The sequence below is a fragment of the Terriglobus sp. RCC_193 genome (assembly GCF_041355105.1).
Classification (GTDB): domain Bacteria; phylum Acidobacteriota; class Terriglobia; order Terriglobales; family Acidobacteriaceae; genus Terriglobus.
Genome location: NZ_JBFUPK010000001.1, coordinates 173015 through 634387, shown reverse-complemented (window position 1 = coordinate 634387; position 461373 = coordinate 173015). Strand labels below are relative to the sequence as shown.

368 protein-coding genes, 3 tRNA genes, 1 other RNA gene, 1 pseudogene and 2 riboswitches (2 of these 375 only partly in view) are annotated in these 461373 nt (G+C 56.9%); of the genes and pseudogenes, 181 read left to right on the top strand and 192 right to left on the bottom strand.

From position 1 onward, the window contains the following. Positions 1-291, bottom strand: partial view of a squalene--hopene cyclase gene (gene shc, locus AB6729_RS02610; protein ID WP_371079995.1) — the 5' end (the start) only. It extends 1743 nt beyond the left edge of the window; 291 of the gene's 2034 nt are visible here — the first part of the coding sequence; its start codon is at positions 289-291; its stop codon lies off the left edge, out of view. An 81-nt stretch (positions 292-372) separates the two neighbouring features. Beyond that, complete coding sequence (locus tag AB6729_RS02605; RefSeq protein WP_371079994.1) at positions 373-1383, bottom strand: 4-hydroxy-3-methylbut-2-enyl diphosphate reductase; 1011 nt, start codon at positions 1381-1383, stop codon at positions 373-375. Positions 1384-1512: 129 nt separating this feature from the next. On the opposite strand from AB6729_RS02605, the gene AB6729_RS02600 reads away from it, so the two are divergent. Beyond that, positions 1513-1728, top strand: a complete 216-nt coding sequence (locus tag AB6729_RS02600; protein WP_371079993.1) for a hypothetical protein — start codon at positions 1513-1515, stop codon at positions 1726-1728. Positions 1729-1754: 26 nt separating this feature from the next. Here AB6729_RS02600 and recN read toward each other — a convergent pair whose 3' ends face one another. Further along, on the bottom strand, positions 1755-3527 hold the full coding sequence (gene recN / locus AB6729_RS02595) for a DNA repair protein RecN (RefSeq protein WP_371079992.1): 1773 nt from the start codon (positions 3525-3527) through the stop codon (positions 1755-1757). 253 nt (positions 3528-3780) lie between these two features. Between recN and AB6729_RS02590 the strand changes: the two genes are divergently transcribed. From AB6729_RS02590 to AB6729_RS02565, 6 genes are all read left to right on the top strand, one after another. After that, positions 3781-4563, top strand: a complete 783-nt coding sequence (locus AB6729_RS02590; RefSeq protein ID WP_371079991.1) for a MotA/TolQ/ExbB proton channel family protein — start codon at positions 3781-3783, stop codon at positions 4561-4563. Positions 4564-4584: 21 nt separating this feature from the next. Then, positions 4585-4992 (top strand): ExbD/TolR family protein, encoded by a 408-nt coding sequence (locus AB6729_RS02585; protein ID WP_371079990.1) that lies wholly within the window; start codon positions 4585-4587, stop codon positions 4990-4992. 30 nt (positions 4993-5022) lie between these two features. Continuing rightward, positions 5023-5802, top strand: a complete 780-nt coding sequence (locus AB6729_RS02580; protein WP_371079989.1) for a TonB family protein — start codon at positions 5023-5025, stop codon at positions 5800-5802. Between the two features lie 105 nt (positions 5803-5907). Beyond that, on the top strand, positions 5908-7245 hold the full coding sequence (locus AB6729_RS02575) for a translocation protein TolB (protein ID WP_371079988.1): 1338 nt from the start codon (positions 5908-5910) through the stop codon (positions 7243-7245). A gap of 37 nt (positions 7246-7282) precedes the next feature. After that, positions 7283-8038, top strand: coding sequence for an OmpA family protein (locus AB6729_RS02570; protein WP_371079987.1), 756 nt, complete (start codon positions 7283-7285; stop codon positions 8036-8038). A gap of 93 nt (positions 8039-8131) precedes the next feature. Next, the gene (locus AB6729_RS02565) at positions 8132-9088 is read left to right on the top strand and encodes a tetratricopeptide repeat protein (RefSeq protein ID WP_371079986.1); all 957 of its coding nucleotides are present in this window, start codon (positions 8132-8134) and stop codon (positions 9086-9088) included. A 20-nt stretch (positions 9089-9108) separates the two neighbouring features. Here the strand turns inward: AB6729_RS02565 and AB6729_RS02560 are convergent, their stop codons facing one another. Then, on the bottom strand, positions 9109-10176 hold the full coding sequence (locus AB6729_RS02560) for a dihydrodipicolinate synthase family protein (protein ID WP_371079985.1): 1068 nt from the start codon (positions 10174-10176) through the stop codon (positions 9109-9111). Between the two features lie 89 nt (positions 10177-10265). On the opposite strand from AB6729_RS02560, the gene AB6729_RS02555 reads away from it, so the two are divergent. Further along, positions 10266-10751 carry a hypothetical protein gene (locus AB6729_RS02555; protein ID WP_371079984.1) on the top strand — a complete coding sequence of 162 codons (486 nt, stop codon included), beginning with the start codon at positions 10266-10268 and terminating at the stop codon, positions 10749-10751. Positions 10752-10819: 68 nt separating this feature from the next. Here AB6729_RS02555 and carB read toward each other — a convergent pair whose 3' ends face one another. The 3 genes from carB to carA form a co-directional block, all read right to left on the bottom strand. Then, complete coding sequence (carB, locus tag AB6729_RS02550) at positions 10820-14098, bottom strand: carbamoyl-phosphate synthase large subunit (RefSeq protein WP_371079983.1); 3279 nt, start codon at positions 14096-14098, stop codon at positions 10820-10822. A gap of 9 nt (positions 14099-14107) precedes the next feature. Continuing rightward, positions 14108-14608: a transposase gene (locus AB6729_RS02545; RefSeq protein WP_371079982.1), complete on the bottom strand. Its 501-nt coding sequence runs from the start codon at positions 14606-14608 to the stop codon at positions 14108-14110. 179 nt (positions 14609-14787) lie between these two features. After that, positions 14788-15942 carry a glutamine-hydrolyzing carbamoyl-phosphate synthase small subunit gene (gene carA, locus AB6729_RS02540; RefSeq protein WP_371079981.1) on the bottom strand — a complete coding sequence of 385 codons (1155 nt, stop codon included), beginning with the start codon at positions 15940-15942 and terminating at the stop codon, positions 14788-14790. Positions 15943-16101: 159 nt separating this feature from the next. Between carA and AB6729_RS02535 the strand changes: the two genes are divergently transcribed. Both AB6729_RS02535 and AB6729_RS02530 read left to right on the top strand, forming a co-directional pair. After that, a complete protein-coding gene (locus tag AB6729_RS02535) occupies positions 16102-17745 on the top strand; it encodes an ATP-binding protein (RefSeq protein ID WP_371079980.1) in 1644 nt (547 codons plus the stop codon). A gap of 39 nt (positions 17746-17784) precedes the next feature. Then, complete coding sequence (locus AB6729_RS02530) at positions 17785-18579, top strand: TIGR00282 family metallophosphoesterase (protein WP_371079979.1); 795 nt, start codon at positions 17785-17787, stop codon at positions 18577-18579. Here AB6729_RS02530 and AB6729_RS02525 read toward each other — a convergent pair whose 3' ends face one another. Both AB6729_RS02525 and AB6729_RS02520 read right to left on the bottom strand, forming a co-directional pair. Continuing rightward, complete coding sequence (locus AB6729_RS02525; protein WP_371079978.1) at positions 18580-18912, bottom strand: hypothetical protein; 333 nt, start codon at positions 18910-18912, stop codon at positions 18580-18582. Positions 18913-18983: 71 nt separating this feature from the next. Then, entirely contained in the window at positions 18984-20276 is a 1293-nt protein-coding gene (locus tag AB6729_RS02520) for a hypothetical protein (RefSeq protein WP_371079977.1), read from the bottom strand. Between the two features lie 403 nt (positions 20277-20679). Here AB6729_RS02520 and smc point away from each other — a divergent pair, with 403 nt between their 5' ends. Next, the gene (gene smc, locus AB6729_RS02515; protein WP_371079976.1) at positions 20680-24537 is read left to right on the top strand and encodes a chromosome segregation protein SMC; all 3858 of its coding nucleotides are present in this window, start codon (positions 20680-20682) and stop codon (positions 24535-24537) included. Between the two features lie 83 nt (positions 24538-24620). On the opposite strand, the gene AB6729_RS02510 is transcribed toward smc, so the two are convergent. Further along, entirely contained in the window at positions 24621-25760 is a 1140-nt protein-coding gene (locus AB6729_RS02510) for an FAD-dependent oxidoreductase (protein ID WP_371079975.1), read from the bottom strand. A gap of 56 nt (positions 25761-25816) precedes the next feature. Here AB6729_RS02510 and AB6729_RS02505 point away from each other — a divergent pair, with 56 nt between their 5' ends. The 5 genes from AB6729_RS02505 (at position 25817) to AB6729_RS02485 (ending at position 30066) form a co-directional block, all read left to right on the top strand. Further along, positions 25817-26257 carry a MarR family winged helix-turn-helix transcriptional regulator gene (locus AB6729_RS02505; RefSeq protein ID WP_371079974.1) on the top strand — a complete coding sequence of 147 codons (441 nt, stop codon included), beginning with the start codon at positions 25817-25819 and terminating at the stop codon, positions 26255-26257. 85 nt (positions 26258-26342) lie between these two features. Further along, a complete protein-coding gene (locus AB6729_RS02500) occupies positions 26343-27236 on the top strand; it encodes a phosphoribosylaminoimidazolesuccinocarboxamide synthase (protein ID WP_371081183.1) in 894 nt (297 codons plus the stop codon). Between the two features lie 5 nt (positions 27237-27241). Then, positions 27242-27859 carry a CvpA family protein gene (locus tag AB6729_RS02495; RefSeq protein WP_371079973.1) on the top strand — a complete coding sequence of 206 codons (618 nt, stop codon included), beginning with the start codon at positions 27242-27244 and terminating at the stop codon, positions 27857-27859. Continuing rightward, positions 27856-28146, top strand: coding sequence for a helix-turn-helix domain-containing protein (locus tag AB6729_RS02490; protein WP_371079972.1), 291 nt, complete (start codon positions 27856-27858; stop codon positions 28144-28146). The genes AB6729_RS02495 and AB6729_RS02490 overlap by 4 nt, the downstream gene beginning before the upstream one ends. A 96-nt stretch (positions 28147-28242) precedes the next feature. Further along, the gene (locus AB6729_RS02485) at positions 28243-30066 is read left to right on the top strand and encodes a type II secretion system protein GspD (RefSeq protein ID WP_371079971.1); all 1824 of its coding nucleotides are present in this window, start codon (positions 28243-28245) and stop codon (positions 30064-30066) included. 7 nt (positions 30067-30073) lie between these two features. On the opposite strand, the gene phoU is transcribed toward AB6729_RS02485, so the two are convergent. The 4 genes from phoU to AB6729_RS02465 form a co-directional block, all read right to left on the bottom strand. After that, positions 30074-30736, bottom strand: a complete 663-nt coding sequence (gene phoU / locus AB6729_RS02480) for a phosphate signaling complex protein PhoU (protein ID WP_371079970.1) — start codon at positions 30734-30736, stop codon at positions 30074-30076. Between the two features lie 2 nt (positions 30737-30738). Further along, entirely contained in the window at positions 30739-31497 is a 759-nt protein-coding gene (gene pstB / locus AB6729_RS02475) for a phosphate ABC transporter ATP-binding protein PstB (protein ID WP_371079969.1), read from the bottom strand. A gap of 123 nt (positions 31498-31620) precedes the next feature. Further along, complete coding sequence (locus AB6729_RS02470) at positions 31621-32979, bottom strand: sensor histidine kinase (RefSeq protein WP_371079968.1); 1359 nt, start codon at positions 32977-32979, stop codon at positions 31621-31623. Positions 32980-32996: 17 nt separating this feature from the next. Next, entirely contained in the window at positions 32997-33728 is a 732-nt protein-coding gene (locus AB6729_RS02465; RefSeq protein WP_371079967.1) for a winged helix-turn-helix domain-containing protein, read from the bottom strand. Between the two features lie 179 nt (positions 33729-33907). On the opposite strand from AB6729_RS02465, the gene AB6729_RS02460 reads away from it, so the two are divergent. Together AB6729_RS02460 and AB6729_RS02455 are read left to right on the top strand one after the other, a co-directional pair. Then, a complete protein-coding gene (locus tag AB6729_RS02460) occupies positions 33908-35773 on the top strand; it encodes an amino acid transporter (protein WP_371079966.1) in 1866 nt (621 codons plus the stop codon). 83 nt (positions 35774-35856) lie between these two features. Continuing rightward, on the top strand, positions 35857-37182 hold the full coding sequence (locus tag AB6729_RS02455; RefSeq protein WP_371079965.1) for an MFS transporter: 1326 nt from the start codon (positions 35857-35859) through the stop codon (positions 37180-37182). On the opposite strand, the gene AB6729_RS02450 is transcribed toward AB6729_RS02455, so the two are convergent. The 3 genes from AB6729_RS02450 to AB6729_RS02440 all read right to left on the bottom strand — a co-directional run bounded on the left by AB6729_RS02450 (position 37183) and on the right by AB6729_RS02440 (position 39744). Then, entirely contained in the window at positions 37183-37836 is a 654-nt protein-coding gene (locus AB6729_RS02450) for a bifunctional 4-hydroxy-2-oxoglutarate aldolase/2-dehydro-3-deoxy-phosphogluconate aldolase (RefSeq protein WP_371079964.1), read from the bottom strand. 21 nt (positions 37837-37857) lie between these two features. Next, a complete protein-coding gene (locus AB6729_RS02445) occupies positions 37858-38943 on the bottom strand; it encodes a PfkB family carbohydrate kinase (RefSeq protein WP_371079963.1) in 1086 nt (361 codons plus the stop codon). Between the two features lie 93 nt (positions 38944-39036). Next, complete coding sequence (locus AB6729_RS02440; protein WP_371081182.1) at positions 39037-39744, bottom strand: FadR/GntR family transcriptional regulator; 708 nt, start codon at positions 39742-39744, stop codon at positions 39037-39039. A gap of 203 nt (positions 39745-39947) precedes the next feature. Between AB6729_RS02440 and AB6729_RS02435 the strand changes: the two genes are divergently transcribed. Both AB6729_RS02435 and trxC read left to right on the top strand, forming a co-directional pair. Further along, positions 39948-43361, top strand: a complete 3414-nt coding sequence (locus AB6729_RS02435) for a carboxypeptidase regulatory-like domain-containing protein (protein ID WP_371079962.1) — start codon at positions 39948-39950, stop codon at positions 43359-43361. A gap of 105 nt (positions 43362-43466) precedes the next feature. Next, positions 43467-43901 carry a thioredoxin TrxC gene (gene trxC, locus AB6729_RS02430; protein WP_371081181.1) on the top strand — a complete coding sequence of 145 codons (435 nt, stop codon included), beginning with the start codon at positions 43467-43469 and terminating at the stop codon, positions 43899-43901. Here trxC and AB6729_RS02425 read toward each other — a convergent pair. The 3 genes from AB6729_RS02425 to AB6729_RS02415 are packed head-to-tail and all read right to left on the bottom strand — an operon-like array spanning position 43898 to position 47715. After that, the gene (locus AB6729_RS02425) at positions 43898-44608 is read right to left on the bottom strand and encodes an L-ribulose-5-phosphate 4-epimerase (RefSeq protein ID WP_371079961.1); all 711 of its coding nucleotides are present in this window, start codon (positions 44606-44608) and stop codon (positions 43898-43900) included. The genes trxC and AB6729_RS02425 overlap by 4 nt on opposite strands. Positions 44609-44620: 12 nt before the next feature. Then, a complete protein-coding gene (araA, locus tag AB6729_RS02420; RefSeq protein WP_371079960.1) occupies positions 44621-46099 on the bottom strand; it encodes an L-arabinose isomerase in 1479 nt (492 codons plus the stop codon). 32 nt (positions 46100-46131) lie between these two features. Beyond that, positions 46132-47715, bottom strand: a complete 1584-nt coding sequence (locus AB6729_RS02415) for a ribulokinase (protein WP_371079959.1) — start codon at positions 47713-47715, stop codon at positions 46132-46134. A 176-nt stretch (positions 47716-47891) separates the two neighbouring features. On the opposite strand from AB6729_RS02415, the gene AB6729_RS02410 reads away from it, so the two are divergent. Together AB6729_RS02410 and AB6729_RS02405 are read left to right on the top strand one after the other, a co-directional pair. Further along, positions 47892-48677, top strand: coding sequence for an ABC transporter ATP-binding protein (locus AB6729_RS02410; protein ID WP_371079958.1), 786 nt, complete (start codon positions 47892-47894; stop codon positions 48675-48677). Positions 48678-48681: 4 nt separating this feature from the next. Then, positions 48682-49428, top strand: coding sequence for an ABC transporter permease (locus AB6729_RS02405; RefSeq protein WP_371079957.1), 747 nt, complete (start codon positions 48682-48684; stop codon positions 49426-49428). A gap of 30 nt (positions 49429-49458) precedes the next feature. Here the strand turns inward: AB6729_RS02405 and AB6729_RS02400 are convergent, their stop codons facing one another. Beyond that, positions 49459-50331, bottom strand: a complete 873-nt coding sequence (locus AB6729_RS02400) for an NYN domain-containing protein (protein WP_371079956.1) — start codon at positions 50329-50331, stop codon at positions 49459-49461. 156 nt (positions 50332-50487) lie between these two features. Next, entirely contained in the window at positions 50488-50814 is a 327-nt protein-coding gene (locus AB6729_RS02395) for a rhodanese-like domain-containing protein (RefSeq protein ID WP_371079955.1), read from the bottom strand. Positions 50815-50887: 73 nt separating this feature from the next. Here AB6729_RS02395 and AB6729_RS02390 point away from each other — a divergent pair, with 73 nt between their 5' ends. From AB6729_RS02390 to AB6729_RS02380, 3 genes are read left to right on the top strand one after another with little or no spacing between them, the layout of a single operon-like run. Beyond that, the gene (locus tag AB6729_RS02390; protein WP_371079954.1) at positions 50888-52327 is read left to right on the top strand and encodes a sigma-54-dependent transcriptional regulator; all 1440 of its coding nucleotides are present in this window, start codon (positions 50888-50890) and stop codon (positions 52325-52327) included. Beyond that, positions 52324-54207 (top strand): ATP-binding protein, encoded by a 1884-nt coding sequence (locus AB6729_RS02385; protein WP_371079953.1) that lies wholly within the window; start codon positions 52324-52326, stop codon positions 54205-54207. The genes AB6729_RS02390 and AB6729_RS02385 overlap by 4 nt, the downstream gene beginning before the upstream one ends. Continuing rightward, positions 54204-54746: a hypothetical protein gene (locus tag AB6729_RS02380; protein ID WP_371079952.1), complete on the top strand. Its 543-nt coding sequence runs from the start codon at positions 54204-54206 to the stop codon at positions 54744-54746. The genes AB6729_RS02385 and AB6729_RS02380 overlap by 4 nt, the downstream gene beginning before the upstream one ends. On the opposite strand, the gene recR is transcribed toward AB6729_RS02380, so the two are convergent. Genes recR through AB6729_RS02345 form a run of 7 tightly spaced genes read right to left on the bottom strand, consistent with a single transcriptional unit; the run spans position 54743 to position 62799 of the window. Further along, positions 54743-55348, bottom strand: a complete 606-nt coding sequence (recR, locus tag AB6729_RS02375) for a recombination mediator RecR (protein ID WP_371079951.1) — start codon at positions 55346-55348, stop codon at positions 54743-54745. The genes AB6729_RS02380 and recR overlap by 4 nt on opposite strands. A gap of 53 nt (positions 55349-55401) precedes the next feature. Next, on the bottom strand, positions 55402-56460 hold the full coding sequence (gene cheB, locus AB6729_RS02370) for a chemotaxis-specific protein-glutamate methyltransferase CheB (protein ID WP_371079950.1): 1059 nt from the start codon (positions 56458-56460) through the stop codon (positions 55402-55404). Further along, positions 56460-58730, bottom strand: coding sequence for a response regulator (locus AB6729_RS02365; protein WP_371079949.1), 2271 nt, complete (start codon positions 58728-58730; stop codon positions 56460-56462). Before AB6729_RS02365 ends, cheB begins: the two co-directional genes overlap by 1 nt. Before the next feature lie 7 nt (positions 58731-58737). After that, positions 58738-59313: a chemotaxis protein CheW gene (locus AB6729_RS02360; protein ID WP_371079948.1), complete on the bottom strand. Its 576-nt coding sequence runs from the start codon at positions 59311-59313 to the stop codon at positions 58738-58740. Then, positions 59310-60452, bottom strand: coding sequence for a protein-glutamate O-methyltransferase CheR (locus AB6729_RS02355; protein WP_371079947.1), 1143 nt, complete (start codon positions 60450-60452; stop codon positions 59310-59312). Before AB6729_RS02355 ends, AB6729_RS02360 begins: the two co-directional genes overlap by 4 nt. Further along, positions 60413-60817: a chemotaxis protein CheW gene (locus AB6729_RS02350; RefSeq protein WP_371079946.1), complete on the bottom strand. Its 405-nt coding sequence runs from the start codon at positions 60815-60817 to the stop codon at positions 60413-60415. Before AB6729_RS02350 ends, AB6729_RS02355 begins: the two co-directional genes overlap by 40 nt. After that, on the bottom strand, positions 60814-62799 hold the full coding sequence (locus tag AB6729_RS02345; RefSeq protein WP_371079945.1) for a Cache 3/Cache 2 fusion domain-containing protein: 1986 nt from the start codon (positions 62797-62799) through the stop codon (positions 60814-60816). The genes AB6729_RS02350 and AB6729_RS02345 overlap by 4 nt, the downstream gene beginning before the upstream one ends. 150 nt (positions 62800-62949) lie before the next feature. Here AB6729_RS02345 and AB6729_RS02340 point away from each other — a divergent pair, with 150 nt between their 5' ends. Then, positions 62950-64140, top strand: coding sequence for a PP2C family protein-serine/threonine phosphatase (locus tag AB6729_RS02340; protein WP_371079944.1), 1191 nt, complete (start codon positions 62950-62952; stop codon positions 64138-64140). A gap of 30 nt (positions 64141-64170) precedes the next feature. On the opposite strand, the gene AB6729_RS02335 is transcribed toward AB6729_RS02340, so the two are convergent. The 15 genes from AB6729_RS02335 to AB6729_RS02265 all read right to left on the bottom strand — a co-directional run bounded on the left by AB6729_RS02335 (position 64171) and on the right by AB6729_RS02265 (position 82690). After that, entirely contained in the window at positions 64171-65139 is a 969-nt protein-coding gene (locus AB6729_RS02335; RefSeq protein WP_371079943.1) for a hypothetical protein, read from the bottom strand. A 97-nt stretch (positions 65140-65236) separates the two neighbouring features. Beyond that, positions 65237-65872: an SPOR domain-containing protein gene (locus AB6729_RS02330; protein ID WP_371079942.1), complete on the bottom strand. Its 636-nt coding sequence runs from the start codon at positions 65870-65872 to the stop codon at positions 65237-65239. 13 nt (positions 65873-65885) lie between these two features. Then, positions 65886-66272: a DUF4280 domain-containing protein gene (locus tag AB6729_RS02325; protein ID WP_371079941.1), complete on the bottom strand. Its 387-nt coding sequence runs from the start codon at positions 66270-66272 to the stop codon at positions 65886-65888. Between the two features lie 78 nt (positions 66273-66350). Next, complete coding sequence (locus AB6729_RS02320; RefSeq protein WP_371079940.1) at positions 66351-68267, bottom strand: type VI secretion system Vgr family protein; 1917 nt, start codon at positions 68265-68267, stop codon at positions 66351-66353. A 37-nt stretch (positions 68268-68304) separates the two neighbouring features. Beyond that, a complete protein-coding gene (gene tssG / locus AB6729_RS02315; protein ID WP_371079939.1) occupies positions 68305-69513 on the bottom strand; it encodes a type VI secretion system baseplate subunit TssG in 1209 nt (402 codons plus the stop codon). Further along, positions 69510-71300: a type VI secretion system baseplate subunit TssF gene (tssF, locus tag AB6729_RS02310; RefSeq protein ID WP_371079938.1), complete on the bottom strand. Its 1791-nt coding sequence runs from the start codon at positions 71298-71300 to the stop codon at positions 69510-69512. Before tssF ends, tssG begins: the two co-directional genes overlap by 4 nt. A 20-nt stretch (positions 71301-71320) precedes the next feature. Then, positions 71321-71785, bottom strand: coding sequence for a type VI secretion system baseplate subunit TssE (tssE, locus tag AB6729_RS02305; RefSeq protein ID WP_371079937.1), 465 nt, complete (start codon positions 71783-71785; stop codon positions 71321-71323). Between the two features lie 75 nt (positions 71786-71860). Further along, complete coding sequence (locus AB6729_RS02300; RefSeq protein ID WP_371079936.1) at positions 71861-72352, bottom strand: type VI secretion system tube protein Hcp; 492 nt, start codon at positions 72350-72352, stop codon at positions 71861-71863. A 93-nt stretch (positions 72353-72445) separates the two neighbouring features. Continuing rightward, the gene (tssC, locus tag AB6729_RS02295; protein ID WP_371079935.1) at positions 72446-73918 is read right to left on the bottom strand and encodes a type VI secretion system contractile sheath large subunit; all 1473 of its coding nucleotides are present in this window, start codon (positions 73916-73918) and stop codon (positions 72446-72448) included. Further along, positions 73918-74415 (bottom strand): type VI secretion system contractile sheath small subunit, encoded by a 498-nt coding sequence (gene tssB, locus AB6729_RS02290; protein ID WP_371079934.1) that lies wholly within the window; start codon positions 74413-74415, stop codon positions 73918-73920. The genes tssC and tssB overlap by 1 nt, the downstream gene beginning before the upstream one ends. A gap of 53 nt (positions 74416-74468) precedes the next feature. Beyond that, positions 74469-75683, bottom strand: coding sequence for a type VI secretion system protein TssA (gene tssA, locus AB6729_RS02285; RefSeq protein ID WP_371079933.1), 1215 nt, complete (start codon positions 75681-75683; stop codon positions 74469-74471). Next, a complete protein-coding gene (locus AB6729_RS02280; protein ID WP_371079932.1) occupies positions 75680-79813 on the bottom strand; it encodes a type VI secretion protein IcmF/TssM N-terminal domain-containing protein in 4134 nt (1377 codons plus the stop codon). Before AB6729_RS02280 ends, tssA begins: the two co-directional genes overlap by 4 nt. Beyond that, positions 79810-80757 (bottom strand): DotU family type IV/VI secretion system protein, encoded by a 948-nt coding sequence (locus AB6729_RS02275; protein WP_371079931.1) that lies wholly within the window; start codon positions 80755-80757, stop codon positions 79810-79812. Before AB6729_RS02275 ends, AB6729_RS02280 begins: the two co-directional genes overlap by 4 nt. Positions 80758-80815: 58 nt before the next feature. Continuing rightward, positions 80816-82147, bottom strand: a complete 1332-nt coding sequence (tssK, locus tag AB6729_RS02270) for a type VI secretion system baseplate subunit TssK (protein WP_371079930.1) — start codon at positions 82145-82147, stop codon at positions 80816-80818. A 30-nt stretch (positions 82148-82177) separates the two neighbouring features. Further along, complete coding sequence (locus AB6729_RS02265; protein ID WP_371079929.1) at positions 82178-82690, bottom strand: hypothetical protein; 513 nt, start codon at positions 82688-82690, stop codon at positions 82178-82180. A 169-nt stretch (positions 82691-82859) separates the two neighbouring features. Here AB6729_RS02265 and AB6729_RS02260 point away from each other — a divergent pair, with 169 nt between their 5' ends. Continuing rightward, on the top strand, positions 82860-83654 hold the full coding sequence (locus AB6729_RS02260; RefSeq protein WP_371079928.1) for a hypothetical protein: 795 nt from the start codon (positions 82860-82862) through the stop codon (positions 83652-83654). A gap of 6 nt (positions 83655-83660) precedes the next feature. On the opposite strand, the gene AB6729_RS02255 is transcribed toward AB6729_RS02260, so the two are convergent. The 5 genes from AB6729_RS02255 to AB6729_RS02235 are packed head-to-tail and all read right to left on the bottom strand — an operon-like array spanning position 83661 to position 86441. After that, on the bottom strand, positions 83661-84191 hold the full coding sequence (locus tag AB6729_RS02255; RefSeq protein ID WP_371079927.1) for a Mov34/MPN/PAD-1 family protein: 531 nt from the start codon (positions 84189-84191) through the stop codon (positions 83661-83663). Between the two features lie 15 nt (positions 84192-84206). Next, positions 84207-84695 carry a ubiquitin-conjugating enzyme E2 gene (locus AB6729_RS02250; RefSeq protein WP_371079926.1) on the bottom strand — a complete coding sequence of 163 codons (489 nt, stop codon included), beginning with the start codon at positions 84693-84695 and terminating at the stop codon, positions 84207-84209. Then, positions 84692-84973 carry a hypothetical protein gene (locus AB6729_RS02245; protein WP_371079925.1) on the bottom strand — a complete coding sequence of 94 codons (282 nt, stop codon included), beginning with the start codon at positions 84971-84973 and terminating at the stop codon, positions 84692-84694. Before AB6729_RS02245 ends, AB6729_RS02250 begins: the two co-directional genes overlap by 4 nt. After that, positions 84970-86124: a ThiF family adenylyltransferase gene (locus tag AB6729_RS02240; protein WP_371079924.1), complete on the bottom strand. Its 1155-nt coding sequence runs from the start codon at positions 86122-86124 to the stop codon at positions 84970-84972. Before AB6729_RS02240 ends, AB6729_RS02245 begins: the two co-directional genes overlap by 4 nt. Then, complete coding sequence (locus AB6729_RS02235) at positions 86121-86441, bottom strand: J domain-containing protein (protein ID WP_371081180.1); 321 nt, start codon at positions 86439-86441, stop codon at positions 86121-86123. The genes AB6729_RS02240 and AB6729_RS02235 overlap by 4 nt, the downstream gene beginning before the upstream one ends. Positions 86442-86541: 100 nt before the next feature. Between AB6729_RS02235 and AB6729_RS02230 the strand changes: the two genes are divergently transcribed. Then, positions 86542-86877 carry an STAS domain-containing protein gene (locus AB6729_RS02230; protein WP_371079923.1) on the top strand — a complete coding sequence of 112 codons (336 nt, stop codon included), beginning with the start codon at positions 86542-86544 and terminating at the stop codon, positions 86875-86877. A 183-nt stretch (positions 86878-87060) separates the two neighbouring features. On the opposite strand, the gene AB6729_RS02225 is transcribed toward AB6729_RS02230, so the two are convergent. From AB6729_RS02225 to AB6729_RS02210, 4 genes are all read right to left on the bottom strand, one after another. Then, on the bottom strand, positions 87061-88179 hold the full coding sequence (locus tag AB6729_RS02225; protein WP_371079922.1) for an exo-alpha-sialidase: 1119 nt from the start codon (positions 88177-88179) through the stop codon (positions 87061-87063). 169 nt (positions 88180-88348) lie between these two features. After that, positions 88349-89791 carry an efflux transporter outer membrane subunit gene (locus AB6729_RS02220; protein WP_371079921.1) on the bottom strand — a complete coding sequence of 481 codons (1443 nt, stop codon included), beginning with the start codon at positions 89789-89791 and terminating at the stop codon, positions 88349-88351. After that, positions 89775-91025 carry an efflux RND transporter periplasmic adaptor subunit gene (locus AB6729_RS02215; protein ID WP_371079920.1) on the bottom strand — a complete coding sequence of 417 codons (1251 nt, stop codon included), beginning with the start codon at positions 91023-91025 and terminating at the stop codon, positions 89775-89777. Before AB6729_RS02215 ends, AB6729_RS02220 begins: the two co-directional genes overlap by 17 nt. Further along, positions 91022-94189: an efflux RND transporter permease subunit gene (locus AB6729_RS02210; protein ID WP_371079919.1), complete on the bottom strand. Its 3168-nt coding sequence runs from the start codon at positions 94187-94189 to the stop codon at positions 91022-91024. The genes AB6729_RS02215 and AB6729_RS02210 overlap by 4 nt, the downstream gene beginning before the upstream one ends. A gap of 48 nt (positions 94190-94237) precedes the next feature. On the opposite strand from AB6729_RS02210, the gene AB6729_RS02205 reads away from it, so the two are divergent. The 3 genes from AB6729_RS02205 to lpxD all read left to right on the top strand — a co-directional run bounded on the left by AB6729_RS02205 (position 94238) and on the right by lpxD (position 96576). After that, complete coding sequence (locus AB6729_RS02205; protein ID WP_371079918.1) at positions 94238-94594, top strand: ArsR/SmtB family transcription factor; 357 nt, start codon at positions 94238-94240, stop codon at positions 94592-94594. 87 nt (positions 94595-94681) lie between these two features. Beyond that, positions 94682-95653: a lysophospholipid acyltransferase family protein gene (locus tag AB6729_RS02200; RefSeq protein WP_371079917.1), complete on the top strand. Its 972-nt coding sequence runs from the start codon at positions 94682-94684 to the stop codon at positions 95651-95653. Further along, positions 95653-96576, top strand: coding sequence for a UDP-3-O-(3-hydroxymyristoyl)glucosamine N-acyltransferase (lpxD, locus tag AB6729_RS02195; RefSeq protein ID WP_371079916.1), 924 nt, complete (start codon positions 95653-95655; stop codon positions 96574-96576). Before AB6729_RS02200 ends, lpxD begins: the two co-directional genes overlap by 1 nt. Before the next feature lie 76 nt (positions 96577-96652). Here lpxD and AB6729_RS02190 read toward each other — a convergent pair whose 3' ends face one another. Beyond that, on the bottom strand, positions 96653-98161 hold the full coding sequence (locus AB6729_RS02190; protein WP_371079915.1) for a hypothetical protein: 1509 nt from the start codon (positions 98159-98161) through the stop codon (positions 96653-96655). Between the two features lie 145 nt (positions 98162-98306). Here AB6729_RS02190 and AB6729_RS02185 point away from each other — a divergent pair, with 145 nt between their 5' ends. The 4 genes from AB6729_RS02185 to AB6729_RS02170 all read left to right on the top strand — a co-directional run bounded on the left by AB6729_RS02185 (position 98307) and on the right by AB6729_RS02170 (position 103419). Next, entirely contained in the window at positions 98307-100184 is a 1878-nt protein-coding gene (locus tag AB6729_RS02185) for a bifunctional homocysteine S-methyltransferase/methylenetetrahydrofolate reductase (protein ID WP_371079914.1), read from the top strand. Between the two features lie 15 nt (positions 100185-100199). Next, on the top strand, positions 100200-100424 hold the full coding sequence (xseB, locus tag AB6729_RS02180) for an exodeoxyribonuclease VII small subunit (protein WP_371079913.1): 225 nt from the start codon (positions 100200-100202) through the stop codon (positions 100422-100424). 188 nt (positions 100425-100612) lie between these two features. Beyond that, positions 100613-101248, top strand: a complete 636-nt coding sequence (locus AB6729_RS02175) for a hypothetical protein (RefSeq protein WP_371079912.1) — start codon at positions 100613-100615, stop codon at positions 101246-101248. A gap of 233 nt (positions 101249-101481) precedes the next feature. Continuing rightward, on the top strand, positions 101482-103419 hold the full coding sequence (locus AB6729_RS02170; protein WP_371079911.1) for a capsule assembly Wzi family protein: 1938 nt from the start codon (positions 101482-101484) through the stop codon (positions 103417-103419). Positions 103420-103481: 62 nt separating this feature from the next. Here the strand turns inward: AB6729_RS02170 and AB6729_RS02165 are convergent, their stop codons facing one another. Both AB6729_RS02165 and AB6729_RS02160 read right to left on the bottom strand, forming a co-directional pair. Then, positions 103482-104432 (bottom strand): UDP-glucuronic acid decarboxylase family protein, encoded by a 951-nt coding sequence (locus tag AB6729_RS02165; protein ID WP_371079910.1) that lies wholly within the window; start codon positions 104430-104432, stop codon positions 103482-103484. Between the two features lie 19 nt (positions 104433-104451). After that, positions 104452-105855, bottom strand: a complete 1404-nt coding sequence (locus AB6729_RS02160) for a UDP-glucose/GDP-mannose dehydrogenase family protein (protein ID WP_371079909.1) — start codon at positions 105853-105855, stop codon at positions 104452-104454. Between the two features lie 121 nt (positions 105856-105976). Between AB6729_RS02160 and AB6729_RS02155 the strand changes: the two genes are divergently transcribed. The 6 genes from AB6729_RS02155 to AB6729_RS02130 all read left to right on the top strand — a co-directional run bounded on the left by AB6729_RS02155 (position 105977) and on the right by AB6729_RS02130 (position 113076). Next, positions 105977-108235: a GumC family protein gene (locus tag AB6729_RS02155; RefSeq protein ID WP_371081179.1), complete on the top strand. Its 2259-nt coding sequence runs from the start codon at positions 105977-105979 to the stop codon at positions 108233-108235. Continuing rightward, positions 108232-109203 carry a polysaccharide biosynthesis/export family protein gene (locus AB6729_RS02150; RefSeq protein WP_371079908.1) on the top strand — a complete coding sequence of 324 codons (972 nt, stop codon included), beginning with the start codon at positions 108232-108234 and terminating at the stop codon, positions 109201-109203. Before AB6729_RS02155 ends, AB6729_RS02150 begins: the two co-directional genes overlap by 4 nt. A 65-nt stretch (positions 109204-109268) precedes the next feature. Beyond that, positions 109269-110495, top strand: a complete 1227-nt coding sequence (locus tag AB6729_RS02145; protein ID WP_371079907.1) for a glycosyltransferase family 4 protein — start codon at positions 109269-109271, stop codon at positions 110493-110495. Beyond that, positions 110495-111655 (top strand): glycosyltransferase, encoded by a 1161-nt coding sequence (locus AB6729_RS02140; RefSeq protein ID WP_371079906.1) that lies wholly within the window; start codon positions 110495-110497, stop codon positions 111653-111655. The genes AB6729_RS02145 and AB6729_RS02140 overlap by 1 nt, the downstream gene beginning before the upstream one ends. Next, on the top strand, positions 111656-112261 hold the full coding sequence (locus tag AB6729_RS02135) for a putative colanic acid biosynthesis acetyltransferase (RefSeq protein ID WP_371079905.1): 606 nt from the start codon (positions 111656-111658) through the stop codon (positions 112259-112261). Beyond that, the gene (locus AB6729_RS02130) at positions 112258-113076 is read left to right on the top strand and encodes a glycosyltransferase family 2 protein (protein ID WP_371079904.1); all 819 of its coding nucleotides are present in this window, start codon (positions 112258-112260) and stop codon (positions 113074-113076) included. Before AB6729_RS02135 ends, AB6729_RS02130 begins: the two co-directional genes overlap by 4 nt. A gap of 81 nt (positions 113077-113157) precedes the next feature. On the opposite strand, the gene AB6729_RS02125 is transcribed toward AB6729_RS02130, so the two are convergent. Then, positions 113158-113526, bottom strand: a complete 369-nt coding sequence (locus tag AB6729_RS02125; protein WP_334241463.1) for a response regulator — start codon at positions 113524-113526, stop codon at positions 113158-113160. Positions 113527-113704: 178 nt separating this feature from the next. Between AB6729_RS02125 and AB6729_RS02120 the strand changes: the two genes are divergently transcribed. Both AB6729_RS02120 and AB6729_RS02115 read left to right on the top strand, forming a co-directional pair. Beyond that, positions 113705-115039 (top strand): nitrate/sulfonate/bicarbonate ABC transporter ATP-binding protein, encoded by a 1335-nt coding sequence (locus tag AB6729_RS02120; RefSeq protein ID WP_371079903.1) that lies wholly within the window; start codon positions 113705-113707, stop codon positions 115037-115039. Continuing rightward, on the top strand, positions 115036-116823 hold the full coding sequence (locus tag AB6729_RS02115) for an ABC transporter permease (RefSeq protein ID WP_371079902.1): 1788 nt from the start codon (positions 115036-115038) through the stop codon (positions 116821-116823). Before AB6729_RS02120 ends, AB6729_RS02115 begins: the two co-directional genes overlap by 4 nt. Here AB6729_RS02115 and AB6729_RS02110 read toward each other — a convergent pair. Beyond that, positions 116820-117401, bottom strand: coding sequence for an AI-2E family transporter (locus AB6729_RS02110; RefSeq protein WP_371079901.1), 582 nt, complete (start codon positions 117399-117401; stop codon positions 116820-116822). The genes AB6729_RS02115 and AB6729_RS02110 overlap by 4 nt on opposite strands. A 23-nt stretch (positions 117402-117424) precedes the next feature. Between AB6729_RS02110 and purQ the strand changes: the two genes are divergently transcribed. From purQ to AB6729_RS02075, 7 genes are all read left to right on the top strand, one after another. Then, the gene (purQ, locus tag AB6729_RS02105) at positions 117425-118120 is read left to right on the top strand and encodes a phosphoribosylformylglycinamidine synthase subunit PurQ (protein ID WP_371079900.1); all 696 of its coding nucleotides are present in this window, start codon (positions 117425-117427) and stop codon (positions 118118-118120) included. A 7-nt stretch (positions 118121-118127) separates the two neighbouring features. Beyond that, on the top strand, positions 118128-118943 hold the full coding sequence (locus tag AB6729_RS02100; protein ID WP_371079899.1) for a tyrosine-protein phosphatase: 816 nt from the start codon (positions 118128-118130) through the stop codon (positions 118941-118943). Between the two features lie 125 nt (positions 118944-119068). Then, positions 119069-119299 (top strand): FeoA family protein, encoded by a 231-nt coding sequence (locus AB6729_RS02095; protein WP_334241451.1) that lies wholly within the window; start codon positions 119069-119071, stop codon positions 119297-119299. Further along, entirely contained in the window at positions 119296-121161 is a 1866-nt protein-coding gene (locus AB6729_RS02090) for a ferrous iron transporter B (RefSeq protein WP_371079898.1), read from the top strand. The genes AB6729_RS02095 and AB6729_RS02090 overlap by 4 nt, the downstream gene beginning before the upstream one ends. Before the next feature lie 68 nt (positions 121162-121229). Further along, a tRNA-Val gene (locus tag AB6729_RS02085) sits at positions 121230-121306 on the top strand. A gap of 17 nt (positions 121307-121323) precedes the next feature. Then, positions 121324-121393, top strand: a riboswitch (Fluoride riboswitch). Further along, a complete protein-coding gene (locus AB6729_RS02080) occupies positions 121377-122798 on the top strand; it encodes a voltage-gated chloride channel family protein (protein WP_371079897.1) in 1422 nt (473 codons plus the stop codon). (Overlaps the previous riboswitch by 17 nt.) 91 nt (positions 122799-122889) lie before the next feature. Then, a tRNA-Asp gene (locus AB6729_RS02075) sits at positions 122890-122966 on the top strand. Positions 122967-123036: 70 nt separating this feature from the next. Here the strand turns inward: AB6729_RS02075 and AB6729_RS02070 are convergent. Both AB6729_RS02070 and AB6729_RS02065 read right to left on the bottom strand, forming a co-directional pair. Then, positions 123037-123564: a tyrosine-type recombinase/integrase gene (locus AB6729_RS02070; protein WP_371081178.1), complete on the bottom strand. Its 528-nt coding sequence runs from the start codon at positions 123562-123564 to the stop codon at positions 123037-123039. A gap of 15 nt (positions 123565-123579) precedes the next feature. Next, complete coding sequence (locus tag AB6729_RS02065) at positions 123580-124707, bottom strand: hypothetical protein (protein WP_371079896.1); 1128 nt, start codon at positions 124705-124707, stop codon at positions 123580-123582. Positions 124708-125199: 492 nt separating this feature from the next. Here AB6729_RS02065 and AB6729_RS02060 point away from each other — a divergent pair, with 492 nt between their 5' ends. The 4 genes from AB6729_RS02060 to AB6729_RS02045 all read left to right on the top strand — a co-directional run bounded on the left by AB6729_RS02060 (position 125200) and on the right by AB6729_RS02045 (position 133353). Further along, positions 125200-127527, top strand: a complete 2328-nt coding sequence (locus AB6729_RS02060; RefSeq protein ID WP_371079895.1) for a TIM-barrel domain-containing protein — start codon at positions 125200-125202, stop codon at positions 127525-127527. A 114-nt stretch (positions 127528-127641) separates the two neighbouring features. Further along, positions 127642-131376 carry a carboxypeptidase regulatory-like domain-containing protein gene (locus AB6729_RS02055; protein ID WP_371079894.1) on the top strand — a complete coding sequence of 1245 codons (3735 nt, stop codon included), beginning with the start codon at positions 127642-127644 and terminating at the stop codon, positions 131374-131376. A 69-nt stretch (positions 131377-131445) separates the two neighbouring features. Continuing rightward, positions 131446-132213: a hypothetical protein gene (locus tag AB6729_RS02050; protein ID WP_371079893.1), complete on the top strand. Its 768-nt coding sequence runs from the start codon at positions 131446-131448 to the stop codon at positions 132211-132213. Between the two features lie 3 nt (positions 132214-132216). Beyond that, positions 132217-133353 carry a TonB-dependent receptor domain-containing protein gene (locus tag AB6729_RS02045; RefSeq protein WP_371079892.1) on the top strand — a complete coding sequence of 379 codons (1137 nt, stop codon included), beginning with the start codon at positions 132217-132219 and terminating at the stop codon, positions 133351-133353. Here the strand turns inward: AB6729_RS02045 and AB6729_RS02040 are convergent. From AB6729_RS02040 to AB6729_RS02015, 6 genes are all read right to left on the bottom strand, one after another. Beyond that, positions 133257-133466: a PIN domain-containing protein gene (locus AB6729_RS02040; RefSeq protein ID WP_371081177.1), complete on the bottom strand. Its 210-nt coding sequence runs from the start codon at positions 133464-133466 to the stop codon at positions 133257-133259. The two genes, AB6729_RS02045 and AB6729_RS02040, sit on opposite strands and share 97 nt — an antisense overlap. Then, on the bottom strand, positions 133372-133596 hold the full coding sequence (locus AB6729_RS02035; RefSeq protein ID WP_371079891.1) for a PIN domain-containing protein: 225 nt from the start codon (positions 133594-133596) through the stop codon (positions 133372-133374). Before AB6729_RS02035 ends, AB6729_RS02040 begins: the two co-directional genes overlap by 95 nt. Continuing rightward, complete coding sequence (locus tag AB6729_RS02030; protein WP_371081210.1) at positions 133526-133834, bottom strand: hypothetical protein; 309 nt, start codon at positions 133832-133834, stop codon at positions 133526-133528. Before AB6729_RS02030 ends, AB6729_RS02035 begins: the two co-directional genes overlap by 71 nt. A gap of 210 nt (positions 133835-134044) precedes the next feature. Beyond that, entirely contained in the window at positions 134045-134335 is a 291-nt protein-coding gene (locus AB6729_RS02025) for a tyrosine-type recombinase/integrase (RefSeq protein ID WP_371079890.1), read from the bottom strand. Positions 134336-134566: 231 nt separating this feature from the next. Continuing rightward, entirely contained in the window at positions 134567-135307 is a 741-nt protein-coding gene (locus AB6729_RS02020) for an NADPH-dependent F420 reductase (RefSeq protein WP_371079889.1), read from the bottom strand. A 34-nt stretch (positions 135308-135341) separates the two neighbouring features. Further along, positions 135342-135746: a MarR family winged helix-turn-helix transcriptional regulator gene (locus tag AB6729_RS02015; RefSeq protein ID WP_371079888.1), complete on the bottom strand. Its 405-nt coding sequence runs from the start codon at positions 135744-135746 to the stop codon at positions 135342-135344. A gap of 1093 nt (positions 135747-136839) precedes the next feature. On the opposite strand from AB6729_RS02015, the gene AB6729_RS02010 reads away from it, so the two are divergent. The 6 genes from AB6729_RS02010 (at position 136840) to AB6729_RS01985 (ending at position 142712) form a co-directional block, all read left to right on the top strand. Then, positions 136840-138795: a prenyltransferase/squalene oxidase repeat-containing protein gene (locus tag AB6729_RS02010; RefSeq protein ID WP_371079887.1), complete on the top strand. Its 1956-nt coding sequence runs from the start codon at positions 136840-136842 to the stop codon at positions 138793-138795. Between the two features lie 196 nt (positions 138796-138991). Further along, positions 138992-139474, top strand: a complete 483-nt coding sequence (locus AB6729_RS02005; protein WP_371079886.1) for a lasso peptide biosynthesis B2 protein — start codon at positions 138992-138994, stop codon at positions 139472-139474. Positions 139475-139490: 16 nt separating this feature from the next. After that, a complete protein-coding gene (locus AB6729_RS02000; RefSeq protein WP_371079885.1) occupies positions 139491-139763 on the top strand; it encodes a PqqD family protein in 273 nt (90 codons plus the stop codon). Positions 139764-139767: 4 nt separating this feature from the next. Next, positions 139768-141534 carry an asparagine synthetase B gene (locus AB6729_RS01995; protein WP_371079884.1) on the top strand — a complete coding sequence of 589 codons (1767 nt, stop codon included), beginning with the start codon at positions 139768-139770 and terminating at the stop codon, positions 141532-141534. 57 nt (positions 141535-141591) lie between these two features. After that, positions 141592-141720: a hypothetical protein gene (locus tag AB6729_RS01990; protein WP_371079883.1), complete on the top strand. Its 129-nt coding sequence runs from the start codon at positions 141592-141594 to the stop codon at positions 141718-141720. A gap of 86 nt (positions 141721-141806) precedes the next feature. Beyond that, the gene (locus tag AB6729_RS01985) at positions 141807-142712 is read left to right on the top strand and encodes a hypothetical protein (RefSeq protein WP_371079882.1); all 906 of its coding nucleotides are present in this window, start codon (positions 141807-141809) and stop codon (positions 142710-142712) included. A gap of 278 nt (positions 142713-142990) precedes the next feature. On the opposite strand, the gene AB6729_RS01980 is transcribed toward AB6729_RS01985, so the two are convergent. After that, positions 142991-145099, bottom strand: a complete 2109-nt coding sequence (locus AB6729_RS01980) for a winged helix-turn-helix domain-containing protein (RefSeq protein WP_371079881.1) — start codon at positions 145097-145099, stop codon at positions 142991-142993. 625 nt (positions 145100-145724) lie between these two features. Here AB6729_RS01980 and AB6729_RS01975 point away from each other — a divergent pair. Then, positions 145725-147197 (top strand): sigma 54-interacting transcriptional regulator, encoded by a 1473-nt coding sequence (locus AB6729_RS01975; protein ID WP_371079880.1) that lies wholly within the window; start codon positions 145725-145727, stop codon positions 147195-147197. Positions 147198-147283: 86 nt separating this feature from the next. Here the strand turns inward: AB6729_RS01975 and AB6729_RS01970 are convergent, their stop codons facing one another. The 5 genes from AB6729_RS01970 to AB6729_RS01950 are packed head-to-tail and all read right to left on the bottom strand — an operon-like array spanning position 147284 to position 152452. Next, the gene (locus tag AB6729_RS01970; RefSeq protein ID WP_371079879.1) at positions 147284-148285 is read right to left on the bottom strand and encodes an NAD-dependent epimerase/dehydratase family protein; all 1002 of its coding nucleotides are present in this window, start codon (positions 148283-148285) and stop codon (positions 147284-147286) included. After that, entirely contained in the window at positions 148282-149388 is a 1107-nt protein-coding gene (gene wecB / locus AB6729_RS01965; RefSeq protein WP_371079878.1) for a non-hydrolyzing UDP-N-acetylglucosamine 2-epimerase, read from the bottom strand. Before wecB ends, AB6729_RS01970 begins: the two co-directional genes overlap by 4 nt. Next, positions 149385-150185, bottom strand: a complete 801-nt coding sequence (locus AB6729_RS01960) for a DapH/DapD/GlmU-related protein (protein WP_371079877.1) — start codon at positions 150183-150185, stop codon at positions 149385-149387. The genes wecB and AB6729_RS01960 overlap by 4 nt, the downstream gene beginning before the upstream one ends. A 29-nt stretch (positions 150186-150214) precedes the next feature. Then, the gene (locus AB6729_RS01955) at positions 150215-151051 is read right to left on the bottom strand and encodes a glycosyltransferase (protein ID WP_371079876.1); all 837 of its coding nucleotides are present in this window, start codon (positions 151049-151051) and stop codon (positions 150215-150217) included. A gap of 33 nt (positions 151052-151084) precedes the next feature. Beyond that, positions 151085-152452 (bottom strand): nucleotide sugar dehydrogenase, encoded by a 1368-nt coding sequence (locus AB6729_RS01950; RefSeq protein ID WP_371079875.1) that lies wholly within the window; start codon positions 152450-152452, stop codon positions 151085-151087. A gap of 268 nt (positions 152453-152720) precedes the next feature. On the opposite strand from AB6729_RS01950, the gene AB6729_RS01945 reads away from it, so the two are divergent. The 20 genes from AB6729_RS01945 (at position 152721) to AB6729_RS01850 (ending at position 177765) form a co-directional block, all read left to right on the top strand. Next, positions 152721-153836 carry a Gfo/Idh/MocA family protein gene (locus tag AB6729_RS01945; protein WP_371079874.1) on the top strand — a complete coding sequence of 372 codons (1116 nt, stop codon included), beginning with the start codon at positions 152721-152723 and terminating at the stop codon, positions 153834-153836. A 13-nt stretch (positions 153837-153849) separates the two neighbouring features. Then, positions 153850-154230 carry a hypothetical protein gene (locus tag AB6729_RS01940; RefSeq protein WP_371079873.1) on the top strand — a complete coding sequence of 127 codons (381 nt, stop codon included), beginning with the start codon at positions 153850-153852 and terminating at the stop codon, positions 154228-154230. Further along, positions 154230-154586, top strand: a complete 357-nt coding sequence (locus AB6729_RS01935) for an EamA family transporter (protein ID WP_371079872.1) — start codon at positions 154230-154232, stop codon at positions 154584-154586. Before AB6729_RS01940 ends, AB6729_RS01935 begins: the two co-directional genes overlap by 1 nt. Before the next feature lies 1 nt (position 154587). Beyond that, positions 154588-156021 carry an NAD(P)/FAD-dependent oxidoreductase gene (locus tag AB6729_RS01930; protein WP_371079871.1) on the top strand — a complete coding sequence of 478 codons (1434 nt, stop codon included), beginning with the start codon at positions 154588-154590 and terminating at the stop codon, positions 156019-156021. Then, complete coding sequence (locus AB6729_RS01925) at positions 156009-156209, top strand: hypothetical protein (RefSeq protein WP_371079870.1); 201 nt, start codon at positions 156009-156011, stop codon at positions 156207-156209. Before AB6729_RS01930 ends, AB6729_RS01925 begins: the two co-directional genes overlap by 13 nt. Next, complete coding sequence (locus AB6729_RS01920; RefSeq protein WP_371079869.1) at positions 156206-156979, top strand: polysaccharide deacetylase family protein; 774 nt, start codon at positions 156206-156208, stop codon at positions 156977-156979. The genes AB6729_RS01925 and AB6729_RS01920 overlap by 4 nt, the downstream gene beginning before the upstream one ends. A 59-nt stretch (positions 156980-157038) precedes the next feature. Beyond that, positions 157039-158127 carry a glycosyltransferase family 4 protein gene (locus AB6729_RS01915; protein WP_371079868.1) on the top strand — a complete coding sequence of 363 codons (1089 nt, stop codon included), beginning with the start codon at positions 157039-157041 and terminating at the stop codon, positions 158125-158127. Continuing rightward, positions 158124-159404: a glycosyltransferase family 4 protein gene (locus AB6729_RS01910; protein WP_371079867.1), complete on the top strand. Its 1281-nt coding sequence runs from the start codon at positions 158124-158126 to the stop codon at positions 159402-159404. The genes AB6729_RS01915 and AB6729_RS01910 overlap by 4 nt, the downstream gene beginning before the upstream one ends. A gap of 140 nt (positions 159405-159544) precedes the next feature. After that, positions 159545-160180, top strand: coding sequence for a polysaccharide biosynthesis/export family protein (locus AB6729_RS01905; RefSeq protein ID WP_371079866.1), 636 nt, complete (start codon positions 159545-159547; stop codon positions 160178-160180). After that, positions 160177-161469 (top strand): hypothetical protein, encoded by a 1293-nt coding sequence (locus AB6729_RS01900; protein ID WP_371079865.1) that lies wholly within the window; start codon positions 160177-160179, stop codon positions 161467-161469. The genes AB6729_RS01905 and AB6729_RS01900 overlap by 4 nt, the downstream gene beginning before the upstream one ends. Then, positions 161459-162931 carry a GumC family protein gene (locus tag AB6729_RS01895; RefSeq protein ID WP_371079864.1) on the top strand — a complete coding sequence of 491 codons (1473 nt, stop codon included), beginning with the start codon at positions 161459-161461 and terminating at the stop codon, positions 162929-162931. Before AB6729_RS01900 ends, AB6729_RS01895 begins: the two co-directional genes overlap by 11 nt. Further along, on the top strand, positions 162931-163731 hold the full coding sequence (locus tag AB6729_RS01890) for a CpsD/CapB family tyrosine-protein kinase (protein ID WP_371079863.1): 801 nt from the start codon (positions 162931-162933) through the stop codon (positions 163729-163731). The genes AB6729_RS01895 and AB6729_RS01890 overlap by 1 nt, the downstream gene beginning before the upstream one ends. A 113-nt stretch (positions 163732-163844) precedes the next feature. Next, positions 163845-167975 carry a BACON domain-containing protein gene (locus AB6729_RS01885; RefSeq protein WP_371079862.1) on the top strand — a complete coding sequence of 1377 codons (4131 nt, stop codon included), beginning with the start codon at positions 163845-163847 and terminating at the stop codon, positions 167973-167975. Between the two features lie 13 nt (positions 167976-167988). Then, positions 167989-169902: a DUF2079 domain-containing protein gene (locus AB6729_RS01880; RefSeq protein ID WP_371079861.1), complete on the top strand. Its 1914-nt coding sequence runs from the start codon at positions 167989-167991 to the stop codon at positions 169900-169902. After that, the gene (locus tag AB6729_RS01875; protein ID WP_371079860.1) at positions 169899-171422 is read left to right on the top strand and encodes a lipopolysaccharide biosynthesis protein; all 1524 of its coding nucleotides are present in this window, start codon (positions 169899-169901) and stop codon (positions 171420-171422) included. The genes AB6729_RS01880 and AB6729_RS01875 overlap by 4 nt, the downstream gene beginning before the upstream one ends. Positions 171423-171793: 371 nt before the next feature. Beyond that, positions 171794-172828 (top strand): O-antigen ligase family protein, encoded by a 1035-nt coding sequence (locus AB6729_RS01870; RefSeq protein ID WP_371079859.1) that lies wholly within the window; start codon positions 171794-171796, stop codon positions 172826-172828. Continuing rightward, positions 172825-173967, top strand: a complete 1143-nt coding sequence (locus AB6729_RS01865) for a glycosyltransferase (RefSeq protein ID WP_371079858.1) — start codon at positions 172825-172827, stop codon at positions 173965-173967. The genes AB6729_RS01870 and AB6729_RS01865 overlap by 4 nt, the downstream gene beginning before the upstream one ends. Next, complete coding sequence (locus AB6729_RS01860) at positions 173948-175135, top strand: glycosyltransferase family 2 protein (RefSeq protein WP_371079857.1); 1188 nt, start codon at positions 173948-173950, stop codon at positions 175133-175135. Before AB6729_RS01865 ends, AB6729_RS01860 begins: the two co-directional genes overlap by 20 nt. After that, complete coding sequence (locus tag AB6729_RS01855; RefSeq protein ID WP_371079856.1) at positions 175113-176210, top strand: polysaccharide deacetylase family protein; 1098 nt, start codon at positions 175113-175115, stop codon at positions 176208-176210. The genes AB6729_RS01860 and AB6729_RS01855 overlap by 23 nt, the downstream gene beginning before the upstream one ends. A gap of 37 nt (positions 176211-176247) precedes the next feature. Continuing rightward, complete coding sequence (locus AB6729_RS01850; RefSeq protein WP_371079855.1) at positions 176248-177765, top strand: right-handed parallel beta-helix repeat-containing protein; 1518 nt, start codon at positions 176248-176250, stop codon at positions 177763-177765. On the opposite strand, the gene AB6729_RS01845 is transcribed toward AB6729_RS01850, so the two are convergent. Both AB6729_RS01845 and AB6729_RS01840 read right to left on the bottom strand, forming a co-directional pair. Next, the gene (locus tag AB6729_RS01845) at positions 177762-179021 is read right to left on the bottom strand and encodes a glycosyltransferase family 4 protein (protein ID WP_371079854.1); all 1260 of its coding nucleotides are present in this window, start codon (positions 179019-179021) and stop codon (positions 177762-177764) included. The genes AB6729_RS01850 and AB6729_RS01845 overlap by 4 nt on opposite strands. Then, entirely contained in the window at positions 179014-179424 is a 411-nt protein-coding gene (locus AB6729_RS01840) for a serine O-acetyltransferase (RefSeq protein ID WP_371079853.1), read from the bottom strand. The genes AB6729_RS01845 and AB6729_RS01840 overlap by 8 nt, the downstream gene beginning before the upstream one ends. A 501-nt stretch (positions 179425-179925) precedes the next feature. Between AB6729_RS01840 and AB6729_RS01835 the strand changes: the two genes are divergently transcribed. Then, positions 179926-183381 carry a beta strand repeat-containing protein gene (locus AB6729_RS01835; RefSeq protein WP_371079852.1) on the top strand — a complete coding sequence of 1152 codons (3456 nt, stop codon included), beginning with the start codon at positions 179926-179928 and terminating at the stop codon, positions 183379-183381. 48 nt (positions 183382-183429) lie between these two features. On the opposite strand, the gene AB6729_RS01830 is transcribed toward AB6729_RS01835, so the two are convergent. Both AB6729_RS01830 and AB6729_RS01825 read right to left on the bottom strand, forming a co-directional pair. After that, on the bottom strand, positions 183430-184770 hold the full coding sequence (locus tag AB6729_RS01830) for a sugar transferase (protein ID WP_371079851.1): 1341 nt from the start codon (positions 184768-184770) through the stop codon (positions 183430-183432). A 9-nt stretch (positions 184771-184779) separates the two neighbouring features. Further along, a complete protein-coding gene (locus tag AB6729_RS01825; protein ID WP_371079850.1) occupies positions 184780-185928 on the bottom strand; it encodes a DegT/DnrJ/EryC1/StrS family aminotransferase in 1149 nt (382 codons plus the stop codon). Between the two features lie 359 nt (positions 185929-186287). Between AB6729_RS01825 and AB6729_RS01820 the strand changes: the two genes are divergently transcribed. Beyond that, a complete protein-coding gene (locus AB6729_RS01820) occupies positions 186288-187271 on the top strand; it encodes an NAD-dependent epimerase/dehydratase family protein (RefSeq protein WP_371079849.1) in 984 nt (327 codons plus the stop codon). 39 nt (positions 187272-187310) lie between these two features. Next, positions 187311-189194 carry a glutamine--fructose-6-phosphate transaminase (isomerizing) gene (gene glmS / locus AB6729_RS01815; protein ID WP_371081176.1) on the top strand — a complete coding sequence of 628 codons (1884 nt, stop codon included), beginning with the start codon at positions 187311-187313 and terminating at the stop codon, positions 189192-189194. A gap of 75 nt (positions 189195-189269) precedes the next feature. On the opposite strand, the gene AB6729_RS01810 is transcribed toward glmS, so the two are convergent. Beyond that, positions 189270-192815 carry a carboxypeptidase regulatory-like domain-containing protein gene (locus AB6729_RS01810; protein ID WP_371079848.1) on the bottom strand — a complete coding sequence of 1182 codons (3546 nt, stop codon included), beginning with the start codon at positions 192813-192815 and terminating at the stop codon, positions 189270-189272. Between the two features lie 220 nt (positions 192816-193035). Next, positions 193036-195342: a transglycosylase SLT domain-containing protein gene (locus AB6729_RS01805; RefSeq protein WP_371081175.1), complete on the bottom strand. Its 2307-nt coding sequence runs from the start codon at positions 195340-195342 to the stop codon at positions 193036-193038. Between the two features lie 334 nt (positions 195343-195676). On the opposite strand from AB6729_RS01805, the gene AB6729_RS01800 reads away from it, so the two are divergent. The 9 genes from AB6729_RS01800 (at position 195677) to AB6729_RS01760 (ending at position 206387) form a co-directional block, all read left to right on the top strand. Then, positions 195677-196522, top strand: a complete 846-nt coding sequence (locus AB6729_RS01800) for a hypothetical protein (RefSeq protein WP_371079847.1) — start codon at positions 195677-195679, stop codon at positions 196520-196522. A gap of 447 nt (positions 196523-196969) precedes the next feature. After that, a complete protein-coding gene (locus tag AB6729_RS01795) occupies positions 196970-199435 on the top strand; it encodes a ribonucleoside-diphosphate reductase subunit alpha (RefSeq protein ID WP_371079846.1) in 2466 nt (821 codons plus the stop codon). A 207-nt stretch (positions 199436-199642) separates the two neighbouring features. Then, entirely contained in the window at positions 199643-200692 is a 1050-nt protein-coding gene (locus tag AB6729_RS01790; protein WP_371079845.1) for a ribonucleotide-diphosphate reductase subunit beta, read from the top strand. An 81-nt stretch (positions 200693-200773) separates the two neighbouring features. After that, the gene (locus AB6729_RS01785) at positions 200774-201412 is read left to right on the top strand and encodes a helix-turn-helix domain-containing protein (protein WP_371079844.1); all 639 of its coding nucleotides are present in this window, start codon (positions 200774-200776) and stop codon (positions 201410-201412) included. A gap of 25 nt (positions 201413-201437) precedes the next feature. Then, positions 201438-203336: an aminodeoxychorismate synthase component I gene (gene pabB / locus AB6729_RS01780; RefSeq protein ID WP_371079843.1), complete on the top strand. Its 1899-nt coding sequence runs from the start codon at positions 201438-201440 to the stop codon at positions 203334-203336. A 163-nt stretch (positions 203337-203499) separates the two neighbouring features. After that, a complete protein-coding gene (locus AB6729_RS01775) occupies positions 203500-204282 on the top strand; it encodes a ZIP family metal transporter (protein ID WP_371079842.1) in 783 nt (260 codons plus the stop codon). A gap of 623 nt (positions 204283-204905) precedes the next feature. Next, positions 204906-205127 (top strand): 50S ribosomal protein L28, encoded by a 222-nt coding sequence (rpmB, locus tag AB6729_RS01770; RefSeq protein ID WP_047488357.1) that lies wholly within the window; start codon positions 204906-204908, stop codon positions 205125-205127. A gap of 9 nt (positions 205128-205136) precedes the next feature. Next, positions 205137-205289 carry a 50S ribosomal protein L33 gene (gene rpmG, locus AB6729_RS01765; protein WP_083345029.1) on the top strand — a complete coding sequence of 51 codons (153 nt, stop codon included), beginning with the start codon at positions 205137-205139 and terminating at the stop codon, positions 205287-205289. A 246-nt stretch (positions 205290-205535) separates the two neighbouring features. Continuing rightward, positions 205536-206387, top strand: coding sequence for a hypothetical protein (locus AB6729_RS01760; protein ID WP_371079841.1), 852 nt, complete (start codon positions 205536-205538; stop codon positions 206385-206387). A gap of 155 nt (positions 206388-206542) precedes the next feature. Here AB6729_RS01760 and AB6729_RS01755 read toward each other — a convergent pair whose 3' ends face one another. The 3 genes from AB6729_RS01755 to AB6729_RS01745 all read right to left on the bottom strand — a co-directional run bounded on the left by AB6729_RS01755 (position 206543) and on the right by AB6729_RS01745 (position 209922). Further along, positions 206543-207805 carry a pyridoxal phosphate-dependent aminotransferase gene (locus AB6729_RS01755; protein WP_371079840.1) on the bottom strand — a complete coding sequence of 421 codons (1263 nt, stop codon included), beginning with the start codon at positions 207803-207805 and terminating at the stop codon, positions 206543-206545. A 498-nt stretch (positions 207806-208303) separates the two neighbouring features. Continuing rightward, positions 208304-208834 (bottom strand): hypothetical protein, encoded by a 531-nt coding sequence (locus tag AB6729_RS01750; protein WP_371079839.1) that lies wholly within the window; start codon positions 208832-208834, stop codon positions 208304-208306. A 146-nt stretch (positions 208835-208980) separates the two neighbouring features. Beyond that, complete coding sequence (locus tag AB6729_RS01745) at positions 208981-209922, bottom strand: transporter (protein WP_371079838.1); 942 nt, start codon at positions 209920-209922, stop codon at positions 208981-208983. Positions 209923-210106: 184 nt separating this feature from the next. On the opposite strand from AB6729_RS01745, the gene AB6729_RS01740 reads away from it, so the two are divergent. Beyond that, positions 210107-211549 (top strand): alpha-L-fucosidase, encoded by a 1443-nt coding sequence (locus AB6729_RS01740; protein ID WP_371079837.1) that lies wholly within the window; start codon positions 210107-210109, stop codon positions 211547-211549. Between the two features lie 52 nt (positions 211550-211601). Here the strand turns inward: AB6729_RS01740 and AB6729_RS01735 are convergent, their stop codons facing one another. Together AB6729_RS01735 and AB6729_RS01730 are read right to left on the bottom strand one after the other, a co-directional pair. Further along, a complete protein-coding gene (locus AB6729_RS01735) occupies positions 211602-213356 on the bottom strand; it encodes a VWA domain-containing protein (protein ID WP_371079836.1) in 1755 nt (584 codons plus the stop codon). Between the two features lie 48 nt (positions 213357-213404). Continuing rightward, positions 213405-214115, bottom strand: coding sequence for an esterase family protein (locus tag AB6729_RS01730; RefSeq protein WP_371079835.1), 711 nt, complete (start codon positions 214113-214115; stop codon positions 213405-213407). A gap of 447 nt (positions 214116-214562) precedes the next feature. Here AB6729_RS01730 and rpsP point away from each other — a divergent pair, with 447 nt between their 5' ends. From rpsP to rplS, 5 genes are all read left to right on the top strand, one after another. Beyond that, entirely contained in the window at positions 214563-214811 is a 249-nt protein-coding gene (rpsP, locus tag AB6729_RS01725) for a 30S ribosomal protein S16 (protein WP_371079834.1), read from the top strand. A 215-nt stretch (positions 214812-215026) separates the two neighbouring features. Then, on the top strand, positions 215027-215269 hold the full coding sequence (locus AB6729_RS01720) for a KH domain-containing protein (RefSeq protein ID WP_371079833.1): 243 nt from the start codon (positions 215027-215029) through the stop codon (positions 215267-215269). Between the two features lie 14 nt (positions 215270-215283). Continuing rightward, positions 215284-215844: a ribosome maturation factor RimM gene (gene rimM / locus AB6729_RS01715; RefSeq protein WP_371079832.1), complete on the top strand. Its 561-nt coding sequence runs from the start codon at positions 215284-215286 to the stop codon at positions 215842-215844. Between the two features lie 35 nt (positions 215845-215879). Continuing rightward, positions 215880-216689, top strand: coding sequence for a tRNA (guanosine(37)-N1)-methyltransferase TrmD (gene trmD, locus AB6729_RS01710; RefSeq protein ID WP_371079831.1), 810 nt, complete (start codon positions 215880-215882; stop codon positions 216687-216689). Between the two features lie 102 nt (positions 216690-216791). Further along, a complete protein-coding gene (gene rplS / locus AB6729_RS01705; protein ID WP_083345037.1) occupies positions 216792-217151 on the top strand; it encodes a 50S ribosomal protein L19 in 360 nt (119 codons plus the stop codon). A 130-nt stretch (positions 217152-217281) separates the two neighbouring features. Here the strand turns inward: rplS and pruA are convergent, their stop codons facing one another. Continuing rightward, positions 217282-218919 (bottom strand): L-glutamate gamma-semialdehyde dehydrogenase, encoded by a 1638-nt coding sequence (gene pruA / locus AB6729_RS01700; protein WP_371079830.1) that lies wholly within the window; start codon positions 218917-218919, stop codon positions 217282-217284. A gap of 32 nt (positions 218920-218951) precedes the next feature. After that, positions 218952-222542, bottom strand: coding sequence for a glycosyltransferase (locus AB6729_RS01695; protein WP_371079829.1), 3591 nt, complete (start codon positions 222540-222542; stop codon positions 218952-218954). Positions 222543-222625: 83 nt separating this feature from the next. On the opposite strand from AB6729_RS01695, the gene AB6729_RS01690 reads away from it, so the two are divergent. Next, positions 222626-224053: an ArnT family glycosyltransferase gene (locus AB6729_RS01690; RefSeq protein ID WP_371079828.1), complete on the top strand. Its 1428-nt coding sequence runs from the start codon at positions 222626-222628 to the stop codon at positions 224051-224053. Here the strand turns inward: AB6729_RS01690 and AB6729_RS01685 are convergent. The 3 genes from AB6729_RS01685 to msrA form a co-directional block, all read right to left on the bottom strand. Further along, on the bottom strand, positions 224032-224799 hold the full coding sequence (locus tag AB6729_RS01685) for an enoyl-ACP reductase (RefSeq protein ID WP_371079827.1): 768 nt from the start codon (positions 224797-224799) through the stop codon (positions 224032-224034). The two genes, AB6729_RS01690 and AB6729_RS01685, sit on opposite strands and share 22 nt — an antisense overlap. A 117-nt stretch (positions 224800-224916) precedes the next feature. Continuing rightward, positions 224917-225294, bottom strand: a complete 378-nt coding sequence (locus AB6729_RS01680) for an EVE domain-containing protein (RefSeq protein ID WP_371079826.1) — start codon at positions 225292-225294, stop codon at positions 224917-224919. Between the two features lie 60 nt (positions 225295-225354). After that, on the bottom strand, positions 225355-225831 hold the full coding sequence (gene msrA, locus AB6729_RS01675) for a peptide-methionine (S)-S-oxide reductase MsrA (RefSeq protein ID WP_371079825.1): 477 nt from the start codon (positions 225829-225831) through the stop codon (positions 225355-225357). 185 nt (positions 225832-226016) lie between these two features. Here msrA and AB6729_RS01670 point away from each other — a divergent pair, with 185 nt between their 5' ends. Beyond that, positions 226017-226802, top strand: coding sequence for an NIPSNAP family protein (locus AB6729_RS01670; protein ID WP_371079824.1), 786 nt, complete (start codon positions 226017-226019; stop codon positions 226800-226802). A 73-nt stretch (positions 226803-226875) separates the two neighbouring features. Next, positions 226876-227907, top strand: coding sequence for a hypothetical protein (locus AB6729_RS01665; RefSeq protein ID WP_371079823.1), 1032 nt, complete (start codon positions 226876-226878; stop codon positions 227905-227907). Here the strand turns inward: AB6729_RS01665 and AB6729_RS01660 are convergent. From AB6729_RS01660 to AB6729_RS01645, 4 genes are all read right to left on the bottom strand, one after another. Continuing rightward, positions 227837-229000, bottom strand: coding sequence for a diguanylate cyclase (locus tag AB6729_RS01660; protein ID WP_371079822.1), 1164 nt, complete (start codon positions 228998-229000; stop codon positions 227837-227839). The genes AB6729_RS01665 and AB6729_RS01660 overlap by 71 nt on opposite strands. 134 nt (positions 229001-229134) lie before the next feature. After that, positions 229135-230187 carry a GTP 3',8-cyclase MoaA gene (moaA, locus tag AB6729_RS01655; RefSeq protein ID WP_371081174.1) on the bottom strand — a complete coding sequence of 351 codons (1053 nt, stop codon included), beginning with the start codon at positions 230185-230187 and terminating at the stop codon, positions 229135-229137. A 114-nt stretch (positions 230188-230301) separates the two neighbouring features. After that, positions 230302-230589, bottom strand: a complete 288-nt coding sequence (locus AB6729_RS01650) for a hypothetical protein (RefSeq protein WP_371079821.1) — start codon at positions 230587-230589, stop codon at positions 230302-230304. An 80-nt stretch (positions 230590-230669) separates the two neighbouring features. Further along, positions 230670-230945 (bottom strand): hypothetical protein, encoded by a 276-nt coding sequence (locus tag AB6729_RS01645; protein WP_371079820.1) that lies wholly within the window; start codon positions 230943-230945, stop codon positions 230670-230672. Between the two features lie 92 nt (positions 230946-231037). On the opposite strand from AB6729_RS01645, the gene AB6729_RS01640 reads away from it, so the two are divergent. The 5 genes from AB6729_RS01640 (at position 231038) to AB6729_RS01620 (ending at position 234263) form a co-directional block, all read left to right on the top strand. Continuing rightward, positions 231038-231220, top strand: a complete 183-nt coding sequence (locus tag AB6729_RS01640; RefSeq protein WP_371079819.1) for a hypothetical protein — start codon at positions 231038-231040, stop codon at positions 231218-231220. After that, complete coding sequence (locus AB6729_RS01635; protein ID WP_371079818.1) at positions 231217-231948, top strand: SIMPL domain-containing protein; 732 nt, start codon at positions 231217-231219, stop codon at positions 231946-231948. The genes AB6729_RS01640 and AB6729_RS01635 overlap by 4 nt, the downstream gene beginning before the upstream one ends. A 138-nt stretch (positions 231949-232086) precedes the next feature. Next, complete coding sequence (locus tag AB6729_RS01630; RefSeq protein WP_371079817.1) at positions 232087-232665, top strand: hypothetical protein; 579 nt, start codon at positions 232087-232089, stop codon at positions 232663-232665. A 96-nt stretch (positions 232666-232761) separates the two neighbouring features. Continuing rightward, on the top strand, positions 232762-233547 hold the full coding sequence (locus AB6729_RS01625; RefSeq protein WP_371079816.1) for a ribonuclease HII: 786 nt from the start codon (positions 232762-232764) through the stop codon (positions 233545-233547). Continuing rightward, the gene (locus AB6729_RS01620) at positions 233532-234263 is read left to right on the top strand and encodes a PIG-L deacetylase family protein (RefSeq protein ID WP_371079815.1); all 732 of its coding nucleotides are present in this window, start codon (positions 233532-233534) and stop codon (positions 234261-234263) included. The genes AB6729_RS01625 and AB6729_RS01620 overlap by 16 nt, the downstream gene beginning before the upstream one ends. A gap of 173 nt (positions 234264-234436) precedes the next feature. On the opposite strand, the gene AB6729_RS01615 is transcribed toward AB6729_RS01620, so the two are convergent. Together AB6729_RS01615 and msrP are read right to left on the bottom strand one after the other, a co-directional pair. After that, complete coding sequence (locus AB6729_RS01615) at positions 234437-235132, bottom strand: sulfite oxidase heme-binding subunit YedZ (RefSeq protein WP_371079814.1); 696 nt, start codon at positions 235130-235132, stop codon at positions 234437-234439. Between the two features lie 8 nt (positions 235133-235140). After that, on the bottom strand, positions 235141-236103 hold the full coding sequence (gene msrP / locus AB6729_RS01610; protein ID WP_371079813.1) for a protein-methionine-sulfoxide reductase catalytic subunit MsrP: 963 nt from the start codon (positions 236101-236103) through the stop codon (positions 235141-235143). Between the two features lie 148 nt (positions 236104-236251). On the opposite strand from msrP, the gene AB6729_RS01605 reads away from it, so the two are divergent. The 3 genes from AB6729_RS01605 to ligD all read left to right on the top strand — a co-directional run bounded on the left by AB6729_RS01605 (position 236252) and on the right by ligD (position 241041). After that, positions 236252-237040: a 2-keto-4-pentenoate hydratase gene (locus AB6729_RS01605; protein WP_371079812.1), complete on the top strand. Its 789-nt coding sequence runs from the start codon at positions 236252-236254 to the stop codon at positions 237038-237040. 114 nt (positions 237041-237154) lie between these two features. After that, positions 237155-238153 carry a Ku protein gene (locus tag AB6729_RS01600; protein ID WP_371079811.1) on the top strand — a complete coding sequence of 333 codons (999 nt, stop codon included), beginning with the start codon at positions 237155-237157 and terminating at the stop codon, positions 238151-238153. Positions 238154-238245: 92 nt separating this feature from the next. Continuing rightward, a complete protein-coding gene (gene ligD / locus AB6729_RS01595; RefSeq protein WP_371079810.1) occupies positions 238246-241041 on the top strand; it encodes a DNA ligase D in 2796 nt (931 codons plus the stop codon). Positions 241042-241053: 12 nt separating this feature from the next. On the opposite strand, the gene AB6729_RS01590 is transcribed toward ligD, so the two are convergent. Continuing rightward, positions 241054-242151, bottom strand: coding sequence for an aldose epimerase family protein (locus AB6729_RS01590; protein WP_371079809.1), 1098 nt, complete (start codon positions 242149-242151; stop codon positions 241054-241056). Between the two features lie 145 nt (positions 242152-242296). On the opposite strand from AB6729_RS01590, the gene ssrA reads away from it, so the two are divergent. Further along, positions 242297-242651: a transfer-messenger RNA gene (gene ssrA / locus AB6729_RS01585) on the top strand. A gap of 105 nt (positions 242652-242756) precedes the next feature. Next, positions 242757-243965: a glycoside hydrolase family 172 protein gene (locus AB6729_RS01580; RefSeq protein WP_371079808.1), complete on the top strand. Its 1209-nt coding sequence runs from the start codon at positions 242757-242759 to the stop codon at positions 243963-243965. Between the two features lie 75 nt (positions 243966-244040). On the opposite strand, the gene AB6729_RS01575 is transcribed toward AB6729_RS01580, so the two are convergent. From AB6729_RS01575 to AB6729_RS01550, 6 genes are all read right to left on the bottom strand, one after another. Beyond that, the gene (locus AB6729_RS01575) at positions 244041-244547 is read right to left on the bottom strand and encodes a methylated-DNA--[protein]-cysteine S-methyltransferase (RefSeq protein ID WP_371079807.1); all 507 of its coding nucleotides are present in this window, start codon (positions 244545-244547) and stop codon (positions 244041-244043) included. A 41-nt stretch (positions 244548-244588) separates the two neighbouring features. Continuing rightward, positions 244589-246850, bottom strand: coding sequence for a heavy metal translocating P-type ATPase (locus AB6729_RS01570; protein WP_371079806.1), 2262 nt, complete (start codon positions 246848-246850; stop codon positions 244589-244591). Between the two features lie 11 nt (positions 246851-246861). Further along, positions 246862-248340, bottom strand: coding sequence for a TolC family protein (locus tag AB6729_RS01565; RefSeq protein ID WP_371079805.1), 1479 nt, complete (start codon positions 248338-248340; stop codon positions 246862-246864). Further along, a complete protein-coding gene (locus AB6729_RS01560; protein ID WP_371079804.1) occupies positions 248337-249869 on the bottom strand; it encodes a multicopper oxidase family protein in 1533 nt (510 codons plus the stop codon). The genes AB6729_RS01565 and AB6729_RS01560 overlap by 4 nt, the downstream gene beginning before the upstream one ends. A 114-nt stretch (positions 249870-249983) precedes the next feature. Continuing rightward, complete coding sequence (locus AB6729_RS01555; protein WP_371079803.1) at positions 249984-250421, bottom strand: hypothetical protein; 438 nt, start codon at positions 250419-250421, stop codon at positions 249984-249986. Positions 250422-250487: 66 nt separating this feature from the next. Beyond that, positions 250488-252020 (bottom strand): fumarate hydratase, encoded by a 1533-nt coding sequence (locus AB6729_RS01550; RefSeq protein WP_371079802.1) that lies wholly within the window; start codon positions 252018-252020, stop codon positions 250488-250490. Between the two features lie 188 nt (positions 252021-252208). Between AB6729_RS01550 and asnB the strand changes: the two genes are divergently transcribed. Together asnB and AB6729_RS01540 are read left to right on the top strand one after the other, a co-directional pair. Beyond that, on the top strand, positions 252209-254005 hold the full coding sequence (gene asnB, locus AB6729_RS01545; RefSeq protein ID WP_371079801.1) for an asparagine synthase (glutamine-hydrolyzing): 1797 nt from the start codon (positions 252209-252211) through the stop codon (positions 254003-254005). 27 nt (positions 254006-254032) lie between these two features. Beyond that, on the top strand, positions 254033-255376 hold the full coding sequence (locus AB6729_RS01540) for an amidase (RefSeq protein ID WP_371079800.1): 1344 nt from the start codon (positions 254033-254035) through the stop codon (positions 255374-255376). 46 nt (positions 255377-255422) lie between these two features. On the opposite strand, the gene AB6729_RS01535 is transcribed toward AB6729_RS01540, so the two are convergent. Then, positions 255423-255848, bottom strand: a complete 426-nt coding sequence (locus tag AB6729_RS01535) for a carboxypeptidase-like regulatory domain-containing protein (protein WP_371079799.1) — start codon at positions 255846-255848, stop codon at positions 255423-255425. A gap of 85 nt (positions 255849-255933) precedes the next feature. Here AB6729_RS01535 and AB6729_RS01530 point away from each other — a divergent pair, with 85 nt between their 5' ends. Beyond that, positions 255934-257334 carry an aspartate ammonia-lyase gene (locus AB6729_RS01530; protein WP_371079798.1) on the top strand — a complete coding sequence of 467 codons (1401 nt, stop codon included), beginning with the start codon at positions 255934-255936 and terminating at the stop codon, positions 257332-257334. A gap of 55 nt (positions 257335-257389) precedes the next feature. Here AB6729_RS01530 and AB6729_RS01525 read toward each other — a convergent pair whose 3' ends face one another. Further along, entirely contained in the window at positions 257390-258097 is a 708-nt protein-coding gene (locus AB6729_RS01525) for a hypothetical protein (protein WP_371079797.1), read from the bottom strand. 212 nt (positions 258098-258309) lie between these two features. On the opposite strand from AB6729_RS01525, the gene AB6729_RS01520 reads away from it, so the two are divergent. Further along, positions 258310-258834 carry a cytochrome c gene (locus AB6729_RS01520; RefSeq protein WP_371081173.1) on the top strand — a complete coding sequence of 175 codons (525 nt, stop codon included), beginning with the start codon at positions 258310-258312 and terminating at the stop codon, positions 258832-258834. Between the two features lie 50 nt (positions 258835-258884). On the opposite strand, the gene AB6729_RS01515 is transcribed toward AB6729_RS01520, so the two are convergent. Beyond that, positions 258885-260024 carry a DUF481 domain-containing protein gene (locus AB6729_RS01515; RefSeq protein WP_371079796.1) on the bottom strand — a complete coding sequence of 380 codons (1140 nt, stop codon included), beginning with the start codon at positions 260022-260024 and terminating at the stop codon, positions 258885-258887. 215 nt (positions 260025-260239) lie between these two features. Here AB6729_RS01515 and AB6729_RS01510 point away from each other — a divergent pair, with 215 nt between their 5' ends. Next, entirely contained in the window at positions 260240-260863 is a 624-nt protein-coding gene (locus AB6729_RS01510; RefSeq protein WP_371079795.1) for a trimeric intracellular cation channel family protein, read from the top strand. Positions 260864-261075: 212 nt separating this feature from the next. Next, positions 261076-261816, top strand: a complete 741-nt coding sequence (locus AB6729_RS01505) for a GvpL/GvpF family gas vesicle protein (protein ID WP_371079794.1) — start codon at positions 261076-261078, stop codon at positions 261814-261816. A 60-nt stretch (positions 261817-261876) separates the two neighbouring features. Here the strand turns inward: AB6729_RS01505 and pgsA are convergent, their stop codons facing one another. Together pgsA and AB6729_RS01495 are read right to left on the bottom strand one after the other, a co-directional pair. After that, positions 261877-262563 carry a CDP-diacylglycerol--glycerol-3-phosphate 3-phosphatidyltransferase gene (gene pgsA, locus AB6729_RS01500; protein ID WP_371079793.1) on the bottom strand — a complete coding sequence of 229 codons (687 nt, stop codon included), beginning with the start codon at positions 262561-262563 and terminating at the stop codon, positions 261877-261879. A 171-nt stretch (positions 262564-262734) separates the two neighbouring features. Beyond that, complete coding sequence (locus AB6729_RS01495) at positions 262735-264030, bottom strand: Glu/Leu/Phe/Val dehydrogenase (RefSeq protein ID WP_371079792.1); 1296 nt, start codon at positions 264028-264030, stop codon at positions 262735-262737. A 233-nt stretch (positions 264031-264263) separates the two neighbouring features. Here AB6729_RS01495 and AB6729_RS01490 point away from each other — a divergent pair, with 233 nt between their 5' ends. The 3 genes from AB6729_RS01490 (at position 264264) to AB6729_RS01480 (ending at position 266939) form a co-directional block, all read left to right on the top strand. Continuing rightward, entirely contained in the window at positions 264264-264602 is a 339-nt protein-coding gene (locus tag AB6729_RS01490; RefSeq protein ID WP_371079791.1) for an L-rhamnose mutarotase, read from the top strand. Beyond that, entirely contained in the window at positions 264599-265783 is a 1185-nt protein-coding gene (locus AB6729_RS01485; RefSeq protein ID WP_371079790.1) for a TIM barrel protein, read from the top strand. Before AB6729_RS01490 ends, AB6729_RS01485 begins: the two co-directional genes overlap by 4 nt. Positions 265784-266060: 277 nt before the next feature. Continuing rightward, positions 266061-266939 carry a c-type cytochrome domain-containing protein gene (locus AB6729_RS01480; RefSeq protein ID WP_371079789.1) on the top strand — a complete coding sequence of 293 codons (879 nt, stop codon included), beginning with the start codon at positions 266061-266063 and terminating at the stop codon, positions 266937-266939. 60 nt (positions 266940-266999) lie between these two features. On the opposite strand, the gene AB6729_RS01475 is transcribed toward AB6729_RS01480, so the two are convergent. Next, entirely contained in the window at positions 267000-267215 is a 216-nt protein-coding gene (locus AB6729_RS01475; protein ID WP_371079788.1) for a hypothetical protein, read from the bottom strand. Between the two features lie 114 nt (positions 267216-267329). Here AB6729_RS01475 and AB6729_RS01470 point away from each other — a divergent pair, with 114 nt between their 5' ends. The 4 genes from AB6729_RS01470 (at position 267330) to AB6729_RS01455 (ending at position 271084) form a co-directional block, all read left to right on the top strand. Next, on the top strand, positions 267330-268466 hold the full coding sequence (locus AB6729_RS01470) for a dipeptidase (RefSeq protein ID WP_371079787.1): 1137 nt from the start codon (positions 267330-267332) through the stop codon (positions 268464-268466). A 34-nt stretch (positions 268467-268500) separates the two neighbouring features. Beyond that, positions 268501-269259 (top strand): peptidylprolyl isomerase, encoded by a 759-nt coding sequence (locus AB6729_RS01465; RefSeq protein WP_371079786.1) that lies wholly within the window; start codon positions 268501-268503, stop codon positions 269257-269259. Positions 269260-269297: 38 nt separating this feature from the next. After that, positions 269298-269819 (top strand): peptidylprolyl isomerase, encoded by a 522-nt coding sequence (locus AB6729_RS01460; protein WP_371079785.1) that lies wholly within the window; start codon positions 269298-269300, stop codon positions 269817-269819. 104 nt (positions 269820-269923) lie between these two features. Continuing rightward, complete coding sequence (locus tag AB6729_RS01455) at positions 269924-271084, top strand: acyltransferase family protein (protein WP_371079784.1); 1161 nt, start codon at positions 269924-269926, stop codon at positions 271082-271084. A gap of 64 nt (positions 271085-271148) precedes the next feature. Here the strand turns inward: AB6729_RS01455 and AB6729_RS01450 are convergent, their stop codons facing one another. The 7 genes and pseudogenes from AB6729_RS01450 to AB6729_RS01420 all read right to left on the bottom strand — a co-directional run bounded on the left by AB6729_RS01450 (position 271149) and on the right by AB6729_RS01420 (position 278675). After that, positions 271149-271880: an SDR family oxidoreductase gene (locus AB6729_RS01450; RefSeq protein ID WP_371079783.1), complete on the bottom strand. Its 732-nt coding sequence runs from the start codon at positions 271878-271880 to the stop codon at positions 271149-271151. A 183-nt stretch (positions 271881-272063) separates the two neighbouring features. Continuing rightward, a pseudogene (locus AB6729_RS01445) lies at positions 272064-272657 on the bottom strand (class I SAM-dependent methyltransferase); the annotation flags it as partial. Between the two features lie 239 nt (positions 272658-272896). After that, on the bottom strand, positions 272897-274390 hold the full coding sequence (mqo, locus tag AB6729_RS01440; protein WP_371079782.1) for a malate dehydrogenase (quinone): 1494 nt from the start codon (positions 274388-274390) through the stop codon (positions 272897-272899). Positions 274391-274479: 89 nt separating this feature from the next. Then, positions 274480-275643 (bottom strand): threonine synthase, encoded by a 1164-nt coding sequence (locus AB6729_RS01435; RefSeq protein WP_371079781.1) that lies wholly within the window; start codon positions 275641-275643, stop codon positions 274480-274482. Positions 275644-275663: 20 nt separating this feature from the next. Continuing rightward, positions 275664-276215, bottom strand: coding sequence for a DNA-3-methyladenine glycosylase I (locus tag AB6729_RS01430; RefSeq protein ID WP_371079780.1), 552 nt, complete (start codon positions 276213-276215; stop codon positions 275664-275666). Next, positions 276212-277486, bottom strand: coding sequence for an MFS transporter (locus AB6729_RS01425; protein WP_371079779.1), 1275 nt, complete (start codon positions 277484-277486; stop codon positions 276212-276214). Before AB6729_RS01425 ends, AB6729_RS01430 begins: the two co-directional genes overlap by 4 nt. A gap of 34 nt (positions 277487-277520) precedes the next feature. Continuing rightward, positions 277521-278675 carry a cystathionine beta-lyase gene (locus AB6729_RS01420; RefSeq protein WP_371079778.1) on the bottom strand — a complete coding sequence of 385 codons (1155 nt, stop codon included), beginning with the start codon at positions 278673-278675 and terminating at the stop codon, positions 277521-277523. Between the two features lie 99 nt (positions 278676-278774). Here AB6729_RS01420 and AB6729_RS01415 point away from each other — a divergent pair, with 99 nt between their 5' ends. Then, positions 278775-279428, top strand: coding sequence for a flavin reductase family protein (locus AB6729_RS01415; RefSeq protein ID WP_371079777.1), 654 nt, complete (start codon positions 278775-278777; stop codon positions 279426-279428). A 14-nt stretch (positions 279429-279442) separates the two neighbouring features. After that, positions 279443-280543, top strand: coding sequence for a bifunctional DNA-binding transcriptional regulator/O6-methylguanine-DNA methyltransferase Ada (gene ada / locus AB6729_RS01410; RefSeq protein ID WP_371079776.1), 1101 nt, complete (start codon positions 279443-279445; stop codon positions 280541-280543). A gap of 13 nt (positions 280544-280556) precedes the next feature. Here the strand turns inward: ada and mqnE are convergent, their stop codons facing one another. The 7 genes from mqnE to AB6729_RS01375 form a co-directional block, all read right to left on the bottom strand. Next, positions 280557-281705 carry an aminofutalosine synthase MqnE gene (gene mqnE / locus AB6729_RS01405; RefSeq protein WP_371081172.1) on the bottom strand — a complete coding sequence of 383 codons (1149 nt, stop codon included), beginning with the start codon at positions 281703-281705 and terminating at the stop codon, positions 280557-280559. A gap of 79 nt (positions 281706-281784) precedes the next feature. Then, entirely contained in the window at positions 281785-282492 is a 708-nt protein-coding gene (locus AB6729_RS01400; protein ID WP_371079775.1) for a helix-turn-helix transcriptional regulator, read from the bottom strand. A gap of 21 nt (positions 282493-282513) precedes the next feature. Continuing rightward, positions 282514-282888 carry a VOC family protein gene (locus AB6729_RS01395; protein WP_371079774.1) on the bottom strand — a complete coding sequence of 125 codons (375 nt, stop codon included), beginning with the start codon at positions 282886-282888 and terminating at the stop codon, positions 282514-282516. 179 nt (positions 282889-283067) lie between these two features. After that, complete coding sequence (locus AB6729_RS01390) at positions 283068-285125, bottom strand: hypothetical protein (RefSeq protein ID WP_371079773.1); 2058 nt, start codon at positions 285123-285125, stop codon at positions 283068-283070. A 306-nt stretch (positions 285126-285431) separates the two neighbouring features. Then, positions 285432-287069: an OmpA family protein gene (locus tag AB6729_RS01385; protein WP_371079772.1), complete on the bottom strand. Its 1638-nt coding sequence runs from the start codon at positions 287067-287069 to the stop codon at positions 285432-285434. Positions 287070-287306: 237 nt separating this feature from the next. Then, a complete protein-coding gene (locus AB6729_RS01380) occupies positions 287307-287831 on the bottom strand; it encodes an NADH-quinone oxidoreductase subunit B (protein ID WP_371081171.1) in 525 nt (174 codons plus the stop codon). Positions 287832-288042: 211 nt separating this feature from the next. After that, positions 288043-288708, bottom strand: a complete 666-nt coding sequence (locus AB6729_RS01375; RefSeq protein WP_371079771.1) for a hypothetical protein — start codon at positions 288706-288708, stop codon at positions 288043-288045. A 238-nt stretch (positions 288709-288946) separates the two neighbouring features. Between AB6729_RS01375 and AB6729_RS01370 the strand changes: the two genes are divergently transcribed. The 4 genes from AB6729_RS01370 (at position 288947) to AB6729_RS01355 (ending at position 295046) form a co-directional block, all read left to right on the top strand. Beyond that, a complete protein-coding gene (locus tag AB6729_RS01370; protein ID WP_371081170.1) occupies positions 288947-290341 on the top strand; it encodes an ammonium transporter in 1395 nt (464 codons plus the stop codon). Positions 290342-290454: 113 nt separating this feature from the next. Next, entirely contained in the window at positions 290455-290793 is a 339-nt protein-coding gene (locus AB6729_RS01365; RefSeq protein ID WP_371079770.1) for a P-II family nitrogen regulator, read from the top strand. 173 nt (positions 290794-290966) lie between these two features. Beyond that, positions 290967-293540: a DUF294 nucleotidyltransferase-like domain-containing protein gene (locus AB6729_RS01360; protein ID WP_371079769.1), complete on the top strand. Its 2574-nt coding sequence runs from the start codon at positions 290967-290969 to the stop codon at positions 293538-293540. Positions 293541-293690: 150 nt separating this feature from the next. Further along, positions 293691-295046: a Gfo/Idh/MocA family protein gene (locus tag AB6729_RS01355; RefSeq protein WP_371079768.1), complete on the top strand. Its 1356-nt coding sequence runs from the start codon at positions 293691-293693 to the stop codon at positions 295044-295046. Positions 295047-295185: 139 nt separating this feature from the next. Here AB6729_RS01355 and AB6729_RS01350 read toward each other — a convergent pair whose 3' ends face one another. Beyond that, complete coding sequence (locus AB6729_RS01350) at positions 295186-295449, bottom strand: hypothetical protein (RefSeq protein WP_371079767.1); 264 nt, start codon at positions 295447-295449, stop codon at positions 295186-295188. Between the two features lie 35 nt (positions 295450-295484). Between AB6729_RS01350 and AB6729_RS01345 the strand changes: the two genes are divergently transcribed. The 3 genes from AB6729_RS01345 to AB6729_RS01335 all read left to right on the top strand — a co-directional run bounded on the left by AB6729_RS01345 (position 295485) and on the right by AB6729_RS01335 (position 300256). Further along, complete coding sequence (locus AB6729_RS01345; RefSeq protein ID WP_371079766.1) at positions 295485-296186, top strand: ABC transporter ATP-binding protein; 702 nt, start codon at positions 295485-295487, stop codon at positions 296184-296186. Between the two features lie 338 nt (positions 296187-296524). Then, positions 296525-299011, top strand: a complete 2487-nt coding sequence (locus tag AB6729_RS01340) for an ATP-dependent Clp protease ATP-binding subunit (RefSeq protein ID WP_371079765.1) — start codon at positions 296525-296527, stop codon at positions 299009-299011. Positions 299012-299347: 336 nt separating this feature from the next. Continuing rightward, a complete protein-coding gene (locus AB6729_RS01335; protein ID WP_371079764.1) occupies positions 299348-300256 on the top strand; it encodes a TIGR03435 family protein in 909 nt (302 codons plus the stop codon). A 151-nt stretch (positions 300257-300407) separates the two neighbouring features. Here AB6729_RS01335 and AB6729_RS01330 read toward each other — a convergent pair whose 3' ends face one another. The 5 genes from AB6729_RS01330 to AB6729_RS01310 form a co-directional block, all read right to left on the bottom strand. Continuing rightward, entirely contained in the window at positions 300408-301988 is a 1581-nt protein-coding gene (locus AB6729_RS01330) for a UbiD family decarboxylase (protein ID WP_371079763.1), read from the bottom strand. Positions 301989-302115: 127 nt separating this feature from the next. Beyond that, positions 302116-302514 carry a hypothetical protein gene (locus AB6729_RS01325; RefSeq protein ID WP_371079762.1) on the bottom strand — a complete coding sequence of 133 codons (399 nt, stop codon included), beginning with the start codon at positions 302512-302514 and terminating at the stop codon, positions 302116-302118. A gap of 319 nt (positions 302515-302833) precedes the next feature. Then, positions 302834-303298 (bottom strand): flagellar export chaperone FliS, encoded by a 465-nt coding sequence (gene fliS, locus AB6729_RS01320; RefSeq protein ID WP_371079761.1) that lies wholly within the window; start codon positions 303296-303298, stop codon positions 302834-302836. Positions 303299-303312: 14 nt separating this feature from the next. Then, positions 303313-304674, bottom strand: coding sequence for a flagellar filament capping protein FliD (gene fliD, locus AB6729_RS01315; RefSeq protein ID WP_371079760.1), 1362 nt, complete (start codon positions 304672-304674; stop codon positions 303313-303315). A 125-nt stretch (positions 304675-304799) separates the two neighbouring features. Then, positions 304800-305999, bottom strand: a complete 1200-nt coding sequence (locus AB6729_RS01310; protein ID WP_371079759.1) for a flagellin — start codon at positions 305997-305999, stop codon at positions 304800-304802. A gap of 215 nt (positions 306000-306214) precedes the next feature. Here AB6729_RS01310 and AB6729_RS01305 point away from each other — a divergent pair, with 215 nt between their 5' ends. Genes AB6729_RS01305 through AB6729_RS01295 form a run of 3 tightly spaced genes read left to right on the top strand, consistent with a single transcriptional unit; the run spans position 306215 to position 308127 of the window. Beyond that, positions 306215-306466, top strand: coding sequence for a flagellar FlbD family protein (locus AB6729_RS01305; protein WP_371079758.1), 252 nt, complete (start codon positions 306215-306217; stop codon positions 306464-306466). 24 nt (positions 306467-306490) lie between these two features. Beyond that, the gene (locus AB6729_RS01300) at positions 306491-307252 is read left to right on the top strand and encodes a flagellar motor protein (RefSeq protein ID WP_371079757.1); all 762 of its coding nucleotides are present in this window, start codon (positions 306491-306493) and stop codon (positions 307250-307252) included. A gap of 2 nt (positions 307253-307254) precedes the next feature. Continuing rightward, entirely contained in the window at positions 307255-308127 is an 873-nt protein-coding gene (locus AB6729_RS01295) for a flagellar motor protein MotB (RefSeq protein WP_371079756.1), read from the top strand. A gap of 30 nt (positions 308128-308157) precedes the next feature. Here the strand turns inward: AB6729_RS01295 and AB6729_RS01290 are convergent, their stop codons facing one another. Beyond that, the gene (locus AB6729_RS01290; RefSeq protein ID WP_371079755.1) at positions 308158-308799 is read right to left on the bottom strand and encodes a DedA family protein; all 642 of its coding nucleotides are present in this window, start codon (positions 308797-308799) and stop codon (positions 308158-308160) included. A 72-nt stretch (positions 308800-308871) separates the two neighbouring features. Here AB6729_RS01290 and AB6729_RS01285 point away from each other — a divergent pair, with 72 nt between their 5' ends. After that, positions 308872-309687: a chlorite dismutase family protein gene (locus AB6729_RS01285; RefSeq protein ID WP_371079754.1), complete on the top strand. Its 816-nt coding sequence runs from the start codon at positions 308872-308874 to the stop codon at positions 309685-309687. Positions 309688-309809: 122 nt separating this feature from the next. On the opposite strand, the gene AB6729_RS01280 is transcribed toward AB6729_RS01285, so the two are convergent. After that, positions 309810-311207 (bottom strand): hypothetical protein, encoded by a 1398-nt coding sequence (locus AB6729_RS01280; protein WP_371079753.1) that lies wholly within the window; start codon positions 311205-311207, stop codon positions 309810-309812. Between the two features lie 21 nt (positions 311208-311228). Next, entirely contained in the window at positions 311229-312701 is a 1473-nt protein-coding gene (locus AB6729_RS01275) for a YncE family protein (RefSeq protein ID WP_371079752.1), read from the bottom strand. Positions 312702-312840: 139 nt separating this feature from the next. Between AB6729_RS01275 and nth the strand changes: the two genes are divergently transcribed. After that, entirely contained in the window at positions 312841-313608 is a 768-nt protein-coding gene (nth, locus tag AB6729_RS01270; RefSeq protein WP_371079751.1) for an endonuclease III, read from the top strand. A 51-nt stretch (positions 313609-313659) separates the two neighbouring features. Here nth and AB6729_RS01265 read toward each other — a convergent pair whose 3' ends face one another. The 3 genes from AB6729_RS01265 to AB6729_RS01255 all read right to left on the bottom strand — a co-directional run bounded on the left by AB6729_RS01265 (position 313660) and on the right by AB6729_RS01255 (position 317062). Then, positions 313660-315279 (bottom strand): amino acid permease, encoded by a 1620-nt coding sequence (locus AB6729_RS01265; protein ID WP_371079750.1) that lies wholly within the window; start codon positions 315277-315279, stop codon positions 313660-313662. 30 nt (positions 315280-315309) lie between these two features. After that, positions 315310-316848, bottom strand: coding sequence for an APC family permease (locus tag AB6729_RS01260; RefSeq protein ID WP_371079749.1), 1539 nt, complete (start codon positions 316846-316848; stop codon positions 315310-315312). A gap of 122 nt (positions 316849-316970) precedes the next feature. Continuing rightward, positions 316971-317062, bottom strand: a tRNA-Ser gene (locus tag AB6729_RS01255). A gap of 163 nt (positions 317063-317225) precedes the next feature. Between AB6729_RS01255 and AB6729_RS01250 the strand changes: the two genes are divergently transcribed. From AB6729_RS01250 to AB6729_RS01235, 4 genes are all read left to right on the top strand, one after another. Beyond that, positions 317226-317855 carry an RNA polymerase sigma factor gene (locus AB6729_RS01250; RefSeq protein WP_371079748.1) on the top strand — a complete coding sequence of 210 codons (630 nt, stop codon included), beginning with the start codon at positions 317226-317228 and terminating at the stop codon, positions 317853-317855. A 52-nt stretch (positions 317856-317907) separates the two neighbouring features. Beyond that, entirely contained in the window at positions 317908-318168 is a 261-nt protein-coding gene (locus AB6729_RS01245) for an anti-sigma factor (protein ID WP_371079747.1), read from the top strand. Between the two features lie 79 nt (positions 318169-318247). Continuing rightward, positions 318248-319087 carry a hypothetical protein gene (locus AB6729_RS01240; RefSeq protein ID WP_371079746.1) on the top strand — a complete coding sequence of 280 codons (840 nt, stop codon included), beginning with the start codon at positions 318248-318250 and terminating at the stop codon, positions 319085-319087. Positions 319088-319732: 645 nt separating this feature from the next. Continuing rightward, positions 319733-320389: a hypothetical protein gene (locus AB6729_RS01235; protein WP_371079745.1), complete on the top strand. Its 657-nt coding sequence runs from the start codon at positions 319733-319735 to the stop codon at positions 320387-320389. A gap of 87 nt (positions 320390-320476) precedes the next feature. On the opposite strand, the gene secA is transcribed toward AB6729_RS01235, so the two are convergent. The 4 genes from secA to AB6729_RS01215 all read right to left on the bottom strand — a co-directional run bounded on the left by secA (position 320477) and on the right by AB6729_RS01215 (position 325733). After that, positions 320477-323359, bottom strand: a complete 2883-nt coding sequence (gene secA / locus AB6729_RS01230) for a preprotein translocase subunit SecA (protein WP_371079744.1) — start codon at positions 323357-323359, stop codon at positions 320477-320479. A gap of 93 nt (positions 323360-323452) precedes the next feature. Further along, positions 323453-323749 (bottom strand): hypothetical protein, encoded by a 297-nt coding sequence (locus AB6729_RS01225; RefSeq protein ID WP_371079743.1) that lies wholly within the window; start codon positions 323747-323749, stop codon positions 323453-323455. Between the two features lie 56 nt (positions 323750-323805). Then, positions 323806-324795, bottom strand: coding sequence for a tyrosine-type recombinase/integrase (locus AB6729_RS01220; protein ID WP_371079742.1), 990 nt, complete (start codon positions 324793-324795; stop codon positions 323806-323808). Further along, complete coding sequence (locus AB6729_RS01215) at positions 324792-325733, bottom strand: tyrosine recombinase (RefSeq protein WP_371079741.1); 942 nt, start codon at positions 325731-325733, stop codon at positions 324792-324794. Before AB6729_RS01215 ends, AB6729_RS01220 begins: the two co-directional genes overlap by 4 nt. A gap of 78 nt (positions 325734-325811) precedes the next feature. On the opposite strand from AB6729_RS01215, the gene AB6729_RS01210 reads away from it, so the two are divergent. Next, positions 325812-326300, top strand: coding sequence for a metallophosphoesterase family protein (locus tag AB6729_RS01210; RefSeq protein ID WP_371079740.1), 489 nt, complete (start codon positions 325812-325814; stop codon positions 326298-326300). A gap of 5 nt (positions 326301-326305) precedes the next feature. Here the strand turns inward: AB6729_RS01210 and AB6729_RS01205 are convergent, their stop codons facing one another. The 3 genes from AB6729_RS01205 to AB6729_RS01195 are packed head-to-tail and all read right to left on the bottom strand — an operon-like array spanning position 326306 to position 329350. Next, positions 326306-326956 (bottom strand): hypothetical protein, encoded by a 651-nt coding sequence (locus AB6729_RS01205; protein ID WP_371079739.1) that lies wholly within the window; start codon positions 326954-326956, stop codon positions 326306-326308. 25 nt (positions 326957-326981) lie between these two features. Further along, a complete protein-coding gene (locus tag AB6729_RS01200) occupies positions 326982-327932 on the bottom strand; it encodes an ABC transporter permease (RefSeq protein ID WP_371079738.1) in 951 nt (316 codons plus the stop codon). Then, a complete protein-coding gene (locus AB6729_RS01195) occupies positions 327929-329350 on the bottom strand; it encodes a hemolysin family protein (protein WP_371079737.1) in 1422 nt (473 codons plus the stop codon). The genes AB6729_RS01200 and AB6729_RS01195 overlap by 4 nt, the downstream gene beginning before the upstream one ends. Positions 329351-329435: 85 nt before the next feature. On the opposite strand from AB6729_RS01195, the gene AB6729_RS01190 reads away from it, so the two are divergent. Beyond that, on the top strand, positions 329436-329798 hold the full coding sequence (locus tag AB6729_RS01190; protein WP_371079736.1) for a hypothetical protein: 363 nt from the start codon (positions 329436-329438) through the stop codon (positions 329796-329798). A gap of 97 nt (positions 329799-329895) precedes the next feature. Then, positions 329896-332469, top strand: a complete 2574-nt coding sequence (locus AB6729_RS01185; RefSeq protein ID WP_371079735.1) for a carboxypeptidase regulatory-like domain-containing protein — start codon at positions 329896-329898, stop codon at positions 332467-332469. A gap of 72 nt (positions 332470-332541) precedes the next feature. On the opposite strand, the gene AB6729_RS01180 is transcribed toward AB6729_RS01185, so the two are convergent. After that, the gene (locus AB6729_RS01180; protein WP_371079734.1) at positions 332542-333519 is read right to left on the bottom strand and encodes a glycosyltransferase family 2 protein; all 978 of its coding nucleotides are present in this window, start codon (positions 333517-333519) and stop codon (positions 332542-332544) included. A 98-nt stretch (positions 333520-333617) separates the two neighbouring features. Between AB6729_RS01180 and AB6729_RS01175 the strand changes: the two genes are divergently transcribed. Then, positions 333618-334190 (top strand): hypothetical protein, encoded by a 573-nt coding sequence (locus AB6729_RS01175; RefSeq protein ID WP_371079733.1) that lies wholly within the window; start codon positions 333618-333620, stop codon positions 334188-334190. Between the two features lie 71 nt (positions 334191-334261). Here the strand turns inward: AB6729_RS01175 and AB6729_RS01170 are convergent, their stop codons facing one another. The 6 genes from AB6729_RS01170 to AB6729_RS01145 all read right to left on the bottom strand — a co-directional run bounded on the left by AB6729_RS01170 (position 334262) and on the right by AB6729_RS01145 (position 339984). Continuing rightward, the gene (locus AB6729_RS01170) at positions 334262-335023 is read right to left on the bottom strand and encodes a sulfite exporter TauE/SafE family protein (protein ID WP_371079732.1); all 762 of its coding nucleotides are present in this window, start codon (positions 335021-335023) and stop codon (positions 334262-334264) included. A 105-nt stretch (positions 335024-335128) separates the two neighbouring features. Further along, complete coding sequence (locus AB6729_RS01165) at positions 335129-335962, bottom strand: phosphoadenylyl-sulfate reductase (RefSeq protein ID WP_371079731.1); 834 nt, start codon at positions 335960-335962, stop codon at positions 335129-335131. Next, positions 335962-337551 (bottom strand): sulfate adenylyltransferase subunit CysN, encoded by a 1590-nt coding sequence (gene cysN, locus AB6729_RS01160; protein ID WP_371079730.1) that lies wholly within the window; start codon positions 337549-337551, stop codon positions 335962-335964. Before cysN ends, AB6729_RS01165 begins: the two co-directional genes overlap by 1 nt. Next, positions 337552-338499, bottom strand: a complete 948-nt coding sequence (gene cysD, locus AB6729_RS01155; protein ID WP_371079729.1) for a sulfate adenylyltransferase subunit CysD — start codon at positions 338497-338499, stop codon at positions 337552-337554. It lies immediately after the preceding gene. 259 nt (positions 338500-338758) lie between these two features. Next, on the bottom strand, positions 338759-339127 hold the full coding sequence (locus AB6729_RS01150; RefSeq protein WP_371079728.1) for a YtxH domain-containing protein: 369 nt from the start codon (positions 339125-339127) through the stop codon (positions 338759-338761). 125 nt (positions 339128-339252) lie between these two features. Continuing rightward, on the bottom strand, positions 339253-339984 hold the full coding sequence (locus tag AB6729_RS01145; RefSeq protein ID WP_371079727.1) for a uracil-DNA glycosylase: 732 nt from the start codon (positions 339982-339984) through the stop codon (positions 339253-339255). Between the two features lie 91 nt (positions 339985-340075). Between AB6729_RS01145 and AB6729_RS01140 the strand changes: the two genes are divergently transcribed. The 3 genes from AB6729_RS01140 to clpP all read left to right on the top strand — a co-directional run bounded on the left by AB6729_RS01140 (position 340076) and on the right by clpP (position 343438). After that, the gene (locus AB6729_RS01140; RefSeq protein WP_371079726.1) at positions 340076-341170 is read left to right on the top strand and encodes a hypothetical protein; all 1095 of its coding nucleotides are present in this window, start codon (positions 340076-340078) and stop codon (positions 341168-341170) included. Next, on the top strand, positions 341113-342678 hold the full coding sequence (tig, locus tag AB6729_RS01135; protein WP_371079725.1) for a trigger factor: 1566 nt from the start codon (positions 341113-341115) through the stop codon (positions 342676-342678). The genes AB6729_RS01140 and tig overlap by 58 nt, the downstream gene beginning before the upstream one ends. Positions 342679-342841: 163 nt before the next feature. Beyond that, on the top strand, positions 342842-343438 hold the full coding sequence (gene clpP, locus AB6729_RS01130) for an ATP-dependent Clp endopeptidase proteolytic subunit ClpP (RefSeq protein ID WP_371079724.1): 597 nt from the start codon (positions 342842-342844) through the stop codon (positions 343436-343438). Between the two features lie 45 nt (positions 343439-343483). On the opposite strand, the gene AB6729_RS01125 is transcribed toward clpP, so the two are convergent. After that, positions 343484-344104, bottom strand: a complete 621-nt coding sequence (locus tag AB6729_RS01125; protein WP_371079723.1) for an FMN-binding negative transcriptional regulator — start codon at positions 344102-344104, stop codon at positions 343484-343486. A 27-nt stretch (positions 344105-344131) separates the two neighbouring features. After that, positions 344132-344575, bottom strand: coding sequence for a nuclear transport factor 2 family protein (locus AB6729_RS01120; protein WP_371079722.1), 444 nt, complete (start codon positions 344573-344575; stop codon positions 344132-344134). 269 nt (positions 344576-344844) lie between these two features. On the opposite strand from AB6729_RS01120, the gene clpX reads away from it, so the two are divergent. Next, positions 344845-346125, top strand: coding sequence for an ATP-dependent Clp protease ATP-binding subunit ClpX (gene clpX, locus AB6729_RS01115; protein WP_371079721.1), 1281 nt, complete (start codon positions 344845-344847; stop codon positions 346123-346125). 158 nt (positions 346126-346283) lie between these two features. Further along, a complete protein-coding gene (gene lon / locus AB6729_RS01110; RefSeq protein ID WP_371079720.1) occupies positions 346284-348710 on the top strand; it encodes an endopeptidase La in 2427 nt (808 codons plus the stop codon). Positions 348711-348775: 65 nt separating this feature from the next. On the opposite strand, the gene AB6729_RS01105 is transcribed toward lon, so the two are convergent. Then, positions 348776-348919: a hypothetical protein gene (locus AB6729_RS01105; RefSeq protein WP_371079719.1), complete on the bottom strand. Its 144-nt coding sequence runs from the start codon at positions 348917-348919 to the stop codon at positions 348776-348778. 188 nt (positions 348920-349107) lie between these two features. Here AB6729_RS01105 and AB6729_RS01100 point away from each other — a divergent pair, with 188 nt between their 5' ends. After that, positions 349108-349257, top strand: coding sequence for a DUF3309 family protein (locus tag AB6729_RS01100; protein ID WP_371079718.1), 150 nt, complete (start codon positions 349108-349110; stop codon positions 349255-349257). Positions 349258-349330: 73 nt separating this feature from the next. On the opposite strand, the gene AB6729_RS01095 is transcribed toward AB6729_RS01100, so the two are convergent. Next, positions 349331-349612, bottom strand: a complete 282-nt coding sequence (locus AB6729_RS01095; protein WP_371079717.1) for a MoaD/ThiS family protein — start codon at positions 349610-349612, stop codon at positions 349331-349333. A 1-nt stretch (position 349613) separates the two neighbouring features. After that, positions 349614-350906, bottom strand: coding sequence for a threonine synthase (gene thrC, locus AB6729_RS01090; protein WP_371081169.1), 1293 nt, complete (start codon positions 350904-350906; stop codon positions 349614-349616). A 154-nt stretch (positions 350907-351060) separates the two neighbouring features. Continuing rightward, positions 351061-351163: riboswitch (SAM riboswitch) on the bottom strand. A 154-nt stretch (positions 351164-351317) separates the two neighbouring features. Here thrC and AB6729_RS01085 point away from each other — a divergent pair. Further along, the gene (locus AB6729_RS01085) at positions 351318-352751 is read left to right on the top strand and encodes a diguanylate cyclase domain-containing protein (RefSeq protein ID WP_371079716.1); all 1434 of its coding nucleotides are present in this window, start codon (positions 351318-351320) and stop codon (positions 352749-352751) included. On the opposite strand, the gene AB6729_RS01080 is transcribed toward AB6729_RS01085, so the two are convergent. Then, positions 352748-353134: a hypothetical protein gene (locus AB6729_RS01080; protein WP_371079715.1), complete on the bottom strand. Its 387-nt coding sequence runs from the start codon at positions 353132-353134 to the stop codon at positions 352748-352750. The genes AB6729_RS01085 and AB6729_RS01080 overlap by 4 nt on opposite strands. A 124-nt stretch (positions 353135-353258) precedes the next feature. On the opposite strand from AB6729_RS01080, the gene AB6729_RS01075 reads away from it, so the two are divergent. Together AB6729_RS01075 and metH are read left to right on the top strand one after the other, a co-directional pair. After that, complete coding sequence (locus AB6729_RS01075) at positions 353259-354365, top strand: homocysteine S-methyltransferase family protein (RefSeq protein ID WP_371079714.1); 1107 nt, start codon at positions 353259-353261, stop codon at positions 354363-354365. Beyond that, positions 354362-357070 (top strand): methionine synthase, encoded by a 2709-nt coding sequence (gene metH, locus AB6729_RS01070; RefSeq protein ID WP_371079713.1) that lies wholly within the window; start codon positions 354362-354364, stop codon positions 357068-357070. The genes AB6729_RS01075 and metH overlap by 4 nt, the downstream gene beginning before the upstream one ends. A gap of 777 nt (positions 357071-357847) precedes the next feature. Here the strand turns inward: metH and AB6729_RS01065 are convergent. After that, entirely contained in the window at positions 357848-359908 is a 2061-nt protein-coding gene (locus AB6729_RS01065) for a M3 family metallopeptidase (RefSeq protein ID WP_371079712.1), read from the bottom strand. Between the two features lie 455 nt (positions 359909-360363). Beyond that, on the bottom strand, positions 360364-360909 hold the full coding sequence (gene nuoI / locus AB6729_RS01060; RefSeq protein ID WP_371081168.1) for an NADH-quinone oxidoreductase subunit NuoI: 546 nt from the start codon (positions 360907-360909) through the stop codon (positions 360364-360366). Here nuoI and AB6729_RS01055 point away from each other — a divergent pair. Both AB6729_RS01055 and AB6729_RS01050 read left to right on the top strand, forming a co-directional pair. Then, positions 360908-361528, top strand: a complete 621-nt coding sequence (locus tag AB6729_RS01055) for a hypothetical protein (RefSeq protein ID WP_371079711.1) — start codon at positions 360908-360910, stop codon at positions 361526-361528. The genes nuoI and AB6729_RS01055 overlap by 2 nt on opposite strands. Continuing rightward, on the top strand, positions 361525-362046 hold the full coding sequence (locus AB6729_RS01050) for a hypothetical protein (RefSeq protein ID WP_371079710.1): 522 nt from the start codon (positions 361525-361527) through the stop codon (positions 362044-362046). Before AB6729_RS01055 ends, AB6729_RS01050 begins: the two co-directional genes overlap by 4 nt. 2 nt (positions 362047-362048) lie before the next feature. On the opposite strand, the gene AB6729_RS01045 is transcribed toward AB6729_RS01050, so the two are convergent. The 8 genes from AB6729_RS01045 to AB6729_RS01010 all read right to left on the bottom strand — a co-directional run bounded on the left by AB6729_RS01045 (position 362049) and on the right by AB6729_RS01010 (position 377497). Further along, positions 362049-364787, bottom strand: coding sequence for a hypothetical protein (locus tag AB6729_RS01045; RefSeq protein WP_371079709.1), 2739 nt, complete (start codon positions 364785-364787; stop codon positions 362049-362051). Between the two features lie 76 nt (positions 364788-364863). Continuing rightward, positions 364864-366444: an ATP-binding protein gene (locus AB6729_RS01040; protein WP_371079708.1), complete on the bottom strand. Its 1581-nt coding sequence runs from the start codon at positions 366442-366444 to the stop codon at positions 364864-364866. Beyond that, positions 366426-366851: a response regulator gene (locus AB6729_RS01035; protein ID WP_371079707.1), complete on the bottom strand. Its 426-nt coding sequence runs from the start codon at positions 366849-366851 to the stop codon at positions 366426-366428. The genes AB6729_RS01040 and AB6729_RS01035 overlap by 19 nt, the downstream gene beginning before the upstream one ends. A gap of 5 nt (positions 366852-366856) precedes the next feature. Continuing rightward, complete coding sequence (locus tag AB6729_RS01030; RefSeq protein ID WP_371079706.1) at positions 366857-368290, bottom strand: CHASE3 domain-containing protein; 1434 nt, start codon at positions 368288-368290, stop codon at positions 366857-366859. A 172-nt stretch (positions 368291-368462) separates the two neighbouring features. After that, complete coding sequence (locus AB6729_RS01025; RefSeq protein WP_371079705.1) at positions 368463-372032, bottom strand: TonB-dependent receptor; 3570 nt, start codon at positions 372030-372032, stop codon at positions 368463-368465. 164 nt (positions 372033-372196) lie between these two features. Further along, on the bottom strand, positions 372197-373837 hold the full coding sequence (locus tag AB6729_RS01020) for an FAD-dependent oxidoreductase (RefSeq protein WP_371079704.1): 1641 nt from the start codon (positions 373835-373837) through the stop codon (positions 372197-372199). 84 nt (positions 373838-373921) lie between these two features. Continuing rightward, positions 373922-375238: a helix-turn-helix domain-containing protein gene (locus tag AB6729_RS01015; protein WP_371079703.1), complete on the bottom strand. Its 1317-nt coding sequence runs from the start codon at positions 375236-375238 to the stop codon at positions 373922-373924. A gap of 81 nt (positions 375239-375319) precedes the next feature. Next, positions 375320-377497, bottom strand: coding sequence for a DPP IV N-terminal domain-containing protein (locus tag AB6729_RS01010; protein WP_371079702.1), 2178 nt, complete (start codon positions 377495-377497; stop codon positions 375320-375322). A gap of 208 nt (positions 377498-377705) precedes the next feature. On the opposite strand from AB6729_RS01010, the gene AB6729_RS01005 reads away from it, so the two are divergent. Beyond that, positions 377706-381233, top strand: a complete 3528-nt coding sequence (locus AB6729_RS01005; protein ID WP_371079701.1) for a carboxypeptidase regulatory-like domain-containing protein — start codon at positions 377706-377708, stop codon at positions 381231-381233. Positions 381234-381325: 92 nt separating this feature from the next. Further along, a complete protein-coding gene (locus tag AB6729_RS01000) occupies positions 381326-382738 on the top strand; it encodes a glycoside hydrolase family 30 beta sandwich domain-containing protein (protein WP_371079700.1) in 1413 nt (470 codons plus the stop codon). Positions 382739-382922: 184 nt separating this feature from the next. Here AB6729_RS01000 and AB6729_RS00995 read toward each other — a convergent pair whose 3' ends face one another. From AB6729_RS00995 to AB6729_RS00980, 4 genes are all read right to left on the bottom strand, one after another. Further along, positions 382923-385016: a mechanosensitive ion channel protein MscS gene (locus AB6729_RS00995; RefSeq protein WP_371079699.1), complete on the bottom strand. Its 2094-nt coding sequence runs from the start codon at positions 385014-385016 to the stop codon at positions 382923-382925. Positions 385017-385278: 262 nt separating this feature from the next. Then, complete coding sequence (locus AB6729_RS00990; protein WP_371079698.1) at positions 385279-387390, bottom strand: phosphocholine-specific phospholipase C; 2112 nt, start codon at positions 387388-387390, stop codon at positions 385279-385281. A gap of 101 nt (positions 387391-387491) precedes the next feature. After that, positions 387492-390986, bottom strand: coding sequence for a TonB-dependent receptor (locus tag AB6729_RS00985; protein ID WP_371079697.1), 3495 nt, complete (start codon positions 390984-390986; stop codon positions 387492-387494). Positions 390987-391155: 169 nt separating this feature from the next. Then, positions 391156-392160 carry a helix-turn-helix domain-containing protein gene (locus tag AB6729_RS00980; protein ID WP_371079696.1) on the bottom strand — a complete coding sequence of 335 codons (1005 nt, stop codon included), beginning with the start codon at positions 392158-392160 and terminating at the stop codon, positions 391156-391158. A gap of 153 nt (positions 392161-392313) precedes the next feature. On the opposite strand from AB6729_RS00980, the gene eat reads away from it, so the two are divergent. Genes eat through eutC form a run of 3 tightly spaced genes read left to right on the top strand, consistent with a single transcriptional unit; the run spans position 392314 to position 395832 of the window. Further along, positions 392314-393675, top strand: a complete 1362-nt coding sequence (gene eat / locus AB6729_RS00975) for an ethanolamine permease (RefSeq protein ID WP_371079695.1) — start codon at positions 392314-392316, stop codon at positions 393673-393675. Between the two features lie 3 nt (positions 393676-393678). After that, positions 393679-395061, top strand: a complete 1383-nt coding sequence (locus tag AB6729_RS00970) for an ethanolamine ammonia-lyase subunit EutB (protein ID WP_371079694.1) — start codon at positions 393679-393681, stop codon at positions 395059-395061. Between the two features lie 6 nt (positions 395062-395067). Continuing rightward, positions 395068-395832 carry an ethanolamine ammonia-lyase subunit EutC gene (gene eutC, locus AB6729_RS00965; protein WP_371079693.1) on the top strand — a complete coding sequence of 255 codons (765 nt, stop codon included), beginning with the start codon at positions 395068-395070 and terminating at the stop codon, positions 395830-395832. A 45-nt stretch (positions 395833-395877) separates the two neighbouring features. Here the strand turns inward: eutC and AB6729_RS00960 are convergent, their stop codons facing one another. The 3 genes from AB6729_RS00960 to AB6729_RS00950 form a co-directional block, all read right to left on the bottom strand. After that, positions 395878-399891 carry a fibronectin type III domain-containing protein gene (locus tag AB6729_RS00960; protein ID WP_371079692.1) on the bottom strand — a complete coding sequence of 1338 codons (4014 nt, stop codon included), beginning with the start codon at positions 399889-399891 and terminating at the stop codon, positions 395878-395880. Positions 399892-400521: 630 nt separating this feature from the next. After that, entirely contained in the window at positions 400522-401898 is a 1377-nt protein-coding gene (locus AB6729_RS00955; RefSeq protein ID WP_371079691.1) for a cytochrome P450, read from the bottom strand. 97 nt (positions 401899-401995) lie between these two features. Beyond that, positions 401996-403123, bottom strand: coding sequence for a fatty acid desaturase (locus AB6729_RS00950; protein WP_371079690.1), 1128 nt, complete (start codon positions 403121-403123; stop codon positions 401996-401998). Positions 403124-403507: 384 nt separating this feature from the next. Here AB6729_RS00950 and AB6729_RS00945 point away from each other — a divergent pair, with 384 nt between their 5' ends. Continuing rightward, positions 403508-406819 (top strand): thioester reductase domain-containing protein, encoded by a 3312-nt coding sequence (locus AB6729_RS00945; RefSeq protein ID WP_371079689.1) that lies wholly within the window; start codon positions 403508-403510, stop codon positions 406817-406819. Here AB6729_RS00945 and AB6729_RS00940 read toward each other — a convergent pair. Continuing rightward, complete coding sequence (locus tag AB6729_RS00940; protein WP_371079688.1) at positions 406806-407627, bottom strand: hypothetical protein; 822 nt, start codon at positions 407625-407627, stop codon at positions 406806-406808. The genes AB6729_RS00945 and AB6729_RS00940 overlap by 14 nt on opposite strands. Positions 407628-407775: 148 nt before the next feature. Here AB6729_RS00940 and AB6729_RS00935 point away from each other — a divergent pair, with 148 nt between their 5' ends. From AB6729_RS00935 to AB6729_RS00925, 3 genes are read left to right on the top strand one after another with little or no spacing between them, the layout of a single operon-like run. Further along, complete coding sequence (locus AB6729_RS00935) at positions 407776-409974, top strand: MMPL family transporter (protein ID WP_371079687.1); 2199 nt, start codon at positions 407776-407778, stop codon at positions 409972-409974. Between the two features lie 46 nt (positions 409975-410020). Continuing rightward, positions 410021-410887: a penicillin-binding transpeptidase domain-containing protein gene (locus AB6729_RS00930; protein WP_371079686.1), complete on the top strand. Its 867-nt coding sequence runs from the start codon at positions 410021-410023 to the stop codon at positions 410885-410887. After that, on the top strand, positions 410884-412581 hold the full coding sequence (locus tag AB6729_RS00925; RefSeq protein WP_371079685.1) for a SpoIID/LytB domain-containing protein: 1698 nt from the start codon (positions 410884-410886) through the stop codon (positions 412579-412581). Before AB6729_RS00930 ends, AB6729_RS00925 begins: the two co-directional genes overlap by 4 nt. On the opposite strand, the gene AB6729_RS00920 is transcribed toward AB6729_RS00925, so the two are convergent. The 9 genes from AB6729_RS00920 to AB6729_RS00880 all read right to left on the bottom strand — a co-directional run bounded on the left by AB6729_RS00920 (position 412521) and on the right by AB6729_RS00880 (position 425557). Beyond that, complete coding sequence (locus AB6729_RS00920) at positions 412521-413294, bottom strand: hypothetical protein (RefSeq protein WP_371079684.1); 774 nt, start codon at positions 413292-413294, stop codon at positions 412521-412523. The genes AB6729_RS00925 and AB6729_RS00920 overlap by 61 nt on opposite strands. Further along, the gene (locus AB6729_RS00915; RefSeq protein WP_371079683.1) at positions 413291-417982 is read right to left on the bottom strand and encodes an alpha-2-macroglobulin; all 4692 of its coding nucleotides are present in this window, start codon (positions 417980-417982) and stop codon (positions 413291-413293) included. The genes AB6729_RS00920 and AB6729_RS00915 overlap by 4 nt, the downstream gene beginning before the upstream one ends. Then, positions 417979-418905, bottom strand: coding sequence for a DUF1175 family protein (locus tag AB6729_RS00910; protein WP_371079682.1), 927 nt, complete (start codon positions 418903-418905; stop codon positions 417979-417981). Before AB6729_RS00910 ends, AB6729_RS00915 begins: the two co-directional genes overlap by 4 nt. Before the next feature lie 276 nt (positions 418906-419181). Further along, a complete protein-coding gene (locus AB6729_RS00905) occupies positions 419182-420507 on the bottom strand; it encodes a BatD family protein (protein WP_371079681.1) in 1326 nt (441 codons plus the stop codon). Further along, positions 420504-422135, bottom strand: a complete 1632-nt coding sequence (locus tag AB6729_RS00900) for a VWA domain-containing protein (RefSeq protein ID WP_371079680.1) — start codon at positions 422133-422135, stop codon at positions 420504-420506. Before AB6729_RS00900 ends, AB6729_RS00905 begins: the two co-directional genes overlap by 4 nt. Further along, on the bottom strand, positions 422132-423061 hold the full coding sequence (locus tag AB6729_RS00895; protein WP_371079679.1) for a VWA domain-containing protein: 930 nt from the start codon (positions 423059-423061) through the stop codon (positions 422132-422134). The genes AB6729_RS00900 and AB6729_RS00895 overlap by 4 nt, the downstream gene beginning before the upstream one ends. Before the next feature lie 106 nt (positions 423062-423167). After that, positions 423168-423638 carry a DUF4381 domain-containing protein gene (locus AB6729_RS00890; RefSeq protein WP_371079678.1) on the bottom strand — a complete coding sequence of 157 codons (471 nt, stop codon included), beginning with the start codon at positions 423636-423638 and terminating at the stop codon, positions 423168-423170. Continuing rightward, complete coding sequence (locus AB6729_RS00885) at positions 423635-424564, bottom strand: DUF58 domain-containing protein (protein ID WP_371079677.1); 930 nt, start codon at positions 424562-424564, stop codon at positions 423635-423637. The genes AB6729_RS00890 and AB6729_RS00885 overlap by 4 nt, the downstream gene beginning before the upstream one ends. A 9-nt stretch (positions 424565-424573) precedes the next feature. Then, positions 424574-425557, bottom strand: a complete 984-nt coding sequence (locus AB6729_RS00880; protein ID WP_371079676.1) for an AAA family ATPase — start codon at positions 425555-425557, stop codon at positions 424574-424576. Between the two features lie 291 nt (positions 425558-425848). Between AB6729_RS00880 and AB6729_RS00875 the strand changes: the two genes are divergently transcribed. The 3 genes from AB6729_RS00875 (at position 425849) to AB6729_RS00865 (ending at position 431461) form a co-directional block, all read left to right on the top strand. Continuing rightward, the gene (locus AB6729_RS00875) at positions 425849-427411 is read left to right on the top strand and encodes an arylsulfatase (protein ID WP_371079675.1); all 1563 of its coding nucleotides are present in this window, start codon (positions 425849-425851) and stop codon (positions 427409-427411) included. An 87-nt stretch (positions 427412-427498) separates the two neighbouring features. After that, the gene (locus AB6729_RS00870; RefSeq protein ID WP_371079674.1) at positions 427499-430030 is read left to right on the top strand and encodes a fused MFS/spermidine synthase; all 2532 of its coding nucleotides are present in this window, start codon (positions 427499-427501) and stop codon (positions 430028-430030) included. 135 nt (positions 430031-430165) lie between these two features. Continuing rightward, positions 430166-431461 (top strand): formylglycine-generating enzyme family protein, encoded by a 1296-nt coding sequence (locus AB6729_RS00865; protein ID WP_371079673.1) that lies wholly within the window; start codon positions 430166-430168, stop codon positions 431459-431461. A gap of 118 nt (positions 431462-431579) precedes the next feature. Here the strand turns inward: AB6729_RS00865 and AB6729_RS00860 are convergent, their stop codons facing one another. From AB6729_RS00860 to AB6729_RS00850, 3 genes are all read right to left on the bottom strand, one after another. Further along, on the bottom strand, positions 431580-433613 hold the full coding sequence (locus AB6729_RS00860) for a radical SAM protein (RefSeq protein ID WP_371079672.1): 2034 nt from the start codon (positions 433611-433613) through the stop codon (positions 431580-431582). Positions 433614-434076: 463 nt separating this feature from the next. Further along, positions 434077-436938, bottom strand: a complete 2862-nt coding sequence (locus AB6729_RS00855; RefSeq protein ID WP_371079671.1) for a protein kinase — start codon at positions 436936-436938, stop codon at positions 434077-434079. Further along, a complete protein-coding gene (locus tag AB6729_RS00850; protein WP_371079670.1) occupies positions 436928-437530 on the bottom strand; it encodes a sigma-70 family RNA polymerase sigma factor in 603 nt (200 codons plus the stop codon). Before AB6729_RS00850 ends, AB6729_RS00855 begins: the two co-directional genes overlap by 11 nt. A gap of 537 nt (positions 437531-438067) precedes the next feature. On the opposite strand from AB6729_RS00850, the gene AB6729_RS00845 reads away from it, so the two are divergent. Both AB6729_RS00845 and AB6729_RS00840 read left to right on the top strand, forming a co-directional pair. Continuing rightward, the gene (locus AB6729_RS00845; protein WP_371079669.1) at positions 438068-439546 is read left to right on the top strand and encodes a sigma-54 interaction domain-containing protein; all 1479 of its coding nucleotides are present in this window, start codon (positions 438068-438070) and stop codon (positions 439544-439546) included. A 330-nt stretch (positions 439547-439876) separates the two neighbouring features. After that, entirely contained in the window at positions 439877-441715 is a 1839-nt protein-coding gene (locus AB6729_RS00840) for a phosphoenolpyruvate carboxykinase (GTP) (protein WP_371079668.1), read from the top strand. 352 nt (positions 441716-442067) lie between these two features. Here the strand turns inward: AB6729_RS00840 and AB6729_RS00835 are convergent, their stop codons facing one another. Then, positions 442068-443339: an SLC13 family permease gene (locus tag AB6729_RS00835; RefSeq protein ID WP_371079667.1), complete on the bottom strand. Its 1272-nt coding sequence runs from the start codon at positions 443337-443339 to the stop codon at positions 442068-442070. A 75-nt stretch (positions 443340-443414) separates the two neighbouring features. On the opposite strand from AB6729_RS00835, the gene AB6729_RS00830 reads away from it, so the two are divergent. Together AB6729_RS00830 and AB6729_RS00825 are read left to right on the top strand one after the other, a co-directional pair. Further along, a complete protein-coding gene (locus AB6729_RS00830) occupies positions 443415-443828 on the top strand; it encodes a cupin domain-containing protein (RefSeq protein ID WP_371079666.1) in 414 nt (137 codons plus the stop codon). Between the two features lie 4 nt (positions 443829-443832). Then, the gene (locus tag AB6729_RS00825) at positions 443833-444906 is read left to right on the top strand and encodes a cytochrome-c peroxidase (protein ID WP_371079665.1); all 1074 of its coding nucleotides are present in this window, start codon (positions 443833-443835) and stop codon (positions 444904-444906) included. 293 nt (positions 444907-445199) lie between these two features. Here the strand turns inward: AB6729_RS00825 and AB6729_RS00820 are convergent, their stop codons facing one another. Further along, positions 445200-445376, bottom strand: coding sequence for a hypothetical protein (locus AB6729_RS00820; protein ID WP_371079664.1), 177 nt, complete (start codon positions 445374-445376; stop codon positions 445200-445202). Positions 445377-445429: 53 nt separating this feature from the next. Here AB6729_RS00820 and AB6729_RS00815 point away from each other — a divergent pair, with 53 nt between their 5' ends. From AB6729_RS00815 to AB6729_RS00805, 3 genes are all read left to right on the top strand, one after another. After that, positions 445430-446206, top strand: a complete 777-nt coding sequence (locus tag AB6729_RS00815; RefSeq protein ID WP_371079663.1) for a carboxypeptidase regulatory-like domain-containing protein — start codon at positions 445430-445432, stop codon at positions 446204-446206. Positions 446207-446290: 84 nt separating this feature from the next. Continuing rightward, positions 446291-447253: a sugar phosphate isomerase/epimerase family protein gene (locus AB6729_RS00810; protein WP_371079662.1), complete on the top strand. Its 963-nt coding sequence runs from the start codon at positions 446291-446293 to the stop codon at positions 447251-447253. A 322-nt stretch (positions 447254-447575) separates the two neighbouring features. Then, positions 447576-447992 (top strand): secondary thiamine-phosphate synthase enzyme YjbQ, encoded by a 417-nt coding sequence (locus tag AB6729_RS00805; protein WP_371079661.1) that lies wholly within the window; start codon positions 447576-447578, stop codon positions 447990-447992. Positions 447993-448077: 85 nt separating this feature from the next. Here AB6729_RS00805 and AB6729_RS00800 read toward each other — a convergent pair whose 3' ends face one another. From AB6729_RS00800 to pstS, 7 genes are all read right to left on the bottom strand, one after another. After that, complete coding sequence (locus AB6729_RS00800) at positions 448078-449934, bottom strand: M20/M25/M40 family metallo-hydrolase (protein WP_371079660.1); 1857 nt, start codon at positions 449932-449934, stop codon at positions 448078-448080. A gap of 92 nt (positions 449935-450026) precedes the next feature. Beyond that, the gene (locus tag AB6729_RS00795) at positions 450027-450998 is read right to left on the bottom strand and encodes a cytochrome c (protein ID WP_371079659.1); all 972 of its coding nucleotides are present in this window, start codon (positions 450996-450998) and stop codon (positions 450027-450029) included. A 113-nt stretch (positions 450999-451111) separates the two neighbouring features. Then, entirely contained in the window at positions 451112-452020 is a 909-nt protein-coding gene (gene pstB / locus AB6729_RS00790; RefSeq protein WP_371079658.1) for a phosphate ABC transporter ATP-binding protein PstB, read from the bottom strand. After that, on the bottom strand, positions 451912-452769 hold the full coding sequence (gene pstA / locus AB6729_RS00785; protein WP_371079657.1) for a phosphate ABC transporter permease PstA: 858 nt from the start codon (positions 452767-452769) through the stop codon (positions 451912-451914). The genes pstB (AB6729_RS00790) and pstA overlap by 109 nt, the downstream gene beginning before the upstream one ends. Continuing rightward, a complete protein-coding gene (locus tag AB6729_RS00780) occupies positions 452769-453209 on the bottom strand; it encodes a hypothetical protein (RefSeq protein ID WP_371079656.1) in 441 nt (146 codons plus the stop codon). The genes pstA and AB6729_RS00780 overlap by 1 nt, the downstream gene beginning before the upstream one ends. Beyond that, positions 453209-454195, bottom strand: a complete 987-nt coding sequence (gene pstC / locus AB6729_RS00775) for a phosphate ABC transporter permease subunit PstC (RefSeq protein ID WP_371079655.1) — start codon at positions 454193-454195, stop codon at positions 453209-453211. Before pstC ends, AB6729_RS00780 begins: the two co-directional genes overlap by 1 nt. Before the next feature lie 10 nt (positions 454196-454205). Further along, positions 454206-455441: a phosphate ABC transporter substrate-binding protein PstS gene (gene pstS / locus AB6729_RS00770; protein ID WP_371079654.1), complete on the bottom strand. Its 1236-nt coding sequence runs from the start codon at positions 455439-455441 to the stop codon at positions 454206-454208. Positions 455442-455991: 550 nt separating this feature from the next. Between pstS and AB6729_RS00765 the strand changes: the two genes are divergently transcribed. From AB6729_RS00765 to AB6729_RS00750, 4 genes are all read left to right on the top strand, one after another. Beyond that, positions 455992-456285 carry a DUF503 domain-containing protein gene (locus AB6729_RS00765; protein ID WP_371079653.1) on the top strand — a complete coding sequence of 98 codons (294 nt, stop codon included), beginning with the start codon at positions 455992-455994 and terminating at the stop codon, positions 456283-456285. Positions 456286-456334: 49 nt separating this feature from the next. Continuing rightward, on the top strand, positions 456335-456682 hold the full coding sequence (locus tag AB6729_RS00760; protein ID WP_371079652.1) for a hypothetical protein: 348 nt from the start codon (positions 456335-456337) through the stop codon (positions 456680-456682). A 793-nt stretch (positions 456683-457475) separates the two neighbouring features. Beyond that, on the top strand, positions 457476-458726 hold the full coding sequence (locus AB6729_RS00755; RefSeq protein ID WP_371079651.1) for a spinster family MFS transporter: 1251 nt from the start codon (positions 457476-457478) through the stop codon (positions 458724-458726). Positions 458727-458888: 162 nt separating this feature from the next. Further along, a protein-coding gene (locus AB6729_RS00750) for a carboxypeptidase regulatory-like domain-containing protein (protein ID WP_371079650.1) crosses the window boundary here: on the top strand, positions 458889-461373 show its 5' portion. 305 nt of this gene lie beyond the right edge of the window; 2485 of the gene's 2790 nt are visible here — the first part of the coding sequence; its start codon is at positions 458889-458891; its stop codon lies beyond the right edge, outside the window.

Genomic DNA, 461373 nt, shown 5'->3' with positions numbered 1-461373 from the left:
ATCTTCATTCTGATGGCGAAGGATTTCATTCACGGCACGCTGCATTTTGCCGGGATCACCGGTTCCAAGCAGCGTATGCATGAAGATGTAATCGGCCTCCAGCATGACATCAGCTTCGAGTTCGCCACACCAGTGGCCATCCGGCTGCTGCTGCGAAAGTAGCCAGTCCGCAGCCTTGCGGACAGCAGTGCGCACATGGTCCAGGCCAAGATCAATGCGCCCAAAACGTGGCTGTGCCGCGCCGGCTTCGGTGGCCGCCGACGTTCCCGGTCTGTAATTCTGATCCTGCATTCTGATTAGACGTATTCCCCGTGCCGAGCGATGCTGCTAACTGCAACTGCGAAGAGCACTACGTGATACCTTCGACTGCGATTACGCAGCCGGTGATGGCGCCGGAGTAATGGCGCGAACAATTTCCGGCGGCAGGCCGAAACGAACGTTCTCCGGCATGACCTCAACCTCATCGACCGAGCCATAACCAATGCTCTGCAGATAAGCGACCACTTCCTGTACGAGAACTTCAGGCGCGGATGCACCTGCAGTAATAGCGACCTTCTCAACGCCTTCCAGCCACTGGGGCTGAATGTCCTGGGCCTTGTCGATCAGGTAGCTCTTGGTACCGAGGTTTTCAGAGACTTCCACCAGGCGGTTGGAGTTGGAGCTGTTCTTTGAACCGACGACCAGCACCAGGTCAGCACCGTGGGCCACATTCTTCACCGCCGTCTGGCGATTTTCCGTGGCGTAGCAGATGTCCTGCGCGTGCGGCCCAATGATATTCGGGAACTTCTTTTTCAGCGCCTCAATCATGTACTTCGCTTCGTCAAGCGAAAGCGTTGTCTGCGTGAGGTACGCAACCTTGTTCGGGTCGGGAACCACGAGAGCGTCCACTTCTTCGACAGTAGAGACGACCTGGGTTACATCCGGCGCTTCGCCCTGCGTGCCTTCCACCTCTTCGTGATCGCGGTGGCCAACGAGGACGAGAGAATAACCCTGCTTGGCAAACTTGATGGCTTCGACGTGAACCTTTGTCACGAGCGGGCAGGTGGCATCAATGACCTTCAGGCCACGCTCCTTGGCGCTCTCACGCACCGCTGGCGATACGCCGTGTGCGGAGTAGATGACACGCTTGCCCTCAGGCACTTCGTCCAACTCATTAACGAAGATGGCACCCTTCTGACGCAGATCATCCACGACGTAGCTGTTGTGAACGATTTCCTTGCGCACATAGATGGGCGCGCCAAAGGTATCGAGCGCAATCTTCACGATGTCCACTGCGCGCACCACACCGGCACAGAAGCCACGGGGCTTCAGCAGGAGGACGCGCTTCTGCTGAGCGCTTTCGTTTTCGGTGGATACAGGCGGGTCGAGGGTCAGAGTGCTCACCCGTAAAGTATACCGCGAAGTAACCCCGGACGCTGTGATTTGAACCTGTTCTGGTGCAATCTGACGAAACTACGACAAAGCACCGTTGGCGCGATATGGCGCGATCGGTGCTTTGTCCAGCGAAAGCTTATGCCCGGAGATATCTATAGTTTCCCGCTGCAGCCGGCGTGGGGGCAGTGGCAACCGATGGTCGTAGGCGCGGTTGCGGCCGCGTCTTCGCAGTATCGCGAGCAGTATTTGCCTTCTGTCACGGTGCAGCTACAGGGGGTATGGGCGCACTTCTTCGGTTCATGGGACATCGGGGGAATCTCCTCTTGCGGTGAAGTCCGTAATGATTACGAGTAGTCTCCCCGATGCCCGGGTTGCCGCGATTAGCGGCTGGCTTTCAGCATTTGTTCCGCGTGCTTCAGGCTGGTTTCCGTGACCGTGGCTCCGGAGATCATGCGTGCGATTTCGCCGGTGCGTTCCTCGTCCTTCATCTGGCGGATCTGGGTGCGGGTGCGGCCTTCTTTTTCCGACTTCTCGACGAGGAAGTGTTGGTCGGCAAAGGCGGCGATCTGCGGCAGGTGAGTAACGCAGAGGACCTGCTGGTGCTTTGAAAGCGCCTTCAGTTTTGCGCCGACCGCTTCCGCAGCGCGGCCGCCGATACCAATGTCGATTTCGTCGAAGACGAGCGTGCGCGGCAAAGGGATGCGGCGTTTGGTGCGGTCTGCCCCGCCCTCTTCCACGGAGACCTTCAGTGCGAGCATGACACGGCTCATTTCGCCACCAGAGGCGATTTCTTCGAGCGGCTTCAGGGGTTCGCCCGTGTTAGTGGCGATGAGGCATTCCACATGATCCCAGCCGACCGCCGTCCAGAAGCTCTGCTCCTTCTGCGGCGCGACTTCGACCCGGAAGCGAACCTGCATGGCGAGGTCGTTGATCTGTTGCTCGGCGAGTTTTTCCAGCTTGCGTGCGGCGGCGGTGCGTGTCTCAGTAAGGTCCTGCGCGACGCAGGTGTAAATGTGTTCGCATTCCGCGAGTGTCTTCTTCGCTTCCGCGATGAGAGCTTCGCGATTCTCTACTTCGTTCAGCTTTGCCGAGACGTCTTCGCCGTATGCGACGACTTCGCCAAGCGTCTTGCCGTACTTGCGTTTCAGGCGGTCCAGCGCGGCGAGGCGATCTTCAATCTCAGCGAGGCGCTCCGGCGAGGCGTTGATGTTTTCCGCGTAATGACGGGCTGTTTCGCTGATATCGGCAATGGTGGCGCGTGCATTGGCGATCTGGGTTGCGGCTTCGGTAAACGAAGGATCGTAACGCGCAAGTTCTTCCAGATGTTTTTGCGCAGCGGCAAGTGTGGATTCCGCGCTGGCTTCGTTTTCGTAGAGAACTTCCTGCGCGTTCATGGCCGCGGTGTAGAGCTTTTCCGCATTGGACAGGACACGCTTCTCGGCTTCGAGTTGATCGTCTTCTTCGGCGGATGCGATGTTGGCGTCGGCGATTTCGCTGCGCTGAAAGCTCCACAGATCGACCATGCGCAGACGCTCCTGCTCATCGGCTGAAAGGCGGTCGAGTTCTTCACGTGCGCCGCGCCAGAGCGAGTAGGCAGTGCGGATATTCTCACCTGCCTGCGCAACATCGAGCCCCTTGTGCGATTTGAGGCGTTCGCGCAGATCGATGACAAGCTCTTTGCCCAGTCCTGGGTTTGTATTCACACCGGCAAAACGATCGAGCAGACCGCGCTGTTGCGACTGATCGAATGCTCCCATGGTTTCCGCCTGCGAGTGCACCAGTGCGAGTTCCGGGGCGAGCTGGCGGAGAACGGCGACGGTGGCGGGCTGATTGTTGAGGAAGACGCGCCCTTTGCCAGATGCGTTCACTTCACGGCGAAGAAGAATTTCCGTACTTTCGACGTCGATGCCGTTGGCTTCGAGGATGGCCTCGGCTCCAGCCGTGGCTTCGAAGACGCAGGAGACGACGGCCTTGTCCGCACCGTGGCGCACCACATCGCTGGCAGCGCGACCGCCCATGAGCAGGGCGAGCGCATCGACGAGGATGGATTTACCCGCGCCGGTTTCGCCGGTGAGCAGGTTCAGGCCGCTGCCAAAGGTGGCGACGGCGTGGTCGATGACAGCATAATTTTCCGCTCGCAGCTCAAGGAGCATCTTCGCCCTCTCTTCGCGCCGAGAATAGCACGGATGGGCTGGTGGCCGGATTACATTTCTTTGCGGCAGGCATTGGCAAAAGAAGTTCCCGAGTCTGCCTGATATCAAAGCAAAACACAAAGATCGTGCGGTACATGCAACGAACATCGTGATTTATTGCGATCTTTTCGATCGGTTTCCGGCAGAGATGCACCTGAAAAGATTCTCCCTCACCTTCCACCCACAGCAAGAGTCGATACACTGCGAGCAAGCTATGAGTCTTCTTCTGACACTTCTCCTGCAGGACGGCACACCGGTCAACGCGGCAACTGCACCACCCGATGCCGCCAATTCTTCCGCATTGATGGAAATGCTGCACAACAGCGGCCCGGTGGCGCTGACGGTGCTGGCGCTGCTGCTGGTGCTGTCGATTGTTTCGTGGACCATCATGCTGACCAAATGGGGTTCGTTCCGGCGGGCGCGCGCCAAAAGCCAGCAGTTTCTGCGTGCCTTTCGCAAATCGTCACGTTTGAGCGAGATCGCGACCGTTGCGGAGACGTACAAGCCTTCTCCGCTGGTGAATGTGTTTTCAGAGATTGTGGAGGAGTATCAGCGGCAGACCGGTGGCCGCGGATTCCCTCGCAATCCTGTTGCCGTGGAACGCGCCGCGCAGATTGCGACCAGCGAGGCGATGACCGATCTGGAATCGCAGTTGACGTGGCTGGCAACGATTGCGGCTGTGGCTCCGTTTATCGGATTGCTGGGCACCGTGATGGGCATTGTGGATGCATTTCATGGACTGGGAACGCAGGGTGCTGCGACATTGCGCGCCGTTGCGCCGGGTATCAGCGAAGCCCTGATCACGACGGCTGCGGGTCTGGTTGTGGCGATTCCGGCGGTGGTTGGCTACAACCAGCTGACGGCCAGTGTGAAAGATTTTGCGGCGCGGATGGATGACTTTGGCCGCGAGCTTTTGAATGCGCTGGAGAATGCCGCTGCTGCCACGCCGCAGACGGGGCAGGACGATCCTCGCCGCCGCATCTCACAGACCAACTAAAGCTTTCGGAGAGAGAACGCGATGGCATTTTCCAGTGGCGGACGCACACGCTCTTCGCTGGCAGAGATCAACATCACACCACTGGTGGACGTGGTGCTGGTGCTGCTGCTGATCTTCATGCTGACGGCACCAGTGCTGCAAAGCGGTATTGAAGTGGCAGTCCCACAGACGCGCACGGTGAATCAGCTTACAGACGAACGCACCGTGGTGACGATTGACCATGAACAACGCGTGTATCTGCAGGACAAGCCCGTGAACCTTGCGGAATTGCCAAGCCTGCTGCGCAGCAAGGGCGATCCGTCAAAGAAAGTGATCTATCTGCGCGCGGACCAGAAGGTGCCGTTTGGTGCGTTTGCTTCGGTGATGGATGCGGTGAAGCAGGCGGGGATTACGAACATCAGCATTGTGACCCGGCCGATTGAGAAATAAGCGATGCCCGTAACGATGGAGCCAACCCGGATGCAGGAGCGCACGAAGCAGAACTTCGTGGTGTCGCTGGTGCTGCATGGCGTGGTGATTGGCGGTGTGCTGGCTGCGGGGTATGTTTTTCGCAATCACGGAGAGAAGTGGGGCGATAAATCTGACATTACAGGTGCGGTGCAGGCGACGATGGTGAATTCCCTGCCGCTGCCTCCGCGCGTGCAGCCGAAGGAAGACAATGTGCTGGCGAGCGAGAATCCGAGTGAAGCTCCTCCGCCACCCACGCCGGCAGCAGAGCCTCCACCGAAGCCGACGGACATTCCAATTCCGGTGAAGCAACCGGACAAGAAGACACCTCCGCCCAAGGTTGCGGAGAAACCTGCGCCTGTGCCGCCGCAGAAGCCGCAGCCCACAAAGCAGCAGCCGGATAAAGCGACTTCCGGTGAGACTGCCGGGCTGAAGATGGCCATGACCTCGGTGGAAAATCGTGCGGGCACATCGGCAACAAACGTGTCGGACTCCGCGTTTGGCGAGCGTTATGCGTATTACGTGCGACAACTGACGCAGAAGGTGGCGCAGCAGTGGTACACGCAGACGCTGGACAGCGGCGCTGTGGGGCATCGCGTGTGGATTAGTTTTCGCGTGAACCGCGATGGCTCACCATCGAACATTCAGATTGCAAAACCGAGCGGTGATACCACCCTTGATGCCAGTGCTCTGCGCGCGCTGCAACGCATTGACACCTTTGGGCCTCTGCCGGATGGCTACTCCGGCTCGTACATCAACGTGCAGTATTACTTTGATCCGAAGGACAACTAACCGGTACGCAGTATGAGTTGCATGGAGTTGCGGATGAAAATGCCGTACCCATCAAGGAACATTCTCCACACCGTTTTCATGCTGCAACGTCTACCATGGACAACGATGGTGAATCGCACACGTTTGAATCTCGCAAAGATGGCTGCTGCTGCGGTAGTGGTGTTATTCAGCTCCGCGGCGCTGCATGCGCAGGATAATGTCTTCACTGGAACGAACACGGGTGCAGACCGCATCCGCATTGCCGCAGCAAACTTTCGCGCAGGTTCCGCCGATGCTGGCAGCCTGAAACAAACCTTTGATACTGTGCTGTTCAACGACCTGCAGAATGCAGGCGTGTTCGATCTTGTGTCGAAGAGTCTGCAGCCGCAATCCACGCCGGGCACGCCGCAGGAAATGCGCCTGGATGAGTGGACCGCAGCACCGGTAAGCGCGGCGTATGTTGCTTTCGGTTCACTGAGTCTGTCCGGTAATCGCGTGGTGGTGAATGCGTATGTGGATGACACGCACAATGCGCAGTATCCGCAGGTGCTGGGCAAGCAGTACACCGAGCCCGGCGATGACAACGGTGCGCGCACCATTGCACACAAGCTGGCCGATGAGATCATTCTGCGGCTTGGCGGCGGTATTGCCGGCATTGCAGAGAGCAAGATTTATTTTGTGCGCGCCGCTGGCGGCAACAAAGAGATCTGGGCGATGGATTACGACGGTGCGAATGCGCATGCCGTGACGCATCTGGGAACCATCTCGATTTCGCCGCGTGTTTCGCCGGACAATTCGCGCATTGCGTTTTCTTCGCTGGGTAAGGACGGATTTCAGATCCGGATGTATTCGCTGCTGCTGAATCGTCCGATCAACTTCCCTTCCGGTGGTGGAACGAACCTTTCTCCGGCATGGTCGTCGAATGGACAGCTTGCGTATTCGTCTTCACGCACCGGCGATCCTGAAATTTACAGCACCGATGCCAACGGAAACGGTGCCAGGCGCATCACGAACTCACGTGGTCCCGATGTTTCGCCGACGTGGAATCCGAAGACGGGATCGCAGATTGCGTTTATCAGCGGTCGCAGCGGATTGCCGCAGGTGTATATCATGGACGCGGACGGCGCTGGGCTGCAGCGCATGACCGATGGCGGGTATGCCACGTCTGTTTCGTGGTCTCCCAATGGACAGTTCCTGGCCTTCGCATGGGATCGCAAGTACGGTCCGGGCGCGCCAGGAGGACAAGACATTTACGTGATGGAGATTGCCAGCAAGCGCTGGATCCAGCTCACGAATGGCATAGGCCGCTGCGACTTCCCCTCGTGGTCGCCGGATGGCCGCCACATCGTTTTTGCCGTGGGCTCCGGCGCACGCGCAGAAGTTTGGACCATGCTGGCCGACGGTACTGCGAAGCACAAACTTGCAGGCACCGGAAGTGACATGCCCAATTGGAGTTTTCGCTGAAGTTCTTTTTTCTGCCGATCAACGAATTTGAGGAGAGATGATGAGATTGCAAACAACCCGCACCAAATCAATCGTGACGACTGCAATGGCCGCCATGCTGCTGCTGGCAGGTTGCCATAAGAAACAGAGTGCGCCGCCGCCGTATACCGCACCGCCAGCCGCTCCCGCAGCCGCGCCCACCGCGACGCTGACCGCAGAGCCTGCGACGATCGACCTGGGCCAGTCTGTGGTTCTGACGTGGCACACATCGAACGCGACGTCGGTTTCGATTGACGGTGTAGGACCGGTAAATCTGAACGGAACAACCAATGTGACGCCGTCGAACTCGACGAACTTCCACCTGGTGGCAACGGGGGATGGTGGCACGGCGGAAGCGAATTTCCGCGTGACCGTGCGTGTACCCGCGCCGCCCGCCGACACAGGTACGTCGTCGAATCTGCCGGATGATGCAACGTTCCATGCTGCTGTGCCGGATATCTTCTTCGACTACGACAGCTACGACCTGAATCCCACAGGCCACACCTCGGCTCAGCAGGCTTCCACGTACCTGAATCAGCATCCGAATATCAAGCTGCTGATCGGCGGCTACTGCGATGAGCGTGGTTCGGCTGAGTACAACCTGGCGCTGGGTGAGAACCGTGCGAACGCCGCAAAGACCGCGCTGGTAAACGCCGGCGTGTCCGCAAGCCGCATCCGCGTGATCTCCTACGGCAAGGAAAAGCAGTTCTGCACGGAACAGAATGAATCGTGCTGGCAGCAGAATCGCCGTGCGCAGTTCAACATCGACCGGTAAACAACTGCAATTTCCCTTAATCTGGTAACGCACGAACGCATGGCGGGTTCCTACTCATCCGCCATGCGTTCTCTTACGTGGAGGAACCGCCCCATGCACCGCACACTTCGCATTGTGCCCGCTACGCTTGCACTTGCCGCTGTCCTGTTCACTGCCCCGACTCCCGCCTTTGCTGCCAACAAGGAGATGGTGGAGTTGCAGACGCAGGTCCGCGCGCTGCAGGACGCCATTGCCCGCCTGCAACAGTCCAACGACGAACGCATGGGCGTGATGAAAGACCTGATTCAGCAGACAACCGACGCCGTGAACAAGATGGCGCAGAACATGGACGGCGTGCAGCGGCAGATGCGCGCACAAAGCGAGGGCACCGGCAAGAACGTGGAACAGCTCTCCGGGCAGATGCAGTCGCTGAACGACTCGCTGGATGAGTTGAAGGCCCGGCTTGGCCGCATTGAGAAAAACATTGGCGATGTGCAGAGCCAGCAACAGAGCATCAGCTCGAAGATGGATTCGGGTGGAGTCGCCGGCGGTGGAGCGCCGATGACGACCGATACACCTTCCAGCGGCAATGCACCTGCGCCGATCGTACGGAATGGCAAGCCCTCTGCGGCTATTCCCGCAGCACCTGCGCTGCCCACAGCCCCCTCTGCGCCGCCGGTGGAAGATCTGTATCGCACGGCCTTCAGCGATTACAACGGTGCGAAGTACACGCTGGCTTCTGCGGAGTTTAACGATGTGATCAAGTACTATCCCGACTCAAATCTGGCGGGCAATGCGTACTTCTACCTGGGCGAGATTGATTACAAGGCAGGACGCTTCTCCGCAGCCGCGAAGAACTACGACAAGGTGGCGGAGCAGTATCCGGGCAACCCGAAGACGGCCGTTTCGCAGCTTCGCAAGGGCGAATCGCTGCTGGCGCTGAAGCAGACGGATGCGGGTGTGCGCGAGCTGCGTTCGCTGATCCAGCGCTATCCCAACACGCAGGAGGCCACTGCCGCGCGCAGCAAGCTGAATGCGCTGGGAGTGACGGTGGTTCCGCGGAACCGGTAAGCTCCGCGGAAGTCGCAGATTCAGGAATTCATGCCGCGCAGGAGAGACGCAATCTCTTCTGCGCGGTTTGCCGTTACGGACAGAAGCGGCAGTCGCGGACGGCCACCGAAGTAGCCGGAGAGTTCGCTTGCTGCCTTGATGGAAGGCGTGTCCCACGACAGAATTCCCTGTTCTGCGCGTGCCAGTCTTCCCTGCTTTTCTGCGAGGAGTTTCGGATCGCCATCTTTCCATGCGGCCCACACTTCAAATGCGGCCTGAGGAACGGATGCAGCCAGCGGCATGGCGAGTGAGCCAACGCCTGCACGCAGGGCCTCTGCCGCGTCGGCAGTGCTGCCCCATATGATCTGGAAGCCCACTTCTTTCGTGCGGGTCTTCAAAGCGGGTACTGGCGGTGCAGTGGCCACAGCGGTGCCGCCGCTGAGTGAGGACGCGCTGACGAAGGTGCCTGCAACCACCGTGGCAAGCTGCTCCACGGCCAGCATCCGGCCCGTTGCGGCGGTGAAGGTGATGGTGGTGGTGGCCGTGTGCTTTACGGCAACCGTTGCTTCGCGCACCTGCACGACGCGGCTTACGTGGGTCGATTGCTCAAGGATGCCGATGACGTTGGGATGCGTTGCGAGCCGTGCGATCAATGCCAGGGGCAGCGGTGCGCTGTCCGCATCGGAATACAGCACCACCGGCAGCGGAGAGCCGTCTGCGATGGCTTCGAAGTAGGTAAGGCATGCTGCGGTGGGTTCCGTGGCGTTCCAGAGCAGATGACGATATTCCAGCGGGGCGCCAAGCAGGACGGCATCGAATCGCGCGTCTGCGGCGGCCTGGGCCAGCAGCAGCGATTCGCGCACGCCTGGCAGGCCGATGCCTGCGGTCAGCACCTTTTCTTTGGCTGCTTCCGCGGCCACTGTCTTCAGAACTTCGACACGTTCCTCGGAGGACAGCGAAGCCATTTCGCTATTTGCGCCAAGCGCGATCAGGCCACTGGTGGGCGTGAGCGAGTAGCGCCGCACATTGTGCTCCAGTTTGCGGAGGTTGAGCCGGCCATCGGGATAAAACGGGGTTGCGAGCGGAACGTGAACGCCTTCAAACAGCATGTCTTCATGGTATCGCCAACGATGCCTGCGGAAGGAAATTCCAATCGGCTCTTTGCAATAGCCGCAGGAAAAGCTAACGTAGAGAGGCAATGGAATCAGTTGAGATTCGGGGAAACAAATCTACTGGCGACCTGGCGCGCGAGGCGGGCTGGTTTGTGTTGCATACACTGCTGGCGGTTCTGGTCCTGGTGGTCATTATTGCCGTGTTCTGGGTGATGCACGTCGATCAGGACTCGTCGTTGCCCAAGATCGTCTGCACCGCACTGGCGCTGATCATTCCGATGGGTGCAGGCTTTGTCGTGGGCCGCATGGTGCCAGGAACGGTCGCGTCACACGTTTGGATCTCCGGGCTGCTGTTTTTCCTGGTGGTGTGCGTGTACACACTGGACCTGCCCACCGGAAATGGCCTGTGCAACGGCTGTGGCGCCGTGGACAAGCTGTGGCGCACGTTCTTCAGCATTGAGTTGAACAGCGGTCTGCTGGGCGGCGATGGCATCCTGATCGGAACGTGGATTCCGCTGTCGATGATCGGGTATTCCATCGGCGCGAAGATTGCACGCAATCTCTCTGAATAACAGTTTTCGTTATGAACAAAGGGCCTCCGCTGCATTGCGGAGGCCCTTTGTGTTTGTTTCGGTAGTCCTTAGACTGTGCGCGAGGCGTGCAGTTCCTGCAGCGTGTACACGCTGGTCTGGCCCCGCTGCAGCGCCGCGATGCCCTCTGCTGCTGCACTTGCCGCGGCAAGCGTGGTGATGGAAGGAATGCGGGCGGTTACGGCCGCACGGCGGATTGCCTTCTCGTCAAAGATGCTGTCCTGGCCGCGTGGCGTGTTGATGATGAGCTGGATGCGATCGCCCTTGATGAAGTCGACGACGTTGGGACGCCCTTCCTTCACCTTGTGGACGCGTTCCACCGTCAGACCTGCATCGCTGAGGATGTCTGCCGTGCCGTGCGTGGCGACGAGGTGGAAGCCCATCTCCACGAACTGCTTGGCGAGCGGAACAACGTTGGCCTTGTCGTGGTCGTTGACGCTAAGGAAGGCCGTTCCCCTGGTGGGCAGGTTCTGGCCTGCCGCGATCTGCGCCTTGGCAAAGGCTTCGCCGAAGGTTTCGGCTACACCCATGACTTCGCCGGTGGAGCGCATTTCGGGTCCGAGGACCGGATCGACACCCTGGAACTTACCCCAGGGGAAGACCGGCGACTTCACGAAGTAGTGGTTGCCGGTGCCGAGGTCCTTGCCGGATGCGAGCTGCTCTGGCAGCAGCTCTGCCAGCGTGCGGCCCGTCATGAGGCGCGATGCGATCTTTGCCAGCGGCAGGCCTGTTGCCTTCGAAACGTACGGCACGGTACGCGATGCGCGCGGATTCACTTCGATGACGTAGACCTTGCCATGCTGGATGGCGAACTGGATGTTCACGAGACCGATGACGTTCAGCGAGAGTGCAAGCTGGCGCGTGTACTTACGAATCTGATCGAGCACGTCGGCGCTGAGATCGACCGAAGGCAGGACGCAGGACGAATCGCCGGAGTGGATGCCGGCTTCTTCGATGTGCTGCATGATGCCGGCGATGATGACGTCCTTGCCGTCGCAGAGCGCGTCCACGTCCACCTCTGTAGCGTCTTCGAGGAAGTGGTCGATGAGGACCGGACGCTCCTGCGAGTATTCGATGGCTGTGTTCATGTAGCGCACGATGGATTCATCGTCATACGCGATGACCATGGCGCGGCCACCGAGCACGAAGCTGGGGCGCACAAGCACCGGATAACCAACCTTGTTCGCACCCGCAAGAGCTTCTTCGATGCTGGTGGCGATGACGCCTGCGGGTTGCGGAATCTTCAGGTCTTCGATGAGCTTCTGGAATCGCTTGCGGTCTTCTGCAAGTTCGATCGATTCCGGCGAGGTACCGATGATGGGCACACCTGCAGCCTTCAAGGGCAGCGACAGGTTCAACGGTGTCTGGCCGCCGAACTGCACGATCATGCCGATCTCCGCACCACCTGAAGCTTCGTGGTTGTACACCGCGAGCACGTCTTCGAAGGTTAACGGTTCGAAGTAGAGGCGGTCGCTGGTGTCGTAATCCGTGGAGACGGTTTCCGGATTGCAGTTGACCATGATGGTCTCGTACCCGTCTTCACGCAGCGCGAACGATGCGTGACAGCAGCAGTAATCGAACTCGATGCCCTGACCGATGCGGTTGGGGCCGCTGCCGAGGATGATGATCTTCTTCTTCGAAGTTGGGATCGCTTCGTCTTCCTCGTCGTAGCAGGAGTAGAAGTACGGCGTGAAGCTTTCGAACTCTGCGGCGCAGGTGTCGACGAGCTTGTAGACCGGCTGAATGCCGTGCTTCTCGCGTGCTGCGGCAACCTGCTGCGATGCGTCCTTGCCATCGAGGCTGAGTGCCGTTGCGATGAGGTCATCGCTGATGCCCATGCGCTTGGCGTCGCGAAGCTGGTTGGCGTCGAGGCTGTCCAGAGTCTTGCCCTGCAGGCCGCGGATCTCATCCGTGATCTGCTTCACCTGATACAGGAACCACGGGTCCATCGTGGTGAGGCGCGCGACTTCACGCACGGTCATGCCGCGCTCAAACGCGTACAGGATGTAGCGCAGACGCTCAGGGTGTGGGGTGACGAGGCGCTGCGTGAGGCGGCGCGGTTCGATGTCGGATGCGGATGCCTTCTTGCCCGTCTCCAGCGATCGGATCGCCTTCATCAAGGCTTCCTTGAAGGTGCGACCGATGGCCATGACTTCGCCGACAGACTTCATCTGCGGTCCAAGCGTCTCTTCCGTGCCGGGGAACTTCTCGTACTGCCACTTGGGAATCTTCACCACGACGTAGTCGATGGTGGGTTCAAAGCAGGCGGGCGTGGCCTTGGTGATGTCGTTCTGCAGCTCGTCCAGCGTGTAACCGACGGCGAGGCGCGCGGCGATCTTCGCAATCGGGAAGCCGGTGGCCTTGGATGCGAGCGCCGACGAACGCGACACGCGCGGGTTCATCTCAATGACCGTCATGCGGCCGTTCGCGGGGTTCACCGCGAACTGCACGTTGCTGCCGCCGGTTTCTACGCCGATCTCACGAATGACGGCGATGGCGGCATCGCGCATGTGCTGGTATTCACGATCTGTCAGCGTTTGCGCGGGTGCGACGGTAATGCTGTCGCCCGTGTGCACGCCCATCGGATCGAAGTTCTCGATGGAGCAGATGATGATGACGTTGTCGGCGAGGTCACGAACGACTTCCAGTTCGTATTCCTTCCAGCCGAGCACGCTCTCTTCCAGCAGGCATTCGGTGACGGGCGAAAGGTCAAGGCCGCGGGAGAGGATTTCCGTCAGTTCTTCGCGGTTGTAGGCAATGCCGCCACCCGATCCGCCCAGCGTGAACGACGGGCGGATGACGCAGGGAAAGCCGATCTTCTGGGCGAAGTCGAGGCCGTCGCGCAGGTTGTTCACCAGCGAGCTCTGCGGCATGTCGAGGCCGATCTTGTTCATCGCGTCCTTGAACAGGAGACGGTCTTCAGCCTTCTTGATGGCGTCGAGCTTTGCGCCGATCAGTTCCACGTTGTACTTGTCGAGCGTGCCATCGTCAGCAAGATCCACGGCGAGGTTCAGCGCCGTCTGTCCACCCACGGTGGGCAGAACAGCGAACACGCCAGGCTTGCCGCTTTCCTTCAGCAGATCGCTTTCGACGCGGAGGATCTCTTCCAGGTACTTCGGTGTCAGCGGCTCCACGTAGGTGCGATCAGCCACTTCGGGGTCGGTCATGATCGACGCCGGGTTGCTGTTGATCAGCACCACTTCGTAGCCCTCTGCCTTGAGGGCCTTGCAGGCCTGCGTGCCGGAGTAATCGAACTCGGCAGACTGGCCGATGACGATCGGCCCGGAGCCGATCACCAGAATCTTTGCGATGTCATTTCTGCGTGGCATCTATCTTCCTTACAAACTGTTTTGCGCCGGATATACCGGCGACAATGAGCTTTGAAGGGGCCCGGCTTCAGCCGGGCCATCCTCCGAATCATTCATAAGCGGCTTTAGCCGCTGAGGCATCGGCGACAAAGCGAACGCGGAAGAATCGCGTGATCGCCCTCGCTGCGTTCTCAACGCTTCCCGCAGTGAATTCAAGTTCTGGCGGATATAGCGAAGATGCGTTTCGTAATCCTGATCATCACGGATGCGATGATCCGTAAAGCCGCGCTGCCAGATATCGGCCTTCCACTGGAACTGCCGCTTTGCCTGAAAGGAAAAGCCGCCTTTGATCAGTTGCAGCGTGCGCTCTAATGGGCCTGCCGGAGTAAGCAGGAGATGAACATGGTCTTCCATGATCACGTAATCATGGAGTAAAAACTCATCGCTATAACGCTGGAGCGTGTTGAGCAGAAGGAAGAACCATCGTTCATTTCGGAAAAGAGGAATGCGCTCTGCCGTTTGAAACGACACGAAGTAAGTCTGCTGGTTGTTGCGTGCAGGCTCTCTCTTCGGCTTCACTCCTACTCCCCTCCGGGGCTAAAGCCCCTTGATAGTTTTGCTCGATAGATGGCCCGGCTAAAGCCGGGCCCCTTCAAAGCATTCTCTCCGTGCGAGCTATGAAGCCATCTCATCCACTCGAAGAGTATTTTCTATTTCCTATTCCAGTCTTCCATCAACTTCCGGAAGTCCTTGAACAGGTAGTGCGAATCGTGTGGCCCGGGGCTGGCTTCGGGGTGGTACTGCACGCTGAACATGGGGTGTTCCTTGTGCTTCAGGCCCGCCACGGTCTGGTCGTTCAGGTTTACGTGTGTGATAGCCACTTTGCCGCCGTCCAGCGATTCCGGATCGACAGCGAAGTTGTGGTTCTGCGACGTGATCTCCACCTTGCCCGTTTCCAGGTTCTTGATGGGATGGTTCGCGCCGTGGTGACCGAACTTCAGCTTGTAGGTCTTGCCGCCGAGCGCGATGCCGAAAATCTGGTGACCAAGGCAGATGCCAAACATCGGCGTCTTCCCTGCCAGCTCCTGCACGTTCTTCTGCGCGTACTCCAGAGGCTCCGGATCACCGGGGCCGTTGGAGAAGAAGACTCCATCCGGATTCAGCGCGAGCACATCGCTTGCGGGCGTGGTGGCGGGAACCACCGTGATACGGCAGTTTTCGCGAGCCAGCATACGCAGGATGTTCTGCTTGATGCCGAAGTCATACGCGACCACATGCATCTGCTTCGACGCAGGATCAATCGACGCCGGCAGAAACTTATCACCGGTTTCGTTGCGCTCCGTCTCGGCGGACCATTCGTAGGTCTGCTTCGTGGTGACTTTGCTGGCAAGGTCTGTGCCGTCCATCCTGGGGATGGAACGCGCCTTTATTACCAGAGCGTCCGTGTCGATGACCGCATCCTTCGCAAAGGTGGCGATCACGCCACGCATCACGCCGTTGGCACGGAGATGACGAACGATGGCGCGTGTATCCACATCGGCAATGACGGGCACGCTGTTCTTTTCCAGGTACTCGTCTGTGACCTGCGTGGAGCGCCAGTTGGATGACACCGGCGAGAACTCACGTACGACGAGACCTTCAATGTACGGTTTGGTGCTTTCATCGTCGCTCGGCGTGGTGCCGTAGTTTCCGATTTGTGGATTGGTGAGAACGACAATCTGCCCGGCGTAGGAGGGATCGGTAAAGATCTCCTGGTAACCGGTCAATGCAGTATTGAAAACGACTTCCCCGATGCGTTCGGCTGGGGCGCCGAAGCCTTTTCCGCGGAAGATGCGCCCGTCTTCGAGCGCTAAAATGGCTTGCATTGCCTCTCCAAAGGAGTGGATTCAATCGATTCTAACAGTCTTTGGCGTCAGAACCCAACCCGCCCCGTTCTTTTGCCGTAGAAGGGCTGCCGCACATCTGGCAAGGGCAGTCCTGCATCTCAATAAATTCAACCTGGTTGAAAAGAAACTCTCTGAACAATGCCTATTCGCCCGATTTCGTCGTCGCTGACCGACGACTCGCAACATAGCCATCTGCTGGACCGCGTGCGCCTGCTGGCGGAGATTGACGAGGCCGCACGCCGACTACTCTCGCCAGAGGAGATCGTGCTGCGCGCCGCCACTCTGCTGGGCGAGTTCCTGAGGGTGAATCGCTGTGCCTTTGCCGATGTGGAGGAAGACGAAGACACCTTTAACCTGACCGGCAACTATCTGAACGATGTGGAGTCGATGGTGGGTCGCTATGCCTTCCACGATTTTTCGCTGGAATGCCTGCGATGCATGCGCGCGGGCGACCCCTACGTGGTCTACGACTCGGAAGAAGAATGGAGCACGCAAGCCGTGCTCGAGAACTTCCGCATCCCGGAAATTCGTTCGGTGATCTGCGTTTCCGTCAAGCGCAGCGGCGTGCTGACAGCGGCTATGGCCGTGCACTGCAAGCAGCCACGCGTCTGGACCGCGGATGAAATTGCGCTGCTACAGACGGTTGCCAATCGTGTGTGGGAGTCGATCATCCGCATCCGCGCGGACAAGCAGGCGGTTGAAGCCCGTGAGGTGCTGAACATGGCCCTGGAGGCCGGGCACGCAGGTGTTTTCGACTGGAGCATCCAGGACGATCGCATTACGTGGTCGCCTCAACTGGAGGCTCTGTATGGTGTGCCTACAGGAACATTTGAAGGCCGTCTGATTCACTGGTCCCAGCGCATTGTGCCGGAAGATGCCGAACGGGTAACAAGTGAGATCAACGCCGCCATGCAAGAGCGGCAGAGGGATTTTGGCTATGATTTTCGCGCCTGCCTGCCCGATGGCACACAACGATGGCTGCATGGACAGGCCCGCTTTATCTATGCCTACGACGGCACACCACTCCGCATGATCGGCATAAACGTCGACATTCATGAAAGGCGGCAGGCGGAACTGGCATTGCTGGAAAACGAGAAGCTGGCCGCGGTAGGCAGACTCGCAGCCTCCATCGCACACGAGATCAACAATCCGCTGGAGTCCATTACCAACCTGCTTTACCTGGCGCAACGCAGCGATACGATCACAGAGATTCAGCAATATCTTCAGATTGCCGAACAGGAGCTCTCACGTGTCTCCGTGATCAGCGCGCAGACACTGCGTTTTTACAAGCAGTCCAGTGCGCCGCGGCAGGTGACAGTTCCGGAGCTGTTTGATAGCGTGATCTCCGTTTTGCAGGGCCGGCTATTCAAGCATGGCGTGCAACTGCAGGAACGATGGCGTGCTGCTCAGCCGATACGCTGTCTGGACGGAGAGATCCGGCAAGTGCTGGCCAATCTGATCACCAACGCTATTGATGCTCTGCCGGCCAACGGAGGACGGCTCTACCTGCGCTCCCATGAGGGGCAGGATGGGAAAGAGCGTAAAGGCATCTACATTGTGGTGGCCGATACGGGATCCGGGATGGCTCCGCTGGTCCAGAAGCGCCTCTTTGATGCCTTCTTCACCACGAAGGGCGAAGAAGGCAACGGGCTGGGCCTGTGGGTGAGCAAGGAGATTGTCGATCGGCATGAAGCCGTGCTGCGGCTGCGGAGCAGCCAGAAACCCGGTTCGAGTGGCACCGTCTTCCGCCTGTTCCTTCCCTTCACATCGTCCGTGGCGTAGGACTTTTCCTTCTGCCTTTACGATGCAACACTATTCAGTGTGAATATTCTTTTCGTGGGCGATGTCTTTGGCTCGTCCGGCCGCCATATCGTCGCCGAGCACATCGGCCATGTGCTTGAATCCAACGCTGTCGACCTTTGCATCATCAATGGCGAAAATGCCGCTGGCGGATTTGGCCTGACACCCGCCATTGCCGATGATCTCTTCGACCTGGGCGCGGATGTCATCACTACCGGCAACCACTTCTGGGACAAGAAAGAGATTCTGGAGTATCTGAAGGTCCCGGTGGATTCGCATGACCGTGCGCGCCGCATCCTGCGTCCCGCAAATTTCGCACCGAAGACGCCGGGGTTTGGCGTGTACGAAGGCACGTTGCCGAACGGACAGGCGTATGCCGTGGTGAATCTGCAGGGACGCGTCTTCATGTCGCAGAACGATGATCCGTTCCGCAAGGCCGACGAGCTACTGAACAGCATCCGCAGTCGCGTTATCTTTGTCGATTTTCATGCCGAAGCCACCAGCGAAAAAATTGCGCTGGGATGGTATCTGGACGGTCGCGTTACCGCCGTGATCGGCACGCACACGCACGTTCCAACGGCTGACGAACGCATTCTTCCGGGTGGCACGGCCTACCAGACGGACGCTGGCATGAGCGGGCCGTATGACTCCGTGATTGGCGTGGAGCGCGAGGCTGTGATCAACCGCTTTCTGACAGGCCAGCCTGCGAAATTTGAGGCAGCCAAAGGGAACCCCAAGATGGCCGCGACCCTGGTCGAATGCGACGGTATCACAGGCCGTGCCTATGGCATCCGTCGCATCCTGCTGGGTGAATGATCAGCGGGCCTCTTCCATCGCAAACCGTCCTAGCGGAATGGCATGGGATACCTGCGGCTTGTTCTCGAGAGGCGTGGAGGGGTATGGGTCAGACGTTGTGGTCGGGTAACCATACACATTGCCCGTGCGCAGGTTGACCACGACCTTACCCAGCACCTGGCCTCCTCCTTTGGGTACACGAAGCATGTAGACGCTCGGCTCCACGTATAGGGGATCCCATGAGTTGGCGTCCGCATGAACGGTCGCCGGTGCGATGTAAGGCCGCGCAGCAAGCACCATGAGTGACGCCGCAATCAGGCCGAGCAGCACGTTCGTTGTGCGATTGGCTGTCATAAAATCCCTTCTGTTCCAAACAGCGAGAGGCAGCCCGCGGGCTGCCTCTGCTGATTCTGCTGTAATACGTTCTAGCGGCGACGCGGAGCGGGCTTGTGCGCCGGAGCCGGCTTGGGAGCGGCCTTTGTCTCGATCTCTCCACCCGTCATGGTGATCATGAGGGGCTTCTGCGTGTACGAGTCAAAAGTGGCAATCACGTTGACATCCGAACCGGCAGCGGGAGCTGTCTTCGGCGCTTCCTTCAGCGTGATGGTGAAGTCGGCAACCAGCGGGTTGGCCTGCTTCGCATCATCGGAAACGGCAAGCTGCAGGCTGGTGTCGGTGATGCTGACAACCTTACCCGGAACCTTGGTTTCCTTGCCCTTGAAGCCGTCAAACACCTTCTGTGCCTGATCCGGCGTACCGTTCTGGATGATGTATTCCACATCGGCCAGAGCCAGCTTGGTGACATCCGGTGTGCTGTCCAGAACCTGCTTCACAGTGTCTGCAGGGGTGGGAGCCGGCTTAACGCTGCTGGCAAACTCCGGCGTCGGGAAGACGCTGGCCGCAGCCGCAGTCTTCACCGCGTCATAGCCATCCTCAGCACCGTGGAATTTCTTGTAGCAGTAGGTGGCCAGCGGCTGGAACTGTGCCTTGAACTGGTCCGGTGCGAATGTCGCCGTGCGCGTTGCGAAGAACGTGCAGTTCAGGTAGTCCGGCGGGGTGCTGGTGTAATAGGCCTGTGCCAGGAAGTAGGTGTCCTGAAGGATGGGACCAGGCTGCTGGGTCACAGCCGGATCAACCGACTTGAGCTCCGCAGTGTAGGCAGAAATGGCGCCTGCCGAGTCCTTCTTGGTCAGCGCATCGATGCCGATAGCTGAATAGAAGTACGGCGTTACCTGCTTGGTGATGGCGGTCCAATCGGCATCGGAAACAGCAGCGGGCTTGGTCACCTTCAGCCCCTTGCTGGCAGCATCGGCAGCCTTGTCATAGGCAGCCTGCTTGGCAGCAACATCCGTTGCAGCATCGCCCTGCGCCTTCAAAAGGCTGGTTTTCAGCGCCAGAGCGCGAATGTTGTTAGGGTCAACAGCCAGCAGACGATCCGCAGCATCCAGCGCCTTCGGCGCATTGTTTGCAGCGGCATAACCAGCCAGCAACTGTTCCAGCACGGTCCCCTTCACCGTGGACGCAGGATACTTCGTCAGGAACGCCTCAGCAGCCGCGGCCTTGGTGGCACCGTCGGTAGCCGTGATCACCTTCTGGTAATCCGCGTATTCGTCCTGCGAGAGTTGAGGTCCCTGTGCTGCCTGGGCAAATATCGGTGTCACAGCTACTGCGGAAACGCAGGAAACTGCCAGCATCGAGGCAAGAAACGCCTTCTTCATCGAACTCTCCCTGTTCTCTTTTCGATCTGTATTCATTCAGAGCACTACCGTGCTTCTGTGGGTCGCACAAGCTTGAATAGATGCAAGCAATGTATCAGGTGTGGGTATGTATTCTGAAGAACCCTCTTTTAACAAGCCTTGCTCCTCGCCTATTTTGACGCAGCAAAACGCCGATTATCGAACTGCCATTGGAGCCTTTCTTCTGTTTTCAATGATTTCGCAAGGGAATTTCGTTCACAAGCCGAAGTGCGCCAGATGTACACGGCCACCCCTGCCCATTGGGTTTAGGGACGCCTTATCCACAAGATAGACCCTGTACCTGGCTTGATTCTGCCTCCGCGGACGCATAGCCTCAAGTCAAACAGGAATGCCGTCCAAAGAGGCGGATGTTGGAGGTTCCCTTTTGCTCAAGCTCAAGCGCGTTCAGATCCTCGGTTTCAAGTCGTTCTGCGACCGCACGGACGTTCAGCTCAGCGGGAATGGCATTGCCGCCATCGTGGGTCCCAATGGCTGCGGCAAATCGAATATCTCCGACGCCATCACCTGGGTGCTGGGCGAACAGAGCGCCAAGAGCCTCCGCGGTATCAAGATGGAAGACGTCATCTTTGCCGGAACGCGTGACCGCAAGCCGACCGGCATGGCCGAAGTATCGCTCACACTGGTTGACCCCGATGTGTACGACGCCAGCGACAGCAGCGATGCCATCAACATTGCATCTGCGAGCAATCGTCCTGCAGAACTGAGCGACTGGGACGAGCAAAGCGAACGCGACGTCCGCTCCGCCGACACCGCCGCAGCCATTGCCGAAGCGCAGCCCGGACCGATTCCCCTGGGTGAAGAATCGGAAGAAATTGAAGTGGATGCTCCGCAGAGCGTCACCACCGACGAAAACGGCGAACCCGTTGCTCCTGTCGTTCTGAAGATTCGCCGCCGCAAATTCAATCGCGCACCGGTGCGTGCCGGTGAAGTCACGATCACGCGGCGACTGTTCCGTTCGGGTGAATCGGAGTATCTGCTGAATGGCAAAATCTGCCGTCTGCGCGACATCCAGGACATCTTCTTCGGCACAGGTTTGTCTGGCGAAAACTACGCCATCATTGGGCAGGAGCGCATTGGACAGTTGCTGTCTTCTAAGCCGCTCGATCGCCGCTCCATCCTGGAAGAGGCCGCAGGCATTACGCGTTTCAAGACGAAGAAGCGTCTTGCGGAACTGCGCCTGGAAGCCAGCAAACAGAACCTGGCACGCGTGGATGACATCTTCGACGAAGTGACGCGACAGATGGCTTCGCTGAAGCGCCAGGCGGCCAAGGCCGAACGCTATGGCCAGATTCGCGATGAACTGCGTGGCAAATTGCGCATTGTGCTGCGCAGTCGGCTCTCGCAGCACGACGAGGATCGCAATGCCTCAGAAACAACCGTTGCCAGGCTGACCGAGACGATTGATGCGCAGGCTGCTTCGCTGGAAGCGCTGGATGCAGAGCATACTGCAAGCGTCGCGCGTGGCTATGAGTTGGACGAAGAGATTCGTGTGGCACAGAGCCGCACCAACGAGACACGCATTGAGCTGGAACGCGCTACGTCGCGCATTGCCAGCAATCATGATCGCATTCACGACCTTGCCGCACGCATTGCCAGCGGCACCGACGAACTGGCGCAGTTGAAGCACCAGATGGAAGCGCTGGCTGCTGATCGCGAAGGCTTACAGAAGTTTCTGGAAACGGCGACCGCCGATACCGAAGAGGCTCGCCACACGGCGCAGGATCGCCAGCAGGAAGCCGACGAAGCGCAGGCGCAGGTGAACTCCGTGGATCGCGAAGCACAGCAGGGCCGCCACCATTCCATGCAGTTGATGCAGCGCATCAGCAATGTGCACAGGGAAGAGGCGCAGGCTGCGGAATCGCTTGCAGGGCTGGAGCGCGAAGCGCAGCGGCTGGTCTCAGAGAGTGAACAGGCCAAGGCGGAACTGGATGCGCTGGGCAAGCAGCGTGGACAGGTGAGCATGAGCTTTGAGTCCGTGACCGATCGCCTGAAGCGACTGGAAGCGGAGATTGCGGAGTTCCGCATTGAACTGAGCAACAAGCGTAACGAAGAGATGGAGACGCGCCGCAAGGGTGATCATCTGCGCGCGGAAGCAGCTACGCTCACCGGCCGCCGCAATTCGCTGGATGCGTTGATTCGCGATCACAGCTACAGCAACGACACGGTCAAAAAACTTTTCAAGACAAACGGCGTTAGCACCTCCGTTGCCCCTGTGGGCACGCTTGCCGAATTCCTTGAAGTGGAAGATGAGTACAGCAATGTCGTCGACGAGTTCCTGAAAGAAGAGTTGAACTACATCGTCGTGAAGGACTGGAACTCAGCCAGCGCCGGCATTGGCCTGCTGAAGACTTCCGTCGATGGGCGTGCGACCTTCCTCGTCCATGAAGAGAATGCGTCTGCATATACCGCAGGCATGGCGAGCCGCGTGAGCAGCGACCTGCGTGGCGCGCGTCCGCTGAAGGATTGCATCAAGGTGCTGAATGGCTTTGGTAGGTCACTGGAAGTGATTCTGCCGAAGCTGCGCGAAGGCTACATCGCTCCGGATTCAGAAACGGCGCGCGAGCTTGCGGTGCAGAACCCTGAGGCATTCTTCCTTTCGCCCACAGGCGAGACATTCCACAATGTCACCGTTACGGGCGGCAAAGCGCGCGCAGAAGGTCCGCTGGCGCTGAAGCGTGAACTGCGCGAGATTCAGACGAAGCTGGAATCGGTTCAGGCAGAACTGTCGCAGAGCGAGGTAGGCGTTGCTTCCCTCACCCGCGACATTCAGGAGTTGCAGCAGACCATTGAAGTGAAGAGCAACGAGCGCCGCGATGCCGAGCGTGAAGCCGCTAACAGTGGCGCGGCTCTGCGCCAGATGGAATCGGAAGCGGCGCGTATTGAGCGTCGTCTTGCAGATTGGTCGCTGCACACGGAACGCAACCGCGATGCGCGCGCACAGCGGCAGGAACTGATCGAGCGCAAACAGGCTGAGTCCGCGCAGTTGACTGCCGAGCGTGAAGCCATTGAAGTACGCATCAACGAAGCGATGCTGCGCACGGATGATCTGCGTCGTGCGCGTGAAGAAGCACAGTCTGCCGCTGCCGCCGCCGCTGCTGCACTTGCGGGACTGGAAGAACGTCGCCGCAACGCGTCCTCAAACTTTGAACAGAATGAGCGTATGCGTAACACGACGCAGCAACGCATTCATCATCTGGAAGGCCAGAATGCTGGCGCCGCGGCAGAACAGGCTCGTCGCGAAGAAGAGACCATTGCGCTGCAGGCACAGCAGGAAGAACTGACGGCACAGCGCGAGCAATTGAATGCAGAGGCGAATCGCCTGACTGCGGAGGCATCTTCGCTGCGTGCGCAGATTGCGGAGAAGAACAATACCCTTCGCACGCTGCGTACGGAGATCGAAGGTCTGCGTGAACAGCGTGCTACGTTGCAGGCAAAAATTGCACGCCTGAGCAGCGAGATTGAACATCTGGAAGCGCAGTCGCTGAACGATCTGAACGTTCCTGCGGAAGAACTTCGCGCTGACACGACGATTGAGGCCATTACTTCCGAAGCGCTGGACGCTGCGGAAGAAGACACTCGTTCGCTGAAAGGCAAGCTGGAAGCGATGGGCCCCGTGAACATGATGGCGCTGGAAGAGTTTGCAGAAGCGGAGCAGCGACATGGCTTTCTGGAGACACAGCGCAAAGACCTGCTGGATGCCATCGATAACACCCAGAACTCCATCAAGGAAATCGACGAGATCAGCAAGACGAAGTTCGATGAGGCCTTTGCGATCATCAACAAGAACTTCTCGGATATGTTTCTAAAGCTCTTCGGCGGCGGCCAGGCGACGATGAAGCTGACGGACGAATCAAACTCGGCGGAGAGCGGTATTGATTTGATCGCGTCGCCTCCGGGCAAGAAGATGCAGAACGTGCTGCTGCTCTCCGGTGGAGAGAAGGCGCTCACTGCCCTGTCGCTGCTGGTTGGTATCTTCCAGTTCCAGCCCAGTCCCTTCTGCGTGCTGGACGAAGTGGACGCGCCGCTGGATGAAACCAACGTGGGCCGCTTTGCACGCCTGATCCACGAGATGAGCAAGGAAACGCAGTTCGTGGTGATCACCCATCACAAGCGCACCATGAGCGAAGCCGACGTGATCTACGGCGTGACCATGCAGGAGCCCGGTGTGAGCAAGATTGTCAGCGTGAACCTGAACAAGGCAGAACGGCGAGCGGTGGCGTAAGCCTCTCTTGGTCTGTAGAAACTCCGAATCATTGAATGGGCCAGCTTCCGCTGGGCCCATTCAAACTCTGCAACCACTCGTTGCTATGCCTTAGCAGGAAACGCTCTTGCATTTGGGATCAGTTGTTGCATCATGTGGAAGCTATGCGTAAATCCATCCGGTGAAAACGCCTTCAGGATGGCCGCATTTGCCGCCGCGGCCGGACCTTCACAGCGTGTTGCCATAGCCTCTTCGAACACCGGAAGCTGATCCCTCCAATCCTTTTGCAGCAGGATTTCGGCAAGTTCACCGGCATCCTGCAGCGCGAAGTTCGCACCGTCGCCGCCGAAAGGACTCATCACATGGGCGGCGTCTCCTATTAACGTGATGCCCGGCTCATGTTTCCAACGATGCCCCGGCGACAGCCAGTAGATTCCGCGCGCGCCCACCACATCGTCGCTCTCTGCAATCAGGCTGGTTAAGTTACCGCCCCATCCGGAAAACTTCCTCATCAATTCAGCGCGAATTTCGGTCTCCGTCTTACCCGCATAAACATCGACAGGCCCGTGAAACGCCGCGTAGAAGCCGATGAGCGCGTTTGCGTCGCGATGCATCATCAGGCCCATGCTGTCTCCGAGAGAAAACGTCAGGCCATGCCCGACAAGTTTTGCGATAGCAGGATGGCGCCGGTCCACATCGTGAATCCCCAGTTCCACAAAGACGATGCCGCTATATTCCGGCTGGGACGCGGAGACGGCTGGCCGCACCTTCGACCATGTGCCATCGGCGCCCACCACCAGGTCATAGCGCTCTCGATTGCCATCCGCAAAAACGATGTCGCAGGTCCCATCCTTTTGCGCCTCTACGCCGGTCACATGCTGATTCCAACGCACCATCCCCTGCGGTAACGAATCAAGCAGCATCTGGCGCAGATGGCCGCGGTCCACCTCGGGCCTTCCGCCTTCGGAACTTTCATCCAGCAGACGCAACGTTCCATCGCTGTCGTAGAGCCGCATCTCCTGATCCTGGTGACGCGCAATACGTTGAAATTCCGCGGTCAATCCGGCCTTTGCCAGAGCGATCTGTCCACTGTCTGCATGAATATCCAGCGATCCACCCTGCGGCCGATAGACAAAGGATGATTCGCGTTCCAGTACCGTAACTTCCCTGCCGCCCTGATGGAGGATGCGTGCCAGCGTCAGCCCTCCGGGACCTCCTCCGACAATCGCGATGCGCGTGTTCATTATGCATAGCCTCCTATCCATTATTCATAGGATACTATGTATTCAGAAACCGATTCATGAATATCAAATTTTCTCCGGGCCCAGGTCAACTCATCCAGCGCATGGCGCGTATGACCAATCGTTGGCTGGAACCGCGCCTGCAGGCAATGGGTGTGGCGGTGGCGCAGGTGCCTGTGTTTGGAGCCCTTCAGCTTCGAGGCCCAATGTCTCAACGTGAACTGGCAGAACTGTTGCATGTGGAGCAGCCAACTATGGCGCAGCTTCTGAACCGCATGCAACGCGATGGTCTGATCGCTCGTAAACCCGACCCGAAAGATGGTCGCAGCAGCCTCATCTCATTGACTCTACGTGCGCTCAAACGCTCTGAAGCGGCGCGCGACATTCTGGCGGAAGGTCGTCAAATCTCGCTGCAGGGGTTTACGAAAGCTGAAGTGGAGACGTTGCAGGTGCTTCTGCAGCGCATGGTGGACAACATGGAAGAGGAGCTGGGCAAGTAACAATTCTGGTTCATTCGCTCACTCCTTCCACACACGGGGCTTTCCCTCGTTGCGCCAAAGTGATGAACTGTTCTGTATGAGTGAAATGCCACTGGGCGACCGGAAACCGATTTTGAGCGGTAAGGTGCGAGACCTGTATGAGGCCGGGCCGGACCGGCTGCTCTTTGTTGCCAGCGACCGCATCTCTGCGTTTGACCATGTGCTGGGCAGCACCATTCCGGACAAGGGCAAGGTACTTACGCAGATTTCGCTTTTCTGGTTCGATTACCTGCGCAACCTGGTGCCAAACCACCTGCTGACGGCGGACGTGCGTGACTATCCCGCCGATCTACAGCCGTACAGCAACTATCTCCGCGGCCGCAGCATGATCGTCCACAAGGCAAAGATGGTGCAGGTGGAGTGCGTGGCGCGCGGTTTTCTTTCCGGCTCCGGATGGAAGGATTATCAGCGTACCGGCGAAGTGTGCGGAATTCCGCTGCCTGCGGGGCTGCGCGAGAGTGATCGTCTGCCTACGCCGATCTTTACTCCTGCAGCGAAGAATCATACCGGACACGATGAAAACATCGGGTTTGATCAGGTAGTGGCGTCCGTTGGCGGCGAACTTGCCGAGACTCTGCGTACGCTGACGCTTTCCATTTACAGCACCGCTGCGAAATATGCCGAGAGCAAAGGTCTGATCCTGGCCGATACCAAGTTTGAGTTTGGATTTGTTCCGGCAAAAGACGGCAGCGATCTGCTGGTGCTGGCTGACGAAGTGCTGACACCGGATTCGTCGCGCTACTGGCTGGCCAGTGGTTATGCGCCGGGCGGAGCGCAGCCCTCGTTCGACAAGCAGTATGTACGCGATTACCTGGAAGAGATTCACTGGGACAAGCAGCCACCTGCGCCGTCGTTGCCGCAGGAAGTGGTTACCGAGACGCGGTTGAAGTATCTGCAGGCGTTTATGCAGCTTACGGGCAAAGCAAAGCTGCCGGAATAACAGCGATGAATGAAGCACTCCATGGCGCGGCGGCTGGACTGGGGCATATGAACCCGCTGGACTGGGGCATTGCGCTGGTGTTGGCCGTGTCGACCGTAATGGCGTTTCTGCGCGGACTGATCCGGTCAGTGGTTTCGCTGGGGGGAATTCTGGCAGGGGTGCTGCTGGCGTTCTGGTACTGCCATCGGTTGGCCGGGTGGCTGCATCGCTGGATTACGGAGTCGTCGCTCGCGGAAGTTGCTTCCTTTGTGTTGATTCTGGTTGGGGTTATTGTTCTGGCAGCGCTTCTGGGAAGACTGCTGCGCGGGGCCTGTTCGGCGGTCGGACTAGGATTTCTGGATCGGCTGGGGGGTGCGTGTTTCGGGTTTGCCAGGGGGATTCTTCTGCTGGCGGCCCTGCTGTTGCCGGTGGCTCCGTTTCTGGGGAGCGTACCCGCTGCACAAACATCGCTTCTTCTTCCCTATTTGCTTCCGGCCGCACATGGGATATCCTTCGTTGTGCCGCGTGACTTTGGCAGACGACTCTCCGCAACCGATTGGCTGACCCATGCCAGAACGGCTGCAGGCGAGTGGTCGCCCGCCATAGTCCGCACCATGCCATCTGAGCGAGGTAAGTACGAGTGAAGCGCGAACTGGACGCACTGGTGGCACAAATGCACGCCGATGGCATTTCCTATGAAGACGCTGTCCGCGAATTCAAGCGGCGTTACCTGCTACAGGTACTGATCAACCATCGCGGCAACCAGTGCAAGAGCGCTGAAGAACTGGGCATGCACCGCAATACGTTGAGCCGCACGCTGGCAGAGCTGAACATGGACACCGCGCAGATTCGCAACGGCCTGAAGCGCCCGGCACGCAGTGAGCGCGCAACGGGAACGCCGCGGCTGCAGACGATCGCCCGCGTCCGTTGAGGTACGTCTAACCAAGCAGTGGTCACTGCATCCAAGCTGATTCATCGGGGTCTCCTGGCGAGCGTTTGCACCGCTACGTTTTTTTCTGCCTGCACAGTGGTTGCGCAGCAGGCGCCGAACCTGCCTCCTGATTCGCAGGAACCTGCGGCAAGAAAACCGAAGGAACCAACTCAGAAAGACCGTGACGCCGCAGAGAAAACCTATCTTGCCGGGGCGAAGGAATTGCAGAATGGGCGCTTCCCGCAGGCCGAGAAACTCTTTGCGCAGGCTATAGAGCGCAATCCCCAGCGCAGCGAATACGTGCAGGCACTGTTGCTGGCACGGGAACATCACGTGACCGATCTGCTGCACGAAGCCGCGAAAGAACGTTCGACGAACCCCGCTGCCGCAGATGCGCTGGTGGCACAGGCGCGGTCGCTGGATGCGGCTAATCCCGCTGTTGTGCAACATGCTTCCCCGGTCGATCTTCATCCCATTCGAACGGAACGGCTGGCCACCAGCATCGTGCTGCTGCACAATGCTTCGCGGCACAGCTATCACCAGCGCGGAAACATCAGTGTTCTGGCGGAAGCTGTTGCACGCGATTATGGCCTGCACGTGGTGTTCGATCCGGATATGCCGACGAAGGACTACCGCATGGATGTGGACGACGCCAACTTCACCGAAGCCATGCAGGTGCTGGGGCTGGTCAGCGACACGATGTACGTCCCGCTGGACGAGCACACGATGCTATTGGCGGAGGAGACGCCGCAAAATCGTCTGCGTTATGAACGCATGGTGGAAGAAGCCTACTTCTTTCCGGGCTACGCCGCCGACCAGCTCAAGGACTTTGTCAGCATTGCGCAGACCATTCTGAGGATGGAAAAAGTCAGTGTGGATGCGGCCCAGAACGCCATCGTGGTGCGCGGGCCCGCAGACCTTACCGACGCTGCCGAGCGCATCTTCTCAGACCTGATGGCGGGCCAGAGCGACGTTGTATTTGATGTGAAGGTCTATGCCGTGGACCATGCGCGCACGCGGAATCTCGGCGTGGTGCTGCCCAGTTCGTTCACCGCCTATAACCTGGCGACGGAGGCACAGAACATCATCTCCGCGAACAGTTCCCTGGTGGAACAACTCATTGCGAACGGCATTATTCCATCCGGCACGAGCAACGTGGCGATTGCGGCGTATCTCGTCTTTGTAGCCGGTGTGAGCGGGTCGACTGCGCTGACGAACACGTTCTTCGTCTTTGGCGGAGGATCGACAACGACCGGTGTCACCACCGCCAACGCTCCCTCCATCAATCTGGCTCTGAGCACCAGCGATGCACGTACGCTGGAAGATGTACAGTTGCGTGCCGGGAATATGCAGAACGCCGTCTTCAAGGCAGGGACGCGTTATCCCATTCAGACATCGCTCTACAGCGACATTGCCAGCAGCACTTCGGGAGCCACATCGGTGAACGGTGTCAGTCTCTCCAGCCTGTTGTCGCAGTATCTGGGTTCCAGTTCGCTCAGCAATAGTTCTGTTATCCCGCAGGTGCAGTATGAGGACCTGGGCATTACCCTGACCGTGAACCCAAAGATTCAGTGGACGGGCGACATCACCACGCATCTTGAGGTGAAGATCAGCGCCCTGGCAGGATCGTCGCTGAACGGCATTCCGATCCTGGCTAGCCGGCTGTTCTCATCCGACCTGACTGTGCACGATGGCGATACGGTGATGATGGTGAGTCAGACCACCAGCACGGAGACGGCTGCGGTTACTGGCATGCCGGGTTTAAGCGAGATTCCTGGATTTCAAAGCACCACAAACAAGAACGGCAGCAAGTCTACCGGCGAGCTGGTGTTGCTGGTGACACCGCACATCGCACGACGCGCCCACACCTCTGCAAAGGGGCCTTACATTCCATTGCAGTCCCGCCCCGAGACGGACTGATTCCCTCTTATGCTGCGGGAACCGCGTGGCGAATATCGCGTCCCTTGACCCAGAAGATGACGTCTTCCGCGATGTTGGTGGCGTGGTCGCCTACGCGCTCCAGATTGCGTGTGATCAGCATGGCGTGCAGCGCCTGCGAGGTGTACTGCGGCTGGTTGCGGATGACATTGGAGAGCGCATGGAAGGCTGCTGAGTTCAGCGTGTCCACTTCATCGTCCAATGCGAGTACGTTTTCGGCAAGCTGCGCGTCACCGTCGATGAATGCTTCCAGCGCCTTGCGAATCATGGCCGCGGCAAGTGTTCCCATGCGCGGAATGTCTACCGGCAGATCCACCGGCTGCAGATCGTTCGTCTCTCCGGCGCGGATAGCGATGTTTACGGCGAGGTCGCCGACGCGTTCCAGGTCTCCGTTGATACGGATGACGGAGAGGATAAAGCGCAGATCCACGGCCATGGGCTGCTCCATGGCGAGCAGGTCAAGTGCGGTGGAATCGATCTCGCGTTCGAGTCGATTGATGGCGGGTTCGCTGCGGCGCACAAGCTCCACCAGTTCGGGGTCGCGTGTGCGGTAGGCTTCAATGGAACGCTGGATGGCCTGCTCCGCAAAGCCTGCCATGACCAGCAGTTTTTCCTTCAGTTCGTCCAGCGATTGATGAAAGCGTTTGCGCATCTTCAGCCGAACCTCCCTGTAATGTAATCCTCGGTTCGCTTGTCGCGTGGGTTGGTGAAGATGCGGTCGGTCTTGTCAAACTCGACCAGTTCCCCCGAAAGAAAGAAGCCGGTATCCTCTGCCACGCGGGCCGCCTGCTGCATACTGTGTGTGACGATGACGATGGTGTAATCGTCCTTCAGCTCAAAGATCAAATCTTCAATTTTGCCTGTGGAGACGGGATCGAGCGCACTGGCAGGTTCGTCCATCAGCAGGACTTCGGGGTCTACCGCGAGAGCGCGTGCAATGCAGAGGCGCTGCTGCTGACCACCGGAAAGACTGGCACCGCTCTTGGTGCGGAGATGGTCTTTAACCTCGTCCCACAACGCAGCCTGCCGCAGCGAGCGCTCCACCACTTCATCCAGTTCCGCGCGTTTGGCGACACCGCCCAGCCGCAGACCGGCTGCCACATTCTCATAGATGGACATGGTGGGAAACGGGTTGGGCCTCTGAAAGACCATACCGACGCGGCGGCGCACTTCGACCGGCGAAGCATCGTCGTAAATATCCTCGTCGCCAATGCGGATGGTGCCTTCCACGCGGGCGTGCGGGGCCGTCTCATGAAGACGATTCAGGCAACGCACAAACGTGCTTTTGCCGCAGCCGGAGGGGCCGATCAACGCCGTTGCGGAGTTTGCCGCAATCTCCAGCGTGATGCCCTTCAGCGTGTGGGTCTTGCCGTACCACGCGTTCAAATTGTCAACGGCAATCGCAACACCCACGCTTCTACCCCGGCCACGGAAATGCACACGAATCCGTGCATCAAGAGTACCCGAGAAGCATGAACATAGTGTCAATGCACGCGAGGGAGCGCTTAGAAAGTTAACGGCTGTTCCATGTTGCTTTTACGAAGCCAGCGGCAGCGTAAACAGGAAGGTGCTTCCCTTGCCCAGTTCACTCTCCACCCAGATGCGTCCGCCATGTTGTTCGATCAACTGCTTGGCGATAGAAAGGCCCAGGCCGGTGCCGCCCTTCTCGCGGGAACGCGCCTTTTCGACACGGTAGAAACGCTCAAAGAGGCGTGGCAGATGTTCCGACGGAATGCCGGGACCAAAGTCCTGCACGGAGAACTGCACCGCATCCTCCACGGCACGCGCGCCAACGACTACGTGCGGCACCTGCTCCATACCGGAGGAGTACTTCAGCGCGTTCTCCAGGAGATTGCCCAGCACCTGCAGGACGGCGTGTTCATCCGCCATGACCTGCTGCTCCGTGCTTTCGCCGATCTCGAGCTTCGCGCCTTCGGCATACGGCGCGCCAGAGACCGTGCGCAGAGCATCGCGGACAAGAAGTTCCGCAGCAATGGGCAGAGGGTCCAGAATCACGTCGCCGCGTTCCACTTTTGCCAGCATGAGCAGGTCTTCTGTCAGGCGGTGCATGCGCGAAGCATTCTTCAGCACGGTCTCAAGGAACTCATGCGCAGCAGGCGAAAGCGCTTCCGTATCCAGCACCGTTTCCACATAGCCGACGATAGACGTGAGCGGTGTGCGCAGCTCGTGTGACACGTTCGCCACGAAATCGCGCTGTTGCCGCTCCAGGGCCTCGAAGCGGGTTGTATCGCGCAACACCACAACAGCGCCCCCTCCGGACAGTGGCGATGCGGTTACGTGAAAGACGCTGCCATGCAGCAGCAGTTCGCTGCGGCATTCCTGCGTCGTTCCGTTATCGAGGGTGCCCTGCACGCAGGCAAGCACCGCAGGATCGCGGAAGGTGTGCACCAGGGCGCGTCCGTGACGCACGGAAACACCGGGGCCCTCGCGTTGCATCAGTCGTTGTAAGACAGCGTTGCTCCACTGCACGCGGCCTGCAGCATCCAGCCCCAGCACGGCGTCCTGCATGCCTTCCAGCAGCACTTCTAACTGATGACGGCTTTCCAGCAGGTGTTCGCGATCGCGCTCCACAGCTTCCGCGGAACTTCTCACAGCGGAAAATACTGGCTGGAGGATACGGACGGACTCTCCAGAGCCAGACGGGATCTGCCGCGCTGGCACAGCACCGATTTGCCTGATAGCCTTTGCGGCGGCTTCAGCACGGCGCAGCATTGCGCTTCGCACCGCCATGCCGCAGAGCAGGCAGATGGCAACGAAGAGAGACACTGCGAGCCATTGCCAGCCGGGATGCCGCGCCACCAATAACAGGAGCGCAACACCCGCCAGAACAGCCAGCAACAGTGCTACCAGCGGATTGTGGAGCGGACGGGTCACGTACGGAGTCTACGTTCTTATTCCGTAACAGTGGCTACGGTCAGCGTCTGGGCAATGCGATCCGGACGCTCAAACCGATAGCCCGCGCCGCGCATGGTCTTCAGATAACGCGGATCTTCCGCGTCGTCCTCAATCTTTTCGCGGATGCGGCGCACGTACACGTCCACGGAACGCGGCGTGACGAAGCGGGCGTCGCCCCATACGGCATCCAGCAACTGGTCGCGGCTGAAGACGCGTCCGGGATGGCGCGCGAGGTAATCCAGCAGGCGGAATTCCGTCGCCGTGGTGGTGACGACTTCTCCGCGTACACGAAGCTGCATGGCGCCGCTGTCAATCTCAATGTCGCCCATGCGAATGGTTTCTGCGGGCTCGTGACGCTCAAACCGGCGCAGCACAGCCTTTACGCGAGCCAGAAGCTCGCGCGTGCTGAAGGGCTTGGTGATGTAATCATCGGCGCCCAGTTCCAAACCGTGGACACGATCGCTCTCAGAAGCCAGCGCGGTGAGGAAAATCACCGGGATGGAGCTCAGCGAAGGATTCATACGGAGACGCCGGCACAGGTCCAGGCCATCGCCGCCGGGCACCATGATGTCCAGCAGGAACAATCCCGGAGCCTTCCGTTCCGCCGCCGGAAGCACTTCACCGGCATTCGCAAAGGCCTGAACGTTAAAACCGTTCGACTCCAATTGGTAACGGACTAACCGGCTGATATCCGCATCGTCTTCCAGCAAGAAGATAGTCTGGCTCACGCGTTTTGCAATCTCCCTGTACCCCGGCAACAGGCGGTACCCGCAATCAGCGTAGCGCAAACTATCGCAGTCAATTGCAAATGGACGGTAAATCGTTGATAGAAAGTGCGTCGGAATCCGCCGTGGGGTAGTGTTACTTCAAACCAACCTTATACTTGGCTGGATACTTCGAACAATTCATGAGCTTTCCTGACTGGCTGCTAGCCGACCTGAACGTACCGAGCGCGCACCAACCGGAGGCACAAAATGCCTGGTGGCGGGTGATGTGCCTGACCGGCGTGGATTATTTCTCCACCCTGGGATACCAGCCGGGCATTGCTTTTCTGGCTGCCGGTGTCCTGTCGCCGCTGGCTACGCTGGTGCTGGTGGTGGTCACGCTCTTCGCAGCGTTGCCCATCTACCGGCGTGTCTGCCAGGCCAGCCCTTACGGCCAGGGCTCCATTGCGATGCTGCAATCGCTGTTTCCCGCATGGTTCGGCAAAATCTTCGTGCTGATCCTGCTGGGATTTGCCACGACCGACTTCATCATCACCATGACGCTGTCGGCGGCGGACGGCGCGGCCCACCTGATCCATAATCCGCTGATGCCCGCATGGGTGGATCACCAGGTGGTGGTTACACTGCTGATTCTGGCGATCCTCAGCGGCATCTTTCTGAAGGGGTTCAAGGAGGCCATCGGGGTTGCGGTGTGGCTGGTGAGCGGCTACCTGTTCCTGAACGCAGTGGTTGTTGTGGCTGGCGTACGCGAGATTATCCATCATCCGGAGACGCTGCATGGCTGGCGCATGGCCATCGCCGACCGGCACCAGAGTCCGTGGATGATGTTCGGCGTCGCGCTGCTGCTGTTTCCACGGCTGGCGCTTGGCCTGTCTGGATTTGAAACCGGCGTCGCCGTGATGCCGCTGATCAAGGCAAAGGATCAGACGGAACGGATTCGGAATGCACGCCATCTGCTGGTGACGGCCGCCGCGATTATGAGCGTGTTCCTGATCGCCACCAGCGTCATCACCACGGTGCTGATTCCTCCGGCGGCATTCCAGCCCGGCGGTGATGCGAACGGACGCGCCATGGCGTGGCTGGCGCACCACTATGCCGGAAATGTCATTGGTACGACCTACGACATCATCACCATCCTGATTCTTGGCTTTGCCGGAGCTTCCGCGATGGCTGGGCTGCTGAACTTGATTCCGCGCTATCTGCCGAAGTTCGGCATGGCCCCGGAGTGGGCGCGTGCATCGCGTCCGCTGGTGCTGGTGTTCATGGGCATTGCGACGCTGGTCACCGTGCTGTTCCATGCCGATGTGGACGCGCAGGGCGGAGCTTATGCGACCGGCGTACTGGTGCTCATCACCTCTGCTTCCGTGGCTGTGATGCTGAATGTACAGGTAAAACGGCTGCGCTATGTGTTCATGGCAACCACAGCCATCTTCACCTACACGACCATCGCCAACATCATTGAACGACCGGAAGGCCTGAAGATTTCCTCCATCTTCATCGCGTCCATCCTGTTTTCCTCATTTGTCTCGCGCGCGTTTCGCTCCACGGAACTTCGCATCTCCGAGGTGCAGTTGGATGCCGAAGCAGAAGCCGTTCTGGCAGAAGACGAAGACCAGCTCATTCGCCTGATCGCACGCGGCCCGGAGGCAGGAGACGCCGTGCAGTCGCTGGATGTAGATGACTGGAAGATCCGGCACTTTCATAATCTTTCCAACACGGAATGCATGTTCTTTTTTGAAGTGATCCGCGGCGATGCGTCCGATTTCTCCCAGACCCTTCAGGTAACCGGACGCCGCGTCGGACGGCATCGCATTCTGAGCGCACGTAGCCCCGTGGTCGCCAATGCAATTGCGGCGCTGCTGATCTACATGGAACAACGCACCGGCAAGGTTCCCCATGTCTACTTCCGCTGGACGGAAGTCAGCCCCGCAGTTAACATCATGCGTTTCCTGTTCCTGGGTGAAGGCGATACCGCACCGCTGACGCATGAGGTGTTGCGCCGCGCCATCTCGCAGCAGGAGCGGCGACCTGTGGTTCACGTAAGCTGACTCCGCTTTCTTGACGGTGTGAAGAGCAGGACGATACTCTCGTCGAGACCTGCCACCGCACCCCTGAGGAGAGCCGTAGCCAGATGCCTTTTGACGATGCTCCGCATGGTGCTGCGCGGTCGCTGCGTGCCGACATTGCCAACCGGCCCGACATGCGGCGGCGATGGTTCGTTATCATCCCCGCTGTTTTTATTACCTATAGCCTTGCTTATGTTGACCGCGCCAACTACGGCTTTGGCGCCGCCGCAGGGCTTGCCGATGAACTGCACATCACTTCGTCGCAATCGGCGCTGCTGGGATCGTTGTTCTTCTTCGGCTACTTTCTCTTTCAGATTCCCGGCGCAGCCTATGCGCGCAAACGCAGCGCACGCCTGCTGATTGCTCTGGCGCTTTGCACATGGGGCATTCTTGCTGCGTTAACCGGCGTTATTCGCAGCTATCCGCTGCTGGCGATTGATCGACTGTTACTCGGCGCGGCAGAGAGCTTTATTCTGCCGGGCATGTTGATCTTGCTGACGAAGTGGTTCACGCGCTCAGAACGTTCGCGCGCGAACACCATTCTGCTGCTGGGCAATCCAGTTACGGTGCTTTGGATGTCGGCCATTACGGGTTACATCATCCGCGCCTTCGGATGGCAGATGACGTTCATCATCGAAGGCCTGCCGTCCGTGCTGTGGGGGTTCGCCTGGTACGCCATCGTGCGCGACAGGCCGCAGGATGCGCACTGGACCACCAGCGAAAGCCGATTGGAACTGAACATGGTACTGGCAGCAGAGCAGTCGTCGCTGCCTGCTGTTCCGAACATGGCCGCGGCACTGCGCAATCCCAACGTGATTCTGCTGTCGCTGCAGTATTTGTTGTGGTCCATCGGCGTGTATGGATTTGTACTGTGGTTGCCGCTGATGGTGCATAAGGGCGCAGCCACGGGCATGGGGGTTACCGGCCTGCTCAGCGCTATTCCCTATGCCGCGAGCATCGTGCTGATGCTGATCAACAGCTATTTCTGCGACCGCGCATCCACTCGGTCGCGCTTTGTGTGGCCGTATCTTCTGCTGGCAGGATGCGCTTTTTTCGGCTCGTATCTGGCAGCCGACACCAGCTTCTGGATCGCCTTCGGATTCCTTATCGTGGCTGGCGGATGCATGTATGCGCCTTACGGCCCGTTCTTCGCCATCATCCCGGAGATGCTGCCCGCGAATGTTGCAGGAGAAGTGATGGCTCTGATCAACAGCATGGGGGCGCTGGGTTCTTTCCTGGGCAGTTATCTTGTGGGTTATCTACAGGGAGCGACGGGCAGTTCCAAGGCTGGCTATCTGCTGATGTCCGTGTCGCTGCTACTCTCCGGCGTGCTGATTCTGCTGCTGCGGCCGGTGAAGACCGCAGCGGTTGCAGAACTCTCCGTCGAATAACTAGGCCTTTGCAGCGCGAAATTCACGCACGATGCCTGCATATTTTGCGGCTACGGCTGTGACCTCATGCAGGCGCTGCTCAAAACACGCCTTCTCATCGACGAGGTCCGCGCCCACTCCTAATGCGTAAGCTCCTGCTGCAAGGAAGTCTTTCGCGGTGGTCACCGTAACTCCGCCCGTCGGGATGAGTTCAATCTGCGGCAACGGCGCCTTCAGCGATTGCAGATACTTCGCGCCGCCCATCGCGCTGGCCGGAAATATCTTGATGATGTCCGCACCCGCCTGCCACGCGGTAACAACTTCCGTCGGCGTAAGTGCGCCGGGCAATACCGCGATGGAATAACGATGGCACAAGGCAATCGTCTCCAGATTGATGGCGGGACTGACCACAAACTGCGCCCCCTCGGCAATGCACATGCGCGCCGTTTCAGGGTCCAGCACGGTTCCCGCACCCACCAGCAGGTCTGGGCGTTCCTTTGTCAGACGACGGATAACCTCGATGGCACCCGGCACCGTCATGGTCACTTCCATTGCGGAAACGCCACCTTCCGCAATCGCTTCGGCGAGCTGCATGGCCGTATCCACGGAGCCAGCCCGGAGTACGGGCAGAACACCTACTTCACGAATCGCCTGTAGAACTTCAGTCTTCTTCATATTCTTCTCCCCACACAGGCACTAGCGCTGCACGCCGCTGCCCTTGCCATTCATGGCATGCATCACTTCCGTCAGCGTGGACATGGAACTGTCCCCCGGGGTTGTCATGGTCAGAGCGCCGTGGGCTACGCCACAGTCCAATGACCATTTCAAATCTTTGCCTTCCATCAGGCCATAGAGCAGCCCCGAGGCAAACGAATCGCCTGCGCCCACGCGATCCAGAATCTCAAGATCGAGGAAGCGAATGCTCTCCTCCACCTCGCCATCCATCCACGCAAATGCGCCCCAGTCATTGCGATTCGCGGTGCGCACCTTGCGCATGGTGGTGGCGATTACGTGAATGTTGGGGAACTCGCTCTGAATGCGCTCCGCCATCACGGCATAACTTGCGCGGTCATGCCACGGTGGTCCGCTGGATGACTCACAGATTTCGGCGGACAGATCTCCATCATGTCCGAACAAAACATCGACCATCGGCGCCAACTCGCGATTCAAGCGGCTGGCAGCAAGGCGTCCGCCGCGGTCACGCCACAGCGATGGCCGATAGTTGCAATCGAACGACACCACTACGCCATGGCGCTTTGCCGACTCCATTGCTTCTCGCGCGACTGCTGCCGCAGAATCCGACAGCGCGCAGAAGATGCCGCCCGTGTGAAACCAGCGGACGCCCTCCTGTCCGAAGATCGCGTCCCAGTTCACATCGCCTGGCTTGATCTGCGCAATGGCCGTGTGAGCACGATCCATCATGCCCATTGCCGGGCGATTGCCGAAACCACGTTCCAGAAAATAAATCCCGTTGCGCGCTTCGCTACCGATGCCGTCAAATTCTGTCCAGAGGACATGGCTCAGGTCCACGCCGCCCTGCAGCATCAGGTCTTCCACCAGCCTGCCGACCGGGTTGTCGACCAGCGCGGTGACAACCGAGCTGCGCTGACCGAAACAGCGTCGGAGACCGCGGGCTACGTTGTATTCCCCGCCCCCCTCCCACACGCGGAAATTACGCGTGCGGCTGATGCGATCCTCGACCGGATCGAAGCGTAGCATCACCTCGCCGAGACTCAGCAGGTCCCATCGACAGGCAGAAGACGAACGTAAATCGAGTGCCATGAATTCAGTCTCACCTAGTTTCCGCACTCTGAAACAGCGGATTCACCCTTCACAGGAAACGTCAGTACCTATCGTACAGGTTGGAGAAATGGTTTAAACCACCTGTGCTCGCCGCAGGGCCCGTCGAGCATCGGCAAAGTGGCGTTTCATCCACATACCTGCCTTCACCGGTTCGCGATCCTCAATAGCATCCGCAATGCGCACATGGGCCTGCACCACCTCCAGCATCTCTGTCTTTTTGCGCCGCTGGAGAATGCCGCTGCGCATGGATTGCCGCATGCAGCCGTGCATGGCGCAGCCGATCACATCGATCAGCAGATTGCCGGTGGCACGATTGATGATGCTGTGAAAACTGACGTCGTGTTCCACAAAATCCGATGCGTTATCCAGCGATTGCTTCATGCCGGTGATGGCCGCACGTAACTGCTGAATATCGGCACGCGAGCGCCGGAGGGCCGCTAATTCAGCCGATCGCACTTCGACAGCGGTGCGGACATCCATCACCTGCTCGGTCGAAATCTGCTGCGTGGATACGGCATGGAGCAGGAGCTGCGTCAGAAAGCCACTGTCCAATGTGCCGACTTTGGGCGAGCGACCGTTTCCCTTTTCAATGATTCCTGCCACTTCCAGGGAGTGAAACGCCTCGCGTACCACCCCGCGGCTGACTTTCAGCTCCGTACTGGTCCGCAGTTCGGATGGAAGCGAATCCCCCGTGGAAAGGCCGTTTTCCCGGATGTATTCAAACACAAAATCTGTTACGCGCGATGCGAGCGTCTTGATTGGAATGCGTTCCGCTGCCATGGTTTGCAAGTATGCCACTCCAGACGACGTAAGACCAAGAAGATATATCATTCTCGCGTGAATTATTCGGAAGCGCTTCCAGCGACCTATTGTATAGGTCGGCCTAACCTGTCGTCTAAAACACTCCAAAAACACGTTGACCATAGAATCCGGAACGGTCTATAGTTCCCCTCGCTTTAACTAACCAAGGTGGATCGTTCCCTATGCCTTTCAAGCTCAGCACTTCCTGCGTTCTGCGTTCCTTAGCCCTGGCAACGCCGATTCTCCTGATGCCGGTCGCCGGTTATGCCCAGACCTTGTACGGAGGTCTAACGGGCGTAGTGACGGATGCCACGGGCTCCGTAGTTCCCGGAGCGACTGTCTCCGTTGAAAATCCCGCAACTGGACTGAAGCGTTCGGCAACCGCCGATGGCAGTGGCAACTACCAGTTCACGGACCTTCCACCGGGCACATACAACATCACATTCACCGCCGCCAACTTTGGCTCATCCAGTTCTAAGGGTGTTCCTATCAGTGCAAACCAGACACGTCGCGCTGATGTGACGCTGAGTGTCGGCAATGTCACGGAGTCGGTTGAAGTGAATACCGCGCCGCCCGCTCTGCAGACTGAGCGCGCCGACGTGAATTACGAGATCTCACCAAAGCAAGTACAAGAACTGCCAACCACCTCAACAGCAGGCCGCAATTTCCAGGGCTTGTACCGCCTTGTACCAGGCGTACCACCGCCGACGGAAAACAACTCTCAGGCCGGCAATCCTGGACGTACGCAGGCCGTAACTGCCAACGGCATTGTGAACACGGTGAACTCCACCAAGATTGATGGCGCAGCCGTGGGGTATCCGTGGCTGCAGTCCATCGTGGCGTACATTCCTCCGACGGACTCCATTGAATCAGCGAACATCGTAACCAGTAGCTTTAACGCTGAACAGGGCGCTGCTGGCGGCATTGCTGCCAATCTGATCGTGAAGAGCGGCACCAACAGCTTTCACGGTGGCGCGTGGGAATACAACTCCATCCGTGACTTCAACGCGCGGCAGTACTTTACGCGTCCTACTGCCGCACAGCCGAACAAACCGAAGAATATCTACAACGAGTACGGTGCAAACATCGGCGGTCCGATCATCAAGGACAAGCTGTTCTTCTTCTTCAACTACAACAAGGTGTCACTGCGCCAGTTCAAGACCGGCAATGCAATGACCGTGCCAACTGCGGCAGTTCGTGGCGGCGACTTCTCAGGCACGGGCATTACGATCTATGACCCACAGACAGGCAACGCAAACGGGTCGGGGCGCACTGCATTCGCGGGTAACGCAATCCCTGCCGCGCGCCTCAGCGCAGCCGCGCAGAAGATTCTGGCGCTACTGCCGACACCAAACACTGCAGGCACTTCCGGCAATTACCAGGGTGGAGCGGTACTGGCGTACGACCGCAGCTCCTACGACGCAAAGGTCAGCTATAACCCGACGGACAGAACGACCTTCTTCGGGCGTTACTCGGTGGGACGTTCGAACATCGTTGACCCGCCTGCTCTTGGAGCGGCGATTGGTAACACGTGGGACGGTGGCCAGCCGGGATCTGCTCCAGGCACCATTCAGAACGTAGGGCTCGGTGCCACGCATACCTTCACGCCCAACTTCCTCATCGATGCCAACGCAGGTTTCGTCCGCATCAACCTTGCAGCGCGAGCCCCGGACTACGGTAAGAACGTTGGTCTGGACACGCTCGGCATTCCTGGAACAAACGGCCCCACGCCCTTCCAATCCGGTACTCCGGGCTTTATCGTGGCCAACAATTCCAGCTTTGGCAATTACATCCAATCCAATCCATTTCAGTTCCGCGACATGCAGTACGTTGCCAATCTGAATGGCACCTATATCCACGGCCAGCATAACTTCCGCTTTGGAGGTGAATATGTGCACTCCGCCATCAACCACCTTCAGGCCAACAATGCCGGTCCACGCGGTCAGTTCACCTTCTCCGGTGGCGTGACGGGCAACAATACAGGCGCCGCGGCAGATGGTCCGAACTACTATCGCGCCATCGCTGATCTTCTCCTCGGCATGCCACAGGCGATCGGTAAGACGGTTCAGCTCTTCCAACCGAATGGCCCTCGCTTCTCAGTCTTCAGCTTCTACGCGCAGGACACGTGGAAGCCGTCGCCGAACCTGACCATCAACTATGGTATGCGTTACGAATACTACCCGTTTGCGAATCGTGACCATACGGGCGTGTTCCGCTTTGATCCAGCGACCAGCAATGTGCTGATTGGCGGGCGAGGTTCCATTCCAACAGATACTGGCGAAAATGTTGGGTGGGGCATGATCGTGCCGCGTTTTGGCATTAACTATCGCGTCAACGACAAGACCGTCATCCGCTCGGGGGGAGGTATCACGGTGGATCCGGAAAACTTCCGCTTCTTCCGCGATTCCTATCCTGCACTCATCACGCTGAACAATACCGGCAATATCAATGGCGTGAATAACAACTATCTTCCGGCGGGAGCTCTCACCGCTCCCAATGCCGCAGCTCCCAACATGAATACGATTCCGAACGGAACGCTGACCGCTGGAGTACCTACAGTTGCCATTCCTGACATTTCTACTGGCGTGGTGCCCTTGCCAGCGAACTACACCACTCAGACGGCTCCTCAGAAGTGGCGTCGTGGCTACATTGAGGCCTGGAACCTCTTTCTTGATCGTGACCTGTTCAAGGGGATCGTTCTGAATGTGGGATACGTGGGCACACATCATGTCCGTCAGGTGCTGGGTATCGATATCAATGCAGGCGGCGTCGGTGGTGCTCGTCCACTCTTCTCCAACGCAGCCTCAAGTACGGGTGTCGCTCGCTACACCGGCACCATTCTGAATGTGGTGCCGACAGCGGACGAAGAGTATTCAGGTCTGCAGCTTCAGGTCAGCAACCGCTCCTCGCGTGACCTGCAATATGGTTACTCCTACACCTTCTCCAAGTACATGAACAACTGGGATGCGGATTCGACTCTGGGTACCCCGACCTTCAGCACACCGGCGTACTACAAGAAGAACTTTGCGTTGTCCGGCTTCGATCGCAAGCACATGAATGTGTTGTGGACCGCGTACAAAATGCCCTTTGGGCATGGACGCAAGTATCTTAACCACGGTGTGCTGGGCGGCATTGTTGGAGGATGGGATCTGAACACGATCATGACCTACTACAGCGGCAAGCCATTCCAGATCACGGATACTCTACAGGCTGGTAACGGCGACACTGCCGTGCCAAATCAGATCAGCGCTCCCAAGCTTACAGGGACGCGGTTGACCGCGAATTCCAACGGCAATCCCTACTACTTCGTGAACAACGGAAACTATGTGCACTCCGCCACCGGTACCAACGGCAACGTGGGCCGCAACACACTCCGCGGACCGGGGTACTTCAATCTGGACGTGGGCCTAACACGCAACATTCCGATCTATAAAGAAATTGCTGTCGTGCTGAAGGCGGAATCGTTCGACGTGACCAACACTCCGCAGTGGAACAACCCTGTCGCCGATTACAACAACACTGGTTTCGGCCAGATTCAGGGCGTGCTCGCCACCAGCAACCGTACGCTTCGTTTCAGTGGTCGCATTTCGTTCTAACTTTCTCCAACCATGAAAAGGCCCTGCTTTGGCAGGGTCTTTCCATTGCCCTTTGAAACGAATTGCTATCGTTGAACATCGAAGAGAAGGACACGGAGGAAGATGATGCCGGTGATTCGAACCTGTGAGATGTGTGGCACGAAGAACCGCATTCCCGCGGAGCATCTTGCGGATACGGGTCGCTGCGGTTCGTGCAAACAGCCGTTACCTGCTGCGAATGAACCGATTGCTGCCGATGTAGCGCTCTTCGATGAAGTTCTGCAAAAGGCGCGTGTGCCGGTGCTGGTGGATTTCTGGGCAGCGTGGTGCGGGCCGTGCCGTATGGCAGCACCTTATGTTGCGGAAACTGCGAAACAGATGGCGGGACGTGGCTTGGTGTTGAAGGTGGACACCGAAGCGAACCCACAGCTTTCCGCCCGGTACAACGTGCGCGGCATCCCGAACTTCGCTGTGTTTCGCAACGGTGCTCTCGTCCGCCAGCAGGCTGGACTTGTCGATGCGTCACAGATGGTGCGATGGCTGCAGGAAGCCGCAGCCTAGCACTGTCCGTAGGTTGCTGACGCGCCGTGCTTGCGGAAGTAATGGCGATCCAGCAGCGCCTTTGAAACTCCTTCGCAGTTCGCCCTCAGTGTTAGCGTCTGGTAGGCCATCTTTGCGACTGCCTCCAGAACTACGGCGTTATGCGCGGCATCGTGTGCATTCCTGCCCCATACGAACGGTGCATGACCTGCGACTAGACATGCGGGAACGGCAAGCGGATCGATTGGTTGTCCGGCTTCGCCGTTGCGGAAGCGCTCTGCAATCGCCAGACCTGTCTCGTGGACATAACGGCCTTGAATCGCTTCATCGCTGAGCGGTGCTGTTACTGGTACCGGGCCATAGAAATAATCTGCATGCGTGGTGCCAAGCGCAGGAATCGGCAGGCCTGCCTGAGCAAAACTGGTCGCATAGTCAGAGTGCGTATGGACCACCGCACCGATCGATGGGAATTCGCGATACAGCAACGTGTGCGTATCCAGGTCAGAAGAAGGACGCAGATTCCCTTCCACGATTTCACCTTCCAGATCGGTAACGACCATGTGCTCCGGCTTTAGCTTGTCGTAGTCCACGCCGGATGGCTTGATGACGACAAGCCCCTGCTCGCGGTCGACACCCGATGCATTCCCGAAGGTGTACAGCACCAGCCCGCGACGCACCAGTTCCAGGTTTGCTTCCAGCACTTCTTCGCGTAGTTCCTTTAACAGCATCGCCTGCTCCCGTTACTGCAGCTTGTAGGCTGCGTCGTTCCACCGAAGTTCATTGCGGAAGGTGTGCAGCTTCGTCTCATCGTCGATGCGCACCAGTTCGATACCTGCGATCTCCGCGAAGTCTGCCATGTGCTCCATTGTCAACACCTGCGAATATCCAGTGTGGTGCGCACCGCCTGCATAAATCCATGCAGCAGCAGCGATCTTGAGACTCGGCTTCGGATGCCAGAGCACACGCGCTACCGGCAGTTTTGGCAACTCGTGCGCGGGCTTTACTGCGTCCACTTCATTCACGATCATGCGGAAGCGGTTGCCCATGTCCACAATGCTGGCGACAATCGCAGGGCCTGCGGGTGAATTGAAGACGAGGCGCACCGGGTCTTCCTTACCGCCGATGCCCAGCGGATGCACCTCAAGTGAAGGCTTGTTCTCCGCAATCGACGGGCATATTTCCAACATGTGCGAGCCGAGAATGGAGGGTTTGCCTGCGAAGTCGTAGGTGTAGTCCTCCATGAACGACGTGCCGCCGGGAAGCCCCTGCGCCATCACCTTCATGATGCGGACAAGGGCCGCGGTCTTCCAGTCGCCTTCGCCGCCAAAGCCGAAGCCGGAAGCCATCAGACGCTGCGTGGCAATGCCGGGCAACTGGCGCATGCCATGAAGGTCTTCAAAGGTGTCGGTAAATGCACCGAAGCCACCTTCGGTAAGAAACGCTCGCAGGCCAAGCTCGATGCGAGCCGCTACTGTCAACGAGTCGGCACGATCATGCTGCGGCGTAATTGTGTAGGTATCGCGATACTCCTGCACCAGCGTGGCGACATCGGCATCGCTGAAAGCATTCATGCGGTCGGTAAGATCGCCAATACCGAAGCCGGAGACGGTATAGCCGAAGACGCTTTGCGCTTCCACCTTGTCGCCTTCCGTGACGGCGACGTTGCGCATGTTGTCACCGAAGCGAGCCACCTTCAGATGCTGCGATTCATGCCAGCCCAGCGAAGCGCGCGTCCATGTGGCAATTTCGTTGACAGTCTCCGCATCGCTCCAGTGGCCAACGACCACCTTGCGTGCCAGGCGCAGGCGCGCCGTCATGAATCCGAATTCGCGGTCGCCATGCGCCGCCTGATTCAGGTTCATAAAATCCATGTCGATGGATGCATACGGCAGCTCGCGATTGAACTGTGTATGCAGGTGCAGGAAGGGCTTGCGCAGTGCCTTCAGTCCGGCAATCCACATCTTCGCCGGTGAAAAGGTGTGCATCCACAGCACCAGGCCAATGCAGTTATCCGCAGCATTCGCTTCCTGACACAGCTTGAGAATGCTGTCCGCGGAGACCATCACAGGCTTTGCCACCACGCGCACAGGAATTGCATCTTCCCTGTCCAGTGAAGATGCAATCGTGCCTGCGTTCTCTGCCACCTGTGCCAGCGGACCCGGGCCGTACAGATGTTGACTGCCTGTAACGAACCACACTTCCAACGGATTCTTGCTCATTGACGATCTCTCCATGAGCAGGATAACGGCTTTTAGTGTGCGCCACGGCTCCTGGCTGCAATCTCACGAAGATCATGCAGCACTTCCGTGAAAGATTGCGGCGCGGCGCGGCGATCTCCGAAGCTCTCATAGACGCGCCGGTACAGCGGATATAGCTGCTCATAGATCACCACGGCGTCCGGGTCCGGTTCATAGACCTTGTGCTGCGGACACATGCGTGCCTGGGCATCTTCGATCGTCGCAAACGAACCAGCCGCAACCTGTGCGAAGATGCCCGCCCCAACACTCGTGGTGGAGGAAGCAGGCACCAGCACCGGCTTATTGAATACGTTGGCGTAGATCTGGTTCAGCGTGGGATTATGCTGCGGAATGCCGCCGCCGTTGATGACGCGTTCCACCGGCACACCATATTCCGCCATGCGCTCAAGGATGATGCGTGTGTGGAACGCCGTACCTTCAATCGCTGCGAACAACTCGTCCTGCGCCGTGCTGACCAGGTTCCAGCCAAGCGTGATGCCACCCAGATCGCTGCGCACCAGCACAGTGCGGTCGCCGTTGTCCCAGGAGAGACGAAGCAGGCCTGTCTGCCCTGCGCGGAAGGTGTCCAGCCCTTGCGACAGCGTCTTTACATCTGTGCCGGAACGCCGTGCGATGGCGTCGAAGATATCGCCAACGGCGGACAACCCCGCCTCAACACCGGTGTACTGCGGATGTACGCTGCCCGGGACAACGCCGCACACACCGGGAATCAAAGATGTCCTGGGTTGCATGGCGATGATGCAGGTGGATGTGCCAACAACGTTGACGACATCACCCTCACGGCATCCAGCGCCGATGGCGTCCCAATGCGCGTCGAAAGCGCCCACAGGAATGGGGATACCCGCACGCAGGCCAAGCTTTTCTGCCCATGCCGTGTCGAGGTGGCCCGCAAGATGATCTGAGGTCAGTACCTCGCCCTGCAGCTTTTCGCGAACACCGGTAAGGAGTGGGTCAACAGCGATCAGGAACTCTTCCGGCGGAAATCCATCCCACTTCGGATTCCATAACCACTTGTGCCCCAGCGCGCAGACACTGCGTTTCGCGTCGCGTGGCGACGTGATGCCTGACAGCGTTGCCGCCACCATGTCGCAGTGTTCAAATGCCGATGCGAAGTATGCGCGCTTTTCCGGGTTGTGGCGCAGCCAGTGCAGTAGCTTGGCCCATCCCCACTCGTGCGAGTACACGCCACCGCACCACTCGATAGCCTCAAGATTGCGCTCGTGCGCCAGCGCGGTGATCTCCTGCGCTTCGTTCAGCGCACGGTGATCGCACCACAGATAGTAGTCGTCCAGCGGCTGCATGGCGGCGTCGACAGGCACCACGCTTGATCCTGTGGTATCCAACGCGAACGCCTGCACATCGGCACCGTTCACGCCTGTTTGCGCCAGGACTTCGCGCGTAGCCAGTACAAGCGCGTCCATCTGAGCCGTGTGCGACTGCGTAGCGAAATCCGGATCGTCACGCTTGCGGTTCAACGGATACGATGCAGAGGCTGTTCCCAGGCGTCCGCGGTCACTGTCCAGCAGCGTCACACGGACGCTGAGTGTTCCAAAATCTGCTCCAGCTACGATGGCCATTTTCGAAGGTTTTCCAGAATAAAGGCGTTGGTGTCCGTTACAGTCTGCCGGATTGCCAGACGAATTGTCACACCTGACGGCCGCAGGGAACATTTTCCTGTCATAACGCGTTTCGCAAGAGGCAAGCAGAGCGATACTGGTCAGGCTTGTCTTCACCCCGACGGAGAGTCGCACCTATGATCCGTGTACGCAATCTTGTCCGCACCTTCGGCGATTTCACTGCTGTAAAGGACATCACATTTGACGTGGAGCAGGGCGAGATTTTCGCCTTCCTGGGGCCGAACGGCGCAGGAAAATCCACCACTATCAAGATGCTTACCACGCTGCTGCGCCCCACCAGCGGCACCATTGAATTGGACGGCAAAGACCCCAACCGCAACCAGATTGCGGCACGGCAGAGTTTTGGCATCGTCTTCCAGGACCCCAGCCTGGACCAGGAACAGACTGCGTGGGAAAACATGGAACTGCACGGCGTGCTGTATCACGTGCCGCGCAAGGTCCGTGCAGAACGCATTGAAACGCTGCTGAAAACCTTCGAGCTATGGGACCGCAAAGATGCCATGGTGAAGACCTTCTCCGGCGGTATGAAACGCCGACTGGAAATTGCGCGCGGATTCCTGCATACGCCGAAGATTCTCTTTCTGGACGAGCCCACGTTGGGCCTTGATCCGCAGAGCCGCAACCAGCTCTGGACGCATGTGAAGGCCCTGAATGAGAGCGAAAAGACCACCGTCTTCCTCACCACGCATTACATGGATGAAGCGGATCGTGTGGCGCATCGCATTGCCATCATGGACCACGGCGCCATCGTGGCACAGGGAACCTCGGCGGAGTTGAAGGCGCAGACGGACACGGACTCTCTGGAAGCGGCATTTCTCGCGCTGACGGGTTCGTCGCTGCGTGACGAAGGTGCGGATGCAAAGGCTGGCCTGCGGCAGATGGCCCAGATGTGGAGGCGATAGGACGATGGGTGCAATTTACATTCTGTGGCTTCGGGAACTGAAGCGTTATGTCCGTTCGCGTGTGCAGGTGGTGGTATCGCTGGCGCAGCCCTGCCTTTATCTGTTTGCCTTTGGAGCCGGTTTCAGCCCGGTCTTTCGTCAGGCCGGTCTGGGCAGCTATCTGCAATTCATTGCGCCGGGCATCATTGGCATGACCATTCTGTTTTCGTCCGTGTTCAACGGCATTGCCATGCTGTGGGATCGCCAGTTTGGGTTCCTGAAAGAGACGCTGGTAGCGCCAGTATCGCGCCTGCAGATTATGACGGGCCGCACGCTGGGCGGCGCCACGGTCGCCGTGATTCAGGGCACGCTGGTGCTGCTCATCTGCCTGCTCTTTGGCTTCCGGCCGCAACACTGGACGTCGCTTCCCTATGCGTTTGTCTTTGTGTTTCTGGTGGCCATGTTGTTCTCCGCGCTGGGAACGGCCATTGGCTCCGTCATTAAGGACATGCAGGGGTTCCAACTGGTGATGAACTTCCTGGTTATGCCCATTTACTTCCTCAGCGGCGCGCTATATCCGCTGGCAAACCTGGGCAAGGTGATGAAAGTCATCACGCACCTTGACCCGTTGACCTATGGCGTGGACGGGCTGCGTGGAGCGCTGATCGGCCACTGGCAGTTCTCACCCGCGCTGGACGCAGGCATACTGACTGCTATCACCTGCGGCTTCCTGGTGCTGGGCGCCTACCTGTTCTCGAAGATCGAGGTGTAGCTTTCGGCCAGAGTCACCAGATGTTTTAAATTAGGTCTGACGTAGCCATGCCAATACCAGTTTGCGCATCGTTGCTCGCTCTGGGTTCGTAAGGTCGCGCCCTAGAAGGGCTCTTGCAGTCCCAAGAATTTTCCTATCGTACTCTGGCGGTATGACCTTTCCAGTTTGCAAAGCTTTGAGTTTCGCAATTTCCTCTGGAGTCACTGCTGAAAAAACAGATTTGATAGCCTGCGTAGCGGCGTCTTTGAGAGACAAATCAGCCTTTGCGGGCGTTGCTTGCATGGTCGCTGAAACAAAACCGGGAGTCGAAACAAGTTGAGTCGATACTTCTGCAGTGGCTGCTATAGAGAGCACAGTTCCCTGGAGTTGCTCCATTCGCAGAAATTTGATGACCTCAGTCTTGGGAATTTCGTGCCTTGTATCCGCTTCCTGACGCAACTGAGGATTCAGAGATGAATTGCTCGGTTCAAGGGTAATCAAATGCACTCTAACGCCGAAGCTCTGAGCTATCTGAACGGCAACACGCAGGTCTCCGTCACCGCTTACCAAGTAAGCATCCCCAATTGCCTGATTCCGGGCAAGCTCAATGAGGTCAGTAACGATTAGGGAGTCAACTCCCTTCTGCTGTCCGGCTCCGTTGATATACCCCAGACGCATCTTTACGTCTGGCATTTCGGCGAGAGTCGTTTGTTCGATTGTCATGTTTCCGCGTGTGCCGTCGTACCAATAGATACGCAGAAGTTCCGCTACAGGCTTTGTCGTGATGCTTTTGAGTTGATTAATGATTTCTGCTTCGTTCAAGCGAAGTTGGCTACGAGTCAGTTTGCCTGCCGAAAAGCTCAGAGCGCCTTGACCGAAAATGTAGCCAGCATCAACGAAGACCGCATACCGAGAAGTGAACATATTTGCTCCATAAACGTACTGAGGCCCCCGCAGGGGCCTCTAAATAAAACCGTCGCAGCGACACATATAGAGCCGCGACAGTTGATTAACTTTATCAGTAATACCCCTCAGGTGCAAGTCATGACTGCGCACGTCCCTACCTTCGAATAAGCCTGTTCAGTAACGCGGGACATTTCCGTCGATCTCGCGGGACCACTGCTCGATGCCACCGGCCATGGACTGAACGTTGTCGTAGCCCTCGCGGCGGAGCCATGCCGTGACCGACAACGACCGTGCGCCGTGGTGGCAGACCACGACAATATGCGCATCGGGGTCCAGTTCATTATTGGCCCGCGCGGGTATCTCATTCATAGGAATGTCTTTACTTCCGGCGATATTCGCGGTTTCAATCTCCCACGGCTCACGCACGTCTAATAGGACAAAGGATGTTTGGGATGCGCGCATTTGCGCAACCTCTGCGACACTGATTTCAAAGGGCAGCACAGAATTAGCATACGCAAACTTCTTATCAGGAATCGCATCCTACCCTTAACACCAGCTGGAAAGGTTTTATTGAGTGGCACAGACCAAGGTACTGGTCGTAGAAGATGAGCCGAACGCGCGCGCGGGCCTGGCAGAATTGATTGCTTCCTGGGGTTATCGCACGGAGACCGCCGTAGATGGCGTGATGGGGCTGGACATGGTGGTGCGCTGGTCGCCCGATGTGGTGGTCACGGACCTGATGATGCCGCGCATGGACGGTCTGCAACTGCTGGACCGGATCAGCGAACTGCCACAACAGAAGGTTGCCGTGGTGATGCTTACCGCGCAGGGCTCCATTGAGTCCGCCGTGGATGCGATGCGCATGGGCGCGTATGACTACCTGCAGAAGCCGGTAGATCCGCAACGCCTGAAGACCATCCTGCAAAACGCACAACAACAGGCAGAAACAAACGAAGAAATCAGCTCGGAAGAGATTTCGTCCGAAGCAAGCGGTCGTCTTGGGCCGCTGGTGGGATCGTCGCCCCATATGCGGGAGATCTTTCACCTGATTGAACGCATTGCGCCGAACAATGTCAGCGTTCTGATTACAGGCGAAAGCGGCACGGGCAAGGAACTGGCGGCGCGCGCTCTGCACATGTTCAGTGGCCGACGTAATAAGCCTTTTGTTGCCGTGAACTGCGCCGCCATCCCGGAAACACTGATTGAAAGCGAAATCTTCGGGCACGAAAAGGGCGCTTTTACTGGCGCGCAGGAACGTCGTGCGGGATGCTTTGAGCTGGCTGAAGAAGGCACCCTGCTGCTGGATGAAATTGGCGAAATGCCCGCTGCCACGCAGTCAAAGCTGCTGCGCGTGCTGGAAGACCGCAGGCTACGCCGCCTGGGTTCACGCGACGAGATTCCCGTAAACGTGCGTGTGATTGCTGCCACGAACAAAGACCCTCATCAGGCCGTTTCCAGCGGCGAACTGCGGGGCGATCTCTTTTATCGACTGAATGTTTTCAATATCCAGATGCCTTCCCTGCGCGAACACAAGGAAGACATTCCGGCCATGGCAGAGGCCATGGTGCAGGAGATGAATGATCGTCATAGCATGCAGGTACCGGGAATCTCGCGCGCTGTGATGGATCGCTTCATGGCCTATAGCTGGCCGGGGAACGCGCGTGAACTGCGCAACACGATTGAGCGCGCGGTGATTCTTGCGAATGGCAAGTCGATTGACGTATCGCATCTGCCGCCGGGCTTTGGTGACGAACAGCACACACCACCTGCACACGGCGCTCATCTCACGCTGCCGGCCACAACGTTTTCCGGGCCTGCTAACAGCAATGACACCGTGCATCTTTCTGTTGGCATGACAGTGGATGAAGCGGAAAAGCAACTTATCCTGAAGACGCTGGAAGCCACGCGGAACAACAAGACGCGCGCTGCGGAAATTCTGGGGATCAGTTCCAAGACACTGCAGAACAAGCTGAAGGAATACGCCCTGGAAGACAAGGACGCCCTCGAGTCATGAGGCTTCGTTACAAGTTGATAGCGGCTACGCTGCTGTTTACCTTCACCTTAACGGTTGTACTTTCGCTTGTATTCCTGTCGGAGATCCTGCGCGAACGTATCGCGCAAACGGAGTCGTCGAACAGCGTGCTGGTACACCAGATGCTGTCGGCCACGCGCACGGCGCTGCAGAATGGCCTGCGCGACCATCCCCCTACAGAGACTGGCGAACAGGCGTTGCAGACAGCCATTGAATATGCGTTGCAAAATGATGACGCGTTAGCTGAAACGCTGAATGGATTCGTCCGCTACTCTCCCAGCATTCAGGATGCGTATCTTGCCGACGCGAATGGACGCGTTCTGGTCAGCAGCGATCCCGCTCTGCTCAACGCGCAGCAGCCGCACCGTCGCGACTTCTCCCTGGTCACAACGGCATCCTTGCTGGAGAAGCGGGCGCTGCTCTTTGGCGATCCGGAGACGCTGGATATGAGCCTGCCGATGGAACGAAACGGGCAGCCATTCCTGACAGCGCATCTCGGAGTTCGATCCACGCTTCTGCGGAATGCGTATGCCCCCTGGCTGCGCGATGCTGCCATGATCTGCGTCTTTGCGCTGGCCGGTGCGCTGCTGGTGGCGGCTGCCCTCTCTGCGGCAGCGATGCGGCCGCTGGAAGATATCAGCCGTGAACTCGACGTCCTTTCCGGTACATCGGGCGTAGAGACAGAAGAAACACAAAACAGCGATGCCGTGCAGCGTGTCAGCTCCTCCATCAGCCGCCTGGATGAACGTATCCGCACCAGCGAACAGACACGCACGGAGATGGCCAGCAATCTGAACAGCATGTTGCAGACGCTGAAAGACGGCGTGATGCTGATCGACGCGGACCTTCGCGTCATTATGGCCAGCGAAGCCATGCACCATTTTTTGCCACCCGGCAAAGACGCCGAGCTGGGTGCCCCGTTAACGGATATCTTCCCACGCAACACCGCAATTGGCGCTCTGTTAGCGGACCTGGTGACAGAACGCCGCAGTGTCCGCTCGCAACCTGTCGTCCTGGCCGATGGTCGCACGGTGGAACTCTCGTTCGATTATTTTCCCGGCAACGCTCCCGGCGCATTGCTGACGCTGCACGATGTGGCGGCACAGGAAGAACTGGAACGCGAAATCGAAGTGGCCCGGCGTATGGCCAGCATTGGACGCCTTACCGCTGGCGTTGGCCACGAGGTAAAAAATCCCATCAACGCCATGGTGGTCCATCTGGAACTGCTTCGCAGTAAGCTGGCTTCCGGTGCGCCACCCGATGGCGCACAGCGCCACGTCGATGTGCTGTCTAGCGAGATGGGCCGCCTGGATCGCGTGGTGCAGACGCTGGCCGACTTCTCCCGCCCCATGGAACCAAGGTTTCAGGAGCAGGATCTACTGCCTATTGTGCAGGCCGTGGTGCAGCTTGTGGCAGGGGAAGCAGAAAAGGCAAACATCGCGATTTCTATTGCCGAGGGTACTCCGGGGTCGTCATTGCGCGTGGTGGCCGATGCCGAATTGCTTCGGCAGGCATTGCTGAATATCGTATTAAATTCCATGCAGGCGATGCCCGAAGGCGGTGCCATTCACATCCAGCTATCGCGAGAACGCGGTAGTGCCGTCATCTCCATCCGTGACACGGGAACAGGCATTTCGCCGGACAAGCTGGACCGCATCTTCGATCTTTACTTCACCACAAAGCCAACCGGCAGCGGCATTGGCCTGGCTTTGACGTATCGCATTGTGCAGCTTCATCGTGGCGTTATCGCCGTCGCTTCTGATGCGGATGCTGCGTCAACGACACATGGCACAATCTTCACCCTGCGACTTCCGCTGGCAGGACGCAATGCGGCTGCTTCGATTCCGGCGGTGACGGCATGAACCGTTCCCTGCGCCTCTGTGCTTCGCTGATCCTGGCTCTTCCGCTGGCAGGCTGCCATAAGCGTGTGGTCGTAGCGGCTGCACCTCCACTGCCTCCGCCAACGCCCGTGGTCAGTGTGCCGCCGCCGACGCATCCCACGGAACCTCTGCCAGAGATTCCAGTCATTGCATCACCGGCAGTTCCCATTCCAACGGAGCCGCCGGTCAGGCCTCCTGTTCGGCGGCGGCCATCAACGGCAAACCAGCCGGTTGAAACAGCATCCGCAGCACCGTCGGGGATTGCCGATCTTGGGCAGTTGACCACAGGTGGCGAATCCAACAACGAACAACTTCGCCATCAGACGGAGGACTTGCTCCGTACGCAGAACCGCAGATTGGTTTCGCTATCCTCCGCTGCCATCGCCATGCACGCGCAGCAAGTGGAGCAGGCACGGCTCTACCTGAAGCAGGCAGCCGACGCATGGAAGAAACAGGATATGGAAGGCGCACGCACACTTGGCACCAAGGCCAAGGTCATCCTGGATGAGATTCAGGGTTAGAGTTCGCGGCGGCCTTCCATAGCGCGGCTAATCGTCACTTCATCCGCATACTCAATATCGCTGCCGGCAGGGATGCCGGTGGCGATGCGCGTGATGCGTAATGGATGGTCTGCTGCGGCGCGATGCAGTTCCCCCGCTAACCAGTGGGATGTGGCTTCACCCTCAACCGTGGGCGATAGTGCAAGGATGATCTCCTCAATGCCGCCGAGCCTGCTGAAAAGGTTGGCCGTGCGAAGCTGCGAAGGGCCAATACCATTGAGCGGTGACAGCGTTCCATGCAGCACGTGATAGACGCCGTTGTAACTGCGCGTTTTTTCAATGGCTGCGATGTTCGTGGGTTCTTCCACCACGCACACCGTTGCATGAGTCCGCGTGGGGCTGGAGCAGTACACGCAGGGATCGACGTCGGTGACGTTGTTGCAGATGGAACATAAGCGCAGCTTTGCGCGAAGCTCCTGGATGGCCTGCGCCAGTGCGGATGCTTCTTCACCGGGTGCGCGCAGGATGTGAAACGCCAGCCGCTGGGCCGATTTGGCCCCGATTCCGGGAAGTCTGCGCAACTCTTCAATGAGTCGTGCCATGGGTTGGGCAAATCGTTCCATTTGGTACCTGCGAGCTTCATCCTATCAGCGGATGAAGCAGGACACGATGCAGGTCACAGCGTCGCTTTCGGCTTCTTTGCAATCCCCTGAACAAAACGCAGAATACCGTCTGCAATGGCGCTGAGACTGCTGTGTTCCTCCACCGCCCCCATATCGAGAGCGGCTCGAGGCATGCCAAAGACCACGCTGCTGGCCTGATCCTGAGCGAATGTGGGTGCGCCATTGCGACGAAGCGCCAGGAGCCCCTCGGCACCGTCACGACCCATGCCGGTCAGCAGAACACCAACACAATCCGTATGCCGCAGCGCAGCCAGGCTGTTCAGGAAAACATCCGCCGAGGGACGGTAAGGTGAATCTTCCGGCTCGGTGGTGTAGTGCAGATGCGGATAGCCATCGACTCCGCGCGAGATGATAAGGTGGTCGCGCGTCTCCGCAAGATAGACATGCCCCTCACGGACAGGCTCGTTCTCCTTTGCCAGATGGATAGGCAACGCGCACTCCTGCGATAACCATCGCTGCAGACCTGGAACAAACTGACAATCCAGATGCTGCACAATGACGATCGCTGCAGGGAATCCCGCTGGCAGCCTGCGCAGAATCGTAGCGAGTGCCTGCGGCCCCCCCGTTGACGCACCGATACCAATGACGGGTACTTTGCCGTGGCGATGAGAGATCGGCGGTGCATGTACAGGGGCAGTTGGCTTTGCCGGTGGGCCGTTTTTCTTCTGTCCTACCAGACGGCTTACGCTGATCAGTTTGCGACGGAACTCCGCCACGCTGGCAGCATCCTTCAGGTCTGGCGTGGTCACGGCATCCAGAGCTCCATTACCCATAGCGCGGAAGACCAGTTCGCGATTCCCTGTCACCGTTGCCGTGACCACGAGAATGGCGCAGGGTTTGATGGACATGATCTTCGCCGTTGTGTCCGCGCCGTCCATGCCCGGCATTACCAGGTCCATCAACACAATGTCGGCGGGATCGGCGCGATGAAGCATCTCTGCGTGTTCGCCGTCATAGGCCACCCATGCGACGGAAAAGCCCTCAGTCTCCGCGACCGTGCGCCGCAGCATCTCAGCCACTATGCGCAGGTCGTTTACGATGCCAACACGCATCAGTGGGCGTCCTCCGCAGACTCCTCTGCCGTGGCAGGCATGCGCGCAGGGCCGATCAGGTCTTCCACCAGTTGCAGGAAGGTGGTCTCTTCAAATTCGCCCTTGGTGACGTAGGCATCTGCGCCTGCCTGTAGACCACGCTGACGGTCCTGCTCGCGGCCCTTATAGGACAGCAGAATCGCAGGCATGGAACCGATGCGGGCATTGGCACGCAGGTTCTCAATCAGTTCAATACCATTCATCTCCGGCATGTCCACGTCGCTGACCAGCAGATCAAAGTCCTCTACCTGCAGGATGCCCCATGCCTCCACTCCGTTGGATGCTAATGTCACACGGTAATCAGCACGGATAAGGGTGCGGCGCAACATCTGCCGTACCGTGGGCGAGTCATCCACCACAAGCACGCGGGCCTGCTCATCCGCGGAGGCACCAGCAATGCGGCGTCTCTGCACGTTCTGGGCGCTACGCAGCAGGTTATCCGGTTCGACGATCAGAAGAGGTGCGCCCTCTTCCGTAATGGTGACAGCGGCGATTGCGGGCATCTTGCCGAAGCGTTCATCCAGTTGCCGCACCGCGACCGTGTCATCGCCCAGGATGCGGTCCACCTGCAACGCCAGCGGGATCTCCTGCCCTGTGTAGTCAATCAGCAACAGTACGGTGGCATCACCGGGCTCAATGGTGCCGCCTCCGCCCAGCGCATCCACAATGGGCAGTACCGGGATGGCCGATTCATTTTCCGCCTCAAACACGGGCACACCGTCTTCGCCGGCGCGAACCATTCCTGAAACCACGCGCGAAAGGCGCACCAGCGGGATGGCGTAAATCTCGCCTTCTCCCTCCACAATCAGTACGCGCATCAGAGATCGTGTGACGGGCAGCGTCAGGTGGAAGGCAGTTCCCTTACCCAACGTGCTTTCAATGCGAACCGCGCCGCCAGCTTCGTGCACCATGCTCTGCACCACGTCAAGACCGAAGCCGCGGCCGGAAATCTCCGTCACCGTGTCGCGCGTGCTGAAGCCGGGGAGGAAGAGGAACTCCAGGATTTCATTGTCCGCCAGTCGCGAACCGACATTGGCCTGCACCAGTCCGCGCTTTACAGCACGATCCAGCACCTGCGGAATGCTGACGCCTTTGCCATCGTCGCGCAGCGTAATGACAAGTCGTCCGTTCTCGTGCCGGGCATACAGCGTAATGGTTCCCTGCACGGGTTTGCCTGCATCCATGCGCTCTTTGGGGCCTTCCAGTCCGTGATCCAGAGCGTTACGCAGAATATGTTCCAGAGGCGCACGAAGACGATCCAGGATGTCGCGGTCCACCTCCGTGCGCTCACCGGTGATGACGAAATTGACCTGCTTGCCGAGTTCCTGCGAAAGATCGCGCAAGAGACGGCGCAGACCAAACACGATGTCCTGAAAGGGGCGCAGACGCGCCTGCAGAATCTCGCGGTGAAGATGGCCGGTAGCGTGTTCCGCTTCGGTTGCACCGCGTTCCAGCTCGGTCAGGTGAAGCTGCAAGTCACTGGTGCGGGACGTGATTTCTGCGAGTAATTCTCTCGCATCCGGCGTGGCTGTTCCGCGAAGAGATTCGCTCAGGTCATGTAGCATCCGACGCAGGCTATCGCTGTCTGTCTGCAAACGTTCGTGGGTGCGCACCACCGCCTGCGCCTTCACCAATGCATCCGATGCAGAGCCCAGAATGCGGTCAAACCGTTGCGCTGTGATGCGCAGGTTCTGCACGCCTCCCACTGCCCCCTGCGTTGCCTCAGGGTTCTGTTGCGCTGCAGACTCGGTGTCAACCTCATCGGCTGGAGTCATGATCCCGTCTTCTACTTCCGGAATAGAAGCCCATTGCCTAGCAACAGGGGATGCTTCCGTGACGTCTGCTGCGGCAAGCTGTGTGGCAAGCTCTTCGACTCGCGATGCGCGCGACTCCAACCATCCCGCAGATTCTGGCTCAGACAATGCAGCGAAAGCTCGCAGAAGATCGTTGGCGGCGAGCAGCGTATCCACATCCTCTGCACGCAGTGCGCGCCCCTCCTGTGCCGCGACCACACGGTCTTCCATGGCGTGTGTCAGCTTTACGATGTCCGTCAGGCCTACGACGCGTGCTGCACCTTTCAACGAGTGCGCGCCGCGCATCAGTGAACGCAGCATTTCGGCATTCGACTCGCCTTCCTTCATGTTCAGCAGAAGGCCCTGCATCGATTCGGAATGCTCTTCCGCCTCCATGCGGAACATGTCGAAAAAGGAAAGGTCTTCGAAGTTATCCATGATGTAATCAGGCGATGGCCCGCTTCATCCTTTCCATGAGGGTTTCCACTCGAAGCACCTGAGCCGTAAGGCCATGCATGTCATCAAAGGCGCCATGCGTCCATTCCCCGGAAAGGATATCGCCTTCCAGACGAACCGCACCCGTGCTGACGCCGACGACCGCGTCTACGGGGACAGCCCAGTGCTGGTGCTGGTCGTCCTGCAGGATAAGCGTACGAGCCTGGGTACCGGATACGGCAGCATCAGCCACACCCATCAGGCGTGCCAGCGAACAGCACGGAATTACTTCGCCTCGATGTGCGACCAACCCCAGCACCGGCCCGGAACGTCGATGGGGCAATGGATACGGAGCCAGTGAACGCGATACTGCGGCGAGCATGCGCGAGGGTAGAGCCAGCGTTAATCCCGCCAGACGGAAGACCAGCATGTTCGCCGTGAATCCGGGTTCTTCATCCGGCGCGTGGGCCAGCACTGCGGCCATCTCGTCGGCATAGCCTGCGGGCTGCTGATGGGCAAACAGGACGCGGCGATCCGCGTAGCGGTCTTCCGTGGACGGCGTCGTGTTGGGAGTTGTGTCGCTCATGCCATCTCCGGAACATGGACGCGACGCCTGCGCAGACGCGCTGCGAGTGCACGATTCAATCGGTTCGATGCTCGGGAACGCCACAGACGACTCAGCAATTCCAACGCAGGCAGATGATCCGACTGCAGATACAGTACCTGCCTGCAGAGTTTCTCTGAGGTCACGACATCGCGGTCAAACACCGCAGCCGCTCGCTCATAGAGAACCTCGATGTCATCCTCCTGCGTCTCGGGCCGAATCCGCGACACCGTCACATCCGCTGACGAAGTTTTTCCGACGGTCGCTGAAGACTTCTGCGGTTGCTTCGGAAGCTCTACCGCCGCAAACGTAAATGTATTCGCTGCTCCCTGCATACGGAAGAGAGGCGTGAGGTCGCTGCTCCAATCCGCCGCGCCCAGCACGAGCCTTCCGCCGGGTTTCAAGGCACGTGACAGACTCACCGCCAGCCGCAGACGCGATACCGGATCGAGATAGATCAGCAGATTTCGACAGAAGATCAGGTCATAGCCACCGCTCTGTAACGCATCGTCATCCAGCAGATTCACGCGCTCAAACCGGACAGGCACGCGCACCTCCGGCACCACCGTCCACGCATTTCCGGTAGAGGTCAGAAAGCTCTCCTCCCGTGGGCTGGGGATATTGCGGAGCGAAAGCCCGCTGTAGATGGCGTCCTGCGCACGCAACAACGCATGTGCGGAGACATCCACGGCATGGATGCGAAAACGTTCCGATGGAACGCCTTCTGCAAGTAGCAAGGCGGCGATACTGTACGGCTCTTCCCCGGTGGAACAGGGCGCGCTGAGAATGGAGATGGGACCGGCGTTTTCTGCAAGCCACGCCTTCACCCACGCGACGCTTTCCGTAAAGACAGCGCGATCGCGAAAGAAGCACGTCTCGTGGATGTAAATCTCTTCCGCCAGCGACTCCTGCTCTCTCGGACTTGTGCGGTAGTGTTCGGCGTACGCTTCCGCGCTGCGCAGACCGGCTGCGTCCATGCGACGGCGAATCGCACGGCGAAGATGCGCTGCCTCCAAGGCGGAAGCATTCATGCCAAGCGTGGAAAGCAGATGCGCTGCGATGAGTGCCGAAACATCATGCGTCATGGCAGCCTCGCAATCGCGCTTGTGAGCACTTCGCATGGGTCCAGCCGTTCCATACCGGATGCGGCGATATCTTCTTCTGTGCCAATGGCAAATGCCTCGGATACCAATGCGCCTACTTGCAATCCAGAGCACTCCAGCAGCAGGATGCGCGAACCAAGCGTGCGCGATGTTTCCTCACCCAGAACCTGCTTTGCCATATCGAAGACAGGGATGCGGCTGCCGCGATAGTTCAACCAGCCGATCAGCCCATCCTCTTCTGCGGGTGACAGCGTCGCCCAGGGAACGACGCTGTTCAGCCGTGTCAGTTCCACGTAACAACGGATGTCACCAACAGCAAAGAGAAGGTATTGCTTTCGCCGTCCGGCGGATGTGGCCGATGCGACTTCTTCGGCAATACTCATCCCAGCAGAGTCTCCGGCGGCGCGGTTTCATCGGCGCCTTCAAAGATGCGCTGCTTCAGGATGTTCACAGCGCGGTGCAGTTCCAGGGACACCTGGTTCAGCTCAGCCACGGCATCTGTGGTCTGGCTGGCGGTTTCCGTAAGCTGCCACATGGCTTCGCTGATCTGCTGTGCGCCTTCGCTCTGGTTCTGCATACCAAGATGCACCATCTCGTAGCGCGGCGTCATAGCTTCCACACGCGCAATGATCTCCGAGAACTGCGCACGGACAAGCTCAGAGACTTCCGTGCTCTTTTCCACGGCATCGGTGAGCGCGCGCACTTCTTCGCCACCTGCGCCCACGGCATCCTGCATCTCGCGGATGGTCTGCTCAATTTCCTGCGACGCGCGTGCGCTCTGGTCGGCCAGGCGACGAATCTCGCGTGCCACCACACCGAATCCGGCACCGGCTTCCCCTGCTTTTTCCGCTTCAATGGCAGCGTTCAGTGACAGCAGATTTGTCTGGTCAGCCACCTTGGTGACAGCAGCCGTAACTGCGTTGATCTTGCCGGCCTTTTCGCGAATAGCGGTAAGGCTGGACGAGATGGTTTGCCCGGCACGCTCCAGAAGTTCGATGGATGCTCCAAAGCCTGCCAGTACCGTACCGCCCTCACGGGCAATCTCGCTGGCGCGCGCGGCTTCCTGCGATAGCTCTTCCATGGCGCGCAGCAGTTCCTGCGAGGTGGAAGAGATTTCTTTCACAGCCGTTGCCACTTCCGTGGACGACACATTGAAACTTGTCGCCGCATTCAACTGCTGGCTGGCGCTGGAGGCAATCTGCGTTCCGCTGGAGGTGAGCTGAATGGTGATGCCAAGCAGCGGGTCCACCACGCGACGGCTCATGAGCCACGACAACGCGCCGACCGTACCCAACGTAAGCAGTCCCGCAATCAGCATGGTCCACTGCAGGCGGCTGAATTCCTGCTTCACGGCAACGCTGGCCTGTCGAAGCTCTTTCGCATCTGCAATGGCTACCAGAATCCAGTCATACTTCTGGATGTAAGAGAAGCGAACAATCGCAGCATCATTCCCATCTTTGGATGGAACGTCCAGCGCCTCTTCCTGCGCATCCCTCATGTTCAGCGACTTACTCATCACCACGGGCAGCCATTGCGATTCTGTCTCTTCCGCAATGTCGAACGGCTTCACCAACATCTGGCCGCGTTGCGGACCATGCGCGTAAATAATGGCAACCGAACCATGAACACCAATGGAGTTTGCGGCAAGCTCCTGCTGCAGACTCTTCACACCGTTAACAGACTGGCCCAGATACAGTGATCCAATGATTTCGCCCTTGGTGTCGCGCAACGGCTCGTAACGGCCGATGTGCCACTCGCCCGCCTCAAGCGTGCGTCCTACATAGGCATTGCCACTGGCAACGATCTCGGCAGGGTTCACAGCGGCATCCTGTGTTGTCTTTCCAAGGAAAGTATTCAGACGAACTGCAGGGGAACTCGCTGCGACACGCACCAGATCGCCCGTTTTGCCCACGCGCTGAAAGACAACCGCCAGTCCACCCGTCTGCTGCGCTACTTCCTGCACAATGTCCGAACGTCCGCGGTTCAGCAGATCAGAACCAAAACGAATGGGCTGCAGGCTGGTCTGTCCACCCACATGTTTTTCGTCGCCGATGAGTTCACGCGTAGCGGGTGGTCCCTGCAGGGAAATGCCGCCTGTTGCCGCCAGAATAAGTTGCGCGATGTTCATGTTCAGGCGCAATTCACGGTCGATGTAATTGGCCGTCACCTCTGCCGATGCGTAGCCGTGGTGCAGCGACTTCTGCGTGCGCACGACCATGAAGTCGGTCACGTTGGTCCGAACGATCGTGCTTGCGCGCCTTGAGCTGTTCCAGATGATGAAGGCGAGCACGATCGTGACGGCAATCGCCGGCATGAGGGAAAGGAGCAGTATCTTCTTGCGGAGAGAACGTTTGCTGAACTTCATGGTAGTCGCACCCAGCATAATCGCAAGAAGCCTGTTCGCCTACGAAGTTCTGCGCAATGACAGGAAAAGATCGAGACAACATGATTTGAGTGTGCAATCCGACAAGCCGGATGCTTTACAGTGGAGTTGCTGCTGAGCGGCGCCTTTCCCATGACATCTGAGACTGCACTTGCCCATGAACGTTCCCAGAACATCCGCGTCCTGCTGGTAGATGACCAGCGGCTGGTGGGTGAAGCCGTACGACGCATGCTGATGGAACTACCGGGATCCGAGTTCCGCTTCTGCGCCACGCCCGCCACGGCCATTGAAACCGCAGCACAGTTCAAGCCCACAGTTATCCTGCAGGACCTCATCATGCCGGACATTGACGGATTGGAGATGGTGCGGCGGTTCCGCGCCAATCCTGGGACTGCCACGGTGCCGCTGATTGTGTTATCCAGCAAGGAAGAGGCAAAGACCAAGGCCGACGCCTTTGCCGCGGGAGCGAACGACTATCTGGTGAAGCTGCCCGACAAACTGGAGCTGCTGGCACGCGTTGCCTATCACTCCGATGCGTACAGCCTTCGCCAGGAACGCGACGAAGCCTTCGCTGCGATTCGCGGGCAGCAGGAACGCACGGCGGAAGAGCTGGCCGAAGCCAAGAACTATGTTCGTTCCCTGCTTCCCTCGCCTATCGAGCCCACTGAGTTTCTTGCCTCAGACTGGCGCTTTGTTCCCTCCACAACATTAGGCGGCGATGCCTTTGGCTATCACTGGCTGGACGATCACCGCATCGCGATCTATCTGCTGGATGTTTGCGGACATGGCGTTGGAGCGGCGTTGCTGTCTGTTAGCGCAATGAATGTGATTCGAAGCCGCACACTGCCGGACACAGACTTCCAGGCTCCGGAACAGGTGTTGCACGCGCTGAATCAGGCATTCCCGATGACGCGCCATGGCGAACGTTACTTCTCGATCTGGTATGGCGTATACGACACGCAGGCGCGTGCGTTGACCTATGCCTCTGGAGGGCATCCCCCCGCATTGCTGGTTCCGGTGGAAGGCCCGTCCAGGCAACTATCCTCCACCGGCATGATTGTCGGCGTGTTTGCAGGTGCTCCGTATGCGGCGGAGACGGTCCCCGTGGAACCGGGTTCCACACTGTACGTCTTCAGTGATGGCTGTTACGAAGTCTTAATGCCGGACGGCGAACAGATGGAGTGCCCGCCCTTCCTGAAGATGCTGGAAGAGTCGGCGCTCTCCATGCAATCGCTGGACAGCGTGGTGCGTGAGGTGCAGGAGATTCAACGTAAGCCTGAATTTGACGACGACTTCAGCCTGGTAGAGTTCCGCTTCTTCTAAGACATCTCCATGCATATTCCCCGTGAGGCGTTACGTACGGGGAATATGCATGGAGTTCGGTTGAACGCCGGTGGGCCACTGTCTTGCCTTGAGGAACTTGCTGGCATCGCAACTTTCAAACCGGTTTGGCGATTGCGGAAATATCTGGACTCCACCCTGGTAGTTCTCACGCAGGACCGTCACCTTATCCAGGTTTACGCTATAGACACGCAGGCGTTCCAGCAGATTCAACATCTGCTCTACCGAAGGCTTGTAGTGGCCGCTCTTGGTCGAGACCCAGACGATCTGCCCCTCTACGATGCGTATGGTTCCTGCAGATAACACTGCCTTGCCTGCCAGGAACGAGGAATGCAGCAGATCCATGGGGGCATTGGCGCCATGCACATAGATGTGCCCCTGCTGATCCATGGCATAAAGCGAGCCACCATCCTCAAGATCATCACCTTCCGTATCCGTGTCGTAGAGTTCAAGATTGCCTTTCCCACCGTCGACATGCGACCAGCGATAGGCCAGACCACCACGAAATGCCAGTTTCCTGCGGGCTCTCTCAGCATCATCAAACCATTGCAGAATGCCACCAGTCAGCAGGGCCTGATCACGCGACTGATCGTGTGCATCCACGGAACGTCCGAAGTTTTCAATGGCAAAATCACCCAGCGTCCACGTGGGATCCAGGATAGGGCGGACCGTTGATTCAATGTATGTCTTCAAGTCATAAATCGCCTGACGCATCAGGGACGTTGGCGTGCCTCCAAGCTTCTCCGGACGCATTCCGTACTTCTGCACAAAGCCACAGGCCGCCAGCATATGAAACTTCATCTGCAGCAGCTTTCCTGCATCGGCCTGTGGCCCCCGCTTTGACTCCGTGTCGTAATCGTCAATCAAGCGACCAATCCGTTCCATTGCAGGAAAGGGGCTTTTCTTATGAAAGCCAAAGAGCTGGTTGAATCCGATATCGCGCTTCCACTGATCCTTTGTCGGCATGCTAAAGTACGGCACTGTATCTCCCGCAGGTTTGTAGTTGGGGAATGATGTGTCATCCGGGTGCGCAGAAACAAACGTCTATTTCCGACTCACGGAAGCACTCTTCTACGACCTACAAACGTGCAGCAGGCCGAACGACGATTGGCATTTTCAATAAATTGGCCTGATCCACCGCGGCCTGACGTGCATCCGCAACCGTTGGATAAGCCCCGGAACGTACCACCGAATAGGACTCACCGTAGGCATTCCGCATTGTCATGATCGTCGCGACGATCTTTGCATCCTTCAACTGCTTCATCAGGTCGCGCGCATTCGCCGGATCACGGAAGGCTCCGTACTGCAACGCATATCCCGTTGCTGCTAACTGATACACATCACCACCAGCAGAGCCAGACGATGATGCCGCGTTGATGGCAACCGTTCCGCTGTCCGCCGCAGGCGACGTAAGCTGCACCACATCCTGCGTGGATTCGGCAGGAGCCGCGCTGACGGCAGTCGTTGGCGCAGCAAGTGTCATCGTCGCCCCGGGAACCCTGACCACAGGCGCCGTAAGCGCTGGTGATGCAGACACTTTTACCGCAGGCTGCGTTGACTGAACGACAGGAGCTGCAGCCGTAGTGGAAGCCGAAGGCGTGACCGAGATGCGCCCCATAAGAAATCCTGCTGTCACCAGCAGCACCGACATCAGCGTGGCCAGCAAGCCCAGTAGCCACATCTGCGATTTCTGGAAGGAAAAGTCGTAGCTCATGCCGGGACTCTCTTCATGGAACCATCGTGGTGAACTGACCCGGTGAAACCACCTGGATCACGCCACCCCAGTTACACATCAGCTTGGAAGTATTGTTCAGCGCGGGCATATTACCAATCAGCACGGTCGGCGATCCCGGAGCCCACGGCGCAGCGGTTGCCGGGATGCATGGCATCGGCGTCAACGCACCCAGTGCAGCCGCCGTGGCAGCGGCCACCATCGGGTTCGCCATGGAGTTGCACATGCCAAACGGCATGATGTTCGCCAGCGGCTTGTTGTCCATGATGTTTGCCACCGGTGTACTGCTGAGAACTTTGTTCGCGGGCAGCACGACCAGTGACGACGGCGCAACGCCGAAGCTGCACTGCAACAACGCTCCCATACAAACCAGTTGGCTCATCGCAACTTCCATTTTGCTTCAGCGACGCCGGAATTGCACGCCTTTCCATGCGAATGCGGATTGCTGAAGGGGATGCCCTTAGTTGATCTGGACGATAGCGCCCTTTACCGCAGTCTGCGCTCCGCTCTTCAATTCAGCAGAGGCGCCACCTTCCAGGGCCAACTGCGTTCCACCTTTTACGCTTGTCGTTGTGCCGCCGGAGACAGCCATCGTGGTGCCCCCTTTTGCGGTAAAGCCTGTGCCGGACTCAATGGTGACGGAGCCTGTTGCTTTAATCGTCAGATTGCCTGTGACGTTCAACGTGTAATTACCAGTAACGTCCTGCTTGAAGTTGGCGCTGTTCGTGTGCGCTTCGTCACCAGTTACAGCAACAGTGCTCTTGCCGCTGAGGGTTTGTTTGAAATCGCCGGTGACACTCTGCGTGTAATCGGAACTGTTAGTGTGTGTCTCTTTATCCGTAACGGTCAGGTCGCGCGTCTTCTTTACGGTGTGGGTCTCTTTGCCTTCCGCAACGGTGATGCTGAAATCGCCTTTGACCACGTTAAAGTTGAGGTCCTTCTGCGCCTGCAGAAAGACTTCTTCCGACCCGGCCTTATCTTCAAAGCGAAGCTCGTTGAAGCCCTGACCGCCCTTGGAGCTGTTCGTCTTGATGGAGCTCTTCGTTTGATCATCCGGCAGCGTATACGGCGTCGTTTGTTCGGCGTTATAGACAGCGCCTACGATCAACGGCTGTTCCGGATCGCCATTCATAAAACTAACCACCACCTCTTGCCCGATGCGCGGCGTAAACAGGCTACCCCACGTCTTCCCTGCCCACACCTGTGCCACACGCACGAAGCAGGAAGAGGTTTCATCTTTTGCAGCGGAGCTGTCCCACGGAAACTTCACCGTGATGCGGCCATATTTGTCCGTCCATATCTCTTCGCCAGCTTTACCTGTCACAACAGCTGTCTGTGTTCCGGCAATGCGATTCTTCTGTGTCACACGTGGCGGACGAAACTCTGCTGTAGCGGGGATCGCTTCGAACCGATTGCTGTACAGACCATCCGTAATCTCAATGGACATGCGGCGTATGAGCCACGACGCGTTCGCATCGGAGCGCGGATGACTGGCTAGCGTAAAGGTCACACCCGAGTGCAGATTGCTGCTGCGGCTATGACCATGAAACACCTTTGCTTCCGTTTCCAGAGCCGTGAGTCGCAGACCGGAGATCGTATCGCCGTCGCTCTTCGTGCCGTAACCGCCGGGATATTCGGCAATCTGGTAAGGCTTCTCGCCGCCGCTGGTGGAGGTCAGTGAGGTACTTGGTGTTTCAAAGTTGTACTCAAAGGTCTTGTAGCTTGCCGGAACAAGTCGTTGCTCGATGGAGCCATCCACCCCGATCATGTCGGAGCGGCCACCGGCAAACTGCAACGTGCTGGTGCCGGGAGCAGCCGCATGAGCAGAAGCATCGTCCACCAGCACCAGCGTGTCTGCAGACGCTGTGTGTTCAAAGAAGTAATAAATCCCGGCCTGCTCCATTAACCGACAGACGAAGTCCATGGTGGTTTCGCCGTACTGCACCACGTAATCCAATGCGGTGTACGTCTTCGTCAGCGAGTTCTTATACGCCGTAAATCCACGGTCGCTAAAGACTGCTTCGATGATCTGCACGACCGTCTTGCTCTGAAAAATCTGATACGCGGAGTGCATGCTCAGCAGCCAGAATGCAGGCCGGATGCGCGCACGATACATGGTGTTCGGGCGCAGGTCTGTTCCCTCCTGCGCAAACTCCACCACCGTGCCATGCAGATATTGTTTCGACGAACCATCTGGCTGCGTCATAGTAATGGCGATGTTGCCGCCAAGCACTGTGCTGAAATCTGCTGTGGATACGGTCGACAGAAGATGCGCTTCGTAATCGAATGGCTGCGATAAGCCCTCGTGCCCACGCAGCGCTGCAAGCGACATCTGCGAATCGGTAATGGGCGTGGTTACGGTGATCAGTGTGGCCATGATTGAGTCGTCTGTAGTCTTCCAGGCAATGGGTGGTTTAAGCAGCGCTGCGAACACGCAGACGCAGCGGTCCGCCATCGGTAGAGGGTTGAAGCCAGCTTGTCCAGGCCAGCCGTGCCGATCCCAACTGTGCCGTAGATGCCTCTCCCGCGGTCACAAGCAGTTCCAGATCAGCGGTGATGTTATCGCGGAGATAGAAACGCACCATGTCCATCAACTGGCGATAGTGCTGTCCGCCCGGTAGAAATCCATGGAACGTTGCGCGATCCAGCGGGCCAATACGCAACCGTATCCCAGCATCTCCAATCCATACACGCGTGCCGATGGTTGCTGTCTTTCCCAGAATGCAGGTATTACGTCCAAGCCTGCAGCGGTCTTCCTCTTCTATCCGAAACCATCGGCCAACTGCCTCGCCCAGCCGCACGGGCACTTTGAAGTGGTCCGCAAGAATGCGTGTGAGAGCCGCGGCAGAACGCGGCCGATGCCACAATAATCCCGCATAGCGCAGCCATACGCGGTCCGGCACCTGCATGCGACGACGCAATCCAACAGGGCCCAGTCCTGCGAGCGCATACACCATCTGAGCAAGTTCATTTGCCGCAGGATGCACGCTGGAGATCCACGGCGCCGTGTGCACGGTGGACGTGTAATAAAGCTCCAGCAAACGATGGTGAAAGATGTCGAGGAAGTCCGTCATTGCCATGTCGCGAACCTTTTGACGAGAGAGCAGCATCTCTGCAAAAGGCTCGGGCAAAGGCGCATTGTTCCCTGCCAGCGCCATCAGGTTAGCGATAATTTCAATCTGCCCCACCACATCCGTAGACAACCGCACGGCATGAACAGACGCGGGAGGGAAATCAAACCCTACGCGCGACCGCAGCCGCAATGAAACACGGCTGCGTGGGCGATCCATGCGCGGTACGGAGAGAGAGGCGTATGCGTCTTCCTGCAACAACTCTTCTTCCGGCGCATGTTCCACCTGCGGCAGACGTGGCGGAACAACCGGCGCAGTGGCACCGACCGATTCCGCTACGGCTCCCTGCGCAGAACACCTTCCCACATCCAGTAGAAGTCGGACCGCCTGCACAAACTCAAAGCGAAAGCCTTCCAGCAGAAGGCCCGCCTCCACGGACATGTCCGCGCCCCACGAATAGTTCGCGGAACGTGAGCGCGAACGAAGCGCCCGCAGCAGTTCCTTTGCCTGCAGTTCTCGTTCGTCCTGCCATGTTTCGTTCGTGGTGGTCATAGCACCGGCTGCTCGCTGCGCAGAGCATCAAACCGATGCGTCACACTCTTCTGCGTGGTCTCAAGCATGAGTTCTGTAAACGTGTTCACACTGCCGTACAACGCGAAGAAATGCCGCAGCACAGACGCGAACAGAAACAGACTGACGCCGGAGTAATACGACTCGTCGACATGGAGACGCACCTGCGTTCCCTGCGACCAGCCCTGCCAACCTGTTCCCGTACGACGGACAATCGGCTTCGTCTCCATGCGTCGAATACCTTCTATCTGTCGTGTCACATCGGGAAGATCCATCAGGCTGTAGAACTTCAGCATCTTCTTCAACACATCCAGCGACGAAGCGGAATCATCCAGTGATAGATGATTCAGCACAAGGTTGCTGACCAGCGCCCATCGACTGCTGCCGCCAAGCGGAGGATAGGCCGTTGCCGTGGGCTTCATAAGGCAACGGATGTTCTCAAGCGGCGCAGGCTCTTCCAACTGAAGCAGCGAGCCTTCTGAAAGCTCCTGCGCAAGAGCACGATTCGTACACAGCAGATGCGCATACACCGTGGTGGACGGAGGTTGGCGCGGATCGAACTGCAGATCGACGAAGGACAGATACATGTCGGTGCCATCCATCGTGGCATCCGATGTCTGCTGCCTGCGTGCGTACCAGAAGACCGTATTCTGCGCGTTGCCGGAGAAGTCGTAGTAAGGCTGAACGGTAGCGGAACTTTCCTGCGGATTGACGGATGCGATGACAGTCGCAATCGAATGAATCTCTGTCGTCTGTTCGCGGCGCAGGTCAGGAATCAGGCGATATTCCGAGCGGCGATAGTCCACGCGGATGGGCTCGCTGGTGCGCGAAAACAGATTGACCACCGGCGTACATCCCAGACGAAAATTCGTGGGTGAAATCGTCACACGATCTCGCGGTAGCGCGCTGAGCAAGAAGAGAATCTCAAGCCCCGACGTCGATGGATTCCGATCAAGTCCGTTCACATCCAGGAAGAGAAACTTCTCCGGCAGCAGAAAATATTCCTGCAACAATCGGTACGCAGGATGCGCCTGCGGTGGCGCGGGGATCGCCTCTTCGCCTTCATGAAAGCCCACGGCGCGCACTGCATCTCTGTCGAGGAGTACCACCTTCTTTGTCTCCGCGTCGTATAGCCCCACCTGCACGCAGTGCCCTAGCAGCAACTCGTACAGCGTTCCGGTAAGTTGCGTGGCGCCATTCAGGTAGAAGCGCAGCGTGCGTAGTTCCATCTCGCCCATCGCCATGCCCTGCGGTTCCAGCCGCAACCGCAGAACGGTCTGCACATCCGAACGGTTGTCCAGGAAGTCGAGCGACGCCTTCGGTACGAAGCCTGCTTCCGCCATACGCAGCGGCCACACCGTGGTGTCATAGCAGGTTTGAAAACGGCAGGCATGACCGTCTGCGGTATCTGCAAACAGGCGCGTCCCGCGAGGCATTTTGAATCCGGCGGTCATCTTGCCGCGCTTAGGATCGGCAGTGCATTGTGCGATCGTCAGCGGTGGTACCGGCTGCATCAGGTTGGGATACAGCACATCCAGCAGAGCCGACGTGATCTCCGGGAAGCGATCGTCCATGCGTTTCTGAAGACGGGCCGTCAGGTAAGCAAACGATTCAATCAACCGCTCGACGTGGGGATCAGCTGAACCGGAAGCTCCCAGTTCCAAACCAGCGGCAACCTTCGGATGACGCGCAGCAAAAGCGCTCCCGGAACGTCGTAACGCGTCCAGTTCCGCACGGTAATACGCGATGAGGTCGTCCTGCGTTTCCATCCCAATTCCTGCTTACATACTTATTCGACCGGCGGCAAAATCTCCGCCTCGCCTGCCTGTGGATCGACTGCCAGTGGAAACAGGATGCGTTCGCTGCGTCCGTTCACATCCATCATGCCTGTGATCGTGCCCTCTGCGCGGTCAGGACGAATCTCCGAAGGCACGAGCATGACATGCGGCGACCGCAGGCGTGGCTCAAAGATGGTGATGGCATTCACAATCAGATCGGCGTAACGCTTCATGTCCTGGAGCGATCGCATCGGCGAGAAATCCGGTGTACCGTAGTCCAACACGGTCGCCTCTGCAGGATCGAGCAACTCCGATCCGGCACGTCGCGTATTCAACAAACGTCGAAGATCGCGCAGAATCGTCTCGCGTGGAGTAAGCGCAGCGAGAGGCGCCAGCCCATCCAGTTCAATCAAACGATCGAAGAGTGAAACGGTACTGGTGCGAGTCGCTGTGCCCTGTCGCGAACGCATCGCCATACAAATCTCCCGTGGACGGCAAAGGCACCGGGCTCCGCAGTGGAGCGGCCGGTGCCCATGTCTTCCGTCCTGTTATCAGCCTGCGGCCGAAGCAAGCGTCGTACGGTCGAAGCTGGCGGTCTTGCTGCCGGACTGAGCCGTAGCGGTCGTCTGCTGTTTGTATGCCAGTTCAATCTTCGAGAATGTCAGCGTCAGCGCTTCAGAAGGAACCTGTCCGCCCGTGCTCACCTGATAGCTCTCAATCAGCGCGTTGGTCAGCGTGATGGTATAGAAGACATCGAACTTGCCGGCTTCTTCCTGCAACGTGAAGATCTTCACCGTGGCAAGGTTCGTACCAGCCACAACGGCCTGGAAGATGCCGGTGCTGGCCAGGTCCATTGCCTTGGTGATGCTGATGGAGCTCACTTCGGGCTTGCCGAAGGTACGCTTCTGGTTCGTGCCGTCTGTATACGAGGCCAGGCTGGCGCCATAGGCCCACGACTGAATGTTGATCTTGTCTTTATAGGCTGCATCCGTCAGGGTGCATTCGCCCTTGATCGTGGTTCCGAGATCAAGTACCAGATTCATGGTGTTCTCCGGGGATTCGCTGGGACTGCAGTGCCGCAGTCCAAAAGAAACTTACAGGGCGACGGCTTATCCGCCGCCCTGCAGAAACAAAGGCTAGCTGGCCGATTCCGGCAGTTCAGCTACCAGACGGATGGAGATGGTGAGTTCATCCAACTGGAAGTGAGGACGCAGGAACGCTACAGCGCGGAAGGCACCCGGACGTCCCGGAACCTCCACAACATCCACACGGCCCTCACGCAGCGGATACTTCGCCTTGGTGGCCTGCGGTGCAACGTCGTCCAGCAGCACGTAGCCGCTGAGCCAGCGATTCAGGTAGTCCGCAACACTTTCGCGGCTCTGGAAGCTGCCGATCTTGTCGCGCATCATCGCCTTGAAGTAATGCGCGAAGCGAGAAGCCGCCAGGATATACGGCAGCATGGCCGAGGTACGAGCGTTTGCGTTTGCCGCATCCGTGTCATACACCTTCGGCTTGTTGGCCGTCTGGCCGCCGAAGAACGCTGCCTGGTCCGAGTTCTTGCGATGGCAGAGCGCAATGAAGCCGAGGGTGTTCAACTCGCCTTCGCGACGATCTGTAATCGAGATTTCAGTGGGGCACTTCAGCGCGATATCGCCTTCATCCGTCAGGAAGGTATGAGCCGGCAGGCCTTCCACCAATCCGCCGCCTTCGACACCGCGGATGGCTGCGCACCAGCTATGTTTTGCAAACGCCGCAGTAATGCGCGTTGCGAGGGCATAAGCGGAATTCGTCCAGAGATACTTGGCGTGGTCAGAACCATCCACGTCCTCAGCAAAGTCGAACTCTTCCACCGGGATGGTCGCCGGGCCATACGGCAGGCGTCCCAGGGTGCGAGGCAGAGTCAGTGCAACATAACGCGAATCTTCCGATTCACGGAAAGAGCGCCACTTGATCAGTTCGGACGATTCAAAAATCTTGGACAGGTCACGCGGTCCGGAAAGGTCCGTCCAGTTGTCCATGTCCAACAGTTTGGGGCTTGCCGCCGTGATGAACGGCGCATGTGCCGAAGCCGCGATGTTTGAGAGGCCGGTCAGCAATTGGATGTCCTGCGGGTTGCGACCAAACTCATAGTCACCCACAAGAGTGGAGAACGGCGAACCACCCAGCGTGCCGTATTCCTCTTCGTAGATCTTCTTGAAAAGCGCGCTCTGGTCGAACTCCGATGCCTTCTCGATGTCCGTGAGCAGTTCCTTCTTGGTGGCGTTCAGCAGTTTGAGCTTCAGCGACGTGCTGGTTTCGGTGTTCTGCACCAGGTAGCTGAGGCCGCGCCATGCTGATTCCAACGCCTGATACGCCGGATCGTGGAGGATCTCGTTCACCTGATCGGAGATCATCTTGTCGATCTGGGCTATGCGCTGCTTGATGCCGGAGATGGTGGAATGCTTGCCAACAGGCATGCCCTCATCCAGAACCTGCGTTGCATACTCACTGATGAGTTGAATGGCATACGGACGCTGAGATTCGTCGCGAACGATGCGTCCTTCATTCAGAACGCGATCAACGACGGTACCTTCCACCACTGCGGTTGCGGTCTTGGTTTCCTTCGCCATTACTTGGCCTCCTCAGCAGTAGCTTCGCTGCTCGCCTTCAACTGCTTCAGATCTTCCGGACGCGAAACCACGTCCAGCAGAACATCATCCAGAGCCTCATTACCGTCCAGCTTGGCCAGCAGATCGTTCAGGCGCTGACGCACTGCCATCAGCTTTGCCAGATCCGGCAGGTTCTTTACCAGCGCCGACGGCGTAAAGTCGTCCAGGCTCTTGAAGGTCAGTTCCACGGGAACCGAGCCACCATCGGGAGAGAGCTTGTTCTCCACCGAAGACTTGAATGTGGGTGCGATCGCATTCATGACCGCGCCAAAGTTATCGCGATCCAGTTCAATGAACTTCCGTTCCTTGAGTGTGTCCTCCGGGGTATTGGCGCCAGACAGGTCAGCCAGAATACCCACAACGAACGGCAGTTCCTTCTTCTCAATAGCCCCGCCTGTTTCCACGTCGTACGTGATCTGCACCCGTGGAGGGCGAACCCGGTCCAATACATGCTGCATGCTTTCTGGCATTCTTCACCTCAAAGAGAAACAACGTTGATCTGCGGACTTGTTTAATAGCGAAACGGATCGTTATTACTGAATCCGCTTCCATCTTGTGCGCCGCCGTGAAGCGTGTCGGCGGTAAGCTGTTCTGGATTCTGTAACAGCTCTGGAAGAAGTTCCTGCAAACTAAGCGAGCCCCATCGCAGGGCGCGCCGAAGAAGATAGGGCACGGGGCTGTGTGGTTCTGTCCGGGCAAGATAATCCGCTGCCTGGCGAATCATTTCGTAGGCCTGCGTGCGATTCACTGGCCCTTGCCGAACTCCGTTACCGGTGGCCGGGGCAGTCAGAGCTTCCTCCTGGGAAACGTTCCATGTACTGGGTGGATTTGCCAACCCATCATACTTAAATCCTCCCTTGATAGCCGGATTTTCCAAAACATTTTGTGCTAAATCGGGAATGTCAACATTGACAGTCTCTTCCACCACTGCTTCTGGAACCATCACTCGAAGCCGGGGAACAAGGTGTTGCAGGATTCTTTCCAACTCGCGCTTGATGGCGTTCAAGCCTGGATTCTCCTTCCCGTAAACCTCATCCAGCAACGCATCCAGTGTGACGATCTCCGCAAGCGCACGCTTCACCTTCATGGCCAGAGTGGCGTAGAAGGCCTGTGAGGTGGAAGCGTCCGCCTCCTCAAAAGCGCGGAACGGATCTTCTTCAGGCGGCGTGCCCGGGTTCTCCCGCCGGTGCGCCTGATCTTCAAATTTTTTCTGGTCCAGATCGGCAAGCGAGTAACGCAACTGACCCGATGCAGACGGATCACTCACCGGGATGAAGCGCACTTCAAGCGCCATCTTCTGGTTGAGGATGCGTACCAGATTCACGCGGTACTCCACCGTATCCGGTGTAAGCGTTTCGCCAGGCTGCTCCACGGGAAACATGGTCAGCGGGTAATGCCGATGGAGCTCACGCAGCAATTCAGCACCCGCCACCACGCCATCCAAGCCGGAGAGATGCACCCATGCTTCCGCAAGCCAGACGGCTAATTGAAGGTCCTTGGACTGCGTTGTGAGCGCGTCAATGCACAACTGCTTTACCTGCGCCCAATCGGCACGCTTCTCCTCTCTTTGCCACTCTCCGACAGGTAGGCCCATGTCTGCTGAGCGCGCCTGCAGAATGGCATCCCATGTTGCGGAATAACGAAGCGACTCTCCCACCGGCGCGTCCTCGCGGATGGGCTGGAGAAGGCTCTCCACCTCTGTCAACATGCGCCCGGAAGCGCTCATCGTGCATCACCTCGTCCGGCAGCAGCGTGTTGCGGAGCTGCGTTCGGCAGCGGCAGCGCGGGCATGGCAATGGCATCCGGCTTTCCCGAAGCCAGAAGATCCAGCCGCAGGAACACCTTCGCCTCTCCAATCGTCGCAGTCTGAATGCCAGCCAGCGTCTGTACTCCTCGTTCGGGAACTCGAATCATCAATAAGTTCGGATCGCCTGAATATGCAGGATCGCGTACCGGGATGGCAAGCGTATGTGCAAGCCGTAACAATGCCCACGCATCGCGGAAGCGATAAGTTACGCCTTGCGCATTCGCGTTCATACCTGGGCCTGAGGCATCTTTGGGTACGAACGCCGCATTTTTTGCCCATCGCAATGTCAAAGTGACGGGCTGTCCCAGCGACCATGAACCTTTACGTTCGGGGTCGCCAGAACGAAAGCTGTCATTACCGATTTGTAGCGTCCACTCCGCCACCTGGTTGCCACCAGCCTCTCGAGAACGCTCAGCGCGAAAGTGCGGGATGAAGTCGATTGTGCTCGACGGCTTGCTGTTGATGGCGATAAAGAATGGCTTTGCCTGCGCCAGTTCCTCCGTGAAGATGCGCTGCACACCTGAAGAGATACTGCCACGGCGAAGCGATTGATAGACATCCAGCAATGCGTAGAACTGCGCAATGGACGAAGGATCAGCCTCAACAGCCGTGGAAGAGTTGAGGTCGGCAAAGGGATAACGACCGGCCAGTTCACCTTCGAAACGTGCGACGACTGCATCCCATGCGGAGGCTTCGCCGCTGCCACGTAATGCCTCGCAACGCGCGCGCACTTCACTGCTGAGAGTCACCGCGGTCTGTTGAAAATAGTCGCTGTTGTTGCCGTGGAACGGCGTAGACGAACATGCCGCATCGATACGCAACTTAGGTAAATCCGATGCGATGAAATCTTCCAGCGTGTGCACGGAGTTGCCAGGACGCTTCGCGTCGTACTGACGAAGCTCCGTAGCGATCTGCTGCCAACGACGCGGCAGGCGGCTGTTGTCTCCGTTGGCCAGCAGAAATTGCACGGCAGGATCGGCGGTGTTGCTATAGGCCCGCACATGCTCGCGCTCCGTTGTGAGAAACGCAGGCAGTTCCTCACCAGAAGAGCCAAGCAACGTGGCGGCAGGATCGGCTTTGCCATTCCAGCGTTCCAGTGCGGCAGGAGAAATGCCGTACAGATTCTGCGCGTTGAAGGAACGATCCAACGCACTCAGCAGCGATAACGCCTGCTCATCCGCAACGATGCGAAGACGCGTATATGGCCCATTGAGGCCATTCGCACGCATGGTGGCCAGCACGTCGTTCAGCGTTGGCGCAGCTGCTGCGAAACGCTGCAGAGCAGGTTGGATCTCCGCAAGCGAGGGAGACGCAGGCAGCGCGGGGCCGCTGATCTGCGCATGAGCCACGGCCGATTCCATCGCCACGCCAACACGTTCGCGTGCAATGGCACCCAGGCTTGACTGTAACGATGGGGGCACCTGTTGCAAACTCTCGGTCATGTAACGCCGAAGCGCATCCGGCAGCTTCATGGCTTCCTGCAACGCGGCCTTATTCCAGTCCGTCGAATTGTTTCCCTGCGTCAGTGATGCTGTCACAGGGTCCGACGGTGTCACAAAGCTCAGGTTCAATAGATTCTCAAGGCCAAGTTGCACCTCCTGCGCCTTGGGCGTCAGTTGCAGACGTCCTCCGCTGCTGGTCAGCAATGCGCCAGCCTGTGGTGCCTGAAGGCTATCCAATGCTTCCGTCATGCGACGGAAGGCCTCCTCAGCATCCTGCTGCATGGTGGGGCGCAGCGATGAAGGAAGATACGGTGTCTGCCCGATCGGCTCCAACGTCACGCGATAGAGCGCCGTGGGCATGCGGAATTCGTCGCTACCCACCCATGCAAGGTCTGGACGGCGGAGTACATTGTTCAGATCAGAAAAAGCTCTCTGCGCTGTGCGGATGTCTTCATACGATGGCTGTCCTTTGCCACTGATCTTTCGCAGCGCAATGACCAGCGATTCACCTGCAAAGCGTATTGGGTTGTTCTCAATCGCATCTGAGAGCAGCAGCGCATTCATATCGCGAAACCGCTGTGCGGCGTTGCGTTCATCCACGGATGTATAACGGAATGGTCTCCACGGAGCGCTTGCGATGGCCTGCTCAAACGCCGGGCTTGTCGCATCGGAAGGAAGCGTTACCTCCGGCCTGTTGTTGAGATACGCATCCAGTTCCACAACCTCTTGCAAGCCAGCACCAGAACCAGGTGTGCTGAGGCGCGTATACAGGTTGACGTGTTGCTGAAGATTCAGAAGGCTATCGACGAAGTGTTGCTGAATGCGATAGCTGGGCAGGTCTTCGAGCGCAACGGAACCGCGCCCACTGCCGCTGGGATCGTTGGGCCTTACCACTACATCGGGGCTTCCCTGCTGCAACACATCCGCGCTGGTAATCTGTGCGGCCTTACGTTCCAGTTGGCGCTCAAAGCGTTCCAGCACCAGCACGCGGAATGCCGGTGCAATGGCCTTCTGCACACTCGCATCGAGCGGACTGCCCCATGACGACGGATAGAAGATGGAGTGCACACGGCTGTCCGAAGCCTGCAGTGTGACGCGGATCAGGTCGTCCGTGGGTGTCTGAATGACAGCATCATCCGCCAGCAAAGGCGCATCCACGGCACGCATACGCATATCGTTGGCAACGTTGGTCAGCAAAGGCGCCAGTCGGTCACGCGTTGCGGCCATGCTGCGATAGCCAAAGATCATGCCGATGATGAATACAACGGCGAGCCCGGCACTGGTCCATTGAAGTATGCGGCGCGTCTGATCGCGCGATTGAAACGAGTTGGCCAGCGGTACAGCGAGGGTGCGCTCTGGAAAGATCCGACGCAGAATCAGATCGCGCACGTAGACGATGCGTGCCGTCTCACTGGGCCAACGCTCCACCATTTCCGGGACACCGGTGGTGGCAAGTGCACCCCAATCAAAGCCACGGGAACTGTCGTGGCCACCTTTCATAAAGCCGGTGTCGATAAACGTTGCCCGCGGCAAATTGCTCCGCATGGGCACCGCGACATGCGGCACAGCGGCAAAGGCTACTCGCTGCCGTTGTGTCTGCCACAGATCATCCGGCAGCATGCCTGTGAGATAGATCCCGCGAAAGAACGGCTCCGGGACATTGCCCGAGGAACGCAATGCACGCGACAGGAATACCTTCAGGCGCGGCTGCAATCCAAGCAGATGGATGGGCAGCAAGGACATTGCATCATGAGAACGCGTCCACTCCTCCACCGCAAAGATCTGCTGAATCCGATAGTCCAACGCAATGCGCATTTCGGACAGCGCTACGTCCGTCCATTCGCCGCGGAACTGCAGATCGGCAGAGTAAGGATTGGACCATCCGAACATCTCGTCGCGCTGCTCTGCAGTAAGCGCATGCGCCAGTTCGCGGAAGCCATCAATGCTATCCGCATGCGTGATGACGATATAGACCGGTAAACGCAAGCCTGCGTCCGATTGAATCTGCCGCAGACGTTGCTGCAGATAGGTGGCTCGCTCCACCAGTGTGGAAGGCTCCAATGCTGCGGGGCCAATCAGGTCTTTCGCGGAGATCGCTACTACCACGCCATCAATGGGCCGTTCCGGACGATGACGCCGTAACATCATCATCAATCGCCGCCATGTTGCAGTTGCGTTGGTGCCATTGCCGAACGACCAGTCCCCTGCAACATCCAGCAGAACGCCTTCCGGCAGGAAGTTCCATGTAATGCCCGCGCCCTGTTCCACCTGCACCTGGTCTGTGATCTCGGACGCCAGTGATGAATCCGCGAGGAGCGCCGACTTACCCGATGCGCTGCTGCCAATCAGCAGATACCACGGCAAAACATACTTGAAATCCGCATCGCCAGTACGTTCCTGCAACAGGTTCATGGCCCCGCGAAAGCTGGTAGCCATCTCGGTTGTGGCCACCAGCGAAGTATTCGCAGAAGCCTCAGTGGAGGCGGGTGTGATGGATGTCTCTTTCGCCGACCGCGAACGGCTCAACAAAAAGATGGCAGCAACAATGACCACCAGCAGCAACACCGTGGCGATGACAAGAACAATGTAGAGCGTAGAGCCGGTCATGGCAGCGTCGCTCCTGAATCCACGCCAGCAGCATGTTGAATGCGTTGCAGCTGTTCATGCAGCGGCGACGTCAACGACGCCCATATGGCCCACGAGATCAGTAACCACGCCACCACCACACCCGCGACTGCAAACCACCAGCGATGCGGATTAGGTAGTCGACGAAACTCTTCCGCAGGGGGCACAACGTCATACGCCTGCGCAAACAAGACACCATCATCCGCGGAATCGGGCGCTCGATGATACAGCCGCAGGAACAACTGTCTGCGATAGCGCGAAAGCACTCTTTGCGGATCATTATTGCGATACTTGCCGCGAAAATTCATCGACAGCGCCAGGAAGAAAACCATGGCCAACTCAGCCGATCCGGCGTCGCCCTGCTTTAACAAAGCATCCAATCGCGTGAAGAATATCTCGCCTGAAGCATGTGAACGAAAGAGTTCTTCCTCTAAGAGCCGCCAGCCTGCCTTACCGGGCCAGTTCGCTGTCAGCAGGACTTCATCCGCCAACGCAGCCATCACATACTGCGCTTCGCGAAGCACCGTGATGCCATAGGACCCGCCCAACGCCATGCTCTGATACGTCTGCTGTTCCAGCAGATTCAACAGGCGGTTGCGCCCTTCTTCGCGTTGCGCTGCAATCAGATCTTCCGCAGCAGGCCACAACGGGTTGGCTGAAGGCATAACCGGCGGTGGCTCTGGCGTATCTATGACCGCCCCGGCGCTACGCGCAGCCGCAACCGCTGCGGCAGTGGCGGCGGCAGCGGCGGCATAGGCCGCTGCTACTGGCGATGGCGCCTCTACTGTATTTAACTCCGCTGCAATGGACGGTCCAGGAGACGCCACCGGACGCTCCAATTGGTCACGCAAATGCAATAGCTCCGCACAAAACTGGCGGAACTGCATCAGCAGCAGCGAATTCTCCAGATCCAACGCTTCAGCCACGCGATCCTGCCAAACTGCACTCCTCTCATCGCCGCGAACACCGTCGCGACGACGGCGTTTATCCCTGCATGATGTACAACATCATCTCCGCAGGCTCGCCCGAGGTCTGCTCCGGGTTGCGGCTGCTGACCTCCAGCATCTCGCCGCCCTGAATAAATTCATCGTCATTGCCAATGCGGAACAGCAGTGTATCCGGCCCGGTGAACAGCCCCGGTTCGCGTTCCACGCGCGCACGCCGTGCCCCCAGGATGCGCCGTTGGCGCATGCTGTCCTGCAGGATGGAGCTGCCAATCAACGACTGCTCAGCCCACGTAACCATCTCCTGTGCGGGCTTACCTTCATTGCGCATGCTGATCAGCAGCGGCTTGCCCTTCCATGCAGGTTCAAACATTAGGTAAAACGTGCCATCGCCATGCTGGAACGGAATGCCTAGGAAATCCGTGGAGCTATTCTCTGCCAGCACACGATTGATGTACGCCTTCACTTCCGCAAAATTCGCCACCACGTCTGCATGATCGTAACGCGCAAAGTTCGGTGGAATGGGATCCGACGAGATACCGGCGATATGACCGGCAAGCGCACAAAGTGTCGTATACACCGTGAACGGATGCGCCTCTCCCGCCTCCAGTACAGCCTCGCTATACGGCAACATGGCCACAAGCTGCTGCACGGCCGTCCTGCGTGCCACATCCATGTCCTGCCGTTCCTGCGCGGACAGCGAACGATATTGTTGCTGCAGAACGATGGCCACCTCACGCACACGACGCAGCAGCGTAATGCATTCGCCGATTAACGAAGCGTCTTTCTCCAGAAGACGAGTTGGTGGAACATAGTTATCCAAAACCACAAATGCGCCAGTGCGGTATTGCAGGCGCGCCAACGGAATGCTGACAAAACGTGACGGAGGAGGAGTGCGCGAGGCAATCAATTGCAGCCGAACTTGTAGACGCGGGATGGGCACATTGTTTTCATCGGTCGCTTCCGGCAGTTCATCGCGTCCGGGTTGCGCCGGCTGATAGCGCCACACACGCTCTTCTCCCTCGCGATGCGCCGGTATCGCCGCATAGATCATGAACGGCCCGACTTTTAATTCTGCGTCGATCGCGTTCAGATCAAGCGCGAGCGTGCCACCGAGACGAGCATCGTGCCAAACGGTAAGACCATCCGGAAAGATAGCCTCAAACTCCGTCAGATAAAACGAGCCATTCATCAACTCCGCTTCGCCGATGCCAAGGCGAAAGACACCCCAGTTAAACGGAGCAGAGGTGACGGAGGCGTGCTCCAGCAGACGCTCCAGACGGATCGTCAGATCATCAAAGTGCTGCGGTGTAAGCAGCATGCCGTCGTGCCACTCAATGGGTCCCGGCACCGCTACCAGCGAAACACTCACGCCTGTCCTCCTTGAAACACTTCTGAATCCTTACGGCTGCGACGCTGCCGCGGGTGGAACTCCCGGAACTTCAATTGCAAAATCCTCTGACTTCAACTGCAGTACAACACGCCCCACAGCGGGCAATGCCGCACGATGTTCTCCTTTGGTACTGTAACGGGCAAACAGCACCACCGCATCACTGCCGGTTGTACCAGGCACATGGATCACCGGAATCGCCTCACCCGGAACCCATTCCCACGAGTGAACCGTTATCTGTTTTCCCTTCATGCGCTGCAAGTCGGTCCTTTGCGCAAACCATTGTTGCGCACTGAGACCTGTCACCTGCGCCACAACCTTCTTACTCTCTACGGCCACTACATCGACAGCTATGGGAGAAGCATCATTCGCATCAGGGTCTATCGTCACCTGCAGAACGAGATCCTTCTGCGCCAACCCCACAGCACGGACTGGCTTCATGGCGACGGAACATCCCATCAGCGCCAGCAGAAACACGCCAGCCAGGAGAGACGCGACAACGCTCCGATACGACTGGTCTGCCATGCGCGGGAATGCCCTTTTGCCCTCTGACGATACGTTTCGGCTACGGGGGTGTCAATCAGGCCGCAATGCCTAACTGGATACCCTGCGGAACGTTGCGCGTTGCATTGTCCTCATCCGATGAAACAATCACCGGCAGAAGCGGTAGACGTACGCAGAAGGAGGCCCGGTCATGTTCACCATTCAGCAACTACTCTGGCTGGACCTCGGCCTGCTTGTCGTCTTATGCGTGTGCGTTGTCATGTTGATGCGCCGCGCATTGCAGCAGGGTCGCGCCAAACGCGCCTTAGAGAACAGCCTTGCCAGTGCGCAGGCCCCCATTACCGCGACACCTTACGTTACTTCGCGCAGCGTTCCATCTCCTGCTGCCAGCGCGTCCATGACGCACGCAGATGTCGCCGCTGTGTTTGCTCCAGCATATGCAGTGCCGGAAACAAGAAGGCCGCTGTGGTCGGACACGATACAGGTCGTCGAAGCCGATTCCTGGATAGACGACGTTCTCACGCCTGAGCAGCCCGCTATCTCCGAACCGTTCCTCTTCTCGCTGGAAGCTCCTGCAGAGGAGCCTGTCGTCGCCGAAGAAGAAGCCGCATCGCCGGAACTACCGCGCGAGCAAGTGGGTATCCTCTTCCTGGAAGACGATCAGGACATCGCCTCGCTGCGACTAGCGAAAGTTAGAGAGTTTGCACCGCGTGCAAAGACGGATGCTGTTGCAGAGGATAAAGAACACGTTGCTGCAGTCGAATTTATTGACGGCGTCTATGCTGATCCCATCGATGGGGTTCCCTTCACTGCCGGTGAAGAAGTGATCCCATGCGTTTGCGGCATGGCCTATCGCATGGATACCGCTGACTGGTTGCGCAGCGAAGCTAACGGTGAGTGCGTGCAGTGCCATCGCCTGCTTGCCGCCGAGAGTATCTTCATCCCCGAAGAGTCGCAGCAGACTTCCATGGCGCAGACCGCCTGATCCCCTTCAGCCTGCGATCTGTTCCGCTGTCCACATCGTCACAGGAACGCTCTCACGACCGAGGAACGCACCCGCCTCACCCGAATGTGGATCGATCACCACACCCACCTGCCATGGTTCACGGAAGTAAGCCCGCTGCGAGGCACTATCCGTATACGAGAAGAAGACGCCGAAGCCGGGATGGCTGTGATACCAGCCCACCATAGGCAGATCATCGTGCATGGTACTCCACGCCTGTTGCCATGAAGCCAATGTCATGTGCACCGAAGTGCGTGTTTCACTCGCCTTTTCCGTAGGCTCTGCTCGGAGCACAAGGGTCAGTGTTCTACCGCCTTCTGCCAATGCGCGGCCACGCAATATCCCCATGATTTCGTTTGAAGAAGAAGCAGCATGAGCCTGCATCTGCTGCATGGCATCTGCATGGACCACTACCGCAGAATCTGCTCCAGACTTCCAGCGTTGCAGGTCGTCAGATAGCAGCACCGCCTCCGCGGCGATCGTTTCCGGTTGCAGTGATTCCAATTCCTGCCAATCCATGTGAGTCCTCGCGCCCTACAGCACAAGCTCTGGAACAGGAAGACCGAAGAGCGCATCCAGCGGCAGCTCCCGGGTATGCTCACGCGCCCACGGAACAGCATCTTCATTCGCAACGCTGCGCCAGTTCATTCCTGTCGGATCAAACACAAGAATGGCACCAATACGTGACAGGATGCTATCCAGCTTCTCCGCCGGATTCCATAGACCAAGACATACCGTACCGTTCGGCCATACATGCGGATGCAACAGAGGCGAGCGCAAGGATGCGACTGGCGGAACCGCGGGATACTGTGCCGGCAGATAGACACGCACACGATGCTGCGATCCAAATACCGCCTCGCCATTCTCCATGCCGACAACACTGCGGCAACGGAAAACAAAGTGATAACTCTCCGGCGGGGTTCCTGTGTGCGTTTCCAGCGTTACTCGTCCACCCGACGCAACAAGAAAAGCCTGCACAGCTTCGTAATCACTTCGCAAACGGCGTTCACGCACAGAGCTCACCGCAAACCACCTTCCAGCAGCGGAAACAATTGAAGCTCTGCTCCATCCTGCACGCCAGCCAGCCCCAGTTCTTCCGACTCCAGCAACAAACAGTTCGTCTGCACATCGCGAAAGGCGAATGTAGTGACCGGCAACTGCCAGCGTTCAGCACATTGCGTCAGCAGTTCGCCAACCGTAGTGCTCGCGGGCAGACGAACTGCGGCACGGCGGCTGCGGTCATACATGGAGAGCGTGAGCGAGAGCATCTTTTCTCCTGTCTCGTTGCGGTCCAGACTCATACCAGTTCCACCCGTATCCTTTCGCTTTCGCCGGTCATGGTGGTTCGTGAAAGATCAAGCACGGACAATTGCGGTACTCCGAGTTCCATCAGCGTATGTCCCGCCAGCGCGTCTTCGCGCGCAATCGAGGATTGCATCTCTGGTGATCGCACCCTGCCGCAGCGGGGGCAGTGCATCTGCTTTCTGGTTATCTGATGCAGTGGCAACAAACATTCCTCTACGCAGCAATCAAGGCACTCCATGCACGTAACTACATCCCACGGCAACGAAAGCGCATCGGCTGCAAATGCATCCAGCAGTTGTGCAACGGTGACTTCCACGGGTGACCCTGCGAAACAATGCGTCACTGCGATCCGCTGATGCGTTTCGCACTGCGAAGAAACCGAAGCAGAAACCACAAACATGCCATAGGGTGCGGTCTGCAGACAGACTTTTTGTCCGGGCTGCAATGGCGCATGCGTCTTACCCGTTTCACGCAATAGCCACCGCACAGCTTCCTGCGCCTGCAATGCTCCGATGGAAGAAGCCATCATTGCAGTTGCCGCCATCGGCATGGAATCCATCTCCTCCTCACCCGTTCCCATGCGAAGGCAGGACTGCCTCTGTGCCACGCGTTCCCACATCCGCGCCGTCATGCCGCATTCAAAGCAGGCACCATCGTATGGATGAAACAAACTCACCTGGCCACCGGCAGCATCCATACCGCCATCCAGATACACCACACCGGCATCACGACACAATCTACCAAGGGCGAGGCGAGCCTCAATGTTGTCCATGCAGCCGAGCACCATGTCATAACCACGCAGCAAACCGGCCCCTACATCCACGCAGACATCCAGCGGCAACGCTCGTGTTTCGATCTCCGGTGAAATTTCCCGGAGCCGTTTTGGCACCACACGCGCCTTCATGCAATGCAAATCCTCGTCACGAAACAAAATGCAGCGCGACAGATTGCTGCTCTCCACCACATCAAAATCCATAACATCGACAAGACCGATACCACTGAGCGCGAGATTTTTGAGTACCTCATTACCAAGCGCGCCAGCCCCCACCACAAGCATCCGCGCCCCGGCCAGCACATCCTGTCGCCAGCCGGACAGCGTCTGCCTGCTGTATCGGTCCGCATGCGTCAGATGTGTTGTCGGATTCATACGCGTGAAGCCTTCTGCATTCCTTCGCCATACTTCCGCAGAAGGAGCTGGTATGCCACGTTGATGCGCTTCATCCGTTCTTCCGCTTCAGCACGAACCGACGGATGCGCTCTATCTGGATGATGCTTCAGAACCATGGCGCGATAGGCCGCTTGGATCGCGTTTCGATCCGCAGATGCTTCTATCCCAAGTTCCGCGCAACTTGCCGCAAATATGTCTGGCTGAGGGCGTTTTGCGGAAGAAAGCTCCGTCCATGCCCATGGGAGCGCATTCACAGCACCCTGCGGTTCGACCGGATCGAGTTCCCGCCAGTCCATGCGCATACATCACCCCATCTTCCATTGTGTAAAGACAGGAAAGCGCTGCGCAATAACCAGTTGGGTTCCCTGGCCTCACATCCGTTACCATAGTTGCGACATGTCTTCTTTTCCCATCGCGCAGCAGCAGAGCGCTCAGCCGGATACCGTGATTCTGCGTCCGGATGGGCCCCTCAACGTCAATGTTCTTCCCGAGTTCCACTCTGCAACGAAAGCTGTCACGGCAAAGCGCGTGATCGTGGACCTGAGCGGCATTCCGCATATGGATTCCGCCGGACTTGGCGCGTTCCTGACGCTACACGCAGCGCTGCAAAAGGAAAGCCGTACCCTGGCGCTCACATTGCCGACCAAGCGTGTCCAGATGCTGATTGCTCTTACGAAAGCAGATACCGTGCTGAAGCTATACCCCAGCGTCGAAGCTGCGGAACACGCATAGCCATCCTCATTTAACGGCTTGATGTCTCTGGCAATGGCCCGACATTGATCAGATCGATCGGCTGCAAGTCCAGCTTCCGGGCCGAGGATCCGGGCAGCAGCGTGAAGTCATACGCACCATGCAACCCTGCTGCCAACGCAGAACGAAACATACCGGCTGACGACGAAGCAACATGGTGACTCCCTATCGTGCAGGAACCTGTGCAAGTTCCAGGCGCACGTGTTTGATCGTGGTGCGATGCCAGGTATAGGTCATCTCCAGGGCCTTGTCGTTACCCTGAATGATCGCAGGATACGAATATTCCCCTTCGCTCTTTTCCAGTGTGGCAAAGATACGGAAATGCTCACCATCCGTGCTCACGGCGAGATTCAATGGGGACCGTCCGCGTGTTGTGTCGTTGAAGATCATCACCACACGTCCGTCTTTCAAAGCAACAACATCAAGACCGGAGTTGTTGTTGGGCAGATCCAGGTAATGAGGGGTGGACCACGACACACCTTCATCCATCGAATCGGACACGACGATACGCGACGCAAGCGTCTTCGAACGCGCGTAGAAACGCAGATGTTTGCCGCCCAGAGAAATTACTGACGGCTGAATGATGCCGGAGTAGGGGCGAGGCCCCTTGTCCTTGGCGCGCACTTCCGATGAGTCCAATGGTGGGTCAGGCCATGGTTTCGCGGCCGCATCTTCTTCCCGGCTTATGGTGAAAGGACCGATTCGCTTCCATGTGCTGCCGCCATCAGCACTCCGCTCAATGAATACCCGCCATCCATCCTTGCCTTCATTCGAAGAGCCACTGACGATCACACCGCTGGACAACACCAGTGGCTTCGCACGGATGGGACCAAGAATACCGTCCGGCAGACGCTCCTTTGCCGACCACGTCTTGCCTTCATCCGAGCTCACCATGCGCATCCCTGCCCACGTTTCCGGGCTGGGACCATATTTGTAGTAGAGCCAGAGCTTGCCATCGCGCGTATGAAACAGCACCGGGTTCCACGTCGGGATTCCCTGATCACCATTCTTTTCGCGTGCCACTTCAACCGGTGCGGACCATACGCCTTTGTGTTTGCGCGCGGTATAAATGGCGACGTCCGGTGCGCGCTCCGCCTGGCCGCCAAACCAGGCGGCCAGCAGATCGCCATTTTTCAAAGCCACAATCGTCGACGCGTGGCATTGCGGAGTCACCGTTGCGGGTGCATAGATGAACTCGCCCACAGGCGCCACGCCAGGATCATTGGCATGGGAAGGGATCCACTGCGCCCCCGCAGTTCCTGCCCAAACTACACATGCTGCCACCAGCATTCGCATCCCGCATCGGTACATGAAAATCCACTCCCCTACATTTCGCAACAATTCGCTACGAGTCTTCGCAGTGGCATCCAGCATACCCGTCGAAGTCTCCGCGATGAGACACGGACGCAGTGGAGCGTTCGGAATGTTGTACTGACAGCTTCCCCTGAAAAGCCTATTTCCACCCTCCACCTAAAGCCGCATAAAGATTCACAAGTGAACCAGCTTCTTGCGCCTCTGCTTGTGCCAGCTTCAATTGGGCGTCGTACAGATCCGTATCCGTCGTGAGTACTTCAAGGTAGCTTGTATTTCCTCCCGAATAACGAAGACGTGCAAGACGAACAGCATCGGCTGCGGAGATGACCACTTGATGCTGCTCTTCCCGGAGGTTCTGCGTTTCTCGATACGTCACGAGAGAATTGGATACGTCCCTGAATGCATTAAGAATAGATTTCTGATAACTCGCCAGCATCTCCTGCTGCTGTGCCTGGGAATACTTATAGTTGCTTGTGATGCGTCCGCCGGCAAAGATTGGTTGCGTGAGTGAACCGGCGGCATACCAGTAAGCATTTTTGCCGTCGAAGATACTCTGTAGCTGATTACTTGCAGAACCGCCCATGCTCGTAAGCGAGATTTGCGGGAAGAACTGCGCCTTTGCGATACCGATACGGGCATTGGCCGCCATCAGCTCTGCTTCGGCTTTGCGAACATCGGGTCGACGCTCCAGTAGTTCCGACGGCAGTCCCGCAGGCACAGATGCGGGATGTGGCTGCTCCGTTACACTCAACCCCCTCTGTACCCCCTGAGGATTGTGACCGAGCAGTACACTGATGGCATTCTCCTGGATTACTATCTGCCGCCTGATTTCCGGCAAATTCGCTTGTGCGGTATGAAGAAGCTCCTCTGCCTGTCGTGTGTCCGCACGCGAACCCGCTCCGTATCGTTCCAGCGACTGTGTGAGATGAAGCGAGTCTTCTCTCGCTTTGATCGTATTTTGTGTAATCTCCAACTGCGAATCGAGGCTGCGCAGTTGGAAGTACGCCGTAGCGATCTCCTCAATCAGGGACGCACGCGTTGCGCGTTGAGCCCATTCCGTTTGCAGAAGCTCCGCTCGCGCAGCCTCCGTCTGTCGGCGATAAAGCCCCCAGAAGTCTAGGTTCCATGCAGCGGAGGCGCTGAATCCGCCTCCACGAATGAAATCGTTGGATGTACCATCTGCATTCTTATTCGCAAGTCCAGCTGGTAATTGAAGTGCGCTGAAGCTTCCGCCAGCGCCGACACTGGGCAGTTGCTGCGACCGAATGATGCCCACTTGAGCTTGCGCCTCAAGAATTCGTTGCGCCGCAATTCTCAGGTCAAGATTGTTCTTCAGCGCTTCATCAACGAGGCTTTGCAACACCGGATCAGTAAAGATCGTGCGCCAGTCCTGCTCTGCAATAGACGTTTCGCTAACAATCGCAGGCGCCATCGCTCCACGGTATGCCTGAGGCGTAACCACGGCAGGGCGCGCATAGTTCGGCCCCACCTTGCAACCGGCAACGAGGAGTACAAGAAAGGCTGCAACCGCAGCTCGTCCCGCACGATGAAGCAAATGATTTGGATTAGCGGACTTCCACATGTTGCCCCTCACTAAGTACATCGCTCGGACTTGAAACGAGCGATTCACTGCCGTTCAATCCAGCTAATACTTCAACCTCTTTACCCATATCTTTTCCGATTGTGACTGGGACGAAATGGAGATTATGCTGCGAGGTGACCGTGACAACATGCATACCGGCACCGTCCACCACAAGTGAGCTGGTAGGAATGACAAGCGATGCATGCTGCTGCGATAGCGTGAAGTGAACCTGCGCATACATACCCGGCAGCAACGACGCATCGCCGTTCGCCACCTGCACCTCCGTTCGCATCGTTCTTGCGGCGTCGTTCAGTGCGGATGCATTGCGTGTAACGGTTCCGCTGTAATTGCGACCGAGACGTTCACTTACCTGGATAACAGCACTCTGTCCGTCACGGATGTTGACCGCTTCCGACTGCGGCACGTCGACATAGACTCGCAATGTGTCACTTTGCGCGATGCTGAAAAGTGGCTTCCCACCAGCAGGAGCCGTTGCACTTACCAGGTCGCCACGTTCAATGTTGCGCTGTGTAATCACACCGTCAAACGGAGCGACAATATGTTCGAAGCCCTGCATCTGTTGCAGCCTTGCAACGTTTGCCTGGTTTGCAACTACGGCTGCCTCAGCGGCTGCAATGTTCGCATTTGCGGCCGCTACATCAGCCACACGGGCGTTGTGCGTCTGCACCGCTGAATCGACAATCTGTTGCGAGATGGCATGTTGCTCTCCAAGAGGAAGATCGCGTTCTTTCGTAATGCGCGCAAGTTCGGCATTCGCTTTCGCCTGCTCCAGTGCAGCCCGCGACTGCAGCAATGCAGCCTGTGATTGAGCAAGGGTTGCCTTCGCCTGGCTCAGTTGCTGATCGATCTCTGGTGAGGAAATGACAGCAAGAACCTGGCCTGCTCGCACCTTTGTTCCGATGTCTACATTGCGGCGTTCCACGTAGCCATCCACGCGGGCAAAGAGATTGGCCGTATAGAGAGGCTCGACGTTGCCTGGCAGGATGAGTTGTGAAGTAGGCTCGCCCTTCTGCGCATGGATGACCGTGACGACCGGGTGCATTACCGGAGCATCATTGGTGGCCGCCAGTGCTTCACGATAACTCGCGATCCTGGGTACGGCGCCAACAGCGACCAGGGCAATTGCAATAACGGTCCCTAGTCCTACTGCCTTTATGCGGCTTCCCTTTTGTGTCTGAACGCGGTCGCGGGTCTGGTTTTCCTGTGTAATCATGCGGCCTCCTGAGTGGTGTTTCTTCCGTGAATCAACGTGAACATCAAAGGAACAAAGAAGAGAGTTGCGAAGGTTGCCATGCTGAGTCCGCCGATAACAGCGCGGGCCAACGGTGCATTCTGTTCGCCGCCCTCACCCATTCCAAGGGCCATCGGCAACATGCCGATGATCATGGCGCAGGCCGTCATAATGATTGGCCTTAGACGCGTGAAACCTGCCGTTACAGCAGCCTGTAAAGGCGACTCACCGTTGGCTCGTAGTTCGTTTGCAAACGTGACAAGCAGGATTGAGTTAGCCGTAGCGACACCAATCGACATAATGGCGCCCATCAGTGATGGAACATTAAAGGTTGTCTGAGTAAGGAACAGCGCCCACACGATGCCGCAGAAGGCACCTGGCAGAGCGCAGATAATGATGAACGGATCGAGCCAGCTCTGGTAGTTAACAACCATCAACAGATACACCAGCAGCGCTGCAAACGTGAGGCCGACACCAAGACGCGTGAATGCCTCATTCATGCTCTCCACCTGGCCACGAACAACAATCTTTGTTCCCGGCGGCAGATTCGCACTCTCCTGCTTCACAATGCGATTCACCTTCGCAGCCACAGAACCAAGGTCGCTGTTCTGGGTATTCGCGTAGATGTCATAGACCGGTGCGCCATTGTGGTGATTGATCACGACAGGCATAACAGCGGGGCGAAGCGTTGCCATGTTACCCAACACCTCCGTCCGATTGGCCATCGTGCGCATAGGGATCGGTGTATTCTGCAGGGCGTTAATGGAGTCAATGCTGTATTGCGGTGTCTGTGCGGCGACCGTGTAGGTGATTCCCATCTTCGGATCGAGCCAGAAATTTGGCTGTACTGCGGCGCTCGAACTTAGCGAAACATATAGGCTGTTCGCCACATCCTGCTGCGTCAATCCAAACTGTGCTGCACGAACACGGTCGATATCAAGATGCAGATCCGGCGCATCGACCACCTGATGCATATGCACATCAACAGCACCAGGCACGGTTGCCAATTGCTCACGCAGACGCTTGGCAATGCCGTAATTCGCAGGATCGTATCCCTGTATCTGGATGTCAATCGGCGCAGGCAAACCAAAGTTCAGGATCTGCGTCACCATGTCCGCAGGCTGGAAGAAGAACGTCTCATCAGGGAACTTCTTTGGAAGCTCTGCACGAAGCTGCTTGATGTATCCCTGCGTGGAATGGTGCTTTTCATTCAATGCGATGAGAACTTCACCATCTGCACTGCTGATCGTGGAGCCATCGCCAAATGCGTAGTTAAACGTCTCCGGCGTAAGTCCGATGTTATCCATCACCAGCTCTGTTTCATCGGCCGGAATCGTTTTGCGAATTTCATCCTCAACTTGACTGAAGATGACCTTCGTCTTCTCGATTCGCGTTCCGGGGTGCGTGCGAATGTGCAACTTAATCTGCCCCGCATCCACACTGGGGAAGAAGTCGCGTCCGATGAACGGCAGTAAAACGAAGGCTGAAAGCATCACAGCAACCGATGCAAAAAGTGCCTTCCGACGATGAGCAAGGAATGCTTCCAGCGCCGCGGTGTAACGATGCTGCAGCCGCTCATACCACTGGTTGAAGCGTTCGTTGATGCGGCGGAAGAACGACGGAGCACCAGCATTGTCCGCAGGCTGCGTAGAGTGCCCCTCGAAATTGTGCTCCGCCCCAAGGAGAAAGTTCACCAGGACCGGCACCAGCGTGCGAGAGAGCACATAGGAAGCCAACATGGCGAAGACGACTGCAAGCGCCATCGGAGTAAATAGGAACTTTGCAGGCCCCGTCAGGAAGACGACAGAGACAAACACGATGCAGATCGTAAGCGTCGAAACCAGTGTAGGTGTTGCAATCTCCGATGCGCCGATAAGAACTGCGTCGCGAAGAGATTGTCCGTGCATGTGACGATGAATGTTTTCGATGGTTACGGTCGCGTCATCCACGAGGATGCCAATCGCGAGCGCAAGACCGCCAAGGGTCATCGTATTCATCGTTTCCCCAAGCGCGCTGAGGACAATGATGGAACTCAGAATCGATAATGGAATTGAGATAGCAATGATTAAGGTGCTACGCCAGCTCCCAAGAAAGAGCAGGATCATCAGCGCCGTAAGAGAAGCAGCGATCAGACCTTCGCGCAGGACTCCAACAATGGATGCCTTCACAAAGATGGATTGGTCGAAGAGTTCAGTAATCTTCAATCCCTTGGGCGCTGCAGCACGCGATGCAGGCAGCACATCATCCTTGATCTGCTTCACGATATCCAGTGTGGATACCGATCCCGTTTTCATAATGGTGAGAAGCGCCGCAGGCTTTCCATTAGCTCTTGCAACGTTCTGCTGCACGGACCAGCCATCTCGTACATGAGCAACGTCTCGCATGTACACCATCGCGCCGTTCACCTGCTTAATGGGAACATCGTTCAGAGACAATGCATCAACGGGACTGGAGTTGGTACTAACGGTGTACTCGGTGTTTTCGACCTTCGCCGTACCCGAAGGAAGCGTAACGTTCTGCGCGTTAATGGCATTGGTCACATCAATCGGAGTAAGACCTTTTGCCAGAAGCGCATTTTGATCGAGATCGACCATGATCTGGCGTGCAACACCGCCATAGGGTGTAGGCAGAAGCGTTCCCGGAACCTTCGTCAATTGCTGACGGACACGGAACAGACCATAGTCATAAATCTCTGACTCTGAAAGAGTGTCACTTGAGAGCGATAACTGAATGATAGGTACCGTGGATGCGCTGAAGCGAAGAATCCAAGGTGGATTTACACCCTGTGGCATACGGAAGCGGATGGAATTTACTGCAGCACCCACTTGTGACATGGCAGCATCAATACGTACCTGGGGCTGGAACGAAATCTTGATGACAGACGCGCCATTGGTGGTTTGCGAATCAATCGACTTCACATCATTGACCACCGCCATTACGAACTCGCTGAAGGTCGTAATGCGCTGCTCCATCTCCTTGGCCGGCAAGCCAGAGTAGGACCAGATGACCGTTACCTGCGGAATATCAATGTTGGGGAAGATGTCCGTCGGTGTCGTCGCAATCGAAGAGAACCCAAGAACAAGGATGAGAATCGAAGCTACAATAAACGTGTAAGGCTTATTGAGCGCAAGACGGACTATCCACATAACGACGTCTCCATAAACGCGACGTTTTTAGATTTTGACTACTTTGATGTGCGTCAAATTAGTTGGATTCAGGAATTCATCGTTTCTGAACATTTCGCACAGTTGGCACGTCTTATAGGTGTGAGAGCGATGAAAGAAAAAGAAGCAACATTGATCGCGAAGGCACTCGGAGAGCCGAGCCGATTTTCCATTTACAAGCAAATTGCGGAAGGCGATGAGATCTACTGTGGCGAAGTCTGCAACAAGCACGCACTCTCGCCCGGAACGGTCTCACATCACCTCAAAGTCCTTACCGATCTCGGCCTTATTACATCGCGTAAGGAAGGGCTGAACGTTTACTACCGCTCCGCCCCGGAAAAGTTTTCAGCCTATCTCTGTTACCTGCAAAATCTCAACCGACATTAAGCCATACTGCGCCAATGTTTTCGACGTCGAAATAGCAGTACACTGTTCGGGTTGAATGCTTCTGGAACAGAGCGGGTTCGGGCGACGATGCGGCAACGCATGGAATACGCTGCGCTGCGCCTGGTCGTAGGATTGCTGCGCATGCTTCCCAGGAACACAGCGCGTGCTGTTGGTGCATGGCTTGGCACACTTGCAGGCCGACTCGCAGGCAGGCTTTCCTCCGCTGGTGAACAGAATCTTCAGATCGCCTTCCCCGGCATCACCGCCGCGGAACGCCGTGCCATCCTGCAAAAAACCTACCGCAACCTTGGTTGGCTGCTGGCTGAGTTCTGTCAGATGTCGAAGTATTCACCGGAGTTCGTGCAGCGAGAAGTCATGCGTTACGAAGGCCTTGAACATTACCAATCGGCCAAGGCAAAAGGAAAGGGTGTACTCATACTCACTGGCCATCTGGGCGCATGGGAGCTATCAAGCTTCGTCCATTCCCTGCTTGGCGAACAAATGGGTATGGTCATTCGCCGGTTAGACAATCCGCTGGTGGACGACTTCGTAAACAGCATCCGTTGTCTGCACGGTAATCGTGTCTTGCACAAGGACGACTTCGCGCGCGGCATCATCAAGGCGATGCATCGGGGCGAAGCAGTCGGTATTTTAATGGACACAAACATGACGCCGCCGCAAGGTGTGTTCGTTCCCTTCTTCGGCATTCCCGCATGCACTGGCAGCGGGCTGGCCCGCATTGCACGCAAGACAGACGCAGCGGTGGTGCCGGGATTTCTTCTTTGGTCAGATGAAGAGTCACGTTATGTCCTGCACTTCGGTGAAGGATTGCAACTGCAGAAGACGGACGATGCCGAAGCCGATGCACTGGCAAACACCGCATTGTTTGCCCGTGTTACGGAAGAGTACATCCGTCGCTATCCGGATCAGTGGCTGTGGCTGCATCGCCGCTGGAAGACACGTCCCGAAGGTGAGCCACCAATTTACAAGCGGCGCACTTCCTCGACTGAATCTGCACTGCCGGTATCGCGAACAGCAAAACAAGGTGAATTAGTTTGATGGCAACCATTGCAGAGATTGCAGAATGGACCGGCGGACAAGCTGTTTCTTCCCTCTCTGAGGGCAAGATCACGCGCGTCAGCGCTCTCGAAGATGCGGACATGGATGCAGCCGTCTTTGCCTCATCCGCAGATGTTCTGGAAGCGGCTCTGCAATCCCGCGCAGGCGTCATCCTTGCTTCTACGAAGATCGCCGCAGAAAAAAACGACAACCGAGTCGTGCTGGTGAAAGACCCACGACTTGCCTTCTCTATTGTTGGAGATCGTCTGCGCCCGGCAGCAGCCGCGGTAATTCATCCGACTGCAGTGATCGATCCGACTGCACAGATTGGCGAAAATACCAGCGTTGATCCCGGTGCAGTGATTGGCGCAGGCGTTCGCATCGGCAATGGATGCCTTATCGGTGCACGGGTTGTCATTGAGCCCGGCGTGGTTATCGGCAATCGCGTACGGATTCAGGCGGGAGCGATACTTGGCGCACTCGGTTTTGGCTATGCACGCAGGTCAGATGGCAGCTACCTGATGTTTCCGCAGCAGGGCGCACTGGTGATTGAAGACGATGTGGAGATTGGCGCAAACACCACCATAGACCGCGGTGCGCTGGAAGAAACCCGCATTGGCGCGGGGACAAAGATCGACAACCTGGTGCATATCGGCCACAACTGCCGCATTGGCCGCAACGTGATCATTGCAGCGCAGACTGGCATCAGCGGATCATCCGTAGTGGAAGATGGAGCAATCCTTGGTGGACAGGTCGGCATGGGAGAACACGCTACGGTCGGTCCCGGCGTGATTCTTGGCGGCGGCGCAGGCGTACTCAGCGGTAAGAAATTATTTGGGGCCGGACAGGTTTTCTGGGGACGTCCGGCGCGTCCTTTGAAGCAGTATCTGCGCGATCTGGCACGCCTGAGCCGGGGCCGTTAGTAATGGTCCAGCATCATAAAAACAAACAACGGCCCGCTCGTCATAGCGGGCCGTTGTTTGTTTTTATGATGCTGGATTAGTTTGCAACGTTCGTAGACGCGTCCATGTAGGCCACGTCGGTCGCTGTTCCCTGCACGGTGATGTTGGTGTTGTCGATCTCCGAACCATCAGCAGTGTTGAAAGCATGCACCTGACCACCATACGCGGTGTAAACCTTGTTCAGATTCTCCACCCAGCACAGCCCGGTTAGGCTGCCGTAGTAGTACTTGTCCAGGTTTTCATTCGGATACGGCACAGTCGTAGCGCCACCAGGCGTGACATTCGGAACAATGGCTGCAGCCCTGTTCGTAATGTCATAGCGTGTCAGGCAGTTGTAGTTCTGATTGTGCGCCTGACGTTCACCGCTGGCGCAATTGGAAGAACCGATCCAGAGCGTGTTGTTATCAGCGAAGAGCATCTTCGTGTGCGTTCCATCGGAGATGGAGTACGTCGCGGAGATGGTCTTCGTGGATAGCGGAATCACGGACAGGTTGCCACCGAAGAGGCCATCTGTCTGCAGCGACTGCCCTGCCACATACAGCGTGTTGCCATCCGAGATTGCGGCCGTAGCGCCGCCCGGAACCGCCGTGAAGCTGGTCACCGGCGAGACATAGGTGCTGCTGGGCGGATAGTAGTCGATGCGGAGCGTGTTCAGGTTGGCAAAGGACACACCGGCCACATCGTCACCCGTTGCTGACGTCCCGCCGCATTCGCGACCGCAGTTCAGGAAGTACACCTGCGATCCATCCGGCGAGAAGTATGCGTCGTACGGACGGTGAAAGCTGGGCTCGGAGACGGTTCCGTTGGTCTGTGTTGCACCCACCGGGACGATGCAGTACACCGGATTATTAACCGGCATACAGGTCAGCGAATTTGCAGGTGCCGGCTGGTTCCCGGACTGGTCGCTGTTCAGCTGCAGAACACGGTAGACCATATTCGAATTGCGCAGCATCAGCAGGATTACGCTGTGGGACGGATTTGCCACCACTTTGTACACGCTGGGAATCGGAAACGAGTAGGTCGCCATGACCGAGCTCGTTGTGGCCGACGACGTTGACGGAGCATTCATAACGAAGAGGCCACTGCTCTCTACCGCTGTCAGAACCGAATACACATCCTGCGACACAAAATACGAGGACAGAGCGCCCGTGGTGGCCGCCGTGGTGCCGGCTGCGGCTTCTGTCGAATAGTTAATCGTATTGATAGCACCATCCGAGCTGTACACGTAGCCGCGCATCTGCTCCGGATAGTTGATGATGCTCTTCGCATTACTGCTGTAAGCGCTAATCATCGTGGTGCTATTCGCTACATAGACGTTGGAACGGATATCGCGCTTGGCATCCAACACTTCCAGACCACCGCCAAGAAGCGATGCCTGCGAGATGGCGACCATCACGCGCTGAGTCAGCTTCGACGGCGGAACAGGACGACCGGCGAACTGATTCTCTGTGGTCTTATAGGGGCGATATCCACAACCCGTCAGGAGAACAACGACGGTGGCACACAGGAGGGCGGCTGCCGACCGCGCAACGGAAACACTCTTCAACGGAAAACCTCAATGTTGCTGCGGGAATCTCCCTGTCCGCAACCTGCCCAAGTATACCAAAGCAAACAGGCTGATTTGCAGAACGGGTACAGGTTGGACGAACCCAACTGTGAACCGTTGAACGAAGTAGGATAGGGAGACATCTATGTCTGAAGTTTCTCCGCCCACCACCGACCGTATTTTCGGCTCCCACCCCATCCTTTGCGATGGCGCCATGGGGACGATGCTGTATGCGCGTGGCATCTTTATCAATCGCTGCTTCGACGAATTAAACCTCAGCGAGCCGAAGCTGGTCCGCGATATTCATGAGGAATATCTGCTTGCAGGCGCGGAACTTCTGGAGACCAACACCTTTGGTGCGAATGCCATTCGCTTGAAGCGTTTCGGCCTGGAAGATAAAGTGGCAGAGATCAATGCCGCCGGGGTGAAACTCGCCCTCGAAGCCGCAAATGCTATCCGCGAAAAGCACGCACACCATGCCTATATTGCTGGCGCACTCGGCCCACTTGGCCTGCCAGAACCGGAACGCGATGCATCCATCATGACCGCCGCCTATCGCGAACAGGTTCAGGCACTTGTCGATGCGGGCGTGGACCTGCTCGTGGTGGAGACGATGACCTCTATGGCGGAAGCAAAAGCCGCCATCGACGCTATTCATCAGGTGAGCACCGATCTGCCAATCATCGCCATGGTCACCGTGACCGATGCGGGGAATGTCTCGGACGGCACGTCACCGGAAGAGGCGGCGCAACGACTGGCTGAGTGGGGCGCAAATGCCATCGGATGCAATTGCAGCGACGGCCCGCAGCTTGTGCTGGACACCATCGAACGCATGCGTCGGGTGACTTCGCTGCCCCTCGCCGCCATGCCTAATGCAGGTGTTCCCAGTTGCGTGGACGGCCGCAGCATCTATCTCTCCTCGCCGGAGTATCTCGCCAGCTTTGCCCGCAAGGCCATGCGTCTGGGTGCAACGATTATTGGTGGCTGCTGTGGCACCACGCCGCAGCACATTCGCGCCATGCGTTCCAGCGTGAAGGCGATCCAGTCGCAGGCGCAAGGTATAGCGCAGGTAGGAGATAAACCCACCGCCGCGCTGATCGCCCCCGCACCGTTGGCAGAGCGTTCACAGCTTGGCCGTCGCATCGCCACCGGCGAATTCATCACCATGGTGGAAATCGTCCCGCCCAAAGGCTTTGATTCCACGCGGGAACTCGAAGGCGCACGTATGCTGAAGCGGCTCGGCGTGCACGCCATCAACGTGCCGGATTCGCCGCGTGCCAGCACACGCATGAGCGCCAGCAGCCTGTGCCTTCAGATCGAGCAGAAGGTCGGCATTGAAACCATCATTCACTTCACCTGCCGCGACCGCAATCTCCTCGGCATCCAGAGCGATCTCCTGGGCGCGGCATCGCTCGGCATGAAGAACATCCTCTGCCTGACAGGCGATCCGCCGAAGATGGGCAATTATCCCGATGCAACCGGCGTCTTTGATGTTGATGCGGTCGGCCTGACTCGCGTTCTGCGCGACATGAATCATGGCCTGGACATTGGTGGCCAGAGCATCGGCGCCAGCACCGGGTTTGTACTGGCCTGCGCGGCGAATCCCGGCGTGCCCGATCTGGACCTCGAAGTCCGTCGCTTTGCAGCCAAGGTGGAAGCAGGAGCTGAGTTCGCCATCACGCAGCCGGTCTTCGATCTGAAATTACTGGAGACATTCCTGAAACGCATCGAAGGCTTCCGCATCCCTGTCGTCGCGGGCATCTGGCCGCTGACCAGCGTAAAGAATGCGGAGTTCATGAAGAACGACCTGAAAGTGCGTATGCCGGAGCAGATTCTGCATCGCATGGCCGCTCATGCCGGAACACCGGAGCAGTCGCGTGCAGAAGGCGTCCGCATTGCGCAGGAAATGCTGGCCGAGGCACAGCCCATGGTGCAGGGCGTTCAGGTAAGTGCTCCCTTCGCCCGCTATACCGCAGCAGCAGAAGTGCTGGAAGCTCTGCTGGTACCGATCACAGCGGAGTAGGATCAGGAAACGGACATGGCAACCTTTGAAGAGCAGCTGAAATCGCTGGAAAGCGTCGTGGAACGACTGGAAAAGGGCGACCTGTCCCTGGAAGAATCTCTCGCGCTCTTTGAACAGGGCGTCGCTCTGTCAGAATCCTGCAAGAAGGAACTGGATGCGGCGGAAGGCCGTGTCCAGGTCCTACTGCAACGTGGTCGCAAGATGGAAGCGGAAGATCTCGCGCTGAGCGAAGACGAGTAAATCGACTGCCTTGAAATCGCGCCTCCCAACAATCCATTTCGAAGAAGCGAACTTCGTGCGGAATCGCTATGGAGCGAAGCCCTGCGGAATGCGATACTCGAACTTCACACTGCCACTGGAACTGGGAGAACGCCTGCTTGGGTAAGCCACCGATCAGCGATACCGCGATGCGGAAGATATATGAAACCATGAAGGCGCTTCGCAGCGCAAAGCGGGAAACCTCCACCTGGACCGATGTGACACGCAACGTCAAAGCATCCGCAGTGGCAGAACCGGAGTCCCTGCTGGCCGGTATCCTTTCGCAGCTGCACCGTCGCGATACCGTAGTGACCGCTGGCAAACTTCCCCTGCTGAAGACCGCCGTGGAAAGCTACTTTCCTGTTTCGATTGCGTCACTCCATACCGTCGCCTGCAACGGCTCAACAGAGGAATGCGCCTCGGTCGCCGCAGGCATGGCACTGCAGTCCATGCATTCTGTGCGTGAACCAAAGCCTGTGACCATCGCCTTGTTACACGATTTCCCATCTTTGGTGGGGACATTAAAATTGATGGAATCCAATGACCTCCCTCTGCTGGTCGTTGTAAAAAGCGAGATCGAACCAAGGGCCCTTACAGAAAAGCGTATGAAGTCCACCCGGATTCCGATCCTTCCCGTCGACGCCGCCGATGCGGTGGCAGTATGCCGCGTGATGCAGGAATCCCTTCTGCGGGCACGCAATGGATGGGGCGGATCGGTGATTCATGCCATTGCCATGCCGGGCGCGACGGACTCCATCCTTGGAATGGAAGAACGCCTGCAAGCGCGTGGATTGCTCCAGGCTTAACCAAGGCAGAACATGCGGACACACATCACTCCACGCTGAATCCTTAATCAGGGTCAACGTGTCCTGTGGCCTGCAAGGCAGACGGATGCGGAAAAGCGCGCCATGCGTTTTTTTGGAACATCTTACTGCCGTTTCCAGCCATCATACGAGCAAGGCTCATTCCCCGTGAGGTCCGCTTGGAAGTATGTACTCGTGCAATTTTGAGATCGCAGCTGCTTGCCGTGCATCGGAGCATGGCAACCGCTGCTGTTCTTGGGGCCACCTTGTTGCCCTTCCACTCATTCGCCCAGCAACAATCCCCTCCCCCGGACGCACCGGCGGTACAAACCCCGAAGCCATCGCCAGTCGATCCATTGTCTGTGCCGAGCTATCCCCCCGCCAATCCGGTCCAGACATCTGCACCTCCACCCGCAGCTCCCCTGCCTCGCCCCTATACGGAGGCCGATAAGCCCGTCGTAGAAGCTGAACCCACCAAAGAACACCCAAATGTGGCCCGCAATGCCTTCAGTCCGGCCCCGATCCCTGCTCAATTCGACGATTATTGGCTTGGATCCCCATACATCGACATGGATAGCTGGGTTTACCCCGCGCTCCTGCGCCTGTATTCACGCGGCTATATTGATTCCGCGTTCCTCAGTCTGCGTCCATGGACCCGCCGCAGCGTCCTGCACATGTTGGAGAAAAGCGAAGGCGCCATCCGCGATGAAGGAGATACCGAATCCGAAGAGATTCTGGACAAAATTCTCTATGAACTGCGCGACGAACCATCGGCAAACGGCCTGACGAAACGTGGGCTCATAACCGGCGTTTCCTCTGCTTACGTCAGTATGCGGGGCGTGGGCGGCACCGTTCTGCGCGATAGCTGGCACCTGGGCCAGACCTTCATCAACGACTATGGCCGCCCCTACTCCAGCGGCTTCAACACCTATGACGGCGGCTCAGTTATCACCGAACTGGGGCCGTTTTCCCTGCGCGTTCGTGGCGAATACCAGCACGCGCCCGGATACGAAGGTTACAGCTATGCGCTGGCCAGTGCCCTCTCCAATCTGGATGGCATTTCCTACAACAATCCTTCGCAGGATTACTTCGGTGGAACCAATCGTCCCCAGGACACCATTCCCGAAGGGCCTGTGCCCGCGGTCAACCGCTTCCATCTGATCGAAGCGACGTTTGCAGCCCATGTCTTCAATCATGAAGTCTCCATCGGCAAGAGCGATGCCTGGCTTGGACCTGCTCTGGGTGGTGCCATGCAATGGTCCAACAACGCGGACAACATTTACGCCTTCCGTATCAATCGCGTGGAACCACTCCACATTCCTCTGGTCAGCAGGCTATTGGGAGATACGCGCTATGACTTTTTTGTGGGTAGCCTGAAGGGACACACTTACCCCAACTCCCCGTGGGCTCATTCGGAAAAAATTGATTTCGCACCAACGAAAAATTTTCAATTCGGCTTTCAACGAACGATCATCTGGGGCGGCAAGAAACACGGTCCCATCACGCTGCATACCTTCCTGAAGGGTTTCTTTGATTTCAACGACACAACGGTCCAGGAAAAGTATTCGCGCGACGATCCGGGCGCACGCTTTTCTTCCGTCACCTTCAGTTATCGCCTGCCGTTCGTGCGAAAGTTGGCGACACTGTACGTCGACTCCACAACCCATGATGATGTGTTTCCTATCAGTGCTCCGCGGCGCGCCGGGTGGCTCTCGGGCCTTTACCTCACGCGTCTTCCCTACGCACCCAAGCTCGATTTGCGCGTAGAGGGTGTGTACACCGACTTCGTCACCAGCAGGTCCACCGGAGGCCAGGGAAACTACTATGAAACCATTCAGCGGCAGGGCATGACGAACAGCGGAGTGATCTTCGGCCACTGGATCGGCCGCGAAGCCAAAGGCGGCCAGGCATGGCTTACCTATCACCTGAGCGGGAATGAATGGGTCTCACTACAGTACCTCCACAAGAAAAACGGCAATGACTTTCCTGCGGGTGGCACCACGCAGAACAGCTTCCGCGTCGATCTGGTAAAGCGTCTTACACGCGATGTGGAACTGAATGCCTGGTTTCAGGAAGAGCGATGGAAAGCTCCCATCTGGAAAGCAGGGCAACAGGGTTCCACCACAGCAGCCTTCACAGTAACGTGGTACCCCAGCCTGAAGACACCGCAGTAAATTCCGATGAAAAGCAGAAAGGGCATGGCAGTCTGCCATGCCCTCCCTTTCACTGCATCTCTCTACACGGTCGCCGCTACCCGCTCCTTGAAATAATCCATGGAAAGCTGCAGCCCATCGCGTAGATTCACCTTCGGCTCCCAACCCAGCAGCGTCCGCGCCTTCGTAATGTCGGGCTTGCGCTGCTTCGGATCGTCCTGCGGCATAGGCCGGTAGACGATCTGGCTACTGGAGCCGGTCACTTCCAGCACAGTCTTCGCGCAATCCAGAATGGTCCACTCCTCAGGGTTGCCAATGTTCGTCGGCAGCGGCTCTCCGCTTTTTGCCAACGCCACAATGCCGCGAATCAGGTCAGACTGGAAGCAGAACGAACGCGTCTGTAACCCGTCGCCATAGATCGTCAGGTCCTGCCCCTGGAGCGCCTGCATCATCAGGTTGCTGATCACTCGGCCATCATTCGGCTGCAGACGCGGACCATACGTATTGAAGATGCGTACCATGCTGGTCCGCACCTTATGGTAGTTGTGATAGGCCATGACGGTGGCCTCAGAGAATCGCTTCGCTTCGTCGTATACGGAGCGCGGACCGACCGGATTCACATGCCCCCAATAGGTCTCTTTCTGCGGATGCTGTTCCGGATCGCCGTAACATTCCGAAGTAGATGCGTGCAGAAATCCGGCACCGTACTTCTTCGCCACTTCCAAGGCATTCACCGTGCCATCCGAGCCAACCCGAAGCGTCTCCGGCCCCAGCTTCATGTAGTCCACGGGGCTGGCAGGAGATGCAAAGTTGAACACAAAATCCACTTCGCCAAAATCGAACGGCTTACAGATATCGTGCTGCTTAAACGAGAACTTCGAATTCGACTTCAGATGGGCCAGGTTCTCCATCGCGCCTGTGCAGAGATTATCGACGCCAATAACTTCGGCGCCTTCCGCCAATACGACATCTGTTAGATGAGACCCAAGAAAACCCGCCGCGCCTGTAATCAGAACGCGCTTCCACTCCCCCATGTCTTGCAATCCTTCCCGCTTACGCCTTCACCATTTCGCGGACTGGATGCGTCGCTGGGCGCCCTACGCTGTAATAGCTGATGCCTGCATCCGCGACCGTGGCCGGATCGTACATATTGCGACCATCAATCATGATGGAATAACGCAGCGCAGTACGCAACTTCTCCAGGTCAAGGCGGCCAAACTCTCGCCAATCCGTAAGAATCAGCAGTGCATCAGCATCTTCCGCCGCCGCATACGTACCGTCGGCATAGTGCATCTTGTCTGATTCAGGAAGCACAGCGCGCGTACGCTCCATCGCAGCCGGATCATACGCAGTGATCGAGCATCCTTCCGCCAGCAGCATCTTCACCATCTCAATAGCGGGGCTGTCTCGGATGTCATCCGTATCGCCCTTGAACGCCAGACCCAGCACGGCAAGTTTCTTGCCGCGAAGCGTCCAAAGTGCCGCGCGCACCTTTGCGAGGAAACGCTTCTTCTGGTTTGCGTTGATACGCTCGACTTCCGTCAGCAGCGAGAAGTCCACGCCCATCTGCTCTGCAACAGAACGGAACGCGGCCACGTCCTTCGGGAAGCAGGAGCCGCCATAACCGATACCAGGATGCAGGAAGCGCGGCCCGATACGCGTGTCCAGCCCCATGCCCTGCGACACCTGCTGCACGTTCGCATCGGTAGCTTCACACAGGCTGGAAACAGCATTGATAAACGAAATTTTCAGTGCCAAAAAGGCGTTCGACGCGTGCTTGATGATCTCCGCACTCTTCGTCGAGGTGAGTAGCAGCGGCGGCGGTGCATCCGCGGTGAAATCGCCAGGAATAATGGCTTCCCGCGTGTAGTACTCACCAGAGGTCAGCGGTGCATAGATTTCCTGCAGCAGCCGCGCAGCCCTCTCCGAGTCCGCTCCCACCACAATGCGGTCGGGGTGCAAAAAGTCTGACACCGCGGTCCCTTCCCGCAGAAATTCAGGGTTGGAGCAAACATCGAACAGGCTGCGATCCACACCGTTGCGCTCAATCGCGCGGCGAATCCATTCATTGGTATAGACCGGTACGGTGCTCTTTTCCACGATCACCTTATACGTCTTCAAATGGCGCGCAATTTCGCAAGCCACTGCTTCCACATAGGAAAGATCGGCATCCCCCGTCTCTGACTGGGGTGTTCCCACAGCAATAAAAATCGCGGCAGCCTTCTCCGTAGCTGCGCCCAGGTCCGTGGTGAACTCCACACGATTGTTGCGATAGCGATTCAGTAACTCTGGAAGATACTCCTCATGAATGAGGCTATCGCCGCCTTGCAGAGCCTTTACCTTCGCGGGATCGTTATCCACGCAAATCACATGATGCCCCATTTCAGCGAAACAAACGGCGGCAACAAGGCCAACGTAACCGGAACCAACCACTGCAATATCTACAGTCTTTCCCATGAAGAAAGCATACCGCACGGCATTGTCCACAGGCACCGAACAGGACAGAGGAATCATTGGTCCTAAGACCTTGGCCACGTGAACACTCCAGTTGCCACAAAGGAGGTTATGATCTTTGGAGATGCCGCCCCTGACGAATCAGCCATCCGAGAGCGGAATACCGGAACCAAACGCCGGTTTCAACTCTACCTCCGCTGAAAGCGCACTTTCTGAAGCTTTGAATGTGCTGCGCAAACGCAAATGGGTTCTCATTATTGCGGCTGTACTGGGCATTACGTATGCCCTCTACCAGGCCGCAACGCAACCCATCATCTACACCGCCAGTGGCAGGATCCAGGTGCGCAGTTCCAGCGCGCAATCGGCTCTGGGCCTGGGTATGGCAAACGGCATGGGAACGCTACAGACGGAAGATCTGGAAACAGAAGTTCTGATTCTCAGCAGCGAATCCCTGATGCTGACGGTCGCACAGGAGATGAACCTGGCGAACAATCCGGACTTCATGGACCCTGGCCCATACCGCAACATCAATGATCCCGCGATACGCGCCGTTGTGGTGGGAAAGATGAGCGGTGCCTTCCAGGTGGCGACTATCCCACGCACACAGATGATCCGCATCACTGTGACCGCCAGAAAAGCACAGCTCGCTGCCGATCTGGTCAACCATCTCATCAATGCGTATCAGCAGCGTTCTTTTGAAAGCCGCTTCGCTTCGACACAGCGTGTCTCCCAGTGGCTGCAGGGACAGCTGGACGACCTGAAACAGCAGGTAGAAGCATCGCAGGAACAGTTGATGGATCTCCAGAAACGTATTGGTGTTCTGGGACTTGGCGCGGATGCGAGCAAACCCGTCACCACACAAGTATCGGCCGCAATCGAGGCTCTTAGCAGTGCGGCCATCGCTGCCAAGGTGCAACGTATCCTTGCAGAATCCCGTTACCGGGTCCTCTCGACTTCCGACCCCGACCTGATGGAAAGCAACCTGCAGGCAGCTGGCGGCGGGGGAACGCAATCCGGATTACCCCGATTAAGGGATGACGCCGCACAAACCAAAGCGCAGATTGCCCAATCCGGCGTCACACTGGGGCCTAAAAATCCACAGATTCTCGCTCTGCAGGCGCACTTGCGTGAAGTAGACCGCGAAATCAAGGCGGAAGAGACACGTCTGGTCACCGAGGCGAAACAGGCGCTCGTCGCGGCGCAGGCGAATGAAGCGCAAACAGAAGCGGCGCTGGAAGACCAGAAAAATCAGTCGTACCATCTTCGCGATGACCTCGTGGAATACACGCTGCGTCAGCGTGACTACGAGACCAACCGCACGCTCTATGAGGAACTCCTTGCCAAACTGCGGAGCGCAAGCGTGCAGGCTGGCCTGGATGCCCTGGAGATTGACGTTGTCGATCCGGCCTTTAAACCGGTCGGTCCCACCATCACGCCACGCTCCAGCATCCTGGGCAGAGACCTCATCATGAGCCTGATCCTTGGGGTGATGCTCGCCTTCGCACTGGAGAGCCTCGACACCGGTATCCGGAGCGTTGCAGAGGTGGAACAGATTACGCAGCTTCCATCGCTCAGCATTATTCCCCGCGTGCGCCGGCTGCCCTCCGATGGCTCTGGTTCCATGAGCGTGGCCCAGACCAATATCGGGGTACTGGCCACATCCAAATCCCAGTTCTCTGAGGCATTCCGCTCACTTCGAACGGCGCTGCTACTGGCAACAACGGGCCACCCACCCAAATTCATCCTTATCTCCAGTTCAACGCCCACTGAAGGCAAAACTACGGTTGCAACCAATCTGGCCGCAATTCTGGCCCAGCGGGAAACCCGCGTTTTGTTGATCGACGCAGACCTTCGACGCCCCAACGTACATCATCGTTTTGGTTTGAACGGACGCATTGGTCTCTCCACGGTGCTGTCCGGCGGTGCGACGCTGGAAGAGGCGGTGAAAAACGTTCCCGAGGTTCCGAATCTGGATGTGCTGTGCAGCGGCCCAGTACCTCCCTTCCCCACGGAAATGCTTTCTTCCGAAAGCATGCATGAACTTTTAGTAAGGTGCGCGGAGTTGTATACCCATATCGTGATCGATTCCCCCCCGATTCTTTCCGTAACCGACGGTGTCATCCTGGCACGTCATGCAGATGCCATTGTCCTGGTCGTGCGCCACGGCAAGAGCAGCCGCAACGCCGTACGACGCTCGCGTGACCTTCTGATTCGGTCCGGTGCAGCCGTTACAGGCGTTGTATTGAATTCCGTAGACATCAATGCACCGGAATACCACGGCTACTACGGGTATTCGGGATACAGCTACTCCAACATCGATTCGGAATCGTGGGAATCACAGGGACGCAATGCCGAACGCAACGATAAGGGAGGCCAAGCATGAAGCGACTTTTTGACTTCATTATCCTTGCATCTCTTTTGTTAGGCGGAACAGCATGGTGCCATGCGCAATATACCGGCATCGCACCCACATCTTCGCCCGGGCTGAACGTCCATCATCCCCTGACCACGGATCAGGCCATCCTGTTTCCCTCGCAACAGAACCTGACCGTGTTGCCCAACGATGTCGTAACAATCTCCATCTTTAATGTCACCCCTACGTTTACAGATACGGAACGGGTATCGTTGGATGGCACCATTCATCTCCCCCTGGCGGGAGTCATACACGTGGGTGGCCTCACCATCACCTCTGCGGAACAGAAGATCGCACGCGTTCTGGAAGATAAGGAACTCTTTCGCGATGCGCAGGTGAATCTTGTGATTACGGATATGCCCGACCATGTCGTTACGCTGGTGGGCGCACTCGACAAGACATTCCCGATCGTGGGTCAGCGTCGTCTGTTGGATGTTCTTTCCGCTGCAGGCGGCCTGCCTGAGACTGCAAGCACCATCATCAAAATAGATCGGCCCGGATTGACCGACCCCATCTATGTGGACCTTGGCAACGATCCCTCAACCAGCGTTGCTGCCAACGTTCCTATCTTTGCAGGCGACATCATCACCACGGGGAACGTCGGCGCGTTTTATATCGTGGGCGCTGTCGCAATTCCCGGAGCACATGTTCTTTCTGGAGCCCGGCCCGTTACAGCATTGATGGCTGTCGCCACCGCAGGAGGCGCTACAGAAGTTGCCAAGCGGAATGATGCAAGTCTTGTTCGCACGATAGGCAATACCCGATCTGTGATTCCTCTTCCTTTGAAAGACATACAGGAAGGGAAAATCCCAGATCCGGTTTTGCAGGCGGATGACATCATTCTGGTTCCAACAAGCGCTCTCAGAAGCATCTTCCGCTATAGCAATGCAGCGGCTCTCGTCAGCCTGGCTGTTTCCATGGCTGCCATTCTGCGATAACCCGCTAGAGTCACAAAGCTTGATTGTTTCTGGAAACAACGCCTTATAGGAGATCATTGGCTTCCATGAATGACCGGATCCGTCTGGCCTATGTAGTCAGTCATCCTATCCAATACCAGGCTGAGCTGTTGCGTCGCATCGCAGCAGAACCAGGGATCGATCTGCATGTTTTTTACTGCTCCGACTTTTCTCTACGCAGCTACAACGATGCAGGCTTCGGCGTACCTGTGGCATGGGATGTGTCGCTCACTGACGGCTATCGGTTCACCGTACTTCCCCGCTGGCGCGATACACACACACCCTCACCCACCCGCCCCATTGCAAGAGGATTCTTCCGCGCTTTTCTTCAAGGCGTCGACGGCAAGCCGTTCGACGCGTTGTGGGTACACGGATACTCCACCGTGAACGCGTTGCACGCGCTGTTAGCCGCAAAGGCGCTCGGCATCCCTGTTTTATTACGCACAGACTCATGGCTGGGAGAGAGGCCGCGAACAGCGAACAAGCTGCGCCTGAAACGGCTGTTCTTCGATGCACTCCGCCATTTCGTGAACGGCATTCTTGCAGTCGGACAACGAAATGCCACCTATTGGAAACACTATTTAGGGGAACAGTTTCCTGTGTTTCTGATGCCCTACGCTGTCGACAATGCCTACTTCTCTCAGAGGACAATTCAGGCGGCTCCGCTTCGATCAGAGATGCAGAAAGAATTGGGTCTCGATCCTGGAAGACCGGTCATTCTTTATGCCTCGAAACTCATCCGTCGCAAGAATGCGGATCAGTTACTGGAAGCCTTTCTACAACTGAGAGACCGTACGACTCAGCGACCGTATCTGCTCATTGTTGGCGATGGTGAACTGCGCGAAATGCTGGAGCAGCGAACAGCCGCATCGGGTGCAACCGAGGATGTTCGGTTCACAGGCTTCCGCAACCAGAGTGAACTACCTCGCTTCTTTGATCTCAGCAGCGTCTTTGTTCTTCCCGCGCGCCACGAAGCCTATGGTTTGATTGTCAATGAAGCCATGGCCGCAGGATTGGCTGTCGTGGTCAGCGACGATGTCGGTTGCGCGGATGATCTGGTTTTCAACGGCGAAAATGGTTACGTATATCCCGTTGGCAATGTGGACGCACTTCGCGATGCACTCGAAAAAAGTCTGCGCTCCGGCGAAGCAGCGCGTATGGGTCAACGCAGTCGAGAAATCATCTCCGGCTGGAGTTACACCGAAGACCTCATCGCGCTGAAACAGGCATTGCGCAGTGTTACAGGAAAAGCTATCGGGAGCGGGCTCAATTAATGCGTATTCTGCACGTTATCGCCACGCTGGATCCCGCCGCCGGCGGCCCTATCGAAGGTGTGCGCACACTTTTCGGATACAAGAACGAAGGCTATGAAGGCGAAGCAGTCACGTTCGACGCACCAGGCGCACCTTATCTGCAGGGACTCCCCTTTCCGGTTTATCCTCTTGGACCACGCACTTCCACCTATGGCTACACGGCAAAGCTGTTGCCCTGGCTGCGCGAGAACCGGCATCGTTATGACGGTGTGATCGTCAATGGTTTGTGGCAATACACGGGTCTGGCCACCATGCGAGCCATGCGCGGCCACAAGCCGTACATGGTGTTCTCGCACGGCATGCTGGACCCGTACTTCAAACGCCGCTATCCGCTGAAGCATTTGAAGAAAGCCGTTTACTGGTATCCCGCGGAGTATTGGGTTCTGCGAAACGCCTATCGCGTACTGTTCACCACCACGAGCGAAGAAAAGCTTGCGGAAGAAAGCTTCGCCTTCTGGAAATGGAAGTCCCAGGTGGTGCCCTATGGCATCCGCGCTCCGCAGAGCGATCCTGCAGAGGACATCGCTGCATTCCTCCGTGTTGTTCCAGCCGTGGAAGGCAAACGCTTTCTCATCTACCTGAGCCGTATCCATCCCAAAAAAGGGTGCGACCTGCTCCTGCAAGCATTTGTCTCCATCGCGACCACCGATCCGGAACTCCATCTCGTCATGGCAGGCCCAGACGAAACTGGTTGGATACCCGAGCTACAAAAGATCGTGGACGAAGCTGGTCTTACCGACCGCGTTCACTGGCCCGGCATTCTGCGTGGTTCAGAAAAGTGGGGTTCCTTCCGCGCTGCTGAGGCGTTCATACTCCCCTCGCATCAGGAGAATTTCGGTATCGCAGTCGCAGAAGCTCTGGGAGCGAGGAAGCCTGTTCTGTTGAGCGATAAGGTCAACATCGGGGACATGATCCGCGACGAAGGTTGTGCTCTCATTGAGCCAGACACCGCCGAGGGGACTCGCCGGTTAATGGAACGCTGGATTGCATTGTCTACGGAAGAAAAACAACGCATGAGCGATGCAGCAGCGGAATGCTTCCGCACACGCTTCAATATGCTGGAGACCGCCCAAGCCATCATGGCCCTCTTCCAACAAGCGAAGAACGAAGGAGCAAACTGAATGGCGCGTGAAGCGGCCTACGTGGCTACCGACCATATCGACGAAAGCGAACACGCTGACCCGTATCTGCGTCCCGCATTCACGCGGCGCAATCGTGTCATGCGTGTGCTTTGGGGTGTGGTCTGGCTGCTTCTGTATCGACCGTCGCCGCGCCCCATGCACGGCTGGCGCTCCCTGCTACTGCGTATGTTCGGAGCCACGATGGGCTCAGATTGTCACTTCTACCCGAAATCAAAAATCTGGGCTCCGTGGAATCTCTTTTGTGCGGACCAGGTCACCGCTGCCGATGGCGTGGAGATTTACAACCCCGCTCCCATGCACTTTGGTTCACACGCCATCGTGTCGCAGGACGCCTATCTCTGCGGCGCGACACACGATTACAACCTGGCCGCATTCCCTCTGCTGGCCTACGAAATGCGTTTCGGTGCCTACTCGTGGGTATGCGCGCGAGCGATCGTGGGTCCTGGCGCCAACCTGGGCGAAGGCGCTGTCCTGGGACTCGGCTCCGTCGCCACCCGTAGTCTTGATCCATGGACCGTCCATGCAGGTTCCCCGGCACGCCTGGTCAAAGAACGCACACGCACACAGGGAGTCACACCCGCATGATCTCCGTTATGGTTCTCACTCTGAATGAAGAGCGCGATCTTCCAGGATGCCTTGAATCCATAGCATGGTCCGATGATGTCTGGGTACTCGACTCTTTCTCCACCGACCGAACCACAGCCATCGCAGAGGCGTCCGGTGCAAAGGTAGTGCAGCGCAAGTTCGATAACTGGGCCTCTCATCAGAACTGGGCCATGGAAAACATCCCATTCAAACATCCGTGGGTGTTTTACATCGACGCGGATGAACGGATGACCGAGGGGCTTCGCACCGCCATCCATCACGCAATAACAGCACAGAACGGACACGTTGCCTTTGAAGTAGAACGACGCGATTTCCTGAACGGAACATGGTTGAAACACGTCCAGCTTTCCGCCTGGTACACCCGTCTCTTTCAGCCTTCCCGAATGCGTTACGAGCGGCTGGTCAATCCCGTCTCCGTAGTCGATGGAACGACAGGACGCATCGCAGGCTATCTGGACCATTTCCCTTTCAGCAAAGGCATTACCTTCTGGATCCAGCGGCATAACGACTACAGCACACGCGAAGCGCAACAACTGCTACTGAATCAGGCAGGCGCTCCGCCCTTTCGCCTGCGCGACGCGTTCTTCGCTTCGGACTTTCAAACGCGAAGAAAGCAGCAGAAACAGTTGTTCTACCGGCTACCCGGACGCCCCGTTCTGAAATTTCTATTGATCTATTTCGCCAAGCGAGGCTTTCTCGATGGCAGCGCAGGCCTGACCTACGCTCTGCTTCAATCGATTTATGAATATTTCATCGTGCTAAAAACACGGGAGCTGAAACAGAATCGGCAGTAAAACATTTCGCAAAAGCAGAAGGTCTCCTGAGGAAGGAGACCTTTCTGCATGTCTGACGTAAAACGTCGTTTCAGAGGGCAATTAGCTGCGGAGCTTGGCCAGCAGGTCCGTCGGGTGCACTGGCTTGGCCAGAATCTCAAACTCATGCCCCTGTGCACGCGCCTTCTCCAGCAGGTCAGCCGTGGCGGCCTGTCCGCTGAACAACAGTATCTTGCAGGTGGGCAGTTTTTCCCGGATTTTGATGGCAGCTTCAATACCCGTCATGCCGGTCATGATCACATCTGAAATCAGCATGTTGGGTTGAAACTGATCAATGATTTCCACGGCAGATTCGCCGGAGTACACGGCCTTGGCCTCAAAGCCTGCCTGATTGAGGATGATTGCGAGAGTGTTGGCAATCACCTGTTCGTCGTCGGCAACCAGTACCTTCGGTTTGCTGGGGGTTGTCATATTAATCACAGTTCTACTTGACCCGGTGGCATAAGGCAAGTTTCTGGAAGTTGTTGTTTCACCGGAGGATGATACCCTCAGAGGACGCCCTGCGGCCAACTTCGCCCGGCCGTGCTGCCACCAAAAAACTTTCAGGGTCCGGTCACTGATCCGGCTCCACTGCCAATGGAGACGCCCAATGCCACAGGCCATCATTCGCGCCGAACGCGTTGAAAAATATTATGCCCAGCCGAGCGAGAACCGTATTCAGGTCATCTCGCCGACTGACCTGTCCATTGTGCCGGGTGAAATCGTCGCGCTTCTGGGGCCCTCCGGCTCCGGCAAGTCGACATTGCTGCGCATGCTCACGGGACTTTCCGTGCCATCGGGTGGCCAGGTGTACTGGCATGAAAAACCGATCGGCCAGACAGAGATCAACGTCTCCATCGTCTTCCAGAGCTTTGCTCTTTTCCCGTGGCTCACAGTGTTGGAGAACGTTGAAGCGCCGCTGCAGGCGCGCGGCATGGAACCCGCAAAGCGCCGCAAACGCGCCATGAAGATGCTGGACACAGTAGGCCTCGACGGCTTCCAGCACGCGTATCCCAAAGAACTCTCCGGTGGCATGCGCCAGCGTGTGGGCTTCGCACGTGCGCTGGTTGTCGAACCAGAAGTGCTCTTTATGGATGAGCCCTTCTCCGCACTCGACGTGCTCACCGCTGAGAACCTGCGTTCGGAGCTGCTGGAGCTATGGCAGAAGAAGACCATGCCCACGCAGGCCATCTTCATCGTGACGCACAACATTGAAGAAGCCGTGCTTCTTGCGGATCGCATCATCGTTCTGGGCCGCAATCCCGGCCACGTACGCACAGATTTCCGCGTCGCACTGCAGCATCCGCGCGACCGCAAGGCCGCAGCGTTTACGCAACTAGTGGATTACATCTATAAGGTGCTGACGCAGCCTGAAGCACAGCCACCAGAGCTACCACGCACCGCTGGCGGCAAGCGTGTTCGCGATCAGCGCTTGATGAGCTACCAGATGTTGCCGCATGCGCGTCCCGGCGGCATCGCGGGTCTTCTTGAATTGATGGTGGATCACGGTGGCAAGGCCGACATCTATCGCCTGGCCGATGATCTTGCTTTCGAAGTGGATGACTTATTGCCCATCGTTGACGCCGCCTCATTGTTAGGTTTCCTAACTGTTACAGAAGGCGATGCCACGCTTACCCCGAACGGCACCGAATACGCAAACGCAGAAATCCTGCGGCAAAAGGAGATCTTCCGCGAGGCCGCGCTTGAGCACGTGCTGCTGTTGCGCCAGATTATGCGCGCATTGGAAGCCAAGAGCGACGGATCAGTACCGGAAGAATTCTTCCACGACATGCTGGACGAACAATTCAGCGAAGAAGAAACTCTGCGTCAACTTGAAACGGCCATCAACTGGGGCCGTTATGCCGAACTGTTTGACTTTGACGCGCAGCGCCACCGCTTCATCCTGGCACACGCTGCTGAGCCTGCCGTGGAGACGCACGAATGAGGATGCTGCCTGGCAGCTTCAGTAATTTGCGGTCGCGGGGTGAGATGGCCATCCCGCGCACACTCGCGCGTTCACAGGCAGTACGTAGAAGCTGGCCCTTCCTTCTTGACCTGATCGTCGCCAGCATTGGTCTTGCGGCGTTCTATGGAGTGGTGCAGATTGCGCGGCTGTGGCTGGGCCACGCACAGCCTCAGGTCACATTGTCACTGTCACCACGAGCCTTGCCGCTGTATGCGCTCTATTCCGTCGTGCGCATGTTCCTCGCGTACCTGCTGAGCCTGGCGTTCGCCATCGGTTATGGCTACGTTGCTGCGTACAGCCGCAGGATGGAAGCGCTGATGATCGCGGTGCTGGACATCCTGCAATCCATCCCCGTATTGAGCTTCCTTCCCGGCGTCATGCTGGCCATGGTGGCACTGTTTCCTTCGCGTCAACTTGGCCTGGAACTGGGCGCTATCATTCTCATCTTCACCGGCCAGGTGTGGAACATGGCGTTCTCGTTTTACTCGTCGTTGAAGAGTCTCCCACGCGAGTTAACGGAAGCCAGCGCCATTTATGGCTACTCCCGCTGGCAGCGTCTCTTCCAGCTTGAGCTCCCCTTCGCTGCCATCGGTCTTATCTGGAACAGCATGGTCTCCGTTGCGGGCGGATGGTTCTTTCTGATGGCCTGCGAAATGTTTGTGCTGGGCCCGCGCGACTTCCGCCTGCCCGGCCTTGGCAGCTATCTGCAAACAGCTGCCAGTGAAGGCAACACCACGGCCATCCTATGGGGCCTGTCGACGATGATTCTCATCATCGTCGCAACGGACCAACTCTTGTGGCGACCGATCATTGCATGGAGCGATCGGTTCAAATTTGAGCAAGTAGAGAGCGCCCGTCATGTACGTTCGCCGCTGCTGGCCATTCTGCAACAATCCCGTTTTGTGAAGCGGATGCGGCACGTCACGCTTTCCCCCATGCTGGATAAGCTGTACCGCCATGAAGCGAAGCGCGGACCAACGCATGTCACGCTGGACGATGACGATCAGCGCTCGCCTTCTGCACTCGCCCAAGTCGTTCTGGCAATTGTGATTTTCGCGGCAGTGGCTTATGCCGCAATACAGGCACTGCATCTGCTACATTCCATCGACCGCAAGGAATTTGGAATCGTGCTCGGCGGGGCAGGTATGACGCTCTTGCGCGTGATCGCTTCCCTGTTTCTTGCGACATTGTGGACCGTACCCGTTGGTGTGGCCATCGGATCGCATCCACGTCTCGCCCGTATCGCACAACCATTGGCACAGATCGCAGCCAGTGTTCCTGCCACTGCATTGTTTCCTGTGATTCTGCTGCTTCTGCTGCGCAGTGGTGGCGGCATGAACACAGCGGCCATCCTGCTGATGCTGCTTGGCACCCAGTGGTATGTGCTGTTCAACGTGATCGCAGGCGCAATGGCCATCCCGACGGATCTCAAAGAAGTTTCGCGACTCTTCCGCTTCGGCACTGTGCAGCGCTGGAAGACCATCATTCTTCCTGGCATCTTTCCTTACCTGTTGACCGGCCTCATCACCGCCAGTGGCGGCGCATGGAATGCCAGCATCATCGCGGAATACTTCCGTTTGAAGGGTAAGACGATGACAGCCTTCGGCCTGGGAGAACAGATCAGCGCCGCAACCGATGCCGGCAACTTCGCAGTGCTGTTGCTGGCCACCATCGTGATGGCACTGATGGTGGTAACGATCAATCGCCTGGTATGGCGTCCACTCTTCCGAATAGCAGAATCGAAGTATCGCCTCGGCGCTTAATGGCTCCGGTTTGCATTCCGAAACGCATAGATCACTGCGAGCACTGGCGGGGCCAGCAACGCGCCCCACGGCGGCAATAGAATGCCACCAACGATCGGCCCCAGCATCGCTGCCCACCACGGCACCAGCGTGCTGCGCTTCAGTAACAGCGGTTGTATCAACACGCCATCGACAATCGCAATAAACGCATACAGCCCCAGCGTCCACCACAGCTTGTCCAGGTCTGTATCCACGGACGCGAAGAATGCAGCAATTGCAGGTCCGCATACGGCAAGTGCCGTTCCAATGCCCGGCACAAATTGACAGACCGCGGCCACCAGCGCCCACAACGGTGCCCACGGCACATGGATGAAGTACAAACCCACGAACCACATCAGGCCCACACACAGCGCATCGAGCGTGGTGGCACGCCACCATCCCATCAGCGCAGTGCCTGCTGTACGCAGATGGTCTGACGGTTGCGAAACGGAAGACTCATAAGGATTTGTTTGCCGATTGGGATACTGCTCGTCCGCCACGTTGTATTCCTCATCCATTGAGATGCATTGCGCATCAAGCCAGAAGGCAACGAAAGGCACAACCTTTGCGTTACCCTAGAAGCATGAAGATTGGCGTGCTTGTCTTCCCCGGATCCAACTGCGACCACGACACCTACAACGTGATCGATGCCGTCGCGCAACAGCCTGTGACCTTTCTCTGGCATGCCAGCGAGGATCTGCAGGGATGCGACGCCATCCTCGTCCCCGGTGGCTTCGCCTATGGCGACTATCTGCGCACGGGTGCGCTCGCACGCTTCGCCCCCATCATGGGTTCGGTGAAGAAGTTTGCCGCGCAGGGCGGCCCCGTCATGGGCATCTGCAACGGCTTCCAGATTCTCTGCGAGAGTGGCCTGCTGCCCGGCGCACTGATGCGTAATGCAGGTCTGCGCTACATCTGCAAGCAGGTCAACCTGCGCACCGAAACCAACGACTCGCCCTTCACGCACCTGCTGCAGCGCGGCGAAGTCCTCCAGATGCCCATTGGGCACATGGAAGGCAACTACTTCTGTGACGCCGACACGCTGGCCACGTTGAAGAAGCAGGACCGCATCGCTTTCCGTTACAGCACAACCGCCGGTGAGATCACTGCCGATGCCAACCCGAACGGTTCGCTGGAAAACATCGCCGGCGTACTCAGCGAAGGCCGCAATGTGCTGGGCATGATGCCGCATCCCGACCGCTCCAGCGAAACTCTTCTGGGCACCGCCGACGGCCTCAAACTCTTCCAGGGACTCATCGCGAGCCTGCAAACCGCCTGATTTGCCGATGATTGATATTCACCACCATCTATTGCCCGGTGTGGACGACGGCTCGAAGAGCCTTGAGCAATCCATTGCCATGGTTACCATGGCGGTGGAAGATGGCATCACTCACATCGTCGCCACGCCACATGCGGACGACACGTGGAAGTACAACCGCGAGCGCAACGCAGAACTGCTTCAACAGTTGCGTGAAGCATTACCTGCAGAAGTCGCCACAAAGATCACACTGGGCCTCGGCTGCGACTTCCATATGAACTGGGAAAACACGGAAGACGCTCACGTTCACAAGCGCCGTTACACCATCAATGAAACGGAATACCTGCTTGTTGAACTGCCCGATGTCGGCATTCCAAACCGGATCGATGAGCTGCTCTACCAGCTCCGCGTAGATGGCCTGACTCCGATCCTGACTCATCCAGAACGCAACACCACACTGCAACGCACGCGCGATCGCCTGCGCGAATGGATGAAGAGCGGCCTGCTTCTGCAGGTAACCGCAGGCTCCATCACGGGCCACTTCGGCAGCACTGCGGAAACCTTTGCATGGGAGCTGCTGGAGAAACGCTGGGTACACTTCCTGGCCACCGACGCGCATAACCTGGACCGCCGTCCACCGCACATGAGTTCTGCGTATCGACTTGTGGCAGAACGGCTTGGCACGGAAACCGCGCAGCGGCTTTGCATCACCAATCCCCTTGCGGTGTTTGAAGGCAAGCCCTGGCCGTCACAACCCGCACCAGTTGGCGTCTTTGAGCAGCAGTTTGGCGACGACGATGACGACGAGAAGCCCTCCTTCTGGCGGCGCATCTTCGGCCGCTGAAAGAAACAGAGTCCTTTCGGGAAACAACCTCATCACAATCAAGGACTAAATCTGTCGTAGATTGCGTTACGATAGTAGAAGCGTGCATTACGCCCGCTGAAGTTTCTGGAAGAAGGGCCCGCGCAGTGCACCTGGCAGAGTTGAAGCATGGAGAGAAGGCCACGGTGCTGGGTGTGGCACAGGGCGAGGCCTATTGCCACCTGTGCGCCCTGGGGCTGAATGCCGGAGCGGAAGTAGAAGTCGTGCGGACCCTTTCGCGCCGCACTGTCCTCATTGTTCGCGTGGATGGCTTTGATATTGCGCTCCGTGGCGAAACGGCTTCTACGGTAAAAATCCGCATGGAGAGTGCCCTGTGAGCACCGTAACGGTCATCGCAGTGGAGAAATCCACATCGGCCAAACCCGCGGGGGCCTATCACACCATTGGTCTCATCGGTCCGCCGAACGTCGGTAAGACCACACTGTTCAATCGGCTGACAGGACTGCGCCAGAAGGTCAGCAACTACAGCGGCGTCACCGTGGAGCATCGCTCCGGCAGATTGAAGTCCGGACAGACAGTCATTGACCTTCCCGGCGTGTGGTCGCTCACACCTGAAAGCGAAGATCAGAAGATCGCAGTCAATGTTCTGCATGGCGCGCAGCCCGGGGTCCCCAAGCTGGATGCGGTGCTGCTCGTCGTCGATGGTACAGCACTGCACCGCTACCTGGGCCTTATCCATGAAGTGCTGGCATGCGGTCTCCCCACCATGGTGCTGATCAATATGGCGGACGAACTGGTGGCACGCGACGGCTACATTGATCCGCTGGCCGTGGCACGCGAATTAGGTTCGCCTACAGCCCTGATCAGTGCGTCCCGCGGCACCGGCATGGAAGCCATCTCGCATTTTCTGAACGGGGAGCACGCCGCCGCACAGATTCTGCCTGTGCTGCAGGCCGGTGGTAACGCCGCTCCCGGATGCGCTACAGACTGCAACACGCTCACACGTTCCGGCGCATATCGCCGCCCGCATCATTCCAGGTTCACGCGCACTTTTGATCGCTGGGCGCTGCATCCGGTCGCTGGGCCGCTGATGTGCATCTTCTTCATCGCTGCCGCATTTCAGATCATGTTTCGCCTCGCCTATCCAGCAGGCCAATGGCTCAGCACATGGCTTGGGAACATTGGCATCGCGGCAGGTGCGCATATCCCGGACGCGATCCTGCGCGCCATCATCGTCGATGGTATCTGGAACGGCATCGCCTCCATCCTCGGTTTTCTGCCCACAATTCTCTGCATGTTCCTTGTGATCACGCTGCTTGAGGACTCTGGTTACATGGCACGCGCAGCCGTCATTGCAGACCGCACCATGGGCCACGTGGGCCTGAACGGACGCTCGTTCCTGCCGCTGCTCAGCGCCTATGCCTGCGCCGTTCCCGCCATCATGGCAACGCGCGCTATCCCATCCAAGCGCGACCGCCTTGCCACCATTCTCATCGCGCCGTTCATGACATGCAGCGCTCGCCTGCCGGTGTACGCGTTGCTTATCGCAGCATTCATTCCGCAGCGCAAAGTTCTGGGCAATCTGCTCGGCCTGCAGGCCGTCACGCTGATGCTGCTCTATGCGGTCGGTCTTCTCGCAGCACTGTTCACTGCGAAGCTGCTGCATTCCAGCGCACTCAAGGGCCAGGCATCGATGTTCGCCATCGAGCTGCCAAACTATCGTATGCCGCGCCTGCGCACCGTGGCACTGGCCATCTACGACCGCAGCATGGTCTTCCTGAAGCAGGTGGGTACGGTCATCCTTGTGCTGAACCTCGCCATCTGGTTCCTCTCGCATATGCCGTTCCACAATGGCCAACCCAGCGATGTGGGCGCAAGCTATCTCGCCCGGCTCGGCGATGTCATTCAACCTCTGCTGCATCCGCTTGGTCTGAATCGCAACGTTGGTATTTCACTGCTTGGCGCATTCGTAGCACGTGAAAGTGTCGTCAGCACGCTGGCCACACTCTACGGACAGGTCAACGTGGGCGATGCTCTGCGTGGCGAGATCGGCCTTTCCGGAGCTATCGCGCTGCTGGTCTTCTTCGCGCTTGCGATGCAATGCACAGCAACGCTCGCCGTCGTACGCCGCGAAACAAATAGCTGGAAGTGGCCACTGCTGCAATTCGCCTACATGACCGTGCTGGCTTATGGTGCATCGTTTACCACCTACCGCATTGCACTCGCCATGCACCTGTAGAAGATTAAGATTCTTCCACCGCCAACACCGTACATCCTCCACTAAGTTTGTTATCCTGTATCAGGAACGGGCGGATAGCTCAGCTGGTTAGAGCGCCTGCCTTACAAGCAGGATGTCGGGGGTTCGAATCCCTCTCTGCCCACCAACCGTTCTCGCAGCACACAACCAGGAGGCGATGGGGTTCGCCTTGATGCCCAGCGGCAACGCTGGAGCTGATGACTCCTACGACAGTAGGAGGCCCATTGCCCAAAATCGATTTCCGTCAAATCTTTAACGACCCTTTCAGCATGGTGCGTCACCTGCTGCGCTGGATTCCCCTTGCCTGCTGCGTCGGCATTGCTGCAGGAACAGCGTCCGCTATTCTGCTCGCCTCGCTCACTTATGCGACCAACCTTCGCGAAAACCATATCTGGCTGATCCTTCTGCTGGCTCCCGTCGGATGGTTGATGGGCCTGATGTATCGCCACTTCGGCAAAACCGTTGAAGGCGGCAACAACCTCATTCTGGAACAGATTCACGATCCCAAAGACGTCATCCCCTTCCGCATGACGCCACTCATCCTGATCGGTACGTTTCTTACCCATGTCTTCGGCGGTTCAGCAGGCCGCGAAGGCACCGCTGTGCAGACCGGTGCATCGCTTGCCGATCAGCTCACACGCCCACTCCGTCTGTCACCTCAGAATCGCCGCATCCTGCTGATGACCGGCGTCAGCGCAGGCTTCGGCTCCGTCTTCGGGACCCCCCTCGCAGGCGGCGTCTTCGGGATGGAAGTGCTCGCCATTGGAGCCATGGGCTACGACGCCATCGCCCCCTGCTTCCTCGCCGCGTTCGTGGGCGATCTGGTCACACGTGCATGGGACCCCATCCTCCCCGGCATTCGCCACACGGTGTATACCGTCTCAGAAGTTCCCAGCCTCAACGTACGCACCATCCTCTATGCGTCAATCGCGGGTGTTCTCTTTGGCCTTGTCGCCCTGCTCTTCGCGCGCATCACCCATGCCATCGCCAACATCATGCGCCGCTTCATCCATCGCTCCGAACTGCGCCCAGTCATTGGTGGACTTCTGATCACGGCGACGGTCTTCAGCATCGGCTACGCGCACACTGGCAGATATCTGGGACTCGGTGTTCCCACAATCGTCGCGGCGTTCCACACGCATCTGCCGTTCTACGATTTCGCAGCCAAACTCGTTTTAACCGCTGTCACGTTGGGAACAGGCTTCAAAGGTGGCGAAGTTACTCCGCTGTTCTTCATCGGCGCCACCATGGGCAACGCCCTCTCCTCGGTGATCCCTCTGCCACCTTCCCTGCTTGCCGGCATGGGCTTTGTCGCGGTCTTCGCAGGCGCTGCGAACACGCCGCTGGCTTCCACGCTGATGGCCATGGAGCTCTTCGGAGCCGAAGCAGGTGCCTACGCCGCCATCGCCTGCATTTTGAGCTATCTCTTCTCGGGACATGACGGCATTTACCACGCACAGCGCATCCGCAGCAGCAAGCACACAGAACAGCTCCCCCTGACACTGGAAGCCAAGCTGCAATCGGAAAACAACGCTGGCAGATCGCACTTGTCTCACGAATGGAAAAGAAATGCACAGGAAAAGGTTCAGGCAAAGCATGTCAACGAAGATCAAACCTGATACACTCAATCTTGTTGTTGGGCAGCTCGGTCTGGACCTGAAAAGGAACAAACCTCGAGCACCCAGAAACAACAAAGTGTGAACGCACTTTGGGGACGTAGCTCAGTTGGTTAGAGCGCTGCCCTGTCACGGCAGAGGTCGCGGGTTCGAGCCCCGTCGTCCCCGCCATACAAAACAAAGAACTTAGTTCTGTATGGCTCCTCAAGTGACAAAAAAATCCGGGTCCAATAAGGGTCCATTAAGCTCCAACCTGAGCTTTCTGCGGGTCGATCTCACCCGCTTTCTGACCCACGCCGGGAATCATCATCCTTACAACCTTGCTTTGTGCGGCGCGCTTGTTGGAACCCACTGCCTGCGTGTAGACGTCCAGTGTGATCCTGCTGTTAGCGTGCCGTAAAAGCTCCTGTACCGTCTTCACATCTTCCCCGTTCGCCTTCAGCAGCGTGCTGAAGGTGTGGCGGAAGGTGTGCCAGCCGATGTTCTTGTAGATGCCGTTCGCCCTGGCGACCGGCTTGATATACCGCTTCATGAGATTGTCCGGCCAATAGGGTTGTTCCCCCTTCATGGTCGGGCTGGCGAAGACCCAATCCTCTTGCATCGGATAGGGACTCTTCTTCCGCCACTGGAGCAGGTCCTCCGCCATGTAGCCGTCGAGTGGGACCGGCTTTGCGGAGGCTTCCGTCTTACAATCCCCGATCTTCTGATGCCAGATGGATCGGGTCACACGCAGCTCAAGAGTTTCGAAGTCCACGTCCGCCCATCGAATGCGTAGTATGCCGATTTACCAGGAGTCAGCCGCTACAATCTCCGTAGAGGCTGGCCTGTAATCCAGGACACGGATGCGCAGAACAAGCTGGAGATTGTGGTGCATCCAATCTGGCCCAGCAGTCTTGTTCAGCGAGAGAATTGTGTCAGGGTCGCACACGAACTGCATGGCCGCAAGCGTGCCGTACTGACCAAGTCCTGCCACCTCCAGCACTGGCGCTGCTTCTTTATGGGAGACCAGTCGTGTGACGATGGCATAATCCTGTGTGTCACGCGCGTCGAGCGGCGCAGACAGTATCCATACTCGGCCCCCACTGCGGTGGTCTTCAATGCGCGTCCGGCTGGTAAGCGTGAACCGCAGATTACGGGCCAACTCCATGGACATGGGATTGTTGAAGCCGCCAATTAAAATAGTGGGGTTCGATTGCACCTCCGCAAAGGAGATGTTGTTCGCAAAGCGTTCCTGTATTGGCTGGTGAAGGCTCGTCAGGACAGTGACTGCCTCCGCAACAGCGGCCACATCGCCCTCGGCCACGAAGCTGGAGGGGGCTGACTGAATCCCGGTGGAGGCAAGCGTTTGCTGCGGTGAAAAGTCGGGGAAGAACTCCATACCCGCCCCCTCCAGGTGGTGGGCCTTGCCATACGCGTCCGCAACCGGCTCCGAAACTCTATACACAGCGTTGCTACCTACTGAAATCAGAACCGGTGATCGCTTCGCCACAAATGGACCCCACATGGCAATGAGCGCCCTCTGATCGCGTTGCACGGTTCGTGCATACCACCCATAGACGCCAAACAGGAGAAGCAGCGAGGCCACCGCAACCCACTTCCACAGGGGATGGCTGCCTCGTTCAGAATGTTCAGAATGCGGATGCGTGACCGGCGGTGGAGCAGGCGGTGGAGTAGATTGGCCCGGTCCAGCCAGTTCAGGAACAACCGCGACGGCCAGCGATTCATTCACAGCAGGAGAGCCCGGAAGAGCTCGGGCAGTTTCCGGGCGCGAGGTTTCAACTTCGTCCGCTATGGTGAACACCGCGCGGTACGAACCTGGAGGAATGTCTATTCTGACCGTTGGTGCAGACGTGCGGGACTGATAGTACGTCGCCAGGCGTTTGCGAACATCCGCGGCCCGGATGCGCACCACCGGATCTTCGCCTGGGTCATACGCGGGCGGGCGTCCGAAGACCTCATCCCCACAACCCGCTCCCGCAGCATCCCCTCAACTCCTGACAGCGTATGCGTGACGATGTAACGCAGCAGGCTCTGGCACTGCTGCGACGCCCGAAACGAGGGGCTCGCCAAAATATCCGCGAGAGCCGCCTCCAATTCGTAGATGCGCAGGGATGAATTTCCCCGTTCCATTGTGGTTTCGCTACTCATCAAAACTTTCAAATCCACCCGAAGATGTATGTTACTCCCAAATTACAAGACAAGTTTTCCCTTTTGAATCAGCAACTTAGCGGGATTACTCCGGACAGAACCGTATCGTACCTTGTCCATCGTTTGTTGCCCACGGTGTAGTGCACAACTGCGCGACACATGTAAGGAGTTTCGAACGTTGTCTTTTCAAAAGAAGTCTTTCTCTGCCACCCTTGGACGCCGCTTGCGCGTGAAAGTCAAGGCTCCCGCAGTTGTTATGGCAACAGTCTGCCTCCTGTGGGGAGCCGTGGAAGCCTCATGCCAGGTGGTTCTAACCCGCGGAGACGCGACCGTACTGGTTGAGCCATATGCCCCTAATATTGTCCGCGTAAGCCTCAGCCTGCGCCACGACGATGCCGTCGCTGCACCGGGGTACGGCATCCTTGCGAAGCCTTCCATGGAGGCATGGACGCCCTCGAACGGAACCTGGGGAGACCGTCTGAGTTCCAGCGCACTAAGCGTCACTGTGGATGCAGCCCAGGTCCATACAAATAAGCCCGTAAGTGACATTGCAAAGTACTTCAACGGGTCCACGCCCTGGGTGGGCCTCAACTTCAATCTGCCCGGTGGCGCCTCCCTGCTCTCTCTGCAGGGCTGGCAGATGGCCGTCCCGAACTACAAAGACGGCACAGCCTGGCTGAACCATGACCGCCGCCCCTCCGACTCTCCGTTTTACGTGGTGGGTGCCAACTTCAGCGCCAATGAGAAGGAACACGACTACGGCATGGGGCAAAACCAGGAGGGCTACCTGGATCGCCGTGGCCATGTGCTGCAATGCGAGCACAACTACAACGCTCCTTCCGGCCAAAGCGTATGCGTTCCGTTCCTGGTCACCAATCAGGGGTACGCTCTGCTCTGGGACAATCCGTCCCGTACGACAGCCAGTTTTGGCTTCAATGGCCAGAACATCTTCACCAGCCAGGTAGGCCAAAGGGTCAGCTTCTTCATCATCGCTGGCGACTACGCCGCACAGTACCGCGGGTACCGCCTGCTGACCGGCGATACGCCGTTGCCGCCCAAGTCCGCCTTCGGCTATCTGCAGTCGAAGCAGCGCTACAGCTCCCAGGCAGACCTGTTGGAAGCAGCACGCGGCTATCGCGCACGTCATCTTCCCATTGATGACATGGTGGTGGACTGGTTCACCTACACCGTCATGGGCCAGATGGACATGGATTCTGCCAAGTGGCCCGATCCCACGGCCATGAACGACGAGCTGCACCGGCTGAAGATGCACTCCATGATCAGTGTGTGGCCGCGCTTTGTGCCGGAAAGCCGCTTCTATCCCATGCTGAAAGAAAAGGGCTGGCTGGAACACCTGGCCGACGGCACTCCCACGGATGGCCTGCCATACGACCGTGCCGGTTCCGATATCGACACCACCAATCCGGAAGCGGCAGCGTGGTATTGGAAGACGGTTCGTGAAAACTACGTCAGCAAGGGTTTCGACGCCTTCTGGGCCGACGAAACTGAGCCGGACGTTCCACCGAATGGCAGCTATCTCCACGTAGGTCCGGGAACGCAGTTCTTTAACGTCTACCCGTACTTCCACACTGCTGCCTTCTATAACGGCATGCGTAAGGACATGCACCAGAGGGCCTTCATCCTGGCGCGTGACAGCTACCTGGGCGCGCAGCACCATGGCGCGGCATTCTGGTCCTCAGACATCTCATCCACCTGGGACGTGCTTCGCCGCCAGGTGCCCACGGGCATCAACTTCGTCGCCTCCGGCATGCCCTACTGGTCCACGGACATCGGCGGATGGCAGGGTCTCCCATCGGTGCACAAGCCCCTTCACCCACCATTGCTGGATCCTTCCGACGCGCGCGACAACGTGGGCGGCTACGACGACTACCCGGAGCTATACACACGCTGGTTCCAGTACGGCACCTTCCAGCCAAATATGCGCTCACACGGCAGCCGTCCGCACAACGAGGTGTGGAGCTACGGCAAACAGGCTCAGCCCATTCTGGAGAAGTATCTCCGGCTGCGCTATGAGTTAATGCCCTACCTGTATTCCCTTGGTTGGCAGGCCAATCAGACTGGTGAGCCGTTCATGCGCGGCCTCTTCCTGGACTTCGGCTCCGACCCGAACGTGGCGGATCTGGGCGATGAGTACATGTTTGGCCCCTCGTTGCTGGTGGCCCCCGTAACAGAACAAGGTGCCACAACACGCTCTGTCTACTTGCCGGCTGGTACCGACTGGTACAACTTCTGGACGAACGAACGCCTTCACGGTGGCCAGCGCCTCACAGTAAACGCTCCCATCGATACCATCCCGGTGTTTGTCCGCGCCGGTTCCGTCCTTCCGCTTGGTTCCGTTGTTGAAAGCACTGAAGACCGGCAGACGATTGCCAGGGTCAAGGTCTATCCAGGCGCTGACGGAGACTTCACTCTCTACAACGACGACGGCACCACGTACGCCTACGAGCAAGGCAAATACCAGGTGACACACCTTCACTGGAATGATGCCAGCCGCAAGCTGACACAGACCGGGCCACATGCCTGGAGCGATGAGGCACATGTGGTGGAGATCGTTCATCCATAAACGGCACACACAACGCTTCTTTTTGGCGATCCTCTATCAGATCGCTCTACCTCAACCGTGACGGCGACAACGAGCGCGCCCCGGTCATTCAAAACACTTTTCAGGAGAGCCACAATGCGTAGTTCCATCATCATTCCATTCATTGAACGTAGACCGCTTCGCGGCATTGCGCTGGTCGCGGTGCTGTCCAGCGCAGCCGCGCTGGCGCAGGTTCCCACAGCCACCCTCAGCGGCACAGTCCATGACACTTCCGGCGCTTTGCTGCCGAACGCAAACGTCATCCTCACCAACTCAGCTTCAGGCGACACCCGTAAGGTCACCAGCAACTCGGCCGGTGTCTTTACCTTCCCTGCGCTGCAGAGCGGAACGTATGACGTGAATGTAACGGCCAGCGGCTTTGCCGGATTCACCCAAAGGGCTCTGCATCTTGATCCCGGCGATCAGCGCGCACTGAACGACATTCAGCTTGGTCTGGCAAGCAGCAGCGAACAAGTTGTGGTGACGGCTGATGCTGCGCGCATCGATACGACCAGTGGAGAAACCTCTGCCCTGATCACCGCACAGGACATCGAGCATCTGGCCGTGCAGGGGCGCGATGTAACCGAACTCTTTAAGATCCTGCCGGGTTTCGCGAACGCCAATCAGGGTATAAGCAACACCGCGTACGATCCGTCGCAGGTCGCTGTGAATGGGGCCATTGGCAGCTACGCAGCAAACGGCACGCCTCTCTCCGGTGTCAGCCTGAAGTGGGACGGTGCCAACATTACTGATCCGGGCAATTACGGCGCTGGCATTCAGAACGTGAACTACGACATGGTGAGCGAAGTGAAGGTGCAGGTTGCCAACTTCACTGCGGACCAGGCGCAGGGACCGATCGTGGTGAGTGCGGTAACGCAGGCTGGAGGCAATAACTTCCACGGCAGCCTCTACACATATGCCCGCACGTCTCAGCTGAACTCTGCAGACTGGCTCGCCAAGGAGCTTGGATATGTGAAACCACCAGACAGGTACGTCTATCCAGGCTTTACTATCGGCGGTCCGGTTCTAATTCCCGGGACAAAATTCAACCACAACCGCCGCATCACCTTCTTTGCCGGCGCTGAAGATTACGCGCAGCGCAATAGTTATGCCTACGGCGCCGCGTCATCGGCGATCGTACACGCGCTGGTGCCGACGCAGGCCATGCGCAATGGCGATTTCAGCGCCTCACAACTGGCCACCTACCTGGGATCCAGCATCTCCAGCAGCACTTACACAAACATCAACCAGGTTCCCACCGTTAATAAGTATGGTCAGGCAGTAACCAACGGCAACATTGCCTCATCGATTGACGCCGGCGGCGCGGCACTTCTCAACGCGTTACCACTGCCAAACGCTGCCAGCAACGGCAGCTACAACTACATTGCGCAGAATCTGATCAACAACAACATGTGGCAGGCTCTTGGCCGCGTGGATGTTGCCTTCTCGGATCGCTTCAAATTCTTCACACGCTACTCCATTGAGCGCGGTGCCAGCGGCGTGCCACAGGTCCCGTACTATTCGCCATCGTCAACCATCGGTGCGGTCAATACTCCGGGAGGCTTGCTCAGCACCATTAACTCGCAGAGCCTCGCGGCCAACCTTGCCATGGTGCTCAACTCCACCACGACGAATGAAGTCTTTGCCTCGTTCTCATACCTTAACCAGTCATTCCAGGCAAAAGACAACTCCCTGCTGCAAAAAAGCAAGTATGGTTACCCGTACGCTGGCGCGTATGTGAACGGCAGCACTGCGCTTCCACAGCTTCAGGATTACGGCGTGGATGGCCTGCCACTCGCGATGGTTCAGGACTTTTCCTATGGCCCCATCTATGCCAAGAAGTTCCTTCCGGATGTGGGCGATAACTTCACCAAGGTAGTGCGTTCGCATACGTTGAAGGCCGGTGTCTATGTGGAGCAGGTGGTCAACAACGAACGCACTCCGTTCGCAACGACCAACGGCGCACTTGCTTCCTACTACATAGGATCGACCATCACCGATGTGGACGGCAGCACATACACCAGCAGCGGTAACTATGTGGCGAATGCCCTGCAGGGGGTCTTCGGCAGTTATACGCAGCAGAATATTCTGCCCAGCAACGATCTCTATTTCTGGAACATCGACTTTTATGGCACCGACTCGTGGAAGGTGAACAACCGTCTCACCATCAACTACGGCCTGCGCTTGGAGCACCTGTCACCATGGAACGATCGTCATGGCCGTGGCGTGCCAATCTTCGACCCCAGCACACTGAACCAGGCGTCTTCGTCAACGCGTCCGTTGCCCGGTCTGCGCTGGCACCAGTATGACCCCACAGTTCCAACCACCGGCATCGATCCGCGCGCCTTCTTCTATGAACCGCGCGTAGGTCTTTCCTTTGATGTCTTCGGCACGGGCAAGACGGTCCTTCGTGGTGGATACGGGCAGTATCGTTTCCACGACTCGTTCAATGACGTCACCGATGCGGTAAGTCAGACCATCGGCCAGCAGACGACGTACGTCTCAGGTAGCGGTGGTGTCACCCTGGCGGGCGTATCCACACGTAACCTGTCCGTCAGCACATCAGGAACTGCGGTTTCTACCGCTGACACGAACATCCGCGGCTTCCTCCGCGGTGACAACGAAGCTGCCATGACACAAACCTACAGCGTCGCAATCGATCAGATTCTGCCTTACAAGACCCAGATCGAAGTTTCCTACATTGGCAACTCCAGCAACCATCTGTTGAATAACGGCAGCAATCAGACGGGTAATCTGGACAACATGAATGCGCTGTCCTACGGTGCGCTGTTTGCCCCGAATAGTTCGACCGGCGTGCGTCCCACGCCTACGACAGTGGCAAACTTTTCACAGAACACCATTGACTCGCATCGGCCATACGGCACCAATCCGTACAGCCCCTCAGCCGGCACCTATGGCTCCAGTCCGTATGCTTCCGTGAATAACTACACAAATATCTACGTACCGCAGCACGTTGCATTCTCAAACTACAACGCCTTCCAGGTTGCCCTGGCGCGACAGACAGGGCCGCTACGCTATGGTGTGAATTACACCTTCAGCAAAGCACTGGGTATTCTTGGTGCCGTGGGTGGCGGTAACCCAGTTGATCCAACCAACATGCTCCGTAACTACGGTGTGATGCCAACGGACCGCACACACATCTTCAATGCCAACTACTCCTATACCGTTGGCAGCCCTGTAAAGAATAAGTTCGCCGGAGCATTCGCAAATGGCTGGGAAGTATCCGGCATTACGCAAATTCAAAGCGGCCAGAACATTCAGGTCGCCCTGAACACGCCGAACTTCACGCCGGTCATTCAACTCAGCGATGCGAACTACGGCGGCACTACAACACAGAGTGCCAGCGTGGGCAGCCTTGCCATGTTGGGGACACCGGACATCACGGTGCAGCCCACCTTCAACTGCAGCCCACGCTCAGGCCTGGCGGCGCATCAATACGTCAACGGCAGTTGCTTCCGCCTGGGAGCACAGACAGCCAACGGCCCCACAGTGCAGGGACCAGCGTTCTACCCATACCTGCATGGTCCGCTGTATTTCCAGTCAGACCTGAATGCGTCCAAGGGAATCCACGTTACGGAACATCAGGTGCTCACCTTCCGTCTATCCGCCTTCAACTTCCTCAACCACCCCCTGTACTCGTTTAACTCAGCACGCGCAAGCGAGTATGGCAACCTTACCTTTACAGGCGCGAACCCCGGCTCGGCGTTGCCGCAGATCACCTCGCCCACCAGTGCCGGCAACTCCTTCGGTACGCTGACCCTGAAGCAGGGCCGACGTACGCTTGAGGTTTCGCTGAAGTACTCGTTCTAACAACAACACAACTCGCACCACTGCCTGCAAGGAGCCACACACTGGCTCCTTGCAGGCATTTCGGTATCAATGATGTTGCTGGACGCGGCAAACACCTCCGGGAACGGTGTAATCCATCTCTATCAGCCGGGCGGTACGGCCACCGCTACCGTCGGCGGAACCGCCATCCCGGGCGCCGACCCGCGTTACCTGTCCTGCAACGGCCAGGAAAACGTCCTGTGCGCCGGCCAGATCAATGCGGTCGCAAAGCGTATTTTGAACATGTTCCCATTGCCCAATTCGGCTAACTCGTCGCAGGTGTTCAATAACTACACCATTCCGGCAACGGCGATCACAAACAACACGACACAGTACGATGCTCGGCTTGATTACAACTTCTCGCCGAAAGACCAGATGTTTGGGCGTTACAGCTATTCGAACAATCCCACGAACTACGTTCCTCCGTTCGGTTCGCTGGATGGTGGCGGGTTTGGTTCTTCAGGCCAGAACTCGAACTACTCCAAGAGCGGCGTGTTCTCAGAGACTCATTTCTTCAACCCCACATTGTCGAATGAGTTCCGAGTCGGCTACAACTGGCTGTATGCGTCGTACCTGGGTCCGGAGGCGTCAAACAGCGGGTTCGCTTCCAGCCTCGGGTTGGGTGGTCTTCCCACGGGCAAGAACCTTGGTGGTCTGCCGAACATCAACTTCGGTGGCTATATCAACTCCATCGGAACCGCAGGGTATGTTCCGTCAGACGAGCGTCAGAACGTTCTACAGATCATCGACAACGTGAATAAGGTTCTGGGCAGGCACACGCTGAAAGCTGGCATCAACTTCCAGCATGTGCGGTTCTAAGGCTTGCAGCCCCCCAGCGGTCTGGGAACACAGAATTTCTCCGGTACCTACACGTCGAACCCTGCGGACTTCGTGAATGTCTCCGGTTCGGGCGTAGCCGACTTCCTGATGGATCAGATGAACAGCTCCTCACTGAGCACGGTGGCGCCGTTCACCGATCTGCGTTGGTACTATGCAGGGTTTCTGCAGGACGACTGGAAGCTCACTCCTCGCTTCACGCTTAACCTTGGCATTCGTTGGGAATACTCACAACCTATCCGCGAACGCAACAATCAGCATGCCAACTTCTATGGCACATACGCTGGCATGAACCAGGGTACCGGCACCCTGCTGATCCCTTCATCGCAATCGGGTTATCCGTTCTCAGCGGAGCTTACCAGTGCGTTGGCTGCGGACAACATTAACGTGCAGTACACCATCAACAATTACCTGGTGAACCCGAAGAGGTATAACTTCGCTCCGCGTGTAGGCTTCTCCTACCTGGTGGATCCGAAGACAGTGCTCCGCGGCGGCTTCGGTATGTTCTACGGCGGCCTTGAGAACATCGGCCTTGGTCTGAACCTTGCATACAACGCACCGTTCTTCGTGAATGCGAGCTTTATCCCGACACCGAACCAGTGCTACAACCTGAATGGAACGGTGAACTGCCCAACAAACGGACAGACCCTTGAAACGGGCTTCGGCACGGCTGCTACCAGTAACGCAGCACTGGCAGCAGCATCCGGTGTCAGCACCATTTATGCCCAGGATCAAAACGCCAAAAGTTCTTACAACATGGCGTACAACCTGAGCCTGCAGCACTCGCTGTCCAGCACCATGTCATTCACCATCGGCTACCAGGGCAACCAGAGCCGTCACCTCCGCTCAAGCTATAACGCGAACACCTATGCGGGGTATGTTCCCGCCGGCGCAAATGGCCAGCTCTACCAGCCGTTTTATGATTTCTCGATCGTGAACGTCACCAGCGGCGGCATTGCCCGCTACGATTCGCTGCAGGCGAAGATCGAGAAGCGGTACGCTGGTGGGCTGTACTTTCTGGGCAGCTACACCTTCGCACACTGCCTGGATGTAACAATCGGCCAATCCTCTTCGTCACGGGAGATCATTCGTTCACGCGCAGAGGCTTCATGTTCTTCGTAAAGACTCCTATCCACCACTTCAACGAAACGCGACAGATGATCGAGCACGAGAATTCCGGGGCCAGGGTCGATTCGACGTTTCTCTGAAGATGGAAGGAATGTACTTGCGTGCATCCGCAAAACAGATGTCCGGTGCGTAGAACGATACGGAGTCTTCGCAGGTTTCAAGAAAGCTACGCACGCGAACCTCGAAGACGGCACGGAGGATGTTCGCATCGAGCACAACCCGCTTCTGCTCTGTCATCGCTTCTGCTTACTCCGCCATTCTTTGAAACCAGCGACTGCTTCGTCCTCGAGATCCCCTCGGCATCCAGGATCTCCTGCCAGCGGGTCGCGGCCTCGCGCAGTGCTTCCTTATCCGTCTCGCTCCGCTTACGACGGGCAGGGATGAAGTAGCCCACCGTATCGCCGTGACGGGTGATCACCACAGGTGATTCCGATTCCAGGAGATAGGTGGCAAGCTTGTCTCGGAACTCTCTCATGCCAACCTTCACGGCTTCCGTAGCATGGCTCCTTGCGTACCAGTGCGTACGCAAGTGTGCCACGTCAGAGATATTGGACCCGCGACCTCTGCCTTCCCGCAACAGAAGTCTCGGTTGAAATCCGACGTAAAAGTGGCCGAAATTCTCCGAGAACCGAGGGACAGGGCAAAGGTTTAGAGGGGCAAAGGTCATGGGGCCGATAAGGGTCCATTACGCTCCAACCAGGGCTTTCTGCGGGTCCATCTCACCCGCCTTCTGACCCACGCTGGGAACCATCATCTGAACAACCTTGCTCTGTGCTGCCCGCTTGTGCGAGTTCACGGCCTGCGTGTGAACATCGAGCGTGATCTTGCTGTTGGCGTGCCGCAAAAGCTCGTGGACGGTCTTCACGTCTTCCCCGTTGGCCTTCAGCAGTGTGCCGAAGGAATGACGGAAGGTATGCCAACCGATGTTCTTGTTGATGCCGTTCGCCCTGGCGACCGGCTTGATGTACCGCTTCATGAGATTGTCCGGCCAATGGGTTGTTCCCCCTTCATGGTCGGGCTGGCAAAGACCCAATCCTCTTGCGTTGGATAAGGACTCTTGTTTCGCCACTGAACTCGGCTAGCTTACGCGAGGACTTTTCCGATGTGGCCGGGGCCAAGAATACCGATTTTCATGTTTGCTCTTTTCCGTTCAGAGTTCGATCCGGATGAAGGCAGCGCGCCACACTCCATTCGGCCCCCTGCAACCTCACCGTCGGGCCGTGACCTCGCGGTTGCGCGCTATGATCTGCTCATGGCTGAGTGGGGCCTTCGCCTCCATGAAGCCCTTTATCAGCGCGTCGCGATCACGGGGCGCGCGTGCCTTGTCCGCCGCCGATAACGCATCCTGAAGATCAGGCAGCGTCAGTTCCGTGCAATAGGCGGGTGTGCCCGGCTGCTGGCGCCAGGAATTCGCGAGATCGCCGGCATCCAATGCGTCGAAACCGGTGATTTCCACCAGTCGCATCGCAGTGTTTTTTGCCCTTGCGTTATCACCGGCGACAGGGATGGCGATGCGGCCTTTCGTGCCCTGCGGCATTCCTTTTTCGGAAAGGGTGGCGGACAGCATCGCATTCCACGCCTTGATGACTGGTCGGCCAATCCGTTCACTCACCCATATGCTTTCGGGTTTGCCGTTATCGATCTCTGTGATTGCACCGTCACGGAAGGGATAGTAATTCGAGGTATCAATCACAACAACGTCCGTAGGAACACCACTCAGGACGCTTGCCAGATCGGGATTCTTCGCGAAAGGGACCGATAAAATCACAATTTCAACGTCCTTTACCGCTTGTTCCTTGCTAACGGCAGTAGCACCGAGTTCTTGGGCGAGGTCGCGAATGGTCTCCGGCCCTCTCGAATTTGCAATTTTTACTTCGTCGCCATGCGCTACCAGTTTTCGAGCAAGTGTCGCGCCGATATTGCCGGAACCAATAATGCCGATCTTCATGAGAATCTCCTTCTTAAGGGTGTTGAGTATCTGCTCAATCAGTAGCTGGGCGTGCAAACGCGTCAAGCGTATCGCGGAGCTGAGCCAACTCCCGATTGGTAAAGTTGCAGGCGGTCTTGATCTTTTCAGTGATGCCCCAGATGTCATCGCGCATGGCTGCGGCTGCTTCGGTGAGGTTAATGAGGACACGGCGTTCATCGCCCGGATCGCGTCTCCGTGTCACCATGCCTGATACTTCAAGCCGCTTGAGCAGGGGCGTGATCGTTCCGGTGTCCATACCTAGCGTTGCCCCCAACTCTCCTACGGCACAGGGTGCGCTGCTGAATAGTTCGAGCACCACCAGATACTGTGGAAACGTCAGGCCAAGCGGCTCAAGAAATGGCTTATGCAAGCGCGCCATGCGGTTGGCCGCGCCATAAAGGGCAAAAGAGAGTTGCATACTCACTCTGCGGTCTCTCTTGGATGTACTCTTCGACATGCATTCCCATAGCGCGCTATTAACTAGCGCGCTAGATAATATTACACTACGACCGTTGATATCAGGAGGAACAGGATGAGTCCCGTTTTCTGCTCCTCCAAGCAGCATTTGAAACTGTCTCCTGTTCGCGATTCCCTTCTCTGCCGCCAACGGCCCTCGCGCAAGTGTCTATGGTGATACGGCTGTTGGCATGACGGAAGAAGTTCTTGAGCGATCTTCGCATCCACACCAGGCGACCGCAGATTCGCGGCAAGCAAATGGCCAAAAGCTATGCCATCCAATGATGGCCCCGACGATGCCGGCGGCGTTATGCATTCTCGTATGGCTGCTTCGCAGATCGTCTGAATCTGACTGAAGTCCATGCGCAAGGTACTTGGCTCTCAGCACGAGGCTGGTGTTCTCGAATCGGCCCAAGCGTCACGTGGCGGGAACTATGCGGGCGACGGCTGCGATCCCACGAGTCCTTCTGGCCCGTTTTCGTTATAGCGAGTTCATCCAGCGATAGAAATGCAACGATGCGATTCTGACGGTGCAAACGACGGCACAAAAAGATGTAATTACACCTACTTTCAGATGTCCGCGGTGCTCCTGAAATCAATAACGTACACTTCTCTTTGTTCTGTCGCGGTAGAGGCGCGTCGTTCTCGCCACTGACCTAAGAAATACGTCGATTTAGCGGCATAAACGGCGGTAATCCAAACGACTCGGCAAGGAATGAGACGCTGTGGCTTCTCACTGCTACTCCTCTCCATCAACAATTTTCTATCTGCTTCTCGCTGGCCAATTCTGTTTCATCGCGGCAAAATGTACAACGCAGGCGCTTCGCTTGGCTAACCGAAATCGGATATCGCCAATGAAGCTCACATCGTTTCAACGAATGTCATCGGGTGGTATGGCTGTACCGCACAACGCGAACCATTGGCATGTTCCATTGTCTCTGGCGGATTATTGCCCATTCCTGTTACCCGACACGGAATCAGCACTCATCTCGCCTCATTCGCTGCGTACGATCTCTTCCCTGTCCGAAACACTCCCTCCAGTCCCGAGGATTGCCTTGGAGTTTCGCCTGCGGGACGGAGAAACGCAGGTCGACCTGCAGCAGCAATTTCGACGTAACGATGGCGTCTATCCGCAATTGGCGCACTATCTCTCATCGCCAGCGCTCTCAGGAGTAGATGGCCTCGAACACTTTGCCAACGAACTCTCAGACGTCAGCAGTGTTCTATCGCGCCATGTTGACGAAATTTTTCTTGAATTCGATCTGCCCTTCGGTCGCGAGCCATCCTTTCCCTCAATATTTCTTTCCTTACCGGATGATCCGGCTACCGCACGTGAAGTTGCAGCGCGAGCTATCAATCTTCTCTCAGGACAGGCCTCGTCCAATTTGCAAACTGCAGTAGATCACTGCATAGGAACATGTAAGAACGGGGAGTTCGTCTCCGGTCTGGGACTCATGCTTGGACGCACTGGCGATTTCGTGCGGATCAACGTGAAACGACTTCTTCCATCCACCGTGGAATGCTATCTTGCCGGCATCGGCTATTCCGGTAATTGCCGTGCAGCGGCCGAACAATTTACCGCATCACTGACCAACGCTGATCGGGTGACCCTGGCTTTGGACCTGAAGCCTCAGAGCGATACAGTTCAAGTTCTTCCGCGCATTGGCATGGAATGTTTCTTCGATGAACAGCCAGATGCCGACCCTCTATGGGAACAGACACTCAGCGAACTCTGCGAGGACAATCTGTGTAGCACTGCAAAGCTGCATGCGTTGATGGCGCTGCCTGGAGAGACTTTGCCAATCAGCACAGAAACACCGTGGCCATTGGATCTGATTGCACAATCGACTGCGCAGCCCGAAGACCACTTCTCCGCTTTCGTGCGCAAGCTCTATCATCTGAAGCTCAGCGGCGAACCAGGGGGACAATGGGAAGCAAAGGCTTACCTTGGCGCCTCGCATGAATGGATCGCACCGGCAGCAACGCGTTCATGGAAGGCACCCAGCGGCCCCCCTCGCAAAACAACGCTTCGCGACGAACAAACCCCGCATGGCATTTCAGATGCGATCGAAGCTGGCACACATCGGCTGCTTCGGTGTCAGCCGCAAAGCGGTTTGTGGCGCGACTTTAAAACGCCGTCACTCAGTGATGAGTGGGTGAGCGCATTCATTGCCTTCCATCTTCTGGATACAGACTTCCCTTCTGTGCGCGATGCTGCAGAAGAATGCGCTGCAGCTCTGCTGCGAACGCAGCGAAGCGATGGCGGGTGGGGATATTGGATTCATCAGGCACCAGATGCAGATAGCACGGCATGGGTGCTGCACTTATTGAAACGTCTCCATCTCGAGCATAGCGAAGCGTTCAAGAATGGAATGAATTTTCTTCGACGTCATACCTCTGAGAATGGCGGCGTCCGCACATATGCAGATCATGTGCAACTCTCCACGCGAATGGGCATGGCAGTGGACGAATCGTTTGGCGGTTGGGAGCAAACCCACATATGCGTCACGGCAGCCGCAGCCCCACTCCTTCCCGACACTTCACTCGTATTTCTTCGCCGTCTGCAGCGTAATGGCCACTGGTCAGGCTATTGGTGGCATGGCGATGCCTATCCAACCGCTATGGCTGTATCTGCCCTGGCAGGTAGAAGTGAATATGCCGATATCGTAAGTGCAGCACAACGATGGGCTGCCGCTTCCATACTTGAGATCGGCAACAGTAAAGAGAGGAATGCGTTTGATCTCGCGTTCTGCCTCAAGGCACTTTGTGCCGCCGACCTCCACCACCATTCACAGCAAATACATTTCGCAATAGAGCTTTTGCTCCACCTTCAGATAGAAGATGGATGGCTGCCCGCAGCGCGTATGCGGATTCCATTGCCATCAACCATTGTCTGTAATGGGAACGAGAGGGTTCACCTGGACTATCGCGGCAACTTTACGACTGCGGCCGTGGTATCCGCACTGGCGATAGCGCAACGTGCATTGCAACAACAGGGGAACAGCCTGTGAGCCTGGCCAGCGCTTTGCAATTCATTCGAACATGCCGAACCGATGAATCGCTTCGCACTGCTTCGTTACCCTGTAACGATCTGGCTGATGCAGAATCAGCTACCGCAAGTGACTACAACTTTACACGACAGGAACTGGCAGAAGCATTTCGTCTTGATTGGACTGCACGGTGGCTCCATTATCATCAGGATCAACGATGACACGCTCTATCCCAGACGTCGACTGCAGTACAGAGGACCGGGTTGAGGCGGATCCACCTCTGCGTTGCAACAAATGGACATTACTTCTTCCAGTGTTCTTAATTCTGGCTTTTCGCTGTCTGCTCTTGCTCTTCCCGCTTGGCACGCTTGCCCGGTTTCTCGGATTACGCTTTAAAGCAACAAGCGGAATCGATGATCGCCACCGTCCCTTCGTAAACGCGGTGCGAGACCGCATGTCATTCATCAACATCCACTACCCAATGCTGGGCGACTGTGTACCTCAATGCCTTGCGGCAGGAATGATGTTGCGGTTGCGTAGTGTGGATACAACATTGCACTTTGGGGTAATCAAGTCACCTTTTCCTGGCGATCCGCTACAAGCCCACGCATGGCTCTCTGCCGGAAGCATCGTTGTCACTGGCGGAGGCTCCAGCGCTGTCTATCAGGAATTGGGGTTGTCTAAGCCATCGAATACCTAACGAGTCGAAATAAACTATGAAAATTCTTGAGCCAGTAGATGACACGCTCTCAACACAGGTGGGAGAAGAGATCATTCTCCTTTCCATGAGAGAAGCCAATCCGAAATACTTCGGCCTGCACGGCAGCGCAATACGCATGTGGCAGTTAATCGAGACCAAAACACACTCCGAAGAGATGATCTGTGCCGTACTCCAGGAAGAGTTTGAAGCACCGGAAGAACAGGTTCGTCAGGATGTTGCGAACACGCTGAATGGACTTGAAAGCCGCAACCTGATCCGGCGGCGTTGAAACGATGTCAGCTTTTGCAAGCCTCATCAGAAATAACGCCAAGCCGGATGAAGAGACGCTCCGGTCGTTGTCTCTTGCGATGGCCTCTTTTGGCAAAAGCGTGTTGCATTCCAACACGGCAAACCATTTCCAGGTACTGCGCACAGCGGCATCTGTAGAACGAGAGCCAGAGTTCGTCGCCGACGAAAACGGTGTATCCGCCGTGGGGAATATCCGCTGGACCGCGCGAGAAGAATTGGTTCGCACACTCAATGCTTCTTCCGCCATGACGGATGCTGCACTGCTTCTGCTCGCCTATCGGCGTTGGGGCACAGACTTGTTGCTCCATGTACAAGGTGAATTTGCGTTTGTACTTTGGGATTCCGAACAGCACATAGCACTTGCTGCAACAGATCACTTTGGTATCCGTCCACTTTTCTACTCAGCTGCAACACAGGGGCTTCTCCTCAGCGATTCAGTTCCGGTGCTAAGAGACAGCAAGCTATGCGATATTGCGATGGACGAGAACTCCATTGCTGATTTCTTATCCATTGGCTTCATCATCGATGAGAGAGCGACATACTATCGCGGCATCCAACGGCTGGCGCCTGCAACGCGATTGATCTACAAAGATGGTCATATTCAGGTCGCTGCTTATTGGCAACCCCCTGCACAGGAAGAGTTGCTCCTGCTTCCACGGATCGAAGACTACGCGGAACAACTTCGCCATCTTCTTCTGCAGGTTGTCGCCGAACGTATCCCACTTGCTGGAGCAATCGGTGTGATGCTGAGTGGAGGTATGGATTCCACCTCCATTGCCGCATGCATCTGCCATGTCCTGGGGCGAGAGAGTGCCGCAGACCGCGTTACCGCATACACCCATGTCTCGCGAATCGTTCGGGAACGGGAGGGCCATTACGCTGCGTCGGTCACGAAGCATCTTGGTATTCGCCATCAGGTGTTCGTATCGGAAGATGCCATTGAAGAAAGCCTCCAACGGCACATGGCCGTCCGACCTCCACAACCATCACTCGAGCCCCCCTCTCTTGCGACATCGTTACCAGGACTTGAGATGGCTACTCAGGGAGGAACACTTTTCTCCGGCCAGGGCGGCGACGCGCAGTTTCGCCCGACACGTTGTGATCTGCAACGCATTGCAGCCACGGGTTTGCTGCGCACGCCTCTGCAATGCATTCGCTATTGGAAAACACTCGGCACAATTCCTGCGTTTGGTTGGCGGCCTTACCTGGCGCAGAAACTCGGAAAGCGCGGAGTTCATCTGCTACCGGTTTGGATTCATCCTTCATTCGCTCAGCGCACCGGCTTGCAAGACCGGCTTGACAAGTACCTCGCAACCCGAACAGCAGACGTGAACGAACTGCGTGGACCGTTCTGGACGAACCTGCTCGGCCTTGGCGTTTCCAGTCTTACAGGAGCTTCGTTCGACGTTTCCTATCCGTATTTCGACATTCGCCTGATGCGTTTTTCGTCATGCCTTCCAGACGACCTGCTATGGCACAAGAGGATTCTTAGAGAGGCGATGCGGACACTTTTACCCGATGATGTTCTACAACGGCCGAAGACTCCACTTGGATCAACTAAGGTGCTTCTTCAGATTGACCCACATCATCAGCAGCGACGGAGTGCGCTGCTTGACGAAACAGGATCCTCCATCACGCACATCGTGAATCTGGATGTTGTTCGACGATCAATTGCATCACCAGAAGCCGAAACGAGTCTGGGATTGGGCCGAATCGAGCTTTTACTGCGTTGGATCGCCAGATCAGCTTGACTTCCTTTTCATGACACGCCAGACTAACTGCACTGTAACTACAAGAGGTTCCCTGAATTGAATATCCGTAAAAAACCATACATCCCCGCAGCAATCTCCGATTATGGTGATGCGCAACAGATCACCAAGACAGTCAACTCCTCAACCAACACGATTGATACCAGCGGAAGTTCTTATACCTCTTAATCGGGATTTCCGATCTTAATACTTCCAGGTTGCTGCTCTAGTGAGCGGCAATCGCTTTTTCTAAGGAAATCAGAGCGCTTTAGCGATTGAATCAAGCCATTCCAAATCTCTACGGTCTAAAGATTTGTATATCGCCTTCTCCTTTTGAGGAAGGTGATCTTATCTGGAAGCACGAGACCGTCGAGGACATCGCTCATGATGATCGGCCCTCGCATTTCACCACCCAACGCGATGGCTGCCTTTGGGCCCATCACATCTACGGATTTCCTGACAAAGTCATTTGCGAGTTCAGTATTTCGCCTGACGGGCAACGTGTTTTCTCGCGCTCGCGGTCCACACTCCCACAACAAGACCTGTTAACGCTCTTCGCTGAGCCGGTCATGCGATCGGTATTCCGCGCACGTGATATCACTTCATTCCATGGCGCAGCACTCGAGCGCAATGGTCGGGCGGTTCTTCTGCTTGGAGCAAAAGAAGCAGGCAAATCCACTGCTGCTGCCATGCTGATGCAATCAGGATGGACGTTGCTCTCTGACGATCTGGTGCGGGTGAAACAAAACGGCGATCATTGGATGGTGCCAACCGGCTTTTGCCATTTGAAAATTTCGCTGCATACAGCCCAGACTTTAGGATTTGATCCTCATCAACTTCATCGACGCTGGACCATACCCGGTGCACCCGAAGATTCGCGGATCAACAAGTTCGTACTGGAGTGCAACGCGCCTGCATTACCGGAAACCCCATTGCATGCCATCTTTGTGATCGGTGAGCGCGGTCCACGCGATTCAGGCATACAGCTCAAACCGATGAGCGGTGTTGACCGACTGCGCGCGTTATTCGGCAATCTCACGATCGATCCCTGCATCGTGACACCCCCATCACCAGAGCAGCTACGAATTGTGAACCGCCTGCTGAGCGATATCGAGGTGCAGGCCGTCTCTTTCCCGAATGGAATTATCAGCGGTCTGACCCTGCCACGCTCTTTCCAGTGAATACAACCAATATCCGCCGTCCCATTCGGAAGATGCTCATGCCTTTGGGCGCTCTACATTCTTCGATGTAGAACGCATCCGTCTTACATCCCGATTCGTCACCACGGTGAAATGACGAGCTTAACTTCGAATCGATAGCCACAATTTTCTTCTTCGTGGAGACAACACGGACGGGAAGCATCGGCTCATGAGCAGACCACTTCGTGTAGCGGCTCGAGACGGATGCTATCTGACTTCTCTCGTTTCATGGGGACATGCTTCACTGCAGTTCGTTCCTATCATGAGAGGTCGATCAAAATATCATAGAGTTCGTTTTCTCCAACGGAATAGCCGAACAGCAATTCTCCAGACGGTGTTACATCGAGAACACTCGATGCATAGTCTTCATCGTAGCGTTCAGGCATCTTCCGTATCTCCACTGCCTTACCACTAGCAACCAGGTATTTCATCAAAACATAGCAGCCATTTTGTGCCTCAATGAAATAGAGAATGTTCTTCTTCCGATCCCACGCCTGCGCACCGATCGCACCAGATAAAGAAATGTCATGCCAGGTCTGAGTAGTTACATCAAACAACTTAAGCTTGGATTGATCATTCGTTACAGCGGACAGATAATGCGCGTCCGGTGACCATTTTACCGACGACAATCTCGCAGACCCTGGTAGCACTTCGATGCCATGATCACCAAGTTCCATAATGAAAATTGCACGTTCGAGGTGGTTTGCTCCTGCCCCAGACTCAAAAGCTATCTTCTCGCCTATCGGTGCATACGCAATCTGTCGAACGTCACGTATTCCGGCGACCACTTCTCGTGAACCACCATCTACTGCATTCACGCGCACAATTGTGTTTCCGCCATTTCGCTCTCGCACATAGATCAAACTATGATCATCCGGCGACCACTGTGGAGACTTTGCAAATTCGCCCGGTGTCGAAAGCTGAACACGTTCACTTCCATCAAGCCGGCTCTTCCAGAGCGTACCTTCAGGATGCAACGTATAAGCAACCCATTCTCCGTCGTGCGACACGCTCATCGACGACACTGAGACACCCCGAAGGAATGGTTCGAAGTCGCGGCTTAGCATCGTCAAGTAAAGACGGCTCTGTTCACCCATCGCATAAAGATGGTGCAAATCAGGGCTGAGCGTCGGTGATCTCCAGAAATCGACAGGCCCCGAGGCGATCTCCCAAGGATCACCCATAATTTTCCAGCGAAATAGCTTCTCCCGGCGAGCCCAGATAGAAGACGAACTCGAACTATCTACGACATAGACAAAATATTTTCCATTAGCACTCCACGAGCCACAACAAGCATGATGCTCGTGGATATCCCCTTTCAGAACCGGAGTCACGTTCCTGTCTGCAAGATTGACCTCATACAGACTTTCTTGATCATCGGCTTCATGCACAGAGAATCGGACTGATTTCCCATCAGGGGACCAGGATGGCCAGAAGGGAGTACCTGCGGTGGCGGCCAGTACCGACGCATTCTGCCCAACACTATCTGCAAGCATGACATGCTGCTGGGAAACATACACAATTTTCGTACCATCTGGTGACCACGTAGCCGATCGGCCAAATAATTCTGTTACGGATTGCGATGGATCTCCCTGCAACGTCGCTGCGCTGATAGGCGCATCGCGGTCATCTCTGGAAACCAACACTTCGGGGCGTTCGAAGTGGATCCCCGAGACATATGTGATTGCCGTACCCAACGCAGTAGCTGTTGTGGTTCCGCCATCAACAGGGACGGAGGCTAGATAGGATTTCTTGCCACGGAGTTCCGTAAAGAGCAGTGTTCCCTGGTGAAGGATCAAAGGAGCTCTGCTTATCTTGGTAAAGCCATCCCGAGTAAGCTTTGTCACTGCGCTCAGATCTTCTCTCTGTTTGTAAACACTCCCAACAATGGGTACAACAACGAAGACAAAGAGAGCGATTAGACCAATCAAGAGCGACGATTTCACGATCACTACCTGATGCCCCATTTGGTTCGGAACCTTAACTCCAAGATCCTGTCTTAATCGTTCAAGAGCATCACTGCATTCGGAATCCGGAGGGAATCGCAGATTACCCTGGTTTAGGGCCCCTACGGACATGCGATAACCCTTCTTGGGGATCGTCTCGATATATTCCCGCCCATTCGGCAACTTACCAAGAGCTTTTCGCAACATGAAAATCGTTTGGGTGAGGTTATGCTCCTCAACGATAACCCCCTTCCAGACGGTATCGAGAAATGCTTCTCGGCATACCACCTTTCCCTGGGCCTTTAACAGCAATGCGAGTGCCTCTCGCTGCCGTTGCGGCATATCAATTATCTCAATCCCGCGCATGACAACCATTTGGGTAGTCTCAAACGTGTATTCACCGAAATGCACTATCTGCTTCATATCAGGGACCTTGGGAAAAACCGTTGTTATTTGATCCACATCAATCGTGCATTTGAGGACTTCATCCCGCTGAATAATTAGCTTAATGAAGTTCCCGCACTATGAAGTTGATTCAGTACAACGGTAAGAATTTTTGCTGCGAGGGCTCTGCCCTTCTTTTAACTCTTAGGAGTTTTCCTATGTCTGCCACTAAAGTGCTTCATCCGCTTTCCGAGCGCAATCTACATATCAGTCCGCGACTCTCTGGTCGGTCTTTGATCTTATTCCTCTATCTACCGTCAATCTTCGTTACGTTACTAGGGGTTGCAGCACTGTCAATGTATTGGGCAGTGTTTTCTCTTAGGACACCAGGAACTCTCTCGGTAGCTATATCGGTCATTGTCCAGCTTGCATGGCTCATATCCCTCATTGAGGTATGGCTTCAGAACACCTATTCCGTTTTCCGCAGGAAACCTTCCGTGTTGGATGATCTTGACCTACGAAGTCGCGTTCACTCGTAGGAAGCTAATGCTTTCCACGGTCATTATCAGGGGAATTATCGAAACGATCTAACGATACTCCTAAATCTTTGCTTCCGGTACTAATTTCATCTCTCTGCGACATACAGGCCTCAAGGATCTCAACCATGCTCCGGACTCGAACGGTTGCTCTTATCAGCCCCTCTACTACCTTTCTGCACGCTGCTGTAACTGCTTTGACCTTTGAAGGCCATGAGGTCGTCGCCTTCGACGGACTTAAAGAGGCGATCCCCGCAATGCACAATAAGTCATTTGATGCCGTTGTCATCGATGTATCTGCCCGGCCACCGCGAGATCATCAATCTTTAGCTGAGCTTGTAAAGCTTGTTGGCAAGGATAGGGTCTGGATTGCTCTCCCCCTAGGCGTAAGCCCATGGACATCAGACGCAGAACATCTTGGCATCCTACATACACTTGGCGTTCCACTTCGCTCTGCCGAACTCGACGAGGTGATGACTTATCTTCAAGACATTCCAGTTTCATTAAGTTCCTACGATGTGACCGATCCTGTGCAGACACGGGCTGTACATATTGAGGACCTTCCGAACAACCGCTATTTCCTGGCCGCGAGCCCGGTAATGATGCGGATTTATGAGAACATCCGCCTGCTGGCTCAGGTCGATGCGCCAGTTCTCATCCTGGGTGAGAGTGGCGTGGGCAAAGACGTTATCGCCAATCTTCTTCACAAACATTCGCGCCGCGCAGCATACCCATTCTGCTCCGTAAACTGCGCCGCTCTGCCTCCAGATCTGCTTGAGAGCGAACTCTTTGGCTACGAGGCAGGCGCCTTCACCGGGGCTGTAAAGGCAAAGCCAGGCCGCTTCGAGCAGGCAGACAAAGGAACTCTTCTGCTGGACGAAATCGGTGAAATGAGTGCGCCAATGCAAGCGAAACTGTTACATGTTCTGCAGGACGGCCGCTATTCGCGCTTGGGTGCCAGGAGTGTATCTACCGCTGATGTCCGCGTTATTGCCGCAACCAATGTGAATATCGACACTGCCATTGAAGAAAAATTGTTTCGTGAAGATCTGTATTACCGCATCAGCACCTTTACTATCCGTGTGCCTCCGCTGCGGGAACGCAGGGAAGAAATACCATACTTGATCGAAGAGATGGTGAAACGGCAGGCAATGGCGTTTCACCAGGACCCGGTTTATATTTCACCGCGAATGATGTCTCTATTGCAGGAGTATGAATGGCCCGGTAACTTGCGTGAGCTGGGCAATGCGGTCATTCGCATGCAGGTACTAAAGGGACAGGAGTCCTCCATCTCCGACATTGAGGCCAAGGTCCTGGGTAAGGTTGCCAAGGTGCAGTCATGCGGCAGGGATGCACCTGAACCGGAAGCAAGTGTGAATGAGATGCGCTCGATCGTTAGGAATTTCAAAGATCAGACGGAAAGCCGATTGATCCAACAGGCGTTGGAAGAAGCACGATGGAATCGTCGGCAGGCAGCCTTAGCTCTACGTATCAGCTATCGCACCTTGCTCTATAAAATTGAGCATTACAGGTTAAAGGAAACCCGTGTTCCATTGCGTTTCCAGGCGGTACAGAGCAGCGGAACTTCCCTTCCGGCATAAAGTAACCATGAATCTCATCCAAGGTAACTACCTTAGTTCACGAATGGATATAGACATGAGAAATGGGAGGTTATCCTCCCATTTCTTTATGCGGTTATCAGAGCTTCCCGTTCCAGTCTAAGTTGTTCCTTCTGCCATTGGATCGTACGAACAAGCCCTTCCTCCAGCGGTACCGAGGCACGGAATCCCAGCAGACGTTCTGCTTTACGAATATCAGGAACACGTCTCAAAACATCCTCATACTTACGGCCGGCAATGGCATCGTATGGGACCATGTCGATCCGAGGCTCCCCTGGCTTGCCACACAACCGATAGATCTCACGTGCCAGATCGAGAATCGTAATCTCACGGTTGTTGCCGATGTTAACGATCTCTCGATTTGCGGTTGTTGCTTCCGCAGCTGCCACAATGCCACGTGCGGTGTCTTCTACAAAGGTGAAGGAGCGAGTCTGCTGCCCATCACCATGAATGGGAATGACTTCATCATTCAAGATCGCATTGATGAAGACAGATTGGGGTCCTCCCCACCAGGTCAGGTTCTGACGGGGACCATACGAACCGAAGATACGGAGGACGGTAGCATAGATGCCAGCTTCTTCTGCCATTGCAAGAACCAGATGTTCATCAAACATCTTGGATGCTGCATAGGCCCAGCGGGCCACGGTAGCTGGCCCCAGCACGCAATTTCCGTCTTCTGCGAACGGGATATCCGAACTCTTACCGTACACGTCGGACGTGGAAGTAATGGTGAAACGAGCACCGTTCTCGATCGCAACCTGTAACGCGTTTTGTGTCCCGATGGAGTTGACGAGCAAGGTCTTCTTTGGATTTTCGTACCGCGGAATTTTGTAGGCCGCAAGATGAATCACGCTATCGACGCTACCGGCCGCCTCTCTCAAGGCGGCAAGATCACAAACATCAACAGCGCGAAACTCGAAGAAAGGATTCAGCACCGCCATTTCGAGATTGCGCATATGACCATGCGATAAGTCGTCTACCGCGATCACGTCGTAGCCTTTCTCAAGCATCCTATCCGTCACATGGGATCCCAGAAACCCTGCAGCTCCTGTAATAAGTACTCTTTTCATGCCGCCCTCACCATTTCTACGATTTGATCAACACTACGCTTGCAGGCCAGTCCACCTCCGAAGAGCTCGAGGTTGCGTGGCTCGGCAGATGGACCGCTATGTACCAGCGCATTTGCTGCCTGGACAATAGGTTCGCTCTCACTTCCTACTAGCATGTTCCAGCCACCATGCAGGGTTTCGCGCCACTCTGTCTCTTCACGAAGCGTAAGACACGGAACACCAGTGAAATACGCCTCCTTCTGTAGACCGCCGGAGTCAGTCATGACGAAACGTGCATTCCGCTGCAGTGCAAGCATCTCGAGATAGCCCACGGGTTCGATGACATGAACATGGCTTCCCAGAAAGACAGAGTTATCGTTTTGGGCCAAGCGATTGCGAAGACGCGGATGCATTGGAAAAACAATGGGAATATCAATTTTCCGAAGTGCACTCAGAATCGAAGCAAGCTTCGCGGCATCATCGGTCATTTCCGCTCGGTGCAACGTGAGCAACGCGTATTCCCCTATTTTCACAGGGAGGTCTCGTAATGTTGCGGCTTCACGGCGATGATTGCCAAATTGCTCAACGGCATCCAACATAATGTCTCCCACAAACACAGCTCGGTCGCCGAGACCCTCCTGCCGCAGTTGCTTCACCGCGGCCTGTGTAGGGCAAAGAAGCAGATCCGATACCTGGTCCGTGACGATACGGTTGATCTCTTCCTGCATGAGACGGTTAAAACTGCGTAGGCCAGCCTCCACATGGATGAGCGGAATATGCAACTTCGCTGCTGCGAGAGCCGAGGCAATTGTCGAATTTGTATCTCCATAAGCAATCACTGCATCCGGCTTCCAGTTGATCATCTCCGCTTCAATACCAGCGAGCATGATTGCTGTCTGCAGCCCCGGTGTGTGCGCAGGGGTGTTCCTCAGTACTTGAGGCTTCGGCATACCGAGTTCATGGAAGAAGATGTCCGACATGCCAGGATCGCGATGCTGCCCCGTGTGCAACAAGCGATGGTCAATCGGAGCAGAGGTGAGTTGATTGAATTCCTCAATCGCTTTCGACATAATGGCCATCTTGACGAACTGCGGCCTCGTGCCCCCAACAGAGAGAAGTTTCATTTGTTGTCGCCTGCTTTCTTTTCCTCGGTGGCCTGAAGTTTCTGAGCAGGGGGGACCGGGCGAACCGGACGTGCAGGTGTGCCCATAACCACCATGCCGGCAGGAACATCGCGCGTCACAACCGATCCAGCCGCTACGAGTGCATCCTCTCCGATGGTGATGCCGGGCAACACGGTCGCATTCGCAGCAACGCGAGCACCACGCCGCATCGTTACTCCACCGAAGTACTTGAAACGCTCCTGGGTACGTCCAACGAAATTGTCATTTGTAAATGTGACCTCGGGAGCGATGAAGCAGAGATCGCCAATCGTGGATTTGGCAGTGATGTACGCACCGGTCTCGATCTTGCAGCACCGGCCTATCGTTACTTCGTTTTCCACGGCAACACCACGACCAATGATGGTAAGTTCTCCGATCGTAGTGTCTTCTCGCACGCTGGCAAAATCAGCAATCAGGACACCGTCATGCACAACGGATCCGGTATAAATGACGGCATTGCTTCCGATCAGACATCCGTTTCCTATAAAAGTGGGCGTCAGTTCGCGAGTGGTAGTCATCGCACTTGCCCGCGATTTCATCGGTCGCTTTCCGATGATCACACCATCATCAATGCGAACATCCTTCCCAATGTTGATGTGGCTGTGCAATACGACATGGTTTCCAATGACGGTCCCCTCACCAATACTGACGTCTTGACCAACAACTACGTGCTTGCCGAAGCTTACGTCGGGATATTGACGGTTTCTGTCTTGTTCTTCCAGAAGAGTGTTTTCAGAAACAACAAACTCTGCTTTCATAGTTCTTTATCACCCCGGGATGCCGCCAGTTAGCGGCTATTTCCTGCGACTTTCATGAAATGTCCTGTCTCGTTTTCCGTGGAGACTTTTGTGTCCTGTTCTGTCGAACAAAACAAAGGGTAGCCACGCTCCTTTGAAATGATGCAACCGATCGCAAGACGGAGGTGTTGCCCCACGGTACGGAGAATCCGCATCTTGCTCGTACCAGCCACGCGGCGATGCAATACAACTGGAAATTCTTCGATGTGATAGCCCATGTAAGACGCACTCATGAGAATTTCAACGGTCGATACGAATCCTGAGCTTTGAAATTGTGCTTCACGAACAAAGGAGCCGCGATATGCACGAAACATACTGGTGTAGGTGTAGAGCTTGACAGGCGAGACCACGCGATAAAGCTGTGAGCACCAGCGACTGAGCCCAAGCCGCCATGCCGGCACCCCATCCACGCCACCCAGCGGATGATACGGCGAAGCCACAACCACGTCGGCCTTTCCTTCGATGATGCGGTGAATCATGGGAACGAGATTGTCTGCGCGATAGCTGCAATCCGCATCGATCGTGCAGACAATCTCGGCACTTCCCACAATTTGAAAAGCAGTACGGAATGCTTCCCCAAGACCTCGGTTCGTCCCGTGCGAGACGATCTGATATGCCGCATCGCCAGGAACCGCCCTGGGAATCAGCTCCACGGTTCGGTCGGTACTGCCATCGTCTACAAAAAGATAGAAGACGATAAAGCGATCCTGGAGTCCGCGCTGCAGTTCTGCCAGACGTATCCTGAGAACCTGCAGACTATCCTGTTCGTTACAAACAGGAATTACTATCGCAACCCTCGAAAGGGATTGTGTGCGTGCGCGCCCCATGTTGTATCTCCCTTTCTTGCTTATCGGCGACGACTAGCAGTGCACAATCTTGGTGGACTCAATGCCGCGCGTTGCATTGCGGCTATCGACAACAAGTTGTGCATTTTTGACGATGGAGGCGTAGTCATAATCCGAGTGATCAGTGGCGATGACGACACAGTCGAACTCGCCGATGCGGTCCAGCGGTGTGCAGGTCATCCCCAGGTCGTAGTGGCGGCCTCGACCAACTTTGGCGAAGTAGGGATCGTTGTATTCCACGATGGCCTTTTCGTCCTGCAGCATCTCGATAATCTCGAGCGAAGGAGACTCGCGAAGATCGTCGATATCCTTCTTGTAGGCCATGCCAAGCACTAGAATCCGGGATCCATTGATCGATTTGCGGTGTGAGTTGAGAGCATTGGCGATGGACTGAACAACGTAGCGCGGCATGCCTTCATTGATCTCACCGGCAAGCTCGATGAAGCGGGTATGGAAGTTCCACTCACGTGCCTTCCAGCTCAGATAAAACGGATCAATCGGAATGCAGTGACCGCCAAGGCCCGGCCCCGGATAGAACGCCTGGAAGCCAAATGGTTTGGTCGCCGCAGCATCAATGACCTCCCAGATATCAATTCCCATCCGGTGTGACAGCATCTTCAATTCATTGACCAGCGCAATATTGACGCAGCGATAAATGTTCTCGAGTAACTTCGTCATTTCCGCTGCCTGCGTCGAAGACACAGATACCGTCTTACTGAAGATATTGCCGTAAAGCATAGATGCCAGGCGTCCTGCATGTGCCCCATGACCACCGATGACCTTGGGGATATCGCGACGGGCGACCGTATTGTTACCTGGGTCCTCACGCTCCGGCGAGAAAGCGACAAAGAAAACATCGCCGTCCGGGTCCATGCCTTCTTCGTAAGCGCACAGTCCTTCCGGGCTGCCCGCATTCAGGATCGGAATGAGCACTTCTTCTGTGGTTCCGGGATATGTCGTGCTTTCAAGTACAACGAGCTGTCCACGACGGAGCCAGGGAGCGATTGATTCCGCAGTGCGTTCGATAAAGGAGAGATCTGGATCGCGATGTTCAGTCAGGGGCGTTGGCACGCAAACAATAACTGCATCCTGCTCTGAGATTTTCGAGAAATCCGTGGTCGCACGAAATCCCTGCGAACGAGCCATCTCGATTTCTGTGGGCGGAATACGAAAGATGTAACTCTTCCCTTCCTCAAGTTGGCTAACTTTAGCCGTATCGATATCAAATCCCTGGATAGCGACACCCGCTTCCGAGAACAAGAGTGAGAGAGGCAGACCGACATATCCAAGGCCGATGACGCCAACCTTTGCAGTCTTCGCTTGGAGCTTATCGAGTTGACGCTCCACCTGATGGGCACGTGATGCGAGAGTAACGCTGTTCATGCCGGGGCATGTTGCACGGTTCGTACCAAACCCAAAACGACCGGGATGACTTCATCATTCATGCGCTATATCTGGGGTTTCGTATCTTCCGTGCAGTTAAGGGATCCGAAAGTAACGTGACGGTGTGCATAGAGTATGCAGAACTTTGCGTCTCTGCTTCTATTCAGCTTTGAGGTTTCGGAAACCTGCGCCTGAAACCTGCATTTGCATTGGCATAACAATTGCACAACCTAATACAAACGATTCCTAGATGGGAGATGGAACGGACATGGATACACGCTTGAAGTTAGGTGTGGTGGGTCTTGGGGCCTGGGGTTGCAACGTCGCACGTTGCTTATATGAGTTGCCTGATTGCGATTTGGTAGTTTGCAGCGATCTGAGTGAGAACCGCCGCGCTCTGGCAGAGCGCAACTGGGGTGTGCAAACAGTTGCATCTCTTGACGAAATGCTCGCGCAATTCCCGGAAATTACTGCGGTTGCAATTGCTGCTCCGGCAGTCATGCATTATCCATTAGCCAAAATGGCTCTACTCGCGGATAAGGACGTCTTCGTCGAAAAACCATTCACGCTGAACGTTACAGACGCGGAAGAGTTAATGGCGCTGGCAGAAGAGCGCAGGAAAGTCTTGATGGTCGGGCACCTTCTGGAATATCACCCCGCCGTAAATAAGATCCGCGACATTGTGCAGGCCGGTGAACTTGGAGATGTCTATTACATCTACACGCAGCGCGTGAATCTGGGACGCATCCGGGGAGATGAAAACGCAATGTGGAGTTTTGCCCCGCATGACATCTCCCAGATCCTCTACATCCTTGGAGAAGAGCCGGTGGATGTCAGTGCCCGAGGTCAGTCGTACATTCAGGACGGAATTGAAGATGTTGTTTTTCTAAGCCTCTTCTTCAAGAACCGCCGAATGGCACACATCCACATTTCATGGCTGGACCCGCACAAGATGCGGAGCACAACCGTCGTCGGCAGCAAGAAAATGCTGGTGTTTGATGATGCCGCAACAACGGAAAAGCTGCGCATCTATGACAGCGGAGCGCAACAGCCTGCGACTTACTCTTATGGCGAAGCAATCCAGGTGCGATTTGGAGATATTCAGATCCCGCACCTTACGACCACCGAGCCTCTGAAACTGGAGTTCCAGCACTTCATTCAATGCGTGAATCAGCGTCTGACACCGCGCAGCGACGCGAAGGACGGTCTTCGAGTGGTGCGCATCCTGGAGGCAGCGCAGAAATCACTGGAGCTCGACGGGTTGCCAATTTCGCTGAAGTCCGGCATGGCACGCAAGCGCATGCCAAAGCTCACTCCCATGGACCGCCAATGGACACCTCAGATCCCGCTTACGGAACAGTTACCCGTGGCGGCGGTCTCCTGAGAGCGAAATTCAAATGAGCGGATACAAGACAGAGTTGTTAGTGATCGGTTCTGTGCTGATGGCTGCAGTTGGTCAAACTCTGATCAAACTGGGACTGACAGCACATGTGGCTTTCTCCAGAACGGTACTGGAATGGCCCCTACCGCTCACTACAGGAGTTCTCATTGGACTTTGCGTCTATGGATTAGGGACCGTGATGTGGTTTGCCGCAGTTGCGCAGCGCAACATCAGTTATCTCTATCCACTTGCAGGGATTAACTATGTGCTGATGGGATTCATCGGACATTTCCTGCTGCACGAAGGGATGGGGCCACTGCGCTGGTGCGGAATTTTTGTGATGACAAGTGGAATCGTATTGTTGTCGAAAACGAACACAAAGGAAAGCGAATGCTAATGTCGACTTCTTCTCTTTCCTTTGCCTGGACTTCCCTCGCGGTAAGCATTGCAATGGGGTCGTTCGCGCAAGTCACGTTGAAACATACAACCAATCGTCTGTCTGTGGTCGAACAACGATATCTGGCGGTGCCGTGGTTACTTCTGTGGGGTATCCAGTTCACAGGCGCCATGATCTTTTGGATTATTGCGCTACGACGACTCGATATCTCCATTGCGTACCCACTGATGAGTCTGGGATATGTCGCAGTAACAGGGTTGGCAGCGGTTCTTCTTCATGAACGCGTTACGAAGTGGCGATGGATCGCAGTGGGCCTTATAACGTGCGGAGCCGCCATGGTGGCAGGGAGTGTGTAGCATGCAGAATGCTGAAGTCCGACAGTCACATATTGCAGTGATCGGAGGCGGATTTACAGGCATGGTTTGTGCCTTTCGTCTGTTACGCGCTGGCTATCGCGTCACCATCCTGGAACGCGAAATCGAGCTCGGCGGATTGAGCGCAACGCAGTCTTTTGGCTCATTTCATTGGGATCGCTTTTATCACTGCATCCTGACCTCTGATAAGCCACTGCTGCGCCTCATCCAGGATCTTGGCCTCGACAGCGAACTTCGATGGAATAAGACAGAAGTGGGTCTGTTTTCTCACGGCGAGCTTCATCGGATGACTGGCCCGACTGACCTCCTGCGTTATCGCCATCTTTCCCTGCTGTCAAAAGCCCGGCTCGCACTCATGACCTTATATGTCACGCGTCTCAAGAACGGGCGCAAGCTGGAAGGCATTCCGCTATGCCAATGGACGAGGCGCATTTTCGGGGAAGAGGTCTACTCCCAGGTATGGGAACCACTATTGCGGTGCAAGCTGGGTGAACTGCGCAAGTATGCGTCTGCCGCATTCCTCTGGGGAACCATCGTGAGACTTGCTTCCACGCGCGAGAAAGGCCCCGGAACACAGGAACGGCTTGGCTATCTGCATGGAGGCTACGGAACGCTTTTCAAGCGGTTACAACAGACAGTCAATTCCCTGCACGGTGAAACGAGCCTTGGAGTCGATATTCGAAGCATTGGCCCAGGCAGAAACGATGTCCCGGGCGAAGGCGTGCTGATTCGTGCGCGACATAGGGATATCTATGTCGACGGCATAGTACTTACAACCCCCAATCGCGTTATCGCCTCGCTGCTCCAGGTGGAAGATCACCTGTACAAAGAGCGACTGGGACAGGTGATGTATCTGGGCATCGTGTGCACGGTGCTGGTCCTGAAACGGAAGCTCTCGTCGTTTTATGTGACGAATGTTACGGAGAAGATCGGATTCACAGGTGTCATTGAAATGACTAACCTGATCGATCCAGAACAGGAAACAAACGGAAGACACCTCGTCTATCTTCCGCGATACACCTCACCCTCTGATCCGCTCTTTGGGGCGAGCGATGATGCTATATGGGCGCACATTCAGCCAGATCTCAAGCGAATCTTTCCCGACCTGCAGGAAGAGGATATTGAAAGCCGATTCGTCTTTCGGCAGAAAGATGTTCAGCCCGTACCAACGATCGACTATTCGACACTCGCCCCGCCAGCCCGCACACCAGTCGCCGGAGTCTATGTAGCGAACACCGCGCAGATCATCAACAACACGCTCAACAACAATGCGATGACCTCCATTGCCGAAGCAACATGCGACGCGCTCATGCAGGACATTCCGGCCGTTCGACAGCTTGAACATACTGCAGATGTGGTTCAAATACCTTCGGTGTTTACGAAGACGCAGGGGGTGCGTGCCGCATGTACAGCATGACATTGCTCTTTGAAAATTTGTTTCACCTGCTGGATGGCATACTCAACCGCAGCCCGGCACTGTGCCTCTTTCTTCTTTCTGGAGGATTGATTCTGGGCTCCATGATCCTGGATCGTCTGAACCGCGTGCGTGTTGCTATCCCTAAACCGTCTATATCAAACCAGAGTGTAGGAGACGGCACAGCATGAACACGACCGTCCACATGGAAGACGCTCCCATACGTGCGTTTGCGTATCACGAAATTCACAGCCTAAATGTGAATGACGTGTATTGCATCACGCCAGAGCTTTTCTTACAGCATCTGTGGACCATGCGTCATTCGGTCAACGATAGCCCCGAATCTCTCGTGATCACATTCGATGACGGGCACTACTCTAACTTTCGATTTGCAGCTCCACTTCTGGAATTCACGGCCCTTCACGGTCACTTTTTTCTACCGAGCACATGGATTGGTCAGCGCCGCGGCTTCATGAGTTGGCAAGATATTCGCGAACTCGCAGCCAGGGGGCACACAATCGGATCACATAGCGCGACGCACGCATTTCTCACATCCTGCAGTGCATCTGCCATGTACGAAGAGTTGGCTGGATCGCGCCACACGCTCGAAGATCGATTGGGTATATCGGTGACATCCATTTCCATGCCTGGTGGCAGATGGAATGAGGAGGTCTTGAGGGCATGTGCACTGGCTGGATACGAAACGGTATATACCTCGGAACCTGGATTTTATCGGCCTGCAATCAACATGGACGAGTTACGGACGCCAGCCGTCATTGGCAGATTTGCCATACAGCGCCGAACGAGTCTGCGCGTCATCAACGGCTATTCCAGTGGTGACTGGATGACGGTGCGGAGGATTCACTCTATGTATCAGGCACGAAACAGCGTAAAGCGTCTGCTGGGCGATCAGGCGTATCAGAGGTTGTGGTTCCATCTGTTCCGGGCCACACCGAATTAGGAGGCAGTATGCGAGTACTACAGCTGGTCTCCAGTTCGGGATTCTATGGCGCAGAGCGAATGGTTAATCTCTTGACAGGCTCATTGAATCAGGCCGGCGAACAGGTCTACCTCGGCTTGTTCAATGCAGACGGAGCGTCATGCGCACAGGTTGTTCGCGAGGCCGATCAAAGCAAAATACCGGTTTGGAGTTTACGTTGCCGCGGGCGCTGGGACTGGCGCGCGGTTCATGATCTGGCAAACTTCCTGAAGATCAATCACATTGATGTTCTGCACACACACGGCTACAAAGCCAACATCTACGGTTTTCTTGGCGCAAGGCTTGCAGGCTGTGCCATTGTTGCGACATGTCACAACTGGACGAAGCGTACCGCCGCTCTGCAGAAATATGCTGCTCTGGATCAGATTTTTTTGCGATGGTTCGACACCGTGATCGCCGTTTCTCAAGGCGTCGTTGCTGAACTTCGGCACCATGGCGTGCACCGTATCCGCGTAATTGCGAATGGTATCGATGTCGCAAAGTACCAAGGCTCAAGCAATCACACCAAACACGGTCAGCCGCTTGTCATCGGAGGCCTCTCGCGTCTATCCAAAGAAAAAGGTGTTGACGTTTTACTTTGGGCATTACCAAGAGTCCTCGACCAATATCCGAACTTGCACTGCTGCATCGCGGGAGAGGGACCAGAGCGAGAAAGACTCGAAGTATTGGCCGTGAAACTAGGCGTAACCGCCTCGTTCCACATGCCAGGGTTTTGTGACGACACGGCAGATTTTTTGAAGCTATGCACCATCGTTGTCCAGCCGTCGCGCATCGAGGCAATGCCTTTGGCCATTCTGGAAGCGATGGCTGCAGGCAAGGCGATTGTCGCTTCCTCGGTGGGTGAGATTCCTCGCTTACTCGAAGACGGCCATGCTGGAATGCTTGTGCCGCCTGACAGTCCGGAGAAGCTTGCAGATGCAATCCTCGCTCTGCTGCAAGATGAGGCTCTGCGGCAAAGCCTGGAGCGCAGAGCGGCACAAAAAGCGATATCACAATTCGATGTCGCGATGATGACTGCCGAATACCAAAAGGTTTACCGCACTGTCGCGTCCAGTCATCACCCCCAACGACATCTGACGCGCGCCAACCGCATGGATATGCAGGCATGATTGCACCAGCGCTTACGTCATCACCATCTGGATCCGATGTGGCACAACTGGATCGCAACTGGAGTATTTGGCTCTCCGATGCATTTTGCTTTACCCCTTGGTATAGTGCCGCTCTTGTGAAAGCACTACTTAACAACGGGGCATCCGTTCGTTTCATCTCTTCCGAAATTGCAGGCGAACCGGCATACTTCAAAAGCCAGGGGATTGCATCATGTCCTGGCCCGTTTACATTTCATCATGCAAACAAACTGCCCTCTCCCGCCAGAAAAGCAGCACGACTCCTTGCAGCCATGGCAAACTCTGCGACGCTGCGATGGCAATTAAAGCACTCCTCTGTGGCGCGTCCGGATGTTCTGCACTTGCAGCAGTTGCCTGCACTCAATCATGGGGTTCATGATGACTTTCGTACCATCGCATGCGCACAGCATTGTGGCGTACCGGTGGTGCACACCGTGCATAATCTTCTGCCACATGACAGTGGCAATACACTGCGAGCCACCTATCAACGGCTCTATACGACCGTGGATCGGCTTATCTGCCACTCGCCTGATGTAGCGGAACAATTAATAAAACAATTCGGAGTCAACGCTCGCAATATCTCCGTCATTCCGCACGGGCCACTGTTTGAAGCCCCTCCGGAAACAGAGAACGAGCAATGTTTAGCACGAGCCAGCCTGAGCATCCAACGCGACCGGCCGGTCGTTCTCTGGCAAGGTGTCATGGCTCCGTACAAGGGGTTGGACCTGCTGCTGCAGGCATGGGAACGATGCATGCATGATTGGCCTGACACTGCGACCAAACCCCTATTACTCATCGCCGGGACCGGTTCGACAACTGAAGTAACTCTAGTGAACGGGGCTGCGAAACATCTGTCTGACAGCGTTCGCACGGAGATTCGTTACATCACGACTACGGAATTACCGCTCCTTTTCCAGGCTTCCGATGTTCTGGTCTATCCCTATCGTGCGATCACGACCAGTGGCGCACTCCTGACCGGGCTAAGTTACAGAAAACCCATCATCGCCTCGGATCTGGCGCCATTTCGACAATTTCTTCGCCACAAGGAAAACGCTCTCCTCGTTCCTCCTGGAGACGTAAACGCTCTCGTCGAAGTACTCCACACACTTTTGTTGGGCCTATCCGGAGATCCCAAGACACAGACGATGTATCGCACCTTAGCCTCCGGTTCTGCAAGTAACCGCGAGCTGTACACGAGCTGGGACGTAATCGCAAAACAGACGCTTTCCGTCTATCGGGAACTAGTGCCAAACAAGTGAAAGGAAGTGTGCAGACACTTGCATACCTTTCACTTGTTCGCCTTCTCCTTACTCCATGAAAGCCCCAAAATGGCCACTTTTGAAGCAAAACACTTTGGCTTTCCGGTTGCTTCTTTACTGGCATGGGAAGGACAAGGGCTATGGACTCGAAGCGGAAAATAAGGTGGAGCGCACTACATATACCGCCGCTCCTGCTCTGCACAGTATGGTGCAATGGCCAACAGGCCACTACGAATGTAACAAAGTCTGCAGTATCGACAACGGCATTAGCAGATGCACATTCGGCTGTTACACCCACGCAATACACCATCGGTAGCGGTGATGTGTTGAATGTGCAGGTCTGGAAAGAAAAGGATCTCAGTCAGGTCGTCGTTGTGCGTCCCGATGGCAAGATATCCCTTCCACTCCTGGGTGACCTTCAGGTAATCGGCAAAGAACCATCACAGGTGGAAGAGATCGTACAGACGCGTCTGCAGTCCATGGTCGTTGAGCCACGCGTGACAGTCACTGTCTCTGAGATCCACAGCCGAATGGTTTACATCACGGGCGAAGTGGCTAGGCCAGGAGCATATCCCCTCAATACTCCCATCACCGTGCTCCAGCTCATCGCACAAGCCGGCGGCCTGACAGAATTTGCATCGCGCAAGAAGATTCAGGTAATTCGCTCTAACAGTAAGCGCGACGAGCACCTGTTGAGCTACAAGGCGATGACGCAATCCAAAGATGGCGGCAACAATCTTACGTTGAGTCCTGGCGACACCGTGGTGATCCCATGATTATTTCAAAGCCCATGCTTATTACGATCAGTGCGTTGCTCTGCGCTCCGATCCCTTTGCTGGCACAGGATCGCAATCTGGTTGCTGCAACGAACAGCACACAGCAGCAGGTGGAATCACAAGAGCTGAAGCCGTCCTGGATCAGTTCGAATGTCTCTATGGGCGAACGCTCGGATCTGAATCTTGGCGTCTCCGCCAGCTATGGTCATGATTCAGCTGTAAACAATATTCCTGACGTTTCGTCGCAATTCAGCAACATTCAGGGCACCCTTGGCATGGCCCGCAGAAGTCGCACGAGTTACTTATCCTTGCGCCATGACGCCACATTCCAGTTGTTCCCCGGCAGCGGACTTGATATGCAGCAATATCAATGGACAACGTTGAACCTCACGCATTCACCTTCCCGGAACACCACCTGGGGAGTGAACGCTGCAAATGCCTATGGCGCAGACTCCGCACGGGCAAGCAGCTCTTTAAGCCTGGCCGCTGTCAACACGACGTCGATCGACAACAACAGTGTTCTTGCTGGTGTAATCACGGGCAACACATTGCGTCAGTATGTTTCGGGTGTGGTCGACCATCAGGTCTCTGAAAGCCAGGCTTTCTCTCTCGGCGCCAATGTAAGTTTTCAGAACTTCCTTGGCGCTGCGCCATCGACTCGTCAGTATAACGTCACAGGCTCCGTTCGAAAGTATTTGAGTCAAGCCTTTCTGATTGGCGTGCGTGCAGATGGCGTGCAGCAATATTACGGTTCCGGCAGTTGCACCACCTCATCGTTGCTGGGATTCGCTACGATGCAACTTTCAAGCGCTGTCCGCCTCGACGGCGGGATAGGTCCAGCATTTGGTTCCTCACAGTGCACTGGAAACTATCAATATCAGGCATTGCTTTCAGCGCAGAGCGTGCGCGGCCGGCGTGCGTACGTTGGAACCAGCCGCAAGCGTGGCAATGGTGACGTCGCTGGCTCTCTATGGGAAACTTCAGGATTCGGTGGAATGCAAGTAGGCAATCCTCGGCAATTCGTCGCAGCTGTGAATGGCGGATACACCAGTTACCACGGTGGAGTTACGTCGGCTCAAAGCACAGATCTGAGTGGCTACTTCGTGTCTGTCGAACTTCACCGCCCCATTTCAAACAATGCGGAATGGACATTCACGGCACGTCGCTTTCAACGATCGGTGACAGGTCCCGCTCCTGCAAGCACGACGCCCGTTGCGGACCTGGCGCGCACGGTCTTTTTCGTAGCCTTCACCTGGCAAAAACAAAATGGAGGGCGCTATGGCCGATGAACACAGGTCTCCGCTCAGTGGTATCCACACGTTGCTGAGTGCGATTCGGTATCGCTATCGACTCATCCTCTTCGTCGCCGTGGCTGTGCTTGCGGCGGGAGTAACCTACGTGATGCAAATGCCGGATGTCTACCAATCTGAAACACAGATTCTGGTGAATCCGCAGCGTATTTCAGACAAGTACGTGAACAGCATCGCAACCATGGATGCCAGTGAACGCCTGAACACTCTGAGCCAGCAGATACTCAGTTCATCCCGGTTGGAAACCATCATGGACGAACTTCATCTCTTCTCCAATCTGCGAGACAAGGTGAGCCATGACGAATTAATCAAGCGGATGCGCAAGAACATCGGCATCGAACTGAAGCACAACTCGGAAGGACTGAGCGCTTTCACACTCAGCTATACCGGCGATTCCGCACAGGAAGTAGCAAATGTAGCCAATCGTCTTGCAGAGTCCTTCATATCGTGGAACCTGCAGGATCGTGAGCAGGAAGCAAAAGGCACCACCACATTCCTTGCGAATGAGTTAACAACGACAAAGTCACAGTTGGATGACCTGGAAGAACAACTCCGTAGCTACAAGATGAAGCACCTCGGAGAGCTACCGGATCAGTTGGACGCCAACATGCAGACACTGTCGCGTCTGCAAGTGGAACTGCAGGCAAATACAGAAGCGCAAAGCCGTCTGGACCATGAGGCGCTCCTCACCTCATCGCTGCCAGATACAGGATCACCGCGCACGCCATCTATCTCTACATCTGTGCGGCAAAAACTAATGACGGAGAAATATGCAGCGCAGACAGAGTTAGTCGAACTGCGCAAGCACTACACGGATAGTTTTCCGGATGTAGGAAGGAAGGAAGCTGAGATCCGTTCTCTGGATGGACAAATCGCGTCCTTGCCATCTGACCCTACCCCTTTGGCGACAGCTGATTCGACAAATACCGCAAATCCACGACTGCAACTAATACACCGCGACCATGATCGTCTCCAGGACGAACAGCGAAAGATTCAGGGCTCTATCAACCGATATCAATCCAGAATTGACTCTGCGCCTGTACGCGAACAAGAAGTCTCACAACTGCTTCGCGATTACGGTACGGCCCGCGATCACTATCGCGCCCTGCTGGAAAAGACCTACTCAGCACAGATGGCTGCACAACTCCAGCAAGAGCAACAGAGCGGTAATTTCACCATGCTGGACAAGGCACGTGTCCCCGAAGCCCCAGTTGGCCCCAAGCGCATTCCCCTATTCCTGGCCGCGTTTTTATTCTCGCTCGTCTCCGGGATCGGAGTCGCGTTACTTGCTGAAACCCTTGACAACACTGTGAAGTCCGAAACTGAACTGCGGGATTGTCTGCCTGATATTCCGTTGCTGGGAACAACGCCTGGAATGCAAAACGTTCCTGTGATCCGCAGGGGCCTTCCACAATCACGCTTTCTGCTGGGAGGTCAATAATGATTTCGCTTTCCCTGAAACACGAATCCGTAACACACACGCGCCGTGAATTGAAGTTAATCGACGATTCAGAGATCGCTTCTATCTCACATGATTTTCTCCACGTTGATGACGAAGAATATCTGGATAGCATCCCCCTTCTGGAGGCTGGCGGGGCCGACAGAACGCAGCAATACTCTGTCTTTCATGTCGATCCATACGGGGCAGCCTCGGAACAGTTTCGTCTGATGCAGCGGCGACTCAGCAATCTGCGCCCGGCGGGTGGCACTGTATTGCTGACCAGCCCAGGCATTGGCGACGGCAAGACCATGAACGCGAACAATCTTGCGTGGGCACTTGCCGAAGCCGGACACAGCACCTTGTTGCTGGAACTAGACCTGCGTAGACCTGGATTGCATCGCTACATGCCGGAGAACCCTCCGCACGATCTAAACGATGTCTTATTAGGTGAAATATCAGGGCTTTCCGCGGTGCGGCGTTTGCATGAACTTCCATTGTTTTACCTGGGAGTAAATAAGCCTGCTACGCGCCCCATTCGTCTGCTGCGGTCAAAGAAACTTACCGAGTTGATTCAGTGGGCAAGCCAAACCTTTTCCTGGGTCATCATCGATGGCCCTCCGGTGCTCGCGGTATCGGACGTGGAAGAAATCTTACCCAGGGTAGACCTCGCGCTAATGGTTGTCCGCGAACGCGGAACACCACGGGCGATGTTGGAACGCGCCGCAGAGCGTTTGGGCGAACGGCTCAACTTTGTGATCTACAACGACACATTGCTGTCAGATTCATACGGACAAAAGTAGTAACTTCCTAATTTCTGTCTTGCAAGGAAATCGATATGTTCCTATACCAGAGTCTCCGCTATCTTCGCTTCCTACTTCTCTGCAGTCTGCTGTTAACAGGCGCTTTATTTCTGATGCCATTTGCGCAGGCTCAGAGCCAGGACCTTACCGTTGTTGTGCTTGTGAATTCCGCGAACACAACCGGATACAACACCAGCAGCACAACTCCCGGCACATACCAGATGGGACCGGAAAGATATCTCGTGCACCTGCAGGTTCCTTATAAGGTTATCGATATCAGCCAGACGGCAGCGATGGATTTATCCGCATCACAGCTCATCATCGCCGCGCATAACGGACTGAATCCGAGTATGGCATGGCAGAATGCGATCGTCGCAGCCGTCGGTAATGGAACGGGTTTCGTAAATCTTGATAGCGATACTGCTATCGGAACACAGACACATATTCAGACCATGTTTCACGCAACGGGCGCCACACTCGGCTTCGATCAAACAAGCATCGTTATTCCCGCAGCGGTACAGGTGGGCGGCTCTGCACCTCATTACATTGCTACCCTGCAACGGCATTGGCTGAATGATCCTGCTGGCGACATCACTTACAACTATCACGGCAATGGAACCACCACGATCGCATCCAATGCGACAATTTTGACGGGGGCTACAGGTACCGTTGTCGCAGAGCTTGGAACCGATCCTCTGATTCTCGCGACGACATACGGCAGAGGAAGAATCGTCGACTTCACGACATACGACTATCTGCACGCAGATCGATTTGGATTTGTGCAGGGCGTCGATGACTTGTTCTGGCGAAGCGTGGTTTGGGCGGCACGTAAGCCATTCGTGCTGCGTGGATATCCGCGAATTGCCGCAATCCAGATGGATGACAACGAACCCGGTGTCATGTCACGCATCCCCGACATGTGGAATACCAGCCTGACTGGCACGGTGGCTTCGGACGGCACAGGCGGTCCATGGATGCCGCAGCTCAATATGCAACTCAGTTCTCTTGCAACCGCGGGTGGCGAACGCGCGCAGATGATCAGCGCGATCAACTCGAACTACCTGCATACCTCCCCTCACGGCCTGGCATATGGCTCTGGTGGCGACCTGTACTGGAATCTGACTGTGCCAAACACGGATGCCCAATGGCAAGCCAACATAGCGTCTGCTCTGACATGGAAACTTGGCCAGGGTGGCACGGATACCTTTCCCACATTCGGCCGCTCCATGGTTGCGCATTACTGGGATATCTCCGATAACTCGGGTTACGAGATGTGGAACAGCCTTGGACTTCGTTACATCACGTCTCCCCAGGCCCCAGGAACGTATTACTTCAATTATCCAAAGACACCAGCGCAACGTATCCCGCTTGGACCATTCCGTATCTATGAACAGCCTCCGGTATATCCGACTGATTACGAGGAGACATTCCCCTTCTTCTTCGCGGATGACCTGGTAGTCCACAGCGTTGCTGGTAAGCCTGCACAGACCTTCTTCTCCTTTGGTTCGCAGGTCGGACAGGCCGGTGGCCGTTTCACACGGCCTGACGCGCTATGGCCAAGCACAGCGAATGGCTACACTGTGGCCCAGAGCCTGAATCAATGGGAATACTATATGTGGCACTTCTGGTCAGGCATGGAGCCCGTTCAGATCTATACCCATGACGGAAGCAATCTTGACCAGTCAACTACGGCAGACCGGCAGAGCTTCATTACGCAGCTCTCCCAGTGGTTCAGCGCCAACAAAGGGACCCACCAGTTCATGGACGGCATGGGCGACTATTTGCGCGCACGCAATCATTCTCTGCTGGCAAGTGGTTCTGTTACCCCCTCCACCATCAGCCTCACCTTTACCGGATCGGCCACCGATGCAGATGGACATCTCATCCCGACAAAGAGTTACATCTTCTACGGAGATGACGAAGGCCGGCTTCTTTCCGTTCCCGGTTTTAGCAATGGCGGCACTTATACTTTCGCAAATCAGGCACCACCAACAATGCAGGTATCGCCTGAATCGTTAAGCTTTTCGGCAAGCGCTGGAAGCTCTCCTGCTTCGAAGACAATCACGGTGGCAAACCTCGGTTCAGGAACCTATACCTGGACGGCAACCAGCAGCACATCGTGGCTTAGTGCCACACCAGCCAGCGGATCGTCCGGCGCAACGGTCACAGTAAATGTCAACAGCACCAGTCTGGCGGCAGGCACCTACACAGGAACACTCACAGTAAGTTCCTCGACAGCCGCTTATAGCCCCTATGTTGTTAACGTATCGCTGACCGTGATCCCCAACACATCCTCCTTAATCGCAAGCCCCACCTCACTGTCCTTTAGCCAGCAGGTCGGTACCACCACGTCATCAGCATCCCAGTCGGTCTCCATCACAAACCCAAGTACCACCAATGTGAACTGGACCGCCAGCACGAGTGCATCATGGTTGCACATGTCACCTGCCAGCGGAGGAACACCAGGAACAATGAACCTCTCTGTCAGCGCTGGTTCGCTCGCGGTGGGAACTTACAGCGCTACAGTAACTGTCTCGTCCACAGCGCCATCACTTACCCTCCTGATCCCGGTTACATTTGCGGTCACCGCTGCTCCAATCACCATCTCTACCTCGAACCTGAATTCTTGGACGATATCCCCACTCGGCGGTCTCTCCGGATGGTCCAGCACGGGATCTACATTGCGCTACAACGGAGCCGGTATCGCTCCCATCTATGCGGGCAATGCAGGCTGGACAGACTATGACCTGGCAATCAATATGACCATGCCGGTCTCAAACTACCCGGGTGGTTTCCGTGCTCGAGTAAACCCAGTCGACGGTTCTGGTTATGCGCTATGGTTTTATCCCGCCGACCATACAGTGAATCTATACAAGGTAGTCAACTGGAATATCTCGAACGGCTACACATTGATCGGTACTTATAACCAGTTAGTATTTGATGCGAACCCACATACGTATCTCTTATCGATGCACGGCAGCGCGCTGACGGTATCGCGGGATGGAGCACAACTGTTCACCGCAACAGACTCCACATATACATCCGGCGTGGTAGCCCTGGACCCATCCAATCAGGTGGTGCTTTACAACTCTGTCGTGGTCTCTAATGCCGCTACTTCATCAACCGTTGCAACGGCATCTCCGACATCGTTAACCTTCAACGCAACGCCGGGCGCATCTGCACCGGCACAAACCGTCAGCCTTACGTCCTCGCCCAACAGCGTGTCATGGGTCGCGTCAACCAACGCGGCCTGGCTGACTGCGGCGCCGGCACAGGGAACCTCTACACCGGCCACAGTCACGGTCACCGCCAGCGCTGCAAGTCTGAATGCGGGCACCTATACGGGAACACTGACACTGACACCATCGAGTGGCAGCGCGGTACAAATTCCCGTCACGTTTACGGTGACGTCTCAACCCACCGCCACCATCAACGCCGTCCCCTCTTCTCTCTATCTGTTTAGTCCGGCTGGAACGTCGCCCACTGCCGCAACCCTGTCCGTCCAAAACACAGGCACGGGGGCAATGGCATGGACTGCGTCCAGCAGTGTCTCCTGGCTCACTCCTTCACCCGCATCTGCCTCTGCTCCTGGAACGCTATCTCTGACACCGTCCACATCAGCACTCGCAGCAGGTACGACAGTGGGAAATATTACCTTGAGCTCGACCAATGCCACTGCCGCTCTTACTGTTCCTATAACACTCAGCATCGGCAATCTTCTGTTCCAGGATCACTTCGCGTCCGGCTCAACGCAATGGACGCCATCACCGCTGGGCTACGCTTCAAACTGGAGCGTAGCCAATGGATCCTTCAACTACAACGGTAGTGGCCATACTCAGCAATACGCCGGCAGCCAAAGCTGGACAGACTACACCTTGTCGGTGGACGTCAAACTCAGCAATCTTTCTAACTATCCGGGTGGCATTCGTGGACGTGTCAATCTAACGACTGGTGCAGCCTACGCAGTCTGGCTCTATCCAGCGGACAACACGATCAAGCTCCTGCGCTCCACGGGATGGGCGATCGACTCCTCAGGCCTGGCCCTCCTGGGGCAGGCACCCACCATGCTGCTCGATACAAACAAACACACAGTACGCATGCAGTTCGCTGGCAATCAGATTCGGGTCTACTACGACAATACTCTGATCATTTCGACAACGGACAGCACCTTAACTTCGGGTGCCATCACACTCGATGTCTCTTCACAACCCATCTCCTTCAGCAATGTAGTTGTTCAACAGTAAGGTCTCTACAACAATGTCGACCTCAACTCTCGCGACAGACTACATCCGCAACGGAGCGAATAACTTCCGCGAGCGACCGGCAATCATCACGCCGGTCGCTCTCGGCGCCGCCTCGCTCTGCATCTGGATTTGGCTTGCTTTTCTTCGCTCTCATGGCACCACCGGTGCGTTGCTGGCAGGCCTTATCTTTGCCGGAACATTCGCACTGCTTGCGTTCAGCCCTACTCTCGCCCTGGTCGTTCGCAAAACAACATCCCCAACGCTACAGAGGGAACTCGCTCGTTGCGCAGCAGCATTTGTTTTTCTTCTCTTCTTCATTCCGGAATACATGGGCAGGGTTCGTCCGCCCGCCATACGTTCCGTTCTATTGCTCACAATTTTCCTGGGCCTCTGGGCCACACTCTTCCATGACACCCTTCAGGAAAGCGAATCACTGGAGAACGAAGCAGGTCACAAAAGACACTGGCCAGTCCTGGAAGCGATCATCCTTCTGGCCGGACTTACTTACTTCGCGATTCAGAAGTACCTGGTGTTCGGATATGTCGGGCAGGATCTCGCCTATTTCGCACAGATCATGCACACCACACTGCACGGGCACTTATTCTGGGGTTCGCTGCTGCAGGACTTACTCTATTCGCACACGGTTACGACAGATTTCGCTGGGCACAACTCGCCTATCATGTTCCTGTTTCTTCCGTTTTATGCAGTCTTCCCAAGTCCCATAACTCTTCTGCTCCTTCGCAATATCGCGATGATCGCGTGTGCATATCCCGTATTCCGCATTGCGATGTTGTACACCTCCGGTCGAGCGGCGCGCCTCTGGGCAGTGGCTTTTCTGCTTGTGCCAGTAATCCTGTATCAATCGGTCTTTGACTTCTACCCCCTGAGCTTCGCAGCACTTCCCGTGCTGTTCACAATTCTTTACTACCTCGAAGGGAAATTTCGCCCCTTCGCAGTCAGTCTTTTCTTCACACTGATGGTGAGGGAAGATCTGGCACTCTTCGCGGTGTGTCTCGCAGTGGTCGCGTTACTTCAGCGTAAGTCACTGCGTTGGACCGTAACGCCGCTGATTGCAGGCTTCGTATGGGGTATTTTCTCTTATAAAGTGGTGCTGCCTCATGCATTGAATGGTGCGTCGTTCGTTACCGATGCCTGCTTTAGCCATCTGGGAGCGTCACCTGCGGAAATGCTCACTCACGTTTGCAGCAGCCCGCAAACAACACTTTTCACGCGAAACAATATGGTCTATCTCAAACAGCTTCTGACGCCCACCGGGCTTCTCCTGCCATTCGGTAGCTCTCTCGTTATCGCGTCATTCCCTTTCCTGGCCATCAACCTTCTGGCCGGCGCAGGCAAGTGCATCACCACCGTTATCTATGCACAGTACTCAGTAGTTCCGGCAACGGTCCTGTTCATCGCTGCACTTCTCTTCTCCACCAATAGCAAGAGCAAGCTGGCGCGCATAACGCGGCTTCGTCTCGGTGGTTCTCGCGTTGCCCCTCTGATCACCCTTGCGCTAACCGTGGCGACGCTAGCCTTCGTCACCGGACAGGAGCAGTTCGACGATATCTCCAAACAACCGTGGGATGCAGAAGCGCACAAGATTGCCGCAATGATTCCTTCGGAGGCCTCTCTCGCCGCCCCGCGCTACATGCTTCCTGCCGTTGCCAATCGCGACTGCCTCTATCAGACACATCGCCTTTATCAATATCACCATCCGGTCTATGAGTACCTGGTACTCGACAAGAACTGGAAGCACATCAATGCAGCCGCCGAGTACGAAACAGCCTATCGCGCACTGGTTGCATCAGCTCCCGCCGACCCACGCTTCCAGGTGGTATACGAATCACCAGACTTTCTCGTATTGCGCGACCCGGCAGTGCACGGCCTCGGTTGTTTCCCCATAGACCAACGGGGGCAACAATGACCAGCAAACCGAACTTCATCCGTGATATCGGGAACTATCTCATCGGCCGCGGGTCGCTCATCCTTCTTGGGTTCGTTACGTTCCCACTTCTTACGCGCGTCCTTCCTGTTGCTCAATACGGCATTTTGTCGTTAACCTTCCGGCTCGTATTGTTACTTGTCGTCCTTTCAAAATGTGGCCTGCAATACTCCGCGGCACGCTTCTATGACACAACAAAGTCAGACATCGCAGGGCAGCGAAGATTCTATTCGACACTGCTCATCGGGCCAGCCATTACATCGTTGCTTTTTTCAGCAATCTACCTGGCCGTGCTGTTTAGTAGTTCGGCGCTGCGTAAAGACCCACAATTGTTTCATTGCCTGCTACTTGCACCCATTGCAGTCATACTTCGGACAATCCAGTCCATGCTTCTCAGCTTCCTGCGAAATGAAGGCAGAAGCCGCCTTCATACCATCGTTGAAGTAATGACCAAGGTCACAATCATGGCTGGCCTCATTGCACTCGCCATTGCCGGTCAACACAGGGCATTCCTTGTGGTCATTGCAACGATGGCAGCCGAGGCTCTTGTAATTGCGATCCAATTGGGCGATGTTCTGCGTCGTAGCCTGATCCATCCATCCGCTATCGACTGGGATCTCATCCGGACCAGTCTTATGTTCGGCATGCCTCTCATCGCCTACGAACTTTCCAGTCTTGTATTGGACTCTGCGGACCGCATCATCGTGCAGCGCTACATGGGCGACCATTCTCTGGGACTGTACTCAGCGGCCTACAGCATCTCTGGTTATCTACAGGACGTCCTCATGACACCGCTCAACCTGGCACTCTTCCCTATCTACATGCGCCTCTGGAATGAAGAAGGTAAAGAAGCCGCGTCGCGCTTCCTTTCACTTGCACTTTCATGGTTTGCGGTGATCGCGTTGTTCATTGTCGGATTGTCAACGCTCTGCGCAGGTGACGCTCTTGTATTCCTTGCATCCAACCGGTTCGCTGGTGCAGAAGGATTACTCAAAGTGCTGGTGCCAGCACTGATGGTCTATGCACTACACATCTTCTTCAATGTCGGCCTCGTCCTACAGAAGCGCACCAGTCTGCTCGCCACAATCGTGGTCGTAGCAGCAGTGATCAACATCGCCGCCAACTTCCTCTGGATTCCTCGCTATGGATTGATGGGTGCTGCGGCCGCGACCTTCCTCAGTTACGCAGTCATGGTTGTAACCCTGATGATCGTGAACCGGACAATCCTTCCCTTGCACATAAATCCGGCTCTAGCTATCAGTGCATTCGTGACGCTGCTATGCGCCTACCCATTGCCCACCTTCATTCACTCACGATGGCTTATCGCGCAGTTGCTGGGCCGAGCAGCCGCATATAGTGGCATCTTCGTTGGATGCCTCTTCGCTATGTCGACAGATTTCCGAAAAGTCATAAAACCAGCCCTCGCTCGGCTATCCATCGGCACGATTTTGCAGGTGCGAGTTCCTTCGACCGCTGCAACGGGAGATGGAGGTGCAGAATGATTCTGGAAGCTGCCACACCCAATGCACTATCAAGCATACGTGCAATCGCCATGTATTCCGCAGTTATCGCAGGAGCTCTCGCTACGATCCTGTGGCGATCTGAGATTGGTGTGTATCTTCTCTCGGTCCTGTTGCCCCTGCAGACAACGCGTTATCACCTGCATGCATTCCCCCTTGGCGCGAATATCGTAGATATTCTAATTCTCTGCGCATTGCTTGGCAGCGTTCTCCGCCCACAAGCACCTTTGCTGCGTCGAACGTCAGTCCTCGCATTCCTTGGACTGTTGTGCGGCTTTTACTATCTGTCGCTCTGGCGCGGGGCTTTCTTTCTGGGTGGATCCTTCCCCCTGTGGTTCAGTGATGTGCGCCTGGTGGATTACAAGAACTTCATTGTGATGCCGCTGCTCGTCGTCGCCGTCACCAGAACCATTCGTACACGGCAGCAAATCGCCATCATTATTGCACTCTGCTGCGTAACAGCCCTCGCTGTCGATTTCAGTTATCTAAGAGGCGCAGCAGGACGCGACTTTTCACACTATGCCGAGGAAACAAGGGATGCCGGTCCTCTCGGATATGCAGGAGAAAATGGCCTGGCCTCATACCTCGTAGAAGCGACAGCCTTTCTATTGCCGCTGCTTGCGCTCAAGGGTAAGACATTGATACGTGCCGGCATTCTGCTTGTGGTGGCCGCAAACACCGCATGCATCTTATTTTCATACTCGCGCGAGGCCTATCTCGCTTTGGCACTCGTCCTCTGTTTTCTTGCCGTCGTGAAGATTCGCTGGCTCTTCATTCCCATTCTTCTGCTCGTTGTTTCCTGGCAGGCCATACTTCCGGTGGCAGTGCAAGAGCGCATCGCCATGACCTATACAAAACCTGACCCGGGACAGGCAGCGGCATTGGATGCATCTGCGCAGGAACGCGTGATGTTGTGGACGGACGCCATAACAATGTTCCGAAACAATCCATTGATTGGAACCGGTTTCCTGACGTATGCGGAAATGGGTCGTGTCGGGTCCTACAAAGACACGCATAACTTCTATCTCAAAATGTTGGTAGAAACCGGACTTTCTGGACTTCTTCTTTTCCTCGCGCAACTGCTCCTGTTCACCCGAACGGGATTGCAACTATTCAGCCGAGCCAGAGATCCTTTTCTCTCACTGGTGGGACTTGGCTTTGCCTGCTTGATGCTCACCGCAACCATCGTCAATTTCTTTGGTGATCGGTGGATGTTTATTCAGGTCGATTCCAACCTTTGGATCCTTCTTGGATGCACTCTTTGTGGCATCTCCATTGCTGGCACCAAAACTTCAGCAGTAACTAAGAAAGCGAAGCAGAAGACTATAAAACGTCATCCCTGGCACACACCGAATCCGCCACTCGTCCACGGAGATGCCGTCGTATGAAACATGGGCCCACAGAATCGCGATCCGTGATGTTCATCATTGATCAGCTAACAGAGCTGGGCGGCGCAGAGCGCATGATGTTCGCACTCGCACGATCGCTTCCGGAGCGTGGATACAGGGTTACAGTCGTGACCCTGCGGGATAATCCCAGTCCCGAAGCTTACAAACTTGTCGATGAGATTACCGTGTTGCCGACACGTTCATGCCTCTCAAAACAAGGTCTGCAAACCTTGAACCATCTCCGTGAAATGATCCGCGAACGCAACGTATGCCTCGTCCAGACATACTTTGAAAGTGCAGACCTCTTTGGCGCCATTGCAAGCCGTCTTGCGGGTGTGACAACTATCTGCTCCAGCCGCCGCGATATGGGGATCCTGCGAACGGCAAAGCATAACCTGCTCTATCGGTTGCTGGCTCCGTTATACAGTCATGTCTTTGCGGTATCGGAGAAAGTGGCACGATGGCATCGTGAGAAGGATCGCATCACAGCGAAGAAAATCTCCATCGTGCACAACGGTGTCGCGCTGGAACGTTATGAACTCTCGCCGCACGCTTCAGAACTGCGACTCCTACACAACATTCCCAACGACGCATTCCTCATCACGACGATTGCAAATATCAATCCCTGGAAGGGTGTCGATGTCTTCATCAAGGCTGCGGCTATCGTCCATCAACAACACTCCAAAGCAATGTTTGCAATTGCAGGCGACTGGACGGACCGCGAGCACTTGCAAGAACTGCGCAACATGGTTCGCGAATCGAACCTTGAACATTGCGTTCGTTTTCTAGGTCACGTGGAAGACATCCCCGGCTTACTTCATGACTCCGACATCTTCGCCCTACTCTCGCGTACGGAGGGATTTCCCAACGTAGTGATTGAAGCGATGGCGGCAAGGCTTCCAGTCGTTGCAACCGATGTAGGTGGCACATCTGAAGCGGTGACGGATGGCATGACAGGTTACCTGGTTCCCAACGAAGACTACCAGGCCGCCGCAGATCACATCGTCGCACTCATAAATGACAGAACGCGCCGGACATATATGGGCAACGCCGCTCGCGAACTTGTAGAGACACATTTCTCAATTCAGGCAATGGTTTCGCAGCACGTGGAGGTATACGATGCTCTTCTCGCTACCTAGTGCGTCGGATGTATCACCGTGGTCCATCCTCTTCTGGACATGTGCAACTGCCATTGGCTACACCTACGTTGGGTATCCGACACTGCTGTGCCTGATCACTCGTTTTAGAAAACATTGCGCAACCACACCATCCACTTCGCCTACACTCACACTGCTTATCTGTGCCCACGATGAAGCAGCCAATATCGGAAGAAAGCTCCTTCAGTGCCTCGAATTGAACTATCCAAAGGAGAAGCTGCAGATCCTTGTCGCTTCGGATGGATCGACTGACGCGACAGAAGACGTTGTCCGCTTCTTTTCCCCGGAAGGCGTTGAGCTTATTGTCGTGCCACAGCAGGCGGGCAAGACGAATGCACAGAACGTTGCCATACGAAGCGCGAAAGGAGAAATCGTTGTCTTCTCCGATGCCACAACGGAATACCATCCCGATGCGTTGCAATATCTGGCAGGCGCTTTTGTCGATCCGAATGTAGGAGCCGTTTCAGGAAGATATACCTACTACGACCTCAGCAGTTCATCGGTAGGAGTGGCCTCGCGCGCCTACGCTGGTTATGACAACCAAATCCGAGAGATGCAGTCAGCTGCAGGAAGCCTCACCGGCTGTTGCGGATGCATCTATGCGGTACGAAGAAGTCTATACACGCCTCTTGATCCCAGTATTATCAGCGATCTTGTGGAGCCAATGCATGTACTACTGCAAGGCGCAAAGGTGAAGTTTGAACCGCGAGCGCTAGCCCGGGAAGATGTCGGACACAATGCCGCCAAAGAATTTTCCATGCGCGTCCGTGTCATTGCACGTGCTTTAACAGGCCTCGCCAGTGTGCGCCAGCTGCTTGCACCATGGAAGCATCCGTGGATTGCGCTGCAACTCTTCTCTCACAAGCTGCTGCGATATGCTGTCCCGCTCTTCCTGATCGGGATGCTCGCATCATCATGGATGTTACGAGCATCCACTGTATATGGCGTTCTTTTGGCACTCCAATTTGCCTTCTATGCCATCGCGGCTCTGGTGGCAATCGTACCTTCGCTTCAAAAGGGAAAGTTCCTTTCGCTACCGATGTACTTCTGCGTGATGAATGGCGCTGCTCTGTGGGGAACTGTGAAATTCCTGCGCGGACAACGTTACGCTGTCTGGAAACCACAACGTGAAACATCACATGCAGGTTGATATGAGCATGAGTTTACGTCAAACACTCCGACACGCCTATCTCAAAGCTCTCAGTACATCCGGTGCACTGAAAATGGCGAAACAGAAAATAGGTACGTCGGGTGCCACACTTGTACTGACTTTGCATCGTGTTATTCCCGACGACGCAATTGAGTCCTGTCGCTCACCACGCGGCATGGTTCTTCGCGAAAGTGCCTTTCGCAGTCTACTTGACTATCTCAGCGAACATGCGACCTGTGTTAAACCTGAAGATAACTATCATCAGGAAGAATCAAATATGCGTCCGCGTGTGTTGATTACCTTCGACGATGGCTGGCTCGATAATTTCACAATCGCGGCTCCGCTTCTCGCACAATTTGGTATATCCGCGTGCTTCTTTGCGGTAACTGGATATGCAGGCCACTCTCAACCCTTCTGGCCGGAACGCGCTCTGGGACTGACCCGGGTGCTGCACGATTCAACGAGTCCGATCTCCATTCAGGATGTGTTTGCTCACCTCGTGGACAAAGAGGGAATACCTTTACCGCCTGGTGCTCTGCAAGAAGAAGTACTCCTGAATTGGTTGAAGCAATTCAGACCAGAAACGATTTGCGCAGCCATCCAGAATGCCGAGAGACATCTCGCAAGCTCTATGACCATTCTCCAGCCAGACATATTGGAGAGGCTCATGACCTGGGAAGAAATGCGCGCGCTGACACGAGCAGGTCATTCCGTCGGATCGCACACTTCCACGCACGCTCTCCTCACACATTTGACATCCGATGAAGTCTCTTCAGAACTAACAATGTCTTCCACGAAGCTGCAACGTAACATGATGCCAGAACATGCGGAGCAATACTGGATTGCGTATCCAAACGGCTTCACAGACAAACGCGTTCGAGAACTAACCGCCAGGTGCGGATATCACTATGGATTCACAACAATGCCTGGCCTTTGGCACAAAGAAAGCGAGCCATTGGCCATCCCGCGCGTCAACGTATGGGATGGATCTGTTCTGTCGCCAGAAGGAAACTTTGATGAAAGCTACCTGGAATATGCGTTATTTTTCCGACCGTTGCTGGCAGATACCTTGTAGAGCGCTGCTCCTCCTGCCACTTTTTTTTGCACCGAGATTGGCTGCCGCAGAGCAATCACCTCCGCATATCTTCTATAGCGACCTGACCAGCGCGCCCTCCTCAGGTGGCGAGTCAGATCAGGGTGCATTCATCACACTTTATGGCAGGGGCTTCGGCGAAACGCGTGGAGCCGCCTACATCACCATCGGCGGCGACCGCGCATTCACTTATCCCATTTGGTCTGAGCGCAAAGTAACCTTTCAGTTACCACGCACGGCCCAGTCTGGGGCGGTGATAGTCCACGTGGATAGAGGCGTTTCATCCAATGAAATCCATCTTGTTGTCAGACCAGGGCACATTCGTTTCTATCCGGAAAAGAAAGGTGAAACACTCCAGTCTGCAGTCGACAAACTACATGCAGGAGATATTCTTTATCTCCGCGATGGCGTAGACGTCAACGCGTTGGATCGTTACGAATCCGCGTGGAACATCATGAGCAGCGGCCACAAAGACAATCCTATTGCGGTAGTCGCGTATCCGGGTGCCAGCGTCACGATTGGTAAGGTCGATGGTCCACGCATCGCAGCCAGGACCCCAAACGTACAAAGAACATCCGATCACTGGGTCATTGCAGGACTTCATTTCATCGGAAATCAAGAGGCTCTGGATGTTACCGACTCCAATGATTGGCGAATTATCGGTAATGACTTCACCTGTCCGCATGGATTCGGCCCAACAGGCTGTATCGAAATGTCTCAGGTCTCCGACATCGCATTTCTTGGCAACACCATCCATGACGTCGGACTGCCAAGAACAACGAAGGTGTATCACGGCCTGTATTTCAGCACCGACAGCAATCACATTGATGTCGGATGGAACACGATTGCAAACGTGCGCGGATGCCGTGGTCTACAGTTTCATTCCACACCGACTGACCCCGGGACCGGCCGCAACCAATATGATCTGCACATCCATGACAACGTAATTCACGATACCGCTTGCGACGGGATCAATCTCGCAACGATCAATCCCTCTGCCGGCCCTGTTGAGGTCTTCAATAACCTTCTCTACAACGTCGGCACGGGGCCGGATCCACAAGATGGCAGCGCCAATTACGCCTGCATCCACATACAAGGCGGCTCCAATGCTGGCCCTGCAAGTAGTGGCGTAGTGGATGTCTACAACAACACGATGTTTCGCTGTGGAGGCAGGCGAAACACGGATTCCGGAGCCATCTCTTTTTCCGGCGGCTCAACAAAACAGAGTGTAAGACTTCGGAACAACATCATCGTTCTCGACGGAGGCATTCCGCTTTTCTCTCCAAACAGCAGGCCCATCCCAATGCAGGCAGAAGCGAATCTGATCTGGTGGTTGCAAGCCGGTAAGGATGGCCGGTCACATCTTCCAGAAGGTTTCCAAATCATGAATCCCTTACTGCGAAATCCCGCTAATGGAGATTTTCGACCTGCTGACCTCAGCCCCGCGCTGCATCGCGGCGTCCCTACTGCATTGAACTGGACACTGGATGGACGCATGAGAGCTTCCAGAGCGCCCTATGCTGTTGGAGCTTTTTAAGATACAACTCGTGGCTTCTTGTTTTGTTGCATAAGTTGCAACAGTATCTTCTCAAAGCCAACCCTTCCCTTTTCAATATCGAAGTGCGATGCCCATGCAAGTCCATGCAGACGAAATCGGCAGCGCATTTCATCATCCGACAGAAGCAATGCAATAGCATCTGCAATCTCTGAAACAGATTCGCTGTCCACTAGCAATCCGTTTCGCCCGTGATCAATCGCATCGCCGGTGCCTCCAGCCACACCGCCAATAACGGGTAAACCACAGGCTGCAGCTTCGAGAAAAACCACGCCAAAACCTTCCGTATCTCCATTCAGATTGCGGTTGGGTTGTAAGAAAACATCTGCTGCCTCATAACATCCCGGTAAGTCTTCATCGGAAATGAAACCCAGGAACTCCACCACACTTTCAAGTTCGAGCTCGCTGGTAAGGCGACGAAGCGCTGCAAGTTCTGTTCCCTTACCCGCAATGACATACCGCCAATCACGTTGCAGACGACCATATTTTTTTAAATGAGAAAGTGCTCGGAGGGCTTGATCAATTCCCTTCCTGGGTTCAAGCCGAGCGACCGTAAGCAACACCTTCTTATCACACCATCCATAACGACTGCGGAGTTCTTCTCGCCTACCAGATACATAGAACCGACCATGATCGATGAAGTTCGGTAGCACAGTCACGCGATCGGACATCCGCGTGATCAGATCCGCCGTATAACGACTGACTGCGATATTCATATCTGCATCTCGAAGACTACGCCTCTGGTACGCACGCATCATCGGTTGCAAAAATGCGGGTACTACCTGCATCGTGAGTTCTTCGCCATGAACGTAGTTCACCAACAAGGAATGCGATGGATTTGCTGGCATTAGCCAACCAGCAGAGTAAGTACCTCCACACACGATGACCGACGGCGTATATTTCTTGCATAGTGCCCTCCACTGCCTTCTTCCGCGAGTAAAAAAACGTAGCAGCGAAGGCAGTAATAGACACGCTTTTGCAAGAGACGAATGTGCATTCTGAGGCAGATGAAACTCGAATGCGTCCAGTCGTTCCATCGAAAACCCGAAAGACTCATCCGCCATATCATCCCAGTCGCGCGCGATCTCTGGATTCACGTTCCAGTTATCGGCAACCACTACAATTCGAAAGCCCTTGAACTGACGCAGCAACCCCAGGTAAATCTGAACGACGCCACCGCAATATCCTGGGGCAAAGTACGGCGCGACAAACAGCAGAAGCGGACGTTCGTTAGGCATCGATCAGACACTCTTCCTCTACCTGCACATCGAACACCGTGGAACGCCGCTTCACAATACAGGCCGGAACTCCCATGACCGTGGTGCCCGCAGGAACGTCGCGGGTCACCAGCGAATTGGCAGCGATGCGCGCACCGTCCCCGATCACGATGGGACCAATGAGCACGGCTCCCGTTCCCACATAAACGTTATTTCCCAGCCGAGGTACCCCCTGTGAACCTACGCCGCGAGTACCCAGGGTCACATGGTGCGCCAGATCGCAATGACTGCCAATTACCACATCAGGATGAAGGGTGATGCCGCCGCAATGTGCAATCAGCAATCCCGGTCCAATGTGTGCTCTTACATTCAGGCGCATCTGGAGAAACGCCTCGAAAAACGTCGTACCGAAAATGTGAATCACTTTAGCCGGTATCCAGAAAATCTGTGTCCCGCGAGGCCTATAGATCCAGCGCCCCAGACGATACCAAAAGAGGCACCAAACCGCGGGATTGAGTGCCATACGGCGACCAGATTCACCGGACGCCGCATACCTCGCACAATCGGCTTGAAAATCTGAGATCAATTTTTCACCCATTCAGTTCCAGTGCACGTACCTCTCCAACTTAAAACTCCATGTGGCATGGAAAAAACTGCTGCAGGAGAGGAAATAAGTTCCTTATTTCTAAAGCGTTGTATGCAAAATCAATGACTTACGCCTTTCAGTGCGAAAGGCTCCGAAATTGCAATTACTTGCACACGATATTCAGACTGAACCGATATCCTCCGGTTTCGCCCCCCCTGCGAAGCCTAAGTCTTTCTTGTTTTCCAAAAATGGAGTCAGCAAATGCACCTTCGCAGTACCCCACACCATTTCCTACAAACACTTTTTGCCCGGCCGGCAATAAAAGCTGTACTTCTGGCCATGACTTTTTGTTCACTTGGGCTGGTGAATGGTTGCGGATCGGGCTATCACGTAATCGCTGCCACTTCGGGCACCGCGGTTACCATGAACGCCGGACAGACGGTTCAGGTTCCACAGGCTGTTCCAGCTTCGGCCAAATGGGTTCTGACCGGGACAGGATGTAGCAGCACCAGTTGCGGAACAGTCGTCCCCAGCAATGATTCCGTACTATATACAGCTCCTCCCACGGTTGCATCACAGATACATGTCATAGCTGCAACGGAAGATACCATCGGCAAGTTTGAGGTCACCGTCAATCCCGAACTTACACTGACAGCGACGCTCAACGATGCGTCCGTCGACACTCCATACACGGCAACCGTATCAACAAATGGCGGCTCGAACCCCGCACGTTTATCGCTTGCTTCCGGCTCCCTGCCCACTGGTTTGCAATTCAATGCCTCCAGCGGTATGGTCTCTGGAACACCAAAGGTTGATGGTGACTACCCCGTAACATTCCAGGCAACCGATGCCAGCGCGGCCGCGACAGCCACGGCGCTCCATCGCACGTTGCGCGTGCGGCATCGTGCAAGCAACTCTTCGGTCACGATCACGACTTCATCCTTGCCCGCGGGCACCGTAAACACCGCATATAGTGCGCAGGTACAAGCTGGCGGAGGGACGACTCCATATACGTGGAGCATTACTTCGGGATCCTTGCCGACTGGACTCGCGCTTAGCCGGAATGGAGTACTTAGTGGCACCCCAACCAGTCCTGGCACCGCCAGCTTTGCAGTGCAGGTGGCAGACAGCAACGGTGCAAGCACTTCTGCATCGCTAATGCTCAGCATCCTTACCAACAACACCTCACCGACACCGACGACGCTTTCGATCACCGCGCCAGCTGCAGGTACTGTGGGTACGGCATACACAGGAATCATTGGTGTGTCAGGCGGCGCGGCTCCATATGTTTGCTCTGTTACCAGCGGAAGCCTCCCCGCAGGACTTTCGTTGAGTGGATGCAGCCTCACAGGAACACCTACTACCGCAGGCAGCTATTCCCTCACTGTTAAGGCAACGGATTCCAGTTCTTCTGCAAACTCGTCCACAGCAAACATCACCATCATCATCGGAACAACTGCGACCCCGGCAAAGCTCGCCATCGGCGCTCCGTCAGCAGCCACTGTCGGCACAATTTACAGCAGCGCAATCGCGGTCAGCGGAGGCACCGGACCCTACACCTGCTCGATCACCAGCGGAACACTGCCTGCTGGCATCGCTCGCAACAACTGCGCTCTAACGGGGACGCCCACTGCATCTGGTACCTTCGCACTTGGTATCAAGGCAACGGATTCCAGTAACCCTGTGAACAGCGGATCGGCAACGGTTTCACTCGCGGTGAACGCCACGGCATCCCAACTCAGCCTCACAGCACCACCGGTCGCAACTGTCGGTAAGACATACAGCGGAAACATTGGAGTAAGTGGTGGTACTGCCCCTTACACATGCTCCCTCGCCAGCGGAACATTGCCTGCCGGATTGAAGTTGAACAACTGCACACTTACCGGCACGCCAACAACCGCAGGATCATCCGCCCTTTCCATCAAGGCGACTGATTCCGGTTCAACAATCGCTTCCACGACAGCAAACGTTGTCGTCACAGTCAATACTGCGGCAACCACGTTAACCCTATCCTCTCCTGCAGCAGCAACGGTTGGAATCGCGTACACCGGTACGATCGGTGTAAGTGGCGGCACCGCACCTTACACCTGCGCGCTCGCCAGCGGAACGTTGCCTGCCGGACTAACTCTGAACAACTGCACACTTACCGGCACGCCAACAACCGCAGGGTCATCCACTCTTTCCATCAAGGCGACTGATTCCAGTTCCCCCGCGAATGTCACTACCGCAAACGTTACCGTGGTTGTGAATTCGGCCTCCTCAACCACCCCAGCGGGAGCTCCACACATTAACTACACCGATCTGAATGTGGGCAGCGGCACAGGTGGTGATAACGGAAACGGCGTCTACGTCCGGATCTTTGGCAGCCATTTCGGTTCCAGCCAGGGCTCCAGCTCCGTCACCCTCGGCGCTCCTCTCGTCACCAGTTGCACACTGTGCTCGTGGAGCGACACGCAGATCATTGCGCAACTCGGCTCATCTGCAACCACCGGACAAATCGTCGCTACCGTCAACGGTCTGCAATCGAACGGAGTACCGTTCACAGTAACGCCGACGACAATTGTCTTCGTCTCTCCCAACGGCTCAGACTCCAACAGTGGCTCGTTTACATCGCCATTCAAAACATGGCGTGCCGCGTTCAACTCCGTAACCTCCAACGACTCCAAATCGCCTTCGCAAAATACGGTGATCTACCTCGAGCCCGGAACAGACGTCACCTTCGACGATGGTCGCGGATACAAGGCAGCCATTTCCACGGACATCGGCGGAACATCCACCACCAACCAGCTTTCCATCGTGGGTTACCCCGGCGGCACAGTGAATGTTGGCAGCTCGTCTATTACCAATGGTGTGCATGGATGGGGTAAGTTCATCACCATCGCAAACCTCAATATCGTTGGCCAAAGTTCGGCGATCGATGCAGAGGCTGGCAACACTCGCATTATCAACAACAGCTTTTCCTGCCCCGCTCCACCATCGGGCTTGGGCGGTACAGCGTGTGTTCTAGGCGAAACAACAGATCCCACCGAGACATGGGTATTCCAGGGCAACAATGTTCATGACACGGGCGGCAACGTTGACAAGACCTACCACGCCGTCTATTTCTCCAGCAACGTAAACCACGCAGATGTGGGTTGGAACAACGTGGGTCAGAACTTCAAGGGTTACTGCCGCGGTATCATGTTCCACGCAACACTGGGTAGCAACCAATTTGACCTTCACATCCATGACAACATCGTCACCAACTCATACTGCGATGGCATTGGTTTGGCCTCAGTCGATCCTTCCAAGGGAACCGTCGAAATCTACAACAACGTCGTAGCGCATGCCGCGCTCGCAACAAATCCATATGGTGTTGCCAATGAAGCAGGCATCGCCATCAATTCCGATCCCGCGGGTTCCAGCAGTGGCAACGTGGAGGTCTATAACAACACCGTCGTCGATGCAGGAGCGTATCTCATCGGCAATCAAAATGGATGCTTCGGCGTTGTCACCAGCGGCGCAGGCATCCACCTGACCAATAACATCTGCTATCAACCGTTACCGACACAGCCATACATTGAGAAAGGATCGACCAATGTCAGCGGCAGCAATAATCTGTGGTTCGGTGCGGGCGCTGCCCCCACATGGGATTCCGCTCCCCTCACCTCAGATCCGCTGTTCCTCTCGACGAGCATCTTCTCATTGCAATCGCAATCCCCCGCAAGTGGCAACGGCACAACGTCGATCATGTCTCCGTTCGACATCCTTGGAGTGCCGCGCGGCTCGCGACCGTCCCTGGGTGCGTATCAATAACAACCTTCAATTCACTGCCGGGGGCGACCAATTGGTCGCCCCATTTTTTTAGATTGCTCCTCGACCTACCAGAACAACCTTCACGGTCTCAAGCGCAATAGCGAAGTCCAGCCAGATAGAAAGATGCTTTACATAGAAGAGGTCATACTCCACCTTGCGACGCGATTCTTCAATATTCGAGCCATAGTGATAGCGCACCTGCGCCCATCCCGTAAGTCCCGGCAATACCGAATGACGATGCTGATAAAACGGAATATGTTCTTCCAGAATGGAGCAAAGATGCGGCTGCTCTGGCCTGGGACCGATCAGGCTCATCTCACCCTTCAGAACATTCAGGAGCTGAGGTAACTCGTCGATACGATACTTTCGCAGATAACGTCCCAGTGTAGTAATACGGTTCGTTTCCTCACCGGCCCAACCGGTACGCTCTCCTGTTTTGACCGGCGCCATACTGCGAAATTTCAAGATGCTGAACGGGCGGCCAAAGAGTCCGATTCGCTGTTGCCGAAAGAAAATTGGCCCATCATTTCTTAAACGAATCAGCAGCGCCGTAACAGCCATAACAGGCGAGACCAGTAACAGCAACATGCCGGCCAGCGCCACATCCAGAAACCGTTTCGTAAGTCGCTTCGTCGGACGATTTACATAGTGCTCGCTGAAGATACAGTCCTGTGCACGCAACTGGTCTACACGCACACGTCCCGTTGCTCGTTCGAAAAATGTTTGCGCATCTTCAACGAAATGGCCCGCCATCTTCAAATCGAGGAGTAGCGATAAGTTGTCGTCAGATTGCGCCTGCGCATTCGCCACAATCACCCGGTCGAAATGCTCAGCATCGTTCTTTGTCATATCCAATACAGAACGCAGGTGAGATGGAAGCGTAATTTGAGCCACTTCCATATTCCACTCCGGACTGGTAGTGATTACACCTCGTAGCTCAACGGCTTCGTCCCCCGCACCGACAATGAGTACTTGCTCACGTTTCCGCGGAAGCGCCAACCGCCTGGACAACAGCGTCACAGCCGCAACAATACCCGCAAACATGATCGTGCGCGAAAGCACCGGCGTTGCAACAGGAATCAACGAGGACACAATCGCAAGCAACAGGAAGAGAACGCCGAAGGCGCGCATCACCTGCACCAGCGTCTCACGCCCCATGCGAACCACGTTCAGGTTATAGAGCTCGTGATAGTACAGAATCATCTGGCACAAAAGGCCGACTGTCATCAGCCGCAGCAACCCAAGCGCAAGGCTGCCGGACGAGCGGTTCGGCTCCACCGCCACCAGAGGTAGAACAAAGAGCAACGGCGCAGCGATCACCAGCACGACAAAATCAAAACTGAGAAGGAGGGCGGCCCTCGGCGGCAGGGCCTTTCCACTTATCTTCATGATCGACTCCTAAACAAGTTCCGCAACCACCGGAGCAGCCTCCGGCTTCAAACTGGAAACCGCCTGCTTCAAAGCATTCACAACACGCTCAATCTCGTCATCACGAAGCTCTGGATAGATCGGCAGCGAAAGAACTTCGCGCGCGGCACGTTCCGCCTCAGGCAACGAGCCTTCTTCATAGCCAAGCGACGCGTACATCGGCTGCCTGTGCAGTGGAATCGGATAGTGAACGGCCGATTCAATCCCCTGCTCCTTCAGCAATTGCTGCACCGCATCGCGCTGCGGAACGCGGATCGTGTACTGGTGAAAGACATGCGTCCTGCCCTCGGCAGCCTGCGGTAGAACAATCTCATCCACGTCCGCAAGACCTTCGCTATAACGTACTGCACGCTCCGCTCGCTGACGATTCCACGTATCCAGATGCGGCAGCTTCACACGTAGTAGCGCGGCCTGCAGTTCATCCAGACGGCTGTTCCACCCAAGAAATTCACTACGATATTTTTTAGCACTGCCGTGCGCGCGAGCCATGCGAAGATACTGGGCCTTCTCAGCATCACGCGTAACAATCATGCCTCCATCGCCATAAGCTCCAAGGTTCTTGCTCGGGAAGAACGAGAGACAACCATAATCACCAAACGAGCAGACCGGATCACCTTCATAGCGCGCTCCCAAAGCCTGGGCCGTGTCGCCCAGCAGAGCCAGGCCATACTTGAGAGCGAATGCATTGATTGCAGTAATGTCCGCCGCCTGACCATACAGATGGACCGCAATCACCGCCTTCGTCGCCGGTGTAACAATCGTCTCCAGTTGTTCCGGATCCATCGTGTACGTAACTGGATCAATGTCGGCAAACACTGGTGTGGCCCCCAGGAGACTTACCGTGTCTGAAGTCGCAACAAAGGTAAATGCCGGAACAATCACCTCATCGCCGGGGCCAACACCTGCAGCCTTAAGTGAAAGCAGAAGCGCATCCGTCCCGGAAGCAACACCAACGGCATAGTCCGTTTTGCAGTACTCGGCAACTTCCTTTTCCAGCGCCGCAACCTCTGGACCAAGAATGAAGTGCTGATGCTGCAGCACACTCTCCATCGCCTTTCCGATTTCATCGCGCAGCGAAGCGTACTGCCTCTGCAGATTCAGCATCCGTACCGGTTCCATTCCTATCCCCCATTTCACAGGTGTAGATCACCTTGCTCTATGCTGTTGCACGTCAGAAGCCAGATCGCAGATATCACCTGCGGAAGTGTTTTCCCCCGAAATTCAAGGGCATCCGACACTTGCCGCACGCTGCCGTGAGTGGTTACACAATGCAAGGAATTGCATACTTTTCGCGTACCTCGGCACCATCAGCGAATCACTGCGAAGCACTCAGCGATCCGCAGCATAGGCCTTTTCCTGCAATTCACGCGGCCTTTATACGCGGACGCACCCTACGTCCTCTCGTTCCTTCAATGGCATGGCAAATGCACTTGCGTAAGTGCGAACCAGTCAACACACGCAATAAGGAGTGCATGAGGATGGCACGTTATCTAATTACGGGAGTCGCCGGCTTTATCGGTTCCTCTCTTGCCCACCACGTGTTGCAACAAGGTCACGAAGTCATTGGCATCGACAACCTGGTGGGAGGAGATGTCCATAACCTGGATGACATCATTCGAGACATCGACTTCCGCGTGATAGACATCAACGAGACCCTCCGATTGCGCGAATGCTGCCGTGGTGTCGACTATGTTCTTCATCAAGCGGCGCTGGCTTCCGTGCCGCGCTCCATCCGCGAGCCTCAGGTCACTCACGTCGCGAATGTCGATGGCACACTCAGTGTTCTCATCGCCGCGCGCGATGCCGGCGTGAAACGCGTCGTCTATGCTGCATCCTCTTCCGCATACGGCGACAAGTCTTCGCAGCCAAAGAACGAGGATATGATCCCATCGCCTCTCTCTCCCTATGCCGCACAGAAACTGGCGGGCGAGTATTACGTGAAGAGCTTCTGGCACGTCTACGGACTGGAAGGCGTCTGCCTTCGTTACTTCAATGTCTTCGGACCACGCCAGGGTTCTGACTCACCTTACTCGGGTGTCATCGCAAAGTTCGCCTCAGAAATCCTGAGGGGAAACACTCCGCTGATCTTCGGCGACGGATATCAGAGCCGCGACTTTACTTATATTGACAACGTCGTCTCGGCCAACATGCTGGCATGCACGGCCCCGGCAAATGATGTAGCGGGACGTGTCTTCAACGTCGGCACAGGTCAAAGTCATTCTCTGAATCAGACCTACGAACTCATGGCACAATACCTCTCCTTCAAGAAGACACCGCTCTACACCGCGCCGCGCCTGGGCGACGTGTTGCACTCAGAGGCGGATCTCACCCTGTCGCGAAAGACACTTGGTTACGAGCCGTTGCACAGCTTCAAAGACGGTCTGGCAAAAACAGTGGGATGGTTCCTGGAGCAGGAAGCTTCGGCCATCACAAAGTCCACGCAGTATCGTATGGTGGGCTAACTCCTCAGCATGTTTTCTTGAATGAAAGGCATCCCGGCTATGTGCGGAATCGTGGGCTACATCGGTACGAAACCAGTTGTTCCAGTCATCCTGAATGGGCTGAAACGGCTGGAATATCGCGGTTACGACTCGGCTGGCATCGCGCTGGGTGGAGGGGAGAACGGACTCTCCATCCGGCGCGCTTCGGGTAAGCTTCGCAACCTTGAAGCTCTATTGGCAGACAATCCTCTGCATGGCGACTACGGCATCGGTCACACACGTTGGGCAACGCATGGCAAGCCATCTGAAACAAACGCCCACCCCCATCGTGACTGCAGTGGTTCTCTGGTCGTAGTTCATAACGGAATCATCGAGAATTATCGTGCACTGAAAGTCGAATTATCTGCACAGGGTCACATCTTCCTTACAGAAACTGACACCGAGATCATCGCTCATCTCATCGAAGAGGAATACACGAACGCGCGCTGCAATGAAGATGTAGATATCCCGTTGGAAGAGGCCGTGCGCCGCGCAGTCCTCAAACTCACAGGCGCATTCGCCATCGGTGTGATCTCGCATGAAGACCCTGGCAAACTGGTCGCCGCCAGAAGCGGGCCGCCCGCCATCGTCGGCTTTGGCGATAACGAATACTTCCTGGCCTCTGATGTTCCCGGCATCCTTCACTACACACGCGAGATCGTCTTCCTTCAGGACGGCGACCTTGCTGTTCTAACAAAGTCTGGCGTCCGTTTCAGCAACTTCGAAGGAAAGACCATCGCCCGATCACCGCAACATATCTCGTGGGATCCGGCACAGGCAGAAAAGAACGGCTACGCACACTTCATGCTCAAGGAGATCTACGAGCAGCCGCGAGCCGTACGAGACACGCTGGCTGGCAGACTCTGCACAGCATCCGGTCTTATCGAATTACCCGAAATCAACTTAAGCCCTGAAACATTCCAGTCCGCACAGCGAATCCTCATCGCATCCTGCGGCACCAGCTGGCATGCAGGTCTCGCTGCAAAGTTTCTTTTGGAACGCATGGCTCGCATCCCTGTGGAAGTGGATTACGCCAGCGAATTCCGTTATCGCGATCCGCTCGTAAACGGCAGTGACATTGGCTTGCTTATCAGTCAGTCAGGAGAAACTGCGGACACACTCGCCGCACAGGCAGAGATGATCACAAAGGGCGCGCAAACAGTGGCTATTTGCAACGTGGTCGGCGCCGCACTGACGCGCAAAGCCGTCGGCACCATCACCACCAATGCTGGGCCGGAAATCGGTGTGGCCAGCACCAAGGCGTTCACCGCGCAACTCGCGGCACTTCTTGCATTCAGCTTGTACGCAGCGCAAAGTCGCGGAACCATGACCGCAGACGAGATTCAAACTCTCTCGCAGGATCTGCAGAAGCTGCCTGCACTTATGGAAAGCACACTGCGTTCCTGCCAGCCCGTCTGCGAAAGCCTTGCAGACATATTTGCGGAGGCAAGCGACTTCCTCTTCCTGGGCCGCGGCATTCATTATCCCATCGCCCTGGAAGGTGCGCTAAAGCTGAAGGAAATCAGCTATGTGCACGCAGAAGGTTATCCGGCAGGCGAGATGAAGCATGGCCCCAACGCGCTGGTTGATGAAACACTCCCCATCGTCTGCGTTGCCACTAAGGACATCCACGATCCCAGCAGCGTGTTGAAGTACGACAAGACACTCAGCAACATTCAGGAAGTAACAGCCCGCGGGGGACGCGTGATCGCGATCGCCGTGGAAGGTGACAGCGAAATCGCGAAATTGGTGGAACACACCATCTATGTTCCTCAAGCTCGCGAAGTCCTGTTACCACTGCTTGAAGTTATCCCGCTGCAACTGCTTGCTTATCACATTGCGGTAAAACGGGGATGCGACGTAGATCAACCGAGAAACCTCGCAAAGAGCGTTACGGTTGAATAGTTTTTACCGCGCGTGGGGAGAGCAGAGCACAAAGCGCTGCACTCCCCACATTTTTTTCAAGTAGAAGCACGCGGTTTAGAACAGTATTCGACCACCCACCTGGATAATGCGGTTATCACCACCGCTGCCGATAACTTTGCCAAAGTTCGCATTATTCATGGCAGCGGTTGGAGTGCCAAGGTTGGTCAGGTTAAACACGTTGCGGAACTCACCACGAAGCTGGAAGCGCAGCTCGTGATAGATGGCAAAGTCGCGGAACAGCGATGCATCCACGTTCCGATACCCCGGTGCATCCAGCGTGTAAGGACGCGTGTTACCCAGCAGGTTCAACGGTCCAACGCCCGGGCAGCCACTGGTACCGGTGATGCAATACGCACTCGTATCAAACCACTGGTTCATCGCAGCAACACGCGATCCATTGTTCGGCAATACGCGCTGCATCTTGCCCGGTATCACGCTGGGACGGTTATTTCCATTGCCGGAGTTATAGTTGTCCGTGCCCGTGGTCACAGTAAATGGCTGACCGCTATTCGCTGTCCAGATCGCCGTAATCTTCCATCCATTAAGGGCATTGCGGACGAAGAAGTTATAGCTGCTGAAATAATCCGGCTCCCACACGAACGACGCAGTCATCATGTGGCGACGATCCTGGTCGGAACGCTGACGATATTCCAACTGCGGATAGTTCGCATCCAGGAAGACGCCATTTGTACTACCTGTGCTGTCCAGGAAGTTGGATTGCAGTGTCTTGCTCCATGAGTAGTAACCACGAGCACTGATGTGCTTCACAATGCGTTGCTCAACGGACACCTGCAAACCGTTGTAATTGGAGTTCTGGTTCGAACGGATGATCCACACATTGCTGTAGATCGGGTTCGCAGCAGATATGTCGGCGCTGTACTTTGGATCGTTTAGTGGACGGCGATTATTCACCGTATTTGAGGTATTCGCGTAGCCGCAGGGACGGGTGGTGTCCGGCGTCGTGGTGTTAGGGAGGAAGCAGCTCGGACCTGCGAGCCCCGTGTTCGGATTGATGTTGAACATCGGCCCATTGATATCGTTATACAAAGGCGACTTGCGGTTATATGAACCCACAAAATTGATGGACACAGCGGTATTGCGTAGCAGCTGGTGCTGTACACCAAAGTTCACCTGCATGGCATATGGCCAGCGGAAGTTTGGATCAAATGCGACGACCTGGTTCAACGGTAAGAAGGTCGCTGTCTTAGTCGCATAGTTAAACACCAGGCCCGGATAGGGGTTAGTGCCCGTCGGGAATTCCGATGCATCGTTCTGATACGGATGCGTCAGTGAGTTCACCTTCGCATAGGTGCTGCGCACAGCATACGGAGCATAGTTTGACGGATACTCCCACATGTTGCCGGAGATGCCACCAAAGAACAGACCTGCCGCTCCATGAAACACCGTCTTACCGTTACCCATCGGATCGTACGCAAATCCAACGCGCGGCGACACATGGTTCATCGGCGAGAATACACCGCCCTTCGGCACTCCCGGATCGCCCGGGAACAACATGCCAATCGGAGCAAGGTTCACTCCTGGCTTACCAAGGACGCTCGCATTGAACGCATGTGATTGCACACCCGGTGTGAAGTTCGTCTGCATCCGTTGCGGGTCAGTCGGCGCCTGCTGGAAGTCATACCGAACGCCAAGGTTCAGCGTTAGGTTCGGCAGAATCTTCCAGTCATCCTGCGCAAACAAGCCATAGCTATACCAGCTTGCATTCGCATACAGCGGAGTGTCCTGGCCCATGCTGGCAGGAATACCAGCCATGAAGTCGGACGTGGCATTACCCGTACGCTGGCCAATAGCTGTGCTGAACGTAAAGGTGCCATAGTTGTTCAGCAACGTCTGCTGAAAATCTTTCTCCAGGCCAACTTCACCACCCAGATAAAGCGAGTGCTTTCCACGCGTGGTGCTGAACACATCACGGATGCCATATACATTCGCACCAGCCTTGGGTCCTGTAATGGACTGGCCCAGCGTAAACGCCTCTACACCACCCACTGAGATGTTCGGGCGGGACGGTGTTCCCACCACGCCAAGATCAGAACCAAAGTCCGCAAGTGTCGATGCGGGAACTGCGTTACGTCCGCCATATTGACGGGTATACGTCACCCAGAACTGGTTCACGGAACGATTGCTCACCGTCCATGTATCGCTGATGCTGGCATTCTGCTGCTTATTCGCGTAATTCGAATAGGACCATATCTGCGCAAAGGTGCTCGGGACCACACGCACGCGATAGTTCAGCAGGAAGTACGACAGCGTCAAGCGATGCGCCTGCGTAAGCTGATGATCCGTCTTGCCCAGGTATTCTTCGTTCTGTTCTGGCAAAGGAGAACGCGTGCGGTACGTGTAACGTGTATCGCCAAACTGTGCGGGTAGCTGCGCTGGAAGATTCGCCTTCAAAAACTTAAGTACGTTAACGGAGGTCTGATCCACGGCGGGTAGCCGGTTTCCTGCATACGGTGTGGACGTTGTAGTTGAAACGGGTACGCCAGTCGTCGGCGAGTAGATCGTGGGACGGCAAACCAAAAAGTGAACCGCGGTATTCGCGGCTGCTGTCGGGTTTGCAGTGCAGCTCGCCTGTTCAGCAGCAGTCGGCAGATTTTCTGTGAAGTCGCCGGTCATCTGGGCGTTACTGGGCAAAGCACCGCTGTAAGTTCCGCTTTGAATAAAGCGGAATCCACCAAAACTCGCAAAGAAGAAATCCTTATCCCGCCGGATCGGGCCACCAATCGTTGCTCCAAAACGATGCTGGTTATAAGCATTCTTCACATTGGAGTTATGCGCGTTCGCATTGAAGTTACGAGAACGATAAAACTCAAACACAGAACCGTGGAACTTATTCGTACCGCTCTTGGTCACAATGCTGACCACGGCAGACGAGTAGCGTCCAAGTTGCGCGCTGTAGTTATTCGTCACCACATTGAATTGATTGATCGCATCCGGGTTCGGCACCTGGTTACCCGTGTTGCGCAGGCCCGTCATATTCAATGTGCCGTCCAGGTAGTACGACGTTTGGCCAACAATGCTGTCCGGCGCGCCGTTCACGATGACGTGCAGTTCCTGAAAGCCCAGGCTGTTCACCGTCTGCACGTTCTGCACGCCCGGCACCAGTTGCAGCAGCCGTGTCACATCGCGATTGATTAGTGGCAGGTTATCAATCTCGCGATTCTCCACCGTATTGCCCAGAGTAGAGTTCGCCAGATTTACCAGCGGCGTATCTGCTGTCACTTCCACCGTCTCTGCGCCACCACCAGCCGTGACCGTTAACTTGAGTTCGGCGGACTCCAGCACGCTCAGCGTCAGACCGCTCTGCTCCAGCGTCTTAAATCCCGGAGCATTGACGACGATCTTGTACGAACCCACCGGAAGAAATTCCTGACGATAGCTGCCATCAGCCTTGGTCTGGAAGGTGCGGGTGAAATTCGTCTGCGTATTCGTCAGCGTGATCGAGGCATTGGGTACAACGGCACCATCTGCATCCACCACCGTACCGGAAAGCGTCGCGGTGCTGAGCTGGGCAGAAGCAGACAGCGTGCACGCCACCGACAGAACACATGCAGTAATAGGGATACGTGACCAATTCGTCATAAGGGTTCTTCTCCTGGGAAGCGCTTCCCATCATGGAAAGGATTCCGAATTCGGAACCGTTTACAGGCATGATGGTTGGACCACGGAATATAAACAGATTTTCGGAAAGCTTTGCAACAGGTCGAGTGCAGAAATCTGTCACTTTTTCGCCATTTGTGGCAAAAAAGGTTGCTGAAACGTTTCAGCAACCCTCAGACCTGTCCTACACCTTTCGGAAACGCTACCGATAAAGCTGGCGGTACATCTCACGATTGCGCAGAATACTCTGCACATACTCACGCGTCTCGGTGTACGGAATCGATTCCACAAACTCGGGCAGGTCCTTGTAATTTCCCTCACCCACCCAGTTCCGTACCGGCACATCGCCAGCGTTATACGCAGCCAGCGCATACTCCGGCGTATTGTTCCACCGGCCCAGCACCTCGCGCAGATTCATCGTGCCCAGCTTCAGATTGATCGACGGATTCAGCAGCATCGGCGCAGTGAACTTCTTCATGCCTGCACGCTTCGCCTCCTGCTTGCCAACGCCCGGCAACAACTGCATCAGCCCCATCGCATTCGCGCGCGAGATCGCGCCCGGATTGAACTCGCTCTCCTGCCGGATCAGCGAAGCCACTAAATAAGGATCAAGCCCTTGTGCCTCAGCGTTCGTCGTCAGGTCGCCCCAGTAGGGACGCGGAAACAGCAGCGTCCAATACGCACTCGGCACTTCGCTCACCGGCAGTGTGTACAAACCGGAACCGCTACGCTTCACCGCCTGCAACGCACGCACGTTCTCGCCATAGCTGGAGTAAATCTCAGCTTCCGCCAGCGCGCCCCACTGCGACGCCGTACCGCTCGCCTGAATCTCCGGCCCGATATATTCGTTCAGCGCCGCATTCGCCAGCAACCTGGCCTTGATCAGATGCGGATCGTTCTCCGGCAGCGCGGCCACCAGCGTCGGAGCGGGCGGCGTCTTCACATAACCCAGCGCGTCCGCAGGAGCCGCCTGCGTCTGCGTTCCCATCTGCTGCAATTGCTGCCGCGCCAGGTTCGCATAATAGTAGTTGCGATACGTGTTCGAGAGCACACTGAAGTAGTTCGCGGCTTGCCCCGAATTCTTCTCCACGTCCCGATACAGCCGGCCGCGCCAATAAAGCGCCGTAGGCACCTCCGGCCCCAGCGGGAAGCGCATAATCTGTTCTTCCATCAGCCGGGCGGCCTCGGAATAATTCCGCAGACGATAGTTCAACCACGCCGACCGCCAATGCACACTCGGCGCATAGGTGCTGTTCGGGAACATCTCAAACAACTTCCCATAATGCGCAATCGCCTGTGTCGAGTCGCGTTTGATCAGATACATATTGCCGCCGGAATACAGCGCCTCTTCCAGCCAGCGGCTCTTCGGAAAGCGCTGCTCCATCTGCTGCAGGATGGATGTGTGGCCTGCGGTATCGCCTTCGTTACGTGAAATTTCCGCCAGAATATAGAGCTTCAGCGCGGCACTGTCATCGCCCGTGTCCGGCAACTTCTCCGCATCACGCCGCGAAAGATGCTTCAACTTCAGATCGCAAACAGCACCATAAATATCCAGCGCATCGCGGTCCGCCTGCGACAGCGATGCATCATTCTTAATAGCGTCATACTCCGCGCCCGCCTCACCATAGCGCTTCGCATTGAACAGCGCATCGGCATGCAGCTTGCGTTCCCCTGCGGTAGGCCCTGCATTCAACGATTGCAATGCCACGCGCGACTGCTGCGCCTCAGGAGAAAACGGCAACCGCACAAATATCTGCCGATAGATCGACACCGCAGCGGCCACATCGCCCGCCATCTGGTGGGCCTTCGCCTCGGTAATCAGATAGTCCGCACTCTGCGACTTCGACTGACCCATCAGGATGGCCAGCGTCCGCAGCGCGCTATTCGCATCGTTATTTAAGAGATAGGCATTCGCCAGTGTCACCGGCGTACTCGGCACAAAGATGCTCGCCGGATACTTCTGTGCAAAGTTGGTCAGCAGAGTAATCGCCGTAGACGCATCATGATTGTTCAGCGCTGCCTGCGCCGCCAGGTAATCAGCATAATCACGCAGCGCACTTCCCTGCGTCGACGCCTGCTTATAGGCGCTCACGGCATCGCCATAGCGGCGATCCACGGCATACGCATGACCCATCGCCAGGTAAGCTGCGGCAGCACCCTCACCCGGATGCGCGGACGCATAGCTCTGCACCCCCGCAAACGCTGCGCTGGAACGCCCCGCCGCCAGTTGCTGCGCCATCGGTCGCAGCGTCGAGCTTTCAACAAAGGCTGTATGAAGCGTCTTCGACTGCACTGTCGGTTCGGAAACCATGCGTGTCGTCTTCGCGTGCGTGCCCTTCTTCAGCGCGTGGGTCGCGGCAGCTTTACTGCTCTTTCCATGTGTCGTCGTGGACTTGCTCTTGGCAGTCTTCGCAGTAGAACTGCTCTTCGCCGTGCTATGCGTCGAGGAGGCAGTGGTATGCGTCGCCTTTTTCTTCTGTGCTACGGCGCCAACCGTACCAGCAAGCACCAAAGGCAAAGACAAAACCGCAACAGCGGCCAAAGCAGAACCGGATCGGAAGAAAACCCTCACGTTACCACTCTAGGATGCAGAAGCCTCTTCGAGCCTCTGCTCACACAATTTGGACGAACCAAGCAAGGTAACGACCCCGCAAGCCACCCCTCTTGTGGTCTCCGTCAGCGTTCATCGCCTTACGTCTACGGCGCTTCCATCCCCATATCCCGATTCGCCATTTTGCGTCACACAATATCAGGAACATGCCCAGTTACAGGGCCTTTGATACAGTGAGGGAGTTTTTGACCACTCAACAACATCCAAAATTGCTGGCAGGAGTACCACCCCCATGTACCAGTCGTACGTCAATAAAGTCACTTGCGGAAAAATTCTCTCAGTTCTGACACTCGCGCTTACCCTGGCGCCTGCTTCCTTTGGACAAGACACACTTGTCTCAGCCCTGAAGCAGAAATACCGCATCTCCGAGATCAACTCACAGGGAGTCGTTGCGAATCCTGGAACTGTATTGACGATTGAGGCCGATGGCATCAACGCCGAACCCTACCCCACCATGATCACGTTTGAGAATCCGGTGGTGGATGGACAGGTGAAACAGCGGTCAAAGGGCCTCGGCTTCCTCAAGAGTTCGAATCTTCAGATCCTGCAGCCCGGGCAGAAGGTGTACATCACCAAGATCAACGACAGCGCTGACTCCAAAGAAGATACGCTGAAGGTCACCATTCTGACGACCGATGCGGTTCTGGCCACCTTCGGCAGTGGATATGGCCAATACCGCACTTCCAAGCGTTACTCGACCACACTGGCATTCAAGCTTGCTCCTGGAACTCTTGCTCATATGGCCCCGGAAGATGCCTCGAAATTGATCGAAGCCGTCCTGTCCCTGAATCCCGCCGATCAGGTTCGAGCACATGATTCCGGTACCGTTGCCCGCTCGTGCGAACCGCATTGTGCTGTTTCCACAACCACCGGCACAGTCGTTGGCAACGCAGTTGTGGCGCCCACCGCCGCACCCGCCAGCGCCGCTCCCACCATTGGACTCGGACAAACCCCGGATCAGGTCACCGGGATCCTGGGCGCACCCAGCCAGATCATCGACCTTGGCGCAAAGAAGATTTACAAGTACCCCGATATGAAGGTCATTTTCACCGGCGGCAAAGTCAGCGACGTACAGTAATAGTCCGGCTTCCTCGCAAATGCTGCAGGGCACTCTCGTAAGGGAGTGCCCTGAATGATTTCTGTGAGAATCCCGCCAGAATCCATCCCCGGAATCGCCAAAAAAAGCAATCCCAATTTCCCACCACCATTTCCACCCTCAACAAGCGTAAAGTGGAATTTCGGCGACTGTCCGGGCAACCTTTTCAAAACCACAAGTGCCCATGACAGCTCCCCACATCTGCCCCACATCTTGTGCTTGCGCCGACCACCGGGGCGAGCTACAGTGTTCCTACTTCAGATGTGTCGCCACCCGCGTGAGCCCAACGAGCCGCGCGCCTGGCGAAAAGAAAGCGTAAAATGGAAGGGGAGGCGGAAGCCCCTTTCGCCCACGGAATACAGAGTCGCGGCCCCCAAAAAACGCGACCCAGAACGGCGCCCCTGCGGGCGCAAAAGCAAGGAGCCCCCATTGGCGACGACGGCACAAACCAGCCTCTCTGACATCACACCCGGATTCCCCGTCCGTGACGAAACCCCGGTCATGCACGTGAAGAAGCGCAACGGCTCACTCGAAGCCGTGGACGTCAACAAGATCGTCCGCGCCGTGCAGCGTTCGTCGCAGAGCCTGCCGCACGTCGATGCCATGCGTATCGCCTCCAAGACCATCGGCGGCCTCTACGACGGTGCCACCACCCGCGAGCTGGACGCCATCTCCATTGACACCGCGGCGTCACTCATCGCGGAAGAGCCGCAGTATTCCAAGCTGGCCGCGCGCCTGCTCCTGGCCACCATCCTCAAGGAAGTCGCCGGGCAGAACCTGCACTCTTTCTCGCAGTCCATTGAGTACGGATTCCAGCAGGGCGTCGTCGGTCCCGCCGTCGCGGAGTTCGTCACCGTCCACGCGCGCAAGCTCAACCACGCCATCGACGAGAACTTCTCCGACCGCTTCGAATACTTCGGCCTGCGCACCGTGTATGACCGCTACCTGCTCCGCGATCCCCTCTCGCGCAAGGTCATTGAGACGCCGCAACACTTCTTCCTGCGCGTCGCCTGCGGTCTCGCCGGCACACCGCACGAAGCCATCGAGTTCTATCAGCTCATCGCCGCGCACGACTACATGCCGTCGTCGCCCACGCTGTTCAACAGCGGCACCAAGCATCCGCAGATGTCCTCCTGCTACCTGCACGACTCACCGCAGGACTCGCTGGAATCCATCTACGACTCCTATAAGGATGTTGCCCTGCTGAGCAAGTTCTCCGGCGGCATCGGCCTCGCCTTCCACCGCGTCCGCAGCGAAGGCTCGCTCATCCGCGCCACCAACGGCCTCAGCAACGGCATCATCCCGTGGCTGCGCACGCTGGACAGTTCCGTCGCCGCCGTCAATCAGGGCGGCAAGCGCAAGGGCGCATGCTGCGTTTACCTGGAGCCGTGGCATGCCGACATCGAGAGCTTCCTCGAACTCCGCGAAAACACCGGCGATCTCTCCCGTCGTACCTACAACCTGAACACCGCCAACTGGATCCCCGACCTCTTCATGAAGCGCGTGGACGAGGACGGCATGTGGTCCCTCTTCGATCCCAAGCTGGTGCCCAACTTCCCCGACCTCTACGGTGAAGAGTTTGAGCAGGCATACCTGCAGGCGGAAGAAGGCAAGATCTACCATCGCCAGGTAAAGGCGCGTGAACTCTACGCACGCATGATGCGTTCGCTCGCCGAAACCGGCAACGGCTGGATGACCTTCAAGGACGCCTGCAACATCAAGAACAACCAGACTGGCGCTCCCGGCAACGTGATCCATCTCTCGAACCTCTGCACAGAGATCACGGAAGTCACCAGCAAGGACGAAACTGCGGTCTGCAATCTGGGTTCCATCAACCTGGGCCGCCACGTAAAGATGGACGAAAACGGCAAGGTCGTCTTCGACTTCGAAAAGCTGGCCAACACCGTGCGCATCGCCGTGCCCATGCTGGACCGTGTTATTGACATCAACTTCTACCCCGTTCAGCAGGCGCTCAAGGCCAACAACCGCTGGCGCCCCGTAGGCCTCGGTGTCATGGGACTGCAGGACGTCTTCTTCCAGATGCGTCTTCCCTTCGACTCGCCCGAAGCACAGGCGCTGTCCACCCGCATTCAGGAAGAGATTTACTACTACGCCATGCTGGCCACCACGGAGCTCGCCGAAAAGAACGGCCCCCACGCCAGCTTCAACGAAACCCGCCTCGCATCCGGCCAGTTCCAGTTCGATCTCTGGAACGTCAAGCCCACGGACGAAGCTCGTTGGGAGGCTCTGCGTAAGCGCATCCTGAAGTCCGGCGTGCGCAACTCGCTGCTCATCGCCATCGCACCCACTGCCACCATCGCTTCCATCGTCGGCTGCTACGAGTGCATCGAGCCCCAGATCAGCAACCTCTTCAAGCGCGAAACTCTCTCCGGCGAGTTCCTGCAGGTGAACCGCTACCTCATCAACGAGCTCAAAGCACTCGGCATGTGGAATGAAGAGATGCGCATGAAGCTCAAGATGAGCGAGGGTTCCGTCCAGAACATTGAAGAACTCACGGACGAGCTCAAGGCCATCTATCGCACCGTCTGGGAAGTCCCCATGCGTTCGCTCATCGACATGGCTGCAGCACGTAACGCCTACATCGACCAGGCGCAGTCGCTGAACCTCTTCAGCGAGTCGCCCAACATCGGCCGCCTCTCCTCCATGTACATGCACGCCTGGAAGAAGGGCCTCAAGACCACCTACTATCTGCGCTCGCGCCCGGCAACAAAGATTGCTAAGGCCACCGTGCAGAAGGGCTCCGTCATGGCGTCCACGCCGTCGCAGCAGTTGCAGAACGTCCCGGTGCCCACACCGGAACAGCAACCGCTCGACGCCTCCGCCGCCATCGCCTGCTCTCTCGAAAACCCGGAGAGCTGCGAAGCCTGCCAGTAATCCAAAGGCGCTCCGTTCATAGCGGAGCGCCCTTCCCTTGAAGTCGTCATCCTGAGCGGAGCGCAGCGAAGCCGAAGGACCTGCATTCCTCTCCTGCTTCAAAGTATTCGAACGGAAGCTATCAACTCTGCGCTCGCTCGTCGTTGCAGCGCCACAGATCTTTGCGGACAAACCGCGAACCAAGTCAGTCAATAGGAGAGCCATCTCATGTCCACCACGGAAGCCATCACGCACGGATCATCCGTCGCCGTCCCCGAAACCATTCTTGATCCGGGCCTTTGCCTCACCCTGCGCCCCATGAAATACCCGCAGTTCTACGACATGTTCCGCGACGGCATCAAGAACACATGGACCGTGGAAGAGGTCGATTTCTCCACCGACCTCGTCGACCTGCGCGCCAAGATCACGCCCGCTGAGATCCACACCATCAAGCGTCTCGTCGCCTTCTTCGCCACCGGCGACTCGATCGTCTCGAACAACCTCGTGCTCAATCTCTACAAGCACATCAACTCGCCGGAAGCGCGCCTGTATCTCTCGCGCCAGCTTTACGAAGAGGCCGTGCACGTGCAGTTCTATCTCACGCTGCTCGACAACTACGTACCGGACCATGAGGAGCGCGCCGAAGCCTTCGCCGCCGTTGAGAACATCCCCTCCATCCACAAAAAAGCCGACTTCTGCATGAAGTGGATGGACAGCATCCAGCAGCTGGATCACCTGGAAACCAAGGCCGACCGCCGCAACTTCCTGCTGAACCTCATCTGCTTCGCCGCCTGCATCGAAGGCCTGTTCTTCTTCGCGGCCTTCGCATACGTCTACTTCTTCCGCAGCAAGGGCCTGCTCCACGGCCTCGCCTCCGGCACCAACTGGGTCTTCCGCGACGAGAGCTGCCACATCGAATTTGCCTTCGAAGTCGTCCGCGTCGTGCGCGAGCAGGAACCGGACCTCTGGGACGCCGAGCTCGAAGAGCAGATTCGCCAGATGATGGCAGAAGCCATCGACGCAGAAGCGCAGTTCGCCGACGACCTGCTCTCCGGCGGTGTCGCTGGCCTCTCCACCCGCGACATGCGCGCCTACCTCGGCTACGTGGCTGACTCCCGCCTCGTCCGCCTCGGCATCGAGCCGCACTTCAAAACAAAAAATCCCTTCTCGTTCATGGAGCTGCAGGACGTGCAGGAACTCACTAACTTCTTCGAACGCCGCGTCTCCGCATACCAGACCGCCGTCGGTGGCGAAGTTGCCTTCGAAGACGATTTTTAATTCCATCCTTCCCATTCGCAAACGCCAGAAGCTGCCATATCACAGGCAGCTTCTGGCGTTCACATAACATCGAACCTCCATATGCAAGTCGATGAAGATAAACAATCCGATACCAATTTCGATGTAGTCGATGCCGGACAGGCAGAAGCAGTCATTGAACAGAAAACCATCGGCGAACGCATCCGCCGCCTCCGCACAAAGCGTTCCCTGGGTCTCGTCGAACTCGGCAAAAAAACCGACCTTTCCGCATCCTTTCTCTCCCAGCTTGAAACCGGCCGCGTGGTCCCCACCGTGCGCAACCTCGCTCGCATCGCCATCGCCTTCCAGAAAGACCTCTCCTACTTCTTCCGCGACGACGCACCCGTCACCTTCCGCATCCTGCGTCGCCAGGAACGCGTGCGCCTCCAGCGCAGTGCCAACGCCAGCGCAAACTTCGTCACCGACAGCCTCTCCGCGCTTATCTCCGACTCCAGCATGAACCCCTGCATCGCAGACTTCCGCGCCTCCGACGAAGAGGTCACCTTCCAGCCCCGCCTCTTCGAAGGCATCGAGTTCACACTCGTCATGGAAGGCCGCCTCACGCTCGTCTCAGAAAACGAAACGCGCACCCTGGAAACCGGCGATGTCGCATGGCTCGACGCCATCCGCAAGCGCCGTTACACCTGCGAAGCGGGCCACACCGCACGCGCCATGTTCATCACACGCCATCGCCGCAACTAACCCGCATCTGCGAGACACTGAAGACGTGTCTGCATCCTCACACATCCCCGCAGAGTGGTCGCCGCTTCCTCCTGCATGGAGCACCCGCGCGTTCACGCATCCCGGCAGCATCCTGCTGGAATCGTCATTACCCTCCGCCACCGAGCACACCTCCCTGCTCTTTGAAGACCCCATCGAAATCCTCACGGCCAACACACCTGACGATCTCCCCACACTCTTCGCAGCCATCGAAGCCGCATCGCAACGCGGCCACTGGGTCGCCGGATGGATGGCCTACGAAGCGGGCGCACACTTCCTCCAGCTCCCCGCACGTTCAACGTCAACCCCCATCGCCATCTTCGGCATCTATCACCAGCCCCAAACCTTCGATCACACCGCGCAACACGAATCTTGCCCAGCACCTCAAACAACGCCGCTTCATCTGGCGCCGATGCCCACCATCACCCCGGCGCAATACACCGCAGCCATCCACCGCATCCAGCAATGGATCGCCGCAGGCGACACCTACCAGGTCAACTTCACCACACCACTCACTTCGCCCTACTCCCACACACCGCAACAGGTGTATGAAGCCCTGCACGCACAACAGCCATGCAGCTTCGGAGCCATCCTCAACCTGCATCCCAACAGCACCATCCTCTCCTTCTCACCGGAACTTTTTTTCCAAACCGATGCCGCAGGCAACATCGCCACCCGCCCCATGAAAGGCACCTCGCCGCGCAGCGCCAACGCAGCAGAAGACCACGCGCTCGCCGAAGCCCTCCGTCACGACGAAAAGAACCGCGCCGAACACGTCATGATCGTCGATCTCCTGCGCAACGACATGAACCGCATCTGCCGCATCGGAAGCGTCCATGCGGCCAGCCTCTTCGACATCGAAAGCCTCTCCACCGTGCACCAGATGACCTCCACCATCCGCGGCCAGTTGCCAGCGGAAACACCGTGGTACGAAGTCTTCCGCGCACTCTTTCCCGGAGGCTCCATCACCGGCGCGCCCAAGCGCCACACCGTCGAACTCATTCAACAACTCGAGTCCTCTCCCCGCGGCGTCTACACCGGTGCCATCGGCTACTTCGCACCGGACCGCAGCGCCTGCTTCAACATCGCCATCCGCACCGCCATCCTCGAAGACAACCAGCTCACACTCGGCGCAGGCGGAGGCATCGTCGCCGACTCCACAGCCGCATCGGAATACCGAGAGATGCAGCTCAAAGCCGCCTTCGTCCAACGTGCATCACAGCCCTTCCAACTCATCGAAACCATGCGAGTGGTCAACGGCCACGCTCCGCTCCTGCCCCATCATCTCCATCGCCTCAACGCATCCGCACAGGCACTCGGCTTCGCCTTCAACAAGGAAGACGCAGAAGCCACCATCACCGCCGCCATCACAACCCACCACAGCGCGCAACCGCAGCGCCTGCGCCTCCTGCTGCATCGCGATGGTACAATTGAGAAAGACTTCTCATTAGCTACTGCATGGCCACAACATCTCAGCCTCCTGCTCAGCCAGCACCCCACGCACGCACGCAGTCCGCATCTGCGTCACAAAACCACGTTCCGGCCTGAGTATCATGCGGCATATCTCGCGGCCACCTCCGTAGGCTTTCACGACATACTCTTCTGCAACACCGCAGACGAAGTCACAGAAACCTGCATCGCAACCATCCTCGTCCACATGGCAGGGCGTTGGTATACACCGCCGCAGCGCAGCGGTATCCTGCCCGGTGTCTACCGCGAACAACTTCTTGCGAGGGGCATCGTCGAAGAAAAACCTCTGCGGCTGGCAGACCTTCGCGAAGCCTCACACCTAGCGCTCTGCAATGCTCTCCGCGGAGTCGCATCGGTCACATCTCTGCAACTACACAACGGCGACAAGCTCCACTGGACGCCTGCAAATCAACTCCCCGCGCTGGCTGCGTGGTAGAACCGAAAGGGCAACACATTCGTTCGTAACGATATGGCATTGTTTTGCCACGAATCGTAAGGGCACGGCTTCAGCCGTGCCGCAAACAGCAACGGTGGCCAGCGGCTTTAACCCCTGAGGTAAATCTGGTTAGCCCCGGCCCAAAGCACGAAAGGAAACACGTTTGGAAGCAGCCATCGCAGTCGCAGCCATTCAGGTTCTCGCCATCGCGGCAGCCCTGTGGCTCAGCGCACGCCATCGTCTGCTTGACCGCGGCCTGCCTTATCTCGTCTCGCTTGCCGTCGGCGTCCTCCTCGCCACCGCACTCCTCCATATCCTTCCCGATTCCGTGGATGCCCTGGGCAATACGCCCACCCTGTGGCTCGTCTTCGTCGCCACGCTCTTCTTCATGTTCTGCTTCGAGCGCATCTTCGCCACCATCACCGGCCATCCTGTAGAAACACCCGCCGCAGGCGAATCGGACTGCGGCCCGCATCATCACCACGGCGCGCGCCCACTCGCACTCATCTTTGGTGGCACATTGCACAGTTTTGTCGACGGCGTCGCCGTCGCCGCCGCCTTCCACACCGGCCGTCGCATCGGTTGGCTCACCGCCGTCGCCATCACGTTGCATGAAGTCCCGCATCGCATGGGCGACTACGCCCTGCTCACCCACCTCAAAGTGGGCCGCGCACGCGCCATCCGCCTCATCACGCTCGTGGGCCTCGCGGCACTCCTCGGCGTCGCGCTCGTCCTCATCGCAGGCCACCTATCCGTCGGAGGAGCTGTCTCCGCAACAGATTGGTTACTCCCCATCAGCGCCGCCAGCTTCGTCTACATCGCCCTGGTCAACCTCATGCCGGAACTTGCCAGCAAAGCCAGCCTGGGCGGCGTCCTCCTGCAGCTCCTAAGCATGCTCGCCGGAGCCACCCTCGTAGCCCTCATCCTCCGCCTCCCCGGCGCCTGACCCAAATCCACTCGCAAAATCGAAACCAACCGGGTGCCCCAGGTTCGCGAAGCTAACCTGGGCAGAGCGGCAAAAGCCGCTCTCCATCGCTCCAAAGGAGCGATCCAACGCGCAAAGCGCGTCTTCTTTGAAGGGGCACGGCTTCAGCCGTGCCATAAAAACCCAAACCAAGAAAACCGCGCGGCCAAAAAGACAAACAGGAGTATGAAGCAAATCCCGCGCGCCCTCAGAAGATCATGGCTGGCACCAAGCCAAAGCCATCAAGAACCCTGTCAAGCCCCTAACCCACCCAACTCCAACAAACCAAAACAAATAGAGCTGGCAGGTTATTTCCCCAAACCACTAAAATAGAACCAGAGAGAAAAGGGCCGCGCAAGAGCGCGGCCCTAACCCTTTTAGAAAGAAGATTTTGCCCCTAACCCCAACAGACAGACGATTTTACAGTCACTAAAACCCTAACCCCAATCAAAAGAGGATTTTAGAAAACAGGGGAAGGGGAGGGTGTACCACCGTACCCGGCAAATCCCACAGATTTCATCGCAAAATTCTGTGCATTTCAGGGCAAAATCTGACATAATCGTAGGGTTGGTCTGAAACATCGGACCCGGCATCAGGAGATCGTCATGGCAAAGGTATGCCCCATCACCGGCAAGCGCCCGATGAGTGGAAATAAAGTGTCGCACGCGAACAACAAGACGCGGCGTCGCTGGGAGCCGAACCTACAGTGGAAGCGCATCTGGGTTCCCTCCGAGAAGAAGTTCGTGCGTATGCGCGTGTCCGCCCGCGGTCTGCGCATCATCAACAAGATCGGCGCTGACGCCGCTCTGCTCCAGGCGAAGGGATAACACACAGACATGCGTACCCTCATCAAGCTCGTCTCCTCCGCTGGCACCGGTCACTTCTACACCACCAGCAAGAACCCCAAGACCACCAGCGCAAAGCTGGAGTTCAAGAAGTACGATCCGGTCGTGCGTAAGCATGTTCCCTACCGCGAAGCCAAGATCTAACTCTACTTCGCTACTCATACCAGGAAACTGATGCCGCGAAACCTATGGTTCGCGGCATTCGTGTTTCTGCCCGTAAGAGCCAACTTCCGTTGTACCTATCTGCAATGCCGGGAGAACGAACAGGCTGTCTCCACGCACCGGAAATACTGCACCACGGAGGCGACACAAGCTGCCAGATTGCATCTCACGGTAATGACACCGCGCTATCCCCCAGCACGAAGCGGTTGCTTCAGGAGGTCCTTCCAGATGCGAGCATCTGTCCGTTCCCTTGCACTCTGCGCCACACTTTCCATCGGCCTGCTTGCAGGCTGCCATAAGAACGATGCCAGTGCCACTGGCGCAACCACCGTCCGCATGCCCGACGGCACCACACAGGTTATTGCCGCTGGCCAGCCTTTGCCCATCGGTTCCACCGTCATCGCCGTAGGTAACGGCAGCGCTCCCATCTCCCCCGCAACCGGAACACCAGTGAACCCGACAACCGGAACACCAGCCCCTGCGGCAAATACACCTGCGCCGGCTCCCGCGCCGGTGCCTGCCATTCCCGCAGCCCCGGTAGCTGCCACACCTGTCGCTCCTGCCCCCCCGCCGGAGCCAGCACCGCTCGTAGTCCCTGCCGGCATCACCGTGACCATCCGCACCAACGAGTCCCTTTCGGCGGAACATAGCGGCGGCGTAGGAACGCCGTTCACCGGCTCCCTCAACAACGCTATCGTCGTCAAGGGTGTGACAGCTTTCCCGCGCGGCACTGAGGTCAAGGGCGAGATCACCAGCGCCAAGGGCCGTGGCCGCATCAAGGGCGAGGGAAACCTCGGCATTGCTCTGACAGCCATTGGAAGCCACAGCGTACAGAGCAGCGAATACGTTGCAGTAGCTAAGGGTCGCGGCAAGCGCTCCGCCGGCTTCATCGGTGGCGGTGCAGGTGCAGGTGCTCTCATCGGCGGTCTCGCAGGTGGTGGTAAAGGCGCCCTCATCGGCGGTCTGGCTGGTGCAGGTGCTGGTACAGCCGCCGGAGCCTATACAGGCAGCCGCGACGTCACCATTCCCGCAGAAAGCACCGTCAGCTTTACCCTCCGCTCCTCCATCAAGGTGCGCTGACACACCCACTTGACACGGCGGCAACGCCCACAACCCTCCCCCCAATCACAAGGGCCACCTACCGGGTGGCCCTTGTTCCTGCCTGAAACGCGCAAAAGAAGAGGCCTCGGCGCTGCAATCGCCGAGGCCTCTTTCATCACCTGCTGGTAGCAGGGTTACGCACGATCAAGCTCGTGCGGAATGTCGTACTCATGCAGCATGGCGTGTGCAACAGTGGGCTCATTCATCACCTTGTGGAACGCCACCTGGAACTTCTTCATCTCGTCCGGCGTGCCGACAGTGACGCGAACATAAGTTGGCATTACGGGCCATACGCGACCGATCGCCACCTTCTCCGTCATCATCATCTTCTGCACTTCCATACCCGGACGCTTCACGTCCACCATAAACATATTGGCCTGTGCTCCCGGAACGTACTTGTAACCGTTCTTGTCCAGGAAGGCCAACGTGTCCTGCAGTGTGTCCATGTTGATCTTCCGGCGCAGCGGCACCAGGTTCGGATCGGTCAGGCTGGCGGCAGCGGCAGCAGCCGAAGTCAACGAGATGGAACCGATCTGGCGGTTGTTCACCGAGACGTTCTCGAACCGTGCCAGCAGGTCGGGACGACCGAAGGCAAAGCCGGCGCGGACACCCGCCATGCCGTAGATCTTGGAGAACGTGCGCAGCACGATGATGTCCTGATCCTGAGCGACCAGATCCAGAACTGAATCCTGATTGGAGAAGTGGTGGTAAGCCTCATCCACGATCACGACGGAACCCGCAGGCTTGTTCTTTAGCAGCCAGGCGATGTCTTCCTTCGGAGTGATGGTGCCGGTGGGATTGTTGGGGTTCACGATGTAGTAGGCGCCAGGCTTGGGGTCGGCTGCCAACATAGCTTTTACGTCATATTTGTAGGTCGTCTTGTCGAGCGGGATCATATGACATTTGGCTTTACAAGTCGCCGCAGCGCGGAAGCCCTGCTCATAGGAAGGATCGCCCACAACGAGCGGCTTATCAGGTCCAATGTTCGAATAGAGAGCGAGATCCAGCGGACCACCCGAACCCGGGTAGATGCGGACATAGCCCGGCTTGAGCTGGAACTGATCGCTGATGGCCTTCGTCATTGCAGACGAGTATTCGCGGTCATAACGGCCACCCTTTTTGGCAGCAGAGCTGATCGCTTCCAGCGCGACGGGAGCCGGTCCAAGCGGATTTTCGTTCGAGGAAATAATGACGGTGTCAGCTGCCATAGGCATGCGCATGCCGCCACGCTGACGGCCGTTCATGCCATCTACCGGAGCCTGTGCTGCTGCCTGCTGGCCCATGGCCTTTGCAAACGACGGCATCGCTGCAGCTGCAGCCGATGCGATACCCGCGTTACGTACGAACGAACGACGGGAAAAGTACTGCTGGGCGGAAGCGAAGTTCTTCAAATCCATTACGACTCTCCTCAGAGTGAACTGCGGTGTACGAATCGGAGGTACACGCTGGCGAGGCCAACGCGGCTCTGCGTCTGCAAAGAAAACCTGTGTTTGAAGCGGACTCCGACACACAGGACGGCTTATTTGTATGTCGATGTGTAATCACAATAGCGTGAATCAGGCGATTCGTGGAGAGTGTTTTCTAAAAAATTTTCTGGGAAGTTCACTTTCCTTACAAAATGGCGCAATGTTCCGCAGCGAAGTACGCCTCCCGGTATACGTTTCATCCCTGTTTCTCCGGGCCGGGGATAAACGCATGTGATTGATTTCACTGCGAAAAATCAATGCGGATAAACTCGCAAGAGACTCCACGATCCCATCTACGACTCCAGCTCGAACGTCGCTTCCGAAAGAAATTAGTTTGGTATCCAAACCATTTCGGATGGAACAGATCCGTCATTGCTTCGACGTAGCCGATTCATCTGGTCTCCTGCACGCAGCCCAGAAGCCGTCCGCTCAGGGCACATTCACAGGCGGATTCTGATTCAGCTTTTCGTACCACCGCTCTGGCCGGACAAACAAAATCAGCTCTCCGGGGGTTACGTGCACGGCAACATTGCCACAGGTATTTTCTGCAGCTGTCCCCTTTTTCGCGATGTCCGCCAGGTTGTAGCCAAGCGGCGGCCCATAACGCGCCGAGTGACGACAATCCACTGCACCATCGGTACGCACAAGAATGCGCACAGGCTGCCCAACCGGAGCAGGCATCAGAGCAACGCCATGCCCGTTCGTTGCCAGGATGTAGCCGTTGCCGGATGGTTCGTCGTACCACAGCTTCACATGTCCCCCCGCGACGGGACTGCCATTGCGGCCATCCAGCAGATGGATGCGGAAGGAATGCGAATCAGATGCGGCGCTGTCCGGAGTGGAAATAGCAGAAGAGGATTGCGGCACCGGAGGCACGGCAATACCGCCGGAAGCTCCCGTCTGCTGCTGTGCATGAGCCAGCGTAACCATTCCCAACGCAACCAAAACCAACAACTTCACTTCCCACTCCCGTCCACAAAGTGGATGCATGTACGACTCTATCGCGTTGCGAGAACGGCGACTTTATCTGATGTAAAGCCAAAACCGCCTCCTGCGTGGCCAACAAGCGCAGGAGGCGAATCCGAATAAAGAATCGTTGTGATGGACTACTTGGAAGGCTTCGGGGGAGTCAGCTTGAGATACGTGATACTGAAAACAACAACCTGTCCCGATGTGCGCAACTGCACACCATACTGCTGCTCAAAGCGGACATCATAAGCCAGATGATGTTTGATATCGGTGTACTTCCATTCACCGCCAGCGCCGAAACCGCGATCAAGATATCCCTTCGTCAGGGGGCTCACTGCCGATCCTGTGTCGGTCGATAACTTATGTGAAGCAAAGCCTACCAATCCTGCGTTCATCTGATATTTGAAGAAGCGGCGACCCAGGCTATATTCGCCCGTGAAGATCGGTCCGGGCTTTAGATCTTCGCCCAGTTTCGAATGATTGAATTCCCATACGGTCAGCGCGGACGCGTTCCAGAGCTTCTTCTTGTCCAGACTGAGCGACATGCCCCCCGAAACCTGGTGCTCCCAAAAGCCTAATCCGGTATTCAGTGGAGAGCTTGGATCGAAGTCGCCTGTGGGGGCATAAAAGGCATAGTTCAGCGTGTAGTTCGCGGCTCCCTTCGCCCATCCAAGATTTACTGGCTCAAACATAATGTCGGAGATACCGGCCGACTGCGCTGATTTGTTGAATAAGTTTGAATTGAACCTCGTGTTCAATACCGGAACCATGAACGCCATGCCGTATTCACCTCCCAGGATTTTTTTCTGAGAGATGTAGCTGAATGCTGTAATGGCACCGCCTACGTTGATGTCCGGCTGCAACACGGTTCTTCCATTCGGCCCCTTGATACTGCTCACTGGTTCCACCAGGCCAAATTCTGCAGCATAGAATCCCGGAGGAGCGGACGTGCCATTGTCCAATCCGCTAAAGCCTCCGATGTAGTGCCCAAGCTGCTGCGCACCAGCCCAAGGCACAAAGGCCAGCATCACCAACACGGCCAGTAATCCATGGCGCACCGCTGTACGCAGATTTGTCACAAACATTTTTCCCGTCGGCAAAGGCGCGTCTTTGTGCATCTCCCCTCCTCTGCATCTCAGAACACCGTGCTCTGCATGTTGGAACAACTGTCAGTTCCAGCAGGTGCGAAGTACAATCCTCCCGGGTTTCGAACTGGCCATGCCATGTCGCGAACCCTCAAGCTTGCACGGGAGAGTAATCAGGATGATGCGTTGGAAATCAGCAGTAGCGGCAGGATGTATGGCGGCGATGAGTGTGTGCGCGCAAGCACAACTTGAGGGATCGCGGATCGACACCGCAAGTGTGAACCATCCCGTCAAGGCGATTCAGGATACGGAGACACCAGCACAACGCAATGCGCGCATGGCATGGTGGCGCGAAGCACGCTTCGGCATGTTCATTCACTGGGGCCTCTACTCAATCCCCGCAGGCACGTGGAATGGCAAACAGATTCCCGGCATCGGCGAATGGATCATGAACAACGCCAGCATTCCGGTGGCCGATTACAAAGCGCTCGCATCGCAGTTCAATCCCACGGGCTTTAACGCGCATGACATTGTTGCGCTGGCAAAGGCCGCAGGCATGAAATACATCGTCATCACTTCAAAACATCATGACGGCTTTGCCATGTTCGACTCCAAGGCCGACCCCTTCAACATTGTTGCCGCAACACCGTTCCATCGCGACCCTCTGAAGGAACTTGCGGAAGAGTGCCACAAACAAGGCGTGAAACTCGGCTTCTACTATTCGCAATCGCAGGACTGGACAGCGCCGGGTGGCGGCGCATCCATGCGGCCCGGGCATGATCCAGACACACATCACTGGGACAAAGCGCAGGACGGCAGCTTTGACGACTATCTGCACAAGAAGGCCATCCCGCAACTCACCGAACTGCTGACGAACTACAGGGATTATCCCGTTGTCGTCTGGTTCGATACACCAGGCACAGTCATGACGCCGGAGCGTTCCGCGGAGATCGTTAAGCTACTTAACAAGTATCCGAACCTGATCTGGAACAACCGCCTTGGCGGCAAGTATCAGGGCGACACAGAAACACCAGAGCAGTTCATTCCGCCGCAGGGATACCCCGGACGTGACTGGGAATCGTGCATGACCATGAATGACACATGGGGCTACAAGTCCTATGACAACAATTTCAAATCCACTGAAACACTGGTGCGCAACCTGATCGACATTGCCAGCAAGGGCGGCAATTATTTGCTGAACATCGGACCAGACTCACACGGCATCGTCCCTTCCGCGGAAGTAGAACGCCTGCAGCAGGTGGGCAAGTGGATGAGCGTGAATGGCGAAGCCATCTATGGCACCTCTCCTACACTCTTCGGACCGGAAGCAGGCAGCTTCAGCAAGACGGAGATCAACGAGAAGACCAAGCAGCCGAAGTGGATTCCCTCCTGGGAATGGCGCTCCACAACAAAGGCCGACAAGGTCTATGTAGAAATCTTCAAGTGGCCCGGCACCACGCTGCACCTGGAGAAGATGCCGCGCAATGTCACAGGAGCCTATCTGCTGGCGACGAAGAAGCCGCTCACATTCAAACAGAACGGTGATGCCGTAGACGTCACATTACCCGCAAACGCCATCGATCCGATTGCAAGTGTTGTCGTGCTGAAGACGGCGAAGTAATCACTAAAAATAAGTCGAATCGCCAGTAAGTTCCCCGCTTACTGGCGATTTTTTATTTTGCTGCAGCATGCAACGGAGCAAGTTTACGGACGTTGTCGATTGGTACTTCCACCGCGCCGATCTTATCCGTGACCACATCATGCACCACAATGCGCAGAAAGTATTCCCCTTTGACAGGAACGCTGATTTCCTCGTGGAACTGCACGCCCTGCTGCATGTCCTTCTGAAACTCCTGTGGCGTGGCAGACGCGTGAAGCTGGTTTATCAGACGATTCGTCAATATGCCCTGCGCGCTGTAGACAAGTATGGCAATGTCAAAGCTGGCAACGACCTTGTCGTCTTCGCCGTGCTCGAAGGCAAGGTCAGTGGGATTAACGATGGTATCGATCGTGTAGCGCTGGAATGGGCCGACTACATTCGCTGCCAGCAGATTGTGCGGCGCCGCCGCGACCTCTTCGGGATCGCCGGCAATGGCGGGGAGGACTGCCGACTTCAAGAATATTTCTGTCGGTACGGGAGTACCAAGTGCCATTGCTCCACGCACGGCCACGGAAGCCTGTGCTGCAGGGTTGGTAGGCGCCGCAAAGTATCCACGACGATAACGCAACGTATATGCGGGATTCGTAAGCTGCAGCTTGATCTTGCGATAGCCTCCGTCCGTCTTTGTATTCGTCGGCGTGTACGCAAGTGTGTAGTAGTCGGCTCCATCTGTAAGTGCGGACGCAACGGCTTCTGCAAGACCGTTCGTGTCGTGAAAGGCGCGCCCACCGGTGGATTCTGCCATTTGGTTCATCGTGTCATTCTCGGCAAGAAGGGTGGACTCGAACTCCGCATTGTCGGTTGCCGCACGGCTTGGCTGCGAGGCGTGCAAGCGATTCGCATAGGTCTTGTTGTTCTCTGCTTCAAAGACCGGCGATACGCGCAAGCCAGCTGCCCCTACTGGATAGACTGCGACCTGTGCCTGTGCCAGCAAACTGGTTGTCTTACGAAGATCTGCCTGGTAGTTCGCAGCGGTAACAAACGGGTTGCCCGGTGCCTGGATATTGTTCGGAAAGACATTCAGAGGAAACGAACCGGAGAGCCAGACCAGGTTCTTACGTCCGGGTAGGCCAGAGAGATAGCGGCCCAACTGGTTCATGGCTGCCAAAGTCAACTTGACGCGAAGATCCAACTCATTCGCACCCCTTTGAGCTTCGAACTGCCGCAGTGACACCACTACCGCTGGAGGTGCGCCCATATTCTCCATCTGGTCAGCGAAGGAATCGTGCAGTTGGTCAGGTTTCAGGGTTGCTTCTCGCGTTGTAGTGGACTGCATTGCCGCGCGAAGTTTTGTCAGGTCCGTTGTAGGTCCCTGCAACATGGAGAGTTGTGAGCCGAGAATGAAAATACCGATTCGCGTGCCGGGAGCGGCACCTTTGAGAAACGCCACTAACTGCCGATGCAGATTGAGTTGGTCAAGCTGATCCGTGTTCAGGCGGTCAATCAGCAGGATGTTGGTTACGTTATCGGGCGAGGTAGTAGTGAAATTGGTAAACATACCGGGAGGCATCTGAACACTACTCGCCGGAACAGATGCAGCAACCGCATGCTCATCAAAGTTCCGCAGCACCTGCCGTGCGTTGTCTTCCGTCAGGTGAAAGTCCGTTGCCTTTAGGCCATGTACTGCTTTGCCATTATGATCGGTAACGACAACATCGACCAGAACAAGGCGCGCTGTGGTTTTGAGAGTAGTCGTGTCAGGTGAAGGCTTCTGCGCCACTAGCGGCATGACGATGAAAGCTGCAAGATATCTGAGAGCGCGCTGCATGAACGTTCCTCTGTGTGGAACATTGAAGCACACATCATCAACGACGCTTCAGACGTAGGTTTGCACCATACGCCGCCACCAAGGCCAGTCGTGTCCGGTGTTGTCTCCCCACACATCCAACCGAACGGGAAGGTTTTTGTCACGCATAATCGTTGCAAGCCGCTCATTGTCATCCCAGTACTGGTCGTGATGCCCGGTCGCCAGGATGTAAGTGTTATGCCGATACCGGTCCAGATACCAGTGATCGTGCAGATTCGGCAGAAAATCCATGGGCAGCGTGAAGTACAAGTCATCGCAGTAATAGCCGTGGAGAAAACGCGCTACATCAAATGCTCCTCCCATGGACAGTGCCGCGTTAATCTTGTCCGGATGGCGCAGCGCCATGCTCATGCTGTGAAATCCGCCGAAGGAACATCCCATCACTGCCAGCATCTTGTTCCGATTGCGCGTATGGATATACGGCACCAGTTCGTTCAGGATGTATCGCTCATACTGCAGATGCCGTGCGATGCACCAACTTCCTTCCGCACCGTCGGCAAACCAGCTCTCGTTGTTGACGGAGTCAACGCACCACAGCTGAATCTGGCCACGGTTGATCTTGCTTTCCAGCGCGCCAACCATTGCCTGATCTTCAAATTCGTAAAACCGGCCGCGGGAGGTGGGAAAGACAATCACCGGCAGACCATCCTGACCGAAGACCAGGTGCTCCATGGAACGCCCCAGTGCCTCCGATTGATCGACGTGGTATTCGCGGTGCATGGTGCGGCCCTCCGGTAATAGGTGGGATGCGGTGCTCTATCGAGATGGACGCATACTGCCGCGTTCCGACGCACTTACGCGCGGCAAAGACAAAATGTCTCTGGTTCCTTGGAAGGCATCTTACCCGATGGCGATGACAGCAACAGCGTTCTTTGCTTCCCTGACGTCCGTTACGCTTCTGCCGTGCCCACTCCCATGACCGATTTTCCGGATGTAAAACAACGAAAGAAGGCGAGTCCGGACCAATTCGGGAATGCGGTGGGTTCCGTTTTCTGAAGGATCTTGGCGATTCCCTTCTTGTATTTTTGTCGTTAATAGCCCACAATAGATAGGTTGGAATGTGTTGCGCGCACCGCCGTCGGTGACAGGCACTGCGCAATTTCCGCTGCCCTGTGCACCGGCCATCACCAAGACATTGTTTGTGAGTGAGGAAGTAACCAAGTGGTCATGATTCGTTTGGCGCGCGTTGGAGCGCGTAAGCAGCCCTACTACCGCATCGTTGTGATCGAAAAGGATCGCGCCCGCAATGGTCGTTCCATCGAAGTGGTTGGTACCTACAACCCGCGTACGGAACCCGCAACGGTTAGCCTGAAGCACGATCGCATCGATTACTGGACCGGCGTTGGCGCCCAGATGTCGGATATTGTGGCGAAGCTCGTTAAGAACGCGCCCGCGACCGAAGCAGTGGCTGCCTAAGCCACTGTTGAGGACGTTTTAACCTCGGGCCGCGGTCCTATGCCTTCCATGATTCGCATAGCTCCGCGGCTCTTTTATTTCAGTCACTTCTGGTGGTACAGATCATCTAAGTTCGGAAGAGTCTCTCTGCGCAGCGTTGTGTTGGTTGCTGAACAGGGTAAGAAATCTCATTCCCTTCCAAGGTACGTATGACGGACCATTCCTCCCCTGAATCTGTGAATCATATCTCTGAGCTGCTTACCGGGATTGCAAAAGCCCTTGTAGACCATCCGGAAAACCTGCGGGTCGAATCAGAAGCTTTTGAATCCGAAACAGTTCTTCGTCTTTTTGTCCATCCCGACGACCTGGGCAAGGTCATCGGCAAACAAGGACGCACGGCACGGTCGCTGCGAACCATTCTCAGCGCCGCCGGAAGCAAGGTACAGCATCGCTTCAGCCTGGATGTGCAGTCGGAGTAAGGGCGGGGGCTCATATGGCAGAGGAATGGATCTCGCTGGCGCGTGTGGTACGTCCGCAGGGACGGCGAGGAGAAGTTCTGGCCGACCTGAAAACGGACTTCCCGGATCATTTTCGCGAATATCCAAACATCTTTCTCCGGCTTCCGGAGTGTGAACCACAGCCCGTCGTGGTCGAAGACTCGTGGCTTCCAACAGGACGAAGCGCTGGGCGGATCGTACTCAAGCTGCGTGGTGTGGATTCCATTTCCGATGCTGAGAAGCTACTAAACGCCACCATCGAAATAGCTTCAAATCAGCGACTTACACTATCTAACGGAAACTATTACGTGAGCGATCTGATCGGGTGCCAGATGGTGCATCACGGCGACCTACTTGGTACCGTTGTTGACATGCATTTCCCCCAGGATCCTGCGGGAAAGCGCATCGAAGATGCCGCAGCCCTCTTCGTGGTCGAACGCGCCAATGGAGATGAGGTGCTCATCCCGTTTGCGAATGCCTTCGTCACCGGCATCGACACAGCCGCTCGCAAGATTGAGATGAATCTGCCGGATGGCCTGCTGGAGATGAACGGCTAGCTTCCTGCGGTTACCCTGAGAAGCAACAACTCCATATGGCCCTGCAAGTCGACATTGTGACCATCTTCCCTGCTTTCCTGGAGAGCACCCTGCGCTATGGCGTGGTGGCGCGGGCGCTGTCCGCTGGGATTGCATCGGTGAACTGTGTTGATCTGCGCAACTTCACCCACGACCGGCATCGCACAGTCGATGACCGCCCCTTTGGCGGTGGTGAGGGCATGGTCCTCAAGCCAGAGCCCCTTACCGAGGCAATTGAATCGCTTGGAATTGCACCGAAAGCAAATCGCGATACACAGAAGGAATCCGTGGTACTGCTCTCGGCGCAGGGGCAACCGTTCACACAAACCATCGCCCAGGAGCTGAAATCGCTGGATCGGCTTGTGCTGATCTGCGGACGCTATGAAGGTGTGGATGAACGCGTGAATGCGCTGCACTGCGACCGCGAAATCTCTATCGGCGACTACGTGCTTTCCGGCGGGGAACTTGGCGCGGCGGTTATCGTCGACGCGGTCGTCCGCCTGCTTCCGGGGGTGCTCGGGAACCCCGATTCCGCGCATTATGAAAGCTTTGGTCATGCGCATGACAGCGAACAGGCTGAAGACGCTCCACCGCTGGCCATGTCACCTTCCGCAGGCCTGCTCGACTACCCGCATTACACACGACCTGCAGAATTTCGCGGAATGCCCATCCCCGATGTCCTCTCCGGTGGCGACCACACCGCCATTCGCAAGTGGCGGCGGCAACAGGCGCTGCGCAAAACGGCTGCGAATCGGCCCGATTTGCTGGAAACCGCAACCCTGTCTGCTGAAGACAGACGATTTCTCGCAACACTGCGTGAGAATTAGCGGATATCCAGAGCGAATACGCCACACAGGGCGATTTATGCCAACTTTTCCAGATTCTGCGGTATACTGAACAACGATTACTAAGTAAGGAATTCAGGCATCATGTCCATTCATCCCATCATGCAGAAGCTCGCAGCAAAGCTGGAGCGTACCGACCTTCCCGAATTCGCGCCAGGCGACACCGTGCGCGTGCAGGTCAAGATCAAGGAAGGCGACAAAGAGCGTCTTCAGGCGTTTGAGGGCATGTGCATCGCTCGCAAGAACGGACCTCAGGGGTCCTTCACCGTCCGTAAGATGAGCTTCGGTCAGGGCGTGGAGCGTATCTTCCCGTTCAACTCGAAGGTTGTCGACAAGGTCGAAAAGGTTCGCTCGTACGAAGTGCGTCGCGCCAAGCTGTTCTACCTGCGCGGTCTGCGTGGCAAGGCTGCCCGTCTGCGCGAAGTTGCACGTACCAACGCGTAAATCACTTCCTTAATGGAAATTCAGAAGGCGAGCGCTCCGGCGCTCGCCTTCTTCTTTGGTGCGGTCACTTCCCCAATAGCAAAGGAGCATGGCAAATCGCCATGCCCCTTTGTATGACCTTGCAACGTAGCTAAATGCCGTTTGGCTTTGTCATCTGATCCGTCTCATCGATGACGCCCTGCTTCTCCGCAATGGATTTCGCCTGGGTAAACAGCAGCAGGTAATCCCCGCCGCCCGCCTTCGAGTCCGTTCCACTCATATTGAAGCCGCCAAAGGGATGCGCTCCCACCATGGCTCCGGTGCATTTGCGGTTCAGGTACAGGTTCCCCACGTGGAACTCCTTCGCAGCCCGGTCCAGCCGCTCGCGCGACATGGAATAGATCGCTCCGGTCAGGCCATATTCGGTACCGTTGACGATCTCCAGAGCCTCATCAAAGTTCTGCGACTTGATCACAGCCAATACCGGCCCAAAGATCTCTTCCTGCGCAATGCGTGCATTCGGAGCGATGTCCGCGAAGACTGTCGGCTTCACGTAATATCCGCCAGTTGCGTTCGCAAACGCCTCGCCGCCGGTCAGCAGGCGGCCTTCGGACTTGCCGGTCTCAATGGCGTTCAGCACACGGTCGAATGCAATCCTGTTCACGACAGGTCCCATGGCAAAGTTCTCCACCGGATCGCCCACCTTGATCTTCTCCACGCGTTCAACGAGGCGATCACAGAACACGTCATAAATGCGGGTATCCACCACTGCACGTGAACATGCCGAGCACTTCTGCCCACTGAAACCGAACGCGCTGGCCACAACACCCTCTACTGCGGCATCGATGTCAGCGTCCGCATCGACAAGAATGGCATCCTTGCCACCCATCTCCAGAATCGTGCGCTTGATGAAGTGCTGCCCCGGCTGCGTTTTAGCGGCTGTCTCATGCACGATGAGGCCCACCTTCTTCGAGCCGGTGAAGGCGATGAAACGGATCTTCGGATTAGCCACCAGCGCGGCGCCCACGCGGTCACCCGTTCCCTGGCACAGGTTCACCACGCCCTCTGGCATCCCCGCCTCTTCCAACAGCGCAAAGAAGCGTGAGGCAATGGTGCCTGCGTCGGGTGAAGGTTTCAGCACCACGGTATTGCCGCTGACGACGGCCGCCATCGTCATGCCTGCCATAATGGCCAGCGGGAAGTTCCACGGCGGAATGACTGCTCCCACACCCAGCGGAATGTAACGCAGCGTGTTCTTCTCACCCGGGAACTGAATGGGCGTTTTAGCCGCATCCAGTTTCAGTGCCTCACGCGCATAGAACTCCAGGAAGTCAACGCACTCGGCAACATCTGCATCTGCCTCGGCCCAGTTCTTGCCGACTTCATAGGTCAGCCATGCGCAGAGTTCGTTCTTGCGCTGCTGCACCAGCTTCGAAACATCCAGCAGCAACTGCACGCGCTGCTGCACCGGCACGCGGCTCCACGTCTTAAAAGCCTTCTCTCCCGCGGCAACAGCCTGTTCCACATGGGCAAGCTCAGCTTCCTGGTGCACACCAATCTTCTGTGCAGGTTTCGCAGGATTGGTGGAGACGATCTTCTCTGCGGTATACACACGCTCGCCACCGAGAATGAGTGGATACTCCTTGCCCAATTCACTCTCAACCAGGCGCAGGGCTTCCTGCATACTCGCCTTCACATCACTATTGGTGAAGTCCTGAAATGCCTCATTGACGAAGGTCTTCAGCGGAGCCTGAGGCTCGCGTACGGTGGGAATTGCGTTCGTTGCCATAAGTCCAGTTTATTCCTTTTACAAAAGCTGTTCTACGTGGACGACTTTGGCGACGGCGCGCCGTTCAGCATCTGGTCCGTCGATTTGCTCATCTGCGCCGTGCGTTCCAGTTTGTCCCAACTGAACGGACGCCCATCGATCACGCGTTTAACCGTCTTAAACAACACCACGCTGAATACCTGTCGATACGTGAATCGCTGAATCCAGATATGCATCAGCAGCCACATATCGCCCTTGCTGGCGGGGTGTTTCCGTTCCAGCAGGAAGGCCAATGCCGACGCGGAAAAATCAATCACCATGAACGCCAGGAAGAAGTACAACAGCTTCACAAAATTTGCGCTCGAGGCCGACTCTGGATGGAAGTGATGGTCGTAAAGAAACTTCAGGAAGCTGGCCACAAACATCAGGTCGATCAGCGGCGACACCAGCGGTAGAAGTATCTGAAAGACGATGATGTTCGGCAAAGCAAACAGCCCCATCGCTCTGCGCTTCGTGACCGCACCAATGTGTTTGAACACCGCCTGCATGATGCCGAATGACCAGCGGAAACGCTGACGCATCAGGCCATTCATGTTGACGGGAGCTTCGGTAAATGCCAGCGCGCGATCTTCATAGATCACACTAAGCCCCTGCTCCAACAGAATCATCGTCAGGTCGGCGTCTTCCGCAACAGTATTGGAATGATAGCCGCCGCCCTTGTGGACAGCTTCTGTGCGCCACGCACCAATGGCTCCCGGCACCACCACGACCACATCAAACAGATCCAATGCGCGACGCTCAAAGTTCTGACTGGTGATGTATTCCAATGCCTGCCAGCGAGTCCACAGGTTGACACGATTGCCCACCTTCGCATTGCCCGCCACTGCGCCAATCTGTGGATTGGCAAAGTGCGGAACCAACCGCGCAATCGCATCATGCGCAATCACTGTGTCTGCATCAATGCCCACGTAAATCTCTTCATGAACATAGTGCTGCAGCGCATAGTTCAGTGCCTCGGCCTTGCCAGCGTTTTCCTTTGTGACTACAGTCAAACGACCGCTGGCAATGTCTTCGGGATACGCTTCGCGCGCCACCTCAGCCGTACGGTCCTTGGAACCGTCGTCAATCACGATGATGTGCAGGTTCTTGTACGTGCTCATCATCACGCTGCGAATGGTGCGGACGATCACCTTCTCTTCGTTATACGCAGGAATCAACACAGCAACGCGCGGCTCATAATCTGGTCCAGCAAAGTTCTTCCTGCGACGGAAGCGATCAATGATGGCAAACAGACCAATGATGATGAGGCGACCACTCATCAGGATGTCGCCAATGAAGAACACCGCAACGACGAAGTGATTGAACGTTGCCAGACCGAAGAAGGCCAGTGAATCAACCTGCGCCAGCAGTTTGTTGCGCCAGCCCTTGATCGGCGGCATCACCTGGTCGCGGCTCTTGCCAACAAGGTCACTTACGCTAACGAACTCATAGCCCTTCGCGCGCAGCGTCGTAATCAACAGCGGCAAGGTAGCCACCGTCACCGAACGATCACCACCACCATCGTGCATCAGGATGATGGAACCCGCCTTGTCCGGCCGCTCCTTCATATCATCCAGTTGCTTAAGTACACTGTCGACGATTTCCTGCGGCGTCTTCTTCGGTGTCTCCTGCCAATCGTTCGTGTCAATCTTGTTACCCACCACAATGTAGCCACGACGCTGCACACGCTCCATCGGCGCAGCCTGATCGTTCGTGTCCGGCTCTTCGTCAATGTCATACGGCGGACGGAAGAACAGTGGCAGCACACCCAGCTTCGCGGCAAACAATCGCTCCGTCAGGTTCATCTGCACATCCACTTCGCGATTACTGATGACAGAGATGTCCGGATGCGTGAACGTGTGATTGCCTATTTCGTGACCTTCGCGATATACACGTTGCATCACGCTGACGTTGTTATCGGCCTCTCCTCCAATCATGAAGAAGATACCCTTGACGCCGTACTTCTTCAGCACATCCAGAATTTGCGGTGTCCACGTCGGATCTGGGCCATCATCAAAGGAGATCACTAGTTTCTTCGGGTGATAGCCGAAGTAATCCACCGAATATGACAGCGGATAACTCGTCAACGTTTCGCTGTCAACCAGCTTCGAATCGTCATCGATGGTCATCGTGCGACGCCCATTCTTCGGCGCGCCGGAGACATGCATGATGTCGCCCTTGCCTTCGATATCCAGGTCATATCCCGGAGCAACATCAGCAAGATCCACCAGGGGATTCGATCGCATCGGCTGATCCCAGATCTTCCACAGAGACTGATCTTCCGACCCCAGCCGCCACAGCGAAAACGTCTGTAAGCCAAGTCTGCGCGCCGCACGCATCTCGTTCAGGATGGTGACACCATCCAGAAACCACACCTGATGGCGTTGATGCTGATCTTCGTCGTCATAAGTAATGTGCGGATTCAGCGATGCATCGTCCAGATCAACGTAGGATCCGGAATCAGAAGCTGTCTGCCAAACCTCCTGCAGCGACTTGTTATCTACACGTACCGTTTCCGGTTTCGCGGGAACAACTTTTCTGACCCGCTTCCCCTTCTTTGCAGGTGGCTGTGCCGCTGGCAACGTCGTCACCCAGTCATAGCCGTAGCTACCGATGTCGACGATAATCTTGTCCTTTGGCACCTGCTTCATCACATCCTGCAGGTTCTTCACGAACCAGTCCTGCGCTGCAATCGGTCCGGCTTCACTCTCCGATTGGTGCTGGTCATAATTCATCAGCAACAGACCGTCAGAATGCGCAGCCATGTACTTCAAGTCCCAGTCATCGTCTGCAACGGGCGTATTGACATACAGCTTCAACCCGCGCATATGAAGCGCAATGTACGCATCGCTGATCAGTTGCCGATAACCGGGCTGTGCCTCAGCAGGCATGCTTTCAAAGTCGAACGAGATGCCGCGATAGCGCGGATTCGACGTAACAAATCGCATCAACTGGTTCAGAAAATGTTGACGTGCTTCAGGGTTCTTGAGGAACGGCCCAACGCTGTCAGAGAAGTCCGCATTGATCACGGAATTGCTGACCATGGGGAACAGTTCTGTACCCGATGCAGCGGCAGTCAGCGTCCGCTCCACCTTGCGGTCAATGTCAACGGAATGTACGCCGGATTCATCCACCACATCGAATTTCTGGTATTCGCTGTTGTAGCCGGTCAGCTTGCCATCCGGAGTAATGACATGCAGCCAGTCCGCAAACACCATGTCGAGTTGCTTAGCATGTGCTTTCAGCGAACTGTAACTGGCCGGGTCCCACTCCACGTAGAACGCCGCACGTAAACCTTCGTCCATGTTCAGTGGAATGTCCGAAGCATTGCGGTCTGTCCGTCGATGCGCGGGACGCACCTTCTTCGCCTTCTCTTCAGACAGAATGTTCTGCGAATTCTGCGCGCGGTAATTGTGCTTCGCCGGTTCCAGCAATAGCTCCGGCAGAGGCCGCATCCGCAGCACACCCAGCACAAACAGTATGAACGTCAGCAGGCCCACCGCTGCAGAGATGTCCAGAACCCGCCGCAGCCGCTTCCACCTGCGTCGTTTCTCGTCAAAAAAAATCGGCTTCTGTTCTCGCGTAGCTGGCTCTGCCATATCCATTCGTTATGGTATCCATCCTTGCGAAAAACTGCGCGTCCGTAATGAACTCTTTCCGCAGAAGATAACCGTTATGATGCAAAGCGATGCCCGCCGCGCCGACCGACATTCCGAACAAGCAGCGCCAGCTGGCACTCCTCGCGGGATTCCTGCTGGTTTGCGGCTTTCTGCTGCGCTTCTATTTCCTGCAAAAACACGCATTCTTTGCCGCTGACTCGGTTCTTTATCAGGATATTGCGCTCAACTGGCTGCATCACCACATCTATGGCCTGACCGAGAGCGGGCAGATACGTCCCACGCTCATCCGTTTGCCCGGCTATCCGGCGATACTGGCCGCACTTTCGTGGCTCTTTGACCGTTTTCTACACGCTGCTCCCGGCACTCTCCACAGCTTTCTGCCGGTGCTCTGGCTACAGATCGCCGCAGACCTGGCCACCTGCTGCGTCGTCGCCATTACAGCGCGGAAGATCGGTGGCCAAACCTGCGGCCTGGCGGCACTGGCTCTCGCCTGCCTCTGCCCATTCACTGCCAACTACGCGGTGGTCCCGCTTACCGAAACCTTTACCCTCTTCTTCCTCGCACTGGCGTTTTACCTGCTGCAACTCTGGCTTGCTGATCGCCGCACACGCTGGATTATTCCATTGGCATTTGCCCTCTCTTGCAGCGTGCTGCTGCGACCGGATCAAGGACTGCTCGCCGTCGCGATCCTGCCCGTACTTCTTATTGCCGGTAAACATGGAACTCTGCGACAACGCCTACAGCCAGCGATCCTCTGTCTCGCCCTGACGGCGCTTCCCTTCGCACCCTGGACCATCCGCAATTACCGCGTGTTTCATGTCTTCCAACCGATCTCACCCAAACAGGCCACAGACCCCGGGGAGCCCACGCCCATTCATTTCGAGCGCTGGTTCCGCACCTGGGGCGTCGATTTTACTGCGACGCAGGACGCCTATTGGAACTATCCAGAAGACCTCGTAAACAGCGCCGATCTTCCGCAGCGCGCCTTTGATACGCCATTGCAGCGGCAGCAGACAGAGAAACTACTTCAACAGGCCGGTTACGAAGGCAAGCTCAATCAGCAGGTGGAAGCAGGCTTTGAGGCTCTGGCGCAGGAACGCATTGCAGCGCATCCTCTGCGCTATTACCTTCTGCTGCCTCTCGGGCGGTTGGCCAACATGCTGTTGCATCCGCGCACGGAGATGCTGCCCGTTGCCGAACGCTGGTGGCAATTCCGCCAGCATCCTGCACAGACCACCTTCGCGCTGGCTTACGCGGCGCTGAATCTCGCCTACTTCTTCGCCGCTATCGCAGGCTTTCGCAGAGTACTAAAACGCGAAAGCCTGCTCGTGTTGTCGATGGCCGGATACATCGCTCTGCGATGCCTCCTTCTACTCACCCTCGACAACCCCGAGCAGCGCTATACGCTGGAGTTTTTCCCGCTACTGATCGTCTTCGCATCCGGCCTGTGGATGGAACACAGATCGAATGCCGATCACATGCCCGTGACGTTGTAACCGCAGTCCACGTACGTGATTTCGCCGGTGATGCCGCTGGCCAGTGGCGACAGCAGAAACGCAGCGGTATTGCCCACTTCGGCTGTCTCCACGTTGCGGTGCAGCGGTGCGCGCTCTGTCACGGTATCCAGAATTTTGTTGAAATCGCCGATGCCGCGAGCGGCCAGCGTCTTGATGGGGCCAGCCGAAATCGCGTTCACGCGGATGCCCTTCGGTCCCAGCGATGCGGCAAGGTAACGCACAGTGGCTTCCAGAGCAGCCTTGGCCACGCCCATCACGTTGTAATTGGGGAAGACCTTCTCGCTGCCGTAGTAGGTCAGCGTCAGAATGCTGCCGCCCTCATTCATGATCGGCGCCAGCGCACGCGACACGGCTACAAGTGAGTACGCGCTCACATCCAGCGCAATGCGGAAGTCTTCGCGCTTCGTCAGCAGGAAATCGCTCTTGATGGCGTCCGGCGGTGCGAATGCAACCGAATGGACAATGATATCCACGGTACCGTAAGCAGCCTTCAGTTCTTCCGCAACACGATCAATCTCAGCATCAATAGACACGTCACACTGGAAGCTCTTCGCATCCTTCAGTTCCGGGATCAGTCCATCCGCTTCCTTCTTCAGGCGCTCGTTCTGGTAGCAGATGGCCACCCTGGCACCGGCGTCGCTTAACTTCTGCGCAATGGCCCATGCAATGGAACGCTTGTTCGCCAGCCCGAATACAACCGCGGTCTTACCCTGCAGATCAATCATCTCTTTCCTCAGCTCTTAGCCTTTTAGCTCTCAGCTATTAGCTCATTTCCCATCTGTTTTGACGGCGTTCAATATCTTCAACCCTCTAGCTAACAGCTAAGAGCCAGAAGCTAATGGCTACGCGATCAGCCAGTCATACTGCCCATCCGTCAGCGGCACAACACTCAACCGAAACTGACGAAACATAATGCTGCCCTGAAACACGCCAGCATCACGAATCTCCGCCAGCGGCTTGGCCCGCTTCAGTCGTTTGCCTGCCTTCAGCTTTACGATTGGATTCTTCGGATCGGTCGCATCCACGCTTTGCACAGTGGCCGTTCCCACGGCTTCTTTGCCTACGTTGGAGTGGTAAATGACGCAGTGTTCGCCCTTCTTCATGTTGCGAAGGGTCATGAGCGCCTGCGGATTCTTGATGCCGTCCCAAATGGTTTCGCCATCGCGCAACAGGTCGTCGTAGGAATACTTGTCCGGTTCTGACTTCAGCAGATAGTTCATCGCGTCCCGTGGATGAGGATATCAGCCACAGGACTCGATGAGGGGAAAACGGAACTTCTGTTAAATGTGACAGGCCACCATACCGCGCTTTTCCAGATACCGCTGGTGATACTCCTCCGCCTTCCAGAAGCTGGAGGCAGGCTCTACTACCGTGACAATCGGCCCACGGAATACTCCCGCGGCATTCAATTCGGCGATCTTTGCTTCCGCTTCGCGACGTTGTTCGTCATTGTGGGTGAAAATAGCGCTGCGATACTGCGTTCCCCAGTCCGGACCCTGCCGGTTGAGCTGCGTGGGGTCGTGCAGCGCAAAAAAGTGATCGAGCAACGCGTCATAACTCACGCGGCTGGGATCGAAGGTGACCTCTACCACCTCCGCATGGCCCGTCTGATCCGTACAGACGTCCTTATAAGTTGGGTTGTTTAAAGTACCACCCTCGTATCCAACGGCCGTTTCCAATACTCCGGAAATCTCTACCAAACGGGCTTCTACGCCCCAGAAACAACCTGCTGCAAATGTTGCTTTTGCCTTTGCCACTACTTTTTTACCTCCTGCTCCGGTCGCCACCCGCAGGCAGTTCCTGAGCACACGCATTTTGATGCCTGAGAGTCGTGTTTGTCACCCCGGGAGAACATGAAAAGTCGATGACCGCACGGACGTATTTAATTTGCTATCGTGAGCAGTGCAGAGAATCGGAAATGATTCCCGGGAGGAAAATTTTATTGAACCGGCGCAACTTCATTACAAGCGCGGCAGCAGGCATGACAGCCATAGCAACAGACTCACTTCCAGCAGCAGCGCAAGCTGCAAAAGCATCCACAGAGTTCTACCAGTTGCGCCGGTACAGCCTGCGTAACGGCCCCGAACCCATGTTGATGCAGGATTACCTGCAACACGCCCTCATCCCCGCACTAAACCGCATGGGCATTGCAAAGGTGGGCACCTTCGCCCTCTCCATTGGCCCGGAGACACCCACCTACTACGCGCTCATCCCGTCTACGTCCGCAGAGCAACTGTTGACGCTGGACCTGCTACTTGCAGACGATGCGGAATTTGCGAAAGCCGCAACGGCATTCTGGACCGCTCCTGCCACCGCTCCAGCATTCCAGCGTTCGGAAGTGCGTATGCTGTCAGCTTTTAGCGGCTTCCCCAGGCTGATCGCACCCAAAGCCGGAAAGCGCATGTTCCAGCTCCGCACGTACGAGAGCCCCAGTATGGCCGCTCACCTGAAAAAGGTGGAGATGTTTGAAACAGCGGAAATTGGCGTCTTCCAACGCACTGGCCTCACTCCCGTCTTCTTTGCGCATGATCTTACCGGCGAGCGCCTGCCCAGCCTCACCTACATGCTTACCTTTACTGACGTTGCGGAGCTGACGGAGCACTGGTCTGTCTTCGGCAAAGACCCGGAGTGGAAGGTGCTCTCCCATAAGCCCGGCTACACCGATCCGGAAATTGTCAGCAACATCACGAACCTCTACCTGAATCCGCTGGCCAGTTCGCAGATTTAATCTCTTCATAGAACACCGCGGGCTGCATCTACGGGTGCAGCCTGTATGTTTTTTAAGCGTCTAACTCATTGAGATGAAGTACGTCCCCATCTGCACGCTGATTGCCTTGTCGCTATTGCCTTGTGCTCTGCTTCATGCACAGGGTTCCGCGCCATTGCAGCGCGAAACCTCGCCCGGCGAAGGCCTGCGTCGCACCCGTCTTTATCTGAAAGACGGCACATTCCAGGTGGTGCTTTCGTACACCATCAAAGGTGACTACGTGTATTACCTCTCTGCGGAACGCGGAGCCCAGCAGGAAGCCATCCCCGTACGCCTTGTCGATCTGGACGCAACGCACCAGTGGGAACAGCGTGCCGATGCCCAGCGCAATGGCATTCCCGCCGTACAGATCGATCCTGAGTTAGCCAAAGAAGAGGCGGACCGCGCCGCGCGCACACCGGAGGTCTCCAAAGACCTGCATTTGCCGGAGTCCGATTCCGTTCTTGCGCTGGACACATATCATGGCCAGCCACAGCTCGCCATTCTGCAGCAGACCGATGGTGAATTGAACCGGCAAACTGCGCACAACATCCTGCGCCAGACCATCAATCCCCTCTCGCACGCGCACCAGCTCATCGAGATCAAAGGTCAAAGCGCCCCCGTACAACTCCACGTAAACGACCCCGAGTTCTACGTTCGCATGGACGACGAAGACCCGACTTACAACGGTGGGGGCGCCTTCCACGTGGATACCGATAACAACAGGGGTCGCAAGGTGGATACGCCGTCGCCCAGGAGCCAGTACGTCATCGTCGCAGTAGACGTGCGCCGCGATGTACGCGTGGTCACCAGCTTCTCCATCGGCCTTCTTGGAAGCGCGAAACAGCAGGCGGACATTGTGGAGACCACAACGTCTTCGCTACCCGGCGGTCATTGGCTGAAGATCGTCCCCAGGCAGCCACTTCGCATGGGCGAATACGCCCTGATGGAAGTGATCGACGAAAAGACCGTGAACACTGGCGTATGGGACTTTGGCGTACATCCCATGGCACCGGCTAATCGCGATGCGATCCTGCCGGAAGCGCGACGTGCTCCTGTGCTGGCGCCGCGACGTTCCGTACCTTAGATTCACGCAAATTCAGTTCACCATCCTTCAGGATGGACCCGAGGCCTGCAATAGCAAGGTTGTCACGTGTCGTTCCCTTCACGTGATACATCATGTCGTCCGCAGCCTTGATGATGCCTTCCACTGTAAGTGCATCGTCCGGATACGTTGCCATACCAAAGGACCCGCGAAGGCGCAGCGAAAGCCCCTTGTCCTCCAGGAAAGATTGTTCTCGCAGCGCGCGAAAAAGCCGCAAAGCCATCTCACGTCCCTGTAGTCGGTCGTGTTCTGGAAGCAGCGCCACAAACTCGTCACCGCCGTATCGGAACGCCGGTATATCTGCCCCGACCACACGGCGAATCATCTCACCCACCTCTGCCAGCAGACGGCTACCCACCAGATGCCCATGCGTATCATTCACGCTCTTGAAGTGATCCAGGTCCATGAACAGCAAGCTGAAGGGTGTCTTGTCCGTTCGTGAAAGCTGTTCTTCCAGCAAGGTGTAAAGATGCCGCGCATTAAACAAGCCGGTGCAGTCGTCCGTGATGGACAGCAGATGAATGCGTTTCATGTCAGCGGCATTACGAATTGCAATGGCGCTGAAATCACACAACACACGCAGAAACTGGATAGAAAAATCACTCAGCAGATCCACCTTGCTGTTCAGCAACTGGATCACGCCCAGCACGCCCTCCGAAGAACGTACCGGAACGCAGGCAATCGACTGAATGTTCAACGTAGGATTGCGTCGTGAAAAATCCTGCCATTGCGGGTCGTTAGAGGTGTCCGGAACCACAATTGGGTTTCCAGACGACGCCACCCACCCAGCGACACCATCTCCCATGGGAACGCGCAGACCGCGCAGGCTATTGGAATCCTCGCCTGCCGCAATGGCATAGTACAGGTCGTTCTTTTCCTTATCCACCAGCATCATGGACCATCGCTCCGGCTGGAAGACCTGGGCCATCTTGGTCATAACGGTGGTAAGGACGATCTCCAGTTCGAGCGTGGACGTCAGCGCCCGCGCTACATCATGGAACAGGCGCGTATAGTCCTGCTGCCATGACTGCGCAAACTCGAGTTCGAGGTCTTTCTGAGATTTTCTTCGTATCATCCTGGGCCTGGGTTGCTGCTCTATGGATTTCCCTTAGCCGCGTTTCTCCGCGCAACACAATTGTTCAATGAGTAAAACACGCATCACCGTTCCAGTGAAATGACACCAATTGGGACACTCGCTGCGCCTACAGATCATCCGCCAATCTGCACCATGGAACGGGATGGTTTTGCAAATCCTGCTTCGCCAATGTGGTGTCGCTCTTCTTTTCCGCGCACCACATTTCGAATGTACGCCTCCAATTCCGCATCTGCGACTCCGCCTTGCACCTTCTCGTAGAGATCATGATCTACCTGTGAGAACAGGCACGTCCGGAGCTTGCCATCGCTGGTCAACCGCAGGCGCGAACAGTGTCCGCAGAACGGTCGTGACACCGGCGCAATGATCCCAATCTCTCCACGGCCATCCGCAAATTCATAGCGGCGTGCCGTCTCACTGGCGCTGTTGGGAGACAACGGAACCAATGGCCACACCGCGCCCAGCCGCTCCAGAATTTCAGCCTCAGTCACCACCGCATCGCGAGACCATGTGTGGTCCTCTTCCAGCGGCATGAACTCAATGAACCGGAGAATCACATGTTCGCGCCGCGCGAACTCTCCGAAAGCTTCAATCTGGTCGTCATTCCATCCACGCAGCAGAACGCAATTCACCTTCACCGGTGCCAGCCCGGCATCCTGTGCCGCGTGGATGCCATCAAGAACACGGCCAAAGGCACGAGGTACCCGCGTGACGCGCGCGAACGTCTTTTCGTCCACCGCATCCAGGCTCACCGTAATGCGGTCCAGCCCGGCACGCTTCAGGTCTTTCGCAATGGGTGCCAGCAGATGGCCATTTGTCGTCAGTGCAATATCCAACGGTCCGCCTTCGCTTGTCGGCAGTCCCGCATCATCGAAGGCACGACGCATCGCACGTACACCGCGGATGAGTTCCGGCAGGTCCTCACGCAACAGAGGCTCGCCGCCCGTCAAACGGATCTTCTCCACCCCCAGGCCAACCAGCACCCGCACCATGTGCGCATAGTCCGTCAGTGGCAGTTCCGAGTAACCACCGCCAGAGGTGCCTGTACGGCAGTAGACGCAGCGATAGTTGCAACGGTCCGTTACGGCAACCCGCAGATCGGTAATCGCTCTTCCGAAACTGTCGCGCAGCCGCCCTTCTGCGCCCACGAGCCGAGACGCAGTCACCATCTCCGGAATGATCTGAGCTATGGCCACGGCGGACTCGTCTCCACGAGGAAAACTGCGTTCAAAAAGCAAACCCGTGCCGAAGCACGGGCCACCGAAGTAGTCGGAGGGTTCAGCCTAGTAGCTGGTGAACTCGTGGAATCCACGGCGCAGGCTCATTCCCCGCAGCAGGCACACAATTGACACCGTGCCGGTGATGCAGGCCCAGTAAAAGATCGGGTGCGACCATCCCGGCGACTGCGCCAGATCCTGGCCAACCCACAGAATGCTCACCAGCGCCGTTACCACCAGCATCTGCAGACCGATGATCAGCAGCAGGTGACCGCGACGGCGGCGGCGATCCAGCTCTTCAACTTCTGCCGTGGTCAGGTGGCGCTCGGAAACGACAACAGGTGCGTGGCTCATCGGAACTTGGTTCTCCTGCGGAAATCTACATGGTTATTACACCACATCCGGTGCAATGCGTCTTGCGAAACGGCTATTACCTAGTCGATAAACGCCATGGTCTTTATACCAGCAATCTCAAACCGCTTCCGGCACCGCGGATTGGTACAGTTTGCCGTGTCATCCCGCAGCACCATGTAGTTCTGAGCCTTGGCAAACCGCGCACGGTCCCGTTCATCGGCCCGTCCAGACAACTGCCGCTTCTTCCGGCGAACCAGCCAGTTCAACTGGTATTCCCCGGCGACACCGCATTTCGAACAGACCAGCGTATGTGTCCGCGGCTCGGTCCGTTCATCAAAAAAATCGCGCTCTTCCATGCGGCTCTCCCCTGGCGAATAAAAAACGATTCACCATGAAGGAGCATAATCCTTTCATCCTGCAGAGTGCATCTTTGTTATGAGAGACAACTATGAGCAAGGCAAAGAAAGAAGTGTTCTCCGCAACCAAAGCGGTCAAGGCCAACGCGCGCGAACGCGTCGGCACGCCGCCTCCGGAAATAGTTCTGCCAGACGACAAGACGCGCTCCCAACAACGTACGTCCAAGCACAAAGAAACGTTGCAGAAACTGCTGCAGCGGGAGGAAGAAGCATGAGATCGACCATGATTGCTGCAGTTGCCGCAACCCTGTTTGCCGCCACGTCTTTTGCGCAAGTCAACCAGACGCTGTCCATCAACAAGGACAACCGCAGCATCACCGTCAGTGCCACAGACACCGCCTTCGCGATGGCGGATCAGGCCGTTGTAAACATCGGCTATCAGGCCTATGGCGAAGATGAGCAGAGTGCCTACGCCGAAGGCTCGCGCCGCTCCAACGCCATCACTGACGCACTGGCCGCCGCGCACGTGCCTGCGGACTCCATCGAAAGCCAGGACCAGAACCTGCAGCCACTCAACGAATACGAGCTGAAGAACATTCCTGCCTCGCTCAAGAACATGAAGTTCCGCATCACGCAGAGCTGGACCGTCCGCACCACCCCCAACGACGCCGCGCACGTCCTCGACATTGCGGTGAAAGCCGGAGCAAACCAGAGTGGCAGCATTGGCTGGGAGATGAAGGACCCGTCAGCTCTCGAAGCCGCAGCCTCGGCCAAGGCTCTCTCCCATGCACAGGCTATCGCCGCACGCATGGCGGAAGGTCTGCATATCAAGGTCGGCTCACTGCTCTACGCCTCCAACCAGCCGCAGGAAGCTGTAGTACGTCCGATGATGGCGATGCGCGCGATGGCAGCGCCGATGGCCAAGGACGTGCGCCCACTCAGCATCTCCAATCGCCGCGTGGAACGTTCTTCCACTGTCTTCGCTATCTTTGCCATCGAGTAACTTGACTGACAAAGGCGAGTTTCCCGTGTCTCGATGCTGAGATGTGGGAGCCCGCCACCACCTCAATAAACTGGCAGATGAAATAAGGGCAACCAAAGGCGTATAAACGGTGTGTTGCGAAGCACAGGGAGCCCGCCGATGACCACCGCAGTGCAGGAACCACAACCCGACACACAGGCCCACACAGAAATCCCCCGCCCCATGCCGGAGGCGGAAGCCATTTACCGCAGATGGCTGGCTCATCTGAACGCCGAGTTCTCGCGCAACACCAACTGTGTGCGTCGCAGCGAAATTGTCCGCGATGAACTGCATATGCTTCTGCTCGGTCGCCCTCATGGCGGGCGCATGAATGCTGCCCTTATCAGCGAACTCCCCATGTCCGTGCTTGCCGAATCCATCGACCCGCGCAACGTTACGCTGCCTGCCGAAATGGAAGACGACCTGGATCGCGACCGCTTCAACCCCATCAAGCCACTCATCTGGTTCTGGCGAGGTTTTGACCGCACCGTGCTGGGCCAGAATCTGTGGCTGGGCCTTCGTTTCCGTTCCATGCTGGGCCATCACATCTTTGCGGGTCTTGGCACAGGCGTTCGTTTTTATCGGGACGTGGTCTTTGAGCGAGGCTATACGCTCACGTTTGCGGACAACACCCTCATCCGCCCCGGCACACGCATCAACGACAGCCAGCCCGTTACCCTGAGCGGCATCGTCTCGTAAGCCATTCTTTCTGTTCACCGGAGCCGGTGGCCCTGCCGCCGGCTTTTTCATCCCCTTGGCCACCCATCGAAAACCGTTACACTGGAAACGCGCCAGATGGAACGGACAGACCCTCTTTTTCGCCGTAAACGACCCTTCATCCCCGAAGGCCAGACCAAGGAGCAGATGCTGCGCACACTGGTCTGTTCGGACGCGCCGGAACAGGCGCTCCGCTACCACGGCTTTGTCTGCATCGCGGGCGTGGATGAAGTTGGCCGCGGCGCTCTCTTCGGCCCCGTCGTCGCCGGTGCGGTTATTCTTCCGGAGCGCACGACTCGTCTGCAGAAACTCGGCCTGCGCGACTCGAAACAGCTCACACGTGAAGAACGCGAGAAGCTGCGCAAGGAGATCGTGAAATGCGCCATCGCCCACGCGGTCGCGGAGGTCGATGCCGAAACCATTGACCGTATCAACATCTACCAGGCTTCACGCCTTGCGATGCGACTCGCCGTGGACGCACTCGGATGCACGCCGGACCACCTGCTCATCGACGCCATGCGCATCGACCATCCCAGTGCACAGACCAAGCTCATTTACGGCGATTCCCTGTCGATTTCCATCGCCGCCGCCAGCGTCCTCGCCAAGGTGCATCGCGACGCGATGATGCGCGAGATGCACCTTGACCATCCGCAATACGGTCTGGATTCACACAAGGGATACGCCACACCGGAACACCGTCGAGCACTCGACGAACATGGCCCCACAAAGTGGCATCGCCGCTCCTTCGCGCCCGTCGCAAAGTTCTTCGGCGACGATGCGCTGGAAAGCGCCGTTGCCACCACTGGCCTGCTCTTTGATGACGCCGAATTTGCAGAGGAGATCGAGCCATGCCAAAGCGCCTGATGTGCGTCATTGCACACCCGGACGACGAATGCTTCGCCTTTGGAGGAGCACTCGCGCTCGCCGCAGACGCAGGCTGGGAGACATACGTCATCTGCCTCACCGATGGTCAGGCAGCCACGAATCGCGGTGTCTCGCACGACGGCTCAGACCTCGGCCGGATGCGCCGCGAAGAATTCGCACGAAGCTGCGCTGTTCTCGGCGTCACAAAGCACGAACTGCTGGATTACCAGGATGGCAAACTCGAGACCGTTCCTCTCATGGATGCAGCGAAGCGTCTCGTCGAACGCATGCGCATATGGAAGCCAAACGTCGTACTCACCTTCGGCCTCGACGGCTCATTGAACGTGCATGCAGACCACACCGCCGTTTGCGCCTTCACCTCTGCGGCGTTCCACTGGTCGGCGCGTTCCAAGCGCTTTCCGGGACTCGGCCTGGAACCGTGGGTCGCACAGCGCCTCTATCACCAGAGCACGGACTTCACCCTGCCCGACCGCGAACCGCAGCAACCTGCGCCCTGGACAGTGGAGCTCGATGTCTCCGCCGTGAAGCAGCGGAAATACGAAGCCTTTGAGCAGCACACCTCGCAGCTTCCAGTGCTGGAAAAGGTGCGTCCCTTCTGGGAGAAACACGGCCATCGCGAGTTCTACACCCTGGCCGCCGCAAACGATCCCCAGGCCGCCACCATCACGCACAGCCTGATCGAAGGCACTGAGTAAGAATCGCCTTCACCGTTGCCGCCATTCTGAGGAGCAAAGCGACGAAGAATCCCCACAGTGCTGGTTCCTTGCAACACCGCTTGAGGCTTTCTGGCGAGAAACCTTCAGCATCTGCGGCAGGATAGAACGCGTCGGGATTCTTCGCTGCGCTCAGAATGACGAAGCGATACGGCTCAAACTGCAGTGAGCTTCCGTCGGGCAGCCATCCATTCCTGCAGCCACTTCGTGGCAGGCCGCGCCAGCAACACCACAGCAAGCACAACCGTGTCTTTCATCGGTGCATGATTGCCCTTCTTCACCAGCCACCAGTAGTGAATGATGCCGAGCACCGCAGCGCCGTACACGGTACGATGCAGCGTCTGCCACGACTTCCCGCCCATTTTCCGCAGCACCCACTGCGGCGACGTCACTGCAAGCGCCAGCAAAATCACATAGGCCAGCATGCCCACCTGGATAAACCGGCGTTTCTGAATGTCCTCCACCATGGTCGGCCACACGGTCTTCCAATCCGCGACAACGGTGTGCAGGTCGCCCATTCGCAGCGCCGTAAATGCACCCGGCAAATCAAAACCTGAGAACAGCAGCACATACGTCAACAGGTGCAGCGAGGCCCAGAAGAACGCCCACAGCCCCAGCATCCGGCGAAAGCGAATCAACCACGCCAGCTTTGGCGAAAGCCTTCGCAACGGCGTCACTGCCAGCGAAGCCAACAGCATGTACACGGTCCAATCGCCCGTCTCATGCGTGAGAGTGTTCACTGGATCGGCGCCCAGGTTGTTTGTCTGGAACTGCCAGATGATCCCTCCCACCGGCACCAACGCCAACAGGAACACAACAACCTTCAAAATACGGATCGTGCGATTCGACATGCGCTCTCTTAAAAGTTCTTATTCAGATCCATGCCGTTGTACAAACTGGCCACTTCATTGGCGTAACCATTGAACGGCAGCGTCGCAATCGTCTTCGGAAAAACGCTGGAATCAATGCGCCGCTCATGCGCCTGGCTCCAGCGCGGATGGCTATGGTTCGGATTCACATTCGAATAAAACCCATACTCGCTGGAAGCCATGTCATTCCATGTTGTCGTCGGCTGCTTGTCGGTAAAGCGAATCTTCACAATCGACTTCGCAGACTTGAAGCCATACTTCCACGGCACAATCACGCGCACCGGCGCGCCCTGCTGGTTCTCCAGCGTTTGTCCATAGGATCCAAAGGTGAGCAGCGCCAACGGATGCATTGCTTCGTCCATCCGCAAACCTTCCTTGTACGGCCAGTCGAAACCGCCGGGCAATTCCATCTGCGAACGGTCCGCCAGCGAGGTGAACTCTACAAACTTCGCCTGCGGTTTGGGGTCAGCAAATTTGATCAGCTCCGCCAGCGGATAACCCACCCACGGAATGATCATGCTCCATGCCTCCACGCAGCGAAAGCGATACGTGCGGTCTTCCAACGGCTTGAACTTCAGCAGAGCATCCACGTCGACAGTCTTCGGGTTGTTGCACAAGCCTTCGATCTTGATCGTCCACGGTCGCACACGCAGCTTGCCCGCATTCGCCTTCGGGTCGCCCTTGTCCGTACCAAATTCGTAAAAGTTATTGTAGCTAGTCGCCTTACCTGCGGGCGTAATCGCATCGCTTACCGGAGGGAATTTACCGGGCACAGTAATCAGCTTGCTCGACGCTTCCACCGACGGCGTATACAGCGGCGGCATCTTCTTACGCCACTCGTATGCAACACCCGCCGCTGCCAATCCACCAAAGATGAGGTTGCGGCGATTGAGAAATTTCTCGCGCGGCGTAATGTCAGACGACTTGAACTCCGGTGCTTTGCCAATCAGCATGACTTCCCCTCGCTACGGCCCACCACGATGCAGCCCTTATCATAGGACGCTGTAATCACTGGAATGCATCGCAATCCGTTTGCGCGAAAGATATTCCTGCGAAAGACTAAAGGGACGAGCCGTAATGGCATGAAAGGTGGCTAGGGGAATGGCAATATCGGCAGCGCGTGAGGCAGTGTTACGACAGGCAGCAGATCATCTTCTGACAGCGCGACGCACAGCCACCCCCATCCCCTCCCTTCCAGAGGCAATCGTACCCACCACCGAGGAAGAATCCTTTGCCATCCAGGATTTTCTGGCCGTGGCCTTCGCGCCCATCGGCGGCTGGAAGGTCGGTGCCCAATCGCCAGAAGGGGTTCCATTCTTTTGCCCATTACCCGCAGCATGGATGGGCGCTAACGGCGCAGTCTTTCGCGGCATGACGCATCGCTTACGCGGCATTGAAGCGGAAATTGCCTTCCGCGTCGGCACCGCGCTTCCGCCGCGTTCCACCCCCTACACGCGCGAGGAAGTCATCGCCGCCATGGACGGCGCGTATCCCGCCATTGAGGTGCTGGAATCCTCCTACATTGACCCGCTCGTCCAGCCCCGCGAACATATGTTGGCAGACCTGGCCATCCACGGCGGATTCGCCGCCGGTCCCCGCATTCCCCATTGGCAGGAGATCGACTGGTCGCAGGAGCATGTCGTCGTCACAACAGATGGAGTAGTACGCATTGAAAACACCGGCTCCAATCCCGGCGGCACGGACTTGGTCCGCCTGCTGGTCTATCTGGCCAACGAAGGCGCAGCGCGCACCGGCGGCCTCAAAGCAGGCGATTGGATCACTACTGGCAGTTGGACTGGCGTGACCTGGACCTCCGAAGGCACGGAAGTGGTCGCCCGCTTCAACCATGCAGGTGCCGTAAGCCTGCAGTTCGAACGCATCGCACAGTAGGGTGCGTTGACTTGCCAGTTAATCACTAATCCATAACTGCATTGACTTTGATGCAGTAAAGAGACATCCTGCCAGTGCCCAAACGGAATCAGAAATGGCAGGAGTCTTTTTACAATGGCGCGTCCTTACTGGTCAGGAACCATACAGATTTCGCTGGTGCAGTTTGCGGTAAAGTTCTTCGTCGCCACTGAAGCCAAAAGCCAGATCCGCTTTCACCAGGTAAGCCGCTCCACCGGTGAGCGCGTGCGCCATCAAAAGGTGCTGGAATCCACCATGGAAAACGGCGGCGAGGACATGTCTGAACAGTCCGCCACGGTGGGTAAGGACGACATCGTCAAAGGCTACGAATACGCCAAGGGCAAATACATCCTCATTGAGCCCAGCGAAATCAATAATCTCCGCGTGCCCTCCAAGCACACCATCGCCGTGGAGCAGTTCGTGGACGAGAGCGAAATTGATCCCGCCTTCTTTGAAAAGCCGTACTTCGTTGCACCCGACGGCGATGCACAGGCAGAGGCCTTCGCAGTTGTCCGCGAAGCCATGCAGAAGGCAGGCAAAGTCGCCCTTGGCAAGATCGCATTCGGCGGCCGCGAACACATCGTCGCGCTCATGGCCAGCAAGGATGATGAAGGACGCGGCCTGATGGCATACACCATGCGCTACGGCGAAGAACTGCGTAATCCGAAAGAATACTTCTCAGACATCCCAAAGGTTTCGGTAGACGAAGATCAGCTCGAACTGGCAGAACAGTTGATCAAGAAGAAAACGGCGAAGTTCGATCCGAAGAAGTACAAGGACGGCTACGAAGTTGCATTGAAAGAACTCGTAGACGCTAAGCTGCATGACGAGCCTGTGCCCGTGGACGAACCGCAACCCAAGCGCGCGAAGGTCATTAACCTGATGGACGCACTGCGCAGTTCTCTATCGGGGAAATCAACCGAAGAAGGCGAAGACACGCCGCCCCCGGGCAAGAAGACCGCGAAGAAGGAGCCCATTAAAAAACGCTCCAACGTTGCGGAGATGCCCAAGCGCGAACAGGCAGCCGAACCGCATCGCAAGAAGGCTTCTGCAAGCGCAAAACCGGCGAAGACAGCGCGGCGCAAGTCGGCTTAACCATGTGGAAATAGAAAATGCGAAAGGCGCGGCGAATCAGGCCGCGCCTTCGCCGCTTGCAGGCATCTGTTCTTTGCAGAAGGACGTGAGGCATGGCGACGAAGAAGACAGTAAAGAAAGCCACTTCAAAGAAACAGGTAAAGCCAACCGCAGGCGATGCCGTGGATGAGCAGCTTGCGCGCTATCGCTCTATGCGCGACTTCTCAGTAACTGAGGAACCAAGCGGCAAACGGAAACCGGCCTCCGCAGCATCGTTGCCCTTCGTCATTCAGAAGCACGCAGCCACGCGCCTGCACTACGACTTTCGCCTCGGCTGGAATGGCGTTCTAAAAAGCTGGGCCGTCGCCAAAGGTCCAAGCTACGTTGTCGCAGATAAGCGCCTCGCGGTGCAGGTGGAAGATCATCCCATGGAATACGGGGGTTTTGAAGGCATTATTCCGCGCGGCCAATACGGCGGCGGCACCGTGATGGTGTGGGATCAGGGCACATGGGAGCCGCATGTCGACGTGGAAGAAGGCCTGCGTAAAGGTTCGCTGAAGTTTGCTCTCAACGGCACCAAGATGCACGGCAACTGGACGCTCGTTCGCATGGGCGGCAAAGCTGCGCAGGAAGGCAAGCCCAACTGGCTGCTCATCAAAGAACACGATGACTACGAACGTACACCGAATGATCCTGCCATCACCGAAGAGATGCCGAACTCCGCTGTAACGGGTCGTTCTCTTGAACAAATCGCTGAGGCCGGCACCCACATCTGGAACTCAAAAGAAACCGCAACCGAGGGACAGGCGTGGTATCGCCAACGTGCGCATGACGCAGATGCAGCGTCACGCGCAGCCTCGGTAAAGAAAACCGGGCCATTCAATAACAGTTTGTTAGCAAAACTACCCAAAGAAAAACTCCCTGACTTTATCAAACCGCAACTAGCGCAAGAAGCCACTGCCCCGCCATCGGGAAATGAATGGTTGCATGAGATCAAGCTCGACGGGTATCGCATGCAGGCGCGCAAACAAGGCGCACGAGTACAACTCTTCACCCGCAGCGGTCTCGATTGGACACACCGCATGAAGTCGATCGCAGAAGCGATCAAGACGCTTCCCGTACAGGACGCCATCCTCGACGGTGAGGTCGTCGTCCTCGACGAAAAGGGCCTTTCCAGCTTCGCGCATCTTCAAGCCTCCTTTGAAAAGAACGAGAAACACCCTCTCACCTTTTTCCTCTTTGACCTGCTCCATCTCAACGGCCACAACACGCGCGAACTTCCGCTGAAAGAGCGCAAGCGCCTGTTACATACCATTCTTTCTGGTGACAACGACGGCCTGCGGCTAAGCGAAGACATTGCGGGCGACGGCGCAAAGATTTTCCGCTCCGCCTGTGAACTGCATGCGGAAGGCATCATCTCGAAAAAGGCGGACGCCGCCTATCATCCCGGCCGCAATGCTCTCTGGCTTAAATCAAAATGTGTTCTGGAACAGGAATTTGTTATCGGCGGTTGGGTCGACTTATCCAACGGCAGCCGCGGTGTTGGCTCACTCCTGCTCGGTTATTACGACGATGCAGGCAAACTCATTTACGCAGGTCGTACCGGAACCGGCTTCACGCAGAAGACACACAAACTCATTCGCGACAAACTTGACGCCATCGAAACAAAGTCTAATCCGTTCGTCGCCATCGACGCTGCAGGTCGCAAAGATGCGCACTGGGTTAAGCCGCAACTCGTTGCGCAGGTACGCTTCGCCACATGGACCGCGGATAACCTCGTGCGCCAGGCAGCATTCCTGGGCCTTCGCGAAGACAAGCCCGCAAAAGAAGTCCGCCGCGAAATCGGTCCTCCCTCTGCGAAACACAAATCCGCCGCTCCCACGGAGACGAAGAAAGACGTTCAGACACTGCTTGAACCCGCCGAAGATACAAAAGAAAAAGCAAAGTCAGCAAAGGTCATCCCCATCGATTCCAAACGAGCTAAGCGCACATCACATACGACAGACAGCGCACCAAACCTACGTTTAACGCACCCGGACAAAGTCGTCGATCCTGAAAGCGGCGTCACCAAACGAGAACTCATGGACTATCTGTGGGCCGTCTCGGAAGAGATGCTTCCGCATATTGCAAACCGGCCATTAAGTCTCGTTCGCTGTCCCGAAGGTTCTGCGCACCAGTGCTTCTATCAGAAGCACGTCAACCACATGCTGCCCGCAGGCGTCGGCAGTGTCATGGTGGCCGACAAGAAGGGTGGCGCACCCGAACCCTACATCACTCTGGACACCGCCGAAGCTCTCGCAGGCCTTGCGCAGATGAGCGTACTGGAAATCCATCCATGGGGCTCACGCAACGACGACCTCGAACACCCTGATCGCATCATCATCGACCTCGATCCCGACGAATCGCTTTCCTGGTCCACCGTCTGCGAAGCCGCACTCGAAGTACGTGAGGTGCTGAAAAGCGCGGGTGTGGAGAGCTTCGTAAAAACCACCGGCGGCAAAGGCCTGCATGTTCTCTTTCCCATCGCGCCGAAGCATGACTTTGCCTTCATGAAGGCGTGGACACACGGCTTGGTGCAAGCCATGGAACAAGCGCACCCCGAACTCTACCTGACCAAGATGACCAAGGCTGCTCGCACCGGCAAAATTTATCTCGACTACCTGCGCAATGAACGCGGTGCCACCGCCGTCGCTCCGTACAGCATGCGCGCACGCGCGGGGCTTCCCGTAAGCATGCCGCTGGAGTGGAAAGAGCTTACCGGCAACACGCGCCCACGCTATACAGTGCATGATTTCGGGGAGTGGAAGCCGCGCCTGAAGAAGAACCCGTGGCGCAAACTGCTTGAGGTCAAGCAAACCCTAAACGCCGCCGCGCTGGAGCACTTCGCACCCAAAGCGAAGCGCTCCTAGCAGCAGCGTGCATTACTTCGTAAAGCTGAAGATCGTGGTCGTGTGATACGTCTGCCCCGGTCGCAACAGCGTGCTTGGAAACGCCGGATGATTCGGTGAATCCGGATAGTGCTGCGTCTCCAGGCAGAATCCACCGCGGCGTACATACTTCTTGCCACCGGTGCCGGTGATCTCGCCGTCCTTGATAAAGTTGCCGGTATAGAACTGCACACCTGGCTCCGTCGTCTTCACCGTCAGCGTGCGTCCTGATGAAGGATCCGTTACCACCGCCGCTGTCCGCAGCGCACCCGCTGTGCCATTCAGCACAAAGTTGTGATCGTAACCACCCGCAATCGTCAGTTGCTCATTCTTCGCCTCAATCCGCTCTCCGATGGCATGTGGCGTACGGAAATCAAATGGCGTCCCCGCTACCGCAGGCAGATCGCCCGAGGGAATCAGAACCTTGTCCACCGGCGTATAGCGGTCGGCATTGATCTGAATCTTATGATTCAGAATCGTTCCATTCCCTTCACCCGCCAAGTTGAAGTAGGAATGGTTCGTCAGGTTAATTACCGTCGGCTTGGTCGTCGTGGCGCTGTACTCAATCTTCAGGTCATGCCCATGCAGCGTGTACGTCACATGCGTGGTCAGCGTACCGGGATACCCCTGGTCGCCATCAGGCGAAACCAGCGTGAACTCCACACCATCGGCAACTTCCTTCGCGCTCCAGATTCGATTGTCAAAACCATCTGTCCCCCCGTGCAGCGACTGTCCGTTGTTATTGATCGGCACATAATAAGTCTGGCCATCAATCTTGAACTGTCCCTTGGCAATGCGGTTGCCGTAGCGCCCTACCACCGCGCCAAAATACGTCCCACCATCATCCTGATAGCTCGCGGCCTGCGGATGTCCGAGGACGATATCCGCGAACTTGCCATTCCGGTCTGGAGCGTCAATCGCCTGAATGCGCGCGCCCAGCGTGATCAGTTTCACCTGCAGTCCCGGGCTCTTCAGCGTATAGATTTCAACGGGTTTGCCGTTCTTCGCCGTTCCGAACGACGCCTTCGTTACTTCCGCATTCATACCGGTTCCGATCATCCCCAGCGCCAGCAGCGCCACTGCCATCTTCATTGTTCCATGCACCTCACGCCGCCAAGCGCGGACTCCCGCGAAGTATACCGGGCTGAAGCGGCGTCGCGCGAATGCCGAGGATTTATAATCAATACAGTTCTTTGACAGCGCTGCATTCGCAACGCTCGAAGCTGCTCCACAAAGTGGGGGCGTCATGGTTTCGACGGGGTCGCTTGTGGCAAGAGGGCATGCCGGGGTGGGTACACCCGTAATCGAACCCAAAAACTATAAGTGCCGAACCTCAGTTTGCACTTGCTGCTTAATTAAATAAGTAGCCGATTGCTCCCGCTTCGCCTATGGGCGGGTACCAATCGTCGTACAGTAGGCTGGTCAAAGCTGTTCCGCCTGGACGGCAATGACGAGATCGATCAGGCTGGTGGCCGTTACATCTTCGCCCGTTCTAAGTGGCGGCTACGAGACAAAGATGACACGGGAAAAGCATGAATGCCTTTTGTCATTGGTTTCTTCGGACGGGAGTTCGATTCTCCCCGCCTCCACCAACTTCTCTTCCACATTCATCCAGCACTTCCCGCGTGACAGCAGAACACAAAGCCAGTACATTGGTGGCGCTTGCCATCTGCCTTTCGGAATTGGATGCTTTGCTTATGCGCTTTGTCCTACCTGCCCTGCTTTCGTCTTTCATTGTGCTGTCCGCTTCGGCTCAGGCAGTCCGCGGCAGTGTCGATCTAACGCACCCACAGACCTACACACTGCATCGCATCGGCAGCATGGATCCCACCGGAGGCAACCACGATTCGATTCGTGTGCTCCCGAGCACCACGGCAACTTTGATGGATGTCGATGGCCCCGGTCAGATCTCGCACCTGTGGGTTACCATCTCCGACTCCGAAAAATACTTCCTTAAGCGCGTCGTTCTGCGCATCTATTGGGACGGTGAAACCAGCCCCAGCGTCGAAGTCCCCATCGGCGACTTCTTCGGTCAGAACACCGGCGAATATGTCGATTTTGAATCTGCCGTACTCAATGTCGGTTCCAGCCGCGCGCTCAACAGCTACTTCCCCATGCCCTTCCGAAAGCATGCGCGCATCACAATCGAGAACCAGGGCAAGCTGCCCATCAACAGCTTTTACTACAACCTGGAATACCGCACCGGTCCCAACGTGGCCGACAAAGACTCGCTGTATTTCCATGCGCAATATCGCCAGGCCATTCCCAACAAAGGGTGGACAACCGACTTTTATGACAACCAGGACTATCGCGTAAACCTGAAGCCCAACCTGGATGGCAAAGACAATTACACCTTCCTCGAAGCCAGCGGCAAAGGCCATTACGTCGGCCTCACGCTGGGCGTGGTGCAGAATCAGGATGGCTGGTGGGGTGAGGGCGACGAAATGCTCTTCATCGATGACATGAGCAAGCCCACCATCACCGGCACCGGATCGGAAGACTACTTCCTCGGCGCATGGGATTTTGGGACTCACTTTGCTTACCAGAGCAACGGAGCACCGCTCGTCGGATCAGAGCTCGCCGGAAGTCACAACCTTGTCTATCGCTTCCATCTCGATTCCCCAGTTCCCTTCACAAAAGAATTCAAAGGCACCATCGAACACGGCCACGCGAATCACCGCTCGGACAACTACTACTCCGTTGCCTATTGGTATCAGACCGAGCCACACGCGCCATTTCCTGAGTTGCCTTCGGTAGAAACACGTCTACCCACGATCTATTCCACCGGCGGTCCTGGCAACGGTCCGCAGCAGAACATCGCACCGCCGGTAGCACCGGCACCCATCGCGCAGCCCGGCACCATCTCACCTCCGGCGACCCCGCAGTCTCCCATCCACCCACAATAGCCAAATCGAGTGCCCAGGTTCTAAGTGAGCCTGGGCATTTGTAGAACTACCCCGATGGGGGCAGGCCATCGCTTTCTAAAAGAGTGGCTTCTGCCCCGGCATCGAAATCCCTTCCAATTCCAGCAATATGCGCTTCGCCTCCAGCCCACCGGCAAATCCCGTCAGTGCTCCGGACGTTCCGATCACACGATGACATGGCACCACAATGGACAACGGATTTCGTCCATTCGCTGCTCCCACCGCGCGGCTGGCCGCAGGCTTTCCCAAACGTGTCGCGATCTCACCATAACTGCGCGTTTTCCCATAAGGAATGGCCAATAACTGCTCCCAAACCAGCTTCTGAAATGCGGTTCCCCGTACCTCCAGCGGCAAGTCGAACACCATGCGCCTCCCTGCAAAATATTCTTCGAGTTGAGCTACAGCCTTTCTCAATACGGAGTGCGCATCATCCTCGCGTGCCTCTTCCAAACGCACACGCTTCGGATCATCCTCAGGCCAAAGCACAGCGACCAACCCAATGTCACTCGCTACCAACCGGAGTATTCCCACAGGCGATGACATCGATGTTTTCACCAAGCTCATATGCTTACCTCTCCTGTAAACGACGGCACCCGATGAATTACTTATTCCAACCTTACAGAACGCAGCCGTAACGAATTTCCGATGACGCAAACCGATGAAAGACTCATCGCACCTGCAGCTACCATTGGGTTCAAGGTCATGTGAAACAACGGATACAGAACACCTGCGGCGAGAGGCACGCCCAACGCGTTATAGAAGAACGCGAAGAACAGATTCTGCCGGATGATTCGCATCGTAGCTACACTCAAACGTCGTGCTCGCAACAGACTTTGCAGGTCGCCTTTCAGTAAGGTCACAGGCGCCGATTCCATCGCAATATCCGTCCCCGTTCCCATGGCAATGCCAACATCCGCAGCAGCCAACGCAGGCGCGTCGTTGATACCGTCCCCCGCCATGGCAACCACCTCACCACCATCACGCAGTTGTTTCACCAGGGCAGCCTTGTCCTGCGGCAACAAACCCGCTTTGTAATCAATCTGCAAAGGCCCGGCTACGGCCTTCGCCGTTGCCTCATGATCGCCGGTTGCCATCACAATTTTCAGTCCTGCGCGCTGCAACTCCTTCACCACATGCGCCGCCGAAGCACGCACCGGATCAGCAATCGCAATACTTCCCGCAAGCACTTCATCCACAACTACAAAGATCCGTGTTCGACTATCCTCGCGTGATGCATCAAGGTCGCGCGGCAGTTCACGTACCACCGCAGCGTTCCCTACCGCAACGCGGTGGCCATTGACAATTGCATGGACTCCCTGGCCTGTCGTTGAAACAAACCCATCCGCAGAATGCAGCAGTACACCGCGCTCCTCGGCCGCATGAACCACCGCGCCGGCCAATGGATGCTCGCTCATCTTCTCCACACTTGCGGCCAGCTGCAGCACATCCTCTGCACTGAACCCATGCTCTGGCTTCACCTCTACAACAGAAGGCTTACCTTCCGTAAGTGTTCCGGTCTTATCGATCACCAGCGTATTCACATTACCAAGCTGTTCCAGCGCTTCTGCATTGCGCAGCAAGACACCCGCATGCGCACCACGTCCCGTTCCGACCGTGATCGCCATCGGAGTTGCCAACCCCAATGCGCACGGACACGCCACAATCAACACCGCGACAGCACTTACCACCGCATGAGACAGACGAGGCTGCGGTCCCACCAGCATCCATGCCACAAATGCAATCGCCGCAGCCGCAAGCACCGCAGGGACAAAGATGCCGCTCACGTGATCGGCAACGCGCTGGATCGGCGCGCGCGTTCTTTGCGCTTCACTCACCAGTCGCACAATCTGTTGCAGCATCGTGTCTGCGCCGACACGTTCGGCACGCATGTGGAACGCGCCCGTACCATTCATCGTCCCGCCAGTAACGGCATCGTTCACCGACTTCGCAACAGGCATGGGTTCTCCGGTCATCATCGACTCATCGATTAACGAAGCACCATCCAACACCACACCATCCACCGGCACGCGCTCACCCGGACGCACACGCAGCACGTCACCCACATGCACATCCGACAGTGCCACTTCCGTCTCTGTACTGCCTTCCACACGCAGCGCTGTCTGCGGAGCCAGCCCCAGCAAAGAACGCAGTGCAGCCCCCGTGCTGCTGCGCGCACGAAGCTCCAGCACCTGCCCCACCAGCACCAGCGTGACGATCACGGCCGCAGGTTCAAAGTACAGTCCAATCTCTCCGGATGCATCACGCGCTGTTGCAGGAAACAACTGCGGCGCCACTACCGCGGCCAGGCTATACAGATAGGCCGCGCCTGTGCCAAGAGCAATCAGCGTAAACATGTTCCAATTTCCGGTGCGCACGGACTGCCACCCACGCACAAAGAACGGCCATCCGCACCCCCAGACCACTGCAGTAGCCAATAGCAATTCAACCACCGGCATCGGTCGAGTGAACATCATCAACAACAATGGCAGCGTCAACACCGCGGCAATCCACAGCCGCCTCGTCATGCCATCCAGCTCGGAAGTATCTTCCTCCAGGACCACACCAACAGGTTCCAATGCCATACCGCAAATAGGACATGTCCCTGGTCCCATCTGCCGAATCTGCGGGTCCATCGGGCACGTGTATTCCATGTTTTCCGCGCCAGCAGGTGGAGGAGCAGCAGGAACAGGATGCAGATACTTCTCAGGATCAGCGGTGAATTTCGCGTGACATCCTTTCGAACAGAAGTAATACATGTCGCCCCTATATTCCGTTGCTGCTGCGGCCTTCGCCGGATCAACCAACATTCCGCACACCGGATCGGTCTGCGCTGCAACCGTTTTCTCTTCACCACCACAGCAACTCATCGCAACAAACCTCAATTCCCCGCACTCGAAGGCAGATTCCGCATCAGATCGTCCGCACCGATGCTGACAGGCTTTTCCAGTGCTCCATCCAACGTAAAGTTTTCCAGTGCAATTGCCGCTGACCATTCCTCGTGCAGCGCCTTCACATAACCAAGCTGCAACTCATACAACAACGCCTGTGACTCAAGCACTTTGGGATATGCCTGTCCCATCTGCTGATACTTCATTACTTCCAATTCATACGCCCTGCGTGCTCTTGGCAACATCTGCGTGCGATATCGTTCTGCCGAGAAGCGCGCCTGCTCATACTGTTGTGCAATCGGCTCTGCGCGTTCGCGTGTCCACATCTGCGTACGAACCACCGCAGCCTGCGCACGCGAGAGTTCCGCCTTAGCCGCACCAACATTTCCCTGGTTGCGATTCCACAACGGCAACTGCACTCCCGCCTGCGCAAATCCCATCCAACCTGCTGCTTTGTTCGTTCCATCCAGCCGTTCGCCGGAATACCATTCACCTGCAGTGATCTTCATATCAGGGACCGACTCGCGCTTTGCGGATTTCACCTGCGCTTCTGCAATCGCAACCGAGGCCGCCGCCTGCTTCACCGCGGGACTATCTTCCACACCCTTGCGCATCACATCCTGCACATCCATCTGCGGAGGCTCCGCCAATCTTCCATCCAATGGCTGAGCACTCATCGCAGGCACGCCTGCCGTAGCAGCAAGCCTTCCAAACGATGCAAGAAACATTCGCTGCGCATCCACAAAATCCATCTTCGCCTGCTCTGCCTGTATTTCAGCTTTCAACACATCCGCCGCATCAGCCTGTCCCACACGCATCAGCTCATGCGCATTCACCTGCGCATCTTCTGCACGCTTCAACATGCGTTCATGAATCGTCACGAAAACCTGCGCACTCAACGCGTCGAAAAACCGCTGCGCTACATCGTTATGCACGCGGGCTCGCTGCACTTCCACAGCATGCTCATTCGCTCTGCCTTCCGCGCGCACTACATCACGACGCAATGCGAGCTTCCGTCCCAACACAATTTCCTGCGAAAGAAACGCGCCCTGCTCGCCGCCGTGATAGTTGCCACCACGAATATGTTCGCCGGAGTATCCAACCACAGGATCGGGCGGCAATGCCACCTGCCGAGCCTGCTGTTCACTGCGTTTTACCGTTGCACGCGCTTCCATGAGCGAAGGCTGATGCGACTCTGCAAGATCCAGCCATTGCGCTAACGTCATCGCAGGTTTGTTTGCGACGTCCTTCAGCAATTCCGGCGCAGGCAGATTCTCGCCTGTGCGAAGCTCCAGCGCCTCCGGCTCCTGCACTGCCTGCATGGGATATACAAGCGGCTCCGAAGTTACAGGTAAGTTCTGTTGCTGTTGTTGCATCGCAGCATGATCATGATGCATGCCTTCCATCGACTGCGCTGCAGCCGCACCACTTGCCATCACACATACCAGTACCAGAAAATGCATCTTCATCGACGCACCTCCTCGACCTTTGCGACAGCACTCGTTGCAGCGCCTCCATACAACGAAACGAATGGATCGTTCGAACGATTGGCAGCCCTCATCGCAGCAATCACGCGGTCATATTGCTCGGCAGGCAACACGCGTACAAACGTCATCATGCCTTGCATGAATCGACTCCAGTTTGTGCGCAGGCCAAGATTCTCCGGCCGATTGACCAGTGCATCCATCGTCATCATCGGCCCTTCCATCAGCGCGTCCTGCGGATAGTTCGGCACGTTTTCTGCGTTTGGCGCTGTCTCCTGCATCTGCTGCATCATGCCTTCGTGGCTGGTGTCAAAGGCATTCTGCTGCTTGCGCTGTTGCGCACTCATACGCGGCGAACCGTCCATCTGCTGCTGCATCATGCCCATCATGGATGGATCCATGTCGGTGTCAGCCAATGCACTATCACCATTGCGCGATGCAGGCTTTGCGGCCGTGTCCATATTCATGGGGCGCGTCATCGGCCCCACCTGCGTCACCATCTGGTTCATCATGTGGTGCGGTAGATGGCAGTGCAGCATCCAGTCGCCGGGATTGTCCGCAACAAACTCCACATCGCGGGATTGCCCCACGCCGACCAGCACCGTGTTGCCCGGCCACCACGCCGTCTCTGGAATGCGGCCACCCTCGGTGCCTGTCGTATAGAACGTGTGTCCATGCACATGCATCGGATGATGATCCATGCCCATATTCACAAAGCGAATACGAATACGCTCACCCTGTTTCACAATCAGCGGCGTTGTTGCGGGGCTGGCCTTGCCGTTCAGCAACAGCCAGTTGTACTCCATCTTCATGGTGTCGGGAATCGTCTGGTTTGCAAGCAGCGCGAACTCCTGCAGGTGAATCAGGTAGTCCTTCTCGCAGTGCGGACGATAAGGCACACGTGGATGCATGATCACCGCGCCCAACATGCCTGCCATCTCCTGCATGGCCATGTGCGAGTGATAGAAGAAGGTGCCTTCCTGCTTAATGGTGAAGTGATACGTATAACTTTCACCGGGTTTGATGGGCTCCTGGCTGATGCCGGGCATACCATCGTTGCCGATGGTGTCTTCAAATCCGTGCCAGTGAATTGAGGTCGACTCGGGCAGTTCGTTCTTATAGATCACACGAATCTTATCGCCCTGCGTGACCTGGATCGTCGGTCCCGGCGCACTACCGTTAAAGCCCCAGACATCCGCCCACTTCTGCGGCGCGATCTGTTGGCGAAAGACGCTGGCAGTCAGGTGGAACACTTTGACATCGCCATCCATCTGAAACGGCAAATCTCCCACCTCGGTGGTGATGACGGGAGCCGTACCCGACGGCTTTGCGCCTGTATCCAATTTTGAAAGCGAGCCACTCGCTGTCCCAAGGTATCCGCCCCTGGCATGCACCTGCGGCCCCGGATTCTGCGGAACAGAGGCCACAATCTCGGCCTTACCTTCGCGCCCAGCGGCAAGCAATGCCGCCGACCATGCAGCCGTGCGCTGCAGAAACGATCTGCGTGTCGACATCTTTGAAAACTCCATGCTGAAAAAACACAACGTGTGAACACGGCACGATCCAACGCACCGCAACGTCAGAGTGCATTGCCGCGCATCTACAAACACGCGGCAGCAACCGGCGTATTACACGCGCAGCATGGAGGTTTGTTCGAGAGGAGAAAGCGGTACAGCAAGAGGATGATCTGAGGCATCCAGCGTGCGTGTGATTGGCACAACCACATGCTCTGTGACAGGAAGGACCACAGCCACAAGCAATCCAGAGCCATCCGTGACAACCCGGAAGTCCGCCGAAGAAGGCAGCGCCTGATGGCGGCAGTTCATCTGCCCACATCCGGCATCGGCGTTAGGCAGATTGTTGTGCTCTGCACGCATGCCCTGGCAATGCTCCATGCCGGAGTCCATCGCCATCGCATCGTCCTGCGGCATCGCTGCAGCTTCATCCATCATGGATGCAGCCATCGCAGGCATTGCCGATACGGCGCACAACGATTCGCAACGCGCTGTTCCCACGGAGAGCAGCAAAAGCAGGCAAAGCATCGCATTGGCGATTGTCTTCCGCATTCCACTGTCCTCCTGCCTTCTAGGATGCACCAGAACTGCGTTGGATGCATCTCTAAAGTCGCGTGCTTACTGAAGAATCGGCACGCCGCCAAGATTCTGCGAAGCTGCAATCCGCGCTGACCATTCCGCCGGACCGGTGGTGTGAACGCTGGTGCCATCGGCGCTCACCGCCACGGTCACGGGCATATCCACCACTTCAAACTCGTAGATTGCCTCCATGCCAAGGTCTTCAAACGCCAGCACCTTCGACGCCTTGATGGCTTTCGACACCAGATACGCCGCGCCGCCAACTGCCATCAGATACACCGCGCCGTTGTCCTTGATCGCTTCTATCGCCTGCGGTCCGCGCTCGCTCTTGCCCACCATGCCGAGCAGGCCGGTCTGCTCCAGCATCTGCCGCGTGAACTTGTCCATGCGCGTTGCGGTCGTCGGTCCTGCGGGCCCAACCACTTCCTCACGCACTGGATCGACCGGCCCCACGTAGTAGATGAAGCGATTCGTGAAATCCACCGGCAGTTTTTCGCCGCGATTCAGCATGTCCGTCATGCGCTTGTGCGCAGCATCACGTCCCGTCAATAGCCTGCCGTTCAGCAGAACAGTTTCACCCGCCTGCCATGTTGCCACTTCTTCACGCGTCACCGTGTCCAGATTCACCCTGCGTGCATTCATGGGGTTATAGGTCAGCTTCGGCCAATCTTCCAGCGATGGCGGATCAAGCCTGGCTGGCCCGCTGCCATTCAGATGAAAATGAACATGCCGTGTGGCGGCGCAGTTGGGAATCATGGCGATGGGCAGGTTTGCCGCATGTGTCGGCGCATCGAGAATCTTGATATCCAGAACCGTCGTCAGGCCACCAAGTCCCTGCGCGCCAATACCCAATGCATTTACCTTGCGATACAGCTCAATGCGCGTCTTTTCAATCCTGCTTTGTGGACCACGCGCAATCAGCTCCTGCATGTCGATGGGTTCCATCAACGACTGCTTCGCCAGCAGCATCGCCTTCTCCGCCGTCCCGCCAATGCCAATGCCGAGCATTCCCGGCGGGCACCATCCCGCGCCCATCTGCGGCACCATCTTCAGCACCCAATCCACGATGCTGTCCGACGGGTTCAGCATGGCAAACTTACTCTTCGCCTCGCTGCCGCCGCCCTTCGCCGCCACGATCACATCCACGCCATCGCCCGCGACCAGCTCCGTAACCACAACCGCAGGCGTATTATCCTTCGTGTTCTTGCGGCTGAACGCAGGATCAGCCAAAACTGAGGCACGCAACGTATTGTCCGAGTCAAGGTAGGCACGCCGGACGCCTTCATCGCACATGTGCTGGACGTCCATGGTGGCGTCGGCAAACTGTACACCCATCCCGATTTTCAGAAAAACGCTAACAATGCCGGTGTCCTGGCAGATGGGGCGGTGCCCCTCCGCGCACATGCGGCTATTGATCAATATCTGCGCCATTGCATCCTTCGCCGCAACGGACTCCTCCAGCTCGTACGCACGAGCGAGGTTCGTGATGTAGTCCACCGGGTGGTAGTAGCTGATGTACTGCAGCGCATCCGCGATGCTGCTGATGAAGTCTTCCTGCTTGATCTGCGTCATGACAACTTCCATGGTAAAGCCAACGAAATTTGGCTTTAAGTAGCCTCCAAACCACCATGCCCCAGGGGCTAAGACCTTTGGGTTATCGAAAGATAGGCCAGATTCTTACAGCTTTTTTACGCCTCTACAGCGACAATTTCTGCAACATCTGAAACTTATGCAGGACTTTCTCGTAAGGCAGGTCTTCTATGTGTGGCATCGCAGGCTTTCTGGCTCTGATGGAGCCAGCGGCTTCTCCCCTTGAAACATTGAGCGTCATGACATACCCAATGAGAAACAGAGGGCCGGATGCCTGTGACTCATGGGTGGGACCCCATTCAGAAATCGGAATGGCGCATCGTCGTCTATCGGTCATTGATCCTACGGAAGCTTCTAACCAGCCAATGCATTATCCGGACGGCTCTCTTTCCATTGTTTTCAATGGGGAAATCTATAACTTTCGCGAACTTCGTTCTCAATTACAGTTTTATGGACATCGTTTTCAAACAGAAGGTGATACAGAAGTCCTGCTCCATATGTACCAACGGTATGGGCTGGATATGCTCCCGCGGCTACGCGGGATGTATGCCTTCGCTATCTGGGATAAAAATGCCCAAATACTGATTCTGGCAAGGGACCCGCTAGGGATAAAACCGCTGTACTACAGCATGATCGATGGCAAATTTTATTTTGCTTCGCAGGTAAAAGCACTCAAGCCCCTGCTGGACACATACACTCCTGATGCTGCCGGACGGGCAGCTTTTCTTTTGTGGGGTTCTGTTCCGGAGCCTTATACGCTGTACCGGGAAATTCGATGTCTTCCGGCAGGGGCAGCCATGATTGTGGAACCAGGATGCGAGCCACGGCTCATCCAGGGAGAAACCGTTGGCGACGTATTTGCCGCGGCGGCCGCCCAAGAAGTAACGCAGGATCACGCAGAGCGTCAGCACGTACTTCGCGAAGCCCTGTTTGATTCTGTTTATGCGCATATGACCTCCGATGTCCCCGTCGCACTCTTCCTGTCAGCGGGGCTGGATTCCGCAACCATAGCCGGGCTGCTAAGCGAAAGAACAGGAGAAGCCCCACTGGCAATGACACTGGGGTTTACCGACGGCAATGCAGAGGACGAAACGAAACTGGCACGCGAGATCGCGGATTTTTACGGGTTAGCCCATAAGGAAAAGACATACGGCGCGGAACAGTTCGCGCAGATGTATGAATCCTTTGTGACGGCCATGGATCAGCCCACAATCGACGGGCTCAATGTATTCATGATCAGCCGTATGGCCAAAGATTTCGGCTATAAGGTAGCCCTGTCTGGCATAGGAGGGGATGAACTTTTTGCAGGTTACCCAAGCTTTCAGCAGGTGCCCGCGATCAAACGAAGGTTTCAGTGGGCAAATGGCATCCCGGGACTTGGGCAGACATTCCGATGGCTATCCGACCCTCTACTTCGCCATATGACTTCTCCCAAATATGCCGGCCTATTGGAATATGGAGCCAAGATTCAGGGCTCCTACCTGCTACGTCGCGGCCTGTTTATGCCCTGGGAATTAAAACATGTGATGAATCCCGATACGGCGCGCGACGGACTGCGCGAACTGAAGGAGAAAGGCCTGGTTGGACTACGACTTCCGAACATGGCGTCCGGAGATGTCGACAAGCTCTATGTACACATTCTGGAAATGACGATGTACATGCGGAATCAATTGCTGCGGGATGCGGATTGGGCAGGCATGGCCAACTCCGTCGAAATTCGAGTTCCCTTTGCGGACTGGAAGCTGCTGAAGATACTGGCGCCCTACATCGTGCACGGAGGTTTTACGAAACAGGACATGATCGCGACTCCTGACCGACATTTGCCAGCTCACATCCTGAACCGACCCAAGACCGGCTTCGCACCTCCCGTCCGGGAATGGCTGAGCGTAGGCTTTCCGGGGGAAAAACCAAAACGCGGGCTAAGGGGTTGGGCACTTCACCTGGAGAAAGCTTTCATTGCAGGTTGAACAGAGCTGCGCCAATACAATCAGGCAATGCGTCCGATTGGCCATTTCCTGCAACAACTTCATTCTGGAGTAACCACCAGCCGCATGCTGGTAGAGCAATGCCTTATCCACATCGCCGATCCCGGCGGCGAGGGCGCACGCACCTTCACTCGCATCAGCGGAACGGCTCTCCAACAAGCCGACGCGGCCGATGCTCAACTCCGCGCAGGTAATACAGCGAACAAACCTCTGCTGGGACTTCCTCTTTCAGTAAAGGACCTGTTCGACGTTGCTGGAGAAGTCACCACCGCAGGCTCCATCGTTCTGGCCGAAGCACCGTCAGCCAGTCAGGACGCAGCCATCGTCGCCCGTCTGCGCGATGCAGGAGCCATCATCATTGGCCGCACGAACATGACGGAGTTCGCGTACAGTGGCCTCGGCCTGAACCCGCATTACGGGACTCCCGCCAATCCGTGGGACCGCGCCCATCGTCGCATCCCTGGCGGTTCGTCCAGCGGCGCAGCCATTTCGGTGACAGACGGCATGGCCGCAGCCGCCATCGGCACAGATACGGGCGGCTCCGTGCGCATTCCATCGGCCCTATGCGGCCTCACCGGCTTCAAACCCACAGCCAGCCGCATTCCCATGGACGGCACACTGCCACTCGCCCGCAGCCTTGATTCCATCGGGCCGCTTGCCGCCACGGTAGATTGCTGCACGCGCCTCGATGCCGTGCTCTCGGGTGAAAGCTATACGCCACGGCCTGCATTATCTTTGCGCAACCTGAGATTCGGCATCCTGCAAGGCTACGTTCTGGAAGGATTGGACGATGCAACTGCCGACGCCTTCCAGAACGCGTTACATGTTCTAAGAGGAGCGGGAGCCACCATCGACCCGGTGGAATTCGCTGCATTGGAGCGTATTCCCGCCAGCAACCAGACCGCCGCAGCCGAAGCCTATGCGTGGCATCGGCACCTGCTTGCAACCAGCGGAAATCGCTATGACCCGCACGTCTCCACACGCATCCTGCATGGTGCCAACATGCTGGCCGCGGACTTTCTCGACCTGATGCAGGCACGCCGCGAGATCGTCGCAGAATCCATGCAGGTCTTCGCTGGATACGATGCCATCCTGTTGCCCACAACGCCCATCATCGCTCCCCCCATCGCGGATCTGGAGCATGACGACACAGCTTACTTCAACGCCAACGGCCTGATGCTGCGCAACACCAGCATCTTCAACTTCCTGGATGGCTGCGCACTTTCCATTCCCTGCCATCGCAACGGCGAAGCACCCGTAGGCCTGATGATTGCTGGCACTCACGACAACGATGCCCACATACTGCGCGTCGGCTCTGCCATCGAAGCAGCTCTGTCACCATTGCGCCAATAGCAAAGCCTCGCCGCAGCGAGGCCTCTTCTTATGGATAGACAATCCACTACTCGACGGTCAGTTCCCGCGTAATCTGATCGCGTGTGTCGAACTGGCTGATCGTCTTCTGAGCGGTTTTCTTGTCCTTCGATTCAGCCCAGAGTTGATAGTCCACCGTGCGTGAAAGCTGCACAAAACGGAACTTGCCCGTTTCGTCCACAGTCACGGACTTCACATTTTTATTGCCATCATTCTTCAGGTAAACAACGGCACCCTTCAGCGGCGCACCGTCCGTGCCTTTCACAACACCGCTGACCACGCGCTCATGCACCACGGTCTTGGTGTCATAGGTGCCAATGCCCAGGCCCTTCTCGTTGCCTGTCCCATTCGCATTCCTATTCATGCCCGGAATAAACTGGGCGCCTGCACTCGCAACTCCGGCAAAGGCGAACAATCCGGCAAGAAGAACCATGGAAAAAGGGAAACGCTTCATGGGCATCATTTTACTCCCGGTCAGGGCCTTTCGCACCCCTGTTTGTAAGGCGGCTAACATCTAATCTTCATAAAGGGGATACGGCATGAACATGCGCAGGGAAAAAGATTCGCTCGGTTTCGTGGAGGTTCCCGCGGAAGCGCTATACGGAGCACAGACCGCCCGTGCCATCGTGAACTTCCCCATCAGCGGCCTCCGCGCCAATCCTTTCCTTGTCCGCGCACTCGCGCTGATCAAACTCTCCGCTGCAAAGGTTAACGGCGACCTGGGCCTGATCACCCCGGAACAATCGCAAGCCATACAGCAGGCTGCGCAGGAAATTCTCGATGGACAGCATCTTGAACACTTTGCCGTGGACGTGTTCCAGGCCGGAGCCGGCGTCTCGCTGCACATGAACACGAACGAGGTCCTGGCGAACCGGGCTTCGCAGATCCTCGGCGGCAGTCTGGGCGAATATGCGCTGGTGCACCCGAATGACCACGTGAACTACGGCCAGAGCACCAACGATGTCTTTCCCACGGCCATGCGCCTCTCTGCCCTGCTCGCCTTGCAGGAGCTTTATCCGGTGCTGGAGTCGCTGGCAGAAGGGCTGGACGCAAAAGCCGCGGAGTTCGACCACATCCTGAAATCCGGTCGCACGCACATGCAGGACGCCGTTCCTATCCGTCTTGGGCAGGAGTTTGCTGCCTATGCGATTGCGATCCACCGCGCCAAAACCTTCATTGCAGACGCAAGCGTCGGTCTGCATGAACTTGGACTTGGTGGATCCGCCGTTGGCACCGGCATCAACACGCATCCGAAATATCGTTTTCTTGCCATTCGTTTATTAGCCGAGCGAACCGGGGAACCACTGACCGCTGCCAGCGATATGCGTTACGCCATGCAGTCTTGCGCGCCCATGTCCAGCGTTTCCGGCGCACTCCGAACACTGGCGCTGGAAATCATCCGCATCTCCAACGATCTTCGTCTGCTGTCTTCCGGACCTAACACCGGCTTTCGCGAGATCGATCTTCCCGGCCTGCAGCCGGGTTCCTCCATCATGCCGGGCAAGGTCAATCCCGTACTGCCGGAACTCGCCGCAATGGTTGGCTTCCAGGTCTGCGGCAATGATGCGGCGGTCGCCATGGCGGTACAGGCAGGCCAGTTGGAATTGAACGTGATGATGCCGACCATGGCGCACAACGTGCTCCAGTCCATCACCATCCTCACCAATACACTGCGTGAACTGGATCACCGCTGTATCCGCGGCATCACAGCCAACGAGGCCCGCTGCGCCTTCTACGCGCAATCCACCGTCTCGTTAGCCACGGCGTTGAATCCTTACATCGGCTATGCGAAGGCAGCAGAAGTGGTGAAGGAATCCATCGCCACAGGCCGTTCCATTATTGACCTTGTACGCGAAAAAGGTCTGCTGACCGAACACCAGATCAGCACGATTCTGGATGCACGCGCCATGACCGAACCGCGCGAGAAAGAAGACGTATAACGCAGCAAAGGCCGCTCATGGTGAGCGGCCTCTTTGCTTCTAAAAGTTACAGAACTTACTTCGACTGACGTCCGAAGCGGTACACCACACCTGCCTGCAGACCCAGGTTGTTCTGCAGCGTTCCACCGAAGGTCGTACCCACGTAGGTCGGCTGAATGCGAACTGCCAGGTTGTTGTAGATGTTGTAATCCGCGATTACAGAGAGCGAATAGGCAAATTTCGCATTGGAATCCGGCCACATACCCAGATCTTCCGAACGCAATCCCTTCGCGTCACCGCCAAACTTGCTCAGAGCCACACCAGCCACTGCATTCGCGCTCAGCGTGTACTTTTCCTTTGCCCGGAAACGATACTGCGGACCGGCCATAAAAGTGTATTCACTGATCTGCGGGCTATACACGCCATTCTTCACGAACACGTTCGGGATGGTGGCGCTGCCGTAGAAGCCACGAACATCGCCCACAATGCCCAGCGTGGGACTGAGCTGATAGTTGGCATTCATGAAAAAATTCACTTGAGAAATCTTCTGAAGATTCTCACCCGTGCGGAAGCGAAGAAAGCCGCCGCCGCCTGCTACTTCCCAGCGGTGCGAGTAGGCGTCCGCAATGTTACGTGCGATACGCGCCTGACGATTCGCATTCTGGCGGCGCGAGCTGCGGGTAGGCGTGGACGAAGTGGCCTGAGCGGTGGCCGTGGCGGCAAACAAGACTAACGCGGCGGAGGCGGCAAGCGCGCGCGGCGCCGGTGCGGTGAAACGGAACATCAACCAATACTCCTCAGGTGGCCCGCAGGCTTGCTACGTTGGACGGAAGCGGATGAAAATCCGGGATAACCCGGACGGACCACAACATCCATTAGAACATTCCCTGCCGGACACGCGCGAGAAAGAACCGAACCATGGCAAAACAGAGTAGAAATTCCGGCAGATCCAACCGTCGCGGCAATAGCAGCGGGGTAGGAAAGTTGATCGTGGGCATGCTTCTTGGCGCCACACTGACCCTGCTGACCATCGCTGCGTGGATGCGTTTTGGCAAGCCACCCGTCGCCGTCACCGACGCTGCATCACTATGGGAGCCGCTGGTGGCCAGTGTTCCCGCCAATGCACGCGCCAGATCCGAGGCGAAAACGCCACCCTTTCCCGCGAGCGAAGACGCCTTTGAGGCCGCCGCGAAGCTGTATCGGCAACAGTGCGTCTCCTGCCACGGTGCGCCGGGACAAAGCTCCACAACCGGCCGCGCCATGTCACCACGCGCACCACAGTTCTTCTCGCCACAGGACAAATCCGTACTGGCAGGCCAGAAGCCCGGCGAAATTTACTGGAAGACGGCCTACGGTATTCGCCGCACCGGCATGCCTGCTTTCGGCAAAACATTCACCGATACGCAACTGTGGCAAATCAGCCTTCTGCTGCAGGCCTCCTACAGCGAACTACCGGACCCCATTCGCAACTTACTCACAGAAGGTCTGCCCCCGCTACAACCCACAGAGATCAAACCCTGAACAGAAAAGCCCCGGCACAGAGCCGGGGCTTTTGCATTCATGTGACTGGTTTACTTCAATGCGTAGCTCAATCCGGTTGTAAACGTGAAGCTGTTCTTCTTGTAGCCGGGATCAGGGTTATTGATGTAGCTCTCCAGCGCCGTAACGTTCAGAGCCAAGCGCTTAAACAGCGGCGCTGCCAGCGTCGCACTGCCGTTCGCCGAATACGCATTGAGATCATTCCACGCTGGAATAAACGATGCAGTCTGCGTCAATTCCATCTTGTAGGGCAGTGATCTGCGATAGGCCTCGCTGAAGCTGGAACCAAAGAGATTCAGGTTCAACGAGGGATCAAAATGCCCCTGCCTTTGATAGTGTGCATCCGCCTTCAGATCGAGCTGATGCAGTGGCTTATTGAACACAGTCCAACCGAAACCGCCACCATAAAGCTGATTCAGCGCGATGCTCTGTGCATAGTTATGATCAAAGGATGTGGTGCCGAGAATGTAAACGCTCTTCGTAATGTACTCATCGCGTTCCGCATCCGCATGCATAATGCTGGTCTTGGCCTGCACATCGCCGCCAGTCCCACTGATGACCGCCGGGGTGGTCAGAACACCATAGTTTTCCTGAAAGTTCGCCGTGGTTCTGTTGCGTGGCCGGAAGTATGGGACCACGGGGATTTGACGGATCAGCGAAACGCCCGTGGAAATCGTGCCACCGTGAACCGTCGCCTGCGTGAAACTGGTACCCAGGTTCACGGCGCCATTCCATCCCTGGAAGAATGAGAGGTCATGCGCCAGCGTGCTGTTGAAGGTCTTCTCATCCACGACAAAGGCAACATCCTTCGCCGGAACTGTCTGCGCCGGGACCTGTGCGGTCTCCTGCACGGTCACAGTCTCTGTAGTGATCTCCACGGGTGCCGGAACTACCTTCTTCGACTGTGAGACGGGAACACCGTGCTTCAAAACAGCAAACGCCCCATGCGTCTTCAGGTCTTTCACCTGCGACAGCGGCACGGTAATCTCGCCTGCCATATCGCTCTTGAAGACGACATCGCCGCCAACACTACGCACCAGGGTGCCGCTCAGTTGATCGCCATTCGTAAAGATGAGGACATCTTTCTCCGGCGCCGCTTGTTGCGCCTTCAACCCCATCCCAACACCAAGCACGAGCAGGCAGGCCAGCCGCGCGTTCATTCTCCAATGCATGCCATATGTCATTTGGATAGCTTAGAGTCTGTTTTGCATTTTGCGAGTTGCTTTCTGTTGAAAGGCAATCAAATTACGCGGCTTTATATCGCCAAAGTACAGAACAGGTTCTAAGCTGAAACATAGATTCCATGCACGCTTTTACGGCTCTATTCAGTCAGATTTTACAGATTGGTCCGTCCATTCCGTTGCCTCCGCCGCAGCGGATTTCTGGCGTGTTTTTTCGTTTCTTTGAAATTGCCGCGATATCACTGGGTGCGCTGGGCGGCGTACTTGCCTTGCGTCGCGATCACGGCTCGCGCTACGACGTCATTGGATTGCTCGGACTGGGCCTGTTAAGTGGCGTGGGAGGAGGCCTTGTACGTGACATCATGCTCGGCGACGGACCTCCGCTGGCGCTCGTGCATCCTTCCTATCTTGCCTATGCGCTTGCCGGTGCCGCCATCGCAATTTTCTTCGGCCACACCGTGGGGCCACGCATGCTTGCCTTCATGAACATCGTGGATGCGCTTGCGCTGGGACTTTTCACAGTTGCAGGAAGCACACGCGCCATGAATGCGCATCTCGGTTTTCTGCCATGCCTGATGCTTGGTGTCACAACGGCCGTTGGTGGTGGCGCCCTGAAAGATTTATTCAGCGGCAAAACACCCGCTACGTTCCACGAAGGCGAACTCTACGCGCTGGTCGCCACCTTCGCAGCCGCAGCGTTTCTCGGACTCGTTCATATGGGGGTTCCGGTAAACCATGCTGCGTCCATCGGTACCACCATCGGATTTGGTTTACGACTGCTTGCCATTCGTTATGGTTGGCGCACTCGCGCTATTGGAGCACTTTCGTAACCGAAACGTTTCGATCACAAGCGCAGCCTGCAAATCCCCAAAGTGTCCCAAAGAAAGCCAGAAACGCAGGCTTGCCAACTGTTTCTTCGTGCGCTTACTATTCGCTTCGCGTCGGGAGATTCACATTTCACCCAGACGCCCGAGACCCGGACAGGTCAAACCGTAACCATGGGGTTACCCATGTAACGGCGCGAATTGGGAGAGAAACAAAGATGTCGTGGTATGCCTATTGCATCGCGGAAAGGACTGCCTTTCCGGAGCTTCTTCGCCACCGTCGTCCGATGCCACTCGATGGAATTTCGGGCCTCTTCGGAAATCAAGCCTTCGCCTTCCCCGCCAGTGACCTCGCCGTTGTTGTCTCGGAACACACCCCCGAAGACGACGCTCGCATGGACCAACAATCACAGCGTGACCATGCGCGTGTGATTGCGGAGTGCTTCAAGCACGCTACGGTCCTACCCTTCCGCTTCGGAACCCATTTTGAGGACGACGACGCACTGCGCCGTTCCGTCCGCTCCAACCATCGCCACTTCATTCACAATGTGGAACGACTGCGAGGCAAAGCGGAGATGCACCTGAAGGTGCTCGTCGACGACATCTGCGGGGAGTCCCACAAGATTGCCCAAGGCACGGTGGGCAAGGAATACCTTGCCAGCCTGCGCGAAACCGCAAGTGCACAGCGTGAACGCCAGTCCAAAGCCCGCGCCCTGCAGGTGCAGATGCAGCGCATGTTCCTGCCCGACGCAGAAGAAGTTACCTGCAAGCGTGCGGGCGAAGGCAAGATGCTGCTCGACATCGCCCACCTGGTCGACAAGAAGCACGTCGAGCGCTACCAGAACAAGTACTCCACAGCCATGGACATGCTGAAGGACTGCCGCATGCAACTCTCCGGCCCCTGGCCACCGTACCACTTCGTGCAACGGCACCAGCCGCCGCACAACTCCGCCAACTAAGAGGTTGGCCCTTAACAACAGGAAAGCCCGCTCAAACGAGCGGGCTTTCCTGTTGTTAATTCATGCGTTTCCCGCAGTAGGCCCCACGGCCGCCACAGTCTTCTTCCGGCTCATCAAACGGCTGCGCTTCTTCCGTGAAACCTGGCTGGCATGATCCAGCTTGCTCCAGAACGCTACGAAGTAATCCACTGCGCTCAGGATCGACACAAACGTCATCCAGTAGATCGCAGTCACGGCGATCACGTGCACCGGAACGAAGAACCAGCCTGTGTCGTTCCGCCAACCCGGGCCTACCCACCATGCATTCCATCCGCGATCCAGAATCGCGGCCACCACGGAAACGATTTGAAGCACCGTCTTCAGTTTGCCTACTTCGCTGGCGTCGATGGTGAATCCTTCATTTGCCGCGATGGAACGCAGCCCGCTCACAAGGAACTCACGGCCGATCACAAGCACTGCAATCCACGGCTTTACAACATGCGGGTTAAAGCTGACCAGGCAGACATAACCCGCGGTCACCAGCATCTTGTCCGCCAGTGGATCCAGCAGCATACCGATGGTGGTGATCTGTCCGCGTTTGCGTGCCAGGTATCCGTCCAGCCCATCTGTAATCGCCGCCGCAATGAACAGCAGCGAGGCCGCCACTTCCTGCGTATGCCCCGACACCGGAGAACTAGCAGAAAGCAGCCAGATAAGCAGCGGAAGGCAAACTATCCGACTCATCGTAATGGAATTGGGCAGATTCAAACGGAATGTACCTGGCCGCAATCAGGCACCATGCCAGACAGCGGCGTCACCATGATTCTTGCACAGGAGGAATAAGAAAGGCAGAGCGCAATGTGCGCCATCTCCGCTCAATGACCCCAATGGCTCATTGCAATGATTGCGCACGCGAACGCGCTCATTGCGCTCTGCCTTTTACGCATAGATGCCCCGCTGCTTCGTCGTATATGCCACACGGTCAATCGCCAGCATATAGGCCGCAATGCGGTTGTTCACGCCGTGCGACTCCGCATAGCGGACGACGTCCTGGAAGCTCTGAATCATCAGGCGATCGAGGCGGTCGTTGACCTCATCCTCTGTCCAGAAATAGCCCATGCGATCCTGCACCCACTCAAAGTAGCTGGCCGTCACACCGCCCGCGTTCGCCAGAATATCTGGCACAACGAACACGCCATTCTGCTCCAGGATGCTGTCCGCGGCAGGCGTCGTAGGCCCATTCGCACCTTCTACAAGAATCCTTGCTTTCACCGCACCGGCATTGCGACTGGTGATCACATTCTCATGCGCCGCAGGAATCAGGATCTCGCACTCCGCGGTCAATAGTTCTTCGCTATTCGCCTCGGACGCGCCACTGAAATTGCGGATCGATCCGGTCTTTTTGCGATGTTCCACCAACATAGGAATGTTAATGCCGTCAGCGTTGTACAAACCGCCATCCCATTCTGCAATGCCAATCACCTTGTAGCCTTTTTCGCGCAGCAGGAGTGCGGCGTTCGATCCCACGTTGCCAAATCCCTGCACCACCACGCGGCAATCCGCAGGCTTCATGCCCAGGTATTGCAGCGCCTGGTCGCAAGCTACGGAAACACCACGCCCCGTGGCGGCCGTACGTCCACGCGAACCACCAATGTTGATGGGCTTGCCCGTCACCACACTCGTCACTGTCTGCCGCATGTGCATGGAATAGGTGTCCATGATCCACGCCATCGTCTGCTCGTTGGTATTCACATCCGGCGCGGGGACGTCCTTCTCAGGACCAAACACATCGATCATCTCCGCGGTGTATCGGCGCGTCAGCCGTTCCAGTTCGCCCTGGCTCATCTTCTTCGGATCGCAGATCACGCCGCCCTTCGCGCCGCCGAATGGAATGTTTACGACGGCGCACTTCCACGTCATCCAGCTTGCCAGTGCGCGCACTTCGTCCAGCGACACGTCCGGCGCATAGCGAATACCGCCCTTTGCCGGGCCGCGCGCCATGGAGTGCTGTACACGATAACCGGTGAAAACCTCAATGCGGCCATCGTCCATCATCACCGGGAAATGCACAATGATTTCGCGATTCGGCTGGCTCAGAACCTTCCAGATTCCTGCGTCCAGATCCAGTTTTTTTGCTGCAAACTCAAAGCGGGCGGCCTGAGCCTCCCAGGGGTTCATTTCTTTATCAAGAGCTGCTTCTGCCGCAGCCTGTTCCAGATCAATTGATACTGCCATACTTCTACGCCTTCTTTCCTTCGTCTCCTCCGGTCACGCAGGGCCGCAAAAGACCACTCCAGTTGGACGCCTCAAAACCTGCCACAGGTGCATACATAATCCACGACATGCGGCCCCACAGCGGCCAAACCGGCGAAGTATAAGCACCGCGTCGAACAATGAGCAAGACACGCCGAGCGCTGTGTATCGTATCGGCCAACAGCGTTTAATCTTCTTGCGGAGGGATTTCGCACGTGCCACGGTACGCCTATCAGCTCCGCATCCGCAAAGGCTGCGAAGACGAATACGATCGCCGCCATGTGGCCGTATGGCCAGAACTACTGAAGGATCTGGCCGACGCAGGCGTCCGCGAATACTCCGTCTTCCGCCGAGGCCAGCAACTCTTCCTGTACCTGCATGTGGACAGCTTCGACGCTTTTCTTGCGCGCATGGCAACCAGCGAAGCCAACACCCGGTGGCAGGCCATGATGGCTGACATCTTTGAATCCGTGCCTGATCTTGCACCCGGCGAACGTTTCGCCATGATGCCGGAAGTCTTCTACATGCCTGGTCGTCCCGAAGGAACTGAATGAACGACGCACAGCAGAAAGTTTTTGCCGCACTCGACAGCTTTCGCATCGAGCTTCCCTCCTGGGGCTTCGCGAATACCGGCACACGCTTCGGCAAGTTCATCCAACCCGGCGCCGCCACCACCATCGCGGAAAAGTTCGCAGACGCAGGCATGGTGAACAAACTCACCGGCGTCGCGCCCACCGTGGCCTTGCATGTCTTGTGGGACCTGCCGAAAGGTGAAGGCTCCGTCAGCGAGATTCGCCAGCTTGAACAGCAGCACGGCATCCGTTCCGGCTCCATCAACCCGAACCTGTTTCAGGATCAGGTCTACAAGTTCGGCTCACTCTGCAACCCGGATCCCGCCATCCGCAAACAAGCCACCGATCACATGATCGAAAGCGTGCAGATTGCCAAAGCACTCGGCTCGCGCGACATTTCCCTGTGGCTCTCCGATGGCGCGAACTACCCCGGCACGCAAAGCGTTCAGCGCCGCATCGGCTGGCTGACTGAAGCACTCGCCGCAACGCATGCAGAACTCGCACCGAACCAGCGTCTACTCGTCGAATACAAACCCTTCGAACCAGCGTTCTACTTCACGGACCTTGCTGACTGGGGCATGGCGTACACCATGGCGAAACAAGCCGGACCACAGGCTGTGGTGCTTGTCGATACCGGCCATCACGCGCTCGGCACCAACATTGAACAGATCGTGGCGTGGCTGCTGCATCTCGGTATGCTCGGCGGCTTCCACTTCAACGACCGCAAGTTCGCCGATGATGACCTGACGCTCGGCTCCATCGACCCCTACCAGGTCTTCCGCATCTTCCACGAAATCCATGCACACACCGCCAGCGGTGGCAGCAACGACATCGCTTACATGATCGACCAAAGCCACAACCTGAAGGGCAAGATGGAGGCCATGGTGCAGACCGTCGCCACCGCGCAGGAACTCTACGCCCGCGCCGCGCTCATCGAACAGGCCAAGCTCTCGGAACTGCAGGATGCTTGTGCGCTGGTGGAAGCCGAAGAACTCTTCCGCGACGCCTTCTTCACCGACGTTCGTCCGTTGGTGCAAGCGTGGCGCACATCCAAAGGCCTGCCAGCCAATCCACTTGCTGCGCTGAAAGAAAGTGGCTACGTGGAAACCATCAGCCACGAACGCGCCGCAAAGAACGCCAGCAGTGGTGGCTCCTACGCCTGAGCCGCCCCGTTGCGCGAATCAGACAAGCTCGTCCTGAACGAGGCAAGTACCGTCAAGTGCGTCATTCTGAGCGAAGCGAAGAATCCCAACGCATTTCTCAAGCAGCAACGCTGCTTTCGAGCTTTCGCGCAAATCTCAAACCAGCTTCGCGCTGCGAAGCTCATACGAACGAAGTTCGTCATCCTGGGCAAAGCCGAAGGACCTGCTTTCTTTCGTGCACCACTACGATGCGTCAGGAAAGCCAGTCCATCGTCACATCCGCTAAGCTCAAAGCAGGATGCAGACGCAGGAAGAACAGCTTTACACCACCAACCGACCACACCCTAAGGTGTGGATCGCCAGCACAGCAGCAATTCTTCTGCTGCTCTCATTGCCATCCATCCTGCCGCCAGACGGCCAGACGTATCCCGGCCAGTTCCTCGGACGCTTCCACGTCGGCCTGATCCATCTGCCCATCGGTCTGCTATTTCTGGTGCCTGTCTTTGACCTTGCCTCAAGGAAGCGCCCCGCACTGCAACAAGCGGCATCACTCACGCTCAACATCGCAGCCATCACGGGCTTTCTCTCTGCACTGCTCGGCATCGTTCTGGCCCATGCAGGAGCCTTCCCCGCAGATCAAGTGCGTACACACCTGTGGACGGGCATCGTGCTGGCCATCGCAGCCATCGTCATCACCCTGCTACGGGCCTTGCTTCCCCAGCGAGCATCACTCACCATTCCTCTCGCCCTGCTGACACTTTGGACCGCCCACACCGGCGGCAAAATCGTTTACGGCGACGACTGGCTTACGGAGTTCGCGCCACATCTGGCTCCCTCACGCAGCTATCCTGCCGTTGATCCCGAAGGTGTCTACGCCAAACAGGTGCAACCCATCCTGAACGCCAACTGCGTCAAGTGCCACGGCTCGCAGGAGCGCAAAGGAAATCTCAGGCTGGACAGCTATGCCCATCTGCTGGATGGCGGTGCCAGTGGCGACATCGTGGGCGCAGGGCATCCCGAACGCAGCATCCTGCTGCATCGCATTACTCTGCCACCAAACGATCCGAAGCTCATGCCAAAGAAGGGCGAACCGCTTACCTCGGCGGAAATCGAAACCCTCCGCGCATGGATCACCGCAGGGGCTTCGCCATCCGCCACATCGAACACGCAGCCATGAAGCACGAGAGGCCCAGCGACTGGGATCGCAGAGCCTCTGCCTTCGTGTCCGGGGAAGGGGTTATTTGGTAAAGATGTTTCCGTCCTCATGTGCCTGGCGGTTGATCGCACGGCGTGCGGAATCTTCCGCTGCCCGGTCAATGCCTGACTGGTGTCCGCTCTCAGCACGCTCCAGCGAATTCACACCCGGACGCGCTGGCGTATCCGGCGTATTCACCTTTTCCTTTGCTACTCCCTCGCCCTCACCTGCAAATCCATTTCCGGTCAAGCTGCTCATAGTCCGTCACCTCGCCCAACATAGACGCGAAGACCATGCCAGGGTTTGCCACGCCATTCCACGGCAAAACCACGAACCAAAAGAAGCAGCTGCACTCGCGCTAACATGATACAGATGAGAAACTTAATCGCAGAAGCGAAAGCGCTACATGACAGCAGCATCGTGCTGGACGGCCACGCCGATACGCCGCAGCGCTTTGTCGATGAGGGCTGGAACTGGGCTGGCTCACCGCTTGGCATGGGCCAACTCTCCGCAGAAACAGCCGCTGCGGGTCACCTGCACGGAGGCTTTTTCATCGCGTGGCCAGAGCCGGATGCGTGGGTAGGAAAGTTCGCGGAACGTACGCGCAGTCTTATCGCAGGCATCCACCAGCAGGCCGCAAAACATCCGCAAGCCATTACCGTCTGCACCACCGCAGACGAAGTGCGCCATGCCAAACGCAATGGCCAATACGCCGCGCTGATCGGCATCGAGGGTGGACATGCCATCGAAAACAGCCTGGACAATCTTCGCGAATTTCACGCCAGCGGCGTACGCTACATGACCCTGACCTGGGCCAATGCGAACGACTGGTGCGGCTCCAGCGGCTATGGTGGCCATGGTGGCCTGACCGCCTTTGGACGCGACGTAGTCCGCGAGATGAATCGCCTCGGTATGCTCGTCGACGTCTCCCACGTCAGCGACGCCGCCTTCCATGATGTTCTCGAAACGTCGTGGGTGCCGGTCATTGCCTCGCATTCATCGTCGCGTCACCTCTGCCACGCAGTTCGCAACCTCACCGACGAGATGGCCCAACGGCTTGCAGCAAGGGGCGGCATCGTCATGGTGAACTTCTTTGCGGGCTTCCTCAGCGACACATGGCGAGAGGCCTGGAACGCCATGAAGCCGGAAAGAAATGCGGCTCTCGACAAGGCGCGCGAAGACTTCCGCGCGCAGGGCAAGCCCTTCCTCTTCTTCGACGAACTCGCCATCGAGCGCAGCTTCGCCCGTCGCATTCCACCGGTTCCCTTCTCCGTCCTCGTCGAGCATTTCGACCACCTGCTACGCCTCATCGGTCCGAACCATGTCGGCATCGGATCGGACTTCGACGGTATCGCCCTGTCTGTGGAAGGCATGGAAACCGCCGCCGATCTGCCAAAGCTCACCGCCGCACTTCTGGAATGCGGATGGGCCGCGGAAGACCTTCGCGGCATGCTCGGCGAAAACCTGTTGCGTGTGCTGAAACAGGCCCAGGACTTTGCCGCCGCGTGACCGCTTCCGCCGCGCGGCGTATTCTGGAAACGGCATGATGTTCCGACTTGCGCCCCTATCTCTCTTCGCGATTCTCGCCGTTGCTCCGGCAGCGGCACTGGCACAGGCAGGGTCCACCGTACCGCCTGCCCAGCAGCAGAATCCCCCGGCTAAGCCTGCGGACGACCTGCCGGATTCACCCGGAGCAGCCGAAGGCCTCGGCGTTCCACCCGCACCGAACGGCCCCACGGCCGTCATTGACACCACCATGGGGCGCCTGATCTGCCAGTTCTTCCGGAACGAGTCGCCAAAGACCGTGGAGAACTTCATCGGTCTGGCCACTGGCACCAAGGATTTCACCGACCCCACAACCGGTCAGAAGATGCACGGTGTGCCCTTCTATGACGGCACCACCTTTCATCGAGTGATCGCCAACTTCATGATCCAGGGGGGCGACCGTGCCGGCACTGGCGCCGGAGACGCTGGCTATTACATTGGCGAAGAGCGTTCGCCCGGCCTGCGGTTTGACCGTGAAGGCCGCCTCGCCATGGCCAATGCAGGCGCCAATACAGGCAGCACGCAATTCTTCGTTACAGAAGCACCCGTTCCCGAACTGAATGGCAAACACACCATCTTCGGCCAGTGCGATCCGCACTCGGTGCTGGTCGTGCAGTCCATTGCCCGCGTGGAAAAGAACTCGCAGGATAAGCCGGTCACACCTGTGACCATCAAACACATCACGATTGTTCCAGAGGGTGGCACGATCCCTCCGGATCCGATGGCGACCCAACCTGCCGCACCCGCAGCGCAGTAAACATCCAACTTTGTTGCAGCAATAGAAAGGAAACATCCATGGCAGAACGCACACCCGGTACCTACGCCATCTTCAACACCAGCGAAGGCACCATCGTCACGCGCCTCTTTGAGAAGGATGCGCCGGAGACCGTCGCCAACTTCATCGGCCTGGCCGAAGGAACCAAAAGTTGGGAGAGCCGCAGCAAGAAGGGCGACAAGCTCTATGACGGCACCATCTTCCATCGCGTGATTCCTGAGTTCATGATCCAAGGTGGCGACCCCGAAGGCACCGGCATGGGTGGCCCCGGCTACCGCTTCGCAGACGAAACCAAAGGCTCGCCGCACGGCTTCCAGGAAGCCGGCAAGCTGGCCATGGCCAACGCAGGCCCCAACACCAACGGCTCGCAGTTCTTCATTACCGTTGCGCCGACTCCCTGGCTCACCGGCCGCCACACCATCTTCGGTGAAGTTGTCGAAGGCTACGACATCGTCGAGAAGGTCAGCAAGGTCGCTCGCGACGGCATGGATCGCCCCAAGAAGCCGGTCGTTCTTGAATCGGTTGTTATCGAACGCGTCTAGCCTTAACGCATCGCTACAAAGAAACGGCCCGCTTCGGTGGGCCGTTACTTTGTAGCGATCCAACATGATCCCTGGAAAACATTTGTGTATGGTGGTTGGAAGTCATGAGCCAGCCCCACGCACGCATCCAGCCTAAACAACACTTTGAAATCCTTGACGGTCTGCGCGGAGTCGCAGCCATGATGGTGGTCCTCTTCCACATATGCGAGACGTGGAACGGTGGTGACCACGCCAGGCAGATCATTAATCATGGCTATCTGGCAGTGGACTTCTTCTTCATGCTCTCTGGCTTTGTCATTGCTTACGCGTATGACAGCCGCTGGAACCCTGCCAACGACCAGCCACGCATGACGGTGTGGGACTTCTTCAAGCGACGCATCATCCGGCTGCAGCCCATGCTTATTATGGGCAACGTTCTTGGTGCGCTGCTCTTTTACTTCAGCGCCAGCCCCAGGATCTTTCCGATTGTCGCAACCACATCCGTATCGAGACTCATTCTCATCGCACTCATCGGCTGCACCGTGATTCCGATTCCCATCTCAATGGATATTCGCGGCTGGCAGGAGATGCATCCGCTCGCTGGAACAGCGTGGTCGTTGTTCTTTGAATACATTGCCAACATCGCTTATGCGCTGGGCCTGCGCAAGGTATCCAATCGCGTGCTGATGGTGCTTACAGCGCTCTCCGCGGCCCTGCTCACGCACTACCTTGTCACCACGCCGCGCGGTGACATTACGGGAGGCTGGTCGGTCAATGCGATGGAACTCAAAGTCGGCTTTATCCGGCTGCTCTTTCCGTTCCTGGCGGGTATGCTCCTGCAACGCATGCACAAGCGCATCCACGTGCGGAATGCCTTTCTGTGGTGCAGCCTGTTGCTTGTGGTCACTTTCATCCTGCCGCGTTTCGGCACCACGGCTACGCTCTGGAAAAACGGGCTGTATGAAGCAATGGTTGTTATTTTCGTGTTTCCGATCATCGTAGCGATGGGCGCAGGCGAGCAGATCAACGGGCGAACAGCCACTCGGCTGTGCCGTTTCTCAGGCGGAATTTCCTATCCGCTCTACATCACGCATTACTCGCTCATCTACATCTACACAGCCTGGGTGTACGACGGAAAACTTACCCCCGCGCAGGGTGCGGCATGGGGTGCTGCGTTGTTCGTGACCGCCGTCGCCATCGCCTATGCCTGCCTCAAGCTTTATGACGAACCAGTGCGCCGTTGGCTGAACCGCCGTTTCCTGATAACTGGCACTACGACACGATAGTTTCGAGGGATAGGGAATGGGTTCGATTCATTCCCCTATCCCCCTCGGAAAGACACGACATGAACTACCAGGGGTACGTGCCATCCTTGTGGAAGAAGCCGCCTGTGGGGCTGTCGTCAGGCTGCTGCGCGAAACGCACAATAGCCTCAGCGCCTTCTTCGATGGTCTGCGTGCCGGTGTTACCGTTAATGTCCGTTGCGGTGAAGCCGGGGCAAATGGAATTGACCCTGATATTTGTGTCTCGCAACTCCCACGCAAGATCAACGGTGAACATATTCAGCGCAGCTTTTGAGGCGTTGTATCCAAGAGGCTTCACAGGATAGAACGGCGAAGCAGGATCGCTGTTGAGTCCGATAGAGCCAAGTCCACTTGAAACATTGATGATGCGCGCGCTTTCGGCGGCGCGAAGCAACGGCAACAACGGTTGCGTGAACTCGACCGTGCCGAAGAAGTTGATGTCGAAGGTGCGTCTCACCGCATCGATCTTCGCAGTGCTTGCCGGGCTGTCACCACCGGTCAGATCGAAGATGCCCGCGTTATTGATGAGCACGTCCAGATGGCCAAACTCCTTCTGGATCTGAGCGGCAAGCGCTGTGGCTGTCTCAGAAGCACGATCAAGGTCGGCCACAACATAGCGAACGTCCGAGCCCTCGCTGCGAAGCTTCGCTGCCGCATCTTCGCCACGCTTGGCATCACGAGCACCCAGCAGAACGGTAAATCCAACGCGCCCCAACTGCCGAGCCACTTCAAAACCAATGCCTTTGTTTGCGCCTGTAATCAGAACAACCTTTGCCATGCCTGTCTCCTTGCTTCGTGAGCAGGAGTTAGACGCTGCAGAAGAAATGGGGATTCGTCTTAATTCTGATTCCCCGCGACAGGAATTACGAAGAAACGATCAGGGGTAACGGCAAGGAATGGCGCCAAGATACCGAAGCTGCGGGAACCGCCTATCTGTTCCGTAACCTCTGCCTGGATGCTCTTATATGCGGCTAACCACAAGTCGAAGTGAACCTTCGAAATACGGCTGATTACGGAGGTAGCCATATTTTTCGTTCCACACACCGTTGTTCAGATCACGAGTCAAGCTTTCCACACAACGAGTCTCTACTGAAGGCTCCACAAAGCTCCACGCAGAATTAGCACGCCGGGCTCCTGGATCCAAGAGGGCTTCGGGACGTCCGTAATAGGCTTCGCTAAAACCATCAGAGCAATGCAGAGGAATGGGTATGGCAATGACCTCCACATTCCCGCCAAGACCATCTTCAATCGACTGCATCGAGGGATACCGGCGAGCTTCTACCTCAATCATCTCGGGAGCGTAATCCTGCAGCCAAGACCGGTGAAGCGAATCGGGATCGCAAGTCAGGATCAGCACCGGTCCACATGTGACCCTTCGCATCTGAGCTAAACCAGCCCCCAAATCTGACCATTGATGAACGGAGAATGAGGCCATGCTCGCATCGAAACTTCCGTCTGCAAAGGAAAGATTCTCAGCAACAGCATCCACTGCCTGCGGAAAATGAGTGGGCCTCTGCGCACGCATCGAAGCAGATGGCTCAACAGCAGTCACACGCCGGTCGTGGGCTCGTACGAACCTGCTCCAGCCCCTACATTCAGAACTGTTCTCGCCTCACCCAAGGCCCTCTGAATGAACGCGGCAATCCTTGGCTCGGGTTTTCGGTAAGAGGTGTAACCAGTCCCGATGGCCGCATAATTGGCATCGCCGGCACTCCCATCACTATGCCTCTTTCCCATCTCGAATCCTCTTCTAAAGCATGCAATGTAGCTTGGCCTCTCTATAAACGGACATCGCTACCGAAGCTGCAACAAGCGCCCCGTTCGCTCCGTAACCTCAGCTAAAAGCTCCGGCTCCTTCGCCATGGAACGTCCATAGCTCGGGATCAGCGACTGCAGCGCCTCTGACGTACAAGCCTCCTGCGACACCACGGAAGTACCACGTGTAATCAGCTCCAGCATGATGGAAACCGCAGTGGATGCACCCGGCGAAGCGCCCAGCAACGCTGCCAGCGATCCATCTGCGCTGCGAATCACCTCGGTGCCAAACTCCAGCCGCCCGCCAGCCTTTTCATCCGGCTTGATGATCTGCACACGCTGCCCTGCAATCTCAAGAACCCAATCCTCACCGCGAGCCGTCGGCACGAACTCGCGCAGAGCATTCACGCGGTCTTCCTGCGACTGCATCACCTGCCCGATCAAATACTTCGTCAGGTCCAGGTTGTGCGCACCCGCACCCAGCATGGAAACGAGATTTCCTGTGCCAATGGACTTCGGTAGATCAAGGAACGAACCGAACTTGAGAAACTTCGTTGTGAAGCCCGCAAACGGCCCGAACAACAGCTCCTTCTTGCCGTCGATCACGCGCGTATCCAGATGCGGCACACTCATCGGCGGCGCGCCCAGCGCGGGCTTGCCGTACACCTTGGCCGCATGGCGTTCAATCACCTCGCGATTCGTACAGCGCAGCCACTGCCCACTGACGGGAAAACCGCCATAACCGCGGCCTTCCGGAATCCCCGACTTCTGCAGCAACGGTAAAGCCCCACCGCCTGCGCCAAGAAACACAAACCGCGCCGTCACGCGGCTGGTGTTACCAGTGGCCAGGTCTTCTACTTCGACATACCAGCGCGTATCCGGTAACTGCGTCAGTTCCGTCACACGGTGCCGCATGACCACGCGGCTTCCCTGCTGTTCCAGCGCGCCGAACAACATGCGTGTCAATGCGCCAAAGTTCAGGTCAGTACCAAACTCCGCGCGCGTTGCTGCCACAGGCTCAGTCGGCGAGCGCTGCTCCATCATCAGTGGAATCCACTGTTTCAGGACTGCAGGATCATCTGAGAACTGCATACCTGCAAACAGCGGGCAGGCCTGCATCGCGTGGTAGCGCTTACGCAAAAACTCCACGCTCTCCGCACCAGAGACAAAGCTCATGTGCGGCACAGGATTGATGAACTGCCTGGGGTCTGAGATCAGACCACGCTCTACCAGCGCCGCCCAGAACTGCCGCGAATGCTGAAACTGCTCGTTGATCTTGATGGCCCGATCAATGGCAATGGAACCATTCTCGGCCTCGGGCGTGTAGTTCAATTCGCACAGCGCCGCATGGCCGGTGCCCGCGTTATTCCACGCATCCGAACTTTCTACAGCGGCGCGATCCTGCGTCTCCACCACGGTCAATTGCAGCGAAGGGACCAGCGACTTGAGCAGGATGCCCAGCGTGGCAGACATGATACCGGCGCCTACCAGCAGTACATCGGTCTCGGTAGGCAGAAGTGCAGTTTCAGACATGAAAAAAGCCTATCAGCGTGAAAACACGAGGAGCAATGCGATCACCGGACAATCAGTCCGATCACCGCACAGCCCTCCACGCACTGACGTTATACCGCGTGATGCGCCCGCTGCATGACGTTCAATACATCGGTGTACTTGTTGCCCGTACCGGTGTTGAAGATCACCACGCGGTCCGTCTTCTTCAGAAATCCGTTTTCAATCAGCCGGTCGTACGCTGCCGTAGCCGCCGCACCCTCCGGCGACAGCAGGATTCCCTCATTCCGGCCCCAATCCTGGATCGATGTGAAGATCTCATCGTCCGTCTGTGAAATCACCGTGCCGCCGCTCTCACGCACCACGTCCAGGATGATGTAGTCGCCGTACGGCTTCGGCACTCGCAGACCGCTCGCCAACGTATGCGCATTCTGAAACATCTCGCTGGCATCCTTGCCTTCGCGATACGCTTTCGTCACTGGCTCACATCCAGCAGCCTGGCACGCGATCATCTTTGGTCGCTTGCCGGATACCCAGCCAAGCTCCTCCATCTCAAGGAACGCCTTCCACATGCCGATCAGGCCAACGCCGCCGCCGGTGGGATAGAAGACCGCATCGGGATACTCCCACCCAAGCTGCTCGACCAGTTCGTAGCCCATGGTCTTCTTGCCTTCCACGCGAAACGGCTCCTTCAGCGTGGATACATCAAACCATCCCTCGGTTTCCTTGCGCGCGGCAACAATCTTCGCGCAATCACTGATCAGGCCATCCACCAGCGTCATGTTTGCGCCATAAGCGATGCACTCCACCTGGTTGGCCAACGGCACATCCTGCGGCATGAACACGTGCGCCTCAATGCCAGCAGCCGCCGCATACGCAGCACACGCGCCGCCTGCATTGCCTGCGCTGGGCACGGCCACTTTCTGCACGCCATAGTGCTTCATCATGGTCATGCACAGGCTCATACCGCGCGCCTTGAAGGTGCCCGTGGGATTTGTGCCTTCTTCCTTCAACAGCACATTCGGATTGCGCCGCGACGCTATCACCGGCGTCCATCCTTCGGCGAGTGTCACCGGCAGAGCATCCGGCAGCACCGGAGCATAGCGCCACATGCTATCGGTCTGCGGAAGGCTGTCGCGAACTGCGGTTCCCTTCAATTCGGAAAGGTCATACCGCACATAAAATGTGCCAGCACATACAGAGCAAACTGTCCGCGGCACATCCGCACTTTCGCGATGCTGACAACGCGAACACTCCAGAAAAGAAATTTTCGGCATACTTCAACAGGATAGAGGATTTATAGCTGCTTGCGACGGTAGCAATGCGCCACATGGTCATTCACAATGCCCACAGCCTGCATCCACGCATAGGTAATGGAAGGCCCTACGAATTTAAACCCGCGTCGTTTCAGCTCTTTTGAGATGGTCTTGGAAAGCTCCGTCTCCGCAACCACCGTTCCATCACCGCGCAACACTTTGCCTTTCGTGAAGCTCCAGCAGAAATCGGCGAAGTCTTCACCTTTCTTCTGCATATCCAGGTAAATCTGCGCGCCTTTGATCGTTGCTTCGATCTTCGCGCGTGAACGCACAATGCCCGGATTCGCGAGCAATATCTCAATCTCGCGCTCGCCGAACTTCGCCACCTTCTTCGGATCGAAGCCGAGGAACGCTTCACGAAAATTCTCACGCTTACGAAGAATGATGGTCCACGACAACCCTGCCTGAAAGCCTTCCAGCATCAGGCACTCCCACAACATACGGCCGTCGTGCACCGGCACACCCCACTCTTCATCGTGGTACACCGTCTCCATCGGATCGCGCTCACTCCATTTGCAACGCTGCTTCGTCATGCTGCCTCTTTCTTCGGTTGCAGAATGCCAAGTTCTTCATATCGCGCCCGTATATGCAGGCGCATGGTTGATGTCTGCGACCAGAAACACGCCCCCGCCAGCAGTACGCACACGCCGCTGAACACCAGCGTGTGTGGCGCGCCTATCCGGTGTGCCAATGCACCCGCCTGCAGACTTCCGAACGGCGTCATGCCGATGAAGGCCATCGTATAAAAACTCATCACACGGCCGCGTTTCTCTTCCGGTGACAGCGTCTGGATGATCGTATTGCTTCCACCCATCCCTGTCATAATGCCGAAGCCCATCGCCACCATGGCCAGCAACGACAGAGCGACCCAGTGCGACATGCCAAACACAATAAGCGCCGCACCAAACAACGCACCACCGTATTGAACGTAACGCAGAAGCCCAACGGCATTTTTTCGAGATGCCAGCAGGACTGCAGCTACCAAAGCCCCCACAGCATTGGCTGTTGTAAGCAGTCCCAACATGCGTGGACCACCATGCAACACCTGCGCTGCAAACAGTGGCAGCAAGGCCATCTGTGACATTCCCATCAGACTCGTCATCGCGAACAGCAACAGGATGTTTCGTACAGGAATGAAGCGGCTTACATAGCCCCATCCCTCACGCATCTGTTCCGCCATGGCAGGACGATGATGCGCACCCGGTACATCCGGCTTGATCCGCATCATCAACAACGACGCGATCACTGCAAGATACGAAACACCATCAATCCCGAAGCACCATCCCTCGCCAAGCTTTGCAATCACAATCGCAGCTACTGAAGGCCCCACTAAACGCGCCACATTCACCATCGACGAGTTCAGCGCAATCGCATTGCTCAGGTCTTCCTTGTCCGGCACCATCTTCGTCACAAACGATTGCCGCGCAGGCATATCGAATGCATCAATCAATCCCTGCAACGCAGCCAGCGCAAGAATTTCCTGAATGGTAATGACCTTAGCCAGCGTCAATGCCGCAAGCGCAAGCGACTGTACAGCAGCCGCCACCTGCGTCATCACCAGCAGTTTGCGGCGATCCATGCGGTCCACCCACACACCCGCAAACGGAGCCAGAACAAACGTAAGAATCTGCCCGGCAAACCCCACCATACCTAACAGAAATGCCGAATGTGTCAGCCGGTACGTGAGCCATGACAGCGCCAGCCGCGTCATCCACGTCCCCATCAATGACACGCACTGACCGGACAGGTAAAGCCGGTAATTGCGGTGCCGCAACGCACGCATGGTGTGCGCAAATCGGCTCATCGGCGGTTGCGGCAAAGCTTGTTCTGTCAACGAATCATCCCAACAAGGAAAGCGAGCGCTCCAGGTCTGCAATCAGATCCACGGGCGCTTCCAGTCCGATGTTCAGACGCACAATTCTTCCATGATGATTCGCGTCGATGCGCGTCAACGTGGGATACGCCATCGCAAGACTGTTTACGCCGCCCCAGCTCCAACCAATTTTGAACAGGCTCAAGTGATCCACAAATGCATTCACCTGCTCCGGCGAATACCGCGGTGAAAACAGTACTGAAAACACACTTGCGGATCCGGTAAAGTCCCGCTTCCAGATTTCATGTCCCGGGCACGAAGGCAACGCGGGATGCAGTACCACATCAATCTCGCTGCGCTCCGCAAGCCACTTCGCAATCTCCAGCGTGGAGTCTTCCATGCGTTCCAGTCGCACCGCCAGCGTCTGCAAACCACGCAGCGCCAGCGAACACTCATCGGGCGAAACACTTAATCCCAACATGCGCCGTGTATTCCCCACACGCTCATAGCCATCTTCCGTCGCAACGGAAACCGAACCGAGCAACAGATCGCTGTGACCACCCACATACTTCGTCAGCGCCTGCACACTCACGTCCACGCCATGCGCAAACGCATCGAACAGCACACCTGCGGCATACGTGTTATCAATCGCCACTACAACACCGCGCGCATGGGCCGCCTTAACAATCGCGGGCACATCCTGCACTTCCATCGTGATGGAGCTGGGGCTTTCGCACCAGATCAGTGCTGTGTTCTCGCGAATCAGGGATGCAATGCCGCCGCCGATCGTCGCGTCATAAAGCTCCGTCTCCACGCCATAACGGCCAAGCAGGTTCTTGGCCGCTTCCACATTCGGCCCGTAGGCTTGCACGGGAATCAGCACGTGATCGCCCGCCTTCGTGAAGGCCAGATCGACTAACGCAATCGCTGACATTCCGCTGGGCGTTAAAAACGTATGCCGCGCGCCTTCCATCGCAGCAATGCGTGCCGCGAGTTCCATCGCTGTGGGTGTGCCATAAATGCCGTAGGAGTAACCAATCTCACTCTGCCGCCAACCGTCGCGTAGGCCTTCCATCGAAGGGAACACAACAGTCGATCCGCGATACGTTGCAGAGGCAAGGGATTCAAAGTTTTCAGGAAGCTCGGGCTTCGCGTGCAGCAAACGGGTGCGCCAATCCATACATCCAGCCTATCGAATACAAGGCCACCGTGCAGGAAAGCGAATTACACAGCAAGAAATGGAGTGTGGCGAGAGCGCTCTGCCACAGATGATTGCAACATGCACATTGCTGTAGAACCTTCAATCCTTTACGTCGGAACGCCTGTCGTCCTCATCAGTTCACGCAATGAAGACGGCACAAACAATCTTGCACCCATGTCCTCCGCATGGTGGCTGGGCTGGAACTGCATGCTTGGCCTTGGCGCCAAAGGACACACCGCGCAAAACCTGCTACGTGAGCGGGAATGCGTCCTGAACCTGCCGTCAGACGCAATGGTGAGCCACGTGGACCGGCTGGCAAAACTGACCGGTTCTGATCCAGTTCCGCCCCATAAACAAGCTATGGGATACCGGCACCACAAGGACAAGTTCGGCATCAGCGGTCTCACCACGCAACCTTCCGAAAGCGTCCAGGCTGTTCGTGTGGCAGAGTGCCCTCTACAGATGGAGGCCGTTCTGGAACAGGTCCACGACTTTGGCCACCGTCCTGACAAAGCGGCCGGCGCGCTTGCTTTTGAGGTCCGCATCGTCCGGATGCATGCGGCCCCATCGCTGCTTGTCCCGGGCCGCAGCAACCACATTGATCCCGATCGCTGGCGCCCTCTCATGATGAGTTTCTGCCGCTTTTACGGCCTATCCGGCGAGCTTTCACACTCCACGCTGGCCAGCATTCCAGAAGAAGCCTACCGCCCAGTGCCACACATGAAACGATAGAAAGGAAAGCGCACATGAAACGGAAAGCAGCCAATACGAAAGCGTCACCGGAATCGCAATCCATCCTGAACGACGTTCGGTGGGATGCGGTTGTCCGCCGTGATCGCCAGGCGGATGGCACCTTCGTCTATTCCGTCCGCAGCACCGGTGTCTTCTGCCGCCCGGGATGCTCCTCACGCACGCCGCGTCCTGAAAACGTGCGCTTTCATGCCAATGCGCAGGAAGCCATACGCGCCGGATTCCGCCCCTGCCAGCGCTGCAAACCAGACCAGAGTGCGAATCCATCCACGGAAGCCATAGCCACACTATGCCGCACTATTGAGCGCGCCGTCGCGGCAGGCGATCCACTACCTCCCCTTGAAGCGCTTGCACAGCAGGTGGGGCTCAGCCAGTTCCACCTGCATCGCCAGTTCCGCGCCGCCACCGGACTCACGCCTCGCCAATACGCAAACGCCTGCCGCTCAAAGCAAATGCTGAAGCACCTGAAAGGAAGCCCGACCGTGACAGAATCCATTTACGAAACAGGTTTCAGTTCCTCCAGCCGCTTTTATCATGCAGCCGCGAACACACTTGGCATGACGCCCACTCAGTTCCGCAAAGGTGGCCAGAATACCGACATTACCTACGCCATCGGCCCTTCCACGCTCGGGATGATCCTGGTCGCGCGCAGTCCACGCGGCATCTGCGCCATCCTCATGGGCGACACAGAAGAGACGCTACTCGCTGATCTGCAGCAACGCTTTCCGCGGGCATCGCTGGTACCGGGTGACACCGCCTTTTCCGAGACGCTGGAGAAGGTCGTTGCATGGACAGAGCAGCCACGCCATAGCCACATCGATCTCCCGCTGGACATTCGCGGCACAGCGTTCCAACAACGCGTCTGGCAGGCACTGCAGGCTATCCCAGCAGGAGAAACCGCAAGCTATGCAGAGATCGCACAACGCATCGGCAATCCACGCTCCGTACGCGCCGTAGCACAGGCATGCGCCTCCAACGCGCTGGCAGTCGCAATTCCCTGTCACCGCGTTTTACGCAGCGATGGAGCACTCTCCGGCTATCGCTGGGGCGTGGAACGTAAGAAAGAACTGCTCCGACGCGAACAAGTCAGTCACTGACAAGTTGATGCACCTACACGCTGATAACGAACGTGTCCTCAGTGCGCGTCACGCGGTTATATAGCGTGTCGCGCTCCACTGGTTCACGTCCGGCTTCGCGGATCAGGCGTTCCAGCTCCGCACGGCGCATTCCCTGTGGTGTGGTCGCACCAGCCTCGTGGTAGATGCGTTCTTCCACCACGGTGCCGTCGATGTCGTCCGCACCAAAGCGCAGCGAAATCTGCGCCATCTTCGGCGTCACCATCTGCCAATAGCTCTTGATGTGCGCGAAGTTATCCAACAGCAAACGGCCGACGGCAATCTGCCGCATATCGTCAAAGCCGGTAGTCTTCGGCAGGTGTCCCAGCACGGTGTTTTCCGGATGGAACGCCAATGGAATAAACGTCTGGAACCCACCCGTACGGTCCTGCACGGCGCGCAGCTTCAGGATGTGGTCCACGCGGTCTTCTTCGTTCTCCACGTGACCGTAAAGCATCGTCGCATTCGAACGTAGACCAGCGTTGTGTACCATCTCCGCCGTCTCCAGCCACTCGCTGCCGTCAATCTTGTGATCGCAGATGATATGCCGCACGCGGTCTGCAAAAATCTCGGCACCACCACCGGGGCAGGAATCCACGCCGGCTTCTTTCATTTTTACCAATGTGTCAGGAATCGACAGCTTCGCGCGCTTCGCCAGAAACGCGACCTCCACCATGGTGAATGCCTTGATATGCACCTTGGGGAACCGTTCCTTCAACCCCTTCACGAGATCAAGGAAGTACTCAAAAGGCAGGTCAGGATGCAGACCACCCACGATATGAAATTCCGTGACCGCTTCGCTGTATCCCTTGCCCGCGCTCTCCCATGCCTCTTCCAGGGCCATGGTATAGCCGCCGCTCTCGCCCTTCTTGCGCGCAAAGGCGCACAGGCGGCAGGTTGCCACGCACACATTCGTCGGATTGATATGACGATTCACATTGAAGTACGTCAGCTCGCCATGCATACGCTCACGCACCAGGTTCGCCAGCCAACCCACAGCAAGAATGTCCGGCGACCGATACAGCGCCAGTCCATCGTCCGCAGTCAACCGCTCCTGCGCCAGCACCTTTTGGGCAATGGGCCACAGCGCGGCGTCATCAGTCTGGAACTCGTGGCGGGGGCGACCAGTGGGCGATTCAGTCATATTCATAGTGTATTCCTCACGCCCTGGCTTCGCATCGGAAACCTACGCCGCACCATCTGCCGAAAACATGCGGGCTTTGTCATCGAGTGTTTCCGGGATATTTCGCTCGGACCATGCGCAGAAAATCCTCCAGCCGCTGACCACGTTTCTGGACAAACGTGCGGTCTGTAACCACCTCGCCATGAATGCGGTCCATGCGAAAGGTACGAAAGTCATTACGCAGCTCGCACCATGCGGCCAGCGTCCAGAAACCGCTCCAGAACGCAAGAGCCAGCGGGCGCACCGGACGATGTTCTGCCTGAGAAACGTCTTCTCCCAGCCGCGTGTACCAAAACTCAACGATGGTCTTCTGCCGGCACGCTCGGTGCAGCAAATCGAGTAGACGACGGTGCTCTTTGCTCATCGCAAAGGGAGAGGCATACAGTGCGATGGAATCAAGGTGCTCGCTCAGTTCCTGAGGCAATACTGCCTCAATGCGGGCAAGAGCACTCTTTGCGGCAAGGAACGATTCTTCCCCGCCCCACGCCTGCACCAACCTGACACCGACAACCACTGCCGTCAACTCATCTGCAGTAAACATCAACGGAGGAAGGTCGAACTCGCGCCGCAGCGTATACCCCACGCCCGCTTCGCCCTCAATGGGCTGACCTGCAAGCTGAAGATCGCGAACATCGCGATAGATCGTGCGTTCCGACACCTGAAGCCGCTCTGCAAGGGCATGAGCGGTCTTCAGGCGGCCGGAGCGCAGCAGTTGCACAATGCGAAAAAGACGGTCGGCACGCCTCATCGCATTCTCCCTGTCATCGCATTAGAACCGTGTGCTGTGCAGGCCAACTTGGTTTCCCTCTGAATCGATAAGGCAAGCGAAGTAGCCGAAGCCACCCGGGATTTCCGTGCGAGGAACAGTGACCTTCGCGCCCAGTCCCTCTGCGCGCTTCACGCTAACGTCGAGCTTACCGTCCGCATTCAGAAAGACCAGCGCTCCATCGGTAGAGGGCTTGCTGGCCGCACGATGCGTCAGGCATCCGCTGACACTCTCTTCGCCGCGCGGAAACACCTTGCTGTCTTCGCCGTACGGGATCAGTTGTACATCCAGCACGGTCTCATAAAACTTCGTGGCACGCTCCAGGTCCGTGGTTGGGATTTCGAACCAGGTAATCGCATTGCTCGTGAACTTGCTCATGACATTCTCTCCTCGGGGGTCAGGACGGTGTGTTCGCTGACCACGAACCCAAGGTAAAAAAACGCTCCTGCCACCATTGTGTCAGGAGTATGTCAGCAGACGAAGATTTCTAATCCGTATAAGAACAGAGCAGGGAGGACAACTGTCCACCCTGCTCTGTTGCAATTGGCTTGTTTCGACTAGCGTCGTTGTGCTTCCAATGGCTTCTCGGGCGAATCGACCATGCGAGGCGCCAGCACGATGCCATCGAATGGGGTCACACCAATCAGGTGATCGCCCACTGCACGCGTGGTACGCAAAGGCCAACCAGAATCCTGATAGGTCACTTTCATGTTCTTTGTATTGACAGCGAAAACCAGTGTGCTGGGACGGTTCGCTGTCACCAGAACACGCTTGCCCTCACTGTCATAGTGGATACCGGAAACATTCGGCACGTAGAGACCCTGCTGCGTATGCCACGAGCTGCCATCGTTCTCGGAAAGCCAGACACCCTCGCGACCACCTACCCAGACACGTCCTGCATCGTCCACAGCGACCGATGTCACATACGTCAACTCCGTCGGAGCCTGGATCACATGGAAGTTCGCACCGCTATCCGTGGAAATGGCAATCTTATGCAAATCTGCCACCACCACGCGGGTTCCTTCGGACTTCACAGTGCGCCAGGTTTCTCCCGTTGCAGAGCGAACATGATTCCACGTAAGACCATTGTCTGTGGAGCTCAGCAAGCCCTCTTCCGTCGCTGCGAAAACCGTGTTGCCATTCACCGCAAACGCAAACACACCTGAGTTTGCTTCACGAGGCGGAGTGTTCCGTGTCGGCGCAATCTTCGGTGGAGTGCTGCGGGCACGCGTTGCAGCGGCAGACTTGCCAGTGCGTGTTCTTGGCGTGGAGACAGCCGCCTTCTTCTGCGCCTCAGGATCGGGCAAAGGAGCTAGAGCCAGCGTCAGGCCTGACGCCTTCCAGAGACTTCCATCCCAACGCATAATGCCGTGCCGCGTTCCGGCCAACATGGTGCCATCCGGGGCCTGCACCAGCGAGAAGATATCCGAACCATTCAGGCCCGCACTCTTCTGCACCCACGAGAGACCGCCATCCTGGCTTTCAAATACACCACCCGCCATCTTGTCATTGATCACACCGACATAGACGTGCCCCGGATTCGTACGGTCCTGCGCAACTGCCGTGATCTGCCTCTGCGTGAATCCGATATTCGCCGGAGCAAAGGTCTGTCCGCCGTCATTGGAAATCAGCACACCCGTACGATCCGTGGCCAACAGCACACGATTGTTATTCTCCGGATCGATATTCACGTCATTGATGATCCAGCTCGGATCGCCATAACGTGCAAAGGTGTGGCCCGCATCCGTGGTCCTCCACAGACCTTCGGTCGTTCCCGCAAACACAGTGTTGGGGGCCTTCGGGTCTTCCATCAGCACGCGTGTACGGCGCGCCGTCGACGGGATGCCCTGTACTTTGGTGTACTTCACGCCCTGATCATTTGAACGATAGATACCAGAACATGCCGAGAGATAGACGTTCGATGGGTTGGTCGGGTCCACGATGATGGAGAACACGTCCGAGTCATCGATGATGCCTTCCTTCATGTTCTGCCATGTCGCACCGCCGTCGGACGTGCGCCACGGCAGATGCCACGTTCCTGCATACATCCGATTCGGATCCTTGGGATCAAACGCCACGGACTCCACTTCATGAATTTCACGGCTTCCCGGCGGGCTGATGAGCTTCCAGTGGTCGCCACCGTCCTCGCTGCGATACACGCCCTCCTGCACCGTTCCAATCAGCATCAACTTTGGGTTCGAAGGAGCAACGGTCATGGAGCGAATGGACTTGCCCTTCATGTCCGTGTTTTCGGTCCACGTCTTGCCCGCGTCGTTGCTGATGTACAGGCCACCATCCGCGCTGCTGAGAACCCATCCCGCTGCAAGAACGCGATTGGCATTGGTCGGATCGACGATCAGGTTGTCAAACACCAGATCATCGCGTCTTCCCACATCGGCGAGGAACTTCCAGGTATTGCCACCGTCATGGGTGTCGTACACAGTGCCGCTGACCGTTCCCAGGTAAATGTGGTTGTGGTCATGCGGGTCCTGCGCAAAAGCGCGCGCGTCTCCTCCATAAGGGCCGTAAGGCAGCCATTTGGACTGCGCCGTGGCGAGGGAAAAGAAGGAAGCGGACAAGGCGAGAGGCGCACAAAGGCGAAAAAAAGACTTCATGGTTTTCCTATTCGAATGAACCTGAGTCCATTCTAGTTGTCTAACGAGTAAACAGGTGCCTACAGGGGTATCTGACGCGACACTGTCATCTATCTCGTGAAATGAGATGTCGCGTCACATCAACATTTTGGGGAACGACTCGTTTTTGACAAGGCTATACGGCGGACTGAAACGCCAGATATTGATAGACCGACAATCGATGACACCCGCACCGCCTGATAATAGGCGCCCCGGCTACCGGAAAATTTCCTGGCAAAAAGCAGAACGGCTGGCCTCGCGGCCAGCCGTCTGGGTGTTGGCTATGGACTACTTCTTGTGCTTACGGGCGGGAGCGGTGCGAGGCTGAACCTTCACCGAGCTCTCATCCACCGAGGTGCCCAGATCGGACGGCGTGGAAGCGCCAGCCGGGATCAGCTCGGAGGTTACCGTGTTTGCACCAGCCGTGCCCGTGTAGACCGAGATACGGGATGCATCCACACCCTTCTCGCCTACCAGGTAAGCCTTCGTGTTCACAGCGCGCTCTGCAGCCAGCTTGTCGGCATTCTTCACCTTCTTGCTGGGTGCTGCGTTACCGGTCAGAGCCAGCTTCGCCGACGAATCACGCTGCAGGTTCAGAGCGATATCGTCCAGGCAGGCCTTCGCTTCGTTGTCCACGCGAGCCGGACGACGTGTGTCCTTATCGAACGTGATCGAGCAAAGTGCGCTGGCCGAGGGAGCTGCCGGCGGTGGCGGCGGTGCGATCACACTGACCGTCGTCGTGGCAGAGGCGTTGCGGCCCTTGTCATCGGAGACGTTGCAGGTAACAGTGATCGTGCCCGGAGCTGCACCGGTGGTCGACAGGGTGGCAGTGGTGCCGCTACCCGAGACCGAACCCGTGGTCGAGCTGTAGCTGTAGGTGTAGTTGACCGGCTTGCCATAGGAGTCCGAAACCACCGAAGTGATCGTGGACGATCCACCCGGCTGAACCGACGACGGCGAAGCCGAGCAGGTCAGCGCCAGGGCAGGCAGCGGATTGATGGTGAAAGGAGCTGCGCACTCTGCGAAGCGACCCGGCTTCATGCTCTCGGTCACAGTACCCTTGGCGTTGTAGCTGCCAGGGTTCAGACCGGTGGTGTCGACAGTAGCCGTGTTGCTGGTACCAGAGATCTTGCCACCGTCAGAGGTCCACGCATAGGTCGCGGTCTTCTTCGGGTTGACGTTCGCGGCAGTACCGGTCACGGTGATTGGGTCACCCGCGTACACGCTCGAGGGGCTGGCAACGCAGGAGTACGTTACCGGCGGCGGCGGTACGATGTGGCCGAAGTGCAGCAGGATGCCCGAGGAGAGCTGTGCGGAGCTGATGTTCGCACGGCCACCATAGTTACCGTTCACTGGGCCGTAATCCTCGTGGATGTAGGTGTAATCAGCCTGGAACAGGCGGATACCGAACATACCATCATGCCAGGGCAGGTTGTAGTCCATACCACCACCAGCAACAAGGGCGGGGCCCCACTGGTATGGGTGAACATAGAACGGATTGCCATTGACATCGGAGTTCGGGCCACCCAGGCGAGCAGCACCGGCCATTGCGTGGCCAAAGAACGTCACCGACTCGGTCGGTAGACGGAAGATCGGACCAGCAGTCACGAGCGGCAATAGAGCATCGTTCTTGCCACTGGGATGCCATGCCGAGGAAATCTCGACGCCGGCATACTTATTGAAGTAATAGGCACCGCTACCAATCGCGCCCTTGTCGATCGACGAATACGTGAGGCCCTGGGGCTTCAACGATCCGTGACCGCTCCAGTACGAATAGCCCAGGAACACATCAACACGCGATGGGTTCGGGCCCTGCGGTGCCGGCGCGGCCGGGGTTGTTTGCGCACCCAGGCTTGCAGCGCCCAGGCTGACTGCGCTGGCGGCCAAAAGCGACCTGCCCAGTTTGCGAAACGGCTGAGAAAACATGCGACTTATCCTCCGCGGAATATCTAATGCTTTTTGTGAGCTCATAACCAAGGCTCACTTGCTAACGAATGCGATTGAAGTGTATAGCAGCATCTCTTATACGGAAAGAAATATCTGCACAATAACCGATTCACTTTTATTCACTGATGCTGGTTTACATCAGTACTACGTTCAAAGCGTCCCTTGCCGAATCCGATCAGTAACCTTTTCCGGCAAATGGCGCAATCCTTGTATTCTCTATGCGATGTTCAAACTCTCTTTAATGCTGCCTCGCTCCCGCTGAATTTTTTCCTGGAGCAAAGTAATGGCATACAGGAGTTGCTCAGGACGCGGCGGACATCCCGGCACATAAATGTCGACCGGAATGATCTGGTTTACTCCTTGGAGTAGTGCATAGTTGTTAAACACCCCACCACTTGTAGCACAGGCGCCCATGCTGATCACCCATTTGGGTTCCGGCATTTGCTCATACAATCTGCGGATCACTGGGGCCATCTTTTGCGACACGCGGCCAGCTACCACCATCAGATCGCTTTGACGTGGCGAAGGACGAAATACCTCCGCGCCGAAGCGAGCGATGTCATAACGCGAGCCGCCCATGCTCATCATTTCGATGGCGCAGCAGGCAAGCCCGAAGGTCATGGGCCAGACCGAATTCTTTCGCACCCAGTTCACTGCGGCGTCCATGCTGGCCAGAACTACGCCTTCCGGCTGCTCCGGTCCCCAGTTCACCTCGCGCAGTTTTTCCTGGTTCTTGCCCATCGAATCCAGCGATCCGAAAAAGTAACGGTCGGAGGCCTGCGGTGCTGCAGGGCGTCCGCTACTGGAAGTCTCTTCCGGGGATGTCTTCATGTGCTTCATTCTATGTCACGAAACTGAGTATGGAAGCGCCAGCTTGGGTAAAGCTGTCATAAATAACGACAGTTTTCAGACTTGGCTTGACGTGCTATGTGAATAGCTCGTGCCTGCCCCCTCAGCGTTTCGTTGGCCGTTTTTGCTCCTCGCCCACCTTCACACGGAAGCTCATCCACAGGATCCGCCCCAGTTTCGATGGAGGAGCACTGGTGTCCACCGTATGGGCCGTCTGCGAAAAATGTTGAGCAACGGTCGCCGCCATCAAGGACTGGTCCGCCGATCCACCTGCAATCCGGGCATCCAGTATCTGTAGCGAAGCCGTACACGCTTCCGCCAGCAGGGGAAACAGTGCCGCGCCTGCCGCAGGGCGATTTGGCTCCTTCAACGTCGCATCATATGCCTTCGTTGCAATCGACATCTGCTGAGCTGAGGTGAAGAAGTGGAACTCCCGCGGATTCCATGCCACGGCATCCTGCGCGCGAAAACTGAAGTCCGTTGATATCAGAAGCGGATTCGGCGAACGATAGGGAGGCGTGGCCAGTTCCGCGAAATCATGCACTCCACGGGCTCCGGAAGCGGGCAGCACACGCACAATCCATCCTGAGGCAATGCTCTCCAGCAAGAAACTCTGCTTTGTCCCAAGCGCATGATGAAAGCTCTTCCCTGCCTGTACCTCACCCTCAAAGGTCAGCGCCGGGCATCCCTTCTGCGCCACCGCCTGCATTGCCACTCCCAGCACCACGGCCACACGCAAAACTGCGCCTCGACCACTTCGTAAATACAAAATCTGTCACCTCTCCGTAACTGTCCTGTACAGTAAACGAAACGAACCATCGCAAGCGCACCGATTCGTTACGTCCCATTGGTCGTAACGAACAACCGCATCGCACACATTATGCGGTGTGGCTGACCTCCTTACCTCATCCGTATAGGAAATCCGCATCATGCGTGTATCAGGCCGAGCCCTCTGTCGACTCCTCTCTGTGGTTCTGTTCTTCGCCACTGCCCTCACCCTGCCTGCAATGGCCCAGACCGTACCAGCCCCGGAACACGGCCTATCCGCCGCGGCTCCTGCTGCGGACGCCCGCATCGCCGCGCTGGAAAAGCAAAACGCTGACCTCGCCACATCCGTCGCCGCGGCGCAATCCTCCGGCGACAACGCGTGGATGCTCACCTCCGCCGCTCTCGTACTTATGATGAGCGCCCCGGGACTCGCCCTCTTCTATGGCGGCCTGGTGCGGCGGAAGAACATCCTCGCCACCATGATGCAGACCTTCGCCATGATGGGTGTCATCACAGTCCTATGGGCCGTCTGCGGTTACTCGCTGGCCTTTGGGGAGAACACGGGAGCGCTTGGCAGCTTCATCGGTTCGTTCCACAACGTCTTCCTGCACGGCGTTGGCCTCATTCCCGATGGCACTTATGTGACGACGATTCCGCTGCAGACCTTCATGGTCTACCAGCTCATGTTTGCCATCATCACGCCCGCCCTCATCACCGGGTCGATCGCAGAGCGCGTCAAATTCTCCGGAATTCTGGCGTTCCTCGTGCTGTGGGCCATCTTCGTCTACAGCCCCATGGCACACATGGTGTGGGGTAAGGGCGGCCTGCTGAATGCTGCTCTTGGTGGTAAGTTTCCCTGCCTCGACTTCGCCGGTGGGACCGTTGTCCACGTCACCAGCGGCGTTTCCGCACTGGTGTTCTGTCTCTATCTTGGCAAGCGCCGCGGCTTCCCCAAGGAGCCCATGCCGCCGCACTCGCTGGTCCTCAGCTTCATCGGCGCAGCGCTGCTGTGGGTGGGCTGGTTTGGCTTCAACGCTGGCTCTGCCCTGAACGCAAGCTCGCTGGCCACTTCAGCCTTTGTCGCCACGCACTTCGGCGCCGCCGCCGCAGCCTGCGGCTGGACCATTGCTGAGTGGATCAAACACGGCAAGCCCACCGCCCTCGGCGCCATCTCTGGCGCGGTCGCTGGTCTGGTCGGCATCACACCTGCTGCCGGCTTCGTCACGCCCATCTCCGCACTGTGGATCGGTTTCCTCACCGGCCTCTTCTGCTTCTTCATGGTCTTCATCGTGAAGAACAAGTTCGGCTACGACGACTCGCTGGATGCCTTTGGCGTTCACGGCGCGGGTGGCACCCTCGGCGCCATCCTCACCGGCGTCTTTGCCAACTCCGCCATCAATCCCATCCTGGGCAAAGGCCATGCCACTGGCCTGCTGGAAGGCAACGCCCACCAGTTGCTGAACCAGGCAGTCGGTGTCGGCCTGGCATGGATCATCTCCATCGTCGGCACGCTGGTGCTGTTGGTCATCGTGGATAAGACCATCGGCTTGCGCGTCTCCGCTGAGGATGAGGACACCGGTCTGGACCTCTCACAACACGGCGAAGAGGGCTACCACGCGGAGCCAGCCTACTAAGGGAATCAGCATGGGTGCTGTCGTTTCATGGAACAAGGGGCGACAGTACCCCATCCTTTCAAGCACAATGACCAGCGTTCGCATCGTACTTGCGAAGAAGGATCGGAAAGACCATGCAGAAGATTGAAGCAATCATCCAGCCGGGCAAGCTTGACGCTGTTAAGGAAGCGCTCATTGAAGCCGGCATCGAAGGCATCACCATACTGGAAGCCCGCGGCCACGGCCGTCAAAAGGGCCATACCGAGTTCTATCGCGGCCGTGAATACGCCGTCGATCTGTTACCCAAGATCAAGCTCGAAACCGTCGTCTCTGACGAATTCGCGGAGAAGGCCGTCAACGCAATCCTCGGTGCAGCCCAGACCGGCTCCATCGGCGACGGCAAAATCTTCATCACCCGGGTCGACGATGCTATCCGCATCCGCAACGAAGACCGCGGCGAAGCTGCTCTGTAAGCCTCTTCAAAGAACAAGAACGAACGCAGCGCTCGCAGCGAATCCGCCGTGAGCGCTACGTTCTTTTTTATGCAATGCCCCTTCCCTCACAGTCTCTGGAAATCTTCCGCTTCCACACAACAAGCTGACTTACCGACTAGCTGACTCGCCAACTCACTGCTATTGTGAAATCCATGACCAGCGCAGAGTCCGCACGCCTCGCCTACCAGGGACGCATGGCAGCGCTGAAGGCTGCCTTCGCCGACCGCGCCGAATCCGGCGTCGCCCTTGTTCGTGCCCGCGCCTCCGCAGCAGACGAACTGGTCCGCACACTCTGGCACCTGCATGCGCAGGAACTCGGCACAGGCATCGCAGCTCTCGCTGTTGGCGGTTACGGTCGCCAGGAACTCTTCCCCGCCTCAGACCTTGATCTGCTGTTCGTCGTCGCAGACGCAGACAAGGAGAAGTCCGCGAAGCCCATCATTCGCCAGATCAATCAGCAACTGTGGGACAGCGGCATCCGTGTCGCAGCTACTACGCGCATCATCACCGAGTGCGAAAAGTACGACTCAGAGAACGCTGAGTTCACGCTCTCTCTGCTCGATGCTCGTCCTATCACTGGTGACGAAGCGCTCACCGCAAAACTGTTGGACGACTGCATTCCGAAGCTGCTCGAACGCGAGCGCCGCAACCTGTCACAACGCCTTCTCGAACTGACACAGGAACGTCACGCGCGCTATGGCAATACACTTTTCCATCTGGAACCCAATATCAAGGAATGCCCCGGCGGCCTGCGCGATGCCAACGTCTGCGGTTGGTTAGCCAAACTAACCAATGCTTCGCTGCCGTCCTCTCTTGAGTTCCGCGAGGCTTTCGCATTCCTCGCCTCCATCCGCTGCTTCCTCCACATCCGCTCCAACCGAGACAGTAATGCACTGGACTGGAAGACGCAGGACGCCGCGGCAGCCGAAGGTATTGGCGTAACCAACGGGCCACCGCGCGACGCCGCGCATTGGATGCAGCTTTATTTCCGCCACGCACGCATCATCGCGCGTCAACTGGAACAGCAGGCGGACGCCACGCCCCGTGCCCGCTCCATCCTGAAACAGACGCGCGATTTTCTCACCCGCCGCCCCATTACGGACAACCTCGGCATGCGTGTGGAACGCGGCCGCATCGTGCTGGACGAAGCAACTCCCGGCTACGATCCCGCGACTGACTCCGATGTGATGATGCGCGCCTTCCAGTCCGTCGCAGAAACCGGCACACGCCTCAGCAGCGCCGCCGAGCAGCGTCTGGAAGAGGCCCTGCCCCTGCTCTCTGCTCAACTCGACGAAGGCACAGCCCTGTGGCATAAGCTGCGCCTCATCTTCCTTGGGGAACACGCTGGCCTCGCGCTGCGTTCCATGCACGCGCTTGGCATCCTGGAACTGCTCATTCCCGAGTTCCACGGCATTGATGCACTCGTCATCCGCGACGCCTATCACCGCTACACCGTTGACGAGCACACCTTCGTTCTCATCGACACGCTCCACGGCCTGTCCACACCCGAGCAATCTCCCATGGCCGAATGGAAGAAGCGCTTCGCCATCATCCTGCGCGATCTTCAACATCCCGATCTGCTCTACCTTGCATCGCTGCTGCATGACACCGGCAAAGGCCGCTCCACCGGCGAGCACGCCACGGAAAGCATGCGCCTTGCACAAAGCGTCGTAACCCGACTTGAGATGGACGAGTTTGAATCCGGGCTCGTCCTCGTCCTCATTCAGAATCACCTGGACATGTCTTCGGCCCTGCGTCGCGACATCTTTGACGCGGAGACCATCCGCACCTTCGCCGAAAAAGTACAGACACCAGAAGAACTGCGCATGATCACGCTCTTCACCTATGCGGACATTCATGCCGTTCATCCGGACGCGCTTACGCCTTGGAAAGCAGAGAATCTGTGGCGGCTCTATATCGCCACCTCCAACTTCCTTGACCGCAACATCGACGACGAGCGCTTTGACTCGCGCGTCTCAAGCGAGCTTGTCCGCCGCATCACGCAATTGCTTCCCGGTGAAAGCCGTGAGGTGCTGCAGTTCGTCGAAGGATTCCCGCAGCGTTATCTGCGCACGCGCAGCCCCGAACAAATCCGCACGCACTACACCATGAGCAAGAGCCTCGCGGACGACGCCGTGCAACTCGACTTCCACTGGACACCCGCGCACAGCGACATCACACTCGTCACACCGGACCGCCAGTTGCTCTTCGCGCGCATCGCTGGCGTACTTGCCGCATGGGGCATGAACATCATCACGGCGGACGCTTTTTCCAATGCACACGGCATCGTCGTGGATAGCTTCCGTTTCACTGATAACTTCCGCACACTTGAAATGAATCCCGGCGAACGCGATCACCTGATCCGCGACCTGCACGACGCCGTCGCCGATCCTGCAGTTGCAGCGAAGATGATTGCGAACCGTAAGCGCTCGCGTCGCCGCACACCACTCGTTGAAGTAAAAACTTCCGTCGAATTCGACACAGAATCCTCCACGCACTCAACGATTCTGCAAGTCGTCGCACAAGACCTCGCCGGCTTGCTCTACGCCATTAGCACCACGCTGGGCGCAGCACGCTGCAACATTGAGGTGGCCGTCATCGACACGGAAGGCGACACCGCCATCGACGTCTTTTATCTCAGGCATGAAGGCGCGCCGTTGGAGAGCGACGAGCTTCCCGCACTGAAACAAAAGCTGCTCGCAGCCATCGAAGCCAACGCCGGCTGACGCTCTGAAAAACATTTGGAAAACGCAGGCAAAGATGCCGTGCTCACAGGTTTCTTACCTCCATCAAGCCTTCCGCGGCTCAGCCACTCTGACAGAACAACCGAACTCCTGCGATACTGTCGCACATCCGTTGATACAGGAGACGAACTGATGTCAGAGCCTTTGCCCCCCATCGATAGCTCGCGCCGCGACTTCCTGCGGCTCGGCACCGCCACCACGGTGGGTCTTGCCCTTGCCACACAGATGCACGCTGCGCCTGTCACCCATGCGCGGACGATGATCGATGTTCCCTTTGCAAAGAGTGCGGCACGCATCGCCATCGTTGGCCTTGGAGGTCGCGGCACATCGCTGCTGAAAAATCTCGTCGCCACAGATGCGGAGATTGTCGCTCTCTGCGACATCGTCGAAAGCAAGGTCCGCGCCGCACAGGCCATCGTCGGCAAGGCAGGCAAAGGCACGCCGGAAATTTTCTACGGCAACGACCACAGCTACGAAAAGCTGATGAAGCGCACGGACATCGACCTGGTCATTGTCTCCACCTCGTGGGCGTGGCACGCGCCCATCAGCATCGCAGCAATGGAAAGCGGCAAACACGCCGCAATGGAAGTCCCTGGCGTCACCACCATCGAAGACTGCTGGAAGGTCATCGACACCTCCGAGCGCACGCGCCGCCACTGCATGATCCTTGAGAACTGCTGTTACGGCTACAACGAAACGCTGATCCTGCGCATGGCCCACGCTGGCGCACTGGGCGAACTGCTCTACGGTGAAGGCGCCTACCTTCACGACCTGCGTGAAATTCTTTTCGCCAACGAAAGCGAAGGTCTGTGGCGACGCGAAGACCATACCAAGCGCGATGGCAACCTCTACCCCACGCATGGCCTCGGTCCCATCGCCAACTGTATGCAGGTACAGCGCGGCGATCGTTTCCACCACCTGGTCAGCATGAGCACCATGCAGCGCGGCCTTGAGCTTTATCGCAAGGAACACATCCCCGCGAACGATCCCAAGTGGAAAGAGAAATATATCTGCGGCGATATGAACATCTCACTCATCAAGACGGAAAAAGGCCGCACCATCACCGTGAAGCACGACGTGGTAAACCCGCGCCCTTATAGCCGCGTGAACATGCTCACAGGCACCAAGGGCCTCTTTGAAGATTATCCACCGCGCATCTACGTAGAAGGCCAAAAGGGCGGCGAAGCCTACGGCACGCTCGACGCATGGAAGCAGTATGAGCATCCGCTCTGGAGCAAAGAAGGCGACGCCGCGCGCAAATCCGGCGGCCACGGCGGCATGGACTACATCATGCTCTATCGCCTGGTGCAATGCCTGAAGCAGGGTCTGGCACCCGACATGGACGTCTACGACTGCGCCGCATGGGGCTCCATTTACCCGCTCAGCGTGCAGTCCGTCGCAAGCGGCAGCGCACCGGTCGATGTACCAGACTTCACGCGCGGCAAATGGCAGGTACGCACGGCGTCGCAGATAGCCACCTCCGCGTAACGCTACAAACTCTTGATGCAATCGCTTGCTTCACAAGGCATTCAAGAACTCGTGGAAGCCACACAGGCCCATAAAGAACGAACGCAGCGCTCGCGACGGATTCGCTGCGAGCGCTGCGTTCTGCTCTTTGCGTGCCTACCTAAGCTTTATCCAGCAACTCGGCAATCATCCGCGTCCGCTCATCCGCAATCTCTCCGCGAAACACCGGCTTCCCGGCCCGCCGATACCAATATTCGGCATTCCCCTGGTCGCCTTCTTCGCGATGCAGCAGTGCATGTACCCAGGCTGAGTCGCGATCCTCTCCCTCCTGCGCCTCTTCATGCGCAGCCGTCCAGTCGCCATGCGCCGCATGCCAAAGCGCCCGCAGCGCATGTCCCTTCACATCGTCCAACGATCTCGCCACAAACTCGTCCACATTCCGCATAGGATTGAGGATAGATGCAAGCCGCCACCAACCCGATCGTCGTCGTAGAAGACCTCACCAAGAGCTACTCCACCGGCACCGGCACACTCACCCTCTTCCGCGACCTCAGCTTCACTGTCGCCACTGGTGAAATGCTGGCCATCATCGGCGCCAGTGGCGCAGGCAAATCCACACTGCTGCACATGCTCGCCGCAATGGATGCACCCACCTCCGGAGACGTCCGCATCGACGGCACCTCCCTCGCCTCCCTTAAACCCGCCGAACAAGCCAACTTCCGTAACCGCACCATCGGCTACGTCTGGCAGGCCCATTACCTGCTGCCGGAATTCACTGCAGAAGAAAACGTAGCCATGCCGCTGCTGGCCCGAGGCGAATCGCAACCCGAATCCCGCGAGAAGGCCCGCCGCTGGCTGACAGAAGTGGGCCTTGCAGCCCGCGCCACCCACCGTTCCGGCGAACTCTCCGGCGGCGAACAGCAGCGCGTCTCCCTGGCCCGCGCTCTCGTTACGGAACCGAAGCTGCTTCTGGCCGACGAGCCCACCGGCAACCTGGACGCCGTCACCGGAGATACCATCTTCGACCTCCTCCGTCGCCTGCACGCCAGCCACGGCACCACCACCGTCATGGTCACGCACAACCAGCAAATCGCCGCCCGCTGTGACCGGACACTGGTTCTAAAGCAGGGGCAACTCGTCACCACCGAAACGCTAGCCTGAACCAACAAACTCATTCCGGTCGACGAATACGTGCGAAGCACGTCGAGCACATACGAAGTGCCGCACCCTTTTCCCACAGCCCGCGTCCAATAAGGACATTTCAGGAGGGGTGCTTCTCCTGTTATCGTTCTGCCTAAGTTTCAGGGCAAACCAGCGTGTCGCCGGAAGGGGTACACTGGAAGCACAAAAGATGTGGGAATAACCTCGGCGGCGTGCATTCGCAGGGGTTTGTTCCAGGGGTTCCCGCATCATGGCGCTTTTTGGCGGATGCGGGAACGGGCAGTGAACCAATGGCCTTCTGCGTGGCGGCACGTCACGACGGAGGAGCTAGGGGGAGCATGTTCGAGCGTTATACCGAAAAAGCGCGGCGCGTCATCTTCTTCGCGCGCTACGAAGCCAGCCAGTTCGGCTCACCTTACATTGAAACGGAGCACCTGCTTCTCGGTCTGCTCCGTGAAGACAAGGCGCTGACCAACCGGTTCCTCCGTTCGCACGCATCGGTGGAATCCATCCGCAAACAGATTGAAGGCCACACCACCATTCGCGAGAAGGTGTCGACATCCGTTGACCTGCCTCTCTCGAATGAGTGCAAACGTGTGCTGGCTTATGCCGCGGAAGAAGCGGAACGGCTGAGCCACAAGCACATCGGCACAGAGCATCTACTGCTGGGCCTGCTGCGCGAAGAGAAGTGCTTCGCCGCGGAAATCCTGATGGAGCGCGGACTGCGCCTACCCACCATCCGCGAGGAACTACAGCGCACCACGCAGGAAAAGCCTGCCTCGCAGCCGTCCTCCGGCAAGCAGCAGCGCCAACAACAGCAGAATGGTGAGCAGTCCATGCTGGCCGAGTTCTCCCGCGATCTGACGCAGGCTGCCATGGATCAGGCCCTTGATCCCCTCGTGGGCCGCGATGGCGAAGTGGAACGCGTCATCCAGATCCTCTGCCGCCGCACCAAGAACAACCCGGTACTCATCGGCGAACCCGGCGTTGGCAAGACCGCCATCGTCGAAGGCCTGGCACAGAAGATTGCAGACGGTGAAGTCCCCAGCTTCCTCGCGGACAAGCGCGTGCTCTCGCTGGATCTGTCGCTGATCGTCGCTGGCACCAAGTATCGCGGCCAGTTTGAAGAGCGCCTGAAGACCATCATGAAAGAGCTGATGGAGAATCAGAACTCCATTGTCTTCATCGACGAGCTTCATACCCTCGTCGGTGCAGGCTCCGCGGAAGGCTCGCTCGATGCTGCGAACATCCTCAAGCCCGCACTCTCGCGCGGTGAGATTCAGTGCATCGGCGCGACCACGCCTGCGGAATTCCGCAAGAGCATCGAGAAGGATCGCTCGCTGGAACGCCGCTTCCAGGCCGTTAAAGTCCCGCCGCCCAATGAAGAAGATGCCATCAAGATCATCATGGGCATCAAGGAGAAGTACGAGAAGTTCCACGCCGTCACCTACACCGACGACGCCATCACTTACTCGGTTACGCACTCCAATCGCTACATTCCGGATCGCTTCCTGCCAGACAAGGCCATCGATCTGATCGACGAGGCCGGTGCCCGCGTGAAGCTGCGCCAGACCACGCTGCCTGATGAATTGACCGAAGTCCAGAAGCGCATCAAGTTCATCGTGCACCGCATGGAAAACGCCATTGCGAACCACGAATTCGAAAAGGCGCGCTTCTACTCGGACGAGGAACGCAAGGAGCGTGAAAACCTCCGCGCCCTCCGCGAGCGCTATCACCTCGATGACTCCTCCGCAGGCATCGTCACCAAGGAAGATATCGAGGATGTGGTCAGCCGCTGGACCGGCGTGCCCATCACCTCGCTTAAGGAAGAAGAGCAGCAAAAGCTGCTCCGCGTGGAAGAAGAGCTGCACAAACGCGTCATCTCGCAGGACAAGGCCATTTCCGCCCTCTCCCGCGCGATCCGTCGTTCGCGTGCAGGCCTCAAGAACCCCTCGCGCCCCATCGGTTCGTTCCTCTTCCTGGGCCCCACTGGCGTCGGAAAAACGGAGATGGCACGCACCCTGGCCCAGTTCCTCTTCGGGTCTGACAAGGCGCTCATCCGCTTCGATATGTCAGAGTTCATGGAGAAGCACTCCGTCAGCAAACTGATCGGTTCGCCTCCGGGATACGTGGGATACGAGGAGGGCGGCCAGCTCACCGAGCGCGTCAAACGTCAGCCTTACTCCGTCGTGCTCCTCGACGAAGTCGAAAAGGCGCACCCGGATGTCTTCAACCTGCTGCTGCAGGTCTTTGAAGACGGTCACCTGACAGATGGTCTCGGCAACACGGTCGACTTCAAGAACACCATTCTCATCATGACGTCGAACATCGGCGCCAAGCACCTCATGAAGCGTGAGGGCCTCGGATTCCAGTCGAACAAGAACGAGGTCATGCTGGAGAAGATGGAGGAGATGGTGAAGGGCGAGGTCAAGCGCACCTTCAACCCCGAGTTCATCAACCGTCTCGACGAGATCATCGTCTTCACGGCGCTCTCTGACAGCGACCTGATGCAGATTCTGGAACTGCTGGTGCAGACCCTGAACGCGAATCTCGTGCACAAGGCCATCACCATCAGCGTCAACGATGAAGCAAAGAAGTGGATTCTCGACAAGACGCTCACAGACCGCAGCTACGGAGCACGTCCACTCCGCCGCGCCCTGCAGCGTTACATCGAAGACCCGCTCTCAGAAGCTTTGATCGCTGGCCTGATCACGCAGCGTCCTTCGTTCCTCGAGGTCTACCTCGACAACAACCAGCTCTTCTACCGTCCTGTGGCTCAGGAAGGCGAGGAGCAGGCTGACGGCGCAGCACTGGCCATCATGTAATCCACATTCAACGAAACACAGAAGGGAGGCCACATGGCCTCCCTTCTCTTTTCCCTCAATATAACTTCAATGGGCCGAAGCCGCTGGCTTGAGTTTCCGATTCGCAAACGCAACATACTGCGACCAGTGGAACGGCGTCATGTCATGCTTTCCCCGTCTCGAAGCACGAGCAAAGCTTCATGACAGGACCATAGCAAGCGTGCTACGTGTTGGGCCGCATCCATATCGGCTGCTCGAACGGGTCTGGCTCAGCAACAGTGCGTCCGCGAGCGTCGCCGTTTGGAAGAGCCTGGAACAGGTAAGATCGAGTCCATATCCGAGGAGGCTTGTTACACAATGGCGGTCAATTGTTTCGCTCGATTGAGATCTGTTGTCTTTCAATCTTTATTTATTTCGGGATATGTTTTCTTCGTAGTGCCTTTTGCCCTGAGTCAAGGCGCTGGACCAGCTGTACCTGGAAACGCAACCTATTCGCCCAAAATGACGTTTGATGTTGCATCCGTTCGCGAGAGTCACCCGGATCCGGTCAAGGGATTTGTGGTCGGTGGCGCGTTTGCTGGACGTACGAGTGTGTTGAGTCTATCGAACGAGAGGATCGCCAGTCTCATCGTTAGGGCCTATAACTTGTCTTCAGACCAAATCTCGGGACTCCCCACCTGGGCAGGTAGTGCGATGTATAACGTGGAGGCTAAATCAGACGCCGAGACGGATCGAACACTTGCGACGCTCACTGACGAACAACTTGCTTTGGAACGACAGCACATGTTGCAAGCCTTGCTCGCAGAACGTTTCAACTTGAAGACGCATTGGAGCACTACGGAACAAGGCGTCTATCATCTCGTCGTCGTCAAGGGAGGGCCGAAGGTTCGCGCGGGCGGTTCAGTGCCGTCAACGGATGATGAAGTCAAACGCTTCGGTGGCAACAAGATTCCTGAGATATACCAGCTTGGAGACGGTCTGAACGGATATGAATACTTCGGTCGGAACTGTCACATCGCATCACTGGCGCGAGTGCTTGGACGTTTGATGGGTACAGATGTGATTGACAGGACTGGCCTCAGCGGCACCTACGACTTCGAGTTTCGTTACAGCCAGGCGTCTGATGCGGAGCGAGAGAAGGAACCCAATATGTACCCTCCCATTCCAGAGGCGGTTAAGGGGCAACTGGGATTGAAGCTCGAGCCAGCGAAGGGATCAGTCCGGGAACTAGTTGTAGATCATATTGATAAGTCATCTGCGAACTGACATAACGGCTCTGTACTAAATACGGTGCGCCCGCCAACTTCGACCGTTCGGTGCCGTCAGTGCGGAGGCAGCGTATACGCTTTGCTTTCACCCAGAGTCGTCTTTGCCGTCTGCGCATTGGCCAACAACATCGGACCTGCCAGCACAATCCCTACCCGAGCCCAAGCGAACGCCATATGTCATCCACTCTCTTCTTCACGTCCTTCGGCATTTCCAACATTTCCGGCCATGGGCGCGTGAATCCTTCCGCAGCCCACTTCCGTGTGGCATCAATGCCCATCTTGCTGCCGAAGTTCGGCAAGCGCGATGCGTGATCCAGTGAATCCACCGGACCTAACGTGAATTGAATATCCCGCTCCGGGTCAATGTTGTTTGCAACGCGCAACACGACCTCGCCCACGTCCTGCACATCGCAATCTTCGTCCACGACCACAATGCACTTGGTAAACATCGCCTGCCCCAGCGCCCAGATACCGTTCATCACCTTGCGTGCGTGGCCCGCATAACTCTTGCGAATCGAGATCAGCATCAGGTTATGCGCCACACCCTCCGGCGGCAGGTTGATGTCCACAATCTCCGGCATCGTCAGCTTGATCAGCGGCAGGAAGATGCGCTCCACCGCCTTCGCCATCCATGCATCCTCCATCGGTGGCTTGCCCACAATGGTGGCGGCATAGATCGGGTCCTTGCGATGCGTGATCGCTGTCAGATGAAAAACCGGATACTCTTCCGGCATCGTGTAGAAGCCGGTGTGATCTCCAAACGGCCCTTCCATCCGCAGTTCTGCAAGATCGACATAGCCCTCCAGGATGTACTCCGCATGAGCAGGCACCTCCAGATCGACTGTCTCAGCTTTCACTAACTCCACAGGCTTGCCACGAAGGAAACCGGCAATCAGGAACTCCTCAATCTCAGGCGGCGCAGGCACAATCGCACTGAAGGTCAGCGCTGGATCGGCACCAATCGCAACAGCAACCTCCATCCGCTCACCGCGGATTTTCGAAAGCGTCACACCGTTCAAGGACGTGGAATCTTCCGCTGCCGTCGTACCGCCAGCGGTCATCGCCATCAGCTTCACCCGCTCGGAATCAGTCGCAGCCGTCGCACGCAAACGATCCCGCAGGTGTTCGGCAGCGTTCTTCTGCCGCTGCCAGTGCATGCCCGTCGTGCGCTCGTCATACACCTGCATCCGGTACATGCCCACATTGCGCTTACCCGACCGCGGATCACGAGTCATTACCAGCGGCAGCGTAATGAATCGTCCCGCATCACCAGGCCACGTCCGCAAAATTGGCAGTTCCGAGAGATCAATCTCCTCGCCCGTCTTCACCACTTCCTTGCACGTCGCCTGCTTGCGATCAACGACCTTCGGGAAGAACGAACCCACCTCTGCAAGCATCGGTAGCATCTTCAGTTTGTCCATGAAGCCGGTGGGCACCTCAGGCTTCAGCAATGCCTGTAGACGGTCCGCAATGGCATCCAGCGAATCACACTCCAGCGCCATCTGCATCTTGCGCAGGCTGCCGAACTGGTTCATCAGCACCTTCGCGCCGGGGTAGCCCTTCACGTTCTCAAACAGCAGAGCCGGACCGCCCTTGCCGCCATTCATCTTCGCGGCACGATCGGCAATCTCTGCCATTTCCAGATCCGTATCCACTTCTACGCGGACACGCTTCAGTTCCCCGCTCTTTTCCAGGCGTGCTAACCACTCACGCAGGTCGCGATAAGCCATGCGACGGTCACTCCCCTGGACCGCTCCAGGCGGCCCCAACAAGTCTCATGGTATCGCGCAGATAAGCCCAAAACGAAAAGATGCCCGCCGAAGCGGGCACCTTTATCTTCCCAACCAGGCGCAAAGCTTAGGCGGCGCGATGAACAGCCGAACCAGAAGCCAGCTTTTCATTCACCTTCGACACCACGCTCGTCATCGACGCGACGCGTTCTTCCGCGCTGGCATTGGCATCCATACGTTCGCTGGCAATGCCACTCAAGCTGGCCAGACGCGTGACCTCACGCTCCAATACTGACAAACCCGCAACCGATCCGGTAGATGGTGCGCCTTCCAGTTCCGTGCGCGACACAGAACCGCGATGCATCCATTCTTCCAGGTCACTGGTCCGTGCCAGGACCACGTTGCTGGGCGCACCCGGCGGACGATGGATTGGCAGATCAAGAGTCTTCTCCCACCGCTGGACGGTACGTACACCCTTGCCAAAAAAATGGGCGATCTCTTTCCACGAACTCAGCATTTTGCTCAAAACTTCACCTCTTCATGCCGGATCCGGACAAAACCGGTCATAATGTCTGACGCGTTAAACATCGATTAAGTTTCTCTCTTGGCCTAATGGCATTTTTATGCCATCAACGAGCCATTTCGGGCCAAATAGTGTCGCCACGTCATCCGAAAGGCGTATAAAACGCCTCACTTTAGGATGAAGACTACCATTTCTGCCTGATTTGCAGCCGAAAATCGATGCTTTGGATCACCAAACACGAAACCACCGGGATGCTCCCCGGCGGCCTCGAATTGCCTCGTCCGCGTCCTCCTGAAAGGCCATCCCTTTGAAATTTTAGACTTTATGCACTCCAACCAGCGGAAGTACCCGAGGCTGCCTGCTGGGGCACAATAACTGGAGCGCCACGGCGTTCGGCGGCAGTTCGCAATTCCCGCGGAAGGGCCCGATTCGCCGCAGGATCCTTTGCCACCACCACCCATGCCTCTTTCACATTGCGAACGCAGGCGATCACCTTCTGCATTTCTTCTGCCGATCCTGAATGCGACGCCTCCAGGGTCATCGTGAACATCGCCGCGTAGAAATCCGAGAGTGCTCTTGCCGGTTCCCCGCCAATATCAGGGCGTAGTCGCGCTTCCAGGTACATCAGGATGTCCAGCGCCCGCTTGACTGCATAGCGGCGTTCGATCACGTCATCCGCCTCACACGACGCCGCGGCACGATACAGAAAGCGAATCCAGCCGTCGTACAGTGCCACGATCAGTTCCACCCCGGTAGCCCCGGAGAGCGCCTGCTCCTGATAGTTCATCCCAGTGATTCTCCTTAGCTCGATTGGCCATAGCCGGTGATAGCGGCGTAGATCTGTTTGATCTCATTCAACTGCTGTGGAATCGCCTGCAGTATCTCGTTTGCTGCGTTCAGTTCGGTCGTAAGCGACGTCTGGTAGGTTGCCAGTCGCGCCTCCAGCTTTGTCTTGTTATCGGCCAGCGCCGACTCTTCAGAAGTGTTCTGTGCCACACGCAAAGCCAGCGCACCGTTACCGCTGTTGCCCAACCCACTCAACACCGTGTTGAGGTTCTGCCCGAAGTCGCCCACGTTCATGAAGAAGTTGGAGACCCCTGTGAAATTACTCGCAAGCGCGCTGCTCAGCGCAGACGTATCCAGGCTTAACTGCCCATTCGTGCCGACGGTAATGCCGAGCTGGGCAAGGTTGCTGGTTTTACCGCTGTTCCCCGTTGAAAATGCCAGCGCAGTCGAAAGTTGCGATTGGATCAACGAAAGTACCTGATCGCCAAATAACGGTTCCGCATTACCGGAAGAATCCTTCGTCTCCTGACCGGAGAGCGCCGTGGTCAACGTGTTGTATGCGGAGATGAAGTTGTTCAGTGCCGTGGAAATAGAACCGGTATCGTTCACAATCTCCATCGTCACGTTTGTGCTCGACGTGCCCACAAGCTGAAAGGTGAGGCCCGGCAATGCGCTGGTGATGGTGTTGGAGTTGCTCGTCAGCGCGATGCCATCCAACGTATATGCCGCATCGGCGCCGGCGGCCGTTGCCGTCATGGAAACATTGTTGCCATTGGAGTCGGTTAATCCGGACGTATCCAAAGTCATGTTGCCGGACGCGCCACTCGTATTGCTCGTCAGCGAAAGATAGGAACCTGAACTATCTGTAATCACCGTCGCCGTCACACCTACATCCAGATCATTGATCGACTTCGCCAGCGTGGACATGGTGTTGTTTGTCGAATCGATCGTGATCGTGTTGGCCGTGCCGCTGCCAACCTGAATGCTCAAAGAACCGCTGAGTGTTGCCCCCGATGCCACCGCGCTGGAATGCTGCTGGCTCGTCGTTGCCAGTTGCGAAACGGTCAGCGTATGTGTTCCCGCGGAAGAGATGGAGGTCGCATCCGTCAGGGAGACAACGCGGCTATCGCTGGTTGCGCCTTCCTTTTGCGCGAAGGCACCGTCGAAGGATGTTAATGTTGCCAGCGCACTCGCGAGCGACGACATGTCCGTCCCCAGCGTACTCAATACGGTGTCCTGCGACTGAAGTGCGGTTGTGCGCGTGGCCCACGCAGTTTCGGGCGCACGCATGTTCGTCATAATGCTGTTGACCGTACTGGTCACATCAAAACCGGTGCCACTCGTAGCTGATCCAAAATTGATCCCGACAACGGGCATAAGGCACCTCCACCGATATCACCGGACCTGCACGCCAGGGGCCACACACATCGCAGTCATTCTTAGCCGTGCATAAGAATGGCGCGGACAGTATGTGCACTGCCCGCGCCATGTACTTTCTGCGATTACTGCAGCAGCTTGGTCACTTCCTGCTGCACGCTATTGGCCTGTGCCAGAGCGCTGATACCGGTCTGCGACAGCACCTGGTACTTCGACAGGTTGGAAGCAGCCTGACCATAATCGGTAGCGCGGATATTGTCCTCTGCCGCCGTCAGGTTCGTCTGTTCATTACTTGCAACCGATTGTGCCGAGGCAAGCTGGTTGATGTTCGCACCGATCGTGCCACGCTGGAAAGCCACATCGCCAATCGCGGAGGTCAGTGCTGTCAGTACGTCCTTCGCTGAACCTGCCGTTAGTGTGCTCACGCCGGATGCCGTGAAGTCCACACCTACGCCAGAGCCACTGGCCGGAGTTGCATCGCTCAGGCTGGTGCCGGTTGTGCTCAGATCGCTCGATGCTGCCACAGGACCTGAGATCGTCAGAGCGCCCGTGGTGGAATCGTAGGCCGCAGTAATGCCCGCGCCCTGATAGGTCGTATCACCATTGATCTGCGTGGCAAGCGCGGACATCGTTGTGCCGGATGCGATGGTGATGCTATGCGAACTACCGGTGCCTACAGCGAGTGCCAGGGTTCCGGATACGGTATCTGTTGTGGCCCCCAGTGTAAGCGTGGTTGTGGAAGCAGCAGAAGCAGACGATGCGGATGGCGTAGTCAACGAAACCGCTGCAGAGCTGGCCGCCGTTGCGGATGTTCCTACGCTGGTGGTGGACAGAATACCCACGGTGTCGCTGTATGTGGCAGAACCGGTTGTGGTGCCATCGGACACGAAGAAGTTACGTGCCGTGCCAGAGAATACAGATGTTCCGTTGAAGTTCGTGGTCGTACCGATGTTGTTAATCTGCGTCAGGATGTTCTGATACTCCTGGTTCGCAGAAGACACCTGTGCTGAACTCAACGTGCCGTTGGCGGCCTGCGTTGCAAGTGTGACAGCGCGGTTCAGCAGCGAAGTGACCTGCGAAAGCGCACCATCCGCCGTCTGCAATAGGCCGGTTGCATCGCTCGCATTGCGGCTGGACTGTGCCAATGCCGTTTCGTTCGCTGCAAGGCCATCGGCAACGGCAAGTCCTGCAGCATCGTCCGCGCCACTGTTAATGCGCGAACCGGACGACAACTGCTGCAGTGTCTTCGAAAGGTTGTTCTGGGTTGCGCTCAGGTTGTTCTGAGCATAGATTGCCGAGATGTTATTCAGTACACCGAGGGACATGTGCGTTTCTCCAGATTAGCGAGATGTTGAAGTGAGTTCCTGACGCCGTTTCCCTGGCGCTCAACACACTCATCGGCCCCTTTGCCCATGCCTTGAGAAAAAAGTTCGCCTGTCGCAATTCCGACATGGCCGCCACTATATGCGTGCCCGCTGTACAGCAATTCATCTCCTTTCTCTTTCTGCCGATACTAAAGATCGAATACAGAAGGTTCACCATGATCGAACTCACACGCCTTAACGGTCACACCTTTGTCGTGAATAGCGACCTGATCAAACTGGCCGAGGCCATACCCGACACCACACTCACACTTGTCACAGGCGAGAAGATCGTCGTTCTGGAAACCTGCGCCGACGTACTCACACGCACACTGCACTATCGCGCCAATGTATTGCATCACGCATGGCCTTCTGCCGACGCCGCAGTCAGCGCGCATCTTGCCCTGCACACAGCGCAGCATCACTCCTAATTTTTTCTGAGACGGAGACACATAATGGATATCGCAAGCATCGGAGGCATTGTCATAGCCCTCGTTGCCATCCTCGGCGCCATGATTATGGAAGGTGGCAACCTGGGCCAGATCACCCAACTTACGGCTGCCATGATCGTACTCGGTGGCACCATCGGCGCATGCGCTGTGCAGTTCCCTCTCAATGTCCTCATCGCCTCCGCCAAAGGTATTGTTCGTGTCTTTCTCCACAAAGGCACAAATGAAGATGCCGTGTTGAAACAAATTGTGGAATTTGCAAACAAGGCGCGCAAAAGCGGCATCGTCTCACTCGATGCGGATCTCGCCTCCGTCAAAGAACCTTTCCTGAAGCAAGGCCTCATGCTGGCAGTCGATGGCACAGAGTCCAGTGAAGTTCGCAAGATCATGCAGCTTGAAATCGACAACAAGAGTGAGATGGAAGAAAAGATCCCCGCCGTGCTGGAATCTGCCGGAGCTTTTTCGCCCACTATCGGCATCATTGGAGCCGTACTGGGACTGATCCAGGTCATGCAACATCTCGACAACATCGACGAGGTAGGCAAAGGCATTGCAGTCGCCTTCGTCGCCACAATCTATGGTGTGGCACTCGCAAATCTCTTCTGCCTTCCCGCTGCGGGCAAACTGAAGATTCGTCACAAGGAACACCTGATGATGCAGGAGATGATGCTCGAAGGTGTTATCAGCATCCTGGAAGGCCTGAACCCGCGCATGATTGAAACCAAGTTGAAGACCTTCCTTGCTCATGGTCGCGCAGAGGCAGCTTAACGATGAGCAAGAAGAAGAAGCATGCCGAACACGTCAATCACGAACGGTGGCTCGTCTCCTGGGCTGATCTTCTTACACTCCTCTTCGCCTTCTTCGTCGTCATGTTTGCCTCCAGTTCCAGCGATAAGAAGAAAGCAGCAAAAATGGCCGCCGCCATGCAGACTGCGTTTCAACAAACGGCCGTCTTCGATGCACACGCGAAGACGCCACCGCTCGCACCGGGAGCAGGCACCAGCAACGGCGCTCCCATGCCGCTGGAGATGCCTCTCGAAACACCCACCGTCGAAGGAAGTAAAGGCAAAGAGAACGATGATGCCTTCAGGAACGAAATCGCCAATGCCCTCGCGGTCGCAGTGCGGCAGCACATGGTCACCATCCGCACCAACGATGAGGGAACAACACTGTCACTCGACAGCGCTGGCTTCTTCGACTCAGGCAGCGCAGAGGTAAAGCCTTCCGCACTGACGGTTCTGACGAGAATCGCGCGAGCACTTCCCAATGGCCCGACACGCATTGAAGGGCACACGGACAATCAGCCCATCCACACGGCACAGTTCCGTTCCAACTGGGAGCTCTCCACCGCACGCGCAGCGTCCATCGCACAAGTGTTAATGATGAGCAGCGTCAATTCACCAGCGAACTTCTCTCTTGCGGGCTACGGTGAATTTCACCCCATCGCAGGCAACAACACCGCCGAAGGCCGCGCTACCAATCGCCGCGTCGACATCGTTCTATTGCGCACCAGAGCAGCGGCGCCTATGACGAGTAACAAGCTCAATGCAACAGAAAAGCCTCGCAGCATCTCTGCCAACGAGGCTCCTCCACTACCGTTTGCGATGAAGACTATTTCATCCCGCCAAGCACCTGCACAGTGACGCGCTTTGGCCGATCTATATCAAACTCCACTAAGCTCCCGCAGGCAGGTTGCGATTCTTCAGGTGCGTCCACACAAACCATACGATGCCCACCAGGATGACCGCGATAATTGCAGCATCTGCTTTGTGCAGAATCTGCTTCAGTGTGCTGTGCGGATCGTTCCAGCTTGCACCTGCCTTCATGCCCACATACGCCAGCGCAAAGCACCACGGCCATGAACCGATGAAGGTGTAGATGTGGAAACGGAGCTGCGGCATACGCGCAATCCCGGCGGGCAGCGCAATAAACGTACGCACCACCGGCAGCAATCGACCCACCAGCACCGTGATCTCGCCATACTTCTGGAAGTAGTGGTCCACGCGGTCCAGGTCCTTGTGACTCATCAATACATAACGGCCAAACCGTTCCACCAGCGGACGACCGCCGTGTGCGCCAATCCAATACGCCACCACTGAGCCAAGATTGCAGCCGATTGCACCAGCCGTCGCCGCCAGATAGAGATTCATCTTGCCCATGTCCACCACATATCCGGCGAACGGCATGATGATTTCGCTCGGCAGCGGAATGCAGGCGGATTCAATCGCCATGAGAAGCGCCACGCCGGGATATCCAATCGCAGTGATCAGGTGTGTGATGTAGGGCAGCAGGAAATCGATGATCTTTTCGGTCATGTCGGCTTTCTTTCGATGGCTCGCGAGTTGGGGGAAACTTCGCTGAGTATACCCGGCTGATATTCTTAAGGCATGGCAGAAACGAACGCGCCCGAAACAACCGCCGCCCACACCGCCCCTCCCGTCGCCGGACCTCCGGCTGGTTACGGATCGCAGCCCTCGGGCCGTCCGCAGCACACACACGGCGGCGGAGCGCCCGTCAAACGCCAGATCGTAGCCTTCTCCTTCTACCGCATCCTGCCGGAGTGGAAGCGCCTGCCCGCTGCGGAAAAAGCCGTGCACAAGGCCGCCTTCATTGCAGTGATTGAAAAATGGCAGAAGCCCGGTGAGTTCCTCACCATGACCTACTCCACCGTAGGCACACGTGGTGATGTGGACATGCTCGTCTGGTCCATCTGCTACTCCGTGGAAGAGATGAACCGTATGCGCAGCGAACTGCTCGCAACACCGCTCGGCGGATACATCGAAATCCCACACCACTTCCTCTCCATGACGAAGCGTTCGCAGTACCAGATTGACCGCGAGGATGAGAGCGAAGCGGAAAGCCGCGGAGCCATCCGCCCCGGTGGCCACAAGTACATCTTCGTCTATCCCTTCTGGAAGACACGCCCGTGGTACATGCTGTCGATGGAAGAGCGCAGACGTCTGATGGACGAACACATCCGCGTCGGTCTTGCCTATCCGCGCGTGAAGCTCAACACAACTTATTCTTTCGGCATCGACGATCAGGAGTTTGTGGTGGCTTTCGAAACCAACTTCCCGGAAGACTTCGTGGATCTGGTGCAGCAGCTCCGCGAAACCGAAGCCAGCATGTACACGCTGAAGGACTTCCCCATCTTCTCCTGCGTCCGCATGACACCGGAAGAGATGCTCGATCACATTGGCTAAATTAAAAACGGAATAACAAAAAGATCGCCCGCTTGTGAGTCAATCACAGCGGGCTTCTTCTTGATACGCCACCCATTTCGTCGGACCTCTCGATACAAAGATGGTTGGGCTGTCATCTCGTCTTAGTCGTCATCACCATCACCGTTGTACTTCTTGGCGACTTTTACCAATGGTCCCGGAAGCATCACCTTATCTTCACCGGGGTAGGGGCGTGTCCACCCTGTCACCATGTACCAGGTGGAGTGATTCAGAAAGTTTGGCTCAACCGCATCAGCCTTGTCGTACTTACCTTTCATGACCGCCGCGGTAGCTTTGAACCAGGCCTTCTCCATCGGGTTCGACGAAACAGGAGCAACACCTCGCAACCCAGGCCCCTGATCCAGCGGCAGAACCGCCGGTACAGCATCATAAGGAGTCAGATCGGGCGTGTTCTGAAATGCGTCAAACATGGGCGAGGCAACCAGATCGAACTGCGTGAGAGGCTGCGTACCAAGAATGTTTTCGATCGTCCGATTGATGTTCTCTGCGGTATAGGTTGCGTGGATGGCCTTGCCCTGGCCGGGAGCCTGTGGCGCAACGGTGTAGGGGCTGATGATATAGACCGGCTGACGGTGTCCGTCAACATGGTCTGATCCTCCCTGCGAATCGTCTTCTTCTACAAAGATGGCCGACTGTCCCCACACTTTGCTATGACTAATCGCCTCAACCATGCGACCAAGAGCCAGATCATTGTCTGCTTGATAACTCATCGGATCGGGCAGCCCCTTCGAAGCACCCGCTGTATGGTCATCTGGAAGCCACAGAATCGTCAGATTGGGAACCTGGTTCCTGGCATCCATCGCCTGGAAATCTTTAATCCAGTAATCAACGCGATATTGATCTGGAATATTCAGGTTGAACGGCGGATAGTGCGGGTCCATGATCTTCGCTGCGGAAGGAATGACGGAGCCCACATGGATTGCATCGTCCGGAACGACACAGCTCGAAGCCGGCGCCTTCCCTTCCTTGCACAGCGAAGTGTTATAGAAGTCTGTCCACGTATAGACTGAGCCATCTGCCTTGTGGGCAATCGTAGCGCCGCTGCTCCATTCGCCATACAGCTTGGCAGTCAGTCCCCGGGCCTCTACCTCCGACCATAAAAATCCCTTGGGTGTATAGGTCAAAGGATCTTCTGCGCCACCACCCGGATAAGAACGAATCCAATCCGGTGCCAGAATGTCATTGGAATAAAACGAACCTGACATACCAATCCACGGGTGGCCGTCAGCCGATTGACGGCTGGGTGCATATACGTTGTCGAGCAGAGGAAACCGCTTCACCAGCGCATGTTGGTTAGGCACAGCAGAAGCAAACATTGCCAGCTCCGGCGCACCATTGCCCCACTTCACATCTCCCAGCATCTGGTCGTAAGTGCGGTTCTCCTTAATGATCAAGAAGACGTGCTTGATCAGCGAAGGCTCTCCAATATGCCTGGGGATCACCACCGGCACAGCACGCGAATCAATGAACTCTTTTCCCACCGCAATGTTCGTCGTCAGGTTTCAGTGATTGTTGTCGAACACCTGCTTGCTGAACTTCGCCAACTCTACGGAGTTTGGCTCTGCAATCAGGTTCGCGGCTCCCATATCACCATGCGTGTTGTAGCCAACTACGTTGTCCTTGGTCGTCGTATTGCCGCGTGATCCCAGGCCCTTATCATCGGCTACCAGAATCTGCTTCCCAGCCCTGTCATAGGTGATAGATGTTGGGAAGTAAGCCGTCGGAATATAACCAACAACAGGATTGCTCTCGCGCCCCTGCAGATTAACAACCGCGACGGCATTCGCCTGGCCCAGGGTCACGTAAGCTTTGCCGTCATCCGTAACGGCAACCCCATTGGGGCCAGAACCAAAGATCCCCTTGGCAATCGGAACACTGAGATTAATCGTGCGTTCAACCTTATTGGACTGCAGATCTATGATCGAAAGACTATCGCTATAAGCATTCGCAACATAGAGTTTCGAGCCGGAGATCGCCATACCAACGGGATGCAAACCAACGGGTATAGTCTGCACTTCTTTACCGGCTGTCAGATCAACGACAGATACCGTACCAGATAGAGTAAAGGCATCTTTCCGGTCCACAACAATCGCCGTGCCATCGGAATCGTTCGTAAAATCCTCGTTGGTAGCAGGTCGTCCGCCTTCATTCGTGACGTAGGCATAGCTACCACGCACGACCACACTGTTCGGGACATTTCCAACAGGGATCTGTCCAATCAGCTTCGCTGGAGACGCGGTAAGGTCGATCACACCAAGCGTATTCGCGACATTCAATGCGACATAAGCATGCTTACCATCTGCCGAGAATGCGATGCCTCCCGGATTGATCGACTTCGCATTGTGATACGTGCGTCCGTCCGCAGGCGGCTCAGGCAGCTTGACTCGCTGATCGCTGCTAAGAAGCCCCGTCTTCTTATCCACCTTCGCAATCACAACATGGTTATTGTCCTGGCTGAAAAGCAGCTTCGTGCCATCTGCGGAATAAGTAATGCCTGTGAAGGATCCGGTGGTTGTGTCCTTGGCATTGGCTGCTGCTGCGTCCTCAGGTGTAAAGCGCTGCAACACCTTTCCTGCCACCGTATCGAATACGATGATCGGCTGCGGCGACCCCATCAGGAGAACAGCCGCACTATGAACCAAGCGATTCGGGTTGAGAGCAATTGCTTTGACACGTACGGGCGAGCCCATCTCAACAATTTTTCCCGCAGGCGTAAGCGTCTGATTGTCGGAAGCAACAATCGAGCCATCCCGTTGCGGTCCCACGGTTCGATTCGGGCTACTTGCCTCAGACATCGAAGCGCCTGAAGCTGCCTTGCCTGTGCCCAGGATTTCATCTTTCGGTGCTGCGGTATCGAAGTCCGTGGTTTTCGCCGGAGAAGGTTTTGCCTGCCCCCAGGCCAAACCAGCGCCAATCAGCACACAGGCTGAAAACAAACAAACAGTATGTCCTGTGAAGGAAAACTTCAGACGCATGGCTACTCCTCTTGCTTATGTACCGAGCAACGATTAATGGGTAATTAACGCGCTACTTAGTATCCGCTAAACATCGGTGGTCTTACGCAACTTCTCTCAGGATTCCGCTGCGAAGCATCCACCCGATACAATCCCCAACATGACCAAGGCCGCCAAGAAGACCCCGGCAAAGAAGTCCATAGCCAAAGCTGTCGCCGCACGTAAGATCGCTGCCAGCGAACCCGTCTCTCCAAAGAAAGCCCCCGGCAAGACGAAGAACCCGCTCGCACCCGAACGTGTGCACGCTATCATCGACGCGCTGGACCGCACCTATCCCAATGCCACCTGCGCTCTGAACCATCGCAACGCATGGGAACTTCTTGTTGCCACAATCCTCTCAGCGCAATGCACCGACGTACGCGTGAACATGGTTACACCGGCTCTCTTCCACGCCTACCCCACGCCCCATGACATGGCGCAAGCCACGCCGGAAGCCATCCAACCCATCATCGCCTCCCTGTCTTTCTTCCGCATGAAGGCCAAATCACTTGTAGGCGCGGCAAAGATTGTCAGTGAGGAATTTGGTGGACACGTCCCGCAGACAATGGACGAGATGCTCCGCATCCCCGGCGCTGCACGCAAAACCAGCAATGTCGTTCTGGGCACATGGTTCGGCATCCCTACCGGAGTTGTCGTGGACACGCATGTCCTGCGTCTCTCTCGTCGCCTGGAACTCACCACCAACGATGACGCCGTGAGGGTCGAACGCGACCTCATGCAGATCATCCCGCAGGATCACTGGATCAGCTTCTCGCACGAACTCATCTATCACGGTCGCCAGATTTGCGAAGCACGCAAGCCAAAGTGCGCTGACTGCTCGCTCGAAACCCTCTGCAACTCCAGCGACAAAACCTGGGCATCGCACTAAGCCAAAGAAAAAGCCCTCCAATCAGGAGGGCTTTTTCATACTGCGATTTCCTTACAGATGATCCACTGGTTCTGGATCAGGCAGCCCCAACTGCACGCGACTGTGCTTGCGCGAGTAGGTGAAGTACACCACCATACCAATTACCAGCCAACCGATCAGTCGCACCCAGTTCCAGATGCCCAGCTTGTACATCATGTAGCCGTTGAACAGCACGCCGAGCACCGGCACCACCGGAATCGGCCATACCAGCGGCGCGCGGAACGGACGTTCGCGATCCGGGTCCGTCTTGCGCAGCACCATGATCGCAATGCACACGATCACAAATGCCAGCAGCGTGCCAATGTTCACCATCTTGCCGATATCGTCAATCGGCGTGACCGAACCCACAATGGCCGCCAACACACCCGCCAGAATCGTTGCCTTCCACGGGGTGCGGAACTTCGGATGAATCGAGCCGAAAAACTTGTTCGGCAGCAGGCCGTCCTTCGCCATCGCATACAGCACGCGCGACTGTCCCAGCAGCATCACCAGCATGACGCTTGTAAGGCCAGCCAATGCGCCTACCGTAATGACGTCCGCAGCCCAGCCCAGGTTATGCGACAGGAACGCACGCGCCACCGGAGCTTCGATATTAATGTCCGGCCAGTAAACCATGCCCGTCAACACCGCTGCGACACCGATGTACAGCACCGTGCAGATAATCAGCGAAAGGATGATGCCGATGGGCAGATCGCGCTGCGGGTTCTTTGCCTCCTGCGCCGTCGTCGATACCGCGTCGAAGCCGATATAGCTGAAAAAGATCAGTCCGGCTGCAGTGCCAATGCCACTCACACCCATTGGCGCGAAGCTGTGCCAGTCGGTGCCCCAGTTTGCGTGGCTGATGTAGCGCGAGCCAAGCGCGATGACGAACAACACCACCGCCACCTTCATCACCACGATGCCGCCGTTGAACTTCGCCGACTCCTGAATTCCCACCACCAGGATCGCTGTGATGACCAGTGCAATGATGAACGCTGGCAGGTTGAATCCAATCTCCACGCCAAAAATGTGCGGCGCATTCAGCAGCGCATGCGCCTGCGATGTCAGCGCAGCCGGAGCTGCCACCTTCAATGCCTCCAGTGCCTCGGAAAACGCCTTCGTGCCCGCGATCAGTTCCGGATGCTGCGCCTGTAGCATCGCGCGCGCCACCTGGTCAGTTGCAGTACGCAGGCCGGTCCAGTGGTCATACGCCAGCCATAAGGGAAACTTGATGCCGAAGATATTCAGGAATTCGATGAAATGATTCGACCATCCCCCCGACACCGTCGACGCGCCCATCGCATATTCCAGCGTCAGGTCCCAGCCGATGATCCAGGCAAAGAGCTCGCCCAGGGTCGCATACGCATAAGTGTAGGCAGAACCCGCCAGCGGAATCATTGCAGCGAACTCCGCATAGCAGAGACCCGCAAACACGCATCCCATGCCCGATAGAACATAGGACAGGATCAAAGCCGGTCCCGCGTTATGCGCGCCGATGCCCGCAAGCACGAAGATGCCCGCGCCAATGACTGCGCCAACACCAAGCGAAGTCAAAGCAAACGGCCCAAGCGACCGTTGCAGTGTATGGGAGCCTTCCTCGCGTGCCTCCGCAAGCAGGACATCCATGGTTTTACGGGCAAAAAGATTCGCCATCAGTCGGGTTACCTCAAGAACAAAATCAAACTACGTGACAGCAGACGCGGAGCGTCCCCGCCAAAGGAAATACACCGGGAGTCCCAGCAGCACCAGGATCAGCCCCGGCCAAGTGTATTGCGGTTTATATCGCAAGAGTACAACACAGATGAAGCTGGCCATCACGATGTACAGTCCCGGCAGCACCGGATATCCGATCGCCCGATACGGCCGTTCCGCATCCGGGCGCGTCTTCCGCAACCGGAACAATGCCACAATGGTCAGAATGTAGAACACCAGAACCGCAAAGATCACATAATCAAGCAGTTGCCCGTACGAACCCGACAGGCACAGAAGGCAGGTCCATGCCCACTGCACCCACAGGCTGACTACAGGCGCTTTCGATTTGGGTGAAAGTTTTCCGGCTGCCTTAAAAAACAACCCGTCCTGGCTCATCGTGTAATACACGCGCGCGCCACTCAGCAGCATGCCGTTCGCGCAGCCAAACGTGCTGATCATCACCGCCAGCGCCATAATTCGCGCGCCATACCCGGCAAAGGCCTGCTCCATGACCGCCGTGGCCACTCGGTCTTCGCTGGCAAACTGAACGCCCCGCTGCAGAATCGTCCCACCGTCCGCCACGCCATGCAGAGGCAGCACCGCCAGGTAGATGAAGTTCACCGCGATATACAGCAGCAGCACCACACCTGTACCAATTGCCAAACTTAGCGGCAGATTCCGCTTAGGATTCGTAATTTCGCCTGCGGTAAAGGTGACGTTGTTCCAGGCGTCCGACGAAAACAGCGACCCCACCTGCACCACGGCAATCACGGTCAGGAACCCGACCATCGCCGTCGGTCCACCCACACCCACCTGTACGGGATGCAGTGTGTGCATCCCTGCCCGGGCCCAGAAGTTGCCATTGGCAAAGTTCATTGCAATCGCCGTGGCATTTTTCGCCATCAGGCCAAGCCCCACCACCAGTAGCAACGCAAAAATCTTGGCTGAAGTGAAGATGTTTTGAATCAGCGCTCCCAGCTTTACGCCAAAGCTATTCAGGAGGGTCAGCAGCGTAAGAATAAGGATGGCGGCAAAGTTAGCGGTCGATAGCCCAACTTCCATGTTGCCCAGCACCATCGGGCCTACGGGCAACGCCGGAACATGTGCCATGTGCCAGATCCAGTGGCTGGCCGAAACACTCGGCACAAACACGCCCAGGAACTTACCAAAGGCTACGGCCACCGCGGCAATCGTGCCGCACTGAATCACCAGAAACAGGGTCCAGCCATAAAGAAAGCCCCACATGGGGCCAAGGCCTTCACGCAGATACACATACTGGCCACCCGCCTTCGGCATCATGGCAGCCAGTTCGCCATAGCTCAGCGCGCCGATCAGGGTCATTGCCGCCGTCACCAGCCACGCTGCGATCAGCAGCGCCGGCGACTGCACCATCCGCGCCATATCCGCGGACACAATGAAGATGCCGCTACCCACCATCGAACCCATAACGATGGCCGTCGCAGAGAACAATCCGAGGCTTTTGACGAACTCCGTCTGGCCCGATTCAGGTAAAGGTGAAATGTTGGACACGGTGTTGCTCAGTTGTAACAGTTCATTCCATCGTCCGCCACACCAATTGAGGCGGATAGGCGATCATCTTTCCGTACAAAATGCAAAACCCGCGCAGCACGCGGGGGTTTTGAAGATGTGGATGGCGGAGAGTGAGGGATTCGAACCCCCGATAGGATTGCTCCTATGTCTGATTTCGAGTCAGGTGCATTCAACCGGGCTCTGCCAACTCTCCAACTCACTCAGTATAGTCGTTGTGAGTATTAGTGGCAATGAAGCCAATCACATCCGCATCGTGAAAATCGAACCATTTCCTGGCCTCGCTCCGCTGAAAATCCACGCCGTTCAAAAGGTTTGGTTGATGGGACGAATGGCGACAAGTACACTGACTGGGACGCATGCCAACGGTAGCCGAACAGACCGGAACTGAAGAAGTTCACCCCGACGTTGCGCTGGTGGAAGCTGCACGCGGCGGCGATGCCGCAGCGTTTGAGAAGCTGGTGCGGCAGTATGACCGCCAGATCTTCCGCGTGGCGCAGCACATCACGCAGAACCGCGAAGATGCCGAAGACATTACGCAGGACGTCTTCATGAAGGCGTACGGCAAGTTGGACCAGTTTCAGGGCAACAGCAAGTTCTCCACCTGGCTGACACGTATTGCCGTCAATGAGAGCCTGATGCGGCTGCGGAAACGCAAGACCAGCCGCACCGTCTCCATGGACCAGGACGTGCAGACGGAAGAGGGCTCCATCCCCCGCGACTTCGCCGACTGGACACCCGATCCCGAGCAGCAGTACAGTTCTTCCGAGTTGGGAGACATCCTGCAGAAGACGATTTCAGGTTTGTCGCCAGGTTTCCGCACCGTTTTCACTCTCCGCGACATCGAAAACTTGTCGACGGAAGAAACGGCAGAGGCGCTGGGGTTGAGCGTCCCGGCGGTTAAGTCGAGATTGCTACGGGCGAGGCTGCAACTGCGTGAGCGTTTGAGCCGATACCTGAAGCGCAAGGATGGGAGCGTCAGACCGTGAAGCTGCTCTTTCGCCAAATCGATACGCACACACAGGCCCGCGGAGGCGTTCGATGACCTGCACGGAATTTCTGGCTCAAATGACGGATTATTTCGACGGACAGGTCGAGCCTGAGCTGTTGTCAGAAATTAAGTCGCATCTTTGCGAGTGCCACCACTGTGAAGTCCTTGTGGACACCACTCGACAGACGATTCGCGTCTATCGGAATCACGAGGTCTACGACCTGACGGAGGACGTCCGGGAGCGTGCCGTGCAGCGCATTCTGGCCGCGTGCACAGGACGCAAATCCGTTTCTGCCTCGGGACAGCGATAATCCTTTCTCTTTACATTGAATTTCTCTTCGCGTAGGGTTTGCGTGTTGCATTCCGCTTTCCCTCCCGAGAGGGTTGTTCATGTCCCTGCCTGATCGACCTACTTCACGCGATCGCCGCGTCTCCCCAACCGGGGGACGTCGCTCCACGGACACTCCTGTCGCGCATCACTCCGGTCGACGCGACATGGAGAGTGCATCGCGACGCCGAAGCACCGATCCGCAGATTCGCCGTCGACGCGAAGATCACAAATCGGGAAAATCAGCCTTTGGTGCACTCATCACGATTGTGATTGCCGTGCTGTTTCTGGGGTATGTCTTCAACGTAGCGGGCTTTGCCACCGCTGCGGATCATTTCTTTGCCAGCCTGAACACCTCCGCGCAGAGCGAAAACGACGTCGTCGTCAAAATTATGGAACTGGTCTACCCTGCGGTTGGGCTGATCGTGGCGGCATTGATTTTATTTGGCATTCTGCGATTTCTGTATCGAAGCATCCGCGGCGCCAAGAAGACCCGCAAGTTGGCTAGCCGCGGAGTCATTACCCTGGAACAGTTCCGCAAGATCACGGAGGCCCGGGGCATTCGCCCAAGGATTTCAACACAGGCTTACCAACTGCTCCTGCCCTATTACACCAGCAGCATGCGGGCCCGACTGGACGACCGCCTGCTTGAGGATCTGCACATGACGCCGGAGCAGGTGCAGGACATATACGGCAACCTTCTCCGCAACACTGATCGCAAGGAGTCTCCCGGGGAGCAGCCCGGCATTTTCTCCGTCATGGACCTGCTGAACGCGACTCAGTCGGCAAAACGCCATTCGCTCATGGATTCCATGATGCGCCCCATCGCGCGCATTTCGGGCATTCGGCGTGCACAGGCTGCCGCCAAAGACAGCGATAAGGACTTCACCACATTTCAGTAACACTCTGTGCAAGTGGTCCGAGGTCTGATACGTTCAAAGAGGTTCTACCTCTGCGCCATGGATAAGACCCAATCAAGCCTTCCCCTGCCGCGCAGGCTCCCCCGACAGCCCAAAGCAATGCCTTATCCTGCGGAAAATGTGGCGGAGGACCTCTCGCTTGCTCCGAACGTTTCTTATTTCGTGGAAGAAATCGCAGCTCCCGCTTCTGCTGAATCGGAACTGAGCACCGTGCCGCCTGTGCCAGACGGGAAACCGGACATCCCACCAAGCGCGGAAATCCTACAGTCCACGCAGACTACAGACCGGGCATCGCGGGAACAAACCCCTGCGGAAGTTACCCCCGCTGCAGCATCAAAGGATCTGGGGGATCGTCCCTCACACCATGACCCCAAACCCGGCTATGCACGCCTATCCGGTCCTTCGCGGTCGCGACCGACCCGCCCTTCAGGACTCTCCGCAGCCGCAGGCCCCTCCGTCAGTGTTCCAACAGTCCGCGAGACTCGCAGCCGTGAAGTATCAAAAACACACGAAACCACACCTCTTCGTGTTTCTGTAGAAACTCCTGATTCCATTCCGATTCCACAGAAGGAGCCGCGGGTTCCAACACGAAGCACGGCGAGCCGGTCATCGATCCGTAGCGAAGATGTGGCGATTCCCTCCCCGCCTGTGAGCCGCGTCGCAAAGAGCACGAGCCGTCGCGTCGCACGCAAGCGGAAGATACCCGCAGGCATTGCTCTTACCGTGCTTTCGTGCGCCCTGGTGGCATACTCCTTTACCGTTGGCAGCATTGAAAATGAAGTGGATCGCTTCATCGTGAACTCGGATAGCACACCCGCTTTCATGAAATCGATACTGCCCTGGCTTCCCTTGCTCCCGCTCATCCTCCTGCTGGGCATCGTCTTATGGATTCTCGCTGGCATGATCGGGCTTCGGCGCACCAGGCGCCATAGGGAGACATTGGCTGCCAGCGGCGAACAAGCTGTACAACAACGAGAAACCAGGCGCCGCAAAGCTCCTCTGGAACGGTTCCGTGACGAGGCCGGAAAGGAAGGTATCGGGAAAGACGCTGCATATCAGGCATGGCGTCTGCTGCAGATGTACGGCCCGGACAGCCACATCCTGTCGATCTACGACGATCTGCACGTCACACTCAGCATGACGCAGCAACAGATTCAGGACGTTTATCAGCAACTGGCTCCGTCTACGGAAAGAATGGCTTCTGCCCGTTCGGTGCTCGATCTGGTGCGATTGGCAAACTTGCCACAGCGAAACACTGCACAGCGCCAGAAGTCAGCGCGATAATGTTTGGGTATCGCCGATAAGACGGCATATCTCCTGCAGAATGAGAAACGCCGCAAGGATCCCTTGCGGCGTTTCTCTTTTTCTTCTTTAGCGGCGGCGCTTTGGCTTCTGTCCGCTGGTCGCTTTCTGAGGAGCGTACTGTTGCCGTTGCGGCCCGCGGCTCGTTGGAAACTGCGGCGGTTCCGGCTGACGTGGCTGTTCTTCTACTTCGCTACCACCGCTCATACGCATCGGTGGTGGAGTCTGCGGAAGCTGTGGCGGAGGTGGCGCTACCGGCTGTGCTGCCATGTTCCGCAGAGCCTCCAACTGCTCCATCGATTCAATCGGAATGCCATCCGGGCCAACGATCTGCATGCGGTAGAGGTTGCGCAACGTGTCTTCCTGGAAACGCTGCATCATGGCCTCAAACATCTCGAAGGACTCCTTCTTATAAGCCACCAGCGGATCCTGCTGCGCGTACCCACGCAGGCCGATGCCCTCCTTCAAGTGGTCCATCGCAAGAAGATGGTCTTTCCACAAACCGTCCAGCGTGCTGAGCATGATGACGCGCTCGTGGTAACGCAGCGTCTCCGGTCCAAGGATCTGCTCCTTCACTTCAAAACGCTGCTTCAGCCCCTCAAAGAGCGTGTCGCCAAGCTCGTGACGGTTCAGCGCTGAGAAGTCCACCTGCGGGAAGTCCGTGCCAAAGATATCGACCAGCTTCGCCTTCATCTCCTCCACGTTCCACTGGTCAGCGTGGACGTTGGACGGAGCTGTCTCATCCAGGATGTTCGACAGCGCGGTGACGGTATAGTCCTCAAGGATAAGATCCTTCTGATCGACCCCCTCAAGCAGGTTGTGACGCAGTCCGTAGACAGCCTCACGCTGCTTGTTCATCACATCGTCGTACTCCAGAACATGCTTGCGGCTTTCGAAGTTCTGCGTTTCCACGGCCTTCTGTGCAGCGGCGATGCGGTTAGTGATCATGCCGCTTTCAATCGGCACACCCTCTTCCATGCCAAGGCGCTGCAGCAGCGTGCTGACCCACTCGCGCGCGAAGATGCGCATCAGGTCATCTTCCAGCGACAGGTAAAAGCGTGCTGCGCCGGGATCGCCCTGGCGGCCTGCACGTCCACGGAGCTGGTTGTCCACGCGACGGCTCTCATGCCGTTCCGTGCCAATGATAAAGAGGCCCCCCGCCTCCAGAACTGCCTCGTGTTCACGCTTGCAGTCCGCAGCAAAGTGTTCCAGTGCATTGTCCCACTCCGCCTGCGTGCACTCATGCTCTTCGTTCTGGTAGTAGAAGCGGTACATACCCGGCGCGGCAACGGAAGCAATGGTTCCCTCCACCGCAGCCAGCGGCTTCGCAACGCCGCTCTTCGCCAGCTCCTGGCGTGCCATGAATTCGGCATTGCCGCCCAGCAGAATATCCGTTCCGCGACCCGCCATGTTGGTGGCGATGGTGACCATACCGAGACGTCCGGCCTGTGCAACGATCTCTGCTTCGCGCTCATGGAACTTCGCGTTCAGAACGACGTGGCGCACGTTTTTGCGCTTCAGAATTTCGCTCAGAATTTCTGACTTCTCAATCGAAGTCGTACCTACCAGAACCGGCTGCTTGATCGCGTGCAGACGATCAATTTCATCGGCCACAGCAAAATATTTTTCCTTCGCTGTGCGATATACCACGTCCGGATACTCAACACGCTGCATCACCCGGTTCGTGGGAATGACCGTGATTTCGAGCTTGTAGATGTTGTCGAATTCCGCCGCTTCCGTCTCTGCCGTACCGGTCATGCCGGACAGCTTCTTATACATACGGAAGTAGTTCTGGAAGGTGATGGTGGCCAGCGTCTGGTCTTCCTTGCGGATGTTGACGCCTTCCTTCGCTTCCACGGCCTGATGCAGACCATCGGACCAGCGGCGCCCCGGCATCAGGCGGCCCGTGAACTCGTCCACGATGATGATCTCACCGTCCTTCACCACGTACTCTACGTCGCGCTTATAGAGATTGTGGGCCTTGATTGCGGTCTCCACGTGATGCTTCAGATCCCAGTTCTCAGGATCAGCGATGTTGCCAATGCCGAGCAGGCCTTCGATCTTCTCCCAGCCCTCGTCCGTCACGGTAATGGAGCGCGCCTTCTCGTCCACAGTGAAGTCGCCGGTGTAAGTTTTCTGCTCCAGCGTCTCCGTAAACTCACCCAGTTCAAGCTCCGGGATGATCACATTCACGCGTTCGTACTTGTCCGTGGTCTGGTCCGTGGGGCCGCTGATGATCAGCGGCGTACGCGCTTCGTCAATCAGGATCGAGTCCACTTCGTCGACGATGGCCATGTAATGACCGCGCTGTACCAACTCGCTCAACTCAAACTTCATGTTGTCGCGGAGGTAGTCGAAACCGAACTCGTTGTTCGTACCGTAGGTGATGTCCGAGGCATACGCAGCGCGACGTTCGCGATCATCCAGATCATGAACGATCACGCCAACCGTCATGCCGAGGAAGCCGTAGATCTTACCCATCCATTCGGCGTCGCGCTTGGCCAGATAGTCATTCACGGTAACCACGTGAACACCGCGACCGGCGAGTGCATTTAGATAGCAAGGCAGCGTGGCGACCAGCGTTTTACCTTCACCGGTGCGCATTTCGGCAATCTTGCCCTGATGCAGCACGGTGCCACCAATCATCTGCACGTCGAAGTGACGCATGCCCACCACGCGGCGGCCCGCCTCGCGAACCACAGCAAAGGCTTCCGGCAGGAGCTCGTCCAGAACCACCTTCTCCGCGGCGATGCGTTCATCGCGATCGGCAATGTCCGCCGTACGCGTAGCAATACGCTCGCGAAATTCCACCGTCTTGGCACGGAGCTGTTCGTCCGTCAACGCCTGCAGAGCGGGTTCGAAGCTGTTGATCTGATCCAGAATGGGCTGCATACGCTTCACAGCGCGTTCATTGGAGGTGCCAAACAGTTTGGCGAGAGTCTTGTTAAACACAGGGGTCGTCCTTGCTGGTACGGAAAATAACGCGATCAAGAGGGCGGTGCAAGCTGCAACCGCATAACAAACGGCACTCTTATCAGCAGCGCGTTACAGGCTGCTTCCCGTTACAGCGTGTACGTGCGCTGTTTGCACAGCGGCATCGTTTACCGGGCGCACAACGGCATGTTCACATGGCGCAGCAGCCGTAAAGCTTTGGGCTGCTTCGCTCTCCGGACCGGGCGTTACAGGTTCGGATTCTTCATTCGCCGCCTGCAGCAGCAGATTGCGCACAAAGACGCCGCCAGGGGTCCGCGTCGGTTCCACGCTGCTGGCACGCGCGTCAGACACCGCCAGGCTCGAAAGCAGCAGCAACAGAAACGCGAGATGAACGGCGCGGGAACGCATGTGCTTCCTAGTTTAGACGAACGCTGGACTTGGCGCATCCGCCCGGTCGCGGAGTGCTAATTCGCCCTCGGATGCGTCTTGTCATACACCTGCTGCACCTGGCCCACGGTGAGCTGCGTATATCGCTGTGTGGTGGAAAGCCGTTCATGGCCAAGGAGTTCCTGAATGGCGCGCAGATCGGCTCCCTCCTCCAGCATGTGCGTACCGAAAGCGTGGCGCAGCGTGTGCGGATGAACATCCGCAGGCAGGCCGCGCTGGATGGCGATGGACTTCACAATTCGTCCCACCGAACGGGTCGTCAAACGCGCTGAGCCACGTGCGGACTGGTTGATAAGCAGCGGACCATCGGCAATGAGAGCTGCTTTTCCATTCCGCAGCTTCACTTCACGATGTGGCAGATACGCACGCATGGCTTTCGCGGCAGCATCGCCTAAAGGAACATAGCGCTCCTTGCGGCCTTTGCCGCGAACCAGAATCGCATCATTGGTCCAATAAATGTCGCGTAGATTGATGCCGACCAACTCTGAATTACGAATCCCGCAGCCATAGAGCAGTTCCCAGATCACGCGATCACGCTCCGGCCAGCCGGTGTATTCCTTGTCAGCCGGTTTTGCGGATTTCTTACCAACCTTTTTCACTGCTCGTGGCGCTGCACTCACATTCTCAATGGCATCGAGAACTCGATTGACCTCTTCCGCCGATGGCACTCGCGGCAGATGCTTCGGAAGCTTCGGCGTGGCAACAAGCGTTGCCGGATTCTGTTCCACGATGCTCTCTTTGGCCATCCAGCGAAACCACGACCGAACAGCCGCAAGCGCGCGTGCTGCTGATGCTTTTGTCAGTCCCCGGTCATACAAGACTGCCAGGTATGCGCGAACATGTGTGTGCTCTACCGAGCGGATGTCGCCATCTTCACCGAGCGTTTCCTCCAGCCATGCAGCAAAGCCCTGCACCTCGCGTGTGTAAGCGCGGACGGTGTGCTCACTGGCGCCGCGTTCGCTTTCCAAAACCGTGACATAGCGACTACTAAGCTTAGACAGGCTCATGACACACGCGCCTCCACAGCATGGCGGCGCGCGCGCGGATGGTGCAGACGATGCACCTCTTTCAAGCGGCCAAGCGCAAGGTGTGTGTAGACCTGCGTGGTGCTGATGTCGGCGTGCCCCAGCAACGTCTGCACACTGCGCAGATCGGCACCGTGCTCCACCATGTGCGTGGCACAGCTATGCCGCAGTTTATGTGGGCTGGCCTGCGAGTTGGTGGATTTCACTATCGACCACACCACCTGCGTCGTCAGCGGTTTCCCACGGACTGAGAGAAACAATGTCCGCTGCAGTCCCTTAGCTGCAAGCTGCGACCTTCCACGTTGCAAATACTCTTCTAATGCTCTGCACGCAGTCGCACCAAGCGGTACGATGCGTTCCTTATCGCCCTTACCGCGCACCTGCGCACGTTGTTGCTCCAGATGCAGATCTTCTACGTGCAACGTAACAATTTCACCAGCGCGAAGACCGCCCGCGTACAACAACTCCATCAGCGCATGATCGCGCAATGCAAGGGCATCAGCCTGCGGATGGTGGGCTGCCACACCCGTCATCTCCAGCATCCGGAACACATCCTCTTCCGCCAGCGATTTCGGCAGAACTTTCCACGTGCTGGGCGCTTCGATGTTCACCGTGGGGTCGTGGCTCATGCGCTTGTCCAGCAGCATCCATTTATAGAAACCGCGCAAACAGCTCAACTTGCGTGCAATGGAGCGATCCGTGCGGTCATGTGTGCGCAGATGCTCCATCCACGCCGCCACGTCTTCTCGCCTCGCCGAGGCAAGCAGGCCATCGGTCACTTCCAGATGCTCGGAAAACTGTTCCAGATCACGCAGATACGCCTCGCAGGTCAGCGGACGCAGGCCCTTTTCCACGCGCAGCATGGTCATGTATTCGCGCAGGAGCTGGGAGTTGCGGCTGCTTGTCGTGGACGGCTGCATCGCATCATTGATTATGGGTCTGCCGCAGCCGCAGGGCGAGGGGCCGAACCTAACTCGTCATAACCACGAAGGCCACCCATGCGTGACACTGAAATCATGAACGATAAGGTTCGCGTGGGTGTGATTTCTGATACGCACGGACTCCTGCGTCCGGAAGTCCCTCTCCTGCTGGAAGGCGTGGACTGCATTCTGCACGCGGGTGACGTGGGCGATATCCATATCCTTCACCGCCTTGCGCTTATTGCACCCGTTACGGCGATCCGGGGAAACGTGGACACGACCGGCCCATGCGCTGCGCTGTCTGCCACAGACCTGGTCGAAATCAGCGGCATATCCATTTACATGGTGCATTCCATCCACGACCTGGATATCAAGCCTGAAGCGGCCGGAGTGCGCATAGTGGTAAGCGGCCACACGCACAAACCCGCAGCGGACGAACGTAATGGTGTGCTGTATCTGAATCCCGGCAGCATCGGTCCACGACGCTTTCGCCTGCCTGTCTCATTGGCGATTCTTCATCTGGACGGCAACGATGCGCGTGTCGAGTTTGTCACGCTGGATAGTTAATCCTCTTACCAATCGATGTGAAGCGATCCCAGGATGTTTGCCAGCCGCGTATTCACATCGCCAAGCTGCTGTGGGTTCATCTCCACCGCCCCGCTGGACTCAGCACAGAAAGTGTTTACCACCAGGTCAAAGCGCAGACATGTGTTGCCCTTTAACGTGGTGAAAACTTCATCGCGCGACTCGGTACACATGCCGCCATGCTGGTCCTGCCCATGCTTGAATGCTATGCCTGCAATCGTCACATCCGGCTTGGGCTTTAGCTTTCCTGTGGTTGCCAGGGCGCTACAGCTTTGTGCATTGGCGTTCGGCAGGACGGAATAATAAAACAGTGCACCGGAAAAGGTTGTTGGCGGATAGGGGTTGTAGTTCATGGCAGAGACACCACGCACCTGCATGCTGCCGCTCGCACTACGAACATCCTTCTCCAGGTCAGACAGGATGCCGTCCTTGCGTTCCGTATCCCACCCCGCCGGAACACGATAGGAAACGTGATACTTCGAATCGTGAAAGACCGATGCCGCGGGCTGCAGATTGGCAGGTTCATTCGGCACGGTGAACCCCTTCAGATCCTGCGAACTCTTCGGTTTTGCCTGCTGCGCGGCAAGAGAAGACGAGAGAACCAACAACACGGTCGCGGCTGCAATAAAAGAGCGCATACGTCGTTGAGTCTATCGCTTCTGCCTATGAGCGTCGCAACCGTGGATTAGCCAGCGTATAGAGCAGATCGGTGAGTAGGTTTGCCGCAAGATATGTCAGGCCGATGGTCAACGTGCATCCCTGCACCAACGCATAGTCACGGTTCGATATAGCAGAAAGCGTCAGACGTCCGATGCCGGGCCAGGAGAAGATCGTCTCCGTCACAATGGCACCCGCCAGCAGCGATCCAAACTGCAATCCCACCACCGTCAACACCGGTACAAGAGCATTACGCAACGCATGTTTGTAAACGACCGTTTGTTCCGGCAGTCCTTTCGCGCGTGCGGTGCGGATGTAATCCTGCCCCAGTTCTTCCAGCATGGAAGTGCGCACCATACGCGTGAGAATGGCGGCCAAAGATAAGCCCAACGTAATCGAAGGCAGAATCAGATGCAGTAGCGTACTTGGCCCCAGCAGCGGCCCCGTGCCCGCACCGGAAACCGGAAGCCATCCCAGCGCGATGGAAAACACCAGGATCAGAATTGGTCCCAGTGCGAAGTTTGGGAATGACAACCCAACCAGAGAAACGCCACCAAGAATCCGATCGGTGGCCTTGCCACGATGCAATGCCGATCCAACACCCGCCGGAACCGCAAGCAGAATGGCCAGCAGCAGTGACGTCAGCGACATGAGCAGCGTATATGGATAACGCGCCAGCACCAACGTGGTCACCGAATCCTTCAGCCGAATCGAACGCCCCAGATCACCATGCAGAACGCCCTTCCAATACAGCAGATACTGCGTGTGCAGCGGCAGGTCGAGTCCCAGTTGGTGGCGAAAAGCCGATAGATCGGTAGAGCTTGCGCCCTCCCCCATCATCTGTGCCACGGGGTCGCCCGGTACCAGATGGATCAGTAGGAAAACTAACGACACAATGATCCACAGCACCGGCAGGGTGAGCAGCACGCGTTTTGCAATGGGCCACAGAGATTTCATGCCTCGTTGCGTTCTTCCTGCACAGATTCAGTCTCTTCCTTTGGCGCGTCAGGCATCGTCTGCACACGGATGCGGCTGATGCGGCGGCCATTCATCTCCATTACGCGAAACATGCGTCCACCATAGACCACGTCCTCACCCGTTTTGGGTAGATGGCCAAGTTGCGCCAACATAAAGCCTGCTAGCGTCTCGATACCTGCCTCGCGTGGAAAATGCCAATGCAGTTGCGTGGCCAGATCGCGCAGTGTCACGGTGCCGTCCAGATCCACGATGCCGTGGTGATCCGGTGTGGGAAGATTGCGCGCTGCGACATCGAACTCATCCTGCAGTTCGCCCACCACCTGCTCCAGAACATCTTCGGCTGTAACCAGACCCACAGTAGAACCGAACTCATCCACCACAATGGCAATCTGTCGCCGACGTTGCTGGAACTCCTGCAAGACTTCGACAGCGAGCTTTGTCTCAGGTACCACCATCACATCGCGCACCACATTGCGCAGTGGTACGGAAGGCGCTTGCAAGGCGGCAGGCAGACGATTGTCGCGACGGTAATGCATGAGCCGTGAAATGTCCTTGGAGTACACCACACCGATGATGTGCTCCGTCCCCAGCACGGGGTCGTATACCGGCACGCGCGAGTGCTGTTCTTCAATAATGTGGGCCGATGCCAGCTCCACCGGCATATCTGCAGGCAATGCGACGATGCGTCCACGTGGCGTCATAATTTCGCGCACCGTCACATGGTTCAGGTCGATGGCGTGATGAATCATCTGCTCCTGAAACTCCGGCAGAAGGCCATTGCGCCGCGTTGCCGTGGCCACCATCTTCAACTCTTCTGGCGAATGGACTTCGCCGCCTTCGCTGCGCAACGGCATACGGAATACGCGCAGCACCAGCGCTGTCGATCCTTTCAGAAGTCGCACGGCAGGCAGCGTCATGCGGATGAAAACATCCATCGGCCCGGCAACGGCCAGCGCAAGCCGCTCACTGCGTTGCAGCGCAATCGACTTCGGCACCTGTTCCCCGAGCAGCACTTCCAGATAGGTGATGATGGAAAAGGCAAGCACAATCGCCACAACATGGCTGATGGCTGCCTCGTGCAGCGCAAACACCTTCCACCTCTGCAGAAAGGTGGCCTGCCCAAAAAGCTGTTCCAGCACCTGTGCCACGGCGCTCTCGCCCAGATAGCCAAGCGCCAGCGAACAGAGCGTCACGCCAAGCTGATTTGCCGCCAGAAAGTCATCAATCTCCCGCTTCAGCCGCAGCGCCGTAGCAGCGCCAATACGACCGCTGCGCACCATGTGTTCCAGCCGCGTTTCGCGTACGGACACAATGGCAAACTCCGCCGCAACGAAGAACGCGTTCGCCAGGATCAGGATGGCGACGGTCATCAGGCGGAACAGAGCCGACTCAAGCATGGAGTCGAGTGTACTGGACGGAAAGTTGCGTTGCGCGAATCGGTGCCGTAACGGATTGTGTAATCTACAATCAGAACACGCAAAGATGATGACAGGGTTACAAACCGCAAACGGCATGACGCGTTTTCAACGCGCATGTGCTGTGCTGTGCCTGTTTCTTCTGCTCTTTTCCGCTGCCCATACGGCCTTCGGCCACTCGGAAGCCTTGAAGGCTCCGCTGGCAGGTGCCATCGGAGCGTCCGGCCATCCCGTTCTGCAGTCGCTGGGCACGGACACTCCAGACACCTGCGCCCTCTGCGTAGCCATCACCACGATTGTGGTCATGGCGGTTCTGATACTCGCCGCGCCGCGACAATCGCATCCGCGCCCACCGGTGCTGCTGCAGCTTTCCGGAATAGTTACCGGATGGCATCCTTGCCTTTTCTCGCGGCCTCCTCCAGCCCGTTGATTCGCGTTGCCCGGCGGCTTACCGCTGCCGCTTTTGCTGCCTTGACGCAGCATTCACGCTGATTTTCTTTCAACATTTTGAGGAGTTTTCCATGCGCATGGGTCCATTTGCCCTCATGCTCTCCCTTCCGGTCGCTATCGTCTCCGGTGTTCCTGCTGTTGCTCAATCCACGGCTGGTACAGTTACCGGCATCGTCACAGATGCCAGCGGCGCGGCCATTCCGGGCGCTACTGTCCTCATCGCGAATCCGGTCAGCGGTCTCCGCCGCACCGACACCAGCGATGCCACAGGCCGTTACACGTTCACGAATCTGCCCTTCAACCGTTACCACATGGAAGTCTCTGCACCGGGATTTTCCAATTCCACAGACGACGTTCAGGTGCGCACGGGCAATACCACGCAGCTGGATCTGCACCTCAAGGTAGGCGCTGCCTCCCAGGAAATCACCGTTGAGTCAGATGATGTACTGAACACCTCAGCGCAACAGTCCACCACGATTGACCGCGACCTGTTTACGAAACTGCCGCTGGTCAGCACATCATCGCCACTGTCCAGCCTCGTCACGTTGAGCACACCGGGCATTGCATCCGACTCAAACGGACTCTTCCATCCACTCGGTGAACACGCCGATACCACTTTCGCGATTGATGGCCAGTCCATCAGCGATCAGCAAAGCCGCGTCTTTGGCAATCAGCCTTCGCCGAACATCATCCAGTCCGTCAATGTGATCAACGGCATTGCGCCCGCGGAATATGGTGATAAGACCAGCCTCGTCGTGGAAACCACCACACGTTCCGGCCTGGGCCTAACTAAACCCACAGGTACCGTTGGCCTTAGCTATGGCACCTTCGGTTCTGTTACGCCATCCTTAGCGGTTGGCTTCGGCAGCAAATCTCTTGGTGACTTCCTTTCAATCGACGGCTACCGCAGCGGTCGTTATCTGGACAGCCCGGAGTACCGTCCAGTGCATGACGTGGGTAACAGCATCAACATCTTCAACCGCAGCGATTATCACCCCACAGATGTGGATGCGCTGCAATTAAATCTGTCGTTCTCTCGTTCATGGTTTCAGCAGCCGAATCAGTACGACCAGCCCACGCAGGACCAGCGCGCGAAGATCATCTCCTTCAACATTGCGCCAAGCTGGACGCACACCATCAGCCCCAACAGCCTGATCACCGTTTCCCCCTACCTGCGGCAGGACAACTTCCACTACTACCCCAGCAATGACGTCTTCGACGACACACCGGTAACACTGTCGCAGTCGCGCCGTCTGCAGAACGCCGGCCTGCGCACGGATTACACCCTGAGCAAGGGCATTCACACGCTGAAGGCCGGTGCGACCTGGTATCACACCTTCCTCACGGAAGGCTTTGGACTTGGCGTTACCGATGCCACATTCAATGCACCATGCCTCGATGACAACGGCAATCCTGTTACGGATCCTTCCATCACAAGTCCTTCGCAATGCGGTGTGGGTAATGACTACACCGCGAATGACAGCTATGCATCGGGCCTTGCACCGTACGATCTGACTCGCGGCGGCTCCATCTATCGCTTCCACGGTCATACCGACATCAAGCAGGAAGCGGTATATGTTTCCGACAACATCCTCTGGCACGACTGGAACGTGCAGTTGGGGCTGCGCGCGGATAACTATAACGGCATCAGCCGCCGCTCCAAGGTAGAGCCGCGTGTCAACGTCGCGTATCACCTGCATCCCACCGGCACTGTCCTTCGTCTCGGCTGGGGCCAGTTCTTCCTTACGCCGTACAACGAGAACCTGATCGTCAGCAGCACCACCGGCGTTGGTGGTCTGCAGAGCACGACGGGCAACCAGCTTCAGGATGTCGCACTGAAGCCCGCCTCACGTAACCAATACAACGCTGGATTCGAACAATCTTTTGGGCGTTACCTCGTGGTGAACGGCGAGTATTTCTGGAAGTACACAGACCGCGATTTTGACTTTGACGTGGTATTGAATTCGCCGCTGGCCTTCCCCATCCAGTGGCAGAAGTCAAAGATCGACGGCTTCGGCATTAAAGTCACCATGCCGACCTACCACGGCGTAACCGCGTATTCAGTGCTGGGACATACGCGTTCCCGCTTCTTTGGTCCTGAGGTTGGCGGCGTGCTCTCCAACGACCCCACGATCAACTCCAGCGCGGTATTCCGCATCGATCACGATCAGGCTTTCCAGCAGTCCACCAACCTGCAATACCAGTACAAACACGGACCTTACTTCGGCCTGACCTGGCGCTACGAAAGCGGCCTGGTAGCTGGTGCTGTGACAGATCCCGAAACCGCACTGGGTTTCACACCGGACCAGCAGCAGCAGATTCAACTCACCTGCGGCAATGTTCGTGCGACCCTGGCAAATCCCATCACCAGCTGCCCTACGGGCCAACTGTACTCGCCACTGGTAAAGATTCCCGCCGCAGGAACAGAGAACGACGACAAGAACCCGCCGCGCATTGCTCCGCGCACCCTGTTCGATGGTCAGCTTGGCTGGGACAACGTCATGCATAAGGACCGTCTCAAGACAAACCTCTCAATTACGGCCACCAACCTCACCAACAAGACTGCGCTGTACAACTTCCTGTCCACCTTCAGCGGGACGCACTATGTTTCGCCAAGGACCGTTACCGGACAAATCTCTTTCAACTTCTAAAATCGTTCTCAGCCTAAAAAGGAAAACGTCCGCGAATCATTCGCGGACGTTTTCCTTTGTCTTGAATTTTGTTTACGAGAGCATTGTCTCTTCCGACGAGCGCATCCGAACCATCCGCTCCACGGCATACGGAGCACGGTGTTGCGCGGAGTAGAAGTGGCGCACCTGAAGCTCACCTAACAAGCCAATCCCGATCAACTGCACACCCGCCAGAATCAACACAGAAGCCACAATGAACCACGGCCCATGCTGATGAAGAACATGGCCGCCACGGATAAGCTTCATCAGCAACAAAGCGAACGAAATCGCCATCCCTGTCAGTGCGCTGATCGTTCCAAAGCTGCCGAAAAAATGCAGTGGCCGCGTCATGTACTTCAATAAGAAGCGAATCGTCAGCAGGTCAAAAAACACGCGAAAGGTGCGTGTAATGCCGTAGTGGCTCTTCCCTGCAATACGAGGCGGATTTGAAATAGGAATCTCGCAGATGGACGCACCCCACCACGATGCCAGCGCCGGAATGAAACGGTGCATCTGCCCATACAGCGGGATGCTCTGGATCACTTCGCGGCGATATGCCTTAAATGTCGTTCCAAAGTCGTGGATGTTCACGCCGCTCAGTTTGGCCATCAGCCAGTTTGCTGCGCGTGAAGGGATGCGACGCATCACAAAATTGTCCGCACGCTGCGCACGCCACCCGCTCACCACGTCGTATCCCTCTTCCAGTTTGGCCAGGAAGTTTGGGATCTCGCGCGGATCGTGTTGCAGGTCACCGTCCATGGCAATCACGAAATCGCCCTTCGCATTGTCGAAACCTGCTGCCAGCGCAGACGTCTGGCCAAAGTTACGGCGCAGCTTGATGACCAGCACGCGGCTGTCTACCGCCGCAATCTCTTCCAGCAGGCGATACGTGCGATCGCGGGATCCATCATCCACAAAGATGACTTCGAAGTTGTCGCCCACATGCTCCATAACCTCTTTCAGTTGGTCATAGAGCGCAGTTACATTTTCTTCTTCATTGTGAAATGGGACGACGATGGAATACTTGAACACATCCCGATTCTACGCCCGTACATAAAGGGAACCTTCCCGGATTCCTCCCCGCAATTCCCCATCGACTTGTAACTTATTCACCCACAAGATGATGAGAGATGGCGATGCAGCCCTACACGGAAGAGCCTGTTTTAGAAAGCGGCAACTCGGAAGAGATGGCCGCCGCAGACGACTTCCATGACGCACCGCCACCCCGACGGTGGTACCTTGGAAGCGATATGGGTAAGAAGCTTGTAGGCGTCATCATTGTCGTTTTGATCGCTGCAGCGGCGTGGTATGCCTATCGCAGGCATGCGAGCCAGATAGGTGATGGCAGCATCCGGTTTGACGACACAACTGCACTGACAGATGAATCAAAGTCTGCGTCGTCCAGCATCGTCACGACGCCCACAGACACCACCAAACGCAACATCGTGCAGCCCACAACGAATGTGCAGCCACCGATGGCTGGCGGCGTTACTTCTATGGCCACTGCACCCGCAACGGACAGCATTTCTGCAAACCCCACCAACGGCATGGCATTCACCGGCAGTGGCAAGTATCAGGTATACCGTCAGGGGAACCTGACCTGGCGTGTTGATACGGAAACAGGCCGCACCTGCATCCTTTTCGCCACCATGGAAGAGTGGCGCAAGCCGATTGTTTATCAGCACGGATGCAACAACAGCTAGCTGTAGGCAGTTTGATCGTGAATAAAGGCATGGCTTACGCCATGCCCTTAAAAGTTATTCGTCGAAGCAATCTAGCGAATCGGATGGATCGCGTTGTTGTAGATGAACTGCGCGCCGATAATCAGCAGCCACACCCATAGCGCAAACCGCAGCGGACGCTTGGGGATAAACTTTGCGGACCACGTTCCCACGATCACACCGAAGATGCCACCGATGACAAGCTCCTTCAGCAGCGAGGCATCATGCGCTCCGTTAAACATGTGCGCGCCACTGCCCACCAGCGACAGAACAAAGCCAAACAGGATATCCGTGCCCACCACCTGAACAGGCGCAAGACTCGTCAGCGACAACAACGCCGCTGTCCCCAGCGCGCCGGCCCCTGCGGATGAAAAGCCCACTTCCGCTCCCACAGGGAACATCAGCAACGGCATGCAGAAGCGGCAATCGCGTGGCTTGTCCCGTTGTGCAATGGGCCGAAAGGAAAAGATGATCTGGTAGATCGCCGTCAACACCAGCACCGCGCCCAGCAGCCCATTCATGATGTGCTGTGAGCCTTTGCTGACCAGGTGCGCAAGAAACAGCGAGCCCAGCAGAACGCCGGGCAAACCACCCAGCAACATCCATCCCAGCACGCGCCAGTTCACCTGCTTACGAATGATCTGCGTAGGCACCAGAAACAGTTTCACGACAGCGGAAAAAACAAGGCCGGTGGTAACAGCCACCGCTGTTGGTACTCCAAGGAACAGGATGAGCAAAGGCGTGGTGATGGTGCCTGCTCCCACGCCGGTCAAAGCGATAAACATCGCAATGACAAATCCAATAACGTAATGCATGTAAGTCCGCTGCTCTCGTTGATCGTTGCTGTCGTTTCTCTCGTACTTTCCTGCACACCTCAAGCAGAGCAACGAGAGGGACGACAGAAACGCGAGCAACGAGTCTTAGTGCGCGGCATCCGGATTGGCCGTGTCCGTGGCCTGGATGTGGATGCCGCATTCCACCTTCTTTCCTCCCCAGCGGCCTGATCGAGGATCGTTCGGGTCCGTGGGGAGGGTGGTACATGGCTGACATCCAATCGACGTATACCCCAGGTCATACAGGGGTAGCAGAGGAATGTTGAAGTGCGCGCTGAGCTGCCACACATCGCGCGTGGTCCAGTCCGCAAAAGGGCTGAGTTTGCGCACAATGGTGTCCGGCTTCACGGCAAAATCATCGATCTCTTTCAATGCGGTACGGCTGCGCGCCTGTTCGCGGCGCAGGCCGGTGAGCCACACCTTGTAGTTCGCAACTGCGTCAAACAGCGGTTCCACTTTGCGCAGGCCGCAGCAGCGATTCGGCTCTGTCTGATAGAGCAAACCGAACTCCGACTCCTGTTCTGCAACCGTTTTCTTCGGCAGCAGGTTTGTCAGGTTCAGGTTCCACTCGCGCGTCATGCGGTCGCGATATTCATAGATCTCGGGAAAGTGATAGCCCGTTTCCAGAAACAACACTGGAATGTTCGGACGAAGCTCCAGGGCGAGATGCAGCAGCAATACATCTTCCGCCTGAAACGAGCACGTCAGGCACGCTTCGCCTTCGCCAATGCCTTCAAGCTGTATGCGCAGCAGTTCACGCACATGCGCAAGCTGTGCCAGCAACTCTGGACGGAGTTCCGGCAGATTGCCATCGCCAGTCGCTACAGGCGCACCACCATGCCGTTCTGTTTCGCGCTCTGCGCGAAGTATCTCTTTCTCATGTTCACGCGAGACGATGCCGGGAGCAGTGGTCGGTTCCATTACGCATCCTCCTTCAGCACGCCTGCATGGCGCAGCGCATCCAGTGCAAGGTCAAGTGCTTCGCGTGTGCCTTCCAGGCGCAACGCATGTGCCGGCTTCAGGACAACGTCTGTCACATGATGCGCACCATGTGCTGACGAAGACCCTGCAGCGCCACGAATCATGCCCGCAGCCACTGTCGCATTGCTCTGCGGGTCAATCAGTACAAAGCTGCCCGTGTGGCGATCGGCAGCGTAGCTATCGAATGCGATGGGCTGCAGCGTCTCCACCACAACCGCGCCAATGCCATTCAGATGAAGCGATGCACTCTCCGTCTGTGATGCTGAGGCATCGGTGAGATTTACCGCGCTCAACACTGCTGAAACTCGTGCCGGAACACTGTGGCTTCCCTGCTTCAGCAGGTAACGGCGCGTGGTGTCCAGCGGCGTTTCGTTCATCCACACCAATGCTGCATTCAACCGCGATGCGACATGCGGGAGCGACGCAGCAGCAGCCAGCAGATCGCCACGGCTGATGTCGATTTCATCTTCCAGAACAACCGTGATGGACAGCGGCGCGAACGCTTCCGGAAGATCGCCATCAAAGGTAACGATGCGGCTGACGCGGCTTCTCTTGCCCGAGGGCAGAGCAACCAGTTCATCGCCAACTCGAATCGTGCCAGAAGCAATCTGCCCTGCAAAGCCGCGGAAATCAAGGTTCGGACGCACCACACGCTGCACATGCATGCGGAAGGGCGCTTCCGTAATCACCTGCGATGACGGGATGGATTCCAGCAGTTCAAGCAACGGCTCGCCGCTGTACCAGGGCGTCTTTGCGCTGGCGTGAACCACGTTGTCGCCTTCCAGTGCGCTGACCGGGACAAAGTGCAACACGGTATCGTCGTGGCCGTCGATATCCAGGCCACGGAAAAAGTCGCGGAAGTCCTGCGTGATCTGCGTGAAGACAGCCTCGCTGTAATCGACAAGATCCATCTTGTTCACCGCAACGATCACATGCCGCACGCCAAGCAGAGCAGTAATGTACGCATGGCGACGCGACTGAATCAGCACACCCTTGCGCGCATCCACCAGAACGACCGCAACGTCGGCCGTGCTGGCGCCTGTGGCCATGTTGCGCGTGTACTGCTCGTGGCCTGGGGTATCCGCAATGATGAACTTGCGGCGTGGCGTGGAGAAGTAACGATACGCGACATCAATCGTAATGCCCTGTTCTCGTTCCGCACGCAAACCATCAGTCAACAGCGCAAGATCAAGTACGCCGGGAGCTGTGGTTCCCTTTCCTTCAATGGACCGCACCTGGTCGTCATAAACCGATTGCGTGTCATACAGCAGACGACCGATCAGCGTGGACTTTCCATCATCCACAGAGCCTGCGGTGGAGAAGCGCAGCAAATCCTTGCCGCGTTCTTCCGCAAGGTAGTCGTCAACGTTGAAGTTCTCCGCAAACGACGGCGATACCGCCACCGGCTCGGGCTCTGGCGTATGGCCTTTCAATGGCGTATACACAGCCACGTTTTCATTCCAGACCTCCGGCTCACCCGCAGGCGCACCGTTGGCAGCCAATTCCACGAGGTTATTCTGCGCGCTCATTTAGAAATACCCCTCGCGCTTCTTGATCTCCATGGAACCTTCCTGATCGTGGTCAATCACGCGGTTCGCACGCTCCGACGACTTAAAGCCGAGAATCTCTTCAATGATCTTGGGGATGGTGTCAGCCTCGCTGCGGATGGCGCCGGTGCACGGGCTGCATCCCAGCGAACGAAGACGGCACTTCACCATCTGCGGCTTCTCACCCAGGCGTGCAACAAAGTCCTGCTCAATGGGCAGCAGCGCATCGCCACGCACGTACATGGGGCGTTCCTTTGCAAAGTACAGGTCCACCACTGGAATGTTTTCTTCGTGGATGTACTGCCACACATCCATCTCCGTCCAGTTGCTGAGCGGGAACACGCGAATGCTTTCGCCCGGATGGATGCGCGAGTTGTACAGATTCCAAAGCTCGGGCCGTTGATTCTTCGGGTCCCACTGGCCAGCCTTGTCGCGGAAGGAATAAATGCGTTCCTTCGCACGCGACTTCTCTTCATCGCGACGAGCACCGCCAAAGGCAGCCGTGAAGCCATAGTGGCTCAAGCCATCGAGCAACGCCTGCGTCTTCAGCAAACCGCAGCAGCGCTTGGTATCCAGTGCAATGGGATTCGTGCCAGCAGCCAGTGCAGGCTCATTGCGCCAAACGAGCAACTCCGCACCAATGCTCTTCGCCATATTGTCGCGAAACTCCAGCATCTCGTGGAACTTGTAACCGGTGTCGATGTGCAGCAGTGGAAACGGAATGGGCCCCGGGTAAAACGCCTTCTGCGCCAGCCGCAGCATCACCGACGAATCCTTGCCGATGGAGTACAGCATGACGGGCTTTTCAAACTCCGCGGCCACTTCACGCAGAATGTGAATGCTCTCCGCTTCCAGCAGGCGCAGATGACTAAGCCGCGGCGATTGCGGTGACGCGGAAACCTGCGGCGATATCAGTGAAGCTGTTCCCATTGAATCCCTGTGTGACAAGAAATGTGCGCGGATGCGCTGTACGAATCAGTATTTGTGGGGGATGAAGCGTTCTGGCGAGGGGCAGATCTATCGCACGCGACAACACACAGCCACGGGGTGGGCCGGACAACAGTTGCGGCATTGACAACAAGCGCGCATGCGTATCTATGAGACTAACAGAGAGCCCGAATCGATTCAAAAGCAATCGAGCCCCGCCGAAGCGACAGGCTCGATTGCACTTACGTCGAAATAACAGAACCTATACCAGTGCGCGAACCTTCTTCGACGCAGATTCCACGCCATCAATCGCAGTATCTGCAGCAGATGCCAGCCGGTCTTTCGCCTCCGAGTAGACATCATTCAGAGTGTCCGATGCCTTGGAATACACCTGATCCAGCTGCTTCACGCCTTTCTTGTAGGCATGCGACGCTTCTTTTGACAACCGCTCTGCCCTGTCCTTCACATAGTCCGCGGCGTCTTCCAGTGCATCTTCTGCATCGTCGTAAGCGCGTCCAATCTTTTTACGCGTTGTCTTCCCATCGTGCGGCGCGTATATCAAAGCCACTACTGCGCCTACGGTAAGACCGGTGATAAAGGCTGCCCAAAAACTCTTATTGCTATTGCTCATAATCGAAAGTGCCTCTCTTCCCTTTTTGTCTGCTGCTCTGCGCACTTCGGATTGCAGCAAATTCTTGAACCGCGTTCCTTATCGTGTGATGAACAACCGGTGGCACAGGTTGTTCTGGCAACAGATCATGAAAGCCCGGCGAGTTCGCGTGCACGCACAAAAATCCGGGTGAACATCGCCTTGTCCAGCCTGCCGGTGTTCGTGTTGCGCAGCGAGGGGTGGTAGCTCGCAATCAACAGGATGCCATTCGGCAATCGGTGCTCCGCGCCATGCGCAAAACCATATTCGCGACGCGACGTGATCACTCCCTGCGCGATCAGAAAGTTCAGATATCCATCAAACGCAATGCGCCCCAGCGCCACCACCACGCGCAACTTACGCAGCGTCTGAATCTCCGTCGCCAGAAATGGCGCGCAGTTGCGAATCTCCTGCGGCGTCGGCTTGTCTCCCGGTGGCGCGCAACGGCAGATGGAGCAGATTCGGCAACCACGCAATTTCAACCCGTCGTTGCGTGACGTCGCATCCGGCTGCGTGGCAAATCCCGTCTCATATAGCACTGGATACATGAAATAACCCGCACCATCGCCGGTGAAGGGACGACCGGTGCGGTTGGCGCCATGCGCTCCCGGCGCAAGCCCCACAATCAGCACGCGTGCATTCGCATCACCAAAACCCGGTACGGGGCGCGCCCAGTAATCCCAATCCATGTAGGCGCGCCGCTTCGTCTCTCCAAGCGCGGTGCAATATTCCCGCAGACGAGAGCAGCGCGTGCAGGACACAATCTGTTCATTCAAAACGGTGAAATCGGCAGCAGCGGAGCGGCTGGAACGTACGGGGTTCAGGATCTTGGATGGCATGGCAGACCACATGATGGTAGCGTGATTGGTGACATACCTGCGTTTTAGCATCTGAGAAAACGCGGGGCATTCCCCTGAGCAAAGGAATCCTGTGAGCAGTTCCTACAATGGAGAACGAGAGCGCAGACGGCGATTTAGCCTGGCCAGTTCCGGGCTGCTTACGGCTCTAATCCTTGCAGTGGTACTCGGCGTAATCGGGGCTGTCTGGGCAGCGCATCTGCATGGCAAGCTGCACAAACTCAGTACCTCTGAAATTCCACCGGACACCACGGTATTGCCACGTCCCGGTGGTCAGGACGTCATGGAAGTCCATCGCATCGCATCCACTTCCGAGGTCACACCTCAGTTCGTGGGCCTGACGCTAATGCCGGGTGTTGGGATGGGCGTTCTGCAACTGTCGCTTGATCTTCCGGGTCGAGACCCGCAGGACCTTCTCCGGGGAACCGCGATTACGTCTTTAGCTCCACTTCTGCAGCCCACGGGCGCCCCCAAGGACTCGCTGCAATACTCCCCTATCTCTCTAAAAGTTTTCCCGGTGACAGGTACTTCCGGGGGCCAGGAAATTCTGGCAATGCAGGCCGCCCAGGATTCCCGCAATGACATGACTCCCGGCGGTGCCGGCGCGACTGCCGATTTCTCGGCTACACCTGTACCCGGTCCTGCCGGTCTCGCGTCACCTCCGTCCGGCATCCAGACGAAGGTCTCGACAAACATCTCAGACCGCGGCTTCGACCTTACGATCACTGCAAAAAACGTCTCCTCGGAAGCAAAAGCAATCGTGCTTTCATGGACGCCGCAGTTTGCTATCCCTGCAAAGGGCCCAGCCAGCCTGCGCATTACCCCACCGCAAACAACTGATAACACGGAGAAGACGGGCGATATCTCGCTGAACAACGGGGAATTCCACCAGACATGGAGTGGCCTGAAGTACTCCTATCTGAGCAGCGGCCCGGAACTGCGCCTGCACAATCTGGCAGACGCATACACCTTACGTCTGATTGCTCTGACGCCCAGTATCCGGAGCTTCCGAGTCGATCAGCCTCAAGGTGCAAGCGCGGTTTCGATCACCTTCAGCACCGAGGGGCCGGACGGAGCCAGGACAGTCGTAGCACCGGGAGAGACCCTCCAATGGCACCTGAGAATCCAGGTGGCGCCAAACAATTCCTACTCCCCGGCGGCCAATTAAACGCGCTGCGTTTGACCCTCTTCGCCGCTGTCCGTACCATTGTGGTTGACGGCAAACCCGCACGCGGCCACACCCGCCGCAGCAGGCCGCAGAGACCCATCCAGAAGGCACCGATTTTGACTCCGAACGAGACAGTAGAAGCAGTGGCCGAGACCACCCCCGTGGAGACGGCAGAACAGCACACGCACGACCACGATCACGCTGGTCACAACCACGTTCACGGCCCCGCGCTGAACCCCGAACTGACCAAAGAAATCAGCGTCGAAGTTCCGGCCGATGATGTGGATAAGGCCTTCAGCAAGGTGGTAAAGCGTTACCAGAAGCTTGCCCGCATCCCCGGTTTCCGTCCGGGCAAGGTGCCAGAGGCAACCATCCGTAACCGCTTTGCCCGCGAAGTCCGTCAGGAAGTCATGGACCTCCTGGTGCAGGACCGCTTCCGCACCGAGATCGAGTCCAAGGGCCTGAGCCCTGTTTCCCAGCCGCAGATCGTGGAACTGAACCTGAACGAGGGTCAGCCGCTGCGCTTCCGTGCACAGTTTGAAGTGCTGCCCGGCTTCGCCATCACGGGCTATGAGACCGTGACCGTCGAGAAGGCAAACCCGGAACTGACCGAGCAGGAATTCGACATCGAACTGGATCGCGTTCTGGATGCACACGCCACCATTGAGCCGGTGGAAGAGGATCGTGAACTGGTCGACGGTGATTGGGCTGAGATCAGCTTCAAGGGCGTTCGCCGCAAGCCGGAAGAAGACACCACCGTGCAGGAAGCTGACGAGATCGACGGCGAAGACGTTCTGGTGGAAATCGGCGGTAAGAACACCCTGCCCGCATTCAGCGATGCCCTGCGCGGCAAGAAGGTCGGCGCGGAGTTTGAACTGGAAGTGAACTACCCCAGCGACTTCGGCGACGTTCGCCTGGCCGGACTGACGATTGATTACAGCGTGACGCTGAAGTCCATCAAGCGCAAGGTCTATCCCGAAAAGAACGACGAGTTCGCAAAGCAGCTTGGCGACTACGAGACCTGGGATGCCTTCCTGACCGGCCTGCGCGAGAACGCAACGGCAGGCAAGAAGCAGAACGCGGAGAACGAAGATAAGGGCAAGCTGGTCGACGCCCTGGTCGAGAAGTTCACCTTCCCTGTTCCCGAAGCGTTCATACAGCAGCAGATCGACGTTCGTCTGGACCGCGGCCTGCGCGCACTTGCCCAGCAGGGCATGACGCGCGAGCAGATGCAGCAGCTCGACTTCAACAGCCTGCGCGCCGCACAGCGCGACGAAGCCATCAAGGAAGTGAAGGCATCCCTCATCCTGGACAAGATCGCAGAAGCGACCAATGTGCAGGTGAAGGATGACGACGTGGAACGCGAACTGATGATCCTCAGTTTCCAGACGCGTCAGCCGCAGGATGTTCTTCGTCAGCAGATGACGCAGGATGGTTCGCTGCAGCGCATGCGCGAGCAGATGCGCCGCGAAGCCACTGCTACTGCCCTGTACGAAAAGATCGCCTAACCTGAATCAAAAGAAAACGGCTTTAGCAACTGCGGGAAGATTCCCTCAGCAGCTAAAGCCGTTATTCTATGGACACGCATTTCAGACGTACCGGAAATGCGGCGAAGCGTGAGTCGATGCGACTCGCGAAGCATCAAGAGCAACAACGGAAACGAGGAGATACATGGGTCTGATTCCAATGGTGCTCGAGCAGACGAGCCGGGGCGAACGCTCCTATGACATTTACAGCCGTCTGCTGCGTGACAACATCATCTTTCTGGGAACTCCGATCGATGACAACGTTGCAAACCTGATCATTGCGCAGTTGCTCTTCCTGTCCGGTGAAGACCCGGAGAAGGACATCCAGCTTTACATCAACTCTCCGGGTGGATCGGTCAGCGCCGGCATGGCCATCTACGACACCATGCAGTACATCAAGAACGACGTTTCCACGCTGTGCATCGGCCAGGCCGCCAGCATGGGCGCCTTCCTTCTAATGGCGGGCAAACAGGGCAAGCGATTTGCCTTGCCGAACTCGCGCATCCTTATCCACCAGCCACTGATCATGGGCCACGGCATTCAGGGTCAGGCCACCGAGATCGACATTCACGCCCGCGAGATCCTGCGTCTGCGCGAACGCATGAACAAGATCATGGCGGAACACACCGGTCAGTCCTTCGATCAGATCGAACGCGATACCGACCGCGACTTCACCATGGGCGCAGACCAGGCAAAGGACTACGGCCTGATCGACGACATCATCACGCGTCCACGTTCGTAATTTCCAACCGCAGAAACGAAGAGGCCCGGCAACCGCCGGGCCTTCTTATTTGTTCACAGGGATAAGGGTGGCAACATCATCCCTGCCCTGTTGCCGCAACCCTGCGGCAACGCCCTCGCGATCCGCGAGCGGACGATTCTGGCTCATTTTTCGCTTCCCTTGCAGCCGCGCAATGGGCATGCGGAAACCCACGATGCCGCGCAACTGACTTCGGATGAAACCCTCAGGCGCATCGCTTACCTGCCACACGCCACCGATCCTGCCTTCATGATGTTGCGTCAACCGCGTGACCAGATCCAACAGGCGCGCCTCGTCCTGAAAGAACTCTGGCACACCGTAAGCGTGAATGGTCTCGTAGTTCCATGTGGGCACCACCTTGCCCGTTTCCTGCTTGGTGGCGTACCAACTGGGTGTGATGTAAGCGTCCGCACCTGCAAACAGTGCAAGCGCTTCTCCAGTCACAGCGGCGTTCCCTTGCGGATTCGCCTTTGCCACATGCCCATAGAGCGTTCCGAACTCGCCCTCATCGCGCACAAGAATCAAAGGTAGCGGTGTTGCAAGCAGCTCTGTCCCGCTCCATGTGATCAGATTCGCAAGGCCCACTGCCTCCATTGCTTCATGGATGACAGGCAGGTCCTGCATTTCAAAATGTGGCGGCAGGTACATCAATTCACTATACGGAACACCGTTCCGTTACTTCGACTGCGGATGACGGATACCCGTGTAATGTGCGCCCAACAGCTTCCACGTACCGTTCTCTCTCTGCGCAATAAACGAGCCGCGCATCTCCATGGAACGGGTGCCGCCATCAGGCTGTGGCATCTGGTAGGTGAACTTCACGATCTCAATGGCGGTATCACCAAACATCCGTACACGTATGTCACTGGTAGCCATAGATGGCCAGTCCGTCTTCTTGTCCGGCGCGTAGAAACTCAGGAAGCGGTCATGTTCATCCACTTCGCCCGCAGGCGAAACTTCCACGTAACTATCGCTGATCATGCGCGCCAGCGACGCCGCATCGTAGCCCTGTTCTGCTTTCAGGAAGTTCTCAACCAGCTGTTTCACCACCGCATCTTCACCAACGCGCGGCAAAGCATAGGCGCTGGTAACGGCAGTCAACATCAGAACAGCAAGCATTCCTTTAATCCGCTTCAATTCTTCGACCTCTTAGGCATGCAGACACATACGTGAAATGACGCAGTTTGGTTCCGGTCACTTTTATTGGACGTTGCCTCCCATGCCGAGGATTCACTGAAGCTTTTTGCGACTAAGCCACAGGAAATGTGTGGATTTCTCGTTCGAAATGGCGTCAGGATAGGTACCTGCGCCCTCAGCCGGTCTGTGGACGGGGTGTAAACTGAATCTCTGTCAGGTTTCTTTTCCCCTGGCAAGGAGCTCTCGACTCGATGAAGACTTCCAAGGGCACTGACGACTCGCTACGGTGCTCGTTCTGCCATAAGTCGCAGGATGCAGTAGCGAAGCTGATCTCTTCCCCATCGGATTACCCACGCGCGTACATCTGCGACGAGTGCGTCGCTGTTTGTAACTCAATCCTGGAAGACGACCGCGCAGAGACCACGCCAGGATCGGCCCCGGCCCATCTGCCCAAGCCGCATGAGGTGAAGGCGTTCCTCGATGAGTACGTCATCGGCCAGGATCTCACCAAGAAGAAGCTCGCCGTAGCGGTCTACAACCACTACAAGCGCATCCAGATGAACCGCACACGCGGTAACGATGTGGAACTTGCCAAGTCGAACATCCTGCTCGTGGGCCCCACCGGCAGCGGCAAGACCCTGCTGGCACAGACGCTGGCCAAGATGCTGGATGTTCCCTTCGCGATCGTCGATGCCACCACTCTGACCGAAGCCGGTTACGTGGGTGAAGATGTGGAAAACATCATCCTGAAGTTGCTGCAGGCCGCCGACGGCGATGTGACCCGCGCGCAACAGGGCATTATCTACATCGACGAAATCGACAAGATCGGCCGCAAGGACGAGAACCCCTCCATTACCCGTGACGTCAGCGGCGAAGGCGTACAGCAGGCGCTGCTGAAGATGCTGGAAGGCACCGTTGCCAACGTTCCTCCTCAGGGTGGCCGCAAGCATCCGCATCAGGAATTCACCATCGTGGATACGACGAACATCCTGTTCATCTGCGGTGGCGCATTCGTCGGATTGGAAAAGGTGATCGCCCGTCGTATTGGTAAGAAGGCGCTTGGCTTTAAGACCACCGTCGAAGGCAAGGAAGCGGACGTCACTCCGATTCGTCCGCAGCGTGATACGGAGATGCTGCGCCAGGCAGAACCGCAGGATCTGCTGAAGTACGGCCTGATCCCTGAGTTCGTTGGTCGTCTGCCCGTACTTGGCATTTTAGACGAGCTGGATGAAGCTGCTTTGATCGACATCCTGACGCGTCCGCGCAACGCCATTCTGAAGCAGTATGCGAAGCTGTTCGAGTTTGAAGGTGTCAAGGTCACCTGGACTCCGGAAGCGGCACAGGCCATCGCGCATGAAGCCCTGAACCGCAAGGTGGGTGCACGCGGTCTGCGCATGATTCTGGAAGAACTGATGCTGGACCTGATGTACACAATCCCAACGAACAAGAAGGTGAAGGAACTGGAGATTACAGCGGAAATGGTGAAGAACCGTACCGTTACTCTCCCCCTCCCTCTTGAAAAAGCGGGCTGATTTCTAAAAACAGAACGCGGCGACCACAATGGTCGCCGCGTTCTGTTTTGCATCTGATTTCCCGCCAAATTTACACACCACAAAGGCAGTACAATCACCGGAAGTGTCCACACACGTCGCATCCTGCGCGGTGTTGCGACGTCTAATGAGGGAGACCCATGCCGAAACAGACTGATCAGCCCCACGGCGAAGTACGTAAACTCCCCATGATGCCCATCCGCGACATGGTCATCTTTCCTCACATGATGACCCCCTTTGTCGTAGGCCGCGAATCCAGCGTACGCGCACTGGATGAAGCTCTCACAGGCGACCGCAAAATCTTCCTCGCCACGCAGCACGACGCCAGCATCGACGAACCCACCTCCGACGACATCTATGAGACCGGCACCATCGGCAACATTGTGCAGTCCGTGAAGATGCCGGATGGCAATATCAAGGTCCTGGTGGAAGGCGTGGAACGCGCCCGCACCGTGGAACTGAACGACGAGGATGGTTTCTTCGTCGCGACCGTGCGCACCGGCAAGACGGAGCTCGTCATCACGCCGCAGATTGAGCAGTTGATGCAGCTTGTGCAGCAGCGCTTTGAGCAGCACCTGAAACTGCAGCAGAGCCTCAACTACGAGACGATGGTGGCCAGCGTCCGCACAGATGACCCCACCAAACTGGCAGACGTCATCGCCGCCAACCTGCAGCTCTCCATTGAAGAGAAACAGGAACTGCTCGATCTCTTCGATCCTGCGCAGCGCCTCGCCAAGATCGCCGATGTTCTCGACATTGCCATTGAAAAACTGAACGTGGACCGCACCGTGCAATCGCGTGTGAAGCGGCAGATGGAACGCGCGCAGAAAGAGTACTACCTCAACGAGAAGATCAAGGCCATCCAGAAGGAACTGGGCCGCGGCGAAAAGTCTGAGTGGGACGAGCTGAAGAAGAAGATTGAAGCCGCAGGCATGCCGAAGGAAGCCTTTGACAAGGCCATCCAGGAGCTGAAGAAGCTTGAGGCCATGCCGCCTATGTCGGCAGAATCCACCGTCAGCCGCAACTATCTCGACTGGTTACTGGCCGTGCCGTGGAAGAAGAAGTCCAAGGACATCCGCAACATTGAACACGCGGAAACCATCCTGAACGAAGACCATTACGGCCTGCCGAAGATCAAGGACCGCATCCTTGAATTTCTTGCGGTGCGACAGTTAGTGAAGAATCCTAAGGGTTCTATCCTCTGCTTCGTCGGACCTCCGGGCGTTGGCAAAACCTCACTCGGCATGAGCATCGCCAAGGCCACCGGACGCAAGTTCGTCCGCATGTCTTTGGGTGGCGTGCGCGATGAAGCGGAGATCCGCGGACATCGCCGCACGTACATTGGTTCCCTGCCGGGCCAGATCATCCAGTCGATGAAGAAGGCCGGAACAAAGAATCCGGTCATCATGCTCGACGAGGTCGATAAGATGGCCAACGACTTCCGCGGCGATCCATCGGCCGCATTGCTGGAAGTTCTTGACCCCGAACAGAACGCAACCTTCCAGGACCATTACCTGGACGTGGAATATGACCTGTCGCAGGTGCTCTTCGTGGCCACGGCAAACGTGTTGCACACCATTCCCGGTCCGCTACAGGACCGCATGGAAATCCTGCGTCTGCATGGCTATACCGAAGTTGAAAAGCTGGAAATCGCCAAGCAGTACCTCGTCAAGAAACAGATGGAAGCCACCGGCCTGACAGCGGACAACATCGAGTTCACCGAAGAGGGCCTGAAGGAGCTTATCCGCAGCTACACACGCGAAGCCGGCGTTCGTAACCTGGAGCGCGAGATCGGCAATGTCTGCCGCAAGGCCGTTCGCCGCGTGGTGAAGGAAGGCACGAAGCACAAGAAAGAATCCATCACGGCAGAAAACATTGCCGACTATCTGGGCTCGCAGAAGTTCCGCGACTCCTTCATGCAGGAAAAGAGCGAAGTGGGCCTTGTCACCGGCCTTGCATGGACCGAAGTCGGCGGCAGCATCCTGCAGACTGAAGTGCAGGTACTGGATGGCAAGGGTAAGCTCACCACCACGGGCCAGCTTGGCGATGTGATGCAGGAGTCCGCGCAGGCTGCTCTCAGCTACGTCCGCAGCCGTGCGCAGCATCTGGGCCTGCCCAAGGACTTCTATCGCAACATTGACATCCACGTACATGTCCCGGAAGGCGCCATTCCCAAGGATGGCCCGTCTGCAGGCATTACGCTGGCCACGGCGCTCACCTCTGCGCTGACCATGATCCCTGTGCGTCGCGATATCGCCATGACTGGTGAAGTTACGTTGCGCGGTAAGGTTTTGCCGATCGGTGGATTGAAAGAGAAGCTCCTGGCAGCGCATCGCGCTGGCATCCGCGAAGCCGTCATGCCAAAGGACAACGAGAAGGATTACGCCGAACTGCCTCAACTCATCAAGGACGAGATGAAGCTGCACTTCGTGGCGGAAATGGATGACGTGCTGAAGCTCGCGCTTGAGGGCCCGCTACCCAGGCTGGAAGACGAGAAACCGGAAGCACTCAATCCGAAGATGCCTCCTCCCAGCACGCTTCGCCCTGCTACAGAAGCACGGCAATAATAAAAGACAAGCATCACAAAGGGCCGACATAATAACGTCGGCCCTTTCTGTTTCCGCCCCTCACATTACTTCTTGCCGCTAAACAGACCGCCGATCAACGAAATCACCCACACAATGGCCAGGATATGGATCGCCAGACTGGCACCATGAGTAAAAATTTCGCCAAGCAGCCAGATCAGGAACAGAACACCCGCAATTGCCAGAAACATAACCCTTCCTCCTGCTCCGCCTCAGCGGATGAAAACACCCTGCAAATAGAAGCATGTGCGGGGGCAGTGGTTGTATGCGCTTTCATAAAATCAAATCGCGCGCGCTGAGGAAACGCATTCGGAAGCCCCACGCATCTAGTCTCCTGTCGCACAACCGGCGCACGCGATTTTTGAAAGGAGACTTCCCCATGCTGATTCTTCTCATCATCCTCCTGCTGCTGGCCTTCGGCACCGCGCCCATCCTTCCTTACAGCCGTGGATGGGGCTACTACCCCAGCGGCGGTCTGGGCCTGCTGGCCATCATTGTTCTCATCGTGCTGCTGATGCACGGCGTCTAGGCGAACGAATCCAGGTTGCCAAAAGAAAACGGGAGCCGTCATGGCTCCCGTTTCTTTACCCTTGAAAGGAAAACTACATGCAGCCACCGGCGATGGAAGGAATAAACATGACCTCATCGCGGTCCTGAAACTGATACGTATCTCCGCCCAGGAAGCGGATGTCCTCATCGTTGACATACACATTGATGAACTTACGCAGCGTGCCGTCTTCATCCTTGATATGCACGCCCAGTTCCGGAAACTTCACTCCCAGATCGTCCACCAGCGCGGGTAGCGTGCCTGCCTCAGATTGCACCTGCTTGGTTCCTGCCGTGTGCCGCGCAAAGGCGGCGGGAAGCATTACTCGAATTGCCAACTTAGTTTCCTCCTGCAAGTGCCAGTTCCGGCTCTGCAGCAGATGCAGCAAGTCCGTCCAGCTCATTGATGTACTCTTCAAAGTCCGCCAGGCGCGGACGCACCGCGCGGCCCAGCGTAAAGCGATCCGCAATGCAATCGGTTGTCTTCAGGCCGTTACCCGTGATGCACACAACGGTCAGTTCATCTTCTGCAATGCGTCCCTGCGCAATCAGCTTGGCGGTTACAGCCGTCGTGACGCCACCTGCGGTCTCGGTGAAGATGCCTTCCGTCTCCGCCAGTTCCTGGATGCCGCTGACCACTTCGATGTCGGACACATCCTCAGCCCATCCGCCAGTCTCGCGAATCATGCGAGAGGCAAACGGACCATCCGCCGGATTACCGATCGCCAGCGAACGCGCAATGGTCGAGGGCTTCTGCGGTGTGATGGTCTCCGTGTTGTTCTTCACGGCCTGCGCAATAGGCGAGCAGCCCGTGGCCTGCGCACCGAAGAAACGCACATGCTTTGCTTCGACAAGACCGAGATAGACAAGCTCATCGAACGCCTTCTTGATCTTGCGGATCAGCGAACCACCGGCCATCGGAACAACAACGTTGTCCGGCAGCTTCCATCCCAGTTGTTCCGCAATTTCAAAGCCCACAGACTTGGAACCCTCTGCGTAGTAAGGGCGCAGATTCACGTTCACGAAGCCCCAGTTGTACTGATCAGCAATCAGGCTGCACAAACGATTTACATGGTCATAGTTGCCATCAATGCGCACCAGACGTGCACCGTAAATCAAGGTATTCAGAATCTTCGCGGGTTCAAGGTCGGCGGGAACCAGAATGCAAGCCTTCATGCCCAGCCGGGCCGACTGTGCCGCCACCGAGTTCGCCAGGTTACCGGTCGACGAGCAGCCCACCACATCAAAGCCAAACGCACGCGCATTGGCCAGCGCCACTGCCACCACGCGATCCTTGAAGCTCAGTGTAGGGAAGCAGACAGCATCGTTCTTCACATACAGGTTCTGTGAACCAAGGCGCTTCCCCAGGTTCTTCGCACGCACCAGCGGCGTAAATCCTACCGGCAGGTCTGGCTCAAATCCCTCAGGAATGGGCAGCAGCGAACGATAGCGCCACATGTTGTCCGGACCGGCTTCGACAATCTTCTTCGTGAACAGAGGCTTCGCAGCTTCCAGGTCGTAACGCACTTCCAGAGGCGTAAACGATTCGTCGCAGATGCTCAGCGGCTGGTTGCCATAGCTCTTACCCGATTCCTTCGAGTAAAGCTCATACGGTGTACACGCAGACGACATAGAACCCTCTTCCGGTGTGGAAGAAAGACACTGCACTGCGACGCTCTCTTGGATGTGGCGCGTTCCATGGCGATAGATGGCGCCGCGCGGAAGGAAGTCTGATTAGACGGTCATACTGCTGGTCCGAACAAGCTGCGGAGAAGCCGTATCCCGAATCTCATGTTCCCCGGTTCCCCAGGAGAGAGTTGACACCGGTACAGACTCGTCCGGTTGTCGTGGCGTCGCAGGGCTCATCCCTCAGCCACTCTTCATGAAATCCGAATCTGCGTGAAACCACTGCAGAAAAGGATGTTGCTTCTTTATACCAATGCTTCAGGCACCGTGCAACCAAAGACATGAGTCCCCGTCTGGCGATTGCGCGAAAAGGTTTAGACTGAAGGAGTTCCCCTGAGATTCGTAAGGATGAGGTCAATGGTTCCAACACAGGCTCGTCCAGTGCGCCCGCTCTCGTCCGCCGGACTGGCCATCAGCCTCTTCTTTGCGGCATTTCTTCCTCTCTTCGCACAATTGATCACGGGGATCGACTGGCTCATGCCTCTGCTGCCGAGCCTCGCGTCGTGCATGGCAGCCATCACATGCATCGTGATGGTGCGTAGTCACTGGGGATTATCCGGGGCGCGCTGGCACTACCTCTCCCTGCACTTCCTTTTCCGTGGAGCGGCAACTGTTCTGGACCTTCCGGGCATCGCCACATTCGCCCCCGTCCCTGCCATCGGCTGGCTTAAAGCTGGCTTTTATGCCGTTGCCGTTTTTTTCCTTCTTCTATCCCTGATCTCACTGCAAACACGCCGCAATCTCGCACTGCGCACCGTGGATGTAAGTACCATCCTGTTGCTCACACTTATGACTTTGCCTGCGGGACAGAAGCTGGTTACGGAGAATCATGGGCTTCGTGCACCAGTCCTCTTACTGTTCTTCCTATGTCTTGCTGCAGGCGCAAGCTATCTCTCCAGTGCATCGCGCAGCAATGTGCAGTTTTCCGGACTAGTCACACGCTACCTTCTGGTGGCCCTTGCAGCACGTTCCATCGCAACCATCGAAGCAAACTCTCGCCTCGCACTGATACTGCTGTCCTTGGCACTTGCCGCAGGTCCTCTTTACTTCTGCTGGGATGCAAACCGGATTCTGAAACAGCGTGGTGTTCACACCAGTGGACGACGCCCCGGAGCGTTCTCACACAACCTGCTTTTTTCTCTTCTGTCATTCGGTGCAGGCGGAATTGCAGTGGTCACACCGGCGCCCACATCCATGCTGCAACACGGCGCTATGCTACTGGTGCTTCTGCTCTTCATCACGCGCACGCATCTGCTCTATCGCGAACACCTGCGTGAGCAGGAATCACTTCGCCAGACCACGCTGGAACTGGAACGCAAGGCCAACGAAGATCCCAAGACTGGCATTGGCAATCGCAAGTGGCTTGCCGAAACCTTCGATACCCTTGCCCCCTTGCCGCGGAATTTCCCCGTAGCCCTGCTCCTCGTGGATATCAACGGCTTCGGTCGTGTGAATGAAGATTTCAACTATGGCGTGGGCGACATGGTTCTGCGCTCCGTTGCAGCACGCTTACGCCAGTTCTCTGCAAAACATCCGCGCGCTGTGTGTTCGCGGCTTCGTGGCGACGAGTTTGCATTACTTCTACCGCGATGCTCTGCCGATAGCCTCCAGGAGATGACGGAACGCCTGCGGGACGCCATCCACGCAATCCCGTTTGACTTCGGCTATCGCGCTTCCGTCTCCATCGGCGTCGCCATTGCCGAACACGGTGTCACTCTTCCTCACCTTCTGGAAGACGCGGATGAGGCGCTCTTTGCCAACCGTTCACGCGCATTGGAACCTGCGAGTTAGTTCTCCACGTGAGACAGGATGGTGCGCACACCAGATACAAAGCGATGCGGATCAAACTCTGTGCGGAGGATTTCATCCGGGCAATCCGTCATCACCGCAACACGCCAGTTGCAAACAAAAGCCACAATCTGCTCAGGCTGTCCTGTTTTGATTTCAGAGCATAGCTCCTCAGCAGCCCTAATCTTCTGCTCACCCTCGACATCAATCAGCACTAGGTCGTACAACCTGGTCCAGAACATCGAAAGGCCTTCGGTAGTGGAGAGCGTGGAATCTACCTCAAATCCCGAAAGACGAAGGATCTGGTCTCGCAACGGGCGTAACGTCTCGCGCGAGCAGATATGCAGAATGGTTTTTGTCGGTACTTCAGAAGGAATCAGAGACATATTTGGATGACGTCGACTACAAGCTCTTCCACAATGAAACGAGCAGTTTCAGTGTACAGAAGGATGCGAAGCAAAGGGATGCCGGACGCGTCGCATTGCACTCCAGTATCATCAAATCTTTGATATGTCTTCGAATAGCGATCAACATCCTCTGCGTAAAGTCCTTCAGGAGCGCATCGCCATTATTGACGGCGCCATGGGCACCACCATCCGTACCTACGGGATGACGGAAGCCGACATGCGCGGTGAACGCTTCAAAGACGCCCCCAAAGACCTGCTAAACAATGGCGATCTGTTCTCACTCACGCAACCGAAGATGATCTGCGATATTCATCGCCGCTTCCTCATCGCGGGTGCAGACATCGTGGAAACGAACACATTTTCTGCCACAGGCATTGCGCAGAGTGAGTTTTTCGTAGAAGATCCGCGCGAACATGGCGGCCGCAAAGACCCCGCGTTCTATCAGCAGATCCTTGAGAATAAGTTCCTCAACGATCTCGCGTGGGAGATTAACGAAGTCTCTGCGCTGCAGTGCCGCGAATGGGCCGATAACGTGGCCAGCGACGACGGTCGCCAGCGTTTTGTTGCAGGTGCCATCGGTCCGCTGACCGTTTCGCTCTCAAACTCTCCGGACGCCGACGATCCCGGCTTCCGCGTGGTCACTTTCGATCAGGTTCGCGAGGCGTACAAACTGCAAACACGCGCACTGATTGCGGGTAAAGTGGACACGCTGCTCGTAGAAACCATCTTCGATTCACTGAACGCGAAGGCCGCGCTCGTTGCCATCCGCGAAGTCTTTGACGAAGACAGGGTCGAACTGCCCGTGATGATCTCCGCAGCTGTTGGTCGTGGTGGTGAAACCATGATCTCCGCACAGACTGTGGAAGCATTCTGGAATGCGGTGAGCCATGTAAACCCACTGTCTGTGGGCCTGAACTGCTCCATTGGCCCGGATTTGATGTTTCCATTCCTTAGCGAACTCGCAGCCAAGGCCCACACCGCCATCAGCGCTTATCCCAACGCGGGCCTGCCCAATCCCCTGTCACCCACAGGCTTCGATCTGGAACCGGAAGACATGGCGCGCTTCCTCAGCGACTTCGCAAAGAACGGTCTCATCAACATTGCAGGCGGATGCTGCGGCAACACACCGGAACACATCGCCGCCATTGCAAAAGCCCTCGACGGCAAACACCCGCGTGAATACGCATTAGAACTGGCTGGAGCACGATGATTCCGCAACGCCCCCTGCGCCTTTCAGGATCGCAACCCTTCACGCAGCAGCCTGGTGTCTTCATCATGTTGGGCGAACGCACCAACGTTGCCGGTTCGCCGAAGTTTGCAAAGCTGATCAAGGAAGGCAAATACGAGGAAGGCGTCGCCATCGCGCGTCAGCAGGTCGAGAACGGCGCCAACGTCATCGACATCTGCATGGACGAGGGCATGATCGACGGCGTTGCCGCCATGTCGCGCTTCCTGCAACTCCTCGCCAGCGAGCCTGAAGTCGCCAAGGTCCCCTTCATGGTGGACTCCTCCAAGTGGGAGGTCATTGAAGCTGGCTTGAAGTGCCTGCAGGGCAAAGGCATTGTCAACTCCATCTCGCTGAAGGAAGGCGAAGAGAAGTTCCTGCAGAATGCACGCACGGTGCGTAAGTTTGGCGCTGCGGTCGTCGTCATGGCCTTTGATGAACAGGGGCAGGCGGCCACTTACGAAGACAAGATCCGCATCTGTGAGCGCGCTTATCGCTTGCTTGTGGACGTTGTCCACTTCCCGCCGGAAGACATCATCTTCGATCCCAATATCCTCACGGTAGCCACCGGCATGGAGGAGCACAACAACTACGCCGTGGACTTTATCAACGCCACACGCTGGATCAAGCAGAACCTGCCCCATGCCAAGGTTAGCGGCGGCGTCTCCAACATCTCCTTCAGCTTTCGCGGCAACAACAAGGTACGCGAAGCGATGCACTCCGCGTTCCTCTTCCACGCCATCGCCGCAGGCATGGACATGGGCATTGTCAACGCAGGCATGCTCGAGGTCTATGAAGAGATCGAGCCGGAGCTGAAGGAACTCGTTGAAGATGTTCTGCTGAACCGCCGCCCGGATGCCACGGAACGTCTCGTCGACTTTGGTGAGAAGCTGAAGGCTTCTGGATCGGCAAACACCGAGGCCGCGGAAAAGAAGGTGGAGGAGTGGCGCAGTGGCACTGTGGAAGAACGCATTGCACACGCCCTGGTCAAAGGTATCGATGCATACATCGAACAGGATACGGAAGAAGCACGGCAAAAGTTAGGCCGTCCTTTGCTTGTCATCGAAGGCCCATTGATGGCTGGCATGAGCATCGTCGGCGACCTCTTCGGTGCAGGCAAAATGTTCCTTCCCCAGGTGGTTAAATCCGCGCGTGTGATGAAGAAGGCCGTTGCATGGCTCACTCCTTTCATGGAGCAGGAGAAGGCAACACTTGCCGCAGCAGGCATTGAGATCAAAGCTCAGGGTAAGATCGTGCTCGCCACCGTCAAGGGCGACGTGCATGACATAGGCAAGAACATCGTTGGTGTCGTACTTGCGTGCAACAACTTCGAAGTGATCGACATGGGCGTGATGGTGCCCGCGGAGAAGATTCTGGAACGCGCCAAGGAAGTGCGTGCGGACATCATCGGCCTCAGCGGCCTCATTACGCCATCCCTTGATGAGATGGTGCATGTCGCGCGCGAGATGGAGCGGCAGAACTTCACGCTGCCACTGCTCATCGGTGGCGCAACCACCAGCCGTGCCCATACGGCAATCAAGATTGCGCCGCATTACAGTCAGCCGGTGGTTCACGTCACCGATGCCAGCCGCGCCGTCCCGGTCACTACAAGCCTGCTCAGCGAAGAGAACCGCACACAGTTCATTGAGCAGCATCATGCAGAGTATGAAGCGGTCCGCAAGGCACACGCGGCGCCTAAGCAGCCTATGGTGTCGCTGGCAAAGGCACGCGAGCGTCGCACGCCCATCGCGTGGAAGAGTGAAGATATCGCTACACCGGAGTTCACCGGCGTGCGCGTCCTCGATAACTTCCCGCTGGAGACGCTGCGGGAATACATTGACTGGTCACCCTTCTTCCACGCCTGGGGCCTGAAGGGACTCTATCCGCGCATCCTCGACGATGAGAAGCAGGGCACGGAAGCACGTGAACTGTTCGCCAATGGCAACAAGATGCTTGACCGCATCATCGCGGAGAAGCTACTTACGGCACGCGGCGTGTACGGTCTCTTCCCTGCCAATGCTGTCGGTGACGATGTGGAGCTGTACACCGATGCATCACGCAGCGAAGTCCTCACACACTTCTACTTCCTGCGCCAGCAGGCGCATCGTGAAGGCAATGAGCCTTGCCGCTCGCTTGTGGACTTCATCGCTCCGAAGGAGACAGGTTTGCCCGATACCATCGGCGCCTTCGCTGTCACAAGCGGTATTGGCCTGAAGGAACTTGTGATGAAGTTCCGCGAAGAGCACGATGACTACAGCGCCATCATGGCGGAAGCGATTGCTGATCGCCTTGCAGAAGCTTTTGCGGAGGCGCTGCATAAGCAGGTGCGTGATGAGTGGGGCTATGGCCGTTGCGAGGGGCTGTCGGTGGAGGACATGGTCCGCGAGAAGTATCGCGGCATTCGTCCTGCGCCCGGTTATCCTGCGTGCCCCGATCACACGGAGAAAGGCACCATCTGGAAGCTGCTGAAGGTGCAGGAAAACACCGGTATTGAGATTACCGAATCCTTTGCCATGTGGCCCGGCTCAAGCATCAGCGGCATCTATTTCGCGCATCCGGAATCGCGTTTCTTCTCGCTGGGCAAGATCGATCGTGATCAGGCAGAAGACTACGCACAGCGAAAGAACTGGACCGTTGCGGAAGTGGAACGCTGGCTTGGCCCCAACCTTGGGTATGATCCGGAGGGGTAACCCCCTCCCTCCCCCTCTTTTTCTAAAATCGCCTTTTGATTGGGGTTAGGGTTTTGGTGGCTGTAAAATCGTCTTTCTGTTGGGGTTATGGGCAAAACCGTCTTTCTAAATGGGTTAGGGCCGCGCTTTGCGTGGCCCTTTTCTCTTCTCCTTCTATTTTAGTGGTTTGGGGGAAATAACATGCCACCTCTATTGCTTTTGGTTTGTTGGAGTTGGGTGGTTTAGGGGCTTGACAGGTTCTGATGCCTTCGGCTTGGTGCCAGCCATGATCTTCTGTAGACGCGCGGGATTTGCTTCATGCTCCTGTTTGTCTTTTTGGCCGCGCGGTTTTTTCTTGGTTTGGGTTTCTTATGGCACGGCTGAAGCCGTGCCCCTTCAAAGAAGACGCGCTTTGCGCGTTGGAGCTTCGCCTTGCGAAGCTGGTTTGGGGTTTTGGCTGGAAGATTGTGAGGGCCTTGGCGAGAGGGGAGTTCGTCTGGATTCTTCGCTTTGCTCAGAATGACGGTCTTTCGACCGCAGGAGCTTTGCTCGGGATCTTTCAACCGTTGAGCTTCGCTGGGTGATGGTCTTTGACCGTTGAGGCCTCGCTGGTCGCGCTTTCGCACGAATGGAGCAGCTTTGCTGCTCGGCCCAGGTTAGCTGCGCGAACCTGGGGCACCCGGTTGGCTGACGATGAGGCGTGTGGTTGCCATCCGGCTACATCGATAATGTGGCATGGCTACTATCCGGCAGATGATCTGGCATGGCTACTATCCGACTGATGATCTCGCGTGATTGCTATCCTGTTACGGCTGAGTCCGGGATGCCGCGCTGTTGCAGCATGGGACCTATCTTCGGGTCGCGTCCTGCCCATTCGCGATACAGTTCTGCGGGATCAGCGGTGTTGCCGCGTGAGAGGATCATGCTGCGAAGGCGGTCGCCGTTTGCACGGCTGAGGCCTCCGTTCTGTTCGAACCAGTGATAGGCGTCACTGTCGAGCATCTCGGCCCATAGGTAGGCGTAGTAACCCGCGGCGTAACCGCCGCCGAAGATGTGTGCAAAGTACGTGGAACGGTAGCGCGGAGGGACCAGCGCAAAATCGATCCCCTTCTCTGCCAGCGCCTTCATCTCAAAGTCGTCAGCCTGCTGCAATGCTTCGAGGGAAGACAAGGTATGCCACTTCAGATCCACTTCAGCCGCTGCAAGCACTTCCGTTAGCGCGTGGCCGCCGTTGAAATTCTTCGTGGCCTTCAGCTTTGCCTGTAGTTGTTCCGGCATTGCCTCGCCCGTTTGCCAGTGCTTCGCGTAATTTGCGAATACCGCAGGATACGAAGCCCAGTGCTCATTGAACTGCGAGGGGAATTCTACAAAGTCGCGCGGCACGGATGTTCCGCTGAGCGACGGGTACATGACATCGCTCAACATGCCGTGGAGTGCGTGGCCGAACTCATGGAAGAGTGTGTTCACTTCATCGCTGTCGATGAGCGTCGGCTGACCATCCACGGGTTTGGTGTAGTTGCACACGTTGGTGATGATGGGTGCGTACCCCAACAGCTTTGATTGCGTGAGGAGTGAACTCATCCACGCGCCGCCGCGCTTGGAGTCGCGGCGGTAGAAATCGCAATAAAGAAGCGCCAGGTGAGAGCCGTCTTCATTGAAGACCTCATACGTCACAACGTCAGAATGGTAGACGGGCAGGTCCTTGCGTTTGGCAAACGTGATGCCATAGAGTTGCGTTGCGGCATACAGAACACCGTCTTCGAAGACACGGTTCAGATCGAAGTATTGCTTGACCTCGTCTTCGTTGATGTCGTACTTCGCCTTGCGCACTTGTTCTGCGTAGAAGGCCCAGTCCCACGCCTCTAACGTAAACTCGCTACCGATCAGCTCCTGCATTGCCGCTGCTTCTGCCTTTGCGCCAACGAGCGCGGCAGGGACGAGATTATCGAGGAATGCAATGGCAGCCTGCGGTGTGCATGCCATCTGATCGTTCAGTTTCCACGCTGCATAGTTTTCATAACTAAGCATGCGCGCGCGCTGGGCGCGGAGTTGCGCCAGCCGCGTGATCATCTCGCGTGTATCGCTTGCATTGCCCTTTTCCGCGCGTGACAGTGAGGCCTGCCACAGTGCCTGGCGTGTTTCGCGATTCTTTAACGAAGCAAGTGCAGGCTGCTGCGTGGTGTTCTGCAATGTGAGATAAAAGCCTTCCAATTCGCGGTTTTTTGCAGCTTTTGCAGCTTCTGCGATCTCTACATCACTCAGGCCATCGAGTTCTTCTCGCGTTGCCACCTGCAAGCCGCCTTCCTTCATGGCGGCCAGTACGCAGTTAATGAACTTTGCCTGCAACGTGGACTGTTCCTGATTCAGAGCCTTCAGCGTGTTCTTGTCCGGGTCGCTCAACAGCGCGCCGGACTTCACAAATCCGTCGTAGGTAAGCTCCAGTAACCGGAGCGATTCCGCATCCAGCGACAACGACGCGCGCTGATCGTAGACAGCTTTCACACGTGCAAACAGACGCTCGTCCAGGTTGATGCTGTCGCTGTGCGCTGCGAGTTTCGGCGCTACATCCTGCTGCAACTGTTGCAATGTCGGATTGGTGTGTGCGCCGGAGACTGCGTAGAACGCATGCGCCACGCGGTTCAACAGCTCTCCGGTTTTCTCCAGGGCAACGATCGTGTTCTGAAACGAGGGTGCTTCCGCGTTCGCGATGATTGCGTCGACTTCTGCACGTGCTTCTGCCATGCCAGCTTCGAATGCAGGCATGTAATGTTCGTCGCGGATCAGGTCAAACGGCGGTGCCTGATAAGGCAGAGTGCTTATGCTGGAAAGAGGATTGTTGCTATCGAACGGAATGCTCATCACTCTTTATTTGACGGGATTTGTGATGATTTGGGCAAGTGGAGGCTTATGGAGAATGATGTTCGGATACAAGCGTGGCTTTCCGGGGGCATTGTAGTGGGCAGAAAGAAATGCAGGTCCCCTTCGCTTTGCTCGAGGGCATGCTTCGGCTTCACTGCGTTTCGCTCAGGATGACGAACTTCGTTCGTATGGAGCTTCGCTTTCGCGAAGCTGGTTTGGGTTCTTTGGCTGAAAGAGGTTTGGCGTTGTGGCAGGGCTAAACTTCGTCGGGATTCTTCGCTTCGCTCAGAATGACGGACCTTGATGGTATGGGCGTTGTGGGAAACACTTGTATGTCGGTTCGTGCTTTTGCAGGAATACCCAGGTTAGCTTCGCGAACCTGGGACACCCATACATGCGAAAGGCGCGATGCAGAATCCGCATCGCGCCCTTGGAAACACAAACTTTCTATGAGGTTACGAGAGCAGTTCTACGCGATCTTCGCTGCTACCGGGCTTCAGCGTCGACGGCAGTATCGGCATCAGCAGGTCTTCCTTGCGCATGACCAGGTTCGTCGCATTCAGGCTGGCCAGCTCAAAGCCGTGACCATGCGTGATGGCGTCCGTGGGGCACGCTTCCACGCAATAGCCGCAGAAGATGCAGCGGTTGTAGTCAATGTTGTAGACCTTGGCATAGCGCTCGGCCGAGGAAATGCGTGTCTCTTCGGTGTTCTCGGCTGCCTCGATGTAAATGCAGTTCGACGGGCAGGCCGCCGCGCACAGGAAACAGGCTACACACTTTTCCAGGCCATTTTCATCGCGCTGCAACTGGTGCTTGCCGCGGAAACGCTCCTGGAAGATGGCGCCGCGCATGGGTCCCGCGCCGTCGGGGTAGTTTTCAACCTCTGACGGCTGCAGCATCTCCTTGAAGGTGATGCTCATGCCCTTGGCAATGCCGGCAATGTTCTTCACGACTGACATGGCTTGAGTATACGATGCCTGCTCCGTTAGTGTTCTCTCTATGGCTTCTCTGCGCACCGCTCTTGCCGTCCTGATCGCGTTTTCCCCGTTAGCCGCCGTTGCCCAGAAGGAATCTCCGGAGCTGCGGGCGTACGAATCCTGCGCCTTTCCCGATGGCCTGACCGTGACCGACGTTCAGCCTATGCCGCCGGACGTACGGGATCGCCCCGCAAAGACGAAGCAGGGCGAAAAAAGCATCCCGCTGCTGGGCGGTCGCCGCATCACCTTTTCCTACCCCGGAGCCGAACCTTTTGCCAGCGTGAAGGTAGAGCTGCTGGCGCCGGACAACTATGCCGTCAATAAGCGCTATCTGCTGGAAGATTTTGACGATATTGTGGCATCGGACAAGGGAGTGGCGAAGAACACCACACGCCCGGCTCGCCTGAGCGCCTTCAGCGTGACGGGGCTGGATCGCAAAGAGGTCTCCGGCAATACGCTTGGTATTTATATGCTGATGGACGATCCAACTCACGTGGTGTCCACGATCTATCTGCTGAATCCGAAACAGAGTCACTACAAAACGGTGGAAGACTACGCTCGCCAGCGCGATACCTTCCTGTACAACTACACCCGCTGCATCCGCAATAACCAGAACGGCGTTCTGTTTGGAGTGACGAAATGATGAAGTCTGTCCTGCTTTCCTGCGCGTTACTGACTGCTTTCATTTCTGTCTCCGCGCAAGGCGGTATGGCGATGAACAAGCCTGCTGCGGTGCCGTCGACTTCGCTGACGGTGACAGGGCTTACCGGTACGGCAAAGACGTTTTCAGCCGCAGATTTCAAGGCTCTGCCGCACGTGACGGTGAACGTGCATAACGTACACACCAACAAAGACGAAAGCTACTCCGGCGTTCCGGTGAAAGAACTGCTGGCCCTGGTTGCGCCTGCGAAGGGTGAAGGGCCGAAGGTGTCGGGCAATATGACGCTGATTATTGCCGGAGCTACCGATGGTTTTCAGGTAGCGATCACGCTCTGTGACACCAATCCGGATTGCCGTAATGGGCAGAGCATTGTCGCGGATGCGCTGGATGGTGTGGCGCTTGCGCAGGATGGCGCGTTCAAGCTCGTTCTTTCGGAAGACAAAAAGCCCGCACGCTGGGCGCGCAACCTGCAATCGCTGACGGTGAAGGCGGCGCAGTAGCCTTACTGCGGTGGCGTATTCCCGGCAGGAACAGGAGCGACGGTGGCCTGTGGTGTTGCGGGAGTTGTGCTGCTGGGCGGAGGCGCAGTGGTGGCAGGTGCAGCTCCGGCATTGGAAGGAGCGCCTCCCCTCCGCGTTCCGGTGGATGGCGGCGAGGTTGTCGTCACCGTGCTGACCACCTCCGGGTCGTCGCGCAGCTTCAGGTATAGCGTGTGGTTGTCCGTGGGACGCGGCACCGAGATGGAATCGCCTGCAAATCCCAGCGGCACTTCGATCTCATTTTCAAAGCTGCTGTCAGCAGATACGGAACCCAGAAGATACAGGTCTTTACCCGCAATCTGACAGCCGGATTCGTTCGCGTCCTCTTTCGCCGCGCTGCGCGTGCAGGTGAACCCAGTAATCACCGGAGTACGCACCAGCGTTCCCAACGGAATCCAGTCGCCTGCCGTTCCGTCGCTGGCAACGGCACGTACCTGGATGGGACCGAAGGCGGACGAGCCAAAGGTCTTTGCGGGCGTCAGGAAGGCCAATGCCGTGTGGCTGTCCTGCAGCACGACGGAGCCGTCCGCCAAGGACAGGGTGGCTTTCAGCGAGCCATCGGATAATGCGACTTCAATCTTTTCGCTGCGGGGAAAGCGCTCGGGGAAGCGTGATCGCAGCGCCAGCGTCAGTTTGGCATTCAGCGGAATGGCATTCTCGCTGCTGAGGATCAATGGCATCCCCGAGCCAGCGTCGGCTTTTAATGTCTTACGCAACAGGTCCACCGCAGGACGCGCTGTATCGACGCTGTACGACACCGGTACGGTGCGGCCATCCGCCAGCTTCGCTTCCGCTGTCCCACTGTCGCCAGCGTTGAAGGGGGATTTGGCATGTGGATCGGCGTTTTGTTTGTCCTGCGTGCGTACCAGTTGCAGCGACTTACCATCGGGCGAAGGACCGTCTGCGGCGGGCTTGTAATCCACGCCTGAAATTTTGACCGAGACTATGCCGCCCAGCCCTGTGCCGGAGAGCATGGCAGCGGTATCGCCTGCATGGATGCGGATTGCCTCCAGCCGGGTCTTGTCGGAATAAGCCGTTACCGCGACGTTCTCGATGCTGGTGGTACCAAACTGTTTCACCAACAGATGAACGCTGCCGGGCGCTGCCTTCTCAAGCGGGAGGCTTACCTGCAGCACATTCCGTCGATCGGGCACCTGCTGCCATTTCAGGGGACGATCCTGCCCTCCCTGATCGAGCGCGACGGATGAAGTGCAGGCTATTCCATCGGCGTGGAGACGAAGCTGGTTCTCACGACCTGTAAACAGTTCCGACTGCTCTGCCGCAGTCCAGTTACCACCCGGCAGTCGCTGCAGCGGCACGGTGACGCCCGAGAACGAATCGAAGCCCCACATTCCCTGCAATGTACCTGTGATCTGCAAGGGGCCGTCTTTGTCAGCGATTACAGGTGTGGTGGCGCCGCTCTCCGGATCTGGCGGGGGTGCAGGCTTTTCGCGTGACGGATCAGCGTCGCGTACTTCCGGGGCCGCTACCGGCAGAGGCTTGCGACCGCGAACCTCCGTCAGCACCAAACCACCTTCGAAGGCATCCGCCATCAACGGCAGGTCCGTCTTTCCATTCAACGTAGCGCCATTGTTCAGGTGCAGGTGCAGATCATGCGCGAAGCTGGTGGCATACACCAGGGGAGCGCCTTCCAGCGGCAACACCATTTTCGGCTGCAGCAGGCAGGACACATGCGACGGGTCCTGAAGACGCAGCGGAGGAGCCACCGAGGACTGGATCGCCGGCAGGGCAACCACAATGACCGACTTGGGACTATGGAATGACGGCGCCGTGTTCAACCGCAGATTGAGCGATTCGTCATCGGGAAACGCAATGGCCGGAATGTATTGAAAGTGCGCGGTATGGATGCCGCTCATCAGGCGCACCAGGTCAATGACCGTGCCTACGTAGGCGGAATACATCCCTGCGCCACCTGCATTCGCCATCGGCGTTCCGGCAACAGCACCAATCAGGTTCGCGGAATCACCGGATACCAATGCAGCGGCCAGCGTCTGACCGTGGCCGTCGTCCAGCAGTAGCTGGCCACCCGTTTGCCGCAGGCAGGCCATCTGTTGATCAGCGGCCTTCTTGAAGCAGTCGTCGTTCGGCTTCAGGTTCAGCGTGGCGGCCAGTTTCTTGGAGTGGTCCAGCAACTGATCGGATGATCCATCCGGGATACGCTGCAACGCCTGCAGATAACGCTCAATGCGTGCCTGTTCAAAGGACGCTTCGTTGAGATCCTGCGAGGCGCGGACAAAGGTTCCTGGACGGCCTGTGACAGCCGACTTCAAGGTAGAAAAATCGCCACCCGTTTCCGGTGCAAGGAAGATGAGCGCCTGCTGCGCCTCCTGCGGCACTGCTACGGTGACGCCTTCAGAAAATTTCTTATCCCAGGTCTTGAGCGCGGTGAACCAGTTATCTGGTGGCGGGTTCGTGCTGCCACGCAGAAACGCCACAATGAGAACCATGTGGACAGACTGGGTCCGGGGCAGGTCAGCATGGATGGTGAGCTTATCGCCCGCCTGCAGATTCGGCACCATCGCAATCGGCAGCGACTGGTCTCCGCGCTGCACATGCACGTTGATACTCGGACCGGTCAGATCAAAGCGGTTGGAGGCCTGCCCCAGTGCCGCAACACATGACACCGCGACCACTGCAAGATGCAGCGCAATGCGACTCCCCAGACGAAATCTTCCTCTCAAGCGTTGCGACATCCCTTGGCGTTAGACGGCAAACGTTCCAGAAGCGTAGCTTGCGACGCCTCCGCGGATACTCTCATCAGGCAACAATACCTGTTCTTACATTGGTACGTTCCGACGGATCAGTGATTTCCCTGCCTGAAGCCGATGCCGGATCGCCCCCAAACGGCAGAAAAATACGGAATGTGGTGCCGCCAGGCTCTCCCTGGCGCGCTTTGTGGCTACGTACCTGGATCCTGCCGTGATGGCGATCCACAATTTCCTTGGAGACCCATAGCCCCAGACCCGTTCCGGTGACCCCCTTGGTGGAGAAGAAGGGCTCGAAAAGCCGCTGGATCGTCTCGTGATCCATGCCGCTTCCGGTATCCGAAACCGTGATGACGAGACCCTTTGCCCCGGTCATGGCATCCGTTGCCTCGGCCGTCCGCAGCAAGAGTTGTCCGCCGGTGGGCATGGCATCGATCGCGTTGCCCAGCAGATTGACAATCACCTGCCGCACCTCGCCCTCATACGCAAACAGAGGCTGCCGGCTGCGGAAGCGCCTGGTAATGGCAATGTCCTGGCGGCGGATGCGCGATTCAAACAATGCCAACACGGTTTCAATCAACTCTTCTGGTTCAGTATGCACAGGGCGGCTGGATTGACGATGAAAACGAAGTGTCTGCACGGTGATCTGCGCGACGCGATCCAGCTCCTTCTGTGCCATCTCCAGGTAAGAGCGCCCCATCTCGTCCATCTGCGATTGCTGCACCAGATAAAGACAATTCGTCATGGCTGCGAGAGGGTTATTGATCTCGTGGGCGATGGATGCTGCCAGCCGCCCTGCCACTGCCAGCTTCTCTGTCCTGCGCAGAACCTCTTCACTTTTTTTCTGATCGCGAAGGTCCGCGATAAACACAGCTATTTCCCGATTCTCTTCCGCGCCACCGCCTCCCTCACGATCCAGAAAGGTCAGTCCCACAAGTGTTTCAATCTGTTCGCCGGAAGCCGTCATGCAGACGGACTCGAATGGCTCTTCCACCGTGTCGCCATCCAGGTGAGCAAATGATTTCTGCAACCCGGGAAAGATATCCATCAGGGCAATTTTGCCCGCCAGAAGTTCCAACTCGCCGTACTCCAGCAAACGGACCGCAGCAGCATTCGCATAGGTGATACGACCGGAACTCTGACCAATCAGCAGCCCCAGCGGCATGGCGTCCACCAGCCTGTGGAAACGCATCTCCGAGAGTTCCAGAGCGCGTTCCGCGGCCACACGGGAGCGACGCGCCGCCGCTTCGCGCAGTTCACGTTCGAGTACGGGCACCAGCCGCGCCAGATTCTGCTTCGTAACGTAATCCTGTGCGCCGCGCCGCATGGATTCCACCGCGGTTTCTTCGGAGATGGCACCGGACATCATGACAAACGGCAGGTCAACCCCGCTGTGGCGAACCAGGCTCAGCGCTTCCGGGCCGCTGAAGTTGGGGAGGTTGTAATCCGCAATGACAATATCGGGCGGTTGCGCAGCGATTGCTGCCATCATCTCTGCCGCCGTCTCCACACGCGTCACCGATGGCGCAAATCCATTGCGCCTCAGAAAACGTTCCAGCAGTGCTGCATCGTCCTGGTTGTCTTCGACCAGCAGCAGCGAGATACGCCGCGGTTCTAGCTCAGAGGTGGGCATTCGTTCAGCACCAGCCAGTACATGCCAAGCTGACGGGTGGCCTCGGCAAAGTCTGTGAAATTCACCGGCTTGCGAATGTAGCTGTTCACTCCCAGCTTGTAGCTGCGCACCACATCGCGTTCTTCATCCGAAGAGGTTAGAACGACGACAGGCAACATGCGCGTACTGTCATCCTCGCGGATACGACGCAACACCTCAAGCCCCTCCACCTTTGGCAGCTTCAGGTCCAGCAACACGAGCTGAGGACGCACAGCAGCCGGACCGAAGAGCGCATCCAGCGCTTCTTCACCATCACGCGCAACACGAACCTCATTCACGATGTTGCTCTTTTTCAGAGCGCGAATGGTCAGCAGCTCGTGATCAGGATCATCTTCTACAAGGAGAATGGTACGGCTCGTGTCTGGCATGGGTGTCATCCTAACGTAAACCAGAAAGTTGCGCCATCATCCACGGTGCTGTCGGCCCAGATGCGTCCGTGATGGCGGCGAACAACTCTTGCTACCGTTGCCAGGCCGATACCGGAGCCCTTGAAATCCTTGTCGCCGTGCAACCGGTTGAAGGCATTGAACAGCTTGTCGGCATAGTGCATATCGAAACCGGCACCATTGTCACGGACTCGCCACGCCTTCTTATCCTCATCCCATCCGAAGGAAATGTCAGCGTGTTCCCTGCGCGAAGTAAACTTCACAGCGTTCCCCAGAAGATTTTCCAGAGCCACCTGCACCAGCTTTGGATCGGCCTGCGCCGTTGGTCCCGGCGTGACAGTAAAAGCAATGTCCCGGCCCGGATGTTCTTCCTTCAGCACGCTGATGACATGCTCTGCAATGTCGGTGGGTGAAACCGTTTCCCGAACCAACTCTGCACGTGTGATGCGTGAAAGCTGCAAGAGCGCGTCGATCAACTGGCCCATGCGCTGGACGCCGGTACGCACACGACGGATGTAGTCCCTTCCGGTCTCATCCACAACCTCAGAATAATCTTCCATCAGAGCCAATGAGAATCCATCGATGGTTCTCAGCGGGGCTCGCAGATCGTGCGACACAGAGTAGGAAAATGCTTCCAGTTCACGATTTGTACTTTCCAGCTCTGCGGTGCGGTCCTGTACACGTTGCTCCAACTCTGCATTGAGGATGCGGACCTCCTCAGCAGACCGCTCTGCTTCCGCCTCAGAACGCAGCGCTTCTTCCCTTGCCTGTTCCGCAGCTAAACGCTGATCCCTCTCCTGCCCGAAATACCACGTAACCAAAAGGATCATCAGGAGGTCCAGAACGCAGGCCAGGCTAACCGCAAATATCGTGCGTACACCATTCTGGTGCACTTCAATGGCGCGATTTGCCATCAACTTGCGTTCCTCGTTTTCCATTGCGTTCAGCAACAGGCGCGCGCGACGCATCTCCACTTCACCCACGCCGGAATTGACCAATGCCACAGCAGCATCCAGCCCGGAGGTTTTGCGTGCATTCAGCATGTCCTGCAGCAAGCTCATGCGACGTCCCACGACACCGCGCAGAGATTCGAGGTTTTTCTGCTGTTCCAGGTTGTCTACGGTCAGATCACGAAAGACTTCCAGCTGCCGCGGGAGTTCGCTCTCTGCCGCGTGATAAGGGGTGAGCATGGATTCCCGTTCCGGGGCCATGACATAACCGCGCACGGAGCTTTCCGCATCGTCCAGAAGCTGCATCACGCGCTCTTCCTGGCCAATGACTTCCCATGTGTGTGCGAGCCACGCTTCGCTTTCCATCAGCGAGTGAAGCGACGACACAGCAAACCACGTATTCAATCCAACTACGATGAGCGCTGCAATCAGCGCCAGAGGAATAATCGAACGGGAAGGCCGTGCAGGCATAGTCCCCACATTGTAACGGCGCAAACTTTATCCGGCGTCTGCCGTTCATGCTTCCTGAAGGGAATGACTTCTGAGTTTCGAAGAGAGCTGTACCTCTCAAAAAAAGAAGGCCGCAGCATAGTGGCTGCGGCCCTGGATGAAGGGCACTATCGGTACTTCCATCGCTTATGTGTTAGAAGCGAAGCTTTGCGGCCACCTGCACGTTACGCGGCAGGTTTGCCTGGCCCGTGATGAAACCGAATGAGGTCGCACCTGAATTCACACTCACATTCGGAAGTGCAAACTGAACCTTGTTCAGAACATTGAAGGCTTCCGCACGCAGTTCCAGACCAATCTGATCGTGGATCACAAACCGCTTGACGATGGAAGCATCGTTCGAGAAGTTCAGCGGTCCACGGATCGCTGCCCACGAACGAGGCACATTGCCAAGCTGGAAGGTGGCCGGCAGCGAGAATGCCGCAGGGTTCAGGTAAGGAATTGCCGTACCACCGTTGACGTAGATGTGGCTCTTTGTACCGCCTCCATTGAGAGGGTTGACGCCAGCGTTATACATCGGCCTCGATCCCGTCCAGTTACCCGCTCCGCTGACACCCAGGCTGAGTGGAAGACCAGAGGAAACCTGAATGACGGTATTCACCTCCCAGCCTCCAACAACCAGGTCCGCCCAGCGGGGAACGTTGCCACCGAAACGCTTACCACGGCCTACCGGCAGAGCGTAGTTTGCCGTGCCAACAACGCGATGACGCAGGTCGGTCGCAAGCGTGCTGTGCTCATATTGCGGGAAGTAGAAGTTCTGGTAGCCCGGATTGCCGTTGTTGTTCAGGAAGCCATTGGTGAGATCGCTGACATTGCCCAGCAGCTTAGACCAGACGTATGACACCGAACCGGTCACACCGTTTGGACGATGGATACCAAGCGTTGCCTGCATGGCGTTGTACGTGGTCGAGCCAACGTTCTGGTAAGAGACATTGGCGCTGTTGTTTTGCAGTCCGTTGATGGCGCCCGAAGTGTACTGGGGGAACCGTGCATTCAACTGCACCTGCTGCACCGTGGCGTTCTTCAAAACACCCGGAGCGATGACATATTGGTTGTTGTAAAACGGGTTTGCAACTTGGTTGGTCAGCGGCGTGAAATCTGTTGTTCCCACCGGCAGGAAATACTGCGGCTGCAGATCGTTGTAGCGAACGTTCATCGGCAGGTGAACACCGTGGCCACCAACGTAGTTCAACTGCAACGTAAACGTTCTGCCCAGGCCCTGCTCCATACCGAAGTTCCACTGCTGCTGGTACGACACAGGATTGCGGTATTGAACACCCGAAATCGTTGTACCGTTGCTGACCTGGGACCCGGCACTGGCGCCCGCTGGCAGCAACACGCCACTGGTGAACGGGTTGTCCACCTTCACAGCAGGTGTATATCCCGTGGATGTGGTTGGAATGCTGGTCGACTGGGTGAATCCGATGTTGGGGTTGCTATATCCACGCTCGGACGTCGGCAGGAACAGCAGACCATAGCCACCGCGGAAGACGGTGGTCGGCGTTGCCGCGTAAGACATACCAAGGCGCGGACCGAACTCCTTGTAAGACGTAGCCCAGGTGCGCGAGGGGTTATTGCCAGTGCCAAGGAACTGAGCACCGCCCGCTACACCGATCGGGTTTGCGGCGGTGGGGTCAAAGTCAGCCCAGGCGTTACGGCGATCCTTAAAGCCGGTCTCCAGGTCATAACGGATACCCGCATTGATTGTCAGGTTCGGCGTGACGCGCCAATCGTCCTGAAGAAAGAGGCCGTGCGCGAACTGGTTAAACGCCTGTGTCAACTGTCGCTGCAGGCTGCCACCCGTCGGATAGCCGAGCAGGAAAGTTGCCCATGAGGCCAATGCCTGCTGAGTCCCTGCAACGGAACCACCCGGCCTAACAGCACCGGTGAAGGCTGTTCCGAAGGAGAAGCCTCCATTCGGATTACCGAGTCCCGACTGCATTTCCATGTTCAGTCTGCCCTGGTAGCCGGTGGTGATGGTGTGCTTGCCGTGCGTCCAGAGAAGGGTTCCGTTCAGTGAGTGGGTATAGTGCGCCCAGTTGTTATAGCTGCTCTGGTAGCCGATCTGCGCAAGGCCCGTGAAGCTGGCGACAGGAAGACCGGGGACCTGCTGCTGGCTGAGCAGATTGCTTGAATAGCCATAATCGCCGGCGTTGTATTTGTAGAAGTTGTTGCCCAACTGCAGGTTCGTCTGGCGTGCAAAGCCGTACGACATCTGCACCACTTTGTTGGATGAAACCGTGTAGACGTCGCCTACTGCGAACAGGTACGCACCCAACGTCTGGGTCCAGCCGCCGGGGCCGGTGGGGCTGTTGAAGTTGTCATTGTTGGTATAGAGGTTCTTTGAGCGTGTACCACGCATGAAGAGCCGGTGCGAGGAGCCAATGTTCTGATCAATGCGGAAGTTGTATTGGTCGTCTCGGCTGGTTGTGTTGGCAATGTAGGTGTAGTTGTTTGAGCCCAATGCAGCGCCTGCAATATTCGGAGCCGGCATGAACTGAAGATACTTCGCCGCTACGGGGTTCCAGGCAGATTGAGGGATGCAGTATCCGGCAGCGTAGCTGGTGCCATTGCAGCTGGCGGCTGCAATCGGGGTACGATTCTGCGTGCTTGAATTCGAGGAATTCGGATCGTATATCGGTGTGGAACCTTCCGTGAAGATACCCTGACGCATGAGAGCCGTCGGGACCGTGGTGTTGCCAACGCCGGGAGCCAGATTGCGAATTCCCTCGTAATTAAACGTGAAGAACGTGCGGTCCTTGCCGTTATAGATCTTCGGAATGTACACCGGTCCGGTGAGGAGCACTCCATACTGGTTCGCACGGTGTGGGGCACGGAAGTCTTTGTGGCCCGGGTAGGGATACACACCGCTGCGTTTGGTGAAATAGTTCGCCGCATCCAGCTTGTCGTTGCGGAGGAACTCGTAGACATCGCCATGAAGTGAGTTCGTGCCGCTCTTCGAAACAATGTTCAGCACGGCGCCGCTGGTGCGTCCGTACTGCGCGGGTGCGCTGGAGGTGACAACCTTAAACTGGTTGACGAACTCCACGGACGGCGTAACCGCCGGCTGGCCCTGGCAGCAGACCACAAGCGAAACACCGTCGAGCAGGATTTCATTCGATCCGCCGATGCCGCCGTTTGACTGGAAGTTGTTGGTGGCAGCAGCGACGACCGCTCCACGGGTCACGGTCACGCCGACACCGAAGTTCGAGCCGGGGGCAATGCCCGGCGCAAGAACGGCGAGACCGTACGGGTTGCGGCCGTTCAGCGGCAGGTTGTCCACCTGCTTGGCCTGGACGGTGAAGTCAAGATTGGAGGTCTGGCTATCCAGAGCAGCCGCGCTCTCCGCCGAAACGTCGACGGTCTCATTTTCATTACCGACCTTCAGAGCCAGGTCCACCTGGGCCGTTTGTCCTACGGTCAGGTTGATGGTGGAAACCGTCTTCTGAAAGCCGGGGCGCTCCACCGTGATGGTGTACGTGCCGAGGATGAGTTGCGGAGCGGTGTACAGCCCGGCCTTGTTCGTCTGGATGTGAAGGACCAGACCGGTGGCCTTGGAAGAGATGGTGACGGCAGCATCCGGTATCAATGCGCCTGTGGTGTCGGTAACGGTGCCGGTGATGGTGCCGTTTTGCACCTGCGCCATTGCGGTGACGGAACCTGCCGCAAGGCAGGCGACCAGGGAGAGTTTGGATAGATGTTTCATTCAGGCCTCGTAAGGTGAGTTAAAAAAACCGAAGTTCGCGTACGAATCTCCGTCGTTTGGTGTTAGGCCAGCGAGTGTTGTTGAATGGGACAACAAACGTCCAGTTCCAGCCTGTTACGTAACTGTTACGGACGTTTGTTATCAACCACTTAAAACATTTTTCTTTACGGCTGGGGATGCATGCGGGACCGGGCGCGGTGGGCCTGCTGGTCAAGATGGAGGATTGTTCCGTCTTTGCGGAGGATGTTCTGGAGCTTATCCACCGCGACCTGCTGGACCGGGATGTTGCCCTGAATGGCGAGTGCTGCGGTGACTCCGGCAGCCTGCCCGATCATCATGTACTGGGGCTCCATACGGACCGACGAGTACGCTACGTGGGAGGCTGACAGGCACACGGGGACGAGCAGATTGGTTACCTGTTCCGGCTTGGGCAGGATGGCGCGGAAGCTGATCTCGTAAGGCTGCACCGCTACCTGGACATCGCCCTCGTTGAACACCGAACCGTCAGGCATGCTGACGCGCTGGATGTTATGCGAGTCCGAGTTGTAGCTGCCCATCGCGATGGAGTCAGGCTTGGTGCGGTCTGTCTGGAGATCGGCCTGGTGCATGACGTAGACGCCGGTCATGCGGCGGCCTTCGCGGATGTAAAGCTGACGCGGCCAGCCGTCAGTGTCTGTGAACTCGTCCTTGGCGCGGCCCCACTTGTTGGTGTCGTCGCGCAGCGATTGCGGGACGGAAGGGTCGGTCGCGAGGAAGTAGAAGAAGTCCTGCGTGTACTTGACGTGCGCCTTCCAGATGGCCTCGCGCTCGGCGTAGGTGCCATCAGGATAAGCCCAGCTTTTACCGATGAAGTCGGTAGAGAAGGGGCCGTTGTTGTTGAAGTCGCACTTGGCGTGATCGAAGCAGACGGGGTTGGTGACGGTGGCAAGCACCGGGTCTTTGCCTGTATGTTCCTTATAGCTTTGGACATAGCGCGTCAGCAGAGCGAACTGCTTCGCGTCGTATCCAGCAGGTTTGGTCCAGGGCATGCGGTTCGTGGGGTCGTTGGTGAGGATGAGGCGGAAGTTGTAGGCCTGCACCTTCTTGTCTCCGCTGCCGCCCTTGGCCAGCGGCCCGGGGTCGACGTACGGCAGGAGCTTGTGGGCGTCGTCGAACGCGCTGATCTTCCACAGGAACTGGTGCTTCGGTGTCTCCGGGCGAACGCCGGCGAGGTTTTCGTTGTAGACCTCTTCGCCTTCGCGGCCCACGACGTAACTGACGTGAGCTTCGGCCATGGCGTCGCCTTCATAGCTACAGTCGGCGAAGACCTTGCCTTCCCAGCGCTGGCCGTCCTCAGTGACCAGGGCGGCGACCTGCTTGCCATTCATCTCGACGCCGCCGTGTTCCCTGAGGCGCTCGCCGAGACGGACGTCGACCTTTGCTTCCTTGAGCCAGCGATTAAAGATGGCCTCGCCAACCTTTGGCTCCGAGAGGAAATCGGTGGGATGGTCAAGATCGCCCTTGCCGTAGGTGCTGGCTGCTTCCTTGTAGAACTCGCGGGTGTAGCCGCCGATGATGGGGAAATAGGCGTAGTCCGTCGCGGAGAGACCGCCGGTAACCATGCCGCCCAGATGGTGGGTGGGCTCGAGCAGGATGACGTGGAGCCCCTGCCGTGCGGCGGAGTAGGCGGTCATAACGCCGGACGCTGTTCCGCCGTAGACCACCAGATCAGCGGAGACAGGCTTTGCGGCAGGTACCGCCGCAAAGGCGGATGCTGCGAGGGACAGGAGAAACGTGGGAACCAGAAATCGTGCAGATGCAATCATGGCTGACCATATTGCCATTCAGATGGTGCAATCGTGACGTTTCGGGGGGTATGTTACGGAATGTATCGGTTTAAAATCAGCAGCTTACATCGCCTTGGACGGAGGTGCCTTGGTGTAGGCATGAAGGGTGACCGGCCAGCTCCGGATGGGCGTATTGCCCTCCATTTCGGTCATGGTGACCATCTCAAAGAACTTCGGCGAGCCGTGTTTGCGCCACATGTCCTCGACTGCGTTCGATCCGGCATTGGAGGACAGGAGCGAGACCATGCCGCTGGTGTCTCGCGACTCCAACAGCAGCACTTTGAGACCCGGAGCGCGGCCGGGAAGGAGCGCAATGATAGATGGTTCCACATGGCGTACGGACGTTCCACCGACGGGGTTGTTCCGGAAGACACGACGGTATGCCGCTTCTTCGCCCTTCTCAGGATGCGTGTTGATGACACGCTCTTCGCCGGGGGTCATGACGAAGTTCATCGTGTCCGTGTACTCCTTCATGGGCCGCAGCGTGTTGTCGGTTCCCAGGACGATGACATTTGCCTGCTCAAGCGAGAGCAAAGAAGAGTCCCGGGTGACTTCGAAGGATAGCCGCTTCGCCTGGCCGATGCGATCGAGGTAACGCGAAATCTGAATGCCTGCGAGCGTGTCCCAGGTGACGGTGTAGGACTGCTCAAGGCCCATAGGACCCCACATCTTTGTAAGCTCTTGCAGCCTGGGGTCGTCCTTGACCTCGTCAAACGAGTTGACCTGGACCGAACGTATCCGCAGTGATGGACGCTCCTTGAAGCTGAAAAAGATGGGCGTGGGTAAAACGATCCGGACAGGTGCGTCACCTTCCAGGAAGGCCTTCCAAAAGCTGTTGGGCTTATCTGGTGGATGCAGAGCGGCAGCCTTCAACTGGCGGCTTTGCCAGATGGCCAATCCGGCGGTGGCAACGAACAATATCGTTAGCACAATGCAGGACGCGGTGAGCACGTAGATCCGATGCGCACGGACCCAGGCCATGCCGGTTGGCGGAGGCTCCGGTTCGGCGGGAGGAAGTTCCACCTGCTCTTCCGGCGGGACCGGCATCTGCAAGACCAACTGGTGCGAGCCAGTGGGGATGACTAATAGTTCATGCTCGCCTGTTTCGCTGTAGTAGTCCTTGAGCTTTCGTCGCAGGCGCGAGATTTGAACGCGAATGCTGGCGTCTGTATTCGGATCGAAGTGGCTGCTACGTCCAAGCGCCTCTGTGGCGATGGCGTATTCGCTGAGCGGAAGATGGCGATTGAGCCAGAGATAGTGCAGCAGTTTGCGCTGCGTTTCCGCGCGCATGAACTGTGGACTGTTCAGGACGCGATGAACTGCTTCCTCTACCGCCGGATCAAGTTCCTGCTGCACGTCCGGTGGGGTTTCAACAGCCATAGCGGGGATTCTACTGGAGTGAAAATTCAACACACAAGCGCCGCGGTATGCGGAGTATCCCACGAGATGAAAAAGGTGAGATTACCGCCCCGCTGTGATCTCAGAGAGTGTAAGGTGGCGGCTTGCGTGTGATTCGTCAGTGAGGAGAATCTGCTGGCCATTGGGGCCCACGGAAAGACCTGCGAAACGCGGTGGCAGCCGCTTCAGTTTTGCGAAGTTCGTTGTGTTTCCGGTTGCAGGGTCGTACATGCGTAAAGACGTTTGCGTTGTGTCCAGGAAGACAATGCCACGCGGTGTGACCTCCCAATAGCCCCAGTATCCGGCTGCGGGTTGCGGCACCACCTGCGTCTCCGGGCCACCCTGGATGGGAACACGCCAGATGCCCGCTTCTCCACCGCGCGCGAAGTACAGGAACTTTCCGTCTGGCGATTCCTGTGGGACGATGCCGTCGCCCGTGGTGACGGGTTGTGGCGATCCACCGTTACGATCAACGCGCCAAAGCTGCCAGCGTCCGCCGCGATTGGAGCGGAAGTAGACGGTGGTGTCGTCGTTGGACCAGCGCGGTGTGATGTCGTTGAAGTCGCCGCTCGTAAGCTGGCGAGGCGAACCACCGCTGGCAAGAATTGCGAAGATGTGGGAGTGACCGCCGGTTCGGGAGTCGAAGAGGACTTCGTCGTGAAGATGTCCCCATGATGGGCTGCCCGTCAGCGGGCCATTGCCGTGGGTCAGTGGGTGGGCACCGGTTCCGTCGACTGCCGCCATCCATATCTCCTGAAAGCCGGATCGCTGGGATTGGAAGGCGAAGCGGAGGCCGTCACGTGCGAATGATGGCGCGGAGTCTTCCTGCGTTGAGGAAAGGACTTCGCGCGAGATGGCTTCCGCGCCACGCGTTACAGAGATGATGCTCCAGATGGCGGACCCCTGTGTGTAAGCCACGCGCAGGATGTTTCCGGCACGGGAGACAGTGGGCTGGGCGGCGTCTTCCGTCCCAATGGGCATGCGTGCTGGCTTGCCTCCACGCAGGAAGACTCGCCACAGGGCGCTCTTGCCTCCGCGGTTAGAGGAAAAGACCACAGACTTACCGTCAGGGAACCATGCCAGGCTGTCGATGCCTGCGCTATCGTGGGTGATCTGGTGGACTGGGCCTCCTGTGACAGCAATCCAGTAGAGATCGCGGACGGCAGTTTCACTGGCGCGGGAGAAGGCGATGCGGCGGCCGTCTGGCGAAAACGCTGGGGTGAGGTCGCCTTCCCAGCCGTCCGGGGGCGTGGTCAGTACCTGCGACTGAAGCGTCTTCAGGTTGAGCAGGACGATGGACGACGACGGGTTGCTTCCGGCGTGATCCGGGAAGGCGAGTGACTCGCCGTCTGGTGACCATGTCAGGGCTCCCTGCTCCCACTGCGAGGCGGATTGAGGAACGAAAACCTTTCGTGAAGCGCGGGTCTGAATGTCTACCAGGTAGATGCCGAGACCTTCGCTGGAATTTGAGAGATAGGCGATGCGGTTTCCGTCGGGGGACCAGGTGGGGCTGAAGTCGTCGCCCGGGCCGGAGGTTACGGGCGCAGAAGTTTCAGCGGTAATGGACTTGATATAGATATGTTGTGGGCCACCATCTTCTGGAGTGGCAACGTAGGCGACTGTCTTGCCGTCTGGCGAAAAGGCTGGCTGGAGCTGTTCGCCGTCTCGACTGGTGAACGGCAGCGTTTTCAGCACGGTCTCTCGTGGTGTTCCTGCCCACAGAAAACGCCACATTGCTAAAGACATGAGTGCCAGTACACCGAGTGCCAGTCCCGCAAGAACAGCCGGTTGCAACAAGGCATGTCGACCTCGTTTGTGGAGAATTGGCTCGGGCGGCGTTGCGGTGGGGTCTTCGACGTTGACGGGAGCAGGCATCGGGAACCCCTCAGCCTGCTCCTTGACGGATTCGGCTGGCAGTTCATGGATGGGCGCCAGCAGGCGGTAACCCACCTTTGGGACCGTCTGAATGAAGTGTGGCAACGACGCGTCATCCTGCGTCACGCGGCGCAGGACGGAAATGCAGCGGGTCAGGACATCGTCGCTGACGAAGATACCGGGCCAGACGGCGGCGATAAGGTCTTCTTTGGTGACGACGTGGTTCGGGTGCTCCGCCAGTGCCAGCAGCACCTTCATCACCTTGGGCTCAAGATGCTTCTCCTGACCGTCCTTCCGCAGGCAATTCAACTCCGGTTCAACGATCCAATCACCTGCCTGAAATGGCGCTCTGGCTTCTGTGCTCAACGCGACGCGCCCGCCATCTGGCTCATCAAATGATTGAAGATGAATGACTTGTTAACCATCAGAAAAACCTCAGTGAACTCTCGGCGCACTCTCAGGACAACCGTTAGCGCGCGTCCATACGGTGTTGAGCGTTCGGATAAAGCAGTTGAAAGCAGGTAGCAGAACCGTGACATCTTTTCGATCCAAATTTTTATTGGCCAGTAATCCTATGATTCAAGGACCGCTTAGCCGGCTCTGCCCCATTCCGGTGGCATGTGTTCTGGCGCTTGGAGCGGTCTCAACAGCAGGCGCACAAGTCACGTCGGGCACCATTCTGGGCTCTGTTCAGGATACAACCGGAGCCCTGATCCCGGACGCCTCCGTAAAGGCAGAAGCACCCGCTCTGGGCGTTACCCGTACGGTTACCTCCACCGGCAACGGCACCTTCTCCATTCCCAACCTGCCAGCCGGAACCTACACCATCACCGTGACGCGCACCGGCTTCCAGCAATTGAAGAAGGATGGCGTGATCCTGAGTTCCGCCGACCGTCTGAACGCCGGAGCATTCCAGCTCCAGGTGGGCGCGGAGAGCACGACGGTGAACGTCACCGCCGAGACCGGCCAGATGCAGATCCAGGCCAACTCCGGCGAGCGCAGTGACCTGATCACCGGCAAGCAGTTGAACGACATTGCCCTGAACGGCCGTAACGTCCTCGACATTGTCCGCGTGATCCCCGGCGTATCCGGCACGGGCAGCTTTGGTGTATCTGGCACGGGCGGTCTGGACAGCTACTCCGTGAACGGTACCCGCGCCAACCAGCACGAGTTCACCCTGGACGGCGCCAGCAACGTGGATACCGGCAACAACGGCGGCACGCAGGTGACCCTGAACACGGACGCTATTGCCGAAGTGAAGGTGTTGACCAGCAACTACCAGGCCGAGTTCGGCAAGGCAGGCGGCGGTTCCATCGTGGTGACCAGCCGCGGCGGCACCAATGACATCCACGGCAACGTGCACATCTTCCATCGCAACGAAGGCATGGACGCGCGTTCGTGGATTGAGAACCACAACAACACGCCGCAACAGCTTTACCGCTACAACACCGTGGGCGCGCAGATTGGCGGACCGATCAAGAAGGACAAGCTGTACTACTTCTTCTCGACCGAATGGTATCGCCAGCTTGTTCCCGGCAGCGTGAATCAGTACCGCGTGCCCACCTCGCTGGAGCGCAATGGTGACTTCAGCCAGAGCCGTGACTCTAACAACAACCTGATCACCGTCTACAACCCGAATACGGGTCTGCCCTTCGCGGGCAATGCTGTGACGCCCTCACAGCTTACAGCGGCACAGGCGGCGAACTTTGCGCAGATCCAGCGCATCCTGAACCTGTACCCGCTGCCAAACGTGACTGGTCAATCTACCTACAACCGCCAGGATCCTCTCAGCTACTCGCACCCACGTACCGAGTATGTTGGCCGTGTGGACTGGCAGATCACGCCGAACGAGCGCCTGTTTGCGCGTTACATTAATAACCAGGACAGCAGCACCGGGCCCTTCAACAGCTTTGGCAGTCTGAACTGTTCCAGCAACCTGCAGTTCGCGGGCGGTTGCAGCAACCGTCAGCCAGGCTGGAACCTTGCCGTCGACCTGACCAGCACTCTCTCGCCGACCATCGTGAACGAAGTCAGTATCGGTCCTTCGGTCTATCGCTCCGAAACGGCGGGTGTAAACGGCAACATCAGCGTTGGCGCAAACAACATCAACCTGCCGCTGCTGTTCCCGGTCACGTCGGATACTTCTATCCCGGATTTCTCCTATACCGGCAATGGACAGAACTATCCCAGCAGCTACCTTGGCGCTACACCGTGGCACCAGGCGAACACGACCATCAATGCCAATGACAACCTGACCTGGACATTGAAGAACCACACCATGAAGTTTGGTGTGTTCTACCAGCGTTCGCGCAAGGATCAGATTGCGTGGGGCAATTCCAACGGCCAGTTCAGCTTCAATGCCTGCTCCACCACGCCGACAGGCTGCCTGAGCGGATCGACCAGCAACAGCAACCAGGGTTCGCCATTTGCCAGCGCTCTGTCCGGTGCGTTCACCAGCTTCAACCAGTCGTCCTCACGTCCTACGGGTTACTTCCGCTACAACCAGTTGGAGTTCTATGCGCAGGACACGTGGGTGATCAGCCCGCGCCTGACGCTGGACTACGGCATACGCTTCGCGTGGATTCCACCGCAGTTCGATGCGAAAAACCAGATCGCCCTGTTCACTCCGTCCGCCTACAATGCGGCGAATGCTGTGACCATCGATCCGACGAGTGGCGCTATTGTGGGCAGTGGCGGCAATCGCCTGAACGGTATGACCTATTCCGCAAACGGCACACTGCCCAAGGGCGGCTGGAACGGTCGTGGCATTCAGTATGAGCCGCGCGTTGGCTTCAGCTATGACCTGTTCAACGACCGCAAGGGCGTTCTGCGTGGCGGCTTCGGCATCTCGCATGACCGCTCGCAGGGCAACCTGGTCTTCAACACGGTTTTCGGCAATCCTTCACTGGTAACGACACCGACGATCAACAACGCAAACATCACCAACATTGCCACCGCGGCGCAGTCGAACCCCGGCGTGCTGGGCGGCATCTATGGCGCGGATATCACGGGTCAGGTGCCGACGACGTATAGCTTCTCGCTGGGTATTCAGCGTGAAGTGGCTTCCGGCACCACGCTGGATGTGGCATACGTGGGAACGCAGTCGCGCCACCAGGTGACCGCACGCGATCTGAACCAGCTTCCGTACGGCACCGCATTTACGAAGGCCGCACAGAACCCCAGCCTGTACGCTGGCGGCGTGGTGCCCGACGTAGAGCCGAACCTGCCTCCGGAATATGCTGCGGCGGGTTACTCCTTTGCAGGCGACAAGGCATACAACACGAACTACCTTGCACCGTACAAGGGCTATGACCAGCTTGAATACTATAAGTTCGACGGTACGGCTGGATATAACTCACTGCAGGTATCGGTACAGCGCCGCTTCTCGCGCGGGCTGACCTTTGGCGGTACTTACACATGGTCAAAGGCAATGACAACCTCCACGGCAGACGAAACGTTCGTGGATAAGTTCAACCCCAAACTGTATAGCTATGGCCCGGCGGGCTTCGATCGCCGCAGCATTGGCGCCATCAACTATGTGTATGACCTGCCGAAGTTCACGCAGCACTTTGGTGGACCACGCTGGCTTGAATACGTCACCGATGGCTACCAGATCAGCGGTCTTGCGAACTTCCAGAGCGGCAACCCTGTGCGCAATGCACTGTGGTCGCCCGCGAACGTGCTCACCGGCGCTCGCCAATACAGCAAAACACCGCCTGCATACGTGGGTGTGGATGAGCGTGGCAACCTGATTCTGCCGACTATTGGTCAGCCGACGCAGGGCGCACCCGGCAGCATCCGCAACGATGCACTGGTCACGTGGGATAACTCGATCTTCAAGAACTTCCCACTGGGCAAGAGCGACAAAGGCCGTTATATCCAGCTGCGTGGCGAGTTCTTTAACATCCTGAATCACACCAACATCAGTACCCGCGATTACAGTGCAAACGTAACGTTGCCTTCTTACAACAGCAGCAACAACACGTACACGCCACTGTCCATCACGAAGAGCAACTCGTGGGGCACACCTACCGCAGTCCGCAATCCCAGCGGACCCGGTGGACCGCGTGTGATCCAGCTGGCGGCGAAGATCTACTTCTAACCAGCAGCTTTCTCCATGTGGGCTGGCCATAACATCGGCCAGCCCATACTTTCTTGCACTACTATTTCCCTACCCCGTTAAAGGATGTCTGCGTGATTCCCTACCGACTCTTGGTGATGTGTTCGTCGTCCCTGCTTCTTTCCGTCGCTGCTGTGGCGCAGACGGTCCATGGTGTTCAGACATCGGTCGATCTTAGTAAGACGCTTGCGCCACTTCCGTCTGCGAAATTTTCGCGCGGCGCAGCAAAGCCTGATGTAACGATTACTGTCGACGAGACAAAGCGTTTCCAGACCATGGATGGTTTCGGCGCGGCGTTTGTCGAAGGATCTGCGTATCTCCTGCAACACAATCTGACGCCGCAGCAACGCAACGATGTGATGACGCGTCTGTTCGATCCGAAGCGCGGTATTGGCCTGAGCGCAATGCGTCTTCCTATTGCCAGCACCGATCTCTCGCGCATGCATTACAGCTATGACGACATGCCGCAAGGGCAGAGCGATCCGGAGATGCAACACTTCTCCGTTGAGAAGGACCGTGCCGATGTTTTTCCCACGGTGCGTGAGGCGCTGAAATTGAATCCACGCATGACTCTGATTGCTTCGCCGTGGAGCATGCCCGCATGGATGAAGACAAAGCCCACCATGAACGGCGGCATGTTGCGCGAGGATGCCGAACCTGCATATGCAAAGTATCTTGTGCGATCACTCCAGGCCTTTGCGAAGGAAGGGATTACACCGCAGTATCTGACGATTCAAAATGAACCTTTGAACGAGACAAAGAACTATCCCGGCACATTGCTGCTGGCAGATCAGGCAGCGCGCTTCATCGGCAAAGACCTTGGCCCCGCTCTACATGCAGCCGGTTTGAAAACGCAGGTGATGGCGTATGACCATAACTGGGACCATCCGGAATATCCGCTCAGCGTCATCGCTGATCCGACTGCGCGTCCTTACATGGCTGGCTCTGCGATGCATTGCTACGGCGGCAAGGCGGATGTGCAAGACGACATGCATGCCAAGGACCCGCAGATGGGCATCTGGATGACGGAGTGCTCCGGTGGCACATGGCAAAAAGAAGCACCGCTGGCTGTCACCGCACACCTTGTTATTTCGTCGACACAGCATTGGGCAAAGGCCGTTACGCTATGGGGCATTGCGCTTGATCCCAAGGGAAATCCGCATGCCGGTGGCTGTGGAATATGCCGTGGCCTGTTGACGATTGATGCAACGCAGAAGCCCTCCGCCATTACGTGGAATGGTGACTTCTACGCGTTGGCACACGCCAGCAAGTTCGTGCATCCCGGTGCGGTACACATTGCATCCTCCACGACAACGGAAGGCGTGGATCAGGTGGCATTTGAAGACACGGATGGAACCATTGTCCTGATCACATTCAACGATACCGCCGAAGCAAAGACAATGGATGTGGAGTGGCATGCACGCACGGTGCATCTCTCCCTGCCCGCGACGTCATTGGTTACTTACACGTGGAAAGCAGCACGTTAACGATTAACTACTCATAGCCACGGCTCGTTACATCAAACGCGAAGCGACAGTCGCAATCGTAATTTCTACGACACAATGCCCTGCCATCATCAAGTGATGACAGGGCATTATGTCGTCAACACGCACGAACGATTCGTTCAGATTGTCATGGCGGCAGAAGTGGTCTTTTTAATAGTTGGAGTTGCTAGCCCTTCACAACGGCCTTCACCTGGGGTGGCGCGGCAATGCCGTTCTTTAGCGCTTCATTGTTCTCCATGTCGTGCAACAGGGTATGGATCATTGCTTCATCGGTGGAGGACGCGTTTTTAATCTCAACCGGAAACAACACAGCGTACTGTAGGCCTGCGTCCGTAAGCTGCAGCCGCGGCTCAATGCCGGGCTTCTCGACCGGGGCATCCATCCACTGCTCTACATTCTGATGCTGGGCTTCAATCGAAGCGCGATAGGTGTTGTACGTGGTGGTGACGGCGTTCAGGATGGCGTCCGTCGCCGCACGGTAGTCGGCATCCGCCTTCAGTTTTACCGTCAACTCATGCCAGGCATATTCTGTTCCGGGCATCTGCTTGTACAGCGGCGTACCGCTTTGGAACAACACGGAGTTCGCAAACACCGCGACGCGCCCGGTGGGATGCAGTTCGGTCCCTGTGCCTGTCAGCTCTGACATGTAAAAACGCACCAGGCCTACCTCAATCACGTCGCCCGTTACGCCTGCCACGGTAATACGGTCTCCAACACGCACGCCATAGCGGCCCACGATGAAGAAATATGCAGCAACGGAAAGCAGAATCGTCTGCAGTCCAACAGCAATGCCCGCGGTGATGAATCCCGCGAATGTCGCCAACGAACTGAACTGTGTCACAAAGCCGAAGATCAGTACCACACCCGTGAGAAATCCGAGTACAGTCCGCCGGATAATCAGAATCTGTCTGCGACGCCGGATGTCGCGTACATACTTCGCCGTCAACCGCTGCCATACTCCGCTCACAAGGAAGAGCACCAGCAGCGACAGCGCAATCGATACCACGCGTAACAGCAATGACCGCAAGAGTGTGACGTACTCCGCATTCACTACTGTGCGCCAACTCACCAGATTTGCGCGTGCAGATTCCAGTAGCAGCACTTCCTGTGAAGAAGGCAGCGTTGCGGTACTCAACACACGAAAGGTGGAACTCAGCGCATCATAATGCTTTCGTGTTGCCCGCAATGCCTCTGCATCTGAAAGATTCGCAGGCGATTGCATGGCTGCATCTCCCTGCTGAATCGTTGATCGCAACAGAGAACGGATCGGTGCGCGCAGATCGTTCGCCTGTTTTTTCAATACATCCAGTTCATGAATGCGGCTTTCGATGTCTCGCCGCGCACCCAGTAGTTGAAACAATGCAATCGCCTGCGTGGAAACACCTGACTCCCGCACGGTGGACAGGCTTTCCAGCACAGGCGGCGCTGTGACTGATTTTGAGGAAGAAGCCAGTTCCGGCGCCGCACGCAGCAGCCGCTCGACATCACCAGCAAGTCCCGTTGCTGTCTGCGCATCGGCCATTGAAGACAACCTGGTCATCGCATCCAGCATGGCCTTCTGCAATTCCAGCTGGCCTTCTAACTGCTCGTCGCGTTGCTGCAGAGCTGCAAGATTCTTGCCTTTCGCTGTACTGATCTGTTTGTCCAGAACCGCGTCCTGGGCGGCAAGATCAGCAATGCGAGCCTGCACTCGTGCACGAGCAGCGGTTAAGCGTTGCGCCGTGGTGGGTTCCTGCGGTTGGGTGTTGTCATTGTCCGTATCATCTGTCGGTTGTGTTGACTGCGCTCCGCCCGATGCTGTGCTGCCGGGTTGCAGACGATTGAACAACGCCGCCAGATTTCGTGCCGATTGAAATGCTGTCTGCCCAATCTGTGCGGCATGCTGGCTTGCCTGTTCGCCATATAACGCATCGCTCGGTTCGCCCACTTTCTGAATCTGCGTGGTGGATGCGCGATAGAACCGAAGCACGTCGTTCAGGTGCTCCAGCATGGCCTTTCCTTGCGCCGTAGTATCAATCCCGGGGTTCACAAGTCGCGGCATCGCGGCTATCTGCTGCGGCAGCGTTTGTGCCGGAGCAGCCGATTTTGAAGGAACGGCTGATTGCGCTGCGACATTCGCAGGTGAGGCCGAGTTTGTTACAGACGCAGCCCTGGGCGCATCCGGTGTCGCAGTCGAAGGGGATGTCTGGCCTGCTACAGGCAAAGAACTCAGGGTCAGAACGACCGCAAACTTCCAGCCGATAGATGAAACGTACTTCATCTGAGGTTGGATGCGGTTCTGCAACGCAATACTGTTCCGTCTCGACAATAACCCACACCTGCGTATGTTTCGTGCGTAACCGAGAATAGGTATTGAATCAATAAGATAACGAACCTTCACACTATGAGGCTAGCAGACGACACTTTATGCCGTAAAAGACTGAACGGCGACCGCTCATCTTTTGGATAGAGTAGTCGCCGTTATGCATTTTGATTCTGCACTTCCATAACGAAGCGTCAGAGTCGCAATCTTCTTTTCAGAATCACCCCAACCTGGATTGCGTCTGGCTGGGGAGACCGCTCTCCACATGGCCGGCAAGCTGCATCTGCAACACGGCAGGCGAACCGGCTTCCATGATCGAAAGCTCGTACCACCCCGCACTGGCGACAAGCGGCACTTCAAACAACGCACTGCCTAGCGGCGCCACTGACACGTCTTGCCCTGCGACCTTCGTGCACTTTTCTTCCCAAACTACGGAGACACTCTTATCTGAAGGATTCTTCAGGTTCACTCGCAGTGTCTGTTTGGAAGTATCCTGCCGAACCTCTACCTGCAGTTGTTCGATTTGCGAGATTCCTGCGTGACGCGCAAAGAAACCATTGGGACCGTACACCTGCAGATCGAACATGCGATCGCTGGGCAATTCCCAGAAGTCAGACAATGTATCCCCTGCCACCACACTGTATCGACGCGGATGAGTCGTCGGGTTCTTCTGATCGTAGACATAGAACGCCGCACCAATGCTTCCTGCATTGCGGAGGTCCAGCCATAGCTTTTTATCTTCGTGACGGACCTGTGTCTCCAACACATAGCCAATCGCGCGCGCAGGCCTTGTGCCGGGTTCCTGTTCCGGCATCTTCTGTACTGCGGGGATACTGTATGGCTTATGCGATGACGCAATGGGCTGCGGTGGGGGATAAGAGACAATGTGACGATCACTTGTCTGCGCGAAATCAAATGCTGAAGTGAGATCACCGCAGATGGAACGTCGCCACGCAGAGATGTTTGTCTCCTCCACACCAAAACGCTTTTCCAGAAAACGCAGAACTGATGTGTGATCGAAGGTCTCCGAACACGTCCAGCCGCCCTTGCTCCAGGGCGAAACCACCAGCATGGGAACACGTGGCCCAAGCCCGATGGGTTGACGCCCACCAGGATCAGCACCCGGGATCAACGGGTGCATCTCATGCGGATAAAGATCAAGATTCAGGAACTCATCCTCAAGATGCGACTGAAGAGCGTTCGATATCATCCCACCGCCGTTCGCATGCAGCGTTGACGGAGGCATTGGCGGGACAACGTGATCGAACAGGCCATCATTCTCGTCGTAGTTGATGAAGAAGACCGTCTTGTTCCACACTTCAGGATTCGACGTGAGCGCGTCCAGCACCAGCGAGATGAAGTATGCACCATCGGTCGGCGAGGCTTCCGGGTGTTCGCAGTATTTGTATGGCGCAACAACCCACGAAACTTGCGGCAGGTTCCCCTTCTGCACATCTTCCTTGAACTGCACCAGCGTGCGATCCGTAACGCCGCGTCGCACTAGCTCGCTCTTTGGCGATGCACCTTCCTTCACCTGATACTGCGCAAAGAATTCGAGTGAGTTATCTGTGTAGTTATCCGTGGGCGATCCCGGCAAACCAGTCCCGCCCTGATACACGCGCCAGCTCACACCAGCCTTCTGCAAACGCTCTGGATACGTGGTCCACGTATAACCATTGGTCTTTCCTCGCTCTTCAATCCCTGGCCCGTTCTTCCGCTTGCCAAGGCGGTTCTGCGAATCAATCGTTCCGCTCCATAGATAAATCCTGTTCGGACACGTATTCGAATGCACAGAGCAGTGATATGCATCGCACAGGGTAAACGCATCGGCCAGTGCGTAGTGAAACGAAACATCCTCACGCTTCAGATAACCCATAGTCAGAACATCCTGCTTCTGATTCACCCACTGGTTATGGTGGCCGTTGTTCCATGCAAGATGACCACTGCTCCAACCGTGATCCGTGCCCGCCTGAAACTCCGTTGTCTGTTTCGGGTTCAGATAAAACGGCAGCACATGAGTCGCGTCAGGCGACAGACCACGGTCGTGATAGCGCTTTGTCTTGACCTGTGCCGTGGGTTGATACCAGACGCTCTTTCCATTCGGCATAGGAGCTGGATGCGGATCACCGAAACCACGTACACCGCGCAGCGATCCAAAGTAGTGATCAAAGGAACGATTCTCCTGCATCAGGATCACAACGTGCTGCACATCCTGAATAGTGCCGGCTCTGCTATCCGGCTCGATGGCAAGTGCGCGACCAATCGCAGGTGGTGTCATGCCCATGCCTGCCGTTGCTGCTGCCATCTTCAGAAAATCTCGCCTGCTTCTCATGCATCCACTCCTACCCTGTTCAGACTAAAGCGAGCCGGAGAGATTCTCCGGCTCGCTTCGGTGCTTCGTCATATACATCGTTCTTTGTGATTGGTTATCGATTAGAACTGCAGACGCATGGACACCTGTCCGGTGCGCGGCCCGCCAAAGTCCACACCACTTGTCGTGGTAATCCGACCGAACGTTGAGCTGGCGATGTTCATTACCGGATTGCCAAGGTTCGTGTGATTCAGCACGTTGGTGAAGGTACCTTCAGCGCGCAGTGACACACGTTCCGTGATGGCGAACTGCTTGCTCAGTCCTGTAGACAGGTTGATCAAACCGGGCCCCACTACGGAACCGTTCTGCACATTGCCGAATCGCCCGATGGGAGCCGGGTTTCCAGTCTTTCCACCGCCTGTGGTGCATGGTGATCCTGCTACCCAGTTCGGATCACCGGGGCAAGTGAATGCGGCGGAATTAAACCACTTGTTAACGGAACGCTGCGTGGGAACAACACTTACTCCAACTACGCGGTCCGCCTTTTGCGAGCGTCCCGGATAAGCCGCACCGATCTTGGAGGAGCTGAGTCCTGAACCGGTACCAGAAGGATCGCCCTGGCCGCTGGAGAAGTATGGCGACAGGAACGGCCCGGTCTCCATCACAAAGATGCTGCTCAACTGCCATCCGCCAACCAGCAGATCCGCGTAGCGGTTCATCTTTCCGCCGAACTGCTTGCCACGACCAAATGGCAATCCATACACGAGCGTGGTGTTCCAGCGATGACGGCGTGTTCCGTAGGCCTGACCGAAATCGACATTCGGGTCCTGGCCATAGCTCGCACGCGAACTGGCTTCGCTTGCAAACCCTGTGCTGTTGGGTCCCATATTGTTGGCAAGGTTCTTCGCCAGCGTATAGGTCGAATCAACCACCAAGCCACTGCTGGTGGCACGATGAAAGTTGATCTGCCCCGACTGATAGTTGGAATCGGCTCCAGTGGAGCGGGAGTTAATGACACCCCAGTTCGGGAACAGACGCGCGGACAACGGCTGATTGTACGCAGAGGTGGTTGACGAGTAAGGCATATCGTTCAGATTCGGCGCCCAGACCAGGTGCTTCGTGGTCATGCCGATGTAGGAAACGCGCAGACCATAGCCCTTTCCGAGATCGCGATCCACGGACAATGAGAACTGGTGCGAGTATGGGTCGTTCCAGTGAATATCATTCGCCGTGCCGAAGTACGCCTGGCCGTAGTTGCTGACTGCATTGGAGCTGGTTCCCGCACCCGCATAAATGCTGGGCCAGGTGTAAGAAGGACCGCTTGCCGTCTGCGTGTTCGCATACTGCGTCGTGTTGGACTGCAGCGTGCCAGTCAACGAGTAGAAGTTGGAACCCAGCAGGGTAATGTTATATAGGCCATAGCCGCCGCGGACTACGGTACGGTTGCTGCCGAAGGGGCGATACGCAAAGCCGAACCGCGGAGCAAAGCGTAATTTAACCGCCGTACGCAGGCCATCCGGAAGCCCTGCCTGCGTGTTGTCCACCGTCGGTGTGCAGGCTGCTCCATTCTGCGCTGGTACACCGGAGCTCAATCCCAACCCGCAGGAGTTAAAGCTGGCAAGATAGTCCGTGGACACCAGAGCACCCTTGCCCGTCGGATAGATGACGCGTCCGGACTTAGCAACAGAAGGATCGAAGTTACCGATGTTGCCAGACGGATCGTGATACGCCGGGTGGTATTCGTAACGAATGCCATAACTCAACGTCAGGCTGTCTGAGACACGCCACTGATCCTGCGCGTAGAAGTGATAGTGCTTGGCTTTGCCGTCGTTATCCGATTGAACAACGTCATAGAAGGTGGTGTTGGGCGTACCAATCAGGAAGTCCGCAAATTCATTCCCGGTGAAGTTTGCCGAAGAATAATCGAATGTTCCATAGTTATCTGCACCATTAAAGCCAAGCGGTGTCAGCGCTTCAATCCTGCGGATATCCAGGCCAAACTTCATCGTATGGCGGCCCTTCACCCATGTCAGATTGTCCGTGAATACATGCGTGCGAGACTGCGAAACAGACGTCAGCCGATCGGCATCCAGATTTGTCAGATACGAGAAGTCAAGTTCCGGAAGGCCGTTGTAGAACAGGTTCTGCAATCCCTGCAGACCGGAGTTCTGTGTGAAAGTCTTTCCGTCAAATGGATTCGTATTTCCCTGCGTGGAAAAGGTAAACCCATATCGAAACTCGTTAATCAGGTTCGGCGTGAAGTTATAGTTTCCAGCTATGAGGAAGATACGATCCTTCTCAGAGTTTTCGCTGGAAGGTACGTTCAGGTTTTGAGCGTTGTGCGGGTTGTGGTTCTTGAACGAGAACCGGCCAAACACTAACGCCTTCTGTCCGAAATACTGGTCACCACGGATATCGAACTGTTCAGAATAGAGCGACGTATCTTTGTTCGTGGAGTAGTTGTACTGTCCCGGAACATAAGTGGACGTATCGCCGATATTAGGATCCGGGAAGAACTGAAGGAACTTTGCAGCAACTGCATTGATCGGTAACGCATTCAGGGGATACGTTCCACCCGTATACGGGTTCTTCAGTGAAGAAACACCCTGTACACGAGTAAAGTCGCCCTTCTTCATTGCCGCCGTCGGAACGTAGTACTGCGCAGACGTCGTTCGAGGACTGCGATACCCCTCATACGTACCGAAGAAGAACGTCTTATCGTGGCCGTTGTACAACTTCGGAATCACAACGGGCCCACCCAGCGTTCCGCCGTAGTCGTTTGTTATCAGTTTCGCCTTCGACAAAGCAGCATAAGCTTTAGCATTCAGCGAAGCATCCTGGTGATACCAGAAGGCCGCTCCGTGAAGCTGGTTTGTGCCACCCTTGGTCGTGGAAGTCACCTCACCCGGCTGGCCAAACTCAGCGTTATTCATCACGCCATCCACGCGCATTTCCGCGATGGAATCGCCGGAAGGAAAGGCATTCTGAATCGGTGAATTTCCGCCGGTGGCGCTACGCGTGGTGATGCCGTCGACCGTTACTTCCGTCTGGAACGGGAGACCGCCCTGGATGGAGAACGATGTGCCACTGCCATCACCCTGCACGCCAGGCAGGGACTGAATCATACTCAACGGGCTGGTGCCGTTTGAGCTTGCGCGATAGTTCGCAGGCAGGTCACGCACTGCAGTAGCGGAAAGGGTAGCGTCAATCGAAGGCGATTCGGTCTGAATGGCGCCGGCATCGCTTGCGTTTACTGATGTCTCTTGCGCTACCGTGCCAAGATCGAGTGCTGCATCGGCGCGCAGTTCCTGGCGTGCGGTCAACCGCAGATTCTGAATCTTCTGCGTAGCAAAGCCCGGAGCAGTCACTTCCAGCGAGTACGCACCCGCATTCAGATTGAGAAACTGGTAGTTGCCGGCAGAATCTGCTTTCGCATTCCTGGTGATACCGGTGTCGATTCCGGTGAGCTTTACTTCGGCGTTGGGAACCACAGCCGCGCTCTTGTCCTTCACAGTTCCAAGGATGGTTCCCTGGGTGGACTGGGCGTGAACGATGAGTGTACCGCTACACAACAACACCGATGCGATCGAAATTGGCGCAAGCCTACGGATAGACATCCTGATCTCCAAAAAAGTCCGTGGTGGCCAAAGCCAGTTACATCGCTACAGAAAGCTGCAACGGGCATTCGCACCATGGGGAAGTGAATGCAGCATAGCCAGCCGCGGCGTTGTCCCGTTATCTAATTTCGGCAAAGTGCGAAGGAAAAGCGCACTTGTCACAGAACTTTCATCTTGGACGAGCATCCAGCGTGCGCTTCAGCGTAAGCGAAGGCAGTTCCAGAAAGTGCTGCTTGTAGTCCTTTGAGAACTGGCTGAGATGCCAGAATCCCCAATCCGCTGCGACCTGCTGAACAGACTTGATCAGCGCACTGCGTTTGCTCAAATCACGCCGCACACCATTCAATCGCAGCAGTTTCAGGTATGCGTTTGGCCCCATACCCAACACCTGTTCAAAGGCATACTGCAGTGTGCGGCGACTGATGTTGAAGTTTCGACAAAGCTCGGGGACAGATGCCACGCGGTCCTCCAGGCTCAGCAGATATTCGCGGACATCGCGAACGAGGATCGCCTGCTGGCGCTCTGCGCGGCTCACCTCATGGCTCGCGCTGCGCTCGCGGCATGCATCCGCAACCGCATCCATCAAGGATTGCTCCATTGCCTCTCTTGCATTCACGCTCTGCGCCACTTCCGGGTAAAGCAGCATTTGTGAAAGCAACTCATGCAACAGCAGGCGCAGACGCGTTCGCAGATGTGGCGCCGCCCGCAGCAGATCGTCGTGATCACCAGGAGGGGTGACGTCCTGAAACTGACGTAAGTGTTCTTCCAGCTTTTGCCGCTTCACTACAATGCCGAAGATATCAAACGATTCAGGTGTCATCAGTTCGAATACCTGTTGTCCACGACGAATCGCAATCTCACCACAGGGGATCGTACGTGCGTCCAGGCGAAACGACACATCCTCCCGCACAGGAATACCGAACCACCAGGCGTCGGACTTCACCACGCATGATTGCCGCAAACGCGCGTTGGTGGCTTCACGAAACACATGCAGCGAGTCAGTGCAGATACCCTCAATCGCACCGTGAAAGCTGCCCGGAGAAATCTGGTCATAGAGTTGAGACCAGCCCTGCAGGCTACGCGCTTGCGCATTCGCGTCATCTGACGCACACGCATACACCTCCGCCTTTTCAGGCGAATACGGCAACGCTGCCTTCTCGGTAGAAGCTGGCATGATGGTGGGTATTATCCAATAGCGGTCTCGATACAGCAAATGCTATAAAGCGGCATTTTTCAGTAATTGCCGAATTTCAATAGTCCTTGCACCCGGATATGAGCATAATGGGCGGACACGTACACAATTTTCTGTTTTGCGGCAAAGGAGCGAATGAGCGAGCACTCTCATCTGAAGGCGACACTTAACACGTGGCAACTGTGGGGCATCGCCGTCGGTCTTGTCATTTCCGGCGAATACTTCGGATGGAGTTACGGCTGGGCCAGTGCAGGCACCCTCGGATTTCTCATCACCACGGCGTTGGTGGCCACCATGTATGGCACCTTCATCTTCAGCTTCACAGAGCTCACCACTTCGATCCCAAACGCCGGCGGTCCTTTTGCCTATGCGCAACGGGCATTCGGCCCCGTCGGCGGATACATTGCAGGCATCGCAACGCTTATCGAGTTCGTCTTTGCGCCACCTGCCATCGCGTTGGCTATTGGCGCCTATCTGAACGTGCAGTTCCCTTCCCTGTCGCCCAAGCTCGCCGCCACCATCGCATACCTAGTCTTCATGACGATCAATATCGTCGGCGTGCAGATTGCAGCCAGCTTTGAACTCTTCATTACCCTGCTTGCCATCGCAGAATTGCTCGTCTTCATGGCGGTGGTCGCTCCGGGTTTCCACCTGTCCAACTTTCTTTCGGGTGGATGGTCTGGCAAGGACCACCTGACCATCGGCACACTGCACGGTATGTTCATTGCTGTCCCCTTCGCCATCTGGTTCTTCCTTGCGATTGAAGGTGTGGCCATGGCGGCAGAAGAAGCCAGGAATCCGACCCGCTCAATTCCGCGCGCCTATCTTGGTGGCATTGCAACGTTGCTGGTGCTGGCGTTGGGAGTCATGCTGATGGCGGGCGGCGCGGGTGACTGGCGACTGCTTGCAAACATCAACGATCCGCTGCCGCAGGCGATGAAGATGATCGTAGGCTCCTCCAGCGGATGGCTCCATATGCTGGTGTGGCTCGGACTGTTTGGACTCATCGCATCGCTGCACGGCATTATCTTCGGTTATTCCCGGCAGATTTACGCTCTCGCACGCGCCGATTATCTTCCGGAAATCTTCGGTAAGATTCATCCCCGATTCAAGACACCGTGGGTTGCGATTCTTGCGGGTGGCGTGGTGGGCATTGCGGCCATTTACAGCGATTCATGGCTCGTGATCGCTGGCCAGCCACTCACCGCCAACATTGTTACCATGTCCGTGATTGGTGCACTTGTCATGTACGCCACCAGTATGCTGGCTCTTTTTCGCCTGCGCAAAACCGAGCCTGACATGCCGAGACCCTTTCGCATCCGGCTGTATCCATTTGCCCCTCTTTGGACACTGCTGGGCGTTATTGTCTGCCTGGCCAGCGTTGTGTATTACAACCGCTTGATTGCCGCGATTTTTCTTGCTACGGTCATCGCGGGATACCTGATGCTGCGTGTGACAGGACGTATTGGGGCTAAACGCAACACTTCGCGAGGCTGACGGATGGGCTTTGCTCACACCATTCAGGGAACACGCTACAACTTCGCAGATTTGAAAGAACTGCTTGCGAAGGCTTCGCCCGCGCGGTCCGGCGACGATCTTGCCGGTATCGCAGCGGATTCCGAGATTGTTCGAGCAGCGGCGCGCTATGCGCTTGCGGATGTGCCCCTGAAGCATTTTCTTCAGGAAGCCGTCGTTCCTTACGAGCAGGATGATGTGACCCGGCTCATTTTTGACACACACGATCAGGATGCCTTCGCGCCCATCGCGCACCTGACTGTGGGGCAGTTCCGCGAATGGCTTTTACAGGAAACGCAAACACCGGAATCGCTTGCTGCGGTGAGCCGCGGGCTGACGCCGGAGATGGTCGCTGCTGTCTCCAAATTAATGCGTAATCAGGACCTGATTCTGGCCGCCAGTCGCTGCAAGGTTGTAACTCGCTTCCGCTCCACGATAGGACTGCCGGGCACCATGTCTGTTCGCCTGCAGCCGAATCATCCCACAGATGATGCAAAGGGTATCCTTGCATCCACCGTGGATGGTCTTCTGTACGGTTGTGGAGACGCCGTCATTGGCATCAATCCAGCCACCGACAGCGTGACGTCAAGCATCCGTCTGTTGCAACTGCTGGACGATTTTCGTCTTCGCTTCAACGCTCCTGTGCAGACCTGCGTTCTTACGCATATCACGAACACCATGGAGGCGATGAAACGCGGTGCGCCTGTGGACCTGGTCTTCCAATCTATCGCCGGAACACAGAAGGCGAATGAGTCGTTCGGCATTTCGCTCGCCATACTGCGTGAGGCGGAAGAAGCAGCGCTCTCATTGAAGCGTGGCACCATCGGCACAAATTGCATGTACTTTGAAACGGGCCAGGGCAGTGCTTTGTCCGCGTCTGCAAACTTCGGTGTGGATCAACAGACGTGCGAGGCGCGAGCCTATGCCGTGGCTCGTATGTGCAGCCCTCTGCTTGTGAATACCGTCGTTGGCTTCATTGGGCCAGAGTATCTCTACGACAGCAAACAAATTATTCGCGCGGGTCTTGAAGATCATTTCTGCGGCAAGCTGCTTGGCCTGCCGATGGGATGTGACGTGTGCTACACCAACCACGCCGAAGCGGATCAGGACGACATGGATACACTGCTCACACTGCTGGGAGTGGCAGGCGTAAACTTCATCATCGGTGTTCCGGGCGCCGATGACATTATGCTGAATTACCAGAGCACATCGTTCCACGACGCCCTGTATGTTCGCAGCGTACTGGGCTTGAAGCGTGCACCGGAATTTGAGGAATGGCTCCGCGAAATGCAAATTGTGGATGCCAGTGGCCGGTTCGTCTTATCCAGTCCCAGTCTTGCTCGCATGCTTCCGCTGGCAGGAGCGTAAAGATTCGTGGAACGCTCGCTTGTCAATTCGGAGTCATGGTCTTCGCTGACCGAGTGGACCTCTGCGCGCATTGCGTTGGGTCGCGCGGGAGTAAGTCTTCCTACCAGACCTCTGTTGGACTTCACGATGGATCATGCACGCGCGCGCGATGCAGTCCATGCGGTGCTTGACCTTGCAACTCTCTCCACGCAGTTGCATGAGCAGGGGTTTATCGCAAAGCAAGCAGCCAGTCGAGCGAAGGATCGTTCGGAATATCTGCGGCGCCCTGACCTGGGACGCCAGCTACATCCAGACTGCGTCGCATCGCTTCGGCAGGAGGAAGCGCCCTCTATCAGACGCATCACGATTGTGGTTGCTGACGGACTCTCGGCACTTGCACCGACACTTCATGCATTGCCCATGCTCGTGCGTTTGCGCGAAGCTCTTCCTGATTGGGAACTGGACCCAGTACTCGCAACGCAGGCACGCGTTGCGCTCGCGGATGACATCGGTGAACTGCGACGCGCGCAGCTCTCTCTCATCTTCATCGGAGAGCGGCCCGGCCTTAAATCGCCAGACAGTCTGGGTGCTTATCTTACCTATGGCCCCCGACGCGGTCGCACAGATGCCGAGCGCAACTGTGTCTCGAACATCCGTCCTGCGGGCCTCTCCTATGACGAAGCAGCCTTCCGACTGGCTCATCTCATTCAGTCCGCCTACGCGCTTGGAGCCAGCGGCACGCAACTGAAGGATGACAGCGATGCCATTCCACCAATGCTTGAATCAACTTAAGGCAATGGCGTATGCCCGTAACCGCGCAGGGCATACGCCATCTGGTTAAAACTGCGCAATCATCCATGTGGTTGCACCGCCGCTGTCGACGCCCCAGCTCGTTGCGCCACTTTCAAAGCCAGGGTTTGCCAGCACATTCGTTCCTCCTGAGACGCCCAGGAAAGCATCGTCGAGAGAAGCTGCACCAGGCCCTGCATACGAGTCCTTTACCTGGAACCGCAACGAGGTGTAACTGCCCGTGCTGAACGGTGGTGTGGAACAGTTAGTCCATGCCGCAGTAGCCGTGCACTTCACGGTTGCCAGATACGTCGAGTTATTCATCACATCTAGTTCGACAGATCCTGAGCCCTGAATCCAGATGCTGCCGATATACGTTTGTCCCGCTGACACCGACACCTGCTCATGCGTCGAGGTGTAGTTCGGCGCTGCAGGAAGCGTTGCCTGCAAGCACCACAGCCCTGACCGGCACACACCGCTGCCGGAATACGCACCAATGCTTGGCGGGGTGGTCAATGTGTTCTGGTAGTAATCCACACCACCATTACTGGAGACGGATACGCCCGCACCAATCGCAGGCGATCCCGGTTGCAACGTATATGCCGCGGGACACGCCTGTGGGCCATTGCCAAGTGCTGCCGTCCAACTGCACATACCTCCATTGCCAGGGCTGTTCAACAACGGATCAGCGAAGATCGCACTGGATTCCGTACCGGAAGCTGTCCACGCTGCCAGGCTCGTATACGTTGTTCCGTTCCAGATCCACTGCGGCGTGTTCGGTGTGTAGTAGAGGTTGTTACTGAACGTCAGGCCAGTCATCGTGTTGTTGTCTCGAATAAATTCCACATTCCCGGCAGAGTTCGGATTGGCCATGTAGCAGATGTTGTCCTGGAACATTGAGCCAGAGGCAAATGCGCCCGCACCATTCCACATTGCAAGGAAGAGGCATGCGCTTGGATCGGTAGAGACGGAGGACTGCGGGATATTGTTCAGGAACGTATTGCCATAAACATAGACAGGGTTTTGTGCAGGATTCGGTGTGATCCCAAACAGACCGCCGGAGCCACGCGCCAGATCGTCATTTTCAGAGATGTTGTAACGATAGGTGTTCTTACCCCACGTGGTACCGCTGGGGTTCCCGTTGTATCCGAGCAGACCCGCCCCTGCGTTGTTATGTGTGTAGTTGTACTGAACGATTGAGTTTGTGGTGCCTCCATCAAGATCAATGCCATCCCAGTCACATCCTGTTGTGAAGGCGGGCAGTGGTTGCACGTTGTAGACCTCATTGAACTGGATATAAATGTTGTTCGCGTTGTAAGTCTCAATACCGCTGGTGCCTCCACAAGCAGTGGTGTTCGCCCCAATGTCGTGAATGATGTTGTGCTGAATGATTGCTCCATTGACGCCGTTCGCATTCAACGCACCATACGGGGCCGGATTGCCCAGGTTATAGACAGTGTTTCCCTGCATCAGGACGTTAGAGATGTTCTGCCCGTAGCCCCATCCACCAACACCTGCTCCGTCTGCCGCAGTAGCGGTAGCACCATGAAGTGTGTTGTTCAGAATTTGTACGTTGTTGAGCGGCCCTTTATTGCCGTTCAACGCGTAACCCAGGACCCATATCTCGCCACCGCCCTGTCCTCCTGTTGTGGCGAATCCACTGATGTCAGAGTTTTGCACCATCATGCCCTGGGTTGCATAAGTCACCTTGCTGTTCTGCAGCAGCACGCCCCAGTTCGTGCTCGCGCCATTCACCACTTGCAGGCCACTCACGGTGAACCCGTTGATGTTGTCACCGATGATGGCAGCCGTGTTTTTTCCGGAACAGCTTGCCGACGACTGAATCGTTGCGGTTCCCGATCCATACGATGTCACGGTAAACGGGTTCTGCATCGAAGACTTTGGCACAATGGTGCTGGTAAAGATCAGGCATCCGGTAAAGGTCTGGCCACCTTGAAAAGAAACGGTGCTTCCCTCGGGATACGTAAAGCTATTCACCTTGGCAATGGTCAGCCACGGCGTCGATGCGGAAACGCCATCATTGGTGTCGTTACCACTCGGCGAGACGTAGTACTGCAACTGCGCCTGGCTGAAGGTTGCGGCAGAAGCCTGATTGGATGCTGCGGATGTCCCGGCTCCATTCACGGCCTGCACCACATAGTAGTACGTCATGCCGTGGGTAAGCCCGCTATCGGTATAGGGTGATCCCGCAATTCCTTGCGCCACCAGATTGGAAGGAGAAGGCGTGAAGCCACTCGTCAAGCTGCGGTAAATGTTGTAGCTCCACGCATTGCTCGACGCTGTCCATGTCAGGTTGACCGTGCTCACTGAAGTAGCAGTCGCGGTCAAGCCAGTTGGTGTTCCGGGAGCCACAGTGCCCCCGCTGCCGCCACTACCACCGGTTCCGGAATAAGCGCCAATGTTGGGCGGGCTGGTTAACGTGCTCTGGTAATAATCCACACCTCCATTGCTCGCAACAACAACACCTGTGCCTGATCCCGGAGAGCTGGACTGCAACGCATAGCCAGCCGGACACGACTGCGGACCATTGCCCAGAGACGGGGTCCAACTGCACGTTCCACCAGTTCCACCGCTGGTAAACAAGGGATCTCCATAGGCAGGGCTTGTCTCCACCCCTTTCGCTACCCAGGCTGCCAGCGTTGTATAGCTTGTTCCGCCCCAGCGCCACGTGGGACTGCTATTGGCGTAATACAAGTTGTTTGAGATCGTCATGCCGCTCTGGGTATATGGGTTGTAATAGAAGTTGCCGCTTCTGCCGTACTGGTCATGGTTCGTCATGTAGCAGATGTTGTCTGCGATCAATGACCCACTGCCCCACGTACCGCTTCCATTGCCGAAGTTGAAACAGGCGCTGGAGGTCGACTTCGTATTCTGCGAGATATTGCTGAAGAAGGTGTTGCCATAGATCTGCAGCGCATTCGTCGGCGCCGACGGAACTACATCGAACAGGGCCCCCTGTGCTTTGGCCCAGTCATCGTTCTCTGAGATGTTGTAGCGGTAGGTATTTGGCCCCCATGTGTAACCACTGGGCTTCGAGGTGTAGGCAAGGAATCCGCTGCCGGCGTTGTGGTGCGTGTAGTTGTACTCCACAAGGGAACTGGTTGTGCCGCCGTCCAGATCAATACCATCCCAGTCGCAGCCAGCGGTATAGGTCACCGGCTGAACGTTGTAGATCTCGTTGTAGCGAATGGTAATGTTGTTCGACGTGTAGGTCTCGATGCCCGATGTACCTCCGCATGAGGTGACGTTCGCGCCGATGTCATGCACAACGTTGTACTGGATCGTTCCACCATCCCAGCCATTCGCTGTAATGCCCGCCCCGGTTGTTGTGGCCACCATGCCCAGGTTGTAGATCGTGTTTCCCTGCACCAGAACATTCGTGATGTTTTTACCGTAGCCCCAGCCGTTGACACCAGCACCATCCGCAGAACTCACGGATGCGCCGTGCAGCGTGTTGTTCAGAATCTGGATGTTATTCAGAGGCCCGTTATTGCCGTTCAATGCATAGCCAATAATCCAGATCTCTCCACCGTTCGGGCTTCCACTGACCGGGCCAAAACCGTTGATCTCAGAGTTCTGAATGACAATCGCCTGCGTCGGCGTATTTGAGGTCTGATTCTCCAGCAGAACCCCATAGATCGTGCTGCTACCGTTTACCACCTTCAGGCCATTCATGGTGAAACCACTGATGTTATCGACCGTGACAGCGGCCCCTGTCGTTCCAGAGCAGTTCGACTGGATCGTCGCAACACCCGTGCCATACGACGTTACGGTAAACGGCGTGGATGCGGAAGATGCAGGCACATTTGTCGTATTGAAGACGAGGCACCCCGCAAAGGTCTGCCCTCCCAGGAAAGCGACGGTGCTTCCCTGCGGGAATACAACGCTGTTGATCTTGCCAATGGTCTGCCACGGCGTGGCCGTCGTGGTTCCATTGTTCGTGTCACTTCCCGTGGGCGAAACGTAGTACGTTTGCGCGGCTAAGGAGGAGACGATTGCCATCCAGATGACAAGACATAAAAACTTTGCGGATTGCTTCATTGAGGTTCTCCGAAAATCGACTGTCGGTTATGCGAGGCACAAAGGTGATCGTGATATTCCCACGCCGGAAAAGGCACACAAGTCTGCGTGCGGAAGATCAGGCAGGTCTTCGTGACCAGCTGTCGTTTCCGGGTAGTTAAGGTCCTGGAGGGGATTCGGAATTAGACCGCGAAGGATCTATCAGCCATCTGATTGGCTACAAACTTCAGGAGGTGAGGGCAGGAACTGGGTCGGGGGACACGGTAGAAGAGACGTCATGGATGGCCTTGAAATATCTGCAGGTTTGCGAACCAAGAAAGTTTGGCCTACGCCAGGTACCCTTCTCTTTCGCACGGCTGAGAACTATCGCGTTAAGCTCCCACGATTGGGAAGTTCCAACCCGTTACGTAACACGTAACAACTGCCACATTTCAGAGGATTTCGCTCAAGACCGAGGCTTTCATCCAGGCAGATGACGCCCCAAAGAATGATTGACCGACCTTGCGTGGTTCACACCCGGATGAGGCGCCGATCCCACTCTCCGACTGCCACAGCGAAGGCGGAGGGGCACTTCTATCGATGCACACGCGGCCGCTGGGTCGACCTCATTCCGAGATGCATCGCTGCCTTATGAGCTGTGGACGGTGACCGCTACACAACCTCTGCAACGCGTGACACCGCGTTGGTGAAGGTCATGCGTATTCCATGCTTTGGTCTCAGGATCACCATCGGTTGCGCTTCGATGGTCTGACCGGGTTCGACTTCGAAGTCGTACTTTCGAAGCAGGTCGCTCAGGATCATGAGTATCTGCAACATTGCATAGTGGTTGCCGATACAGCCTCGGGGGCCGCCTCCGAAGGGGAGATAGGTGAATGGCGCGCGAAGCTTTTCGCTGCCCTTGATGAACCTGTCCGTATCGAATGTCTCCGGGTTGGGCCAATGCTTCTGGGCATGGTGCGCACCGTATACATGCACGATAACCATAGAACCCGCCGGTATGACGGTGTCGCCCACGCGGTCGTCCGCAATGGCTTCCCGATCGACCATCCAGAACGGCGGGTAGAGGCGGAGCCCCTCCTGAATGACCTGCGTTGCGTAGGTGAATTTCGGAACATCGGCGTGACTGAGTGGAGCGTCGCCCAATACCTCATCAAACTCCTGACGCATCTTCTCCAGGCACTCGGGTCGTGAACTCAGAAGGTACAGCAGCCACGAGAGCCCATTGGACGATGTCTCATGCCCCGCCACCAGCAACTGCATACTCTCGCTGAGGACGAGTTCGTCGCTCATGCCCTCCCCATCGGCGTACCGTGCGTCCATCAAGGTCTGCAGCAGGTCCAGCGCGGGTGGCTCGTTGCGACGCTTCTTGATGTACGCCATCAGGACCGCATCCGCACGTTTACGCATCTCTTCATGTTTGCTGAGTTCACCCGACACCTCGAACCATGGGTTCAGATACGGCTGAAGTGTCTGCTTCACGATGAATTCCTGAACAGCGCAAATGGTTTCGCTGACCAGCTCAATATCTTCGTCCTTGAGTCGTGCCCCAAAGAGTGATCGGGCAACCATTGCAAACGTGATCTTCATGAGCTGCGGATAGATATCGACCGGGCCGCTGCGGATCTGCTTGTCGAAGTCTGTCAGCGACTCAGCGAGGGAGTCCTGCATGATGATGGACAACGCATCGAGCTGCTTGCGGTCGAAGCCCTTCTGGATCAGGCGTCGCTGTGTCTTCCAGGCTTCGCCTTCGGTCGTGAGCAGGCCCTTGCCCAGAAAGTGCCCCATCCGCTTCACCTGAATCTCAGATTTGCGGTAGTTTCCGGCGTTGGTCTTCAGCACGTGCTCGATCACTGCGGGATCGATGGTTACAATCGCTTCCTTGATGCCGCCAAGATAAAAGCGGAAGGTATCACCGAACTCTTCGCTGTACTGCGAAAGAACCTGCACAGGATTGCTGGCCATGGCGCGCGAGTCCGCGAGGGAACGCATGCGGGACACAGCAGGAATGAGCGTGGACGACGGGGTCATGCCCAGCCTTTCTGGTTATTCCCCTGGACCGCAGGGAGCTTTGTGTCGTGAGCAGCACGCGATCGCAGATCCCTGAGGACCGTGAAAAAGCACTGCATCAGTTTTCGTTCCCCAACTGCCTCAACAGCAGCAGATGGTGCCAGATCGCCCTGGTCATCGTGGCGTGTTGCCGATACGGCACACCGAACTCCTCGGCTGTCTGTTTCACGATCCGGGTGAGCGGAGCATAGTGGGTGTGGCATACGTACGGGCACAGGTGATGCACAACGTGATGATTCAGACCACCCACAAGCCAGCCGACAACGGGGTTCTCCGTCGCATAGTCGGCCGTAGTGGCAAAGACATGGTAAACACCGTTTTCAAATTCACTGCGATGTAAGGGAAAGTACGTATCCTCAATCACGTGAGTTGTTTGAAAGACGAGCACAACACTGATGCCAACGACCAGGTGGACAAGGAAGAACGCCGTAAGAACCAGCCACGGCGATTCCCTCATCACCACAATTGGCAGTACGAGCATGTAGGTGAGATAGAAGGCCTTACCTGCGAAGAGGATGACATATTCCCGCACAGGGTGTTTCGTCCGCGTCAGGTAGTCGTGGCCGGGTAAGAAAAAGCTCTGGAAGTCGCGGACGAACACATATTCCAGCGAGAACAGCGCGTAAAGAAAGAGCGCGTAGATGTGCTGGAAGCGATGCAACGGCGTACGCGGATCATGAGGAGTAAAGCGAAACAGGCCCCGGCCCTCAATCGCATCATCTTCCCCATGCAGATTGATGCAGGAGTGGTGTCCCCTGTGATGCAGAATACGCCACATGTAGGAGCTGATCCCGCAGAGGTCGAAGACATAGTTCAGGCTCTTATTGATCACCGGTCGCGACGAGATGGCGTTGTGGTTGCTGTCGTGCGCTATGTTCAACAAAAGAAATGTCTGGGCAAGGCCGCCCAGAAGATACAGAGCCACGAATGCCCAGGCAGCAGGATGGAGCGTATACAGCGCGATCCAGCTGCCCGCCAACACCGCCATACCCACGGCGATCTTGCCCCACATGGTGGGATCGGCCTTGGGCGAAAGGTCCGCATCCGCGAAGAAACGTTCCAGACGCCAACGCAAAACCTTGGGAAAAGTAGACACGCCCGCCGGTTCGGCCACTGGTATTGCGGAGGTTTCGGGCGGTACAAGATCGACCGCGTCCTCTGCAAACGTAGTTTGCACTGCAAACACTACTTGCCCTCCGTGGCTGGCGATTTGCTCCAGCACCTGCTCGCATAGCGATTGTAGAGCGAACCCGTCACACAATCCATGAAGGTCCTAATAAGGCCACTACAATCCATCATGCTTCGTTACCATAGGATTACTCAAGAACATAAAAGTACTGACTCCTGCATGCTCCGTAAGCGCTCGAAGAGTGCCTGTAAAGCCGATCCTGTACTCTACCGTAATCGGAACAGTCTCCTTACCGCGCGGCGCTACGGCGTGGATACTGAAGAAATCAAGCGCGTATAGTCACATTCGACGTGCTTTTCCCGTCTATACATGAAGCACCTGAAATTGTTCCACATTGCCTATGAAGCCTGCTTATACCCTTTGGAGGATCGCTGATTGATCATGCCGTCGATTTTGAGCCAACTGCAAAAGCTTGCAGCTGAGCACCCGGACAAGTTGTTGTACTCATACCTTGACGTGGACGGCGATCCGATCGAAAGCTACACGTACGCCTCATTTCTCCTCCGCGCGGAGGCGATTGCCGGGTATTTGTTGACCGACGGTCGATTCGCAGTGGGCGACCGCCTGCTGCTTGCCTACCCGCCCGGACTTGAGATGATCTGCGCATTCTTCGGCTGCGTTCGCGCAGGGCTCATCCCCGTGCCCGTGTATCCACCGAGTTCGCGGGGCTTCCAAAGCGCGCTGTACAAGATGGTCCACATTGCGAAGGATTGCCAGGCAGTCGGCGTTCTTACCAGCAGGGACTATCACGCTTCACTCAAAACAAACCTTGCACGCAGCGGCGTATCCACCTCCGGCGTGGATGTCGACTACATCTCGGGTCTTCCCTGGATCGCAACAGAAGAGTTCGTGGAAGCGAATGGTCTTGTCCCGCATATTGCGCCCTCGAAAATCCTCTTCCTGCAGTACACGTCCGGTTCCACGATGGAGCCCAAGGGCGTCATCGTCTCGCACGAAAACATTCTGAGTACAGCAGCGCTCGTGGTCGAGAATGAATCGCCTGTCGTCGTCTCCTGGCTGCCGCAGTATCACGACATGGGCCTGATCGGCTGCTACTTATATCCCGCGCTGCGTGGCGGCACGACATACGGTTTCGCGCCCATGGACTTTATTCAGCGACCGGTGCTGTGGTTCGAGACGATGTCAAAGTATCGCGCCACCTCCACCGCTGCCCCGAACTTTGCGTATGACTATTGCCTGCGTACCGGCCGTCTGCCCAAGGAAACGCTGGATGCCTGCGATTTGAGTTCGCTGCTGGTACTGATGTGCGCCGCGGAACCCGTGAAGCCGGACACATTCACACGATTTCTGGAAGCATTTGAGCCCTACGGTCTGAAGGCCGAGAGCTTTTATGTTGCCTATGGACTGGCGGAGAATACCCTCGCCGTCACACTTCACGGTCGCAACATCGTCTCGGTCAACAAGCGTGCGCTTGCACAGGGCAAAGCTCGCATGACCACCGAGGTCTCCGAGATCGACACAGCAAAGCAGATCGTCAGCTGCGGTGCGCCGCTTGCAGGCCTCGATCTGAAAATCGTCGACCCCGAAGCGCATTGCGTGCTTGAAGAAGGACGCATCGGTGAAATCTGGCTGGCTGGCAACGGCAAGTGCCAGGGCTACTGGAACAATGCCGAGCTGACACTGAAGCAGTTCCGGGCGCGACTTGTGGACGACAGTCCCTATGACGACGGCTATCTGCGCACCGGCGATCTCGGCTTTATGCACCGTGGCGAACTCTACGTCTGCGGTCGTATCAAGGACATGGTCATTCTCCGCGGGCAGAACTACTATCCGCACGACATCGAGAATGTCGTCGAAAAGTCGTCCAGCCTCATCCGACACAACTGTGTGGCCGCGTTCCAGATCCACGAAGACAATGAACCGGCGCTTGCCATCGTCGCCGAAGTGAAGAACCCAAAGGTGCTGCCGGACGCTCGTAAGATCGCGACTGCCGTGCGGAACTATCTGAATGTTGAAGTCGCAACGATCGCACTGATCGCACCGCGAGCTGTGCCACGGACCAGCTCAGGCAAGATCATGCGCCACAAGACCAAGCAGATGTGGATGGCCGGTGAATTCACCATCCTCTCGGACTTCTCGCGAGATGGCGACGTGGATGCAGCACAGGCCGTTGTCAACATGAACTCGCCTTTTGCGGAGTTGAAGGCGCGCTACAACCTGACCGGACAGGAAACGTACAACCTGATTGAGGCTGGGCTCGATTCGCTGGATCTTGTCGGCTTCATGCATGAGTTGAAAGAACTGTTGAAAGACAAGGGTGCCGAGTTGCTGGCACGGCAGGTGGATATTGGCCTCGTACAGCGCGTCAGCGTTGCGGAGCTGTTCAGCCTTGCCGACCAGTTGGAGAGCGCACCGGAAGAAGCTATTCTGCATCTGCGCGAGTTCCTCGCGGCCTTCCGCGAAGAGCAAAACGCGCTCGAAATGCAGATGATGCGCGAAGACACGAAGCTCCTCTTCGACCCGCCCGCACCTGCGCCCGTTCCAAAAATTCCGTCGCCACGCCAGATCCTGCTCACCGGAGGCACCGGCTTCATTGGGCCGTTCCTGATGACGAGCCTGCTTGAGCAGACGGAAGCGACGATCCACGTGCTCGTCCGCGCCTCTGATGAAGTTCAGGGCAAGCAGCGCCTGAAAGCCGCGATGCATTCCATGGGCCACGTTCCAGCAGAGTTGATGGAGATGTTCGAGGCTCGCATCGTGCCTGTCTGTGGCGATCTTGGCCAGCCAGGTCTTGGTCTGATGCAGGAGACGTGGGACACACTCGCCACGGAAATCGACACGGTCTTCCATAACGGCGCGACCGTCAACTACCTGTTCAACTACGACATGATGCGCGAAGCGAATGTGCTTGGAACGAACGAGATCCTGCGCCTCGCCTTTGAAGGCCGCTCGAAGGAGTTCAACTACGTTTCGACCACATTCATTCATGGTTGGGCGCATAAGCCCAGCCTGTTTGAGACTGACTGCAATGCGGAGATGGCGCTGCTCGATTTCGGCTACAGCCAGACCAAATGGGTTGCGGAACAGGTGGTCTTCGCAGCGCAGCGCAAGGGCCTGTCCGTGCGCGTCTTCCGTCCGGCGCTCGTCAGCCCATCCGTCGATGGCGGCGGCAACAATTTCGATATTGCCGTTCGCCTGGTTGCCTTCATGGTGAACCACGGCATTGGGGTGGATACGCTCAACCAGGTCAGCTTTGTTCCGGCGGACATTGTCGCGAATAACATCGTTGCTATCTCGACCACTCCAGGCACGGCCAATCAAACGTTTCACGTGGTGCGCGACGAATACTCGAACATGACCGACATCACCCGGCTGATCACGGAATCCACCGGGCGACAGTTCGATGCGTTCCTATTGCCGGATTTCGTTCCAGAGCTCATCCGCCGCTGCCGCAAGGAAGATCTTCTCTTCCCGCTGCTGGACTTCCTTGTGGGTTCGGTCGACAACATCTCGTCGATGGAGTTCAAACGCTACGAAAGTTCGACATATCAGGCAGCGCGCGATGCCTCGACATGGGGCAGGCCCGATCCATCACTCGAAGACACAGTGAACGGCATCTTGAAATTCATGAACCGTAAGGGGATTATTTCCGTCAAAGTTCGCGAGGACAATGAAGAGTCAACGAGTGTGGCTCTCGTTGACTCCAATGCCCTTTCCGTCACCGCTTCTTAAAGACGAGCTTCTCGGTCACATGCTGGCCGGTTTCCAAAGTTGCCGTGCTGGATAGCGTCAATTGCTGTCCGTCTGCGGAAACCTGCCAGCGATCCTTTTGCGTGATCTGGTTGTCACGCTGAAAAGTCGCATCGACCGTGTGCGCATCGGCAAGCGCAAGCGCCACGGTATCGTTGCGCGAGTTCTTCACGTCGTATGGCTTGCCGTCAAAGCGCGCCGTGTAGCTGTAGTCGCCTGAAAAGCGGACACCACCACCGCCGTCCGCTTCGATCTTGAGCGATGCGCCTTGCTGCATTCGCGTCTTGCTCATATCCTGCGTCCAATCACCTGCAAACGGGTCCTTGGGATCCTTCACTGCGCCGGTGCGCGTCCACACGGTGATCTGCGGCGTGTGGCCTGCAGAGGTGGTCGTGCTCGTCAACACGGCTCCGTCGTTCGAAAGCTTCTCACGCACCGTTGCTACGAGCGCGCCGTCTTTCTTCTCGCGCACCTCGGCCTCTTTTTTGCTGATGCGATGCAGCTCAATCTGATTAAAGCCAAGATTGCCCGGTGCCGGTGCTTGTTTTCCATTCGTGTTGGCCGTGAAATCGAGATGGGTTTCGCCGGACATGACAACGTGCGTTCCATTCTGAACGTGCGTGATAGAAAGCCGGTTCGCCGGATCGATACTGGACTGCGCGGAGACCAGGGTCCACGACCCGATGCGCGGGTCCGCGCCGCCGGACTGGAAAACGAACAGTGCGAGGAGCAAGAGATTACGAATAGGGCCTCCTAAGTCGCCTGACAAGTATTGGCGGCGCGGCATCATGCCGGCAGCCCTCGGCGAGTGTATACCCACTGTAGGATGCGGAAGTGCACACCCGGAACCGCTTCGGTTCGGTGCCTCCATTTTGTGCCCACTCACAGGCCATTTATCGGCTCCGTTCAGCGTCTATGACATGATGAAAGCTATGCTTGTGCGCCGATTTCTGGTGGCTGGGGTAGTCCTCGTAGCAGCTCTCGCACTGCTTCCCTTTTCCTTTCACGCAGAGCGATCGCTTGAGACCGCAACGCGCGTGGAAGGCAGCCAGGCGGAAGCCGTCCGCGATCAACTGGCGAATCGGTTCCACTCGCCCTTTGTCGACCAGGTTGTCCTCGTCGTTGAAGGCGTTCCGTCCGCGGATTCCGATGAAGGTACCGAGGCGCTAGGGACGATCGTCGCCAGCCTGAAGGCTCAGAACGGTGTCTCCGGCGTCGTCTCCTACCTCGATCTTCGCGACCCGGTATTTCTGGGCCGAGGTGGCGGAACCTATGTGCTTATTGGGCTCGCGTCAAGCGACGTTCCCGTCGAGTCACTCGTTCCGGGGCTGCACCAGGTGGCAACCTCACTTCAAAACCAGCTCAAGAGCCGCTATCCCGCAGTGAAGCTTGAGCTGACCGGCGAAATCCCGCTCAACTTCGATATCCGCAAGGCCAGCGCAGATGATGTACGCCGCGGCGAAAGCCTCGTCATCCCCGCGACGCTCGCGCTGCTGCTGCTGGCCTTTGGAAGCCTTGTGGCTGCCCTCATCCCATTGGCCGTCGGCGAGCTTGCCATTGCAACCACATTGGCTATTACAGGCTTTCTGGCCCACCGTTGGCACCTGTCCATCCTGGTCCAGAATCTGGCCACGATGCTGGGGCTGGGCCTTGGTATTGACTACGGTCTGCTCATGGTCAGCCGTTTTCGCGAAGCAATTTCTTCGGGGCTGGATGCGGCAGAAGCGGCAGACGTTGCGGCACGTCAGGCAGGTCACACGCTTCTGGTCTCAGCGTCCACGGTCGGTATTGGTTTCCTGGCCCTGCTCACGGTGCCTATCAGCGAGGTCCGCTCCATTGGCATCGCAGGGTTTATCGTCGCCGGATTGAGCGTGCTGCTTACCAATACCCTGGTGCCCGCAATTCTGACACTACTCGGCCGTCGTATCAACATGGGTTGCCTGCCCTTCGCTCCAAAGCTCGACGCACGTCGCGCTGAATGCACAGGCACTCGCTGGCGGAAGTGGGGCAAGTTCATCGTCGCGCACCCGTGGAGCGCTCTCGTGGTGGCGGGCGTTCCCTTGCTCTTCCTCGCGTTGCAGGTACGCCATCTTGACACCAGCGTTCCCCCCGGCGACTGGCTGCCGGAAGCAGCGGAATCCGTCCACGCTCTCCACGCCCTCGAACGCATGGATCGGGGCGGCATCGTCGAGTCGCTGCGCATCGTCGTCGAACTGCCAAAGGATTCCATCGCCCAATCCGACGCAGGCTGGCAAGCGATCGATACCATCAGCAAGCGCCTCGCCAGCGATCCTCGCAGCGACCGTGTCATCTCCATCACAACCATCGCAGAAGGCAACCGGTCTTCCCTGCCACAACTGTCGCGGGAGACACGCCGCACGCTCCTGAGTGGTGACGGGCAAGCTGCGTTGATTCAGGTATTGCCCAAGGGTTCTGTCACTCTGCGTGATCAGGTGGATTGGGTGCGTCAGCTTCGAAAGATCGGCGCACCAACCCTCACTGGGGTTCCCGGAGCAACGCTCCTCATCGGCGGCATTCCCGCTCTCAACGCCGATTACGAAACAATCATTCGCGACCACTTTCCATCGGTCATGGGGCTGGTCATCGGCGGCACGCTGCTGGCACTGCTCTGCGGTTTCCGATCGATCTTTGTCGCTGTAAAGGCAATCGCGCTGAACCTGTTCTCCGTCGCCGCTTCCTTCGGGGCGCTGGTCCTTGTTTTTCAGGACGGCTATGGCAGCAGGTTTCTGGGTGTGCCAGAAGGAACAGGCAGCATCTTCCCGCTTGTGCCAATCGTCACTTTTGCAATCGTCTTTGGGTTGAGCATGGACTATGAAGTCTTCCTCGTTGCCCGTGTGCTCGAAGCCAGGCGAAGCGGCATGAGTGAAGTCGACGCAATCCCCGAAGGCATGGCGCGAACCGCAGGCCTGATCACAAGTGCGGCAGCCATTATGATCGTCGTCTTCGCGGCATTTACCTTTGGAAGCTTCCTGGTGGTCAAGATGATCGGATTCACCCTGGCCGTTGCCGTTCTGATTGACGCCACCATCATCCGCATCATTATCGGGCCGGCATTGCTGCGTCTTGCAGGCAACTGGAACTGGTGGCCAGGTGGTCTCGATAAAAAGAAGGTGTGAATCGTATTTCCTACAAACACGCGATGTCGATGAGTAAAACTATCGTATGCGGCTTTTGCTGGTAGCGATACTTGGAATGGGAGCGTGCGCCAGCCCTGGCGAAGCGCCTGGCTCACACTTCGAAAAGCATCCTCTGCAACTGTCACCGATTCAAATACAAACCAGGAGCAGGACAGCGAGAGAACAGCTCCGCGCGGCTAAGGCTTCAGGCGTACTGCTCGATTGGGATACAGGCAAGATACTAACGAGCATAGACGAACAGCATGCTGCAATGCCTGGTTCCCTTCTGAAACCTTTTCTGCTGTCCTACGCATTGCAGCACGGCATTGTCAGCACCAGCACCAGAGTGTACTGCCGTCGTTCGCTTCGTGTGGCCAATCGTTCTTTGCCTTGCACCCATCCAAGCGACCAGCCGATGCTGGATGCGCAAGGCGCACTGTCAGCTTCCTGCAATACCTGGTTCGCCTCGCTGGCGCAGCGCATGACTGCGCGTGATCTTGATGAAGTTCTGCAGCAGGCACATCTGCCACATACACCAGCACATTTCGACGATGGCAACACCCGCATCCTGACAGCTCTGGGGCTTGAGAACGTCTCCGCTTCCCCACTTCAAATCGCCACTGCTTATCGTGCACTATTACTGCATGAGCCACATACAAGCGCCGTGTGGAACGGGCTACGAGGTTCCGTTGCCTACGGCATGGCGAACAACGCACGCCTCACCGGAATTGAAGTCCTTGGTAAAACCGGCACCGCCAGCAACCCGGGAGAATGGTGGACGCACGGCTGGTTTGCAGGCGGTATTCCAAATCGATTCGTGCTGGTTGTGTATGTCCCTCACGGAGATGGCGGCTCCGCGGCAACGCTTGCGGGCACCGTGTTTCGCGGACTTTTATCTGAGGAAGTTAGATGAAGCGACTCGCGGGCTTACTGCTGGGAAGTGTGCTGGTTTGTCACGCACAGAAGGACGGCGGTGGACGCGACGTAAGCATTGCACTGTTCTCTGCACTGCCACCCCGAAGTGTCACAGTAACTGCAGGCGGGCACGGTGCATGGTGGGCACCATGCGCTACCTGCCAACATCAGCCGCTGAATGCGGCACTGCATATGCCTGCTGTACATGAGATGGTTGCGGGGGGCCCCATCACCGTTCGCGATGATGAGCATGCACAAACACGGACTGCGAACGGTCAATGGCATCTACGCGCCGGAAGCCGGGGCTTTGTCGACATTGTGCTCACGCTACCCAGCGAACGATATGTGGCCGCAGTGCTTATGGGCGAGACGGACTCGAGTGAGCCGCACGCATCACTTCAGGCCATGGCAGTCGTGGCGCGAACCTTTGTCCTGCGGACATCTGCTCGCAAGACTGTTGCCGGCCATCTTGCAAGTGACATCTGCGACAGCACAGCATGTCAGGCCATCAAACTCGGCAATGTCTCCGCAACTGTAAGCGAGGCCGTTCGCAGCACGGCGGGAGAAACCCTGTGGTTCGGCTCGCGGCGTGCCCAGGTATTTTTCAGTGGCAGTTGTGGTGGCGTTACAGAGAGTGCTGGAGCCGTGTGGCCTAGGCTTTCTTCAGCTCCCTACCTGCGCTCCATTGCCGATCCCTACTGCGTTCGCAAGGATCGTGCAGCCTGGCATGCAGAGATCTCTTTGATGGCCTTCCAGGAGATGGCAACGAGAGAGGGTTGGCACCTTCCGCCGCACATCGCATCGGCACACGTTCTGAATCGAACATCTTCTAAACGAGCTAAGACCATTGCATTGGTTGGCGACAATCAAGAACAGGCTGTGGTCACGGCATCCTCACTGCGCCTTGCCGTAGGACGTTCCTTCGGCTGGAATCTTGTGCGCAGCGATGCCTATGATCTGCGCATTCGTGACGGGCTGTTTGTATTCGACGGACATGGCCACGGCCACGGTGTTGGCCTTTGCCAGCAGGGAGCGTGGAAGATGGCACAAGCAGGAAAATCGTATCGTGAGATTCTTGCGTTCTACTTCGCAGGGACGAAGGTACGCATCACGCCATCGGATGATGGCTGGCAGCAGAAGTCACAGAACGGAATATCCTTCACCAGCACGGCAGCCATACCGCAGGAAATGGTGGAACAAAGCGTGGATGCATGGCAGTTTGCAAGGAGCCGCTTCACCCCTCGGCAACCGGTAGTTCCCACGATCACTGTCGCACCCAGCACGGAGATCTTCCGACAGATGACGAGACAGCCCGGGTGGCAGTTGGCCAGCACCTCTGGCCCCACCGTCATTCTGCAGCCACTGGCTGTGATTTCAGCAAACGGGACTTCACTGAAGAAGACGCTGCAGCACGAGATGCTGCATGTCGTCGTTGAGACAAGCGCAAGTCCGAAAGCTCCGCTGTGGCTGCGCGAGGGGCTGGTGGAAGTGCTTGCAGGAGAAGAAGTGCGCACCGCACCTTTGCTTTCTGCGCAAGATATTGAACGGCTTCTGATTGGCGCAGGCAGCAGGCAGGAAAGCGAGTCGGCACATCTTGCAGCAGCCGCACGTACGCAGCGATTGGTGAACCGCTACGGCATCTCCGCCGTACGAGGCTGGCTCGTGACAGGTGCGTCTGTTCCAACGGACTGAATGCCGACGACAGCGCGTGCCATGGCTTGTAGAAGCAACGCAATCGTGGCGGCATTCAATACGATGACAAGCAGCATGCGTGCCACGAGGCTCAGTACCTCGACACGAAGACCATGTCCAGGCGTCCATCCCATCAGTGCTCCGGTAAGAACCGCTCCCACCACTACGAACAGTAATAGAGAGAGCCAGTAATCGGCAGTGCACAGAATGGCCCAGAAGCCTCTCACTGGAATGGTGCAGGTAACCACTGCAAAGACGACCGCAGCCAGCAGCCCCGCTGCAATCCACTTCACACCACCACCTATCCAGAGAAAGCAGAGAAGAAGGTGCTGGAAGGAGAGGACATGCCGCAACGAAGCAGGAAAGCGCGAGTTCAGATAACCCGCCCACAGCCCTGCCTTCTCAATAAAGTGGCCTACACCAAATGAAACTCCGTACCAAAGCAGCACAGCTAATACAAAAGCTGCCATACCAAGCAACACGCGGCGCACAGTTGCGGGTCTGCTGGTCAGACGAAGCGCAATCAGGCTCTGGCCAACGCCAGCAATGCCTGCGATCAACAGCGCAAACACGATGCTGATCAGAACCTCAAAGACATTTGCATCGGGAATGTGCAACCAGCCTGCGATCAGCAAAAAGAGCAGCGCAGCAAGCGTGATCTGCTGCAGCGCGACGATGGCTGTGCGACGAAACGTAAGCCGCGATGTGTTCATTGCGCACCTCCCGGAGCAGGAACGTTCAGATGCAGGGCATCACTGGATGCCTGTACGCCCGGCTGATACATGGGTTCCACATGCGACGGACTGATGTTGAAGCTGCCGGGGTTCACAATACGAATGAGATAGAAAACTTCCTGTCGTCCGGTAAACTCGCTGGCAAAAAATACTGCGCGGTCATCGTGAAATTCTCGACGCGTGAACCAGTCATACCAACCACCCGGTCGCTTATCAATGGGATAGCTGCCTTCGTTTGTAATGAACTCCGCACCTGCGGGGATTGGATCCTCCAGAAGCAGATAGCGCATCGGAGAACCGTTGATCGCCTCGTGCACGGCAAGCACATCGCCGACCTGGGCATCTCCCGAAAGTGGCACAAGACTGTATACAACCTTGCCATCCTTCTGCGTCGGCTGCAGCTTGTAGTAGTCGCGTGTCAGGTTCAGCGAGAGCGTACCTGCCTGGTAGTCCTTCTTCTCGGTGGAGTAGTAACGACCACGGACCGACCAATACACTCGACCGCTGCCGCCATGCCGCACGATCTGCACGTTGTTACCAGCAGCAGCCAGCTGCGCGCTACCCAGATCAAGCTTCAACGATGCGCCGCTCAACGCATCATTTCCATTGAAGCTGCGCTGCCCCACCGATTTCCCGTTCACCAGAACATCGACGCTAAAGTTGGCATCGAGTTCATGCGACGCTGCCAGGTAATCGACCAGGCCAAAGAGCACCATCGCCGTCTGTTCCGTTGACTCCCACCATCCACCGTTATTGCGCTGCAGCATCAGCCATTGGGCAGCCTGCGGTAGAAGCGGATCGTTCGGATTGACCTTCGCGAGCAACCGGACCACGTACGCAGTTGCTTCCGAGTCGTTGTTGTACTCCGCATCCAGTAACGGAACATATGATCCAGTCCAGGAAACAAGATCGCCCTTCCGTACAGCCCGGCTGCGCAACAGGTTTGCCAATTCTGCGGCGCGCACATCCTTTACCTGAAGCATCGCCAGACCAGTCATGGCCAATGCTTCCGGCTGCAGATCCTTGCGGCGATCCCACTGCGCGTCCAGTGCTTCTTTCAGGTTGGCGTCGCCCGCGCTGGCAAGCGCATAAACCACTGCAGCACGCAGTTCCGGACGCATCCGAGGATGATCCTTCAGACCAGTTCGGAGATACTCCATACCGCGATTGATCATCTGCTTCTGCTGAGAGTTGAGAGGGACAAACTGCGCTCCCTGCCCAAGGCCACCGACGACATAGGCAGTCATGTAGATGCGGCTGTCGTCTTCCTTCCACCAGCCCCATCCGCCATCGTCATGCTGGTAATCCTGCAGGCGGTCCAGACCCGCAGCCATCTTCGCACGCAGATCGGCTTCATCAATAGGAGCGCCGGGCTTCAACCGCTGCAATGTTTCGGAGACGATAACATTCGGCAGAAAGCTCGACATTGTCTGCTCCGTGCAGCCGTATGGGAAGCTCGTGAGGTAATCGAGAGCTGAAAACAGCGAACCTGCAATCGACGGGCTGACCTCAATACGAAGAGAGTGCGCTGCAGCATCCGTTCCCGCGGGGAAGTTCACATTTGCGTTTGCCTGTGCCCCGTCCTGCGTCACCACGCCACTGAATGAGAGCGACTTCGCCACCCCGGCAGGTTCTACCGGGAAGCTAATCTCCAGCGCATCCGATTCGGCATCCGTGATCGCCGTCGCGACCAGCTTCGCAGAGCCAACCTGCGATGCCCGCAAACGCCACAACACAGTTGCCTCTCCCTTGCTGGGGACCGATACATTTGCATCAGGCGCGTGCACTACGTCCAGACCATTGACGCTCAGCGATACCTTCGCGGTCTTTGTTTGGGGAAGGTAGTTGTGCACGATGACAGGCAACGTGATTTCATCACCCTTGAGCATGAAGCGCGGCGTCCCCATGCGTACCAACACATCTTTTCTCACCAGCACTTTACTGGAGGCGGAACCGGCCTTGGAATCCTCCGTAATGGCATGTACGGTCGTCCGCCAGGTAGTCAGCGAGTCGGGGAACGTCATCGTCACGCGCGCGTGACCAGTGCCATCGGTATGGACATTGGGTGCCCAATACGCCGTATCCGGGAAGGCTTTGCGCACCTTGGGCGCAGCCTCATTGCCCGGCTTTACCTGGGCCAGTTGCGGGCGGTAGCGCCGGTGACGCTCTGCCAGCATGGGAGACTTCGACCCCGCCTCGCCACTGAAGTAATACTCCAGCGATGACTCCACTTCTGCGCCGCTGTAGCGTTGTGGATAGAGGCTCTTGATCATATCGCCGCTGGAATCCGGATAGAGCGAGTAGATCGCCTCATCCACCACGCCAAAGCTCACATCCGCACTGACCGGCTTGCCAGCGAAGTCTTTCGTCAGCACGTCATACGTCGCACTCTGCTGCGGCTGGAAGACGTCCTTCGTGGGAGTGACCTCCACCTGCAGCTTCTGCTGCACCGGCGGTACCTGGATACGCTTTGTTGCCTGGTACAGAGTGTTGTTCTTGAGGAACAGCGCAGACACGGTGATGTTTGGCTGCGCCTCTGCCGTAATCGGCAGATCGAATGAAAGTGTCTTACTGTCCGTGAGCATCACCTCACGCTTCAGCAGCGACGCACCTTCGGTGACGACGAGTGCATGGAAACCCGCCACCTCCGAAACGATACTGACATGAGCCACATCGCCGGGCGCATAGGACTTCTTATCCGTTACGATCTGCGCCGTACCGTTGCCGCTGTTCCAGGACTGCTCGCCGCCGCCCAGAATGTATAGGTAACTCGTATCAACCGGATCAGGCGTGCCGCTCTGCACCGACGCAGCCGTGGCCAGTACCTCGGCAGAGCTGTACTGCGGTGTCCCTACCGGCAGTTCACCAATGGCATGTCCAGAGGCATCCGTGGTCACATCCGTTGCAGCACCATCCGTGACGATGTTCTTTCCACTCTCCCAGTGGCGAAACCGCAGTTGCAGATGGACGCGCGTGCTCACCGGTTTGTTGTCATAATCCACCGCAGTGATGCGCACCTTCGCTATCTCATTCGGCCGCACCGCATAGCTGACCGGCTCTACATTTACGCGGAAGGTGCTGTACGTTGCCAGGAAGCGTCCACGGCCAGTGATCTCGCGATTCGCAGCATCCGTAACGCCCGCTTCCACGGTGTAGTCGATATCTGGATGCGAGTTCCCTTCGCCCCGCGTCGGCACCTGGACCGTCAGAAGACCGTTGCTATCCAGCACGCCCGCCTTCTCTGCCTCTTCATCACCGTTGTAGCTGCTGCCGGTGTCGTCATTGCTGTCCGCCCCCTCGGCTGAATCGTCCTCATCCGACTCGCCCCACCAGTAGTGCCGCTCGTGATAAATGCGGTACTTCACCTTGCCACCCGCCACCGGCTCGCCAAAGAAATAGCGGGAATCAATCGTGACCGGTACGGTGGCGCCTTGCAGCACACGCTTCTGCTGTGCGGTTACCTGGACACGGTACTCCGGTTTGCGGTACTCCTCCACATGGAAACTGGCTGTTACAAAAACATCCTGTCCGTCTTGCACGCGGAGTGTGTAGTACCCCAGCGCCGCGTCCTTCGGCAGGTCATAGTCCCCGGAAACACTGCCGTGGACAACTGGAAAATCCTTTTCAAAGACCGTCTGAAACGTACCGTCCAGAATGCTTACGTGTGCCTTCGCCGTACTTGGTATCACAAGGGAGTTCCCGCTCTTTTCTCGCAGGATGGCCTTCCAATGCACAGTATGCGTAGGTCGATAAACAGGCCGTTCTGTAAATGCATAGCCCACCATGTCACGGCGGGAGAAAGAGTTCAGCATCCAGCCGCCCGGCGTGGATACCGCAACATCCTTGTCCTTGACGGCTACGATCCAGAGGTTGTCGTTGTCCCCTTTCTTCACCTTCACCGGCAGATCCGCAACGCCGCTCGCATCCGTTACTGCAGAGGCAAAGAGGTTCTGACCATAACCTGCATCGACCTTTACTCCCGCCACAGGCACACCCGTCACGCGATCGACCACATACGCCGTAATACCGGTGGACGTAGTGCGTGTGACCAGTGCCATCTCTGTCACCATCAGAAGCGTGTACGCCTTGTAGCGTCCGTCCGTCGCTTCCAACAGGTATAGCCCCGCATCCAGCTTCGATACCGGGATTTCATTTGAGTCAGAGATATAAGTGGACGGCACCTGCTGATGCCAGCGCGCAACAAGCTGCGACGGATTCAGGACCGGGATCTGCGCGAACTCCGCTGCGGAGACGATGCGGCTCTTACGATTCAGCTTTGTCTGTTGCTGCCGTAACGAACGCCTCGCATCATGCGAGAACTGATGCCGGAAGAAAGATCGAATGCTGTTCCACAACTCCGTCTTCCAATCATGGAAGCGTTCCAGCCATGTCTTCTCATCGACATGCTCCGGGCCAAGCAGGCTGCCTTCCGGCCCAAACGAATGCAATTCGCGCAGGTTCTCCAGGAACTTCACCGGATCGTTTACGCGATAGACGCGGAACTCCAGGGCATCCACGTTATGCGTGTAGAGATGAATCTTCGGCTGCTCACCCGGAGCAAAGGTTTTGCTCGTACTCAGGTTGAACGATACGGCGTCATCTTGCGCATGGAGCGAAGCGACAGCCAACAGCAACAGAACGAGCAGTGAGGCGACGCGCGGTCTCATCGAGGGTCCTCTCGGAGAATGTTCCAACGATACACGCCAAGGAAGTTACTGTTCTGAGAATTTGGCCGCCACCGCGGATCGGGATGGCCCAATAGATCCTTCAGCAGCACACGGCGCATTTCACCTGGGCCGCGGCCAATGGGTCCCGTGTGATAAATCACCCATTTCTTCGCTTCGCCGGTAACAATCATCGAGTGATAGGGCGAGTTCTGCTCCAGCTGCAGGAAGAACAACAGGTCTCCTGGACGAGCACTCCGCAAATCCCGGCTCACGAAGAACGTATTGAGCCGCCAAAGCGTACGGGCATCGGCAAACTGGGCAAAGGCTCCGTTGCTCTCATCCCCTGACGCAAACGCACCTTCCTTTATTCGGAATAGCGCGGACCCCAGCGGGGTGAGCGGATAGACATACTGCTGCACGGACGGACGAGTCAATTCCAGCAGCGCCGGGGCGTCACTGAGCCACGCCTCGTCGTGAGCATGCAACGCGTTGCGATAAGACCAGCGAAGCAGTGCGGCGCAGTCATTGATTTCGCGTGGCAGCTTCTCCTGCGGAAGGTCAGAGGCAGCTTCTGCCATCGCTGTAAACCATCCGCGAAAAGCGCTGCGATCTTCGGCGGTATGCAGACGCAGAAAGTCAGGGGTGCCGTCACCCGCGGAATCTTCAAAACTTGGAACAAAATGGATTCGAAGCGTCGTTGTCGATCTGCGGTAGGAGACTCTGACAGTACCCGTCTCGGGGAGCACGGGGGCCTGAACTGCCAGTTCGATCTTCTTCGCCGTCTCCCTTGAAACCCGCGCGATCAATCCGTTAACGGAAACCTTAGAACCTTGTATCTCCCCACCATTGCTGAGAGCGATCACACCAACGCGGTGAAAGCGGCCGTCGGCCGGAACTTGCAGCGTTTGTTCCTGAATAACCAAAACCGCAAATCGGTCTCCGCGAAAGCCCCAAAGGGCCAATGCGATGAGAAGGAATACCGCCGAGATTCCTGCAACGATGCGACCATTCAAGGTCTCAATCTTAACTTGGAAAGTTCGCATTTGAGAATGCACTATAGCTGACAAAACATGAAAGTAACACGATCAGTGACGGGACCAAGAAGGCGGGTATCGCTTTACTATCCTCCACGAGGATTTGGCCGAACATTCGCGTTCTGTAGAACGTGACAACGTCGGTGGGCTCGGAAATATTACTCGTTACGGATTTAGTTCGACCAGGGAATCATGGGGTTGCGCTCGCGTCTTCGTCACAAGAATCGTCCCGCGAAACTCTCGCAATTGTTTCACCAGAAATCGACCTGTCCATTGCAGTGGAGTTGCCCGAGCATACAGAGAATCGGTAAGTTCGGAAATCTGCGCCTGCAAATCCGAGTCGGCGTGTCGAGCCACAACGTTGCTAAAGGATTCGTCTGGATACACGCGTGCAAGCCACTGCAGGAGATAGGCATAGCTCAACGGTGCATCGTTTTTTTTTGCCGCATGGATCAATCGGTGGAAGTAGGCCGCCTCCGATTGTTGACGCTCCTTCCAGAGGGCAATTGCGCGAGGCCGTATGGATCGCACCATTAGGTAAACGAAGTAAATGACGGCCCCGCAGAAAATTCCTCGCAGAGCGAGCAATGCAATCCGCCGCCAATGGATCCTCATCTTCTTCTTTGTCGCTTGTGTGGTCTGTTCGTTACGTTGTGGAGGTGGAAGTTCTGCAACAAGGCCAGGATTAGCTATAGCTTGGAACGATGCAGGCGGCAGTGATGCCGTTGCAAGACGATGCGTGTTGAGATTCCACCACTTCAATTCGATGGCAGGTAACGTATATGCCCCTGGCTTCTCAACGTGGTATTTCGTTGTCTCAATGCGTTGACCGTAGACAAAGTCGCCACGGGGCGTCTTCTGGTCACGCACCACGGGCTCGCTGCTGTAAATGCGAATACCATCGGGGGCGGCAAGCTGCAACGGAGGAATCAACATGGCCTGCATCTTGCTTGCGGCGATCGTTACCGTGCGTTCGATCGTGTCGCCGGCTTGAACCTTCTTCAATGAAGGTGACCACTTCTCCGCAATAGTCAGCTGCGTGGTTGGAAGAAAGTAAGAAAGACCACGAGCAGCCGCTGGAACATCCGCGTGAAAGCTGAGAGCGGGAACCACAACTTGCCCCAGCGTCGTTTTAGGCGGTGTCTTCGCGTAGGGTACGGACAGCTTGATGCTGGGGAGATGAAAATCGCCCGCTTGCTGCGGATAAATCACGTACGTTTGGGTGATTCCGAAATACTTTGCATCGCCGATCTGTGTGTTCGAATTTTCGGGGCGGTCCTGCGGCATGACCACCACCGCATTCTCCATTTCAAACTCAGGAAACTCTGGTGATCCGGTGAAATAGTTCGGAACAAAGACAGAAACGATTAACTTCACGGGTTGCCCGACCATTATGTTTTGCGATGGCTCAAAATGAGCACGCACCACAGGCGACTGTGCGGCCACATGCAACGTCGAGAACAGGAACAAGACAAGGAGGAGGCGCTTCATGGATGGCGCTCCTTCGCATCCTGTATCGCAAATCTCCTTCGAAGGAAGTCAGCGGGTGATGTCTGAATATTGCGCATCCATATATCCGCTGTGGTAATCGGTTTGACGTTGGTACGAGTTTTCTTGCCTTGTTTTCCCTTGTCGTCAAAGCGAACCTGATCTGGAGGTAGATTCGGTGCTTCCTCTGCCTGCTCCTGCTCTTCTTTCTTTTGCTCTTTGGGCTTGGGAATCAGCGATTGCACAAGTGCAAGATTTTCCTTCGCCTCTTTCCAATCTGGACGTCGTAGCAATGCCTGGCGAAATGCTTCGACTGAAGCTGGGTATTTGCCACTGTGTGCCAACGCGTCACCCTGATTGAACCAGGCTTCTGCGCTGTCGCTTAGGGCAAAGGCATTCAGAGCCGCATCGTAATCACCCATGCGTGCGAGCGCGAGACCGCGCCACATGGGGTCTTCGAATCGTTCCGCAGCTTTCTTGTAATCCTTCTTCTGGAAGTAATAACGACCCTGCTGATCGGGCGTCATCCAGATATCCATCCATGAAACGTGCGACGACGTCTCGTGGGCCTCCATAGCAAAAACAGAAGATGGCAACAGTAGCACGAAGGCGAGCAGCGCTGCGGTCCACCGAATCGTCCCCCCTTTGCGAAACCAGAAAGCACTGAGTACAGCAAGCGGTATGGCAAGCAGATAACCTTCATCAATCCATCGCGTGCGTGTGTCTTTCTCCTCCAGCAGTTCCATGTGATGTTGTGTGTGATGTTGAATCCACTGGATGTCATCATCATCGGGTGTCAATGTACTTGCATCGATGCCATCGCGGCTTAACGCACGCAGAGCAGCAACATCCAGCTTCGAGAACACGCGTCGCCCGCTGCGATCTTCCAGAAAATGAGAAGGCCCATCCTGCACAGGTCCGCCCTCCGATGTACCCACGCCCAAAACAAGAATTTCATTGGCTTGGTCCTGCTTTGCAGTGAACTGCTGAAAGGAAGGCAATGCATTTGGCTCAATGCCATCCGTAACAAAGAGAATTGTGCCAGGAACAGTTTCGTCTTTCAGAAAGTCTTCAATCGTATGCAACGCCTTCGCGGAATCCTTGCCTTCATGCGGCATCAGGTTTGTCCTAAGCGTGTCCAGATAAATATCAAACAAGGATTCATCTGTGGTGAAAGGAAGCACCATGTATGCATTTGCCGCGTAAGCGAATAGTGCAGTGCGTCCACCATCGCGCCGATGGATCAGGTCGCGCAGCTTCAGCTTCACGCGTTCCAGGCGCGTTGGATTTAGGTCCACAGCATTCATGGTGGTGGACAGGTCAAGTGCAATGACGAGCGGTGCCTTGTCCTCTGCAAAGGGTGGTTGTTCGCGCCGCCACGCTGGCCCTGCGGCGGCGATCGAACCAAGAACAATCACCAATGACAATAGATGCACCGGGCGAAAGCGCCAGCGATGTTTGCGTGGAACCATCAGATGGTCCAGGAGCGCTGGCTCAATGAGTCCCCGCCACTGGCGACGCGCATTCTCTCTGACGAAAAGAGAAACGTAAAAGACAGGAATGGCTAGCATCATCCATAGCCAATGTGGCCGCAGGAAATGAAGTAATTGCCACCATTCGCGCAGACTCATAGCCGCACCTTCAGCATCGCGATCTCGACCGCCTGCGTGTCTGACGCTCTCTGTGTTCTGCGATGCCACAAGCTCATCCCAATGCCGATGAGAAGCATCAGCAGGTTGTATCCCACTGTGAGCAGAAGGGCTGTGCCAATAGGTATCATGGCCAATTCGCGGCGTGGTTGATAGCTTAGCGTTTTGAAGTTTTGTGGTGTGATCCTATCCAACTCACGGTACGCGCTTTCCAGTTCGGCGCGATTTTCGCCGTGGAATACCTTACCGCCGGTAGAACTCGCAATCTGCTCCAGTATCGAGTAATCCATCTTGTCTTCGCCCGTTGCGTGTGGATCACCAAGCCCAACTGCATGCACCACAATGTGATTGTCTTTCGCGATCTCAGCCGCCCGGCGCGGAGGCATGCGGCTTCCTGTATCGTTGCCGTCGGTCAACAGAATCAGAACACGCTGCTTTGCGTCGCTTGCATTGAACTGTTTGATCGCAAGACCGATGGCATCACCAATCATGGTCTGCGGCCCTGCCATCCCTGCATCAATCTGCGACAGCATCTGTTGGCACGCTTCATGGTCCAGCGTAAAAGGTGTTACCGGATACGCCGTCTGGCCAAAGACAATCAACCCGATCTGGTCATGTTTCCTGCGACGTATGAAATCCGCCACCACTTGTTTCACGGCATCCACGCGCCGCATCCGCTTTCCGTCAGGCGTGCGAAAGTCGGATGTTTCCATTGACTGCGAAATATCGAGCGCCAGCATCAGATCGCGGCCCGGCTCTATCTTCTGAATCGGTGGTTCAATGTATTGTGGCCGTGCGAGGGCCACAACGATCAGGCTCCAACTGAGTACACTAACAATTTTTTCCAGCCAGTTGGTTCGTAAGATCACCGCCTGATGTTGCGGTGTTAGTCCAAGAGAAGAAGCCATGAAATCAAAGAAAGTGATCCGCAGCGAATCTTGTTCCTCACGATAAGGCGGAAGCAGCCAATACAGGACAAGCGGAAGCGGAAGAATTGCAAGCAGCCACGGATGCTCAAGCCGATACATGCTTCTCCCCCTTTCGCGGCGCTGCGTGCTCTCTGATCCAGAGAGCAGCAGCACTCCGCAGCGCCGATTCGTCCTCATCGGACGTTTCTGCTGCCGAGAATGCCATCACCTCAAGCTGATTCGCGACTGAACTATCGAAGGGCGCCTGGCTTGCAGATGTATTGAGAAATGTTAGCCATGCTGGCCCTGTTAATGCCGCAACCTGTGTACGAGGCCATGCAGATAGCGCGGTGCGCTTCAGCAATTCTGAAATTCCGCGTACATCGGTATGCGCAAGCGCGCGCAATGCTTCACGACGATAACGATTTCTTCTCCAGCGATGCCAAAGAAATACCAGGAGTCCTGTCAGAAGAATCGCCAGGATAGAAAGGGTCACATAGGAGCCTACCGTTTGTGGCCGCCAGGACGGCAGTGGTGGCTGATAAAAGTCATACAGTTGGTCCAGCGGCGCTCTCATAGCCGCCTCCGATGTGTGGCGACATGTCCAAGTAGATGACGTATCTGTTGTGATACATCTTCACTCGTGGAGAGCGGAAGAATCGGGACATTCAGCTCATGCTGCCAGGACAAAACTTCATTCAAACGCACTTCCAGTGCCGCGTGAAGGTCATCTCGTATTTTCTGCTTTTCCAGGTGGAGTTCGATCTGCAGCGCTGCGTTCGATACAACGAAACGACTATGGATCGTGGAAGCGAGCGAGAGTGGATCGTAAACCAGGCAGCAGACGACATCGTTCGATTGAGAAAGCTGGAGCAGAAGATCGCGCGTCTTTGCATCCGCACCGTCGAAGTCGCTGGCAATGAGAATCAATGCATCGCGGGGACGCAAGCGTGCTGTCTTCTCCAGCATTTCATTCAGCTTCTCGGGCGCCGCGGGTTGGACTTGAGCGCTGTGTAATTCCTGATTGAGTTTGACAACGCGATCCAGTATGCGCAGCACGGTGGCGCGGCTGCGGTGCATGGGAACCTGCTCACTGCGGCTGTCATTGAAAACATACGCACCAACCCGATCTCCCTGGGAAAAGGCGCGCCATGCAAGCAGGGCAGCTACTTCCGCGGCTACCACCGACTTCATGCTCCGAATGCTGCCAAAAAACATGTTGATGCGTTGGTCTACAAGCACCAGTGTCGGACGATCTCGCTCTTCGGAATACACCCGGAGATAGGGCTTCTGCATGCGAGCCGTGACATGCCAATCGATTGAGCGAACATCATCGCCCGCCACATAGTTGCGGAGCTCTTCAAAGTCCAAGCCGCGTCCGCGAATATGCGATGTCCGACGACCAAAGAGAAGACTATGAACAGGTTGATTGCGGCGCAACGAGAAACCGCGCGCACGAAACTCTAAAGAGATGAGAGAGTCGAGTTCCGCGTAAGCGCCCATGTATGTCTCTTAAGCAACTGCTACCAGTTGCACAATCTTATCGATGACAGTATTAGCCGTAATGCCTTCCGCCTGCGCGTCATAGCTCAGCAAAATGCGATGTCGCAGAACGTCATGGGCAATGGCCTGTACATCATCGGGACGAACATAATCATGCCCCTTTAGCCATGCATAGGCACGGGAACACTTATCCAACCCGATGGTTCCGCGAGGACTCGCGCCTACTTGAATCCACTTGCGCAGATCTTTGTCGTAACGTTCGGGCGTTCGCGTAGCCTCTACAAGATTCACGATGTAGCTCTCCACGGCATCGGCCACATGGATCGCATGGATTTCCTTGCGCGCATCGAAGATCGTTTGCTGGTCTACCTTTTGTGTGATGGATGTATGCGCTGACGCAGCGCTTCCATCCAGCTGTTCTTCGTCACGCACCAGACGCATGATGTCGCGCTCAGATGCTTCGGCGGGATAATCCACATAGACGTGCATCAGAAAACGATCAAGCTGCGCTTCCGGCAACGGATACGTTCCTTCCTGTTCAATTGGATTTTGTGTCGCCATCACAAGAAATAACGGTGGTAACGGATGCGTTGTGCCTGCAACCGTAACCTGTCGTTCTTCCATCGCTTCCAACAGCGCAGCCTGCACCTTCGCAGGCGCACGATTGATTTCGTCGGCCAGCACAAGGTTATTGAAGACAGGTCCGGGTTGAAAGCGGAACTCCCCTTCGCCTTCTGCCGTGTAATAAATCTCTGAACCAGTGATGTCCGAGGGCAATAGATCTGGTGTGAATTGAATACGCGATAACCCGGCATCAAGGAACGTCGATAGTTTCTTAATGGCACGCGTTTTGGCCAGACCGGGAAGCCCTTCCACTAGAAGGTTTCCATTGGCCAGCAACCCGATCAGGAGTCGTTCGATCATGGCTTCCTGGCCAAGTACGGTCCGGCTTATGTCCTTGCTGAGACCGACGATGGTGTCATGAGGGGACAAAATATTCTCCAATCCCGAGTGTTCTTCGGCCAGTACCGTTGCTTTGTGGTGAAGACCGGCCTCTTTTCAAACGCTCCTGCAAGGAGCGCTTCATGGTTTCTCATTGTGCGTGGAGGGAAAAGTGGTATCCACTGTCCGAACTGACAGTGTGACTGGTATCGCACTCGCCCCTATGATTGCCGCACAGTGCGCTCCCGGACGCTGCCGAATTGTTCGCGCGTGCAGAGTGAACTCTTGAAAAGGAGACGTGCAATGCTTTCGAAGACGAAAACGCTGCGGTGGATGTGCAGCATGCTCGGGGTCATAGCGCTGGCCGGTGGCTGGGCTCGAAACGCCAGTGCAGAAGCTGGTAAACCGAACATCCTTGTTATCTTTGGTGATGACGTAGGGCAGGCGAACATCAGTCGCTATACGCATGGTGTTATGGGGTACAAGACACCAAACATCGACAGTATTGGTGAACAGGGTATGACGTTCACCGATTACTATGCGGAGAATAGTTGTACCGCAGGCCGTTCCTCTTTCATCACGGGGCAGTCTCCGGTTCGCACGGGACTTTCAAAGGTAGGTGCGCCGGGTGCGCCGGTCGGTATTCAGAAGCGTGACATCACCATTGCAGAAGCTCTAAAACCTCTTGGCTACGCTACGGGGCAGTTCGGCAAGAACCATCTTGGCGATCGCGATGAATATCTGCCAACCAACCACGGCTTTGATGAATTTTTCGGCAATCTCTATCACCTGAACGCAGAACAAGAGCCGGAAATGCCTTATTGGCCCTCGGACGATCCCGTCTTTTTAAAGGTGTATAACCCCCGTGGCGTCCTCCATAGCTACGCCGATGGAAAGGTCGAAGACACAGGCCCGCTGAACATCAAGCGCATGGAAACCATCGATGATGAAACGACGGGCTCCGCCATGGACTTTATGGACAAGCAGGTGAAGGCGGGCAAGCCATTTTTCACGTGGATGAACTTTACTCGCATGCACATCTTCACGCATGTGCGTCCGGACTACATCGGCAAAGCTGGCCTGGGGAAAGGCTATGAATATGCCGACGGCATGTGGGAGATGGATCAGAATGTCGGCAAACTGCTGAAAAAGGTGGATGACCTTGGCATTAAGGACAACACCATCGTTCTGTTCACCACGGACAACGGCCCCAACATGTTCACATGGCCGGATGCAGCCATGACACCGTTCCGCAATGAAAAAGATTCCAATTATGAGGGAGCGTTCCGTGTTCCGGCAGTCATTCGCTGGCCTGGACACATCAAGGCGGATCAGTGGTCCAACGAAATTGTCTCTGGCCTCGATTGGTTCCCAACCTTGCTTGCTGCTGCTGGAAATACCAACATCACGCAGCAGTTGCTGAAAGGGACAGGGCCCGGCGGCATGGTCCACAAGGTCCATCTGGATGGTTACAACATCCTTCCCTATCTCGAAGGAAAGGAAGCGCACTCACCTCGCAAGAACTTCTTCTACTTTGATGATGACGGCCTTATGGTGGGTGTTCGTGTCAACAACTGGAAGTATGTTTTCTGTGAGCAGAGAAAGCCAGGTGGATACGAAGTCTGGTCCAATCCAGTTACTTGTCTTCGCATTCCTAAGATCTACAACTTACGCCTGGACCCTTATGAACGCGCAGACATGTCGTCCGACCAGTACAACGATTGGCAGATACATAATGCTTACCTCGTAGTTCAAGGACAACTGGTTGCAGGTGAGTTTGCGGAGACATTCAAGGAATATCCACCAAGCCAGCCACCAGCCAGTTTCACCATTGACCCAGAGTCGATTGTGAACATTGGCAAACGCATTGCAGAGCAGAAAAAGTCTCCTGCAAGCAGCAGGTAAAACCTACATCGTACGTGATCCTCTTCAATGGCCGGACAAATCGCAAGCATGGGTTTGTCCGGTCAAACTTCTTCATACGGAGAGCGCATGCCGGCAGCAACGATGATTTCCACTCAGGAAAAACTTACAAGTGCACCAACCGCGTTTCATCCGAAACGCATCATGCTCATCGCCGCACTTGCTCTTTCCGGCATTTCCGCACTTATCTTTCAGGTCTTATGGGCACGCGAGCTTTCGGTGGTCGTGGGTGTTGAGGTCTATGCGATCACCCTGGCGATATCCGCCTTCTTCGCGGGCCTCGCAGGAGGAAGCGCTCTCTTCGGACGCATAGCCGACCGTGTTGTATCTCCCCTTCGCGTCTATGCGATCCTTGAGGCTGGAGTTGCAGCGGCTGCAGTTGCCGTCACGCTGGTGCTGCCTTCAATGGCGGTACTCTATGCGAAGCTGCAGGACCATGTCGGACTGCTCGCTTTGGTATTGCCCTTCGTCGTTGTGAGTGCGCCAGCATTATTGATGGGAGGGACACTTCCCGTTGCCATACGCGCTCTCCAGCCGCAATCTCTGCGCGTTGCGGTGGATGGAGGTTTCCTCTACACCGCAAACACGGCAGGCGGCATCATCGGTGTTCTGATTGCCAGTTTCGTTCTCATCCCGTGGGTCGGCCTTCGCGGCACTGCGCTCGTTGCGGGATTCCTCAACGTTGTCGCGTGTGCAGTGGTGTGGCAACAATTCAAAGAGACTGTGCCCCATCCAGAGAAAGCCTCGGTGGTAGAAAAGCGCCACACTTCCTCTGTGACGCCATCTCATCTTCCTCTCATCTTGTATACGTTTGCCGGTGCGGTTGCGCTTGGTTATGAAGTTGTCTGGTCGCAGGCCATTGGGCAATTTGTAAGTACACGCGCATTTTCCTTTTCCATTGTCCTTGCGGTGTATCTTTCCGGCCTTGCGCTTGGCGCATGGTTCGGCTCTGGTTTCGTAAAGCGTGGGCTGGATTCGTGGGGCGCATTTGGTCTGCTTATCAGCGGCGCGGGTTTGATCGCCATGCTTGAGTTTTCTGCGGTGGGCCGCTGGACGGTACTCACGCAGATGTGGATTGGTGATGCTGTATTAAAAGCGGCAGGAAGCGAGGCTTTGCGAATGTACGCAAGCTTCGCAACGGCAGGCATTGGGCTGGTCTTTCTTCCCACACTTTTGCTGGGTGCCGCATTTCCCGTGGTACTGCGACTCATCGCCGGTAAGTCGGGCGTAGGCAGTGCTGTTGGCAATGCATTAAGTGCAAATACTGCAGCCGGAATCGTAGGAACCATGGTCACAGGATTCGTGATGATTCCAATGCTGGGGATCGTGCGAACACTCGCACTCCTCACTATCGTCGCTGGAGCAATTGGTGTCGTCGCAACGCTCTTCACAACGCGCCGTTGGATGAAACTGGCCGTGGGCCTTACTGCTGTATCAACGATGGTTGCCGCCGCAATGACACCTGCTGATCGCCTCGCAAATTTGTTGCTGCTCACGCGAGGAGGCGGCACATTGGTCTTCTATGAAGAGGGACGCGGCGCAACCGTTGCAGTTGCCCAGCAGCGCTCCAAAGACAACGCATTTCGCCGCTTGTTTGTGCAGGGTGTATCGAACTCCGGTGATGCTATGCCGTCCATGCGCTACATGCGTTTGCAGACAATGATTCCCCTGTTGATACACAACGGTGAGCCAAAGTCTGTCATGGTCGTTGGATTTGGTACAGGAATCACAGCAGGCGAAACATTGCGCTATCCCGGCCTGACAACGCGCGTGTGCGCAGAACTTTTACCCTCTATCGTGCGCGCGGGAAAGATGTTTCCGGAGAACTATAACGCCTGGAATGATGACCGGCTCAATATCCGCCTGCGCGACGGTCGACAGGAATTGATGCGTAACAATCAGTCCTACGACGTGATCACGCTGGAGCCACCGCCACCTTCCGCACAGGGAGTCGCGAATCTCTATTCAGTCGAGTTTTATGAGATAGCAAAAAAACGGCTCAATCAGAACGGAATTCTGGCGCAATGGCTTCCCATTGCCACGCAGAACGAACAACAAACGCGAGAGCTGGTGCGCAGTTTTCTGAATGCATTTCCTTACGCAACACTCTGGACCACGGAACTGCATGAGATGTTGTTGGTAGGCTCGCCGCAGCCAATTCACATTGATGTCCGCACACTGCAGGAGCGCTTTGCACCGGGTAGTGTTGTAGCCAGCATGAAGGGAGTCGGCATTGATTCCCCTGCTGCCGTGCTTGCGACATGGATCACAGATCGCTCCGGCCTGGAACGCTTTGCAGGCGATGCACGCGCGGTGACAGATAATCATCCACGCATCGAGTATGGCCCGTGGGTCCGTCAGGACGAAATCACGCGTGTGTTGCCGGAACTGCTCAAACTTAGAACCGAAGTTCCGGCGATCGGATTGAATCGTGAACTGACCGCTGAAATCCACCAACGGCAGTCTGCGCTCTTTGATTTTTACGCGGCGGGCCTTGCTGCCTATGCGGGTGATCGGAATAGATGGGAGCAGGCAATTCGCCGTGTCGCAAGCGTTGATCCGGAAAACGCCTACTATCAATGGATCATCGGAAGAGAGTGATTGGGCACGCTTCTTCATCCTTAATCTGACATATCGTACTGTCAGTTGTGACAGTACGGCATCTCTGCTCGATCTGCGATACCTGAAGCACAAACGACTTTGCATCGTACCCGCAGAGTCCATGGATAGGTGCCCATGAAACCCTCGAAACGATCCGCATCCAGAAAACAATCCAGGAGCACGGCATCGTCCTACATCCTTGGAGGAGTGTTGTTGATTGCTGCGGTCGCAGTTGCGATTGTGATTCGAAAGCCGGTTCACGCTACCGTAGCGATCCCCGTAGCCTCGGAAGACGCACACGATACGCCGCCCTCTGAAACCGCGAAAACTGACACCGAAAAGCCGGATGCGATGCAGCATGATGGCCAGAGTAAGAGCGAACCGGCCTTCCAACCCACCGTATTGAATACGGCAAAGCCATCTAACCCCGCTCCTGAGGACATGTCGTGGATCCCCGGTGGTGAGTTTTCGATGGGGGCACAGGCACCAGCTGGAACCAACGACGTCGGCATGAAAGCCACCTATGACTCGCGCCCCATTCATCGGGTTTATGTCGATGGCTTCTACATGGATAAGACGGACGTCACCAACGCTGAATTCGCCAGATTCATTAAAGCGACAGGCTATGTTACGGTTGCCGAGCGGAAACCACGTGCGCAGGATTATCCAGGTGCGCCGCCAGAAAATCTCGTTGCGGGCTCCGTCGTCTTTACACCGCCAGATCATCCTGTGTCGCTCGATAACTACTTCCAATGGTGGCGTTATGTTCCGGGTGCAGACTGGAAACATCCGCAGGGACCGAGCTCGACCATCGTGGGTAAAGACGATTATCCCGTGGTGCAGATAGCCTACGAGGATGCCCAGGCTTATGCGAAGTGGGCCGGAAAGCGTCTGCCCACGGAGGCGGAATGGGAGTTTGCCGCACGCGGTGGACTTACAGGAAAACCCTACGTATGGGGCGATGAGTTTCGTCCGCATCAACACTGGATGGCGAACACCCACGAAGGGCACTTTCCCGACACAAACACCGTCGAAGACGGTTATATAGGAACCTCTCCGGTGAAACACTTCGCCCCGAATAACTATGGTTTATATGACATGGCGGGCAATGTGTGGCAATGGACGTCGGATTGGTATCGCCCCGATTACTACAAGCAGTTGAGTGCACAGAGGCGAGTCATCCGCAATCCTCAGGGACCCGACTCGGCATGGGATCCTTCCGAGCCCGGTCACAAGAAGAAGGTCCACCGCGGCGGATCGTATCTTTGCACGGACCAGTACTGTTCGCGTTACATGCTCGGTACACGCGGCAAAGGCGACGCAGATACCGGCACGAATCACCTCGGATTTCGCTGTGTGAAGAATGTGTCGCCGAATACGTCCATGATGGCCGCGAAAGAACTTCAGAAGTCAATGTCGCCGAAATCCTGAAATCATAAAAGCCGAGGGCTGTATGTTGGCAAGAATTTCCAGTGCCAAACTTTTTCTGACGTAAAGCTTGTTAGTGCGGCACTTTTGGCGTCATGGAACTACGGTTCAGCAGGCCGTGTCAGCCAGTGACCGTGCTGGTTACGATCCACCGATCCTCCAATAAGGAACTCTTCAGCGCCTGCGTTGCGCCTTCAATGGACTCTTCATCTGAAATTTCGAAGGCTCGTGCGACATAGCGTTGCAAATCAAAATGACTGCCCGTTATTCCCACACGGAGAGCATCGGAAAGAAACGGCGATATCTGCACTAAAGCAGACCGGCCCTCGAGACCTATTCGGGTCGCGTAGTAAGAGCCGTTGCACTCAAGATGCGATGAAGGATCTTCCGTGAGACTCCGGATGAGCGCATCAAGATCGAAGCCCAGGTCCAGTAACGTGACACCCGGCGCAAGATAAGAAGCTTCAGACGCTTTGTGTGGTAATGATGGAGCGAATGGCGCGCCAATGCCGGTGGCGCTTGAGAGATTGAGCGCTTCCTGAACTTGCACCAGCGCCATGACCACATCATTGCGGTCCGCAATGGATGTGCGAACGAATTCGAGAAAGTCCGATCGGCAGTTATAGCTGGCATAGTAGCGACGTAAGTCAGATTTTGTCATGGGACCACAATTTTGTGATCTCCATGCTTGCCATAACTCATGGAACTGCAAGATATCTTCCACCTGTGCAATCGCGCATAACATCCAACGGAAATGCTCCACGGCCATGCCCAGAAATTCACGCAGTTCAAACAGGATCTCCCTATCCAGAGAGGGAGTGGGAATCATATAAAAATTAGGAAAGATATCAGGATACGTTCGAATCAGGTCAAGGTCCTGTTCCGAGCTTCCGAGCCCCTGATGAGACATGTCTGAGCAGTGATCTTCCAGTACGAGCTCATCAGCATGATTTGTGTGAAGGGGCGTGCCAGCAAGTGGGGCGAGTAAGTTGATTTGCGGGTGCGACAGAGAACAACGGGCGGACTGCATGTAGATCTTCAGCGTGTCCTGAACATCACTCCATTGTTCTTCTGGAAAACCGGTGATGAGCGACGCTGTGGTACGAATCCCAAGTTGCTCGCAAACCCTGAGCATCTCCTGCGCGCGTGCCGGGTCAAGATCCTTATCGATGATGCGCTGCATGCGCACCGATCCAGATTCGATGCCGAAAAAAAGACCGCGGCATCCACTTGCACTCATTTGCTGCAGTAATTCTTTATCAACGCAATCGGTGCGAGCACTGCAATCCCACGTGAAATCTTCTCCTGAAGCCTGCATGGTTTCGCAGAATGCAACCACGCGCTTTCGATCCACCGTAAACATGTCGTGGACCAGTTCGAAGTGACGAATACCGTAGGTCGTAGCAATGGAACGCATCTCTTCCAGGACGCGATCTGGCGATCGAAGCCGGAAGCGCCTCCGAAAGAAATCATTCGTAGAACAAAATGTGCAGGAGAATGGGCATCCCCGACCAAGTTCAATCGACGCGGATTTCGCGCCATGCAGATAGCTGCTCAGGTGATAGGACGGAGCTGGCAGCGAGTCCAGGTCCTCAATCACAGGTGCGTTGGGAGTTCGCCGCACGATCTGTTGGTCGCGGAATGTCAGCCCGGGAACTCGTGAGAATTCATAGTCACCCTGTAATTCACGGAGCAGGATGGGAAGAGATTGTTCCGCTTCGCCTCGAAGAATGAAATCAACGAACGGAAAGCTGCCGATGACTTTCTCATCCACGACAGAGGCCTGCGGGCCACCGAACAGGATGGTCGCATAGGGCCGAATCTCTTTCACCGCCCGCGCAACTCTAAGGCTCAGTGGAAACGTGCTGCAGATGGAACTGAAGCCGTAGACATCTGCGTTGGCGCGCACGACCGTGTCGGCAAGATGATGAGCGAAGTCATCGATCCGATCCGTATCCACGGCACTGGCGAAGCGAAGGTACTCTGCGTTGACGTCAAAGACATGGGGACAATCTCCCTCTGCTTCAAGAATCGCCGCAACACTCAGAATGCCAAGTTGAGGCTGCAGCGCAGCTTGCTGCACTGCTCTGCTCGCAATCTCTTCCTGTGTTCGAAACTCAGTGATCGTTGGTGCCGTGACCAGCGCGAAGTGCATCGGTGTGTCTCCACTCCCCGAATGGGAATCGCGCTAAAACGGAGGGAATCCTTCTTGCTCAATACGCATTTCGAGCGCGTAAGTGGTGCCGCCACTTCCTGAACTTTTTTGGTCAACTGCTCTCTGGTTGGGCGAGCATATCTGCTTGAACGGAAGCTCTTTCGTTCGCAGTAATTCCTGAAGCTTCGCAAGAAAGATCCTGCCCTCTTCGGTATAAGGGATTTTCACTTCCAGGCATTGCTGTGTCACTATCGTCGGCGACGGCCCATGCGATCCAGCGGGTTGAGGTTTCGCGCTTTTCGCTGACACGGAACTAACCGTGGGCGACGATACTGAAGGAGCCTTTGTTACCTTGGGAGTTTTTTTCGCAGAGGGGGACGAACCAGGAACACGTGCCATGTTGCCTCGTTATCTTCTCGACCTTGCCCGGATTTGCCATTGAAGAAAGCCCGGGCCAGATCGGTTATGGATGATTTATCAGCTTTCCGAGTTGGATTGTAGAACTCTGTTCCCCAAGGTTCAAATAAATTGTGTCGCCTGCAACCGACATATTAAAAGCGCGAGGCAGGACATTATCGATAGAGGCTCGTTGCTTGTGGAAGTGTGCAACGTCAAAAGGAACACCAGGTGTTTTCGTCCTTTCGTCGAATGGCAGGCCATAAATACACATAAAGCCGTCGGTATTGGAAACATAAAAAATCGTCTTGCCATCTCCTGACCAGCGAGGGTGCCACGGTGTACCGGCACCGGTCGGAATAGAGATCCAGGTGCGGTCAGCCTCTCCTGTTTGTGGGTTCAGGTGAACTGCATACATCCGCTTACGATCACTTCGCGACTCGATAAACAGAAGAAGACTGTTCTCTGAAGACCAACTTACATCTCCAACGGATCGATCAGCGCCCTGCAAGATGACCTTTTGCGTGCCGCTGTCAGCATCCATGAGATTGACCGTGCCGAGTGCCTCATCACGAAAGAAGAACATCCTATCGTGTTGGAACCATCCCATCGGCTCCATGCAATTCACGCAGACTCGCTTCATGGTTTCACCAAGCTGTCCTGTATAGATTGCGCTCCTGCCGTCATTTTCGATTTGCCAGTAGGCAATCCTCCTCTGAGTGCCATCGATGATCGGTGACAACACAGGCGTCCCGGAATCAATCAATGTCATCTCTTTGCCAGTGCTCATATCTCGTAGCAGAATTTTCCGCTCTCTTTTTCGTCCCCTTTCATAGACAACAGCGCGGCCTCCTTCGGCTACAAAGGGAGTACCGTCCACGTCAGCGTCCTGCGTTATTTTCTCTAGCTCATGCTTCTGTCCCTTCGCTGCGCCAGTGATCCGCCAGATATGCAGAGCCCCTGACGTGCGCGTAAAAGCAATATCTCCTCCATTGGAAAGAGAAGGGTCGAGACTGCCTGCATTCTCTTGAAGCAGCCACCGCGTCTGATAGGTAGCTCGCCGTGTCTGCGGATCAAGCTTCAGAGACAGAATGCCTGGTCTGTGGGACTCGCCAACGGCGCTAAAAATCAGGTTTCCAGACGTCCAGACCGCGGAGTTCAATCTGCTGGGCAACAGTTTGGCACTGCGCAAAGTCTCGAACGCCTTCGTGGCATGTGGTACTTTCTCTGCGAGTTGAATGGTCCACCAATCGAAACATCCTTGGGCAGATTGCCCGACTCCGAGGCAGCCACCGAATAACACGAAACTTCCATCGGTATTCCACACAGGAAACCGCGCATCCACAAAATCCGGCGCAATCTGTTTCGGTGGTCCACCGGCAAGTGGCATCACGTAAATCTGTCCCGAGAGATTGCTCTGATCCGGGTCTCCGGTCCAATACAACAACCGTTGGCCATCCGGAGAGATCGCTGGATTTCTGCCGCGCGGTACCAGCAATTTGGCGCCCTCTGGATTCTGCACGCTTGCGATGTAGATGCCTCCTCCGTCACGTTCGGAACGATAGGCGACCATGCTGCCGTCGGACGAAAGACTTGGATCGCCGTCCCGTGATGCATCGCGCGTGATGCGCTTCAGTGGACCCGACGGCAACGCCTGGACGAAGATGTCGAGATTACCGCTCTCCGCCTGATCGGAGGAATACGCAACATACTTCCCATCGCGAGAGAGCGAGGGGCTCTCGGACTCATCGGTGTCGGGAGTGAGTTGCCTCACATCGCAGATTTGGCAGGGTTCCGTCTTCGGCGTGCGCACCGCACGCAGCAGGAATGCACCTCCGGCCATAACCAGCACAATCGCGGCAACTGCAAGTAAGCGCGGGTGCTTTCTCCAGCTGGATAACAGCAGTGCCTTCCGCACCGCAGCCATATCCTCGAACCGATCCTCCGGATTGCGCTGCATACAACGTCGAATGACTCCATCCCAGCGGGCCGGGTAACCTCGCTTCGCAGCTTTACTTCTGGCAGCTACTCCGATCGTTGTCGGCTGCGGAGGCGAACCGGTCATCATCTCGTACAGGACAACGCCCAGGGCATATTGATCCGCCAAGGGGCTCACCGGTCCCTGCCCCTCCTGTTCTGGCGCCATGTAACCGGGTGTGCCCATACCGCCCGCCACATCCACTGCGGCTTCTCCCGGCCGGATGCGGATTGATAGGCCGAAGTCCGTGATCACCGCACGGGTAAGCCCGTTTTCAGCGTCGACCAGAATCACATTGCCACTTTTGAAATCCCTGTGGGTAACCCCTTGCGCGTGCGCAGCTTCAATTCCTGAGAGCAGCTGTGATGCAACCAGTAACCCCAGCTCGGGGGCAAGCCGTCCATCCCGGCGGATTTTCTCCCGCAGCGTGGGGCCCCGGAGCAACTCCATACTCAGGAACCAGGTTGGCCCCTCGCCGGGTTCGTCATGCAGAAAGAGCTCGTGAACACGGCAGATATTGGGGTGGGAGATTTCGCGTGTGTGCCGCACCTCCTGCTTGAACTGCTCGATGACGTCAGCATGGACCGCGATATGGGGCAGGATGGTTTTTACGGCAACCTCCTGATTCAACTCACTGTCCCAGGCCTCATACACTTCTCCCATGCCGCCGGAATTGATGAATCGCCTGATCTCAAACCGCCGTGCCAGGACATCTCCCTCGCGGAAGCGTGGGAGACGATTCTCAGGTTGAAGGTAGGCATGGAGGTCACCCGCGGCGGCGTCAAGGAAATCGCCGGCGGAAGCGTCCGATTCCAACAGACGCAGCACTTCGGCTATAAGTTCCGGGTCTCCCGAGCACGACATTTCGACGATGGAGCGCTGCTGTGCTTCAGGAGCGTCCACCGCAAGATCAAAGACCTGCTTAACGCGTTCCCACCGCTCAGCATCCATAGGCCGTACTGCGTCTTGGCACCAGTTCTCCGTGCAACCACGCTCTTGCCACGGACCAGTCGCGTTTTGCGGTCCGAACGGAAATATCCAGCGCCTCTGCGATCTCTTCAAACGACAGACCGGCGAAAAAGCGCATCTCCACGACTTGGGCCTGTCGTTGATCGAAGGTCGCAAGTGCATCCAGGGCACTATTCAGAGCCAGGATGTCGATTGGCTGCGCTGACACCTGCAGTTGCGAAGTGAGTTCGACCTGTTGATGGCCGCCTGGCCGCTTGGCCGCTTTTGCGGATCGTGCGTGATCAACCAGCACACGGCGCATGATGTTGGATGCCAGGGCGAAGAAGTGGGTCTTGTTCTCGCAATCGAAATGGTCCAGGTTCAGAAGCTGTAAATAGGCCTCGTTGACCAGAACAGTCGGTTGAAGCGTGTGATTTGGACGCTCAAATCGCATCTTGCGCTCTGCAAGCGCATGAAGCTCACGGTAGACAAGCGGCATCAGGACGGAAGCAGCTTCCGAATCGCCTGCTCGGGCGCGCCGCAGCAACTGCGTCACGCGCTGTGGCTCAGAGATCGGATTGAGTGAATCCAACATGCGAAGTCCCCGGAAGTCACTTCAGTGTCGAATGGCCCGAGTATACCCGGAATTGTTCGGCGCCCTACAGCTGATATGTCAAAAAAGCATGGCACGATCTGTGCACGATTCGCGCATTAGTGAGTGAGGGGGAAAAAGGACCCTCAAGCGCTCACGGAGTCAGTCATGATTTTGCAGCCTTTTACCCGTCACCTTCGACGAGAAACAGTCCTTCAGGTAGGCCTTTTCGTACTGAAAATCTCGTTGTTTCTTCCGTTTTCTCTTCTCGCGCAGACGCGGGCCGCCGGATTCGCCACAATTCCAACTGCTCTTTCCGCCCCTTCCTCGGGGCAAACGTTCGACCAATATCCTGCCGACGTTGTGGCTGTTACCAACGCCTGCCCTGTTCACGAGTAACCGTTTCACCTGTTTCGCTGTGCATGTTCCACTGTGCTTTCTCTGCCATTGATCTCCCGGCTACCTTTCCATTGGGTAACAGGGTCTGCTTTGGTCTGAAGCGGTCATTTCCGCATAAAGGTCAGACCTAGGATTTTCACGATGCTGAAGACACGTACGGTAGTTATTGTTAGTTCTTCCACGCCTTTCCTCCATGCCTCGGTAGCTGCACTAACCTTTGAAGGCCATGAAACCGTTACCTTCGGAACACTTCCAGAGGGATTGGCTTTTGCCGAAACCAAGGCGCTGGACGCAGTTATTATTGACGTTTCTTCGCGCCCGCCACGCGACGAAGCTTCTCTCTCGAAACTGCTCCTTCTTGTCGGAAAAGACAGGATATGGATAACTCTGCCCCTGGGCATAAGCCCCTGGAAGGAAGATGCTGAGCGGTTAGGCATCAACCAGACGCTGAAGGCCCCCATCCAGACCTCACAACTTGAGGAGGTTCTGACCCGTCTTCAGGATCTGCCAGAAGTAGTCTCTTCGTCTCGATTCGAAGCGCCACGCAGGGCCACGCCGCAACACTTCCATATTGAAGACATCCCGAACAACCGGTACTTCCTGGCGGCCAGTCCGGCGATGCTGCACATCTATGAAAACGTCCGGCTTCTGGCGGCGGTGAATGTGCCCATACTCATCCTGGGTGAAAGCGGTGTCGGCAAGGACGTGATCGCCAATCTGCTGCATAAGCATTCGCTGCGTGCAGGCCAGCCGTTCTGCTCGGTCAACTGTGCGGCGTTACCGTCGGACTTGCTGGAGAGTGAACTGTTCGGCTACGAGGCTGGAGCGTTTACCGGTGCGATAAAAGCCAAGCCAGGAAAGTTTGAACAGGCTGACAAGGGCACGATTCTGCTGGACGAGATCGGCGAGATGAGTGCAGCAATGCAGGCAAAACTGTTGCATGTGCTGCAGGATGGCCGGTATTCCCGCCTTGGTGCCAGAAGCGTCTCCACTGCCGACGTCCGTGTGATTGCGGCGACGAACATCAACATCGAGAGTGCAATCGCGGACAAGCTTTTCCGCGAAGATTTGTACTACCGCATCAATGCTTTCACAATCGAGGTGCCACCGCTTCGAGAGCGCCGGGAAGAAATCCCATACCTGGTGGAAGAGATGATCAAGCGGCAGTCGGCTGCGCTACATCAGGAACCCGTCTATGTCTCGCCTCACATGATGTCTGTACTGCAGGAATATCAATGGCCGGGCAATCTGCGCGAACTTGGAAACGCCGTAACGCGCATGCAGGTCTTAAAGGGACATGAGTCGTCAATCGCAGACATCGAAAGCAAGGTACTTGGCAGACCCTCAGGGATCCATGCATGTTCCGGCGATGCACCGAAACAAGCAGCCAACGTGAATGAGATGCGGTCGATCGTTCGGGACTTCAAGGATCAGACAGAGAGCCGCCTGATTCAACGGGCTTTGGAGGAAGCGCGGTGGAATCGGCGCCAGGCGGCACTGGCATTGCGCATCAGTTACCGCACGCTTCTCTACAAGATTGACCAATACCGCCTGAAAGACGCACGCACTCCCTTGCGTATGAGCTCTGCGCAGGATCGAGATTTCACGGCACACGCGTAAGAGCGCCATCTTTTCGATACGCACTTGATTCTGAGCATCAAGTCACCCCTCATGAGAACTTTCACTCTGAGCAATGTCGCTTCGCGTAATCGGCAGAGCGATACGTTGGATCGCCTGAAACTTTCGCGAAGCATCGCAGGCCGCAACGGCATGGAACAGTAAGCTCTGCGTGAAACCACAATGCATACCCATCCCTTTTCCGATATCCGACAGGTGCAATTTCGCACGCCTGTGCGATTACCGCCGCACATATTTTGCCCGATTTACCTCAGGGAGGACAATGATGACCGGCGTGTCAACGTGTATCGCAGGCGCTCCGGAGGCCTTTGGATGGCATCAGTTCCCAGCAACACTCCCCCTACAACAAACCGGCACCTCATCAAGTGGGTGGAGAAAACAGCAGACCTCTGCCAGCCCGACCGCATTCACTGGCTCGACGGCTCCGATGCAGAGAACGAACATCTCTGCAACGAACTCGTCGATGCCGGAACCTTCACCCGCCTCGACCCGGTAAAGTGGCCCGGCTGCTTCTACGCACGCTCCTCGCCGAACGATGTGGCCCGCGTGGAAGACCGCACCTTCATCTGCTCGCTCTCGAAGGACGCCGCCGGCCCCACCAATAACTGGGAAGATCCCTTCGTCATGCGCCGCAAACTGAAGACCCTCTTCAAGGGCTGCATGAAGGGCCGCACCATGTACGTCATGCCCTTCAGCATGGGCCCCGTCGGCTCGCCCATGAGCCAGATCGGCGTGCAACTCACTGACTCCGCATACGCCGTGGTGAACATGCGCATCATGGCCCGCATCGGCCTGCCGGTCTACGCGGAAATCGACAAGGATTACAGGCGCGTCGTTCCCTGCGTCCACTCTGTCGGCGCACCACTCGCACCGGACCAGCAGGATGTCCCCTGGCCGCAGAACGACACCAAGTACATCGTCCACTACCCTGAAACCCGCGAGATCTGGAGCTATGGCTCCGGCTACGGCGGCAACGCATTGCTCGGCAAGAAGTGCTTCGCCCTACGCATCGCCTCTGCCATCGGTCGCGATGAAGGCTGGATGGCCGAACACATGCTCATCGTCGGCGTCGAATCACCCGCCGATGAAAATGGCGAAACCGAAAAGACCTACGTGGCCGCAGCCTTCCCGTCAGCATGTGGCAAAACCAACTTCGCCATGCTCATTCCACCCGCAGGCTTCGACGGCTGGAAGGTATGGACGGTCGGCGACGACATTGCATGGATCAAGCCCGACGCCACCGGCCAGCTTCGCGCCATCAATCCTGAGACAGGTTTCTTCGGCGTAGCCCCCGGCACCAGCGACAAGACCAATCACAATGCCATGGCCACGCTGCGCAAAAACAGCATCTTCACCAACGTCGCACTCGTAACAAAGAACGGCGTACCCAACGGCGACATCTGGTGGGAGGGTATGACAGACAAGCCACCCGCCGAAGCGCTCGACTGGCGCGGTGAACCGTGGACGCCTGCGTCAAAGACACCCGCAGCGCATCCCAATGGCCGCTTCACCGCACCCGCATCGCAGTGCCCCACCATTGACCCCGACTGGGAAAACCCCGAAGGCGTGCCGCTCAACGCCATCATCTTCGGCGGTCGCCGCGCCACCACCATGCCGCTTGTCTACCAGGCTTTTAACTGGTCCAGCGGCGTCTATGTCGGCGCCACGATGGGTAGCGAACAGACTGCCGCAGCCGGTGGCGCAGTGGGCATCGTCCGCCGAGACCCTATGGCCATGCTGCCCTTCTGCGGCTACCACATGGGCGACTACTTCCGTCACTGGCTCAAGATGCAGCGCGAACTCACCAGCACACCACGCATCTTCCACGTGAACTGGTTCCGCAAAGATGAGAACGGCAAATTCCTGTGGCCCGGCTACGGCGAAAACATGCGCGTACTCAAGTGGATCGTCGACCGCGTACGAGGCCGCGTGCGCGGCCAGGAAACGCCCATCGGCTGGATTCCCAAGTACAACGACATCAACTGGAACGGCCTCGACTTCCCCGAAGACAAGTTCAACGAACTGGAGAACGTCGACCGCGCCACATGGAAACGCGAAGTCATGGGCCACGAGGAAGTCTTCCTCCTCCTCCACGACCACCTACCGCCAGAAATGATCTACGAGCGCGAACTGCTCATCTGCCGACTTTAGCTTTTGGCTGTTAGCTCTTAGCCTTTAGCTTTTGGTGGGTGCCCCACGTCTCGCTTCTGAGACGTGGGATCATCAGACATAAACCAGGTGCCCCAGGTTCGCGAAGCTAACCTGGGGCATCGCATATTAGTGCGATCAAACGGCCAAAGGCCGTCATTCTGAGCGCAGCGAAGAATCCCAACGCAGCTTCACGCAACGAAAACGCTCAATCCTTCGAGCCACAAATCAAAGCCAGCTTCGCCTTGCGAAGCTCATACGGCCAAGGGCCGTCATCCTGAACGAAGCGAAGCGTAGCTGAAGGACCTGCATTCCTCTCAATCCTCTACAACGTCTCAGGAAAACGAAGAAAGCTTCATCCCCCGAGGGAATGCACCAACAACAACCCACACACCGCGGCCACCATCGCCACAGGCATGGCAATCGCACCAGCCTTCAGAAAATCCCATGCGCTCACATGCATGCCTTCCTTACGAATCGCCAGCAACCAGAGGATCGTAGCCAGCGATCCGGTAACAGAAAAATTCGGCCCCAGGTCCACGCCAATCAATACCGCATGCGATAGAACACCCTGCACCTGCGCCGTCTGCATGGTGGCTCCCGCAATCAAGCCCAGCGGAAGATTGTTGATGATGTTGTTCCCCACACCCACCACAAAGCTCACCACAAAAGCGCCAGCTACCACAGGCAGATGCGTAGCCCATCGCATCGCCGCCACGGCATAGTCCAGCGCGCCAATCGCCTCCACCGCACGCACCATCACAAACAGCGCAGCCACCAGTAGCAGCGTCGTCCAACTGATCTCCTTCAGCATCGGCAGCGGACTCTTCTTCGCAATCAACGACACCGCTGCCACCACAACACATGCCGCAACGCACGTCGGCAAACCAAGCTGCCATCCCAGCCCCGACGCCACCAGCAACACCGCAATCACCAGCAGCAATCCAGCCAACACCACCTTGGCGTTCCATGCCAACAAAACGGTTTTCGGCTCATGCGCAATGCCATCGCGAAGATCGTCGCGAAAATACCAGCGCAACACAAAATAAGTCGCCGCAATCGACAACACCGAAGGCACACCAAACGAAGCCAGCCACTGACCCAGCGGCGGCATGTGCGCACCAAACACCACCAGGTTCGCGGGATTCGAAATCGGCAACACAAACGACGCTGCATTCGCAATCATGGCGCACGCAAACAGGTAAGGCAGCGGCGGCACCTTCGCCTTCTTCACCGCGGCCAGCACCGCAGGCGTCAACACCACGGCAGTTGCGTCGTTACTCATGCAGATGGTCACAACCGTACCTACGCCATACATCAGCGCAAACAGCCGCGACCGCTTCCCATGCGCACCCAGCACCGCGTGCGTCGAAAGCCACCCGAACACGCCATTGTCCTTCGCCAGTTCGCTCAGCAACATCATGCCGATCAGGAACAGATACACATCGCTGCCTTCAGCAACGGCCTTGCCCGCCGTCTTCAGCGGCACCAGCCGCAGCACCACCAGCAGCAGCGCACCCGGCCCCACCCACCAAACCTCCGGCAGGTTCTTAGGCCGCACCAGCATCAGCAAAATGCTCGCCGCAACAATCGCAATCAGCAGTCCATGGGATAACTCAACCGGCATCTGTCACACTCTGACGTCTTTCCTCTCTCCGCAGTTGCGAAAGCGCACAGCTATACTGGCCACCCGGAGCAAATCATGAGCGAAGCCGCCATCACGCACATTGAAACCATAACCGACGCGCCACTTCTCGCCGACGGTGTCATCACCTGTGAAAGCCTTCCAGCCGTGGGAGCAGCGCCCGGCACTGCGGCATACGTGCACTACAACGGCCCCACCGGCCACCTCAGCACGCTCTGCACCGGCATGTGCGTGCTTGATCCCGGCGCCTCGCCTCATCCGCCGCATCGTCATCCGGAAGAAGAGACCATGATCGTCGCCACCGGCACCGGCATCATCGAAGTTGACGGCGTCACAACACAGGTTGGCCCGGGAGCCATTGCGTACTGCGCCGCCAACACGCTCCACGGCATCACCAACACCGGCAGTACACCCATGACGTTCTATTTCTCGAAGTGGCTTGCCAAAGGTGTCGAGGCACAAAGCGTCTAACTACATGATGGATCCGCAAAAGCATTCTCGCGTTCTCCTCTGCCTCGCCGTGCTGCTTCTTTCTGCGGGCTGCAAGAAGGAGGAGGTCAGCGCGCGCCCCATCGGCGCAGAAGTTCATATCCAGCCGCTGCTCGGCCTGCCGCCTGTTCCCATCCCGAAGAACAACCCGCCCACCGCCGACACCATTGCCCTTGGCCGCCGCCTCTTCTACGACAGGCGCGTCAGCGTAGACAACACACTCTCCTGCGCCAGTTGCCATGATCCACGCGATTACTTCACCGACGGCAAGAACGTCAGTACCGGCGTACGCGGCGCACTCGGCACACGCAACGCGCCCACCATTCTCAACGCCGCATATCTCCCCTTCCAGTTCTGGGATGGCCGTGCCATCACGCTCGAAGAACAAGCCGCCTTCCCCATCGCCAATCCAGTGGAGATGAGCCAGCCTCACGCCGCCGACGTCAGCAAGCTCGGCGACGACCCCGCATATCGTGCACTCTTCAAGAAAGCATTCGGCTCAGAAGACGTGAACATCGCACGCGTTGAAGCAGCACTCGCCAGCTTTGAACGCACCGCGCTCACCGGCAACTCGCCCTTCGATCAATACCAGTTCGGCGGCAACAAAAACGCGCTGACACCAGCGCAGCTTCGCGGCTACGCCGTCTTCCTCAATCCCAACGGCGGCAACTGCGCCTCCTGCCACACCATCAGCCCGCAGGGCGCACTCTTCACCGACGGCAAGTTCCACAACACCGGCGAAGGCGTAGACGACGAAGGCGACTTCAGCGACGTCGGTCGCTTCCACGAAACCAAAATCGCCACCGACAAGGGCGCGTTCAAAACGCCCACACTACGCAACGTCGCAAAAACCGCACCATACATGCACAACGGTCGCCTGAAGACACTGAAAGAAGTCATCGACTTCTACGCAGGCCAGGGCAACAGCAACCAATACCTGGACCCCGAGATGAAAAAGATCCACATGAGCGGCCAGGACCGCACCGACCTCCTCGAATTCCTCAACGCCCTCACTGGCGACGTGGCCCCCAACCTCGGTCCACCACCGAGTAACAAGTAACTCCGGAATACTCCAGGTTCGCGAACAAGTAATTCCGGGTGCCCCAGGTTCGCGAAGCTAACCTGGGCATCGCGCAACTTTCGAGACAGTACGAAGCACCTCGATCATACGAACGAAGTTCGTCCAGCGAAGCTCATACGGCCAAAGGCCGTCATTCTGAGCAAAGCGAAGAATCCCAATACACTTCATCGCGCCAATACCGCCCACCTCTTCCAGCCACAAACCCAAAACCAAGCTTCGCGAAAGCGAAGCTCTTACGGCCAAAGGCCGTCATCCTGAGCGAAGCGAAACTCCTACGGCCAAAGGCCGTCATTCTGAGCAAAGCGAAGAATCCCAACACTCTTCATCGCGCCAATACCGCCCATCTCTTCCAGCCACAAACCCAAAACCAGCTTCGCGAAAGCGAAGCTCATACGGCCGAAGACCGTCATCCTGAGCGAAGCCGAAGGACCGGCATTCTTCTCCGCCAACTACAATCCTCAAGGAAAGCAAAAGCGTCTGAACCACCGAGGGAACAAACGCAATGAACCGCAAGCTCTGTACCGCCGCATTCCTCCTGCTCGCCATCACCGGTTGCAAACAATCGCAAAGCACCGCTGATACCTCTGCCGCCACCAAGCCGCCCGAACCCACATATTTCAAAGTGGACACCGCCACCGCAGGCACCGTCACCGGTACCGTCAAGTACGAAGGCGCAAAGCCAAAGCCAAAACTCATCGACATGAGCAGCGACCCCGCCTGCGCCAAGGCCCACAAGGGCGGCAAGGTCGAAGACGCATCCCTGCTCGTCGATAAAAAGGGCGACCTCGCCAATGCCTTCGTCTACATCTCCAAAGGCCTCGAAGGCAAAGCCTTCGCCACACCCACTGACTCGGTAACCATCGACCAGTCCGGCTGCTGGTTCGAACCCCGCGTCCTCGGTCTGCAAACGGGCCAGACGCTCGACATCGTCAACTCTGACCCCGTCACGCACAACATCCATCCCATGCCGCATGACAACCGCGAGTGGAACCATTCGCAGGGCCCCGGCGATCCGCCCATGCACCGCAAATTCACCAAGGCAGAAGTCATGATCCCGGTCAAATGCAACATCCACGACTGGATGCACGCCTTCATCGGCGTGGTCGATCACCCCTACTTCGCAGTCACCGGCGACGACGGCACATTCAAACTGCCGAACCTGCCGCCCGGCACCTACACCGTCACCGCATGGCATGAAAACATGGAGCCCGTCGAAACCACGGTCACCATCGCGCCCAGCCGCAAGGCCGAAGCGAACCTCACTTTTCACGCAAAGTAACGCCTTGCTCTTGCCCCACACCCCGCCAAACGTCTACAGTTGGCGGGGTCAACGCATTATCAATAACGCTGGAGTCTACAAGCCATGAGCAACATCACACGCAGAGTCTTCCTTGGACGCGCAGGCAGCCTTGCCGCCGTCACCGCTATGGCCGCCGCCATGCCACGCTTTGCTTCGGCAACACCGCTCGGCCTGCCCATCGGCATCCAGCTTTATGTGGTGAACGCTGACCTGGGCAAGGATGCGGAAGCCACCATCAAGCAGCTTGCCACCATTGGCTACAAGGAAGTGGAAACCGCCGGCTTCGGCTCCGCGAAGACCGCCGCCGCCCTGCGCAAAATTTTCGACGACAACGGCATCAAGTGTCCCAGCGCACATCTGCAGTTCGACATGAACAACCTCAACAAGGCATTCGACGACGCGCATACGCTCGGTTGCACCTACGCCACGTCATCCGTGCCCAAGCAGATTCTTGCCTCCTCCATGCCGGACATGAGCAGCATGTCACAGGATGACCGTCGCGCCGCCATGGCCAAGATCATGCGCACCATGCTCGCACCCATGACACCGGACGAGTTCAAGGCACTCGCCGAAGCCATGAACAAGGTTGGCGCCGCAGCCAAGACCAGCGGTCTGCGCTTCGCCGCGCACAACCACACGATGGAATTCGCAGACGACAACGGCAAGCCCGGTTATGACTATCTGATCTCGAACACCGACAAGGACAAGGTTTTCTTCGAGATCGATTGCGGATGGATCACCGTCGCAGGCCACAAACCCTCCGAGTACATCAACCGTTATCCGGGTCGCATCCGCATGCTGCACATCAAGGACTTCCTCGCCATCGAACCCGGCGCCGCCACCGGCCCCAACGCACCCAAGGGTGCAGAGATCGGCACCGGCGTCGTGAACTACAAGGAAATCTTCGCCACCGTAAAGGGCAAGGGCATCGAGCACATCTTCGTGGAACAGGAAGGCCCCTACAGCCGCATGCCCGCCATGCAGGCCGCCGAAGTCGACTACAAGTATCTCAACTCGCTGAAGTAACTTGTATCGCAGTATCACTCAGAAAGGACGGGCTTCGGCCCGTCCTTTTTATGCCTTGCTTCCTAAGCAAAGCTCCTACGATTCGAAAATCGTCATCCTTGTATCTCAGCGAAGCTCGTACGGCCAAAGGCCGTCATCCTGAGCGAAGTCGAAGGACCTGCATTCTTCTGTGCCCTCTGCAATGCACCAGGACACTCAAAGCATTCTCCACGAACGGAATCGGCCCCATGCAGTACCTGAAACTGATTAGGAACGCGAACTAACTTTCCGCCACCTCGAACGCATCTCGTAACAGAGATATCCTTAAAGCAGAGGCAGGCGCTTGAAGCAATCCATACATAAACTCGAAATCACAACCCGAGGCCAGGGCCTCTACGAATTCACCTCGAACGTCGAGGCATGGATCAGAAACCAGCAGATGCAAACCGGCCTTCTCACCGTCTTCTGCCGTCATACTTCCGCTTCGCTGCTGATCCAGGAAAACGCAGACCCCAGCGTGCGCCGCGATCTCAAGTCCTACTTCAGCCGCATCGCCCCGGAGAACGGCCCCTACGAACACACGGACGAAGGCCCCGACGACATGCCCGCGCATCTGAAGACCGCCTTAACCCAGGTGCAACTCTCCATACCAATGGCCAACGGCAATCTCGTCTTAGGCACCTGGCAAGGCATCTATCTCTTCGAACACCGCACGCATCCGCACTGGCGCGAGATCGTCCTCCACCTCATCGGCGAATAACTTCGCCAACACCAGACACGAAAGCCGAAAGCAAAGAGGCCAGCCGATGTCCGGCTGGCCTCTTTGCTTTGGTTAGGAATGAAAACTACTTCCAGGAAACCGGAGCAGCTTCTTTCGGTTGCACTGCAGTGCAAGCACTCGGACGTTCCGGAGCCTTCGCCCCTTCCGGCAGCATGAACTCCTCCACCGGCGTGCGTGGCAGCGTGCTCTTCCTGGCAGCAATCACACGGGCATTCGGCACAGGAGGCGCAGGCATTGTCGCAGCCGAGCAACGCGGCACCATCTGGTCTGCATTCGCCAGCGAATACAGCGTCAGCGCTTCTTCCACTGCGGCCTCACGCATGTCCGGCTCATAAATGCGTTCGTACGTATCAAAGCTGGTGTGATGCGTGTAGGTGTTGTAGTCAAACGGGTCCTGGCTATAGCCAACACCCGGCAAACCCGCATTGTTGAATGAAGTGCTGTCCGTACCGCCGGTCTGTCGGCCAACCGTTGGGCTCGCGTGATAGAAACCCCAGTCCTTAAAGTTGTCCATCGCACTCTGCACCATCGCCGCAGCCTCCGGCGGGCCAAATACGCTTGCAGCGCGCGGCTTACCCGTACCGTCATCCAGGTTCAGATACGCATCCAGCTTGTACCACTCCGGCTTCGGATTTTCCGCACTGCCAAAGTGCTGCGCCACATACGCCAACGAACCATATAGACCCTGCTCTTCACCGCTCCACAGCGCCACGCGGATCGTACGGCGATGCGGAAGGTTAAGCACCTTAATCAATCGCAGAGCTTCCACAGCCACCGTGCTTCCGGCAGCATTATCCGTAGCGCCCGTAGCTGGGTTCCACGAATCAAAGTGACCACCCGCCATCACCACTTCGTCGCTCTTGTCCGTACCCGGCAACTCGCCGACCACGTTGTAAACAGTCTTACCCGCGGGATAAAACTCGTTCTTGATATTCAGGCGGACCGTCACCGGAATGTGGTCGATCTTCGTCGTGCGATAGATGCGGCCATAGTCCTCATTACCCATCACAACAGTCGGCAGATTCGGGCTATCCGGGTTCTCGTTATAACCAGCAGTCGACTGCTGCAGCACAATGCCATACGCACGGCCCGAGTCCTTCACCTCAGCCAGCGCGCCGTTTGCAATCAGAAACTTGTTCACTTGCCCCGTGACCTCTGCCAGCGTCAGGCCCTCTGTCTTCGGTGGCGTTTGCGGCGTGGGGAATCCACCACGGCGACCAGCCTGCTGCTCCCATGTCTCATCCGGGCGACGCAGCGTTGCCGGAGCAAAGTTCTCCGGCACTTCAATATGCGGTCCGTAGAAAATGACTGAACCCTTCACCTTGTCCTTGATGGAAGCAAGATAGGCATCCAGTTCCGCCTGCGTTACCGGCTTATGCTCTTCCGGCTTGGCCGCAGGCATCGGCGCAGCAGAGGTTCCCGCCTGCTCCATCGCCTTCAACTCCTCCGGCGAAGGCCCGCCACCACGTCCAAATCCACCGCCACGACCAAGAGCCACAGGAGGTGGCAGCGGCGGCTCCACCACCAGCACCTTACCCTCAACCATGCCCTTCGTTCCCGGCGTCCACGATACCGCACGCACATTCAGCGGCTGCTGGAACGGAGCGATAACATTTGCCACCGTCTCATAGTTCTGCCATCCCGCATGGTTGAAGTTCCACGGCTCCAGGTGAACATTCTGAAAACCCCACGCCTTCATCTGCTTCACGGCAAAGTCCTGCGCAGCCTTCAATCCCGGCGAACCCGTCAGCCGAGGACCGTACACATCGGTAACCTCGTGCAGCCACCACATCAACTGCGAATCCTTCGTCTCCTGCGCGCGCAACTGCGTGTTCACGTCAGAAACAGCGGGTGCCTGCGCCATTGCCGGTACAACAGCCAGGCAACTGGCAGCGAGCATACGAACCAGAAATCTGGCCATGCGTTACTCCTTGTGGGCCTTGGCCCAACTGTGATGCGATGTATGGAAGATTTCATCCTACCATCGGATATCCGCAGCCAATCAAGCAGATTTCAGGGCCGAAGCGATGCCAGGTATCCCGTTATCGCCACCATCTGCGGCAACGTCATCCCCTGCACCACCGGCTTCATCATCACGGCATGTTTTCCGTTGCGCGCGCCCGTCTGAAAATCAATCAACTGCCGTGTCATCTGGCTCGGTGACCTGCCTGCGATCGACGGCACATCGCCCACACCACGCAGATCCTTCCCATGACAGGCAACGCAAGTCTGCGTCAGTGCTTTTCCCTTTTTCAACGAACCCACCGGCACATACGCCACAAATCCCAAGTGAGGATTGCGCAACTCCGTCTGCTCCAGGTCCTCCGGCACTTCCAGCACACGATCGCCAATCGGCTCTGTCTTCGCAGCATCGGCAACCACCATCATCAACGCACCCACCTTCGTCACTGGCACACGATCCGTCTCCACCACGCGGATCCACTTCACCGGCTTCAACGAAGCGAAGTAGTCCACACCGGCCTCAATCTCCTCCGGCGTGGCATGTTGCACCGTCAGAATCATGTGTTCCGTCGATCCAAAACGAGGCTCCGACGACTTCCGCAAACCATCACGAAAGTCCGCCATCTGCTCCATCATGTAGCCCTTCGGCAGCCCGGCCACGCTCATGTTTTCGGGCCGTCCCATGCCCGTCGGCAGATGGCAATGCCCACACGCATTTACACCCGGCGCACGCCCCACCGCCACCACCTGTGGCATCGCCGGATGCTCCTGCGGAAACCAGTCCGGCACCAGAAACAGGCTCGGAATCTCTTTATCCGTATACGAAGCCGAACTGCCGGGAACATGCTTCACTTCACCGGCAGGCCGCACTCCGGGCGCAGAAGACGTACCGGGCGGCAACAACGGCCACGCCCACACCGGCAGCGATTCACCCGCATTCTTCTGCGCATGAACACGAAGAGACAAAGGCAGCAGAGAACCCGCAACCACACTGGCAACAGCAAACCATGCAATGGATTTCACCGCAGCATTCTTGCACGACGACAGCACAATCCAACACGCCGCATAACGCCGCACCCTGTTCTCTGTTCCCTGTTCCCTGTTCCCTGTTCCCTGAAGAAGCTACTCGGCAGCAATCAGCCGAAGCGACCGGTCACATACTCTTCCGTCTCGCGCCGCGCAGGCCGCTGGAAGATCACACGCGAAGCATCAAACTCCATCAGCCTTCCCGCCATGAAGAATCCCGTGTAATCCGCCACACGCGCCGCCTGCAGCATGTTGTGCGTCACGGTAATGATGGTGCACTGTTCCTTCAACTCCACCATCAACTCTTCAATCTTCGCTGTTGCAATCGGATCAAGCGCCGAGCACGGCTCATCCATCAGCAACACCTCCGGATCAATCGCCAGCGCACGCGCAATGCAAAGTCGCTGCTGCTGTCCGCCGCTCAATCCAAGTGCCGATGAATGCAAACGATCCTTCACTTCATTCCACAGCGCCGCACGCCGCAGGCTCTGCTCCACACGTGCATCGATATCGCCGCGGCTCACAATATGATTCACCCGCAGCCCATACGCCACGTTGTCATAGATTGTCTTAAAGAACGGCATGGGCTTCTGAAACACCATACCCACCTTGCGGCGCAGCACAATTGAATCAAAGTCAAACAGGTTCTGCTCGCCCAGCAACACATCGCCAGAGATACGCGTGTGCGGCACCGTCTCATACATGCGGTTCAGAATGCGCAGGAACGTCGATTTGCCGCAGCCTGAAGGCCCAATCAGTGCCGTAACTTTTCGTGCAGGAAACACAATCGAAATGTCATGCAATGCATGAAAGCCACCGTAATAAAAATTCACATCGCGTGCCGTGAACTGCGGATGCAGAAAATCCTCCGCTACCGCACCCTGCGGCACAAACACACTCGCCAGCGAACTCATCGGCTCACCCGTCGTCCGCGCTGCAAAATCAAACGCGCCACAATGTTGATCGCCAGCACCGCCATCAACAACACAAAGCCCGCGGCCCACGCCTGCCGATGCCAATCCTCATACGGTGAAATCGCGTAGTTAAAAATCATTACCGGCAGCGAAGCCGTCGGCTCGTTCACGCCCCTGCTCCAGAACTGGTTACCAAACGCCGTGAACAACAGCGGAGCCGTCTCGCCCGCCACACGCGCCAGGTTCAGCATGATGCCCGTAACAATACCCGTAATCGCCGCAGGCACAATCACCGTGAACACGGTCTGCGCCTTGCTCGCGCCAAGAGCCAATCCACTCTCACGCATACTGTTCGGCACACCACACAGAAACTCTTCCGTCGACCGCAGCGCAATCGGAATCATCATGATGCCCAGCGCAATGCCACCCGCCAGAGTGGAGAAATGCCGCATCGGCAGCACCACCAGCGTGTACACAAAGATGCCCATCACAATCGACGGCACACCATTCAGCAGGTCGGTCATGTAACGCACCAGCCCCGACAGCCAACCGCGTCCAAACTCCGCAAGATAAATCCCGGCCAGCATGCCGATGGGAATACCAATCGCGCTCGCAATCAGCAGCATCTTCAGCGAACCGATAAGTGCATTCGCCATGCCACCGCCCTCCTGTCCAACAGGAGCAGGCAGCTTTGTGAAGAAGTCCCAGTTCAGCGAACGCGCGCCATGCCACGCAAGATAGCCCAGGATGAAGAACAGCACACTCACCACCAGCAGCGTGCAAAGCCCGGTCAACGTGAGCATCACCGCGTTCACCACCCGGCGGCGTTTCGGAGGATACGCAGGCGACGCCATCAGTCGTCATCCTCCCGGTCCGACCAGAACCAGACCGTCTTATCTGAACCTTTGCGAATCACAGCAAAGTCGTCTTTACACGTGTAGGTCTGGTAGCCATCCCGGCGCAGCGCATCGGACGAATTCGTAGCGCGCACCTCATCCGGAAACCACTTCGGCAACCCGGTTTCCACAACGAACCCATCCTTCACCAGCGTGCATTTCGCCAGGAAGGCATCCGTTGCATCGCTGGTGAATGTGCCCACAAAACGTTCGGCATCCGTGTCGCCGCTCACCTTCACGGCTCGCAGATTCTGCGGCACCCCGTGCGGCATCCAGCCGCTCTCCACATACTGCCGAACCGTCTCGGCAGAGGGATTTTTCGCTGTCTCATCAAACGTGTTGTCACAGCCCAGCAGCGCAATCAACAACAACGGCACGGCAGAAAACACGAGTCTCATCACGCATTCACCTCCTGCACCTTAAAACGCAGCATCAGTAGACGCGCAGCTGCATTAATTAGCATGGTCGTCACAAAAAGCACCAAACCAAGCTCAATCAGCGCGTGAATATAAAGATCGCCCGTCGCCTCGGTGAACTCATTCGCAATCACAGACGCAATCGTGTATCCCGGCGCCAGCAGCGACAGATGCACATCCGGCACATTACCAATCACCATGGTCACGGCCATCGTCTCGCCCAGCGCACGCGCCAGCGCCAGAAACACGCTGCCCATAATGCCGCGACTGGCATACGGAACCACCGCGCGCCACGTCACATCCCACTTCGTCGCGCCCAGCGCCATCATCGCCTCACGCTGCGATGCCGGCACACTTAACAGCACCTCGCGCGAGATCGACACAATGAACGGCACAATCATGATCGCCAGCACCACCGACGCGGAGAAATAACTCACGCCATAGAACGCGCCCTGAAAGATAGGTAACCAACCAAACAATGCGCGTAGCGGCGGCACCACGTAGTTGCTCAGGATTGGCACCAGCACAAAGATACCCAGCAACCCGAAGATCACACTCGGCACAGCCGCCAGCAGTTCTACCAGGAACGTGAGCACATCGCTCACACTCCGAGGTGCCATCTCCGCCAGAAAAATTGCCGCACCCAATCCAATTGGAATCGCAATCGCCAGCGACAGCACGCTGGTAACAAGCGTCCCATAGATAAACGGCAGAGCGCCGAAAATCTCGCTGCCCGGGTCCCAATCGCTGCTCCAAAGAAAATGCCATCCTGACTGATGCCGCGAGAGCGCCGAATTCACCCACAGGTGCTGCGCCAGCAACCCGGTAATCAAAACCACCGTCAGCGCAGCGCAAATGGTAATCAGATAGGCCGCCTCATCGCCCTTGCGCAGTCGCTCCGTGAACGACAACTTCATCGCTCCCGCACGCTGCGCAACCATCTCCGACGATGTCTCTGTGGTTGTCATTCCCATCTCTTCAGTACTGCAGCAGCTTCAGCGCCTGCAACTCGCGATCCACAATATCCTTCGACAGCGGCGCATACGAAAGCGCAGCTCCATACCGCTGCCCTTCCGTCAAACCCCACGTCAAAAACTCTTTCAGCGCCGCGCCCTTTGCGCGATCCGCCATCTTCGTCGGCAACAGCATCCACGTAAAGCTGCACACAGGATAGCTGCCCACTCCCGGTGGGTTCGTAATGTCCGCGCGAAAATCCGCAGGCATCAGCTTCGACATTGCCGTAGCCGCCGCCGACACCGAATTCAGATCCGCCTTAACAAACTGCCCCTCGCGATTCTGAATCCTGCCGTACAGCATGTGGCTGTTCAACGCATAGACCAGTTCCACATAGCCGATCGAATTCGGCATCTGCCGCACCAGCCCGGCAACGCCCTCATTCCCCTTGCCGCCCAGCCCCACCGGCCAATGCGGCGACGTGGACACCCGCACCTTCGCCGCGAACGCCGGGTTCACCTTCGCCAGGTAATCCACCCACAGGAACGAGGTCCCGCTGCCATCCGCGCGATGAATTACCAGGATGAACTCATTCGGCAGCTTCACGCCAGGATTCGCCTGCGCAATCGCCGGATCATTCCACTTCTGAATCGTTCCCAGAAAAATCCCCGCCAGCGCCGCCGGGGTAAAGTTCAGCTCCGCCGAAACTCCAGGCAGGTTATAAACCGGCACAGCCGCACCCAAAGCCGTCGGGAAGTGCAGAATGCTGGCGCCATTCAATTTGTTCCGCGCCTCGGCCAACTGCGAATCCGTCATCGGCCCATCGGTACCGCCAAAATCCACGGTGCCAATGCTCACCTGCCGAATGCCACCACCGGAGCCAATGCTCTGGTAATTCACCTGGATCCGCGGATGCGTCTTCAGATACTCGGCAGCCCATTTGGAATACAGAGGATAGGCAAAGGTCGAGCCTGCTCCGGTCAGCGTCATCTGTTGTGCCGCGGCAACCGCGCCACAGCCAATCCACAACAGCAGAGCGCACATCCCTGCGACCCGACGAAGCAAAACCACCCCTGAGAAAAAACGGAAATCCAGCAGCCGAACCCACGCCCGCGCCGCCTGCCAACATCGTCTCACACGGAACGCCTGCCCCACAGTAGCCCATCGCCATGAACACACCATGAACGCCAGAGTACGGATCAGGATCTGGTCGCCCAGGTTCTCGAAGCTAACCTGGGTATCGCTCCCAGAGCGATCCAACGCACGAAGTGCGTCCAGCGAAGCTCATACGGCCAAAGGCCGCCATTCTGAGCAAAGCGAAGAACCCCAATACACTTCCTGCAACCACAAACGCAAACCCCTTCCCCCCACAAAACCAAACCAGCTTCGCGAAGCGAAGCTCATACGGTCTAAGACCGTCATCCTGAGCGAAACGAAGTGAAGCCGAAGGACCTGCATTCCTTCCCCGCACTACAAACGCCATAGAGACGCCACCAGGGCGCCAACTGCCCTTTTCCGACAACGAAAGGGAGCCACTGCATTAAGCGCCAAAGGCGCGACAAGATATTAGCCTGGGCCGGAGGCCCAGGTAAGATGGCTTATCGAAAACCCAAGGGCCAAAGGCCCGCCCTATCCCTTCCACCCACAAAACCAAACCAGCTTCGCAAAGCGAAGCTCATACGCATGAAATGCGTCTTTATTTCGGAAGAGCAGGGCTTCAGCCCTGCCGCAAAGGCCCAAACACGCAAGGGGCTTTAGCCACTGAGGGGAATCTCCCACGAAGCATAAAATCCTTCCAAGAAGCCCAAACATGCCCATCGCCACGCTCACCATCGAAATCGCCATTGAGCACGCGCAATCCCTCAAGGACCGCCGTCAGGTCGTGCGTTCATTAAAGGACAAACTCCGCCACGGCTTCAACATCTCCGTAGCCGAACTCGACGAAACACCCATGTGGAACCGCGCCACCATCGGCATCGCAGCCATCCACAGCAGTCGCGACTACCTCCAGGGCCAGCTCCACGAAGTAGAAGACGCCGTCAACCGCCTGGCCACAGGCCTGGGAGCAAACGTCCTCGACACCCAGATCGACATCCTCGACTAACCGCGACATTTCGCCACAGAGCCATGCCCGGGCGCGGTACGATACTGACATGCTCAAAGGCACACTCATGACCATCCGCCTGCTGTGGCTTGTGAACCTCATCACTGGCGTCGCGTTTTACTTCCACGTGGTGGCGTGGCCCATCAGCGTACACATGTACATCGGTTTCGCCATCTCACTGCTGATGATCGTGCTCGCCCTCATGGGCCTCGGACGCGCAGTTGGCCTCGCGGCAGGCACCATCCTCATGGCCATCCTGCTGCCAGTCATCGGCATCCTGCAACTCACCCACATCGGCCGCCCAGACCTGCCCTACATCCAGATCACGCACGTCATCATCGGCATCGCCTCCATCGGCATCGCTGAAGTCCTCGGCAAACGGCTGAAGACGGCGTAAACAAGAGAAGGTCATACACGCAAAGTGTGTCATCCTAAGCGAAGTCCGAACGAACCAAGGGACGTCATTCTGTGCGAAGCTCGAATGCCCAGGGACCTCGTCCTAAGCGAAGTCCGAACGACCAAGCGCGTACCTCAGCAAAGCTCATACGACCGAAAGGTCGTCATCCTGAACGGAGCGAAGCGAAGCTGAAGGACCTGCTTTCCTCTCAACCTTCTACAACGTCTCAGGACACCCAAATACATCAGCATCGGAAACCGGGTGCCCCAGGTTCGCGAAGCTAACCTGGGTATCGCTCCAAAGGAGCGATCCAACGCACGAAGTGCGTCCGGCGAAGCTCCAGCGGCCAAAGGTCGTTCATCCTGAGCAAGCGAAGCTCCAGCGGCCAAAGGTCGTCATCCTGAGCAAGCGAAACTCCTGCGGCCAAAGACCGTCATCCTGAGCAAGCGAAACTCCTGCGGCCAAAGACCGTCATCCTGAGCAAAGCGAAAAATCCCGAGGACGCTGCATAGCCAATACCTCCAGAACATCCGCAGCAACAAGCGCCAAAGGCGCGCCGACATATTAGCCTGGGCCGAAGGCCCAGGTAAGTCGGCCCCGCAAAAACAAAGGGCCAAAGTCCCGCCCTATCCTTCCAGCCACAAACCCAAACCAGCTTCGCGAAAGCGAAGCTCAAACGCACGAAGTGCGTCCTCTTTCGGAAGGGCGCCCTAAGAAGCGCTGGTAGAGAGCGGCTTCAGCCGCTGAGGGAATGCAACCCGGCAGGCCAATAAAACCTGCTATCCTCGTCGCGATGACCGCAGAGACTAAAGCCAACGCAAAAGCCGCCACCGTCGCGTTGGTGCTGCTCACCTCGCTCAACCTCGTCAACTATATTGACCGCTACATCCTGCCCGGCGTGCAGGAGATGATCAAGGCAGAGTTCCACGTCTCCGACGAGCGCATCGGCGCTCTGACCATGTATTTCTTCCTCACCTACATCATCGCGGCGCCGCTCACCGGCTGGCTGGGCGACCACTTCCCCCGCAAGCCCCTCATCGTCATCGGCGCTCTGCTCTGGAGCGGCACCAATCTCTTCACTGCAATGGTGCATAACTTCGACGGCCTGCTCTTCCGCCATGCCGCACTCGGCATCGGCGAAGCCAGCTTCGGCATCTACGGCCCAGCGCTTCTCAGCGACTACTACCCGCCCTCGCAACGCAACCGCGCCCTCACCATCTTCAACGTCGCCATCCCTGTCGGCGCGGCGCTTGGCTACAGCTTCGGCGGATGGGTCGGCCAGAATCACGGCTGGCGCTCGGCGTTTTACATCTCCGCCATCCCCGGTGTCCTCATCGCAGTTGTCATCCTGTTCTTTCTGCGTGAACCGGAACGCGGCGAATCCGACACCCGCAGCGAAAAGAAAAAGTCCTCCGCAGTCCTCGACCTGCTGAAAAACCCCGCCTACCTCACCGCCACGATGGGCTACGCCATGACCACCTTCACCATCGGCGGCATCAGCGCATGGATTCCCAGCTTCCTCCAGCGTGAAGCGGGTATGTCCGCCACATCGGCGGGCTTCTCCGTGGGAGCCATCACCGCCGTAACCGGCATTCTCGGCACAGCCATCGGCGGATGGTGGGCGCAGCGATGGCTCAGGACCGACCACCGCGCTCTCTACTGGGTCTGCGCCATCGGTCCGGCCCTGTGCATCCCGTTCGCACTGCTCTGCTTCTTCGGACCAAAGTCGTTCATGCTGCCATCGCTGGCCATCGCAGAACTGGCACTCTTCCTCGGCAGCGGCCCAGTCAACGCGGCCATTGTGAACTCGGTCAGCGCACGCGTCCGCGCCACCGCCCTTGCGGGTCAACTCTTCCTCATCCACCTCTTCGGCGACGTGCCATCGCCACGCATCATCGGCTTCGTCAGCGACCACAGCAATCTGCACATCGGCCTCGGCGTGTCCGTCATCGCACTGGTCGCGTCGTCCATTTTGCAATGGGGAGGAGCACGCTTCGCACCCCGCGACACCTCCACAGCATCCCCCATCCCGCAACATTCCTGATCCACAACGAAAATTTCTGCTTCTCTCACCGCTGCATTTTCGTACTGATCTACAGGAACCAATCCCACATCGCTTGCGTACTACGCTTCATCTCTTTTTGAAGCCGGACGCGTGAGCCGGTTGTTACCCCCTGTAAGACCAACGATTTTCGAGAGAATGACTGTGAAACTGAATTTGTTCGCCCTGGTTACGGCGGTTACACCCGCGCTTGCACTCTCTGCTGCGGCAGGCGCGCAGTCCAAATGCACGCCGCTTTCCGGCCTGGTGCATGACTCCACCGCCGCCATCATCCCCGGGGCGTCGGTACAAATTGACGACACCGCCCCCGTCCTCGGCGATGCCGCAGGCCGCTTCCATATCGCCTGCGTGCCTGCAGGCCGCCATACGCTCCAGGTCACCTTCAGCGGCTTCGCCCCCCTGATGATGCCCGTCACACTCCCTCACGCCAGCGAACTCTCCCTCACACTGCAGCCACAAGAAGTACAAACCACCGTCGACGTCGCGGACACGGACGACGACAATCCCGCCGCAGTCAATTCCGCTACGGCCACCGGCCCCAGCCAGACCATCTCCGGCAAGCGCCTGCAATCCCTCGCGGATGACCCCGACGACCTGCTGCGCCAGCTCCAGCAAATGGCCGCAGCCGCAGGCGGCGCCCCCGGCAACACCACCATCTCCATCGACGGCTTCGTCAGCGGCGACAACAACTCCACGCTCCCGCCGAAATCTTCCATCGCCTACATCAAGGTCAACCCCGATCTCTTCTCCGCCGAATATCGCAACCCTCCCTTCGGCGGCGGACAGGTCCAGATCTATACCAAGCCCGGCCAACCGTCGTATCACGGCGCTCTCTTCGCCACCAATTCCAGCGCATGGATGAATGCGCGTGATCCCTTCGCCGTCAGCCGCGCCGCACTTGGCAAGCAGCGCTACGGCTTTGAACTCACCGGCCCCATCCGCAAAAAAGGGTCAGACTTCGTTCTCAACCTGGAGCACCGCACCGTCGACAACTTCGCCGCCATCAACGCCGTCACCGTCGACGCGTCCGGCAACCTGACGCCCGTCCTCGCCAACGTACCCACCACACAAAGCCGCTGGATCGGCATGGCGAAAGTCGACTGGCAACTTAACGACAAGAACACCTTCATCGTCAGCTTCAACGCATGGCACAACGACCAGCAGAACATGGGCGCGGGCGGCACCACGCTCCCTGAAAACGCCTACGCCAACAAGCAGTACGATCACACACTCCACATCACCAACGTGACCGTCATCTCGCCCAAGATCATGCATGAAGCCCGCCTCGGCTTCGAGTTTGACGGCAAGGACCAGACCCCGAACTCCCTCAAGCCCCAGCTTCAGGTCGCCGGCGCATTCACCGGCGGTGGCAACACCAATGGTGCCTTCCGCGACCACGAGGTCGACGTCGAGTTCGACGACGACGCCATCATCAACCTCGACAAGCATCTCCTCAAATTCGGCATCCAGTCTGAGGTCCTCCGCGAGCGCTTCCGTTACACCACCAACTTCAACGGCACATGGCTCTTCGGTGGCGGCACCGCACCCGTCCTCGATGCCAACCACAACCCCACCGGCCAAACGCAGACCATCACCGGCGTCGAGCAGTACGTGCGCGCGCTCAATGGCTGGGCAGGCGGCTCGCCCACGCAGTATTCCAACATCGCCGGCAACCCCACCATCAACCTGTCGCAGTACCGCCTCGCCCTCTTCTTCCAGGACGATTGGAAGGTTACGCCGCGTCTCCACTTCGCGTGGGGCCTGCGTTATTACACGCAGAGCAAGCCCATGGTGCATAACAACTTCAATCCGCGCTTCGGCCTCTCGTGGGCGCCGGACAAAGACTCCAAATGGACACTGCATGCACACGCCGGCATGTTCTCCGGCCGCTTCTCTGCACATAGCTGGGCGCAGTTGCTGGACAACGACGGTGTCCAGCGCACCACCAGCCTCATTTACTCACCAACCTGCTCCGGCACCTTCAACCCCGACACCTGCAACCCATTCACCGGAGCCACACCGCTTCAGTCCATCCGTAACGTGGAACCGCACCTGCCCAACCTGTTCTTCAGCATTCAGAACCTGGGCTTCAGCCACACTATGGGTAAAAACTGGTCCATCTCTGCGGACTACTACATCGCGCAACTGTGGCATTACACACGCACACAGAACATCAACTCGCCTCTGAACGGCCAGCCGCTGGGCCCGCGTCCTCTGCAGCAGAACGTCAACATCCTTCAGTGGCAATCGAACGGTCGCGGTTACGGCAACGTCATCTTCCTCGGCCTCTCCAATCAAAGCCTGAAGTACATCCAGTTCTCCGCAGGCAGTGTGCGAGTGAATGTCATTGACGACACCAACGACAGTCCCTTCTACACGCCGCAGCGCACCGGCTCGAACGTAGGCGAATACGCACGCCGCTCCGGCAACGCTCTATGGGAAGTCTTCGGCAACGCCACCGCGAAACTGCCATACGCCATGCAGCTCAGCGCCAACCTCAACTCACAGGGCGACACGCCGTTCAACCTCACCACCGGCTTTGACAACAACGGCGACGGCAACTTCAACGACCGTCCCTTCATCGCCTCCACCGGCACGCCCATCTGCTCCGCCACGATCGCAACCAACT

What these genes read in the sequence shown, in the direction of transcription:
- recR (WP_371079951.1), bottom strand. Translation starts at nt 55,348, where the DNA reads ATGGAACGATTTGCCCAACCCATGGCACGACTCATTGAAGAGTTGCGC.
- AB6729_RS02320 (WP_371079940.1), bottom strand. Translation starts at nt 68,267, where the DNA reads ATGGCCACACTGATCACCGTAACCACGCCCATTACCGATTCGCAGATG.
- ada (WP_371079776.1), top strand. Translation starts at nt 279,443, where the DNA reads ATGAAACGGAAAGCAGCCAATACGAAAGCGTCACCGGAATCGCAATCC.
- AB6729_RS01895 (WP_371079864.1), top strand. Translation starts at nt 161,459, where the DNA reads ATGGCCGATGAACACAGGTCTCCGCTCAGTGGTATCCACACGTTGCTG.
- AB6729_RS01810 (WP_371079848.1), bottom strand. Translation starts at nt 192,815, where the DNA reads ATGACGAATTGGTCACGTATCCCTATTACTGCATGTGTTCTGTCGGTG.
- AB6729_RS01925 (WP_371079870.1), top strand. Translation starts at nt 156,009, where the DNA reads ATGTACAGCATGACATTGCTCTTTGAAAATTTGTTTCACCTGCTGGAT.
- AB6729_RS01660 (WP_371079822.1), bottom strand. Translation starts at nt 229,000, where the DNA reads ATGATACGAAGAAAATCTCAGAAAGACCTCGAACTCGAGTTTGCGCAG.
- AB6729_RS01940 (WP_371079873.1), top strand. Translation starts at nt 153,850, where the DNA reads ATGAGCGGATACAAGACAGAGTTGTTAGTGATCGGTTCTGTGCTGATG.
- AB6729_RS01885 (WP_371079862.1), top strand. Translation starts at nt 163,845, where the DNA reads ATGCCATTTGCGCAGGCTCAGAGCCAGGACCTTACCGTTGTTGTGCTT.
- AB6729_RS01165 (WP_371079731.1), bottom strand. Translation starts at nt 335,962, where the DNA reads ATGGAACCGACCACTGCTCCCGGCATCGTCTCGCGTGAACATGAGAAA.
- AB6729_RS01080 (WP_371079715.1), bottom strand. Translation starts at nt 353,134, where the DNA reads ATGTCTCTGATTCCTTCTGAAGTACCGACAAAAACCATTCTGCATATC.
- AB6729_RS01100 (WP_371079718.1), top strand. Translation starts at nt 349,108, where the DNA reads ATGCTGATTCTTCTCATCATCCTCCTGCTGCTGGCCTTCGGCACCGCG.
- lon (WP_371079720.1), top strand. Translation starts at nt 346,284, where the DNA reads ATGCCGAAACAGACTGATCAGCCCCACGGCGAAGTACGTAAACTCCCC.
- glmS (WP_371081176.1), top strand. Translation starts at nt 187,311, where the DNA reads ATGTGCGGAATCGTGGGCTACATCGGTACGAAACCAGTTGTTCCAGTC.
- AB6729_RS02230 (WP_371079923.1), top strand. Translation starts at nt 86,542, where the DNA reads ATGTCTTCTTTTCCCATCGCGCAGCAGCAGAGCGCTCAGCCGGATACC.
- nth (WP_371079751.1), top strand. Translation starts at nt 312,841, where the DNA reads ATGACCAAGGCCGCCAAGAAGACCCCGGCAAAGAAGTCCATAGCCAAA.
- AB6729_RS01075 (WP_371079714.1), top strand. Translation starts at nt 353,259, where the DNA reads ATGTCTTCGAATAGCGATCAACATCCTCTGCGTAAAGTCCTTCAGGAG.
- AB6729_RS01565 (WP_371079805.1), bottom strand. Translation starts at nt 248,340, where the DNA reads ATGAAGATGCATTTTCTGGTACTGGTATGTGTGATGGCAAGTGGTGCG.
- AB6729_RS02440 (WP_371081182.1), bottom strand. Translation starts at nt 39,744, where the DNA reads ATGGCAGCGGAACGCATTCCAATCAAGACGCTCGCATCGCGCGTAACA.
- AB6729_RS02495 (WP_371079973.1), top strand. Translation starts at nt 27,242, where the DNA reads ATGAATGAAGCACTCCATGGCGCGGCGGCTGGACTGGGGCATATGAAC.
- cysN (WP_371079730.1), bottom strand. Translation starts at nt 337,551, where the DNA reads ATGAGCGCGCAGAATAACCTCGTGGAATTGGCTGCCAACGGTGCGCCT.
- AB6729_RS00765 (WP_371079653.1), top strand. Translation starts at nt 455,992, where the DNA reads ATGCCCATCGCCACGCTCACCATCGAAATCGCCATTGAGCACGCGCAA.
- AB6729_RS01630 (WP_371079817.1), top strand. Translation starts at nt 232,087, where the DNA reads ATGACCACCGCAGTGCAGGAACCACAACCCGACACACAGGCCCACACA.
- AB6729_RS02040 (WP_371081177.1), bottom strand. Translation starts at nt 133,466, where the DNA reads ATGCACGCAAGTACATTCCTTCCATCTTCAGAGAAACGTCGAATCGAC.
- AB6729_RS01580 (WP_371079808.1), top strand. Translation starts at nt 242,757, where the DNA reads ATGCGCTTTGTCCTACCTGCCCTGCTTTCGTCTTTCATTGTGCTGTCC.
- AB6729_RS01485 (WP_371079790.1), top strand. Translation starts at nt 264,599, where the DNA reads ATGAACGACGCACAGCAGAAAGTTTTTGCCGCACTCGACAGCTTTCGC.
- AB6729_RS01275 (WP_371079752.1), bottom strand. Translation starts at nt 312,701, where the DNA reads ATGCGTCTGAAGTTTTCCTTCACAGGACATACTGTTTGTTTGTTTTCA.
- AB6729_RS02170 (WP_371079911.1), top strand. Translation starts at nt 101,482, where the DNA reads ATGGCAACCGCTGCTGTTCTTGGGGCCACCTTGTTGCCCTTCCACTCA.
- AB6729_RS02030 (WP_371081210.1), bottom strand. Translation starts at nt 133,834, where the DNA reads ATGAGAGAGTTCCGAGACAAGCTTGCCACCTATCTCCTGGAATCGGAA.
- AB6729_RS00940 (WP_371079688.1), bottom strand. Translation starts at nt 407,627, where the DNA reads ATGATGCCGCGCCGCCAATACTTGTCAGGCGACTTAGGAGGCCCTATT.
- AB6729_RS01945 (WP_371079874.1), top strand. Translation starts at nt 152,721, where the DNA reads ATGGATACACGCTTGAAGTTAGGTGTGGTGGGTCTTGGGGCCTGGGGT.
- AB6729_RS01470 (WP_371079787.1), top strand. Translation starts at nt 267,330, where the DNA reads ATGAGAAACTTAATCGCAGAAGCGAAAGCGCTACATGACAGCAGCATC.
- AB6729_RS01030 (WP_371079706.1), bottom strand. Translation starts at nt 368,290, where the DNA reads ATGCCTGCACGGCCTTCCCGTTCGATTATTCCTCTGGCGCTGATTGCA.
- AB6729_RS02570 (WP_371079987.1), top strand. Translation starts at nt 7,283, where the DNA reads ATGATGAGATTGCAAACAACCCGCACCAAATCAATCGTGACGACTGCA.
- rpmB (WP_047488357.1), top strand. Translation starts at nt 204,906, where the DNA reads ATGGCAAAGGTATGCCCCATCACCGGCAAGCGCCCGATGAGTGGAAAT.
- AB6729_RS02445 (WP_371079963.1), bottom strand. Translation starts at nt 38,943, where the DNA reads ATGGCACTCGATTTACGTTCGTCTTCTGCCTGTCGATGGGACCTGCTG.
- AB6729_RS00930 (WP_371079686.1), top strand. Translation starts at nt 410,021, where the DNA reads ATGCGGCTTTTGCTGGTAGCGATACTTGGAATGGGAGCGTGCGCCAGC.
- AB6729_RS01455 (WP_371079784.1), top strand. Translation starts at nt 269,924, where the DNA reads ATGAGCCAGCCCCACGCACGCATCCAGCCTAAACAACACTTTGAAATC.
- lpxD (WP_371079916.1), top strand. Translation starts at nt 95,653, where the DNA reads ATGGCAACCATTGCAGAGATTGCAGAATGGACCGGCGGACAAGCTGTT.
- AB6729_RS01875 (WP_371079860.1), top strand. Translation starts at nt 169,899, where the DNA reads ATGACCAGCAAACCGAACTTCATCCGTGATATCGGGAACTATCTCATC.
- AB6729_RS01360 (WP_371079769.1), top strand. Translation starts at nt 290,967, where the DNA reads ATGACCAGCGCAGAGTCCGCACGCCTCGCCTACCAGGGACGCATGGCA.
- AB6729_RS01690 (WP_371079828.1), top strand. Translation starts at nt 222,626, where the DNA reads ATGCCCGCCGCGCCGACCGACATTCCGAACAAGCAGCGCCAGCTGGCA.
- AB6729_RS01400 (WP_371079775.1), bottom strand. Translation starts at nt 282,492, where the DNA reads ATGAGGCGTGCCGACCGTCTTTTTCGCATTGTGCAACTGCTGCGCTCC.
- AB6729_RS01385 (WP_371079772.1), bottom strand. Translation starts at nt 287,069, where the DNA reads ATGTTTTCTCAGCCGTTTCGCAAACTGGGCAGGTCGCTTTTGGCCGCC.
- AB6729_RS01120 (WP_371079722.1), bottom strand. Translation starts at nt 344,575, where the DNA reads ATGCTTGCTGTTCTGATGTTGACTGCCGTTACCAGCGCCTATGCTTTG.
- AB6729_RS01050 (WP_371079710.1), top strand. Translation starts at nt 361,525, where the DNA reads ATGATGAAGTCTGTCCTGCTTTCCTGCGCGTTACTGACTGCTTTCATT.
- AB6729_RS01365 (WP_371079770.1), top strand. Translation starts at nt 290,455, where the DNA reads ATGCAGAAGATTGAAGCAATCATCCAGCCGGGCAAGCTTGACGCTGTT.
- AB6729_RS01600 (WP_371079811.1), top strand. Translation starts at nt 237,155, where the DNA reads ATGGCGCGTCCTTACTGGTCAGGAACCATACAGATTTCGCTGGTGCAG.
- AB6729_RS02215 (WP_371079920.1), bottom strand. Translation starts at nt 91,025, where the DNA reads ATGATTACACAGGAAAACCAGACCCGCGACCGCGTTCAGACACAAAAG.
- AB6729_RS02510 (WP_371079975.1), bottom strand. Translation starts at nt 25,760, where the DNA reads ATGAACACGCGCATCGCGATTGTCGGAGGAGGTCCCGGAGGGCTGACG.
- AB6729_RS01880 (WP_371079861.1), top strand. Translation starts at nt 167,989, where the DNA reads ATGTCGACCTCAACTCTCGCGACAGACTACATCCGCAACGGAGCGAAT.
- AB6729_RS01295 (WP_371079756.1), top strand. Translation starts at nt 307,255, where the DNA reads ATGAGCAAGAAGAAGAAGCATGCCGAACACGTCAATCACGAACGGTGG.
- AB6729_RS01355 (WP_371079768.1), top strand. Translation starts at nt 293,691, where the DNA reads ATGTCAGAGCCTTTGCCCCCCATCGATAGCTCGCGCCGCGACTTCCTG.
- AB6729_RS02450 (WP_371079964.1), bottom strand. Translation starts at nt 37,836, where the DNA reads ATGAAGAAGACTGAAGTTCTACAGGCGATTCGTGAAGTAGGTGTTCTG.
- AB6729_RS02235 (WP_371081180.1), bottom strand. Translation starts at nt 86,441, where the DNA reads ATGGACTGGCGGGAACTCGATCCGGTCGAACCGCAGGGTGCTGTGAAT.
- AB6729_RS00970 (WP_371079694.1), top strand. Translation starts at nt 393,679, where the DNA reads ATGGGCTTTGCTCACACCATTCAGGGAACACGCTACAACTTCGCAGAT.
- AB6729_RS02240 (WP_371079924.1), bottom strand. Translation starts at nt 86,124, where the DNA reads ATGAATCCGACAACACATCTGACGCATGCGGACCGATACAGCAGGCAG.
- AB6729_RS00945 (WP_371079689.1), top strand. Translation starts at nt 403,508, where the DNA reads ATGCCGTCGATTTTGAGCCAACTGCAAAAGCTTGCAGCTGAGCACCCG.
- AB6729_RS01145 (WP_371079727.1), bottom strand. Translation starts at nt 339,984, where the DNA reads ATGCCATCCAAGATCCTGAACCCCGTACGTTCCAGCCGCTCCGCTGCT.
- AB6729_RS02165 (WP_371079910.1), bottom strand. Translation starts at nt 104,432, where the DNA reads ATGGGGGAGTGGAAGCGCGTTCTGATTACAGGCGCGGCGGGTTTTCTT.
- AB6729_RS01635 (WP_371079818.1), top strand. Translation starts at nt 231,217, where the DNA reads ATGAGATCGACCATGATTGCTGCAGTTGCCGCAACCCTGTTTGCCGCC.
- AB6729_RS02360 (WP_371079948.1), bottom strand. Translation starts at nt 59,313, where the DNA reads ATGAGCGACACAACTCCCAACACGACGCCGTCCACGGAAGACCGCTAC.
- AB6729_RS02435 (WP_371079962.1), top strand. Translation starts at nt 39,948, where the DNA reads ATGCCTTTCAAGCTCAGCACTTCCTGCGTTCTGCGTTCCTTAGCCCTG.
- AB6729_RS00815 (WP_371079663.1), top strand. Translation starts at nt 445,430, where the DNA reads ATGAACCGCAAGCTCTGTACCGCCGCATTCCTCCTGCTCGCCATCACC.
- AB6729_RS02265 (WP_371079929.1), bottom strand. Translation starts at nt 82,690, where the DNA reads ATGGCAGACCAGTCGTATCGGAGCGTTGTCGCGTCTCTCCTGGCTGGC.
- AB6729_RS02405 (WP_371079957.1), top strand. Translation starts at nt 48,682, where the DNA reads ATGGGTGCAATTTACATTCTGTGGCTTCGGGAACTGAAGCGTTATGTC.
- AB6729_RS02380 (WP_371079952.1), top strand. Translation starts at nt 54,204, where the DNA reads ATGAACCGTTCCCTGCGCCTCTGTGCTTCGCTGATCCTGGCTCTTCCG.
- AB6729_RS00845 (WP_371079669.1), top strand. Translation starts at nt 438,068, where the DNA reads ATGCTGAAGACACGTACGGTAGTTATTGTTAGTTCTTCCACGCCTTTC.
- AB6729_RS01760 (WP_371079841.1), top strand. Translation starts at nt 205,536, where the DNA reads ATGCGAGCATCTGTCCGTTCCCTTGCACTCTGCGCCACACTTTCCATC.
- AB6729_RS02385 (WP_371079953.1), top strand. Translation starts at nt 52,324, where the DNA reads ATGAGGCTTCGTTACAAGTTGATAGCGGCTACGCTGCTGTTTACCTTC.
- AB6729_RS01535 (WP_371079799.1), bottom strand. Translation starts at nt 255,848, where the DNA reads ATGAAGCGTTTCCCTTTTTCCATGGTTCTTCTTGCCGGATTGTTCGCC.
- AB6729_RS01335 (WP_371079764.1), top strand. Translation starts at nt 299,348, where the DNA reads ATGGCGGTCAATTGTTTCGCTCGATTGAGATCTGTTGTCTTTCAATCT.
- trxC (WP_371081181.1), top strand. Translation starts at nt 43,467, where the DNA reads ATGCCGGTGATTCGAACCTGTGAGATGTGTGGCACGAAGAACCGCATT.
- AB6729_RS00990 (WP_371079698.1), bottom strand. Translation starts at nt 387,390, where the DNA reads ATGAGAAGCAGGCGAGATTTTCTGAAGATGGCAGCAGCAACGGCAGGC.
- AB6729_RS02345 (WP_371079945.1), bottom strand. Translation starts at nt 62,799, where the DNA reads ATGAAGTTCAGCAAACGTTCTCTCCGCAAGAAGATACTGCTCCTTTCC.
- AB6729_RS00840 (WP_371079668.1), top strand. Translation starts at nt 439,877, where the DNA reads ATGGCATCAGTTCCCAGCAACACTCCCCCTACAACAAACCGGCACCTC.
- AB6729_RS01955 (WP_371079876.1), bottom strand. Translation starts at nt 151,051, where the DNA reads ATGGGGCGCGCACGCACACAATCCCTTTCGAGGGTTGCGATAGTAATT.
- AB6729_RS02220 (WP_371079921.1), bottom strand. Translation starts at nt 89,791, where the DNA reads ATGTGGAAGTCCGCTAATCCAAATCATTTGCTTCATCGTGCGGGACGA.
- AB6729_RS01550 (WP_371079802.1), bottom strand. Translation starts at nt 252,020, where the DNA reads ATGACGCAGATCAAGCAGGAAGACTTCATCAGCAGCATCGCGGATGCG.
- AB6729_RS02400 (WP_371079956.1), bottom strand. Translation starts at nt 50,331, where the DNA reads ATGTTCACTTCTCGGTATGCGGTCTTCGTTGATGCTGGCTACATTTTC.
- AB6729_RS01615 (WP_371079814.1), bottom strand. Translation starts at nt 235,132, where the DNA reads ATGTCGAATCGCACGATCCGTATTTTGAAGGTTGTTGTGTTCCTGTTG.
- AB6729_RS01555 (WP_371079803.1), bottom strand. Translation starts at nt 250,421, where the DNA reads ATGCGGAAGACAATCGCCAATGCGATGCTTTGCCTGCTTTTGCTGCTC.
- AB6729_RS01645 (WP_371079820.1), bottom strand. Translation starts at nt 230,945, where the DNA reads ATGGAAGAGCGCGATTTTTTTGATGAACGGACCGAGCCGCGGACACAT.
- tssG (WP_371079939.1), bottom strand. Translation starts at nt 69,513, where the DNA reads ATGACCACCACGAACGAAACATGGCAGGACGAACGAGAACTGCAGGCA.
- AB6729_RS01215 (WP_371079741.1), bottom strand. Translation starts at nt 325,733, where the DNA reads ATGCAGCCGTCCACGACAAGCAGCCGCAACTCCCAGCTCCTGCGCGAA.
- pstA (WP_371079657.1), bottom strand. Translation starts at nt 452,769, where the DNA reads ATGGCGTCGCCTGCGTATCCTCCGAAACGCCGCCGGGTGGTGAACGCG.
- AB6729_RS01390 (WP_371079773.1), bottom strand. Translation starts at nt 285,125, where the DNA reads ATGAAGTCTTTTTTTCGCCTTTGTGCGCCTCTCGCCTTGTCCGCTTCC.
- AB6729_RS01575 (WP_371079807.1), bottom strand. Translation starts at nt 244,547, where the DNA reads ATGAGCTTGGTGAAAACATCGATGTCATCGCCTGTGGGAATACTCCGG.
- AB6729_RS02000 (WP_371079885.1), top strand. Translation starts at nt 139,491, where the DNA reads ATGAAAATTCTTGAGCCAGTAGATGACACGCTCTCAACACAGGTGGGA.
- AB6729_RS01305 (WP_371079758.1), top strand. Translation starts at nt 306,215, where the DNA reads ATGATCGAACTCACACGCCTTAACGGTCACACCTTTGTCGTGAATAGC.
- AB6729_RS02185 (WP_371079914.1), top strand. Translation starts at nt 98,307, where the DNA reads ATGTCTGAAGTTTCTCCGCCCACCACCGACCGTATTTTCGGCTCCCAC.
- AB6729_RS02015 (WP_371079888.1), bottom strand. Translation starts at nt 135,746, where the DNA reads ATGCAACTCTCTTTTGCCCTTTATGGCGCGGCCAACCGCATGGCGCGC.
- AB6729_RS01435 (WP_371079781.1), bottom strand. Translation starts at nt 275,643, where the DNA reads ATGCCGAAAATTTCTTTTCTGGAGTGTTCGCGTTGTCAGCATCGCGAA.
- AB6729_RS01285 (WP_371079754.1), top strand. Translation starts at nt 308,872, where the DNA reads ATGGCAGAAACGAACGCGCCCGAAACAACCGCCGCCCACACCGCCCCT.
- AB6729_RS01685 (WP_371079827.1), bottom strand. Translation starts at nt 224,799, where the DNA reads ATGATTGATCTGCAGGGTAAGACCGCGGTTGTATTCGGGCTGGCGAAC.
- AB6729_RS00850 (WP_371079670.1), bottom strand. Translation starts at nt 437,530, where the DNA reads ATGTTGGATTCACTCAATCCGATCTCTGAGCCACAGCGCGTGACGCAG.
- rimM (WP_371079832.1), top strand. Translation starts at nt 215,284, where the DNA reads ATGGCAGAGGAATGGATCTCGCTGGCGCGTGTGGTACGTCCGCAGGGA.
- AB6729_RS00875 (WP_371079675.1), top strand. Translation starts at nt 425,849, where the DNA reads ATGCTCGGGGTCATAGCGCTGGCCGGTGGCTGGGCTCGAAACGCCAGT.
- AB6729_RS02575 (WP_371079988.1), top strand. Translation starts at nt 5,908, where the DNA reads ATGGTGAATCGCACACGTTTGAATCTCGCAAAGATGGCTGCTGCTGCG.
- moaA (WP_371081174.1), bottom strand. Translation starts at nt 230,187, where the DNA reads ATGGTGACTGCGTCTCGGCTCGTGGGCGCAGAAGGGCGGCTGCGCGAC.
- AB6729_RS02415 (WP_371079959.1), bottom strand. Translation starts at nt 47,715, where the DNA reads ATGGCCATCGTAGCTGGAGCAGATTTTGGAACACTCAGCGTCCGTGTG.
- AB6729_RS01605 (WP_371079812.1), top strand. Translation starts at nt 236,252, where the DNA reads ATGGCAATATCGGCAGCGCGTGAGGCAGTGTTACGACAGGCAGCAGAT.
- AB6729_RS01225 (WP_371079743.1), bottom strand. Translation starts at nt 323,749, where the DNA reads ATGCGTTCCCGCGCCGTTCATCTCGCGTTTCTGTTGCTGCTGCTTTCG.
- AB6729_RS01590 (WP_371079809.1), bottom strand. Translation starts at nt 242,151, where the DNA reads ATGAAGATGGCAGTGGCGCTGCTGGCGCTGGGGATGATCGGAACCGGT.
- thrC (WP_371081169.1), bottom strand. Translation starts at nt 350,906, where the DNA reads ATGTCGTCTGCGTGTACACCGTATGAGCTTTACTCGAAGGAATCGGGT.
- trmD (WP_371079831.1), top strand. Translation starts at nt 215,880, where the DNA reads ATGGCCCTGCAAGTCGACATTGTGACCATCTTCCCTGCTTTCCTGGAG.
- eat (WP_371079695.1), top strand. Translation starts at nt 392,314, where the DNA reads ATGAGCGAGCACTCTCATCTGAAGGCGACACTTAACACGTGGCAACTG.
- AB6729_RS01920 (WP_371079869.1), top strand. Translation starts at nt 156,206, where the DNA reads ATGAACACGACCGTCCACATGGAAGACGCTCCCATACGTGCGTTTGCG.
- AB6729_RS01475 (WP_371079788.1), bottom strand. Translation starts at nt 267,215, where the DNA reads ATGAGCAGCTTGACCGGAAATGGATTTGCAGGTGAGGGCGAGGGAGTA.
- AB6729_RS01345 (WP_371079766.1), top strand. Translation starts at nt 295,485, where the DNA reads ATGCAAGCCGCCACCAACCCGATCGTCGTCGTAGAAGACCTCACCAAG.
- AB6729_RS00830 (WP_371079666.1), top strand. Translation starts at nt 443,415, where the DNA reads ATGAGCGAAGCCGCCATCACGCACATTGAAACCATAACCGACGCGCCA.
- AB6729_RS02140 (WP_371079906.1), top strand. Translation starts at nt 110,495, where the DNA reads ATGCGTATTCTGCACGTTATCGCCACGCTGGATCCCGCCGCCGGCGGC.
- AB6729_RS01310 (WP_371079759.1), bottom strand. Translation starts at nt 305,999, where the DNA reads ATGTCCCTCGGTGTACTGAATAACATCTCGGCAATCTATGCTCAGAAC.
- AB6729_RS01240 (WP_371079746.1), top strand. Translation starts at nt 318,248, where the DNA reads ATGTCCCTGCCTGATCGACCTACTTCACGCGATCGCCGCGTCTCCCCA.
- tssA (WP_371079933.1), bottom strand. Translation starts at nt 75,683, where the DNA reads ATGAGCGCTTCCGGGCGCATGTTGACAGAGGTGGAGAGCCTTCTCCAG.
- AB6729_RS01125 (WP_371079723.1), bottom strand. Translation starts at nt 344,104, where the DNA reads ATGTACCTGCCGCCACATTTTGAAATGCAGGACCTGCCTGTCATCCAT.
- AB6729_RS02590 (WP_371079991.1), top strand. Translation starts at nt 3,781, where the DNA reads ATGAGTCTTCTTCTGACACTTCTCCTGCAGGACGGCACACCGGTCAAC.
- AB6729_RS01480 (WP_371079789.1), top strand. Translation starts at nt 266,061, where the DNA reads ATGCAGACGCAGGAAGAACAGCTTTACACCACCAACCGACCACACCCT.
- AB6729_RS02125 (WP_334241463.1), bottom strand. Translation starts at nt 113,526, where the DNA reads ATGACAACCCCCAGCAAACCGAAGGTACTGGTTGCCGACGACGAACAG.
- AB6729_RS01905 (WP_371079866.1), top strand. Translation starts at nt 159,545, where the DNA reads ATGGACTCGAAGCGGAAAATAAGGTGGAGCGCACTACATATACCGCCG.
- AB6729_RS01505 (WP_371079794.1), top strand. Translation starts at nt 261,076, where the DNA reads ATGTCGTGGTATGCCTATTGCATCGCGGAAAGGACTGCCTTTCCGGAG.
- AB6729_RS02155 (WP_371081179.1), top strand. Translation starts at nt 105,977, where the DNA reads ATGCCGCCCCTGACGAATCAGCCATCCGAGAGCGGAATACCGGAACCA.
- fliS (WP_371079761.1), bottom strand. Translation starts at nt 303,298, where the DNA reads ATGAACTATCAGGAGCAGGCGCTCTCCGGGGCTACCGGGGTGGAACTG.
- AB6729_RS01520 (WP_371081173.1), top strand. Translation starts at nt 258,310, where the DNA reads ATGCTTCTTGGCGCCACACTGACCCTGCTGACCATCGCTGCGTGGATG.
- AB6729_RS01265 (WP_371079750.1), bottom strand. Translation starts at nt 315,279, where the DNA reads ATGGCGAATCTTTTTGCCCGTAAAACCATGGATGTCCTGCTTGCGGAG.
- phoU (WP_371079970.1), bottom strand. Translation starts at nt 30,736, where the DNA reads ATGCGCAAACGCTTTCATCAATCGCTGGACGAACTGAAGGAAAAACTG.
- fliD (WP_371079760.1), bottom strand. Translation starts at nt 304,674, where the DNA reads ATGCCCGTTGTCGGGATCAATTTTGGATCAGCTACGAGTGGCACCGGT.
- AB6729_RS00755 (WP_371079651.1), top strand. Translation starts at nt 457,476, where the DNA reads ATGACCGCAGAGACTAAAGCCAACGCAAAAGCCGCCACCGTCGCGTTG.
- AB6729_RS02260 (WP_371079928.1), top strand. Translation starts at nt 82,860, where the DNA reads ATGTTCACCATTCAGCAACTACTCTGGCTGGACCTCGGCCTGCTTGTC.
- AB6729_RS01650 (WP_371079821.1), bottom strand. Translation starts at nt 230,589, where the DNA reads ATGAGCCACGCACCTGTTGTCGTTTCCGAGCGCCACCTGACCACGGCA.
- AB6729_RS02350 (WP_371079946.1), bottom strand. Translation starts at nt 60,817, where the DNA reads ATGAGTATTGCCGAAGAAGTCGCATCGGCCACATCCGCCGGACGGCGA.
- AB6729_RS01995 (WP_371079884.1), top strand. Translation starts at nt 139,768, where the DNA reads ATGTCAGCTTTTGCAAGCCTCATCAGAAATAACGCCAAGCCGGATGAA.
- AB6729_RS01735 (WP_371079836.1), bottom strand. Translation starts at nt 213,356, where the DNA reads ATGCAGCGCGCTCTCAGATATCTTGCAGCTTTCATCGTCATGCCGCTA.
- AB6729_RS00825 (WP_371079665.1), top strand. Translation starts at nt 443,833, where the DNA reads ATGATGGATCCGCAAAAGCATTCTCGCGTTCTCCTCTGCCTCGCCGTG.
- AB6729_RS01865 (WP_371079858.1), top strand. Translation starts at nt 172,825, where the DNA reads ATGAAACATGGGCCCACAGAATCGCGATCCGTGATGTTCATCATTGAT.
- carB (WP_371079983.1), bottom strand. Translation starts at nt 14,098, where the DNA reads ATGCCACGCAGAAATGACATCGCAAAGATTCTGGTGATCGGCTCCGGG.
- AB6729_RS02365 (WP_371079949.1), bottom strand. Translation starts at nt 58,730, where the DNA reads ATGGATAACTTCGAAGACCTTTCCTTTTTCGACATGTTCCGCATGGAG.
- AB6729_RS01245 (WP_371079747.1), top strand. Translation starts at nt 317,908, where the DNA reads ATGACCTGCACGGAATTTCTGGCTCAAATGACGGATTATTTCGACGGA.
- AB6729_RS01460 (WP_371079785.1), top strand. Translation starts at nt 269,298, where the DNA reads ATGGCAGAACGCACACCCGGTACCTACGCCATCTTCAACACCAGCGAA.
- AB6729_RS01890 (WP_371079863.1), top strand. Translation starts at nt 162,931, where the DNA reads ATGATTTCGCTTTCCCTGAAACACGAATCCGTAACACACACGCGCCGT.
- AB6729_RS01900 (WP_371079865.1), top strand. Translation starts at nt 160,177, where the DNA reads ATGATTATTTCAAAGCCCATGCTTATTACGATCAGTGCGTTGCTCTGC.
- AB6729_RS01370 (WP_371081170.1), top strand. Translation starts at nt 288,947, where the DNA reads ATGGCCCAGACCGTACCAGCCCCGGAACACGGCCTATCCGCCGCGGCT.
- AB6729_RS01040 (WP_371079708.1), bottom strand. Translation starts at nt 366,444, where the DNA reads ATGCCCACCTCTGAGCTAGAACCGCGGCGTATCTCGCTGCTGCTGGTC.
- AB6729_RS02120 (WP_371079903.1), top strand. Translation starts at nt 113,705, where the DNA reads ATGCCACAGGCCATCATTCGCGCCGAACGCGTTGAAAAATATTATGCC.
- AB6729_RS00810 (WP_371079662.1), top strand. Translation starts at nt 446,291, where the DNA reads ATGAGCAACATCACACGCAGAGTCTTCCTTGGACGCGCAGGCAGCCTT.
- AB6729_RS02460 (WP_371079966.1), top strand. Translation starts at nt 33,908, where the DNA reads ATGAGCTTTCCTGACTGGCTGCTAGCCGACCTGAACGTACCGAGCGCG.
- AB6729_RS00860 (WP_371079672.1), bottom strand. Translation starts at nt 433,613, where the DNA reads ATGCACTTCGCGCTGGTCACGGCACCAACGATCACTGAGTTTCGAACA.
- AB6729_RS01020 (WP_371079704.1), bottom strand. Translation starts at nt 373,837, where the DNA reads ATGATTGCATCTGCACGATTTCTGGTTCCCACGTTTCTCCTGTCCCTC.
- AB6729_RS02115 (WP_371079902.1), top strand. Translation starts at nt 115,036, where the DNA reads ATGAGGATGCTGCCTGGCAGCTTCAGTAATTTGCGGTCGCGGGGTGAG.
- AB6729_RS02130 (WP_371079904.1), top strand. Translation starts at nt 112,258, where the DNA reads ATGATCTCCGTTATGGTTCTCACTCTGAATGAAGAGCGCGATCTTCCA.
- AB6729_RS00780 (WP_371079656.1), bottom strand. Translation starts at nt 453,209, where the DNA reads ATGAGACTCGTGTTTTCTGCCGTGCCGTTGTTGTTGATTGCGCTGCTG.
- AB6729_RS01210 (WP_371079740.1), top strand. Translation starts at nt 325,812, where the DNA reads ATGCGTGACACTGAAATCATGAACGATAAGGTTCGCGTGGGTGTGATT.
- AB6729_RS00865 (WP_371079673.1), top strand. Translation starts at nt 430,166, where the DNA reads ATGAAACCCTCGAAACGATCCGCATCCAGAAAACAATCCAGGAGCACG.
- AB6729_RS01330 (WP_371079763.1), bottom strand. Translation starts at nt 301,988, where the DNA reads ATGGCTTATCGCGACCTGCGTGAGTGGTTAGCACGCCTGGAAAAGAGC.
- AB6729_RS02520 (WP_371079977.1), bottom strand. Translation starts at nt 20,276, where the DNA reads ATGAAGAAGGCGTTTCTTGCCTCGATGCTGGCAGTTTCCTGCGTTTCC.
- AB6729_RS02255 (WP_371079927.1), bottom strand. Translation starts at nt 84,191, where the DNA reads ATGGATTGGCAGGAATTGGAATCACTGCAACCGGAAACGATCGCCGCG.
- AB6729_RS01450 (WP_371079783.1), bottom strand. Translation starts at nt 271,880, where the DNA reads ATGGCAAAGGTTGTTCTGATTACAGGCGCAAACAAAGGCATTGGTTTT.
- AB6729_RS02505 (WP_371079974.1), top strand. Translation starts at nt 25,817, where the DNA reads ATGAATATCAAATTTTCTCCGGGCCCAGGTCAACTCATCCAGCGCATG.
- AB6729_RS01190 (WP_371079736.1), top strand. Translation starts at nt 329,436, where the DNA reads ATGATGACAGGGTTACAAACCGCAAACGGCATGACGCGTTTTCAACGC.
- AB6729_RS00870 (WP_371079674.1), top strand. Translation starts at nt 427,499, where the DNA reads ATGCCGGCAGCAACGATGATTTCCACTCAGGAAAAACTTACAAGTGCA.
- AB6729_RS01730 (WP_371079835.1), bottom strand. Translation starts at nt 214,115, where the DNA reads ATGCACCGCGAATACCACGTCGATCAATCGGAGGCACTGGGGCGTTCC.
- AB6729_RS02020 (WP_371079889.1), bottom strand. Translation starts at nt 135,307, where the DNA reads ATGAAGATCGGCATTATTGGTTCCGGCAATATCGGCGCGACACTTGCT.
- recN (WP_371079992.1), bottom strand. Translation starts at nt 3,527, where the DNA reads ATGCTCCTTGAGCTGCGAGCGGAAAATTATGCTGTCATCGACCACGCC.
- AB6729_RS02585 (WP_371079990.1), top strand. Translation starts at nt 4,585, where the DNA reads ATGGCATTTTCCAGTGGCGGACGCACACGCTCTTCGCTGGCAGAGATC.
- AB6729_RS01960 (WP_371079877.1), bottom strand. Translation starts at nt 150,185, where the DNA reads ATGAAAGCAGAGTTTGTTGTTTCTGAAAACACTCTTCTGGAAGAACAA.
- AB6729_RS00920 (WP_371079684.1), bottom strand. Translation starts at nt 413,294, where the DNA reads ATGAACACATCGCGGCTTACGTTTCGTCGCACAGCCATCGTCGCGCTG.
- AB6729_RS01200 (WP_371079738.1), bottom strand. Translation starts at nt 327,932, where the DNA reads ATGAAATCTCTGTGGCCCATTGCAAAACGCGTGCTGCTCACCCTGCCG.
- AB6729_RS01970 (WP_371079879.1), bottom strand. Translation starts at nt 148,285, where the DNA reads ATGAAAAGAGTACTTATTACAGGAGCTGCAGGGTTTCTGGGATCCCAT.
- AB6729_RS02050 (WP_371079893.1), top strand. Translation starts at nt 131,446, where the DNA reads ATGATGTTGCTGGACGCGGCAAACACCTCCGGGAACGGTGTAATCCAT.
- AB6729_RS01935 (WP_371079872.1), top strand. Translation starts at nt 154,230, where the DNA reads ATGTCGACTTCTTCTCTTTCCTTTGCCTGGACTTCCCTCGCGGTAAGC.
- AB6729_RS02535 (WP_371079980.1), top strand. Translation starts at nt 16,102, where the DNA reads ATGCCTATTCGCCCGATTTCGTCGTCGCTGACCGACGACTCGCAACAT.
- AB6729_RS01665 (WP_371079823.1), top strand. Translation starts at nt 226,876, where the DNA reads ATGAAGTACGTCCCCATCTGCACGCTGATTGCCTTGTCGCTATTGCCT.
- AB6729_RS01195 (WP_371079737.1), bottom strand. Translation starts at nt 329,350, where the DNA reads ATGCTTGAGTCGGCTCTGTTCCGCCTGATGACCGTCGCCATCCTGATC.
- AB6729_RS01540 (WP_371079800.1), top strand. Translation starts at nt 254,033, where the DNA reads ATGCGTCCGATTGGCCATTTCCTGCAACAACTTCATTCTGGAGTAACC.
- msrP (WP_371079813.1), bottom strand. Translation starts at nt 236,103, where the DNA reads ATGCTGATTGGCAAAGCACCGGAGTTCAAGTCGTCTGACATTACGCCG.
- AB6729_RS00915 (WP_371079683.1), bottom strand. Translation starts at nt 417,982, where the DNA reads ATGAGACCGCGCGTCGCCTCACTGCTCGTTCTGTTGCTGTTGGCTGTC.
- AB6729_RS02330 (WP_371079942.1), bottom strand. Translation starts at nt 65,872, where the DNA reads ATGAGCTACGACTTTTCCTTCCAGAAATCGCAGATGTGGCTACTGGGC.
- AB6729_RS01250 (WP_371079748.1), top strand. Translation starts at nt 317,226, where the DNA reads ATGCCAACGGTAGCCGAACAGACCGGAACTGAAGAAGTTCACCCCGAC.
- AB6729_RS01620 (WP_371079815.1), top strand. Translation starts at nt 233,532, where the DNA reads ATGCCAAAGCGCCTGATGTGCGTCATTGCACACCCGGACGACGAATGC.
- AB6729_RS01105 (WP_371079719.1), bottom strand. Translation starts at nt 348,919, where the DNA reads ATGTTTCTGGCAATTGCGGGTGTTCTGTTCCTGATCTGGCTGCTTGGC.
- AB6729_RS02280 (WP_371079932.1), bottom strand. Translation starts at nt 79,813, where the DNA reads ATGACCGGCTCTACGCTCTACATTGTTCTTGTCATCGCCACGGTGTTG.
- AB6729_RS02060 (WP_371079895.1), top strand. Translation starts at nt 125,200, where the DNA reads ATGGCAACAGTCTGCCTCCTGTGGGGAGCCGTGGAAGCCTCATGCCAG.
- AB6729_RS02005 (WP_371079886.1), top strand. Translation starts at nt 138,992, where the DNA reads ATGACACGCTCTATCCCAGACGTCGACTGCAGTACAGAGGACCGGGTT.
- AB6729_RS02025 (WP_371079890.1), bottom strand. Translation starts at nt 134,335, where the DNA reads ATGAAGCGGTACATCAAGCCGGTCGCCAGGGCGAACGGCATCAACAAG.
- AB6729_RS01910 (WP_371079867.1), top strand. Translation starts at nt 158,124, where the DNA reads ATGATTGCACCAGCGCTTACGTCATCACCATCTGGATCCGATGTGGCA.
- AB6729_RS00835 (WP_371079667.1), bottom strand. Translation starts at nt 443,339, where the DNA reads ATGCCGGTTGAGTTATCCCATGGACTGCTGATTGCGATTGTTGCGGCG.
- AB6729_RS01830 (WP_371079851.1), bottom strand. Translation starts at nt 184,770, where the DNA reads ATGAAGATAAGTGGAAAGGCCCTGCCGCCGAGGGCCGCCCTCCTTCTC.
- AB6729_RS00925 (WP_371079685.1), top strand. Translation starts at nt 410,884, where the DNA reads ATGAAGCGACTCGCGGGCTTACTGCTGGGAAGTGTGCTGGTTTGTCAC.
- AB6729_RS00895 (WP_371079679.1), bottom strand. Translation starts at nt 423,061, where the DNA reads ATGGCTTCTTCTCTTGGACTAACACCGCAACATCAGGCGGTGATCTTA.
- cheB (WP_371079950.1), bottom strand. Translation starts at nt 56,460, where the DNA reads ATGCGTGTTGGCATCGTAAACGACCTGCGCATAGTGGCTGAGATGCTG.
- AB6729_RS01785 (WP_371079844.1), top strand. Translation starts at nt 200,774, where the DNA reads ATGCAAGTCGATGAAGATAAACAATCCGATACCAATTTCGATGTAGTC.
- AB6729_RS02150 (WP_371079908.1), top strand. Translation starts at nt 108,232, where the DNA reads ATGAAGCGACTTTTTGACTTCATTATCCTTGCATCTCTTTTGTTAGGC.
- clpX (WP_371079721.1), top strand. Translation starts at nt 344,845, where the DNA reads ATGAAGACTTCCAAGGGCACTGACGACTCGCTACGGTGCTCGTTCTGC.
- AB6729_RS01755 (WP_371079840.1), bottom strand. Translation starts at nt 207,805, where the DNA reads ATGGATTTGAAGAACTTCGCTTCCGCCCAGCAGTACTTTTCCCGTCGT.
- AB6729_RS02245 (WP_371079925.1), bottom strand. Translation starts at nt 84,973, where the DNA reads ATGAGTCTGGACCGCAACGAGACAGGAGAAAAGATGCTCTCGCTCACG.
- AB6729_RS01005 (WP_371079701.1), top strand. Translation starts at nt 377,706, where the DNA reads ATGATTCAAGGACCGCTTAGCCGGCTCTGCCCCATTCCGGTGGCATGT.
- AB6729_RS02525 (WP_371079978.1), bottom strand. Translation starts at nt 18,912, where the DNA reads ATGACAGCCAATCGCACAACGAACGTGCTGCTCGGCCTGATTGCGGCG.
- xseB (WP_371079913.1), top strand. Translation starts at nt 100,200, where the DNA reads ATGGCAACCTTTGAAGAGCAGCTGAAATCGCTGGAAAGCGTCGTGGAA.
- AB6729_RS01640 (WP_371079819.1), top strand. Translation starts at nt 231,038, where the DNA reads ATGAGCAAGGCAAAGAAAGAAGTGTTCTCCGCAACCAAAGCGGTCAAG.
- AB6729_RS02160 (WP_371079909.1), bottom strand. Translation starts at nt 105,855, where the DNA reads ATGGGAAAGACTGTAGATATTGCAGTGGTTGGTTCCGGTTACGTTGGC.
- AB6729_RS01205 (WP_371079739.1), bottom strand. Translation starts at nt 326,956, where the DNA reads ATGCGCTCTTTTATTGCAGCCGCGACCGTGTTGTTGGTTCTCTCGTCT.
- AB6729_RS02555 (WP_371079984.1), top strand. Translation starts at nt 10,266, where the DNA reads ATGGAATCAGTTGAGATTCGGGGAAACAAATCTACTGGCGACCTGGCG.
- AB6729_RS02035 (WP_371079891.1), bottom strand. Translation starts at nt 133,596, where the DNA reads ATGACAGAGCAGAAGCGGGTTGTGCTCGATGCGAACATCCTCCGTGCC.
- AB6729_RS02210 (WP_371079919.1), bottom strand. Translation starts at nt 94,189, where the DNA reads ATGTGGATAGTCCGTCTTGCGCTCAATAAGCCTTACACGTTTATTGTA.
- AB6729_RS01035 (WP_371079707.1), bottom strand. Translation starts at nt 366,851, where the DNA reads ATGCCAGACACGAGCCGTACCATTCTCCTTGTAGAAGATGATCCTGAT.
- AB6729_RS02325 (WP_371079941.1), bottom strand. Translation starts at nt 66,272, where the DNA reads ATGAGCCAACTGGTTTGTATGGGAGCGTTGTTGCAGTGCAGCTTCGGC.
- AB6729_RS00960 (WP_371079692.1), bottom strand. Translation starts at nt 399,891, where the DNA reads ATGAAGCAATCCGCAAAGTTTTTATGTCTTGTCATCTGGATGGCAATC.
- AB6729_RS02425 (WP_371079961.1), bottom strand. Translation starts at nt 44,608, where the DNA reads ATGCTGTTAAAGGAACTACGCGAAGAAGTGCTGGAAGCAAACCTGGAA.
- AB6729_RS01025 (WP_371079705.1), bottom strand. Translation starts at nt 372,032, where the DNA reads ATGAAACATCTATCCAAACTCTCCCTGGTCGCCTGCCTTGCGGCAGGT.
- AB6729_RS00890 (WP_371079678.1), bottom strand. Translation starts at nt 423,638, where the DNA reads ATGAGAGCGCCGCTGGACCAACTGTATGACTTTTATCAGCCACCACTG.
- rpsP (WP_371079834.1), top strand. Translation starts at nt 214,563, where the DNA reads ATGATTCGTTTGGCGCGCGTTGGAGCGCGTAAGCAGCCCTACTACCGC.
- AB6729_RS01515 (WP_371079796.1), bottom strand. Translation starts at nt 260,024, where the DNA reads ATGCATTGGAGAATGAACGCGCGGCTGGCCTGCCTGCTCGTGCTTGGT.
- wecB (WP_371079878.1), bottom strand. Translation starts at nt 149,388, where the DNA reads ATGAAACTTCTCTCTGTTGGGGGCACGAGGCCGCAGTTCGTCAAGATG.
- AB6729_RS01220 (WP_371079742.1), bottom strand. Translation starts at nt 324,795, where the DNA reads ATGAGCCTGTCTAAGCTTAGTAGTCGCTATGTCACGGTTTTGGAAAGC.
- AB6729_RS01915 (WP_371079868.1), top strand. Translation starts at nt 157,039, where the DNA reads ATGGTTAATCTCTTGACAGGCTCATTGAATCAGGCCGGCGAACAGGTC.
- AB6729_RS02175 (WP_371079912.1), top strand. Translation starts at nt 100,613, where the DNA reads ATGAAGGCGCTTCGCAGCGCAAAGCGGGAAACCTCCACCTGGACCGAT.
- AB6729_RS01930 (WP_371079871.1), top strand. Translation starts at nt 154,588, where the DNA reads ATGCAGAATGCTGAAGTCCGACAGTCACATATTGCAGTGATCGGAGGC.
- AB6729_RS01790 (WP_371079845.1), top strand. Translation starts at nt 199,643, where the DNA reads ATGTCCACCACGGAAGCCATCACGCACGGATCATCCGTCGCCGTCCCC.
- araA (WP_371079960.1), bottom strand. Translation starts at nt 46,099, where the DNA reads ATGAGCAAGAATCCGTTGGAAGTGTGGTTCGTTACAGGCAGTCAACAT.
- AB6729_RS01980 (WP_371079881.1), bottom strand. Translation starts at nt 145,099, where the DNA reads ATGAAGCAGATAGTGCATTTCGGTGAATACACGTTTGAGACTACCCAA.
- AB6729_RS02100 (WP_371079899.1), top strand. Translation starts at nt 118,128, where the DNA reads ATGATTGATATTCACCACCATCTATTGCCCGGTGTGGACGACGGCTCG.
- AB6729_RS01950 (WP_371079875.1), bottom strand. Translation starts at nt 152,452, where the DNA reads ATGAACAGCGTTACTCTCGCATCACGTGCCCATCAGGTGGAGCGTCAA.
- AB6729_RS01185 (WP_371079735.1), top strand. Translation starts at nt 329,896, where the DNA reads ATGGGTCCATTTGCCCTCATGCTCTCCCTTCCGGTCGCTATCGTCTCC.
- AB6729_RS01740 (WP_371079837.1), top strand. Translation starts at nt 210,107, where the DNA reads ATGATGCGTTGGAAATCAGCAGTAGCGGCAGGATGTATGGCGGCGATG.
- mqo (WP_371079782.1), bottom strand. Translation starts at nt 274,390, where the DNA reads ATGTCTGAAACTGCACTTCTGCCTACCGAGACCGATGTACTGCTGGTA.
- AB6729_RS02200 (WP_371079917.1), top strand. Translation starts at nt 94,682, where the DNA reads ATGCGGCAACGCATGGAATACGCTGCGCTGCGCCTGGTCGTAGGATTG.
- AB6729_RS01415 (WP_371079777.1), top strand. Translation starts at nt 278,775, where the DNA reads ATGCACATTGCTGTAGAACCTTCAATCCTTTACGTCGGAACGCCTGTC.
- AB6729_RS02410 (WP_371079958.1), top strand. Translation starts at nt 47,892, where the DNA reads ATGATCCGTGTACGCAATCTTGTCCGCACCTTCGGCGATTTCACTGCT.
- AB6729_RS01175 (WP_371079733.1), top strand. Translation starts at nt 333,618, where the DNA reads ATGGCGATGCAGCCCTACACGGAAGAGCCTGTTTTAGAAAGCGGCAAC.
- AB6729_RS02145 (WP_371079907.1), top strand. Translation starts at nt 109,269, where the DNA reads ATGAATGACCGGATCCGTCTGGCCTATGTAGTCAGTCATCCTATCCAA.
- clpP (WP_371079724.1), top strand. Translation starts at nt 342,842, where the DNA reads ATGGGTCTGATTCCAATGGTGCTCGAGCAGACGAGCCGGGGCGAACGC.
- AB6729_RS01340 (WP_371079765.1), top strand. Translation starts at nt 296,525, where the DNA reads ATGTTCGAGCGTTATACCGAAAAAGCGCGGCGCGTCATCTTCTTCGCG.
- asnB (WP_371079801.1), top strand. Translation starts at nt 252,209, where the DNA reads ATGTGTGGCATCGCAGGCTTTCTGGCTCTGATGGAGCCAGCGGCTTCT.
- AB6729_RS01425 (WP_371079779.1), bottom strand. Translation starts at nt 277,486, where the DNA reads ATGAGCCGATTTGCGCACACCATGCGTGCGTTGCGGCACCGCAATTAC.
- rpmG (WP_083345029.1), top strand. Translation starts at nt 205,137, where the DNA reads ATGCGTACCCTCATCAAGCTCGTCTCCTCCGCTGGCACCGGTCACTTC.
- AB6729_RS01420 (WP_371079778.1), bottom strand. Translation starts at nt 278,675, where the DNA reads ATGGATTGGCGCACCCGTTTGCTGCACGCGAAGCCCGAGCTTCCTGAA.
- AB6729_RS01465 (WP_371079786.1), top strand. Translation starts at nt 268,501, where the DNA reads ATGATGTTCCGACTTGCGCCCCTATCTCTCTTCGCGATTCTCGCCGTT.
- AB6729_RS00955 (WP_371079691.1), bottom strand. Translation starts at nt 401,898, where the DNA reads ATGACCCCGTCGTCCACGCTCATTCCTGCTGTGTCCCGCATGCGTTCC.
- AB6729_RS02565 (WP_371079986.1), top strand. Translation starts at nt 8,132, where the DNA reads ATGCACCGCACACTTCGCATTGTGCCCGCTACGCTTGCACTTGCCGCT.
- AB6729_RS02500 (WP_371081183.1), top strand. Translation starts at nt 26,343, where the DNA reads ATGCCACTGGGCGACCGGAAACCGATTTTGAGCGGTAAGGTGCGAGAC.
- AB6729_RS01170 (WP_371079732.1), bottom strand. Translation starts at nt 335,023, where the DNA reads ATGCATTACGTTATTGGATTTGTCATTGCGATGTTTATCGCTTTGACC.
- AB6729_RS01380 (WP_371081171.1), bottom strand. Translation starts at nt 287,831, where the DNA reads ATGGGCAAGAACCAGGAAAAACTGCGCGAGGTGAACTGGGGACCGGAG.
- AB6729_RS02355 (WP_371079947.1), bottom strand. Translation starts at nt 60,452, where the DNA reads ATGCGAAGTGCTCACAAGCGCGATTGCGAGGCTGCCATGACGCATGAT.
- AB6729_RS02560 (WP_371079985.1), bottom strand. Translation starts at nt 10,176, where the DNA reads ATGCTGTTTGAAGGCGTTCACGTTCCGCTCGCAACCCCGTTTTATCCC.
- AB6729_RS01845 (WP_371079854.1), bottom strand. Translation starts at nt 179,021, where the DNA reads ATGCCTAACGAACGTCCGCTTCTGCTGTTTGTCGCGCCGTACTTTGCC.
- pruA (WP_371079830.1), bottom strand. Translation starts at nt 218,919, where the DNA reads ATGGCAACGAACGCAATTCCCACCGTACGCGAGCCTCAGGCTCCGCTG.
- AB6729_RS00985 (WP_371079697.1), bottom strand. Translation starts at nt 390,986, where the DNA reads ATGTCTATCCGTAGGCTTGCGCCAATTTCGATCGCATCGGTGTTGTTG.
- AB6729_RS02455 (WP_371079965.1), top strand. Translation starts at nt 35,857, where the DNA reads ATGCCTTTTGACGATGCTCCGCATGGTGCTGCGCGGTCGCTGCGTGCC.
- AB6729_RS02080 (WP_371079897.1), top strand. Translation starts at nt 121,377, where the DNA reads ATGACTCCTACGACAGTAGGAGGCCCATTGCCCAAAATCGATTTCCGT.
- AB6729_RS00885 (WP_371079677.1), bottom strand. Translation starts at nt 424,564, where the DNA reads ATGGGCGCTTACGCGGAACTCGACTCTCTCATCTCTTTAGAGTTTCGT.
- AB6729_RS01695 (WP_371079829.1), bottom strand. Translation starts at nt 222,542, where the DNA reads ATGGATATGGCAGAGCCAGCTACGCGAGAACAGAAGCCGATTTTTTTT.
- AB6729_RS02580 (WP_371079989.1), top strand. Translation starts at nt 5,023, where the DNA reads ATGCAGGAGCGCACGAAGCAGAACTTCGTGGTGTCGCTGGTGCTGCAT.
- AB6729_RS01495 (WP_371079792.1), bottom strand. Translation starts at nt 264,030, where the DNA reads ATGGCAGTATCAATTGATCTGGAACAGGCTGCGGCAGAAGCAGCTCTT.
- carA (WP_371079981.1), bottom strand. Translation starts at nt 15,942, where the DNA reads ATGCAAGCCATTTTAGCGCTCGAAGACGGGCGCATCTTCCGCGGAAAA.
- AB6729_RS00760 (WP_371079652.1), top strand. Translation starts at nt 456,335, where the DNA reads ATGCTCAAAGGCACACTCATGACCATCCGCCTGCTGTGGCTTGTGAAC.
- AB6729_RS02340 (WP_371079944.1), top strand. Translation starts at nt 62,950, where the DNA reads ATGACATCTGAGACTGCACTTGCCCATGAACGTTCCCAGAACATCCGC.
- AB6729_RS01065 (WP_371079712.1), bottom strand. Translation starts at nt 359,908, where the DNA reads ATGAGCATTCCGTTCGATAGCAACAATCCTCTTTCCAGCATAAGCACT.
- tssB (WP_371079934.1), bottom strand. Translation starts at nt 74,415, where the DNA reads ATGCAGCATGTATTGGACCGGGTTCGCCCTCCACGGGTGCAGATCACG.
- tssE (WP_371079937.1), bottom strand. Translation starts at nt 71,785, where the DNA reads ATGGCGATGCGTTCGCGACAGGGCACAGCGACTCGCACCAGTACCGTT.
- AB6729_RS01530 (WP_371079798.1), top strand. Translation starts at nt 255,934, where the DNA reads ATGAACATGCGCAGGGAAAAAGATTCGCTCGGTTTCGTGGAGGTTCCC.
- AB6729_RS02600 (WP_371079993.1), top strand. Translation starts at nt 1,513, where the DNA reads ATGCCCGGAGATATCTATAGTTTCCCGCTGCAGCCGGCGTGGGGGCAG.
- AB6729_RS01800 (WP_371079847.1), top strand. Translation starts at nt 195,677, where the DNA reads ATGTACCAGTCGTACGTCAATAAAGTCACTTGCGGAAAAATTCTCTCA.
- AB6729_RS01680 (WP_371079826.1), bottom strand. Translation starts at nt 225,294, where the DNA reads ATGAACTATCTGCTGAAGTCAGAACCGGACAAGTATTCCTACGACGAC.
- AB6729_RS01570 (WP_371079806.1), bottom strand. Translation starts at nt 246,850, where the DNA reads ATGAGTTGCTGTGGTGGTGAAGAGAAAACGGTTGCAGCGCAGACCGAT.
- tssC (WP_371079935.1), bottom strand. Translation starts at nt 73,918, where the DNA reads ATGGCGAAGGAAACCAAGACCGCAACCGCAGTGGTGGAAGGTACCGTC.
- mqnE (WP_371081172.1), bottom strand. Translation starts at nt 281,705, where the DNA reads ATGACTGAATCGCCCACTGGTCGCCCCCGCCACGAGTTCCAGACTGAT.
- AB6729_RS01860 (WP_371079857.1), top strand. Translation starts at nt 173,948, where the DNA reads ATGCTCTTCTCGCTACCTAGTGCGTCGGATGTATCACCGTGGTCCATC.
- AB6729_RS01825 (WP_371079850.1), bottom strand. Translation starts at nt 185,928, where the DNA reads ATGGAACCGGTACGGATGCTGAATCTGCAGAGGCAGTACGCTTCGCTG.
- tssF (WP_371079938.1), bottom strand. Translation starts at nt 71,300, where the DNA reads ATGGAAACGCAGGACGACCTCATCGCGTATTACCGTGCGGAACTGGAC.
- AB6729_RS01085 (WP_371079716.1), top strand. Translation starts at nt 351,318, where the DNA reads ATGGTTCCAACACAGGCTCGTCCAGTGCGCCCGCTCTCGTCCGCCGGA.
- pstC (WP_371079655.1), bottom strand. Translation starts at nt 454,195, where the DNA reads ATGACAACCACAGAGACATCGTCGGAGATGGTTGCGCAGCGTGCGGGA.
- rplS (WP_083345037.1), top strand. Translation starts at nt 216,792, where the DNA reads ATGTCCATTCATCCCATCATGCAGAAGCTCGCAGCAAAGCTGGAGCGT.
- AB6729_RS01430 (WP_371079780.1), bottom strand. Translation starts at nt 276,215, where the DNA reads ATGACGAAGCAGCGTTGCAAATGGAGTGAGCGCGATCCGATGGAGACG.
- AB6729_RS00900 (WP_371079680.1), bottom strand. Translation starts at nt 422,135, where the DNA reads ATGAGTCTGCGCGAATGGTGGCAATTACTTCATTTCCTGCGGCCACAT.
- AB6729_RS02135 (WP_371079905.1), top strand. Translation starts at nt 111,656, where the DNA reads ATGGCGCGTGAAGCGGCCTACGTGGCTACCGACCATATCGACGAAAGC.
- AB6729_RS00855 (WP_371079671.1), bottom strand. Translation starts at nt 436,938, where the DNA reads ATGGATGCTGAGCGGTGGGAACGCGTTAAGCAGGTCTTTGATCTTGCG.
- AB6729_RS01300 (WP_371079757.1), top strand. Translation starts at nt 306,491, where the DNA reads ATGGATATCGCAAGCATCGGAGGCATTGTCATAGCCCTCGTTGCCATC.
- AB6729_RS01625 (WP_371079816.1), top strand. Translation starts at nt 232,762, where the DNA reads ATGGAACGGACAGACCCTCTTTTTCGCCGTAAACGACCCTTCATCCCC.
- AB6729_RS01015 (WP_371079703.1), bottom strand. Translation starts at nt 375,238, where the DNA reads ATGGCTGTTGAAACCCCACCGGACGTGCAGCAGGAACTTGATCCGGCG.
- AB6729_RS01560 (WP_371079804.1), bottom strand. Translation starts at nt 249,869, where the DNA reads ATGTCGACACGCAGATCGTTTCTGCAGCGCACGGCTGCATGGTCGGCG.
- AB6729_RS00905 (WP_371079681.1), bottom strand. Translation starts at nt 420,507, where the DNA reads ATGAAGCGCCTCCTCCTTGTCTTGTTCCTGTTCTCGACGTTGCATGTG.
- AB6729_RS01290 (WP_371079755.1), bottom strand. Translation starts at nt 308,799, where the DNA reads ATGACCGAAAAGATCATCGATTTCCTGCTGCCCTACATCACACACCTG.
- ligD (WP_371079810.1), top strand. Translation starts at nt 238,246, where the DNA reads ATGGCGACGAAGAAGACAGTAAAGAAAGCCACTTCAAAGAAACAGGTA.
- cysD (WP_371079729.1), bottom strand. Translation starts at nt 338,499, where the DNA reads ATGGGAACAGCTTCACTGATATCGCCGCAGGTTTCCGCGTCACCGCAA.
- AB6729_RS01975 (WP_371079880.1), top strand. Translation starts at nt 145,725, where the DNA reads ATGCTCCGGACTCGAACGGTTGCTCTTATCAGCCCCTCTACTACCTTT.
- AB6729_RS01055 (WP_371079711.1), top strand. Translation starts at nt 360,908, where the DNA reads ATGGCTTCTCTGCGCACCGCTCTTGCCGTCCTGATCGCGTTTTCCCCG.
- metH (WP_371079713.1), top strand. Translation starts at nt 354,362, where the DNA reads ATGATTCCGCAACGCCCCCTGCGCCTTTCAGGATCGCAACCCTTCACG.
- AB6729_RS00800 (WP_371079660.1), bottom strand. Translation starts at nt 449,934, where the DNA reads ATGGCCAGATTTCTGGTTCGTATGCTCGCTGCCAGTTGCCTGGCTGTT.
- AB6729_RS00980 (WP_371079696.1), bottom strand. Translation starts at nt 392,160, where the DNA reads ATGCCAGCTTCTACCGAGAAGGCAGCGTTGCCGTATTCGCCTGAAAAG.
- AB6729_RS02055 (WP_371079894.1), top strand. Translation starts at nt 127,642, where the DNA reads ATGCGTAGTTCCATCATCATTCCATTCATTGAACGTAGACCGCTTCGC.
- AB6729_RS01395 (WP_371079774.1), bottom strand. Translation starts at nt 282,888, where the DNA reads ATGAGCAAGTTCACGAGCAATGCGATTACCTGGTTCGAAATCCCAACC.
- AB6729_RS00995 (WP_371079699.1), bottom strand. Translation starts at nt 385,016, where the DNA reads ATGAAGTACGTTTCATCTATCGGCTGGAAGTTTGCGGTCGTTCTGACC.
- AB6729_RS01835 (WP_371079852.1), top strand. Translation starts at nt 179,926, where the DNA reads ATGACTTTTTGTTCACTTGGGCTGGTGAATGGTTGCGGATCGGGCTAT.
- AB6729_RS01820 (WP_371079849.1), top strand. Translation starts at nt 186,288, where the DNA reads ATGGCACGTTATCTAATTACGGGAGTCGCCGGCTTTATCGGTTCCTCT.
- purQ (WP_371079900.1), top strand. Translation starts at nt 117,425, where the DNA reads ATGAAGATTGGCGTGCTTGTCTTCCCCGGATCCAACTGCGACCACGAC.
- AB6729_RS02300 (WP_371079936.1), bottom strand. Translation starts at nt 72,352, where the DNA reads ATGAATCTGGTACTTGATCTCGGAACCACGATCAAGGGCGAATGCACC.
- AB6729_RS01525 (WP_371079797.1), bottom strand. Translation starts at nt 258,097, where the DNA reads ATGTTCCGTTTCACCGCACCGGCGCCGCGCGCGCTTGCCGCCTCCGCC.
- AB6729_RS01150 (WP_371079728.1), bottom strand. Translation starts at nt 339,127, where the DNA reads ATGAGCAATAGCAATAAGAGTTTTTGGGCAGCCTTTATCACCGGTCTT.
- tig (WP_371079725.1), top strand. Translation starts at nt 341,113, where the DNA reads ATGGCACCTGAGAATCCAGGTGGCGCCAAACAATTCCTACTCCCCGGC.